Raw genomic sequence first — 431,875 nt, forward strand, 5'->3', positions numbered from 1 at the left:
GATCCTGTACCTCTCCGGCGGCAACCAGCAGAAAGCCATTCTTGGCCGCTGGCTGTCGATGCCGATGAAGGTCCTGCTGCTGGACGAGCCCACCCGCGGTATCGACATCGGTGCCAAGTCGGAGATTTACCAGATCATCCATAACCTGGCGGCCAGCGGCATTGCGGTGATCGTGGTGTCCAGCGACCTGATGGAGGTGATGGGCATTTCCGACCGCATCCTGGTGATGAGCGAAGGCGCCCTGAGCGGTGAACTGCCCCGCGCCCAAGCGGATGAAGCGCGCCTGTTGCAACTGGCGCTCCCGCGTTCGCGGGCTTGAAGAAATAAGAGGGGTTGGCTATGTCTGAAGTTAAAACTGCAAAGGGGTTCTGGCCGGGGTTCAACCAGCGCAAGTTTCTCGACGACTGGGTGATGCTGCTGGCAGCGTTGAGCATCTTTGTACTCAGCGCGGTATTTATCGACAACTTCCTTTCGCCACTGAACATGCGCGGCCTGGGGCTGGCGATATCCACGGTGGGCATCGCCGCGTGCACCATGCTGTTCTGCCTGGCGTCGGGGCACTTCGACTTGTCAGTGGGGTCGGTGATCGCTTGTGCCGGGGTGGTGGCGGGCATCGTGATCCGTGACACCGACAGCGTAGTACTCGGCGTGTCGGCGGCACTGGCCATGGGGCTGGTGGTGGGGCTGATCAACGGCATCGTGATTGCCAAGCTGCGCATCAATGCGTTGATTGCCACCTTGGCTACCATGCAGATCGTGCGCGGCCTGGCGTACATCTTCTCCAACGGCAAGGCAGTGGGGGTGATGAATGAAGATTTCTTCGTATTCGGCAATGGCCAACTGATGGGCGTACCGGTGCCAATCATCATCACTGTGCTGTGTTTCGTGTTCTTCGGTTGGCTGCTCAATTACACCACCTATGGGCGCAACACCATGGCCATTGGTGGTAATCAGGAAGCCGCGCTGCTGGCCGGGGTGAATGTCGATCGCACCAAGATCATCATCTTTGCCGTGCACGGTTTGATCGGCGCATTGGCCGGGGTGATTCTCGCGTCGCGCATGACCTCGGGCCAGCCGATGATCGGCCAGGGTTTCGAGCTGACGGTGATCTCTGCGTGCGTGCTGGGCGGGGTATCGCTGAGCGGCGGCATCGGCATGATTCGCCACGTGATTGCCGGGGTGCTGATCCTGGCGATCATCGAGAACGCGATGAACCTGAAGAACATCGACACGTTTTACCAGTATGTGATCCGGGGTTCGATCCTGCTGCTGGCGGTCATCATCGACCGCATGAAGCAACGCTAATGTTCGCCCTGTGAAGATTAAACTGTGGGAGCTGGCTTGCCTGCGATAGCGGGCTGTCAGCCAGCCTATCTTTAACTGACCCACCGCCATCGCAGGCAAGCCAGCTCCCACCTTGGATCTCCTGTGTTCAGGAGGGCGGTATTTGCCATAATGCCGCTCGTTTTCGTACTACCACATAGGCCCGATATGCAGGAAAACGCCCACACCCCCGTCAAAGACGCCGCCCCCACCGGTACCCAAACCCTGTTGCGTGGCCTGGGCGTGGTGCACGCGGTGGCGGCTGGTGCGCGGGATCTGAAAGAGATTGCCCGGCGTATCGGCACTACCCGTAGCACCACCCACCGCCTGGCCAGTTGCCTGGTCGAGGAGCGTTACCTGCGCGTGGTGCCGCAGGTTGGTTACCTGCTGGGGCCAAAGTTGATCGAGCTGGGCTTCCAGGCCCGCGAAGAGCTACCGTTGGTAAGCCTGGCGGTACCCTATCTGGACGAGTTGTCGGCGCTCACCGGCGACACCATCCACCTGGCGATCCGTGAATACGACGATGTGCTTTACCTGCACAAGAACCCTGGCCGCAATGGCCCGGAAATGCGCTCGCGGGTCGGCCACCGTATGCCGCTGGCGCGCACCGGTATCGGCAAGGCGTTGTTGCTGGATGATTCGCCGCAGGAGTGGCAGCGCCTGTACCACGCCAGCTTGCCGGCGACGGGCAAAAGCCTGCAATGGCCGCAGCACCCGGAGCAATCCTGGGCGCAGTTCGAACAGCGCATGGGCGAGTATGTAGCGGGCGGGTATGCGTTCGACCTGGAAGACAACGAACCGTCGATTCGCTGTGTAGCCGCACCGGTGCGCGATGCCGGCGGGCGAATTGTCGCCGGCATCAGCATCGCCAGTACCGTGCCCTACATGCCGCTGGAGAAAATGGCCGAGCTGATCCCTGTGATCAAACAGGTCGCAGCCCGGCTGTCAGCGGAGTTGGGCGCCAAAGCCTGATCAGGCTTTGAGGCTCGCCATGTCGATAACGAAGCGGTACTTCACGTCACCGGCGATCATGCGCGTGTAAGCCTCGTTGATCTGGCGGATGTCGAGCATTTCGATGTCGCAGGTGATGTTGTGCTCGGCGCAGAAATCCAGGACTTCCTGGGTTTCGGCAATGCCGCCGATCAGCGAACCGGCCAGCACTTTACGGCCCAGCACCAGTTTCGCGGCGTTGACGGGCGGGTCTACCGGCTCGATCAGGCCGACCAGGATATGCACGCCGTCAAAGCGCAGTACATCGAGGTAGGGGTTCAGGTCGTGCTGCACCGGGATGGTATCGAGCAGGAAGTCGAAGTGCCCGGCAGCGGCCTTCATCTGCTCGGCATCGGTGGACACGATCACATGGTCGGCGCCCTGACGGCGGCCTTCCTCAGCCTTGCTCGCCGAGCGTGTGAACAGCGTCACCTCGGCGCCCATGGCCTTGGCGAACTTGATGCCCATATGGCCCAGGCCGCCCATGCCGAGAATCCCGACTTTGTCGCCGGCCTTCACGCCGTAGTGCTTGAGCGGCGAGTAGGTGGTGATGCCTGCGCACAGGATCGGCGCAGCGCTGGCCAGGTCGAGCTTGGCCGGGATCTTCACCACGAAGTGTTCGCTGACTACGATGCTGTCGGAGTAGCCGCCCATGGTGTTGCTGCCATCCACGCGGTCCGGGGTGGCGTAGGTCATGGTCGGGCCTTCGAGGCAGTATTGCTCAAGGTCTGACTGGCAGGCTTCGCAGTGGCGGCACGAATCCACCATGCAGCCCACGCCAACCAGATCACCGACTTTATGCGCGGTGACGTTGGCGCCGACGGCGGTGACCTTACCGACAATTTCATGGCCCGGCATCAGCGGGTACACGGCAATGCCCCACTCGTTGCGAGCCTGGTGAATATCGGAGTGGCACACGCCGCAGTAGAGGATCTCGATGGCCACGTCATCGACACGCGGGCTGCGGCGTTCAAACGACATAGGGGCGAGGGGAGTGGTGGCCGACTGGGCGGCATAACCGATGGCGGTGAACATGAAGAAACCTCGCAAAAAAGCAATGACAAGTGAGGCGAGCCATTCTGCGTACCGAGCGCACCGGCGGCCATGGCGATTGCTCCGAGTCTCATGCCTATTCGTCCGGCACTGCCTCAAGTTTGGATGTATTGGTCGCCAGACCTGCGATGATGCTCTCATCCCTAATTCGCGAAGTTTTTTGCCATGTTGCTGACCCGCCATCTCGATGCCAATGCCACCCTGGTCGCCTTGATTGAGGGCCTTGCATCCCGCGACGGTTTTTCCCCGACTCACCTGCCCGGTGTAAAGGTATTGCGCGCCAGTTGCGATGTGGCGCGGGGGCCACAGATCTACGAGCCGAGCCTGATGTTCGTGGCCCAAGGCAGCAAAGTCGCGTACCTGGGCCCGCGTACCCTGGAGTATGGTGCCGGGCATTATCTGATCCAGGCGATGCCGGTGCCGTTCGAGTGCGAGACCTTTGCCATGGCGCCCGATGCGCCGCTGTATGGCGTGACGGTGGGCATCGACCGGGTGGTGTTGGGCGAGTTGGTGATTGCGATGGGTATGCAGGCCGGGCCGCCGCCTACGGCGCAGACGTTGGAGTCGATGAGTTCGGTGGTGCTCGATGACGCCATGCGTGGATGCGTCGAACGGCTGTTGCAGTGCCTGCACGATCCGCTGGAAAGCCGGATCATGGGCCCGGCGCGGGTGCGCGAATTGTTGTTCACCGCCTTGCGCGGGCCGCAGGCGGATGTGCTGCGTGCATTGGTGGAACAACAGGGGCAGTTTTCGCGCATCGCCACCTCATTGAATCACCTGCATGCCCATTATGCCGAACCGCTGAATATCGAGACGCTGGCCGGGTATGCGCACATGAGTGCGTCGACCTTTCATGAACATTTCAAGCGTTGCACCTTGTTGTCGCCGGTGCAGTACCTCAAGCGCCTGCGACTATTGAAGGCCCAACAGTTGCTGCTGGTGGAGGGCATGAGCGTGGCGCAGGCGGCGCACAGCGTGGGGTACCAGAGTACGTCGCAGTTCAGTCGCGAATATAAGCGTTACTTTTTGCGTAACCCTGGTGAAGAGCGAGCCGCCTGAGTCTGCCGGGTACGCCTGCCAGATAAGCCTTGCTTGCATGAACATCGAATAGGGGGGCAATACCTGATAACTGTTTAAGCGCGGTGGCAACGGAACTGCTCTGGCTCGTTATGGTTACAGGGTTTGCAGGCAGTGCAGAAACGGATTGCTGAGTGCTGATAAGCATCGTATGAGTGAGGGGCTGAACTTTCACGCGCACTACCTCCTTGGTCCCAGACGCTAATTCGCCTGGTGCAAAGCCTTGCCCGAGGGCTTATCAGCCAGCGTGTTGAATATGCTGGTCGAATTGGAAAACGCCAGCATTGCTCACAATGATTTGGCCGCAAGGAATATTCTTTACGACGCCAATACTCGCAAGTGTTATCCGGTGGATTTTGGTTCGGCGAAGACGGCAGGGGTTAACCTGGCACAGTCCGATGACCGCAACAGTATTTGGGAGCTGAGGGAACAGATTCAATCGGATAACCAATCTTTTGAAGAAATGGTCGAATTGTTGGAGTCGTTGAAAACCAATGCCGTCAGTTGAGCCGATCAGCGATTTCAGCACCGCTGACAGCACGTCCACCGGCTGAATCGAAGAAGCCATTGATTCAGCCGGTGCAGCCTGATCGTAGAACCACTATTCGAGCGGCCTTACATATTCGGGTAAGTCGGCCCGCCCGCACCTTCCGGCGTCACCCAGGTAATGTTCTGCGAAGGGTCCTTGATGTCACAGGTCTTGCAGTGCACGCAGTTCTGGGCGTTGATCTGGAAGCGCTTCTCGCCGTCCTCCTTGGTCACCACCTCATACACGCCGGCCGGGCAGTAGCGCTGCGCCGGTTCATCGTAGAGCGGCAGGTTGGTGCCGATCGGGATGCTCGGGTCTTTGAGCTTCAGGTGGCACGGCTGTTCTTCTTCATGGTTGGTACCGGAGATGAACACCGAGCTCAGTTTGTCGAAGCTCAGCTTGCCGTCGGGTTTGGGGTAAGCGATCTTCTGGCTGTCTTTGGCCAGCTTCAGGCAGGCGTAGTCCGGCTTGGTGTCGTGCAGGGTGAAAGGAATCTTGCCGCCGAAAATGTTCTGGTCGAGCCAGTTGAAACCGCCGCCGATGATCGCGCCGAACTTGTGCACGGCCGGGCCGAAATTGCGGCTGGCGAACAGTTCTTCGTACAGCCAGCTGGCTTTGAAGCTGTCGACATACGCGGTCAGTTCATCACCCCCTTCGGATTCGGCAAACAGGCGGTCGGCCACGGCGTCGGCGGCGAGCATGCCGGACTTCATGGCGGTGTGGCTGCCCTTGATCTTGGCGAAGTTCAGGGTGCCGAGGTCGCAACCGATCAGTGCACCGCCCTTGAAGACCATCTTTGGCAACGAGTTCAACCCGCCTTTGCAGATCGCGCGGGCGCCGTAGCTGACCCGCTTGCCGCCTTCCAGGTATTGGGCCAGCACCGGGTGGTGCTTGAGGCGCTGGAATTCATCGAAGGGCGAAAGGAAGGTATTGCTGTAGGACAGGTCGACGATCAGACCGACCACGACTTGATTGTTTTCCAGGTGATAGAGGAACGAGCCACCGGTGTTCTCGTTACCCATGATGTCCAGCGGCCAACCGGCGGTGTGCACCACCAGGCCTGGCTGGTGCTTGGCTGGATCGATTTCCCAGATTTCCTTGAGGCCGATGCCGTAGTGCTGGGCGTCGGCGTCGCTGTCCAGGTTGAAGCGCTGGATCAGTTGCTTGCCGATGTGTCCACGGCAACCCTCGGCGAACAGAGTGTATTTGCCACGCAGCTCCATACCTGGGGTGTACAGGCCGTCTTTGGGCTTGCCTTCGCGGTCGACGCCGAGGTCGCCAGTGATGATCCCGCGCACCACGCCGTTTTCATCGAACAGGGCTTCCTGGGCGGCGAAGCCTGGGTAGATTTCCACGCCCAGGTTTTCGGCCTGCTGGGCCAGCCAGCGGCACAGGTTGCCCAGGGAAATGATGTAGTTGCCTTCGTTGTGCATGGTCTTGGGCACAAAGAAGTCGGGAACCTTGGTGGAAGTATCGCCGCTGCGCAGTACATAGATGTCATCGCGCACCACCGGGGTGTTGAGCGGGGCGCCGAGCGCTTTCCAGTCCGGGAACAGTTCGTTCAGGGCGCGGGGTTCAAACACGGCACCGGAGAGGATGTGGGCGCCGACTTCGGAGCCTTTCTCGACCACGCAGACGCTGATTTCCTTACCGGCTTCGGCGGCCTTCTGCTTCAGTCGGCAGGCGGCAGACAGGCCAGCCGGGCCGGCGCCGACGATGACCACGTCGAATTCCATGTATTCGCGTTCCACAGGCTATCTCCTACTCAAGGCTCAACAGGCTTTTTTTTCTAATGGGTGGAGGTTCGGTAGCGTCATGCACAACGGCACGACCCACCTGTCTCTCTAGGTGGCGCATTATATATAGACCACTGGCAGCGTCCAATACAAACGTTTGTTTGAATTGCCCGCAGCCTAGGTAAATCAAAGCAACGGGGCTTATGACTGACCATTTTGCCGTATTGACCAGAATAGGCGTTCCGGTCAAGATACGGTCGGTTTCGCGCTTCCCGTAGGCAGACTGCAGGTTTCAAGAGCACGTCCAAAGGTAAGCTGGTGTGCAGTTTACACGCCGCGATAAAGAATGACCTCTCAGTCACCGCTGACGAACGGTCATCATTTTCCCGTGTGCAAGGCCACTGCCGAGGTCTTTGGAGGTGCCCTTGTGTGCCGATGAGCATCAACCGCCAGGTTCGCCTAGGCGACTTTCTTTTCACCGGAGAGTAACGAGGAATCCATGAAGGTTCTTGTAGCTGTCAAACGCGTTGTCGATTACAACGTGAAAGTTCGCGTCAAGGCGGACAATTCCGGCGTCGACCTTGCTAACGTCAAGATGTCGATGAACCCTTTCTGCGAAATCGCTGTGGAAGAAGCCGTACGCCTGAAAGAGAAAGGCGTTGCGACTGAAATCGTCGTGGTGTCCATCGGTCCGACCACTGCCCAAGAGCAGCTGCGTACCGCTCTGGCCCTGGGCGCCGACCGCGCCATTCTGGTGGAGTCCGCTGAAGAACTGACTTCCCTGGCCGTTGCCAAACTGCTCAAGGCCGTTGTCGACAAGGAACAGCCTCGGTTGGTGATCCTGGGCAAACAAGCCATCGACAGCGACAACAACCAGACTGGCCAGATGCTGGCTGCACTGACCGGTTACGGCCAGGGTACCTTTGCTTCGAAAGTCGAAGTGAGTGGCGACAGTGTTGCGGTCACCCGTGAAATCGACGGCGGCGCCCAGACGGTTTCCCTGAAACTGCCGGCCATCGTCACCACCGACCTGCGTTTGAACGAGCCGCGCTATGCGTCCCTGCCAAACATCATGAAAGCCAAGAAGAAGCCGCTTGAATCGGTGACTCCGGATGCTTTGGGCGTTTCCACCGCCTCCACCAACAAGACCATCAAAGTTGAAGCGCCGGCTGCACGCAGCGCAGGCATCAAGGTCAAGTCGGTGGCTGAACTGGTCGAGAAACTGAAAAACGAAGCGAAGGTGATCTGATCATGGCTATCCTCGTAATCGCTGAACACGACAACAAGGTGCTGGCCCCGGCCACCCTGAACACCGTGGCTGCCGCCGCTAAAATCGGTGGTGACATCCACGTACTGGTTGCAGGCCAAGGCGCTGGCGCCGTGGCTGAAGCGGCTGCAAAAATTGCAGGCGTGAGCAAAGTCCTGAACGCTGACAATGCCGCTTACGCACATCAGTTGCCGGAAAACGTGGCTCCTCTGGTTGCAGAGCTGGGCAAAAGCTACAGCCACATCCTGGCTGCCGCTACTTCCAACGGCAAAAACATCCTGCCACGCGTTGCCGCGCAGCTGGACGTTGACCAGATCTCCGAGATCATTTCGGTAGAAAGTGCTGACACCTTCAAGCGCCCGATCTATGCCGGTAACGCCATCGCTACCGTGCAGTCCAACGCCTCGGTCAAGGTCATCACCGTACGCGCCACCGGTTTCGACCCGGTTGCCGCCGAAGGTGGTTCGGCCGCCGTTGAAGCCGTCTCCGCTGCCCACGACGCGGGTACTTCCAGCTTTGTTGGCGAAGAGCTGGCCAAGTCGGACCGTCCTGAACTTACCGCCGCCAAGATCGTCGTTTCCGGCGGGCGTGGCATGCAGAATGGTGACAACTTCAAACACCTGTACGCCCTGGCCGACAAGCTGGGCGCTGCGGTCGGCGCTTCCCGCGCAGCCGTGGACGCAGGCTTTGTACCCAACGACATGCAGGTCGGCCAGACCGGCAAGATCGTTGCGCCACAGCTGTACATTGCCGTCGGTATTTCCGGTGCGATCCAGCACTTGGCCGGTATGAAAGACTCCAAGGTGATCGTTGCGATCAACAAGGACGAAGAAGCACCGATCTTCCAGGTGGCCGATTACGGCCTGGTGGCGGACTTGTTCGAAGCCGTACCAGAGCTTTCGAAGCTGGTCTAATCCAGCTGCTTCACTTATAAAGAGCCCGGTCTTATGACCGGGTTTTTTTTTACTTATCAGGAGAACCTTGCCATGGAGTTGCGCCCCTGGACTTTACTGCTGGGCCTCACGCTGCTGCCGAGCCTGTCATTCGCCGCCGGCAAATGCGAACGCCTGGTGATCACCGGCAGCCCGGACGCACCGCCCTTGCTGTGGCGCGACCCCCAGGACCCCACGCACCTGATCGGCGCTACCGCCGACGTGTTGCAACAAGTGGGCAAGGACCTTGGGTTGAAAATCGACCTGCTCTACGGCGGCAAACGCTCCCTGGCCTTGGATGAGGCGCGCAGCGGGCGCATGGATATTCTCGCTGATGCTCCACTGAATCTCGGTGAGCTGGACAACTTCGACTACATCCATCCGGCGTTGATGCAGACCGACTACCTGGTCTGGACGCGCAGGGAGTCGCCGCTGGCCTATACCACGGCGGCTGACCTGCACGGCCACAAGGGCGCGGTATCGGAGCGCGCCCGTTTGAGCACTGAATTCGAAACCTTCGCCGGCCAACAGCTCAGCCTGCAACGCCTGCCGAATCTCACGCCGGCGTTCCAGAAACTGTTACTGGGGGAGGTGGACTACGTGCTGGCGGGACGCTATTCCGGCATGGCCATGGCCCAGACCTTGGGCATGAGTAACGACTTGGTTGCCCATGAGGTGCCTGTCGATCAGCCCGGGTTGTACCTGGCGATTTCCCATAACTCGGCGTGCAATGATCCTTGGCTGCGCGGACAGCTGACCAAAAAGATGACAGAATTGCCCGCGTCCGGTGTCGCGCAAGCCGCGCTGCAGCGCAATCTGGAGCGCTGGAAAGCGCAATTGCAACAACCCGTCGGCACCCCAACAAAGTAGGGATTTACAGTGATTTTTCGACCTCTTTTCGCGGCCCTCGCCGTTGTCGCTCTGGCGGGATGTGCAACCGATCCTGCGCCGAATGAACAAATGCGCCTGACCCAGCAAGCCCTGGAGCAAGCCAACGCGGTCGGGGTCAACGCCGATGAATCGCCCGAACTGAAACTGGCCGAAGAAAAATTCGCCAGGGCCAAGTCCAACATGGCCGACCAATCCTACAAGCGCGCGCGTATGCGGGCCGAGCAGGCCGAGCTGGATGCGCGCCTGGCCGAGGCAAAAGTGCTGACCGCCAAGAGCCAGGAACAATTGAACGTGCTTAATACCCGTATCACTCGCCTGCGCAAGCAACTGCAATTGGGAGACGCGCAATGAGCCCGATGATCCGTGGTTTGAGCTGTGCGTTGCTCTTGGGCAGCGCGGCACTGGGCGGATGCGCCAGCCAGCCCAGCAGCGAGCAGGCATTGCAACAGGCGGGCGATGACTTCCAGAAGGTCAAGGAAGACTCCAATGTGCTGCGCTTTGCGCCCAAGGATGTGATCCGCGCCGGCGAGTCCCTGGCCCGTGCCGATCGCCTGTCCAGCTACTGGGGCAGCGGCTCCGACGTGGTGCATTACGCCTACCTGAGCCAGCGCTACAGTGCCATCGCCCGCGAACACACCGAGCAGGGCCTCAATGCCGAGCGCGGCACCCAGCTCGAGTTGGAGCGTCAGCGCCTGCAACTGGCCCTGCGCGAAAACAAGCTGGCCAGTGTGCAGCAGCAGGGCAAGTGGGTTGAAGCGCAGATCGCCAGCCTCACCACCCAGACCGACCGAGGCCTGGTGATGACCCTGGGGGATGTGTTGTTCGATACCGGCGAAGCCGAACTGCAAAACTCGGCCAGCCGCACCGTGCTCAAGATCGTGCAGTTTCTGCAACTGAACCCCAAGCGTCGGGTGCGTATCGAGGGCTATACCGACAACACCGGGGGCGAGCAGGAGAACCTCAAACTGTCTCGTGACCGCGCCCAATCGGTGGCAGACCTGTTGATGGACCTGGGTGTCGACGACAAGCGTATCGAAGTCCAGGGTTACGGTGATCAATACCCGGTGGAAGCCAATGCCTCCGAGCGTGGCCGCGCGCAGAACCGCCGGGTGGAAATCGTGTTCTCTGACGAGAAGGGCCAACTGGGTGCCGCTCGCTAAAGTCTGACGCAATTGCATGTGGGAGGGGGCTTGCTCCCGATAGCGGTAGTTCAGTTGCAACATCTTCGACTGATACACCGTCATCGGGAGCAAGCCCCCTCCCACATTTTGTCACGCGTACTCCCTCACAGTTTTTGCTGTCACTACGGTTCGCGCTCGATTATTGTGTTAACTGTCCCCGTACACTTCTAAACTGTGCTGGTATGTTTCACACAAAAATAAAATAGCCGTGAAATCGAGTGCTGCGTCATGACCAATCTGTTGCTTTACCAACGTATTGCCCAGCAACTGGCTGAGGATATCCGGCGCGGTGTCTACCAACCGGGAGAGCGCGTGCCCTCTGTGCGCAAGATGAGCTCCCAGCTCAATGTGAGCCATGCCACGGTGTTGCAGGCCTACGCCAACCTGGAAGACCAGGGGTTGATTCGGGCGCGGCCGCAATCGGGTTATTACGTGCACCAGACCCCGGCACTCACGGCGCCGACGCCAGACATCGCCCGGGTCGAGCGCCCGGGGCTGGTCACCCGCAGCAGCATCATCCAGCAGGTGTTGGTCGAGTCACGCCGTGAAGGCGTATTCCCCCTGGGCGCTGCGGTGCCGAGTGTGGACTACCTGCCGGTACGGGCGCTGCACCAGCAGTTGGCCAAGGTCACGCGGTTCCAGAGCCCACGGGCCTTCAGCTACATGTTCAGCCCCGGCTTTGAACCGTTGCGTCGCCAGGTGGCGATCCGAATGCGCGATGCCGGCGTAGTCGTGGATCCGTCCGAAGTGGTGATCACCCACGGTTGCGTCGATGCGTTGCAGATGTCCTTGCGCGTGCTGACCCGGCCCGGCGACTTGATCGCCGCCGAATCACCGACTTACTACGGCTTGCTGCAACTGGCCGATTTGCTCGGCCTCAAAGTCATTGAGATCCCCAGCGACCCCGCCACAGGCATGAGCCTGGAAGCCCTGCAATTGGCGGCCAACCAATGGTCGATCAAAGCGTTGGTGCTGACCACGCGCCTGAGCAACCCCTTGGGCGGCACCATGCCGGAGGAGCGGCAGAAGCAATTGCTGCGCCTGGCGTCGGATTTCGATATCCAGATCGTCGAGGACGATATCTATGGCGAGCTGATGTTCGAACTGGGCCGCACCAAGGCCCTGAAAGCCTATGACCGTCTTGACCGGGTCATCTATTGTTCGAGTTTTTCCAAGACCTTGTCCCCGGGCGTGCGCATCGGCTGGATGATCGCCGGCAAGTACCAGCAGGAGATTCAGCGCCTGCAAATGTTCAGCACTCACTCCGCCTGCAGCGTCACGCAGATGGGCGTGGCGGCGTACCTGGAAAACGGCGGCTACGACCGTCACCTGCGTTACATTCGCCAGGAATACCGCAAGAACCTCAGCGCCTTCCAGCTGGCGGTGCAGCAATATTTCCCCGAAGGCACCCAGATGACCCGTCCGACCGGCGGCTTTATCCTGTGGGTCAGTTTGCCGGGGCGGGTCAATACCCAGGAGCTGCACGTGCGTGCCCTGCAACAGGGCATCAGCATTGCACCAGGGCTGATCTTCAGTAATACCGAACAGTTCAACCACTGCATCCGTCTCAATTGCGGCACCCCGTGGAACCGCGAGGCAGAGCGGGCGTTGATGACCCTGGGCATGCTTGCCAGCCAGCTGTGCCAGGAAACTGCAGCAGGCTTTTGAGGGGGGCAGAGGGGACAACATTGATCTGCGCCCTTGTCATGCCACGCACAACAAGCGAGCATATGGCCTTCTGCCGTTAATGCTGTTGGCGATATGACGTCTATTTTCCGTGTAACTTTGGTGATTGGCCTGTTAAGCCTGTGCAACGTCTGCACTGTGCTGGCTGCAACGCCGGTGGCTGACGTTAAGCCCGCCGCAAGTGCCGAGCAGAAAACGTCGGCCAAGCAGCCAACGCCCGCAAAAAAAGCCCCAGCCACCGTGAAAAAAGCGGTGAAGACCAAAAAGCGCGCACCTGTGGCGAGCAAGTCCAAGTCGGCCCATGAAGTGGCCCAGACCAAACTGCCACCGGCACAGTTGGACCTGTCCCTGCCTTCGGACATGGTCAGGCACTTGCAGCCGATCGGCACCATGCCCAAACCCAAGAGCGTGCCCTTGCTGCCGCCGATGTTTGGCGAAAAGCCCACCGATAACAGCGCGTTCCAGATCAACGGCCGCTTGCTCAGCAATGAGATGAAGCTGCAACTGCGTAACGATGAGCGTCGCGATGTAGAAGGCGCCGCGCTGGATTTCGAATTCAAGCAATAAACTGTTCAGTCACAGGTGACCCGGGTTGCCGACCATCTGTCGTAGACTGGTCGGTCATCTTTGTTTTGTGCGAAAAACCCCTGTTGGACCATTTTAAAACGGCTGTTTAAGGGCGTACTCTAGCCCGGCCATCCTATTGAGTCGTCGAGGACCTGCTGGTCATGAAATGCCGTGAAGGCTGTGGCGCATGCTGCATCGCCCCCTCCATCAGTTCACCGCTGCCGGGAATGCCCCAGGGCAAACCTGCAGGCGTGCGTTGTCTGCACCTGTCGGTGGAACAACTGTGCCAGCTGTTCGGTCAACCGGAACGTCCGGCGGTGTGCAGTGATTTCAAGGCGGATATCGAGGTCTGCGGTAACGACCAGGCCGATGCGATTCGCTTGATCGGCTGGTGGGAGCAAATGACGGCGGCTTGATGGGCTTTACTATCGGAACTTCAACAACAAGGAATACAACGATGGGTTCGCTGAAACGAATGGCTGTGGTGTGCGGTTTTACGATGATGTTCGCGGCCACTGCCCAGGCTGAGGATTGGCAAGTTGCCAAGGACGAAGACGGCATCAAGATTTCGCTGAGCGAAATGGCCGGCTCCAAGTACAAAGCCTATCGCGGTGTCACAGTGATCAAGGCGCCTGTCGCCAAAATCCAGGCTTTGCAGGAAGACGTCGCGGGGGCCTGCGCGTGGATCCATGAATGCAAATCCCAGAAACTCGTCGACAAGAAAGGCGACGAGGCATGGACCTACACCCAGTTCAAGGCGCCGTTCCCTGTGACGGATCGTGATTCGTATATCCACGTCACCACCACCAAAGCCGCTGACGGTAGCGTTACGCGCAAGCTGGTAGGCGTGCCGACTTACAAGCCTGAAGAAAAAGGCTACGTGCGAGTGGCCCAGGTTGATGGCTTCTGGAAACTGGTGCCCAAAGGTGCCAATGAAACTGAAGTGACCTACCAGGTACACACCGAGCCAGGCGGCAGCGTACCGTCGTGGTTGGCCAACAAGTTCGTGGTGGACGCGCCGTTCAACACCTTGAAAGCCCTGAAGGAACACGCTGAAAAATAAGCGCTGTTGATCAGGTGCCTCCGGGCTTGAGTGGAACGTTTGGCGAGCCCTCAAGGTCCAGATAAATGTAAGCCCACCAATGGGTTTTATCGAGGAGGCACCGATGCAAAAGTGGCAGATTACCTTCGTTGATGATCACGGTGTGAAGTCCGTGGAGCAGTTCACCTGCGAACAAAAGCCCAGCCTCGAAGATGCGGCGCATTTGATTCGCAACAAGCTGGTGCCAGTGGCTGCCGAGCTCGACCTCAATGATCTCGAGGGCCGTAAGCCCGAGCCAACGGTAAAGATTCTTAAAGACCAGAACAGTATTCAGATTCTCGATATTTCTCCCTCCGTCTGAATATTCCCTGTCTGCCTTTCAAGCACCTCTGGTGGAGGTGATAGCTTCGCGCTACTCTGCAATCGAGATCAGCGAATGAATCGCTAAGGTCTGGTCTTGTCAGCTACATGCTTGTTTTCCAGCGGTGTTGTTCCTGCCGTAGTACTCGCGCCAGCAGGGCGCGAGCTTCGGGAAGCACGGAAAGTCTATCCATCATTTGAGGAGCACTTTTCATGAGCACAGCCTATCAAGAAGACATCAGCACCAACGTTCTGCGCCGCATGAAAGAAGGCGGTTTTGATTTTTCGCGTTTTCACCCCATCGAGTTCTACGCCATTTTCCCGGATGAGGAACGGGCGCGCAGGGCTGCGGGTCGATTTCGTGGAGAGTCCCTGAATGCCCAGGTCAGTGCGCGCGATGACGGCGCCTGGTACCTGGAGCTGAGCAAGGTCATGTTCGCCACCTACGACGGTATAGGAGACTTTGAGCAAGACTTTGAAGCGGTGGTCGAACCGCTCGGCGGCATCATCGAAGGATGGGGCGTCAAGCAGGAGGTGCGTGGGTTACCCATGTAGCAAGTGTTATGAGCAGCGCAGCGTATCGGCTGACCTTTGGGTCGGCCGTTTTTGTTTGCAGGGCTGCACATCGCAGTCTTGCGCGCAAAAAAAACCACCCGGATAGGGTGGCGGAAAGGGAACCTTGAGGAGTAAATCAGTACAACAGGTAACACATTACCGATTGCGCAAAAGCGTTGGCTGTAGGACATCTCCTGATCAGCTGATGGAAGCGATTATGTGCGGTGTCCGCCGAGCCGTGAAATCAACTCTGACTATGCTGTTGATAGTCAAAGCGCGCGTTGCAATGAAGCACCCCACATCACAGCGGGCGTTCTGCGCACCAGGACGGTGCGGCGAAGCCGCTTGGTTTATTCAACTCATTGATAACCAAGTGTTTATGTCGATGGCACGGGCCTTGCGAAGGTTCTTGCGTCCCAGTGACAAGGAGTACGGCATGATCCGCACTTATTACGATGAAATGTACGATGGGGCAGGGCAGGTGCGCGCCCATTACCGCGAGTTCGCCCGCTGGCTCGCCGATACCCCTGCCGAACTGCTGGCCCAGCGTCGGCGCGAAGCCGATTTGCTGTTCCACCGCGCCGGCATCACCTTCACCCTCTACGGAGACGAGCAGGGCACCGAACGCCTGATCCCCTTCGACACCATCCCGCGCAGTATTCCCGCCAGTGAATGGCGGATCGTCGAACGTGGATGTATCCAGCGGGTCAAGGCGTTGAACATGTTCCTCACCGACCTGTATCACGAACAGCGCATCATCAAGGCCGGTATCGTGCCCGCCGAACAGGTGCTGGCCAACGAGCAATACCAGTTGGCGATGCAGGGGTTGGATCTGCACCGCGATCTGTATTCCCACATCTCTGGGGTAGACCTCGTACGTGATGGCGATGGCACCTACTACGTGCTGGAAGACAACCTGCGCACGCCCAGCGGTGTCAGCTACATGCTCGAAGACCGCAAGATGATGATGCGTCTGTTCCCCGAGTTGTTCGCCGCCCAGCGCATCGCGCCCATCGACCATTACCCCAACCTGCTGCTCGATACCCTCAAAAGCGCCAGCCCTCTGGATAACCCCAGCGTGGTGGTGCTGACCCCGGGGCGCTTCAACAGTGCGTTCTTTGAGCATGCCTTCCTGGCCCGGGAAATGGGTGTGGAACTGGTGGAGGGCGCGGATTTGTTTGTGCGTGATGATCGCGTGTTCATGCGCACCACCGACGGCCCCAAGGCTGTCGATGTGATCTACCGCCGCCTCGACGATGCTTTCCTCGACCCCTTGGCATTCAACCCCGACTCGATGCTCGGTGTCCCTGGCCTGCTTGCGGCCTATCGCTGTGGCAATGTGGTGCTGGCCAATGCCATCGGCACCGGGGTCGCGGACGATAAATCGGTGTATCCGTTCGTGACAGAAATGATCCGTTTCTATCTGGATGAAGAACCGATCCTGCAGAACGTTCCGACTTTTCAATGCCGCAAGCCTGACGAACTGTCCCACGTACTGGCTAATCTGCCCGACCTGGTGGTCAAGGAAACCCAGGGCTCCGGTGGCTACGGCATGTTGGTTGGCCCGGCGTCCACGACGGCCGAAATCGAAGCGTTCCGTGCGCGTATCAAGGCCAAGCCCCACGCCTATATCGCACAGCCGACCCTGTGCTTATCCACCTGCCCGACCTTCGTCGAAAACGGTATCGCGCCCCGGCATATCGACCTGCGCCCGTTCGTGTTGTCCGGCAAGGAAACCCGGGTGGTGCCTGGCGGCCTGACCCGCGTGGCGCTGCGCGAAGGTTCGCTGGTGGTCAACTCGTCCCAGGGCGGCGGCACCAAAGATACCTGGGTGGTCGAGGACTGATGCCATGCTGAGTAGAACTGCCTCGGATTTGTACTGGATGTCTCGCTATCTGGAACGCGCAGAAAACCTCGCGCGTATGCTGGATGTCAGCTATTCGCTGTCGCTGATGCCCCAGGATGGGCGCGGCGATGGCCTGCACGAACTGGCCATGCCGTTGTTGATCACTGGCACGCTGGAGGATTATCACGAGCGTCATGGCGAACTTCATGCCGAACGGCTGCTGCATTTTTTCGCGCTGGATGCGGCCAACCCGGCCAGCATCTACAGCTGCCTTGGCGCCGCGCGGGCCAGCGCCCATGCGGTGCGTGGGCGTATTACCGCCGACATGTGGGAAAACATCAACGCCACCTGGCTGGACATTCGTGACATCGCCCAGCAAGGGCTGAGCCACTACGGTATGAGCCGGTTTTGTGAGTGGGTCAAGGAGCGTTCCCACCTGTTCCGCGGCGCCACCTACGGCACCATCATGCGTAACGATGCCTTCCGCTTTATCCGCCTGGGTACCTTTATCGAGCGCGCCGATAACACCCTGCGCCTGCTGGATGCCCGCTATGAAATGGCCGGCGACCAGGCGGCGGTCAGCGATGGCACCGCTCACGCGTATTACCAGTGGAGCGCATTGCTGCGTGCGCTGTCGTCATTCGAGGCGTACACCGAAATTTATCGTGATGCCCCAGGTGCCCGGCAGGTTGCCGAGCTGCTGCTGTTACGTGCTGATGTCCCGCGTTCACTGCGGGCGTGCAGTGAAGAGATCGACCAGATCCTCGCCAGCCTGCCCGGTCTTAACGGCCGCCCGGCCCAGCGCCTGGCCGCCGAGATGGATGCGCGCCTGCGCTTCACCGCCATCGACGAAATCCTTGAGGAAGGCCTGCACGCCTGGCTGACCGACTTTATCCCCTTGGTCCGCCAGTTGGGCGACGCCATCTACAGTTCCTACCTGGAGGCGGCATGAGACTCTCCATCAGCCACGAAACCACCTACCACTACGAAGACCAGGTACGTGCCAGCATTCAATACCTGCGCCTTACACCCCACGACAGTGAGCGCCAGCACGTGCTCAGCTGGCAACTCGACCTGCCGCGCCCGGTGCGCGCCCAAGTAGACCCCTTCGGCAACATCCTGCATGTGCTGACCCTGGATGAACCCCACGACGCCATCATCATCGGAGCCCGCGGCCAGGTAGAAATTGATGAGTTGCGCGAGGCCGAGCATGAAAGCCAGTCGCCCTTTCCGTTCCTGCGCAGCACGCGCCTCACCGAGCCCGACGAAGCCTTGCGCCGGTTTGCCGAACAACACTGCCATCAGCGTCGCGACCGCACCGCGTTGATCGACCTGATGCAGGCCCTCAACCAAGCGATGATCTACACGCCAGGTGCGACTGCCGTCGATACCTGCGCCGCCCACGCCTTCGCGGGCGCGGCGGGCGTGTGCCAGGACCACACCCATGCGTTCCTGGCCTGCGCGCGCAGCCTGGGGATTGCTGCGCGGTATGTGTCGGGGTATTTGTACACCGAAGACAGCGCGCACCTGGCCAGCCATGCCTGGGCCGAAGCCTGGCTGGATGGCGCCTGGTACAGCTTTGACGTGACCAACCAACTGGCCCGTCCGGAGCGGCATTTGAAGCTCGCCGTGGGCCTGGACTACCTCGACGCCTGCCCGGTACGCGGTATGCGCCGTGGCGGCGGGCATGAGCAGATGCATGCCAAGGTATTTGTAGCCCCGACCTTGGTTTCCGTGCAGCAGCAATAAACTTCCTGAGCACAGCGGGCCAGATGTGGGAGGCTTAAGGTTGCTGTTTACGCCCCGCCATATGCTGCAAATACCCCACCAGCAAATCCAGTTCGTGGTCTGGCAACACGCTGGCGGCAAACGCCGGCATCTTGGCCTGTGGCCAGTGCCTCAGGCTTTGTGGGTCGCGGATGTAGCGCTTGAGGAAATCGCCACCGAAATACTCGGTCGGGTTATAGGGAATATTCAGGTCCGGCCCCATTTGCGCATCGCCGGCACCATTGAGGCGATGGCAAGCCAGGCAGTTCTTCTGGAATAACGCAAAGCCTTGGTTCACCGGGTCATCCGCCGCCAGCTTCGGGTCGGGCAGCAACGCTGGAAAGCGCTCGGCGACCGTCTGCAATTGCTTGATCGTGGAAATCTGGAAGGGCCATTGTTCCGGGCTGATATGCCCGGCTTGGGGGTTGGTCCACACCAGGTAGAACGGCCCGGCGCTGGGTTTTCCTTGCGCCAGCGCCGGCCACGGATGGGCCGGGTCTTCCACGGCCAGCCAGGCGCGTGCACCGGTTTTTTCCAACAAGGGCGCGGCGGTGAGTTCGGCGGCAAAGCCATCAAGGGCAACGGCTTGCAGGTGGTTCGCAGGCTTCAGGCCCGGCAGGAGTACCGCCAGGGGCACCGCGCGATAGGTCATGTCGCGCTTGTAAGACACGTCGTCGACGATTTGTACGTCCTGCGCCTCGGGGTGCTTGAGCAACTGCGCGGTCTGCCAGGTCTTGCTGGCGTGGTCCAGCTCAATGGTCAATTGCGCAGCCGCAGCGGGTAGGCTCAGCAAAGCAGTAAAAAAAGCGAGGATCAGTTTCAAGGCACAGGCCCGACGATAAATGGCGATAGCGCACAAGATACCCGAAACGCACAGGTAAAAAGACAGCGCCCGCAACGGTAGCGCTAAGCGCAGTATCCCGGCAGGTGCTGCCAAACGCTGCTGGTCCGGTGCTGTGTGAGCACGAAGACCGGGTGCTGGGTCGTCACCCGATAACCTTGGTTAAATTGGGCAAGATCAGAATCAGTGTGGTGGCGAACAGAATAAGTCCCGCCTGACGTACTTTCGAATGTTTGAACATGGCTGACTGCCTATTTGTTGTTATTCCTGAGCGTCAAATGCGTGCCGGTTTATTTCAGTATCGCGAGATGACATTGCACTTTTCTTACAACTGCTCCAGCAAAACCCGGCAGCAGTGTCCTACAGGTTCAACCTTAGAGCGCCCGATCTTCTTCGCTTAGATCCATTTCATATCAGCTAATCAGCATTTGCGCTAAAAACGGCATGAGGCTTATTGCCATCTTGGCGCGAGCCCTAGGGCTAGACAGCTAAAACGATTAATCAGGTAATTCCCGTAGCTACCTACCGTTCGTCCGAGCGAGGGGGTCAAAAGCAATGAGCGCATCCGTCATTGAAACCGTGTCAATCGGGCCTAAGGTAGGGGGCATACACCCACAGCGGTTCGAGGATGTCATGACCCAAGCTTTGATCTTTGATGCGATACGCACGCCCCGGGGCAAAGGCAAGGCCGATGGTGCCTTGCACAGCGTCAAACCGGTAAACCTGGTGGCCGGCTTGCTCAGGGCGCTGGCACAACGCAGCGACCTCGACACCCGCCAAGTGGATGACATCGTCCTGGGCTGCGTCACGCCGGTGGGCGACCAGGGCGCCGATATCGCCAAGACCGCCGCCCTGGTGGCGGACTGGGACATCAGCGTCGCCGGCGTCCAGGTCAATCGCTTCTGCGCCTCGGGGCTGGAAGCAGTCAACCTGGGGGCAATGAAAGTGCGTTCCGGCTTCGAAGATCTGGTCGTGGTGGGTGGCGTCGAATCCATGTCCCGCGTGCCCATGGGCAGCGATGGCGGCGCCTGGGTGCTCGACCCGCAAACCAATATGCACAGCCACTTCACCCCTCAAGGTATTGGCGCTGACCTGATTGCCACGCTGGAAGGGTTCACTCGCCAGGATGTGGACAGCTTTGCCCTGCAGTCACAACAGAAGGCCGCCAGGGCGCGGGCGGACGGTTCCTTCAACAAGTCGTTGATCGCGGTGCAGGATCAGAACGGCATCGTGCTGCTGGATCATGACGAATTTATCCGCGGCGACTCGACCCTCGAAGGCTTGGGCAAGCTCAAGCCCAGCTTCGAAATGATGGGCCAGATGGGCTTTGATGCTACCGCGCTGCGGGTCTACAGCCATGTGGAACGCATTGACCATGTGCACACACCGGGCAACAGCTCCGGCATCGTTGATGGCGCGGCATTGATGTTGATCGGCTCCGAGGCCAAGGGGCGCGAGTTGGGCCTGCAACCGCGGGCGCGCATTGTCGCCACGGCAGTCACCAGCACCGACCCGACCATCATGCTCACCGGCCCCGCACCCGCCACCCGCAAGGCGCTGGCCAAGGCCGGCCTGCGGGTAGAAGACATCGACCTGTTCGAAGTCAACGAGGCGTTTGCCTCGGTGGTGCTCAAGTTCATCAAAGACATGGGCATCGACGCCGCACGGGTCAACGTCAACGGCGGCTCTATAGCCATGGGCCACCCGTTGGGCGCCACCGGTTGCGCAATCCTCGGCACCTTGCTCGACGAGCTGGAGGTGCGCCAGCAACGCTACGGCCTGGCCACCCTGTGTGTCGGCGGTGGCATGGGAATCGCCACCATCATCGAACGCCTCTGAGCCCAAGGAATTTGTCATGACCGATGCCATTCGTTACGAAAAAGGCCAGGACCAGATCGTGGTACTGACCCTGGACATGCCCGGCCAGAGCGCCAACACCATGAACGCCGTCTACCGCGAAGCGATGGCGGCCACCGTCACGCGCCTGGAAGCAGAAAAGGACCAGATTGCCGGGGTGGTGATCACCTCGGCCAAGAAGACCTTTTTTGCCGGTGGCGACCTCAATGAGCTGATCAAGGTCGACAAGGCCCACGCCAAGGATTTCCATGACAGCGTGCTGGTGTTGAAGGCGCAGTTACGCCGCCTGGAAACCCTCGGCAAGCCGGTGGTGGCCGCGATCAATGGCGCGGCCTTGGGCGGTGGCTGGGAAATTTGCCTGGCCTGCCATCATCGGGTCGCGCTGGACGACAAGTCCGTGCAGTTGGGCCTGCCCGAAGTCACCCTTGGCCTGTTGCCGGGCGGCGGCGGGGTGGTGCGCATGGTGCGGATGCTGGGCCTGGAAAAGGCCCTGCCGTATTTGCTCGAGGGCAAAAAAGTCCGGCCAGCCCAGGCACTGCAAGCAGGCTTGATTGATCAATTGGCGGCTGATCGCGATGAGCTGCTGGCCAAGTCCCGCGCCTGGATTCTCGCCAATCCCGAGGCCAGGCAACCCTGGGACAACAAGGGGTATCAGATCCCTGGCGGCACGCCGTCCAACCCCAAAGTCGCGCAGATGCTCGCCATTGCCCCGTCGATGTTGCGCAGCAAAACCAATGGCTGTTTCCCGGCACCGGAGAAAATCCTCTGCGCCGCCGTTGAAGGTGCCCAAGTGGATTTCGACACCGCACACCTGATCGAAACCCGCTACTTCACCGAACTGGTGACCGGGCAGGTGGCGAAAAACATGATCGGCACCTTCTGGTTTCAGCTTAATGAAATCAATGCCGGCAGCTCACGCCCACAGGGTTTTGCCCCTCACGTCACCCGTAAGGTCGGTGTGCTCGGCGCCGGGATGATGGGTGCGGGCATCGCCTATGTCAGTGCCTGTGCGGGGGTCGAGGTGGTGCTCAAAGACATCAATCTCGCCGCCGCCGAAAAGGGCAAAGCCCATAGCGCTGCCTTGCTGGACAAGAAAGTCAGCCGTGGGCAATTGACCGCCGAACAGCGCGAGGCCACCCTGGCGCGCATTCACCCTACGCAGGATGACGCTGACCTGGCCGGTTGCGACCTGATCATCGAGGCCGTGTTCGAAGACCGCGAACTCAAGGCCAGGGTCTCGGCCGCCGCACAAAGCGTGGTCGGTGCCGATGCGGTGATCGCCTCCAACACTTCCACCTTGCCCATCAGCGGCCTGGCCACGGCGGTGCCGGACCAAACCAGGTTTATCGGTCTGCACTTCTTCAGCCCCGTGGACAAGATGCCCCTGGTGGAAATCATCAAAGGCACCCACACCAGCGATGAGACCCTGGCCCGCGGTTTCGATTTCGTCCTGCAAATCAAGAAAACCCCGATTGTGGTCAACGACAGCCGTGGCTTCTTCACCTCGCGGGTCTTTGGCACCTTCACCAACGAAGGCATTGCCATGCTCGGCGAAGGCGTGGCCGCGCCGATGATCGAGACCGAAGCGCGCAAGGCCGGGATGCCGGTGGGGCCGCTGGCGGTGTCCGATGAAGTGTCCCTCAGCCTGATGAGCCATATCCGACAGCAAACCGCCAAGGATCTGCAGGCCGAAGGCAAGGCACTGCCGAATCATCCGGCGACAGCGGTGATTGATTTGCTGGTGAATGAATACAAGCGCACCGGCAAGGCGGCGGGCGGCGGTTTTTACGATTACCCCGCCGGTGGTCAGAAGCACCTGTGGCCAGAGTTGAAAGCCCGGTTCGAACGGCCCGGCAATCGAATTTCACCCCAGGACGTGCGCGACCGCTTGCTGTTTATCCAGGCCATCGAAACCGTGCGCTGCGTGGAGGAGGGCGTGTTGATGTCCACGGCTGACGCCAACGTCAGTTCGATCTTCGGCATCGGCTTCGCCGCGTGGAGTGGCGGCGCGCTGCAGTTTATCAACCAGTACGGGCTGAACGATTTTGTCGCCCGCGCTCGTTATTTGGCCGAAGAGTATGGGGAGCGCTTCTCACCACCGACGTTGTTGCTGGAGAAAGCGGCACAGGGCGAAGTGTTCGGCTGAGCAAAATGTGGGTGGGGAGCTTGCCTTGAGGGTGTATTTCAAGGCAGGCTCTGGGGTGTGCAATATTCCCATCGCCGTGTCAGGTATTTTTTATGTCGCTACGCGTCTGCATCCTGGAAACCGATATCCTGCGTCCAGGCTTGATCGATCAGTACCAAGGTTACGGGCAGATGTTCAAGCGCCTGTTCGCCAAGCAACCGATTGCCGCCGAATTTGTCGTCTACAACGTGGTGCAGGGCGAATACCCGCCGGATGACGAGGTGTTTGACGCGTACCTGATCACCGGCAGCAAGGCCGACTCGTTCGGCACTGACCCCTGGATCCAGACCCTCAAGGCTTATTTGCTCACACGGTACGAGCGTGGCGACAAGTTGCTGGGTGTGTGCTTTGGCCATCAGTTGCTCGCCCTGCTACTGGGCGGCAAGGCCGAGCGTGCCAGCCAGGGTTGGGGCATGGGCACCCACGCCTACAAGCTGGATGCCAAGACGCCATGGATGAGCCCCGAGGTGCCGGAGCTGACGCTATTGATCAGCCACCAGGATCAAGTCACCACGTTGCCGGACAATGCCACGGTCATCGCTTCCAGCGAGTTCTGCCCGTTCGCTGCTTACCACATCGGCGATCAGGTGCTGTGCTTCCAGGGCCATCCGGAATTTATCCATGATTATTCCCGCGAGTTGCTGGAGATTCTTCAGACAACCCTGGGTGAGAAGGTCTACACCAACGGCGTGGCCAGCCTGGATCGCGACCACCACGGCGTAACCGTGGCGGAGTGGATGATGCGCTTTGTCGCGCACAAGCCGGATACCGCGGCCTAAAGCCAGCCTGAACGCTTGAAGCTGGCCCACAAACCGCCACAGCCCACAGCGATAAACCCGAGCACCGCAAAATAGCCGTAATGCCATTGCAGCTCGGGCATGTTCTGAAAGTTCATCCCGTAGATCCCCGCCACCGCCGTGGGGAACGCCAGGATCGCCGCCCACGCGGCGAACTTGCGCTGCACCACGCTCTGGCGCGACGCCTCCAGCAACACACCGATCTCGATGGTCTGGCTGGCAATGTCGCGCAAGGTGGTGAGGTCTTCCATCTGGCGGGTGACGTGGATCTGCACGTCGCGGAAATACGGGCGCATGTTTTTGTCGATAAACGGAAAGCTCAGCTTCTGCAACTCCTGGCTGATTTCCACCATCGGCGCCACATGACGCTTGAGCCGCAGCACATCACGACGCAGGCCGTGGAGGTGCTGGATATCTCGCTCATTGAGTGAACTGCACAGCACATTGCGCTCCAGCTCATCGATTTCGGCGTGAATCGCCTCGCTGACCGGCTGGTAGTTCTCGGTGACGAAATCCAGCAGCGCATAGAGTACGAAGTCTTCCCCATGCTCCAGCAACAGCGGCCGCGCCTCACAGCGTTGGCGCACAAAACCGTAGGACGCCGAGTGACCGTTGCGTGCAGTGATGATGTAGCCGTTGCCGGCAAAGATATGGGTTTCGATAAACTCCAGCTTGCCGTTCTCGCGCACCGGTGAGTAGGTGACGATAAACAGCGCGTCACCGAAGGTTTCCAGCTTCGGGCGGCTGTGCTTTTCCATGGCGTCTTCGATGGCCAGTTCATGCAGGTTGAACTGGCGTTGCAGGTTGTTCAACTCCTGGGCGCTGGGCTCTTCCAGGCCGATCCACACAAAGTGTCCGGGTTTGGCGGCCCAGGCCGCGCCTTCATCGAGGGTGATATCCGAGACTTTCTTTCCGGCGCTGTAGACGGCGGCCGCAACAACTCTACCCATGGTGCTGATCACTTCTTATTAAGAGGACAGATATTGGGCAGCTTAGCCTGAATGGCGTTCCGTTGTTGCTGACTGACATTGCCCATTCCCTTGCAGGAGCGAGCTTGCTCGCGAAGATCGTCAACCCGCGTCGCTTATACGGTTTTCGCGAGCAAGCTCGCTCCTGCAAGTTCACGGTCCATTGTTTCAATGCAAGCGGTCATTTGCGCGTGACAGTCCAGCATCAATTGAGGGATGTCATCCACCGTCATGCCAGTGGTAGGAATCGGCGGCAACGACCGGATCAGCACTTCCCCGCTGTTCCAGCGGTTGAGCTGCATTTGCGTTACATAATTGCTGACACACACCTGCACGATAGGCACGCCGGCCGCAATCGCCATATGAAACGCACCTTTCTTGAACGGCAACAGCCCTTTACCCAGGTTGCGCGTACCTTCCGGGAACACCCAGATCGACGTGTCCTTGTGTTGCAAGGTCTGGGTGGTGGTGAGCATGGCGCGTCGGGCCTTGTGCGCATTACCGCGGTCGATCAGCACATTGCCCGCCAGCCAGAACAACTGGCCGAACAGCGGCACCCATTTCAAGCTTTTCTTGGCGATGCATACGGTGCGGTGCGGCACTACATTGCCAAGTACAAACAGGTCGTAGTTGGACTGGTGGTTGGCGATCACCACACAGGTGCCGGGCTTGTTGCGCAGCGAGTCGACATCCGTCTTCACCTTCAGGCGCAAGATCCACATGGCTGGCAATGCGTAAAGACGGGCGCAGAGGCGGCTGTTGTCCGGATTGAATGGCCGGCATACCCCTAAAAGTACGCCCAATACCCCTGCGATCATAAAGTGCAGGCCCATCAACAACATACGTAACAGAAAAAGCATCGAAGCGGCCCATTGGGACAAAAGGTGGCGCAGTGTACGGATGTGCACTGTATTCGGCAATTGCCCCTACAGAGGTGGGAGATAGGCGATGTTTAAGCGCATGTTTCCACATATGCCCACAAAGGCCGGCTAGAGCGGCTACGGATATGTCGGATTCATTTGTAAGAAAAAGCCCGACACTAGGTCGGGCTCGGGTAAGACGGATATAGGTGTTAACTCAGATTGTGGCCCTGATCCTGGATGATCGCATCATCCAGGGCTTCCAGCAGTGCGCGGCGCACTTTCAACTTGGTGTGCTTGTGGGCATTCATATTGATCTTCTTCAACTGACGTGCCGCTTCCAGGGCGGCTGCGTGCAATTCCTCCGGTGCCACCACCTTATCTAGGAAGCCCGCTTGCAAGGCGCCTTGCGGGTCAAACATCTCGGCATTGATCACCGACCGATGGAACGCCGACTTGCGCAGACGATCCCGCGCCAACTCGATACCGGCATGGTGCATGGTCATGCCGATCGCCACCTCATTCAAACCAATGCTGAACGGGCCTTCGACGCCGATACGGTAATCGCCCGACAACAACAGGAACGCGCCCTTGGCTACCGCATGGCCCGGGCAAGCCACAATCACCGGGAACGGGTGCGCCAACAAGCGCCGTGCCAGGGTCGAGCCCGACGTCACCAGGCTGATCGCTTCTTTAGGGCCGGCAGTCATCACCTTCAAATCATAACCACCCGACAAAATCCCCGGCGTGCCCGTAATGATCACCACCGCCCGATCCTTCTCGGCCTGATCCAGCGCAGCATTGAATTCACTGACCACCGCCGGAGAAATGGCATTCACCTTGCCGTTGCTCAGGGTCAGGGTCGCGATACCGTCTTCGAAGTGGTAGGCAATCAACTCACTCATGACGCGGTTCCTTGTAGGGTTTGTTATAGAGGTAGATGCGCAGACGTTACTCACCACGCCCGCGCTGGTAAAGCGCCGTGACTGACTACCCAGTCAGGCTTTTCCTGCATCCCCAAGGGTAGACGGCCCGCAGCAGGGCGCAGCAACCGTCCCAGACGCCTGCCGCCGGTGCCCGAGAATGGCACAATCATCACCCCTTGCCGGGCGGGGAATGGCATAACCGTCTAACCGCATGAAAATTCTGAAAAAAACCTTTGCCATCAGAAAGGCTTTCGACTACATTAGCGCGCCTCGACAGACTGAACTGGTTTGCCGAGATACGGTGAAGTGTCCGAGTGGCTTAAGGAGCACGCCTGGAAAGTGTGTATACAAGAAATTGTATCGAGAGTTCGAATCTCTCCTTCACCGCCAAATTCGATGTAAACAAAACCCCTGGTTTCGAGAGAAACCAGGGGTTTTGTGATTTCTAGGGTTTGAAAAGTCCAGCTTTATCAGATCACGCGCTTGGCATATCCATTCGCCTTCCTATGACGTCCAGCAAATCGCAGCCGTCGCGCAAAGAGATGGAACAAAGCAACGCAAAATCACTGAGTACAACCGCATCACTACTGATCTCACTGCGTAGTGCGAGGTTCTCAAGGACTTGTGTAACGGCACGAACTCGATAGGTCGCAGCGTCGAGGAGTATTTCCAATGGCACGGTGGTATCGACAAAAAGGGCAGGTGTGGCGCTGTCGTTGCTGGTGAGGGCTATGTATTGGTTCATGTGTAACTCCACAAGACAAATATAAAAACAATGAGCTCTTTTCACGCTAAACCGCCAAAAATGGCAGCCGCATGAAAATAACGTCGTCTACGTTCCGTCTTGTTTTCGAGTCGCCAAACCCGGCCGCCGTATGGGCGACCGGGTGACTATAGACATTGCGATTTTGAAACGGGAGCCCCACATTTCTGCTAGAAGGGCTTGTTGTGCTCGGCACAGGCGCCGAGAAGAAAGCCTTGAAAGCTGCCCTGCTTTGGGCAAAAGCTCATATCGCTGATCTTAAGCGGGTATGGGATGAACAAAACCGGAGGGACTGACATATGACCAGCAAGCTTCGTATTTCTGCTGTGCAACCAGTTGCCGGCAAGCATGCCTTAGAGATCGAATGGAGCAACGGTAAGCGACACACTGTTGACCTCACCGATCTTATAAATACTTTTCCTGTCCTCACACCACTCTTGGATTTGGCGCTATTCAGCCAAGTGGAAGTTGGTGAGTGGGGCTTTGATGTGACATGGGGTAATAACCTAGAACTGTCCGCTGTCACGTTGCACCGTCTGGCGTTGGAGCAATCTGGTGAGGTCATGCTGACCCAGGATTTCAGAAAGTGGATGCTCAGTAACAATTTATCCCTTTCCGCAGCTGCTGTTGAACTGGGCTTTTCTCGTAGGACTATCACCGCGTACAGCAGTGGTGCTGCGCTTATTCCCAAGCATGTCGGGTTGGCATGTAGGGGGTGGGAGTATGAGCATAAAGGTTACACGGGCCACCACGCTTAAACGGGCCTGTTCTCCACCAGGGCGGCCAATAGAGCGGCCCTGATACATCCGCACCGCGCTCAATGCCTATGCCGATGATGCACATCCGGAAAATGCGCATGGCTGTGCTTCATCACTGCATGCACATGCACATGGCTATGAGGCTGCGCCGGATCCCACTCAAACCCATGCTCATGCTGATGATGCTCATCATGCACATGCCAATGCCCATGTTCCGTTGCCTCATGCACATGCTCATGGGCATGGCGCTCCGTCAGGTGAAGCCACACGCCCGCGGCCATCAGCGCCGAAGCAATCCAGAACGCCACGGTCACCGACTCGCCAAATACCAGCAGCGCCACTGCGGCACCGAGGAAGGGTGCCGTGGAGAAATAAGCCCCGGTGCGCGCACTGCCCAGCCCACGTAGCGCCAGCACGAACATCACCAGGCTGATGCCATAGCCGAGGAACCCCACCACCAGGATCGGCGCCAATTGCGCCACCCCCGGAATCTGCGCCCCGAGGTAAAGCGCCAAACTGCAATTCACCAGCCCCGCAATCAAACCTTTGGCACCGGCGATAAAGAGCGCGTCAGACGCCGACACCTTGCGCGTCAGGTTGTTATCTATCCCCCAGCACAAACACGCCAGCGCAATGGCGAGCGGCCCGGTCCAGTCCTGGATGCCGCCGCCGGCGCCCGTCCATGACAACACCACGCCGCCCAGCACAATGGCGACCATGCCGAGCACGATGCGCCGATCTGCGTTTTCTCTGAATACGACCCAGGCGATCACGGCGGTGAGCACTGATTCGAGGTTGAGCATCAAGGAGGCGGTGGCGCCGGCGGTGCGAATCAGGCCGAACATGAGGGCGACGGGGCCTAGGATGCCGCCGAAGGCGATGGCGCCGAGCAGCCAGGGCCATTGCGATGGGGTCAACCCGGTGGGTTTCCAGCCGCGATCACGGATCAGGCGTACGCCGGCAAGGCCAATGCCGCTGCCCAGGTAAAGCAGGCCGGCCAGCAATATAGGTGAGAGGCCCAGGCCAAGGCTTTTGGCGAGCGGAGTGCTGGCGCCGAACAGGGCGGCGGCCACGAGGGCGTAAATGATGCTGATGTTCATGGGCCATCCTCGAAGGTCAGGCCCATGATACGTCGCTTGCCGGGGTCAGCGCCCTGGCAGTTTCATACTTTATTGCGCGGTTTTCAGTTTGATCACATCACCGGAAATCTTGGTGGTGTAGCCGTTCAATACCCAGGCCCAGAACCACTTCTCCTGCACTTGGGTGTTGATCAGCGCGTCGCCGCCTTTGGCTTTGATGGCTGCATCCTGAGCGCGTACGAAGCGGTTGTTCTGTCCGATTGGGATGACGCCCAACAGCATGATGCCGGTGGCGCTGGCTTCGCTGTGGCCGAGGACGGTGTATTGGCTGGCGTCGTATTGCTGGGTTTTCATGGCGGTGCCGGTGCAACCTGCCAGGGTGAAACCAAGAACCGCTGCTGCAACTGCTTTAATGACGTATTTCACTTGAAACTCCATGAACTCAACCTCGAGATTCAATTCCTGAGGGGGCGACACTTTAAGCGCTCGGTTGGCAGATTGAAAACAATCTGCCCAGGTTTCATTTTCAGGCTTGTGCGTGCGCCCAGGCGATCAAGCTCGGGTCTGAAGGTCATGCGCTTCTGCGTGCCAGCAAACTCCGGATCAACCGCCCATACACCACGGCGTTGATCAATATCACCACCGCCCCCAGCAGCAGTTGAATATTCGCCGTCAGCCCGGCGGGGTAGATCAGCGTCAGGATGTAGTGCTCGATAAACCCACCGCCATAACCGTCTTGCCCGGCCAGGTGACGAAACAGGTTTTCCCAGCGGGTGAGGGGGCAGGGCAGGTGCAGCACCTCTACCGCGATCCCCCAGGCCACGGCGGGCAAGTGCAGCCACATTACCCTGGGCCATTTCAGGGCGAGCAGGCCACCGAACAGTACGAACAGGATAAAGGTCAGGTGAAACAGCACGAGGCCGTCGGCGACGAGTCGGTAGAGCATTGTGGGCACTTCGAATGGAGGGGCAAACAGTCTAAAGGGTTGCTCGCCGGCAAGGGTGGCCGTTATTGTGCTGAATCCATTTAGTCCTTGCCCCAAGGTTGTATCGTGATGAATGCACCGCGTACCGCTGTCCCGATCAAAGCCGTGATTTTCGATATGGACGGGTTGTTGCTGGATACCGAAGGCATCTACACCGAAGTCACGCAGATCATCGCCGAGCGCTATGGCCGTACCTATGACTGGGGTATCAAGCAGCACATCATCGGGCGAGGCGCTCAGGATCTGGCCGATTACGTGGTCAAGGCGCTGGATTTGCCGATCACGCCCGCGCAGTTTCTGGAAATTCGCGAGCCGTTGATGAGCGAGCGCTTTCCCAAGGCCCTGGGTATGCCGGGCGCTGAAGCGTTGGTGCGGCATCTGAAGGCGCACAATATCCCGATTGCGGTGGGCACCAGTTCATCGCGTAACTCGTTTGGCCACAAGACCACCTTGCACCGCGAATGGTTTGGCCTGTTCGACACCATCGTCACTGCCGACGACCCGGAAGTCGGTGCGGCCAAGCCGGCGCCGGATATCTTCCTCACGGCTGCGCGCCGTCTGGGTGTGGCGCCTGAGGATTGCCTGGTGTTCGAAGATTCGCCGTTCGGCGTGACTGCGGCGAAGGCTGCCAACATGACCGCCATCGCCGTGCCCGATGAGGCCATGGCGGACAGCAAGTACCAACATGCTGACCAGATTATTCGCAAGCTCGCCGACTTTGATTTGGCCGCCTACGGCTTGCCCCCCATGGCCTGACCCCGCGCGGTCAAAAATGTGGGAGCTGGCTTGCCTGCGAAAGCGGTAGTGCAGTGACAGATGTGGCACTGACACACCGCCTTCGCGGGCAAGCCCGCTCCCACATTTGGTTTGCGGTTTTGCAAAATCAGGCGCTGAAACCACCATCGATGGTCAGGCTGGCGCCCGTGATATACCCGGCTTCCGGCCCGGCCAGATACGCCACAAAGCTGGCAATCTCCTCCACGTGCCCATACCTGCCCACCGCCATCAACCCGATCAAGCTTTCGGCAAACTCACTGTTCGCCGGGTTCATATCGGTATCCACCGGCCCGGGCTGCACGTTGTTGATGGTGATACCCCGTGGCCCCAGATCCCGCGCCAAACCCTTGGTCAACCCCACCAGCGCCGCCTTGCTCATGGCATAAGGCCCGCCACCACCGAAGGGCATACGCTCGGCGTTGGTGCTGCCGATATTGATTACGCGGCCACCTTCGCCCATGTGCCTGGCGGCTTCCTGGGTGGCGATAAATACGCTGCGCACGTTGATTGCCAGGGTCTGGTCGAAGTCCTCCAGCTTGAAGTCTTCCAGCGGCGCGATGGCCAGCACGCCTGCGTTGTTCACCAGGATATCCAGGCGCCCAAACGCATCGACCGTGGCGTTGACGGCATTGCGAATTGCCGTGGCATCGGCGCTGTCGGCTTGAATCGCCAGGGCTTTGCCGCCTTCGCTGATCACGTCGTGCTGCAACGCTTGGGCCTTGGCGGCCGAACTGACGTAGGTAAAGGCGACTGCAGCACCCTGCGCGGCGAGGCGCTTGACGATGGCGGCGCCGATGCCGCGGGAACCGCCTTGAATCAGGGCGACTTTGCCGGTGAGGTTTTGTGTGGTCATGTCGATCTCCAAGTAGTTGATGGGCTGAGTATCGACCTGCCTCCGGTACGCCGGTAGACCGTGATTGCTACAGTCTGTGTAAACCAAAAGTTTAGAGTGGCCGATATGGAGAGCTTTGGCAGTATCGAATGCTTTGTGCGCAGCGCCGAGGGTGGCAGCTTTGCCGAGGCGGCCCGGCACCTGAGCCTGACGCCCGCAGCCGTGGGCAAAAGTGTCGCCAAACTGGAAGCGCGCCTGGGTGTGCGGCTGTTTCAGCGCAGCACTCGGCGGCTTACGTTGACTGAAGCCGGCAAGTTATTCCTGGAAGAGGTCAGCGCCAGCCTCACCACTATCCAGAATGCTGTGGCCAACCTGGCCAGCGCCGAAGGGCGACCGGTGGGCACGCTCAAGGTCAGCATGGGCACGGTGGTCGGCTGTTTGTATATCGTGCCGCTGCTGGGGGAGTTTCTGAAACGCTACCCCGATATCAGCCCGGATTGGCATTTCGACAATCGCCAGGTCGATCTGATTGGCCAGGGCTTCGACGCGGCCCTTGGCGGCGGCTTTGAGTTGCCCCAAGGCGTCGTGGCACGCAAGCTGACACCGGCTCACCGCGTGCTGGTGGCATCGCCTGACTATTTGGCGGCACGCCCAGCGGTGTTGCAGCCAGAAGACCTGGAGCACTGCGACGGCATCCTGATTCGCTCACCGCAAACCGGGCGAGTGCGCTCCTGGCAACTGACTCATCGCAATGGCGAGCACGGCCCGCTGAGTCTCAAACCGCGCATGACCATGAGCGACTCGCAGGCCGCCTGCATCTGCGCCGAACAGGGCTTGGGCGTTGCGCTGGTGAGCATGCCGTTTGCCGTACCCTGGCTGGCGAGCGGCAAGTTGCTGCGGGTATTGCCGGACTGGTATGTGAACGACGGCAATATTTGCATCTACTACGCCGAACATAAACTGCTGCCAGGCAAGACTCGGGCGTTTGTGGATTTCATCATCGAGCAGTTTGCCGAGCAGCAGTTAGGCCAAAGATTCAGTGCCATCTAACACCTTGTAGTGATCAAAATGTGGGAGGGGGCTTGCTCCCGATTGCGGTGGGCCAGCTATAGATAAGCTGGCTGATACACCGCTATCGGGAGCAAGCCCCCTCCCACATTTGATCTTCAGTGGCCGAACTTGCCGGGCCAACCTATGACTTTCTTAGGCCTGGGTGCCGCATACGTCCTGACTTTGGACGTCGACAACCCCAACCTCACCAACGACTCGGCAACCATCACCGCCGCCGTCACCCCGTCCACCACCGGCACTCCGGTGCGTTTGCGAATCTGCTCATCCAGCCCGGCCATGCCGCCGCAGCCCAGGCAGATCACCTCGGCCTTGTCGTCGCGAATGGCCAGTTCCGCCTGGTGCACGATGGCTTCCATGGCGCCCAGCGGGTCTTCTTCCAGCTCCAGCACTGCCATGCCGCTGGCGCGCACCGAAGCGCAACGCTGGTAGAGGCCGGCGAGTTTCAGCCGGTCTTCAATCAGCGGCACAGTGCGGTCCAGGGTCGTCACCACCGAGTAGGCGTGCCCCAGAAACATCGCGGTGCTGGCCGCCGCCTCGGTGATATCCACCACCGGCACATTGAGCAGTTCCTGCAGGCCTTCACGGCCATGTTCGCCATAGCCGGCCTGGATCACCGCATCAAAGGGCTGGTCGTAGGCCATTACCCGATCCATCACGGCGATGGCTGCCAGATAGCTTTCAAAATTGCCTTCCACCGATTCTGCGCCGAAGTACGGGGTGAGCCCGACAATCTCGGTGCCCGGTGAAGCCACGGCCCGTGCTTGCTGGGCAATGGTGTCGGTGATCGATTCAGTGGTGTTGACGTTGACGACGAGGATGCGCATGAAATGTCCCATATTCAATGACTGACGTTATCGACGGCAATGCTTTCGCCGCTGACATCGGCGTAAACCGGCTGACGCTTGGCGATCAGCAGGTACAGCAACCCTGCGATGCCGGCGCCGAACAGCCAGGAAAACGGTGAAACGCTGGCAAACCCCGGCAACAGCGCCAGCAGGATGGCGATCACCGCGGCAGGAATAAACGCCGCCACGGCGCGCATATTCACCCCCCGGCTGTAGTAATAAACGCCATTGGGGTCTTCGCTATACAGCTGCGGCACGTCCACCCGGCTTTTACGGATCAGCCAGTAATCGACCATGATCACCCCGTACAACGGCCCCAGCAGCGCGCCCAGGCCAGAAAGGAAGTACACAATCACCAGCGGGCTGTTGTAGAGATTCCACGGCAGTATCAGTACCGCCACGAAGGCGCTGATCAACCCGGCGCGGCGAAAGTTCAGGTACTTGGGCGCCAGGTTGCTCAGCACAAAGGCCGGGGCGACGAAGTTGGCCATGATGTTCACCGCCACGGTGACGATCAGAAAGGCCAGGCAACCGAGCACCAGGAAGAAGGTATTGGGGATTGCCGCGATGATTTCGGTCGGGCTCTCGATCACCCGGCCATTGAGCTGGAACTGGCCGCCGCACAGCAGCACGGTAATGGCGGCGAACACCAGGATATTCACCGGCAGGCCCCAGAAATTGCCGACCTGGATGGTCTTGCGGCAGGGCGAAGAGCGGGCGAAGTCGCAAAAGTTGAGGATCAAGGTGCCGTAGATCGCCAGCCACAGCGCGCCACCGGCAAAGATATTGCGCCACATCTCGCCGCCGCTCAGCGGTTCACGGATCGACCAGGCGATATGCCCACCCGCCTGGAAGTACATCCAGCCGGCCAACGCAGCCACCGTAAGCAAAATCACCGGCCCGGCGAAGCCTTCATAGCGGCGTACCATTTCCATGCCATAGGCGAGGATCACCAACTGCACCAGCCAGATCGCGACAAAACACGCCCAGCCCAGGCTCGACAGGCCCAGGATCGAGTTGTGGTCATAGTCGGCAAAGCCCGGATGAATCGCCGTCAGCAATACACGGAAAACCACCGACGCCAGGTACGTCTGGATACCAAACCAGGCAATCGCAATCACCGCCCGGATCAATGCTGGAATCTGCGCCCCGTGGATACCGAAACTGATGCGGCTGATCACGGGAAACGGCACACCGGTCTTCTGTCCCATGTACCCCGACAAGTTCATGAAGAAGTACACCAGCGCCGCGCCGATCCCCAGGGACAGCAATATTTGCCAGCCGCCCAAGCCCAATGCATATAAGCCGATGGCAAACGAATAGTTGGCGATGTTGTGCACGTCATTGGTCCACAGCGCAAAGATGCTATAGCGCCCCCAGCGTCGGCCCTCGACTTTGGTGGGGGCCAGGTCCTTGTTGTGCAGGCGCGGGCTGAGGACCAGTGGGCCGGGGCTTGCAGCCTCGGGGTGGAGGGTGGAGGAGGGCAGATCCAGCGCGATATTGCTCGAAAGACTTGTACGCATTCCGGCAGGCTCCAGCGCATCGGCAGCAAAGCGGCGGATGGCAAAGTGTATGTAGGTTTTGTATTGATTGTATACAAAGCGTACTTTTCACTAAGCCACATGCGTGCCAGTTTTCGTTATATGAAAAACGGGGATAATTTCTTTTTTATAGTATTTTTAAATAAACTACTGAATTGAAAGCAATATAAATTGACCGTTTGAACAGGTATTTATTTTTGATTGGGAGTAGCGTGATTCGGGGGTGTGGGGACTAGCAGAGATGAATGTTACGTTTTGGTGCGCTCGAATATGAGTTGCACACAAAAATGGCACCGATGGTTACAAGGTTGTGTACATTTTATGCTGCGCACAAAACAAAATGTGGGAGGGGGCTTGCTCCCGATAGCGGTATATCAGTCAGAAAATCTGCAACTGACCCACCGCTATCGGGAGCAAGCCCCCTCCCACATTTTTACCTCACCAGTTTGCCAGGCCTCAGGCCTTGCTGATGATATTCCCCGCATGCAGCCCGCATTCCTTCTGCGTGGCTTCTTCCCACCACCAGCGACCTTCGCGCTCATGCTGGTTCGGCAATACCGGGCGGGTGCAGGGCTCGCAGCCGATGCTGATAAAGCCGCGCTCATGCAGGCTGTTGTAAGGCAACTCCAACATGCGGATGTAACCCCACACCTCTTCGCTGGTCATCTGCGCCAGCGGGTTGAACTTGTACAGGGTACGTTCGGGGGTGGAGAAAGCCGTGTCGATTTCCAGCGCAGCCACCTGGCTGCGGGTGCCGGGGCTCTGGTCGCGGCGCTGGCCGGTGGCCCAGGCACTTACACTTGCGAGCTTGCGGCGCAGCGGTTCGATCTTGCGGATGCCGCAGCATTCGCCATGGCCGTCCTTATAGAAGCTGAACAGGCCCTTTTCCTTGACGAAGGGTTCCAGCTTGCTCTGGTCCGGCGAGATCAGTTCGATGTCGATCTTGTAGAACTCGCGCACCTGCTCGATAAACCGGTAGGTTTCCGGGTGCAGACGGCCAGTGTCGAGGCTGAATACCTTGACGTTCTTGTTCAGCTTCCAGGCCATGTCCACCAGCACCACATCCTCGGCACCGCTGAAGGAAATCCACAGGTCATCGCCGAACTGGCTGAACGCCAGCTTGAGAATATCCTGTGCAGACTTGTTGGCATAAGTCGCGGCGAGTTCAGCGACGTCGAAGGCTTGGTTCATCAGGACGGTTCCTACAGGTCAGTGGCGCTGAGCGCTCTATAGGCGGCGATGGTATCAAAATCTGCCGTGCGTTGCGGCGGCGTGCTTGAGTCGCTAGAGTTCGGCAGTCCTTTTGCCCGCTCAACTAATAAATCCAATGGAGTGTCTTGTGGAAATTGCCTGTCTTGACCTGGAAGGGGTGCTGGTTCCGGAAATCTGGATCGCCTTCGCCGAAAAAACCGGTATTGAATCCCTGCGCGCCACCACACGCGACATTCCCGACTATGACGTGCTGATGCAGCAGCGCCTGCGCATCCTCGACGAGCACGGGCTCAAACTGGCCGATATCCAGGCGGTGATTGCTACGCTCAAACCGTTGGACGGGGCCGTCGAGTTCGTCAACTGGCTGCGCGAACGCTTCCAGGTGGTGATCCTGTCCGACACCTTCTACGAATTCTCCCAACCGCTGATGCGCCAGCTGGGTTTCCCGACCTTGCTGTGCCACCGCTTGATCACTGATGAAAATGATCGGGTGGTAAGCTACCAGTTGCGCCAGAAAGACCCCAAGCGCCAGTCGGTATTGGCGTTCAAAAGCCTCTACTACCGCGTGATCGCTGCCGGTGATTCGTACAACGACACCACCATGCTGGGGGAAGCGGACCGTGGGATTCTGTTCCATGCGCCGGAGAATGTGATTCGCGAATTCCCGCAGTTCCCGGCGGTGCATACGTTTGAAGACTTGAAGAAAGAGTTTATCAAGGCGTCGAATCGGCAGTTGAGCCTGTAAGTTATGCGACGCGACTGATTGCCCCATCGCAGGCAAGCCAGCTCCCACCTTTGATCGCGGCGCGGTCGAAGGTGGGAGGGGGCTTGCCCCCGATAGGGCCGGTACAGGCCCTACAAACTTTCCAAAGTCTGTAACAACACCCGCACCTTCGTCAGCGACTCCTGATACTCAGCCTGCCACTGCGAATCCGCCACAATCCCACCGCCACCCCAGCAACACACCTGCCCGTCCTTGACCAGCAAACTGCGGATGGCAATGGAGCTGTCCATCTCGCCGCGCACGTCCAGGTACACCAGCGAGCCGCAGTAAAGCCCGCGGCGGGTTGGCTCAAGTTCGTCGATGATCTGCATCGCACGGATCTTCGGCGCGCCGGTGATGGAGCCGCCGGGGAAGCTGCCGGCGATCAGGTCGAGGGCGTCTTTATCGTCGGCCAATATGCCGGTGACACTGCTCACCAGGTGGTGCACGTTGGGGTAGCTTTCCAGGCTGAACAGCTCTGGCACTTTCACTGAGCCGATGCGGCAATTGCGACCGAGATCGTTGCGCAGCAGGTCGACGATCATCAGGTTTTCTGCGCGGTCCTTGGGGCTGGCGAGCAACTCGGCGGCGTTGGCGGCATCTTCTGCAGGTGTTACGCCGCGAGGGCGGGTGCCCTTGATCGGGCGGGTCTCGACCTGGCGTTCGCTGATGCGCACAAAGCGTTCCGGTGACAGGCTCAGTACCGCACCGTCATCGGGCAAGCTCTGGAACCCGGAAAACGGCGTGGGGCAGGCTTCGCGCAGGGCGCAATAGGCTGCCCAGGGATCCCCCATGCAGGGTGCGCGAAAGCGCTGGGCAAAGTTGACCTGATAGCAGTCGCCGGCCTGGATGTAATCCTGGATACGCGCGATGGTTTGGCGGTAGGCCTCTGCGGTGAGGTCTGGTGCCATCGGGCCCTGGAGTTTGAACGTCGCAGAGGTGTCGACAGTCCCGTGGCTGAACAGCGCGATCAACCGTTGTCGTTCGCTATCGGCCAACGTGGGATGAAACACCAGTTGGCTGCTCCGGGCCTGGTGGTCGCTGATCAGCGCCCAGGCGTACAGCCCGAAGCGCGCGTCCGGCAGGTGCAGGTCATCCACCGCCAGGTGCGGCATGTTCTCAAGGTGCCGGCCGAAGTCGTAGCTCAGGTAGCCTATCAAGCCTCCGGCGAACGGCAACGGTAAATCGGCGGGGATTGCGGCTTCACCCAATCGCGTGAGGTTTTCCCGTAAGCGTTGCAGGAAATCACTGCCGCTTTCGTCCGGCTCTACCGTCAATGTCGCTTCCGGCCAGGCACTGAGCAGGTCATACCGGCCGCGCTCAGCCGTCGGCCGGCCGCTGTCGAGCAGTACCGCGCCTGGAGCACGGCGAATCGCCGCAAAATACTCGGCGGGGTTGGCCCGGTAGGGCAATGGGTGTACGGAGCAGGTCAACATGCGGGGTTGGGTCAGCCAATGGCGCGGGGGAGGGGGATTGTAGTCCCCTGTAGGATTTGCTCCTAGAGGGGATGTCGGGGATAGACAGTTTGAAGACCGGATCAGCCTTCCACGGGCGGTATATGCCCAAACATCTCCTGCACGAACTTCACCCGCTCTTGCGGGGTTTCCGTCACGCCGGCAGCTTTGAGTTCCTCCAGTCGCGCCTCCACCGCATGGGTGCGCAAGGTCAGCCCGCAGTCATTGGCGATCTGGATATTCAGCCCCGGCCGTGCATTCAATTCAAGGATCAGCGGGCCTTTTTCCTGGTCCAGTACCATGTCCACGCCGATATAGCCCAGTCCGCACAGCTCGTAGCAGCCAGCCGCAAGCTGCATGAAACCGTCCCAGTTGGGCAGTTGCACACCATCGACCGCATTGGTGGTGTCAGGGTGCTTGGTGATGATGTTGTTCAGCCAGGTACCGCGTAGGGTCAGGCCGGTGGCAAGGTCGACGCCTACGCCGATCGCGCCCTGGTGCAGGTTGGCCTTGCCGCCGGATTGGCGGGTCGGCAGGCGCAGCATGGCCATCACCGGGTAGCCCATCAGCACGATGATGCGAATATCCGGCACGCCCTCGTAGCTGATGCTTTTGAAGATCTGGTCGGGCACCACACGGTACTCGATCAGTGCGCGGTCGCGGTGGCCGCCCAGGGAATACAGGCCGGTGAGGATGCTGGAAATCTGGTGTTCGATTTCTTCGTGGCTGATGATCTTGCCGGACACCGTGCGATAGCGCCCTTCAAAACGGTCTGCCACCACCAGGATGCCGTCGCCGCCGGCACCCTGGGCGGGCTTGATCACGAAATCGCTGCGCCCACCGATGATCTCGTCGAGCTTGTCGATTTCCTTCTCGGTGGAGATCACCCCGTACATTTCCGGCACATGGATACCGGCGGCCAGCGCCCGTTCCTTGGTGATGATCTTGTCATCCACAATCGGGTACAGGCTGCGTTTGTTGTACTTGAGCACGTAGTCGGCGTTACGCCGATTGATGCCCATGATCCCGCGCGCTTCCAGGGCCTTCCAGGTTTTCCAGAAGCCAAACATCAGGAGTCAGCCTTCAGGAATGCCTTGAAACGCACCAGCTCGGTGAGGCGATAGCCGCGATAACGACCCATGGCCAGCATGAAGCCCACCAGAATCAGCAGGATCGCCGGGAAGGTAAACACGAAGTAAACCAGCTCCGGCACGCTCATGATGAGGTGGGCCAACGAGGCGGCGAACAGGGTGCCAATCGCCACTTTCAGTGCATGGTTGGCGCCGCGCTCTTCCCAGGTAATCGACAGGCGTTCGATGGTCATGGTCAGGATCACCATCGGGAACAGCGCCACCGACAAGCCACGCTCCAGCCCCAGCTTATGGCTGAACAGGCTGATGGCGGCGATCAGCACCACCACGAAGGTCAGCACCACCGACAGCCTCGGCAGCATCTGCAGTTTCAAATGTTCCAGATACGACCTGAGTGACAGCCCCAGTGCCGTGATGATCGTGAACAGCACAATGCCGAAGCCCAGTTGCGTCTCGCGGAACGCCAGGGCGATCAGCACCGGCGTGAAGGTGCCCAGGGTCTGCAGGCCGATCAGGTTGCGCAGGATCAGAATCACCAGCACGCCAATCGGGATCATCACCATGATCATGAAGGTCTGCTGGGTTTGCAGCGGCAGGCCGTACAGCGAGTATTCGAGGAAGTTGGCGTCGGTGTTTTCGTCGGTCAGCTTGGCCAGGCGAATCGCGTTCATTTCGCTGTTGTTGAGGCTGAAGGTCACCATGGCCTTCTTGCCGCCATCGACCGTGATCAGGTTTTCATCGCCGGTCCACCACAGCAGGCGGTCGGCGGGCAGGCCCTGTTCACCGGTCTCCGGGTTGAAGTACAGCCAGTCGTTGCCGTTGAAGCTGCGCAGCCACAGTTCCGGGGTTTGCGGCTGGTCGGCCACCAGGCGGATGGTGTGGACTTTCTCCACCGGCACATGGGCGATGGACAGCAGCAGCTCGACGATCCTGGCCTTGTGCGGCGTCGACGGGTCGCCGGCCAGCAGTAGCTTCACGTTGTCGTCGTTGAGGTTGTTGGTGCGCTTGATGGCTTCGCTGATGAAAGTCTCGACGTCGGCCGAGTGCTGGCGGATCGGCGCCAGCAAGGCTTCGGCGGCGATTTTTTCCGGGCCTTCCACGGCGATGCTGTCGCGGAAGGTCGGGCCTTTGATCTTGACCTTTTCGCCGCTGTAACGCTTGGTCAGCACCAGGCGGTAATACAGGGTCTGGTTGCCCTTGGCCCGGCGCGCTGACCAGGTGACCTTGCGGTTGCCGTCGATGCGGTTGACGCTGACTCCGTAGTTGTTGGAGATAAAGCTTTCATTAAGGCTGACGAAGTCGCGGCTCAGTGGCGGCACGAACATCTGGATCTTGACTGGGTCCTTGGGGTTGGCGACGAACTCGACCTTGGCGTCGATGTTCCACAAGTCGTCGGTGGCATCCTCGGTCACGGGGATCCCCAGCACGAAAATCTGATAGGCGGTGACCGAAATGCCGAGCACCACCAGGAAGGTGATCAGGATTTTCAGGTGCAGGGTCAGAGAGCGCATTCGGTTTACTCGGCGGTATGAGCGTCGGCGACGCAGGCGGGTTTGCCTGCTGCATATTTAAGACTGGGGTCGACCAGCGCATCAAAGCGTTTCAGCGCTTCGGAGCCGATCAGCAGCGGGTATTGGAAGCTGCTGCGGTCAGTCAAGTTCACTTCGATGCTGCGTAAAGCAGTGCCCATGCAGATATCCAGGGCAACCACCGGACGGGCGGTGTAGTTCTTGTCCTCATCGGGGTCGTAGTCGCCGGCGCGGCGCTTGATCTTGCTGACGCGGGCCAGGGGCAGTTCGATGGGGTGGGAGTGGGCGGTGTCGATGGCCAGGTAGAAGCGTACCCAGGTTTCGCCGTTGCGCTTGAAGCGCTTGATATCGCGGGCGCTCAACGAGGCGGTCTTGGCGCCGGTGTCGAGCTTGGCCGCGACCTCCAGGTCGATACCGTCCAGCTTGGCGTATTCATTGAGGCCATACACCGTTTTCTCGGCGGTGAAGCCAAGGCTGGGCAGCAACATTAGGCAAACAAACAGGGGGAAGGGCTTGAGTCTCATAAATCCTGAGGCGGTGCCGTGCGATGTTCAATTCAAGGCGACTGGCATTGCTGCGCAAACTCCCTCGTGCGCCGTTTCATCCAGAGATGTCAGGCAAATACGCCGGGCATTCTAACATGATGCTTTTTTGGCGCCAGCGCTGGCAGGCGGCCATGCCTTGGATGGGTTATTCAGGCGTATTAGACGATTGTCGACAATGTGTATTTATTCTTTGACTGTTAAGGGGTAATTAGCTAGTTTTTGCGGCATTGATTTTAAAGGTGTCGACAATATGCTGGGTCAGGCGGAAATTCCGATAGCGGCGTCAGACGATTCCCAAACCATGTCCGAGAACGTTTTTCGGCGTATCCAGGCCGCCATCGTCAAAGGTGAAATCGCCCCCGGCAGCAAGATTTCCGAGCCGGAACTGGCGCGTACCTACGGCATCAGCCGCGGCCCGCTGCGCGAGGCGATCCACCGCCTGGAAGGCCAGCGCCTGCTGGTGCGCGTGCCCCACGTCGGCGCACGGGTTGTGTCGTTGAGTCATGCCGAGCTGATCGAACTCTATGAGATCCGCGAGTCCCTGGAAGGCATGGCCTGCCGCCTCGCTGCCGAGCGCATGACCGACGCAGAAATCGAAGAGCTGCGCCAGGTATTGCACACCCATGAGCGCGATGCCGCGTTCCAGGCCGGTGTTGGCTACTACCAGCAGGAAGGCGACTTCGACTTTCATTACCGGATCATCCAGGGCGCCGGTAACCGCACCCTGACCCAAATGCTCTGCGGCGAGCTGTACCAACTGGTGCGCATGTACCGCATCCAGTTTTCCGCCACCCCCAATCGTCCACGCCAGGCCTTTGCCGAACACCACCGCATTCTCGACGCGATTGCCGATCGCGATGGTGAATTGGCCGAACTGTTGATGCGCCGGCATATCGGCGCCTCCAAACGCAACATCGCCCGTCACTTCCCGGACGGTGCTCCTTCATCACGAGGTGAGTCATGAGTTCCCATAACAACAGCACTCCCGGCCAGCGTTTCCGTGACGCAGTCGCCAGCGAACAGCCTTTGCAAGTTGTTGGTGCAATCAATGCCAACCACGCGTTGCTGGCCAAGCGCGCCGGCTTCAAGGCTATTTACCTGTCGGGTGGCGGTGTCGCCGCCGGCTCGCTCGGCGTGCCGGACCTGGGTATTACCGGGTTGGATGACGTACTCACCGACGTGCGCCGCATTACCGACGTCTGCGACCTGCCGCTGCTGGTGGACGTGGACACCGGTTTCGGCTCCTCGGCGTTCAATGTGGCGCGCACCGTCAAGTCGATGATCAAGTTCGGCGCCGCCGCCATCCATATCGAAGACCAGGTCGGCGCCAAGCGCTGCGGGCATCGCCCCAATAAAGAGATCGTGTCGCAGCAGGAAATGGTCGACCGCATCAAGGCTGCCGTGGATGCGCGTACCGATGACAGCTTCGTGATCATGGCGCGCACCGACGCCCTGGCGGTCGAGGGCCTGGAGTCTGCCCTTGAACGTGCCGCCGCGTGTATCGAAGCCGGTGCCGACATGGTCTTCCCGGAAGCCATCACCGAGCTCGAGATGTACAAGCTGTTCGCTTCCCGCGTAAAGGCGCCGATCCTGGCTAACATTACCGAGTTCGGCGCGACGCCGCTGTACACCACCGAACAGTTGAAATCTGCGGATGTTTCCATTGTGCTGTACCCGCTCTCGGCCTTCCGTGCCATGAACAAGGCCGCCGAGAACGTCTACACCGCGATCCGTCGCGACGGCACCCAACAGAACGTGATCGACACCATGCAAACGCGCATGGAGCTCTACGATCGCATCGACTACCACACCTTCGAGCAGAAGCTCGACGCGCTGTTTGCCGCGAAAAAATAATGCGGTGCGCCTCCCTAATAAATTCAAGATTGGAGAACGAACATGGCTGAAGCAAAAGTATTGAGTGGCGCCGGCCTGCGTGGCCAGGTTGCCGGGCAGACCGCACTGTCGACCGTGGGCCAGGCTGGTGCAGGCTTGACCTATCGTGGCTACGATGTGCGTGAACTGGCCGCCGATGCGCAGTTTGAAGAAGTCGCCTACCTGTTGCTGTACGGCGAGTTGCCGACCAAGATCGAACTGGCCGCCTACAGCGCCAAGCTGAGCAAGCTGCGTGACTTGCCCCAGGCATTGAAAGAAGTGCTCGAACGCATCCCCGCCGACGCCCACCCGATGGACGTGATGCGCACCGGTTGCTCGTTTTTGGGCAATATCGAGCCGGAAAAAGATTTCAGCGTACAGCGCGATGTCACCGACCGCCTGCTTGCCGCATTCCCGGCGATCATGTGTTACTGGTACCGCTTCAGCCACGACGGCAAGCGCATCGACTGCGTGACCGACGAGCCGAGTATCGGCGGCCACTTCCTGCACCTGCTGCACGGCAAGAAACCCAGCGAGCTGCACGTCAAAGTCATGAATGTGTCGCTGATTCTCTACGCCGAGCACGAATTCAACGCCTCGACCTTCACTGCCCGGGTGTGCGCCTCGACCCTGTCCGACCTGTATTCCTGCGTCACCGCCGCCATCGGTTCCCTGCGCGGCCCGCTGCACGGCGGTGCCAACGAAGCGGCGATGGAAATGATCGAGCGCTTTTCCTCGGCCGAAGAAGCGGTCGAAGGCACGCTTGGCATGTTGGCGCGCAAGGACAAGATCATGGGCTTCGGCCACGCCATCTATAAAGACAGCGACCCGCGTAATGAAGTGATCAAGGGCTGGTCGAAAAAACTCGCTGATGAAGTGGGCGACACGGTGTTGTTCCCGGTGTCTGAAGCCATCGACAAGACCATGTGGGAACAGAAGAAGTTGTTCCCCAACGCCGACTTCTACCATGCCTCGGCTTACCACTTCATGGGCATCCCGACCAAGCTGTTCACACCGATCTTCGTGTGCTCGCGCCTGACTGGCTGGGCCGCGCACGTGTTCGAACAGCGCGCCAACAACCGCATCATCCGTCCAAGCGCCGAGTACATCGGCGTTGAGCAGCGCAAGTTCGTGCCAATCGAACGTCGCTGAATGGGATGGGCTGTGTTCGCTGGCTAATGTGCTTTTTTGTGGGAGCTGGCTTGCCTGCGATGGCATCACCTTGGTGTACCTGTCACACCGCAGTGATGCAATCGCAGGCAAGCCAGCTCCCACAGGAAACAAAGCCAGTGTCGACAGTTCACCTTTCGAACTTACCGTGACCGAGTCCTGACGATGAACACTGAATTTCGCAAACCGCTCCCCGGCAGCCGCCTGGATTTCTTCGACGCCCGTGCGGCTGTCGAAGCAATCACCCCCGGCGCCTACGCCACCTTGCCTTACACCTCGCGCGTGCTTGCCGAAAACCTGGTGCGCCGTTGCGACCCGGCCACCCTCAACGCATCCCTGAGCCAACTGATCGAGCGCAAACGTGATCTCGATTTCCCCTGGTTCCCGGCGCGCGTGGTGTGCCATGACATCCTCGGCCAGACCGCCCTGGTGGACCTCGCTGGTCTGCGCGATGCCATCGCCCTGCAAGGCGGCGACCCGGCGCAGGTCAACCCGGTGGTGCCGACCCAACTGATCGTCGACCACTCCCTGGCTGTCGAGGCTGGCGGCTTTGACCCACAGGCGTTCGAGAAAAACCGCGCCATTGAAGACCGTCGCAATGAAGACCGCTTCCACTTTATCGAGTGGACCAAAAAAGCCTTCAAGAACGTCGATGTCATCCCGCCGGGCAACGGCATCATGCACCAGATCAACCTGGAGAAAATGTCGCCGGTGATTCAGGTCCGTGACGGCGTAGCCTTCCCGGATACCTGCGTCGGTACTGACAGTCATACTCCCCACGTCGATGCCCTGGGCGTGATCGCCATTGGCGTCGGCGGCCTGGAGGCCGAGAGCGTGATGCTCGGCCGTGCGTCGTGGATGCGCCTGCCGGAAAGCGTCGGCGTGGAATTGACCGGCAAGCTGCAACCGGGCATCACCGCCACCGATATGGTGCTGGCACTCACCGAGTTCCTGCGCCAGCAGAAAGTGGTCGGCGCCTGGCTGGAGTTCTTCGGCGAAGGGGCTAGTGCACTGACCCTGGGCGACCGTGCGACCATCTCCAACATGGCTCCTGAATACGGCGCCACCGCAGCGATGTTCTATATCGATCAGCAGACCATCGCCTACCTCAAACTCACTGGCCGAGAAGACGAACAAGTCGCCCTGGTCGAACAGTACGCACGCCACACCGGTCTGTGGGCCGATGACCTCAAGGGGGCTCAGTACGAGCGTGGCCTGACCTTCGACCTGTCCAGCGTCGTGCGCAACATGGCCGGCCCCAGCAACCCCCACGCCCGTGTTGCCACCCGCGACCTGGCGTCCAAAGGCATCAGCGGCCAATGGGACGAAGTGCCAGGGCAAATGCCCGACGGGGCGGTGATCATTGCGGCCATCACCAGTTGCACCAACACCAGTAACCCGCGCAACGTCATCGCCGCGGGGCTTCTGGCACGTAACGCCAACAAGCTTGGCTTGGCCCGCAAGCCGTGGGTCAAGTCGTCGCTGGCGCCGGGCTCGAAAACCGTGGCCATGTACCTGGAAGAGGCCGGTCTGGGCCATGAGCTGGAAAAACTCGGTTTCGGCGTAGTGGCCTTTGCTTGCACCACCTGCAACGGCATGTCCGGCGCGCTCGACCCGGTGATCCAGCAGGAAATCATCGACCGCGACCTGTACGCCACCGCCGTGTTGTCGGGCAACCGCAACTTCGACGGGCGCATTCACCCTTACGCCAAGCAAGCCTTCCTGGCTTCGCCGCCGCTGGTGGTGGCCTATGCGATTGCCGGCACCATCCGTTTCGATATCGAGAAGGACGTGCTCGGCCTGGATGCCGACGGCAAGGAAATTCGCCTGCAGGATATCTGGCCGAGCGACGAAGAGATCGACGCGGTGGTCAAAGCATCGGTCAAGCCCGAGCAGTTCCGTGCGGTGTACATCCCCATGTTCGCGATTCACGAAGACACCGGCCCCAAAGTCACCCCGCTGTATGACTGGCGCCCGCAGAGCACCTACATCCGTCGCCCGCCGTACTGGGAAGGCGCGCTGGCCGGCGCGCGGCCGCTCAAGGGTATGCGCCCGCTGGCGGTGCTGCCGGACAACATCACCACCGACCACCTGTCGCCGTCCAACGCGATCATGCCGGGCAGTGCCGCCGGGGAATACCTGGCGAAGATGGGCTTGCCGGAAGTCGACTTCAACTCCTACGCGACCCATCGCGGTGACCATCTGACGGCGCAGCGCGCCACCTTCGCCAACCCGAAACTGTTCAACGAAATGGTGCAGGAAAACGGCAAGGTCAAGCAGGGCTCGCTGGCGCGAATCGAGCCGGAAGGCAAGGTCACGCGGATGTGGGAAGCGATTGAAACCTACATGGAGCGCAAGCAACCGCTGATCATCATCGCCGGTGCCGACTACGGCCAGGGCTCGTCCCGCGACTGGGCCGCCAAGGGCGTGCGCCTGGCCGGTGTGGAAGCGATTGCCGCCGAAGGCTTCGAGCGCATTCACCGCACCAACCTGGTGGGCATGGGCGTGTTGCCGCTGGAATTCCTGCCGGGCACCGACCGCCACACCCTCAAGATCGACGGCAGTGAAACCTATGACGTGATCGGCGAGCGCACCCCGCGCGCGCAACTGACCCTGGTGATCAACCGCAGGAATGGTGAACGTGTCGAGGTGCCGGTGACGTGCCGCCTGGATACTGCCGAAGAAGTGTCGATCTACGAGGCGGGCGGCGTGTTGCAACGTTTTGCCCAGGATTTCCTGGAATCGGCGGCCACCGCCTGAAGAGGACTACCATGGCACACGTAGCGCAAATCAAGATCCCCGCCACCTACATGCGTGGCGGCACCAGCAAGGGCGTGTTCTTCAGCCTCAAGGACCTGCCCGAAGTCGCGCAGGTGCCGGGGGCGGCCCGCGATGCCCTGTTGCTGCGGGTCATCGGCAGCCCCGACCCTTACGACAAGCAGATCGACGGCATGGGCGGTGCCACTTCAAGTACCAGCAAAACCGTGATCCTGGCCAAAAGCAGCCGCGCCGATCACGACGTGGACTATCTGTTCGGCCAGGTCTCCATCGACAAGCCGTTTGTCGATTGGAGTGGCAACTGCGGCAACCTGTCGGCAGCAGTGGGCTCGTTCGCCATCAGCGCTGGCCTGGTTGATCCGGCCCGCGTGCCCGAGAACGGGGTGGCGGTGGTGCGGATATGGCAGGCCAATATTGGCAAGAGCATCATCGCCCATGTGCCGATCACCAACGGCGCGGTACAGGAAACCGGCGACTTCGAACTGGACGGTGTGACCTTCCCGGCCGCCGAAGTCCAGCTGGAATTCATCGACCCGGCGGCGGAAGAAGAGGGCGGTGGTGGTTCGATGTTTCCCACCGGCAACCTCATCGACGACCTGGAAGTACCGGGCGTCGGCACCTTCAAGGCCACGTTGATCAACGCCGGTATTCCGACCATTTTCATCAACGCCCAGGACCTCGGCTACACCGGCACCGAACTGCAGGGCGCGATCAACAGCGACCCCAAGGCCCTGGCCATGTTCGAGACGGTACGGGCCTATGGCGCGTTGCGCATGGGCCTGATCAAGCACCTGGACGAGGCCGACCAGCGCCAGCACACACCCAAGGTCGCCTTCGTGGCCAAGCCTGCGGATTACGTGGCCTCCAGCGGCAAGGCAATCAAGGCCGGCGATGTGGATCTGCTGGTGCGTGCCCTGTCCATGGGCAAACTGCACCACGCCATGATGGGCACGGCGGCGGTAGCGATCGGCACGGCGGCGGCGATCTCCGGCACCCTGGTCAACCTGGCGGCGGGCGGCGTGGAGCGCAATGCCGTGCGCTTCGGGCATCCGTCCGGCACCTTGCGCGTCGGTGCCGAAGCCAGCCAAGTGAACGGTGAATGGGTGGTGAAGAAAGCCATCATGAGCCGCAGTGCGCGGGTGTTAATGGAAGGTTTCGTGCGCGTCCCCGGTGACGCTTTTTAGCTTTATGTGGGAGGGGGCTTGCTCCCGATAGCAGGGTGTCAGTCGCCCCATTCATTAACTGACCCACCGTCATCGGGAGCAAGCCCCCTCCCACAGGGATACAAGCAGGCAATCAGACCTGCGCAACGATTAACCCTGACCCTGAGGATGGAACAACCCAACTTTTAGGAGAACTGCCATGAGCGCCAACGTCGACCAGAACAACCGCCCCGACTACGACCAGTTTTTGCAGGACATCGCCGACTATGTCCTCAACTACCGCATCGAATCCCGGGATGCACTGGACACCGCCCGCAATTGCCTGATGGACACCCTTGGCTGTGGCCTGCTGGCCCTGCGGTTCCCCGAGTGCACCAAGCACCTGGGGCCGATAGTGGAGGGCACCGTGGTGCCGTTCGGCGCGCGCGTGCCGGGCACTTCGTTTCGCCTCGACCCGGTCAAGGCCGCCTGGGACATTGGCTGCATCGTGCGCTGGCTCGACTACAACGACACCTGGCTCGCCGCTGAATGGGGCCACCCTTCGGACAACCTCGGGGGCATTCTCGCCGTGGCCGATCACCTTTCGCAAAAACGCGTGGCCAATGGCGAGGCGCCGCTCACCGTACGTGCGGTGCTGGAAGCGATGATCATGGCCCACGAAATCCAGGGGGTGATCGCCCTGGAAAACTCTTTCAACCGCGTCGGCCTTGACCACGTGCTGCTGGTCAAAGTCGCCTCCACCGCGGTCACCGCCAAGCTGATGGGCGCCAATCGTGAACAACTGCTGTCGGCCTTGTCTCACGCTTTCGTTGATGGGCAGGCGTTGCGCACCTATCGCCATGCACCGAATGCCGGCTCGCGCAAATCCTGGGCCGCAGGCGATGCATCGAGCCGTGGTGTGCGCCTGGCGGATATCGCCCTGCGTGGCGAAATGGGCATCCCCGGTGTGTTGAGTGCGCCGCAGTGGGGGTTCTACGACGTGTTGTTCAGCCACACCAACAAGGACCTGGCGCTCAAGCCCACAGACAAGCGCGCCTTCAGCCTGCCTCAGGCCTACGGCACCTACGTGATGGAAAACGTGCTGTTCAAGATCAGTTTCCCGGCGGAGTTCCACGCGCAAACCGCCTGCGAGGCGGCGGTGACCTTGCACCCGCAGGTCAAGCATCGTCTGCATGAAATCGAACGTATCGTGATCACCACCCATGAGTCGGCGATTCGGATTATTTCCAAGGTTGGCCAATTGGCCAACGCTGCCGATCGCGACCACTGCCTGCAATACATGACGGCCGTGCCCTTGGTGTTCGGCAATCTGGTGGCCGAGCACTACGAAGATGATTTCCACGCGGCCCACCCGATCATCGACGAGCTGCGCGACAAGATGGTCATCGTTGAAGACCCACGCTATAGCCGCGAATACCTGGAGGCGGACAAGCGTTCCATTGCCAATGCGGTGCAGGTGTTCTTTATGGATGGCACCTGCACTGAGCAGGTAGCGGTGGAATACCCGATTGGCCATCGCCGCCGTCGGGTGGACGGTATCCCATTGCTGGAAGACAAGTTCAAAGCCAACCTGGCGACGCGGTTCACTGCGCAGCGCAGCGCCGAGATTGTTGCGTTGTGCAAGGATCAGGCACGGCTTGAGGCGACGGCTGTGAACCGTTTCATGGATCTGTTGGTGATCTAAAAAACAACGCGGCCAATGTGGGAGGGGGGTTGCTCCTGATAGCTGGGTGTCAGTCAACAGATTCATTGACTGGTCCACCCCTATCGGGAGCAAGCCCCCTCCCACATTTGTCCTCCATTGGGGCAACTATCGGGTCAGGCGCAAGCTTGTTCAAACCGCAGTATCACCCTGCGGTTGTGCTTGCTCTTCTTTTCGATTTTCTCGCAGAACACCCGGCCGATTTCCTCGGTGTTGAGCACATGGGTGCCGCCGCATGGCTGGATATCGATGCCGGGGATCTCAATCACCCGTACCGAGCCCGACACCACCGGTGGCGCAACCGCCTGGGTGCGGGTGATCTGTAGCAAGGTCGCGTATTCGGTGGCGGGCATCGACAGGGTCTTCACCGCGTGGGCCTGCTCGATCAGGGCGTTGAGGTCACGGGTTAGACCGTCTTTGTCCAGGGTCATTTCCGGCAGGTCGAAATCCAGTCGGCCTTTATCCGCACTGATGCTGCAACCGGTCACGGGCGCGTCAATGAGCGAGCACAACAAATGCAGGCAGGTGTGCATTTTCATGTGCTGGTAGCGCCGCTCCCAATCCAGGCCGGCGTCTACCTGGATGCCCGCCGTCAACTGCTCGGGGCAATGGTCAACCTGATGCCAGATGATCGAGCGCAACACCGGATCGCGCACGGTACCTGTCACCTCGACCCGCGTGCCATCGGGCAGGGTGAAATGGCCGGTATCGCCCGGTTGCCCGCCGCCGGTGGGGTAGAACAGTGTGTGCTCCAGGGCGATGCCGTGTTCACTGACCGCAATAACCCGGGCGCTGAACGCGTTCTGATAGGGCGCGCTGTCGAACAGCGCCAGGGTTTCCATGGTATGCACGGACATGTTCAACCTCCAACGATCAGTGGGCTGGCTTGCAAGAGATGGCGCACCATCGCGCTCAAGCCAGGGGGAGAGAGCAGGGTGATTTCAAATTCCGGCCCGCAGACTTTCAGGTTCAGCGGCAAGCGCGGCAGTTGTTCGCCGGTATCGACACGGTGCAGGCGAAATTGCAGGTGGTGGCGCTCTTTCACCGTGGGTTCGAGCATTAACCCTTGCAGCGGATGAAAGTCGGCATCCAGCACCGTGACCTTATGACCGGCACTCACCTCACCGACGACGTGCAAGCGCTCATCCAGGGCAAAGGCGCCTAGGTAATTGCTGCGGTCCGATTCGTCGTTTTTTTGCAACTGGATCTGGTTGACTACTTTGACCTTGGTGCCTGCCGGTACGTCCTGGGTGATCACGCAGGAGGGGCTGATAAATACGTTGTCGCCGATCGACACGTAGCCCAGCACCCGGGCACCGGCGCCCACCTCGACGTTGTTGCCCAGGCGCGGGTGGCGTTTGCCGTCCGGATTGTTGGCGATGCCGCGGGCTCCCAGGGTCACGCCGCACAGGATGTAGCAGTCGTTGCCGATCACGCAGGTTTCGCCGATGACGGTGCCATAGCCATGGTCCAGTACAAAGCGCCGGCCGATACGCGCCGCCGGATGAATCTCGGCACCGGAGAGAATCTTGCCCTGGTTGCTGAGCTTGAGTGCCATGCGCGAAAACATCCCATGGCCCGGGTCGGGGAAATTCCACACCTGGTGCGCAAGGCGATAGAACAGCACTGCCTTGAACGAGGCATAGGATTCCAGGATCAACTCCCCGCGCCCACGGGATGCCGGGTCGCGATAGGCGTAGGCGATCAGGTCCTCGGCCACTGCTTGGGCGGCGTTCTGGATCAGTGGCGCCAGGTGTGGTTCCAACTGCTTCATCTGCCCGGGCGTCAGGGTCGTGATGAGATGGGTAAGCAACTCATCGTGCAGCAGTTGCATGTCGATAAAGCCCCCCATGGAGGCACCCCCGCATTCTGGATGATTGAAAAACCCGTTACTCGAAACTGGGCAGGTAGCTATCGGCATTGTCGTAGACCATGGTCAGCACCACCGTTTCAGGCGGCAGTTCGGGGGCGAGTTGGGCGATGGCAACCATGTTGGCGGCGGAGGACAGCCCCAGGCTGATGGCGTCGGTGCGCATGATGCGTTTGATCATGTCCAGGCACGCCGAGTGCGACACCTTGAGCATGCCGTCGATCACGTCCAGGTTGAGGATGCTCGGGATCAGGCCAATCGACAGGCCCTGGATTGCGTGCGCAGCGTGCTGGTCTTTGAGCAGGTCGCATTCCTGCGGCTCCACGCCCATTACGCGGATCGCTGGCCAGGCGGCCTTGAGGGTTTCGCCAATGCCGGTGATATGGCCACCTGTGCCGATGCCGCTGACGAAGTAGTCCACGCGCTGATTACCGAAGGCGCGGATGATCTCCGGCGCGGTGGTGTCGCGGTGGGTCTGCGGGTTGGCGCCGTTACGCTGCTGGTTGAGCATCACGAAGTTGGGGTTTTCCAACTGCAGTTCCATGCACTTTTCGCCGTGGGAGTTGTTGCCCAGGCGGCTGTCTGACAGCACCACTTTGGCACCATACAGGCGCAGCAATTTCTGCTTTTCGGGGCTGTAGTTGTCAGGGATCACCAGCACCACTTTATAGCCCAGGACATTGCCGGCCATCACCAGGCCAATGCCGGTGTTGCCGCCGCTGGGTTCGATGATGGTTTGCCCGGAGTCGCGGATCAGTACGCCACGGCGCTCGGCATCGAGGATCATGCCCAAGGCGATGCGCGCCTTGTGGCTGCCACCGGGGTTGAGGGATTCCAGCTTGGCGTAGACCTCGATGCCGAGGTCTTCGGAAAACTGGGCCAGGCGCACGATAGGCGTTTGGCCGATGACGTCGAGAATGGAGTTATGCAGCATCAGCAAGTCTCCACGATCAGTACAGAGGCATGTCGGGTTCGACGTCGCGAACCCAGTGCTTCATGCCGCCCTGCAGGACTTTGGTGTTCGCGAACCCGGCTGCCAGCAGGGTGCTGGCGGCCTGTTCGGCGCGGGTGCCCGCGTAGCAGATCAGGTAATGGGTGTTGTCGCGGCTGAGGTTGTCGAGTTGCCCATCCAGTTCGGCCAGGGGAATGTGCAGCACGCCTGGCAGCTTGCATACTTCCAATTCGCTGGCGTCGCGCACGTCCAGCAATACATCGGCGCTGTTGGGGTGCTCAAGCACCTGCTTGAGGTTCTGAGGCTTGATGTAGCGTTCTGCCGCCAGCGACGGTTGGCTCGGTACGGCATCGGCACATGCCGTGGGGGCGGCGCTTTCGCTGCTGCGCAGCTCCGAGCAGCAGGGGCAGTCGAGGCGGCGCTTGAAGCGGATCTCGCTGAACTTCATCGCCAGCGCGTCAAAGCGCATCAAGCGGCCGGATAAAGGTTCGCCAATGCCGATCAGCAATTTGATCGCCTCGGTGGCCTGGATCATTCCTACCACACCCGGCAGCACGCCGATCACGCCGCCGGCGCTGCAATTGGGCGCCAGTTCTGCGGGCGGGGCCTTGGGAAACAGGCAGCGATAGCACGGCCCGCCTTTGTAGTTGAGCACGCTGATCTGCCCGTCGAAACGGTAGATGGCGCCATAGACCAAAGGTTTGCCCAACTGTACGCAAGCATCGTTGACCAGGTAGCGGGTATCGAAATTATCGGTACCGTCGATCACCAGGTCATAGGCGCCCACCAGTTCCAGAGCGTTGTCGGTGTCAAGCGCGGTGTTGTGCGCATTGATCCGGATATGAGGGTTGAGGTCCAGCAGGCGTTGCTTGGCGGACTCGACCTTGGGCATTCCCAGTGTGCTGTTGCCATGGACAATCTGGCGCTGCAGGTTGCTGCTTTCCACCACGTCAAAATCCACCAGCCCCAGGGTGCCGATGCCTGCCGCTGCCAGGTACAGGCTGATGGGCGAGCCCAGGCCCCCGGTGCCGATGACCAGAACTTTGGCTTTCTTCAGGTTCAATTGGCCTTCGCGGCCGACGCCCGGCAGGGTGATGTGGCGCACGTAGCGCTGCACTTCTTCGTTGCTCAGGGTGTCGATGTCCATGCCGCCTGAGGTGGCGAGCAACACTTCGATCCGGGATTTTGGCGGCAGGACTTCATCGGCTTCGATCAGCGCCTCCTCGGCGGTAAACAGGAAGTGTTCCTTGAGCTGGTTGTTCTTTTCATGGAACAGGTACTGACGCAATTGGGGGTGATTGGTGCAGAGATTTTCAATGACTTCGCGCAATGTCGATCCGACGCCCTCAAGGGTCGATTCCGGCAGCTTGGCCACGCGAACCAGAATGTCGGGGAAAGAGACAGCGTTCATGGACAACTCCGTGTGCAGGTCGTTGAAGGGTTGAGGTGCGAAATGCTTGCCATCCCAGGCAAACAGTTTTGAGCCCAGGACCTGGCTCTGGCGAACATCCACCACCAGATAGCTGACGGGGTAGATCGGCTCCCCCATGAACAGCGCCTTGTCCTGGTCTTCATCACTGAAATAGGCGCCGACATCCGGGTGGGAGTGATAGATCACCACCACCGGGTTGTCGCTGCGAAACGACTTGTTCAGCAGCAGGGTATCGGCCACCGAGAAGGTGTAGCCGTTGGCCGCGCTGCGGGGGTACATCTGGGAGTTCTTGTGGTGCAACTCGTTCTGGATATTGCTGCCCAGGTACACACTGCCGTCGGCGAAGACGAAGCCGCAGCACTCTTCTGGGTAGCTGCGGCTGGCGTGGGCGTAGATCTGTTCCAGGGCGGTGGGGCGGAGGACTTCCATGTTTCTCTCGCGTTGGTTGAGGGTCATTTTTTCTTGGCCAGGAGTTTTTCAACCGGCAGCTTGGTGATCGCAAAGCCGGCCAGCAGAATCGCCGAATACAGCATAAGGTCGCGGGAAATTTCCACGCCTTCGTACCAGGCACCGATGATCACCGCGAACACCGGGAAGATGATGAAGACGAACGACAGGATGATCGGGCTCAGGCGCTTGAGCAGCATGAAATACACAATAAACCCGCCTACCGAGGCCACCAGCCCGAGGTAGAACAGTGCAGTCCAGGAGCGCAGGGTGATGTCATTGAAGGCTGGCGTTTCAAACCACAGGCCGGCGACGAGCAACATCAGCCCGGCGATGCCGATGGGCAGGGTGTTGTAGGTAATCACACTGATGGCACTGCCTTTCTGCTTGGTAATCACGTAGCACAACGCGTGCATGATCGCGGCGCTCAGTATCGCCAACACCCCGAAGAACTCGGCGTGGTCCAGGTGCAGGCCCTGGCTCTTGATGATCATGTAGAGGCTGCCAAACCCGATACCGATGCCAACGACCTGGGAGAAGTAGATGCGCTCACGCAGGAACAGCGCCGAAAAGATCAGGATGAATACCGGCATGCAGCTGAACAGCAGGGCCGTCAGGCCGGATGACACGTGCATCTCGCCATAGTTGAGCAGGTAGTAGGGAACGCTGAAGTACGACAGGGTCACAAACACAAAGAACCAGCGGCTTTCCCGTGGGAACAGGATCGGCTCGCGACGCACCATGGCAAAACACAGGAACAGCGGAAACGCGATCAGAAAGCGCAGCCCGGCGGATGTCAGCGGCGGCACGCTCTCTACGGCGATCTTGATGCCCAGCCATGTAGTGCCCCAACTCAGGCACACGATCAGAAACATCAAGCTGGTCACCAGCCCGGCGAGCCACTGTTTTTGAGTTTTTGTTTTTGCAGTGTTTTCGAGAACGGCGGACATTGGCATCTTTTATTGCTTCCCTGAGCCGGAATTGAACTCTATATTGAACTTGTAATGAGTTATGTTTATCGGCGATTGAACCCGTAAAAGCACACTATTAGGGCGAAAGATGGCTGTCAAAACAAATATTGACATGGTGTCAATTATGCGTGAGGGCCTGTCCAACGGGCAGGGCGTGAAGTACAAGCGCCTGTCTGATGTGATGGAGCGGGGCATCCTCGAAGGCTTGATTGAACCGGGACGAAAACTGCCGCCCCATCGGGTGCTGTCCGACAACCTGGGGGTGACCATTGGCACCATCAGCCGGGCCTACGGTGAGCTGGAGCGCCTGGGCTTGGTGGTTGCACGGGTCGGTGACGGAACCTTCGTGCGCAAGCGTGGGATGGAGCGTCAGCGTGATGAAGGCTTTCGCAATTTCAGCGAGGAGCCGCGCCAGTACTTCGACATGAGTCGCAACATGCACATTCCGGGGCAGGAAACGGTGTTTCTTGCCCAGAGCTTCCAAACGCTGTCGACCAACGCCAAGTTCCTGCAGGACATCAGCGCCTATACCCCCGACGCCGGCTTGCCGCGTTACCGTGAAGCCGGGGCGCAATGGCTGGTGCAGCGCGATTTTCATCCGATTCCAGAGCAGGTCATCTGCGTCAACGGCGGCCAGCACGGTTTGCTGTGCGCGATGATGGCGCTGCTGCGTGCTGGCGATACGGTAGTCACCGAGCAACTGACTTATCCTGGGCTGATTACGGCTGCGCGCATGTTGGGCGTGCGCCTGATTGGCCTGGAAATGGATGAAGAAGGCGTGTTGCCCACGGCGCTGGATGAGGTCTGTCGTAATCACCGCATTTCGGCGTTGTACTGCACGCCGACTATTCAGAATCCCACGACGGCGGTGTTGTCGGTGGCGCGTCGCGAAGCCTTGGCCAAGGTGTGTCGTGAGCACAACCTGCTGATTCTCGAGGACGAAGCCCACGGCGTGCTGGTTGAGGATCGCCCGCCGCCCCTCAGCTATTTCGCGCCTGAGCGTACGATTTTGATCAGCAGTCTGAGCAAAGCGGTGTCGGCAGGGTTGCGGGTAGGCTACGTCCATGCACCGCCCGCGCTGGTCAGTCGCATTTCCGCGGCGTTGCGCTCGACCTGCTGGATGGCGACGCCTGTGACCCTGGAACTGGCCACCCAGTGGATCGAAAACGGCACGGCGGAATATCTGTTGCGCCAACAAATCAACGAAATCAGCCGCCGCAAAACCTTGGTCGAGGATTTATTGACCGGGCTGGCGTATCGCACCCACCTCAACAGCCCGCATTTCTGGATCGAAGTGCCGGAGCCATGGCGTGCGTCGGAAATCGAGGCAGAGCTCAGGCAGAACAATTACCTGATCGCCACCGCCGAGGCGTTTGCCGTGGGGCAGACGGCGGTGCCGCAGTTTATTCGGGCGAGTATCTGCAATACGTCTGGCGATGATCAGTTACTGCGCGAGGGGTTTGATGCGCTGGCGACGGCGTTGGGGCAGGGGGGGGGGCGGTTTCATCTGTAAATCCGCGTTACCGTTCATCGCAGGCAAGCCAGCTCCCACAGGGGAACGCATTCCAACTGTGGGAGCTGGCTTGCCTGCGATAGCGTCAGATCAGGCGACAGAGATCACTTGAAGCGCCGCTCCACACCCTTCTCAACCAAAATCTTTGCCGAAATCTCTTCCACCGAAAAATGCGTGGAATTGATGTGTGCAATATTCTCGCGACGGAACAGATTTTCCACTTCACGCACTTCGAACTCGCACTGCGCATAGCTGGAGTAGCGGCTGTTGGGCTTGCGTTCGTTACGGATGGCGGTCAGGCGGTCCGGGTCGATGGTCAGGCCGAACAGTTTGTGCGAGTGGGCGCGCAGGGCGGCGGGCAGCGTCAGGTGCTCCATATCGTCTTCGGTCAGCGGGTAGTTGGCCGCACGGATACCGAATTGCATGGCCATGTACAGACAGGTCGGGGTCTTGCCGCAACGCGACACGCCCACCAGGATCAGGTCGGCCTTGTCATAGTAGTGGGTGCGGGCGCCATCATCGTTGTCGAGGGCAAAGTTCACCGCCTCGATGCGTTCCATATAGTTGGAGTTATGCCCGATGGAATGGGACTTTCCGACAGAGTATGAAGAATGCTCACTCAACTCCTGTTCCAATGGCGCCAGGAAGGTCGAGAAAATGTCGATCATGAAACCATTCGACGTTGCGAGAATCTCACGAATGTCTTGATTGACGATGGTGTCGAAAATGATCGGGCGAAAACCGTCTTTTTCAGCCGCCAGATTGATTTGTTGTACCATGGCCCGCGCTTTATCCACGCTGTCTATATAAGGCCGGGTGAATTTGGCGAAGGTAATGTTTTCGAACTGCGCAAGCAGGCTCTGGCCCAGTGTTTCGGCTGTGATGCCGGTGCCGTCGGAAATAAAGAAAGCAGATCGTTTCATTTGAGCCCTGGGCCTTAAGCTGATGGCGAATCTTGGATATGATAGGCGCGATTTTGCCGTCCCGCAGTGGGCCGCATTCTCACTTATTTTCCAGGTCCAGGCCACAAGCGCTGGCGTTAGCTCCTACTGAGCAACCCGCGTCCTGAGCTTTTCCAACACAGAAAGTGGAGAGATCACCTTGGTAGAGTACGTAGTTTCCCTCGATAAGCTCGGCGTCCATGATGTAGAGCATGTGGGGGGCAAGAACGCATCCCTCGGCGAGATGATCAGTAATCTTGCAGGCGCTGGTGTCTCGGTGCCCGGTGGTTTCGCCACCACGGCCCAGGCTTACCGCGACTTCCTCGAGCTGAGCGGCCTCAACGCCCAGATCCACGCCGCGCTGGATGCCTTGGACGTCGACGACGTCAACGCCCTGGCCAAGACCGGCGCCCAGATCCGTCAGTGGATCATGGAAGCCGAGTTCCCCGAGAAGCTCAACGAAGAAATTCGCACCGCCTTCGCCACCCTGTCCGCCGGCAACCCGGACATGGCTGTCGCCGTACGCTCCTCGGCCACCGCCGAAGACTTGCCGGACGCTTCCTTTGCCGGCCAGCAGGAAACCTTCCTGAATATCCGTGGCGTGGAAAACGTCATTCGCGCGGCCAAGGAAGTATTCGCCTCGCTGTTCAACGACCGCGCTATTTCCTACCGTGTACACCAGGGTTTCGACCACAAGCTGGTGGCCTTGTCTGCTGGTGTGCAGCGCATGGTGCGTTCGGAAACCGGCACTGCTGGCGTGATGTTCACCCTGGACACTGAGTCGGGCTTCCGTGATGTGGTATTCATTACCGGTGCCTACGGCCTGGGCGAAACCGTCGTACAAGGCGCGGTCAACCCTGACGAATTCTACGTGCACAAGCACACCCTTGAGGCCGGCCGCCCGGCCATCCTGCGCCGCAACCTGGGCAGCAAGGCGATCAAGATGATCTACGGCGACGAAGCCAAGGCCGGTCGCTCTGTGAAAACCGTTGACGTCGACAAGGCCGAGCGCGCGCGTTTCTGCCTGACCGATGCTGAAGTCAGCGAACTGGCCAAACAGGCGATGATCATCGAGAAGCACTACAAGTGCCCGATGGACATCGAGTGGGCCAAGGACGGTGACGACGGCAAGCTATATATCGTGCAAGCGCGTCCGGAAACCGTGAAGAGCCGCACTTCGGCCAATGTCATGGAGCGTTACCTGCTCAAGGAAACCGGCACCGTACTGGTGGAAGGCCGTGCCATCGGCCAGCGCATCGGTGCTGGCAAGGTGCGCATCATCAAGGACGTGTCCGAGATGGACAAGGTCCAGCCCGGCGACGTGCTGGTTTCCGACATGACCGACCCGGACTGGGAGCCGGTGATGAAGCGCGCCAGCGCCATTGTCACCAACCGAGGCGGGCGTACTTGCCACGCGGCGATCATCGCCCGTGAACTGGGGATCCCGGCGGTAGTCGGTTGCGGCAACGCCACCCAACTGCTCAAGGAGGGCCAGGGTGTCACCGTGTCTTGCGCCGAAGGCGATACCGGTTTCATCTTCGAAGGTGAGCTGGGCTTCGATATCAAGCAAAATTCCATCGACGCCATGCCCGACCTGCCGTTCAAGATCATGATGAACGTCGGCAACCCGGATCGCGCCTTCGACTTCGCGCAGTTGCCGAACGCCGGTGTGGGCCTGGCCCGCCTGGAGTTCATCATCAACCGCATGATCGGCGTGCACCCCAAGGCTCTGTTGAACTACGACGGCCTGCCGCTGGACATCAAGGAAAGCGTCGACAAGCGCATCGCCGGCTACAACGACCCGGTAGGCTTCTATGTCGAGAAGCTGGTGGAAGGCATCAGTACGCTGGCCGCGGCGTTCTACCCGAAAAAGGTCATCGTGCGCCTGTCGGACTTCAAGTCCAATGAGTACGCCAACCTGATCGGCGGCAAGCTCTACGAGCCGGAAGAAGAAAACCCGATGCTGGGCTTCCGTGGCGCCTCGCGTTACATCAGCGAAGCCTTCCGTGACTGCTTCGAGCTTGAGTGCCGTGCCCTCAAGCGCGTGCGCAACGAGATGGGCCTGACCAACGTCGAGATCATGGTGCCGTTCGTGCGCACCCTGGGCGAAGCGAGCCAAGTGGTCGACCTGCTGGCCGAAAACGGCTTGACCCGTGGCGAGAACGGCCTGCGCGTGATCATGATGTGCGAGTTGCCGTCCAACGCCATCCTGGCCGAGGAATTCCTGGAGTTCTTCGACGGTTTCTCCATCGGCTCCAACGACCTGACCCAGCTGACCCTGGGCCTGGACCGCGACTCCGGGATCATTGCTCACCTGTTTGACGAGCGTAACCCTGCGGTCAAAAAGCTGCTGGCCAATGCCATCCAGGCGTGTAACAAGGCCGGCAAGTACATTGGTATCTGTGGCCAAGGCCCTTCCGACCACCCTGACCTGGCCAAATGGCTGATGGAGCAGGGCATCGAAAGCGTCTCGCTGAACCCGGACTCTGTGCTGGAAACCTGGTTCTTCCTGGCGGAAGGCCAAGCGTCCGCTTAAAGTCGCAACGTCAAAAGTGCCGGTCACTCGTGAGGGTGACCGGCATTCTTATCTGTACTGGGCGGGAACTCCTTGCGGACGCCGCCCTTTTTTGTGCAAGAGCATTATGCAAAGCAGCAGCAACCTGTTTCCCGTCGCCTTGATCAGCGCTGAACGTCGTGGCGACCTGAGTGAAGACGTCTACCGGCTCAAGCCCGGCAATAGCCCTGATGGCACCGTCGAGCTGGCGGTTACCCGTTTGGGCCTGGCCGATGTCCCGGAAAACCGGGGCACGCCGATTATTTTGTTGCATGGCAGCTTTTCCAATCGGCGCTTCTGGTACTCGCCCAAGGGGATCGGCCTGGGCGCGTACCTGGCGCGCCGGGGTTTTGATGTGTGGATCCCGGAAATGCGCGGCCATGGGCTGTCCAAGCGCAACCATGAGTACGCCAGAAACCGCGTCGCCGATTACGCCCGCTACGATTTGCCGGCCATGGGGGCCTTTGTGCGTGAGCAAAGCGGGCAGGTCCCGCACTGGATCGGGCATTCCCTCGGTGCCACGACCTTGGCTGCGGCCCTGGGCGGGCAACATTTGGGGGCGCCTGAGGTGGCTTCGGTGGCATTGTTCGGCTGCCAGGTCAGCCGCACCCATTGGCCGTTGAAAATTCCACCCGTGGAGTGGGGTACTCGGTTGATCCTCAAGCGCCTTGCCCATGTGTCTGGCCCACGCTTCAAGCGCGGCCCCGAGGATGAGCCGGCGGGAGTGATGATCGAAGCGATGCGCTGGAATGGCCTGTTCGGCCGCTTCGGCGATGCCGAATGTGACTGGTGGAAGGGCTTGGCGCAGATCGATGTGCCGTTGCTCGCGGTCAGCGCGGCGGGCGATCGGCAAGACCCGGACTGGGCGTGTCGCAAGCTCTTCGAGCAGGTCGGCAGCGAGCATCGCCAGTATCTGTGCCTGGGGCGCGAGCAGGGTTTCAGCGAGGACTTCGGGCATGTGCAGATGCTGGTCAGCAAAGCCGCGCAGGCCGAAGTATGGCCATTGGTGGAACGGTGGTTGAACGACCCACTGACACCATTATTCGGGACTCGACCCCAAGTGGCCGCAGCAGTTTGAGCAAACGCTCTACCAAGGGCGTTTCACTCTTGAGTGGTTGCGGCTAAGATATGACGCGCTGGGCGCTTCTGGTCATATTCAGTCGCGCAACGTGTATTGCGTTGCGCTGATGCGGGTCCGATCATGGCGGCTCACCACTGGCAGGCACTTAAAGAATGCCTGTCGCGGCGCGTTTTTCTGATGTACACCGTGGATGTTCGATCTCTTCTTTGACGACAGGAGCTTCTCGATGAACCATTACGTGACCCCCGACCTGTGTGACGCCTACCCGGAACTGGTGCAGGTAGTGGAGCCGATGTTCAGCAACTTCGGTGGCCGAGATTCTTTTGGGGGTGAGATCGTCACCATCAAATGCTTCGAAGATAATTCCCTGGTAAAGGAACAGGCTGACCAGTCGGGCGCTGGCAAAGTGATGGTCGTTGACGGCGGAGGCTCACTGCGCCGCGCGTTGCTGGGCGATCTGATTGCCGATAAAGCTGCGAAAAATGGCTGGGAAGGGCTGGTGATCTATGGTTGCGTCCGGGATGTGGATGTTCTCGCCCAGACCGACCTGGGTGTGCAGGCACTGGCCTCCCACCCGATGAAAACCGACAAGCGTGGCCTCGGTGACCTGAACGTCGTCGTGACGTTCGCGGGTGTGACGTTCCGTCCGGGTGAGTACATCTACGCCGACAATAACGGCGTGATCGTGTCGCCCAGCCCGCTGAAAATGCCTGAATAAACCCAAGGAGTCTGGATGTTCGAGGAAGAGAACGCGCAATGGGGGCTGGTGCATGCCCTGGTGCTGGATGGTAAAGGCGGTGCGCGTTCGATTGCCCGGACTGAGCTCGACGATCTGCAGTTGCAACCCCAGGAAAGCCTGTGGCTGCATTGGGATCGCAGCCATCCCCAGACCCAGACCTGGCTGCGCAAATCCAGCGGCCTGAGCGAATTTGCCTGCGACCTGCTGCTGGAGGAGAACACCCGCCCACGGTTGTTGCCGTTGCCCGACGCCGAATTGCTGTTGTTTCTGCGCGGGATCAATCTCAACCCCGGGGCAGAACCGGAGGACATGGTTTCGGTGCGTATCTTCGCCGCCGCCAATCGTGTGATCTCCCTGCGTTTGCGCCCGTTGCGCGCCACCGATGAGCTATTGGTGCAACTGGCGGACGGCAAAGGCCCTAAAACGGCGTCTGAACTCATCCTTTATATGGCTCAGTACCTGACCAACAAAGTGCAGGATCTGGTTACAGGGTTGTCTGAAATCGTCGATTCCGAGGAAGAAAAACTCGATGCCGACGAACGGTATACCCCAGAGCACGGCAGCGTTTTGCAGATCCGTCGGCGCGCGGCCGGGCTCAAGCGGTTTTTGGCACCACAGCGGGATATTTTTGCCCAGCTGACGCGAATAAAATTGGCATGGTTTTGCGATGACGATGCTGACTATTGGAACGAGTTGCACAACAGTCTGACCCGTTACCTGGAAGAGCTGGAACTGGCCAGAGAGCGCGTGGGGCTTGTGCTTGAGGCCGAAGACCGGCGCTTGAGCCTGCGCATGAACCGCACCATGTATCGCTTCGGGATCATCACCGGGATCTTCTTGCCGATGAGTTTTCTCACCGGTTTGCTCGGTATAAATTTGGGTGGCATTCCGTTCTCCGAGAGCCCCTACGGATTCATGATTGCGTGCCTGTTGATGGTCTCGGTGGCCCTGGGGCAATGGTGGCTATTTCGACGATTACGATGGGTTTGAGCTGAATATGACCTGAACGTAGGAAAGGGTCGATGTGACCCGATGAATTTTACCCTCGTCTTTTAATTCACTTGCGAGAGGTCTCTATGCACGATCCGTTCGAACAGTCTTTGCGTGACATGCTCAATGCTTCGCCATCCAACCGTGATGACGATGCTTGCCTGGGTCGCGTATTGAAAACCGCCAACCGTCAGGTCGGTGCGGGTGATCTGTTCGGGCTGCTCGGGCGTTGGTTGCCGGCATTGATGATGGCACTGAACAACGGTTCGGCCCATGTGTCACCGGTTTCCCGCCGTAAACCTCTTGCTCGCACTGCTGATAAGGCTGATTGAATATGGAACTTGATCTCTGGACCCAGAGCCTGGTCACCGCGATGACCGCATTGTGGACCAAGGTTGCGAATTTCATTCCCAACCTGTTTGGTGCCCTGGTCCTGGTGTTGCTGGGCTTTGTCGTGGCCAAGTTGCTCGACACCCTGTTGTCCAAGCTGCTCGCCAAACTCGGGCTGGATCGCCTGATGGCCGGCACCGGTTTGACCAAATTGCTGGGTCGCGCCGGGCTGCAGGTGCCGATTTCTACCTTGATCGGCAAGATCGTCTACTGGTTTGTTCTACTTATTTTTTTGGTTTCTGCAGCGCAATCCCTTGGACTTGAGCGAGTTTCAGCTACGCTCGACATGCTGGCACTGTATTTGCCGAAAGTTTTCGGCGGCGCGCTGGTGTTGCTGGTAGGTGTTTTACTCGCGCAATTGGCCAATGGGCTGGTGCGCGGGGCCGCTGAAGGCGTGGGGTTGGACTACGCGGCAGGCTTGGGGCGAATCGCACAGGGGCTGGTGATCATCATCAGTATTTCCGTCGCGATCAGCCAGTTGGAAGTCAAGACTGACCTGCTGAACCACGTTATTGTGATTGTTTTGATTACCGTTGGTCTGGCCGTTGCACTGGCCATGGGTTTGGGAAGCCGGGAAATTGCCGGTCAGATTCTTGCGGGAATCTATGTGCGTGAGCTATATCAGGTTGGGCAACAAGTGCGTGTGGGCGAGGTTGAAGGGCAGATCGAGGAGATCGGCACGGTCAAGACGACAGTGCTGACCGATGACGGAGAACTGGTTTCGCTGTCCAACCGGATTCTCCTGGAGCAGCAGGTCAGTAGCCGCTAATCCGGCAAACCCTGCTAATGTACGCCGCCGCAAACCCGGGTGACCGGGTTGCAACGGACATTGACCTGACTGCCGGCACGACTTGTTTTGAATAAAGCCCAAACGCTGTCCACGCGCTATGACCCCCGTGAGCTCTCTGATGAGGAGTTGGTCGCGCGCTCGCACACGGAGCTGTTTCACGTAACACGCGCGTACGAAGAATTGATGCGCAGGTATCAACGCACTCTGTTCAACGTTTGTTCAAGGTATTTGGGGAACGATAGAGACGCGGACGATGTCTGTCAGGAAGTGATGCTCAAGGTGCTATATGGCCTGAAGAACTTCGAGGGCAAATCGAAGTTCAAGACCTGGCTGTACAGCATCACGTACAACGAGTGCATCACGCAGTATCGGAAGGAACGGCGAAAGCGTCGCTTGATGGACGCTTTGAGTCTGGACCCCCTTGAGGAGGCGTCTGAAGAAAAGGCGCCGGCACCCGAGGAGAAGGGCGGACTTGATCGCTGGTTGGTGCATGTGAACCCGATTGACCGGGAAATTCTGGTGCTTCGCTTTGTCGCAGAGCTGGAATTCCAGGAAATCGCTGACATCATGCATATGGGCTTGAGTGCTACAAAAATGCGGTACAAACGTGCTCTTGATAAATTACGTGAGAAATTTGCGGGCGAGACTGAAACTTAGTGCGTAGCAAATATCTCTTACGTGTAGGCAAGTTCTGTTAGACTTGTCGCCGAGTTGTCCCCCGGTTTGTGGGACTGCTTTACAATCACCAGATGGGGATTTAACGGATGAAACTGAAAAACACCTTGGGCTTGGCCATTGGTTCTCTTATTGCCGCTACTTCTTTCGGCGTTCTGGCACAAGGCCAAGGCGCAGTTGAAGGCGAGCTGTTCTACAAGAAGCAGTACAACGATAGCGTTAAGCACATCGAAGACGGCTTCAACCCAGGCGCTCGCATTGGTTACTTCCTGACCGACGATCTGTCGTTGAATCTGTCGTACGACAAGACCAACCACACCCGTTCGAACGACGGCACTGGCAACCAGAAGATCAAAGGTGACACTGGCAGCCTCGTTGCTCAGTACCACTTCGGTCAGGCTGGCGTTGATAGCCTGCGTCCATACGTTGAAGGCGGTTTCGGCCACCAGAGCCGTACCAACGTCAAGGCTGACGGCCACAGCGGTCGCGACCAGACCACTTTCGCCACCATCGGTACTGGCGTGAAGTACTACTTCACCAACAACCTGTACGCTCGTGCTGGTGTTGAAGCTGACTACGGTCTGGACAACGGCAAGTGGGACTACTCCGCACTGGTTGGCCTGGGCGTGAACTTCGGCGGTAACGCTGGCGCAGCTGCTCCAGCTCCTACCCCAGCACCAGCTCCAGAGCCAGTTCCAGAGCCAGAAGCTCCGGTTGCTCAGGTTGTTCGTGTTGAGCTGGACGTTAAGTTCGACTTCGACAAGTCGGTTGTTAAGCCTAACAGCTACGGCGACGTGAAAAACCTGGCCGACTTCATGGCTCAGTACCCAGACACCAACGTAGAAGTTGCTGGTCACACTGACTCCGTCGGTCCAGACGCTTACAACCAGAAGCTGTCCCAGCGTCGTGCTGACGCTGTTAAGCAAGTCCTGGTTAAAGATGGCGTAGCTCCTAGCCGCATCACTTCCGTTGGTTACGGTGAGTCCCGCCCAGTTGCTGACAACGCAACTGAAGCTGGCCGCGCTGTTAACCGTCGCGTAGAAGCAGCTGTTGAAGCCACCGCTAAGTAATTAGCCTGGCTTTACAAAAAAACCCGGCTTAGGCCGGGTTTTTTTCGCCTGGAATTTGCCTCAGGCACTGGCCGCCGTCGCCAGGCAAGCCGCCTGCGCAGCACCAGCAACGCTACCAATCACCAGGATAGCCGGGCTTTTCAGGGCGAACGCTTGCGCATCCTCATGCATCCGCGCCAGATCGCTGCGGCATTCGCGCTGCTGGGGCAGCGAAGCATTTTCGATCATCGCCACGGGCATGTCCGGGGCCATGCCGCCTTCGAGCAACTGCTGACGAATCTCCTCCAGCTTCGCCACGCCCATGTACACCACCAGTGTGGTTCCACTTTCCGCCAGTGCGCGCCAGTTCAACGCACTGTCGTCCTGAGTATGAGCAGTGACCAGCGTCACCCCACGGCTCACACCGCGTAACGTCAGGGGAATATCGCAGCTCGTCGCCCCGGCTAACCCCGACGTGATGCCGTTGACCAACTCCACCTCAATGCCACGTTCGCGCAGCCACAGCGCCTCTTCGCCACCGCGACCAAAAATGCACGGGTCGCCGCCCTTGAGCCGCACCACGCATTTGCCCTGGCGGGCATAACGCAGCATCAGGCGATGGATAAAATCCTGGGGCGTGGAGCGGCAGCCACCGCGTTTACCGACGGTAATCACGCGTGCATCGCCGCAGTGTTCGAGCACGGCCGGGTTGACCAGGTCATCAATCAGCACCACGTCCGCTTCATGCAGGGCTCTGACTGCCTTGAGGGTCAGCAACTCCGGATCACCGGGCCCAGCGCCTACCAGCCACACTTTTGCGCTCATGTTGTTCCCCTTACACACTGATGGCGATTGGCTGCGGTTTGCTGGCCAAAAGACGTTTGATTTCCGGCACGCAGGAGCCGCATTGGGTGCCGCAACCCAGTTCCCGTTTAAGTCCATCCAGGTCCAGGCCACGTCCAACGCCCGCACACACGGCGTTTTCGCTGACGTTCTTGCAGTTGCACACAATCTTGTTGCTGGCCGTTGCGGCACCGGGTGGCGCGCTTAAAGGTGCCAACAGCCAGCGTCGCAGTTGCTCGTCGGCGCGGCCTTCCAGCCACAGGCTTTGCAACCAGTGGCGGGCCAGGGTTTCGCCGGCCAGGCGCAGGGCGGTGATACGGCCTTTTTCGATTTTCACGCGCTTGCCGATCGAGCGGCGCGGGTCGTCGTAGGCCATGACCGGACCGTCGTTCAGGCCCAGCAAGTGGTCAATCCGAGTCAACAAATGCAGGTCCGGCGCCTCGGTATGGGCTGCCCGTACCAGCAACGCAGGGCGTTCACGGCCGGCCAGGCTCAGGCTGACGTAGCCAAATTCCTCACACAGCGGGCGCAGCGCTTCGAAATGCTGCTGCACATTGCCCTCGATCAACGCGAACAGCTGCCACGGCAGTTGCACGGCTTCCAGGCGCACCCCGCTGTGCTTGAGTTCAGGCTGTTTGGACAGTGGGTCAAACGCCGGTTGGGTGATCACATTGACGCCGCCCTTGAGAAAGCGGTCGCCCCAATGCATCGGCAGAAATGCCTGGCCGGGCCGTACGCTGTCATCGCTGCTGACGGCGACGATCACGCTGCCGCGACGGCTTTTCAGGCTGACCAGGTCACCTTCCTGGAAGCGGTGGCGGCGAAGCTCGTCCGGGTGCAGGCTCAACAGCGCTTCACTGACATGCCCGAACAACTGTGCGGCCGTGCCGGTGCGGCTCATACCGTGCCACTGGTCACGCAGACGGCCGGTGATCAAGGTCAGGGGGAAGCGCGCGTCCCGTTGTTCCTTGGCCGCGCGGTAAGGGTCGGCCACAAACCGCGCCCGGCCATTGTCGGTGGGGAAGATGCCATCGCTATACAGGCGCGCTGTGCCTGCCTGTGCGCCTGTAGGAAACGGCCATTGCTGCGGGCCGAGTTGGTCGAGCAGGCCATGGCTGATACCGGACAAGTCGAGGTCACGCCCTTGAGTGAGCCCCTTGAACTCGTCAAACAGCTGCGCCGGCTGTGCAAAGGCGAACAGGCTGGGCAACCCTGGCCGTAGGCGACGCTCCAGGCGCTGTGCGAAATCTACGGTAATTGCCCAGTCCGCCCGCGCCTCTCCCGGTGGGCTGATGGCGCGGCGTACGTGGGAAATACGCCGCTCGGAGTTGGTGACCGTGCCGTCTTTTTCGCCCCAACTGGCGGCAGGCAACAGCAGGTCGGCATAAGTGGCGGTTTCGGTGGTGCGAAAAGCCTCCTGCAACACCACGAACGGGCACGCCGCCAAGGCCGCACGCACGGCGTTCTGGTCGGGCAAGGATTGTGCAGGGTTGGTGCAGGCGATCCACAGGGCCTTGATCTTGCCTGCCTGCATCTGTTCAAACAGTTCGATCGCGGTAAGGCCATCGGGTGCAGGCAGTTGCTCCACACCCCAATAGGTGGCCACTTCAGCGCGATGTGCCGGGTTGGACGCCTCGCGGTGGCCCGGCAGCAGGTTGGACAGGCTGCCGGTTTCGCGACCGCCCATGGCATTCGGTTGACCGGTCAGGGAAAACGGCCCGCACCCCGGCCTGCCAATGGTGCCCGTGGCCAAGTGCAGGTTGATCAACGCGCTGTTTTTTGCGCTGCCGGCAGTGGATTGGTTGAGGCCCATGCACCATAGCGACAAGAAGCTGCTGGATGTGCCGACCCACTGCGCACATAGGCGCAGTTGTTCGACGCTGATCCCGCACAACTGCGTGACCATCTGCGGCGTGTAGTCATGCACCAGGCGTTTGAGCTCGGCCAGGCCATCGGTGTGGGCCTGGATGAACGCACGATCAATCCAGTCTTCCCACAGCAGCAAATGCAAAATCCCGTGAAACAACGCCACGTCCGTCCCCGGCAAGATTGCCAGGTGCAGATCAGCCAAATCGCAGGTGTCTGTACGCCGAGGATCAATCACCAGCATTTTCATCTGCGGGCGCTGCGCCTTGGCCTGCTCCAGGCGTCGGAACAATACCGGGTGGGCGTAGGCCATATTGCTGCCGACGATCATCACGCAGTCGCTGTTTTCCAGGTCTTCATAACTGCATGGCGGCGCATCGGCGCCCAGGCTGCGTTTGTAGCCGACCACCGCCGATGACATGCACAGCCGAGAATTGCTGTCGATATTGTTGGTGCCTACCAACGCCCGGGCCAGCTTGTTGAAGCTGTAGTAATCCTCGGTCAATAGTTGCCCCGAGATATAGAACGCCACGCTGTCCGGGCCGTGCTCGGCGATGGTCTCGGCGAACACGTTGGCGGCGTGATCCAGGGCGGTGTCCCAGTCGGTACGGGTACGGGCCAAACCTTTGCCCAGGCGCAACTCCGGATACAGGGCGCGTGCGCTCACGTCGCCGGTCAGGTGCAGGCTGGCGCCTTTGCTGCACAATTTGCCGAAGTTGGCCGGATGGCTCGGATCGCCTTGTACCCCCAGGATCTGCTCGCCGTCATGCTCGATCAGCACGCCGCAGCCCACGCCGCAATAACAGCAGGTGGACGCGGTGGTCTGGCGGTTCATCAACCCGCGTCCCGCAGGGCCAGCATCACCCGGCCGTTTTCTACCCGGGCCTGATGATGGTGGGCGCAGCCGATATCCGGCGCCTGGGCTTCGCCGGACGCCAGGTCAATCTGCCAGTTGTGCAGCGGGCAGGCGACGCGCTTGCCATAGATTAAGCCTTGGGAGAGCGGGCCGCCCTTGTGCGGGCAACGGTCGTCAAGGGCGAAGACTTCGTCGTCACTGGTACGAAAAATCGCGATGTCGCCTTTGGGCCCACTGATGATGCGCGAGCCCAGGGTATTGATTTCATCAAGGGCGCAGATATCCAGCCAGTTCATAGCGACACCTCCAGTTGTTTGACCGGGATAACGTCGAACTCCTTTTTCAGCAGCGGCTGTTCCAGGCGTTCCTTCCACGGGTCCTGTTCGAATGACAGCGAGAACTGCAAACGCTCATTGAGCGCCTGGCGGCGGGCCGGGTCTTCCAGAACGGCCTTCTTGATGTGCTCCATGCCCACCCGTTGCAGGTAGTGCACCGTGCGTTCCAGGTAGAACGCTTCTTCGCGGTACAGCTGCAGAAATGCGCCGTTGTATTCGCGCACTTCATCGGCGGTCTTGAGCTTGACGAAAAACTCCGCGACTTCGGTCTTGATGCCGCCGTTGCCACCGATATACATCTCCCAACCGGAGTCGACACCGATAATTCCCACGTCCTTGATGCCCGCTTCCGAACAGTTGCGTGGGCAACCGGACACCGCCAGCTTGACCTTGTGTGGTGACCACATATTGAACAGGTCATGCTCCAGTTCGATGCCCAGTTGGGTGGAATTCTGCGTGCCGAAACGGCAGAACTCGCTGCCCACGCAGGTTTTCACGGTGCGGATGGATTTGCCGTAGGCATGGCCGGACGGCATGTCCAGGTCCTTCCACACCCCTGGCAAGTCCTGCTTCTTGATGCCGAGCAAGTCGATGCGCTGGCCGCCGGTGACTTTCACCATCGGCACGTTGTACTTGTCGGCCACATCGGCGATGCGGCGCAGCTCCGAAGGATTGGTCACGCCGCCCCACATCCGTGGGACTACAGAGTAGGTGCCGTCTTTCTGAATATTGGCGTGGGCCCGTTCGTTGATCAGTCGTGATTGCGGGTCGTCCTTGGCCTCGCCCGGCCAGGTTGAAATCAGGTAGTAGTTGAGAGCGGGGCGGCAGGTGGCGCAGCCATTGGGGGTACGCCAGTTCAGGTAGCGCATGGTGCTGTCGATAGTCAGCAAGTGCTGCTCGCGGATAGCCTGACGGATCTGCCCGTGATTAAGGTCGCTGCACCCACAGATGGCCTTTTCGCTTTTGGGTTTGACGTCAGCCGCGCCGCCCACGGTGTTGATCAGGATCTGCTCAACCAGCCCGGCACAGGAACCGCAGGAGCTGGCGGCCTTGGTGTGTTTTTTCACCTCATCGACGCTGAACAGCCCTTGTTCCTGGATTGCCTTGACGATGGTGCCTTTGCACACGCCGTTGCAGCCGCAGACTTCGGCGCTGTCGGCCATGCTCATGGCTTTGTCCTGGCCTTGATGGCCCACATCGCCCAAGGCGTTCTCACCGAACATCAGGTGATCGCGGATCTCGCCAATTGCATGGTTCTCACGGATCTGGCGGAAGTACCAACCACCATCCGCGGTATCGCCGTACAGGCACGCACCGACCAGGATGTCGTCCTTGATTACCAGCTTCTTGTATACGCCGCCGATCGGGTCGGAGAGGGTGATGGTCTCGGTGCCTTCACCGCCCATGAAGTCGCCGGCAGAAAAGAGGTCGATGCCGGTCACCTTCAGCTTGGTCGAGGTCACCGAGCCTTTGTAAGTGGCAAAGCCCAGTTGGGCCAAGTGGTTGGCGCAGACCTTGGCTTGTTCGAACAGCGGCGCCACCAGGCCATAGGCGATCCCGCGATGGCTGGCGCATTCGCCGATCGCGTAGATGCGCGGGTCGTAGGTTTGCATCGTGTCGTTGACCAGGATCCCACGGTTGCAGGGGATGCCGGACTTCTCCGCCAGTTCGGTGTTGGGGCGGATACCGGCGGCCATCACCACCAGGTCGGCGGGGATGATGTCGCCATTTTTGAATTGCACCGAGCCGACGCGACCATTACCGGCATCATGCAAGGCCTGGGTTTGCTCGCACAGGCGAAACACCAGGCCACGGCTTTCCAGTTCGGTTTGCAGCAACTGGCCGCTGGTCTTGTCCAGTTGGCGTTCCAGCAGCCATTCACCGAGATGCACCACCGTCACGTGCATACCGCGCAGCATCAGGCCGTTGGCCGCTTCCAGGCCGAGCAGGCCACCACCGATCACCACCGCGTGCTTGTGGGTCTTGGCGGTGTCGATCATCGCCTGGGTATCGGCAATGTCGCGGTAGCCAATCACGCCCTGCAAGGTGTTGCCGGGAATCGGCAGGATAAACGGCGTAGAACCGGTGGCGATCAGCAGGCGATCGTACTCGGCCTCGGTGCCGTCTTCGGCGATGACTTTGCGCTTGACCCGGTCGATCTGCACCACCTTGCGGTTGAGCAGTAGCTTGACGTTGTTATCCAGGTACCAGTCGAGGTCGTTGAGCACGATCTCTTCGAAGGTTTGCTCACCGGCCAGCACCGGCGACAGCAGGATGCGGTTGTAGTTGGTGTGGGGCTCGGCGCCGAATACGGTGATGTCGTACAGCTCGCTGCTCAGCTTGAGCAATTCTTCAAGGGTGCGAACCCCGGCCATGCCGTTGCCGATCATCACCAGTTTGAGTTTTTTCATGTCGTTCTCCGCAATGGCTCGACAAATCATGCGCAAACAAAAAAAGGCGTCCCCGCTAGTCAGCTAGCGAGGACGCCTTTGTCCTGGTCCCGTTCTCTCGGGAAGCTCGACCCTTCGACGTTGAAGGGGCGGCTATATGTGGGTTGTTGGAAGACCTAATGCAGCAGCTGTGCCAAGTTGCATACCCCCAGTTTTATTGGGCGTTTAAACAGGAGAGAGGTGGATTTTGCTCGTTAGTGGTGCAGCAGCCAGTACAGCAGCACCAGATTGATCAACAGTGAGGCCGCTGCCAGGGTTTGCCAGACCTTCAGCGGCTCGCGCTCCAGCAGTGGCCGTGGCCGCACGCTCAGTTCGCGGCGGTCGGCCTGTTCCAGTACCAGCAGCCATTCTTCGGCAGTTTCATAGCGGTGTGCGGGCAGGGCGGCCACGGCGCGCTCCAGGCTGTGGGGCAACCAATCCGGCAGGTCGGGGCGATAGCGGCTGGCGCTGACAGGCTGGTTGAAACGCGGGCGTTGGAAGGCTTCGATTTCGCCGTAGGGGTAATGCCCAGTCAGCAGGTAATACAAGGTCACACCGACACTATACAAATCCTGTTGCGCAGTAGGATGCTCGCCTGCGAAAGCTTCGGGCGCGATAAAACTCGGGGTGCCGGGCAGTAAGTGGGCACGGTCTTCAGAAAGGCCAGGGCAGTAGGCCAGGCCAAAGTCCAGCACCCGCAGTTCCCCGTCATCGCCCAGCAGCAGGTTTTCCGGCTTGATGTCGCGGTGCAGAATCTGTCGGCGATGCAGCAGGCCCACGGCGCGCAGCAAGCGTTCGGCGATTGACTGCCATTGCGCCAGCGGCAGCGGGCCTTGTTGTTGAAACAGCTGGGCGAGGGTCTGCCCGGGGTATTCGCGCATCACGTAGTACAAATGCTGACGACCACTGGCGGCATGCACCTCCGGAAAGGCACGGCCAGCGACGCGGCGCAGAAACCATTCCTCCGATAACAAGGCTTGGGCGGCGTCGGTGTCATCGTGGCGCAAGGGCAAGGTCTTGAGCAGCCAGGGTTGCCGCTGCGCATCGTGCACGCGGTACAGCAACGATTGCCGACTCTGCGCGAGCACGCTTTGCACCTCCCAGCCTTCAAAGATCTGCCCAACCTTCAGCGGCGGCGGCGTTGGCCATTGCTGCAACTGCACCAAGGCGTCGCCGAGGGTGGCGGCGCCGAGTTGGTCGATGCGCACCAGCAAGGCGCTGGCGTTGTCTTGGCTGCCGGCCAGGTGGGCGGCGCTGACCAGGGTGCTGACGGCCAGGTCGAGGTCGTCTTGCTCACGCAGAATCGCGCCGATGCTGTGATCGCCCAACGTCGCCCACACCCCGTCGCTGAGCAAGAGGAAACATTCGCCCTCGCGCAATTGGCCGTCGAGGAAGTCCAGCACCAGGTGCTGATCCAGGCCAAGGGCGCGTTTGAGTACGTGCTGCATACCCGGCTGTTCCCACACATGGTCTTCGCTGAGGCGTTGCAACTCGCCGTCGAACCAGCGATATGCACGGCAATCACCGACATGGGCCAGCGTGAAGCGTTGGCCGCGAAACACCAGGGCGCTGAGGGTGGTGAGCAACGGTTGCCCACCACCGTTGGCTTGCAGCCAGCGATTTTGCGCGACCAACAGACGTTCGAGCGCCTGGGCCACCCCCCAGGTCTGCGGCGTGGCGTAGTAGTCCAGCGCCAGCGCCTGCAAGGTCGAGCGCGCGGCCAGGCCACCGTCGGCGCATTGGCTGACGCCATCGGCCAGTGCGCACAGGTAGCCTTTGCTCGCCGCCAGTTCCGCCATGGGCGTGACCACCCGCAGCGCGTCCTGGTTTTCACTGCGTGGGCCAATGGCGCTGGCCTGGGCGACGCTCAGTCGAAGGCTCATCAGACGCGGGCAGCGGTGACCGCAGCCGAGCCCCAGGTGGTTCTCCAGCGGCGCTTGACGCCATGCAGGCCAAACCAGGCCAGCACTCCGAGGCTGGCGAACAACCACAGCGCCAACTGGTAACTGCCGGTGCTCTGTTTGATCGCGCCCATGCCGGCGGCGAGGGCGAAGCCGCCGATGCCACCGGCCATGCCGATCAAGCCGGTCATTACGCCGATCTCAGTGCGAAAACGCTGCGGCACCAATTGGAATACCGCGCCATTTCCGGCACCCAGGCCGAGCATGGTGCAGACGAAAAGCGCCAGCGCCGCGTAGGAGCTGGGCAGGTTGAAACCCACTGCGGCAATACAGATCACCGCCACGCTGTACATGCCGAGCAGGGTCTTGATCCCGCCAAAACGGTCGGCCAGGGCGCCGCCCAGCGGGCGCATCAGGCTGCCACCGAACACGCAGGCCGCGGTGTAGTAACCGGCGGTCACCGGGCTCAGGCCGTATTGGTCGTTGAAGTAGCCGGGCAGGGCGCTGGCCAGGCCGATGAAGCCACCAAAGGTCACGCTGTAGAAGAACATGAACCACCAGCTGTCGCGGTCGCCCAGGGCCTTGAAGTAGTCGGCCATGGACTTGGCTTTCGGACGTTGTGGCGCGTTGCGTGCGAGCCAGGCGAATACGATCAGGGTAAGGACCAGCGGAATCAGCGCAAAGCCGAACACATTGCTCCAGCCGAACGCAGCCGCCAGCACCGGTGCCAGCAAGGCGGCAAATACGGTGCCGGAATTACCGGCACCGGCGATGCCCATGGCCTTGCCCTGGTGCTCTGCGGGATACCACTGCGATGCCAGGGGCAGAGCCACGGCAAAGGAGGCACCGGCCATGCCCAGAAACACGCCCAGCAGCAAGGCTTGCTCGTAACTGTGGATCCCCAGCTTCCAGGCGCAGAACAGCGCCACGATCACAATCACTTGGCCTATCAGCCCAGCGGTCTTGGGTGACAGCTTGTCGGCCAACATGCCCATCAGAAAACGCAGGACCGCGCCCGCCAGGATCGGCGTGGCCACCACCAGGCCGCGCTGCTGGGTGGTCAGGTGCAGGTCGGCGGCAATTTGCACCGCCAGCGGGCCCAACAGGTACCAGACCATGAAACTCAGGTCGAAATACAGGAACGCGGCAAACAGGGTCGGGGTGTGCCCGGATTTCCAGAAGCTTGATTTCATCACGCACCTCAACGGTTGGGGGTCTGAAACGAAAAAACGCCGCCACCGGGTTCGCGAGGGCAAACCGGGTGGGCGACGTCTTTGTCGTGGAGGGGCAACCGCCGTTGGTTACCTGTGAGGATTCTTTAGCAAGAGCTGAGCCAGATCAGCCGAGCAACTCGCTCATGGCAATAATCTGCTCTGCCACCTGGATCAGTTTCTGCTGGCGACTCATGGCCTGACGGCGCATCAGGGTGTACGCCTCTTCTTCATTACAACTCTTCATTTTCATCAGCAGGCCCTTGGCCAACTCGATGCGTTTACGTTCGGCCAATTGCAGGTCGCGGGCCTGCAACTGCGCGCGCAGGGCCTGGTCACTCTCGAAGCGGGCCATGGCCACATCAAGGATCGGTTGCAGGCGTTGGGCCTGAATACCTTCGACGATATAGGCACTGACGCCGGACTTGATTGCCTGGCGCATCACATTCGGGTCATGCTCATCGGTAAACATCACGATAGGCCGGGGCTGGTCGCGGCTGACCAACACCACTTGCTCCATCACATCGCGGCCGGGTGACTCGGTATCGATCAGGATCACGTCCGGGCGCACCGTTTCGACGCGTGCGGGCAGGTCGATGGTCAGGCCGGATTCATCGATCACCTCGAAGCCGGCTTCGGTCAGGGCGGCCTTGAGGCGCCCGACCTTGCGCGGGGTGTCATTGATCAACAGGATTCGTAGCATCATTGAGCTCCTGTCAGCGCAGCGCTTGACGGTGGTTGTCATCGCCCAGGGCATTGAGGCGGAAGCTGCGGGCGTAACCGGCGGGGTCGGAGCCGTCCCAGATTTTGCCGTCGATCAATTGACTGCTGCGCATCGGCGCGTCGCCAACGCTGAGGCCCAGCGCATCGGCGGCCTGGCGATACAGTGCCAATTGCTGGACCTGGCAGGCGACGCCGAGGTAGTCAGGGTCTTCACGCAACAAGCCCCAACGCCGGAACTGGGTCATGAACCACATGCCGTCGCTGAGGTAGGGCAAATTCACCTCGCCACCGGCGAAAAAGCGCAAAGCATGGGGATCCTGCCACTGGTTACCCAAGCCGTCCTCGTAATGACCCAGCAGACGCGGCTCGATGCAGTCCAACGGGGCGTCGAGGTAGTCGCGAGCGCTGAGCAACTGCGCGGTGGAGCGGCGGTTTTCAATGCTCTGTTCGATAAACCGGCTGGCCTCGAGGATCGCCATGACCAATAGGCGGGCGGTATTGGGAAACGCGTCGACGAACGCCTGGGTGCAGCCCAGGACCTTTTCCGGATGATTGGGCCAGATCGCCTGGGTGGTCGCCAGAGTAAAGCCTTGATGATGTTGCACTGCACTGGCACTCCAAGGCTCGCCGACACAAAAACCGTCGATGCGTCCGGCCTGCAGGTGCGCCACCATTTGCGGCGGGGGCACCACCACGCTGTTCACATCCTGCAATGGATGAATGCCTTGGCTCGCCAGCCAGTAATACAACCACATGGCGTGGGTGCCCGTGGGAAATGTCTGGGCGAAGGTCAGTTTTGTCCGGCTTTGGTGCACGTGGCGTTCCAGCGCTTCAGGAGTGACCACTCCCTGGTGTTGCAGGCCGTGGGACAGGTTGATGCTCTGGCCGTTCTGGTTGAGGCCCATCAGTACGGCCATGTCGGTAGGCGCAACGCCGCCGATGCCCAGATGCACGGCATAGATCAGCCCGTACAGCCCGTGGGCGGCGTCCAGCTCGCCACTGACCAGCTTGTCACGCAGGTTGGCCCAGGATGATTGGCGCTTGAGGTTCAGTGTGAGGCCGTAGGGCTGGGCGAAGCCCTGGGTGGCAGCGACAACCAGCGAAGCGCAATCGGTCAGGGCCATGAACCCCAGGTCAAGGCTGCTCTTTTCCGGGGCATCGCTGCCGTTTACCCAAGCCAGCGGATCGTTCATCAATACCTGCCTTTTCTGAAAAAAAAGCGTCGTTTCCCGGCTTGGCGTGACAGGCCATTGCCGGGTAACGACGCCTTTGTCCGTAGGCCCGCGCCGCCTTTGGTGCGGGCCTGATACAAAGTGCGAAGCAAGGCACATGCCACGGGGGCGTGGTGCAGTCTGCCGTCAACTTTCCATCATGATTGAACCTCTTGCGCCTCGCAGTATGGCCGCTTCTTCAGGCCAGATCGCCCAGGAATACCCACGGTGCACACTGATTCCCCGAACCCCATGAACTGCCGCTGGCTGCACTGCGGGTTACTGTGTGCCGCCCTGTTGCTGGGTAGCCGCGCAGCCTGGGGCCAGGCGTACCAGGCACAGGATGAAAGTTTGCATACTTTCTTTACCGCGCTGTCGGGGCCATTGGGCCTGCCTGTGGTCACCAGCCGTGCGGTGGCGCGCAGGCGCATCAGCGGAACCTTCGACTTTGCAGCGCCGCAACGGGTCCTGGAAACCCTCGCTGGGCAGCAAGACCTGATCTGGCACCGCAGCGGGCAAGTGGTGCATCTCTACACCGCCGATGAGGTGCGTAGTTCTGCGGTCGTGCTGCGGCATATCTCAGTCAATCGGCTGCGCGGCATCATGCGGCGTGCGGGGCTGGATGAGCCGCGCTACCCATTGCGTGAGAGCGGGGCACGTACGTTCTACGTTTACGGGCCACCGAGCTATGTCGATCATGTCTTGCGGCTGGCCAGCCTGATGGACCAGCCACGCCGCAAGCAGCCCGAAGGCGCAACGGCATTCGGCGTTGTCCAGGTGATCAATGCAGCTGTTCAGGACCGCCAGCAAGGAGAGGGTGCCAATAAGGTCCGCGTACCGGGTATGGCTGCCATGATCGAAGCCCGGCTATCCCCTGAGCAGAAAGGCCAATTGGCAGACGGTAGCCTGGTGTTGGTGGCCTATTCGGATACCAACAGTTTGTTGATCAAGGGCCAGCCTGCCCAGGTGAGTCTTATCGAAAAACTGGTGGCGGAGCTGGATAGCGCCACGGTCCAGGATGACGTTTCGTCAGGCCCTGACCCATTACCGCCACCTCCCGCGCCTGCGCAATTGAGCACAGCACAACATGAGCGTGTGCAGCGTGCGTTCCTGCGCACCGATCGTGAGTTTTCCCCATGAAAAAGGCGTTTGTCCATGCACCTGGAAATACTGCTGCAGGAGCAATTGATCAGCCGCAAGCGTTTGGCTGCGTTCGCACCGGGGAAGGTGCTGCCTCTGGATCCAGGGGCGACTCGATGTGTGGAGGTACGGGTCAATGGGCAACTGATGGCGTTGGGTGAGCTGGTGCAACTGGAGGATCGGCTGGGCGTTGAGTTGCAGGAGACGTATCAGGAATGGCTACCCCAATAAGTGCGTCAGGAGAATTGTCTGACCGAAAGTTTCCAAAAAAGGGCGCCCGAATGGGCTTTGTCCTAGCGCGAGCCGTAGGCCGGTTTTTTATAGTCGTGACATTGGCAGGTGAGCCGGTACGGAAACTAAGGATGTGAATGTCAGTAGTAAAAAGCAGAGGTGCGTATGGCCGTCGTGATTGATGAATCGACGACCTCCCTGGTCTTCGCTCGCTGGACCTTGCATGGCGATGGCCGGTTGACGGGCGGCGATGCGGATATTCAGTTGCCGCCCAAGGAGTGGCATGTGCTGCGATTGTTGCTGGCCTCCGGTGGCACGCTGATGACCAAGGATCGCCTGCTGGAGCTGGCCTGGCCCCGGGGAGAGGTGGCCGATGAGTCACTGACGCGCTGTATCTATTCCCTGCGCAAACATTTGAGGGCCGACAAAGGGTTTATCAAGACGATTTATGGCAAGGGGTATCGCTTTACGTGCCCGGTGCGGGTGGGGGAACCACCACGGGGTGTCGTGCATGTGTGCTCTGTGTGTGGCCAGGCCAGCAATGCTTAAGGTTTGGAGCGTGGTACTGCTGCTCAGTGGGCTGATGGGCAGTCACCAGGTACTGGCCTATTGCTGGGACGAGGCGGCCAGCCGGTACGATCTCGAACCGGAACTGTTGCAGGCTATCGCTGATGTCGAATCGGGTTCGCGTGCGCAGGCGATCAACTACGCCAACCGCAATGGCACGCGTGATATCGGCTTGATGCAGATCAACAGCATCCACCTGCCGCGTTTGCTCAAACAGGGCATTACCGAGGAGCGGTTGTTGAGCGAACCTTGTTTGTCGGTGCAAGTCGGTGCCTCGATTCTGGCCGAGTTTATTCAGCGTTTCGGCTACAACTGGATGGCGGTGGGTTCCTACAATGTTGGACCGGGCCCTGGCTCGCAGCGTGAGGCGTTGCGCCAGCGCTACGCCGAAAGGATCTGGGTGCGTTATCAGGCGTTGATTGCTCAGCGCCGATGAGCGCAGCACGCCTCGCATGAGGCCCGCCACCCCGGCTATAATCGCGTCACCTTTTGCCGCCATCCGAGTCTAGCCCGCCCATGTATACCTTGGCCCGCCAGCTGTTGTTCAAACTCTCCCCGGAAACCTCCCACGATCTGTCCCTGGACTTGATCGGTGCCGGTGGCCGCCTGGGGCTCAATGGCCTGGTATGCAAGGCTGCGGCGAAAGTGCCGGTGTCGGTGATGGGCCTGGATTTTCCCAATCCGGTCGGCCTGGCAGCCGGCCTGGACAAAAACGGCGCGGCCATCGACGGGTTTGCACAGTTGGGGTTCGGCTTCGTTGAAATCGGCACCGTGACGCCACGGCCACAGCCGGGAAATCCCAAGCCACGCATTTTCCGCCTGCCGGACGCAGAGGCGATCATCAATCGCATGGGTTTCAACAACCTCGGCGTCGATCACCTGTTATCGCGGGTTCAAGCGGCAAAATACACAGGCATCCTCGGGATCAATATCGGCAAGAACTTTGACACGCCGGTGGAGCGTGCAGTGGACGATTACCTGATCTGCCTGGACAAGGTTTACGCCCACGCCAGCTACGTCACCGTCAACGTCAGCTCGCCCAATACCCCGGGCCTGCGTAGCCTGCAATTCGGTGACTCCCTCAAACAACTGCTCGAAGCCTTGCGCCAGCGTCAGGAAGACTTGGCCGTGCGTCATGGCAAGCGCGTACCCCTGGCAATCAAGATCGCCCCGGACATGAGCGATGAAGAAACCGTACTGGTGGCCCAGGCCCTGGTGGATGCGGGCATGGACGCAGTGATTGCGACCAACACCACCCTCAGCCGCGTGGGCGTCGAGGGGCTGGCCCATGGCGACGAGGCGGGCGGCCTGTCCGGCGCGCCGGTACGGGACAAGAGCACCCATATCGTCAAGGTGCTGGCGGCCGAGTTGGCCGGGCGTTTGCCGATCATCGCGGTGGGCGGTATTACCGAAGGCAAGCACGCGGCCGAGAAGATCGCGGCTGGCGCCAGCCTGGTGCAGTTGTACTCCGGCTTTATCTATAAGGGGCCGGCGTTGATTCGCGAGTCGGTGGATGCCATCGCTGCCCTGCGCTGACAATCTGCCAGGCAATAAAAAGGGCTCCATAAAGGAGCCCCTGGGCCGAAGCCCGCCGCCCGGATGGGGCGCGCGTGGTTAAGTCGTTACTCATTCAAAGATGTGTGTCGGAATAAAATGCCCCTGATTAGCCGACGGCGTGAAGTTCGTTGAGTCTGTGGATGCCCGCAGTGCCAGTCATACCGTCCCAGTTGTCGCCGCGTCCTTCTCGCCAGCCGTTGATCCAGGCTTGGCGTACCGACGGTAGAGTAAATGGGCAAAGCTCACGGGATTTTCCATGAACGCCATATTGATATCCGCGTAAAAATGCTCTTTCCAACGGATCACGCTTAAGTCTTCTCATAGGGTGTTTCCCTCACTTGTTGACTGTCTAGATATCCTTCGGCCTTGTCCAAGGCCGGGCAGAGTTTTTCTGCCGTTGGTGGGCTCGCTGCCGGCGTGGCGAGCCGATGTGTCGGCGTCGTTACGGCGCCAACCTGTGTTGAGTTCTAACCAATAGGTCACATGTATTCAATGATCGTTTTGTCATAAGCACGTAACGATAACGATGCTATAGCCATAAGCTGGGATGGTTTTTCGCCCCTTTTATGCAGCAAAGCCAGCTATGATGTGCCCTGCACAGCGAAGCGGGTTAATCCTTTAGTGAGAATGCCCGCCTGTTGCAGTCGGTTATTATTCGACGAAGGGTCTGAATATTTCCTTTTGTTGCTTCACATTGTTTCTCTGCCCCGTCAAACAAGGCTCAACGGCCCGGAAAGCGGGGTGGGACGGCACATTCGTGCCACGCGAGCACTCTTCAAGAAAAGTGCTTGATTGAAAACCGAACCGGCGATGCGTCGCCCGTTCATTTATTGCTGAAAAGCCTGGAATGCCCCATGTCGGACCGTTTTGAACTCTTCCTCACTTGCCCCAAGGGCCTCGAAGGCCTGCTGATCGAGGAAGCCGTCGGGCTTGGCCTTGAGGACGCCCGCGAGCACACCTCGGCCGTTCGCGGCATGGCCGACATGGAAACCGCCTATCGCCTGTGCCTGTGGTCACGCTTGGCCAACCGTGTGCTGCTGGTGCTCAAGCGCTTCCCGATGAAGGACGCCGAAGACCTCTACCACGGCGTGCTGGATATCGAATGGGCCGACCATATGGTTCCCGACGGTACCCTGGCGGTGGAGTTCAGCGGTCACGGCTCGGGCATCGACAACACCCACTTCGGCGCGCTGAAGGTCAAGGATGCGATCGTCGACAAGCTGCGCACCCCAACCGGCGAGCGTCCATCCATCGACAAGATCAACCCGGACCTGCGCATTCACCTGCGCCTGGACCGTGGCGAAGCGATCCTGTCCCTGGACCTTTCCGGCCACAGCCTGCACCAGCGTGGCTACCGCCTGCAGCAGGGCGCGGCACCGCTGAAGGAAAACCTGGCAGCGGCGATCCTGATTCGTGCCGGCTGGCCACGCATTGCAGCCGAAGGCGGCGCGCTGACCGACCCGATGTGCGGCGTCGGCACCTTCCTGGTTGAAGGCGCGATGATCGCCGCCGACATGGCCCCCAACCTCAATCGCGAGCTGTGGGGTTTCACCACGTGGCTGGGTCACGTCCCGGCGCTGTGGAAAAAGCTGCACACCGAGGCCAGCGAGCGTGCGGCCATTGGTATGAACAAGCCACCGCTGTGGGTCCGCGGTTACGAAGCCGACCCGCGCCTGATTCAACCCGCCCGCAATAACATCGAACGCGCCGGCCTGAGCCACTGGATCAAGGTGTACCAAGGCGAAGTGGGCACGTTCGAGCCGCGCCCGGACCAGAACCAGAAAGGCCTGGTGATCTGCAACCCACCCTACGGTGAGCGCCTGGGTGACGAAGCCAGCCTGTTGTACCTCTACCAGAACCTCGGCGAGCGCCTGCGCCAGGCCTGCATGGGCTGGGAAGCTGCGGTGTTCACCGGCGCGCCGGACCTGGGCAAGCGCATGGGCATCCGCAGCCACAAACAGTATTCGTTCTGGAACGGCGCGCTGCCGTGCAAATTGCTGCTGATCAAGGTCAACCCGGATCAGTTCGTCACCGGCGAACGTCGCACGCCGGAGCAGCGCCAGGCTGAGCGTGAGCAAGCGGCTTACGACCAGGCGCCGACCGAGCCCGTTGAGCGCCAGTACAACAAGAACGGCAACCCGATCAAGCCAGCCCCGGCCCCGGTGGTCGAACAGGCGCGCTTGAGCGAAGGCGGGCAGATGTTTGCAAACCGCCTGCAAAAGAACCTCAAGCTGCTGGGCAAATGGGCCAAGCGTGAAGGCGTGGATTGCTACCGTGTGTATGACGCCGACATGCCCGAGTACTCCATGGCCATCGACCTGTACCACGATTGGGTTCACGTACAGGAATACGCGGCACCAAAATCCATCGACCCGGAAAAAGCTTCGGCGCGCATGTTCGACGCCCTGGCAGCGATTCCCCAGGCCCTGAACGTCGACAAGAGCCGCGTGGTGGTCAAGCGTCGCGAGCGTCAGAGCGGCACCAAGCAATACGAACGCCAGAGCGCCCAGGGCAAGTTCACCGAGGTCAGCGAAGGTGGCGTGAAGCTGCTGGTCAACCTCACCGACTACCTGGATACCGGCCTGTTCCTCGACCACCGCCCGATGCGTATGCGCATCCAGAAAGAAGCGGCCGGCAAGCGCTTCCTCAACCTGTATTGCTACACCGCCACCGCCAGCGTCCATGCTGCCAAGGGTGGAGCGCGCAGCACCACCAGCGTCGACCTGTCCAAAACCTATCTGGACTGGGCGCGTCGCAACTTCTCCCTCAATGGTTTCTCCGACAAGAACCGCCTGGAGCAGGGTGATGTCATGGCGTGGCTGGAGGCCAGTCGCGATGAGTTCGATATGATTTTCATCGATCCGCCGACCTTCTCCAACTCCAAGCGCATGGAAGGTATCTTCGACGTGCAGCGTGACCACGTGCAGTTGCTCGACCTGGCCATGGCGCGCCTGGCGCCGGGTGGCGTGCTGTACTTCTCCAACAACTTCCGCAAGTTCCAGTTGGAAGACAACCTCAGCGAACGCTATGCGGTCGAGGAGATCAGCGACAAGACCATCGACCCGGATTTTGCGCGCAATGCGAAGATCCACCGGGCCTGGAAAATCACTGCTCGCTGATTAATATCAGCAGTTCTGAATGCGCTGAGTATCCAGTGTGGGAGGGGGCTTGCTCCCGATAGCAGAGTATCAGTCACCAATGGAATGGCTGATCCACCGCTATCGGGAGCAAGCCCCCTCCCACATTAAGCCCCTGCAGTTTTTAGGCTGGTCAAACACCCGACCAATGGCTATAACTTAAACCCCAGCCAACGTGACACCCCCGCACACTGGCGTTGTGAGTGTTGCCTATGCCGATGCAAGCTGTCCGCCCGAAAATCCTTGGTTTTATCAGTGAACAGGCGTCGGCTTGGCTGGTGGCATTGGTGGTGTTGTTGGCTGGCAGCGCGTTGACGATGGTTGTCGCGTGGGCGACTGCCGACCTGTATCAGCAACAGGTGCGCCAGCGTTTCCAGTTGCTGGTCAATGAGCGCTACACCCGCATCCAGGAGCGTTTTGAGGATCAGGAGTTGCGCCTGGGTAGCCTGCAGCGTTTCTTCATCAACTCCGGCGATGTCTCCCGTGCCGAGTTCGACGGCTTCGCCCAGCCTCTGTTGCTCAATGCGCGTGCCTACGCCTGGGCACCGCGCATATTTCGTGAGCAGCGCAGGGCGTTCGAGCGAGAGATTTCCCGTCAGCGTGGCATCCCTTTCAGCATCCGTGAACTCAATGGCTTGGGTGAGTTGGCGCCCGCGCCCGAGCGCGATGAATACGTACCGGTGTTGTACAGCCAGACGCAGAGCTTGTTGGGTTCGCCCTTGGGTTTTGACCTGCTGGCCCAGCCCTTGCGCCGTTCAGCCCTGGAGCGTGCGCAAAAAAACGCCAGGCCGGCAGTGTCACAGCCCATGCAATTGGTGGGCGTGGAGCCTGCCTACGCGGCCGGCGTGCTGCTGGTGGCGCCAGTGAGCAAAGCCGTTGGCAGCGAGCCCTACGGCTTTGTCATGGCGGTGCTCAGCATGCGCCAACTGGTGGCCGATGGGTTGCCCAAACCGAATCGCGACAATCTGGTCATGCAGATCGTCGACACTTCCGATACGCAGCAACGGGTGTTGTATGCATCCAGCAATACGGTGGGCAACAGCGACCTGACGGCGACACGCCGCCTCACCCTTGGCGATCACGTCTATGCCCTGAGCCTGCGTGCCAGCGAGGTGTTCGACAAGGCCAATCATTCCTCGATGAACACCATTCTGGGCATGGGTATGCTGCTCAGCGCCTTGCTCAGTGCCTTGCTCTACGTGCTGGTCAGCCAGCGCCAGCGTGCTCTGAAACTGGTGGAACAGCGCACCGTGCAGTTGCGCTTGCGTGAGCAAGAGTTGCGTGGGGCTCACGGGCAATTACGCAGTGTGCTGAATGCGGCGACTCAGGTCGCGATCATCGCCACCGATTTGCGCGGTGTGATCAACACCTTCAATGCTGGCGCCGAACAGATGTTGGGTTTCAAGGCCGAAGAGGTGCTGGGTCGCCTGACCCTGGAAAGCCTGCACCTGGCGGTGGAACTCGAAGCGCGGGCTGCGCCGTTGAGCCTGGCGCTAGGCAAGCGTATTGCGCCGAGCCAGGCAATGCTGGTGGAGAGCCCTGACAGCCTGCATGAAGCTCGCGAGTGGACGCTGGTGCGCAAGGACGGTACCCAACTGACGGTCAACATGCTGGCCACCGTGCTCCTGGACGACTTTGGCCTGTGGGTCGGGCACTTGGCAATTTACCTGGATATCACCGAGCAAAAGCGCGCCTATGAAGCCCTGGCCGCCCGGGACCGTCTGCTGAAAAAACTCAGTGCTCATGTGCCTGGCGGGATTTTCCAGTTCACCCAGGACCTGCAGGGCAATGGGCGTTTCATTTACGCCAGCGAAGGTATGCGCGATATCTATGAAATCGAACTTGGCGCATTACAGCAGGATGCAGGCAAGGTGCTGGAACGCATTCACCCCTTGGACATTGAGCGAGTGCGTGCCTCGATACGTTTGTCGGCGTTGCAACTGAGCCATTGGCGCGAAGAATATCGCGTGCAGTTGCCTCAGCGAGGCTTGCGCTGGATTCGCGGCGAAGCGACACCTGAAGAGTTACCTGGAGGCGGTACGCTTTGGCACGGTTATGTGTCGGATATTTCCGATCTCAAACGGGTCGAGGAAGAACTGCGCGCGCTTTCCATCACTGACTCTCTGACGGGCATCTATAACCGGCGTTATTTTCAGGATCGGCTCAAGGGCGAGATGCTGCGGATCAACCGCACCTCGGGTGCACTGTCGTTGATCATGCTCGATATCGATCACTTCAAGCGCATCAACGACCAGCATGGTCACGCCGTGGGCGACGGGGTGTTGCAGGAGTTGTGCAAGCGCATAGGCCAGCGCTTGCGCCGTACCGACGTGTTTTGCCGCCTGGGTGGGGAAGAATTCGTGGTGCTGTGCCCAAGTACCAATGGTGCCCAGGCCTATAGCCTGGCAACTCAGTTGTGGCAGTCGTTGCGCGATACGCCGATGGAACCGGTGGGCATCGTCACTGCCAGCTTTGGCGTAGCCAGTTGGCGGACCGATGAAGATATCGATGGGTTGCTGCTGCGCGCTGATTCGGCAGTGTATGTGGCCAAGCAGGCGGGCAGGGACCGGGTCGAGGCGTGTGGGAGCGAGCAAGCCCTACTGACTGTAGGAGCGAGCTTGCTCGCGAAAAAACCCTAGACGCCGCGTGTACTCAGGAAACACGCGTGATCGTTGACGTTTTTCGCGAGCAAGCTCGCTCCTGCAGGGTAGTGTGATGCTTTACAGAACCGGCGCGGCTGCAACGGCCTTCGGCTGGCGATACAGGTCCAGGAGCACCTGGTCCAACACCGATGACGCGCCCCAAGGCTTGGAGTCGTTGAGAATCGCCACCACCGCCCAAGTGTTGCCGTTGTTGTCACGGCTGAACCCGGCAATGGCGCGCACGGTGTTCAGGGTACCGGTTTTCACGTGAGCTTCACCGCGCATCGCTGTGGTCTTCAGGCGTTTGCGCATGGTGCCGTCAGTGCCGGCGATTGGCATCGAGCTGATGTACTCCGCCGCGTAGGGGCTTTTCCAGGCGGCTTGCAGCATGGCCGCCATCTCGCGAGCGCTGACCCGTTCGGCGCGGGACAGGCCGGAGCCGTTCTCCATTACCAGGTGCGGTGCGGTGATGCCTTTTTTGGCCAGCCATTGGCGCACGACGCGTTGCGCGGCCTTGGCATCGTCGCCATCGGCATCGTTGCGAAATTGCGCGCCCAGGCTCAGGAACAGTTGCTGGGCCATGGTGTTGTTGCTGTATTTGTTGATGTCGCGAATGATTTCCGCCAGGTCCGGCGAGAATGCGCGGGCCAGCACCTTGGCATCCTTGGGCACTGGCGCCTGGATATCGCGGCCCTGGATGGTGCCGCCCAGCTCCTTCCAGATCGCACGCACGGCGCCGGCGGTGTAGGTGGCGTGGTCGAGCAGTGACAGGTAAGTCTGCGAGCTGCAGCCATCAGCCAGTTGGCCGCTGACGGTCACGGTCACACTGCCGTCGGCGGCGGTCACCGGGTTGTAACGCACGTCACCGGTGCACTGTTTGGCGTTGGTGACTTTCACCTGGTTGTCGATGCGAATGCTGGCAATCGGCGGTTCGACCGACACGATCACGCGTCCCGAATCATTACGGGTCACGAAGCGCAGGGCCTTGAGGTTGACCAGCAAGGCATCGGGCTTGACCAGGAACGGCTTGTTCTCGTCGTTGCCGTCGTCATTGAAATCAGGCAACAGCGGCTGGTTGAAGAAGTTGCGATCCAGTACCAGGTCGCCGGTGACCTGCTGCACGCCATTGGCACGCAGGTCGCGCATCAGCAGCCAGAGCTTTTCCATGTTCAGCTTGGGATCGCCGCCGCCCTTGAGGTACAGGTTGCCGCGCAACACGCCACCGCTGAGGGTGCCGTCGGTGTAGAACTCGGTCTTCCACTGGTGGTTGGGGCCGAGCATCTCCAGGGCCGCGTAAGTGGTCACCAGCTTCATGGTAGAGGCCGGGTTCACCGATACGTCGGCATTGAATACGGTTGGCGTACCGGGGCCGTTCAGAGGCAGCATTACCAGAGACAACGCGGTATTGGGCAGTTTGGCTTTCTGCAAGGCCTGCGCGACGCTGGGGGGCAGGGCAGTATTGATGGGGGCGGCAGTGGCCGAAAGGGCCAAAGGCAAAAGGACACTGGCAAGTAATACAGAACGCAACGATTTGATCATAAGAAATAAAACCCTACTGCTGAGAAGGGTGAAAAAGGCGAGGGGTATATAAGAAAATCCCTCAATGGTCACGAAAGTGTCGGCATTATGCCCCAAGGTGGCTTCACTTGTAGCTGAACGATAGCCGCTAATCAGGTTTTTTTAACTGCCGATGCGCCGCCCGTCCCAGAGAGTCGGGCAATTGCCGCCTTAAACTGCTAAAGTGCCGCCCGTTATTACTTATGAGGATTGTTCCAATGGCGACTAACCGTTCCCAGCGTCTGCGCAAAAAACTGTGCGTTGATGAATTTCAAGAGCTGGGTTTCGAACTGAACCTGGACTTCAACGAAGGCCTGAGTGAAGAAGCTATCGACGCTTTCCTCGAAGCATTCATCAAAGAAGCCATGGAAGCCAATGGTCTGGGCTATGTCGGCGGCGATGACTACGGTCTGGTTTGCCTGCAGAAGCGTGGCTCGGTGTCCGAAGAGCAGCGCGCTGCTGTCGAAGCCTGGCTGAAAACCCGTTCCGAGCTGACCAAGGCTGAAGTCAGCCCGTTGCTGGACGTGTGGTATCCGGAAAAGCCGATCAACGCGGCTAAGTGATACTAAACAAAACGGCGACCTGAGGGTCGCCGTTTTTTTATGCCTTGCGCCAATTCAGAATCAACAGCGTCAACACCCCCGCCACAATCCCCCAGAACGCCGACCCGATGGAAAACAACGTCAAGCCTGACGCGGTGACCATAAAGGTGATCAGCGCCGCTTCCCGCTCCTTCGGCTCATTCATGGCAATGCTCAGGCCGTTGATGATCGAGCCAAACAACGCCAGCGCTGCAATCGACAGCACCAGTTCCTTGGGCAGGGCTGCGAACAATGCCGCCAGGGTTGCGCCGAATACCCCGGCAATCCCGTAGAACACCCCACACCACACCGCAGCGGTGTAGCGCTTGTTGCGGTCTTCATGGGCGTGCGGCCCGGTGCAGATTGCCGCGCTGATCGCCGCCAGGTTGATGCCGTGGGAGCCGAACGGTGCCAACACCAGCGAGGCCAGGCCGGTGGTGGTGATCAGCGGCGAAGCCGGCACGGTGTAGCCGTCGGCCCGCAGCACGGCGACCCCGGGCATGTTCTGCGAGGTCATGGCCACCACAAACAGCGGGATACCGATGCTGATGGTCGCCGCCAGTGAGAAATGCGGCGTGGTCCATACGGGCGTCGCCACTTCCAGATGAAAACCGCTGAAGTCCAGCAACCCCATCAGCCCCGACAGCGCGGTGCCTATCAGTAGCGCGGCAAGCACGGCATAGCGCGGCGACAGGCGCTTGATGATCAGGTAGGTGAAAAACATCCCCAGTACCAGACCGGTGCGATGCTGCGCAGCGACGAAGATTTCGCTGCCGATCTTGAACAGGATCCCCGCCAGCAACGCCGCCGCCAGCGATGCAGGGATGAGCTTGACCAGTTTTTCAAAGCTGCCGGTCATCCCGCATAGGGTCACCAGCACTGCGCAGGTGATGTAGGCGCCGATGGCTTCGCCATAACTCACGCCGCCTAAACTGGTGATCAACAGCGCCGCGCCGGGTGTGGACCAGGCGATGGTGATGGGTGTGCGATAGCGCAGGGACAGGCCGATGCTGCATACCGCCATGCCGATGGAAATCGCCCAGATCCACGAAGAAATCTGTGCGGTGGTCAAACCGGCGGCTTGGCCGGCCTGGAACATCAGCACCAGGGAGCTGGTGTAGCCGGTCATCATGGCGATAAAACCGGCGACGATGGCCGAGGGGGAGGTGTCGGCCAGCGGGCGCAAGGGCGCTTGGGTGGCGTCGGTCATGGAAGGGTGTTCCTTTTACCTGGGATTTGCCGGTGACGGCGCAGATTCAAGCCTAAACTCAAACGTAACGAGTCATTGCAATACAGCCGGGGCCGCAAACAGCCGTACAGTGTGTTGGCGCATTGGGTTGTGTACAATGTGCGCTGTTTTTAGGTGATACTTGCCAGCGACCCGTAGTTGCCGTATTACCTTGAATTTGCCGTATTACCGTTAATTCGCCGCCGTTCTCCCTACCCGAGTGCCCATGAACGAACAGTTGCAACCTCTCAAGAAACAACCGCGAGCCGGCAAGACCGGTCGCAGCGGAACCCAGGACGATATCGTCTACGCGCATATCTTCGAGGCGATCCTCGAACAACGCCTGGCACCCGGAACCAAATTGAGTGAAGAGGCACTGGGCGAGATCTTTGGCGTTAGCCGCACCATCATTCGCCGCGCACTGTCGCGCCTGGCCCATGAAGGCGTGGTACTGCTGCGGCCCAATCGCGGCGCAGTGGTTGCCAGCCCCAGTGTGGAAGAAGCGCGCCAGGTGTTCATGGCCCGGCGTCTGGTGGAGCGAGCGATCACGGAGTTGGCGGTGCAGCACGCTACCGCTGAGCAATTGGCCGAGTTGCGCCAGATGGTCAATGACGAGCGCGACAGTTTCTCCCGCGGTGATCGCGGTGCCGGTATCCGTCTTTCGGGCGAGTTCCACCTGAAACTGGCCGAAGCGGCCAAGAACGCGCCGTTGATCAGCTTCCAGCGCAGCCTGGTGTCCCAGACCTCATTGATCATCGCCCAGTACGAAAGCGGCAACCGCTCGCACTGTTCCTACGATGAGCACACCCAGTTGATCGACGCGATCGAAGCCCGCGATGCGGTGCTGGCGGTGAACTTGATGATGCATCATATGGATCATATCGACAGCAAGCTCAACCTCGATGAAGAGAGCGCGTCGGATGATTTGCATGCGGTGTTTTCGCACCTTCTACAGACTAAAAAACCTGGGCGCACGTCTGTAAAGTTGTAAACCCAATCAAATGTGGGAGCGAGCTTGTGTGGGAGCTGGCTTGCCTGCGATAGCATCACCGCAGTGTAACTGACATACCGCGGTGCCTGCATCGCGGGCAAGCCCGGCTCCCACACAAGCCCCTCCCACATTGGTTTTGTGGTGTCTCTGAGATCAGCGCTGGTGCACCAGCTGGCCGGCTGCATAGGTTTGCAACACTGCCCGATCATCCCCCAGCGTCATCAGCACAAACAACGTCTCGGCAATGTTATTGGCCTGCTTCAAGCGATAGCTGAGCAGTGGCGTGGCGTTGTAGTCCAGCACCAGGAAGTCCGCATCCGTCCCCGGCTGCAATGTGCCGATCCTGTCTTCCAGGCGCAACGCGCGCGCACCGCCCAGGGTCGCCAGATAGAGCGACTTGAACGGGCTCAACCGCGCTCCCTGCAACTGCATGACCTTATAGGCTTCATTCAGTGTTTGCAGGAGCGAGAAGCTGGTGCCGCCGCCCACGTCGGTGCCCAGGCCTACGTTCAATTTGTGTTTCTCGGCCATGGGCAAGTTGAACAACCCACTGCCGAGGAAGAAGTTCGACGTTGGGCAGAACGCCACCGCCGAGCCGGTCTCCGCCAGCCGTGCGCATTCGTCGTCACACAGGTGCACGCCGTGGGCAAACACCGAACGCTCGCCGAGCAGTTTGTAATGGTCGTACACGTCCAGGTAGCCGTTGCGCTCGGGAAACAGCTCGTTTACCCATTCGACTTCCTGCTTGTTCTCACTGATGTGGGTCTGCATGTACAGATCTGGGTATTCGCCCAGCAATTGCCCGGCCAGCGCCAGTTGCTCAGGCGTGCTGGTGGGGGCGAAGCGTGGCGTAACGGCATAATGCAGGCGGCCTTTGCCGTGCCAGCGCTCGATCAACGCTTTGCTTTCTTCATAGCCGCTTTGTGCGGTGTCAGTCAGGTAGTCCGGCGCGTTGCGGTCCATCATCACTTTGCCGGCGATCATGCGCAGGTCGAGTTTTTCCGCAGCTTCAAAGAACGAATTCACCGATTGCGGGTGTACGCTGCCGAAGACCAGTGCGGTGGTGGTGCCGTTGCGCAGCAACTCCTTGATGAAGATATCCGCGACGTTATCGGCGTGGGCCTTGTCGGCGAACTGGCTTTCACAGGGGAAGGTGTAGGTGTTGAGCCAATCCAGCAATTGCTCGCCGTAGGCGCCGACCATGCCGGTTTGCGGCAGATGGATATGGGTGTCGATCAGGCCGGGGGTGATCAATGCGTCCTGGTAGTGCGTGATGTCGATGTCGGCGGGCAGCGTCGGCAGCAGGTCGCTGGCGTGGCCGAGCGCACTGATCTGGCCGTTATCGATCACCAGCAGGCCGTCTTCGAAATACTCGTAGGAGGCGTCGATGCCAACGATGGCAGGGTCGTCGATGCTGTGCAGGATGGCGGCGCGGTAGGCTTTGCGAGTCAAAGGCATGGTTATCTCAATTGATAGCTTGGCTGCGGCGCGAAGCCGGCAGCAGTTTGGCAATGGGTTCGGCGCCGGCAGTGTGCTGGCCGAAATTGGCGTTATAGGTGGCGATGATTTCGCCGGCGATGGAGATGGCGATCTCTACCGGCAACTTGCCCTTCACCTCGGTGAGGCCCATGGGGCAGCGCATGCGTTGCAACCGTGCGGTGTCGAAGCCGCGGTCACGCAGGCGGTGTTCGAATTTGACGCGTTTGGTTTTCGAGCCGATCAGGCCGAAGTAGGCGAAGTCATTGCGCTTGAGCAGGGCGGCGGTGAGTTCCAGGTCCAGCGCGTGATTGTGGGTCATGACGATGCAGTAACTGCCCGCGGGCAGGTCGGCAATTTCATCGACCGGTTCTTCACTGACGATTTTACGCACGCCTTGCGGGATGTGCTCCGGAAACTCCTGCTCACGGGAATCGATCCAGCGTACGCGGCAGGGCAAGCTTGCCAGTAACGGCACCAGCGCACGCCCGACATGGCCGGCGCCAAACACCGCGATCTGCGCCTGCACCTGGCCCATGGGTTCGAACAGCAATACCGCCACGCCACCGCAGCACTGGCCCAGGCTCGCGCCGAGGCTGAAGCGCTCCAGATGAGTGGTTTGCTGGCCGCGCACGAGCATGTCGCGAGCGAGCTGCATTGCCTTGTATTCCAGGTGCCCGCCGCCGATGGTGTCGAAGGTGTGCGCGGCGCTGATCACCATCTTGGAACCGGCATTACGTGGCGTGGAGCCCAGCTCTTCGATGATGGTCACCAGTACGCAGGGTTCGCCCTGGTTCTGCAGGGTGGCGAGGGCGCTGATCCAGTTGTCCATGTCTACCTCAACATTTCTGCTGTTAGTTCGGCCACTATCGCAGGCAAGCCAGCTCCCACATTTGATCGGGTTCGCACCTTAAAATGTGGGAGCCGGGCTTGCCCGCGATGGCAGCGCCTGGGTCTAGAGCGAAGCCAATTCAGTGTCAGCCTCGATAGCTTTCGCCGCCCGCAACTGCCGCATCTGCTCACACCCCCATAACACCCGCTCGGGCGTGGCCGGTGCATCAATCTTTGGTTGCTGGCGATAGTCCGCCAAACTCGCCACCGCGTCCTTGATCGCGCACCACGAAGCAATCCCGAGCATGAACGGCGGCTCACCCACGGCCTTGGAGTGGAACACCGTGTCCTCCGGGTTCTTGCGGTTCTCTACCAGCTTCACCCGCAGGTCCAGCGGCATGTCCGCCACCGCCGGGATCTTGTAGCTGGCCGGGCCGTTAGTCATAAGCTTGCCTTTGTTGTTCCACACCAGTTCTTCCATGGTCAGCCAACCCATGCCCTGGATAAAGCCGCCTTCGACCTGGCCGATGTCGATGGCCGGGTTCAGCGAGGCGCCTACGTCATGGAGGATGTCGGTGCGCAGCATCTTGTATTCGCCGGTCAGGGTGTCGACGATCACTTCGCAACACGCGGCGCCGAAGGCGTAGTAGTAGAACGGCCGGCCACGGGCCTGACTGCGGTCGTAGAAGATTTTCGGAGTTTTGTAGAAACCGGTGCTCGACAGCGAGACCTGGCCGAAATACGCCTGCTGGATCAACGCTTCGAAGCTCAGGATCTGCTCGCGCACGCGCACATGGCCGTTGCGAAACTCCACGTCCGCTTCGCTCACGTCGTACTTGCGCGCAGCGAACTCCACCAGGCGCTGCTTGATGGTATCGGCGGCATTCTGTGCCGCCTTGCCGTTCAGGTCGGCACCGCTGGAAGCCGCAGTGGGCGAGGTGTTGGGCACCTTGTCGGTGTTGGTGGCGGTGATCTGCACGCGGTCGATGTCCACCTGGAACACTTCGGCCACCACTTGCGCGACCTTGGTATTCAAGCCCTGGCCCATCTCGGTGCCACCGTGGTTCAGGTGGATGCTGCCATCGGTGTAGATATGGATCAGCGCGCCGGCCTGATTCAGGAAGCTTGCGGTGAAAGAAATGCCGAATTTCACCGGGGTCAGCGCCAGGCCCTTTTTCAGGATCGGGCTGTGGGCGTTATACAGACGGATCGCTTCGCGGCGTTCGGCATATTGGCTGCTGGCTTCGAGTTCGGCGGTCATCTCTTCGAGCATGTTGTGCTCGACGGTCTGGTAGTAGTGGGTGACGTTGCGCTCGGTCTTGCCGTAGTAGTTGGCCTTGCGTACCGCCAGTGGGTCTTGGCCTAAATGGCGGGCGATGGCGTCCATCACTTCCTCGATGGCGACCATGCCTTGGGGGCCGCCGAAGCCGCGATAGGCGGTGTTGGAGGCCGTGTTGGTCTTGCAGCGATGGCCGTTGACCGTCGCATCGCCCAGGTAATACGAATTGTCGGCGTGGAACATCGCGCGGTCGACAATCGAGTTGGACAGGTCTGGCGAACAGCCGCAGTTACCCGCCAGTTCCAGGTTGATCCCGTGCAGGCGACCGTTGTCGTCGAAGCCCACGTCGTACTCGATATAGAACGGGTGACGCTTGCCCGTCATCAGCATGTCTTCAACCCGCGGCAAACGCATCTTGGTCGGCTGGCCGGTCAAGCGTGCTACCACCGCGCACAGGCAGGCGGGGCTGGCGGCCTGGGTTTCCTTGCCGCCGAACCCGCCGCCCATGCGGCGCATGTCCACGACAATCTTGTTCATCGACACGTCAAGCACTTCGGCCACCAGCTTCTGCACTTCGGTGGGGTTTTGCGTAGAGCAATAGACGATCATGCCGCCGTCTTCGGTGGGCATTACCGAAGAGATCTGGGTTTCCAGATAGAAGTGTTCCTGGCCGCCGATATGCAGGGTCCCCTGGATACGGTGCTTGGCACTCGCCAGCGCAGACGCCGAATCGCCGCGTTGGTGCGTGTGGCTGTCGAGCACGAAATGCTTGTTGCGAAAAGCCTCGACCACATCCAGCACTGGCTCCAGGTCTTCGTATTCGATCACTGCCGCCATCGCTGCCTTGCGCGCGGTCTCCAGGTCACGGGCCGCCACGGCCAGCACCACCTGGCCGACGAACTGCACAGTGTCGATGGCCAGCAATGGGTCGCCGGGCATCAACGGCCCGATGTCTTTCAGGCCTGGTACATCTTCGTGGGTAATCGCAATGCGCACGCCGTCGAAGGCGTAGCAGGGCGCAGTGTCGATACTGAGGATGCGGGCGTGGGCACGGTCGGACAGGCGCGCATACAGGTGCAACTGGTTGGGAAATTCCAGGCGGTCATCGATGTACTGCGCTTCGCCGCTGACGTGCTTGGCGGCGCTGTCATGCTTGACGCTGCGCCCGACCCCGGAGGTGAGATCCCGGGCAAACAGTTCGGCAAGTTCGGCCTGGGTCTTTACGACGGCGTGATGGTTAGACATAAGCGGTCACCCGAGTCTCGATGTGCGGCGTTTGCAGTTCGATGAAGTATTTGCGCAGCAGGTTCTGCGCGCTGAGCAGGCGATACTCCTTGCTGGCGCGGAAGTCCGACAGCGGGGTGAAGTCCTGTGCCAGGGCGGCGCAGGCTTTCTCGACCGTGGCCGAGTTCCAGATGGCGCCCACCAGCGCGGCCTCGCAACTTTTTGCGCGTTTTGGTGTGGCAGCCATGCCGCCGAAGGCAACGCGCGCCGCGCTGATCACACCGTTGTCGATGTTCAGGTTGAACGCCGCGCACACGGCTGAAATATCATCGTCCAGGCGCTTGGACACCTTATAGGCACGGAACAGTGCGTGGCCTTTGGGCACGATGATCTTCTCGATGAACTCGCTGTCCTGGCGGGCGGTGACACGGTAATCGATGAAATAGTCTTCCAGCGCCAGCGTGCGGCGGGTGTTGCCTTTGCACAGTACGATCTGGGCGCCGAGCGCAATCAACAGTGGCGGCGAATCCCCAATCGGTGAGGCGTTGCCGATATTGCCGCCCAGGGTGCCCTGGTTGCGGATTTGCAGGGAGGCGAAGCGCTGCAGCAGTTCGCCGAAGTCCGGGTATTCATGGTGTAGCGCGGTGTAGCAATCGGAGAGAACGGTGGCCGCGCCGATCTCCAGGCGGTCGTCGAAATGCTCGATGCGCTTCATGTCTTCAATGTTGCCGACGTAGATCATCACTGGCAGGGTGCGGTGGAACTGGGTCACTTCCAGCGCCAGGTCGGTGCCGCCGGCCAGCAGGCGGGCTTGCGGATAGGCGTCGTAGAGGTCGGCCAGGTCGGCGACGGTCAAGGGCACCAGGCAGCGTTTGTCACCGCTGTTGAGCTCGCCGGTCTGGGTGGGCGCGATGCTTTTAAGGCGGGCGATGGTGTCGGCCTCGCGGCTGTCGAACTGATCCTGAGGCTTGTTGCAGCAGGCTTGTTCGGCGGCGGCCAGGATCGGGCGATAACCTGTGCAGCGGCACAGGTTGCCGGCCAGGGCTTCATGGGCTCTGTGGCTGTCGGGGGCGTCACTGTTTTTTTGCAGGGCAAACAACGACATCACGAAACCCGGGGTGCAAAAGCCGCACTGCGAGCCATGGCACTCGACCATGGCCTGTTGCACGCTGTGCAGTTGGCCCTGGTGCTTGAGGTCTTCAACGCTGATCAGTTGTTTGCCGTGCAGGGACGACACGAACGTCAGGCAGGAATTGAGGCTGCGATAACGAATCTGCTCGGCGCCTTGGCCATCGGTATGCAGCTCACCGACCACCACCGTGCACGCACCGCAGTCGCCGCTGGCGCAGCCTTCCTTGGTACCGGATTTGCCCACATGCTCACGCAGATAGTTGAGCACGGTCAGGTTGGGGTCCAGGGCGTGCTCGCTACGGAGTTCCTGGTTGAGTAAAAACTGGATCACGGAAGGCCTCGCAGACTCATTATTGTTGTTAACCGCTTTGCGCCGAATCTAGTCATGTCTGACTTTTCGGTCAATGGTTTTCTGACCTAAGGGTCAAGAAAATGCGATCGCAACACTTTCAATTATGGTTCAGTCTTCTGGAACCGGTGTTTTTGGCGGCGTGTGGGCTGTTAACGTTGCTTATTTCATGCCAAATTCGCCACGGTGGGCGTAGCGCCATCAGCGGGCCAATGCGCTACACTGCCGCGCTTGTACCGATAGAAGATTTTGAAGGGAAAACATGACGTTCAAGGCGCCGGACAGTCTCGCCGAGCAAATCGCTCACCACCTCGCCGAACGTATCATTCGCGGCGAACTCAAGCCTGGGGAGCGGATCCAGGAACAGAAGGTCACGCTGGCGCTCAACGTCAGTCGCGGTTCCGTGCGCGAAGCCTTGCTGATCCTCGAACGCCGCCATCTGATCGCGATCCTGCCGCGCCGTGGCGCCCACGTTACCGAGCTCACCGCGCACAAGGTGCAGAGCCTGTGTACGTTGATGGGCGAGATGTACATCCTGCTCGGCAATGCAGTGGCCGAAGGCTGGCAGATCCAGGCCGATATGGCGCCGTTCCTGCAGATCCAGCAACGCCTGCAGCTGAGCTTGGAGCGCGAGGACATCCGCGCCTTCGTCGAAGAAAGCTTCAGCGTGATGCGCGCCGCGTATCCCTTCGCCAACAACCCTTATTTGCAGGAAACCGTTGAAAACCTGCAGCCGGCGATGAACCGCGCTTATTACCTGGCCCTGGATCAGCGCAAGGCGTCCATGAGCGAGTTCCAGGCACTGTTCGAGCAATTGCTCGCCGCGGTGCTCGCCCGTGATCTGGTGCAGATTCGCCTGGTGCTGTCGGCCTACTGCCAGCGCAGTAGCTCGCTGGTCATCGCTGCGTTGGCGGACGCCTAAGCGTGCGGCTCAAGTGCATCAAGTTGGCGGGGTTCAAATCCTTCGTCGACCCGACTACCGTGAACTTCCCCAGCAACATGGCAGCGGTAGTGGGACCCAATGGCTGCGGCAAGTCGAACATCATCGACGCCGTACGCTGGGTGATGGGCGAGAGCTCGGCGAAGAACCTGCGTGGCGAGTCGATGACCGATGTCATCTTCAACGGCTCCACCAGCCGCAAGCCGGTGAGCCAGGCCAGCATCGAACTGGTGTTCGACAACTCCGACGGTACCCTGGTCGGCGAATACGCCGCCTACGCAGAGATCTCCATTCGCCGCAAAGTGACGCGCGACAGCCAGAACAGTTACTTCCTCAACGGCACCAAGTGTCGCCGCCGGGACATCACCGATATTTTCCTCGGCACAGGTTTGGGCCCGCGCAGCTATTCGATCATCGAACAGGGCATGATCTCCAAGCTGATCGAAGCCAAGCCCGAAGACCTGCGCAACTTTATCGAAGAAGCGGCCGGCATCTCCAAGTACAAGGAGCGCCGCCGCGAAACTGAAAACCGCATCCGCCGTACCCATGAAAACCTCGCCCGCCTGACCGACCTGCGCGAAGAGCTGGAGCGCCAGTTGGAGCGTCTGCACCGCCAGGCCCAGGCCGCCGAGAAGTATCAGGAATACAAGGGCGAAGAGCGCCAGCTCAAGGCGCAACTGTCGGCCCTGCGTTGGCAGGCACTGAACGATCAAGTGGGCCAGCGCGAAGCGATCATTGGCACCCAGGAGGTCAGCTTTGAGGCGCTGGTGGCCGAGCAACGCAATGCTGACGCCAGCATCGAACGCTTGCGTGACGGGCACCATGAACTGTCCGAACGCTTCAATCTGGTGCAGGGCCGCTTCTATTCGGTGGGGGGCGATATCGCTCGGGTCGAGCAGAGCATCCAGCACGGCCAGCAGCGTTTGCGCCAGTTGCAGGATGACTTGAAGGAGGCCGAGCGCGCTCGCCTGGAAACCGAGTCGCACCTGGGTCATGACCGCACCTTGCTGCTGACCCTCGGCGAAGAGCTGGACATGCTCACCCCCGAGCAGGAAATCACCAACGCCGCCGCCGAAGAGGCCGCCGCCGCGCTGGAAGAATCCGAAACCACCATGCACGCCTGGCAGGAGCAGTGGGATACCTTCAACCTGCAATCGGCCGAGCCGCGTCGCCAGGCCGAGGTGCAGCAGTCGCGCATTCAGCAACTGGAAACCAGCATGGAGCGCCTGGCCGAACGCCAGCGTCGCCTGCAGGAAGAACGTGTATTGCTCGCCGCCGACCCCGAAGACGCGGCGATCATGGCGCTGAGCGAGCAACTGGCCGAAAGCGAAATGACGCTGGAAGAGTTGGAGGCCAGCGAGGAACAACAGGTGGAACGCCTGGAGCAATTGCGTCAGCAACTGCATACGGCAACCCAGGCGCAGCAGCAGGCCCAGGGCGATCTGCAACGGCTCAATGGGCGCCTGGCATCTCTTGAAGCCTTGCAGCAAGCTGCGCTGGACCCTGGCACCGGCACCGCCGAGTGGCTGCGCGACCAGCATCTGGCCGAGCGCCCGCGCCTGGCCGAAGGCTTGAAGGTAGAAGCCGGTTGGGAGCTGGCGGTGGAAACCGTACTCGGCGCCGATCTGCAAGCGGTGCTGGTGGACGATTTTGGCTGCTTCGACCTGGCCGGTTTCGCCCAGGGCGATCTGCGTTTGCTCAGCCCGGCGGCCGACGGCACGCGGGTACCGGGCAGCCTGCTGGACAAGGTCGAGGCGGCGATTGATTTGTCGCCATGGCTGGGCCAGGTCAAGCCGGTTGAGTCACTTGAACAGGCCCTGGCCCAGCGCGGTCAACTGAGCGCCGGCGAAAGCCTGATCAGTCGCGACGGTTATTGGATCGGCCGACATTTCCTGCGCGTGCGCCGTGCCAGCGAAGCGGAAAGTGGCGTATTGGCCCGCGGCCAGGAAATCGTCAACCTGATCGCCGAACGCGAAGAGCGCGAAGCCACCCTCGAAAGCCTGGAAACCGAACTGCAAACCCTGCGCGCCACCCAGCGCCAGCAAGAGACCGGCCGCGAACACCTGCGCCGCTTGTTGCAAGACGAAGCGCGCCAGCAAGGCGAATTGAAAGCCCAACTGTCGGCGAGCAAAGCCAAGGTCGAACAACTGACCCTGCGCCGCACCCGCCTTGACGAAGAAGTGGCCGAGATGGGCGAACAGCGCGCCCTTGAACATGAGCAGGTTGGCGAAGCGCGCCTGCAATTGCAGGAAGCCCTCGACAGCATGGCGCTGGATACCGAGCAGCGCGAGTTGCTGCTGGCCCAGCGTGACAGCCTGCGCGAACGCCTCGACCGCGTGCGCCAGGAAGCTCGCCAGCACAAGGATCACGCTCACCAGTTGGCGGTGCGCCTGGGCTCTCTGCGGGCCCAGCATGATTCCACGCGCCAGGCCCTTGAGCGCCTGGAGATGCAGTCCGAACGCCTCACCGAAAAACGTGAGCAACTGAGCCTCAACCTGGAGGAGGGCGAGGCGCCGTTGGAAGAGCTGCGCCTCAAGCTTGAGGAACTGCTCGACAAGCGCATGACCGTCGACGTAGAGCTCAAGACCGCGCAGATCGCCCTGGAAGATGCCGACCGCGAACTGCGTGACGCTGAAAAGCGCCGTACCATGGCCGAGCAGCAATCCCAATTGATCCGCGGCCAACTCGAACAACAGCGCATGGAGTGGCAAGCCCTCACCGTGCGCCGCAAGACCTTGCAAGACCAGTTGCTCGAAGACGGTTATGACCTGCATGGCGTGCTCAACACCCTGACCGCCCAGGCCAACGAGAAGGAAGCCGAAGAAGAACTTGAGCGGATTGCCGCACGCATTCAACGCCTTGGCGCCATCAACCTTGCGGCGATCGATGAGTACCAGCAGCAGTCCGAGCGCAAACGTTATCTGGATGCTCAGGATGCCGATCTGGTCGAAGCCCTGGACACCCTGGAAAACGTGATCCGCAAGATCGACAAGGAAACCCGCAACCGCTTCAAAGATACCTTTGATCAGATTAATGGCGGTTTACAGGCGTTATTCCCAAAAGTTTTCGGTGGTGGCAGTGCCTACTTGGAACTGACGGGCGAAGATCTACTCGATACAGGGGTAACGATCATGGCGCGGCCTCCGGGCAAGAAGAACAGCACCATCCATTTGTTGTCCGGTGGCGAAAAAGCCCTGACCGCATTGGCCCTGGTATTTGCCATCTTCAAGTTGAACCCGGCGCCGTTCTGTATGCTCGACGAAGTTGACGCGCCGCTGGATGACGCTAACGTTGGACGCTACGCTCGGTTGGTCAAAGAGATGTCCCAGACTGTGCAGTTCATCTACATCACCCACAATAAGATCGCCATGGAAATGGCGGATCAGTTGATGGGGGTCACGATGCACGAGCCGGGCTGTTCGCGTTTGGTCGCAGTGGATGTGGAAGAGGCGATGGCAATGGTGGAATCCTGAACCATGCCAGGAGAGAGAATTTACGGTACGTCGTAGGGCGATTTACCGGTCTGGCGAAAGTGGCAAATGGACATATTTGTTCAAGGCATTTTGACAGACGGTGTAAAGTTATCTTTGGTCGTGCTAGTTTAATGTCAATTTTTCGTATGCGTGGGCAAAACGTCAGTCAGAACATAGAGTTGGCGCCACGTTTTAAAGCGGTTTGCACGGTGCTAAACCCCTTATTTTTCAGCATTTTTTATTAGAGGCACGGGATTACATGGAAATCGGTCTGCGCGAGTGGCTGATCGTCATCGGCATCATTGTCATTGCCGGTATTCTTTTCGATGGCTGGCGCCGCATGCGCGGTGGCAAGGGCAAGCTCAAGTTCCGCTTGGACCGAAACCTGTCCAACTTGCCTGACGACGACGGCGCCGCCGAGCTGCTGGGGCCGCCCCGTGTGCTGGATACCCACAAAGAGCCGCAACTGGACGAGCATGATTTGCCGTCAATGAGCGCGCCGTTGCGGGAAGCCCGCGAGCCGTCCTCCAAGCGCGGCAAGCGTGGTGGCGCGGCGGTTGCCGAGCCGCATCAAGGTGACCTGAACCTCGACGTCGATGACGGCCCGAGCTTCAGCAGCCGTGATGACGACTTCCCCGACGAAACTCCGACCAAAAGCGCGCCACGCCAATCGGTAAACGATCAGCCGGCCGCCGAGGAAGTCCTGGTTATCAGTGTGATCTGCCGCGATGCCGGTGGCTTCAAGGGCCCTGCGCTGTTGCAGAACATCCTTGAGAGCGGCCTGCGCTTTGGCGAGATGGATATATTCCACCGTCACGAGAGCATGGCCGGTAATGGCGAAGTGCTGTTCTCCATGGCCAATGCGGTCAAACCCGGCACTTTCGATCTGGACGATATCGACCTGTTCAGCACCCCGGCGGTGAGTTTCTTCCTCGGTTTGCCAGGCCCGCGTCACCCCAAGCAAGCGTTTGATGTGATGGTGGCCGCAGCTCGCAAGCTGTCCCAGGAATTGAACGGCGAGCTCAAGGACGACCAACGCAGCGTCCTGACCGCCCAGACCATCGAGCATTATCGTCAGCGCATCGTCGAGTTCGAGCGTCGTGCCCTGACACAGAAACGCTGAGGTTCGATCATAAGCGTTGTCTGTAGAATCCATGCACTAACATATTGAGCAGCTTCGGCTGCTCTTTTGCTTTATGAGAGAACACCCATGACCGCCGCCCCTACCCGCATTCTCGAACTGCGCGCTGAACTGGATCAGCACAACTATCGCTACCACGTGCTTGACGAGCCGAGCATTCCGGACGCCGAGTACGATCGCTTGTACCACGAGCTCAAGGCCCTGGAAGCCGAGCATCCCGAGCTGGTGACGCGTGATTCACCGACACAGCGGGTCGGCAGTGCGGCGCTGTCGGCATTCACCCAGGTCAAGCATGAGATCCCGATGCTCAGCCTGGGCAACGCCTTTGATGAAACCACCATGCTGGAGTTTGATCGCCGGGTGACCGAGGGCCTCGACCTGCCGGTAGGCGATCTGTTTGGCGCGGGTGCGGCAGTGGAGTACAGCTGCGAGCCAAAGCTCGATGGCCTGGCGGTCAGCCTGCTGTATCAGGACGGCGAACTGGTACGCGGCGCCACCCGGGGTGACGGCACTACCGGTGAGGACATCAGCGTCAACGTGCGCACCGTGCGCAATATTCCGCTCAAGCTGCACGGCAGCGGCTGGCCGGCTACTCTGGAAGTCCGTGGCGAAGTGTTCATGTCCAAGGCCGGGTTCGAACGCCTGAATGCCTCGCAGCTGGAAGTTGGCGGCAAGACCTTCGCCAACCCGCGCAACGCCGCGGCGGGCAGCCTGCGCCAACTGGACTCGAAGATCACTGCCAGCCGCCCGCTGGAATTCTGCTGCTATGGCATCGGCCAGGTGACCGCGGATATCAGCGATACCCATATCGGCAACCTCAAGCAGTTGCAGAAGTGGGGCATGCCGATCAGCCACGAACTGAAGTTGGCCAAGGGTATCCAGGAGTGCCTGGAGTACTACCGCGACATCGGCGAGCGCCGTAATGCGCTGGGCTATGAAATCGACGGCGTGGTGTTCAAAGTCAACAGCATCGCGTCCCAGCGTGAACTGGGCTTCCGCGCCCGCGAGCCGCGTTGGGCGATTGCGCATAAATTTCCGGCGATGGAAGAGCTGACCGAGTTGCTCGACGTGGAATTCCAGGTTGGCCGCACCGGTGCTGTGACCCCGGTGGCGCGCTTGAAGCCGGTCAAGGTGGCTGGCGTGACGGTGTCCAACGCGACCCTGCACAACATGGACGAAGTGGCGCGCCTGGGGCTGATGATCGGTGACACTGTGATCATCCGCCGCGCTGGTGATGTGATTCCGCAGGTGGTCTCGGTGGTCACCGAGCGTCGCCCGGAGCACGCCCGTGCGGTGCAGATCCCCGAGAACTGCCCGGTGTGCGGCTCCCATGTGGAGCGCACGCAACTGGTCAAGCGCAGCAAAGGCAAGGAAACCGTCAGCGAAGGCGCGGTGTACCGTTGCGTCGGGCGCCTGGCCTGTGGCGCGCAGCTCAAGCAGGCGATCATCCATTTCGTCTCGCGGCGTGCCATGGACATCGACGGCCTGGGCGACAAGACCATCGAGCAATTGGTGGATGAGAAACTCATCGGTTCGCCGGCAGACCTCTACAAGCTCAAGTACGAACAGATCATCGACCTGGAAGGCTTTGCCGATATCTCCAGCAAGAAGCTGATCAGCGCCATCGAAAACAGCAAGACCCCGACCCTGGCGCGTTTTATCTACGCCCTGGGTATTCCCGATGTGGGCGAAGAGACCGCCAAGGTGCTGGCACGCTCGCTGGCGTCCCTGGAGCGTGTGCAGAAGGCTTTGCCTGAAGTGCTGACCTACTTGCCCGACGTCGGCCTGGAAGTGGCGCACGAGATTCATAGCTTCTTTGAAGACAGCCATAACCAGGATGTGATCGGTGCACTGTTGTCGCCGGACGAATGCGGCCTGCAATTGCAGGAGCAAGGCGAACTCAGCGCAGAATTCGCCGCCAGCACCACCTTGGGCGGCTTGCTCGACAAGCTGCATGTACCTTCCGTCGGGCCGGGCGCTGCGCAGAAACTGGCAGACAAGTTCGGTTCGCTGGAAGGCGTGATCAAGGCCGATTGGCTGGATATGCGCCAGGCCCTGCCCGAGAAGCAAGCCAAGGCCGTGCGCGAATTCTTCGACAACCCTGACAACGCCCATCATGCCCTGGCCATCGAGCAGCAGCTCAAGGACTTCGGCATGCACTGGCAGAGCGAGAAAAAGGTCGTTGAAGGCTTGCCCGAAGCCGGGCACACCTGGGTACTCACCGGCTCCCTGGAGTTGATGAGCCGCGACGTCGCCAAGGACAAGCTCGAAAGCCTGGGCGCCAAGGTGGCCGGTTCCGTCTCGGCGAAAACCCACTGCGTGGTCGCCGGGCCGGGAGCCGGTTCCAAATTGGCCAAGGCCAGCGAGCTGGGCCTTAAAGTGCTGGATGAGGAGGCCTTCGTCGCCTTCCTGGCCAGCCACAACATCAGCGTCTGACCTCTTCCTGTGGCGAGGGAGCTTGCTCCTGTCGGGCTGCGCAGCAGCCCCTCAAGAAAGCGGAACGATCTCGAGCGAGAAATGATCTAGTCTCTGTCACCCCAGGGAGAGCCCGCCATGTTCCGTTACTTCGAGCAACTCAGTTCGCGCATCGCCGCCCCGTTCATGGCTCAAACCTCGCGCAACAGCAAGGTGTGGCAATGCCGCTGCGGCCAGTCTTTATTCTTTCGCAACAGCCAATGCCTGGCCTGCCAGGCGGTGCTGGGTTATCTGCCGCAGCAAAGCCGTTTGTCTTCCCTGCAACCCGGCCCTGTCGTTGACACTTGGCTGGCGGATGACGCACTCGATGCCGGGGCCTGGCGTCGCTGTGCCAACCTCGACTCACCGGCCGCGTGCAACTGGCTGATCCCCGCCCACACCACTGCGTCGCTGTGCGTGGCCTGTAGCCTGAATCGCACTATTCCTGATCTATCCATCCCGGAAAACCCCGAACGCTGGCGCAAGGTCGAAACTGCCAAGCGTCGGCTAGTGGCACAACTGATCAGCCTGGGCCTGCAGGTGGTGCCCAAGAGCGTTGACGAAGACACCGGGCTGGCCTTCGACTTCATCGGGACTGACCTGGCAGGCAATGCGCCGACCACTGGCCATGCCAACGGCCTGATCACCCTCGATATCAAGGAAGCCGACGATGCTCACCGCGAAAAAGTCCGCGTACAGATGCGTGAGCCTTACCGCACCTTGCTCGGTCATTTTCGCCATGAAGTCGGCCACTATTACTGGGATCGGCTGATTGCCAACAGCCACTGGCTTGACGCTTTTCGCACCTTGTTCGGCGATGAGCGCGCCAGTTACGCCGAAGCGCTCGACCAGCACTATCAGAACGGCCCGCGCCCGGACTGGCAGCAAACCTGCGTCAGCGCCTATGCCACCATGCATCCCTGGGAAGACTGGGCTGAAACCTGGGCCCATTACCTGCACATGATGGACGCGGTGGACACCGCGTTGGGCTTTGGCATGAGCGCCCGCGAGATGGACCTGGACTACCAGCCGTTCCCGCTGACAACGCTGTATGACCCGGCACACCCCGGCGGCCCGGCGTTCCTCTCGTTCGTCAATGCCTGGATCGAGCTGGCCGGTATGCTCAACGAACTGTCCCGCGCCATGGGCCAGCCGGATTTCTACCCCTTCGTGCTGCCGCCGGGGGTGATAGCCAAGTTGCACTTTATCCACCTGGTCATCCAGGAAGAGGGTGGCAGAGCGGACGAGGTTCTGCAGGCTCAGTGATTGCCCCTGTGGGAGGGGTAATTGCAGAGGGCCATGGCAAGTACTTGAAGCTTCTCATTTTTTACGGTTGTAACTTCCGATCAGATCGGTACAATGGCGCGGCTTGCCGAGAGGCTTGCGTCGTTATGGTGACCCCATCGGTCCCCCCGCAACGATTACCCGTGAACCTGGTCAGAGCCGGAAGGCAGCAGCCACAGCGGGAACATTGTGTGCCGGGGTGTGGCTGGTGGGGTTGCCTCCATAACGCTCCCTTCTGTTTTACCTATTCCTGAATCCATATAGTCAGCCAGTCATCTGTGACCCTTATCGCACAGTGCACGACGGCCACTCCACGACTAGTGGCATACTCCCCAAGCGTGTCTTTCCCCTGGCTACGAGGCTGTATGCACTCGGAACATTTTGATTTGTCCAGCCCTGTGTTCTTGCCGATCACCGAGCAAACCTGTGTGGGGTTGTTGAGCGGTGAGGGTTTCGATGCGCTCGTAGCCCTGAGTGAACCGGAGTTGGCGGCGGTGCTGGTGATCCAGAACCTGGCGCAGGTGCCCGAAAGCGACCTGAGCGCCAATGGTGCCGAAAAAGTGTTGGCCAAGCTGATTGACTGGGCGGTAGAGGCCAGCCATTCGGCAAGCGTCTCCCTACTCTCCGAGGCGCAGCGGCTGTTCGACCAAAGGAAGCTGTACTTCGGCCTCAATGTGGTCAAAAGCCTGAAGCTGCGTTTTCTGTTAGCGGAGGAAGTGCAGGCGCGCGACTATCTGTTGCCCAGCGGCAAGTGGGACGTAGAGTACAAAGTCCGCCATCTCAAGACCAATGATCCCTTCAGCAAGCAGATGGTCACGCCCAGGCATCGCGAGCGCTGGTTGAGTGCCGAGCAAGACAAGTTGGTCAGAACCTTCCGCGCCAACTTGAACGAAGACCTGCATGTTCAGGGCTATGCAGGTATCGGCAAGAGTCACCTGCTGGTGGCCTTGATGGAGCACTTGCGTCCGGAAAAGACTTTGTTGCTGGCGCGTACCCCGGCAAAGCTGGAAACCCTGCGTGCCCGTATGGTGGGCGTACGCGAGCGAAAGGCCGGGCACACCTTCCATGCATTCGCCCACGCCTTGATGCAGGGGCCCAGGCCCAAGCCGCTGACTGCGCAGGTGAGGGCGCCGAGCAAGCAGGCACTGGCTCAGGAGCTGAATATCTTCGGCTTTCGTGGCCTGCAAGGGCAGGCTGTGGTCGACGTTTGCCTCAACGTATTGCAAGCCTACTGCCGCTCCTGGGAATACAGCCTGTCGGCGAAGCACTTGCCGCATTTCAAACAGCCGCTGTCCAGCGTTGATGCCAGGGCACTGCTCGAATATGCCAGCCGGCTATGGAGCTATCTCGAAGCGAATCCGGCCTGGGGCAGCCAGACTGGGTTTGAAGCCTTGCTGATGATCAAGCGCGCCAGCCTCGCCGGCTGCGTGGTGCCCGAGCGTTATACCCACGTCCTTATCGACGAGAGCCAGGATATTCCGGCGCCGCTGCTGCAAATCATCGAGCGGGGCCGGCAGGTGCTGATAACCCTGGGGGATGAGTATCAGCAGGCCAGTGGAGTCATGGTCAGGCGCGCCCGTGAGGTGCGCCATACGGATGTGTGTTACTCCGTGCGCTCCGGACGCAATGTCGAGCGCCTGGTCAATCCCTTGATCAGCCAGCATTCGGATAAGAGCAAAGTGCTTTTCGAGGGGGCTCGGGATGCCGACGTCGGTATCGAGTTTTATCCGCTGGGCTTTGTACCGCCGCAAGGCTGCGTGGTATTGACCGCATCCCACTGGGACACAATGAAGTGGGCCATCCAGTTGAGCGAAGCCCGTTGTGCGTTCAGCCTGGCCGGTAAAGAAGCGCAGCAGTCGCTCAAGTATTTTATGGACACCGTGGTCGCGTTGTTCAAGCCTGACTTCTACAGCAGCGAGTTCAATGACAGCGGGCCCCACCCGTTTTTCAGCGATATGGCCGATTGGCAGCAAGTACGCGAGGCCTGCCAGTTCGATGAGGCGTTTCTCTGGGTCGAAGCTGAGCTGCAAAAAGGCTTTAATCTGGCGGATGTCACGCGCTTGAACAGGCAAAGCGGCCATCCGGATGAGCGCTGCCTCTTGATGTTGGCGCAAGACGCCGGTGGCATGGAGTTCAACCGGGTGTTGCTCACACCAGCGTTGTTGACCAACGTAAAGTTCCAGGATGCCTACGCGTTCGACCAGCGACTGTGTGCGGTGTATATCGCAATTTCGCGAGCAACCCAGCAGCTCTATCTGCCCTACGATGTGGTTGAGTGGCTCGACTATCACAAGTATCAGAAAACCCGCGAATTACACGGTTACTGAAGGATTTAATCCAGCTGTTTCACAACTTTGGAAAAGCCCTCTGGACAACCCCCAGACCGCCTTGTTAGCTTGCGCCGGCCACTTGTTTCAGAGCATGACAAGGGCATGGACTTGATATTGAAGTGCTATCGCTTCTCTAACTTACAAGGATGTCTGTCATGAAAAGCCTGCAAGGGTTGCCTCGACTTATCAGTGCCTCAGTCGGCGCTCCCGGCAAAGCCCGCAACTTGCCCGCCGATGTGCAGTGCATCCAATATTTATTCAACCTGATCATTCCCAAAATGGGCTTTGCCTTGCTGGAAAACGGCAAGTGCGATGGCCAGTTGGTGCAGTGCATCAGCCAGTATCAGTTCCGCCATCTCAAATATGCTCATCCCGATGGGGTGATCGACCCCACGGGGCGTACGTTCAACAGCTTGATCGAGGAAGCGGTGAAAGTACCCGTACGGGCCTTCCCGACCATGCGTATTCCGAGCTTTCTCAACGCATTGGGCAATAACAACGTCGATGCGGTGCAAGCCACGGTCAATGTCTACCTGAACCTGGTGCGTGCGGTGATCGAGGCCGAGCGGCGCAACCGCCAATTAATGCTGCAGGCCACCTGCGACGGCGGCACGACGCTGAGCGATACGGACTTCCAGAATGCTGCCAAGCAATTGGGCAACGGCATCTCGGTGAATGTGGTCAAGGCGTTCGCCACCATCGAGTCGGGCGGGAAGGTGGGGTTCGGGCCGGCCAAGCTGCCGATCATCGCCTTCGAAGGTCATCACTTTCGCAAGTACACCAAGCATATCTACGACCAGTCGCACCCGCTGCTGTCGTACGTCTACAAGAAAAAAGCCGGGCCGCAGTGGCAGACCAACAACAAGGACCAGGTCAAGGCCTGGGAAACCATGGCCACCGCTTTTGCTCTCGACCAGGAAGCGGCACTGATGTCGGCGTCCTGGGGGATGTTTCAGGTCATGGGGTTCAACTTCGCGTCGTGCGGGTTCAAGACGGTGTTCGAGTTTGCAGCGGCGTTAAAAGTAAACGCCGGTAATCAACTCAAGGCCTACCTCAGTTTTTGCAGCAAGAGCACGGCGCTGATGAGTGCGATGAAAAACAAGGATTTCACAGCCATGGCTCGTAACTATAACGGCGAGGACTACGGCAACTATGACGTGCTGATGAAACAAGCCTACGAAGCCTTTGAAGGGAAGAAATAAGATGATTCGTTTTCTGGCGATGGGAATGCTGTCGTTGTGCGCCGTGGCCCCCGCGTTTGCTGGTTCGGCCGCTTTGCATTCAGGCAAGTACGAAGGGTTGATGCTGGCGGTGACGCCCGGTAACCAGGTTGAAGGCTTTTATTCCGAAGCGATGGGCGAGGGCGTTAGCCGCCGTTGCACCTTCTACCTGCAAGGCAAGCCAGAGACGCTTACCACCTGGCTGGATGCTGCCTACCCTGGGAGTGTGGCAGTGGCGTCCGACGGTGTGGTCCTGACAGTGGAGCAGGGCCGTCAACACCCCGGCTGCATCAACGTGTTGATGCCGGAAATTGCCACGGGCCTGGACCTGACCCAGACCGCCAGCAAAAAGTGGATCGGGCTGGTGACGGTGTCTGCCGACAAGGCTTACCTTCTGAAAACTCCGGGGGCCAAGGCGGTCAAGCGTCCCTATATCGTCAAGGGTGATGTAGTGGGTGTGCTGGCGTTCAAGGACGGCTGGGCGCAGGTGGAGTTCATCAATGCGCACGACCGTTCCTTCACGGGCTGGATCAGCCAGGGCCAGTACACACGGTTGGCTGCACCGAAGCTCTGAGAAGCTCTGAAATGTGGGAGGGGGCTTGCTCCCGATGAGGAAGGGTCAGCTAGCACCTATATTGATTGACCCGCCGCTATCGGGAGCAAGCCCCCTCCCACATTTTGGCGGTGTTAGCCGAAGGTTTCGCGCAGTAGCCCGGAGAATGCATCCCGTGCAAGATGCCGCTGGGTATCTTTGTGCCAGAACAGCAAGTTGTCTACCGCTGCCAGTTCGTCGAACCGATACGATGCCAGCTGATTGGCCTGCTCATAACGCGCCAGGATGCCCTCCGGCGCCAAAGCCACGCCAATCCCCGCGCTGACGCAGCCGATGATCGTGCCCCAACTGGTATAGCTGGCAATCGCCGGCTTGAAGTCCTGGGGCTTGAGCCAGTTTTCCAGTGTTGCGCGGTAGGGGCAGCCGGGCGGCCACACCAATAATGTGCGGCCAGCCAGGTCTTCGGGGCTGTGGATGGGCGCGCTGGACGCGCTGGCGATCAGTACCAGGCGTTCGCTGTAGACCACGCTGTGCTCCAGCTTCGTGTGTTTGCCACTGGCGGCCACGAGGGCCACATCCAGACGATGGTGTTGCAGGTCGTCCAATAGTTGCGCCCAGGCGCCGGTCACCAACTCCAGGCTGACCTCGGGATAACGCCGGTGATACTCCGCCAACAGCGGCGGCAGGCGGCCGCTGGCGCTGGATTCCACCGCGCCGATGCGCAAGGTGCCACGGGGAATCGCGCTGGCATCCACCGCACGCTTGGACTCATCCACCAACGCCAGGATGCGCTCGCAGTAATCCAGGAAGATCTCACCCGCAGCACTGATCGCCAACCCGCGGCCGGCGCGGATAAACAACGGTGTGCCCAACTCGCTTTCCAGCTGCTTGATGCGGGTGGTGATGTTGGACGGCACACAGTGCAGTTGCAGGGCGGCCTGGGCCACGCTGCCGGTTTGCGCCACGGCTCGCACCATTTTCAGTTGGGCCAGTTCCATTGCTCAGTTCCAGTGATTTCAGAAGTCAGAAACGCTTAATTGTCCTACGCCTGGCCCGGGCCAAGACTGACGGCACTCCTTCTTTTATGGATGCCATCGATGAGTACCCCGTCACCGCTCAAGCTTACGCTAGTCATTGCCAGCGTCATCCTCTGTTGGGCTTATTCACCCATAGGCGTGCATATGGGGCTGCACAGCTACAGCCCTGGCCAATTGGCGTTGCTGCGTTTCTTGATTGCGTCGCTATTCATGGCGGCTGTGGCCTGGGTAGTCGGCATTGGCCGGCCCCAGGTGCGCGACCTGCCGTGGCTGCTGGTGCTGGGTTTCTTCGGGGTGTTCCTGCACCACACCAGCCTCAATCACGGGCAGCAATGGGTGACAGCGGCGGCGTCGAGTTTGTTGGCACAGTCGGCGCCGCTGTTCAGTGTGTTGATCGCTTTTTTCTGTTTGCAGGAGCGCGTCAGCATCTGGCGTTGGAGCTGTGTACTGTTGGGGTTGGCCGGCGTGCTGGTGGTGATCTGGGGCGATCATGGTGTAGGCGATATCGACCCGCGCGGCTTGTTGATCCTGCTGGCGGCCTGCTCATGGAGCGTGTACTTCGCCATCCAGAGGCATTACGCCCATCGCTACAGTCCGTTGACGATGGCGTGCTACATGGTCTGGTCCGGCACCTTGATGCTGTGCGTGAACCTGCCGGGCCTGCCTGCCGCTATCGTGCAGGCGCCGTTGCGGGAGAACCTCGCGGTGCTGGTGTTGGGTATTTTTCCCAGTGCGTTGGCCTATCTGGCCTGGGGTTATGTGCTCAAGCACGTCGAAGTCAGCCGCGCTTCGGTGGCGATGTACCTGATTCCGCCGGTTGCCATGGTGATGGCCGCCACGCTGCTCGGTGAACAGGTGACCCTGCAGGTGATGCTGGGTGCGGTGATCGTGCTGACCAGCGTCGCCGCTATCAGCCTGGAGGGACGCTGGCGCTCAATCGTGCGGCCGGCACACCCGCAGACGCCATCTGGACGGGCAATCAAGCCAGCTTCGTCAGATTAGACGAGCGTGCCGGATGCAATTTCCCCCCTGCTCCGCTAGCATTACCGGCTTCCGCTTCCCAGTTGCGACGGTTTTCGATGAGTTATCAGGTTCTTGCACGTAAATGGCGCCCGCGCTCGTTCCGCGAAATGGTCGGCCAGACCCATGTGCTCAAGGCTCTGATCAATGCCTTGGACAGCCAGCGGCTGCACCACGCCTATCTGTTCACCGGTACTCGCGGGGTGGGCAAGACCACCATTGCGCGCATCATCGCCAAGTGCCTGAACTGTGAGACCGGTATCACGTCAACGCCTTGCGGCACCTGTTCGGTCTGCCGCGAGATCGACGAAGGGCGTTTCGTCGACCTGATCGAGATCGACGCCGCAAGCCGCACCAAGGTCGAAGATACCCGCGAGCTGCTCGACAACGTGCAGTACGCGCCGAGCCGTGGGCGCTTCAAGGTCTACCTGATCGACGAAGTGCACATGCTGTCCAGCCACTCCTTCAATGCGCTGTTGAAAACCCTGGAAGAGCCGCCGCCCTACGTTAAGTTCATCCTGGCCACCACCGACCCGCAGAAACTTCCTGCAACCATTTTGTCGCGGTGCCTGCAGTTCTCGCTGAAGAACATGACGCCCGAGCGCGTGGTCGAGCATTTGACCCATGTGCTGGGTGTCGAGAACGTACCGTTCGAAGACGACGCCCTGTGGTTGCTGGGCCGCGCTGCCGACGGTTCGATGCGCGACGCCATGAGCCTCACCGACCAGGCCATCGCTTTTGGCGAAGGCAAGGTGATGGCTGCCGATGTGCGCGCCATGCTCGGTACCCTGGACCACGGCCAGGTCTTCGACGTGCTGCACGCGCTGATCGAGGGCGACGCCAAGGCATTGCTTGAGGCCGTGCGCCACCTGTCGGAGCAAGGCCCGGACTGGAATGGCGTACTCTCGGAAATCCTCAATGTGCTGCACCGCGTCGCTATCGCCCAGGCCCTGCCGGAAGGCGTGGATAACGGCCATGGCGATCGCGACCGCGTGTTGGCCCTGGCCCAGGCATTACCGGCCGAGGATGTGCAGTTTTACTACCAGATGGGCCTGATCGGCCGCCGCGACCTGCCCCTGGCGCCGGACCCGCGAGGTGGCTTTGAAATGGTGCTGCTGCGGATGCTGGCGTTCCGGCCGGCGGATTCGGCAGACGCGCCGAGACAGCCGCTAAAGCCAGTGGGGATCAGCCAGGCCACAGTTGATTCCGCCAAACCAGTGGCTGGCGCGGCCGTTGTCGCGCCAGTAGTGTCTGCGCCGGTGGCGCCGGCACCTGAGCCCGAACCTGCGCCGGCTGCAGTGGCACCTGTGGTTGAGCCCGAGCCGGTTATCGAGCCCGCCCCCGTGGTCGACCTGCCCTGGAACGATCCGGTCGAAGCAGAGGCTGAGCCCGAGGCTGAGCAACAGCCCGCCGTAGAACCCGTACTGGAAACTGCCGGCGAGCAGCCGGAGCTGACGCCGATGCCTGCGCCGACCCCGGACAGCGTGGTGCCGGATGCCCCTGAGTGGGTATCGGCGCCGGTTCCCGAGCCGACGGTAGCCCAGGTCGAGGCCGCGACCCCCGGCATCGACCTGGACGACGAACCGCCGCTGGACGAAGACTACATCGAGCCGGACATGGATTCGGCCTACAGCTACCTGGACGAATTGGCCAGCGAGCACACCGCCGAGCCAGCGCCCGAGCCCGAGGCAGAACCGGCTGCGGCCCCGGCCACCGGCCTGGCCCTGCAATGGCTGGAATTGTTTCCGAAATTGCCGATCTCCGGCATGACCGGGAGTATCGCCGCCAACTGCACACTGATCTCCATCGAGGGCGACCATTGGCTGCTGCACCTGGATCCGGCCCACAGCGCCTTGTTCAATGCGACCCAGCAGCGTCGGCTCAACGATGCGCTCAACCAATACCATGGGCGCACGCTGACCATCGCCATCGAACTGATCAAGCCCGAGCAGGAAACCCCGGCCCAGGCCGCGACCCGTCGGCGTCTGAACCGCCAGCGCGAGGCTGAGGATTCGATCCACGCTGATCCGCTTATCCAACAAATGATGCAACAGTTCGGTGCGGTCGTCCGCCACGATACTATTGAACCTGTCGAAGCCCCGGTGCCCCAAGCGTCATGACACCGGGCTATTTATTGATCCACGTACTTTTGAGGTGATTCCCATGATGAAAGGTGGCATGGCCGGCCTGATGAAGCAGGCACAGCAGATGCAGGAAAAAATGGCCAAGATGCAGGAAGAACTGGCCAACGCCGAAGTCACCGGTAAAGCCGGTGGCGATATGGTCAGCGTGGTGATGACCGGTCGTCACGACATCAAGCGTGTCAGCATCGACCCTAGCGTGTTGCCTGGCGTGGGCGAAGATGACCTGGAAATGCTCGAAGCGTTGTTCGCCGCAGCCGTCAACGATGCTGTGCGCAAGATCGAAGCCAATAGCCAGGACAAAATGTCCGGCGTGACGGCTGGCATGCAGCTGCCACCGGGCATGAAACTGCCGTTCTGATACAAACGTTGGCTAGACTCAAATGCCGGGCATTGCGCCTGGCATTTTTTTTGCGCGCACGAAACATCGAACCCCGGCCCGTTGCCTATGGTCTGCACCCTATACCGCTGAATTCTCATCGATAAAAGGAGCCCCGCTGATGCCTCAAGAAATGACGCTCAACCAACGCATCGTTCTGGTCTCACGCCCTCAAGGCGCACCCACGCCGGAAAACTTCCGCCTGGAACGTGTAAGCCTGCCGGATCTGGCAGACGGTCAGGTGCTGCTCAAGACGCTGTACCTGTCTTTGGACCCCTACATGCGTGGACGCATGAGTGACGCGCCGTCCTACGCCGCGCCCGTGGAAATCGGCGAAGTGATGACCGGCGGTGCTGTCAGCCGTGTCGAGCAATCACGCAACCCGAAATTCGAGGTAGGTGATCTGGTGGTCGGTGCCACCGGCTGGCAGAGCCACAGTATCTGCGACGGCAAGAACCTGATGCCATTGCCCAAGGGGCTTGCGAGCCCGTCGATGGCTCTGGGCGTGTTGGGTATGCCAGGCATGACCGCTTACATGGGCCTGATGGATATCGGCCAGCCGAAGGCCGGGGAAACCCTGGTGGTGGCGGCTGCGTCCGGCGCGGTGGGCTCGGTGGTGGGGCAGGTGGCCAAGCTCAAGGGCTTGCGCGTGGTGGGGGTTGCTGGCGGTGCCGACAAGTGCCGCTATGTGGTGGATGAGCTGGGCTTTGACGCCTGTATCGATCACAAGAGCGCAGACTTCGCCCATGAGTTGGCCCTGGCCTGTTTCAAAGGCGTGGACATTTATTTCGAAAACGTCGGCGGTAAGGTCTTCGATGCGGTGCTGCCGCTGCTCAATGCCAAGGCGCGCGTGCCGCTGTGCGGGTTGATCGCCGGCTATAACGCCCATGAAACCCCCAGCGGCCCTGATCGCCTGCCGGCACTGCAACGCACCTTGCTGACCAAGCGTGTGCGTATCCAGGGCTTTATCGTGTTCGACGACTATGGCGACCGCCAGCCGGAATTCCTCAGCGCCATGGCGCCGTGGGTGCGCGATGGCAAGATCAAGTTCCGCGAGGATGTGGTCGATGGCCTGGAGCAAGCGCCTGAAGCCTTTATCGGCTTGCTGGAGGGACGCAACTTCGGCAAGTTGGTGGTGCGCGTCGCGCAAGATTGAGTATTTGACGCTAATCCGGGGCGCGGGTATAAACCGCGTCTCGTTGTTTTGTCGGACCCTTCGCCCATGAGCTTCAGCCCCCTGATTCGCCAACTGATCGACGCCCTGCGCACCTTGCCAGGTGTTGGCCAGAAAACTGCCCAGCGCATGGCGCTGCAACTGCTGGAGCGTGATCGCAGTGGCGGCACCCGCCTGGCCCAGGCCCTGAGCCAGGCCATGGAAGGCGTGGGCCACTGCCGTCAGTGCCGCACCCTCACCGAAGAAGAACTTTGCCCGCAATGCGCCGACCCCCGTCGCGACGACACGTTGCTCTGCGTGGTGGAGGGGCCGATGGATGTGTATGCAGTGGAGCAGACCGGTTATCGCGGCCGCTACTTTGTGCTCAAGGGCCACCTGTCGCCGCTCGACGGTTTGGGGCCGGAAGCCATCGGTATCCCGCAACTGGTCGCGCGCATTGAAGAGCAGGGCACCTTTAGCGAAGTGATCCTGGCGACCAACCCGACGGTGGAAGGTGAAGCCACGGCGCATTACATCGCCCAACTGCTGACCAACAAGGGCTTGATCACTTCTCGGATTGCCCATGGCGTGCCGTTGGGGGGCGAGTTGGAGTTGGTGGATGGCGGGACACTGGCGCACTCTTTCGCCGGTCGCAAACCGATCGCGCTCTAACATCCGCAGCAGGATCAAATGTGGGAGGGGGCTTGCTCCCGATTGCTGTGTGTCAGTCGACAGAGTTATTGGCTGATCCACCGCTATCGGGAGCAAGCCCCCTCCCACAGTAGTTTTATGGTGTCAGTGATAACTGTGTATGGCTTGAAAACCAAGCAAGCGCTTGGTAAGTTCGTTCCATCTCGCCATGGAGCTTGCCGATGTCTGCCTATCAGGAATACTTCGACCCCAGCCACCAATTGGTCCGCGACAGCGTGCGCCGGTTTGTCGAGCGCGAGATGTTGCCGGGCGTCGAGCACTGGGAGGAGGCTGAGAGCTTTCCTCGTGAGCTTTACCTCAAAGCTGGAGCGGCGGGCATTCTCGGGATCGGCTACCCCGAGGCATTGGGTGGAAGCCACGAAGGCGATCTGTTCGCCAAGGTCGCCGCCAGCGAAGAACTGATGCGTTGCGGTTCCGGTGGTGTGGTGGCCGGGCTCGGCTCCCTGGATATCGGCCTGCCGCCCATCGTCAAATGGGCCCGGCCTGACGTGCGGGAGCGTATAGCGCCCCTGGTGCTGGCCGGCGAGAAAATCATCGCCCTGGCGGTTACCGAACCGAGTGGCGGCTCTGATGTCGCCAACCTGCACACCCGCGCCGTGCGTGACGGTGAGCACTACCGTGTGAGCGGTGCCAAGACCTTTATCACCAGCGGCAGTCGGTCGGATTTCTATACTGTGGCGGTGCGCACCGGCGGGCCGGGCTTCGGCGGTATCAGCCTGTTGCTGATTGAAAAAGACACCCCCGGTTTCACCGTTGGCCAGCCGCTGAAGAAGATGGGCTGGTGGGCGTCGGACACGGCCGAGTTATTTTTCGACGACTGCCACGTGCCCGTCGGCAACCTCATCGGCGCTGAAAACATGGGGTTTGCCTGCATCATGGGCAACTTCCAGAGCGAGCGCCTGGCTTTGGCGCTGATGGCCAACATGACCGCGCAACTGGCTCTGGAGGAAAGCCTTCAGTGGGCCGCCCAGCGTGAAGCATTCGGCAAACCCATCGGCAAGTTCCAGGTGCTCAAGCATCGCCTGGCGGAAATGGCCACTGCCGTGGAAGTTTCCCGCGAGTTCACTTACCGTCAGGCGGCGAAGATGGCCGCGGGCAAGAGCGTGATCAAGGAGATTTCCATGGCCAAGAACCTGGCCACGGATACAGCTGACCGGGTGACCTATGACGCGGTGCAGATGTTGGGCGGGCAGGGGTACATGCGGGGTAGCCTGGTGGAGCGGCTGTATCGCGATAACCGGATTCTGTCGATTGGTGGGGGGACGCGGGAGGTGATGAACGAAATCATCAGCAAGCAGATGGGGTTGTGAACCGGGGTGTTCTCTCGGGCCTCATCGCGGGCAAGCCCGGCTCCCACAGGGGAATGCATTCCAAGGTGGGAGCCGGGCTTGCCCGCGATGACTGCAGTACTGACGACCCTTACCTTTCAGTCAGCCCAAACTGCGTCAGGCAAAACGTGGGAATCCCCATGTCTTCCAACCGCTGCGAACCACCCAGTTCCGGTAAATCAATAATCGCCGCCGCTTCAAAGATCTGCGCGCCCATGCGCCGTACCAGGTTGGCCGCAGCAATCAGGGTGCCACCCGTGGCGATCAGGTCATCGAATATCAGCACCGAATCACCTTCGCACAGGCTGTCGGCGTGTACTTCCAGGAAGGCTTCGCCGTACTCGGTCTGGTAACCCTCGGCCAGCACATCCGCCGGCAGCTTGCCTTGCTTGCGAAACAGGATCAGCGGCTTGTTGAGCTGGTAGGCGATGATCGAACCGATCAGGAAACCGCGGGCATCCATCGCACCGATATGCGTGAAATCGGCTTCGACATAGCGCTGGGCAAAGCTGTCGGCTACCAGGCGCAGGGCGCGGGGTGATTGGAACAGCGGGGTGATGTCACGAAAGATAACCCCAGGCTTGGGGAAGTCGATGACAGGGCGAATCAGGGATTTGATGTCGAACGAATCGAAGGTCATCGTCGCAGAGTCCTGGGCGGAAAACGGACTCGAAGTATACCTGCGGCCTTGCCGATTGGCGCGGCCGCAGTGTCTGGATCAGACCTCCAGTGAGCCCCCGGCCAATGCGCAAAGCTGGATCGGGTCGAGGATATGCACTTCCTTGCCCTCGGCAGCAATCAGCTGGTTCTGCTGGAAACGGGTAAACACGCGGGACACGGTCTCAACTGCCAGGCCCAGGTAATTGCCGATTTCATTACGCGACATGCTCAGGCGGAACTGGTTGGCCGAGAAACCACGGGCACGGAAGCGCGCCGACAGGTTGACCAGGAATGTCGCGATGCGCTCGTCGGCGGTTTTCTTCGACAGCAGCAGCATCATTTGCTGGTCGTCACGAATCTCGCGGCTCATCACGCGCATCAATTGGCGGCGCAGTTGTGGCAATTGCAGGGCCAATTCGTCCAGGCGCTCGAAAGGAATTTCGCACACCGACGTCGTCTCCAGGGCCTGGGCCGACACCGGGTGAATCTCGGTGTCCATTCCCGACAGCCCGACCAACTCGCTGGGCAGGTGGAAGCCGGTGATTTGTTCTTCGCCGCCGTCGCTGAGGCTGAACGTCTTCAATGCGCCCGAACGTACTGCATAGACGGAATCAAACTTGTCGCCCTGGCGAAACAAAAATTCGCCTTTTTTCAATGGGCGGCCGCGTTTGACGATGTCGTCCAGCGCATCCATGTCTTCCAGATTCAACGAAAGTGGCAGGCAGAGGGGAGCCAGGCTGCAATCCTTGCAATGGGCCTGGCTGTGAGCGCGCAGTTTAACTGGCTCGGACATTTCTTAAATCCTTGTGGGAAAACACACATAAGACGTAAGGGTAACGCACTGGGGTGTATGGAGGCCAGCGTGTACAAAAAACCTGTCGGTATATAAAGATCTGGCTAAAACCGCCGATAGTACTGCTATCGACTACAAATACGGCGACTCAAAACATGTTAGCCCTCAGTACTCAACTCGCTTCGCGTACTCAGATCCAGGCACAGCCCGAAACCAAGAAAGCTGCCGATTCCGATGTTGCCGCGATTCCGACAGCGGATGAAGCCAAGCCTGCCGTTTCGGTGACCATTTCCGGCGCCGCGATGAAAGCTGCCGCGGCGGAAAAAACCTCAAACAGTGACATCGACGAAAGCGGCCTGGCGGACAACGTCAAGAATCTGCTCAAGATGATTCGTGAGATCAAAAAGCAGATTGCCGAGAAACAGGCTGAGATGGCAGCGGTAATGGCCGACAGAAGTCTCAGCCCTGAACAGGCCCGTGCCCGGCTCTCCGGGCTGCAGTCAGCGTTGAGCGCGCTGCAAGCCAGCTTGACCAGCGCCCAGGCATCCCTGACCAAGGCGATGAAAGACATGAGCGCGGGTGATGCGGTCAAGGCCGCGAGCCTGGCCATGAAGTAAGAACGTCTAGATGACCCGCGAAAATCGTTGCCTGTTCTGGTGCTCCAGATAGGCATCGAACACCATGCACACTGAACGCACCAGCAAGCGCCCGGCCGGCAGCACACGAATGCCCCGGGCGTCCAACTCGATCAGGCCATCGGTGGCCATCGTCTCCAATTGCGGCCATAGCTCGGCGAAGTAGCCGCGAAAGTCGATGTTGTACGCCTGTTCGATCGCCTCGAACCCCAGGCTGAAATTGCAGATCAACTGCTGGATCACTTCCCGTCGCAGACGATCGTCAGTGGTGCAGACCAAACCACGGCTGGTTGCCAGTTGTGCGCCCGCCAAGGCGTTCTGGTAGTGGGTGAGGTCGCTGCTGTTCTGGCAATACAAGTCGCCAATCTGGCTGATCGCCGAAACGCCCAACCCAATCAGATCGCAATGCCCGTGGGTGGTATAGCCCTGGAAGTTGCGCTGCAGCTTGCCTTCCTCCTGGGCGATGGCCAGTTCGTCGTCCGGCAGGGCGAAGTGATCCATGCCGATATAGCGGTAGCCGGCCTGGGTCAGTTGTTCAATGGTGGTTTGCAGCATCAGCAGTTTTTCGGCCGGCGAGGGCAGCTCGTCGGTGTTGATCCGCCGTTGGGGCATGAAACGTTCCGGCAGATGGGCGTAGTTGAATACGGACAAGCGGTCCGGCTGCAAGCGGATGACTTCTTCCACAGTGCGCGCAAAGTTCAGCGGTGATTGCTTGGGCAAGCCGTAGATCAAATCGATATTGATCGAGCGAAATTGCAGGGTACGTGCCGCATCGATCACTGCGCGGGTCTCTTCCAGGCTTTGCAGGCGATTGACCGCTCGTTGCACCTCGGGGTCAAGGTCTTGCAGGCCGATGCTTACGCGGTTGAAACCCAGCTCGCGCAGCAGGCCCATGGTGGCCCAGTCGGCTTCGCGAGGGTCGATTTCGATGCCATAGTCGCCCGAATCATCATCGAGCAAATTGAAATGCTGGCGCAGGCAATTCATCACCTGGCGCAGTTCATCGTGGCTGAGAAAAGTCGGTGTGCCGCCGCCAAAGTGCAATTGCTCCACTGGCTGCTTCGGATCGAGGTGGCAGGCCACCAGCTGGATTTCCTGCTGCAGGCGCTGCAAGTAGGCCTGGGCGCGACCACGGTCCTTGGTGACCACCTTGTTGCAGGCGCAGTAGTAGCAAATGTTTGCGCAGAACGGTACGTGCACATACACCGATAACGGCCGTACCGCCTTGCGGCTTTCGCGCAGGGCATGGAGCAGGTCGAAGGTGCCGACCTGGCTGTCCAATTGGACGGCGGTAGGGTAGGACGTGTAGCGCGGCCCCGCCAAGTCGTAGCGGTGAATCAGATCTGTGTCCCAACGAATGGCGTCGAGCATGCGGGCGGTCCCCCGGATTGGCTAGTGGGCCGAGTCTAGGGGCAGGGCTGGCAAGGCATGTTGATTTGCATCAACGGGGAGCGGCGCTATGCCACAGGGGCTTTCAATGACCCATGAGCCAGTGCTGATGCGGGCCCGGCAAGGTCCAGATACCGAAGATGATCACCAACAGGCCGCCGGCCATGCGCACGCTGCGTTTACGCAAGAGCGCGGTGACACGCTCCGCCGCCAGCCCGGTGGCCAGCAGCACCGGCCAGGTGCCGAGGCCGAACGCGAGCATCAGCAACGCGCTGTCCAGCGCATTGCCCTGGCTCGCGGCCCACAGCAGGGTGCTGTAGACCAAGCCGCACGGCAACCAGCCCCACAGCGCGCCCAGCAGCAAGGCGCGCGGCAGGCTCGACACCGGCAGCAAACGGTTGGCAACGGGCTGTATATGCCGCCACAGGCCGCGTCCGAGGCTTTCGATGCGGGTCAGGCCGCTCCACCAACCGGCCAGGTACAGGCCCATGCAAATCAGCAGTAACCCGGCGAGTACGCGCATGAACATCGCCGCCGGGCTGTTGGCCACCGCCCAGCCGGCAAGGCCAATCAGCAAGCCGGCCGTGGCATAGCTGAGGATGCGCCCCAGGTTGTACGCCAGCAGCAGGCGAAAGCGGCGGCTGCGTTGCTCCTTGGGGATCGCCAGGGTCAGGGCGCCCATCAGTCCGCCACACATGCCCAGGCAATGGCCGCCGCCCAGCAGGCCGAGGATCAGCGCCGAGACCAGCAGGGGCGCCAGCTCAAGCATGGGGTGGATCTTTGGGCGGTTGTTCGGGGCTGTTGGCTTGGTCGATGGCGGCCAGGTGGTTCGGGTCCTGGTCGTCGAACAACACGCTGTGGGCGGGGCCGTCGAGATCCTCGTACTGGCCGCTGTCCACGGCCCAGAAGAAGATGTAGATCGCCACACCCACTAACAGCAGCGCCGCCGGAATCATCACGTATAGAGCTGGCATCTGCACTCCATGCCCACGCGGCTCAGGCCGGCAGCGGGCGGGTTACTGGGGCGGTACCTTTAGCGTGCGCGCTCGGCAGGCGAGTCAGGCGCAATGCGTTAAGGACCACGGTCAACGAACTGAGGGACATACCGATGGCTGCCCAGATTGGTGTGATCCAGCCCAGGGCGGCAAACGGCAGCATAAGGCCATTGTACAGCCCGGCCCACAGCAGGTTTTCAATGATCACTCGACGGGTGCGCCGCGCCAGGCTGAAGGCCTGCACCAAGGCATCCAGGCGGTTGGACAACAGCACCGCGTCGGCGCTGGTTTTCGCCAGGTCAGTGGCCGAGCCCATGGCCACGCTGATATCGGCGGCGGCCAGCACCGGCACATCATTGACGCCATCGCCCAACATCAGCACCTTGCGGCCTTGCCTGTGCAGGTTTTGCAGCACCTGCAACTTGTCATCAGGGCGCAGGCCGCCGTGGGCTTCGTCGATGCCCAGCTCAAGGGCCACACTGGCGACCATCGGTGAGCTGTCGCCCGAGAGCAGCAGCGTACGCCAGCCGCGTGCCTTGCACGCTGCGAGCAGGGCAGGGGCGTCGCTGCGCAGGCGGTCGTCGAGTACGAACCAGGCGAGGGCGCCGCTGTTGTCACCCAACAGCAGCCATTGCCCGGCTTCGTCCGGTGAGGCGGGAATCGCGCAGCCACTGAGTTCGCAGACAAAACCCGGTTGGCCAATACGCAACAGGCGGTCCCCCACCCGACCCTCCAGGCCCAGGCCAGGGGTGCTCAACACTTCATCAGCGGCCAGTGGCGCACGCCCAAAGGCACGAGCAATCGGGTGTTCCGAGCGGTTCTCCAGGGCGGCGGCGAGGCCCAGGCACTGGTCGCTGTCCAGCGCGCCCAGGGGCTGGATGGCGCGCAACGCCAGGCGTCCTTCGGTGAGGGTGCCGGTCTTGTCGAAAATCACCGTGTCGATCTGGTTCAGGCCTTCAAGCACATGGCCGCGGGTCAGTAGCAACCCCAGGGTGTGCAAGGTGCCGGTGGCAGCGGTCAGGGCGGTTGGGGTGGCCAGGGACAGTGCACACGGGCAAGTCGCCACCAGCATCGCCAACACAATCCAGAATGCGCGTGACGGGTCCAGTTCCCACCACAGCAGGCCGATCAGCACGGCGGCGATCAGCGAGCAGAGCAGGAACCACTGCGCGGCACGGTCGGCGATTTGCGCCAGGCGTGGTTTCTCGGCCTGGGCGCGCTCCAGCAGGCGCACAATGGCGGACAGACGCGTGTCGTGGCCCAGGGCGCGCACCTCGATGGTCAGTGCGCCCTCGACATTCAGCGTGCCAGCCGTAACGCTGTCGCCGACCCGCCGCGGCTGTGGCAGGTACTCGCCGGTCAGCAGGGATTCATCGATGCTGGATTGGCCGTCGAGGATCACGCCATCCGCCGGCAGCACCGCGCCGGGATGCACCAGGACACGATCACCCAATGCCAGTTCACTGAGCAGGATGCGTTCGCTCTGACCATCACCTTGGAGGCGCAAGCAGGAGGCGGGCAACAGGTTGACCAATTGAGCGGTGGCCGCTGCGGTGCGCTCCCGGGCGCGGCGCTCAAGGTAACGCCCGGCCAGCAGGAACAGCGCAAACATGCCCACGGCATCGAAATACAATTCGCCCACGCCAGTGATCGCGGTCCAGATGCCCGCCAGGTACGCACCGCCAATTGCCAGGGATACCGATACGTCCATGGTCAGGTGTCGCGTGCGTATGTCACGCAGCGCCCCTTTGAAGAACGGCGCGCAGCTATAGAACACGATGGGTGTGGTGAGAAACATCGCAACCCAGCGCAGGATCACGTGCAACTCCGGGCTCAGGTCGATATTGAATTCCGGCCAGGTCGCCATGGTTGCCATCATCGCCTGGAACCACAGCAAGCCGGCAACCCCCAGTTGACGCAGGGCCAGGCGATTTTCGCTGGCCAATTGTTCGGCGGCGCGGTCGGCCTGGTAGGGGTGGGCGGCGTAGCCGATATGGCGCAGTTCGCTGAGCAGTTGGCTCAACGGCAGTTGCCCATCGGCCCAGCGCACGTGCAAGCGATGGTTGGACAGGTTCAGCCGCGCCTCGGCCACCGCGGGCAGGCTGCGCAGGTGTTTCTCGATCAACCAGCCGCAGGCGGCGCAGCTGATGCCTTCCATCAACAGGGTGGTTTCGGCCAAGTCGCCTTGATGGCGCACAAAGGGTTTTTGCACATCGGCGCGGTCGTACAGCGCCAGCTCATCCACCAGTTGCACCGGGAGCGCCTCGGGGTTGGCCGAGGCTTCGCTGCGGTGCTGGTAATAGCTTTCCAGCCCACCGGCCACAATCGCTTCGGCCACGGCCTGGCAGCCGGGGCAGCAGAGTTCGCGGCGTTCGCCGAGGATCCGGGCGGTGAACCGGCTGCCGGATGGGACGGGCAGGGCGCAGTGGTAGCAGGGGATTGGGCTGGTCATGGGCGCTGCTATTTTTTCAGGTCTTCGGCACCCTGCAATGGTTCGTCACCCAACAGCAAGTCTTTGTCGTGGCTGACCTCTTCTTCCTCGAACATCCTCCAGGTGTTGCTGCCTTCCACGCCAAGCAGTTCCACGAAACGCCGGCCTTCAACCTTGTCGGTGACCTGGCCGATGTAGCGGCCCTGCTCGCTATCACTGCGGGCCAGGACGATCTTGCGATCCTTCTCCGGCTGGGTCGGGGAAATCAGGTTCAGTTCCAGGGTTGCAGGGCCGCTGTTACCGGTCAGGTGCAACTCGACTTCGCCGGTCAGTTCATCCAGGTGCAACTTGGCACGCAGTTGCAGGGTCTGGGCCAGGCGTTCACGGTCCAGGGAGCGGTTGATGCCTTTGCCGGCCTCGTAGTAATTGTCGTTGACCAGGTTGTCCGGGTTGTTGACCGCGATGGTCACCATGGACAGGGTCAGCGTCACCGAGCAGGCCAGGATCGCGATGATGATCCAGGGCCAGAGGTGCTTGTACCAAGGGCTTGCAGCAGTGGTTGCGGGCATTCTTGTGTTCCCTGTTTAACGAACTTGTGGGCCGATGAATCGGCTCTTGGCTTCAATATGAACGCTGGTGTCATCGGCATCTTTGAGGATGAAAGTCACCTCGTTGGTGCTCGACGGCAGTTGCTCCGGCGCACTCGACAACTCCACCGGCATACTGACGATATCGCCGGCGGCCACCTTGATTTCGCGTCGCCCCTGCAACTTGAGGTCCGGCAGGCCGGCGGCGTCGAGCACGTAGGTGTGGTCGTGCTGGTCCTTGTTCATGATCTTCAGGCTGTAGACGTTTTCGATGCGCCCTTCGGCGTTTTCCCGGTACAGCACGCGGTCCTTGCTGACATCGAAACCCACCAGCGAGCGCATGAAGAATGCGCCGACCAGCAAGCCGATCATGGTCAGCAGCACCAGCGCATAGCCGATCAGCCGTGGGCGTAACTTATGGGTCTTCTGACCGGACAGATTGTGCTCGGTGGTATAGCTGATCAGGCCGCGTGGGTAGTCCATCTTGTCCATGATGTTATCGCAGGCATCGATACAGGCGGCGCAGCCGATGCACTCGATTTGCAGGCCGTCGCGGATATCGATGCCGGTCGGGCACACCTGCACGCACATGGTGCAATCGATGCAGTCTCCCAGGCCCTGGGCCTTGTAGTCGACGCCCTTTTTACGCGGGCCGCGCACTTCGCCACGGCGCGGGTCATAGGAAACGATCAGGGTGTCTTTGTCGAACATTACGCTCTGGAAGCGCGCGTAAGGGCACATGTAGATACACACCTGCTCGCGCAGCCAGCCGGCGTTGCCGTAGGTGGCGAGGGTGAAGAAGCCGACCCAGAAATACGACCAGCCGTCGGCCTGGCCGGTGAAGAAATCGAACACCAGCTCGCGGATCGGCGAAAAGTAGCCGACGAAGGTCATGCCGGTGGCGAAACCGATCAACAGCCACAGCGTGTGTTTGCTGAACTTGCGCAGGAACTTGTTGGCGCCCATGGGCGCCTTGTCCAGCTTGATGCGCTGGTTGCGGTCGCCTTCGGTGACCTTTTCGCACCACATGAAGATCCACGTCCACACGCTTTGCGGGCAGGTATAGCCGCACCACACCCGTCCGGCGTACACGGTGATAAAGAACAGGCCAAAGGCCGCAACAATGAGAATGCCCGAGAGCAGGATGAAATCCTGGGGCCAGAAGGTGGCGCCAAAAATGAAGAACTTACGCTCCGGCAGGTTCCACCACACCGCCTGGTGGCCGCCCCAGTTCAGCCACACGGTGCCGAAGTAAAGCAGGAACAGGCCGGCGCCACCGAGCATGCGCAAATTGCGGAACAGGCCGGTGAAGGCACGGGTATAGATTTTCTCTCGCGAGGCGTAGAGGTCGACGCTATTGCTCGCGTTTTTGGCAGGCGGGGTAACGTCATGTACCGGTATCTGGTTGCTCATCATTGCATCCCACGGCGGTGGAGATTTGCCTCGGCCAGTACGTGCCAGCCAGGGTCAAATGGGGGGTGTTGCAGTGGCCTAATGATACGCCCCCGATGTTGTGCAAAGGGTGCGACCTTTGGTCGCGTTGGGAGAAATCAAATGATGGTGTACGTGACCTGGATCAATTGACTTGTGAAGTATGGACGGTTTTGGTGGGTGTGCCGGTCATTCGTCCCTCGGGTCAATCAGTGGCGCGCCGCTGGGCCAGAAGTCGCTGATGTGGCGTGAGCAGGGTGAGTCACGGAAAAGCGCAGATTCAAGTTTGGCGATATTTTTATATTGCCGTGTCAGGCTGGCTCGGCTGTTTTATAGCCATGGCATAAGCTGTAAATATATAGGCAAGCATCAAGTGCGATTGGTTGTTTACTACTTGCTGCGCATGAAGTTTTCACTGGTGGCCAGTCGCCAAGTATGTATGCATGCATTTACATGTTTTTGCTCTGCGGATTGAACTGTTTGGTAAGTGGTATTCACTAATGGGTGTGTGGTTTTTTTTGCTGGTCTTATCTATTTTTTCGAGGTGTTAGATGATAAGTGATAATGTTTTTAATGCTTCAGATTTCGAGGTTTTTAATCTGCGCTCTATCTTGGGTCTGCCACCTTCAGATCATGCTGTACCCGCGAGCGCGATGACGTTGCGTAGTTTTGCCGTTCAACCATCCTTTTCTGGCAATCGAGTGCCTGATGACTCGAAGGTGATAGAGGGCGAGGTGGTGGAACGACTGCTGCAAAATTTCAACGTGTTTGAAGATCCAGGTTCTCCAGGACGCATTACGGTTGGGAGTTTGGTTGAAGTGCTTTGCGGGTTTAAGCCTGAGGTGTCGGAAAGGAACGTCGAGTTGGTTAAGATGATTTTTCTAATGCCCGGACTTTTGAATAAGCTTTGTAGTGCCCATGGTGTTGATAAAGTAGGTGCTCCCTCATCGGAGGGCAGTATTGATAAGTTTGATTTGGAACGGCTGGATAATTTTCATGCGCCGTTGCGTAATCGCCGACGGGAATTTAATAAGATGTTTAAGTATTAATCTCAGCGACCAGAGCGAATGATCTGTTGCAGTTGGGGGACTTTGTCTGGATCAATTGACTTGTGAAGTACGGACGGTTTTTGCTCGCAAGACGGTCATTCGCCCCATGGATTGATCAGCGCAACGCCGCTGGACTTGAAGTCGCTGACGTTGCGTGTGACCACGGTAAGCCCATGAACCAGAGCGGTTGCGGCAATCGACGAGTCACTCGCAAGCCAGAAACAAAATAGCCCCGCCAGTTTTCGCTGGGCGGGGCTTTTTTGTGTGCGAGGATTTATTGCTCTTCTGCCTTCTTATCCCCATGGGACAGGCTGTACACGTACGCCGCCAGCAAGTGCACTTTGTCATTGCCTTGCAGCAACTCCTGCGCTGGCATCTGACCTTGGCGGCCATAACGAATGGTCTGTTGCAATTGCGCGAAGCTTGAGCCGTAGATGAATGCGCCCGGGTGCGTCAGGTCGGGGGCGCCCATGGCTGGCGTGCCTTTACCGGCCGGGCCGTGGCACGCCACGCAGTTGGCGGCGAAGAGTTTCTCGCCGTTGGCTACATCTGCCTTGGCGCCTTCGGGCAGCTTGCGGCCATCGAGGTTGGTCACCACAAAGCCTGCTACGTCAGCCACGCCTTGCTCGCCGATGACTTCGGCCCAGCCTGGCATTACTGCGTGGCGGCCTTGCATGATGGTTTGCTTGATGGTCTCCGGCTCGCCGCCCCAGCGCCAGTCAGCGTCGGTCAGGTTAGGGAAACCGTAGGCGCCCTTGGCGTCGGAGCCGTGGCACACCGAGCAGTTGGAGGCAAACAGCCGGCCGCCCATCTTCAGGGCTTGCGGGTCCTTGGCCACCTCTTCAATGGGCATCGATGCGAATTTGGCGAAGATCGGCCCGAACTTGGCTTCCGATCTGGCCATTTCCTTTTCCCATTCGTGCACGCCGGTCCAGCCGGTCTGGCCGTTGGCAAAGGCGGTTTGCTTGTCGTTGTCCAGGTAGTTATAGCCCGGCAGCAGGCCCTTCCAGTTACCCAGGCCGGGGTAGAGCACCAGGTAGCCGAGGGCGAAGACGATGGTGCCGACAAACAGCATGAACCACCATTTGGGCAGTGGGTTGTCGTACTCCTCGATGCCATCGAACGAGTGGCCGACGGTCTCGTCCGTCTGCTCGGTGCGCTGGCCCTTGCGGGTCGACAGCAGCAGCCAGGTCAGGGCGAAGATGGTACCCAGACTGAGGACTGTGACGTACAGACTCCAGAACGTAGTCATTCTTTGTTACTCCTAGAAGCTTGCTCGACGTGCTTGATGGCTTCGGGATCATCTGCAAAGGGCAGCATGGTCGCGTCGTCAAACTCCGACTTGCGCCGCGGGCTGAACACCCACAGCGCCAGGCCGACAAAGGCCACCATCACCACAACGGTGCCCAGGCCACGAATCATCCCGATATCCATGTAGGTCACCGTTTGCTTTTGATGATGGTGCCAAGGCCCTGCAGGTAGGCCACCAGTGCGTCCATTTCGGTCTTGCCCTTCACAGCGGCCGCTGCACCGGCGATGTCTTCGTCGGTGTAGGGCACGCCCAGGGTGCGCAAGACTTCCATCTTCTTCGCGGTGTCCTTGCCGTCGAGCTTGTTTTCCACGAGGAACGGGTACGCCGGCATTTTCGACTCCGGCACCACGTTACGCGGGTTGTACAAGTGCGCACGCTGCCAGTCATCGGAGTAACGCCCGCCGACCCGGGCCAGGTCCGGGCCGGTGCGCTTGGAACCCCACAGGAACGGGTGGTCCCACACGCTTTCACCGGCGACCGAATAGTGGCCGTAGCGTTCGGTTTCGGCGCGGAACGGGCGGATCATCTGCGAGTGGCAGCCCACGCAACCGTTGGCGATGTAGACGTCGCGGCCTTCCAGTTCAAGGGCGGTACGCGGCTTCATGCCTTCGACCGGCTTGTTGGTCACGTCCTGGAAAAACAGCGGCACGATCTGGGTCAGGCCGCCGATACTCACGGCGATGACCATGAAGAAGGCCAGCAGGCCGATATTCTTCTCGACTACTTCATGCTTCATCAGTGGGCTCCCACAACGGCGATCTTGGCGGCGGCTTCGGCTTGCGCCGGGTCGGAGGCACGTACGGTGCGCCAGACGTTGTAGGCCATCAACAACATGCCGCTGGCAAAGAATGCACCGCCCAGGGCACGCACGATAAAGCCCGGGTGGCTGGCTTGCAGCGCTTCGACGAAGGAGTAGGTGAGGGTGCCGTCATCATTGATCGCACGCCACATCAGGCCCTGGGTGATGCCGTTGACCCACATCGAAGCGATGTAGAGCACGGTGCCGATGGTCGCCAGCCAGAAGTGCGCATTGATCAGCCCGACGCTGTGCATCTGAGCGCGGCCGAACAGTTTGGGGATCATGTGGTACAGCGCGCCGATGGAGATCATCGCTACCCAGCCCAGTGCGCCGGCATGTACGTGGCCGATGGTCCAGTCGGTGTAGTGGGACAGCGAGTTGACGGTCTTGATCGCCATCATCGGCCCTTCAAAGGTCGACATGCCGTAGAACGCCAGCGACACCACCAGAAAGCGCAGGATCGGGTCGGTGCGCAGCTTATGCCAGGCGCCCGACAGGGTCATCATGCCGTTGATCATGCCGCCCCAGCTTGGTGCCAGCAGGATGATCGACATCGCCATGCCCAGGGACTGTGCCCAATCCGGCAAGGCGGTGTAGTGCAGGTGGTGGGGGCCGGCCCAGATGTACAGGGTGATCAGCGCCCAGAAGTGCACGATGGACAGGCGATAGGAGTAGATCGGGCGCTCGGCCTGCTTGGGCACGAAGTAATACATCATCCCCAGGAAGCCGGTGGTGAGGAAAAAGCCTACGGCGTTGTGGCCGTACCACCATTGAATCATCGCGTCCGTCGCGCCAGAGTAGGCCGAGTAGGACTTGAACAGGCTGACCGGCAAGGACGCGTGGTTGACGATGTGCAGCATCGCCGTGACCAGGATGAACGCCCCGTAGAACCAGTTGCCCACATAAATGTGCTTGGTCTTGCGCTTGACGATGGTGCCGAAGAACACCACCGCGTAGGTCACCCAGACGATGGCGAGCAGAATCGCGATCGGCCATTCCAGCTCGGCGTATTCCTTGGTGGTGGTGTAGCCCAGCGGCAGGCTGATGATGGCGCCGACGATAACCGCCTGCCAGCCCCAGAAAGTGAACGCGGCCAGGCTATCCGAGATCAATCGCGTCTGGCAGGTGCGTTGCACCACGTAGTAGGAGGTGGCAAACAGTGCACAGCCACCGAAGGCGAAGATCACCAGGTTGGTGTGCAGCGGGCGCAAACGACCGAAGGTCGTCCAGGGCAGGTCGAAATTCAATTGCGGCCAGACCAGTTGCGAGGCGATGAACACCCCGAGCCCCATGCCAAGGATCCCCCAGACCACCGTCATGATGGCGAACTGGCGGACTACCTTATAGTTATAAGCAGTCGGACTGATTGCTGTGCTCATTCTAAGGTTCCACGGTTTAGGTTTTTTTATAGGTAAAATCGGTCGCAAGTATGTAGAAAGCGAGGGGCCATTGCAACGCAATGGCTGACCTGTATCAATGCGTTCCACGCCAGATTCTGCGCCCTTTCCATGTTTGGCGTAAGGATTAAATCCGAAATAGAAAGCTGATCAAGTGGACAGGAATTTTAGGGGGCGCAACGGATACCGTCGCCTACGCCAGAATTGCTCCACTGTGGGAACAAGCGTAGACCCGAATGGGAGGGGGGGAAAGTTGGGTGTTGCGAGGGTGCGACACTTGGTCGCGACTTATGCCTGTGGCGAGGGAGCTTGCTCCCGCTGGGCTTCGCAGCGGCCCCAAAATCTTGGGAGCGCTTCGCACTCCAGCGGGAGCAAGCTCCCTCGCCACAGGTAGAGCTTTTACTGCGGTTGGCTGTCTGGAGTTGCACCATCAGCATTATGGGACAGGCTATACACGTACGCCGCCAGCAGATGCACCTTGTCATTACCCTGCAGCACTTCCTGGGCCGGCATCTGGCCCTGGCGACCATGGCGGATGGTCTGCTGCAACTGCGCCAGGCTGGTGCCGTAGATAAATCCGCTTGGTTCGGTCAGGTTCGGCGCGCCCATGGCTTCCACGCCGTGGCCTTGTGGGCCATGGCAAGCCACGCAGGTGGTGCTGAATGCGGCTTGGCCCGCGGCCAGGTCAGCGGTGTTGTCCGCCGGCAAGGGCAGCTTGGCCAGGTCGTGGCGCACATAGGCGGCGACGTTTTTCACCCCGTCCTCGCCCAGCACTTCACCCCAGGCCGGCATGGCCGCGTGGCGACCGGCCATGATGGTAGCCTTGATCGCTTCGGCCGAACCACCCCAGCGCCAGTTGCTGTCTGCCAGATTCGGGAAGCCATAGGCGCCCTTGGCATCCGAGCCGTGGCACACCGCGCAGTTGGAGGCGAACAGGCGACCGCCCATCTTCAACGCTTGTGGGTCCTTGGCGACTTCTTCCACGGGCATCGCCGCGAACTTGGCGAAGATCGGCCCGAACCTGGCGTCGGCCTTGGCCATTTCCTTGTCCCATTCCTTGGTCTGGGTCCAGCCATCTTCATAGCCCGGCAGCACGCCTTTCCAGTTGCCCAGGCCCGGGTAGAGAATCAGGTAGCCGACGGCAAATACCAGCGTGCCGGCGAACAGCATGAACCACCACTGGGGCAGCGGGTTGTCGTACTCCTCGATACCGTCGAAGGCATGGCCCATGGTCTGGTCGACGCTGCCCTTGGTTTCGCCCTTGCGGGTGCCGACCAACAGCCAGGTCAGGCCGATCAGGCTGCCGAGGGTCAATACGCAGATCCATGTACTCCAAAAAGTAGTCATGGCCGAGTGCTCCTTGTTACTGGCTCTGCTTGAGCGTCGGTTGGGGAGGGTTCATCGGCAAACGGCAGCATGGTCGCATCGTCAAACTCCGACTTGCGCCGTGGGCTGAACACCCACAGCGACAGGCCGATAAAGGCGATGGCGACCACCAGCGTGCCGAGGCCGCGGATGGTGCCTGCATCGAATTCAAATCCCATGGCTCACCTCTTGCTCTTGATGGCAGTGCCGAGCACTTGCAAGTAGGAAACCAGCGCGTCCATCTCGGTCTTGCCCTTGAGGCTGGCGACCGCGCCGTTGATGTCGTCGTCGGTGTACGGCACGCCGAGGGTGCGCATCACTTTCAATTTGGTCTCGGTGTGGCTGCTGTCGACGGCGGCGGTGACCAACCACGGATAGGCCGGCATTTTCGACTCCGGCACCACGTTGCGCGGGTTGTACAAGTGCGCGCGGTGCCAGTCGTCCGAGTAGCGCGCGCCGACGCGGGCCAGGTCCGGCCCGGTGCGCTTGGAGCCCCACAGAAACGGGTGGTCCCACACGCTTTCGCCGGCCACCGAGTAGTGACCGTAGCGCTCGGTCTCGGCGCGGAACGGGCGGATCATCTGCGAGTGGCACTGCACGCAGCCTTCGCGGATGTAGATGTCGCGGCCCTCCAGCTGCAGCGCGGTGTAGGGCTTCATGCCTTCCACCGGCTTGTTGGTCACGTCCTGGAAGAACAGCGGGACGATCTGGGTCAGGCCGCCGATGCTCACGGCGAGCACCATCAGCAGCATCAGCAGGCCGACGTTTTTTTCAATCGTTTCGTGTTTCATCATCGACTCCTCAGGCCATCTGCGCTGCGGCGCTGATTTCGGCTGGCTGCGCCGAACGCACGGTGCGCCACGTGTTGTAAGCCATCAGCAACATGCCGGTGAGGAAGATCGCACCGCCCACCAGCCGCACGATGAAGCCAGGGTGGCTGGCCACCAGGGTTTCGACGAAGGAGTAGGTCAAGGTGCCGTCTTCGTTGACCGCACGCCACATCAGGCCCTGGGCGATGCCGTTGACCCACATCGAGGCGATGTAGAGCACGGTGCCGATGGTGGCCAGCCAGAAGTGCGCGTTGATCAGGCCGAGGCTGTACATCTGCTCGCGACCGAAGACTTTCGGGATCATGTGGTACAGCGCGCCGATGGAGATCATCGCCACCCAGCCCAGCGCCCCGGCGTGTACGTGGCCGATGGTCCAGTCGGTGTAGTGGGAGAGAGCGTTGACGGTCTTGATCGCCATCATCGGACCTTCGAAGGTCGACATGCCGTAGAAGGCCAGGGACACAACGAGGAAGCGCAGGATCGGGTCGCTGCGCAACTTATGCCAGGCACCCGAGAGGGTCATCATGCCGTTGATCATGCCGCCCCAGCTTGGCGCCAGCAGCACCAGTGACATCACCATGCCCAGGGACTGCGCCCAGTCCGGCAAGGCGGTGTAGTGCAAGTGGTGAGGGCCGGCCCAGATGTACAGGGTGATCAGCGCCCAGAAGTGCACGATCGACAAGCGATAGGAATACACCGGACGCTCGGCCTGCTTGGGTACGAAGTAGTACATCATCCCCAGGAAGCCTGCGGTGAGGAAAAAGCCTACCGCGTTATGCCCATACCACCACTGCACCATGGCATCCGTCGCACCGCCGTACAGCGAGTAGGACTTGGTCAGGCTGACCGGGATTTCCAGGTTGTTGACGATATGCAGGATGGCCACGGTGATGATGAACGCACCGAAGAACCAGTTACCGACGTAGATGTGCTTGGTCTTGCGCTTCATGATCGTGCCGAAGAACACGATGGCATAGGCGACCCAGACGATGGTGATCAGGATATCGATCGGCCATTCCAGCTCGGCGTATTCCTTGGAACTGGTGTAGCCCAGCGGCAGGCTGATTGCGGCCAGCAAAATCACCAGCTGCCAGCCCCAGAAGCAGAACGCGGCCACTTTTGGTGCGAACAGCTGAGTCTGGCAGGTGCGTTGTACCGAGTAGAAGGAGCTGGCGAACAGCGCGCAGCCACCGAAGGCGAAAATCACCGCATTGGTGTGCAACGGGCGCAGGCGGCCGAAGCTGGTCCAGGGTAAATCGAAGTTGAGCGCAGGCCAAACCAATTGGGCGGCGAGAAAAACCCCGAGCCCCATGCCGACGATGCCCCACACCACCGTCATAATGGCGAATTGGCGGACCACCTTGTAGTTATAGGCGGTACTTAAAGTAGTGTTCATGGTTCCCCATCCACGGTTCAACCCAAGCAAGTGCGGCACTTGGGCTGGAGTTATAGGCAGACTAAAAAGCGAGGCAAGCATGGGCAAAGAGCACAAGGCCAGTATTGACGGGGATCAATGGGCGCAGTGTGTGCGCGAACGCGGCTGGCTGTGGGATGTCGCCACGGGCACGGCTTCGGGCGAGCCGGTCACTCTGATCCTGGCCCACGGCGCCGGGGCACCGATGGACTCGGCGTTCATGAACGACATGGCGGCACGCCTTGCCGGGCATGGCGTGAACGTGGTGCGCTTCGAGTTCCCGTACATGGCCCAGCGCCGTATGGATGGCGGCAAGCGCCCGCCGAATCCGGCGCCGAAACTGCTGGAGTGCTGGCGCGAGGTGTATGGCGAGGTGCGACGTCATGTCGCTGGGAAACTGGCAGTTGGCGGCAAGTCCATGGGTGGGCGGATGGCCAGTTTACTGGCCGATGAACTGGGCGCCGATGGGTTGGTGTGCCTGGGCTATCCGTTCTATGCGGTGGGCAAGCCAGAGAAACCCCGGGTGGAGCACTTGGCTGCGATTACGACGCCAACGTTGATTGTGCAGGGCGAGCGTGATGCCTTGGGCAATCGGGCAGCGGTGCAGGATTATGAGTTGTCAGAGAGTATTGAAGTGATGTGGTTGGTGGCGGGCGATCATGACTTGAAGCCGTTGAAGGCTTCGGGGTTCAGCCATGAGCAGCACTTGGAGGCGGCGGCGGTGCAGGTGGCTGAGTTTCTCAGGGCCTGTTAGGGCCCTATCGGGGGCAAGCCAGCTCCCACATTGGACTGGGTTCACCTATTTCTATCGGTGAATACCGTCCAGTGTGGGAGCTGGCTTGCCTGCGATAGCGGTTTATCGGTTAAAACGCTCCACCAGCGAGTACTGGGTATTGGCGGTATGCGTCAACTCCTCACTCAACTGCGCCGAGTTCATCGCCTGCTCTGAAGTCTGATCTGCCAACAGCGCGATGGTGCTGATATTGCGGCTGATCTCCTCGGCCACGGCGCTTTGCTCTTCGGTAGCAGCGGCAATCTGGGTGGTCATGTCGGTGATATTGGCCACCGCCTCACTGATGCCCACCAACGCCTGATCCGCTTCCATCACCCGCGCTACACCCTCTTCAGCCTGGCGATGCCCGGCGTCCATGGTTTGCACAGCCGCAGCCGCCGTGTGTTGCAGCTTGGCGATCAGGGTATGGATCTGCCCGGTGGATTCGGCCGTACGCTGCGCCAGTTGGCGCACTTCATCGGCGACCACCGCAAATCCACGGCCCATCTCACCGGCACGCGCGGCTTCGATAGCGGCATTGAGCGCCAGCAGGTTGGTCTGGTCGGCGATGCCTTTGATCACATCGACCACGCCGCCGATTTCATCGCTGTCCTTGGCCAGTTGGGTGACGGTCACGCCCGTCTCGCCCACGGCCACCGACAGTCGCTGGATCGCCTCGCGGGTTTCCCCGGCGATATCTCGGCCGCGACCGGTCAGGCGGTTGGCTTCCTGGGTGGCATCGGCGGTGCGCTGCACATGGCTGGCGACTTCCTGGGTGGTCGCGGCCATCTGGTTGACGGCGGTGGCCACCTGTTCGGTTTCCACGCGCTGACGTTCCAGGCCGCTGGAGCTGCTGTGCGCCAGGGTGTTGGACTGCGCCGCTTGGTCGTTGAGGTGCTCGGCGGTGTCCTGCAGACGGGTCAGGCAGGTCTTCAGGCGCGCTTCCTGGCTGAGGATCGACATTTCCAGTCGGGCCTGGGCGCCACGGCTGTCGGTGTACATCTGCGCGATCAACGGATCGGAGGTGGTCTGCTCGGCCAGGCGCAGCAAGCGCTTGAGGCCGCGCTGCTGCCAGCTCAGGCCCAGCAGGCCCAACGGCACCGATAGCGCCGCAGCCAGGGCAAAGCCCCACTGGGAGGTCAGGGTGGCGCCGATCATGAAGCTCAGTTGGCTGACCAGGATAAACGGCAGCCAGTCCTGTAGCACCGGCAGCCATTTGTCGCGCTGGGGGATGGCCGACTTGCCCTGGTTGATGCGTTGATAGAGCGCCTCGGCCCGGCGGATCTGCTCGGCGGTGGGCTTGATGCGCACCGATTCGTAGCCGATCACCTGGTTGCCGTCGAACACCGGAGTCACATAGGCGTTAACCCAGTAATGGTCACCGGTCTTGCAGCGATTCTTGACAATGCCCATCCATGGCAAGCCTTGTTTGAGCGTGGACCACATGTGCGCGAACACGGCCGAGGGCACATCCGGGTGGCGCACCAGGTTGTGCGGGGCACGGATCAGTTCGTCGCGGGTGAACCCACTGATTTCGACAAACGCGTCGTTGCAGTAGGTAATGACACCCTTGGCATCTGTGGTGGAGATCAACCGTTGCTGAGCGGGGAAGGTACGTTCGCGCTGGGTAACGGGTTGGTTATTACGCATGATTGTTCAATCCGCAAGGCTTTCAGGGGGTATCGGCCATGGCGGGCATTTATTTAACTTATTTTTGCAACAATCCTGGGAGCAGTGGGCTGGCTGTGGTGAGGGAGCAAGCTCCCTCGCCACAACAACTCGCTCCTACAGCAAGAAAGGCTCAGCCGGCCAGCATCGGGTAGGTGAACAGCCCGAAGTGCAGCAGATTCAAGCCAAAGTGCGTGGCAATCGCTGCGCCGAGCCCGCCAAAGCGATACGCCAGGCCGTAACCGACCCCGGCAATACTCGCCAGCATTACCCATTGCCAACCCGCACCAAAATGCGCCAGGCCGAATAACAGCGAAGCCAGCAGCAGCGCGAGGTTCTCGCCGTAGGGCAGGTGTTTGAAGCGCTGGCTCAGGCCGCCCTGAACATAGCCACGAAACAGCGCTTCTTCCACCAGCGTCACCAGCAGCAGGTTATTGAGTACCCACAGCCATGCCTGGTCCGGCCATTTGGGGGCCCAACTGATCATCCCCATCAGGGCCGCGCCACCCAGGGCAGCGATGGCGGTCAGGGTCAGTGCCAAAGCGGTGACGCAGATCGACAGGCGCAATGAGCGTCGCGCCACAATCCATGGGCACGCCAGCAACAGCCAGAAGCCGATCAGGGGTTTGTCCTGGTTCAGGTACATCGAGAAGGGCACTGAGTCCGGGGTAAAACGCTGGGGTGCAATACCTCGGCCATTGTAGAAACCCGGCAGCCAGTGCATCGCTAGCCCCAGGGCCAGGACGATAAACAAGCCGTGGCCCAGGTAGCGTGCCCAAGGAGTGCGTTGCTGGCGTACGGCGTAGCTGGCCACCAGCAACAGCGCCACTGACACCGCCGCCAGTATGCCCAGTTGGCCGTAGATCAAGGCCGTGACATAGCCAATGCAAAGTAGTGTGAGGTACAGCCAGGGCAGAGCAATCATGTGAAATCCTTAACAAAAACCGGGCGGCATTATAGCGAGAGGTCTGGTTCGGGGGCATGAAAACGCCTCTACGTACAAGGTAAGGGGGAAAGGATTGCAAAGTATGTTTGCGGCTGGTTATAGTCGTCGCGTCTTTCTCCCTTCAAAAAGATCAGCACATGCCAGCTTCCCAGCGCATAGCGGTAGTCGATTCAGCGGTCAACGCTGTGGTCGTGCCGTGCGGCGCAAAGCAGCCTGCGCAGATCAGTCACTACCCCCCACCTGTCAGTAGCACGCCGGTGTATGCAGTCGTATCACCGCCGGGCGTTGGCATTTCGGGCTGATCAGCTGTTTGCTGTTCCCCTGTGCCTGCCTGAAAAAAACCTACTGAAATTCAGTCCTTACTGAATCGGCTTTTTTGCCTGATAACAGGTGGTAACTCATGTCTGTTCTTTCGAAACAATCCGTGGCCGCGGCGGCCTCGACGAGCTTGTTTGTCTTGCTGTGGAGCAGCGGGGCGATCTTCTCCAAGTTGGGCCTGGCCCATGCTTCGCCCTTTGCCTTTCTGCTGATCCGCTTTGCCATCGCCCTAGTGGGGTTGGTGGTGCTGGTGCCGATCCTCAAGTTGAAGCTGCCACGTCCCGGCAAGCCCATGCTGTATGCGGCGGCGACGGGCCTGGTGTTGTTGGGGGCCTACCAGATTTTCTATCTGCTGGCCCTGGACCTCAAAGTCACCCCCGGGGTGATGGCGACCATCATGGGCGTCCAGCCGATCCTCACCGTGGTGCTGATGGAGCGTCAGCGCTCGTTACGCCGGCTGTTCGGCCTGGGGTTGGGCCTGGCCGGGTTGATCATGGTGGTGTACCAGGGCATCGGGCTGGCGGGCATGTCCCTGGCCGGGATGCTGTTCGGGCTGCTGGCGCTGGCGAGCATGACGTTTGGCTCGATCATGCAAAAGCGCATCACCGACAACCCCTTGGGCACGTTGCCGTTGCAATACCTGGCCGGGATGCTGTTGTGTGCGGTGTTCGTTCCCTTCCAGCCGTTCCACTTTGAACACAGCGCGGGCTTTTACCTGCCAGTGTTGTGGATGGGGCTGGTGGTGTCAGTGCTGGCGACGCTGTTGCTGTATCGCCTGATTGCCCGGGGCAACCTAGTGAATGTCACCAGCCTGTTCTACCTGGTGCCGGCGGTGACCGCGGTGATGGACTACCTGATCTTCGGCAACCGCCTGGCGCTGTTGAGCCTGTTGGGCATGGCGTTGATCATCGTCGGTTTGGTGTTTGTATTCCGTAAAAACTAAAACCTATCCCTGTAGGAGCAAGCTTGCTGTGGCGAGCAAGCTTGCTTGCGCTGGGGGGGCGAAGCACCCCCAGGAGCAGGGGGGCGCTCCTATAGTTTTTGCGGGCGCAGCACCAACCACAACGCCCCGGCAATCAGCACCCCGCCATACAGGTGAGCCATGGACAGCGGCTCATCCAGCAGCAACGCCCCCCACAGCACGCCGAACGGCGGAATCATAAAGGTCACGGTCATCGACTTGACCGGGCCAATGGATGACAGCAGGCGGAAGTACAAAATGTAGGCGAACGCCGTACACACCAGCCCCAGGCCCAGCAGCGACGCCCACACCTGCCAGCCGCCCCAACTTGCCGGTGGATGGCTGATGGCGCTGTAGGCAAAGAGCGGCAATAGAAACAAGGTAGCGCCGAGCATACTGCCCAAGGCCGACAGGCGACTGTCCAGCCCGCCGCGCTGATCCAGCCAGCGTCGTGCCAGGAAACCGGCAAAACCGTAGCAGGTGGTCGCCAGCAGGCACGCCAACGCGCCCATCAACAATTGCAAATCAAAGGCCACTGGCCCCGCACGCGTGAGCACGGCGACGCCAAACAGCCCCAAGGCAACGCCCGCTATTTTCGACGGTGTCAGGCGCTCGCTGAAAAACAACCCGCCAATCAGCACGCCCATCAGCGGCGTGGTGGCGTTGAAAATCGCCGAATAACCCGCCGGCAGTACTTGCGCTGCCACTGAATACATGGTCGCCGGAATTCCGGAGTTGATCACCCCCAACAGCAAAACGGTCTTGAACTTGCCCTGGAAATCCCAGCTCACGCGCAGCATCGCCAGGATCACCAGCAACCCGGCGGCGGCAATCGACACGCGGAAAAACGCAGTCGGCACTGTGCCGATTTCCGGCGCAATGATGCGCATGAACAGGAAACTCGCGCCCCAGATGGCAGCCAGTCCCAGCAAGTAGAGGGTGTCAACAGGTCTCACGGAAAACTCCTACGCCAATCAGGCGGGGAGTGTTGCCCAGTGCTCAGGCCGACACAATCGCTAACTACGACGGCCCCTTAAAAATCCTCCTTCTCCTGCCAGCGTCCACTGGCTAAGCTCTGAGCTTCCCGCTACCCGTTCGAGGTTTCCCGCATGTCGCAGCCCGCCCTCGCTATCGCCCGGATGATCCTCGACGGTTTCGACGATTACCGTGAGCACTTTCGCCAGATCACCGATGGGGCCCGCGAGCGTTTCGAGAAGGCCCAGTGGCAGCAAGGGCAGGCGGCGTCTGCGGCACGCATCAACCTGTATGAAGAGAAAGTTGCCGAGGTCACTGCCCGCCTGTGCGCCGGTTTCGAAGCGGGTGCGCTGCAGGACATCGAGCTGTGGCCCTTGGTGAAAAGCGCGTATATCGGCCTGATCGACCTGCGCTTTGACGATGAGTTGTCCGAGACCTGGTACAACTCGATCTTCTGCGGCCTGTTCAGCCATGACCTGATCAGCGACGGCTGCATGTTCATCCACACCACCCGGCCGAGCCTGCGCCGGGCGCGGGCGGCGCAAACCCGGGTCTACACGCCGGCCGGTAAAATATCAGACATGCTGGCGCAGATTTTCTCTGACTACAGCTTCAGCGAGCCTTACGCCGACCTTCCTGCCGACCTGCGTCGCCTCGAAGCCCAGCTGCGGGAAAACCTGCCGGATTGGGTGTGCAAGGACCCGGACCTCAAGGTCGAGCTGTTTTCCTCCGTGCTCTACCGCAACAAAGGCGCCTATCTCGTAGGGCGCATTTATACCCGCGACGAACAGTGGCCGTTGGTCATCCCGTTGCTGCACCGCGAAGGGCGCGGCATCCAGATCGATGCGTTGATCACCGACGAAGCCGACGTGTCGATCATCTTTTCGTTCACCCGCTCCTATTTCATGGTCGACGTACCGGTGCCTGCCGAATTCATCGGTTTTCTCAAGCGCATCCTGCCGGGCAAGCACATTGCCGAGCTGTACACCTCCATTGGTTTCTACAAGCACGGCAAGTCCGAATTCTACCGCGCACTCATCAACCACCTGGCCACCACCGACGATCAGTTCATCATGGCCCCCGGCGTGCGCGGCATGGTCATGAGCGTGTTCACGCTGCCGGGCTTCAACACCGTGTTCAAGATCATCAAGGACCGTTTTTCACCGTCGAAAAACGTCAACCGCGCCACGGTGATCGAGAAGTACCGGCTGGTTAAGAGTGTCGACCGGGTAGGGCGCATGGCTGACACCCAGGAATTCGCCGACTTTCGTTTCCCCTTGAGCAAGTTCGAGCCCGAGTGCCTGGCCGAGCTGCTGGAAGTCGCGGCCGGCACGGTCGAAGTGGAAGGCGACAGCGTGCTGATCCGCCACTGCTGGACCGAGCGGCGCATGACCCCGCTCAACCTCTACCTCGACAACGCCAACCCCGCCCAGGTGCGCGAAGCCCTGGAAGACTACGGCCTGGCAATCAAGCAACTGGCGGCGGCGAATATCTTCCCTGGCGACATGCTGCTGAAAAACTTCGGCGTCACCCGTCATGGCCGCGTGGTGTTCTACGACTACGATGAAATCTGCTTTCTGACCGAAGCCAACTTCCGCCATATTCCCGCACCGCGCACCCCCGAGGACGAAATGGCCTCAGAGCCCTGGTACTCCATCGGCCCGCTGGACGTATTCCCCGAAGAGTTCCCGCCGTTCCTGTTTGCCGACGCCGGCCAGCGCAAGTTGTTCGACGAGCTGCATGGCGAGCTGTACAACGCCGATTACTGGAAGGGCCTGCAGGACGCGATTCGCGCCGGCAAGGTTATCGACGTATTCCCCTATCGCCGAAAAGACCCGCTATAACGCTTTCTCTTGTGGGAGGGGGCTTGCTCCCGATGACGGTGAATCAGTCAACACCTTCATTGGCTGACCCACCTTCATCGGGAGCAAGCCCCCTCCCACATGTTTGACCTGCCAGATAAGTCGATTTTCTGCCACACTTGCCGGCCGCGCATAACATAGATGACCGTCGAAGTAGCTGATGACTGACCAAGCACCCACCATCGACCAACTGCTCAAAACCCTCGATCACGCCATGCTCGCCGACCGCCACCGCTTGCGCCGGCAGTTGCTTGAGCTGCGCAAGAAACCCGATGAGGACAAGCTGGCGCAGTGGGTGGCGCGGATGCAGGCATCCTGTGCCCAGGTCACGGCGCGGCGCGCCAGCCTGCCGGTGATTCGCTACGACGACAGCCTGCCGATTGCCGCCAAGCGCGATGAGATCAAGGACGCGCTGCTCAAACACCAGGTGTTGATCATTGCCGGCGAGACCGGCTCGGGCAAGACCACCCAGTTGCCGAAAATCTGCCTGGAAATCGGCCGCGGCCAGTACGGCCTGATCGGCCACACCCAGCCGCGCCGGATCGCAGCGCGCAGCGTCGCCAGCCGTGTCGCTGAAGAGCTGGCCACGCCATTGGGCGCCTTGGTCGGCTATCAGGTGCGTTTCGAAGACCAGAGTGATTCCAACACCCTGATCAAACTGATGACCGACGGCATCCTGCTGGCCGAAACCCAGAACGACCGTTATCTGGAACGCTACGACACGATCATCGTCGACGAAGCCCATGAACGCAGCCTGAACATCGACTTCCTGCTCGGCTACCTCAAGACCCTGCTGCCGCGTCGCCCTGACCTGAAAGTCATCATCACCTCGGCGACCATCGACCTGGAGCGCTTTTCCAAGCACTTCGACGATGCGCCGATTGTCGAGGTCTCGGGCCGTACTTTCCCGGTGGACACCTGGTATCGCCCATTGACCCTGGAGCAGGACGAAGAGGGCAACCGCGTCGAGGATGACTTGACCGTCGACCAGGCGATCCTCGCCACCCTCGATGAAATCGCCGCCTATGAGCGCAGCGAGCGACGCAACCCCGGCGATGTGCTGGTGTTTCTGCCCGGAGAGCGCGAGATTCGTGATGCCGCCGACATGCTGCGCAAGGCCCAGCTCAAGCACACCGAGATTTTGCCGTTGTACGCACGGCTGTCACCGGCCGAGCAACAGCGCATTTTCCAATCCCACCCAGGCCGGCGCGTGGTACTGGCGACCAACGTTGCGGAAACCTCGCTGACGGTGCCGGGCATTCGCTATGTGATCGACAGCGGCACGGCGCGCATCAGCCGCTACAGCTACCGCGCCAAGGTGCAGCGCCTGCCGATCGAGGCGATCTCCCAGGCCAGCGCCAACCAGCGTAAAGGCCGTTGCGGCCGGGTTGAGCCGGGCATTTGCGTGCGCCTGTACAGCGAAGAAGATTTTATCGGGCGCCCGGAATTCACCGACCCGGAAATCCTGCGTACCAACCTCGCCGCCGTGATCCTGCAGATGCTGCACCTGCGCCTGGGCGAAATCACCGATTTCCCGTTTATCGAACCGCCAGATGGCAAGGCGATCAGCGACGGTTTCAACCTGCTGCAGGAACTCTCGGCGGTGGACCGTAACAGCCAACTCACGCCGTTGGGCCGCCAGCTTGCACGCTTGCCGGTGGACCCGCGCATGGGCCGCATGTTGCTCGAAGCGGCCAAGCTGGGCAGCTTGCAGGAAGTGCTGATCGTGGCCAGCGCCATGTCTATCCAGGACCCGCGCGAGCGCCCACCGGAGCGTCAACAGGCCGCCGACCAGGCCCACGCTCAGTGGAAGGATCCGGATTCGGACTTCGCCGGGCTGGTCAACCTGTGGCGTGGCTTTGAAGAGCAGCGCCAGGAACTGACCGCCAGCCCGCTGCGCAACTGGTGTCGCAAGAACTTCCTCAACTACCTGCGCCTGCGCGAGTGGCGCGACTCCCATCGCCAGTTGAGCCTGATCTGCCGCGACATGCAGCTGAACATCAATAAAGAGCCGGCGGACTTCCCCAAACTGCACAAGGCGGTGCTGTCCGGCCTGCTCAGCCAGATCGGCCAGAAGACCGAAGACGGCGATTACCTCGGTGCGCGGCAGCGGCGTTTCTGGATCCATCCCTCGTCCGGCATCGGCAAGAAGCGCCCGCAATGGCTGATGACCGCCGAACTGGTGGAAACCACCAAGCTCTATGCGCGCATGGTGGCGAAGATCGACGCCGACTGGATCGAGCCGCTGGCCGGGCACCTGATCAAGAAAAACCACTTCGAACCCCATTGGGAGAAGAAGCGCGGCCAGGTGGTGGCGTTTGAGCAGATCACCCTCTTCGGGCTGATTGTGGTCGGGCGTCGGCCGGTGCATTACGGGCCGATTGACCCGGTGGTGTCTCGCGAGTTGTTTATTCGTGAGGGCCTGGTGCGCGGTGAGATTCAATCCCGTGCCAAGTGCCTGGCGGCCAACCAGCTATTGCTGGAGCAGCTCGACGAACTGGAGGCAAAGGCACGCCGCCGCGACATCCTCGCCGACGAAGAAACCCTCTACGCGTTCTACGATGCGCGCCTGCCAGCGGAGATTCACCAGACCGCCACGTTCGACAGCTGGTACAAGGTCAACAGCCAGAAAGACCCGCAACTGCTGATCATGCGCGAAGAAGATGTGCTGGCCCGCGAGGCCAGTGAGGTTACCGCTGCGCATTATCCGGACACCTTGCACCTGGGTGACCTGGCGTTGGCCTTGAGCTACCACTTCGAACCCAACCACCCTCGCGATGGCGTCACCCTGCGTGTACCTGCGCCGTTGCTGCCGGCGTTGCCGGCCGAGCGCCTGGAGTGGCTGGTGCCGGGCGTGATCGAAGCCAAATGCATCGCGTTGGTACGCAACCTGCCCAAGGCATTGCGCAAGAACTTCGTGCCGGTGCCGGACTTCGTCAAGGCGGCGCTGCAACGCATCGAATTCGGCCAGGGCTCGCTGCCCCAGGCGCTGGGGCGCGAGTTGCTGCGCATGACCGGTGCGCGGGTCAGCGATGAAGCCTGGGCTGAAGCGGCGCAGCAGGTAGAAAGCCACCTGAAGATGAACCTGGAAGTGGTCGACGGCCAAGGCAAGTTCCTTGGCGAAGGTCGCGACCTGGCCGAACTGACCGCACGTTTTGCAGAGGCCAGCCAGGCCGCGTTGGCCGTACCGCAAACCGCGAAAAGCCAACAGCCGGTAGAAGCCAAGGTGTTCGCGGCGGTGGCTGAAAAGACCCAGCAAAACATCGCCGGCCTGTCGATGACGGTGTACCCGGCGCTGGTGGAAGAGAACGGCACGGTCAAGGAAGGGCGTTTCTCCACCGCCGCCGAAGCCGAGTTCCAGCATCGCCGCGCGTTGCAGCGCCTGCTGATGCAACAACTGGCGGAACCGGCGAAATTCCTGCGCGGCAAATTGCCGGGCCTGACCGAGCTGGGCTTGATGTACCGCGAACTGGGGCGTATCGACGCGTTGGTGGAAGACATTCTGCTGGCCAGCCTCGACACCTGTGTACTTGAGGGCGAAGAAAGCCTGCCGCGTGATGGCGCGGGCCTGGCTGCCCTGGCCGAGCGCAAGCGTGGCGGTTGGACCGAACACGCCGAGCGCCTGGCACGCCTGACCCTGGAGGTGCTGAAACTCTGGCACGGTCTGCAAAAGCGCTTCAAAGGCAAGATCGACCTGGCCCAGGCGGTGGCCTTGAATGATATCAAGCAGCAACTGAGCAACCTGGTGTACCCAGGTTTTGTGCGCGAAACCCCGGCGCAATGGTTCAAGGAGCTGCCGCGCTATCTCAAGGCTATTGAACTGCGCCTGGAAAAACTGCCGAGCCAGGTGCAAAAGGACCGCGTGTGGAGCAGCGAATTGGGCGGCCTGTGGGCTCAATACCAGAACCGCTTAAACAAACACGCCCAGGAAGGCAAGCGTGACCCACAGTTGGAGCTTTACCGCTGGTGGCTGGAGGAATACCGGGTGTCGTTGTTTGCCCAGCAGTTGGGCACCAAGGTACCGATTTCCGATAAACGCTTGAGCAAGCAGTGGAGCCAGGTAGAGCCCTGAACCTTTCCCGGTTTCCCGATCCGGGCAGGGCCAAATGTGGGAGGGAGCAAGTCGAATCGTCGCACCGCCCCTCCCACATTCAAGGTGTTTGTCTGGCCTATAGCGCCAAATCTCCAGGGTTGTGGCAAACTTCGCGGTTACAAGATTGAATAAAGCGTCGCCAGTTTGATGCCTGCTGGACGGAATCAAACGACTTTAAGTTTGGTACGACGGTACCAATATCTTCTGCCTGACAGATTTAGAGGAACGACCGTGCATAACGTCGTCATCAGCGGCACTGGCCTGTACACCCCGGCCAACAGCATCTCCAACGAAGAGCTGGTGCAGTCTTTCAATGCCTATGTGCAACAGTTCAACGCAGACAACGCCGCCGCCATCGAGCGTGGCGAGGTGCAGGCGCTGACGGAGTCGAGCGCGGCATTCATCGAAAAGGCATCCGGCATCAAGAGCCGTTTTGTGATGGACAAGGACGGCATCCTCGATCCGCAGCGCATGGCGCCACGCCTGCCCGAGCGTAGCAACGACGAATGGTCGGTGCTCTGCCAGATGGCGGTCGGTGCCGCCGAACAAGCCCTGCAACGCGCCGGCAAGACCGCCGCCGACATTGATGGCGTGATCGTTGCCTGTTCCAACCTGCAACGTGCCTACCCGGCGATTGCCATTGAAGTCCAGGAAGCCTTGGGTATCCAGGGCTTCGGTTTTGACATGAACGTGGCGTGTTCTTCGGCCACCTTCGGCATCCAGAACGCGGCCAACAGCATCCAGTTGGGCCAGGCCCGGGCGATCCTGATGGTCAACCCGGAAGTCTGCACCGGCCACCTGAACTTCCGCGATCGCGACAGCCACTTCATCTTCGGTGACGCCGCCACTGCGGTGATCCTGGAACGCGCTGACCTGGCGACGTCCGAGCACCAGTTCGATGTGGTGAGTACAAAGCTGCTGACCAAGTTCTCCAACAACATCCGCAACAATTTCGGCTTCCTCAATCGCACGGCGGAAGAAGGTGTCGGTGCCCCCGACAAGCTGTTCGTGCAGGAAGGCCGCAAGGTGTTTCGCGATGTCTGCCCGATGGTGGCCGAATTGATCGGCGCGCACCTGGCGGAAAATCAGTTGAGTGTGACCGATGTGAAGCGCTTCTGGCTGCACCAGGCCAACCTGAGCATGAACCACCTGATCGTGAAAAAGCTGCTGGGGCGCGACGCGTCGGTGGAAGAAGCGCCAGTGATCCTCGATACTTACGCCAATACCAGCTCGGCCGGCTCGGTGATTGCGTTTCACACTTACCAGGATGACTTGCCCAAGGGCTCGGTTGCCGTACTCAGCTCCTTTGGCGCCGGGTATTCGATTGGCAGTGTGATCCTGCGCAAACGCTGATTGTGTGGGGGCTGGCTTGCGTGCGATGGCATCACTGTGGTGTGACTGATACACCGAGGTGTCTGCATCGCAGGCAAGCCAGCTCCCACAGGACCGGGTGTGCACTTTTAAATAGAGGTTTGAATGGCAGCAGCGGACGACGCGCACCTGCTTGAACGCCTGCTCAAGGGTGAGCAGCGGGCCTACAAGGAATTGGTCACCACTTACCAGAGCGCAATGCGGGCGGTGGCCTACGCCATCGTCGGTCAGCGCCACGCCGACGAAATCGTGCAAGACGCCTGGGTTTCGGTCGTACGCAACCTGGCCAGATTCGAAGGGCGATCGAGCCTCAAGACATGGTTATTGACCATTACCGCCAACGCCGCCAAGGGACGTTACAAGCAGAATCGTCGGGAAGTGCTGCTCGACGATTTGCCTTCGCCCCACGGCACCATTGGTGATGATCGCTTCAGCCCGGATGATGGCCATTGGGCCGTCGCCCCGTATGCCTGGCACCAGGACACCCCTGAAGCGCTGCTGACCGAAGATGAACTGCGCAAATGCCTGGAGCATACGATTCTGAGTTTGTCCGAACTGCAAAGCAGCGTGCTGGTGTTGCGTGAACGCCAGGGTCTGGAACTGGAGGAAATCTGTAATCTTCTGAGCCTTTCGCTCTCCAACGTTCGTGTGCTCCTGCATCGAGCACGGCTTAAAGTCTTTGCTACGGTGGAGCATTTTGAGGAGACGGGCGAATGTTGACCTGTAAAGAGCAAGTAGCGCGCTCCAGTGACTATCTGGATGCTCAATTGACCTTCCGTGAACGTCTGATGGTGCGTCATCACTTGATGTTCTGCCCGAACTGCCGACGATTTATCCGGCAGATGCGCCTGTTGCAGGCGACGCTCAAGCGTATGCCGCAGGAGCCGGTGGACGGTGCTGATGCGCTGGCTGAACAGATGGCAGCCGAGCGCCGTAAGGATATGTAAGAGCGAGCTCACCAAGCTCGCTCCTACAGTAACGGTTAGAACTTGGCTTCAGCATCCAGCTGCAGGGTGTTGGTGTTGGCATCCCGCTGGGTACGGCTGGCGTAGTCCGCCTTGGTCAGGAAGTAGGTGGCGCCCAGGGCGAAGTTCTTGTCGATGTCGTAGCTGACCTTCATCTTGTGGCCGCGCGAACCGGTGGTACCGTTGGCGAAGTCCGAATCGGTGAACGCGCCTACGACGGCATTACGCTGAACATCGCGGTAGTTGTAGTCCAGGTTGAAACCGAACACCTTGGACTTGGCACCCAGCAACCACGCGGTGTCCTGGTCGGTCACGGCATCGTTGTTTTTCACGTATTGGCCGTAGAACGACAGTGGCACTGCCAAGCCGCCGATGTCTGCCTGGGCAAAGCCTTCGTACAGGCGGAACTCGTTGTTGGCTGAGTTGCCGTTGACCGCCAACGCGCAAGGCGTGGTGGTGGTTGTGCAGCGGCTGTCCTCGTCATTTTTGTAGGCGTAGACGCTGCCGCCCAGGGTCATTTTCAGGTTGTCGGTGACCGAGAAACGCGTACCCAACTGGCCGGACGTCAGGCGCAGGTCGTGGCGGAACTGCACGCCGTCGCCGTCGACGTTGTCCTTGAGGTTGTAGTTACCCAGGCTGCCGAACAGTTCGGCGCTGCTGCCCAGTGGGTATTTGTAGGTGACGGCCAGGCCTTCAGGGTTGATATCGCTATCCCAGATCACGTCGCCCATGTTTACCCAAGGCTGAAGCATCTTGCCGCCGATCACGTGCAGGTTCTTGATCTGGTCCGGGTGGTAGTCGATGTAACCGAGGTCCAGCCAGATCGATTTTTTATCGAAGTAGCCGTCCTGATCCTGGTTGGTAGAACGCGCATCGTCACCACCGCCGGTGGCGATACGGATACCGGTGTCCACCTGCGGGTTGATTTCGGTGTAGGCACCCAGGCGGGCGCGGATACGTTGACGGTCTTTGTCACGCCCACCGTTGTTGGGTTCGCCATCGATCTTGATGGTTTCCTGGCGGAAGCGTACATCACCCTTGAATTGAGTCTTGGCGGCCCAGGCCAGCTTTTGGTCGAAGCTGCTCAGCTCGTTGGTTTTTTTCGCAGTGGCTGCGATCTGCTCGTTGGTCTCTTGCTGAGCTTGGCGTGCGATCTGCTGTTCTTTCTGGTCCTTGGCCAGTTCCGCTTGCAGTTCTGTGTACTGCGACGCGGTGATCTGGCCGTTGGCCTTGAGCATGTCGAGCAATTTAGCGTCGACTGCAGCGCTGGCCGGTACGCTCAGGGCCAGCAACAGGCCGCCACACAGGAGCGCCGCAGTTTTAGTGGAAGCAAGACGCATATCAATCTCCGAAAGTGAGGAGGGATGGCAAACCATCCAGGACACAACCGACCCATGACGGACGGAAAAAATGTCGCCCGGTAGATCCGGACGCTCTAAAAACTGGCGTCAGTATCGCGGCCGTTTATGACGGAGTAGTGGCTAAGTGATTTCATGTAGATGACAGCTTGTAACGGGAAGGAACTAACGCTTGGGCGTTCTGTCGGCGCGTTTTGCAGATGTACGCCAGGCTGCGATAAGCGATACTGCCCAGGCTTTCATGCCGCGAAACAATGAGGATGTCGATGCCACTGCAACGCCTGGACAGCCTGTCCGCAATCGCTGCTCACACTTGGGATGCCCTGGTGCCGCAGGCCCAGCCTTTTGTGCGGCATGGGTTTTTGAGCGCGCTGGAAGACAGCGCCAGCCTGGGCCCGCAAACAGGCTGGCAGCCGGAACATCTGCTGCACTGGGAAGGCCCGCGTTTGGTGGCGGCATTACCCAGTTACCGCAAGTGGCACTCCTATGGCGAGTACGTGTTCGACCATGGCTGGGCCGACGCCTGCGAGCGTGCCGGCATTGATTACTACCCGAAGCTGCTGACAGCCGTGCCGTTCAGTCCGGTCAGCGGGCCGCGTTTATTGGCCGCCAGTGCCGAAGACGGCTTTGAATTACTCAAAAGTTTGCCGGGTTATCTGGAAATCGAAGGGCTCTCCAGCGCCCATATCAATTTCACCGACGCTTTGGCCGACGACGCCTTGGCCCGGCAGCCCGACTGGATGCAACGCCTGGGCTGCCAGTTTCATTGGCAGAACCGTGGCTATCGCGACTTCCAGGACTTCCTTGATGCCTTGAGTTCACGCAAGCGCAAGCAGATGCGCAAAGAGCGTGAACAAGTGGCCGGGCAGGGCATCGAGTTCGAGTGGCTGCAAGGTCATCAATTGAGCGAGGCCCAATGGGATTTTGTTTATGCCTGCTATGCCAACACCTATGCGGTGCGCCGCCAAGCGCCCTATCTGACGCGGGCGTTTTTCAGCCTGTTGGCCGAACGTATGCCCGAGGCGATCCGCGTGGTGCTGGCCAAGCAAGGCCCGCGTCCGGTGGCCATGGCGTTCAGCTTGATCGGTGGCGACAGCTTCTACGGCCGCTACTGGGGCTGCCTGGGGGAGTTCGACCGGCTGCATTTCGAAACCTGTTTCTACCAGGGCATGGACTACGCCATCGCCCACGGCCTGCAACGCTTCGATGCGGGGGCCCAGGGCGAGCACAAATTGATTCGCGGGTTTGAGCCGGTGATCACGCGGTCCTGGCACTACCTGCGCCATCCGGGGCTCAAGAGTGCCGTGCACGACTTTCTTGAACGTGAACGGGTGGGGATTCTGGCGTATGCCGAAGAGGCGAGGGCGGCTTTGCCTTATCGGCAACCTGACAGCAAGTGAAACACCTTGTAGGAGCGAGCTTGCTCGCGAAGAACGCTTAGGCGAAGCGGGCTGCATCTGGAAGCCTGCGTCATCGTTGACGTTTTTCGCGAGCAAGCTCGCTCCTAGAGGGGTTTGGTCAGGCAGGCTTTTCTGCGCCCAACCATCGGTACGTAATGCCACCGATCACCGCGCCCAGGATCGGCGCAAGCCAGAACAGCCACAACTGTTCGAGCGCCCAGCCGCCGACAATCAACGCGGGCCCCGTGCTGCGGGCCGGGTTGACCGAGGTGTTGGTGACCGGGATCGAGATCAGGTGGATCAGCGTCAGCCCCAGGCCAATGGCGATGGGGGCAAAGCCCGCGGGGGCACGGCGGTCGGTAGCGCCCAGGATGATCAGCACGAACATCGCCGTCATCACCAGCTCACAGACCAATCCTGCTGCCATCGAGTAACCACCGGGTGAGTGTTCTCCATAGCCGTTGGAGGCCAGGCCACTCGCCAGTTCAAAGCCGGGTTTGCCGCTGGCAATAAAGTACAGCAGCGCAGCGGCGATGGTGGCACCGATCACCTGAGACACGATGTAGGCTGGCAACTCTCTGGCCGGAAATCTTCCGCCCACTACCAGCCCCACCGAAACGGCCGGGTTGAGGTGACAGCCGCTGATGTGCCCGATGGCAAACGCCATGGTCAGCACTGTGAGCCCGAAGGCCAGGGCCACGCCGAGCAGGCCGATTCCGACATTGGGGAACGCTGCGGCCAGCACCGCACTCCCGCAACCGCCCAACACCAGCCAAAACGTACCCAGCCCTTCCGTTACGGAACGTTTGAACAGTGACATGAACACTTCCTTAGATTGCTCTATCTGATTAACGGTCTGTGAAGCTTCCCTGCCGCCTAAATCAGGGCCCTCCTGGGGCCTGATTGCAGTACAGCAGGATTGTGTCGCAAGACCAGTTCGATAGAGAAAACTGTCAGAATTGTTCGGAATTGCCCGGGCACCTATCCAATGAAATCAGTCTATTCCGACGAATCCACCGGTCTGGTGCTGCCATAACCGCGAATAAAGCCCGCCCTGCGCCAGCAACTCGGCATGGCTGCCGCTTTCGGCAATCTGGCCTTTCTCCAGCACTACCAAGCGGTCCATTCGTGCGATGGTCGACAACCGGTGGGCGATCGCAATCACGGTCTTGCCCTGCATCAGAGTTTCCAGGCTCTCCTGGATTGCCGCTTCCACTTCCGAGTCCAATGCCGAGGTGGCTTCGTCCATGATCAGGATCGGTGCGTCCTTGAGCAGCACGCGGGCGATGGCGATACGTTGACGTTGACCGCCAGAGAGTTTCACCCCGCGCTCACCGACATGGGCGTCCAGCCCGGTGCGGCCCTCGGAATCCGACAACAGCGGGATGAACTCATCGGCGCGAGCCTTGTGCACCGCAGCCCAGAGTTCTTCCTCAGTTGCGTCGGGCTTGCCATACAGCAGGTTGTCACGGATCGAACGGTGCAGAAGCGATGTGTCCTGGGTGATCATGCCGATCTGTGCACGCAGGCTTTCCTGGGCCACTTCGGCGATGTTCTGGCCGTCGATCAGGATGCGGCCGCCTTGCAGGTCGTAGAGGCGCAGCAGCAGGTTGACCAGGGTCGACTTGCCCGCGCCGGACGGGCCGATCAAACCGATCTTTTCCCCGGCCTTGATGTTGAGGTTGAGGCCGCCAATGATCCCGCTCTTCTTGCCGTAGTGGAAATCCACCTGCTCAAAGTGCACTTGGGCATTGGGGACTTTCAGGCGCGGGGCGTTTTCACGGTCGGTCACGGCCAGTGGCTGGGCGATGGTTTTCAGGCCGTCCTGCACGATGCCGATATTTTCGAAGATGCCATTGACCACCCACATGATCCAACCGGACATGTTGACGATGCGGATAACCAAGCCAGTGGCCAAGGCAATCGCACCGACGGAAATCAGCGACTGCGTCCACAACCACAGGGCCAGGCCGGTGGTGGTCACAATCAGCAGGCCGTTCAAGATACAGATCACGGTGTCCATGCTGGTGAGCACACGGGCGGCCAGTTGGGTTTTTTCGGTCTGCTCGATGATCGCTTGCTTGGCGTATTCCTGTTCATTCTGCGTATGGGCGAACAGTTTCAAGGTGGTGATATTGGTATAGCCGTCGACAATTCGGCCCATCAATTTGGAGCGCGCCTCCGAGGAAATCACCGAGCGCTCCTTCACGCGCGGTACGAAGTAACGCAGGGCCAGGCTGTAGCAGATGATCCAGGTGATCAGCGGGATCATCAGCCGCCAATCGGCCTCGGCAAACAGCACCAGGGCACTGATGGCATAGATCGACACGTGCCAGATGGCTTCTGCCGTCGCCACTGCCGAATCACGCAAGGAGTTGCCGGTTTGCATGATCCGCTGGGCGATGCGCCCGGCGAAATCGTTCTGGAAAAAGTTCAGGCTCTGCTTGAGCACGTAGCTGTGGTTCTGCCAGCGAATCAGGCTGGTCATGCCTGGGTTGATGGTCTGGTGCACCAGCAAGTCATGCAGGCCGTTGAAAACCGGGCGCAGCAGCAGGGCGACCACGGCCATCCAGATCAGCTCGGCGCTGTGGATCTGGAAGAAATTCGCCGGTGGTGTGCCCTGGGCCAGGTCGATGATGCGGCTCAGATAGCTGAACAGCGCCACTTCGATAAGTGCACCGACCAGCCCCACCACCAGCAGTGCGGCGAAGCAGGGCCAGACCTGGCGCAGGTAATAGAGATAGAAGGGCAGGACTTTTTCGGGAGGGGCCGCGCTGGGAGCGTCGCGGAAAATATCGATCAGTTGTTCAAAGCGACGATAGAGCATTGGGTTTGACGCCCGCCGGGCGGGCTCTCCTTTCAAATGCGCGCGGTGCCGTGTGGGCACCACGCGAAGCTACCTGCAGACCTCAGTCGATGCGCTTGGCCGACTTGATCAACACAGGATCGATTGGCACGTTCTGCATGCCTTGTTTGGTGGTGGTCTGGGAGTTGACGATGATGTCGACCACATCCATGCCCTTGACCACTTTGGCGAACACGGCGTAACCGGCATCGCGGCCCGGGTCGAGGAAGGCATTGTCGGCTACGTTGATGAAGAACTGGCTGGTGGCCGAGTTCGGGTCATTGGTGCGGGCCATCGACAGCGTGCCGCGCACGTTATGCAGGCCATTGCTGGCTTCGTTCTTGATCGGTGCTTCAGTCGGTTTTTGCGACATCTGCTGGGTGAACCCGCCGCCCTGGACCATGAAGCCCGGGATCACGCGGTGGAAAATCGTGTTGGTGTAGAAACCCTTGTCGACATAGGCGAGGAAGTTCTTGGTGCTGATCGGCGCCTTGACCGGGTCCAGTTCGATTTCAATGTCGCCATTGGTGGTGGAGATCAATACGTGGGGCGCCTTGGCCGGTTCGGCCGCCATCAGGTTGGCAGCGAACAGAACAGAACCGGCAAAGAAGGCGATTTTTTTCAGCATGGGTCAGTGATCCTGGGTAGTGGTTTCGACTGTCTTTAGAAAATCGAGCAAGGTTGCGTTAAAGACTTCGGGTTGATCCAAGGGCGTGGCATGGCGGGAATCTTCGATCACCACCAGTCGCGCATCGGGCAGCAGTTTTACATAGATTTCTTTCTGCGCCACGGGGGTGTAGTCGTGGTCGGCGCTGATGACCAGGGTTGGACAGGTAATTCGCGAAAGTTGTTCCTGCACGCCCCAGCCCACAATCGCGTCGAAGCTGGCGAGATAAGCACGTTTGTCGTTGCTTGCCCAGCGTTCGGCCATCTTGCGGCGCAGGTCGGCCTGGGCAGGTTTGGGAAACAGTCGTTCGCCCAGGGCGTTGCCGATGGTGCGCAGGTTGAGTACGCGGGCCAGGGTCCAGCGTTTGGCCCACTGCCAATAGTCACCTGCGCTGCGCACCTTGACTTCGGGCGCGCTGTTGACGATGCACAGGCTTCTGACTCGCGCGGGGTCGTCCACCGCCAGTTGGAAGGCGATCATGCCGCCCATGGATAAACCCACAACGTGGGCGGGCGGCAGGTCCAGGTGCTCGATCAGGGCGAGCAGGTCGAACGTGAAGCCCTGGATGCTGTAGCGCTCGCGGGGCTTATCGGAGCGGCCATGCCCACGCACGTCGACCACGATCAGGCGATAGTGCCGAGCCAGTACCGGCACTTGCAGCTCCCAATCCTGGCTACTGGAGCCCAGGCCGTGGATCAGGATCAGCGGCGTGCCGTGGCCGTATTCCTCGTAGTGCAGGCTGCAGCCTTCGTGGTCGAACCAGGCCATGGATGAACTCCGTTTCAGGCTTGTCGGGGAGCGGCGAAAGGCGCGTCCAGGGGAGCGGTGTCAAACGTGCGCAGCAGCTCCACGAGAATCTGCGTCGCCGGCCCCAGGGGTTTGTCTTTGTTGGAGTAGAGATAGAACGTCGGGTGACGGCTGCCGCCTTGTTCCAGGGGCAGTTGCTTGAGTACACCTTCGGCCAGTTCGCGCTCGATCATGTGCCGTGGCAGCCAGGCAAAGCCCAGGCCGCTGCCCACGAAGGCGGCGGCGGTAGCCAGGCTGCCGACGGTCCAGCGCTGTTCGGCGCCCAGCCAACCCACGTCGCGCGGTTGCTGGCGGCCGGAGTCGCGGATGACCACCTGCATCTGGCTTTCCAGGTCCTGGAAACTCAGCTCGCGATTCATGCGGTGCAACGCATGTTCGGGGTGGGCCACGGCGATAAATTCCACATCGCTCATTTCGGTGCCCAGGTAACCGGGGATACTGAAACCGCAAATTGCCAGGTCGGCTACGCCTTCGATCAGCAGTTCTTCGACGCCGGACAACACCTCTTCACGCAAGCGCACGCGGCAGCCGCGACTTTGCGGCATAAACGCAGTCAGGGCGCGCACCAGGCGCGCATTGGGATAGGCCGCATCCACTACCAGGCGCACTTCGGCCTCCCATCCCTGTTCCATATGATGGGCAAGGTCCTCAAGTTGACTGGCGTTCTTCACCAACTGCCGGGAGCGACGCAGCAGCACTTCACCGGCCTCGGTCAGCACCGCCTTGCGCCCGTCGATGCGCAGCAGCGGCACGCCGAGTTGATCCTGCATACGAGCCACGGTGTAGCTCACCGAGGATTGCGAACGGTGCAGCGCTTCAGCCGCCTGGGCGAAGCCGCCATGGTCAACCACGGCCTGCAACGTGCGCCATTGATCGAGGGTAACGCGGGGCGCTTTCAACATGAGCTCCTCTTGTCCTAAGCTGGCAGTCCTTATTGGAGACTGCCGAATGAGAAAATTGTGTTGTGTGTTGCTGGCGCTGCTGCCGATGAGCGTATTTGCCTACCCTATCGACGTGACGAAAAAGATCGATGGCGTCAGCATTGATTACACCGCCTCCGACGTGGACGCAGACATCAGCTCGATTCAGCTGAACAACTACGGCACCCAGGATGCTGTGTGTTCGGTAATCTTCACCAACGGCCCGGAATCGCCGCGCCGTCGCACCGTGAGCGTGCCAGCAGGCAAAAGCACCAACACCACGGTCAAGTTCAACCGCTCCATCATCAAGATGCGCATTGCCTTGGACTGCAGCCCCAAATAAAGCGATAGCGGAGCCTTTCTACAGGAGTACTCCGCTTATAAACAAATTTATAGATGGGTTATAGCAGTTTTTTGCGCTTTTTTATCGAATGAGCCCTGGTTAATCTTTTCTCCATCGACTTACAACATTCACCGATGGAGCCTACATAGCCATGTCCAACGTTCTGATCATCGAAAGCAGTGCGCGCCAGCAGGATTCTATCTCTCGCCAGCTCACGCAACAGTTCATCAGCCAATGGCGGGCTGCCCACCCAGCCGATCAGATCACCGTGCGCGACGTGGCACTCAACCCGGTTCCACACCTGGACGCCAACCTCCTTGGCGGCTGGATGAAACCTGAAGATCAGCGTAACGACAGCGAGCAGGTATCCCTGGAGCGTTCCAACGCATTGACCGACGAATTGCTCGCCGCCGATGTGTTGGTAATGGCTGCACCGATGTACAACTTCGCCATCCCCAGCACCCTCAAAGCCTGGCTGGATCACGTCCTGCGCGCCGGCGTAACGTTCAAGTACACCGCCACCGGGCCGCAGGGCTTGCTGACCGGCAAACGTGCCATTGTGCTGACCGCCCGTGGCGGCATTCACACCGGGGCCACCTCGGACCACCAAGAACCCTACCTGCGCCAGGTGATGGCCTTTATCGGCATTCACGACGTGACCTTCATTCACGCCGAAGGGGTGAACCTGAGCAGCGACTTTCAGGAAAAAGGCATCAACCATGCCAAAGCCCTGCTCGCACAGGTGGCGTGATCCGTTAATCGCCAGATAATCGCGAGCTGTTTATATAACGCCACGCCAACCCTTCAAGTACGCGTATCGAACCTCCCTTTGCACTTGTTGCTCCTGAGTGCTCCTGCCCGACTGCCGCTTTAGCGAGGTCGGGTTTTTTTTGCCTTGAGTTTCTTCAAGGCTGGAAAAGCTTTAATGTCGCGCCCATTCGAAACGAGGCGCGCATGGGCTATTTACTGGTTGTCACCCTGATTCAGGCATTTTCCTTCAGCTTGATCGGCGAATACCTCGCCGGTCACGTCGACAGCTACTTCGCAGTGCTGGTGCGCGTGGTGCTGGCCGGGCTGATCTTTATCCCGCTGACGCGCTGGCGCTCGGTGGAGCCTGCGTTCATGCGCGGCATGTTGGTGATCGGTGCATTGCAGTTCGGCGTGACCTACGTATGCCTGTACTTGAGCTTTCGCGTGCTGACGGTGCCGGAAGTGCTGCTGTTCACCATCCTCACACCGCTGCATGTGACCCTGATCGAGGACGCGCTTAATCGGCGCTTCAATCCTTGGGCACTGGTCGCGGCCCTGGTGGCGGTGGGCGGTGCGGCGGTGATTCGTTTCGATCAGATCACCCCGCACTTCCTGATGGGATTCTTGCTGCTGCAATTGGCCAACTTCACCTACGCCGCCGGGCAAGTCATGTACAAGCATCTGGTGGCGCGTTATCCCAGTGACCAACCGCACTTCCGGCGTTTCGGTTATTTCTACCTGGGCGCCTTGCTGGTGGTGTTGCCGGCGTTCCTGCTGTTCGGCAAGGCTGACTTCTTACCGCAAGCGCCGCTGCAATGGGGCGTGCTGGTGTTCCTTGGTTTGGTCAGCACCGCGCTGGGCATGTACTGGTGGAACAAGGGCGCCTGTCTGGTCAATGGCGGTACCCTGGCGGTGATGAACAACCTGCATGTACCGGTGGGGCTGCTGTTGAACTTGCTGATCTGGAATCAGCATGAGCCGCTGGGCCGTCTGGCCCTGGGCGGCCTGGTGATTCTGGGCGCGGTGTGGATCAGTCGGCTCGGCGCGCGCCAGGCGGCGTCATCGTGATCACCACTTTGCCTTTGGCGCGGCCTTGTTCGACATAGCTCAGGGCTTGGGCTGTGGACTCGAAAGGGAAGGTGCGGTCGATCACCGGCTTGATAATGCCGGCTTCCACCAGCGCGGTCAGTTCATCCAATTGGGCGCCGTTGGCGCGCATGAAGAGGAAGTCATAACGCACGCCTTGTTTGCGCGCTTTGCGGCGTATACCGCTGCTCAACACACCCATGACCAGGCCCAATAGCCACGACAGCTGCTGCTCTCGAGCAAACGCCTGCGTCGGTGGCCCGGAGATGGAGATGAGTTGACCGCCCGGTTTGAGAATGTCGAGTGACTTTGCCAGTGCGTCCGGACCGAGACTGTTCAAGACGACGTCATAATCATTGAGCAGGGTTTCGAAGTTTTGCTGCTTGTAGTCGATCACTACATCGGCACCCAGTGCCTTGACCCACTCGACATTGGCGGTGCTGGTCGTCGTTGCGACAAATGCGCCCAAATGCTTGGCAAGCTGGATGGCGATACTGCCGACTCCGCCGGAACCGGCATGAATGAAGATCTTCTGGCCTTTTTTCAGCCTCGCTGTTTCAACCAGTACTTGCCATGCCGTCAATGCGACCAGAGGCAGGGAGGCGGCCTGCTCCATCGTGATGTTTGCAGGTTTGCGTGCCAGTGCGTCCTCGCGTACTGCAATCAGCTCGGCGAACGTGCCGATACGCTGCTGTGGAGGGCGGCCATACACTTCGTCACCCGGCTTGAAGCGTCGCACCGCGGCCCCGACGCTGAGTACCACGCCAGCCAGGTCATTGCCCAGTATCAACGGCAATGCATACGGCAGAATCAGTTTGAATTCGCCCTTGGCGATTTTTGCATCCAGAACGTTGACGCTGCTGGCATGTACTTGAACCAGCACGTCATGCTCACCCACCACTGGTGTTGGCGCTTCGGTGATGCGACCGGTCTGTTTGCCGTAACGTTCGATGGAAAATGCCTTCATGGTTCAACGCTCATCGCTTCGAGAGGAAGGGCAGGCGCATAGAGCGCGCCTGCAACCGGTTGATCAGGCTTGGGTCAGGTACCGCTCGGCAACGTCGGACTGCTTGATCTGCGACAGCAAGCCTTGTCGGGCTGCCTGCAAGGCATCCCAGCGTGCGCCGTCCTGCAAGGGCGGGATGGTCACGGGCTCACGACGGTCGAAACCGACCAGCGCCGCATCGACCAGGTCACCTACCTCCATCACATCTGTGAGAGTGTTGATGTCAATGCCCGCCCGGTCCCAGATCTCGGTACGCGTAGCGGCCGGTAGCACGGCTTGCACATAGACACCTTTGGCGCCCAACTCCAGGCTCATGCCCTGGGACAGGAACAGTACGAATGCCTTGGTCGCGCCATATACGGTCATGCCGAACTCCGGCGCCAGGCCCACCACCGAGCCAATGTTGATGATAGCGCCGTTGCCGGCTGCCGCCAGGCGTGGGGCAATGGCGCTGGCAAGCCGTACCAGCGCGGTGGTGTTGAGCGCGACCAACTGAGCGACACTGTCGGTGGACTGTTCGATGAAGCTGCCGGACTGTGCGGCGCCGGCGTTGTTGACCAGCGTGCCGATGCTGGAATCTTCGCGCAGACGTGCTTCGACCGCTGCCAGGTCAGCGATCTGGGTCAGGTCAGCGGGGAGGATATCAACAGTGATGGCGTGCTCTTCACGCAGACGTGCAGCGAGCGCTTCCAGGCGCTTGGTATCGCGGGCGACCAGAACCAGGTCGTGACCACGCTGGGCAAAACGTTCGGCGTAGGCGGCACCAATGCCCGTCGAGGCGCCAGTGATGAGAACGGTCTTGGAAGTGCTCATGGTGTGATGCTCAGTGAGTGCAGGGAGGTTTTATGATGTCGATCATAATCAAAGCTGTCAACGGTTTTGATTATGATCGACATCATAGTAAGATCCCTCTATCGCAGGGCAGCAGGAGCGCATAGAAATGAAGATCACCAAGACGCAATCACAGAACAATCGAGCGCATATCGTCGCGACGGCTTCCGCGCTGTTTCGTGAACGTGGTTTCGATGGGGTGGGTGTGGCCGAATTGATGGCTGCCGCTGGTTTTACCCAGGGCGGCTTCTACAAGCACTTCGGCTCCAAGGCGGATTTGATGGCAGAAGCGGCCGCCAATGGCCTGGCGCAGTCGCTCGCCAGCAGCGTGGAGATGGAGGCGGGGGAGTTTTTCGAGGTTTACCTGTCCCGGCAGCACCGCGATCATCGCGGCGGCGGGTGCACGTTGGCGGCGTTGTGTGCAGACGCTGCGCGTCAATCGGACACGCTTAAGGAGACTTTCGCCAACGGGCTGGAAAACACGCTGCAAGCCCTGGAGGCAAAGTACAACACGACGCAGGACGAGCCACAGCAAGACGTGCGCGCGAAAATGCTCAACAGGATGGCCCATGCCATTGGCGCAATCTTGTTATCGCGGGCGTGCCCGGATGATTCCGCTTTGGCTGATGAAGTGCTTGAGGTTTGCCGCCGGGAGATTACGGCATCACTGCCGTAATCCCGTTCGGATCACTTCACGCCGTTTCGATGGCGGGTAGTTGCGCGGCCCCGGCCAACGCCGGCAGTACGCCGGCGCGCAGGTCATTACCGCTTGGCTGCTGATACAGGCTCAGCCCGAACTCCGGCAACACTGCCAGTAGATAATCGAAAATATCCCCCTGGATCCGCTCGTAATCCGCCCACGCGGTGGTGCGGGTAAAGCAGTAGATCTCCAGCGGCACGCCTTGGGCGGTGGTTTGCATCTGGCGCACCATGCAGGTCATGTTCGGCTGGATGTCCGGGTGGCTTTGCAGATACGCCAGGGCATAGGCGCGGAACGTGCCGAGGTTGGTCATGCGCCGGCGGTTGGCCGACAGTTGCGCGCTGTGGCCCTGGGCCTCGTTCCAGGCCTTGAGTTCGGCCTGTTTGCGACCGATGTAGCCGGTGAGCAGGTGCACCTGGGTCATGCGCACTTCTTCGTCATCGCGCAAAAAGCGCACGCCGCTGGCATCGATGTACAGGCTGCGCTTGATGCGTCGCCCGCCGGAGGCCTGCATACCGCGCCAGTTTTTGAACGACTCGGACATCAAGCGCCAGGTCGGGATGGAAACGATGGTCTTGTCGAAATTCTGCACCTTGACCGTATGCAGGGTGATGTCCACCACATCGCCGTCGGCGCCGACCTGGGGCATTTCGATCCAGTCGCCGACCCGCAGCATGTCGTTGCTGGTCAATTGCACACTGGCGACGAACGACAGCAGCGTGTCCTTGTACACCAACAGAATCACCGCCGACATCGCACCCAGGCCCGACAGCAGCAGCGGCGAACGGTCGATCAGGGTGGCGACGATGATGATTGCGCCAAACACGAACAACACCATTTTTGCCAACTGCACATAACCCTTGATCGAGCGGGTGCGTGCGTGTTCGGTGCGTGCGTAGATATCCAGCAGCGCATTGAGCAGGGCACTCATGGCCAGCACCATAAACAGAATGGTGATCGCCAGGGCCACATTGCCGATAAACAGAATGGCGGTCTTGCTCAGGTCAGGTACCAGGTACAGGCCGAACTGGATCACCAGGGACGGCGTCATTTGCGCCAGCCGATGGAAGACTTTGTTATGTCGCAGATCGTTCAGCCAGTGCAGGGCCGGTTGCCGGCCAAGCAATTTGACTGCGTGCAGGATGAGGTAACGCGCTACCCGTCCAACCAGCAATGCCACCACCAGCAGCACCAGCAAGCCGAGGCTGGAATGCAGGACCGGGTGTTCATCGAGGGCGCCCCAAAGGTCTTGGACGTTGAGCCAGAGCTGTTTGATATCCATGAGTGAACCGATTCTTCTGTAAGACAACACGGGGCGATTAGAGCATTTAAGTGCAACAAAGTTGACGCTCTGGACAAAATCGCTCACAAAAAAGCAGCTGATTAGCCCTGTTCGCGTAAAGAAACTCGGTTTGGCCGCCCGAAACCGGTAACCTATGGCGCTGATATTTTGTATTTCTTCGAGGTAGCACCCGTGTTTTCCCAATTCGCCCTGCACGAACGCCTGCTCAAAGCCGTGGCCGAGCTTAAATTTGTCGAGCCTACGCCTGTGCAAGCAGCGGCCATCCCGCTCGCGCTCCAAGGGCGTGACCTGCGGGTGACGGCTCAAACCGGCAGCGGCAAGACCGCCGCTTTCGTCTTGCCGGTTCTGAATCGTCTGATTGGCCCGGCCAAGGTCCGCGTCAGCATCAAGACCCTGATCCTGCTGCCGACCCGTGAGCTGGCCCAGCAGACCCTCAAGGAAGTCGAGCGCTTCTCGCAATTCACCTTCATCAAGTCCGGCATCATTACCGGCGGCGAAGACTTCAAGGTCCAGGCTGCCATGCTGCGCAAGGTGCCGGACATCCTGATCGGTACCCCGGGGCGCATGATCGAGCAACTCAACGCCGGCAACCTCGACCTCAAGGAAGTCGAAGTACTGGTGCTCGACGAAGCCGACCGTATGCTCGACATGGGCTTTGCCGATGACGTGCAGCGCCTGGTTGCTGAATGCGTCAATCGCCAGCAGACCATGTTGTTCTCCGCCACCACCGGCGGTTCAACCCTGCGCGACATGGTTGCCAAGGTGCTGAACAACCCTGAGCACTTGCAGGTCAACAACGTCAGTGACCTGAACGCCACCACGCGTCAGCAGATCGTGACCGCTGACCATAACGTGCACAAAGAACAGATCCTCAACTGGTTGCTGGCCAACGAGACCTACCAGAAGGCCATCGTGTTCACCAACACCCGTGCCGCCGCCGACCGTATCTACGGGCGTCTGGTCGCGCAGGAATACAAGGCGTTCGTGCTGCACGGCGAGAAAGACCAGAAGGACCGCAAGCTGGCCATCGACCGCCTCAAGGCTGGCGGCGTGAAGATCCTGGTAGCCACCGACGTCGCTGCGCGTGGCCTGGACGTTGATGGCCTGGATCTGGTGATCAACTTCGACATGCCCCGCAGCGGCGACGAATACGTGCACCGTATCGGCCGTACCGGGCGTGCCGGCAACGATGGCCTGGCCATCTCGCTGATCTGCCACGGCGACTGGAACCTGATGTCGAGCATTGAACGCTACCTCAAGCAGTCGTTCGAGCGCCGTACCATCAAGGAAGTCAAAGGCACTTACACCGGGCCGAAGAAGGTCAAGGCGTCGGGCAAGGCCGTTGGCGTGAAGAAGAAAAAGACTGACGCCAAGGGCGACAAAAAGAAAACCGGCGCCAAATCGCCGACCAAGCGCAAGATCGCCAACCGGCCGAAGACCGACAACCTGTCGCTCGTCAGCAAGGATGGCATGGCGCCGCTCAAGCGCCGCAAGCCAGAAGCACCGGCTGCCGAATAAGCAGCCAGGCAGAAAAAAACCGGACAATGTCCGGTTTTTTTTCGCCATCAGTTTTTGGCTTTGGAGGCGGCTTCTTTCAGTTCTTTGAGCCGGGCGTCGATCAGTTGGCATTTGTCGGGAAACTCGGCGCTTTCGGTGTCCAGGTCCATTTTCTGCAACTGAGCATTCATCTCCTTGGCTTTCTGGGGATTCTGCTCCGTTAGCTGGGTCACTTGCTTGGCCAGTTCTTCGCGTTTGGCCGTGGCCTCTTCAGGCGTGCAAGCCCAGGCGGGCAGGGCGCTTAACAATGTGGCGGCAATCGCCAGGTTCATCAGGGTTTTCATGGTCGGACCTCCTTGGCGGTATAGGCAGTTGAGGTGGCGAACGTCTGGAAAGTTCAGAGAAATGACGCCCGTCTATCCGGGTGAACGGCCAGTGCCCCCACGTGTCACTACCTATGACGGGCTAATTTTCCATCGGCCTGCAGGAGGAATCAGGATGACGACTTACAACTGGGATCTGATCGAACGTCTGCTGCACGAAGTGCAGAACGGCGAGGGCAGCTTCGCCCCGCGTAAATACGCCGAGCAGGAAGCCGCTGATAAGGCTACGGCTGGCGAGGACACCGGGAACCTGGACGCGCTGAAAAAAACCGCTGCGGACTACGAGGCGTTGTTGTTCAAGCGCGGGTTTATTGAGTCGCGCCCCGAAGAGGAAGGCGGCAATGGTGAAAACTTCATCTTGACCGCGCGCGGTGCAAGCCTGTTGGCGTTGATCGACAGTTCGATTCCTGGCCATGAGCACCCCCGTCAAGTGATGAACGAGCAGGAGGACGCGCTGGAGGAGGCGACCTTCGATCAAGTCTCTTCCAAAGCTGCGATTGCCGGTGGCGCTATCTAACCCCTGAATCCAATGTGGGTGGGAGCCCTGCTCCCCTCCCTATTGATTTGCGCCGGCTTTGAGGCATTTAAGCGCTTTGAAATCGCCTCGTACGCCGTCGATTTTTTGCCTCAGCTTCTGACGTTGTTGCTCGGTGCTCTCAGCCATCAGGTCCACGATCAGACTGCGCGCCGCCGCTTCGGTCTGGGCATAGGCAGCGCGGTATTCAGGCGTCCATAGGCTCTCCCTGTCCACCAGCAAACGTTGCATTTTCTGCGGGAAGTCGGCGTCGTGGCGGTGTTCAACGGCCTCGATAAACTGCGCCTGCCAATGGGCGCGGTTGCCGATCCACGCCTGGTTCTGTTCGCCCAAAGCGTTGGACCACGCCGTTACACGGTTTTGCTGGCTGGCGCTTAGCGGGCCGATCCAGGCATCCAGGCGCTTGCTCATGCGCTGGGCGCGTTCCTTGATCTGCTGGGCCAGCGGCGGTTTGAGGTATTCATCCTGGCGTTTGCGCAGGTCTTTGGCCAGGGCGTCGCTCATGTCCTTGACCTGTTGATCATCCAGACCCTGCAGCAACTGCACGGCGGACGGGGTGATCTCCCGCGCGATCTCGGCAATCGCCTGCTTGGCTTCCACGGTTCGGGTTTGCAGCGCGGCGTCAGTGATTTGCTGGCTGTCGACCATCTGCTGCAGGTGGTCCAGCCAGTCCAGGTAGCCCGGTAATTGCGTGGTGCAATGCCAGGCCAGGTGTTCCTTGAGGGTGTCGTTGAACCAGCTCTTCTGCCCGGCATTCATGTCCAGGTAGTCGTTGAGGGTCCAGGGGATGATCACGTCGAGATTACGGTAGGCCAGGCCCACGCGATTGCAGCCGGCGAGCACCAGGCTCAGGGTCAGCAGTACCACCAGGAGTTTGAGCCGGCGCAACATGGGCGAGTCCTTGCACGGATGGGATTAATGCATGTGAACCTGCGCGGGGTGCGACAGTTCAGCCCATCAATAAAACGGCCGGACGGCCTTCAAGGTCAACAGGCCGTCGCATTGCGAGTTGTGTCCGGAGTAGGCCGAGCAGTCACCGCCGCTGAGGCTGGAGTCGCTGTAGATCAGATCCAGGTCGATGCCTTTCCAGGCCCGGGAAAATTGCACCGACCAGTCGCTGAAACTGCTGATGACGCCGTTTTCCACCGACACCGGTGTGCCCAATTGATGGGTGGTGTATTTCATGCTGACGCCGATACCGAAGGGCTGGGTGCCGCCGAGGTCGGCGAACAGGGTGCTGTCCTGGCGGTCGGGGTCGTTGCTGAAGGACACGCCGAAGCGGTTGCCCAACAGGTTCAGGCCGCCGTAGAACTCCTGGCTGTCGAGGGGGCTGACCTTGGGGTAGCTGTAGTGAATCAAGCCCACTTCATAGCCCAGGGTCTGGTCGAAAGGGCGTTTGAAACCCAGGTAGGAGTCAACTTCGAGATTGTTGGCCGACGACAGGCCCATATTCGGTGAAAACTGGCCGAAATACAGGCCGCTGTCGTGGGTAAGGTCCAGGCCTCCGTGGAACGAGTCACTGCCAGGGGAGGTGGGCTTGATCAGGCCCTGGGCCATGCTACGGCTGGGGGTAGTGCCCAATTTCAGGTCGAAGTCGCCCAGTTCACGCTGAAAAATCTGCGCTTCGGCCAAAGGGCTGGCGATCAGAATGCTGACCAGGAAAATACAGCGTTTAAGCATGCTTCACTCCATGAAAAGCGAGGAGCAGTAACGGATGGGTTCGAGCAGATGCCCGTGCTAGACGTGTGCAAGGATACCGGCGAATGCCAGGCATTGAGGCCCGTTCGTCGATTAGCTTGGTATTGAAGGGTGTACGAGGGTGTTTCCAACTCTAGTCCTAGCGCCTTGAAGGCAAGACGCTTAGGGACCAGATGCAGTGCGCAGGTAGGACGATTACTTCTTGCCCAGGCTGATCTGCTTGGACGGGCCGAAAGTCTGGCCGCTCACGCCCTTGGCAATTTGCTGGATTTCGCCGCCGGACTTGAGGAAAGCAGCAATCTGGCTGTTGATCGATTCGCTGGTTTCAACGGCGGGAGCTGGCTTTGCTTTGCTGTTGGATGCTTTTACACGCATGGCGGCCACTAACCTGTAGAGAATTAACTTGGCCAGGCATCGTACAGGAAATACTTGACAATTGCTTGGCAAATATCCCCTGAGAATATAGGCCAGGCTGGGAAAGAGCCCAGGTTTAATGATGAAATAAGCCGCTAACTTACTGTTTTAGCTCGAAACCATGGGCGTGTGCGAGGTTGGCGGCCCGGAAAAATTCAACCGATTGATCAGACGAGCGGGGCGATGCCAATAGAACGCCATGCCAGCCCGCGATTTTTCAGGCGCGCGCGCGTGCAGGGCCCAACTCGGGTAGAATGCCGCCCACGCAATGAGGGTATTGGAAATGGCTTTAGTCGGGCGCTACAACAGCTTGCAAGTGGTCAAGCACACTAACTTTGGTTTGTACCTCGATGGTGCGCAAGATGGGGAAATCCTCTTGCCTAATCGGTATATCCCTAAAGATATTCCCAGTGAAGATGAAGACTGGCTCAATGTTTTCATTTACTTGGACAGCGATGACAAACTTATCGCCACCACTGAAAAACCCAAAGTTCAAGTCGGCGAATTTGCCAGTTTGAAAGTTGTGGAAGTCAACAGTATCGGGGTGTTCCTCGACTGGGGCCTGCCAAAGGATCTGCTGCTGCCGTATTCGGAAGAAAAGCGCCAGCTGACGGCGGGTGAATATTGCGTGGTGCACGTCTACCTCGACAAGCACACCAAGCGCATCACCGCCACCGCACGTCTTGACCGTTACCTGGACAAGACGCCAGCCAACTACCAGGTGGGCCAGGAAGTCGATCTGTTGGTGGCTGAAGCCACGGACATGGGTTTCAAGGCAATCATCAACAACAAGCACTGGGGCCTGATCCACAAGAACGAAGTGTTCAAGTTCCTGCGCCCGGGCAAGGAAGAAAAAGGCTTCATCAAGGAGATTCGCGCCGATGGCAACATCAGCCTGAGCCTGCAACCGGTCGGCCAGGAAGCGGCCTCCAGCCTCAACTCCAAGATCCTCGCCAAGTTGCGTGACAACAACGGCACCCTGCCGGTCAGCGACAAAAGCGATCCGGCGGTGATCAGCAACTTGTTCGGCGTCAGCAAAGGCAACTTTAAAAAGGCCATTGGTGCGCTCTACAAGCAAGGCCAGATCGTGATTCACGCCGACCGCATTGAACTAAGCTGATCGCGCCTGGCTCTTTGTAGGAGCGAGCTTGCTCGCGAAAATATTCCACGCGCAGTGTGGCGTCGGATGTACGTTTTTCGCGAGCAAGCTCGCTCCTACAAAGGCTCGTGTCATGTCCAAGAGACCGCTCTTCGCCTACCTCGGCACCTTGCTCGCCTTCCTGGTCCTCGACGGCCTCTGGCTCGGCGTGCTGATGGGCCCCACCTACAAATCCCTGCTCGGCCCGCTGATGCTTGATCAGCCGCGCCTGTTGCCTGCGGTGTTGTTCTATCTGCTGTATGTCCTCGGTTGTGTGGTGTTCGTGGTCTTGCCCAGTGCCAATTGGCAACGTGCTGCGCGGTTGGGCGCACTGCTGGGCCTGGTGGCCTATGGCACTTATGATTTGAGCAATTGGGCCACGCTTCAGGGCTGGTCCGCCGGGCTCGCGGTGATGGACATGGCGTGGGGCACCTGTTTAACCGCCCTGTGCTGCACCGTCGGCCACCTGTGTGCACGGCGTGTGCATCGGTAGTTGGCGGTTGATCAAGACCGAGCCTGCCACCAACAACCCGGCACCGGCGACGATCAACGCCGGGTGCAGACCACCACTGAGGTGACTGCTCATCGAGGCCAGTAGCGGACCGCTCAGTTGGCCGATGGCAAAGCTGGCGGTCAGTAGCCCTGTGCTGCGTTGGTAGCCGTTGGGTGCAACCTCGCGCAGGCGCGCCATTACCAGTTGCATGCAGGCCAGGAAGGGCGCGCCGCACAACAACACGCCCAGCGCAAGGCCCCAACTGTTACCGAGCAGGCAGGCGAAGACCCCGGCCGCTTGCAGCCACAAGGTCACCATCAGCCATCGGCGCGTGGTGTCCGGGCTCTTGCGGCGCAGACTTGCCACCACCACACCTACAGCGGCAGCCAGGCCGAAGCAGGGCCAGAACAGATCGGCCTGCCAGGCTCCGTTGAACTGTGCGTTGGCCATCTGCGACAGAAAGGTCGCGGGGATGATGTAGCCCAGGCCGAACAGGAAATAGATCCAGCACAGATGCGCGATGCTGCCGTTGTTGCTTGCACGGGTTTCAGCAGGCGCCGTGAGGGTTGGCTTGGGTAAAAAGGGCAGGATCGCCAGCAGCATCACCAGGGCAACGATGCCGTAGACCAGCCACAGCATGGCGGAGCCTTGCCCCAGCAAGTTCGAGCCCAGCGCCAGCAGCCCCGTCAGCGCAATCCCAAGTCCCGGCCCGGCAAATACCAGCGCACCCAGACGCGGCCGGCCGGCGGCGATCGCCAGCGGCTGGCTCAGGCTGGTAATCATCACCAGAGCCCAGGCGCTGGCCACGCCGGTTCCGAAGCGCAACAGCAAGTGCGGCCAGAACCCATGGGCCCAGTACGACGCCAGCGTCAGCAGGACGCAGAGCCACAACCCGCCATAAAGGCGGCCGCGTACATGATGATGGCTGCGAGCAAAGATCGAATCCACCGCGCCCACAAAGTAGCCCAAGTAATTGGCGGCCGCGATCAGCCCGGCATCCGCCAGGTCGACCTGACCTTCGCTGAGTAAATGCGGCATTTGCGGGGTCAGGGCGAAGCGGCCAATGCCCATGGCCATCATCAGGGCGATAAAGCTGGCGAGTAAACGAATCTGCGGTGACATGCTTAGGTTTCCTACAGGAAAGCGAATGACTTGTAGGCTAAGGCGGATTGACTTTCTGTAAAATTGAATAATAGTGAGTAACTTGTTCAGTTTTGGAGAAAGGTATGGAGTTCAGTCAATTGCGGATTTTCCAGGCCGTGGCGGAAGAGGGCTCCATCACCCGCGCCGCTGAACGTTTGCACCGCGTGCCATCGAACTTGTCGACCCGCCTCAAGCAGATGGAGGAGCAACTGGGAGTCGAGCTGTTTGTGCGTGAGCGCCAGCGGTTGCAGCTTTCTCCTGCGGGTAAAGTGCTGCTGGACTACAGCACCCGGCTGCTGGCGCTGCATGACGAAGCCCACGGCGCCGTACAAGGCGGGCAACCGGCCGGTGATTTTGTGCTGGGCAGCATGTACAGCACCGCCGCGGTGCATTTGCCCAAGCTGCTGGCGCGCTATCACAGGACTTACCCCATGGTGAACCTGCAAGTGCAGTCGGCGCCCAGCGGGGAGTTGCTGGAAGGTTTGATTACCGGGCGGCTGGACGCAGCGTTCGTGGACGGTCCGCTGACCATCGCGACCCTGGATGGCGTACCGCTGTGCGAAGAGCGCCTGGTATTGATTTGCGAAGCCGATCACCCACCGGTGCGCGGGCCCCGGGACGTTGCCGGGCGATCGGTGTTCACGTTCCGACGCAGTTGCGCCTATCGCACGCGCCTGGAAACCTGGTTTTCCCACGAGCATGTGGCCATGGGGCGGGCTATCGAGATCGAGTCCTATCAAGGGATGCTTGCGTGTGTGATCGCCGGTTCGGGGGTGGCGTTGATGTCGCAATCGATGCTCGACAGCCTGCCAGGCAAGGACAGCGTGTCCGTTCATCCGCTGACCGGGCCTTTTGCCACTGCGACCACCTGGCTGATGTGGCGAAAGGGTATGCTCGGCGCTAACCTCAATGCATGGATCGACCTGCAGCACGAGGGCAGCCCGGCAAGCCTGGCAGATACGCGCGCCATTGCTTGAGCGATCCGTCAGGATTTGGATCAATCCAGTAATAGTTAGTTGTGGTTTCGTTCAAGCATTACCCAGGACTTAGGGCTACTATCTCTGTAGGAAACGGCGACAAAACTCACGCCGACCAGCACTACCCTCAAAGGGGGCAACCATGAAAGAGAAAATCCAGAACTGGCTCCACGATCTTGGCGTTGCGCTGGGCTTGATCGAGCCACCGCTGCAACCGGTGCCGATCCGTACGGATGATGAGCAGCGTCGGCCCCGTCGCCGCTGAGTATCAGGCCCGAAGAATATGCAAAATGTGGGAGCGGGCTTGCTCGCGAATACGGTGCATCAACCAGTAAATGGTTGAATGACACACCGCCTTCGCGAGCAAGCCCGCTCCCACAATTATTTTGTGCAGGGCAAAAAAAACGGGCGCGAACACCGACGTCGCACCCGCTGAAGAAACTGTCCTAATAGCTCACACCGCCCGAGCCGCCACGGTATCTGGTTTGCGCGACAACACACTCACTAGCACAAAACTCACCAGGGCTACCGCCAGGCTGCAGTAAATCGGTGTGTTTGCATCCAACCCATCCTTGAACATAAACACCAGCGCGGTTACGAAACCCAGCGCCATGGACGTGATCGCGCCCGAGGTGGTGGCTCGCTTCCAGAATATCGCGCCAATCAGAGGTACCAACATACCGCCCACCAACAGGTTATAGGCCAGGGTCAGCGCGCTGATCACGTCATTCACCACCAGTGCGATGCCCAATACGGCAACACCGGTCATCAGGGTGAACAAGCGGTTGATGCCCAGGCTCGATTGCTTGCCACCGCGCAGCCGTGGCAGCAGGTCTTCGGTCAACACGGTGGACGCAGCGAGCAGGCCGGCGCTGGCGGTGGACATCATCGCCGCCAGGGCAGCCGCAATCACCAGGCCACGAATACCGTCCGGTAACGAGGCTTTGACGATGGCGGCAAAGGCATTGTTGACATTATCCAGGTCCGGGATCAGCACGTGAGCCGCCATGCCAATCAGGGCGCAGGCCAGGCCGTAGAGAATGCAGTAGAAACCGGCGAAAGTGCCCGCGTACTGGGCGACCTTTTCATCACGGGCGGTGAATACTCGCTGCCAGATATCCTGGCCGATCAGGATGCCGAAGAAGTAGATCATGAAGTAAGTGATGATCGTGTCCCAACCGATCGCGGTAAAGCTGAAGTTCGACGCCGGCAGCTTGGCCACCAATTCGTCCCAACCGCCGACGCGGTACAGGCAGATCGGCAGCAGGATGAACATCAGGCCGACGGTCTTGATCACAAATTGCACGATATCGGTCAGGGTCAGCGACCACATGCCACCGATGGTTGAATACACCACCACCACACCGCCGCCTACCAGCACCGACATCCAGAACGGCAAGTCGAACAGCACTTGCAATACGGTGCCGATTGCCAGGATCGAGGTCACGCCGATCATCAGTGCATAGGCCAGCATGATCACAGCGCTGGCCTGGCGCGCCATGGGGTTGTAGCGTTTTTCCAGGACCTGGGTCACGGTGAAGATTTTCAGCTTCAGCAGCGGCTTGGCCAGGAACAGGTTCAGCGCAATGATCCCGGCGCCCAGCGCGGCGCACAGCCAGAAACCTGAAATGCCGTGCACATAACCCAAGCGCACGGTGCCGACGGTGGAGGCGCCGCCCAATACCGTGGCGGCCATGGTGCCCATGTACAGCGATGGGCCGAGGTTACGGCCCGCCACCAGATAGTCTTCGTGGGTTTTGGCGCGGCGCATACCGTAGTAGCCAAGCACGAGCATACCGGCGGCGTAGATGAGTACGACGAATAAATCCAAAGCCATGACGGTGATTCTCCGATTATCTTTTTTATGGGCGATCAAGCGGCAGCCGGCTCGGTCAACACGCGAGCGAAGGTCAGGTATATCGTTGGACGGGGATCTGCGCGATCCCCTTGATTGTTATCGTGAAGGCATCAGCGATGCGCGACGCCAGGCAATACGCAGAGCATCTCGTACAGCAAGTTGGCGCCCAGCAGCGAGGTGTTGCCGGTGGTGTCATAGGGCGGCGAAACTTCCACCAGATCACAACCAATCAGGTCCAGGCCCTGGCAGCCACGGATGATCTCGATCGCCTGGATGGTGGTCAGCCCGCCGATTTCCGGGGTGCCGGTGCCGGGTGCCCAGGCGGGATCGATGCCGTCGATATCGAAGCTGAGGTACACCGGGCCGCCGCCGACTTTCTCCCGCACTTGGGTCATCAACGGGGCCAGGGAGTGGTGCCAGCATTCTTCGGCCTGGACCACGCGAAAGCCTTGCTTGCGGCTCCAGTTGAAGTCTTCGGCGGTGTAGCCCTGGGCACGCAGGCCGATCTGCACCACGCGGTCGCAATCGAGCAACCCTTCTTCCACGGCGCGGCGGAAGGTGGTGCCGTGGGCGATTTTTTCGCCGAACATATGGTCGTTGACGTCGGCATGGGCATCGATGTGCACCAGCCCGACCTTGCCGTGTTTCTTGTGGATCGCCCGCAGGATCGGCAGGGTGATGGTGTGGTCGCCGCCCAGGGTCAGGGGGATCACGTCGTGCTCGAGGATTTCATCGTAGGCCTCTTCGATGATGCGCACGGCGTCGAGCAGGTTGAAGGTGTTGATCGCCACGTCGCCGATGTCGGCCACTGACAGTGAGTCGAACGGTGCCGCCCCGGTGGCCATGTTGTAGGGGCGGATCATCACCGACTCGGCGCGGATTTCCCGAGGCCCGAAGCGTGTGCCGGCGCGCAGCGAGGTGCCGATATCCAGGGGCACGCCGATAAAGGCAGCGTCCAGACCCTTGGCCGTTTGCAGGTGGGGAAGGCGCATCATGGTGGCGATGCCGGCGAAGCGCGGCATTTCGTTGCCGCCCAGTGGTTGGTGGAAAATCTTGTCCACGGGATTGCCTCATCGTTGTTTTGTTTATTGATGGCCGATTCTGCGAAAAGCCCGGGGCAGGAAGAATCGGCAGGGGCAAATACTTAGTTCAGATTTTTCTAAACTAATGCAGGGAGGTAGACTGCATGCATCCCTGTCCGGAACCGACCATGGCCAACGCCTTGCCCGACCTGAAACTCCTGCGCATCTTCGTCAGCGTCGTGCGCCACCAGGGGTTCGCCAATGCCCAGCACGAACTCAACCTGTCGACGTCGGCCATCAGCACGTATATGAGCCAACTCGAATCCGCGCTGGGCCTGGTGCTGTGCCATCGAGGACGTGGCGGCTTCAGCCTGACCAGCAAAGGCGAGCTGTTTCATCAGGAAACCCTGCGCCTGTTGGGCGAGCTCGAGGGCTTCGAGCAATACGCCGCCGCGCTCAAAGGCGAGTTGCGCGGCACGCTCAAGCTGGGCGTGCTTGATTCCACCGTCAGCGACAAGGCCCTGCCATTCGCCGAAGTGATTGGCGCCTACAGCCTGGAACATCCGGCGGTTCACCTGAACCTGTCGGTGATGAGCCCCTACGAACTGCAACTGGGCGTACAGGACAACCGCCTGGACCTGGCAATCGGTGCGTTCTCCAACCGTATGAGCGGGCTGATCTATATGCCGCTGTACCGCGAACAGCACTGGCTGTATTGCAGCAACCGGCACCCGCTGTTCAGCGAGCGGCGTATTCCCGAACAGGTCATCACTCAGCAACGTATGGTCGGCCGCGGCTACTGGAGCCAGGCCGAACTGGCGCGCCACGGCTTCAAACACAGCGCCGCGACCGTGGAAAGTATGGAAGCGCAGTTGATCCTGGTATTGTCCGGCGCCTACATCGGTTACCTGCCCGAACACTACGCCCAGGCCTGGGCCGACAAGGGTGACCTGCGCGTGTTACTGCCGGCGACCTTCGGCTACCAGGCGCCGTTCTCGATGATCATGCGCCGTGGTCGTAGCCGTGAACCGCTGATCCAGACCTTCCGCGACTTGCTCAAGACCCAGCTTAACCAGGCCTGAAAAAACAATGTCCAGACCCCAATGCCCGCAATGCTTGCGGCCGACCACTCATTGCCTCTGTGCACTGATCCCGACCCTCGACAGCCGCACTCGCGTGTTGCTGTTGCAGCACCCGAGCGAGGTCGGCCATGCGCTCAATACCGCGAGGTTGGCGGCGTTGGGCTTGAATAATGCGCAGTTGGTGGTGGGGGAGGTGTTTGATGATCTGGCGACGTTATTAAACCCGCCTGGTTATCGGGCGCGGCTGTTGTTTCCGGCGGATGACGCCGAGCCGCTGCGCGCTTATGCACCTGACGATCAGCCATTGTTATTGGTGGTTCCCGATGGCACCTGGCGCAAGGCGCGCAAGCTGTTGCACCTCAACCCTTTGCTGGCGGCGTTGCCCCGGGTGACATTGGCCCTAGGCGGCGTTTCCCGCTATCGCTTGCGCAAGGCGCCGGGGCCTGGTGCCTTGTCGACGGTTGAAGCAATCACGCAAGCGTTGCAGGTATTGGAAGCTCCACTATCGTTCGAGCCGCTGCTCAAACCCTTTGAAGCGCTGATCGAAGGGCAGATTGCTGCGATGGGGGATGAGGTATTCCAGAGAAATCATGGTGAAGGGCAGAAGGATTAGCAGGTTTGACGAGGCGCGCCCATCGGGAGCAAGCCCCCTCCCACAGTCGATCGCGTTCCTGCATAAAAATGCGGTCCGATGTGGGAGGGGGCTTGCCCCCGATGGAGCCCTCACAGTCAACACTTTAATGGCTTATGCCTTTAAGCCATAAGCACCGCACTTTGCGTGATATGGCCCGCCGGCCTTTCCCGGTATGATATCCGCCCCCGCAGTCTGGATTGCGAATACGCCATGACCTTGCAGTACCCCACAATCGCCGATTGCGTCGGCAACACGCCCCTGGTCCGCTTGCAACGCATGGCGGGTGAAACCAGCAATACCCTGTTGCTCAAACTCGAAGGCAACAACCCGGCCGGCTCCGTCAAGGACCGCCCGGCGCTGTCGATGATCGCCCGCGCCGAGTTGCGCGGGCAGATCAAGCCAGGCGACACCCTGATTGAAGCCACCTCGGGTAACACCGGGATCGCCCTGGCCATGGCCGCCGCGATCAAAGGCTACAAGATGGTGCTGATCATGCCCGACAACGGCAGTGCCGAGCGCAAGGCGGCGATGACCGCTTACGGTGCCCAGCTGATCCTGGTCACCCAGGAAGAAGGCATGGAAGGCGCCCGTGACCTCGCCGAGCGTATGGCCGCCGAAGGCCGTGGCGTGGTGCTGGACCAGTTCGCCAACGGTGACAATCCCGAGGCGCACTACACCAGCACCGGCCCGGAAATCTGGCGCCAGACCCAGGGCACCATTACCCATTTCGTCAGTTCCATGGGCACCACCGGCACCATCATGGGCAACTCGCGCTACCTGAAGGAGCAGAACCCTGCGATCCAGATCGTCGGTCTGCAACCGATGGAAGGCGCGGCCATCCCCGGTATCCGCCGCTGGCCCGAAGAGTACTTGCCGAAGATCTACAACGCGACGCGAGTAGACCGCATCATCGACATGGCCCAGCGCGAAGCCGAAGACACTACGCGCCGTCTGGCCCGTGAAGAAGGCATCTTCTGCGGCGTGTCCTCCGGCGGCGCTGTGGCCGGTATGTTGCGCTTGTCCAAAGAAGTGGAAAACGCGGTGATCGTCGCGATCATCTGTGACCGAGGCGACCGCTACCTGTCGACCGGCATCTTCGACGAACCCAACTGATGGCCAAGCACGAGAGAGGCCTGCGCTTCCAGCCGACAGGCGGCAGCCGGGCCCCGCAGATCCCGGTGGGCAAGAAACAGCGCCTGACCATCGAGCGCCTGGCCAATGATGGCCGTGGCATTGTGTTCTTTGAAGGCCGCACCTGGTTTGTGAATGGTGCGCTGGCCGGCGAAGAAGTCGAAGCGCGGGTGTTGGGCGCCCACGGCAAAGTGGTTGAGGCCCGCACCGAGCGGGTGTTCAAGGCCAGTGAGCTACGGCGCCCGGCACCCTGCGCCCACGTTGGCCGCTGCGGCGGTTGCAGCGTGCAGCATCTGCCCCATGACCAGCAACTTGCCCTGAAACAGCGCATGCTCGCCGAGCAGTTGTCGCGGGTGGCAGGTGTCGAACCGCAAGAGTGGGCGCCGCCGTTGAGCGGGCCGGAGTTCGGTTACCGGCGTCGCGCCCGTGTGGCCGTACGTTGGGACGCCAAGGCGAAGAAACTCGAAGTGGGTTTTCGCGCCGTGGCCAGTCAGGACATCGTCGCTATCGACGATTGCCCGGTGCTGGTACAAGCCTTGCAACCGATCATGCAGCGCTTGCCGAATATGCTGCGTCGCCTGAGCAAACCGCAGGCGCTGGGGCATGTGGAGCTGTTCAGTGGTTCGTCCATCGCCGTTTTGCTGCGGCATATGGCACCGCTGTCCGAAGCAGACCTGCTGATCCTTAAAGAATTCTGTACCTTCCATGAGGCCCAATTGTGGCTGCATGGCGAGGGCCAGCCGGAACCTGTCGAGCCCGACCAGGCCCTGGGGTTTCGCCTGGATGCCTGGAATCTGGAACTGGCTTATCGGCCGGGAGATTTTGTGCAGGTCAACGCCGGGGTCAATCAGGCGATGGTTGCCCAGGCATTGGAGTGGCTGGCGCCACAAGCCGACGAACGGGTGTTGGACCTGTTTTGCGGCCTTGGCAACTTCGCCTTGCCGCTGGCGCGCCAGGTGCGCGAAGTGGTGGCGGTAGAGGGTGTGCAGACCATGGTGGACCGTGCGGCACTCAATGCCGCGAGCAACCATTTGCCTAACGTGCAGTTCTTTCAGGCCGACCTGTCTCAGCCTTTGACTGACGCGCCATGGGCCAAACAGGGCTTTTCTGCGGTACTCTTGGACCCACCCCGCGATGGTGCCCAAGAGGTTGTGCGCAAGCTCGCCACCCTTGGAGCCAAGCGCCTGGTGTATGTGTCCTGTAACCCAGCTACGCTGGCGCGGGACACGGTTGAGTTGGTCAAGCAAGGCTACCGGCTAAAGCGTGCCGGGATTCTCGACATGTTTCCGCAGACTGCGCATGTCGAGGCCATGGCGTTATTTGAAGCGGGCTAGGATGCCCGTTTAATCCGACTGGCCTGCGTTCTCCAAGGCCTTGGTACTGCTACGGAGCTCGCAGTAAAAGTCGGCGATGATTTTGGCGCATCAAAGGTGCGTCGTAGGGAAGGTAAGCAAGATGGTACAGGTGAGAGCACACCAGCCGATCAACACTGACGGCAGTATCAATCTCGAGGCATGGCTGGATCATGCCGTCAGTGTCGACCCGGCACTGGACCGTGAAGCCTTGAAAGCAGCCTGCGAGTTCGCTCGTGAGTCTGAGCAGCAAGACAATGCGGCCAAGAACCTGTGGGCCGAAGGCACTTCAAGCTTTCGCACCGGGTTGGAAATCGCCGAGATCCTCGCCGATCTCAAGCTGGATCAGGATTCGCTGATCGCCGCCGTGCTGTATCGCGGCGTGCGCGAGGGGCATATTCCGTTGGCAACCGTTGGCCAGCGCTTCGGCTCGGTGGTGACCAAGCTGATCGACGGCGTGCTGCGCATGGCGGCCATCAGTGCCAGCCTCAGCCCGCGCCAGTCGATGGTGCTGGGCACCCAGGGCCAGGTGGAAAACCTGCGCAAGATGCTGGTGGCGATGGTCGACGACGTGCGCGTCGCCCTGATCAAGCTGGCCGAGCGTACCTGCGCGATCCGTGCGGTGAAGACCGCCGACGACGAAAAGCGCAACCGCGTCGCCCGCGAAGTCTTCGACATCTACGCGCCGCTGGCCCACCGCCTGGGCATCGGCCACATCAAGTGGGAGCTGGAGGACCTGTCCTTTCGCTACCTGGAGCCGGACCAATACAAACAGATCGCCACGTTGCTGCACGAGCGGCGCCTGGATCGCGAGCGCTTTATCAGCGACGTGATGGGCCAGCTGCGTTCCGAGCTGCAGGCAACTGGCGTAGACGCCGACATCAGCGGCCGCGCCAAGCACATCTACTCGATCTGGCGCAAAATGCAGCGCAAGGGCCTGGCCTTCAGCCAGATCTATGACGTGCGGGCGGTGCGCGTGCTGGTGCCGGAAATGCGCGATTGCTACACCGCGCTGGGGATCGTTCACACCCTGTGGCGCCACATCCCCAAGGAGTTCGACGACTACATCGCCAACCCCAAGGAAAACGGCTACCGCTCGCTGCACACCGCGGTGATCGGCCCTGAAGGCAAGGTGCTGGAAGTGCAGATCCGCACCCACGCGATGCACGAGGAGGCCGAGCTGGGCGTGTGCGCGCACTGGCGCTACAAGGGCACCGACGTCAAGGCCGGGTCCAACCAGTACGAAGAGAAAATCTCCTGGCTGCGCCAAGTGCTGGAATGGCACGAAGAACTCGGCGACATCGGCGGGCTGGCCGAACAGCTGCGGGTGGATATCGAGCCGGACCGGGTCTATATCTTCACCCCCGACGGCCATGCCATCGACTTGCCCAAGGGCGCCACGCCGCTGGATTTTGCCTACCGCGTGCACACCGAAATCGGCCATAACTGCCGGGGCGCCAAGATCAACGGGCGCATCGTGCCGCTCAACTACAGCCTGCAAACCGGTGAACAGGTCGAGATCATCACCAGCAAGCACGGCACGCCGAGCCGCGACTGGCTGAACCCGAACCTGGGCTATATCACCACCTCGCGGGCGCGGGCGAAGATCGTCCACTGGTTCAAATTGCAAGCGCGCGACCAGAACGTCGCCGCCGGCAAGACCCTGCTCGAACGCGAACTGGCGCGCCTGGGCCTGCCTCAGGTGGACTTCGACAAGCTGGCCGAAAAGGCCAACATGAAGATCGCCGAAGACATGTTCGCCGCCCTCGGTGCCGGTGACCTGCGCCTGGCGCAACTGGTCAACCTGGCCCAGCAACTGGTCGAACCCGAGCGCGGCAACGAACAGCTGGAACTCATCCCACGCAAGGCCACGGGTTACAAACCGGGCAAGCGTGGCGATATCCAGATCCAGGGCGTGGGCAACCTGATGACGCAAATGGCCGGCTGCTGCCAGCCGTTGCCGGGCGACGCCATTGTCGGCTACATCACCCAGGGCCGTGGCGTGAGCATTCACCGCCAGGACTGCGCCTCGGTGCTGCAACTGGGCGGGCGCGAGCCGGAGCGGATCATCCAGGTCAGTTGGGGGCCGGTGCCGGTGCTCACTTACCCGGTGGACATCATCATCCGTGCCTACGATCGTTCCGGCTTGCTGCGTGACGTCTCGCAAGTGCTGCTCAACGAGCGGATCAACGTGCTGGCGGTCAACACCCGCTCGAACAAAGAGGACAACACGGCGTTGATGTCCCTGACCATCGAGATTCCGGGGTTGGACGCACTGGGACGGTTGCTTGGGAGGATTTCCCAGTTGCCGAATATCATCGAGACGCGGCGCAACCGCACCCCATGAATAGCTGGATGAACGCGAACTGAATTGTGTTAGCTGCTTCATGTGGGAGCTGGCTTGCCTGCGATAGCACCACCTCGGTTTAACTGAAGCACCGAGTCGCGAGCATCGCAGGCAAGCCAGCTCCCACATTGGATTTTCAGCGGAAAGAGATACGATGTATTCACTCGAAGACCTGCTGCACCTGATGAACCGCCTGCGCGACCCGCAATACGGCTGCCCGTGGGACATCAAGCAAACCTACGCGACCATCGTCCCGCACACGCTGGAGGAGGCCTATGAAGTGGCCGACGCCATCGAGCGCGGCGATTTCGATCACCTGCAAGGTGAGCTGGGCGACCTGCTGTTCCAAGTGGTGTATTACAGCCAACTGGCGCGGGAAGAAGGGCGCTTCGAATTTGCCGGCGTGATCGACAGCATCACCCGTAAGTTGATTCGCCGGCATCCTCACGTGTTCCCAACCGGCGACCTGTACGCACCGCTGGATATCCCGCAGTTGAGCGAAGAACAGGTCAAGGAGCGCTGGGAGCAGATCAAAGCTGAGGAGCGCGCAGAAAAGTCCGACGCTCCCGAGCAACTCTCCCTGCTCGATGATGTGCCCACCGCCTTACCTTCGTTGTCCCGTGCGGCCAAGTTGCAAAAGCGCGCCAGCCAGGTCGGTTTCGACTGGCCGGCCGCCTTGCCGGTGGTGGACAACGTGCGTGAAGAGTTGGATGAAGTGCTCGAAGCCATGGCCGATAACGATCCGCAGGCCATTGCCGATGAAGTCGGTGACCTGCTGTTTGCCGCCGTCAACCTGGCCCGTCACCTCAAGGTTGACCCGGAAACCGCACTGCGCGGTGCCAATGCCAAGTTCGAACGACGTTTCCGATTTATCGAGCAGGCATTGCGCGATACGCACCAACCCATAGAAGATTGCACCCTCGAAGAGTTGGACGCCCTGTGGGGCGAAGCCAAACGCCAGGAAAAGAATGTGTCCAGCTGCGGTTGAGCAGCTGCCTAAGTGAGTAAGCACCATGAGCCTTTCCCTTCGCGACCAGTTGCTCAAAGCAGGTCTGGTCAACCAAAAGCAGGCCAAGCAGGTCGGCAAAGAGAAGCAGAAGCAGCAGCGTCTGGTCCACAAGGGCCAGGCCGAAGTCGATGATACCCAGGCACGCCTGGCCGCTGAGGCACACGCCGAGAAGGTCAAGCGTGACCAGGAGCTCAACCGCCAGCAGCAGGAAAAAGCCGAGGCCAAGGCGCGTACCGCCCAGGTCAAGCAGTTGATCGAAACCTCGCGCCTGCCCAAGTTGACCACCGAGGACTACTACAACTTTGTCGATGACAAGAAGGTCAAGCGCCTGTCGGTCAACACCTTGATGCGCAACAAGCTGAGCAACGGCTCTCTGGCTATCGTGCACCACGGTGGCGGCTACGAGGTGATCCCGCGTGAAGCGGCGCTCAAGATTCAGGAGCGTGCACCGGAGCGCATCGTGCAGCTCAACATCCTCACCGAAAGCCAGGTGCCGGATGAGGATGATCCGTACGCCGCCTACCAGATCCCTGACGATCTGATGTGGTAAGCCGCTAGAAACGACAAACCCCGCCAAAAGGCGGGGTTTGTGTTTTAAGCGTGCAGCGTCAGCCGGTTACCAATCCACTGCGTAACTCAGGCTGAAGGTACGGCCCTCGGCATTCGGGTACGGTGCGCGGGCATTGGCCTGGGCGAACATGTTCTGGTAGTTGCGGTTGGTAAGGTTGTACACCGCACCTTCGAGGCGACCTACCGGTAGCCTTACCGAGCCCAGCAGGTCAACCAAGGTATAGCCCTGGATATCGCGACCGTTGTTGTCCTTGGCCGCCGCGTCATAGTCGGCCAGGCGCATCCCCTGCAAGCGCAGGCTGTAGTCGTCACGCTGATAGCCGACAAAAGCGGTGGTCTTGGCGGGGGAAATACGCGTGGCGGGCAGGTCGATCCATTTGCCGTTCTGCTGGGTCTCGCCCTTGGCGTAAGCGTAAGTACCGCCGACGGACCACTGGTCGTTGACGTTATAAGTCAGGCTGGTTTCGGCACCGCGCACGCGTTCTTTCTGATTGATCAGGCGCAATACACGGTCGTTGGCATCGTAGAACTGCGTGACATCCGAGGTGTTTTCATACGCGGTGACACTGGCCTGCCACTTGTCCCAGTCGCCACGCCAGCCCAGCTCGTAACTGTCGACTTTCAGAGCCTGGGCATTGAGGTCCTGAATATCGTATTTGCTGTTCACGTCACGCAGGAAGCGCTGGATATCCGGCAGGGAAAAGCCCTGGCTGAAGTTGACGAACACGTCCTGGTTTTCGGTCAGGTGATACACCGCCCCGAGGTTATACAGCGTGTCATCGTATTTGAGCGTGCCGCCGGGCAGTGTGGCGCGGTTGCCGGTCTGGACGATTTCGCCGTAGGCGATGCTGTCGGAGACTTTGCTCTCAATCCACTCGCGACGTATTCCACCGCGTAAGGTCCAGTCATCGATGTCGTAGGACAGCTGACCAAAGATAGCTTTGGTGGTGGTCTCAATATCCGGGCCCAGTTCGAACGTGGTCCCGGTTTTGCTGTAGCTCAGGCCATTGACCCGGTATTGGTCGCCACGCTGGCGTGAGGTTTCATGATCATAGTCAGCCCCCCACACCAGGTTGCCGGTTGCCGGGCCGATGTCCGGCATCTGCGTATCGATCGCCGCACGCAGGCCATAGACATCCTGCACGCTGTTGTTGTCGGACACGCCTGCCCGACCCCGGGACAGGTCCGGGAAGAACAGGGCGTCGGCCCGCCGCCAGTAACTTTCGACCTGCAGGCCCTGGCCGTAGAAATCCTTATCGGCGTAGTTAAGGTTGACCGCCTGGTTATGGGTGTAGGGCTGGTCGCCCAGGTCCAGGCCTTTTACCGCGACTGCGTTGCTGGTGATGCGCGGGTTCTTGGTGTAGCGGGTGTCTTGTTCGTCTTTATAGTCTTGCAGCGACAGGCTGATCTTCTTGTCGTCATCGAGCTCGTAGCCGAAGCGACCTTGCAGGTCGTAGGTGTCGGTGTCCATGTTGCTGCCCTGGGACGTATCCTGGGGAATGCGCTTGCCGTTACCGTCGAACTGGTCGTTGCGCTGCACGGTATTGCCCGACAGATACCAGTCCACTGGACCCTTGCGCCCGGTAGCGCTTTGGAACGCCTCGTAAGCGAACCCCTTGTGGCTGAAGTTATTGCCGGCGGTCATGCCGATCTTGCTGCTGAAGGCCAGGTCCTCACCCTTGTTGCGCTTGGTGATGATGTTGATGATGCCGCCCGATGCGCCTGCGCCGTAGACGCTGCTGGCGCCGGAGATCACTTCGATGCGCTCGATGCTTTCCGGTGCCACGCTGTTGAGCTGGCGGAAGTTATCGCGCGTGGCGTTTTGTGAAACCCCATCGATCAGGATCAGGGTATTACGCCCGCGAAGCGTTTGGCCGAAGTTGCTCATGCCGCCGCTGGAAGGCGCAATGCCAGGCACCAGTTGGCCGAGGATATCTGCGACCCGACGCCCCGCGCCCGTTTGCTGGCGGATCTGTTCTTCGTTGATGACCTGCACGGAGCCTGGAATCTGCGCGATGCTGGTTTCATTGCGCGTCGCCGACACCACGGTCGCTTGCAACTGCAGGCTGGTCGGCTCTGTCTGTTCGGCCCAGGCGGGGGCACTGATCGAGCCGAGAAGCGGCAGCAGAACGGCCAATTGCGATGTGTTCATGGATTTGTCTCAGAGTTATTAGAAGTATTGACAGAAAAATCGGATGTCTCAGGCGCTCGCGTACATGAACGGATGGCGCGGATACTCACGGCGGCCAATGCGTAGGTCAGTGCGACCAGCCAGAAGCTGTGCGCCAGGCCCACCCATCCCATGCCGATACCGCCTATCAATGCGCCGCACAGCGCACCTGCTTTGGCGGCGCTGTTGCCCATGCCCAGGGCGAAACCCTGCTGGCTGGACGCTACGGTATTGGCGATCAGCGTGTAGGCCACGGGCAATAAAGCACCCTGCCACACGCCCCATAGCAGCCGGCTGGCGATGAACCCCAACCACTCACTGGCCAGCGCCGTGCCGGCCAGTGTGAGCGCGCACGCCCAGGTGACCCACTCGATGATGCGCAGCGTATGCGCTGGTTGATGTCGATCGAACAGGCGGCCCCATAACGGCGCGGACAGTGCCAGGGTCAAGGCGCTGGCGCCATAGCTGGCGCCGATCAGCCACGCGGGTGCCTGCAAAACCTCGGCAACATATAAGGCGTAAAACGGTTGCGGCATCATCCTGGCCGCCTGGATCAATACGATGATTCCCAACATCGCGCCCAGCCAGCCTTTGGGCAGTGCGACAGGCTTCGACGGGCGGGCAGGTCTGGATCGTGGTGAATCGCTGGGCAAGAACGCGCTGATTATCGCGCACAACAGGCAGACGGCGGTGGCGCTGTAGCACAGCAATGCGAAACCGGATATGTCCATCAGCCAGCCGCCCAATACCGGCCCGGCCAGGGAGCCTACGGCGGTGGCTGATTGCAGCCGCGCAAGAATGTGCCCGCGTCCACTCTCACCGCAGCAGGCCAGCGCGTAGGCTTGGGCAGCTGCAATGAAACCGGCCAATGCACCTTGCACCACGCGGATGACCACCAGCCACCACGGATCGGGCGTCATCGCAGCCAGCGCCTGGCACACCGCCAATGCCAGCAACGCCCGGATGATCATCGGCTTATGGCCGGTACGGTCGCCCAGTTTCCCCCACATGGGTGTGAGGATCATCGCTGCCATCATCGGCCCGGCATATACCAGCGAAGACAGCAGGCCGGTGTACTGGGCATTGGCGACGCCCAGCAGCTTCTGGATTTGCAGCGGCCAAAACGGCCCGCTCATCTCCATCGCCCCCATCGACACCAACTGAATCACCACCAGCAGCCGCAGCGCTGTGTTGTTAGTCGGCATTGGCGGCCGCGCTCAACGGGTTGGGCAGGCGTCCGACGATATCGGCATGACTCTCCAGCAGGCGCATGCGCATGAACGACTTGGCCGGCCACGGTTGCTCCAGCAGTGCTTCGCGCTCGGCTGCCCAGCGTTGCGGTTCAACCTGTGAGCGCAGGTTGTCGAAACACTGGCTGACCTGTGCCGACAGTTCATTCCAGAGCAGCGCCTGGGGGATGTCGAAGTGGCGCGCAGCAAGCAGGATCAACTCACCCAGATGGCACATGAATACGGTGTGCAGCAGTTTGTCCCGTACGAAACCTGCGTCGTCGTACAGCGTCATCTTCGGGTCGTGTAGTTCGACGTCCAGGCCGTGGGCGTGCAAGGTCTTGCGGTCGATACGGATATCGCCGAAATCGCGCAACAGCAGGCGGCTCAATTGCCCATCTGCAGTCATGACCATGAAGGAGTTCTGCTGATGGGCCTCGAAAGCGACGCCGTAACGCAAATACATGCCCAGCAGCGCCGGCACACTGATCGCCGCGTACTCATGGAAGAACGCGAGCATGGCCGCCGCATCGTCTTTGCCTTGGCTCAGGCGCACCCATTGGCGCAGCAGCGGCTGGCCGTGTTGATCAATGGCAAACAGGCTGCCCACCGGTACGGCCATTTCCCCGGGCTTGAGCTGGCTCTGGGGATTGTCGCGATAGAGCACCGCCAGGTGGCGGGAGTGCTCGTCATTGGCCGGTTGTGGTTTGAAATGCACACCGATACGCTCGGGAACGATGCTGAGGATTTTCTGAATCGCAGGCTCGCGCTCCAGGATGGTCAGCAGCAGGTGGCTGATCCGTGGGCCCATGCGCGCCGAGCGCGGTGAGACGGTGCGCTGCACGCTGGTCAGGCGCAGCGACACCGGCAGTTTGACCATGGGCGCATCGCAACGTCCGTCAGGCAATACGGTCCTGAATGACATGGTGGGGTGGGCGGTAAACGCGACGATATCGGTCAGCACCAGCAGCTTGTCGCCGATTGCATCGGCGAACAGCTGGGGCAGCTCCTGACGTGCCTGCCAAGGATGGGCAGGCACCGGCAGATAATCGCCTGCTTCAAGGCCTTGTGCTTGAAGTGTCGCGGTTAATTGCTGCGCCGCGTGTGGAAAGTGACTGCTCCACCACTGCCAGTAATCTGCCGTCCCGGCCAACGTTTCGACATGGGCAAACTGGCGATGCAGCGCGCACAGCAGCACGGGGAAGCGTGCTTCGAACTCCGGCGAATAGTCGATGACTTGGCTGGTATCCAGGCCCAGCTTGGTCTTGTAGTTGGGGTGCCACGGGTGCCCCAATGTTCCCCACTGCTCAAGTACGGATGTCGGATTGATCGTGCCTGCACCGTGCTTGAGATGACTCAGCAGGTTGCCTTGATGTACTGGGTCCATGGACGCATGCAGCTTGAGCGTCCATTGCTCATGGAAAGCGAGGCACAAGGTGTCGTTGATGAAGCTGTCGTCGATCTCGGCATTGAGGCGGTTGAGCACTTCCAGGTCGGCAGGTGACGTGAGGCTGGCGTTAAGCAACGTCAACAACTGTGATGGGAACTGGATCTTCTGGTCGGGCTGACCTTCGCGCAACAGGATGACTTTGCCACGCAGGTCCCAGCTGGCCATGCGGCCAGGACGCAAATGATCAAAGCGCAGGCGAGCCTGACAAGGCAGTGTCAGCGAGCATTGCCCATGTTCGTCGTAAATGAGGGTGCTGGGGTCCAGCAGGCTTTCACGAAACAATGCTTGGATCAGGCGTTGGAAGCTACGTTCAGCGGCAGGTGCCAGCGTATTGACCAAGTCGTCGAGGCTGATGTGGCTGGCCTGGAATTGCGCAGTGGCAAGCGCTTCGCTCCAGCGTTCCAGTAACGCGTTTTCCGGCTTCCTGCTATTTCCGTGCATCTAATTGATTCCCTAATCGTGAGCCTGAATGAAAGGCGCATGAATGATATCGAGAATCATTATTTGTGTGTGCTTTTGTTACATTAATTCATATCGAATTTTTGACAAAAAAACCGCGCTCGAAAAGCGCGGTTTTTGATGTAGACGGCCCGGCTGCGTGGGCCGGGCGTCGACTTGATTTCAGAGTTTCAGGAGCTTTTCGCCTGGCGTTGCAATTCGAGAGTTTCAAGCTCGTTTTTATAATTGTGGGCATCGCTCTCGTTGTGAAACATGCCGACCAATACGTCTTGCTGATGGACATCCCAGATGTGAATCCCGTGGCCTACCGCCTCGTGGGACATATGCTCATCGTCGCGTTCAGTTACTTTTACAGTCATCTGCTTGCTCCAATCTCTGGTTGATCTGCGGCAAGTCGTCGCAGGCCTCTGTTATATTATTTGTTAGCTTGCTAAGTAAACTGATTTTGCGCGCAATAATTCATTGCAGAAAACGCAACAATCGCGCAGGCCGCTAAACCCGTGGCATTCGGTCGCAGGGGCATGAGTTTTATGACAAAAGTTTCATGTTTGCTTCTAGCAATAAGACCTTTGTCGGCCCTACCACCGCTATCGGGAGCAAGCCCCCTCCCACATTTGAAATGCATTCCACTGTGGGAGGGGGCGTGCTCCCGATAGCGTCATAAGCTTCACAGTAAAATTTCCAGGCAAAAAAAAGCCCCGCATTCAGCGAGGCTTTCTTCCAGCTCATCAGCGCAATCAGCTGCCTTTGACGGCCTTACCGTCAACGGTGCCATCCTGCAGCATGATGTTGTATTCCTTGCCGTCGGTCTCAACCTGGCGCAGGGCAACCAGAATGCCGCCCTGGTCCTTGGCAAACCACATCTGCGTGATGCGCTTGCTCTGGGAGGGATCACGTACGCGTTCAACCTTGATCGCGTCAATGGAGCCTACCTTGGTCTGAACCTTTTCCGGGCCAATCACACGGAAGTCATAGGTATCGACATCAGTACCTTCGGCCACTCGGTAGCTCATGCTCTTCTTGCCGGCAGCCACGTCGCGCTGAAGGGCGAGCTGATACGTGGACTTGTCGAGCATGCCGCTTTCGAGGGTGACGTTGACCGGATCCTTGTTTTCGAAGCCGGTGATTTTCTTGTTCGCCTGGTCGAAATCCAGGTTGATCTTCTTAGCCTTGCCCAAACCGCCGCGCTCGAAGCTGTAGCTCTTGGGTTGCAGGGTGTCCTTGTCGAACAGGATCACGCTGGTTTCGGTCAGGCTGGCAATCATCATCGAGGCCTTGAAGTTCAAGGTCCAGGTGCCGTCGCCGTTTTTGGTCAGGCTGCGTTCAGCCGAACCACTCATGGGCAGTTGCTTCCAGTCGGCGGTGTAGCTGACGGAGAAAGGGTGAAGGTCTGCCGCTTGTACGGCAGGCAAAGCGAACAGCGCAAAAGCGAAGAGCAGGGCGCGACGCATAAAATCTCCTAGGTTCGAATCAAGTGGCCGCTGGCCGCGAGTAACTGACCGTCCAATAATGCACCCTGGTCACCAAGAATCAACCGTCCCTCGGCAAACCAGCGAACAGCCAGCGGGTAAATCCTGTGTTCCTGGGTATGAACCCGTTGCGCAAGCGTCTGCGCCGAGTCGCCTGACTCTACCGGAACCACTGCCTGTACGACCAGAGGCCCGCCATCGAGTTCCTCGGTGACAAAGTGCACGCTGCAGCCATGCTCGCTGTCGCCGGCGTCGAGGGCGCGCTGATGGGTGTGCATGCCTTTGTACTTGGGCAGCAGGGAAGGGTGGATATTGAGCAGGCGCCCTTCGTAGTGCCGCACGAAATCAGCACTGAGGATGCGCATGAAGCCGGCAAGCACGACGAGCTTGGGTTTGAAGGCGTCGATCAGTTCGACCAGGGCGCGGTCGAAGGCCTCGCGGCCGTCGAACGCCTTGTGATCCAGCGAGCGGGTGTCGATACCCGCGTCCCTGGCGCGTTGCAGGCCGTAGGCGTCGCTGCGGTTGGAAATCACCGCAGCGATGCGCACCGGGCTGTCGCCGCTGCGCGTGCTATCGATCAGGGCCTGCAAGTTACTGCCGGTGCCGGAGAGCAGCACCACGACATCACAGGTTGCAGGCATCAGTGCGCCTTAAGGTTCTTCAGTTCAACCTGGGCTGCGCCTTCTGGAGCAGTGGCGATCTGGCCGATGACCCAAGGTTGCTCGCCGGCTTCACGCAATACGTTCAGCGCGGTTTCAACGTGCTCTTGCGCCACGCAGATGACCATGCCCACGCCGCAGTTAAGCACGCGGTGCATCTCGGTTTCGTTGACGTTACCTTTCTCTTGCAGCCAATCGAAGACTGCCGGGCGCTGCCAACTGGCCACGTCGACAATCGCCTGGGCGCCTTTTGGCAGGACGCGCGGGATGTTGTCCAGCAGACCGCCGCCGGTGATGTGGGCCATGGCCTTGACGGCGCCGGTGTCCTTGATCAGCTTGAGCAGTGGCTTGACGTAAATGCGGGTCGGGGCCATCAGCAGGTCGGTCAGAGGCTTGCCGTCGAGCTGGATGTTCTCGATGTCGGCGCCGGACACTTCGATGATCTTGCGGATCAGCGAGTAACCGTTGGAGTGCGGGCCGGACGATGGCAGGGCGAGCAGGGCGTCGCCAGCAGCCACTTTGGAGCCGTCGATGATCTCGGCTTTTTCCACGACGCCGACGCAGAAACCGGCCAGGTCGTAATCTTCGCCTTCGTACATGCCTGGCATTTCAGCGGTTTCGCCGCCGACCAGCGAGCACCCCGACAGTTCGCAGCCGGCGCCGATGCCGGTGACCACCTGGGTTGCGGTTTCGACATTGAGCTTGCCGGTGGCGTAGTAGTCGAGGAAGAACAACGGCTCGGCGCCGCACACCACCAGGTCGTTGACGCACATGGCAACCAGGTCGATGCCGATGCTGTCGTGCTTGTTCAGGTTCAGGGCCAGGCGCAGCTTGGTGCCTACGCCGTCGGTGCCGGACACCAGTACAGGCTGCTTGTAGCCGGCCGGGATTTCGCAGAGGGCGCCAAAACCGCCCAGGCCGCCCATGACTTCAGGGCGCGCAGTGCGCTTGGCGACGCTCTTGATGCGTTCGACCAATGCTTCACCGGCGTCGATGTCTACACCGGCGTCCTTGTAGCTCAGGGAGGGTTGCTTGCTCATGATCCAGGCCTTTAGGGGGGGATTCAGGGGTAACGACCGAGCGGGCGGGCGCTTTTTAAAAAGGCCGCTGCCGTTGACGGTCTGCGAAGGCGCGCGATTTTATCAGGCTTGAAGGGCAGCGGCCATCCTCGGGCCGACGGGCAGGGCCATATAGATTAAAAAAGCCGGTTAAAAAATGCTGATCGGCTCTGCCAAGCGGCGTATTAAGGTATAGCCTTGAACCCGCTATCGTTATGACAGTACAAAAACTTACCGAGGCCCTGTGAATGTTTTGCCGGGTGCTGTGGTCACAGCCTGGCTAAACCGATTCACGCGGTCTGTTCCAGCCGCTAAATTTGTCGTTCGGGAATCTTCCATGCGTCTGTGTAAATTCTTCTTTGTGGGCTGTTTGTCGTTGGTCAGCCTGGCGAGTCATGCCGAAACCCTCAATGGCCTCTATCAAGTACTCGAACCGGTCAGCAGCCAGTCGCCCCAGGAGCGTGACCAGGCCACCCAGCGCGCCGTGCAGACTCTGGTGATTCGCCTCACCGGCGACGCCAAGGCCGCCGATGGCCCGGGCCTGGCGGCAATCCGCAAGGACCCGCAACAAATCATCACCCAATATGGCTACGACGCGGGCCCGCCCGAGAGCCTGCAAGTGGACTTCGACCCGGTCAGCACCGATCGCGCCTTGCGTGATGCCGGCCTGTCGATCTGGGGCAGTAATCGGCCGTCGATTCTCGGTTGGTGGCTGAACGATTCCACCGAAGGCAGCAGCCTGGTCGGCGATGGCCAGGCGGTTGCCCAGACACTGCGCCGGGCCGCGCAACACCGTGGCTTGCCGTTGCGCCTGCCGCTGGGCGACCTGGATGAGCAAGTGGTTGCCACTGCGCCGAATCTGGAAAGCGCGGACGCTGCGCCCTTGCGTGCAGCCTCCGAGCGCTACGGAGCCGATGCGTTGCTGGCTGTGCATGCGCGTCAGGAAGGTAATCAGTGGCAGGCCAAATGGCGTCTGTGGCTGGGCGATAAGTCTGAGCAAGGCACCGTCCAAGGCGCTGATACTGCCGCACTGGCAGATGCTGTATTGCTGGAGGTCAGCCAAAAGCTGGCGCCGCGCTTTGCGGTCAAGCCTGGTGTGAGCAGCGAGCAGCTGCTGGAAGTGCAAGGCATGAACCTGGAGCGCTACGCCGCCCTGGGCCGGTTGCTGGAGCCCTTTGGCGGTCAGCCGCAGTTAGTGGATGGCAATCGCATTGTGTATCGCGTCAACGGCAGTGCCGAGCAGCTGCGTACCCAATTGAGCCTGGCCAAGTTGCAGGAAATTCCCGCAGGTGAAACCCCGGCCCAGCAACCTGTGGTCGATGGCACGCAACCGGCTGCTGTACCTGAGCCTCAGGCGCAACTGCGGTTTCGTTGGTAAATAGTGCTCCTTCTTCTATATAGAAGAAGGGCGTCGATAATAGATGGAGTGGTTTATGGCGGATACGCGTCGTTGGGTGTGGCTTGGCGGGATAGTCCTGCTGTGCGGTTTTGTGTTCTTGCTGCATTCGATCCTGACGCCGTTTCTGGTGGCGCTGTTGCTCGCCTATCTGTTCGATCCCGTGGTGGATCGCCTGGAAAAAGCCGGTATGTCGCGTACTTTTGGCGTGGTCACGGTGTTCGCACTGTTCACGCTGATTATCACGGCGCTGGTGTTGATACTGGTGCCGATGCTGGCCAAGCAGCTGTTTCGCCTCTACGAGCTGGCGCCGCAGATGCTCGACTGGTTGCAGCACACGGCAATGCCGTGGGCCCAGTCCAAGTTCGGGTTGGCGGATGGGTTCTGGAAGTTCGACAAGGTCAAGGCGGCCATCAGCGAGCATATGGACAAGACCACCGATATCGTCACGGTGGTGCTCAGCCAGGCAACCGCTTCGAGCCTGGCGCTGATCGGCTGGTTGACCAACCTGGTGCTGATCCCGGTGGTGGCGTTTTACCTGCTGCGTGATTGGGACATCATGATGGCCAAGATCCGCAGCCTGCTGCCCCGTGACCGTGAAGAACGCATCGTCTCCCTTGCTGCAGAATGCCATGAAGTACTGGGGGCATTCGTTCGCGGTCAGTTGCTGGTGATGCTGGCGCTGGGGGTGATCTACGCAGCTGGCTTGATGGCCATCGGCCTGGAGCTGGGGCTGTTGATCGGCTTGATCGCAGGCCTGGCAGCCATCGTGCCTTATATGGGCTTTGTGATTGGTATCGGTGCGGCGCTGGTGGCCGGTCTGTTCCAGTTTGGCGGCGACCTCTACCCAATGCTGGGGATTGTCGCGGTGTTCATGGTCGGCCAGGCATTGGAAGGCATGGTACTTACGCCGTTGCTGGTAGGCGATCGGATTGGCCTGCACCCGGTGGCGGTGATCTTTGCGATCCTGGCGGGTGGCGAGTTGTTCGGGTTTACCGGCATTCTGCTGGCGCTGCCGGTGGCGGCGGTGATCATGGTGCTGGTGCGTCATGTTCACGACTTGTACAAGGATTCGGACGTGTATACGGGCGTTGATGAGCCCGAGTTGTAATCGCAATGTCACAAACCCGGCCAAGGCCGGGTTTGTTGTTTCTGGCGGTGGTGCGTCAAACAATCCGCGTGAAACCGCCAAGTTAACGCAAACCTTTGATTTTGCTTGTGGTCTGCTGCATTGTGCACCCGGCGTCACGGGTATAAACTTTGCAAACTTTACACAGAGGCCACTAACGGTTCGATGGGAGCCGTTCAGTCAGCATGAAACCGATTCAGCTGCCCCTAGGTGTGCGTCTGCGTGATGACGCTACCTTTATCAATTACTACCCAGGCGCCAATGCCGCTGCACTCGGCTATGTGGAGCGGCTTTGCGAAGCCGACGCCGGGTGGACTGAAAGCCTGATCTATCTGTGGGGCAAGCATGGCGTGGGGCGTACCCACCTGTTGCAGGCCGCGTGCCTGCGTTTCGAACAGATGGGCGAGCCGGCAGTGTATTTGCCCCTGGCCGAGTTGATGGACCGCGGCATCGGCATCTTCGACAACCTTGAGCAATACGAACTGGTGTGCCTGGACGACTTGCAGGCGGTGGCCGGCAAGGCGGATTGGGAAGAAGCGCTGTTTCACCTGTTCAACCGCCTGCGCGACAGCGGTCGTCGTTTGCTGATCGCCGCTTCCACATCGCCTCGTGAGCTGCCGGTGAAGCTGGCCGACCTCAAGTCGCGCCTGACCCTGGCGCTGATCTTCCAGATGCGCCCGTTGTCCGATGAGGACAAGTTGCGTGCCCTGCAGCTGCGTGCTTCCCGACGTGGCCTGCACCTGACCGACGAAGTCGGGCACTTTATCCTGACTCGTGGCACCCGCAGCATGAGCGCGCTGTTCGATTTGCTTGAGCAGCTTGACCAGGCTTCGTTGCAGGCGCAAAGAAAATTGACGATTCCTTTTCTGAAAGAAACGCTGGGTTGGTAAGGCGTTGATTTGCCACTAATCGGCATTTTACGGGCGCCAGAAAACCTGCGTTTGAGCCCAGCGGGCCACGCAAGTGCAGTGATAAATGGAATTACGGCTTAGATGGCATAGTCCAAACAATAAGTCACATAGATCACGATTGAATTTGCAAATCGATGTGATAGAGGGCATAGTCTCGGCTTCTTTACACATCAGCCACGGTCGTGCCCATGCTAAATCGCTTCGCACCCCTCGTGCCTCTCGCACTCGTTACCCTATTGTTTGGTTGCGCCTCCCACCCTCAACAGGTGGCAGAACAGCCCAAACCACAGGTTCAAAATCAGGCCAAGTTCGTTGCTGCACAGTCTGCTTCTGTTTATGAAGAAGAGATGGCAACCGAAAAAGAACTCGCCGAGTTTTCAGACAGCAAGCCTTACCAGCTGCCCCTTCTGGCCGACAGCATTCTTGAACGCGGCAAGTCCCTGATCGGTACTCGTTACCGTTTTGGCGGCACCTCTGAAGCCGGTTTCGATTGCAGCGGTTTCATCGGTTATCTGTTTCGTGAAGAAGCTGGCATGAACCTGCCTCGCTCCACCCGCGAAATGATCAACGTGGATGCACCGTTGGTCGCACGCAACAACCTCAAGCCGGGCGATCTGCTTTTCTTTAGTACCAGTGGTCGTGGTCGTGTCAGCCACGCCGGTATCTACCTGGGCGATAACCAGTTTATCCACTCCAGCAGCCGCCGCAGCGGTGGTGTTCGGGTCGATAACCTGGGCGACAGCTACTGGAGCAAAACCTTCATCGAAGCCAAGCGCGCACTCGCCATGGCCCCGACTACGGTTACCGCTAGTAAGTAAAGTTAAAGTGATACTTGAAGTTTGACGTGTAAGCGCTAGAATCCCTGGACATTGTTGTTATCCGTTCGCGCGAGCTTTGCTTGCGCGTTCTGGTTTTCAACGTTCGGCAGCGAAAGCCGCATCCAGACCAGGATTGTTCTGCACATGTCGACCTCGGCCCGCCTGATGCTCATTGTTTGCGCCGCGCTGCTCAGCGCCTGCGCCAGCCGTCCACCGCCGCCCGCGCCTGTAGCGGTCAAGCCCAAGCCGGTATTCAACTACGCCACCCAGAATTTTTCGCCTGCTGCCGAAGACGTGCTCTTCCGTGCGCTGGGCCTGGTCGGCACGCCTTATCGCTGGGGCGGCAACACACCGGATTCGGGGTTTGATTGCAGTGGCCTGATCGGCTTTGTGTTCCGCGACGCCGCCGGCATTTCCCTGCCGCGCACCACCCGCGAACTGATCGTGATGCGTGGCCAGGACGTCAGCGAGCAGAACCTGCAAACCGGTGACTTGCTGTTCTTCGCCACAGGCGGTGGTTCACGGGTCAGCCATGCGGGAATCTATGTCGGGGAAGGGCGCTTTGTGCATGCGCCGCAAACCGGCGGTACGGTTAAGCTCGACACGCTATCCAAAGCGTATTGGCAGAATGCCTACCTGAGTGCCAAGCGGGTTTTACCGGGGAATCTGGCACGCAACCCTTGAGTCGTACATAGATCCAGTGTGGGAGGGGGCTTGCCCCCGATAGTGGTGTAACAGTCGGCACATACTCAGCTGACAGACCGCAATCGGGGGCAAGCCCCCTCCCACATTATTTGCAATGCTCTTGAGATGGGTTACTTGGCTGCAGAAACCCGCCACACCTTATTGCCCACATCATCAGCCACCAGCAAATCACCCTGCTGATCAATCACCACGCCCACCGGCCGGCCCATGGCTTTCTCGTCGCTGTTGAGAAACCCCGTCAGCACATCCACCGGCTGTCCTTTCGGCTGGCCCCCTTCAAACGGCACAAAAATCACCTTGTAACCACTGTGCGGCTTGCGATTCCACGAACCATGCTGGCCGATAAACGCGCCGTTGCTGAATTGCGCAGGCAACTTGCTGCCCTCGGCGAAGGTCAGCCCCAGTGAAGCGGTGTGCGGGCCTACCGCGTAGTCTGGCGCGATGGCTTTGGCAACCAAGTCCAGGTTTTGCGGCGTGACGCGAACATCCACATGCTGGCCGTAATAGCTGAAGGGCCAGCCATAGAAGCCGCCATCCTTGACCGAGGTGATGTAGTCCGGCACCAGGTCGCTGCCGATTTCATCGCGCTCATTGACCGCCGTCCACAGCTTGCCGCTCTGTGGTTCCCAGGCCATGCCATTGGGGTTACGCAGACCGGAGGCAAAAATGCGGTGTTGGCCGGTGGCGCGATCGACTTCCCAGATTGCAGCTCGGCCTTGCTCGACGTCCAGGCCGTTTTCGCCAACGTTGCTGTTGGAGCCGACGCTCACATACAACTTGCTGCCATCCTTGCTGGCCACCACGTTTTTCGTCCAGTGGTGGTTCAAGGGGCCACCTGGCAACTCCACGACTGTTGTGCCTGGGGATGTGATTGCGGTTTCACCTGGCTGATAAGGAAAACGCAGTAACTTGTCCGAGTCCGCCACGTACAGGTCGTTGCCCACCAGTGTCATGCCAAACGGCGAATTCAGATTTTGCAGAAATACCGTACGCGTTTCGGCCACGCCGTCATGATCGGCATCGCGCAACAACGTAATGCGGTTCGGGCTCGGCACACCGGCACCGGCGCGGCCCATGACTTTTTCCATCACCCAACCCCGCACGCCTTTGGTGTCGTCTGGCTTGGGTGGCGCATTGGTCTCGGCCACCAACACGTCGCCGTTGGGCAGTACGTAGAGCCAGCGTGGATGCTCCAGGCCCTCGGCGAATGCGGCCACTTGGGTGCCGGCGGCAGCCGTTGGCTTGGCGCCTTCAGGCCAACCGATCGCCGGGGCGATGTTGACGGTGGGAATCAGCGTCTTGTTCGGCTCCGGCAGTTTGGGCGAGGGCCCGGTGCCATCGGAGACTTGCAAGGTAGAGCTTTCGCCGCAGGCGGCGAGGCTGCCGGTGAGCATGATCAGTAAGGCCAGTCGGGTTTTAGGCATGGTTTTCTCCTTGATACCTGTAAGGGTAGAGAAGCACGCTGTACGGATGGTTCAAGTACAAGGCCAGCTTTAATTGACGCTCCACCCCCAACCCACTAACCTTCGCGGCTTGTTCCAGGTGCTCTGTGGCGTGCGCGTCGACAGGGTGAAACAGGGAAGCCGGTGAGCGAGCGCACTTGTACACAGTGCTGCCGCGATTCCGGCGCTGCCCCCGCAACGGTAAATGAGTCAAGACGGTGCTGTTTGCCACTGTATCGCCCGCGATATGGGAAGGCGCGCCCTCGGCTGCTTCGACAAGACGCGCCACTCATGAGTCCGGAGACCGGCCTTGAACATTCAACAGCATCACGGTGGGCGATGCTTGGCTGTCTGTTTTTTCTTTTTCCTGCCCGCCGTTTTTGTCCAGCCCCAACGGAGAGCTGCCATGACCGATTCCCCCGACCGCGACGAACGCCACCTGGCGCGCATGTTGCGCAAAAAAGCCGTGATCGACGAGCGCATCGCCAATTCGCCGAATGAGTGCGGCTTGTTGCTGGTATTGACCGGCAACGGCAAAGGCAAGAGCAGTTCGGCCTTCGGCATGTTGGCCCGCGCCATGGGCCACGGCATGCAGTGCGGTGTGGTGCAGTTCATCAAGGGCCGCAACAGCACAGGCGAAGAGCTGTTCTTCCGGCGCTTCCCCGAGCAAGTTCGCTTCCACGTCATGGGCGAAGGCTTCACCTGGGAAACCCAGGATCGTCAACGCGATATCGCCGCCGCCGAAGCAGCTTGGGCGGTGTCGCGGGCAATGCTCAATGACCCTTCCATTGGCCTGGTGGTGCTGGATGAACTGAACATCGCTCTCAAGCACGGCTACCTCGACCTGGACCAGGTACTAAGCGACCTGCAAGCCCGCCCGCCGATGCAGCATGTGGTGGTCACTGGCCGTGGTGCCAAGCCTGAATTGATCGAAATGGGCGACACCGTCACCGAAATGGGCATACTCAAGCACGCGTTCCAGGCCGGTATCAAGGCACAGAAGGGCGTTGAACTTTGAATCAGCCCCGCCAATGCCCAGCCGTCTTGATCGCCGCTCCGGCGTCCGGCCAAGGCAAAACCACGGTCACCGCTGCGCTGGCCCGTTTGCATCGCAACCTGGGGCGCAAGGTGCGCGTGTTCAAATGCGGGCCGGACTTTCTCGACCCGATGATCCACGAGCGCGCCAGCGGTGCGCCGGTGTATCAATTGGACATGTGGATGGTGGGCGAGCAGGAAAGTCGTCGTCTGCTGTGGGAAGCGGCGGGGGAGGCCGACCTGATCCTGATCGAAGGCGTGATGGGGCTGTTCGACGGTACCCCCTCCAGCGCCGACCTGGCGCGGCACTTCGGCGTGCCAGTGCTGGGGGTGATCGACGGGACTGCCATGGCCCAGACCTTTGGTGCCCTGGCCCTGGGCCTGGCGCGCTATCAGCCCGACCTGCCGTTCGCCGGCGTGCTGGCCAACCGTGTCGGCACCCTGCGCCATGCCCAGTTGCTCGAAGGCAGCCTCACGGAGGGCTTGCGTTGGTACGGCGCGTTATCCCGCGAGACCGGTATCGAACTGCCGAGCCGCCACCTGGGCCTGGTGCAAGCCAGCGAACTCAATGACCTCGATGTACGCCTGGATGCTGCCGCCCAGGCATTGGGCAGCAGCTGCGAAGTGGCCCTGCCGCCCCCCGTGACCTTTGCCGCGCCCGAAGTGATCAAGGCCGAACCGTTACTTGCCGGTGTGCGTATCGCCGTCGCCCGTGACGAAGCCTTTGCCTTTACCTATGGCGCCAGCCTGGATTTGCTGCGGGCCATGGGCGCAGAGCTGACATTCTTCTCACCTATTCATGATCGCCAACTGCCGCAGGCAGACAGCCTTTACCTGCCAGGCGGGTACCCGGAGCTGCACCACCAGGCGCTGTCGGCAAACACCTCGATGCTGGAGGCCATCCGTGCTCATCACGCCGCCGGCAAGCCACTGCTCGCCGAATGTGGCGGCATGCTCTATCTGCTCGATTCGCTGACGGATGTAGAGGGCGCCCGAGCCGAACTGCTTGGCGTGCTGCCAGGCGATGCGGTGATGCAAAAGAAACTCGCGGCACTGGCCCTGCAAAGTGTCGAATTGCCGGAAGGCACGTTGCGCGGGCACACTTATCACCACTCCTTGACCAGCACCGCATTGGCGCCGATCTCCCGTGGCCTGAGCCCTAACGGCGGGCGCGGGGCTGAAGCGGTTTACCGACAAGGGCGGCTGACCGCTTCCTACGTGCACTTTTATTTTCCGTCGAATCCTGGCGCGGTGGCCGCGTTGTTCGCGCCAGACCTTGAAACCGCTATCGCAGGCAAGCCAGCTCCCACAGTTGACCGAGTTGAAACCCAATCCAATGTGGGAGGGGGCTTGCCCCCGATGAGGCCATGACTGACAACGCCTTCCCCGAGGCCGACCGCCAGGCCGTATACCGCGCCATCGCCGAACGCCGCGACATGCGCCACTTCACCGGCGGCAGCGTCACCCCGGAACTGTTGCACCGCCTGCTCCAGGCCGCGCACCAGGCACCCAGTGTAGGCCTGATGCAACCGTGGCGTTTTATCCGCATCAGCGACCGCTCATTGCGCAGGCAGATTCAACAGTTGGTGGAAGAAGAGCGCGCGCGCACCGCGCAGGCCCTGGGCGAGCGCTCCGATGACTTCATGAAGCTCAAGGTCGAAGGCATCAGCGACTGCGCCGAGGTGCTGGTGGCTGCACTGATGGATGATCGCGAGCGCCACATCTTCGGGCGCCGCACCTTGCCGGAAATGGACATGGCGTCTCTATCTTGCGCAATCCAGAACCTGTGGCTGGCGGCGCGCGTGGAAGGCCTGGGCATGGGCTGGGTGTCGCTGTTCGAACCCCTGGCGTTGGCCGAACTGCTGGGCTTGCCAGCCGGCGCGAAACCCCTGGCCGTACTGTGCCTGGGGCCGGTGGCTGAGTTCTACCCGGCACCGATGTTGCAGCTCGAAGGCTGGACCGAGCCGCGGCCGCTGAGTGACATGCTGTATGAAAACAAGTGGGGAGTGAGTCAATGAGTGTGGCCTTGCTGTGTGTCGCTGCGGTGGCGCTGGATGCGCTGCTGGGTGAACCCAGGCGCTGGCATCCGCTGGTGGCGTTCGGCAACTTCGCCGGGCGCATCGAGCAGCGTTTCAATAGCGGTGGGCGTGGCTGGCGCAGCCATGGCGTGACCGCGTGGTTTATCGCAGTGGTGCCTCTGACCTTGCTGGCCACCGCGTTATCGTGGGCGCCATATATCGGCTGGCTCCTGGAAATCCTGGCGTTGTACTGCGCCTTGGGCATGCGCAGCCTGGGCGAGCATGTGACGCCGGTGGCCCAGGCCCTGCGCAGCGATGATCTGGATGAGGCACGCAAACGCGTGAGTTACCTGGTCAGTCGCCAGACCAGCGAACTGGACCGCACCGAAGTTGCGCGCGCCGCAACCGAGTCGGTGCTGGAGAACGGCAGCGATGCGGTATTCGCCGCGTTGTTCTGGTTTGTGGTGGCAGGCGTGCCAGGCGTGGTGCTTTATCGCCTGAGCAACACCCTCGACGCCATGTGGGGCTATCGCAACGAGCGCTTTGAGCGTTTTGGCTGGGCGGCTGCAAAGATCGACGATGTGCTCAACTACATTCCTGCGCGGCTGGTGGCCTTGACCTACGCGCTATTGGGCAAAACCCGCCTGTCTCTCAAATGCTGGCGCACCCAGGGCCCGACGTGGGACAGCCCTAACGCCGGTCCGGTGATGGCTGCCGGTGCCGGTGCGTTGGGCGTCGAACTCGGTGGCGCAGCGATTTATCACGGCGAGGTGCATCAGCGCCCGCAGTTGGGCGAAGGCCCGCCGGCCGATGCCGACTCCATTGATCGTGGCTGGCACCTGGTGCAGCGCGGCGTATGGTTATGGCTGCTGGTCTTGTGCGTAGGGGCGCAAATCTATGCTTGAACACGGTGGTCGGCTGCGAAAGGCCGCGATTGAATACGGGATTGCCGAAGCGGATTGGCTTGATCTCTCCAGTGGCCTGGCGCCCTGGCCGTGGCCGATTCCCGAGATCCCGCTGCGTGCCTGGGCCCGCTTGCCGGAAACCGATGACGGCCTGGAGAAGGCCGCCTGCGAGTATTACGGCGCCGCCCAGTTGTTACCGGTGCCGGGCTCCCAGGCCGCGATCCAGTTACTGCCGCGCCTGCGCCGCTCCGGCAAGGTCGGCGTGCTTTCGCCTTGCTATGCCGAGCACGCCGAAGCCTGGCGCCGCGCCGGTTATGTGGTGCGTGAAGTGCAGGAGCAGGAGGTCGACTTCTTTCTCGACAGCCTCGATGTGCTGGTGGTGGTCAACCCCAACAACCCCACGGGCCTGAGCCTGCCCCCGCAACGCTTGCTGGACTGGCACGCGCGGCTGGTCCAGCGCGGGGGCTGGCTGGTGGTGGACGAAGCGTTCATGGACGTGACCCCCGATTCAAGCCTGGCGAGCCATGCCGATCAGGTCGGTCTGATCGTACTGCGCTCGTTCGGCAAGTTTTTCGGCCTGGCGGGTGTACGCCTGGGCTTTGTGCTGGCCGAACGCAAGTTGCTCAAGTTGCTGGCCGAACAGGTCGGGCCCTGGGCAGTCAGCGGGCCGACGCGGGTATTGGGCCAAGTGTGCCTGCGCGATACGGATGGGCACACCCGCCAGCGCAATCGATGCATCGAAGCGGGCCAGCGCTTGTTCGAACTGCTTGAGCGCAGAGGCTTTCAACCTCACGGCGGCTGCGCATTGTTCCAGTGGTTGATCACGCCTCATGCCGAGCGCCTGCACGAATTCATGGCCCAGCGCGGCATCCTGCTGCGCCTGTTTGTGCACGACAGCAGCGTGCGTTTCGGCTTGCCCGACACCGAAGCCGACTGGTTGCGGCTGGACGAGGCTTTGGCCGCATACAAGGACGCCACATGAGTACGCTGATGGTGCAGGGCACTACCTCCGACGCCGGCAAGAGCACCCTGGTGACCGCGTTGTGCCGTTGGCTGGTGCGCCAGGGTGTCGCGGTGGTGCCGTTCAAGCCGCAGAACATGGCGCTCAACAGCGCGGTGACGGCCGAAGGCGGCGAGATCGGCCGCGCCCAGGCAGTGCAGGCCCAGGCCGCCAACCTGGCACCCCACACCGATATGAACCCGGTGCTGCTCAAGCCCAATAGCGACACCGGCTCGCAAGTGATCATCCACGGTCGCGCCGTGACCAGCATGAACGCCGTGGCCTATCACGACTACAAAGCCATTGCGATGCAGGCGGTGTTGGCTTCCCACGCACGTTTGAGTCAAGCCTATCCGGTGGTGATGGTCGAAGGTGCGGGCTCCCCGGCCGAGATCAACCTGCGCGCCAATGACATCGCCAACATGGGTTTCGCCGAAGCGGTGGATTGCCCGGTGCTGTTGATCGCCGATATCAATCGCGGCGGCGTGTTTGCCCATCTGGTCGGTACCCTGGAATTGCTGTCGCCCAGCGAGCAGGCACGGGTCAAGGGCTTCATCATCAACCGTTTTCGCGGTGATATCGCGCTGTTGCAGCCTGGCCTGGATTGGCTGGAGGCGCGCACCGGCAAGCCGGTTGTCGGCGTGTTGCCCTACGTGATGGACCTGCACCTGGAGGCGGAAGACGGCATCGACCAGCGCCAGATCGACAAGGCCGCCCACGTGCTCAAGGTGGTGGTGCCGGTGTTGCCGCGTATCAGCAATCACACTGACTTTGACCCGCTGCGCCTGCATCCTCAGGTGGATTTGCAGTTTGTCGGGCCGGGCCAGGCGATGCCTGCGGCTGACCTGGTCATCCTGCCTGGCTCCAAAAGCGTACGCAGCGATCTGGCCTTCTTGCGCGCCAATGGCTGGGATGCGGCCGTGGCGCGGCATCTGCGTTATGGCGGCAAGGTGCTGGGGATTTGCGGCGGTTTGCAGATGCTGGGTGAGCAGGTGCATGACCCGCTTGGGCTGGAGGGTGTGGCCGGGTCCAGTGCCGGCCTCGGGCTGCTGGCGTTTACCACAACGCTGGAGGAGCAGAAGCAACTGCGCAATGTGCGCGGACGCTTGGTGCTCGAAGACGCTGAAGTGAGTGGGTATGAGATTCACGCGGGTGTGACATCAGGCAATGCCCTGCTCAGCGCTGCGGTGCTGCTGGAGGATGGTCGCAGCGATGGCGCGCTGAGTGCTGATGGGCAGATTCTCGGCACTTACCTGCACGGGCTGTTCGAAACACCGGCGGCGTGCAGTGCCTTGCTGCGGTGGGCCGGATTGCAGGAGGTGCAAGAGGTGGATTATCACGGGTTGCGCGAGCGTGATATCGAGCGGTTGGCGGACTTGGTGGAGAACCACCTGGATACGGATTTATTGCGTCGATTGTGCGGGATTTGACGGCATGTATAGGACGCAAATGTGGGAGGGGGCTTGCTCCCGATAAGTGCTTCACAGTCACTGAGGTATCGACTGATACACCTTAATCGGGAGCAAGCCCCCTCCCACAATGGATGGTATCAATCGCAATTTTTTCGGCTGGCTGGAAAAGGTATTTGCTCATGTATCAATTAATCCTCGGCGGTGCCCGTTCGGGCAAGAGTCGCCTGGCTGAAAAGCTCGCCTGCGACAGCGCTTTGCCGGTCACTTATATCGCCACCAGCCAACCGCTGGATGGTGAAATGAATCAGCGGGTGGCGCTGCATCGCGAACGTCGCCCGGATCATTGGGGGCTGATTGAAGAACCCATCGAGCTGGCGCATGTGCTGCGTGAAAACGCCGCTACCGACCGCTGCCTGTTGGTGGACTGCCTGACGTTATGGCTGACCAATCTGCTGATGCTCGACGATAGCGATCGTCTGGTGTTCGAGCGCGATCAACTGCTGCAAACCCTGGCCTCGCTGCCGGGTGAAATCATTTTTGTCAGCAACGAGACCGGTCTGGGTGTCGTGCCGCTGGGCGAATTGACTCGCCGCTATGTGGATGAAGCCGGTTGGCTGCATCAAGCCTTGGCCGAGCGGTGTCAGCGTGTGGTGTTGACGGTTGCCGGCCTGCCCCTGACTTTGAAAGGTACTGCGTTATGACGGACTCCTGGTGGCTCAACCCCTGCAAGGCCATTGATACTGCGGCCCATGAACAGGCGCTGGCGCGTCAGCAACAATTGACCAAGCCCGCCGGTTCCCTCGGCCAGCTGGAGGCGCTGGCGGTGCAGCTGGCGGGTTTGCAGGGCCAGGTCAAGCCGTCGGTGGAGCAACTGTGGATCGCGATTTTTGCCGGCGATCACGGTGTGGTCGCCGAAGGCGTGTCGGCATTTCCTCAGGAAGTGACCGGGCAGATGTTGCATAACTTCGTCACCGGTGGTGCGGCGATCAGCGTGTTGGCGCGGCAACTGGATGCGCAGCTGGAAGTGATTGATCTTGGCACGGTGACGCCCTCGCTGAACTTGCCCGGCGTGCGTCATGTGAATATCGGCGCGGGCACGGCCAACTTCGTCGATGGCCCGGCGATGACCCAGGCTCAAGGGCTGTTGGCATTGCAAGCCGGCCGAGACAGCGCGCACCGCGCTCTGGAACGCGGTGCGCAGGTGTTTATCGGCGGCGAGATGGGTATCGGCAATACCACCGCGGCCAGCGCGTTGGCCTGTGCATTGCTGGATTGCCAGGTGAGCGACCTGACTGGCCCGGGCACAGGTTTGAATGCAGCGGGCGTCAGCCACAAGGTCGCGGTCATCGAGCGCGCTTTGGCGCTGCATGCCGGGCAACGGGGTGATGCGTTGCAAACGCTGTTCAATCTCGGCGGTTTTGAAATTGCCGCGTTGGTTGGCGCTTACCTGGCCTGTGCGCAGGCAGGTATCGTGGTGCTGGTGGATGGGTTTATCTGCAGCGTTGCCGCGCTGGTGGCGGTGCGCTTGAACCCGGCGTGCCGCGAATGGCTGGTGTTCGGGCATCGCGGTGCCGAGCCGGGCCATCGCCATGTGTTGCACAGCCTGGATGCCGAACCGCTACTGGAACTGGGCTTGCGCCTGGGCGAAGGCAGCGGCGCGGCGCTGGCGGTGCCGTTGTTGCGTTTGGCCTGTGCGTTGCACGGACAGATGGCAACCTTCGCCGAAGCGGCCGTGGCAGATCGCCCCGCATGACCTTGCACCTGGATCTGCTGCGCCACGGCGAAACCGAGCTGGGCGGCGGCCTGCGCGGCAGCCTGGACGATGCCTTGACCGCCAAGGGCTGGGCGCAAATGCGAGCCGCGGTGGTGGGGCAGGGGCCATGGGATCGGTTGATCGGCTCACCGTTGCAACGCTGCGCCTTGTTTGCCCAGGAGCTGGGAGCACAGCTCGGCCTGCCGGTCAGCCTTGAGCCGGCTTTGCAAGAACTCCACTTCGGTGCCTGGGAAGGCCAGAGCGCCGCGGCGCTGATGGAGACCGATGCCGAAGGGCTGGGTTTGTTCTGGGCCGATCCCTACGCGTTCACGCCGCCCCAAGGCGAGCCTGTCAGTGCATTTTCCGAGCGGGTGCTCGGCGCGGTGTCACGCCTGCATCAGGCTTACGCCGGCCAGCGCGTGTTGTTGGTCAGCCATGGCGGCGTGATGCGCCTGCTGCTGGCCCGGGCGCGTGGGATGCCGCGCGAGCAACTGCTGAACGTCGAGGTCGGCCACGGCGCGCTTTTCAGCCTGCAGGTCGGTGCCGACGGCGTACTGAAAGAAGGATCGTGACGATGTTGCCGTTCTGGATCGCCCTGCAATTTCTCAGCTGCCTGCCGATCCGCTTGCCGGGTATGCCGCAGCCTCAGGAGCTAGGCCGTTCGTTACTGTTTTATCCGCTGGTGGGACTGCTGTTCGGTCTATTGCTGTGGGGGTTGAACCTGGTATTGATGGGCGCGCCCTTGCTGCTGCACGCCGCGCTGTTGCTGACGGCCTGGGTGCTGCTCAGCGGTGGCCTGCACCTGGATGGCCTGGCGGACAGCGCCGATGCCTGGTTGGGTGGCTTTGGTGATCGCGAACGCACGCTCAGTATCATGAAAGATCCGCGCAGCGGGCCGATTGCGGTGGTTACCCTGGGCTTGGTGCTATTGCTCAAGTTCAGCGCGTTGGTGGCCTTGATCGAGCAGCGTAATGGCGCCGCCCTGATCCTGGCGCCGTTGATCGGACGGGCTTCGATGCTGGCGCTGTTTCTTACCACGCGCTATGTGCGGGCAGGAGGGTTGGGCCAGGCCTTGTCGGACTACTTACCGCGGATTGTCGGCCAGCAGGTGCTGATCCTCAGCGGATTGACCTGCATCCTGATCGGTGGTTTCAACGGCGGTATTGCGGTGTTGCTGGCGGCGCTGTGCTTTATGGGGCTGCGTCACTTGATGATCAGGCGCCTTGGCGGTACCACGGGCGACACGGCAGGCGCGCTATTGGAGCTACTGGAAGTCGCTGTCCTGGTCGGGTTGGTGCTGTAACGCTTTCTTGCAATTCCTTAACTCCGGGTATATACACGCTCTATGCTTGCTTCCCAATGTTTATGCACCAACCTGCGACGCGCCGCCCGTGGCGTCAGCAGGCATTACGACGGCGCTCTCGACGGCTTCGGGATCAACGTCGCCCAGTATTCTTTGCTGTGTAACCTGCAGCGCCTCGACCAACCGAGCATTTCCAGTCTGGCCGAAGCCATGGGCCTGGATCGCAGCACCCTGGGGCGCAACCTGCGTGTTCTGGAGGGCGAGGGGTTGGTGCAATTGGTCGAGGGCGATGACCTGCGAAACCGCCTTGTGCTGTTGACTGAAAGTGGCCAGCAGCGATTGGCCGCCGCGTTGCCGGCATGGGAAGCGGCGCAACAGAAACTGATTGATAAGCTCGGCGCTGAAAAGCGCGAAACCTTGTTGGCCTTGCTGGATGAACTCGCCTGAACGGCAGTTTGTTCGACTACAAGCGGGTATATACCCGCGAGCGGAGAATAAAAAATGACCTCGATGTGGCGCGCCAGCGGTTGGATCCTTGTGGGGAGTGCGCTGATCCTGGCGTTGTCCTTGGGCGTACGGCATGGCTTCGGCCTGTTTCTGGCGCCGATGAGCAGCGAATTCGGCTGGGGGCGTGAGACCTTCGCCTTCGCCATTGCCTTGCAGAACTTGATCTGGGGCTTGGCGCAGCCGTTTACCGGCGCCTTGGCCGACCGTTTCGGCGCAACCAGAGCGGTGTTTGTCGGCGGCGTGTTGTACGCCGTGGGCCTGGTGCTGATGGGGATGTCCGACTCCGCGTGGTCATTGTCCCTGAGTGCAGGCTTGCTGATTGGCATCGGCCTGTCCGGTACCTCGTTTTCAGTGATTCTCGGTGTGGTCGGTCGCGCCGTACCGCCGGAAAAACGCAGCATGGCCATGGGCATTGCCAGCGCCGCCGGGTCCTTCGGCCAGTTCGCCATGGTGCCCGGCACCCTCGGCTTGATCGATTGGCTGGGCTGGTCCGCAGCGTTGCTGGCGTTGGGCTTGATGGTGGCGTTGATCCTGCCGCTGGTTGCCATGCTCAAGGACCGGCCGTTGCCGGTCACGGTCGGTCAGCAAACCCTGCGCGAAGCGTTGAAGGAAGCCTGCTCTCACTCCGGGTTCTGGCTGCTGTCTTTCGGTTTTTTTGTGTGCGGGTTCCAGGTTGTGTTTATCGGTGTGCACTTGCCGGCGTACCTGGTCGACCAACATCTGCCGGCCACGGTGGGCACCACGGTGCTGGCCCTGATCGGTCTGTTCAATGTGTTCGGCACCTATACCGCTGGCTGGCTGGGCGGGCGCATGTCCAAGCCGCGCTTGCTGACTGGCCTGTACCTGCTGCGGGCGGTGGTGATTGTGTTGTTCCTGTGGGCGCCAGTCACTGAAGTGACGGCCTATCTGTTTGGCATGGCGATGGGGTTTCTGTGGTTGTCCACCGTGCCGCTGACCAACGGCACCGTCGCGACGTTGTTTGGCGTACGCAACCTTTCGATGCTCGGCGGGATTGTGTTCCTGTTCCATCAACTCGGTTCGTTCCTCGGCGGTTGGCTGGGCGGGGTAGTCTATGATCGAACCGGCAACTACGATTTGATCTGGCAGGTGGCGATTCTGCTCAGCCTGCTCGCCGCGGCCTTGAACTGGCCGGTGCGTGAGCGGCCGGTGGCGCGTGTGCAGGCGCAGATGGAGGCGGCATGAGGGTAGCGGTGCGCTTGATGGTGATGGCGGCAGGGTTGCTTCTGTTGCTACTGGCCTGGTGGGGTTGGCAGCAAGGTGGCCTGGCGTTGATGCAACTGGGCATGGCGATCTGTTAAGTTCAATGCCTGAACTGACTCAAGGACTTTGATCATGTTGATGCGCTGGCTCGCTGTACCCGTCCTAATGGCTGTTGGCAGCGTGGCCATGGCCGCCAGCTGCCCGTCGCTGCTTGCGGGCCAATTGCCCAAACTGCGGGCCAAGGAATCCATTGACCTGTGCCAGCAATTCGCTGGCAAACCCTTGGTGATCGTCAATACGGCGAGCTTCTGCGGCTTTGCCCCGCAGTTCAAGGGCCTGGAAGGCTTATATCAACGCTATAAGGGCGAAGGCCTGGAAGTAATTGGCGTGCCGTCCGATGACTTCAAGCAGGAAGCCAAGACCGGGGAGGAGACCGCCAAGGTCTGCTACGTGAATTATGGCGTGACCTTCACCATGACCGAGCCGCAGAAGGTCAAGGGGCCGGATGCGGTGCATCTGTTCAAGGTCCTTGCCGAGCAGGCCGACGCGGCGCCGAAGTGGAACTTCTACAAGTACGTGGTTGACCGCCAGGGCAATGTTGTCGCCAGCTTTTCCAGCCTGACCAAGCCGGACAGCCCGGAGTTGATCAAGGCGGTCGAGCAGGCGATAGCATCCAAACCCTGATAACCAGCCACTGAAAAGCCCCGCCTCCTTCACAGGAGAGCGGGGCTTTTTTATACGGTCGCGGTTTAGAACTTGTAGGTCATGCCCAGGCCGAAACCGTTGGCACTGTTTTCATACTTGGCGTTGTAGCTGGCCAATTGGTTGGAGCGCGAAACCTTGACGTCTTCTTCCTTCAGGTAGGAGTAGGCCAGGTCGATGGTCATGTTCGGCATGACCTCGTAGCCCAGGCCCAGGCTGAAGATCGTGCGGTCGCCGGTCGGGATGCGTGGCGAACGATCCGTGTTGTTGGTAGGCGACTGGTCGAAAGTCAGGCCGGTACGCAACACCACTTGCTTGGTGAGCTGATACGAAGTACCCACGGCATAGGCCCAGGTATCGTGCCAGTTCTGGTCTTCCTTGATAGTGCCTACCAAGGCAGGGGCGAGCGCGCCGCCTGTTGCGCCGGACACGCCGTCGTTCTTGACGGTGATGTCTTTCAAGCGGCTCCAGCGTGTCCAGGTTGCACCTGCATAGAGTTTCCAGGCGTCGGTCAGGTCTTGGGTCACCGACAGGTCGTAGGACTCAGGCGTATCGATCTTCAGCGACGCATCGTAGCGATTGCTGCGCAGGGCGGCAGCGGTCGCGGCTGGTGCGGTGACTTCGGTGTGGCCGTCCAGCTTGTAGCTGACCTTGGAGTGATAGGTCAGGCCGACGCGGGTGGTATCGGTGGCTTGTACCAGCACGCCGATGTTGAAGCCCAGCGCGGTGTCGTCACCCTTGATCTTGATGTTGGTGTCTGGCGCGCGAGCGTTCAGCGTCAGGTCTGATTCCAGGGTGCCGGCGATGCGGTTGATGGTCGGGCCAAAACCAACGGAAACACGGTCGTTGAAGGCGTAGCTGACCGTTGGCTGGAAGGTGATGACTTTCACTTCACTCTTGCTGCCAAAGCCACGGCCCTGGAAGCCGCTTTCGTAGTCGGTTACCAGGCCGAACGGTGCATAGACACCGAAGCCGACAGCCCACTGATCGTTGAGTTTATTGGTGTAGAAACCGAAAGGGACGGCGGTGAATGGCACCATGTCGCCTTTGTTGCTGCCGCGGGAGCGGCCGCTGACGTCGCTGATATCAGTAGAAGCATCAATGGCTGCAACGCCGCCGGTGATCTGTTGACCTTCCAGGCGTGCCATACCGGCAGGGTTACCGAACACAGTGCTTGCATCATCGGCAGAAGAAGATCGACCTGCAAAACCAGTACCCATCCCGCTGACGCTCTGTTCGTTCAGGGCAAAGCCGCTGGCGAATAGTTGGGAGGATGCCATGGCAACGGCGAGGCTAAGTGTGGTCTTGAGCATTACTTTTTTCATTATTAGAACTCCGAGGTGATCACCGCAGCGGAAAGTAACAATAAATTTGCGATCGCGCTATAGGGTGTAATGCAGGAGATAGAGCGGTTTTGTAGGACAATCCGACCAGATTCGCTGTTTTTTGCCGAATCTTGCAATTTGCCCGGTCAGCAGATCACCTGTTTTATGGTTGGGACGCAGCTTTGCCAGGCTTGGGTAAAATCCCGCAGCCGCCCTTGAGGGTGAAATATTTCTTTCCAGATGCGTGCCATGGCCAGTACGTCGCCTGGGGCGGGGAGTACCGGGCGATGTTGTTCTACCAGCAGCCAGGCGATTGCCGTGGCGTAACGCAGGTTTACCGTCAGCTCCAGCTGGGGCGCACTCAGGAATGCGTGTTGACTGGCAAGCCCGCGCACCAGGCTTGCGCGTTCCGGGTCCAGCGCCAGGTATTCGTCCCAGAGGGCACGGTGGCGGGGTTCAGTGATGCTATAGAGGCCATGGCCGCGCCGATCATGCAGGGCCGACCCCAGTTCCGACTGGCTGGCGGCGATCCCCAGTAACAAGGACTCGGCTGTTGGGTTATGGCAGCCGAGGTAGGTCAAGGTCGGCCTGATCACATAACGACACAATTCGCTGGCGGCAATACCCATACAAGCCTCAGTCCATAAATGGGGTTGACGAGCCTGAGAAGGAGGGCTTGGCAGCGGTGAATCGGATCTCAGGCCCGTCGCAAGCGGACGATGCCGCTTGAGTTGAAGTGTAGTGTCATATTCATGATGTAAAGGACTGTTTTTAAAACATCTTATCTATTCAGTTATAACGTTTATATCTATCGGTGCTTAGTAAATACAGGCCCGTGCCAAATTTCAGGCAATAAAAAACCCTGTTTTTCAGACAGGGTTTTTGTTTTCAGCGACTCGGTCGATCAGGCAGTCAGTGCCTGACGGGTACGCTCGATCACGGCCTGCAGCGGTTCTGCGCTGGAGTATTGATCGGGGTACAGGCGTTCGCTGTGACGAGCGATACCGTGTTCATTGACCAGGGTGAAGCTGAAGCAGCCTTTGCGAGCGGCCATGATCAGGCAGTTCATTGGGGCAAAAGCGTTAGTGAGGGTGCGAATGGCATCCTGAGTGTGGATTTGAGCGTTCATATTATTGGTGTTCCTACAAATGACACGGATAAGAACCGTGCAACGTTAAAACGTTCCAGTAACGCTGATCACCATTGATCAAACGAAGAACCTGACTGGAACAAAGCAGCCAGTTTGAAGCGCTGATAATTTAGGCGCGCTTGGGCTGGCAGGTAGGTACTTAGGAGGGCAGGCAACACAACAGGGGCAAAGGTTCTGGGCCCGGGGTGAAGATCCTGATCAATTTGCAGGTTGGTTCGGTCAGAGTATGTAAACTTCGCGACACCCTTTGCTTGTTCAAAGGCAGTGTCGTCGCAAGCGATACCTGGAAACCATCGAGGTGGTCGATCCCGTGTGGTTCAGGGGACTTGTACGACCAGAATTGACTTTCAGCTTGGTACTAACGCCGCGGATAGTAACGGAATGAAACAGGGAAGGGAAGGGGGTTGGCAAAAAACTTTAATCAGCCGCCGAGCAGTCCACGATAGACCAATACGGTCACAGACGCAGCCAGGGCGCAGCCCAGTGCGTAAGCGGCGAGCGTCAGGCGCAAGGACTGGCCGGTCTCGATCAGTTTCATGACCTCGTGAAGATCATTGATCCGGCCGTCACTCAGTTCGATGCACAGGCTCGCGGCGGTAAAGGCGGCCGAGAGCAAAATCGCGATAGCGAACAACGCGCCGTCCGGAGAGGGTAGCGCTGCATTGATTCCCAACGATGTCGCGCAGATGGCCAACAGCAGCATGGCGAAAAGCAGAATTCCTTTCATCGGCCCTACAGAGTTGCGTTGACGGTGGCGCAGTGTGGCGAGCCGGGACAGATTTGAAAAGCCCCCGGGTTTGTCCTGGCAGTAACATGTTTAACGCGTGTTGAATCAAAAAACGCCGGCGATATAACCCTTGAATAGTTACTTGTGCACATTGGTTGCGGCATGTGTAACCCTCCTGCCACTCACCGCGAAGGGCGCCTATTTGCCTGTAATCAAAATTTAAGTCAATGAAAAATCTGGCTTTTTTTTATTGGTGAAAAAATCGTCAGTTTGACCGGGGGCCCCGTTCCATGGGCCTTTGCGCGAGTTCAAGGAGGGTTGTCCACTGAGTTATCCACAGCTTCTGTGGATTGTCCCAAGCGCTTGCTCTAGGACGGGCGTGCAGGTTTTTTTCAGCTTTACCTGTACGAAAAAAAGAGTAGAGTGGCGCGCCTTCCGTTCTGTCCCACAGTGCTTTATGAAGTTTCGCTCAGTATCACCTTCTGTTACCGACACTACTCAAACTGTTACCGCACCCAAGCGTTTTTCCTTGAAGGTCGCTCTGTGGCTGCTCGACAGCCCGCGTCTGGGCCAGAGCCGCAACGTCAAGCACTTCGCTGGGCGTTTGCTCAAGCAGCCTGCCCGGGAAGGCGTGGTGGCCGCACAGAGTCGTCTCGGCCAGCTGATGTGCCGCGAGTGCGGAAACGCACGTGACCGGCGCATTGGTCATGATCTATTACGCTCGGCCGCTCGCGCCGGCGATCGTCGCGCCCAGAGTGAACTGCGCCAGGTCGAAGACTGAGCTGTCTTCGGGCCCTGTGCTTGGTTACCCTTGATCTTTTTTGGTGATGGCAGAAATGGCTATGGTTTTTGACTGGACCAGTATTGCCTTGGGGCTCGTTGGCGCAGCCGTACCGTTACTGGCGCTGTGCTGGCAGATTCAGCGGCGCTTGAACGCGCGCAACACCGGGTGGGAACTGCTGGAAGAACGCCTGGCAAACGCGCAACTGGCCCAAGAGGGGCTCGCCGCCCAGCTGGATGCCAGTCGCGATGAAATCAGCGACCTGAGCCAGGCCAACGCCGCCAAACAGGCCGACCTGGCGGCACTGGGTCGCGAAGTCGAACTGTTGCAGATCGACCGCGATAACGCCCGCGATGCCGCCCATGCCTGGAACCTCGATCGCAGCGCCAAGGAGACCGAACTGCGCCGTCTCGACGCCTTGGCCGCATCCCTGAGCGCGGAATTGCGCGAGCAACAGGAGAGCCATCAGCAGCGCCTCACTGACCTGCAAGGCTCACGGGACGAGCTGCGTGCGCAGTTCGCCGAGCTTGCCGGTAAAATCTTCGACGAGCGTGAACAGCGCTTCGCCGAAACCAGCCAGGAACGCCTGGGCCAGTTGCTCGACCCGCTCAAGGAGCGCATCCAGTCCTTCGAGAAACGCGTTGAAGAAAGCTATCAAAACGAAGCCCGTGAGCGGTTCTCCCTGGCCAAGGAGCTTGAGCGCCTGCAGCAACTGAACCTGCGCCTGTCGGACGAAGCCACCAACCTGACCCGCGCCCTCAAGGGGCAGAAAACCCAGGGCAACTGGGGGGAACTGATTCTTGAGCGGGTGCTGGAACACGCAGGCCTGGAAAAAGGCCGCGAATACCAGACCCAGGTCAGCCTCAAGGGCCCGGATGGCGAGCGCTTCCAGCCGGACGTGCTGATCATGTTGCCGGGTGACAAGCAGGTGGTGGTCGACTCCAAGGTCAGCTTGACCGCCTATCAACAGTACGTCGCGGCGGATGACGAAGTGATTGGCCAGGCGGCGTTGAAGCAGCATGTGCTGTCTTTGCGCAATCACGTCAAGGGCTTGGCCGGCAAGGACTACAAGCGCCTGGAAGGTTTGCACAGCCTGGATTTCGTTCTGCTGTTCGTACCGATCGAGGCGGCTTTTTCCGCGGCCTTGCAGGCTGAACCGAATTTGTTCCAGGAAGCCTTCGATCGCCATATCGTGATTGTCAGCCCCACCACCTTGCTCGCCACCCTGCGGGTGATCGATAGCCTGTGGAAGCAGGAGCGTCAGAGCCAGAACGCCCGGGAAATCGCCGAGCGTGCCGGTTGGCTGTACGACAAGTTCGTGTTGTTTATCCAGGACCTGGACGAAGTGGGCAACCGGCTGCAGCAGTTGGACAAGGCTTACAGTGCGGCGCGCAACAAATTGACGGACGGGCGTGGGAATCTGGTCAGCCGTACCGAGCAGTTAAGGTTGCTCGGCGCCCGAGCCAGCAAGAGCCTTCCGGCGGATTTGCTGGAGCGAGCGATGACAGATTCGGATGGCGTGGCGCATCTCCCCGAATAGACTTGGGGCCAAATGTGGGAGTGGGCAAGCCCCTCCCACATTTTGACCACGCACGACCCTTTTACAAGGGCAGGTGCCTGCTCAACAGTGCCCTCAACGCCGCCGGCTTCACCGGCTTGGCCAGGTAGTCCAGCCCCGCCCCATGCACCTGAGCCACCATCTCCGGGCGCCCGTCGGCACTGATCACAACGCCGGGAATAGGCTCGGCCAATTGCGCTCGCAGCCAGCCCATCAGTTCGGTGCCGGTTTCGCCGTGGTCCAGGTGATAATCCACCAGCGCCAGTTGCGGTCGCATACCGTCGGCCAGCAGCGCTGCGCACTGGGCCTGGTCGGTGGCGGTCCAGACTTCGCAGCCCCAGCGTGTCAGCAGGCTGCGCATACCGATCAGGATGCTTTCCTCGTTATCCACGCACAGCACCCGCGCACCGCTCAGGGGCAGGCCGTTCTCCACGGCGGCTTTTGGCTGCGGGCTGGCCTGGTTGCGCGCCAGCGGCACGCACACGCTAAACACGCTGCCCTTGCCCGGCCACGAGCGCACGCTCAGGCGATGGCCCAACACGCGGCACAGGCCGTCGGCAATCGCCAAGCCCAGGCCCAGGCCCTTCTCGGCGCGGGTCTGGTGGCTGTCCAGGCGCTTGAATTCTTCGAAGATCACTTTTTGCTTGTCCGGCGGAATGCCCGGGCCTCGGTCCCATACTTCCAGGCACAGTTCGCCCTGACGTCGACGTACGCCCAGCAGTACGGGCCCGTCGGCATAACGGAAGGCATTGGTCAGAAAGTTCTGCAACACCCGCCTCAGCAACTTGATGTCGCTGTCCACTCGCAGGCGGCTGCCGCGCCAACGGAAGCGCAAACCTTGCTCATGGGCCAGCGCCTTGAATTCTGCGCCCAGGGTGTCAAATAGCTCATTGAGTACAAAGGGCTGGCGTTGTGGATTGATCTTGCCGTTTTCCAGGCGCGATATGTCCAGCAAGTCGCTGATCAGGTCTTCGGCTGAGCGCAACGAGCTGTCCAGATGCTGCACCAGTTGCCGCGCCTCGTCGGACAGGCCGTCGTGCTGGTGGGAGAGGGCGGCGGAGAACAGCCGCGCCGCGTTCAAGGGTTGCATCAGGTCATGACTGACTGCCGCCAGGAACCGGGTCTTCGACTGGCTGGCAGATTCGGCCACGCCTTTGGCGTCGGTCAGCGCCACGTTGAGCTGCGACAACTCATGGGTGCGCTCGGTCACTCGCTGTTCCAGGCCCTCGTTTGCCTCGGTCAGTGCCTGTTCGGCTTCGCGGAACGCGGTGATGTCGGTGAAACTCATGACAAAACCGCCACCGGGCATCGGGTTGCCGATCAACTCGATCACCCGGCCATTGGGAAACAGGCGCTCGGAGGTGTGCGCGCGGCCCTGGCGCATCCAGTGCAGGCGTCGCGCCACGTGCACTTCGGCTTCACCCGGCCCGCACAGGCCGCGCTCGGCGTTGTAGCGAATAATGTCGGCAATCGGCCGGCCGACGCTGATCAAACCGTCCGGGTAGTTGAACAGCTCCAGGTAGCGCCGGTTCCAGGCTACCAGCTTGAGCGACTGGTCCACCACACTGATGCCTTGGGTAATGTTCTCGATAGCGCCTTGCAGCAGGGCGCGGTTGAATTGCAGCACCTCGGAGGCTTCGTCGGCGATGCGTACTACGTCCTCCAGCTGCATTTCCCGGCCTTCGATCGCGGCTTTCACCACTGCCCGCGTCGAGGAGGCGCCGAGTACGCCGGCCAACAAACGCTCGGTATGGGCGATCCAATCGTTGTCGGCATTCTGGTTGGGGTTGAAGCCTTTACCCTGGCGATAGGCAAAGCGAATGAAGCTCTGCTGGGCACGTTCTTCGCCGACGAAACGTGCAGCCAGGCTGAGCAGGTCGCTGATCTGCACCGACAACATGGAACGAGCATTGGCGCGCTGGTTGATTTCCTGGCCGATAAACCGGCCGGCCTGCCAGTGCTCGGAAACTCGCGTGCGCGACAGCATCGATACCCAGACGAAGAGGGTGAAGTTACCCGCCAGGGAGAACACTGTACCCAAGGTCAGCGACGTCACCGACAGCCCGAATGGGTGGGAGTGCATCCAGGTCAGGCCGGGGAAAAGGCTGAGCGACCAGCCAAGGCTTTTCGCCGTCACCGGTAGGACCAAGGTGTAGAACCACAGGAATGTACCGGCGGCCAGGCCGGCAAATACACCGCGCCGGTTGGCCTGCTTCCAGTAGAGCGCACCGAGCATCGCCGGGGCCAGTTGGGTCACGGCGGCAAAAGCGATCTGGCCGATGGTGGCCAGGCTGGCAGTCGAGCCCAGCAGACGGTAGCTCACATACGCCAGCAGCAGAATGATCACAATGCTCACCCGGCGTACCGAGAGCATCCAGTGGCGGAACACTTCGAACGGCCGCTCGGCGCTGGAGCGGCGCAGCAACCACGGCAACAGCATGTCGTTGGAGACCATGGTCGACAACGCGATGCTGGCCACGATGACCATGCCGGTGGCTGCCGAAGCCCCGCCGATGAACGCCAGTACGGCGAGGGCCGGGTGGGCCTGGGCCATCGGCAGGCTGATCACGTAGGAGTCGGGCAGCACCGAACCAGGCAACAGCATTTTTCCGCCCAGGGCGATCGGTACCACGAACAACGCGGCGAGGATCAAGTACGCCGGAAATACCCACTTGGCCAGGCGCAGGTCCTGCGGGTCAATGTTCTCAACGACAGTCACATGGAATTGCCGGGGGAGGCAGATGATCGCCATCATGGCGACGCCAGTCTGCACCACCATTGATGGCCAGTTGATCGTTTCTTTCCAGTATTCCTCCAGGCGCGGCGCGAGCATGGCCTGGCTGAACAGATCGCCGAAACCGTCGTACAAGCCGTAGGTCACAAACGCGCCGACCGCGAGAAATGCGAACAGCTTGACCAAAGACTCAAAGGCAATCGCCAGCACCATGCCCCGGTGGTGTTCGGTGGCATCGAGGTTGCGCGTACCAAACACGATAGTGAACAGCGCCAGCACCAGCGACACGATCAAGGCTGTGTCCTGAGCCCGGGTACCGGTGGTGTCGGGGCCGGCGCCGATCAACAGGTTTACGCCCAGCACGATGCCTTTGAGTTGCAGCGCGATATAGGGCAGCACGCCGACCAGACAGATCAGCGCGACCACCACCGCCAGGGATTGGGATTTGCCATAGCGAGCGGCGATAAAGTCGGCGATGGAGGTGATGTTTTCCTGCTTGCTGATCAGGATCATCTTCTGCAGTACCCAAGGCGCCAACACCAGTAACAGCACCGGCCCCAGGTAGATCGGTAAAAATGCCCACAGCTGCTCGGCGGCTTGGCCTACCGCTCCAAAGAACGTCCAACTGGTGCAGTACACCGCCAGCGACAAGCTATAGACCCACGCACGCACCCGGGGTGGCAGCGGCGCATGGCGGCGGTCACCGTAAAAAGCGATGGCAAACATAATGGCCATATAGGCCAGGGCAACGGCGGCGATCAGCCCGCTGGACAGCGTCATGGTAACTCCGAGCATAAGAACACCCGGGCATTCCGGGCCCGGTTGGACAGTCTCGCATGATGCCTGTTGTTAGTCAGTGTCGACCAAGGTCGCGTGGGATCTAATGTCGCAGGTGCATTCAGCGCGGGGGCAGGGTTTTCTGGCGCAGGATGTAGATCGTCACCAGCACGGCGCTGGTCAGCATGAAGCCGCGAGCCCACGGCAACGGCACCAGGTAACAGGATAGCGCGATGCTCAGCCACATCAGGCCGATGGCGTAGACCTTACCCTTGAGTGGAATGCCGTTGCCATCCAGGTAATCACGAATCCATGGGCCCAGCCGTGGGTGTTCCACCAGCCAGTGATAGAACCGCGGGGAGCTTCGAGCGAAGCAGGCGGCGGCCAGTAGTAGAAAGGGCGTGGTCGGCAATACCGGTAGGAAAATGCCAATCACTCCCAGCGCTACGCTCAGCCAGCCGATGGCCAGCAGTACGTAGCGCAGGAGCAGTGAGCGGTCGCCCATGGGTGCCACGGGCAAGCGACTCAGTGGTGACGTGGCTTGAGGATCGCCGGTTTTTCGTCAGGCGCGTTGCACAGCAGGTACAGCGCGGTCAGGGCTTCCGGGATCTGCACGATCATGTCGTCCATCAGGTTGGCATCGGCGGCGATGTCGGAGAACTCTGCTTCTTCTTCGAACAGGCCCGAACCAACCATGATCGGCAGGAGCATTTCGCTGACTTCTTCTTCGGCGGTCTCGAACCAGGCGGCTTCACGCAGGAACACGCCTTCCATGAAACCGATGCACCAGCCGCGCAGGTCGGAGTCGTCCGGGTGGTCGCCCAGGTCGAGGTCGCATGGCAGCTCGAACTCTTCGTCGGAGGCCAGTTGGCGCGCAATGTGGGCCTTGAGGGCGATCAGGGTGGATTCGATTTCTTCGCGCTGGGCGGCGTCGCTGTAATGAGGCTCTTCAGCGAACAGCGCGTCGATCCATTCACGGTCCGGGACGGTTTCGGAGCAGATCGACAGGGCGGTCAGGTAGCCGTGGGCGGCCACGTAGTCCAGCGCCTCGTCATGCAGCTCATCGGCGTCGAGGAAGGCTTGCAGGCGGGTTAGTTGCTCAGCGAAGGACATTGAAGGGCTACCTTGGGAATAAACGATGCTGAATTCTAGGCTTTCTTGAGCGCCCAGGCCAGCCGCACGGCATATTTGCCCGGTTTTAGAGCAGGCGTCTATTCGTCAGTCGCGCCCTTTGGCCGATGACGCTCGGGTATACTGCCGCGTTTTGTGATGCCCCTGCAGGCTTAGCGCCAATCCGGGAAAACTTCGCTTACGGATTATTTTCCGTGAAAGCGTATTTTTTCGGCCAGCCTGTACAGAGGGATTTCGGCACCATTTTGGAGTTTTACATGCTCGAGCAGGCTCAACGCGTCCTCAAGGACATCTTCGGCTACGACAGTTTTCGTGGCCGCCAGGGTGCGATCATTGAGCGTGTGGCCAGCGGCGGCGATGCCCTGGTGCTGATGCCTACCGGTGGCGGCAAGTCGCTGTGCTTCCAGGTACCTGCGCTGTTGCGCAACGGCCTGGCGGTGGTGGTGTCGCCGCTGATCGCGTTGATGGACGATCAGGTTGCCACCCTCGAAGAGCTGGGCGTCGCCGCCGCTTCCCTGAACTCCACTCTCAGCGCCGAGCAGCAGCGCGACCTGGCCGCACGAATCAAGCGCGGTGAAGTGAAGATGTTGTACCTGGCGCCGGAGCGTCTGGTGCAGCCACGCATGTTGGCCTTTTTGCAGAGCCTGGAAATCGCCCTGTTCGCCATCGACGAAGCCCACTGTGTATCGCAGTGGGGCCACGATTTCCGCCGCGAATACCTGCAGCTTGGTCAATTGGCGGAGCTGTTCCCCGACGTGCCGCGCATCGCCCTGACCGCCACCGCTGACAAACGTACCCGTGAAGAGATCGTCGAGCGCCTGCATTTGCAGAATGCCGAGCGCTTCCTGTCCAGCTTTGACCGGCCGAATATCTTCTATCGCATCGTACCCAAGGAGCAGCCACGCAAGCAGTTGCTCGCGTTCCTGTCCGAGCGGCGCAGCGATGCGGGTATTGTCTACTGCCTGTCACGCAAGAAGGTCGATGAAGTCGCTGCGTTCCTGTGCGAGCAAGGCTACCCGGCGCTGCCTTACCACGCCGGCCTGCCCAATGAAACGCGCTCTGCGCACCAGAAACGCTTCCTAAACGAGGAAGGCCTGATCATGGTGGCGACCATCGCCTTCGGCATGGGTATCGACAAATCCAACGTGCGTTTCGTGGCGCACATGGACCTGCCCAAGTCCCTTGAGGCCTATTACCAGGAAACCGGTCGTGCCGGCCGAGATGGCCTGCCGGCGGATGCCTGGATGGTCTACGGCCTGCAGGACGTGGTGATGCTCAAGCAGATGCTGCAGAACTCCGAAGGTGACGAGCGTCACAAGCGTCTGGAGCAGCACAAGCTCGACGCCATGCTTTCGTTGTGCGAAGAAACCCGCTGCCGCCGTCAGACGCTGCTGGCGTATTTCGACGAAGACATGCCGCAACCCTGCGGTCACTGCGACAACTGCATCGACGGCGTGCAAACCTGGGACGCTACCGAGCCTGCGCGCCAGGCGTTGTCGACGATCTATCGCACTGGCCAGCGCTATGGCGTGGGCCATCTGGTGGATGTGTTGCTCGGCAAGGACAATGAAAAAGTTCGTAGCTTCGGCCACGAAAAACTGTCGGTCTATGGCGTCGGTAAGGCCCGTGCCGAGGGCGAATGGCGTTCGCTGTTTCGCCAGATGGTTGCCCGTGGCCTCGTCGACATTGATATCGAAGGCTATGGCGGGCTGCGCCTGAACGACAGTTGCCGGCCGTTGCTCAAGGGTGAAGTCAGCCTGGAACTGCGCCGCGACCTCAAGCCGCAGGCCAGCGCCAAAAGCAGCAGCACCAGCCAGGCCAGCCAGTTGGTGCGGGGCGAGGAGCGCGAGCAGTGGGAGGCGTTGCGTACCCTGCGGCGCAAATTGGCGCAGGAACACAGCGTGCCGCCCTACGTTATCTTCCCCGACTCCACCTTGCTGGAAATGCTCCGCGAGCAACCCACCACCATGGCCGAGATGGCTCGGGTCAGTGGCGTGGGTGCGCGCAAGCTGGAGCGTTACGGCCAGGCCTTCCTCGAAGTGCTCGGCGGCCAGGCAGAAGCGCCGAAGGAAATCGCCGATATTCGCCACGAACTGATCAGCCTGGCCCGCGCTGGCATGACTCCGATCCAGATCGCCGGCCAACTGCAATGCTCGGAAAAAAATGTGTATACCCTGCTCGCCGAAGCCATTGGCAAGCAACAGTTGTCGCTGGAGCAGGCCCTTGATTTGCCTGAGGATTTACTCGGCGAAATCCAGGATGCCTTCCTCGACGGAGAAGGCGAATTGCCACCTGTAGTGGAGATCGCTCCATTGTTCACCGGGCGTGTTCCCGAGGGTGTTTTGTACTGCGTGCGTGCCGCTTTGCAGTCGGAATTCGAAATTTAGTGTGGCAATTACGACAATGTAACGAATCAGTACATACCGGGCCTTGCCTACTGGCATGGCTCATGCTTAGCTGACTAATAATTAGCCACACTTTATTTTCAGTCTTAAACATGAGTTTTTTATGCCGTTAACCGATCAACACCGTTTTGGCATGCAGTTGGCGCAAATGTCCCGAGGTTGGCGCGCCGAGCTGGACCGTCGTTTGGCGGGGCTAGGGTTGTCCCAGGCGCGCTGGCTGGTGCTGCTGCATCTGGCCCGTTTTGTCGAAGCACCTACCCAACGTGAACTGGCACAAAGTGTCGGCGTCGAAGGGCCGACCTTGGCGCGCCTGCTCGACAGCCTGGAAGGCCAGGGCCTGGTGCAACGCCAGGCCGTGGTGGAAGACCGCCGCGCCAAACGCATTTTGTTGTGTGATACCGCTCAACCGCTGATCGACCAGATCGAGACCATCGCCACGGCCTTGCGCCATGAGCTGTTCGTTGGGGTGAATGAAGAGGATCTGCGCGTGTGCATGCGTGTGCACGAGCACATTCTGGCGAACCTGGAAAAGTCCTGACTCGCAATTCGCCGAGAACCAAATGTGGGAGGGGGCTTGCTCCCGATTGCGGTGGGCCAGCTACAGAATTGTTGACTGATACCCCGCCATCGGGAGCAAGCCCCCTCCCACATTAGTTCTGTGCTGTGTCAGAAGGTCTGCCCCAGGTTCAGGTACACCGCCTTCTGATTATCATCATTGAACCCATAGCTGAAATTCAGCGGCCCCAGTGGCGTATCAAACCCCAGGAAAATACTCGCGGCATTGATATACCCGCTGTCGAATTCGTTGTCGTTGTTCCACGCCCGGCCCCGTTCCAGTGAGGCACCCAGGTACAACGGGAAGTCCAGTGGCAGGTACGAGCGTGGGGTCAGCCGGCGGAAGTACACCGCGCGCATCAGGCTGACGTTCTGGCCCGAAATCGCATCCTGGCGAAAGCCCGACAATTGCCGCGCCCCACCCAGCAGGAAGCTGGAGATCACCACATCGGAATTATCCAGCGTGCGTCCATAGCGACCGCCGAGTATCAGAGTGTCCGGGCCATGGCTCATGGCCTTGTCCAGTTTGAACTCCCATTGACGGTAGCGCTGGTCCGAACCCAGTCCGGGTTCGAATTCGCGAAAGGCCAGGCCTATGTCTTCGCCGCTGTGCGGGAAGTAGACGTTGTCGAGGGAGTCGAAGGAATATTTAAGCTCATAGAACCCTTCGCTGAAACTCACGCTCGGCAGGTCGCGCTCGCCGATACGCACGTCCGCCTTGCCCCACGCCTCACCTACGCCGAAGCGGATCTCGCCGCTGTTGCCGATCTGGCGTCCTACGTTCAAGCCAAAGCCATAGCGTTCCAAACGATATTCGGAGATGGGGTCGTTGTCCAGGATCAGCTCAACGTTCTGCGCCTCGGCTCTGATGTAAGGCGCGACGAAGTAGCGCGACCCGGTGTCCATCGGTTGGTAGAACTCGCTGTACAGCTCCTGTCGATCACCGATCTGCACCCGAGTCAGCCATTCCGCGCCGAGGCGGTTGATGCCGTTCACTCGATAGCTGGCGCCAAGGTTGAAAGCGCTGTCGCCGCGCATGTCATCCGACAGGTTCAAGCCCAGGCGCAGGTAGTCGGTGCCGCTGCGCTTGCCCCGCGCGCTGATCACCAGGGTGTTGTCCTGGCCCTTTTTGACCACGCGGTATTGCACCTGCTCGAAGTAATCCAGGCCGTACAGTGTGCCCATGTCCGATTGCAGGCGCCCCAGGTTCAGCGGTTCTCCCAGCCCCTGACGGATGTAATAGCGGATCACGTCGTCGCTGACTTTGGAGTCGTTCTCCACCTTGATAGCGGTGATCACCGGGGTGCGCTCGCCCGGCGTGCGTGCAGCCACCAGTTGCGCGTCGATGGGCTCGACCGGACGCAGGTTCGCCAGGCGCACATCGAGAGCGCGGGTGGCGCGGTAACCGGCGTCGATCATGTCTTTGGCGCGGCCGAAGTCGGTCACGCCATAGGCGGCCAGAGGCGGTTGGATCAGCACATCCTTGGGGTTCAGAGCCTTGAGTTGCTCCTCGGAATTGCGCCGGGTCATCAGGGTGATGGACTGGTTGAGCACGTCCACCACGGTCGCCAATTGCTTGCGCGAGCGCAGCGGGGTGCCGATGTCGACCACGATGGCAATATCGACGCCCATCTCCCGCGCCACATCCAACGGGATGTTGTCGGTCATACCGCCGTCCACCAGCAGGCGGCCGTCCAGTTCCACCGGGGCGAACACGGCGGGGATCGACATGCTGGCGCGTATCACCTGGGGCAGGTGGCCCTTGCTGAACACGACTTTTTCGCCGGTGGTAATGTCGGTGGCCACCGCGCGGAACGGGATCGGCAGCTTGTCGAAGTTGCGCGTGTTGCTACTGTGGGCAAACATGCTTTCCAGCAGCAGCGCCAGGTTCTGGCCCTGGATCACACCCAGTGGCAGGCCCAGGCTGCCGTCGTCGCGGAAACTGAGTTTCTGCTTGACCAGGAAATCCCGGTCGTCCTGTTTGCGCCGAAACGGTACGTCTTCGCGTGGTGGGGCGTCCGACAGGGCCTGTTGCCAGTCGATGCCCAGCGCCAGCTTCTCCAGTTCGTCGATTTTGTAGCCCGATGCGTACAGCCCGCCAATTACCGCACCCATGCTGGTGCCGGCAATCGCATCAATATGGATGCCCTGTTCCTCAAGGGCTTTGAGCACACCGATATGCGCCAGGCCACGGGCGGCACCACCGGACAACACCAGGCCGATTTTAGGGCGGGGTGCTTCCAAGGCTTCGGCAAGCAGGGGGACTAGGCACAGGAACAGGCAAGACAGCAGGCGGCGCATCATCAATCTCGAGGCTGGGCGATAAAGGCCGCTATTATAGCCACTCGATTCGCTGGGCCCGTCATGTCAGGAGCCGCTTAAATTATGTCTGCAAGCAAACCCGAGATTGTTATCACTTATTGCACCCAGTGCCAGTGGTTGCTGCGCGCCGCGTGGCTGGCCCAGGAGTTGCTCAGTACATTTGCCGATGACCTGGGGCGCGTGGCGCTGGAGCCGGCCACCGGTGGCGCCTTTCGCATCACCTGTGATGGCGTGCAGATCTGGGAACGCAAAGCCGACGGCGGCTTTCCCGAGGCCAAGGTACTAAAACAGCGGGTACGCGACCAGATCGACCCGCAGCGCGATCTGGGCCATAACGATCGTACGCAATGAAAGTCACCGCCACAGAGGGGCGGTGACCCTACCGCTACTTGGCAGCGAGCTTTTGTTTGATAAAACCGACGGCCCACGTCAATACCAACCCACCGACGCCACCGCCGACAATATTGCTGCCGATCGCGGCAACATCCAGCGCTTCGCCGCTGGTGGTGCCCGTGAGTGCGGCGACAATCTGGCCCAGCACCAAGCCGCCGACTCCGCCGAGAAAGGTATTGAGCCCTGTCCCCAGGCTCTGTTTGGTCATGCCGGCGATGTTGCCACCGACGGCACCGCTGATGATCTGGACCAGCAAGCTGATGAGCATTTCCATGATGAAACTCCTGCATCGCATTGAGGGGTGACCACTCGCTTGCAGCAACTTCAGAAAGCACCATGGCTGTCGTCGAGGAGTCTTTATCCGTTGAACGACTACAGACTGTTGCGGACGTTTAAAGTATAGATCAGGCTGTGGTTGCCGGTTGTTTGGCCTGGCTGGCGCTGCCCATCAGGCCGGAAAGCACGATGGCGAGGATGATCAAGGCGCCGCCCAGCAACATGCGTAAGGTCGGGGTTTCGGCAAACAACAGCCAGGCCACGGTGATGCCGTAGACAGGTTCCATGGCAAACACCACCGAGGCGGTGCGCGCCTTGATCACGGCAAGGCTGGCGACAAACAGGCTATGGGCAAGACCCGTACAAAACACTCCCAGCAACCCGATCCACAGCCAGTCAATCCCACGTACATCCGCCAGCCCTGGTGCGGCCACCGGCAGCAGGCAGGCCGCGACCACCACGTTCTGGCACAGCGCGGCCTGTACAGCAGGAATGCGCCCGGAGCTGGCGCGATTGTTCAGCGATAACAACGAGAACAACAGCCCCGAGGCGATCCCCCACAGTAGGCCGCTGGTGGCCTCGCTGGCGAGGTTGAAATCCGGGGTCACCAGCACCAGGCCAACGGTGACCAGGGCCACTAGCAGCACTTCATTGGCGCGAATGCGCTCGCGGAAGATCAACCCTTCAAGGATCACGGTAAAGGCCGGAAAGGCGGTAAACCCCAGGGTCGCCACGGCCACGCCGGCGACTTTGACGGCAATAAAGAACGTCACCCAATGCGCGGCCAGCAACACACCGCTGACCAGCAGGCGGCGCCAGTCGCGCGTCTCCAGTGTCTTCCAGGGCGCGTTGCTGGCAAAGCGGGCAAACACCGCCAGGGCGAGCACAGCAAACGCGGCGCGACCAAACACGATGATGGCAGGGGAGGCCGCCGCCAGCTTGCCGAATACGCCGGTGAGGCCAAACATCAATGCGCCGATATGCAGGGCGCCAAGGGCTGAACGGGGAGTCATTGCGATCCTTGAAGCAACGGGGGTAACAGCCTCGCAGTCTAGAGGCATGGTTTGCGGGCGTCTGTCGCCGGCCTCGCGATTTTTAGCGTGGGGCTCTTGTCAGTCGGCCCGACGCAGGGCGCTGGGCGTGGCGCCAAACTCGCGCAACATGGCGGCACTGAATGCGCTTTGCGAGGCGTAGCCGACGCGCTCGGCAACCTCACCAATGGCAAGCGGTGTGCCGCGCAAAAGCCCCAGCGCCATGTGCAAGCGACGACTGCGAAGATAATCCATCGGCGTTTGCCCGCATTCGGCCATGAAGCGTGCATGCAGGCGCGCCACGGAAAGCCCGGCGATGCGCGCCAGGTCGGCCACCTGCAACGGGCGCGCAGCATGGCGCTGGATATGGGCATTGAACGCTGCATAAGGCAGGCGCCGGCCAGGCTGCGATTTAGCCTGGGGATGATTGAGGCTGGCCAGTAACAGCACCGCACCTTGCTGGACGATCAGCGGGTCGTCCACCGGGCTGTGCGCCAGCCACTGCACCAGTTGGCTTTGCCGCGGATCCAGCGTCAGTCGCGCCGGTTGCCCCAGCAAGCGGCGACTGGCATCGGCATGCTCGCCCAGGGATTGCACCACCCAATGCTCGGTCGGCACATCCAGCACCAGGCAGCGGCTGCCATCGCGGCTGCCACAGGCATGGTGAGTGGAGAAGGGCAGCACCATCACACTGCTCTCGCGCACTTGGCTGCCACGGCCATCGACTTCCAGCTCCAGGTGCCCGGACAGGCCGAACACCAACTGCGCATGATCATGGCTGTGAGCGATGGGGGCTTCGAGGTAGTGGCGTAGCGTGAGGCTCGGGCTCATCGCAATCTCCAGGGCGGCAAGGCGCCAGTCTACAACGCTTTGCGGGAATTTAGCGCTGTCATCAGACTGACGCACAGCTGTCATGGGCTATTAATCGCCAAGGCGCAAGCTCGCGAAAACAGCGTCGAGGGATGCCCATGACCCATGCCGAGTTCACCAAGCCCAGCCGCAAGCAACGGGTGCGAACCCTGTGGATTTCCGACGTGCATCTAGGCACCCGGGATTGCCAGGCCGAGCACTTGTCGCAGTTTCTCAAGGGCTACCACGCCGACAAGGTCTACCTGGTGGGCGATATTATCGATGGTTGGAAAATGCGTGGCGGCATGTACTGGCCCCAGGCCCACACCAACGTGATCCGCCGCCTGCTGACCATGGCCAAGCGCGGCACCGAGGTGATCTACGTCACTGGCAACCATGATGAATTTTTACGACGCTATTCCAAGCTGATCCTGGGCAATATCCAGTTGGTCGATGAGGCAGTGCATGTGACCGCCGACGGTCGGCATCTATTGGTGATCCATGGCGACCAGTTCGATGTGATCACCCGTTATCACCGTTGGCTGGCGTTCCTCGGCGACTCGGCCTACGAATTCACCCTCACGCTTAACCGCTGGCTCAACCATTGGCGCGCGCGCTACGGTTATGGCTACTGGTCGCTGTCGGCGTACCTGAAGCACAAGGTGAAAACCGCCGTGAGCTTTATCAGCGATTTCGAAGAAGCGATTGCCCACGAAGTCACCAGGCGCGAACTGCATGGGGTGGTGTGCGGGCATATCCACCATGCCGAGATTCGCAAAGTGGGCGAGGTGGATTACCTCAATTGCGGGGATTGGGTGGAATCGTGCACCGCGCTGATCGAGCACTGGGATGGGCATATCGAGTTGTATCGGTTGGCGGACGTCCAGGCCAGGGAGGCGCAGCTCAAGGCTGAAATGGTCGCTGGCTAAAAGCCTCGCCTCGGTAAAAATGTGGGAGGGGGCGTGCCCCCTCCCACATTTTTGATCCCGCAGTTTTCAGTTGGAAACGTCGGCGATAGCTTGGGCCAGCAGCGTCAAACGTGTCGCATCCACCCCGGCCACGTTGGCCCGGCCTGAACTGACCATATACACGCTGTGCTCCTCGCGCAGTTGCTTGACCTGCTCGGCACTCAAACCGGTATAGGAAAACATCCCGCGCTGCGCGCCGATATGGGCAAACTTCTCGGCCAAGCCATGGGGCTTCAAGGCTTCCACCAACCCGGAGCGCAAGTGCGCGATCCGCGAGCGCATGGCCTCGACTTCCTCGCTCCACAGTTTTTTCAGCTCGGTATCACCGAGGATGGTCGCCACCACGGCAGCGCCATGATCCGGCGGCGTCGACCACAGGTTGCGGGCGATATTCGCCAGTTGGCTGCGCACATCGGTGAGCTTTTCGGCATCCGCAGCACACAGGATCAGTGCGCCGACCCGGTCGCGATACAGACCGAAGTTCTTCGAGCAGGAACTGGTGACCAGCACTTCCGGCAACTCGGCTGCAAACAGGCGCACCGCCCACGCGTCCTGCTCCAGGCCATCACCAAAGCCCTGGTAAGCAAAGTCGATCAGCGGCAGCAACTGGCGTTCCCGCACAATCTGCAACACCTGGCGCCAGTCATCCTGGGTCAGGTCGAAGCCGGTCGGGTTATGGCAGCAGGCATGCAGCAGCACCACGTCACCCTTGGGTACCGTGGACAGGGTCGCAAGCATCGCCGCCACATCCAGGCGATTGTCGCTGCCTACGTAAGGGTAGTGACTGACCTTAAGCCCGGCCTTGGCAAAAATGGTCTCGTGGATTGGCCAGGTCGGGTTGCTCAACCACACGCCACGGCCAGGCAGGCTCTGGGCGATAAAGTCAGCGCTCAGGCGCAGGGCGCCGGTACCGCCTGGGGTCTGGGTGGCGCCGGCGCGGCGTTCGCGCAACAAGGCCGAATCGGCACCGAGCACCAGTTCGCTGATCAGGGTGCCGAAAGCCGCGTCACCATGGCCACCGATGTAGGTCTTGGTCACCTGGGTATCAACCAGGCGCTGTTCCGCCAGCTTCACCGAGTGGGGAATCGGGGTCAGGCCCTGGTCGTCCTTATACACGCCCACGCCCAGGTCGAACTTGTTCGGGTTGGCATCCTGGGCATACAGGTCCATCAGCCCGAGGATCGGGTCACCGGGCACGCGGCCAATCGCATCGAAGTGCATTACTTGCGGCCCTCGGCAGTCTTGGCCACTTCGTCGGTGCGCGCAGCCATGATGAAGTCGTTGCGGTGCAGGCCCTTGATGGAGTGGCTCCACCAGGTCACGGTGACTTTGCCCCATTCGGTGAGCAGGCCAGGGTGATGGCCTTCGGCTTCGGAGATTTCACCCATGGCGTTGGTGAAGGCCAGGGCGAACTTGAAGTTCTTGAACAGGAAGACCTTTTCCAGCTGCATGACGCCGTCGCGCACTTCGATGTTCCAGTCAGGGATCTGCTTGAGCAGCACCGGCAGTTCTTCATCGCTGACTTGCGGGGCATCGGCGCGGCAGGCTTCGCAGTGGGCTTGGTTCAAGGTGGTCATGGGAGGTGTCCTGAATTCGAATGTTTGAAGGTCAGTGGCGTTACCCTAAAGCAACGCGCGGCCAGGGAACAGACTCACCTGGCCTAAAAAGGCACAGCTCAAGCAGCCTTGGGCTTTGGCGGGAATTTCGGTGCGTGCAAGCCCAATTCCATACCGCGCTCGACCATGCCCATGATGTCTTCCTGCGCCACGTCGAACAGGCGCTTGAGTTCGGGCAATACGAAGTACAGCGGTTGCAGGATGTCGATACGATAAGGGGTGCGCATCGCTTCCAGCGGATCGAAGGCTTGGTGCTCGGGCTCATCCGACAGGCAATACACGCTTTCTTTAGGCGAAGACAGAATGCCGCCACCGTAGATGCGGCGCCCTTGGGGCGTGTCCACCAGGCCGAACTCGATGGTCATCCAGTACAGGCGCGCCAGGTACACCCGTTGCTCCTTGGTGGCCGCCAGGCCGAGCTTGCCGTAGGTGTGGGTGAATTCGGCGAACCACGGGTTGGTCAGCAGCGGGCAGTGGCCAAAGATCTCGTGGAAAATATCCGGTTCTTGCAGGTAGTCCAGCTCTTCACGGGTACGAATAAAGGTCGCCACCGGAAATTGCTTGCTGGCGAGCAATTCAAAAAAGGTCTGGAAGGGAATCAGTGCGGGTACACGCGCGACTTGCCAGCCGGTGGTTTCGGCCAGCACCTTGTTGATTTCGCCCAACTGGGGGATGCGATCCAACGGCAGGCCGAGCTTGTCGATGCCGTCCAGGTATTCCTGGCAGGCACGGCCTTCGATCACTTTGAGTTGGCGAGTGATCAGCGTGTTCCATACCGCGTGTTCTTCTGGCGGGTAATGGATAAAACCTTGCGCATCGGGCTCGCGGGCCACGTAGTGCGTCTGCTTCATACGGCTCTCCTGCTAGGCATTCGTTCTTGTTATGTCCTGCGATGCACCTATTGATAACCCGAACAGCGCCGGATTCCATCGCGGTCTTGCCTGGGTGCGTAGGAAAAACTACCCGTTTTCGTAAAGTATTCGTTACGGGTGTAGGCCTTATCTGTGTCTTGGGCTGTGAAAAGGTGACGCGCTGTCACATAATCTTGACGACTATCTGCGCCCAGCGGCAAAAAGACGCGGTGCCTCCCTACTTTTCGAGCCTTTCCATGCGTATCAAAGTGCACTGCCAGAACCGCATCGGCATCCTGCGGGACATCCTCAACCTGTTGGTGGAGTACGGCGTCAACGTCGCCAAGGGCGAGGTCGGCGGTGAGCATGGCAATGCCATCTACCTGTTTTGCCCGAACCTGGTGAACATGCAATTCCAGGCATTGCGCCCGCAGTTCGAGGCGATTGCCGGCGTATTCGGCGTCAAAAGGGTGGGGCTGATGCCGAGCGAGCGGCGGCATATGGAACTCAATGCGCTGCTTGGCGCCCTGGAATTTCCGGTGCTGTCCATCGACATGGGCGGTTCTATCGTCGCTGCCAATCGTGCAGCGGCACAGTTACTCGGTGTGCGGGTGGATGAGGTGCCGGGTATTCCACTGTCGCGCTATGCCGAGGACTTCGATTTGCCGGAACTGGTGCGTGCCAGCAAATCGCGGATCAACGGCTTGCGGGTCAAGGTCAAAGGTGACGTGTTTTTGGCGGATATCGCCCCACTGCAATCCAGTGAGCATGACGACAGTGAGGCCATGGCCGGTGCCGTGCTGACCTTGCATCGCGCTGACCGTGTGGGTGAGCGCATCTACAACGTGCGCAAGCAAGAGCTGCGCGGCTTTGACAGCATCTTTCAAAGCTCCAAAGTGATGGCTGCGGTGGTCCGAGAAGCACGGCGCATGGCACCGCTGGATGCGCCGCTATTAATAGAAGGCGAAACCGGCACCGGCAAAGAACTGCTGGCCCGTGCGTGTCACCTGGCCAGCCCGCGAGGGCAGTCGCCTTTGATGGCCCTCAATTGTGCGGGGTTGCCCGAGTCGATGGCTGAGACTGAACTATTCGGCTACGGCCCCGGTGCTTTTGAGGGGGCGCGAGCGGAGGGCAAGCTCGGGCTGCTGGAGTTGACGGCGGGCGGTACCTTGTTTCTTGATGGCGTTGGTGAAATGAGCGCGAGATTGCAGGTGAAGTTGCTGCGCTTCTTGCAGGATGGGTGTTTCCGTCGGGTCGGCAGTGATGAAGAGGTGTATCTGGATGTGCGGGTGATCTGTGCGACCCAGGTGGACTTGTCGGAACTCTGCGCCCGGGGTGAGTTTCGCCAGGATCTCTATCACCGACTGAACGTGCTGTCGCTGCACATTCCACCCTTGCGTGAATGCCTGGACGGCCTGGCGCCCTTGGTCGAGCATTTTCTTGACCAAGCCAGTCGGCAGATCGGTTGCCCGCTGCCCAAGTTGGCGCCCGCTGCCATGGAGCGTCTTAGCCACTACCACTGGCCAGGCAATGTGCGGCAGTTGGAAAACGTGTTGTTTCAGGCGGTATCGTTGTGTGAGGGCGGCACGGTCAAGGTCGAGCATATTCGTCTGCCGGATTACGGCGTGCGTCAGCCGCTTGGGGATTTTTCGTTGGAAGGCGGTTTGGAGGATATCGTGGGGCGGTTCGAAAAGGCCGTGTTGGAAAGCCTTTACGCCGAGCACCCAAGCAGCCGGCAACTGGGTAAGCGCTTGGGTGTATCGCACACCACCATTGCGAATAAGTTGCGCGACTATAAGGTGATCAAGTAAGGGTATCGCGATGCTGGACACTGCGTCTTGTGAACGCAGTGTCCGATCTGACAACTGTCCAGTGTGTCAGCCGTAGACAATGTTGTACTGGCCTATTTCTTCAATCTTGCCTGTACTTTTGTCCCTCCAGGCCAGCGTTGTGTTTTCGTTGTCAATTTTAAAGAGCTCAATCAGGCTGTAGTTCTTGTCATGTTCCAAGTTGCTCAAACTTTTTTGAATCTCGGGAGAGAGTTTTCCGTACTTGCCGTTTTTCAGGTCCTTGGCAGTTACGCCGTAATCCTTGAATTGTTGGGCTTCGGAATTCGAATTCAACAGCTTTAATAAATCCGTACCGCTCGTTGGCGTCATATAGCCGTTTTCTGGCTGTTCAATAAATACAGGCCTGCCACCGTCGACGGGTGCCCAGAGGTAGGTAAATGCGTATCCGTTAAACTGAGTCACCATCCGGTAGTCCCTATGTTCATCCAGTTTCCCCAGTTCCTTGGTAATACTGGGGGAGAGTGGCCCATATTTGCCGCCAAGCAGATCCTTGGTGGTGATATCCATGTCCATACGGATCATGGCCTGTGGCAGTGTGTCGATAAGTTTATCCAGCGCCTTTACGGCCGGGTTCCAATGTTGATTTATTGGTGCGAATTCGTCTGCGAGCCTTGGAGAGACAAGATAACTTGGCCGCTGATCAGCATACCTGTCAGTAGGGTAGTTCCAGTCACGGCGCATGTCTGGTACGCGCCGCTCGGGAAGGTAGTCCCAGTCGCGACGCATTTGCGGCAAATCCCGGCTAGGGCGATAGTCCCAGTCTGGTTGCATGTCCGAGATGCGTCGGTCGGGGTAATAGTCCCTGGCACGGTGCATCTCTGGAAAGTATCGGTCAGGACGATAGTCTGAAACATCGGCCCTGTGCTCGTGGGTGCACGCGTGATAATGGGGCGCGGCCGATGGGTAGTTAGGTCGGTATACATCATGGTCCGGTCTGCCACCCGCTCTTGTAGGGAAGTAAGGAACACTGAAAGGCAGGGTGGGTACTTGTGAAATAGTGGACATGATACTGATCCTGTAGTTAGTGATAGGTGTGTCGCAAACACGCAACTTTAAATACTCGGGGTGGTGATGTTGCGATGGACAGAATTTACGCAGGCAGTAGGGTGTGTTCAAGTTGTCGTTGTTTAGTAATTGTAAGCGTGTGTCGAGACGTTTTAATTTGGTGTAAGTGTTGTGAGATGTCCGAGAAAGCAAGCGTAAAAACATGTATTAACTAAATGCTCAAGCGCCTGATAAAGATGGGTTTCACTCGCTGTACGTGAATTTGAAATAATAAGTCTGGTAGTCACCGCGTGTGTATTAATAACCCATCGCAACATTTCCCTCGATAAGAGCGGCCCAGGAAGCTGAAATGGCGACGCACCGGCGTAATTCAGGCATGGGGAGGGCTTCGGGCGTCAGGTCTTGCCGCAAGCGGCATAAGTCCGCCGTTTTTTCGACTCTTGAGAGTGGGTCTGCTCGACGCTCCAGCCCTCAACCCCCCGTATTCAGGGGGCTCCCTCGTTTTTTTTAAAGTTGGTTCGCAAATTGCTTAAGCCTCCTCAGTACAGCGGTGGGCGGCAAGCGTCCGTCAGAAAGAGGAAAGAGCGTGGACAAGTACCTTTATGTGGCAATGACCGGCGCCAGCCAGAATGCACTGGCGCAGAAGGCCCATGCCAACAACCTGGCGAACATTTCCACCAACGGTTTCCAGCGCGACCTGGAGCAGGCGCGTTCGATGCCGGTGTTCGGTGACAGCTTTCCGGCGCGGGCATTTGCCATGACCGAGCGGCCGGCCACTGACTTCTCCCCGGGCGCGATGATCGAAACCGGTCGCGACCTGGATGTGGCCGTCAGCGGCGACGGCTGGATGGCCGTGCAAACCCCCGATGGCGGCGAAGCCTACGTACGCAGCGCGAGCATGAACGTGGATGCGCTGGGGGTGCTGCGTGCCGGCAATGGTATGCCGATCATGGGTAACGGTGGCCCGATTGCCGTGCCGCCCCAGCAGAAAATCGAAGTCGGTGCCGACGGCACCATCAGCATCCGCGCCATGGGCGAAGGCCCGCGGGTGATGGCGGAAGTGGACCGGATCAAGATGGTCCAGCCCGACCTCAAGAACATGACCAAGGGCCTGGACGGCACCATCCACACCAAGGATGGCCAGCCAGCCCAGGCCGATGCGAACGTCAAGCTGACTTCGGGCTTCCTGCAGGCGAGCAACGTCAATGCCGTGGAAGAAATGACCGCGGTGCTGGCGCTTTCCAAGCAGTTCGAGCTGCACATCAAGATGATGAACAGCGCTAAAGAAGACGACCAGGCCATGACGCGCGTCATGCAGATGAGCTGATTCAAGCCCATTAACTAATTTGCAACGTAGCGCCCACCACCCGGCGCACGAAGGAGAACAGCATGCTTCCGGCTCTATGGGTTGCCAAGACAGGCCTGTCCGCCCAGGACACCAACCTGACGACCATTTCCAACAACCTGGCGAACGTGTCGACCACGGGCTTCAAACGTGATCGCGCCGAGTTCCAGGACCTGCTCTATCAGATCAAGAAGCAGCCAGGTGCCCAATCGACCCAGGACAGCGAATTGCCGTCGGGCCTGCAATTGGGTACTGGTGTGCAGATCGTCGGCACCCAGAAAAACTTCAGCGCCGGTAACCTGCAGCAAACCGGCCAGCCGCTGGACATGGCCATCAATGGCCGTGGCTTCTTCCAGATCCTGCAACCGGATGGCACTACCTCCTACACCCGCGACGGTACTTTCCACCTGGACTCCAACGGCCAGATCGTCACCGCCAACGGTTTCGCCCTGGAACCGGCCGTGGTGGTTCCGGCGGATGCCAAGACCTTTACCGTGGGCAACGACGGCACCGTGTCTATCACTGTGGCCGGCAACCCGGCGTCGCAAGTGATCGGCAACCTGCAAACCGCCGACTTCATCAACCCGGCCGGCTTGCAAGCGATGGGCAATAACCTGTTCCTGGAAACTGCCTCCAGCGGCGCGCCGCAAATCGGCACCCCGGGCCTGAACGGGTTTGGCACCACGCTGCAAAGCACCCTGGAAACCTCCAACGTCAGCACCGTTGAGGAGATGGTCAACATGATCACCACCCAGCGCGCCTACGAGATGAACTCCAAGGTGATTTCCACCGCCGACCAGATGCTCTCGTTCGTCACGCAAAATCTGTAATCACGTCTATGGGGCGCTCTTGACGGCGCCTGCAACACCATGAGGTAAGGGTCATGAATCGCTATGTTTCCGTTTTGGCATTGAGTGGGATCGCCGTGCTCGCGGGCTGTGTTGCCCCAACGCCAAAGCCCAATGACCCGTACTACGCGCCGGTGTTGCCACGCACGCCGCTGCCGGCGGCGGCCAATAACGGCTCGATCTACCAGGCTGGTTTCGAACAGAACCTGTACAGCGACCGCAAGGCCTTCCGGGTCGGTGACATCATCACCATCACCCTCAACGAGAAGACCCAGGCCAGCAAGAACGCCAACTCGCAGATCGGCAAGAACAGCAAGACCAGCATCGGCCTGACGTCGCTGTTCGGCGGTGGCCTGAACACCAACAACCCGCTGGGCGGTGGTGACCTGAGCCTGGACGCCGGCTACAGCGGCGACCGTGCCACCAACGGCAAGAGTGCGGCGGGGCAGGGCAACAGCCTGACCGGTTCGATCACCGTGACCGTGGCCGACGTATTGCCCAACGGCATCATCGCCATACGCGGTGAAAAGTGGATGACCCTCAACACCGGCGACGAGCTGGTGCGCATTGCCGGGATGGTCCGTGCCGATGATATTTCCACCGACAATACCGTGCCGTCGACGCGCATTGCCGATGCGCGCATCACCTACTCGGGGACGGGTTCGTTTGCTGATGCAAGCCAGCCGGGCTGGTTCGATCGTTTCTTCCTTAGCCCGCTGTTCCCTTTCTAGGTGGCCATTTTGAATTTCAAACAGCTGATGGCGACGGCGCTCTTGCTGGCCTTGAGCACTGTGGCCCAGGCCGAGCGGCTCAAAGATATCGCCAGTATTTCCGGCGTGCGCTCCAACCAGTTGATCGGCTATGGCCTGGTGGTGGGGCTCAATGGCACGGGTGACCAGACCACCCAGACGCCGTTCACCCTGCAGACCTTCAACAACATGCTGTCCCAGTTCGGTATCAAGGTGCCGCCAGGCTCGGGCAACGTGCAATTGAAGAACGTTGCCGCGGTGTCGATCAGTGCCGATTTGCCGCCATTTGCCAAGCCGGGCCAGGTGGTGGACATTACCGTTTCGTCCATGGGCAACTCCAAAAGCCTGCGTGGCGGCACCTTGCTGATGACGCCGCTCAAAGGTATCGACGGCAACGTCTACGCCATTGCTCAGGGCAACCTGGTGGTCGGCGGGTTTGATGCTGAAGGCCGCGATGGTTCGAAGATCACTGTCAACGTACCGTCGGCCGGGCGCATTCCCGGTGGCGCGACGGTTGAACGCACCGTGCCGAGCGGTTTCAACCAGGGCAACAGCCTGACCCTGAACCTCAATCGCTCCGACTTCACCACTGCCAAGCGCGTGGTCGACAAGATCAACGACATGCTCGGCCCAGGTGTGGCCCAGGCCATCGACGGCGGTTCGATTCGCGTCACCGCACCACTGGACCCCAGTCAGCGTGTGGACTACCTGTCGATCCTGGAAAACCTGGAGGTCGACCCTGGCCAGGCGGTGGCAAAAGTCATCATCAACTCGCGTACCGGCACTATCGTGATCGGTCAGAACGTCAAGGTCTCGCCGGCAGCGGTGACCCACGGCAGCCTGACGGTGACCATCACCGAAGACCCGATCGTCAGCCAGCCGGGCCCGCTGTCCAACGGCCAGACCGCCGTGGTCCCGCGCTCGCGGGTCAATGCCCAGCAAGAAGCCAAGCCGATGTTCAAGTTCGGCCCCGGCACCACCCTGGACGAGATTGTCCGTGCGGTGAACCAGGTGGGCGCAGCGCCCGGCGACTTGATGGCCATCCTCGAAGCTTTGAAACAGGCCGGCGCCTTGCAAGCCGACCTGATCGTGATCTGAGGCCATGGCCATGGATATGCGCAAGAGCGGCATCAGCAGCACGGCGGACTCGGGGTCTTACTCCGACCTGAATCGGCTTAACCAGCTGAAGGTCGGTGATGACAAGAACAGCGAAGGCAACATGCGCAAGGTGGCGCAGGAATTCGAATCGCTGTTCTTGAACGAGATGCTCAAGTCCATGCGCTCGGCCACCGATGCCCTGGGCAAGGACAACCCGTTGAACACCCCGGCGGCCAAGCAGTACCAGGAAATGTACGACCAGCAACTGGCGGTGTCGATGTCCCGCGAGGGCGGTGGTATCGGCCTGGCCGACGTGCTGATGCGCCAGATGCAAAAGAACAAACCGGTGGAGGCCCAGGCCGCCACCTTGCAAGGCCCGGCAGCGGATGGGCCGGTGAGGAAAGTCGATGTGCCGACCGAGATTGCTGCCGGTACCCAGGCTGAGGGCCCGTTGGGGCGCTCCAATGGGCAGCGTCCATTGTGGGCCTATCGCGTGGCCGAGCCGCAGGCCGGGGCCGTTGCGTCTCACAGCAACGACATGGAGCTGATGAACCAGCGCCGTATCGCCTTGCCCAGCAAGCTGACTGACCGTTTGCTTGCCGGCATCGTGCCCAGTACCCAGGTCGAGGCCAAGGCCGCGCCGTTGCGCAACAGTGCCGCCGATGACAACGTCATCAACAGCAGTGCGCGCACCTTTGCCGTACCGAGCGGGCGCATGCAGGTGTATGGCCGCGCCATTGCCCAGCCACCGCTGGCACCGGCGAAGAAAGCCTTCAGCTCCCAGGATGAATTCGTCGCCACCATGCTGCCGATGGCCAAGGCCGCCGCCGCACGGATTGGCATCGATCCCAAGTACCTGGTGGCCCAGGCAGCGCTGGAAACCGGTTGGGGCAAATCGGTCATGCGTGCCGAAGACGGCAGCAGCAGCCACAACCTGTTCGGCATCAAGGCCGGCCAGAGTTGGCAGGGCGGCCAGGCCCGTGCGATCACCAGCGAGTTTCGCGATGGGGCGATGGTCAAGGAAACGGCGCAGTTCCGTTCCTACAGCTCCTACCAGGACAGCTTCCACGACCTCGTGACCCTGCTGCAAAGCCATGATCGCTATAAAGAAGTTGTGAAATCAGCCGACAACCCGGAACAGTTTGTACGCGAGTTGCAAAAAGCCGGTTATGCAACCGACCCGGATTACGCCAGCAAGATTTCGCAGATCGCAAAAACCATGAACAGTTACCAGAACTACGCTGCCGCTGGCGCAACCACACATTTATAAGGTCTGAACCATGAGTTTGCTCAGTATCGGGATGTCAGGGCTCAACGCCGCTCAAGGATCGCTGTCGGTCTTGAGTAACAACATCGCCAACGTGAACACCCCGGGGTATTCGCGTCAGCAGACCACGCAGAATACCAACGCGTCGAACCCGTTCGGCGGTGTGTTCATCGGCACTGGTACCACCCTGGCCGACGTGCGCCGGGTGTACAACGAATACCTGGACACTGCCTACCAGAACAGCACGGCCCTGAACAACGATGCCAAGGCGTATCTGGATCAGGTCGGCGCCGTCGACAAAGTGCTGTCGGACAAGACCACCGGTCTGTCATCGGTGCTCAGCTCGTTCTTCGCTACCCTGCAAACTGCAGCGTCCAACCCCAGCGATCTGTCGGCCCGCCAACTGCTGGTGACCAACGCCCAGACCCTGAGCAGCCGTTTCAACGCGATCTCGACGCAGTTGACCCAGCAGAAAGAGACTATCAACAACCAACTGAGCAGCATGAGTGAGCAGGTCAATCAATTGACCGCCTCGATTGCCTCGCTCAACAAGCAGATCTCCCAAGTGCAAGGCGCGTCTGGCAATGCACCGGCCAACCTGCTGGACTCGCGTAACGAGGCGGTACGCTCGCTCAATGAGCTGATCGGCGTAACGGCCACCGAGAAGAACGGCCAGTTCAGCGTGACCACCGGCAGCGGCCAGTCCCTGGTGGAGGGCGGGATCTCCAATACGATTTCCGCAGTGCCGAGCAAAACCGATAACAGCCAGTACACCATTCAGTTGGACATGAACGGCACCACCATGGACCTGGGCGGCGTCATCAGTGGCGGCAGCATCGGCGGCCTGTTGCGTTATCGCAGTGATGCCTTGATGCCGGCTATCAACGACCTGGGCCGTATCGCCATCGCAACCGCAGACACCATCAATAACCAACTGGGCCAAGGCCTGGACCTCAATGGTGACTTTGGCGTTTCGCTGTTCAAAGACATCAACAGTCCCGCCGCCATTGCGTCGCGCAGCCAGGGCGCCTCGGGCAACAGTGCCGGGGCCGGCAACCTGAATGTGACGATCAAGGACAGCAGTAAGTTGTCCACGTTTGACTACACCGTGACCTTCAGCGACAAGACCGACCCCAACAAGGTCACGGTACTGCGTTCGGACGGCAAGGCAATGGGCACCTTTGACATGGGCTCCACACCGCCGCCGACCATGGATGGCTTTACCCTGGCGCTGGACGGCAAGGGCGCCATGGCGTTTGGCGACAGCTTCAAAGTCAGCCCGACCGCCACCGGCGCAAGCGGTATGGGTGTAGCGCTCACCGATGCCAACAAGCTGGCGTTTGCCGGCCCGCTGGCGGGTACCAGCAGCAAGACCAACAGCGGCACCGGCACATTTACCCAGCCGTCGTTGACGGTGCCGCTGGACATCCATGGCGGCACCGACACCGCACAGTTGCGCGCCGGTATTGAAAACTCGATGCCGGTGAAGATGGTGTTTGGCAAGCCCGCCGCTGACGGCACGCAGTCGTATACGATCAGCGATTCCAAGGGCAACCCGATTGGCACGGGCTCAATCATCCCGGGGCAGGGCAACAAGATCACCGTCGACGTACCGATGCGCGACGCCAGCGGTGCAGCCATCCCCGGCAAGAGCTTCAAGTTCGACACCACCGTCAATGGCTCCCCGGCAGACGGCGACAGCACTACCTTCGCCTTCAACAGCGGCGGCAAATCCGATGGCCGAAACGCCCAGGAACTGCTGAACCTGCAAACCAAGGCCACCGTTGGCATGGGCGAGGGCAACGGGGGCACCAGCCTGGTGGGGGCCAATAGCAAGCTGGTCTCCACTGTCGGCGCCAAGGCCAGCCAGGCCGGGGTCGACAGCGCCGCCACCGGTGCGTTGCTGAGCGCCAATAAAGATGCGCGCAACTCGGTGTCCGGGGTCAACCTGGATGACGAAGCCGGCGACATGATCAAGTTCCAGCAGTACTACACCGCGTCGTCGCAGATCATCAAGGCTGCGCAGGAAACCTTCACCACACTGATGAATGCTCTTTAAGGGAGGCTGGGACGATGCGTATTTCTACACAGCAGTATTTCGAGACCAGCTCTGCCAAGTACCAGAGCAACTATTCCAGCGTGGTCAAGGCCCAGGACCAGGCCAGCACCGGTGTCCGTGTGCAAACCGCCGCGGATGATCCGGTAGCGGCGGCGCGGTTGCTGATGCTGCAACAGCAGAAAGATATGCTGGCGCAATTCAACGGCAATATCGACACGTTGAAGAACTCGCTGACCACCCAGGACGGCGTGCTGGAAAACATCAATATCGCGATTCAGCGGGCCAGTGAGCTGGCGTTGAAGGCGGGTAACGTTGGTATCAGCGACGCTGACCGCAAATCGACTGCCGCCGAGATCGGCGCCATTGAAGATCAGGTGCTGGGCCTGCTCAATACCAAGGACGCCAGCGGTAATTACCTGTTCTCCGGGAGCAAGACCGACACGCCTCCCTACACCCGCAACAATGACGGCACCTACAGCTACCAGGGCGATGACACGCCGCTGAGCCTGAAGGTGGCGGAGAACCTGTCGGTCGCCATGGGCAATACCGCCAAGAGCATGCTGGAAAGCTCGGCGAATACGGGCCGTACGCAAACAGCACCGATCCTCGTGCCGCCAGCGGTCGATGATGGCAAGGTCACCGTGTCTGCCGGGCTGATCGCGGCCAACACCAGCTATAACAGCAGTTTTTCCGACGGCCAGCCGTACAAGCTGACCTTCACCAGCAGCACCCAATATGTCGTAACGGACAATGCCGGCAAGGACATCACCTCGGAGATTCCGGGCAACGGCACTTTCGATGCCACCAAGGAAGGCGGTTCGAGTATCAATCTGCGCGGGGTCAAGTTTGACATCGGCTTGAACCTGGGCAAGGACGCACTGGGCAAAGACATACTGCCCGGCGCGCCATCGGACGCCATCGTCAAGGATCGCGAGTTCAGCTTGTCGGTCAAGCCGGACACCTTCAGTGTTTCACGCACCCCGAGCAATCCGTCCACTGCGCAACTGAGCGGCGGCACGGTGAGCGATCCGGCGGCATACGCCAGCACCTTTCCCAACTCGGGTGTCGTCGTCAAGTTTGGCGCGGCCGGTGCCTATGATCTGTATGCGCAGCCGTATACCGCAGACAGTAAATCCATTGCCAGTGGCACCCTGGCAGCTGGTGCAACGTCAATCACGGCGGCGGGCGTGACCTTCGATGTCACCACCGCACCGGCGCCGGCAGCCGGCGACCAGTTTTCGATCAGTGCCACCAGCAACAAGAACGAGAATGTCCTCGACACCTTGAGCCATTTGCGCAAAATCCTGGAAACGCCGTCAGACGGCAACCCGGCGGCGCAGAAGGAGCTCAAGGATGTGGTGGCCAAGTCCATTGGCAACCTGACCAATGCCTACAGTCAGATCGACCAGGCGCGCGGTTCCCTGGGGGCGCGCCTCAATGGCCTGGATATTCAGTCCAAGGAAAACGTCAGCCTGGACCTGGCCAATACCACCACCATGAATGCCCTGGGCAATGTCGACTTCGCCGAGGCCGCCATCAACCTGAGCTTGCAGCAGACCATGTTGCAGGCTTCGCAGTTGGCCTTTGTGAAAATCTCGCAGTTGAGCCTGTTCAACAAGATGTGATCGGCGCTGTGCACGACGGCCCAGCCTGGAAACAGGCTGGGCCGTCGTCGTTTCCGTGGCGCAATTGTTGAAACGTTTTGCATAAACCACGCAAAATTGAGTGACCTGTGAGTCATAAAGCGCATCTTCACTGTATCGTGTGAAAAGGATAAGTCGTCACAGGGCCTTCATCGGGCGGCTTTCACCGGGATTTTTATGGGGTTATCCCCTTTATTGTCAGCACTTCCGGCATAGCCCGAGGGGTGTTCTCCAGCTATTTAGTATTGGGAAGCCACAATGATTGGCATAAAAAGCATCGCCAGTTACGTGCCGGCGGACGGGATCGATAACTACGCCCAGGGTGCCAAGTTCGCCAAGGATGAAGAATTCATCATTGGCAAGATCGGCTCGGCGTTCCTGCCGCGCAAGGAAGCTGCACAGGAGACTTCCGATCTGTGCGTCGAAGCAGTCAACGCCTTGTTTGCCAACAACCCCGAATTGAAGCGTGAGTCCATCGACGCGCTGATCGTCGTCACCCAGAACGGCGATGAAGAGGGCCTGCCTCATACCGCCGCCATCGTTCAGGACAAACTGGGCCTGCCTACCCACGTTGCCGCCTTCGATATTTCCCTGGGCTGCTCCGGCTACGTCTACGGCATCTACGCGATGAAGGGCTTCATGGAAGCCGCCGGCCTGAAAAACGGCCTGCTGATCACTGCAGACCCGTATTCGAAGATCGTCGACCCGGAAGACCGCAACACCACCATGCTGTTCGGCGATGCCGCCACCGCCACCTGGATGGGCGAAGATGCGCCGTGGTTGCTCGGCAAATCCAAGTTCGGCACCGACGGTTCCGGCGCGCCGCACCTCAAAGTCAGCGACGGCGTGTTCTTCATGAACGGCCGCCAGGTGTTCAACTTCGCGCTGCTGAAAGTGCCGGCGCACTTGCACGAGTTGCTCGCAGAGTCGGACCTCAAGGCCGATGACATCGATGCGTTCTGCATCCACCAGGGCAGTGCGGCCATCGTCGATGCCGTGGCGCGTCGCTTTGAAGAGGCGCCGGTGGACAAGTTCATCAAGGACATGGTCGAGACCGGCAACACCGTGTCGTCGAGCATCCCGCTGCTGCTGGAAAAGCACGTGATGGACGCTACCTGGAAGCGCGTGGCAATCAGCGGGTTTGGTGTGGGCCTGTCGTGGGGCTCGGCGATTCTCTATCGCCCGTGATGTTTTAGCCGCTGCATAAAAAACGCCGATGATCCTTCGATCATCGGCGTTTTTTTATTGGCGCCAGAAAAGCCAATGAAACCGGGCTTCTGTGCCTGCATAAGCCCTTGAAATACAAGGGCTGGCACAGGGCTACTAAAAAAAATCAAAAAAATCCTCAAGCAACCGGCTACCACGACGATAACTATTACGTAGGTTCTCTAGGCCACACCCGGCGGTCGCCAGGGCCGGAAGCCGCAGTATCCAAACCACGAGGATTTCGTCATGGCATTATCAGTAAACACCAACATCACCTCCCTGGGTGTCCAGAAGAACCTGAACAAAGCTTCCGACGCCCTGAGCCAGTCGATGAACCGTCTGTCCTCCGGCCTGAAAATCAACAGCGCCAAAGACGACGCTGCCGGCATGCAGATCGCCAACCGTCTGAACAACCAGGTCAAAGGCCTGAACGTTGCCATCGCCAACGCCAACAACGGCGTGTCGATCGCCCAGACCGCTGAAGGCGCGATGCAAGAATCCACCAACACCCTGCAGCGTCTGCGTGAACTCGCCCTGCAAGCGTCCAACGGTGACAAAAGCGACGCTGACCGTGTTTCCCTGCAGCAGGAATTCACCGCTAAAGTGGGCGAGCTGAACCGTATCGCCAGCACCACCACCTTCGGTGGTCGTAACCTGCTCGACGGCTCGTTCAGCAACGTAGCCTTCCAGATCGGTGCCAACGCCAACGAGACTATCTCGTTCGGTATGACCGACATCAGTTCGACTGCGCTGAAGGGTAACTACAGAGAAGCTGCTGTAAACGGTACTGCAATGACTGGCCTGGCTGCTACTGCCACTGGTTCGGTTGTGACTGATAAAGCTGTTACTACGGGTACCGCTGCTGCCGGTGTTCTGGCTGGTGAAGCCATCAACATCAACGGCATCGATATTACTCTCGGTACTGCTGCTGCTGGTACCGCTGCCGCTACCTCTGCTGTCACTGCCATCAACGCACAAACTGCAACCACCGGCGTAACCGCCAGTGCCGATGCTACCGGTAAAGTCAGCCTGGTCTCCGACAAGGCTATCGTTCTGGCGGCACCGACTGCCGGTACTGACGGTCTGAGCGCTCTTGGTTTGACTGCTGGTTCTAAGGCTGTCTCCACTGACATGACCGCTGCCGGTTCGATCACTGTAAACGGCAACGCTGTAGCTTGGGGTGTCGGTGATACCAAGGCTTCCCTGCTGACCAAGCTCGAAACCGCAGCAGGTGGTACCGCCACGGGTGCTTCCGCCACTTTCGGTGCAGACGGTCGCTTCAAAGTAACTTCGGGTAACGGTGCTGACATCAAGCTGGCCAACACCTCCGCCGGTTCCCTGTCCCAACTGGGCCTGTCGGCTGGTACTACCCAAGCCAAACTGACCGCTGACACCTCCATCGATGTGAACGGTGTTGAAGTCAAGTTCAAGAAGGGTGACACCGCTGACGCGATCGTTTCTTCGATCAACAGCGCCAGCACCGGTGTTCAAGCCAGCAAAAACGCTGACGGCACCCTGAACCTGTTCGCTGACAAAGACATCACTATCAAAGACGGCAGCGCCGGCACTGGTCTGGCTGCACTGGGCCTGACCACCGTTGCTGCCGCCGGTACCAAAACCGCCGTCACTATGGAAACCAGCGTTTCCGACCTGAACATCCTGACTGCCGCTGCTTCGCAGCAGGCTACCCAGGCTCTGGACGATGCCATGCAGCAGATCGACAGCCAGCGTTCGCAGCTGGGTGCCGTACAAAACCGCTTCACCAGCACCGTGGCCAACCTGCAGAGCATTTCGCAGAACTCCTCCGCTGCCAAAGGCCGCGTAGAAGACGCTGACTTCGCTTCTGAAGCCGCTGAGCTGACCAAGCAACAAACCCTGCAACAGGCTTCCACTGCGATCCTGTCCCAGGCCAACCAACTGCCATCCGCTGTACTGAAGCTGCTTCAGTAATAGCGCTAGCGGTTAAATAACGGGAGGGTGCGTTTAACGACGTGCCCTTCCGTTTTTTCAGTTTGGAGGTGGTGACATGGACATGAGCATCAAGCTGACCTCGTCTTACCCCGCAGGCACGGCCCCGGCCAACCTTGGCGCAGTGGTGACCCAGGCCAAGCCTGTGGCCAGCAATGAGCCGATCAAGAGTGAAGAGCCTCAGCGCGTGGCGCTGGAGAAGGCTGTTACCGATATGCGTGAGTTTGTGCAGGCTTCACAGCGCAACCTGGATTTTTCCATCGATGACTCTACCGGCAAGGTAGTGGTCAAGGTGATCGCCACCGACAGTGGTGAAGTGATTCGACAGATTCCATCGGAGACCGCGCTGAAACTGGCGCAGAACCTGAGCGATGCCGGCAGCCTGTTGTTTGATAGCAAGGCTTGAGTTGGCACGAAACATGTTTCTGATTGCGGTCTAGGCGTTTAAGCGCCAAAAAAACGGCCGCCGCAGGACAAGGAGAATGAAAAATGGCTAGTTCAACGATTTCCGGCCCTGGTTCGGGCTACGACACGCAAGCTATCGTCAAGGCGTTGGTGGGGGCTGAACAAGCGCCTAAACAACAGCAGATCACCAACGAGCAGAAAACTGCCACCGTCCAGTTGTCGGCAGTTGGTTCGATCAAGACGGCGTTGGAGGCCTATCAGGCGGCGATCACCAAGTTGAATAACCCCTCCGCGTTCAATGGGCTGGCGGCAAGTTCTTCGGAAGAGAAAAACGCCAAGGTGACGTTGGGTGACGGAGCATCCAGTGGCAAGTACGTGTTGCAAGTCGATAACCTGGCAACCGCTTCAAAAGTTACCACTGCGGTGAATGCTGAGGGTGCCTCGGGCAAGGCCAACACTACAGACGAAGACCAAACGCTGACCATCAACCAGTCGGGTAAAAGCTTCGATGTGGTGATTCCAGGTGGCGCGACCCTGCAACAGGTGCGAGAGTCAATCAATACCCAGCTCTCGTCGCAGGGTATCAGTGCCAACGTATTGAGCGACTCCAATGGTGCGCGACTGGTACTGACCTCGACCAATATGGGCGAAGGCACCGACATCACCCTCAGCGGTGATTCGCAACTGGCCAGCGGGTATGACAAAGGCACGCCGCCGACCAACGCCAAGTACTCCATCGACGGCATTGCAATGTCATCCAGCAGCAACAAAATCACGTCGGCGATCAGTGGCGTCACGTTGGAGCTGTTGGACACCATTGATGTGAAAAAACCGACGACCATTACCGTGGCCAGTAACACTGACACGTTGAAAACCTCGGTACAGTCCTTCGTCAGTGCGTACAACACGCTGATGACCGCCATCAATACCCAGACCAAAGTTACTGCAACCGGTGACGCGTCGACTACCACTGCCGGTGCGTTGACCGGCGATGCATCAATGCGTCAATTGGTGAACAGCCTACGCTCCGAACTGGTCAACGGCTCCGGCGCGGGCACCATGACCAGCCTGGCCCAGATGGGTATCACCACCGATCAGAAAACCGGCCTGCTGAGCCTGGATGACAAGACGTGGGACAAGGCGGTAGTCAAAGGCGCTGGCGATATTGCCAAGCTGTTCACCGGCGACACTGGTTTGATCACGCGCATGAACAAGGCGACGAAGAGCTACGTGGGCACCACCGGCACCCTGGCAACCCGGGCGACGGATCTCAACAACAAGTTGACCGACTTGACCAAAGAGACGGCCGACCTGACACGACGTATGGACGCCTTGCAAAAATCCCTGACCGCCAAGTACACGGCCATGGACACCATGATCGCGCAGATCAACGCCAGCAGCTCCAGCATCCTGACCACCCTCAACTCGCTGAACAATCCGAAATCGAACTGATGGGCGGCGCGCTTTCAGGCCCTGATTCAGGGCCTTGGCGCATGGTTGGGAATTAAAGTTTTCGTCGCCACGGTCGAAAAACTGGTTAAGCAAACCTATTCGATTGTCGCCAGTAACGAGGTAGCAACATGAACCCGATGAGAGCCCTTCGCCAATACCAGAAGGTCAGTTCCCATGCCCAGGTCTCCGAAGCCAGCCCGCACCGCCTGGTGCAGATGCTGATGGAAGGAGGCCTTGATCGCATGGCGCAGGCCAAGGGCGCATTGAACCGTGGGGATATTGCCCAGAAAGGGCTGATGCTGGGCAAGGCGATTGAAATTATCTCTGGCCTGCGTGACGGCCTGGAGCCAGAAAAGGCCGAAGATCCGGCAGCAGTGCACCAGTTGGACGCCTTGTATGGCTATATGAGCAATCGTTTGGTCGAGGCCAACCAGGTGAATGACGCCGAGATAATCGACGAAGTCGCCCGCCTGCTGATCACCGTCAAGACCGGCTGGGATGCCATCGCTCCACAATAAGGCCGATCGCCTTGAGGGACACATCATGAGCCATGCACTGCAACGCATCGACGAAACCCGCGAAGCCCTTCTCGGCGCGCTGGCTGAGCGCAATTGGGAAGCCGTGGGCGAGTTGGACCTGGGTTGCCGCGCGGTGATTGATGAGGTGCTCAGCGAAGCGCCGGTGGACGAGGGCGCCTTGCGCGAGAAACTGGAAAGCCTGTTGGTGGTGTATCAGCAGTTGCTGGAGGTCACGACCGGCGAGCGCCAGGCGATTTTCGAAGAGATGTCGCAGATCAACCAAGCGAAAAATGCGTCAAAGGTTTACCATCTCTTCGGTTGAACGGGCGCAGTTAATCCGCACGGCGCGTCATATATTTGACTGTGCCAGCATTTTTGACTTAACTAGTGCTGTTTTCAGATTTCAGACGTCTAGTAGGTAACAAATCTTACAGGCGTCTTGATTGCCCTCATTCCGGGGCAGGAAGTTTTACTAGGGAAGTTGCTATTGCATGTGGCGTGAAACCAAAATTCTGCTGATCGATGACGATAGCGTCCGCCGCCGCGATTTAGCGGTGATTTTAAATTTTCTTGGTGAAGAAAATTTACCCTGCGGCAGCCACGATTGGCAGCAGGCGGTCAGCTCGTTGGCGTCGAGCCGTGAAGTCATCTGTGTATTGATCGGGACGGTAAAGGCTCCTGGCGCAGTTCTGGGCCTGTTAAAGACACTGTCAACCTGGGATGAGTTCCTTCCGGTGTTGCTGATGGGCGATATTTCTTCTGTGGACCTGCCGGAAGACCAGCGCCGCCGCGTGCTTTCCACCCTGGAAATGCCGCCCAGCTACAGCAAATTGCTCGATTCGCTGCACCGCGCCCAGGTCTATCGCGAGATGTACGACCAGGCCCGCGAACGCGGCCGTCACCGTGAACCCAACCTGTTTCGCAGCCTCGTCGGCACCAGCCGGGCGATCCAGCACGTGCGCCAGATGATGCAGCAAGTGGCCGACACCGACGCCAGCGTGCTGATCCTCGGCGAGTCGGGCACCGGCAAGGAAGTGGTCGCACGTAACCTGCACTATCACTCCAAGCGTCGCGACGGGCCTTTTGTGCCGGTCAACTGCGGGGCGATCCCGGCAGAGCTGCTGGAAAGCGAGCTGTTCGGCCACGAGAAGGGCGCCTTTACCGGGGCGATCACCAGCCGTGCCGGGCGTTTCGAGCTGGCCAATGGCGGCACGCTGTTCCTTGACGAAATCGGCGACATGCCACTGCCGATGCAGGTCAAGTTGCTGCGTGTGTTGCAGGAGCGCACCTTCGAGCGCGTGGGCAGCAACAAGACCCAGAGCGTGGACGTGCGCATCATTGCCGCCACCCACAAGAACCTCGAAAGCATGATCGAGGTCGGCAGCTTCCGCGAAGACCTGTACTACCGCCTCAACGTATTCCCCATCGAGATGGCCCCGCTGCGCGAGCGCGTGGAAGACATTCCGTTGCTGATGAACGAGCTGATCTCGCGCATGGAGCACGAAAAACGCGGCTCCATTCGTTTCAACTCCGCTGCGATCATGTCCCTGTGCCGCCACGGCTGGCCGGGTAACGTGCGTGAGCTGGCCAACCTGGTGGAGCGCATGGCGATCATGCATCCGTACGGGGTGATCGGCGTGGTCGAGTTGCCGAAGAAATTCCGCTACGTCGATGATGAAGACGAGCAGATGGACAGCCTGCGCAGTGACATGGAAGAGCGCGTGGCCATCAACGGTCATACCCCGGACTTCGGTGCCACCGCCATGCTGCCGCCCGAAGGTCTTGACCTCAAGGACTACCTCGGTAACCTGGAACAAGGGTTGATCCAGCAGGCCCTGGACGATGCGCATGGCATCGTTGCCCGCGCCGCCGAGCGTCTGCGCATCCGCCGCACCACCCTGGTGGAGAAGATGCGCAAGTACGGTATGAGCCGCAAAGAAGGTGATGAACAGGCGGATGATTGACGCCTGTTTTTCAACTAGCTGATTTATAGGTAGATTTTTTTCGGCACGGGTATTGCTACAGCCCTCGCAACGTTCCGTTTAACTGACGGTCAGCCAAGCGAGAGAGCATCATGCCCCACGCCGCCCAACTATCTTCGGCCCCTGCCATCCAGGGGCTGGTTTCGCCTGTAGAACCGCCGACCCGCCAGGGCCTGGAACAAGCGTTCTCGCAGTTCAACCAGATGTCGAGCCAACTGACCGACTCCTACAGTCTGCTTGAGGCGCGGGTGTCCGAGCTTAAAGGCGAGCTGGCGGTGGTCAGCGCCCAGCGCATGCAAGAGCTGGCGGAAAAGGAACGCCTGGCCAACCGTCTGCAAAATCTTCTGGACCTGTTGCCCGGTGGCGTGATCGTCATCGACGACCAGGGCCGTGTGCGCGAAGCCAACCCGGCGGCCTGCGACCTGCTGGGCCTACCGCTGGAAGGCGAGCTGTGGCGCCATGTCATCACCCGCTGCTTTGCGCCGCGAGAAGATGACGGCCACGAAGTCTCCCTCAAGGACGGACGCCGCCTGTCTATCGCCACTCGCTCCCTGGATGCCGAGCCAGGCCAATTGGTGCTGCTCAATGACCTGACGCAAACCCGTCACCTGCAAGACCAGTTGGCCCGTCATGAGCGGCTGTCGTCGTTGGGCAGGATGGTCGCCTCGTTGGCGCATCAGATCCGCACGCCCTTGTCGGCGGCGTTGATCTACGCCAGTCATTTGACTGATGAGCAATTGCCTGTAGCCACTCAGCAACGATTTGCCGGGCGCCTCAAGGAGCGCTTGCATGAATTGGAGCACCAGGTGCGCGACATGCTGGTGTTTGCCCGCGGCGAATTGCCGCTGACCGACCGTGTCACGCCTGCCGGGTTGATGCAGGCCTTGCAAGCAGCGGCGGCGACCCATGTACAGGGCGCCAACCTGCGTTGGCAATGTGATAGCCACCAAGGCGAGTTGCTGTGCAACCGCGACACCCTGGTCGGCGCCTTGCTCAACCTGATCGAAAACGCCACTCAGGCCAGCGGCCCGGATGCACGTCTCAAAGTGCACCTCTACGCCCGCGAACAAACCCTGCGCCTGTGTATCAGCGACAGCGGCAGCGGCATCGACCCCCAGGTGCTGCAACGCCTGGGCGAGCCGTTTTTTACCACCAAGACCAACGGCACTGGCCTGGGCCTGACCGTGGTCAAGGCAGTGGCACGCGCCCATCAGGGAGAATTGCAGTTGCGCTCCCGGTTGGGGCGCGGCACCTGTGCATTGATGACCTTGCCGCTGTTTTCCAGCGCGGCGAGCGCGGAGTAAAAGGATTATGGCTATCAAGGTTTTATTGGTGGAAGACGATCGCGCCCTGCGTGAAGCATTGGCTGACACGCTGCTGTTGGCGGGCCATGACTACCGGGCGGTCGGCTCTGCCGAGGAGGCCTTGGCGGCGGTCGAGCAGGAAGCCTTCAGCCTGGTGGTCAGCGATGTGAACATGCCCGGCATGGACGGCCACCAGTTGCTCGGCCTGCTGCGTGCGCGCCAGCCGCAGCTGCCGGTGCTGCTGATGACTGCCCATGGCGCCGTGGAGCGGGCGGTGGACGCCATGCGCCAGGGTGCGGCGGATTACCTGGTCAAACCGTTCGAGCCCAAGGCGTTGATCGAGCTGGTCGCCCGACATGCCCTGGGTGTGATGTCGGCGGGCGAGGGTGACGGCCCGATAGCCTTTGAACCGGCCAGCGCGCAATTGCTGGAACTGGCAGCGCGGGTGGCGCGCAGTGATTCCACTGTGCTGATTTCCGGCGAATCCGGCACCGGTAAAGAAGTGTTGGCACGCTACATCCACCAGCAGTCCAGCCGTGCCCAGCAACCGTTCATTGCGATCAACTGTGCGGCGATCCCCGACAACATGCTCGAAGCGACGTTGTTCGGCCATGAAAAGGGCTCGTTCACCGGCGCCATCGCGGCCCAGGCCGGCAAGTTCGAACAGGCCGACGGCGGCACCATCCTGCTCGACGAAATCTCGGAAATGCCCCTGGGCCTGCAAGCCAAGTTGCTGCGTGTGTTGCAGGAGCGTGAAGTGGAGCGCGTGGGGGCACGCAAGCCGATCCAGCTGGATATCCGCGTGGTTGCCACCACCAACCGCGACCTGGCCGGCGAAGTGGCGGCGGGGCGCTTCCGGGAAGACCTGTTCTACCGGCTGTCGGTGTTCCCCCTGGCCTGGCGCCCGTTGCGCGAGCGCCCGGCGGATATCATTCCGTTGGCCGAGCGCCTGCTGAACAACCACGTCAAAAAAATGAAGCATGCCCAGGCGCGGTTATCGCCGCAGGCTCAGGCGTGCCTGGTCAGCTATCCGTGGCCGGGCAACGTGCGCGAGCTGGACAATGCCATCCAGCGTGCGCTGATTTTGCAGCAGGGCGGGTTGATCCAGCCGCAGGATTTCTGCCTGGCCATGGGCAATGGCGCTGCGCCGTTGCCGAGCCTGGCCCCGGCTCCAGTGGTCGCCGAGGTTGAATCAGCTGGCGCCCTGGGCGATGACCTGCGTCGTCGCGAATTCCAGATGATCATCGACACCCTGCGCGCTGAGCGTGGCCGCCGCAAAGAAGCGGCCGAGCGCCTCGGCATCAGCCCGCGCACCTTGCGCTACAAGCTGGCGCAGATGCGCGATGCTGGTATGGATGTGGAAGCTTATCTTTTCGCCACATGACCGATACCAAGTTCTACAAGCTTTGTCGCCTTTTCTTACGAGTTGCTCCAGAGCTGGCACCCTTGTTGCTACCACCCCTAGTAACCGCTGCGTAGTGTCAAAAAATTGCGGGTCGTCGGAGAGAGAAGGTCATGAGCCAGGGTATTGAGTTCAATCGGTTGATGTTGGATATGCGCGCCATGCAAATGGATGCCATGGCTCAACCGAAATCCGTCGCGCCAGCGCCGGAATTGGGCCAAAGCAGTTTTGCCGACATGCTCGGTCAGGCAATCAATAAAGTCAGTGATACCCAACAGGCCTCCAGCCAGTTGGCAACGGCGTTCGAGATCGGTAAAAGCGGCGTGGACCTCACCGATGTGATGGTCGCCTCGCAAAAGGCCAGTGTGTCCTTCCAGGCCTTGACTCAAGTGCGTAACAAGCTGGTTCAGGCTTATCAAGACATCATGCAGATGCCGGTTTAAGGACGAGATTTAAGTCATGGCAGAAGCACTCTCCGACAACCTCCCCGCCAAGGCAGACGGCAAGCCGCCGTTGTTTGGCCTGTCGTTCCTGGAAAACCTCTCGCAAATGACCATGCTGCGTCAGGTGGGCCTGATGGTCGGCCTGGCGGCCAGCGTGGCGATTGGTTTTGCCGTGGTGTTGTGGTCGCAACAACCCGATTACCGCCCACTGTACGGCAGCCTGTCGGGCATGGATTCCAAGCAGATCATGGAAACCCTCGCCGCTGCCGACATCGCTTACACCGTGGAGCCCAACTCCGGCGCCTTGCTGGTCAAGTCTGATGACGTGGCCCGTGCACGGATGAAACTGGCCGCCGCTGGCGTGGCGCCGTCCGACAGCAATATCGGTTTCGAGATTCTCGACAAGGACCAGGGCCTGGGCACCAGCCAGTTCATGGAAGCCACCCGTTATCGCCGTGGCCTGGAAGGCGAACTGGCGCGCACCATCTCCAGCCTGAATAACGTCAAGGGTGCCCGTGTGCACCTGGCGATTCCGAAAAGCTCGGTGTTCGTGCGTGACGAACGCAAACCCAGCGCTTCGGTACTGGTCGAACTGTTTGCCGGCCGCTCCCTGGAGCCTGGCCAGGTGCTGGCGATCGTCAACCTGGTGGCCACCAGCGTTCCCGAATTGAGCAAGTCGCAAATCACCGTGGTCGATCAGAAGGGCAACCTGCTCTCCGACATGGCCGAAAACTCCGCGCTGACCCAGGCCGGCAAGCAATTCGACTACAGCCGCCGCATGGAAAGCATGCTCACCCAGCGCGTGCACAACATCCTGCAACCGGTGCTGGGCAACGACCGCTACAAGGCTGAAGTGTCCGCCGACGTAGACTTCAGCGCTGTCGAATCGACCTCCGAACAGTTCAACCCTGACCAGCCGGCCCTGCGCAGCGAGCAGTCCACCAGCGAGCAGCGCACCGCCGCCAATGGCCCGCAAGGTGTGCCGGGGGCCTTGAGCAACCAGCCACCGTCGGCCGCCTCGGCACCGCAGACCACTGGCGGCGCCGCTGCCACTGCTGGCGCGATCCAGCCTGGCCAGCCGCTGCTGGATGCCAACGGCCAGCAGATCATGGACCCGGCCACCGGCCAGCCGATGCTCGCACCGTACCCGGCGGACAAGCGTAACCAGTCCACCAAGAACTTCGAACTCGATCGCTCTATCAGCCACACCAAGCAGCAACAGGGCAAGATCAATCGCCTGTCGGTGTCGGTGGTGGTCGATGACCAGGTCAAGGTCAACCCAGCCGATGGCGCCGTGACCCGTGCGCCCTGGACCGCCGACGAATTGGCGCGCTTCACCCGCCTGGTACAGGACGCCGTCGGTTTCGACGCCAGCCGTGGCGACAGCGTCAGTGTGATCAACATGCCGTTCTCCGCCGAGCGCGCTGAAGTGATCAGCGACCCTGCGTTCTACACCCAGCCGTGGTTCTGGGACATCGTCAAGCAAGTGCTGGGGGTGTTGTTCATCCTGGTGCTGGTGTTCGGCGTGCTGCGCCCGGTGCTCAACAACATCACCGGCGGCGGCAAGAAACAGCTTGCGCTCGCAGGTGGCGACGTCGAGTTGGGTGGCATGGGCGGCCTGGATGGCGAACTGGCCAACGACCGCGTCAGCCTTGGCGGCCCGCAAAGCATCCTGTTGCCAAGCCCGAGCGAAGGCTATGACGCTCAGTTGAACGCAATCAAGAGTCTGGTGGCAGAAGACCCGGGCCGTGTGGCCCAGGTCGTGAAAGAGTGGATTAACGCTGATGAATGATCGAGCCGCTGTGGCCAAGCTCTCCCGGGTCGACAAAGCCGCCGTGTTGCTGCTGTCCCTGGGTGAAACCGACGCTGCCCAAGTGCTGCGCCACATGGGCCCCAAAGAGGTCCAGCGTGTCGGCGTGGCGATGGCGCAGATGCGCAACGTGCACCGCGAGCAAGTCGAGCAGGTGATGAGCGAGTTTGTCGAGATCGTCGGCGACCAAACCAGCCTGGGCGTCGGCTCCGACAGCTACATTCGCAAGATGCTCACCTCGGCGCTGGGCGAAGACAAGGCCAACGGCCTGATCGACCGCATCCTGCTGGGCGGCAACACCAGCGGCCTGGACAGCCTCAAGTGGATGGAACCACGTGCGGTCGCCGACGTGATCCGTTACGAACACCCGCAGATCCAGGCGATCGTTGTGGCTTACCTGGACCCGGACCAGGCCGGTGAAGTGCTTGGCCACTTCGACCACAAAGTGCGCCTGGACATCATCCTGCGCGTGTCGTCGCTCAACACCGTACAACCGGCGGCCCTCAAGGAACTCAACACGATTCTGGAGAAGCAGTTCTCCGGCAACTCGAATGCCTCGCGCACCACCCTGGGTGGCATCAAGCGCGCGGCCGACATCATGAACTTCCTCGACAGCTCGGTCGAAGGCCAACTGATGGACTCGATCCGCGAGATCGACGACACCCTGTCCGGTCAGATCGAAGACCTGATGTTCGTCTTCAACAACCTTGCCGATGTCGACGACCGTGGCATCCAGGCGCTGTTGCGTGAAGTCTCCTCCGACGTGTTGGTGCTGGCCCTCAAGGGCTCGGACGAAAACGTCAAAGAGAAAATCTTCAAGAACATGTCCAAGCGTGCGTCCGAACTGTTGCGCGACGACCTGGAAGCCAAGGGCCCGGTGCGCGTCAGCGATGTGGAAACCGCGCAGAAGGAAATCCTCACCATTGCCCGCCGTATGGCCGAAGCCGGAGAAATCGTTCTCGGCGGGAAGGGCGGCGAAGAAATGATCTAAGGCGCCTTGCATGTCGAACAAAGATGAGACGCCCAGCGATCTGATTCGCGCGCGGGATGTCGGCGGGTTCGACATCTGGTCGTTGCCCAGCTTCGACCCCCATGTGCCGGAGCCCGAGCCTGAGCCGGTCGAAGAGCTTCCGGTGGAAATGGAAGAAGTGCCGCTGGATGAAGTCCAGCCACTGACCCTCGAAGAACTTGAAGCCATCCGCCAGGAAGCCTACAACGAAGGCTTTGCGGCGGGCGAGAAAGACGGTTTTCGCAGCACCACCCTCAAGGTCCGCCAGGAAGCCGAGGCAGCGCTGGGCACCCAGCTGGCCAGCCTGGAACGCCTGATGGGCAACCTGTTCGACCCGATTGCCGAGCAGGACACCCAACTGGAAAAATCCATGGTCGGCCTGGTGCAGCACATTGCCCGCCAGGTGATCCAGCGTGAGCTGGTGCTGGATTCCAGCCAGATCGAAAGCGTGATGCGTGAAGCTCTCAAGTTGCTGCCCCTGGGCGTCGGCAATGTGCGGCTGTACATCAACCCCCAGGATTTCGAGCAGGTCAAAGCCTTGCGCGAGCGCCATGAAGAAACCTGGCGCATCGTCGAGGACGCTTCGTTGCAACCCGGTGGGTGCCGTGTCGAAACCGAACACAGCCGCATCGATGCCACGGTGGAAACCCGCATCAGCCAGATCATGGCCAAATTGTTGGATCAACTGCATGAGCAAGCCCTGCATCCGGCAGCGCCTGACGTGAGCGTTGACCTGGACGCTCCCGATGCGCCTTGATCGCACCAGCTTTGCCAAGCGCCTGAGCAGCTACGCCGAGGCAACCGAATTGCCCGGCCAGCCGATCCTTGAAGGGCGCTTGTTGCGCATGGTTGGCCTGACCCTTGAAGCCGAGGGCTTGCGCGCCGCCATGGGCAGCCGCTGCCTGGTGATCAATGACGACAGCTACCACCCGGTGCAGGTCGAAGCCGAGGTGATGGGTTTTTCCGGCAACAAGATTTTCCTGATGCCGGTGGGCAGCCTGGCCGGTATTGCCCCGGGTGCTCGCGTGGTGCCGCTGGCCGACACGGGCCGCCTGCCCATGGGCATGAGTATGCTCGGCCGCGTACTCGACGGCGCCGGGCGTGCGCTGGATGGCAAGGGCGGCATGAAGGCCGAAGACTGGGTGCCGATGGACGGCCCCACCATCAATCCGCTCAACCGCAATCCCATCAGCGTGCCGCTGGACGTGGGCATTCGCAGCATCAACGGTTTATTGACGGTCGGCCGCGGCCAGCGCCTGGGCCTGTTCGCCGGTACCGGCGTGGGTAAGTCGGTGTTGCTGGGCATGATGACGCGCTTTACCGAGGCCGACATCATCGTGGTCGGGCTGATCGGTGAGCGGGGCCGTGAGGTCAAGGAGTTCATCGAGCACAGTCTCGGTGAAGAAGGGCTCAAGCGCTCGGTGGTGGTAGCGTCGCCTGCGGACGATGCGCCACTGATGCGCCTGCGCGCAGCCATGTACTGCACACGCATCGCCGAGTATTTCCGTGACAAGGGCAAGAATGTGCTGCTGCTGATGGATTCGCTCACGCGTTTCGCCCAGGCCCAGCGGGAAATCGCCTTGGCCATTGGTGAGCCACCGGCCACCAAAGGCTATCCGCCGTCGGTGTTCGCCAAACTGCCCAAGCTGGTGGAGCGCGCCGGTAATGCCGAGGCCGGCGGTGGTTCGATCACTGCGTTTTATACCGTGTTGTCCGAAGGCGACGACCAGCAAGATCCGATTGCCGACTCGGCGCGGGGCGTGCTCGACGGCCACATTGTGCTGTCGCGACGCCTGGCAGAAGAAGGGCACTACCCGGCCATCGACATCGAAGCGTCCATCAGCCGGGTGATGCCGGCGGTGGTCACCCCTGAGCATATGGCCCGTGCGCAGCAGTTCAAGCAACTGTGGTCGCGTTACCAGCAGAGCCGCGACCTGATCAGCGTCGGCGCCTATGTGGCCGGCGGCGATCGCGACACCGACCTGGCCATTGCCTTGCAACCACAGCTGGTGAACTACCTGCGCCAGGGCCTCAATGACAAGATCAGCATGGGCGAAAGCGAAGCGCATCTGCAGTCCATCTTCGCCCCCGCGCCAGGCGGTTAAGCCATGGCCAACAGCCGCGCCGCGCGCCTGGCCCCGGTGGTGGAAATGGCCGAAAAGGCCGAGAAAACCGCCGTGCAACGCCTGGGTTACTTTCAAGGCCAGGTGCGCCTGGCAGAGAGCAAGCTGGGCGACCTGGAGCGCTTTCGCCTGGAATACCAACAACAGTGGATCGAGCGCGGCAGCAAGGGCGTGTCGGGCCAGTGGTTGATGGGGTATCAGGGCTTTCTCAATCAGCTTGAAACAGCCGTCGGCCAACAGCGCCAGAGCCTGGCCTGGCACCAGAACAACCTCGATAAAGCCCGGGAAAGCTGGCAGCAGGCGTTTGCCCGCGTGGAAGGTTTGCGCAAGCTGGTGCAGCGCTATATCGACGAAGCGCGGGCGATTGAAGATAAGCGCGAGCAAAAGCTGCTTGATGAATTGTCCCAACGCCTGCCCCGCCAGGAACAATTCTAACTAACGACGCAGGATAAATGTGGGAGGGGGCTTGCTCCCGATAGCGGTGTGTCAGCCAGCAAATCCATTGCTGACACATCGCTATCGGGAGCAAGCCCCCTCCCACATTTGATTCGATGTGTTGCTCAGATCCGGTTCGCCTGCTAAACCTTGTTGCACAGTGCCAATGACAAGGAAGCAGTCACATGTCAATCGAGTCCGATGTATCCCTGGATGGGAAGAAGTTGACGATCGCAATCAAGGGCCGGTTCGATTTCGGCAGCCACCAAGACTTTCGCAATGTCTACGAGCATGTTTACCCCAAGCCGGAGACTGTTGTGGTGGACTTGAGGGGGACCACCTACATGGACAGTTCGGCCCTGGGCATGCTCTTGTTGCTGCGTGACCACACGGGTGGCGATACGTCCGATATTCGCGTGGTTAATAGCAACCCCGACGTGCGCAAGATCCTCGCCATTTCCAACTTCGACAAACTGTTCGATATCAGTTGAGCGCCTTGGCCCCGGTCCTTGAGGCGCTGACTATCCTGATCGCCGAAGACAGCGCCGCCGATCGGCTGTTGCTGTCCACCATCATCCGTCGCCAGGGCCATCAGGTGCTGACTGCCAGCAACGGTGCCGAGGCAGTGGAGATCTTCCGTCATGAGCGCCCGCAACTGGTGCTGATGGATGCGCTGATGCCGGTGATGGACGGCTTTGAAGCCGCCCGGCAGATCAAGCAGTTGGCGGGGGAGGCGCTGGTGCCGATCATCTTCCTCACCTCCCTGCGCGAAAGCGAAGCGCTGGCCCAATGCCTGGACGCCGGCGGCGACGACTTCTTGCCCAAACCTTACAACCCCCTGATATTGGCAGCGAAGATCAACGCCATGGATCGCCTGCGCCGCCTGCAGGCCACGGTCTTGCAACAACGCGACCTGATCGCCAGGCACCACGAGCACCTGATGCATGAGCAGCGGGCAGCCAAGGCGGTGTTCGACAAGGTTGCCCACTCCGGCTGTATCAATGCCGCACCCAATATCCGCTACCTGCAATCGCCCTATGCCTTGTTCAACGGTGATTTGCTGCTGGCGGCCTACACGCCGTCCGGTGACATGCACGTGCTGCTCGGCGATTTCACCGGCCATGGCTTGCCGGCCGCCATTGGCGCCATGCCGTTGGCCGAAGTGTTCTACGGCATGACTGCCAAGGGCTACGGCCTTACGCAGACCTTGCGGGAGATGAACGCCAAGCTCAAGCGCATCCTGCCGGTGGACATGTTCTGTTGCGCCACCTTGTTGTGCCTGAGCGCCCAGCGGCGTGCGGTCGAGGTGTGGAACGGCGGTATGCCCGAAGGCTATGTGCATGAAGTCGCCACTGGCAAGCGCACGCCGCTGATGTCGCGGCATCTGCCCCTAGGCGTGCTGTCGGCGGAAAGCTTTGATGACAGCACCGAGGTCTGGCCCATGGCCTTGGGCGACCGGGTGTTTCTGCTCTCCGATGGCGTGCTGGATACGGCTGACGCCAATGATCAACTGTTCGGCGCCGAGCGGTTGCAACAGGTGTTTGCTGCCAACCGCGAGCCTGACCGCCTGTTTGAGGATATCGAGCACGCCCTGGCTACGTTTCGGGGGCTGGCGCGCGATGACGTCAGCATGGTCGAGATCACTTTGCTCTCCGGCCAGGCGCTGCGAGTGGCCGAGCCGATGTATGCCGACAGCGGCCAGTCGTGCCCGCTGGATTGGTCGGTGGGTTTTGAGTTTCGCGCCCAGACGCTGCAGCGCTACAACCCGCTGCCGTACCTGCTGCAACTGCTGCTGGAGATCCATGGGTTGCGCGAGCAGAGCGGCGCGCTGTACAGCGTGATGGCGGAGTTGTATTCCAATGCCCTGGAACATGGTGTGCTGGGCCTGGACTCACGGCTCAAGCGCGATGCGCAAGGTTTTGCGCAGTATTATCATCAGCGCAATGAGCGTCTGGCGCAGCTGAGCAGTGGCTACGTGCGCGTGGATGTGCAGGTGGTACCGACCGACAAGGGCGGCAAGATGACCCTGTGCATCGAAGACAGCGGGCCGGGTTTTGATGTCGAACAGGAGCTGGCGCGGCCCTTGGAAATTGACCGTCTGTCTGGCCGAGGGCTGAACCTGGTGCGTCAACTGAGCAGCGCTGTACGCTGGTCCGAGGGCGGGCGCCGTGTCTGCGTGGAGTTTTGCTGGGAAGCTCTGGCATAATCCGCTGATTCTTGATCAAGGAGCGAGCAAGTGGCTGAGATTCATCTGGACCCCGACGTGTTGTCGGGTTTGCAGGACGTCATGGAGGGTGAGTATCCCAAACTGCTCGACACCTTCCTCGATGACTCGCAAAAGCGCATCGAAGCGCTGCGCGACGCGCGCGACGATGCCAAGGCATTGGGACGGATTGCGCACAGTTTCAAAGGCAGCAGTGGCCACCTTGGGGCGGTGCGGCTGGCGCAGCTGTGTCAGCGCCTGGAGGCTGAGTCCGTCAAGCCATCATCGGATCTGGGCGAATTGGTTGACCAGATCGATCATGAGTTCGCGTTGGTCCGGCCGCTGTATGAGTCGGAGCGCCAACGTTCAGTTTCTGAATCATCGCGCTAAACCTGGCCCGACTCTTGCTCTATCTCCACAGACTGCATCCCCGACCCCATGCAGTGGAGAACCTTACCCATGCCAGTCGCCCCCAATTCGCTCCTTCAGGCTGCCCCTGCGGCCAAGCCGTCAGCGCCTGCCGCTAACCCGCCGGTAGCGGTTGCGGCCCCGCGAGACAAGGGCGCAGGCTTTGCTCAAGTGTTTGCCAACCAGGGCGCCAAGCCGACGCTGAAGGGCGACGACACCCCCAATAAGGTCACGCGTGACAAGCCTTCCGATACCGGCGCCAAACCGGCTGCCGGCAGCGACAAGCCTGCCGCCAGCAAGCCGGCGGTTGCCGATAGCGGCAATCCCTTGCCTGCCAAGCCGTCGGCCAAGCCCGATGACAGCGCCGGCACCGAGGGCGATAAACCCAGCGATCCAGTTTTGGCGCAGTCACCTGCGGTAGACCCTGTTGTCGACCCTGCGGTAATCGCCGCCGCGACGCCGGTGGCGGTGCCTGTACAAGTGTCGGCGGTTGACGAGGACGCCAAGGCCCAGCCGGTGGTCGCTGTGGTCGAGGAGGCCTTCGACCCGCAGGCTGATCCCCTGGATGCGATGCCGGCCGTACGCCTGGCGATGGAGCAGGGCGGTCATGTGTCGGCCAGCAGCCAGACGCCGCAGAAAAGCGCAGCCGCCCCTACGGATCAACCGACCGCCGCGCAGAGCTTTGCCGCTGGCCTGGCCACGATGGTCGACCAGCAAGCCACCAAGGACAGCACCGACCAGGGTGGCGACAAGGCGTTTGGCGCGTTGATCGATGACGGCCTCAAGGACCTAAAGAACGCCAGCAGCGACACCCGCGTGGACGATTTCGCCAACCGCCTCGCCGCGCTGACCCAGGCCGCCACGCCCAAAACCGCCAACGCCTTGCCGCCGGTTGCCAATGCACCGCTGGCCATGCACCAGAGCGGCTGGACCGAAGAGGTCGTCAACCGCGTGATGTACCTCTCCAGCGCCAACCTCAAGTCGGCCGAGATCCAGTTGCAGCCGGCCGAGCTTGGGCGTCTGGATATCAAGGTCAACATGACGGCGGACCAGCAGGCCCAGGTCAATTTCATGAGCGGCCATGCGGTGGTGCGTGAAGCGCTGGAAAGCCAGTCTGGCCGCTTGCGTGAGATGTTTGCCCAGCAGGGGATGGGGCAGGTGGATGTGAATGTGTCCGACCAGTCCCGTGGCCAGGAGCAGCAACAACAGCAGGGCCAGGCGCGGGGGGTGAGCGGCAGCGGCAGGCGTGCTGACAGCGGCGACGCTGGTGGCCCTGTGGACGTGGCCGAAGTGGCGGGGCCCGTGAGCCAGAGCGTGATCGGCTCCAGCGCGGTCGACTACTACGCCTGACTTCCTGTCCAAACCCGGTCAGTGTGGGAGCTGGCTTGCCTGCGATGGCGGTGTATCAGTGACACATATGTGAACTGACCCACCGCCATCGCAGGCAAGCCAGCTCCCACATTTGATTTGGGTTGCCTTCGCGCCAGACAACTCTGGCATAACACTTGCTCTTGCCTTCCCGTAGATCTATGAATTCCCGAATAGTGACGGATTATTGGCATGGCGAAGAGCGACGACGCAGCAACTCCCCCCGCAGCAGGCAAAGGCAAGCTCAAGCTGATCCTGTTGATTGTGCTGGGCCTGCTTTTGGCTATCGGTGCCTCGATTGGCGGCACCTGGTACATCATGCACAGCAGTGCAAGCAAGCCGGCACCCGCCGCCGATGCCGCCACCAACGTCAAGCAACCGGCAATCTTCGAGCAGATGCTCCCGGCGTTTGTTGCCAATTACAACGTCAACGGTCGCCAGCGCTACCTGCAAGTGAGCATTACCTTGCTGGCGCGCAACCAGGCGGACCTGGATGCCCTCAAGGTGCATATGCCGGTGATCCGCAACAACCTGGTGATGCTGTTCTCCGGGCAGGCCTTCGACAGCCTGGCCACCCCGGTCGGCCAGGAAATGCTACGCCAGAAGGTCACTGCCAGCGTGCAGGAAGTGGCCCAGAAAGAACTCGGCAAAGTCGTGGTCGAGCAGGCGCTCTTCACTAACTTCGTATTGCAGTAGGATCACGACATGGCCGTGCAAGACCTGCTGTCCCAGGATGAAATCGACGCGCTGTTGCACGGCGTGGACGATGGTCTGGTACAGACCGAAATGGCTGCCGAACCCGGCAGCGTCAAAAGTTATGACCTGACCAGCCAGGATCGCATCGTCCGTGGACGTATGCCGACCCTGGAAATGATCAATGAACGTTTCGCCCGCTACACCCGTATCAGCATGTTCAACATGCTGCGCCGTTCGGCGGACGTGGCGGTGGGCGGCGTGCAGGTGATGAAGTTCGGTGAATACGTGCACTCGCTGTACGTGCCCACCAGCCTCAACCTGGTCAAGATCAAGCCGCTGCGCGGCACCGCGCTGTTCATCCTCGACGCCAAACTGGTGTTCAAGCTGGTGGACAACTTCTTCGGCGGCGACGGCCGTCACGCCAAGATCGAAGGGCGTGAATTCACCCCCACCGAACTGCGTGTCGTGCGCATGGTGCTGGAGCAAGCCTTCATCGACTTGAAGGAAGCCTGGCAGGCGATCATGGAAGTCAATTTCGAGTACATCAATTCGGAAGTGAACCCGGCCATGGCCAACATCGTCGGCCCCAGCGAGGCGATTGTGGTGTCGACCTTCCACATCGAACTCGATGGCGGTGGCGGTGACCTGCACGTGACCATGCCGTACTCGATGATCGAGCCGGTGCGCGAAATGCTCGACGCCGGTTTCCAGTCCGACCTCGACGATCAGGACGAGCGCTGGGTCAAGGCCCTGCGCGAAGACCTGCTGGATGTCGACGTGCCCCTGAGCGCCACCGTGGCCCGTCGGCAGTTGCGCCTGCGCGATATTTTGCACATGCAGCCCGGGGATGTGATCCCTGTCGACCTGCCGGAAGAACTGATCATGCGCGCCAATGGCGTGCCGTCGTTCAAGGTCAAGCTCGGTTCCCACAAAGGCAACCTGGCGTTGCAAGTGGTTGAGCCGATCAACCGACGCTGATTCAACCCTAATTCATGATTGTTTGCTGCGCCGAGGACATGTAATGGCTACCGAACACGAAAACACTTCCGCCGAAGACCAGGCCCTGGCTGACGAGTGGGCCGCGGCCCTGGAAGAAACCGGCGATGTCGGCCAGGACGACATCGACGCACTGCTGGCCGCCGACGCCGCCACTGCGCCTGCCGGCAAGCGCCTGCCGATGGAAGAATTTGGCAGCGTGCCGAAGAACAATGAGCCGGTGACCCTCGACGGTCCGAACCTGGATGTGATTCTTGACATCCCCGTGTCGATTTCCATGGAAGTGGGCAGCACCGAAATCAATATCCGCAACTTGCTGCAACTCAACCAAGGCTCGGTGATCGAGTTGGACCGCCTGGCCGGTGAGCCACTGGACGTGCTGGTCAACGGCACGCTGATCGCCCACGGCGAAGTGGTGGTGGTCAATGAGAAGTTCGGCATCCGCCTGACGGACGTGATCAGCCCGAGCGAACGCATCAAGAAGTTGCGCTGAGATGAAGTACTCGATGGCGGGACTGTTGCTGGCGCTGCCATTGAGCGCCTGGGCGGTGGAGCCGGTCGCGCAAGCGGCTGCGGCACCGGTGGTCGGCAGCGTCGGCGGGCAATTGACGCAGCTGGTGCTGGGCCTGTTGCTGGTGATCGGCTTGATCTTTGTGCTGGCCTGGCTGATGCGCCGCGTACAGCGCATCGGCCCGGGCAATGGCCAGGTGATCGAGCTGGTCGGTTCGCGCGCCCTCGGCCCGCGTGATCGGCTGGTGCTGGTGCAAGTCGGCGAGGAGCAGATCCTGCTTGGCATCACCCCCGGACGCATCACCCCGCTGCATGTACTCAAGACCCCGGTGGACGCGGCCAAGACCGAGACTGCCACGCCAGAATTCGCCCAGCGCCTGATGGAGTTGCTGGGCAAGGATCAGAAGGATAAGAAGTAATGCGCGTTTTGCTGACGCTCATGCTGTTGCTGGCAGCGCCGCTGGCCCTGGGCGCCGACCCGTTGTCGATCCCGGCGATCACCCTGGGCACCAACGCGGCCGGCGCGCAGGAATACTCGGTCAGTTTGCAGATCCTGCTGATCATGACCGCGCTGAGTTTTATCCCGGCCTTCGTGATGTTGATGACCAGCTTTACGCGGATCATCATCGTGTTCTCGATTCTGCGTCAGGCCCTGGGCCTGCAACAGACGCCGTCGAACCAGATCCTCACCGGCATGGCCTTGTTCCTGACGCTGTTCATCATGGCGCCGGTGTTCGACAAGGTAAACCAGCAAGCCCTGCAACCTTACCTCGCGGAAAAGCTCAACGCCCAGGACGCCATCGACAAAGCCCAGGGCCCGATCAAAGACTTCATGTTGTCGCAAACCCGCTCCAGCGACCTTGAACTGTTCATGCGCCTGTCCAAGCGTACCGACATCGCCACTCCGGACCAGGCACCGTTGACCATTCTGGTGCCGGCGTTCGTCACCTCCGAATTGAAGACCGCGTTCCAGATCGGCTTCATGATCTTTATCCCGTTTTTGATCATCGACCTGGTGGTGGCGAGCGTGCTGATGGCCATGGGTATGATGATGCTGTCGCCGTTGATCATCTCGTTGCCGTTCAAGATCATGCTGTTTGTGCTGGTGGACGGTTGGGCGCTGATTATTGGCACCCTGGCCGGCAGTTTCGGAGGGATATAGGGCCATGACCCCAGAAGTCGCCGTCGACCTGTTCCGCGAAGCGCTGTGGCTGACCACCCTGATGGTCGCCGTGCTGGTGGTGCCGAGCCTGTTGGTCGGCCTGCTGGTGGCGATGTTCCAGGCGGCCACCCAGATCAACGAACAAACCCTGAGCTTCCTGCCGCGTCTGCTGGTGATGCTGGTGACCCTGATCGTCGCCGGCCCTTGGCTGGTGCAAACCTTCATGGAATACATCCTGCAGTTGTACGGCAGTATTCCGCAGTTGATCGGCTGAGCCGATGCAGTCCTTGCTGGCGTTGACCGACACTCAGATCAGCACCTGGGTGGCCTCGTTCATCCTGCCGTTGTTCCGCGTCACGGCGATGTTGATGGCCATGCCGGTGTTCGGCACCACCCTGGTTCCGCGTCGCGTGCGTTTGTACTTTGCCGTGGCGATCACCGTGGTGATCGTGCCGGGCCTGCCACCGATGCCGCCGGTCAACGCGCTGGACCTCAGCGCCTTGCTGTTGATCGCCGAACAGATCCTGATCGGCGCCATGCTGGGGTTTTCCCTGACCTTGTTCTTCCAAGCCTTTGTGGTGGCCGGGCAAATCATCTCGATCCAGATGGGCATGGGCTTCGCCTCCATGGTCGACCCCACCAACGGCGTGTCGGCGGCAGTGATCGGGCAATTTCTGACCATGCTGGTGACCTTGCTGTTCCTGGCCATGAACGGACACCTGGTGGCGTTCGAGGTGCTGACCGAGAGTTTCACCACCTTGCCGGTGGGCGCAGGCTTGGTGGTCAACCACTTCTGGGAACTGGTGGGGCGCCTCGGTTGGGTACTCGGCGCGGCGCTATTGCTGGTGTTGCCGGCGATCACGGCGCTGCTGGTGGTCAATATCGCGTTTGGCGTGATGACCCGTGCGGCGCCGCAACTGAACATCTTCTCGATTGGTTTCCCGCTGACCCTGGTGTTGGGCATGGGGATTTTCTGGGTCGGCCTGGCCGACATTCTCAATCAGTATCAACCGCTGGCCACCGATGCCCTGCAGTTCTTACGTGATCTGGCACGGGCGCGCTGAGCCATGGCCGAAAGCGAGAGTGGTCAGGACAAAACAGAAGACCCCACGGAGAAACGTAAAAAGGACTCCAGGGAAAAGGGCGAGATTGCACGCTCCAAAGAGCTCAACACCTTTGCCACCATGATCGCCGGTGCCGGTGCCTTGCTGATCTACGGCGGGGGCCTGGCGCTGGACTTGCTGGAGATGATGAAACACAACTTCAGCTTGCCTCGCGAAGTGTTGCTCAACCCCGACGCCATGGGCCAGTACCTGCTGCACTCAGGCAAAATCGCCCTGTTGGCGGTGCAACCGATCTTGATCACCTTGCTGCTCGCCGCGCTGATCGGCCCCGTTGCCCTCGGCGGCTGGTTGTTTGCCGCGGGCAGCATGGCGCCCAAGTTCAGCCGCATGAACCCCGGCGCGGGGCTCAAGCGCATGTTCTCCGCCAAGGCCCTGATTGAATTGCTCAAGGCCCTGGCCAAGTTTTTCCTGATTCTGTTCGTGGCGTTGGCGGTGTTGTCGTCCGACATCGACGACTTGTTGCGTATCGCCCATGAGCCGCTGGAGTCGGCGATCATCCACAGCGTGCAGGTGGTGGGCTGGAGCGCGCTGTGGATGGCCCTCGGGCTGATCCTGATCGCCGCCGTGGATGCGCCGATCCAGCTGTGGGAAAGCCACAAGAAACTGCTGATGACCAAGCAGGAAGTGCGTGACGAACACAAGGATCAGGAAGGCCGGCCCGAGGTCAAGCAACGCATTCGCCAGCTGCAGCGCGAAATCTCCCAGCGCAAGATGATGGCTTCGGTACCCGACGCCGACGTGATCATCACCAACCCGACCCACTACGCCGTGGCCCTCAAGTACGACCCGGAGAAGGGTGGCGCACCGATGCTGTTGGCCAAGGGCAGCGACTTCACCGCCCTGAAAATCCGCGAAATCGCCGTGGCCAACGACATTCTGCTGCTGGAATCGCCGGCGCTGGCGCGCTCGATTTTCTATTCCACCGACCTCGACCAGGAAATCCCCGCCGGGTTGTACCTGGCCGTTGCACAGGTACTGGCCTACGTTTACCAGATCCGCCAATACCGCGCCGGCAAGGGCAAGCGGCCTGATCCGCTCAAGGATTTGCCGATACCACCGGATTTGCGTCGCGACACCTGATTCTTCTCTGACCTGTCAACTTTGACAGTAGCCATTACGCCGCCTTCACTGTTTGATACAGCGATGAGGCGCGCAGCCATGCGCGGCTCGGGAGGCGGTGATGGATAGGGGCACGGTCAGGTGGTTCGATGCGGTCAAGGGCATTGGTTTTATTGCTCGGGATCGCGATGGCAATGCGGTTGCCGTCCAATCGACGAATGTCAAATGCGCCGAACCCCCGCAAGCGCCTGCCGAGCAGCGCAAACCCCGCAAACGCAAAAAGTCAGGGGATGCATGATCCGCAACATTGCCATGCCTACACTCACTGGAAGCCCGCGTCTACCTGTCAACTTTGACAGTAGCCAAAGGGCGCTGCCCGCTGTTTTATTACCCTCCATGCACTGCGCGTATGTAGTAAACGAGATGCAGGGAGAGCGGTTGTGAAGGTGGTTACGGGTACGGTCAGGTATTACGTCTGGCTCAGAGGCGATTGGTTGATCAAGCCCGATGGCGGGGGAGAGGATGTGTTTATCAATGGCAGAGACTGGCGTTGCACTGCGCTGTGGTTTGGCAAGCGCATGGAGTTCCAAATGGTCCATCGACCCGAGGGTATTTATGCGTTGCCCGTCAAACTGTGCAACCCAGGTGAACCGGGTCTCAAGTGAAGTGTAGGGAGAATGGCAATGGCAACTGGCACGGTGAAGTGGTTTAACGCGGAGAAGGGGTTTGGTTTTATTACCCAAGATGATGGAGGGCCCGATGTGTTTGCCCATTACTCGGCAATTGCGACGGCTGGGTACAAAAGTCTGGAGGAGAATCAAAAAGTAGAGTTTGACATCACGCAAGGTCCAAAAGGCCCACAGGCTGAGAATATACGGCCAGTTTAGAAACTGAATCACAGGTGGGAGCTGGCTTGCCTGCGATGGCTGACTCACAGCCAATATCCCAGTGGCTGACACACCGCAATCGCAGGCAAGCCAGCTCCCACCCTTGTCCGTATTATCCGCTGCTTGCTTTGCCCGCCATTGTGGCGCCAAGGTGCAGGCGATCAGCCAGTAATTGCGCCAGTTCGATCAACTGCGCAACGCCAGTGGTGTACGGAGACTAGAGAGCCGGTTTCCTAGGGGCAACCCCAAATCCTTGTCAGAAATTTCCTCGATAGCCCCAGCTGTACACAGATCAAATGTGGGAGGGGGCTTGCTCCCGATAGCGGTGAATCAGCCAAACATCAGTGCCTGACACTCAGCAATCGGGAGCAAGCCCCCTCCCACATTTGGATTGATTTACACCCGGTGGCCTGGGGTGTTTGTGAGGTTCTCCGGGCCCAAAAGCAAAGTTGGAAGGCTTCTTGCAACCCCGCCTCCAAGTCGCCTCCCAGCGTCAAAACTTTGCTTCAAGGACACGAGGAATACCGGTGGTAGATCGCTCTCAAATGCTCAACACGGCCCGTGGCACCCTGACTGACCTGTCGCGGGGCAATCTGGGTGTGCCGTTGTTGTTGCTGGTGATGCTGGCAATGATGATGTTGCCGATGCCGCCGTTCCTGCTCGATGTGTTCTTCACCTTCAACATTGCCCTGTCTGTCGTCGTGCTGCTGGTCTGCGTGTACGCGCTGCGGCCGCTGGATTTCGCGGTATTCCCGACCATTCTGCTGGTGGCGACCCTGCTGCGCCTGGCGCTGAACGTGGCGTCCACGCGGGTGGTGATGCTTCACGGCCAGGACGGCCACGCTGCCGCCGGCAAGGTGATCCAGGCGTTCGGCGAGGTGGTGATCGGCGGCAACTACGTGGTCGGTATCGTCGTGTTCGCGATCCTGATGATCATCAACTTCGTGGTGGTAACCAAGGGCGCCGGGCGGATTTCCGAGGTGAGCGCGCGGTTTACCCTCGACGCTATGCCCGGTAAGCAGATGGCCATCGACGCCGACCTCAACGCCGGCCTGATCGACCAGAACCAGGCCAAGTCGCGCCGGGCGGAAGTCGCCCAGGAAGCCGAGTTCTACGGCTCCATGGACGGCGCCAGCAAATTTGTGCGCGGCGACGCCATCGCCGGCCTGCTGATTCTGTTTATCAACCTGATCGGCGGCATGGCCGTCGGTATCTTCCAGCACGGCATGACCTTCGGCGATGCGGGCAAGGTGTACGCCTTGCTGACCATCGGTGACGGTTTAGTGGCGCAATTGCCATCACTGTTGTTATCGACAGCTGCGGCCATCATGGTTACCCGCGCTTCGGGCTCCGAAGACATGGGCAAGCAGATCAGCCGCCAGATGTTCGCCTCGCCCAAGGCCCTGGCCGTGGCGGCGGGCATCATGGCGATCATGGGCATCGTGCCGGGTATGCCCCACTTCTCGTTCCTGAGCATGGCGGCCCTGGCCGGCGGCGCAGCTTACCTGTTCTGGAAAAAGCAGAACGCGGTCAAGGTCCAGGCCCAGCAAGAGATTGCCCGCCAGCAGGATCTGCTGCCATCCCCGGCCCGCGCCCAGGAAACCAAGGAGCTGGGCTGGGACGATGTGACCCCGATCGACATGATCGGCCTGGAGGTCGGCTACCGCCTGATCCCGCTGGTGGACCGCAACCAGGGCGGGCAATTGCTGGCGCGGATCAAGGGCGTGCGCAAGAAGCTGTCCCAGGACCTGGGCTTCTTGATGCCCACCGTGCATATCCGCGACAACCTCGACCTGGCCCCCAGTGCCTACCGCCTGACCCTGATGGGCGTGATCCTGGCCGAAGCCGAGATCTACCCGGATCGCGAGCTGGCGATCAACCCCGGGCAGGTGTTCGGCACGCTCAACGGCATTACCGCCAAAGATCCGGCTTTTGGCCTGGAAGCGGTGTGGATCGAAGTCAGCCAGCGCAGTCAGGCTCAATCGCTGGGTTACACCGTGGTGGATGCCAGCACCGTAGTTGCCACGCACCTCAACCAGATTCTCTACAAGCACTCCCACGAGCTGATCGGTCATGAGGAAGTCCAGCAATTGATGGGCTTGCTGGCCAAATCCTCACCGAAACTGGCCGAAGAGCTGGTGCCGGGTGTCCTGACACTGTCGCAGTTGCTCAAGGTGCTGCAAGCGCTGTTGGCCGAGCAGGTGCCGGTACGTGACATTCGCAGCATTGCCGAGGCCATCGCCAACAATGCCGCCAAGAGTCAAGATACTGCCGCTCTGGTGGCGGCGGTGCGCGTCGGATTGTCCCGTGCAATCGTGCAAAGCATTGTAGGCATTGAGTCCGAGCTGCCTGTGATCACCCTGGAACCCAGGTTGGAACAAATATTGCTCAATAGTATTCAGAAGGCAGGGCAAGGCCAGGAAGAGGGCGTTTTGCTGGAGCCGAGCATGGCTGAAAAGCTGCAGCGTTCGTTGATCGACGCCGCACAGCGCCAGGAAATGCAAGGCAACCCGGTGATCCTGCTGGTGGCCGGCCCGGTTCGGGCGATGTTGTCGCGGTTTGGACGCCTGGCTGTACCGAATTTGCACGTGTTGGCTTACCAGGAAATTCCTGACAATAAGCAAGTGACTATCGTCGCGACAGTTGGGCCCAATGGCTGAGGTAGTGGGTTATGCAAGTTAAGCGTTTTTTCGCCGCCGATATGCGTCAGGCCATGAAACTGGTCCGTGATGAGCTGGGCGCCGATGCCGCGATTATCGGTAACCGTCGGATTGCCGGCGGTGTCGAGCTGACGGCTGCCCTGGATTACACCCCCCAGGCGCTGGCCCCGCGCGTGCCGAACATGGAACTCGAAGACGAGCTGCGCAAGACCGCCTCGCGCATTGTGTCGGCCCAGGCTGAACTGAGTATGCGTGGCGACAGCGATGCCAGCACCAATCGCCAATTGTTCGCCGGCCTGCCGTTGACCGCCGCCGAGCCGCTGGTAGAGCCGACATTTGTCGAACCGCCGCGTCCAGCCGCGCCCGCCCCGGCTGCTGCTGTCGACCAGCGTGTGTTCGATTCGATGCGCTTTGAACTCAATGGCCTGCGTGAACTGCTGGAAGTGCAGCTGGGCTCGTTGGCCTGGACGCAACTGCAAGGCAGCAAGCCCCAGCAAGCCAACCTGTGGCGCCGCCTGCAACGCATCGGCTTGTCCGGCCCTTTGTCCCGCGACCTGCTGGCCTTGACCGCCGAAGTCGAAGAGCCGCGTCAGGCCTGGCGCATGTTGCTGGCGCACTTGGCGCGCATGATCGCCACCCCGGAAATCGAACCTTTGGAAGAGGGCGGTGTGATCGCCATGGTCGGCCCCGCCGGCATGGGCAAGACCACCACCCTGGCCAAGCTGGCCGCACGCTACGTACTCAAGTACGGCGCACAGAATATCGCCCTCGTGAGCATGGACAGCTACCGCATCGGCGCTCAAGAGCAGCTCAAGACCCTGGGCCGCATCCTCAATGTGCCGGTGACGCACGTCGACCCGGGCCAGTCCCTGGCCAATGCCCTCGACCCGCTGCTGCGCAAGCGCGTGGTGCTGATCGATACCGCCGGCCTGCAAGCCAGCGACCCGGCGCTGCGCATGCAACTCGAAAGCCTGGCCGGGCGTGGCATCAAGTCGAAAAATTACCTGGTGCTTGCAACCACCAGCCAGAAACAGGTTCTTACCGCTGCGTACCATAGTTACAAACGCTGCGGTCTGGCCGGCTGCATCCTCACCAAGCTCGACGAAACCGCGAGTCTGGGCGAAGTGTTGAGCCTGGCCATCAGTCATGAATTACCGGTCGCCTACCTGACCGACGGGCCGCGGATCCCGGATGATCTGCATCTGCCGCGCCGTCATCAGTTGGTCAGCCGTGCCGTCAGTGTGCAAATGCAAGAAGAGCCTAGCGAGGAAGCGATGGCCGATATGTTCGCCGACCTTTACCACCACCCGGCAAAACGGGTCGGTTGAGGCAGGATGAACACCGTGAAATGTACCTACATCGATGGTCTGCAAGCGTTTCAAGCGGCCAAGCCATGTAGCCTGCGTCTAAGCAAGACAAGGTAAAGAAATAAAATGGGCAGCATGCATCCCGTACAGGTGATCGCGGTGACCGGCGGCAAAGGTGGCGTCGGCAAAACTAACGTGTCAGTGAATTTGTCCCTGGCCCTGGCAGAGCTTGGCCGTCGCGTCATGCTGCTGGATGCTGATTTGGGCTTGGCGAACGTGGACGTTCTGCTGGGGCTGACACCCAAACATACCCTTGCCGATGTGATCGAGGGCCGCTGTGAGCTGCGCGATGTGCTGCTCCAGGGGCCCGGTGGCATTCGTATCGTGCCGGCTGCCTCGGGCACCCAGAGCATGGTGCACCTGAGCCCCGCGCAACATGCCGGGCTGATCCAGGCCTTCAGTGATATCGGCGACAACCTCGACGTGCTGGTGATCGACACCGCCGCCGGGATCGGCGAATCGGTGGTCAGCTTTGTGCGCGCCGCGCAGGAGGTGCTGCTGGTGGTGTGCGACGAACCTACTTCCATCACCGACGCCTATGCGCTGATCAAACTGCTTAACCGTGACTACGGCATGAACCGCTTTCGCGTGCTGGCCAACATGGCCCAGAGCCCGCAGGAAGGGCGCAACCTGTTCGCCAAGTTGACCAAGGTCACGGATCGCTTCCTCGATGTGGCTTTACAATACGTCGGCGCAGTTCCCTATGACGAGTGTGTGCGCAAGGCCGTGCAAAAGCAGCGTGCGGTCTACGAAGCGTTCCCTCGTTCGAAATGCGCACTGGCGTTCAAGGCCATTGCCCAGAAGGTCGATACCTGGCCGTTGCCCGCCAATCCGCGTGGGCATCTGGAGTTTTTCGTCGAGCGTTTGGTGCATCAGACGAGTGCGGGACCGGTGCTATGACATCCAGCGGCTACAACCTTTACAAAAAGTCGGCACGTGACAGCCAGGGCGAATTGATCGAGCGCTATGCGCCTCTGGTCAAGCGCATTGCCTATCACCTGTTGGCGCGCCTGCCGGCCAGCGTGCAGGTCGAAGACTTGATCCAGGCCGGCATGATCGGCCTGCTTGAAGTGTCGACCAAATACGACGCGAGCAAGGGTGCGAGTTTCGAGACGTATGCGGGTATCCGTATTCGTGGCGCAATGCTCGACGAGGTGCGTAAAGGCGATTGGGCGCCGCGTTCGGTACACCGCAATACCCGCATGGTCAGTGATGCAATTCGTGCAATTGAAGCAAAAACCGGTCGTGACGCTAAAGATCATGAAGTTGCGGCCGAACTCCAATTGAGTCTCGACGATTACTACGGGATTTTGAACGATACCTTGGGCAGCCGCCTGTTCAGTTTCGACGACCTTTTACAGGACGGCGAACACGAAGGGCTGCACGAGGACGGCGCGAGTGCACATCTTGAACCGTCGCGCGATCTGGAAGATGAACGTTTCCAGAAAGCGTTGGTGGACGCGATTGCCAACTTGCCGGAGCGTGAGCGCCTGGTGCTGGCGCTGTACTACGACGAAGAGCTGAACCTCAAGGAAATCGGTGAGGTCCTGGGGGTCAGCGAGTCGCGTGTCAGCCAATTGCATAGCCAGTGCGCAGCCCGCTTGCGGGGGCGATTGGGAGAGTGGCGCGCGCGCTGACAGGCAGTGTGGGGACACTGCAGACGCTACCGCGAAACCGCAGGGTTTTGCGGGTGAGTACCGTGGTGCCCTGGGCAGTCCTTTTTGTGTAACGCCTGTTGATTGAAATGGCGCGTCCAGGTGCTGGGCGCGTTTAAGACTGCTTGGAGGTCGAATTGGACAAGAACATGAAAATCCTCATCGTTGATGACTTCTCAACGATGCGGCGGATCATTAAAAACCTGTTGCGTGACCTTGGGTTCACCAACACGGTCGAGGCGGATGACGGCATTACGGCGATTCCGATCCTCAACAGTGGCAGCATCGACTTTCTGGTAACCGACTGGAACATGCCGGGTATGACCGGTATCGACCTGCTGCGCCACGTGCGCGCCGATGAAAAGTTGCGCAGCCTGCCTGTGCTGATGGTGACCGCCGAAGCCAAGCGTGAACAGATCATCGAAGCCGCCCAAGCCGGGGTCAACGGTTACGTGGTCAAGCCATTCACGGCGCTGGCCTTGAAAGAGAAGATTGAAAAAATCTTCGAACGCATCGGTCATTGATGTCGCCACGGGGGAGCTATGGAGCATAACGAAACGTCACAGGGCGACTTTGAGTCGACCCTGAAAAAACATGCTCACCAGTTGGTCGACAGCCTGGAAAAAGGCCAGTTCGCCGATGCGGTGCAGTTGATCCATGAGCTTAACCAGACCCGTGACCGCGGCCTGTACCAGGAAGTGGGCAAGCTCACACGCGAGCTGCACAGTGCGATCGTCAATTTCCAGATTGACCCGCGCATGCCCCAGGCCGAAGAAATTTCCCAGATCACCGACGCCACTGAACGCTTGTCGTATGTGGTCAGGCTGACCGAGGCCGCGGCCAACCGCACCATGGACCTGGTGGAAAACGCCACGCCTCTGGTCAACGGCATGGCCAGCGAAGCCCAGGCCCTGAGCCTTGACTGGGGCCGCTTCATGCGCCGTGAAGTGGGCGCTGAGGAATTTCGTGAGTTGGCGCGTCGGGTCGACGGTTTCCTGTCGCGCAGCGAGCAAGAGAACCGCACGGTGGCCAGCAACCTCAACGACATTCTGCTGGCCCAGGATTACCAGGACCTCACCGGCCAGGTGATCAAGCGCGTGACCCAGTTGGTCACCGAAGTGGAAAGCAACTTGCTCAAATTGGTGCTGATGGCCGGCCAGGTCGACCGTTTTGCCGGCATCGAACACGACCGCGAAGCGATCCTCTCGGAAAAAGATCCACAAAAACATCTCGCCAAGGGTGAAGGTCCGCAGATTCATGCCGATAAACGTGAAGACGTTATGTCAGGTCAGGATGACGTAGATGACCTGTTATCCAGTTTAGGCTTCTAAGGAGCACACCCATGAGCTTCGGCGCCGATGAAGAAATCCTTCAGGATTTCCTTGTAGAGGCCGGCGAAATTCTAGAGCAACTGTCCGAGCAACTGGTCGAGCTGGAAAGCCGACCGGATGATGCGAACCTGCTCAATGCAATTTTTCGCGGTTTTCACACTGTAAAAGGGGGCGCCGGCTTCCTCCAGCTCCATGAACTGGTGGAGTGCTGCCACATCGCCGAGAACGTGTTCGACATCCTGCGCAAGGGTGAGCGTCACGTTGATTCGGAATTGATGGACGTGATTCTCGAAGCACTGGATGCGGTCAACGGCATGTTCAGCCAGGTGCGTGAACGTGCGCCGATCACGGCGGCTACCCCGGAACTGCTGGCCGCCCTGGCGCGCCTGGCTGAACCGGCTGCTGCTGCGCCGGTTGTGCAAGCGGCGCCTGAGCCGGTGGTAGACGCCGAGCCGGACGTGACCGACAGCGAGTTCGAACAGCTGCTCGACTCGCTCAATGCGGTCAAGGCCGAAGCCGAAGGCCCGGCGGCGCCTGTCGCCACGCCGACCAGCGAAGACATTACCGACGCAGAATTCGAATCCTTGCTCGACCAGTTGCATGGCAAGGGCCAGTTCGCGGCCGATGCCGTGGCCCCTGTGGCGCCGCCGCAAGTGCCGGATGCCAACGCCAGCACCGACATTACCGACGATGAGTTCGAAGCACTGCTCGACCAACTGCATGGCAAAGGCACCTTTGTGGCCGAAGCCCTGCCGGAAGTCGCAGCCACGGCTGCCGCCCCGACCACCAAGGCTGGGCCTGCCGACGACGGGCTGATCTCCGATCACGAGTTCGAAGCGCTGCTGGACGAGCTGCACGGTAAAGGCAAGTTCACCGAAGTGGCCCCGGCTGCCGCCGCAGCGGTCGCCACTGCCGCACCGGCGGCTGCCAAAGCGCCTGCGCCAGTCGCCAAACCGGCACCCGCGCCGGCACCTGCCCGTGCAGCGGCACCGGCCGCGGCGGAAAAGCCCGCCAGTGAAGCCGAAACCACCGTGCGCGTCGATACCGCACGCCTGGACGACATCATGAACATGGTCGGCGAACTGGTGCTGGTGCGTAACCGCCTGGTGCGCCTGGGCCTGAACAGCGGCGACGAAGCCATGCAAAAGGCCGTGTCGAACCTCGATGTGGTCACCGCCGACTTGCAAACCGCCGTGATGAAAACGCGGATGCAGCCGATCAAGAAAGTCTTTGGCCGCTTCCCGCGCCTGGTCCGCGATCTGGCGCGCCAGCTCAAGAAAGAAATCAACCTGGAACTGGTGGGCGAAGAAACCGACCTGGATAAAAACCTGGTCGAGGCCCTCGCCGACCCGCTGGTCCACTTGGTGCGCAACGCTGTCGACCACGGGGTAGAAACCCCGGAAGAACGCGAAGCCGCCGGCAAGTCGCGTAACGGCAAGGTGATTTTGGCGGCGGAGCAAGAGGGCGACCACATCCTGCTGTCGATCACCGATGACGGCAAAGGCATGGACCCGACCATCTTGCGCAATATCGCGGTCAAGCGCGGCGTGATGGACAAGGACGCCGCCGACCGCCTGACCGACACCGAGTGCTACAACCTGATCTTCGCCCCGGGCTTCTCGACCAAGACCGAGATTTCCGACGTGTCCGGCCGTGGCGTCGGCATGGACGTGGTGAAAACCAAGATCAGCCAGCTCAACGGCTCGATCAACATCTACTCGACCAAGGGCCAGGGCTCCAAGATCGTCATCAAGGTGCCGTTGACCCTGGCGATCATGCCGACCCTGATGGTGATGCTGGGCAACCAGGCGTTCGCTTTCCCGCTGGTCAACGTCAACGAAATTTTCCACCTCGACCTGTCGCGCACCAACGTGGTGGACGGCCAGGAAGTGGTGATCGTGCGCGACAAGGCATTGCCATTGTTCTACCTCAAGCGTTGGCTGGTGGCGTCGGCCAAGCATGAAGAGCAGCGTGAAGGCCATGTGGTGATTCTGTCTGTGGGCACCCAGCGCATCGGCTTTGTGGTCGATCAACTGGTGGGCCAGGAAGAAGTGGTGATCAAGCCTTTGGGCAAGATGCTGCAGGGCACCCCGGGCATGTCGGGCGCGACCATTACCGGTGACGGTCGGATCGCGTTGATTCTCGATGTTCCAAGCATGCTCAAGCGTTACGCCGCACGGCGTATTTGATTCTGGTGGGGCAGGGCGGTCATGCCCGCCCCACCTAACGGAGTGTTTATGGCAGTCAAGGTCCTGGTGGTGGACGATTCGGGTTTCTTCCGCCGCCGCGTCTCGGAAATTCTTTCCGCCGATCCAACGATCCAGGTGGTCGGCACGGCCACCAACGGTAAAGAGGCGATCGATCAGGCCATCGCGTTGAAGCCGGACGTGATCACCATGGACTACGAGATGCCAATGATGGACGGCATTACCGCCGTGCGTCACATCATGCAGCGCTGCCCCACCCCGGTATTGATGTTCTCGTCGCTGACTCACGAAGGCGCACGGGTGACCCTCGACGCGCTGGATGCCGGCGCGGTGGACTTTCTGCCGAAGAATTTCGAAGACATCTCGCGCAACCCCGACAAGGTCAAGCAGATGCTGTGCGAGAAGGTGCACAGCATTTCCCGCAGTAACCGTCGTAGCCTGTTCAGTGCACCTGCGCCGGCACCTGCGCCTGCGCCCGTAGCGGCTGCACCGACCTCATCGTTTGCACGCCCGGCCCCTGCGCCGGTGGCTCGGCCTGCGGTGGCGCCGGTACGTGCCGCCGCTGCACCGAGCACCCATTCGCCAGCGCCCAAGCGCAAGGCTTACAAGCTGGTTGCCATCGGTACCTCCACCGGCGGCCCGGTGGCCTTGCAGCGGGTGTTGACCCAGCTGCCGGCCAACTTCCCGGCGCCGATTGTGCTGGTGCAGCACATGCCCGCGGCGTTCACCAAGGCGTTCGCCGAGCGCCTGGACAAGCTGTGCCGGATCACCGTCAAGGAAGCCGAGGATGGCGACATCCTGCGTCCTGGCCTGGCGCTGCTGGCGCCGGGTGGCAAGCAGATGATGGTGGACGGCCGTGGTGCGATCAAAATCCTGCCGGGCGACGAGCGCTTGAACTACAAGCCGTGTGTGGATATCACCTTCGGTTCGGCGGCCAAATCCTACGGTGACAAAGTTCTGGCGGTGGTGCTCACCGGCATGGGCGCCGACGGCCGTGAAGGCGCACGCCTGCTCAAGCAAGGTGGCAGCGCCATCTGGGCCCAGGACGAAGCCAGCTGCGTGATCTATGGCATGCCCATGGCCATCGTCAAGGCTGACCTGGCTGACGCGGTCTACAGCCTGGACGACATCGGCAAGCATCTGGTGGAGGCCTGCCTCTGATGGATGTCTTGAGCCTGATCGGGATCACCATGGCGTTTGTCGCCATCATCGGCGGCAACTACCTCGAAGGCGGCCACCTCGGCGCCCTGGCCAATGGCCCGGCAGCGCTGATCGTGATTGGTGGCACCGTGGGCGCGGCGCTGTTGCAGTCGCCGCTGAGCTCGTTCAAGCGGGCCATGCAGATCCTGGTGTGGATCATTTTCCCGCCACGAGTCGACCTGCCCGGCGGCATCGACCGCGTGGTCAACTGGAGCCTCACTGCCCGCAAGGAAGGTTTGCTGGGCCTGGAAGGCGTGGCCGATGCCGAGCCCGACAGCTACGCACGCAAGGGCCTGCAATTGCTGGTGGACGGCGCTGAGCCGGAAGCGATCCGCAGCATCCTGGAGGTGGATTTCTACACCCAGGAAAGCCGTGACATCAATGCGGCCAAAGTCTTTGAAAGCATGGGCGGCTACGCGCCGACCATCGGCATCATCGGCGCGGTGATGGGCCTGATCCACGTGATGGGTAACCTGGCTGATCCTTCGCAACTGGGCAGCGGTATTGCCGTGGCGTTTGTGGCGACCATCTACGGCGTGGCCAGTGCCAACCTGGTGCTGTTGCCGGTGGCCAGCAAGCTCAAGTCAATTGCCATGCGCCAGTCGCGTTATCGCGAAATGCTGCTTGAAGGCATCCTCTCGATTGCCGAGGGCGAGAACCCGCGCTCCATCGAATTGAAGCTCCAGGGCTTCATGGATTGATGGGGAGGAACCGCCTGTGAGCCGTCGCCGTCGCGAGCCTGAAGAACATGTCAACCACGAGCGCTGGCTGGTGTCCTACGCGGACTTCATCACCTTGTTGTTTGCGTTTTTCGTGGTGATGTATTCGATTTCGTCGGTCAACGAAGGCAAGTACAAGATCATTTCCCAGGCACTGGTGGGCGTGTTCAACGATACCGAGCGTGCGCTCAAGCCGATTCCCATCGGTGACGAGCGGCCCAAGACCGTCACCCCGGCCAAGCCGCTGGTTAACGACAGCGATGAGATCGCTGCCGGTGTCGGCGGCACCAGTGACCCGCTCAAAAGCATCGCCGATGACATCAGTGCCGCCTTTGGTGACCTGATCAGTTCCAATCAGATGACCGTACGCGGCAACGAGTTGTGGGTGGAGATCGAACTCAACTCCAGCCTGTTGTTTGCCAGTGCCGATGCGTTGCCCAGTGACCAGGCGTTCACCATCATCGACAAGGTGGCGGCGATCCTTAAACCGTTTGAAAACCCGATCCATGTGGAAGGCTTCACCGACAATTTTCCCATCAGCACCGCGCAGTACCCGACCAACTGGGAACTGTCATCGGCCCGTGCATCGAGCATCGTGCGCATGTTGGCCATGCAGGGTGTGAACCCCCAGCGGCTAGCGTCGGTGGGCTATGGTGAATTCCAGCCGGTGGCCAATAACGCCACGGTGGAAGGGCGGGCACGCAACCGCCGGGTGGTGCTGGTGGTGTCGCGCAACCTGGATGTACGTCGCAGCCTGACCGGCACCGGCACGGCCAATGCAACACCGGATGCGGCGTTGAAGCGCGCTGGCACACAAACTGCACCGGCCCCTGTAAAGTCGCCGGTTCGGGCAAGCGCCGTCAATTCTCCGTCACCGGCTCAATAACCTTATGCCATGTCTCGGTCGCGCCTGTGCCCACCGGGAGGAACCAACCGAATGAGAGTCTGGGCAGTTGCCAATCAAAAGGGTGGAGTCGGCAAGACCACCACCTCCATCGCCTTAGCCGGCTTGCTGGCCGAAGCGGGCAAGCGTGTGGTCGTGGTCGACCTCGACCCCCACGGTTCCATGACCAGCTATTTCGGTTACGACCCGGATGCGCTGGAACACAGCTGCTATGACCTGTTCCTGCACAAGGGCAGCGTGCCGGCGGATTTGCCCGGGCAATTGCTGCTGCCCACCAGCAACGAGAGCATTTCGCTGTTGCCGTCGAGCACCGCGCTGGCCACCCTTGAGCGCCAGTCGCCGGGGCAGAGCGGCCTGGGCCTGGTGATCGCCAAGACCCTGGCGCAGCTGTGGCAGGATTTCGACTACGCGATCATCGACAGCCCGCCGTTGCTGGGCGTGCTGATGGTCAACGCCCTGGCGGCCAGCCAACAGTTGGTGATCCCGGTACAAACCGAGCACCTGGCGGTCAAGGGCCTGGAACGCATGGTCAGCACCCTGGCGATGATCAACCGTTCGCGCAAACAGGCGCTGCCGTTCAGCATCGTGCCGACGTTGTTCGACCGCCGCACCCAGGCCTCCCTCAGCACGCTGCGGGTTTTGCGTGACGCCTACCCGGACACCATCTGGAACGGCTACATCCCGGTGGATACGCGCCTGCGCGATGCCAGCCGTGCGGGGCTCACGCCGTCGCAGTTCGATGGCAAGAGCCGTGGTGTGCTGGCCTACCGTGCGTTGCTCAAGCATCTGCTGTCGCAGCAGCTTGTGGCGCAGGTGGCGTGATGAACCGTCCTGTTGAATACAAGACCCGGCCGCAGCTGGCGCTGGAATCCTACCTGGACGCGCTGCTGCAGGATGCGACTGACGAAGAGCTGCCGGAACCGATTCTGGTACTTGAGCCTGCTGTCGAGCCTGACACTAGGCTGGACGATTTCCAGCAGGCCGTCATGGAAGAGCAGGCGCGTGATGCGCAGGCGGTGGAGGCTCCAGTCGTGGTGCCGATCACCCCTGCGGTGGTGGCGCCGATGGTGGTCGAACCGGTGGTGGACGTGCACCTGCCGCCGAGTATCACGCCACCGCCGGTAACCGGTGACGGCCGCCCGGCGTGGGCGGCCGAGCCGTTCGAGTGCCTGCTGTTCGATGTCGCCGGCTTGACCCTGGCAGTGCCGCTGGTGTGCCTGGGCTCGATCTATTCTTTGGAAGGCCAGGAGCTGACACCGCTGTTTGGTCAGCCGGAGTGGTTTCTCGGCATCCTGCCCAGCCAGGCCGGCAACCTCAAGGTGCTGGACACCGCGCGCTGGGTGATGCCCGACCGCTACCGCGACGATTTCCGCCAGGGCCTGCAATACGTGATTTCGGTGCAGGGCTACGAATGGGGGCTGGCGGTGCATCAAGTCAGCCGCTCGTTGCGCCTGGACCCCAATGAAATCAAATGGCGCAGCCACCGCGGCCAGCGCCCCTGGCTGGCGGGCACCGTGATTGAGCACATGTGCGCATTGCTGGATGTCGCTGAACTGGCCGAGTTGATTGCCAGCGGTGCGGTCAAGGCGATGCCACAGAACAAACGTAGTTGATTGAACAATAAGGGCCGTGCGGTTGCGCGGCGCAATAGCATACACGCCGTCGATAGCGGCATTTGAAGGGGTTACACGAATGAACAAGTCAGCGTCCGCACAAGGTTTGGATGATCCGATCCTGCAATGGGTTACCTTCAAACTCGACAACGAGACCTACGGCATCAACGTGATGCGCGTGCAGGAAGTGCTGCGCTACACCGAGATCGCTCCGGTACCGGGTGCACCGAGCTATGTGCTGGGCATCATCAATCTGCGTGGCAATGTGGTGACAGTCATCGACACCCGCCAGCGTTTTGGCCTGGACACGGTTGAAGTCAGCGACAACACCCGTATCGTGATCATCGAAGCCGACAAGCAAGTGGTCGGGATCATGGTCGACAGCGTGGCCGAAGTGGTTTACCTGCGCCAATCGGAAGTGGAAACCGCACCGAATGTCGGTAACGAAGAATCGGCCAAGTTCATCCAGGGCGTGTGCAACAAGAACAACGAACTGCTGATCCTGGTTGAGCTGGACAAGATGATGAGCGAAGAAGAGTGGTCGGAACTGGAGAGCATCTGATTGTTCCTTGAGGCAGCGGTGATTGTCCTGGCCCTGTTGTGGGCCGGGACCTTGGCGTTTGTACTGCGCTATATGCGTCAGCAACGGGAATTGGCCTTGCAACAGGCCGAACGCGATGCCGTGCGTGATCGGCGCATTCTGGAGCTGGTCAAGCGCGTGGATCATTACCAGCAGAGTGCGGTGCGGGTCGGCGATGAAGTGCATGAACTACGCGCGATTCTCGGGCCTTTGCCGGATAAGTTGGTGCAATTGGAACAGCGCGACCCTTCGAACCTGTCCTTTGCCCAGGCGGCCAAGCTGGTGGGGATGGGGGCGACGGTGGACGAACTGACCCAGTCGTGCGGCTTGACCCAGGCCGAGGCGCAGTTGATGAGCAAATTGCACAAGAGCTGATTCGGCTGCGCTTGCTGGGTTCATGTGGGAGGGGCTTGCCCTCGATAGCGGCCTGGCAACCGACGCTTCTCTGCCTGACACCCTGCGACCAAACTGTGGGAGCTGGCTTGCCTGCGATGGCGGCCTGATAGCCGACATTTATCTACCTGACACCCCTCAGTCCAAATGTGGGAGCTGGCTTGCCTGCGATGACGGCCTTACAGCTGACACAGTTATACCGAGTACATATCCATTCCTGCGGTAACGGCCACTTAGGGTTCCGCTTTTACAGCGGGTCACTTTTGGAAAAGAGCCCGGAATGCCGGCCCAGCCAAATTCCAGCCAGCGTGGTTTAACGGGGCGCCTAAGATCAAAAGCAGATCAAGATCAAGGGCGTCTCGCTTCGCATCGTGGTTACCTTTGGGCGGCAGATTGGACATCTCTGTCGATTGAGCCGCCGCCATCGCAGGCAAGCCAGCTCCCACAGTTTGATCTGCGTACATCAATCAATTTTCTCCATCCACAGACTTTTCCCGTTCTCCAAGGGTCAACATCCTTCAAGCACCTTGACCCAGGAGATACCCTCAAATGACCACCCCCAAAGCCCTGTTGATCCTTCACGGCAAACAAGCCCTGAACGAGGACGTGCGTGCCGCCGTGCTGGCCCGACGTGAGCAGGGTTGGGAGTTGGCGGTGCGGGTGACGTGGGAGGGTGGTGATGCCCAGCGGCTGGTCGATGAAGCCCTGGCTGACGGCTACACCCATATCATCGCCGGCGGCGGCGACGGTACGCTGCGCGATGTGGCCGAGGCCATGGCGCTGGCCAAGGCCGACGCCAGCCTGGTGTTGATGCCCCTGGGCACCGCCAATGACTTTGCCAAGGCCGCGGGCGTGCCGTTGGAACCGGCCGGCGCCCTGGCGTTGCTTGACGTCGAGCCCAAGGCCATCGACCTCGGCCAGGTGGGCGGGCAGATCTTCCTGAACATGGCCACCGGCGGTTTCGGTAGCCAGGTCACGGCCAACACCTCCGAAGACCTGAAGAAAGTCCTAGGCGGCGCCGCCTACCTGTTCACCGGTTTGTCGCGCTTCAGTGAATTGAAGGCCGCCTACGGGGAGCTGGAAGGCCCGGATTTCCACTGGAAAGGCGAGCTGCTCGCGCTGGGTATCGGCAACGGTCGCCAGGCCGGTGGCGGGCATGTCCTGTGCCCCGGCGCATTGGCCGATGATGGATTGCTCGACGTCAGCATCCTGCCAGCCCCCCAGGAAGTGGTCGGCACCCTGCGTGAACTGATGAACAATGGCTGGGGGCTGGACACCATGTTCGTTCGCGCACGTCTGCCATGGGTCAATATCAAGGTCGCCCAAGGCTTGTACATCAACCTCGATGGCGAGCCGCTGGAAGGCGACGACCTGCATTTCGAAGCGTTGCCCAAGGCGCTTCGCGTGCATCTGCCGCTGGGTTCGCCGTTAGTCGTCCAGGCTGATGATTTGCTCACGCACGGCGAATAACACCAGGCCCGCCACGTCGAAAATCTGCAAGCGCTTCATGATCTGCGAGCGATGGGCCTCCACTGTCTTGATGCTCAAGCCCAGGCCATGGGCAATTTCCCGGGTGGACTTGCCACGTACGATCAAACGCAAAATCTCCAGTTGCCGCGCCGTCAGATTATGGCTGTGGGCAACGGGGGTGCTGGGGCTCTGGCTGCGGATCAGCGCCTGGTTGATCACCGTGTGGGCGATGGCGGGGCTCAGGTAGCGTTCGTTGTTACGCAGGGCCAGCAGGGCATGTTCCAGCTCGTTGGCGGTGGTGTCCTTGAGCAGGTAGCCGTGGGCTCCGGACTCCAGCGCGCGCATGATCAGGTCTGGTTCAGTGTGCATCGACAGAATCAGCACCTTGCAGTTGGGGTAAAAGCGCTTGAGTTGCTGCAAGGCATCCAGCCCACCGGTGTGCCGCATCGACAGATCGAGCAGCACGATATCCGGCTGCAAGGCGCTGTATTGCGCCAGCAGTTGTGCGCCATCGCTGGCTTCGCCGATGACGCTGTAGCCGGGAATATCCAGAATCAGCGCACGCACACCGGCGCGAATCAGTGCGTGGTCATCCACCAGGAGTAAATTGCAGGTCACTCGAGAACCTTAGGGGCGCTGGCCCGTTCGAGAGCGCGGGGCGCCCAGGGGAAAAGTGCGTTGATACGGGTGCCGTTGCCAGGCTGGCTGCTGATGGAAAAGGTGCCCCCCAGCTGGTGTGTCCGTTCGCACATACCGGCCATGCCCCGTTGGCCTTCCCGGCCCGGGTCGGGGGCAGGCGAGAACCCCTGGCCGTCATCGCAGATCATCAGCGACAGGCCTTCAGGCAGGCGTTGCAGGCGCACCAGCAGGTTGCGCGCCTTTGCATGGCGAAGCATGTTGGTCACCGCTTCCTGGGTTATGCGAAAGGCCGCCACGGCCACTTCTTCGGGGATGCCGGTGAGCCGTTGCTGACACTCCAGGCTCCAGCACACCTGGGTGTTTTCCAGGGTCTTGAGCAGGTGCGCGCGCAGGCTGGCTTCCAGGCCCAGGCTGGTCAGTTGGCGGGGGTTGAGGATGGCGCAGACGTCGCGCACCTTGGCCAGGGTTTCATTGAGCGTATTGCACAGCACCGTGCAATGGGTGTTCAGGTCCGGGGGCAGGCGGCGCTGCAACCATTCGCTTTGCAGTTTGGCGGCGGTCAGCAGTTGGCCGATATCGTCATGCAGTTCGCGGCTGAGCCGGTGGCGTTCGTTCTCCTGCACTTGCAGCAAGCGGTCGGCCAGCTCCTGGGGCTCGAACTTGATGGCTTTGCGCGAATTCCACTGTTGCAGCCCCACCACCACCAGCGTGGCGAAGTTGAGCAGCAGGATCGGCAACGGCAGCGGCGCGTCCTGCAGATAGGCCCACAGGCTTGCCAGCAATGAGCACAGGCACAGCGCAAGGGTGAGTCGGCGCACATGGCTGCGGGACACGGACCTGGCGATAAGTGACTTGAAACTCGCGTACATAGCGGATGGAGCCAATGAGGGTTCACTGCGGTGAGGCCGGTTGACCGGGCTCTGTTTGGAGTGCGCTGCCAAATCGTCTTTAAGCATGTTGAAGTTAAATCACTTCGAGCGGGGCATAGTACCACCCCGCTTACCGTTGGTCGCCTGATTGGTTTATGGCCCACACAAATACTCTGGCCGTTAATCCCAGAGTTGAAAGCGGAAAGTTGTATTAACGAAGTTGGTTTGTATAATTATTACATTGATGGCTAATTGATATTTTCCCATTGCGTCCAAGCCGGTCGTTTTTAGATAACTCGGCAGTTAAATACGACCTGCACGACGCTCACGACCCATGATGCAGATGCTGCGGCGGTGTACGGCTCAAATCCTTTTGCGGGATCTGCAAGGCAACCGTTGCGATCAATGAAGTTTGCTCGCTGTCATCCAGGCTCAGTTCACCGGTGCGGGTGTCGATCAGTTCCAGTTGCCAGGCCAGCAGGGTCAGGCAGTCATGCAGCGCGTCCAGCGCCTCGTCATGCAACTGCAGAGGGCTTTGGGCATTGGCGATCAGATTTTGCAGATGCCCCGAGAACTCGCTGATTGCCTGCAGCGCCAGGCCATCGGCTTTTTCAGCCAATTTGGCCAAGCTGGCTTTCATGCAGTCGATGGCGTCGCTGTCGTTGCGGATCAAATGCAGATGGCTCAAACACTCTTCGGATTTGCCCAGAAGCAGTTGAGCCTCGCCCAGAAACGCGAGAAGTGCTGTTTGCCATTCGTTTGCGCTATTCATCATGCAAGTCTCCGCAACGTAAGGTCGGGTGATGAGATGTCGCACCGGGTGAATGGCTTAAAACTAGCGCTGAAATACGACTTGGACTTGTAGGTCGCTTCCGATGTTTCAGTAGGACGTTTATTGAAATGCTCACGAAAGTCGTATGTATCCCCTGGGGTGCGGGATGACACGACTTCAGTTGCCGATACGTGAGTGCCTGAAAGGCCCGTGGGCCAAGGGCTGGGGATGGCAAACAAAAGCCTGACTCCATTCATGCAATGAGAATGGCGTCACATTAATGGCTATTAGATATCGCGAATATCAGGTTGGGCCTGATTGCGTATAGGGGAACCCCCTATATGGTGGAACTGCACGTCGGTTCGACTGTCGCGCACGGCGCCTTGAAACAGTATTAAGGGCCGAAGCAGTAAAGCATGATGTCAGTGTGACATCAATGGATTTACATGGCATTTTATTGGGGTCAAGGTCCGGCGCTTGCCGCCGATAATGTACCTATACGACTGCACACCCTCTCAACGCGCCTGCGGCGTGTACACCAGGAGCTTTTAATGGCCGGCATTCTCGACACGGTAGATCAACGCACGCAATTGGTGGGTGAGAATCGCCTGGAAATTCTCATGTTCCGCCTCTTCGGTCGGCAGTTGTTCGCGATCAACGTGTTCAAAGTGCAGGAAGTGCTGCAGTTACCCAAGCTGACCCTGATGCCCCAGCGCCACCCATTCGTGTGCGGGGTGGTCAACCTGCGGGGCCAGACCTTGCCGGTGATCGACTTGTCCCAGGCCATCGGTATGCGCCCTTTGGTGCCGGGGCCCAACAGCACCATCATCGTCACCGAATACAACCGTTCGGTGCAGGCGTTTCTGGTGGGCGGCGTTGACCGCATCGTCAACATGAACTGGGAAGCCATCCTGCCGCCGCCGACCAGCGCCGGTCGCCAGCACTACCTTACTGCCATCAGCAAGGTCGATGACCAGTTGGTGGAAATCATCGACGTGGAAAAAGTCCTCGCCGAGATCGTGCCCTATAACGCCAAGGTCTCGCGGGAAAAACTCGAAGACCCGGTGCTCGAACGTGCCCGTGGTCGCGAAGTGCTGCTGGTGGACGACTCCAACGTGGCCCTGTCGCAGTTGCGCGATACCCTGGGACAGTTGGGGGTGAAGATGCACATCGCCAGCGACGGTCTCAAGGCGTTGAACATGCTCAAAGCCTGGGCCGACAGCGGCCAGGTGATGACCGACAAGCTGCTGATGATCTTCACCGACGCCGAAATGCCTGAGATGGACGGCTACCGCCTCACCACCGAAATCCGCAACGACCCGCGCCTGCGCGGCCTCTATGTGGTGCTGCACACCTCGCTGTCGGGCAGCTTCAATGAGTCAATGGTGAAAAAGGTCGGCTGCGACAATTTCCTCTCCAAATTCCAGCCGGACAAGCTGGTGGATGTGGTGCGCGAGCGACTGATGTTGGACGAAGTGCCCGCCTGACTTTAGGATGACACTTTGTTTCCCAGGAAGGCAGGCCCATGCTTCGTCTCAGCGCGTTGTACCGTTACCCCCTCAAATCCGGCAAGGCCGAAGCCTTGCAGCACATCGGCCTGGATAAACTCGGCCTGCAAGGGGATCGACGTTGGATGCTGGTGGACGAAGCCAGTGGGCGGTTCCTGACGCAGCGGGCGGTGGCGAAGATGAGCCAACTGTCGGCGCTGTGGAACGACGCGGGCGGCCTGACCTTGAGTTCGCCGGGCTACTCATCGTTGGAGGTGGCGTTGCCGGAGGGTGCCAGTGAACTGCGCGGCGTGACCATCTGGCGCGACACCCTGCGCGTACCCGATGCTGGCGATGAGGCGGCCGCCTGGGTCAGCGAGTTTATCGGCAAGCCTACGCGCCTGGTGCAGCTTCCCCTGGAACGTGCGCGCACCACCGAAGCCGGCTACGGCAAGGATGACGACAAGGTCGGCTTTGCCGACGGCTACCCGCTGTTACTGATCGGCCAAGGCTCCCTGGATGACTTGTGTGAGAAGATCGGCCGCCCGATGGAGATGCTGCGTTTTCGTCCCAACCTGGTGATCGAAGGCGCCCAAGCCTTTGCCGAGGATGGCTGGAAGCGCTTGCGCATCGGCGATGTGGAGTTCCGGGTGGTCAAGCCGTGCTCGCGTTGCATCCTCACCACCATTGATCCCCGCACCGGCGAGCGCAGCCCCGACCGCGAACCCTTCGCGACGCTGGAGACCTATCGCAAGACCGAGAAGGGCGTGATGTTCGGCCAGAACCTGGTCAACGATGGCATCGGCCACTTGGAAGTCGGGATGCCGGTGACGGTCCTGGAATAAAAAATGCCCGTCTCGCTGGAGACGGGCATTTTTGTTTACCTGTGATACTTAGCCGCGGTATTCACACAGGTAAGCGGTGTCTACGGCGACCTTCAACTGGAACTTGCTGTTGGCCGGTACGTTGAACTGGCTGCCGGCGGCGAAGGTTTCCCACTCGGCGTCGGGCAGTTTGACAATCAGTGCGCCGCAGACCACATGCATGATTTCACGCTGGGCGGTACCGAATTCGTATTCACCCGGAGCCATCACGCCGATGGTCGCCGGACCTTCTGCAGTGCCGAAAGCGATCGACTTGACGGTGCCGTCGAAGTACTCGTTGACTTTGAACATGGGTGAATCCTCGGAAAAAGGGTCTGGAAAGGTCGGCCAGTATGCCCAAGCCCACGGGAGCTGCCTAGACCGGCAAAATCAACGGTAACAGGCGTGCGGTGTTACGCGCGTCTTCCAGGGCGCGATGCTGTTGGCCATTGAACTGCATCCCCGCCAATTGCAGCGCACCATTGAGCCCCAGTGGTTTGTCCAGGCGCCGGGCCTTGGCAAAGCGTTGCTTGAGGTTCACATGGGGCGTTTGCCCCAGGGCGCTGGACAGGCCATGGCGCTGCCATTCGAGTTCAAGTTGCACGCGATCGTAATCACCCCAGCTGGCCCAGCCTTCCAGGCGTGCCTGGTGCTGGCCCAGCCAGCGCTCGAACAGCGGCCACACCTCGGTGATCGGTGTGGCTGCGTCGATATTGGCTTGGGTGATATGGGTCAGCTTGCGGCAAAAGGGCGTCAGCAACGGCCGTCGCAGTGGCCGCACAAAGCGCTGAAAGTGATCCAGTTCGCGGCCCTGGCGGTTGACCAGGCTGGCGCCGATCTCGATGACTTCCATCTCCGTCACGGGCCAACCGCCGTCATCCGTTGTGGCTTCAAGGTCAATAATCAGCCAATGAGGCATGGTGCAGGTTCCCGTACTCGTCCCTTTCTGATGGGGATAGAGCGTAGCCCGGCCCTGTAGTTCCGCCTAGGGCGTTATTCGATCTGTAGCAAAACCTGACGATTGCGCACCTGATCGCCCGCCATGACCTGCACCGCCTTGACGATGCCGTCGATCCCGGCCTTCAGCGGGTGCTCCATTTTCATCGCTTCGAGCACCAGCAACAGTTGGCCTTTGGTGACTGTGTCGCCGACGCTGACCTGGATATCGACAATGGCGCCATCCATCGGCGCCTTGACCGTGCCACTGCTGGCATCCACCTGGCGGCTGGCGACCTGCTGGGTGCGGTTGGTCACCTTCACGCCGGGCAGCCACAGTTGGGTATCGTCGATGTAGTAGGCGGTACGCCGCCGGATGCCGTTGAGCACCCAGGTGGCCCAGCGACCGTCGATGGTGAGTTGCAGGTCGTCGGCACTCACGGTGTGGGTTTGGCCATTGACCTCCAGGCGGTAGGTGCACGGCACATTGGCGGTGTTGCGCCATCCCGCCAGGCCTTGGGGATGCTGGTCGGCGCTGTGCCGGTAAAACAGCGCTGCGGCCAGGCTGAGCTGTTCAGTCGATGGCGCCTGGGGCGGTAGCTGGCCGAAGCGTTCGGCGATAAAGGCGGTGCTGAACTCGCCGGCGATAAAATCCGGCTGCTTGAGCAAATCAACCAAAAACCGCTGATTGGTGGTGACACCCAGTAGCACGGTGTCTTCCACTGCCCGCAGCAACTTTCGGCGAGCTTCTTCGCGAGTGGCGCCGTGGGCGATGATCTTGCCCAGCATCGGGTCGTAGAACGGGCTGATGGTTTCGCCTTCGCGTAGGCCATGGTCGATGCGCACGCAGGCGGCAGGCTCCCAGCGCAGCACGTCACCGGTTTGCGGCAGGAAGCCCTGGGCCGGGTCTTCGGCGTACAGGCGCACTTCCATGGCGTGGCCGCTCAGCACCACATCGGCTTGTGCCAGCGGCAGCGGCTGGCCGGCGGCGATGTGCAGTTGCCAGGCCACCAGATCGAGGCCGGTGATCAGCTCGGTCACCGGGTGTTCGACTTGCAGGCGCGTGTTCATTTCCAGGAAATAAAACCGACCATTGCGATCGAGCAGAAACTCCACGGTACCGGCGCCGACGTAGCTCACCGCCCGCCCGGCCTTGAGCGCCGCGTCGCCCATGGCCTGGCGCAGTTCGGGCGTCATCACGGGGCAGGGCGCTTCTTCGATGACTTTCTGATGGCGGCGCTGGATCGAACAGTCGCGCTCGCCCAGGTAGATCAGGTTGCCATGGCGATCGCCGAACACTTGCACCTCAACGTGGCGCGGGTCGATCAGGGCCTGCTCAAGAATCAGTTCGTCGCTGCCAAAAGCGTTCATTGCCTCGGAGCGCGCAGTGCGCAGTTGCTCCAGCAGCTGTTCAGGTTGGTGTACCAGGCGCATGCCACGCCCGCCGCCACCGGCGCTGGCCTTGATCATCAGCGGGAAGCCGATGCGCTCGGCTTCCTGTTGCAGCGTGGCGTCGTCCTGGGCGCTGCCTTGGTAACCGGCGATACAGGGCACACCGGCGTCGAGCATGGCGATCTTCGACAGGCGCTTGCTGCCCATCAGCTCGATGGCTTCGCTGCTGGGGCCGATGAAAACGATATGGGCGTTCTGACAGGCGCGGGCGAAGTCGGGGTTTTCCGAAAGGAAGCCGTAGCCGGGGTGGATGGCGTCGGCGCCGGTGCGTCGGGCGGCGTCGAGGATGGCGGCGATGTTCAGGTATGACTGTTGTACGGGAGCCGGGCCGATATTCACGGCTTCGTCGGCCATCTGCACGTGCAGGGCATGGGTGTCGGCGTCGCTGTACACGGCCACGGTGCGGTAGCCCAGGGCTTGGGCAGTGCGCTGGATACGGCAGGCGATTTCGCCGCGGTTGGCGATCAGGATTTTGGTGAAGGCGGGCATTGGGTTATCCCTTACTGGATGTGGCGTGTGTTGGGGCCTCTTCGCAGGCAAGCCAGCTCCCACATTTGAAATGTGTTCCCTGTGGGAGCTGGCTTGCCTGCGATGGCGTCATCGAGACCAACCCGGCTTTCGCTTCTGCACAAACGCCTGCGTCCCCTCAATCCCTTCCTCGCTTCTCACCGCCTCGGCAAACCACTGCGCCCCGCGGTCCAGTACTGCATCAAGCGGCTCATCCACGCTTGCCAGCAACAGGGATTTGGTTCGCGCATTGGCCCCCGGCGCGCACTGCAATACCTGCCCCAACACTTCATCCAGCCGCTGCGCCAGTGCCTGGGCATCGTGCTCGACAAAATGCACCACGCCCAAACGGCCAGCCTCGACCCCATCAAACCGCGCCGCCGTCAGCGCCAGCCGCCGTGCCTGGGTCAAGCCGATGCGCTTGACCACAAACGGCGCTATCTGCGCCGGCAACAACCCCAGGGTGGTCTCCGGCAAGCCGAACTGCGCCTTGTGTTCGGCGATCGCAATATCGCTCACACAGGCCAACCCAAACCCACCGCCCAGCACCGCGCCTTGCAGCACTACGATCACCACCTGCGGCAGCGCTTGCACCTCTTGCAGCAAGGTGCCAAACGCGCGGTTCAACGCGTGTAACTGATCCCCCGCGCCGACCAGGTCCTTCACATCGGCCCCCGCGCAGAAATGCCCCCCCGCACCGCTGATCACCACGGCGCGTACCTGTCTGTCCAATTGCGCCAGTACTGCACGCAGTTCCCTGACCATGGCCAGGCTCATTGCATTGCGGCATTCGGGCCGGTTGAGGGTGATATGCAGCACGCCATTATGGGCTTCCAGCAGCAGGGTACTCATGGCTTTTTACCGGGCAGGGTGCCCATCAGTTTGCAGATGATGCCCAGCATGATTTCGTCGGCACCGCCGCCAATCGATACCAGGCGCACGTCGCGGTAGGCGCGGGCCACCGGGTTGTCCCACATGAAGCCCATGCCGCCCCAATATTGCAGGCAACTGTCGCTGACCTCACGGCCCAGGCGTCCGGCCTTCAGCTTGGCCATGGACGCCAGGCGAGTCACGTCCTGGCCCTTGATGTACTGCTCGGTAGCCTGGTAGACCAACGCACGCAGACACTCGATTTCGGTGGCCAGTTCGGCCAGGCGGAAGTGGATCACCTGGTTGTCGATCAGCGCCTTGCCGAAGGTCTGGCGCTCTTTGCAGTATTCGATGGTGCTGTCGATGCAGTACTCCAGGCCCTTGATCATATTGGCCGCGCCAAATAGGCGTTCTTCCTGGAACTGCAGCATCTGCATCATGAAGCCTGCGCCTTCATGGCCGATGCGGTTGCGCTGCGGCACACGCACGTCGTCGAAGAACACCTGGGCGGTTTCGGAGCTGTGCATGCCGAGCTTTTCCAGGGGCGGGCTGACGCTGATGCCCGGCGTGTTCATCGGCACCATGATCAGCGACTTGTTGATATGCGGCTTGTCATCGGAGGTGTTGGCGAGCAGGCAGATAAAGTCGGCGCTGGGCGAGTTGGTGATCCACATCTTGCTGCCGTTGATCACATAGTCGTCGCCGTCTTTACGCGCATGGGTCTTGAGCCCGGCCACGTCGGAGCCGGCGCCGGTTTCCGACACGCCGATGCAGCCGACCTGTTCACCGCTGATGGCCGGGCGCAGGAACTCCTCGCGCAATTCATCGGAGCCGAAGCGGGCCAGGGCCGGGGTGCACATGTCGGTCTGCACGCCGATGGACATGGGGATGCCGCCACAGCGGATGCTGCCGAACGCTTCGGCGGCGACGATGGAGTAGCTGTAGTCCAGGCCCATGCCGCCGAACTGCTGCGGCTTGGAAATGCCCAGCAGGCCCAGGTCGCCGGCCTTGCGGAAGATCTCGTGGATGGGAAAGCGCCCGGCTTTTTCCCACTCGTCGACATGGGGGTTGATCTCGCGGTCGACGAAGGCGCGCACGGTGCGGCGCAGTTCCTGGTGTTCCTGGGTGAAGATCATTTTTATTGTTCTCCTGATTAGAATCGCGCCACACCAAAGCTGTTCGGTTGCAGTTGCCTTAGTTCAGCCTCATGGCAGATATCCAGCAGGAACCCAAGCAAGGTGCGGGTATCCCGTGGATCGATCAACCCGTCATCCCACAGATTGGCGCTGCCGTAGAGCGCCGTGGACTGGCTGTCGAGCTTCTGCGCGGTGACCTGTTCGAGCATGTCCAGCACCTTTGGGTCGGGCACCAGGCCGTCCTTCAACTGCTTGGCCTCGGTGACGATGCGCAGCACCTTGCCGGCTTGCGCGCCGCCCATGACCGCTGTGCGGCTGTTGGGCCAGGCGAATATAAAGCGGGGGTCAAGGCCGCGCCCGCACATCGCATAGTTACCGGCACCGTAGGAGCCACCGACCACCACCGTGAGCTTGGGCACGCGGGCGTTGGCCACCGCCTGAATCATCTTTGCACCGTGCTTGATCACCCCTTGCTGTTCGGACTCGGTGCCAACCATGAAGCCGGTGGTGTTGTGCAGGAACAGCAGCGGCGTACGGCTCTGATCACACAGCTGGATAAACTGCGCGGCCTTGCTGGCGCCTTTCGGCGTGATGGGGCCGTTGTTGCCGATCACACCAACGGCACGGCCCTGGATATGCAGATGGCCGCAGACGGTATGGGCGTCGAACTCGCTTTTGAACTCCAGGAAATGAGAGGCGTCGGCCAGGCGCGCGAGGATTTCGCGCACGTCGTAGGGCTTTTTCGGATCATCGGGGATCAGCCCCAGCAACTCGTCGATGGGGTACAGCGGCTCGGTATAGGCGTTTTTTACCGCTGGCGGCTGCCGGTCATTCCACGGCAGCAGGCCGACAATTTCTCGCACGATACGCACGCCATCGGCATCATTTTCCGCCAGGTATTCAGCGGTGCCGGCGGTTTGGGCGTGCATCTGCGCACCGCCCAAATCTTCGTCGCTGGCGACTTCGCCGGTGGCGGCCTTGAGCAGTGGTGGCCCGGCAAGGAACAGCTTGGCCTTGCCGCGCACCACCACCACGTAATCCGACAAGCCCGGCTGATAGGCACCGCCTGCCGTGGCCGAGCCATGCACCACGGTGATCTGCGGCAGGCCCATCGCCGACATGCGCGCCTGGTTGGCAAAGCTGCGCGCGCCTTCGACGAAAATCTCGGCGGCATAATTAAGGTTGGCGCCGCCGCTTTCGGCGAGGGTCACCACCGGCAGTTTGTTCTCCATGGCGATCTGTTGCAGGCGCAGGGATTTCTTCAGGCCCGAGGGGGAAATGGTGCCGCCCTTGATCGCGCTGTTGTTGGCCACCACCAACATACGCACGCCGCTGACATAGCCGATGCCGGCGATCAGCCCGCCACCGGCGGCGCTGCCGTCCTTGTCGTCGTGGAGTTTGTAGCCGGCCAGGCTGGCCAGTTCCAGAAACGGCGCGCCCGGGTCGAGCAGCAGGTTGAGGCGCTCGCGGGGCAGCAATTGGCCGCGCTTGTCGAACTTGGGCCTGGCCTCCTCAGCCTTGGCCAGCAGGTTGTGTTCCAGTTGGTGCAACTGGGCAATGGCGGCCAGCATGGCGGTGCTATTCTGTGCGAACTGTGGGCTGTGGGGATCGACCAGGGTTTCAATCGTCGGCATCGTGTTATTGCTCCGTCTTGAGCACATCCGGCAGATAGGCGCGGTGGAACCCATTGAAGGGTTGGCTCGGCGCCTGCGCCTTGTGCAGCGGCCATGCCCGACTGCCCAGGCTGGCGGCACCGTCGATGCGCAGCGTGCTGCCGCTGACAAAGGCCGCGGCCGGGCTGAGTAGAAAAACGATGGCCGCGCTGACTTCCGACTCGGTGCCGATGCGTTTGAGCGGCACATGCTCGCGCAAGGTGGGGATCACGGCCTTGAACGCGCCTTCATAGGTGTCCATGCCGCTGGAGGCAATCCAGCCGGGCGCCACGGCGTTGACGCGCACCCCGGCATAGCCCCATTCAAACGCGGCGGTCTTGGTGAAATTATCCATGCCCGCGCGCGCTGCGCCGGAATGGCCCATGCCGGGCATACCGCCCCACATGTCGGCGAGCATGTTGACGATTGATCCACCGTGCTTGCTCATCGACTGGTTGAACACTTCCCGCGCCACCAGGAAACCACCCACCAGGTTGGTGCGCAGTACGGTTTCAAAGCCCTTTTGGTTGATGGCGGCCAGGGGCGAGGGGTATTGGCCGCCGGCGTTATTGACCAGGCCATGGATGGGGCCATGGTCGTGCAGAATCTGCGTGACCAGCGCCTTCACCGCCTCTTCATCACGAATATCACAGACATGCCAATGGGCGACGCCGCCATCTTCGACAATTTCCGCTGCGACCTTCTGCAGTTTTTCCGGCTTGCGACCCACCAGGATCACGCGAGCGCCCAAGGCCGCCAGCTCATGGGCGGTGCAGCGGCCAATGCCACTGCCGCCTCCGGTGACAATCACGGTTTGCCCCTGGAACAGGTCGGCTTTGAAGATCGAGTCGAAGGCCACGGCGACGGTCCTTTAGGTGAGTTGGTCGGCAATGTGTTGCGGCACGGCGATGGGGATTTCCAGCAGTTGCTGGGCAAAGGCTTTGCCTTGCGGGTCGATGCGCAGGCTGGCGATACCACCGCCGCCCAGGGCATTTTCCAGCAGGAAATTCAGGCTGTGGCTGCCGGGTAGATACCAGCGCTCGACGCGGCCGTGAAGGGGGTCGAGCACGTGGCTCATCCAATCGACGATCACCTCCCGGGTCAGCGTTTCGGCGATCCATGGCAGGTAGTCGGGGTGGCGGGCGATCACGCCGATATTGCTGTGGTTGCCCTTGTCACCGGAGCGCGCCACGGCAAGTTTCACCAGGGGCACGCTGGCGTCGGCGCGGCCTTGGGGTTTGGGCGGTTCGATGGGGGCAGCGGGCGTGCGTAGGGGGAGCGCGGCGGGCAGTTCGACGGCATGGCGTTGGCCTTGATAATCGATGCTCAGTGCACAGGCCGCCTTGTCGATCAGAAACGAAAACAGCCGAATCAACGGGTAGACCGTAGGCCGCCCGCCGACGATGCCGGTGAGCCCCGGCGCCATGCCGGTGGCCGCTTGCGCGATCTCGCGGGCGAACAGCACCAGGGCCTGTTTGCTCGGGTGCCTCACGGCCAGTTTCATCACCACTTCGCGGCAATCCTCACGCCGGGCATGGGCGCCGTAGGTGGCTTCGCTGCCCAGCAGCTCAATGTTCACGTCGGTGTAGGGCGCCCAACCGCGTTGGCTGAACAGTTGCTCGGTCTTGTTGATGATCGCCTGGCTGACCCGCTCGGCCTTGGCCACCGCGTCGATCCCGGCAAGCAGGCAACTGGCGGTACAGCGGAAACCATCAGGATAGGTGGCGCTGACCTTGTACTGATCGGTGGGTGGCAGCCCCTTGGCGCCGTGCACGCGCACTGAATGCTTGCCTTGCTGCTGCAACTTGACCTGGCTGAAATCGCAGATCACATCCGGCAGCAGATAGGCGCGCGGATCAGCGATTTCATACAGCAGCTGTTCGGCCACGCTGAGTTCACTGATCAGGCCGCCGCTGCCTTCGACTTTGTTGACGGTGAACTGGCCGTCGGCGCTGACTTCGACGATGGGGAAGCCGATGTGCTCGTAGTCCGGTACGTCGCGCCAATCGGTGAAATTGCCGCCGGTGCACTGGGCACCGCATTCGATGATATGCCCGGCCAGGGCGGCCTGGGCCAGATGATCGTAGTTTTGCCATGACCAGTTGAACTCGTGCACCAAGGCCGCGCTGACCACCGCGCTGTCGACCACTCGGCCGGTGATGACGATATCGGCGCCAAGCCCCAGGGCCTGGGCAATCCCCGGCGCGCCGAGGTAGGCATTGGCGGACACGCACAAAGGTGGCAGCGGGGCGCCATTGAACATGTCGGTGACGTTGGGCAGGTGTTTGAGTTGGGGGTGCAGGTCATCGCCGAGCAGCACCGCGATTTTCAGCGCAATGCCGGCCTGGTCGCAGGCCGCTTGCAGGGCGGAGGCGCAGGCCTGGGGGTTGATGCCGCCGGCATTGCTGATCACGCGGATGCCCTGGCGTTGGAGATCCGCCAGCAAGGGCGTGAGGACCTCGACAAAGTCCGTGGCGTAACCGGCCTTGGGGTCTTTCGTGCGTACTCCGGCGAGAATCGACATGGTGACTTCCGCCAGGTAGTCGAACACCAGGTAATCCAGGGCGCCGCCTTGCACCAATTGAGCGGCCGCCGTGCAGGTGTCACCCCAGAAGGCGCTGGCGCAGCCGATACGAACCGTTGTGCTCATGAGAAATCCTTCCTCCAGGGGCTGGTGTCGAGACTACCAAGCAAGCGCTTGGTTTGTAAACTGTGCGCACAAGTTTTACCCAAGCGCTTGCTTGGGTGGCGGCCACGGCCTAAATTGCCGCCCAAGATGTCAGCACAAGTGAAGGAGAGCAGCATGGATGAGCACAAAGCCCTGGGGGTGATGCGCGCCATGGTCGCCGGTGGCCGATTGACCGACCCCGAGAGCGCCCGGGGCAAATTGCTGCAAACCGCGGCTCACCTGTTTCGCAACAAGGGTTTTGAGCGCACTACCGTGCGTGACCTTGCCAGCGCCGTGGGCATACAGTCGGGCAGCATCTTTCATCATTTCAAGAGCAAGGACGAGATTCTGCGGGCGGTGATGGAAGAAACCATCCACTACAACACCGCAATGATGCGCGCCGCGCTGGAGGAGGCGAGCACTGTGCGCGAGCGTGTGCTGGCGCTGATTCGCTGCGAGTTGCAGTCGATCATGGGCGGCAGCGGCGAGGCCATGGCGGTGCTGGTCTACGAATGGCGTTCGCTGTCGGCCGAGGGCCAGGCCCAGGTGCTGGCCTTGCGCGACGTTTATGAAGATATCTGGTTGCAGGTATTGGGTGAGGCCAAGACCGCCGGGTATATCCGCGGTGACGTGTTTATTACTCGGCGCTTCCTGACGGGCGCGTTGTCCTGGACCACTACCTGGTTCCGTACCCAGGGCAGCCTGACCCTTGAAGAATTGGCCGAAGAGGCCCTGCTGATGGTGTTAAAGGCGGATTGAGGTGCACGTTATTAATTTGAGGGCGAACGTTGTCTCCCCCGATAAAAACGCCTAGCTTAGCGCCATCAGAATATTCAACGGTGTGTGCCTCGATGTTTTCGCCATGGCGGCTGGCTGCAGGACTTGCATTATGGGCACTGGGCAGCGCCGCGTGGACGCAGGCGGGCGCTGCGCAATTGGTGAGGATCGGCGCGGCGCACTTTCCGCCTTACACCGTACGTCCTGAACAAGGTGCCGACACCGGTTTGCTGCCGCAATTGATCGAGGCCCTGAACGCTGCGCAAACCGACTACCAGTTTGTATTGGTACCCACATCTATTCCCCGGCGTTTCCGCGATTTCGAGCAAGGCCGGGTCGACATGGCGATTTTCGAGAATCCGTCCTGGGGCTGGCGGGATATTGCCCATACCAGCGTCGACATGGGCCTGGAAGACGCAGAAATCTTCGTCGCCCAACGTCAGCCAGGTCGCGACGAAAGCTATTTTGCCGACCTTGCCGGCAAGCGCCTGGCAGTCTTCAGCGGCTATCACTATGCGTTTGCGGGCTTCAACCCCGACCCCAGGAACATGGCCCAGCACTTCAACGCCACCTTGACCTATTCCCATGACAGCAACCTGTTGATGGTCGCGCGTGGGCGGGCTGATATTGCCTTGGTGACGCGTTCGTACCTGAGTGATTTTCTGGTGCGCAATGTGGACATGGCCGGGCAATTTCTGGTGTCCGAGCGCATTGACCAGGTGTATCACCATTACGCGTTGCTGCGGCCCAAGGCACCGATCACGGCAGAGGCGTTTTCCGCATTGCTCAAGGGCTTGCGGGACAATGGGCAGATGCTGAAGATTTTCGAGCCGTATCGTATTGATCTGACGCCAGTGCCCTGAGGGGGATTTGAAACCTTTTTGATGGGGCGCGAGGGAGCTGGCTCCCGTGACGGTCGGATAGCTGGCGCATATCTACCTGACACGCCAAGATCCAAATGTGGGAGGGGGCTTGCCCCCGATGGCGGATTACGGCCAGCGTGGTTTGACGGGGCGCCTAAGATCAAGATCAAAAGCAGATCAAGAGCGGCTCGCTTCGCATCGTGGTTACCGATTGCCCGCGCCGCTCCTTCCACACTATATGTTTATGCCGCGCTCAAACCCTGCGTGCAAACGTATCGCTGTGGCTGCCCGACACCTTGCGGCAATGCACCAGCGCATCGCGAATCATGAAGTTCACCAATGTCGGCGAAACCCCCAACTCCTTGGCGATATCCTTTTGCGGCACGCCATGCAGGCGGTACATCTCAAACGCATAGCGAGTGCGCTGGGGCAATTCCGTCAGGGCGTCGGCGATGTTTTCCAGGGTGTTGAAATTGATGTGCGACGTTTCCGGTGAAGCGCCGTGAATAACCACATTCAAGCCTTCCTCTTCGGTCCCGGAGTATTTGAGCTCCAGGGCCTGCTTGCGGTAATGATCGATCGCCAGGTTACGCACGATCTGGAACAGGTAACTCAGTTGGGCTTTGAACGATGAAGTGATCGTCGGCGCTGACTGCAATCGGAAGTAGGCGTCCTGTACCACGTCTTCGGCACGGGAGCGGCACCCGGTAATGCGTGCGGCGATCTTCACCAATATCAGTCGATTATCGACGAACGCCTGCAGAAGGGGTGAGTCGCACCTGCCTGTGGATACTTGTTCCGTCATGGAAATCACCTTGTCGCAAAAGAGGTTAGGGGAGGGCGTCCTTGCTGAGGCCTCCTACACATCGGGCAACAAATTATGCTGAATGATAATGATTGTCAAATGAGAAGGCGAACTAATCTTATGCCTTTGTGGAAGGTGTGAACTACGTCTCGCTCGCCGCCTGCGACTAATTATTTGCCGGGGCCGTCCGTTCTTCTGGGTGACAGGCTTGTTAACAAACGGCCAAGGATCAGCACCCGCAGGAGGAGCAGATGGGTTTTTATCGTGCATTGGGCATGTGTCGGTTTGGAGTGCTTGCGTGATGAATACGCCCGCCCGGCTGCGTCTGTTTTGCCTGCCCCACTCAGGCGCCAGCGCCTCGGTCTATGCTCGCTGGCGCCGCGTCCTGCCGGATTGGTTGCAGGTATGCCCGCTGGAATTACCCGGGCGCGGCAGGCGCATGGACGAGCCGTTGCAGCGCGATATCAAGGCTCTGGCGGCGCAATTGGCTGAGGAAATCAGCCGTGATCTCGACGGTCCTTATGCCTTGTTCGGTCACAGCCTGGGTGGGCTGTTGGCGTTTGAGTTGGCCCATGCCTTGAGCGCGCGCAATGTGCCTGCGCCCCTGGCGTTATTTGCTTCAGGCACGGCTGGCCCGGCGCGGCGCGATGTCAGCGAATACGCTATCGAGAAGACCGATGCCCAACTCATCGCCCGCCTGCGCGAATTGCAGGGCACTGCCGAAGAAGCCCTGGCCAGCCCCGAGTTGATGCAGTTGATGTTGCCGATCCTGCGCGCCGACTTTCTGCTGTGCGGCAGTTTCATCTACGGCGAGCGCGAGCCGCTTGGCCTGCCAATCCATGTGTTTGGCGGCAAGCAGGACAGCGTACGCGCCGACCAGTTGCTCGACTGGCAACTCGACGCCGCCAGCGGTTTCTCCCTGGATATGTTCGACGGCCATCACTTCTTTCTCGTACAGCACGAAAGCGCCGTATTGCGCTGCCTGCGGCGCTATGCCGACGAGCACTTGGCGCGCTGGCGCATTGGCGCGGCACGGCAACTTGCCGCCGGCTGAACCTCACCGATTTCCCGAATTTCCCGTAAGCCGATTTCAGGCAGGAACCCCATGATGGACGCCTTCGAACTCCCCCGCACCCTGGCCCAGTCCCTTCAACGCCGCGCTGCGCAGACACCGGATCAGGTCGCGTTGCGCTTCCTCGCCGACAGCGCCGAGCAGAGTGTGGTACTCAGCTACCGCGACCTGGACCAACGCGCCCGCACCATCGCCGCCGCCTTGCAAGCCAATGCCGGCCTGGGCGAACGGGCGGTGCTGCTGTTCCCCAGCGGCCCGGACTACGTCGCAGCGTTCTTTGGGTGCCTGTACGCCGGGGTGATCGCGGTGCCGGCGTATCCGCCGGAGTCCACGCGCCGCCATCACCAGGAGCGCCTGCTATCGATCATCAGCGATGCCGAGCCGCGCCTGTTGTTGACGATTGCCAGCCTCAGCGAGGACCTGGCGCAGATTGAAAATGCGCCGCCGGTCCTGAGCGTGGACACCCTGGAGGCGCAGCTTGCCGAGCACTGGGTCGAGCCCCAATTGCAGGCCGACGACATCGCCTTCCTACAATACACCTCGGGCTCCACCGCCTTGCCCAAGGGCGTGCAAGTCAGCCATGGCAACCTGGTGGCCAACGAAGTGCTGATCCGTCGTGGCTTCGGTATCGACCTCAACCCCGATGATGTGATCGTCAGCTGGTTGCCGCTGTATCACGACATGGGCCTGATCGGTGGCCTGCTGCAACCGATTTTCAGCGGCGTGCCCTGTGTGTTGATGTCGCCGGCCTATTTTCTCGGCCGACCGTTGCGTTGGCTGGAAGCGATCAGCGAATACGGCGGCACCATCAGTGGCGGTCCGGATTTCGCCTACCGCCTGTGCAGCGAGCGGGTCAGCGAGTCGGCCCTCGAACGCCTGGATTTGAGCCGCTGGCGCGTGGCCTATTCCGGCTCCGAGCCGATTCGCCTCGATACCCTGGAGCGCTTCGCGGAAAAATTCGCCGTCTGCGGTTTCACTCCGAACAACTTCTTCGCCTCCTACGGTTTGGCCGAAGCGACCCTGTTTGTTGCCGGCGGCACCCGTGGTTGCGGGATTCCCGCGATGCACATGGACGAGCAAGCGCTGGCCGCCAACCGTGCCGAACCGGGCCAGGGCAGTGCGATCATGAGTTGCGGCACCAGCCAGCCGGACCACGCTGTGCTGATCGCCGACCCGCATACCCTCACCGAGCTTGCCGACAACTGTGTCGGCGAACTCTGGGCCACGGGGCCGAGTATCGCCCACGGTTACTGGCGCAACCCCGAAGCCAGCGCCAAGACCTTCGTTCAGCACGCCGGCCGCACCTGGTTGCGCACCGGTGACCTGGGTTTCATCCGCGACGGCGAGGTGTATATCACCGGTCGCCTCAAAGACCTGCTGATCGTGCGCGGCCACAACCTCTACCCCCAGGACATTGAACAGACCATCGAGCGTGAAGTGGAGGTGGTGCGCAAAGGTCGCGTCGCCGCCTTTGCCGTGAATGACCAGGGCCTGGAGGGCATCGGCATTGCTGCGGAAATCAGCCGCAGCGTGCAGAAAATCCTGCCGCCAGAAGCACTGATCAAAGCGATCCGCCAAGCGGTGGCCGAGTCCTGCCAGCAAGCCCCGAGCGTGGTGGTGCTGCTTAACCCCGGTGCGCTGCCGAAGACGTCCAGCGGTAAGGTACAGCGCGCAGCCTGTGCGATTCGCCACGCCGATGGCAGCCTCGATAGCTATGCGCAATTCCCCGGAGTACAAGAGGCTGCGAGCGGGGCGGCGCTGGCGTCTGATGTGCAACAACAGATCGCGGCGATCTGGTGCGAGCAACTGCAACTGCCCAGCGTGGCCGCCGATGACCATTTCTTCCTGCTGGGTGGCAACTCCATCAGCGCCACCCAAGTGGTCGCCCGCCTGCGTGAAACCCTGGGCCTGGAACTGAACCTGCGCCTGCTGTTCGAAGCACCGACGCTGTCTGCCTTTGCGGCGGGCGTGGCGCAATTGCAACAGGACGGCGGCGTTGCCCAGGGCGTGATTCACGCGTTGTCGCGCCAGGAAGAGCTGCCCCAGTCGCTGGCACAGAACCGCCTGTGGATCACCTGGCAGTTGGACCCGCACAGCAGCGCCTACACCATTCCCGGCGCCTTGCACCTGCGTGGCGAGCTGGATGAAGAGGCGTTGCGCGCAAGCTTCCAGCAACTGATCCAACGCCACGAAGCCCTGCGTACGCGTTTTTACGAGCGCGAGGGTCAGGGCTTTCAGCGTGTCGAGGCCGCGACGGATTTTGCGCTGCAAGTCATCGACCTCAGTGACTTGCCCGCTGCCGAGCGCCAAGCGCGTGCGCAGCAGATTCGCGAAGATGAAGCGCGTACCCAATTCGACCTGGAGAAAGGCCCGCTGCTGTGGGTTACCCTGGTGCGCCTGGACGATGAAGACCACCAACTGCTGGTGACGCTGCACCACATCATCGCCGACGGCTGGTCGCTGAATATCCTGATCGACGAGTTCTCGCGCCTGTACGCCGCTGCCGTCCAGGGCCAGCCCCTTGAGCTGCTGCCGCTGGCCCTGCACTACGCCGACTACGGCAGCTGGCAGCGCCAATGGCTGGCCGAAGGCGAAGGCTCGCGCCAGTTGGCGTACTGGACGGCGCAGTTGGGTGAGGAGCATCCGGCCTTGAACCTGGCCACCGATCATCCGCGTTCGGCCCAGCATCGGCACAGCGCCTCGCGCCACAGTCTGCGTCTGGATACACGCCTCAGCGCCGCGATTCGCCAAACCGCTCAGGCTCATGAGTCGACCCCGTTCATGCTATTGCTGGCGGCGTTCCAGACCTTGCTTCATCGCTACAGCGGCCAGCGCGATATTCGCATCGGCGTGCCCAATGCCAACCGCCCGCGCCAGGAAACCCAGGGCCTGATCGGTTTCTTTATCAACACCCTGGTACTGCGTGCCGAGCTGGACGGGCGCCTGCCGTTCGACCAACTGCTGGCCGCCACCCGCCACAGTGCGTTGGGGGCCCAGGCCCATCAGGACTTGCCCTTCGAACAATTGCTGGAAGCCTTCCCCCAGGCCCGTGAACAGGGCCTGTTCCAGGTGATGTTCAACCACCAGCAACGTGACCTGAGTGCCTTGCGCCGCTTGCCGGGGCTGTTGGCCGATGAACTGCCATGGCACAGCCGCGAAGCCAAGTTCGACCTGCAACTGCATAGCGAGGAAGATCACAACGGGCGCTTCAGCCTGTCGTTCGACTACGCCGATGAGCTGTTCGAAAGCGCGACTATCCAGCGCCTGGCCGAGCACTACGTCAGCGTGTTGCAAGCGGTCTGCGAGCAACCGCAACAGGCCATCGGCGACCTGCCGTTGATGTCGCCCGGCCAGCAGCAACCCTGGGGCGAAGCGCCCTGCGAGCCGGCCCGGCAGTGGTTGCCTGAGTTGCTCAGCCAACAGAATTCGGACGCCACTGCGCTGGTCTGGCAGCACGGCAGCCTGACCTTCGCCCAACTGCATACCCAGGCCAACCGCCTGGCTCACTACCTGCGCGACAAAGGCGTCGGCCCGGACGTGTGTGTGGCCATCGCCGCCGAGCGTTCGCCGCAACTGCTGATCGGCCTGCTGGCCATCATCAAGGCCGGTGGCGCCTACGTGCCGCTCGATCCGGATTACCCTGCCGAGCGCCTGGCCTACATGCTCAAGGACAGTGGCGTACACCTGCTGCTGACCCAAACCGCGTTGCTGGAGCAGTTGCCGACTGCCGAAGGCGTGTGCGTGATCGCCATGGACAGCCTGCACCTCGACAGCTGGCCAACCCAGGCACCGGGCTTGCACCTGCATGGCGACAACCTTGCCTACGTGATTTATACCTCCGGTTCCACCGGCCAACCCAAGGGCGTGGGCAACACCCATGGCGCGCTGGCAGAACGTTTGCAGTGGATGCAGGCCACCTATCAATTGAATGAAACCGATGTACTGATGCAAAAGGCGCCGATCAGTTTCGACGTGTCGGTGTGGGAGTGTTTCTGGCCGCTGATCACCGGTTGCCGCCTGATGCTCGCGGGGCCGGGTGAACACCGCGACCCGCACCGCATCGCGCAGTTGGTGCAGGAACATGGCGTGACCACGCTGCACTTTGTGCCACCGTTGTTACAGCTGTTTATCGATGAACCGCTGGCAGCCGAATGCACCAGCTTGCGCCGTATGTTCTCCGGCGGCGAAGCCTTGCCCGCCGAGTTGCGCAACCGCGTGTTGGCGCAGTTGCCGGCAGTGCAGTTGCACAACCGTTATGGCCCGACCGAAACCGCAATCAACGTCACCCATTGGCATTGCTCCGCCACTGATGGTGAGCGCTCGCCGATTGGTCGGCCGTTGGGCAATGTGATCTGCCGCGTGCTCGACGAGCAGCTTAACCCGCTGCCGGCCGGGGTGCCGGGCGAGTTGTGCATCGGCGGCATCGGCCTGGCGCGTGGTTATCTTGGTCGTGCCGGGCTGACGGCCGAACGCTTTGTTGCGGACCCCTTGGGTGCGGCGGGCGCACGCCTGTATCGCACCGGTGACCGGGCGCGCTGGAGTGCCGATGGCGTGCTTGAATACCTCGGGCGCCTGGACCAGCAGGTCAAACTGCGTGGGTTCCGGGTGGAACCGGAAGAAATCGAAGCACGCCTGCTGGCCCAGGACGGTATCGCCCAAGCCGTGGTGCTGGTGCGCGACGCGCAGTTGATCGGCTACTACACCGCCCACACCGAACTGGATGAGCAACAGGTCAAAACCGCCCTGGCCGCCCAATTGCCGGAATACATGGTGCCCGCGCTGCTGATGCGCCTGGACGCCATGCCGCTGAGCCCCAGCGGCAAGCTCGACCGGCGCGCCTTGCCCGAGCCGGTCTGGCAAACCCGCGAACACGTCGAACCGCACACGCCTTTGCAGCTGCAAATCGCCGCGATCTGGCGCGAGGTCTTGGGCCTGCCGCGCATTGGCCTGCGCGATGACTTCTTCGCCTTGGGCGGGCACTCGTTGCTGGCCACGCAAATCATCTCGCGCACCCGCCAGGCGTGTGACGTCGAGCTGCCGTTGCGCACCCTGTTCGAAGCCAGTGAGTTGGGCGCCTTTGTCGAGCAGGTCGGGCTGATCCAGGCGGCGGGGCAGCGCAACCAACAAAGCGCAATCGCCAAGGTCGACCGCAGCGCGCCGGTGCCGTTGTCCTATTCCCAGCAGCGCATGTGGTTCCTCTGGCAGATGGAACCGGACAGCCCGGCCTACAACGTCGGCGGCATGGCGCGCCTGCGCGGCGTGCTGGATGTGCAACGTTTCGAGGCGGCGTTGCAGGCATTGATCATGCGTCACGAAACCCTGCGTACCACCTTCCCGAGCGTTGACGGCGTGGCGTGCCAGAACGTCGCACCGCAGACCGGCGTGCGCATGGACTGGCAGGACTTCTCAGCGCTGAGCGAAACCGAGCGCCAACAGCGTTTGCAGCAACTGGCGGATCAAGAAGCGCACACGCCGTTCAACCTGGAAACCGGGCCGCTGCTGCGGGCCTGCCTGGTCAAGGCCGGCGAGCAGGAACACTACCTGGTGCTGACCCTGCACCATATCGTCACCGAAGGCTGGGCCATGGACATCTTTGCCCGTGAACTCAGCGCCTTGTACGAAGCTTTTATCGACGAACGCGATTCGCCGCTGGTGCCGCTGCCGGTGCAGTACCTCGACTACAGCGTGTGGCAGCGCCAGTGGCTGGAGTCCGGCGAGCGCCAACGCCAGCTGGATTACTGGACCGCGCAACTGGGCACTGAACATCCTCTGCTGGAACTGCCCGGTGATCGCCCACGGCCTGCGGTACAAAGCCACCAGGGCGAGCTGTACCGCTTTGACCTGAGCGATGAGTTGGCGGCCCGCGTGCGCGCCTTCAATGCCGAGCGCGGCCTCACGCTGTTCATGACCATGACCGCCACCCTGGCCGTGTTGCTCTACCGCTACAGCGGCCAGACCGACCTGCGCATCGGCGCGCCGGTCGCCAACCGCATTCGTCCGGAAAGCGAAGGGCTGATCGGCGCGTTCCTCAACACCCAGGTGCTGCGTTGCCAGCTCGATGGGCAGATGAGTGTCGCCCAGCTGTTCGAGCAAGTCCGTCATACGGTGATCGAGGGCCAGTCTCACCAGGACCTGCCGTTCGATCATCTGGTGGAAGCCCTGCAACCGGCGCGAAGTGCCGCGTATAACCCACTGTTCCAGGTGATGTGCAACGTGCAGCGCTGGGAGTTCCAGCAGAGCCGCCAACTGGCGGGCATGACCGTCGAGTACCTGGCCAACGATGCGCGGGCGACCAAGTTCGACCTTAACCTGGAAGTCACCGACCTCGACCATCGCCTGGGTTGCTGCCTGACCTACAGCACCGACCTGTTTGATGAACCGCGCATTGCGCGCATGGCCGAACATTGGCGCAACCTGTTGCACGCCTTGATCGCCAACCCGCAGCAGCGTCTCAGCGAATTGCCGTTGCTGAGCGCAGATGAACAGCGCGCATTGAAGGACAGCCTCGGGGTTGAGAAGGGCGAGCATCGCCTCGACCAATGCATCCATCAGCTGTTCAGCCATCAAGCCAGCCAGCGTGCCGATGCCCCAGCGCTGACCTTTGCCGGTGTGACGCTCACTTATGCTGAGCTGGACGCCCGCGCCAACCGCCTGGCCTGGATGCTGCGCGAGCGCGGGGTGGGCCCGCAGGTACGGGTCGGCCTGGCACTGCCGCGCTCGCTGGAAATGGTCATCGGCCTGCTGGCGATCCTCAAGGCCGGTGGCGCCTACGTGCCGCTGGACCCGGAATACCCGTTGGACCGCCTGCATTACATGATCGAGGACAGCGACATCGGCCTGCTGCTCAGCGATGCGGCGATGTTCGAAGCCCTCGGCGAATTACCGACGACCGTGGCGTGCTGGTGCCTGGAAGACGACCTGCCGGTGCTGGAGAATTACCCTGCCGATGCGCTGCCGTTTGTGAGCCTGGCGCAACACCAGGCGTACCTGATCTATACCTCCGGCTCCACTGGCAAGCCCAAGGGCGTGGTGGTGTCCCACGGTGAAATCGCCATGCATTGTCAGGCGGTGATCGAACGGTTCGGTATGCGTCCGGATGACTGCGAGCTGCACTTTTATTCGATCAACTTCGACGCCGCCACCGAGCGTTTGCTGGTGCCGCTGCTCAGCGGTGCCCACGTGGTATTGCGCGCCCAGGGCCAGTGGGATGCCGAAGAAATCTGCGCGCTGATTCGTACCCATCGCATCAATATCCTTGGCTTTACCCCCAGCTATGGCAGCCAGTTGGCGCAGTGGCTGGCGACCCGGCAGCAGACCTTGCCGGTGCGCATGTGCATCACCGGTGGCGAAGCCTTGACCGGCGAGCACCTGCAACGTATTCGTGCGGCGTTCATGCCTGAGGTGTTCTTCAACGCCTATGGCCCCACCGAAACCGTGGTGATGCCGCTGGCCAGCCTGGCGCCGCAGCAGTTGGAGGAGGGCGCCGGCAGCGTGCCGATTGGCAGCATCATCGGTGAGCGCGTGGCCTACATTCTCGACGCCGACCTGGCGCTGGTGCCCCAAGGCGCCAGTGGTGAGTTGTATATCGGCGGTGCCGGCCTGGCCCAGGGCTACCACCGCCGGCCAGGGATGACGGCGGAGCGGTTTGTCGCCGATCCGTTTGCCGCCAAGGGCGGGCGCCTGTACCGCACCGGCGACCTGGTGCGCCAACGCGCCGATGGCCTGGTGGAATACCTGGGGCGTATCGACCACCAGGTGAAGATTCGCGGTTTCCGTATCGAGTTGGGCGAGATTGAAACGCGCTTGCTCGAACATGCCGCCGTGCGCGAAGCGGTAGTGCTGGCCCTGGATGCACCGAGCGGCAAGCAACTGGTTGCGTACCTGGTCAGCGATGCCGAGCCTGTCGCCTTGCGCGAGGCGCTGAAGGCGCACCTCAAGGCGCAACTGCCGGACTACATGGTGCCTGCGCATTTGATCGTGCTGGACAGTATGCCGCTGACCGCCAACGGCAAGCTCGACCGCCGCGCCTTGCCTGAGCCGGACCCTGAGGCCAATCGCCAAGCCTACGTGGCGCCCCGCAGTGAGCTGGAACACAGCCTGGCCGCCATCTGGTGCGCGGTGTTGAATGTGCAGCAAGTCGGCCTCGACGATAACTTCTTTGAACTGGGCGGTGACTCGATCCTGTCGATCCAGGTGGTCAGCCGGGCGCGCCAGGCCGGGATCCATTTCAGCCCCCGTGACCTGTTCCAGCACCAGACCGTGCAAACCCTGGCCGCTGTCGCCACCCGTTCGCAGCAGGTCACCGCTGAGCAAGGTGTATTGACCGGCAGCTCTGGGCTTACGCCGATCCAGCATTGGTTCTTCGACACCGATATTACGGCGCGCCAGCACTGGAACCAGGCGCTGGTGCTCAAGCCATTGCAACTGCTCGACCCCCATCGCCTGGAGCAAGCGTTGCTGGCGGTGCTGGAACATCACGACGCGCTGCGCCTGAGCTTCACCCGGCGCGACGCGCAGTGGCATGCCGAACACCTGGCCGTGCCGGAAGGCGGCGTGCTGATGCAGGCGCAGGTGCGCGACATGGAGCAATGCACCGCGCTGTTCACCGATACCCAGCGCAGCCTCGACCTTGAGCACGGGCCGCTGTTGCGTGCGTTGCTGGTGGACGGGCCGCAGGGCCAGCAGCGCTTACTGATCGCGATCCATCACCTGGTGGTCGATGGCGTGTCGTGGCGTGTATTGCTGGAGGATCTGCAAAACGTTTATCGCCAACTCAGTGACGGCCAGTCTGTCAGCCTGCCGGCCAAGACCAGCGCGTTGCGCGATTGGGCCGCGCGTTTGCAGGCGTACGCCGGCAGCGAATCCCTGCGCGAAGAGTTAAGCCTGTGGCAGGACCAGTTGGCCGGCCCGGCCGTGACACTGCCGGTGGCACGCGCGCAAGGCAGCTTGCGCAATCGTGACGCCGAGACGGTCAGCGTGCGCCTGGACGCAGAGACCACGCGCCAACTGTTGCAGCAAGCGCCGAGCGCCTACCGCACCCAGGTCAACGACTTGTTGTTGACGGCCCTGGCCCGCGTGCTGTGCCGCTGGAGCGGCCACGACTCGGCTTTGATTCAGCTGGAAGGCCACGGCCGCGAACCGTTGTTCGATGAGATCGACCTGACGCGCAGCGTCGGTTGGTTCACCAGCGCCTACCCGTTGCGTCTGACCCCGCTGGCCGAGCAGGGCGCCTCGATCAAGGCGATCAAGGAGCAACTGCGCGGCGTGCCGCACAAGGGCTTGGGCTACGGCGTGCTGCGCTACCTGGCGGACGACCTGTGCAAACGCAGCATGGCGGCATTGCCAGGCGCCGACATCACCTTCAACTACCTCGGTCAGTTCGACCAGAGCTTTGGCGCCGAGGCGCTGTTCCACCCGCTGGATGAGTCCGCCGGCCTGGCCCATGATCCGGACGCACCGCTGCCCAATGAGCTGAGTGTCGACAGCCAGGTCTACGGCGGTGAGCTGGTGCTGCGCTGGACCTTCAGCCGTGAGCGCCACGATGCGCACACCATCCGCAATCTGGCCGACGCCTACCTGGCCGAACTGCGCAGCCTGATCGCCCATTGCCTGCAGGACGATGCCGGAGGCCTCACACCGTCCGATTTCCCCTTGGCGCACCTGACCCAGGCGCAACTGGATGCCTTGCCGGTTCCGGCCAGCGCCATCGAAGACGTCTATCCGCTGACCCCGATGCAAGAGGGCCTGTTGCTGCATACCTTGCTGGAACCGGGCACCGGCCTGTATTACATGCAGGACCGTTACCGCATCAACAGTGCCCTGGACCCCGAGCGTTTCGCCCAGGCCTGGCAAGCGGTGATCGCCCGCCATGAAGCCTTGCGCGCTTCGTTCTGCTGGAACGTCGGCGAAGACATGCTGCAAGTGATCCACAAGCCCGGCAGCACGCCGATTGAATACCTGGACTGGAGCGCCGACCCGCAGGATGAGCAGGAACCGCGCCTGCAAGCGTTGCTCAAGGCCGAGCGTGAAGCAGGATTCGATCTGCTCAACCAGGCCCCGTTCCACTTGCGCCTGATCCGCGTGGGGGAGGCACGTTACTGGTTCATGATGAGCAACCACCACATCCTCATCGATGCATGGTGCCGTTCGCTGTTGATGAATGACTTCTTCGATATCTACATGGCCCTGGGCGAGGGTCGCGACGCGCAACTGGCGACGCCGCCGCGCTACCGCGACTACATCGCCTGGCTGCAACGCCAGAACCTCAATGAAGCGCGCCAGTGGTGGCAACAAAACCTGCAAGGCTTCGAACGCACCACGCCGATCCCGAGCGATCGCCCGTTCCTGCGCGAACATGCCGGCGGCAGCGGCGGCATGGTGGTGGGCGACTGCTACACCCGCCTCGATGCCCGTGACGGTGCGCAACTGCGTGAACTGGCGCAGGCGCACCAGCTCACCGTCAACACCTTTGCCCAGGCGGCATGGGCATTGGTGCTGCGTCGCTTGAGTGGCGATCGCGATGTGTTGTTCGGTGTCACGGTGGCCGGGCGCCCGGTAGAGATGCCTGAGATGCAACGTACCGTCGGCCTGTTTATCAACAGCATCGCACTGCGGGTGAAACTGCCCGAGGACGGCCAGCCTTGCAGCGTGCGCCAGTGGTTGAGCGCCTTGCTCGACAGCAATATGCAGCTGCGCGAGTACGAATACCTGCCGCTGGTGACCATCCAGGAGCACAGCGAATTGCCCAAGGGCCAGCCGTTGTTCGACAGCCTGTTTGTGTTCGAAAACGCCCCGGTGGAAGTCTCGGTGCTGGACCGTGCGCAAAGCCTGAATGCCACCTCGGATTCCGGGCGTACCCACACCAACTTCCCGCTGACTGCCGTGTGTTATCCAGGGGATGACCTTGGTTTGCACCTGTCCTACGATCAGCGCTACTTCGACGAAAGCACCGTGCAAGGCATGCTCAGTGAGTTCAAGCGCCTGCTGCTGGCGCTGGTGCAAGGCTTCCATGGCGACATGGCTGATTTGCCGCTGATTGGCGAGCAGGAACGTGAATTCCTGGTGGAAGGCTGTAACCAGAGCGCACATGCCTACCCGCTGGAGCGCAGCTACATCGAGTTGTTCGAGCAACAGGTGGCGCAACATCCGCAGCGTATCGCCGCCAGTTGCCTCGACCAGCAATGGAGCTATGACGAGCTGAACCGCCGCAGCAATGGCCTGGGCCACGCGCTGATTGCGGCGGGTGTGGGCCTGGACCAACCGGTGGCGTTGCTGGCTGAACGTGGGTTGGACCTGCTGGGCATGATCATCGGCAGCTTCAAGGCCGGTGCCGGCTACCTGCCGCTGGATCCGGGGCTGCCGGGTCCGCGCCTGAGCCGCATCATCGACCTGAGCCGCACGCCCTTGCTGGTGTGCACCGAGGCGTGCCGGGAACAGGCCATCGAACTGCTCGAAGGGGTCGATTGCCAGTTGCTGGTGTGGGAGGAAATCCCTGCCCGTGGCGAAAACCCAGGTGCCTACAGTGGCCCGGACAACCTCGCCTACGTGATCTATACCTCGGGCTCCACCGGCTTGCCCAAGGGCGTGATGGTTGAACAGCGCGGGATGCTCAACAACCAGTTGAGCAAGGTGCCGTATCTGGGTCTGAGCGACGCGGATGTGATCGCCCAGACCGCTTCGCAAAGCTTTGATATTTCCGTCTGGCAGTTCCTCGCCGCGCCGCTGTTTGGTGCGCGGGTAGATATTGTGCCGAACACCATTGCTCATGATCCGCAGGGGTTGCTGGCGCACGTTCAAGCACAGGGCATCACTGTGCTGGAGAGTGTGCCGTCGCTGATCCAGGGCATGTTGGCCCAGGAGCGTATCGGCCTGGATGGTTTGCGCTGGATGTTGCCGACGGGTGAGGCAATGCCTCCGGAACTGGCGCACCAGTGGTTACTGCGCTATCCGCAAATTGGTCTGGTTAACGCTTATGGCCCGGCGGAGTGCTCGGATGATGTGGCGTTCTTCCGCGTCGACCTGGCCTCGACCCGTGGCACTTACCTGCCGATTGGTACGCCGACCGACAACAACCGTTTATACCTGCTCGATGGCGCCTTGGAGTTGGTGCCACAAGGAGCTGTCGGCGAATTGTGCGTCGCCGGCACCGGTGTCGGTCGCGGCTACGTCAGCGATCCGCTGCGCACCGCCCAGGTGTTTGTACCCAACCCCTTTGGCGCGCCCGGCGAGCGCCTCTACCGTACCGGCGACCTGGCGCGGCGTCGCAGCGATGGTGTGCTGGAGTATGTCGGTCGTATTGACCACCAGGTGAAGATTCGCGGCTACCGCATCGAACTGGGTGAAATCGAAGCGCGCCTGCACGAGCAACCACAGGTGCGCGACGCGGCGGTGGGTGTGCAAGAGGGCGTCAATGGCAAACATCTGGTTGGCTACCTGGTGGCTGCCGACGCCACGCTGGACCCGAGCGAACACTTGGAGCGCATCAAGCAACGCCTGCGTGCCGAACTGCCCGAATACATGGTGCCGCTGCATTGGCTATGGCTTGATCGCCTGCCCCTGAATGCCAACGGCAAACTCGACCGCAAGGCCCTGCCGGCCCTGGAGATCGGCCAGTTGCACAGCCAGGACTATGTGGCGCCGCGCACTGAACTGGAAGCCACGTTGACGGCTATCTGGGCCGAAGTGCTGAAAGTCGAGCGGGTAGGGGTGCAGGACAATTTCTTCGAACTGGGTGGGCACTCGCTGCTGGCTACGCAGATCGCTTCGCGGGTGCAGAAAACGTTGCAGCGCGATGTGCCGCTGCGGGCGATGTTCGAGTGCAGCACGGTGGCGGAGTTGGCCGCGTATATCCACGGGTTGGCCGCCAATGAAATCAGTGCCGAGAAGGTGGATCGGTTGAGTGATTTGATGGCGGAGTTGGAGGGGCTCTAAGGCGCAAAGGGCGCTGTCCGTTGGTCGGGCAGCGCCGTTTTTTTAGCGCGAACTGTCAATTCTGACAGTAGGCGGGGGCGAAAAAATAGGACTCACTTAAGGGAGTGCCTTGGCCGGACTGGGCTGGTCGAGGATACCTACCTCTCTTGAACACGGAGTTCTGAAAGTGGCCAAGCAAACATCCATTCCTGAAACCCCCTCAAATACCGACAATGCGTCAACGCCTTCAATTACGCCACAGCCGCAGGCGCTAGAAGCCGACGCGCCCATCATCTCCAGTGAGCTGTACGGGACGATTACGGCAGAAGCGATGGAGAAGGACTCATACCTGACTGTCGACTCGCGCATGGACAGGTTGGACATTACCGTAAAGTTCAGCATAAAGGAGGCGCCAGAGATCCGCTTGAATGATGTTGTTGACTCAAGCGGGCAGCCGGGTGCCAGGGAAATCCTGATTCCGCAGAAATACCTGACCATGTCCATGGGGTACACGCTGATCGTATGGTACGAGGGCACAGTGAGCGGTAAACCAGCCGTTTCACTGACCAAGGAAGTGGGGGTGACTTTTTACTCTGCAGAACAAAGTAAAGCGCTAGCGCCTCGATTAAGAGATGAAAAGATATTCCAAAATACGCCAACCTATGACATGCACGATCACAAAGGCGATGAGATAGTTGAAATACCTATTCCTCCACTTGCCCAGGTTGGAGATAAAATTTATTGCAGTGTCGTTATTGAGCAATTCAGTGGAAAACCCGTTTTCTATATCGTGGCTTACGGGTATGCATTAACGCTCGAAGATATAGCATCAGGCGAAAAACTTGAATTTCCGATTCCTCGTGGTTGGCTGGCACGTCAAAAGCCACGTTACGAATCAATTACTTGTCAGGCTGCCTGGATCACCAGTGGCGAGGAGCCCCAACCGCCGGCTGAAGTTGAAAACCCTGATGAAGAGACCCGTCTTCCCAGGAACGCTCTTCAAATCCAACATCGTCGTACCGCTGCTTTCACTGGGGATCAAGGCCTGGAGAATTTGCTGCCTCCCCATTTGCGGCAGTCTGCGTTTTTCGATGATAAGTGGTGCCTCAATCCGGAGCTCACTAAAAATGGGGGAGATATAGATGCGCCGGAGCTGGACACTTATGCCGGTGATCAGATCTGCTTCTACGTAAGCGGTCCCGGCTACGGATCGAAGTTACTGGGTTGTGTGGATATTGAAAGCGAGGGGAACCGGCGTCCGTCAAGTTACCGCGCTGTGTGATTGCTTGTTTCTTTAATAAGCCGATGACGCTGAGCTATACCGTTCAATTTCCTAATCTGATGGGTCCAGAGCCTCAGTCGCCGGAGCGGGTGGTCGATGTGCTGAAGCCTAGACTTTCCAAGTCGGAAATTGCAGAGGCCACTCACGGCAAGGTTAACCTCAATATTTTCGATGAGGACGCATCGGCGTTTGTTCATATTGGCGACTATGCCACATGCTCAACGTTCTGCTGGATGTGGATCACCGGTGAACATGAGGACGGAAGTAGCTACCAATCGGAAATTTTGACGAAGGCGCCTGTTACTGAGGACTGGAAGAATAAAGGTGTTGAGACGTTTATCTCGAGAGACAAGCTGCAACAACTGGCTGATTGCAGTGATTTTGAACTGCATTTTGCCGTGAGTTTCTGCGAGGCCTCTGACCGATCAGAAGCTATCGAGGCTCCGGCGGCGACTTTCCATATCGTCCAGGAAGACCTGGTGCTGCCCACGCCCGAAGTCGACAAGGCTGAGGGTGATGAATTGGAACCCTGGAATGCGCGAGATGGCGTAGACGTGGTGGTGAGTTATCTACGTATGAGCGACAGGCAAACCATCGAGCTTTGCTGGAAGGATGATGAAGACAATTGTTGGCCGTTGGATCCTCAAACCGGTGACAGAACAGGCTCTGTCACCTTCCATTTGCCAGCGCCAGCGGTGATTGCTTCCATCGGTAGCTCCGTGGAAATCAAATACACAGTGACCACCCGCTGTGGGATTAAAACGTCCGAAAGTCTGCTGTTGAAAGTCCTCGTGCCCCACCGTTTACCGACTCCTGTGGTACGGCAAGCGACACCGGTCGCTACTCAGGATGGTGTTCTGAACCTAAGTGCGTTTGCCGGCAACGCTGATATCGACGTAGAGAAGTGGTGGTTTATCCTGCTGCAGCAGAAAGGCAGGATGCGGGCGGAAGGCACTCGACAAAACGGTGGTCTCTACGCCTTTGATGTGTATCTGAAAAAGCCAGTGACAGATACCAGCGCAGGATTATCAGATATCGTGAAGCGATCTGACTTGGCGGTTTTGAAGAATAACTCTGCGCTGACGTTTACATTTTTTGCCAGGCCCAACCCGCGTTCTGACCAAGGTTACGAGGTCATGTTCCCATCGTTAAGGTTGATTTTCCGTTCTGAGTACCGGGATTTCACATCGTTTACAGGCGGCAGTCGGAATGGTTGGCTCGATGGGGCGGCCTCTCAGGGGGAAAACAGATACGCCTCGTTTTTTGGAAAGTCTTGCATCGCCAACGGTACTGCCAGTTCAGGCACCGCTGGCGTCATTCTATACAAAAATGTGACTGGGCTTGAGGTGGGGCGTAGTTATCGCTTCAGTATGCTTGGCTGTACTTATAACGGGGCTGCCCCGTTCCCACAGTTGTCGCTACGTACGAATGCAGGTGCCGTTACTGCGGCAACGCTGTTCACAGCCATGGCGTGGAAAAGAATAGAGGGGGTCTTCGTCGCTTCCAGCTCGTCGATGCAGATGCAAGTTGTGTCTCACCTCGCTTCGGGAGCTAGCGGTAATGATTTCGCGATGACGGACCTTTTGATCGAGGACGCATGACCTTGATAACAGCCGATTGAAAACGCTCCCGCCATTGGCGGGAGCGTTTTTGCACCTACTGTGGAGTTGCAGGGATCTTCAGGCGTAGTGGGTACTGTCCGATGGTCGGAGAATACGTTCTCCAGCTGATAACTGTGAATTCTGACAGTAGGAAAAGAGGCGTTTTTTCGATGTGATAGGACGGTGTCGATCAGGACTTACACCTGTACCTCGGCATTTCCTGCCAATTGAAAAAGGACCTCTCCTCATGCCCAAATTATTGCTGGATCTGCCCGAGCCAACGCTGGTTGAGGCTGACGAAAATGGCCGTGTCGATTCACTCACTCTGCTAGACGGAGGCAATGTCAGCGTCTGCTACGACGACATGCAGGCAACTGACAGCATCACTCTGAATTGGCCACTGGCGGGCAGCGCTTATCCGCCGATACCACCCCAGAATGGCAACGACGCTGGTTGTATCAACATTTATATCCCTGCCGAATACATAGCACTATGGTTGGACAATTACGTGTTGTTCACTTACACCGTTACCCGAAACGGGGATGATCAAACGTCCTTACAAGGTCAAGTATGGATCAGCCTGCCCTCGAACCTGCCTCAGGTGCAAATTCTCAAAGCAACCGATGGCAAACTGGATCTTTCTTTGTTGTGCTGTAAAGATCCGATTCTTTACATCCCATCCTGGGCATTTGCCGACACAATCCAGACGATCGACTGCTATATAGGCGGCATCTATCCCGATGGGTCCAAGGCCAGACTCTACCCATTCGAGGATGAACCGGTTACCGACGAAGACATACGCCTGGGCTGGCGTCGAGCAATCCCTCGGGAGTTGTTCCAACAACTTAAACATGACAGCGAACTGTTTGTTTTGGCCTCCGTGCGCTTCAGCCGGGCCACTCCCTATAGATCGTTCCCCTCGCTAGTGTTGACATTGCTCACCGAGCCTCACCTGGAACTGTCGCCACCTGACCTCAAGGAAGCTGCACACACCGAGTTCGACGGCTGGGTGGTCAACCCCATAAACACGGTTAACGGTGCGCATATCACTGTGGGGTATGAGGGCATATGCAGCGGTGATACGGTATGCCCGAAGTCTTCCGGGACGCCGGGGCCAGGAACGCCGGTGCTGGAGTGTCGCCAACCGGTTGAAGGTGAAACCAGCCTGGTGTTTGCAGTATCGCCTTTAGCGATTCGTGCCAACTTTGAGCAAACCATTACCTTGACTTACGGCGTCACGCGTTGCGACGGCAGCCAATGGTCTTCACCCGAACGCAGGGTGAAAGTGCTGGGCATCACGGGCTTGCCAAAATCGAATATTGAACAGTCCACAGGCAACCGTCTGGACCTCAATACCTTTCGTGGCGACGCAAAGGGCGTGGTGCCCATTTGGAGTTATGCCATTGAGCTGGACTGCTGCTGGATGTGGGTAACCGGTACGCTTGAGGATGGCAGCGACTATTGTTTTTATGTGTTGGAGGCCGAGCCGCTTAAAGCCGCCTGGTTACACGATGGGGTCGATACACCGATCTCCAGGGCCAAGCTGCAAAAGCTGGCGGATTGCAAAGCGTTTGAGCTGCATTTTGCCGCGAACTTCGATGGCCAGTGTACGTGGGAGACTGCCGTCGAGTTCCCGGTTCGGACTTTCAGCATCGAGCAGGAAGCTTTGACACTGCCCCCTCCCAGGGTATGTGAAGCAGTGGATGATCAACTGACCATCTGGAATGGCCGGGACGGTGTAACGGTGCGGGTGGAGTATGAGCGGATCAGCCCTCATCAGACGATTCAGGTAAAGTGGATCAAGGCGGACGGTACGAGCCTGCCGTTGGAATCAAAACCGGGCAACAGTGATCCGGGCTATGTTGATTTTGCGATCCCGCGTGAAGCGGTGATTCAGGGCGCAGGTAAAACCATCCTGATCAACTACATAGTGACCAGTACTTGTAAGTTGGCGCCGTCGAAGACGCTTGGGCTGAAGATCAGTGTGCCGACCCGGTTGCCGACACCCGTTGTGCCAGAGGCTACGCCACCTGCTACTCAAGGCGGGATTTTAGATCTGCAGACTTTTACCGGTGATGCGCATATCACCGTGTATGACGCAAACTTCGACAAAGCGTGGTGGTTTGCTTTTGAAGGGCAAAATGCTTGGCTACGTGTTGTCGGGACTCTCGAATCCGGTGCCCCCCATACAATCAACGTGCGTATGGACCCACGCGTAATTTCAGAGGAAGTCGATAACGGGTTATCGGCAGTACTGCTGCGATCTGAATTGGAAAAATTGAAAGATCACAGCCCGTTGACTGTTTTTTGCGAGGTCACGACTGACGGGAGTTCAAGTGCGACGGGCGCAGTGCGGTTCCCATCATTGGAATTGACAGTCATTGTGCCCCCCAAAATTCGCTATGAAAACTTTACTGGTCAGCCGACCCGACTGATTTCTGCAGGCGCAAGTATTAGCATCCCGACGATGAACATACGTTTTCTATCTGGGCCAGGAAAAATGGGTATCTCAACGTATCCATCGACACCAGGGATGCTAGAGGGGCAGGCACTTGTTTTTGCTGATGGATTAGGCCAGGCACCGAGTCATCAAAGAGTGCGCCTTGATTTAACCTTTACATGTAAGCGTGTGAAGTGTGCATATACCTGGAATCACTATCCTACGACAGTGAGTTTTTACAGTCCGTCTGGCGGATATTTAGGTGCAGTAAATTTAAATGGGAGTCCTTTGAATAGTTGGATCGATTTTTCTGCACCGGTAGGTTCGGTAATAGGCTACATAGAGATATCGTCTGGCGATTGGATGTACTTTGATTTCTTTACCTTCTGGTTGTAGCTTCAGGCAGCTTGACTAAACGCCCACCTGCTTAGGGTGGGCGCTTTATGCACGTCGTTTTTATCAACTTACTTCGGCCCCAAAATCTTCACCAACTTCTCCGGCGACGGCGCCCCCTGTTGCTGCTGCAATCCACCCTTGTCATCCAGATAGAAAATCGCCGGCGTTGCTGACAACTCCAGTTCATCCATCAACTTCATATTGGCATCGAGCTTGGCCTCGACCTCGGCCGGGATCTTCTCCAGCGCCTTGAGCTTACTGCCCTTGCCGGCGGCTTCGTGTTCTTGCAGGGCTTTTTGCGGGTCTTTGGCGGCGAGCAGGGCGGCGGATTTGCCTGGGCTGTCTTCGCGGATGATGCCGACCATGATGTGGCGCAACTGCACCTTGCCGGCCTTGACCCACGGCCGCGCCTGTTCCCAGAACATGTTGCAGTAGGGGCAGTTGGGGTCGCTGAACAGGTAGACGACGCGTGGCGCGTTTTTATCGCCGTCCTGGATCCAGCTGCTTTTTTCCATCTTGGCCCAGACTTCCTTGGCCATGGGTGCGTACACCAGTTTTTCCAGGGGCGCGGTGCTCAGGTCATTGCCCTGGGCGTCGTACAGGTTGCCGGCGATCACGTTTTTGCCGTCGGCGGTCAGGTACAGGGCCATGCCACGGTTCTGGTACTGGGCGGCGTAGCCGGTGAGGCCGCTGGGGGCATCGAATTTACCGATGATCCTGGCGCCCTTGGCTTCGATCTGTTTGATCGGCGCCGGCCAGTCTTCGGCCTGGGCCAGGGAGGCGGCGAGCGTCAAGGGCAGCAGGGTCAGCAGGTGGCGGAGGCGAGGCATGTCGGTTTCCTTGTCGTGGTGTCATCGAAGGGTTCCATGGCCCGGGCCAGGCTGGCTTCGGAGAGTTCGCCCAGGTGGCTGTTGATCAGGCGCCCATCGGCTTGGTAGAACAGCGTGGTCGGCAGGGCCATGGAGCCCACGGCCTGGCCGAGGCGGCCGCTGGCGTCGAACAGCACGTTGTCCAGGTTCAGGCCCTGGGTGGCCAGGTAGGTGCTGACGCTTTGCATGCTCTCGGCCTGGTTGACGAACAGAAAGGTCACGTCGGGGCGCATACGCTGGGCGTTTTCCAGCACGGGCATTTCGCGCCGGCACGGCGGGCACCAGGTGGCCCACAGGTTGATCACCAGCGGGCCACCCTGGTAATCCGCCAGTTGCACCACCTCGCCATTGGCGTTGCGCAGGGTGATGTCCGGCAGGCGCGTGCCTTTTTCATACAGGCTGAGGGACAGGCTGGCCATGCCCCAGAACAACAGACCGGTGATCACCCCGGCGCTGAGCGGCTTGCGCAGGGCCGGGCGACGCCAGCCATACGCCAGCGCGCCGAGCACCAGCGCGATGATGCCGGGCCAGGCGAGGAAGCCACCGTCACGCAGGTCGACCATCTCGACCCAGTCGTTGCTGTAATAACTCCAGTACATCAGCACGAAGCTGACGCGGGCGGCCAACATGCCCAGCAGGAACAGGCTGAACAGCACCGATTCGGGGTTCTCACCGCCACGCTTGGCCACGCGCCAGCCCACCAGGGTGGCGAGAATCAGCGCGCTGATCAGCAGGATGTGATTCAGGGCGATGGCGAATGTGCCGATGGTCAGGGTCAACATCAGCGCGCGTCTCGGGTTTGCGTCCAGCGTTGCAGGAAGGCGGCGGCATCCACTTCGCCGGTGATGCGTTGGGCGCGACGTTCATCACCGTCCGGGCCGATCCACACGAAGCTCGGTGGCCCCGGCACCTTGTAGCGGCCCAGCAGTTCGCGGCTGGCAGCGTTGTCGGCGGTGACATCCAGGCGTAGCAGGCGCACGTCTTTGAGCGCGTCCATGACTTCGGGTTTGCCAAACACCTGTTTCTCCATGATCTTGCACGACACGCACCAGTCAGCGTAGTAATCCAGCAGCACCCATTGGCCCTGGGCCTTGGCGCTGTCGAGCTGGCTTTGCAGCACGGCCGGGTCATTGATGGTGGTGAAGGCGTCGTGAGCGCTCGGTGCACCGGCGACCTTTGAGCCGCTGTAAACCTTCAACGGTTGCCACAGCTCATCGCTGCCACCGGCTGCGCCCACCACCAGTACCGCGCCCCACAGGCCCAGCACCAGGGAACCTGCGCCGAACACCTTGGCGGCCAGGCCGAACTCACGGGCCAGTGTCCAGCCGCAGTACGCCATCACCAGCGCCAACGCACCCCACAGGCCGATCCACAGGCTGTCGCCGACCACTGGGCGAATCATCAGCACAGCGGTGCCCAGGAACAGGAAGCCGAAGATACCCTTGAGCACGTTCATCCAGGTGCCCGGCTTGGGCAGGAAGCGATTGCCCACGGTCACCAGCAGCAATAGCGGAATGCCGATACCGATGCCCATGGCGAACAGGATCAGGCCACCGTGCAGCGCATTGCCGCTCTGGGCGATATAGAGCAGGGCGCCGGCCAGGGGCGCGGTCATGCACGGGCCCACCAGCAGGCCGGACAGCGCGCCGAGCACACCAGCACCCACCAGGCTGCCACCGCTTTGCTGGCGGCTGACGTTATCGAGACGGTCGCGCAGGAAGGCGGGCAACTGCAATTCAAAGAAGCCGAACATCGGCAGGGCCAGCAGCACGAACAGCGCGGCAAAGCTGCCGAGTATCCACGGGGTTTGCAGCAGCGCGGCGAGGTTGGCGCCAAGCAGCGCGGCCATCACACCCAGGCCCGCATACACCAGTGCCATGCACACCACGTAGCTACCGGCCAAGGCAAAACCACGGCGCGGGCTGGCGCCACTGCCAACCACCAGGCCGGCGAGAATCGGCAGCATCGGCAGCGAGCAGGGCGCAAACGCCAACAACAGGCCCAGGCCAAAGAAGATCAGCAGGCTCCAGCCCAGGCTGCGTTGTTGCAGGCCGCTGGCCAGGCTTTGGTCCTGGGCCTGCGCGGTAGCGGCTACGGCCGGGTTGCCGCCCAGGTCCACGGTGATCGACTGCGGTGGATAACACAGGCCCGCATCGGCACAGCCCTGCCAGCCCAGCTTGACCTTGCCGGTGGCGCCGGCCGGGATCTTCACTTCCAGGCCCTGGCGATACACTTGCTGTTCGCCGAAGAACTCATCGCTATGGGCTTCACCCTGGGGCAGCACGGGTTGTTCGGCCAAACCGTCGAACTTCATGCGTTGCTGGTACAGGTAGTAACCGTCGGCTATCTGCCAATACAGTTGGGTTTCGCCACTTTCAAGACGTTCGGAGGTAAAGGTGAAGGCTTTGCCCACCGGGAGAAAGTCGGGTTTGGTTTCGAAGGGGTTGCCCGGCGCTGCCTGGGCGAATCCCGCGAACAACACCAGCAGAAAGGTAAACAGATGCCGCATGGTCAAGCCTTAGTTCGATGCAAGTGAGGCACACAATGTGTGGCGCTGATTAACCGATGATTAACCGGACGCTATTCTAGAGTGTAGGGATAATCTGATGTTGTGAACTTTAGCGGCATAATGCGCGCTTAATCTGGCGCTTTTCTAATCACCCCCATCTTTCATGAAGGGTTCAGCATGCACGTACTGGTCTGTGAAGACGACGAACTGATCGCCAGCGGTATCGTGGCCGGCCTCGGTGCCCAGGGCTTTACGGTCGAGCGCGTGGCCACGGCCGCAGCCGCCAGGGCGATGCTCAAGGCCGCAGCGTTCGACATCATGGTGCTCGACCTCGGCCTGCCTGACGAAGATGGCCTCAAGCTGCTGCAACAACAGCGCAGCCAGGGCCTGGAAATTCCCGTGCTGATCCTCACCGCGCGGGACTCGGTGACCAACCGCGTCGACGGCCTGCAAGCTGGCGCCGATGACTACCTGCTCAAGCCCTTCGACCTGCGCGAACTCGCCGCCCGCCTGCAAACCCTGTTGCGCCGGGTGGCGGGGCGCAGCGTCAATCTGATCGAACATGGCCGCCTGGCCTACGACCCCAGCAGCCGCGAAACCTTCCTCGGCGGCCAGCCGGTGGACCTGTCCCGGCGTGAACAGGCGTTGTTGCAGGCGCTTTTGCACAACAAGGGCCGCGTACTGTCCAGCGAACAGCTCAAGGACAGCGTCTACGGTTTCAGCGACGAACTGGAAAGCAACGCGCTCAACGTGCATATCCATCACCTGCGGCGCAAGTTGGGCAATGGCATCGTCGAGACCGTCAGGGGCTTGGGCTATCGCCTGGGGCCGGCTGATGCAGGAGAGAACACTCAGTGATGAGCTTGCGCCTGCGCCTGACGTTCAAGCTGGGCGCCGCTTTTGTGCTGATCTGGGTGCTGGCGGCCGCCTGGATGCTCAACGATTTGCGCAACCAGATGATGTTCTCCCTCGACCAGCGCCTGGTGGCCTCGGCGCGCATGGTAGCCGGGCTCACCGAGCAGATGCCGGGTTTGGCCAGCGTCAGCGGTGGTGCACATTTGCGCACCGAACAGTTGAATGTGCCGGGGGGCATGGCCTGTCAGGTCAGCTCCTTGCGCGGCGAGATCCTGGCACGCAGCCACACGACCCCGGATGAAGGTCTGGAGTCGCGCAGGAGTGGTTTTCGTGACCAGATGATCGATGGCGTGGGTTGGCGCAGTTTCACCCTGTCCCGGGGCGACCTGCTGATCACCACCGCAGACCGCCAGGTGGAGCGTGAGGCACTCAACCTGTCGATCCTGCTGGCAGCATCGGTACCGGTCGGCGTGGCATTGCTTGGTTGCCTGTGCCTGTTGTGGCTGGGCATCGGCCAGAGCCTGGTGCCGCTCAATCGTATGCGCGACGCCTTGATGCGCCGCAGCGCCGACTCTCTCGAACCCTTGCAGATTCACCCGTTGCCCAGCGAGCTCAAGCCGTTGCTCGACACCCAGAACCAACTGTTGCAGCGCATCGCCAAGACCATCGAGCGCGAGCGCCGCCTGACCGGTGACGCGGCCCATGAACTGCGCAGCCCGTTGACGGCAATCAAGACCCACCTGCAAGTGGCGCGCATGACCGAAGGTGCGGCGCGCGACCAGTCGCTGGCGCACGCCGAGGAGGGCGCCGACCGCTTGCATCGCACGCTGGAGCAATTGTTGCTGTTGGCGCGGGTGGAGGGCAGCTTGTCGTTTGACGATGGCTTGCAGTCCAGTGCCGAAGAAGTCGCCAGGTTGGCGATCCAGGACGCCAATGCCGGTGACAATTCCCGTATCGATCTTATTCTTGCGCCGGACCTCTCCCACGTTCCGGTAGAAATGCCCGTAGGCCTCGCCGTCGCGGCCTTGCGTAACCTGCTGGATAACGCTTTGCGCCATACCCCCGCCGATACCCGCGTGGAACTGCACGTGTTTTCTACCCCGGATAACGTGGTGTTCCGCGTGCGTGACCATGGCAAGCAGATTTCCAGCGAAGACCTGCAATACCTTACCCAGCGCTTCTGGCGTAATGGCAACAGCGAAGGCTGCGGCCTGGGCCTGGCGATCGTACAGGCGATTGTGCAGCGCTGTGCCTGCTCGCTTGCGTTCGACAGCCAGTCGGATGGATTGCGGGTTGAGCTGGGTATGCCGCTGCGCCGCTGAACCTTGCTTTTCATGTGCCAAGTAATTACCGCCCGCCTGACATTCAACCCTTCAGGATGGCGGTAATTTTTTTGCGCTTGAACGGGCCGAATGATTCGGCCTGAAATGAAAAGGACGGTTCTTATGTTGGTTATCGACACCAGTTTCCCAGCCAGGGATTTCAACGACCGCCAAGGTGAATCCGTGCAGCAGGTTATTCTGCACTACACCGCGGCGCCTTTTGCTTCGTCCCTGCGTACCCTTACGCAACACGGCGTCAGCGCCCACTATCTGCTGCCCGACCCCGATGAATCCAGCTACCGCGCCGCGGGTTATGAAGAGTTGCGCGTGTTTCGCCTGGTGGAGGAGGACAAACGCGCCTGGCACGCGGGAGTGAGCCATTGGGCGGGGAGGGACGACCTCAACAGCCGCTCGATTGGCGTTGAAATCGTCAACTTGGCGCGGGATGACGCGGGGGTATTTACCTTTCCCGAATACTCCCCGGCACAGATCGATGCGTTGATTGCATTGGTTCGCGACGTGCTTGCACGTTATCCGCAGGTCGGCCCGACTGACCTGATCGGGCATTCGGATGTGGCCTATTGGCGCAAGAGTGATCCGGGGCCGCGGCTGCCCTGGCGTGTTCTGAATGAGGCCGGTATTGGGGCCTGGTTTGATGAGCCAACACGGGCGATGTACCAGCGCCGCTTTTGTGTCGGCTTGCCACCAGAGGTTGAGGTAGAGCGGGCGTTTCAGCGCTACGGCTATAAGCCCGCGCAGAATCGCCGAGCCTTTGAACAGCGCACCCGGGCGTTCCAGATGCACTTTCGGGCTAGGGATTATTGCGGGTTCCTGGATGCAGAGACTTGCGCGATCTTGTATGCACTGAACGACAAATACCGCGGGCTATGAAGTGTGGGAGGGGGCTTGCTCCCACATTTGCATCTTCATTCATCAGTTATCGATCGCCGCCCCCTAAATCCTGTTCTAGCTGATGCGTTTCCAGAACAGGAAATCCGTGCGCATGCCCTTGGGCCAGCCGCCAACGGATCGGCAGTTTGGTCATCATCAGCGTATTGAGGGATCGAGAGATGTCAGTCGCTACCAGCCGTATCGAAGACGCCCTGGCGCCTGCGGAAACGCTCTACCAGTTTGACGAAACCCCGCTGCTGGCCCGCCAGCGCCAGCAGGAGTCCAACGCCCGCAGCTACCCGCGGCGTATCCCCCTGGCGCTCAAACGCGCCAAGGGCCTGTATGTGGAAGACGTCGAGGGGCGGCGTTTCATCGACTGCCTGGCCGGCGCCGGCACCCTGGCGCTGGGGCATAACCATCCGGTGGTGATCCAGGCGATCCAGCAAGTCTTGAGCGACGAGTTGCCGCTGCACACTCTGGACCTGACCACACCGGTCAAGGATCAGTTCGTGCAGGACCTGTTCGGCTTGCTGCCATCGGAACTGGCGCGGGAAGCGAAAATCCAGTTCTGCGGCCCCACCGGCACCGATGCGGTGGAAGCCGCGTTGAAGCTGGTGCGCACCGCCACCGGGCGCAGCACTGTGCTGTCGTTCCAGGGCGCTTATCACGGCATGAGCCAGGGGGCGTTGAGTTTGATGGGCAGCCTGGGGCCGAAGAAGCCGCTGGGGGCGTTGTTGGGCAATGGCGTGCAGTTCCTGCCATTTCCGTATGACTACCGCTGCCCGTTCGGGCTGGGCGGCGCCCAGGGTGTGCGGGCCAACCTGCACTACCTGGAAAACCTGCTCAACGATCCCGAAGCCGGGGTGGTGCTGCCGGCGGCGGTGATTGTCGAAGTGATTCAGGGTGAAGGCGGCGTGATCCCTGCCGACCTCGATTGGTTGCGTGGCTTAAGGCGTATCACCGCGCAAGCGGGGGTGGCGCTGATCGTCGATGAAATCCAGAGCGGCTTTGGGCGTACCGGCAAGATGTTTGCCTTCGAACACGCCGGCATCATTCCGGATGTGGTGGTGATGTCCAAGGCCATTGGCGGCAGCCTGCCGCTGGCGGTGGTGGTGTATCGCGACTGGCTCGACACCTGGCTGCCGGGTGCCCATGCCGGGACGTTCCGCGGCAACCAGATGGCGATGGCGGCGGGCTCGGCGGTGATGCGCTACCTCAAGGATCACGACTTGGCCAGTCATGCGGCGGCCATGGGCGAGCGTCTGTGCGAGCACCTGCGCATCCTGCAGCGCGACTTCCCGCAGTTGGGGGATATCCGTGGTCGTGGGCTGATGCTGGGGGTGGAGCTGGTGGATCCGACGGGCCCGCTTGATAGCCTGGGGCACCCGCCGGTGCATCGCCTGTTGGCACCGCTGGTGCAGCGTGAGTGCCTCAAGCGCGGGCTGATCCTGGAGATGGGCGGGCGCCATGGCGGCGTGGTGCGCTTTCTGCCACCGCTGGTGATCACCGCGGCCGAAGTCGACCAGGTGGCCGAGATCTTCGGGCGCGCCTTGGCGGCGGCGGTTGCCGGCGTTTAATTTTTGCGGTGCCTGGTACGTTTCTACAGATATCAGCGCTGCGCGTGGTGCGCAGCCAGCCTTTGAGCGATGGAGAACAGCAATGACCTCAGTATTTGACCGCGACGACATCCTGTTTCAGGTAGTGGTCAACCACGAAGAGCAGTATTCGATCTGGCCTGACTACAAGGCTGTGCCTGAAGGCTGGCGAACCGTGGGCAAGAGTGGCATGAAGAAGGAGTGCCTGGCGTATATCGAGGAAGTGTGGACGGATATGCGTCCGTTGAGCTTGCGCCAGAAGATGGACGGCGCCGCCCTCGCCAACTGATTCACTTGGGCCCGACTGTGGGAGGGGGCTTGCTCCCGATAGCGGTGTATCAGTCAGTCAATGTTCAACTGAAACACTGCTATCGGGAGCAAGCCCCCTCCCACATCAAGCATTAGTGCGGGGTGTGGGTGTAGAGGTAATCCGTCGCCAACGACGCCAGCGTCCTCACGCCCACCACCAACGCCGACTCATCCACAAAGAACCCAGGGTTGTGATTCGGCGCCGCCTTGCTCATGTCCTGGTCCCTCGGTGTCACCCCCAGGAAGACAAACAGCCCCGGTGCCTCTTTGGCATAGAACGAGAAGTCTTCGGCGCCACCCACCAACGGGCCTTGCACCACATCACCCTGAGCCGCCCAGCGCAGGCTCGGCAGCATTTTCTCGGTCAGCGCCGGGTTGTTGATGGTGGGGTCGTACTTCTCGATGATCGTCACTTCGGCCTTGGCGCCACCGCTTTCGGCGATTTTCTCAACGGTTTGACGCACGTCTGCATGCAGCTTCTGGCGAATGCCGTAGTCGTAGGAGCGAATGGTGCCGCTCATGTCTACCGACTCGGGGATGATGTTGTAGCGGGTACCACCGTTGATGGTGCCGATGCTCACGACAGAGGGGAATGACGAAATATCGGTACGGCGGCTGACCACGGTCTGCAGGCCGACAATGGTTTGCGCGCCAACGGTGATCGGGTCGATACCGTCCCAGGGGCGGCCGGCGTGGGTCTGTTTGCCGAGGATCCTGATGCGCAGGTCGTCGGAGCTGGCCAGGGTCGGGCCTGGGCGGTAGGCGATTTGCCCGGCAGGCACACCGGCCCACACATGCAGGCCGAACACCGCGTCAGGCTTGGGCGCTTTCATCACGCCTTCCTGCACCATCATCTTCGCGCCCCAGGTGTTCTTGCCGTCGGGGATAAAATCGCTGGGGCCTTCTTCGGCCGGTTGGAAATAAAACACCACGGTGCCGGGCAGGCGGTCGCGCATCCCGGTAAGAATCTTCGCAGTGCTCAGCAGGATGGCGGTATGGGCGTCGTGACCGCAGGCGTGCATCACATCGACTTCCTTGCCCAGGTAGGTGCCCTTGGCTTTGGAGGCGAAGGGCAGGTCGGCGACTTCCTTGACCGGCAGCGCATCCATGTCGGCGCGCAGGGCCACGGTCGGGCCGGGCAGCGCGCCTTTCAATATGGCAACGACGCCGGTGCGGGCCACCCCGGTCTTCACCTCAAGGCCGAGTTCGCGCAATTGTTTGGCGACCAACTCGGCGGTGCGGGTTTCGGTATTGCCCAGTTCCGGATGGGCGTGGATGTCGCGGCGGGTTTCCAACAGGCTGGGTTCGAGTATTTTTGCCTGGGAGGCAATGGTTTCCCTGGCACCGTCCTGGCCGCTGCTGGCGGCAATCACTGCACTGCTCGTGACCGCGCAGAGCAAACCCAAAACCCATTGGTGTGTCAGACCGTTCATTCGCATACCAACCTCTGCTTGCTTATTGTTGTGGATCTTTCTCCTGCACGCTGCCTGCTGTCACTACCTGCACGCTCAAGCGCGGCGTTGCCAGGTCGAGGCCGGCTTCATCCAGGTGCCGCTTGAGCGAGAGGTTGAACGCTCGCGAGACTTCCCACTGCTTGATCGGCGCGGTCTTGAAGCGTGCGCGCAGGATCGCGCTGCCGGATTCGAAACTCTCCACGCCCTGGATTTCCAGCGGCGACCAGATATTGCGGCGTTGCAGCGGGTCATTGCGCATGGCGTGGCCGACATCGCGCATCAGCTTGATTGCGTCGTCAATTTCCATGTTGTAGGGGATTGCCACCCGGAAGATCGCGTAGCCGAACTCTCGGGAGTAGTTCTTGATGCTCTTGATCTCGCTGAACGGGATGGTGTGCACGATGCCGTCGATATCGCGCAGGCGCACGGTGCGGATGGTCAGGCCCTCCACCGTACCCAGGTGGCCGCCGACGTCTACGTAGTCGTCGATGGCCAGGGAGTCTTCGATGATGATGAACAAGCCGGTGATCAAGTCCGCTACCAGCGACTGCGCACCAAAGCCGATAGCGATACCGATTACACCCGCACCGGCCAGCAATGGGGTGACATTCATGCCCATGTTCGCCAGCGCCACAATGGCGGCGATGATGAAGATGGTCACGAACAGCACGTTGCGGATCAGCGGCATCATGGTTTGCGCACGCGCGTTGGCCAGGCCTTTGCGTGAGCGGGTCAGGGCGTGGTGGATGGCGGTGTCGCTGAGGATCCAGATCAGCCAGGCAAACAGCAAGGTCCCACCGAGGCCAAACAGCTTCACGGCTATTTCATGGCCGTCACCTTCGGTAAAGCGAATCATCGACAGGCCCCACACCCGCAGCCCCAACTCGATAAACGCCAGCCACACCACCAGGTGCACCAGGGTGTAGACAAACCCTTTGAGGCGTTCGGAGTACAGCGCGTGGCGTTTGTGCCCGCGCTGCGGCTTGAGGGCGTGGCGGCGCACCAGGCCGTTGATCACCATGCACAACACCAGCAGCACCGTGCACAGCAGCGACTGGCGCAGGGCGGTGCTGGTATCGCCGGCCGACAGGAAGGTCGCGAACAGTGAGATACCTACCAGCAGCAAGGCCGGGATGTACCAGAAGGTACCGATGATCGACAGGGTGTCGGTGAGGGCGCGGCGGGTCAGGCGGCGCGACAGCGGCTGGTTGCGGATCAGGTGTGCAATCGGTCGGCGGAAACGCAGGATAAACACGCCGGTGGACAGCGCCGCCATTACATTGGCTACGGTTGCGGCGGTGTGGGCCAGGTGCTGGCCGAGCGCCTCGATCAGGCGCGGATCGCTCAAGGCTTCACCGAAGGCGGCAAAGCTGCCGATCCACCACAGCGGGCGGAACGCCTGATGGCGCAGGATATACAGGGCGCGGTGGCGGTGCGGGCCGTCGAGTACGGAGAAGGCAATTACGCAGATTGCCGAAAAACAGGTGCCGACCACCAAGGCATACGCCAGCACCATCGCCAGGGATTTGCCCACGGAGGAAGGCAGGGCGTAGCTCAGGTAAACCGTGATCACCAGGGCGATCAACCAGGGGCCCAGCTTGCGCAGGGCAAAGCGCAGCATGTCCCAGGTGCGCGGGTGTTGCGGCAACTCTTCGGGCAGGCCGAAACGCTCGCGTACCCGGTGGCTGAGCCAGATCAGCGCGGCGGCCAGCAGGCTCCACACTGCCAGGATCACGGCAAAACCAAAGATGATCGGCAGCCATTCGTTGGCCGGCAGCATCAGCGCGCCCAGTTCATCCTTGGCCTGATCGACTTCATTGGACCAGCGCCCCAATGGGCTGTCGGCGCCGGAAAACTGCTGTTCAAAGCCCGACAGCGTGCTGCCGATCAACCCGAGCACACCTTGCTCTGTCGCGGGTTGGGCCTTTTGCGTGGCGGCGCGCAGCTTTTTCAGGTCGCTCAGCAACTGGGTGCGCTGTTGGTCGTTTTCGAGAGTCTTGATCACCTCGTCCAGCGACTGCCCCAGGGGCACTTCAGCCTGGGGTTGGGTCTTGCTGGAACCACCCAGCATTCCGGGCAAGCCTACGGCTTGGGCGGATGACAGCGGCAGCAGCGTGAGCAGGGCGATCAGCAGGTAGCAGGGCAGGGCAAACAGACGGGAAAGCACGAGGCGGTCAACCTTCAAAGCAACGAATTGACCGAGTGTACGAGGCCGCTATGCCCAATGCGAGCGCATTTGTCATTGCGCCAGTTTGGCGAGGATCTTGTAGACCACGGTGCCCAGGATCAGCAGCATACCAACCCACATGCCGAACACGCCGAGGGGCTTGTCGCGAAAATTGAAACCGACCGCGAGCATGATCATGCCGATCACGATGGGGATGAGCATGGCGTGGAATGAGGACATTGAAATCATGGGAGCAATAGCCTTGTCGCAGTGGAAGTTTTGACAAGTCTAGGCGCGATTGCAGGAAGTGCAGGTGATACAAGTCAGTTTGGCAGTACATCGAACCAAATGTGGGAGGGAGCAAGCCCCCTCCCACATTTCGATCACATTTTGCCCGTCAAATCAGGGCAGGTCGCGGCTCGCGTAAAACGCCCCCAGCACCTTCACCAGGTGCGCCAGGTCATGGCTGCCGCACAGCTCTCGAATGGAGTGCATGGCAAACGTCGGCAAGCCGATATCCACGGTGCGTACACCCAGGTGGCTGGCGGTGATCGGGCCGATGGTCGAGCCGCAGCCCATGTCACTGCGCACCACAAAGCTTTGTACCGGCACTTCCTCGGCCATGCACAGGTGACGGAAGAACCCGGCAGTTTCGCTGTTGGTGGCGTAGCGCTGGTTGCTGTTGACCTTGATCACCGGCCCGGCATTGAGTTTCGGACCGTGGTTGGCGTCGTGCTTCTCGGCGTAGTTGGGGTGCACGCCGTGGGCGTTGTCCGCCGATACCAGCAGTGATTTCTGAATGGTGCGTACGAACTCATCACCTTCAGGCAACAGGCGGCGCAGGGTCTGCTCCAGCATCGGGCCATCGGCGCCGCAGGCCGAGCAGGAGCCGACTTCTTCGTGGTCGTTGCACACCAGCACGCAGGTTTCGTCGGTCTCGCTGGTCAGCAAGGCTTGCAGGCCGGCGTAGCACGACAGCAGGTTGTCCAGGCGCGCACCGGCGATGAAATCGCCATTGAGGCCGATGACCGCCGCGCTTTGGGTGTCGTAGAAGCTCAGCTCGTAGTCGAGCACCACATCAGCGTTCAACCCATGCTCGCGGGCCAACTGTTCGGTGAGCACGGCGCGAAAGTCCACGCGTTCGTCACCGGCAAATTGCGCAAGGATCGGCGGCAGCTCGGTCTGGGCATTGATCGCCCAACCCTGGTTGGCCTCACGGTTCAGGTGAATGGCCAGGTTGGGAATGATGGCGATCGGCAGCTTGAAGTCGATCAATTGGCTTTCGACCTTACCGTCGCGGCGGAAGGTGACGCGGCCAGCCAGGGACAGGTCGCGGTCGAACCACGGCGCGAGCAGCGCACCGCCGTAGACTTCCACGCCCAACTGCCAGAAGCCCTGGCGTTGCAGCTCAGGCTGGGGTTTGACCCGCAGGCACGGGCTGTCGGTGTGGGCGCCGACCAGGCGGATGCCGCCCTGCAACGGCGAGTGGCGGCCGAGCTTGAAGGCGATGATCGAGGAGTCGTTGCGGGTCACGTAGTAGCGACCGTTGGCCTCGGTGGCCCAGGTGTCGCGCTCGTCGAGACGCTGGTAACCAGCCGCTTCCAGGCGCTGGGCGAGGGCCGCAGTGGCATGAAAAGGAGTAGGGGAGGCCTTGAGGAAGTCGATCAGGCCTTGATTCAACGCTTCGCGCATAAATAGCTCCAGACAGCAATGCGCGGAGTTTACCGTTCGATGGCCAGAAGTGCACAGAACAAATGCGGGAGGGGGCTTGCTCCCGATTGCGGTGTGTCAGTGAGCAAATACAGTGACTGACACTCCGCCATCGGAGGCAAGCCCCCTCCCACATTTACCCGTGTTCACAGCTTAAAAGGGGGCAGGGCACTCGAAGCGCAAGCGCTCGCCGCTTTGTGGATGGGTGAAACTGAGCATGCTTGCGTGCAGGCACAGCCGCGGCCAGGCAGCCAAGGCTCGTTCATGAGCATACAAACCATCACCCAGCAACGGATGACCGATGGACAGCATATGCACACGCAACTGGTGCGAACGTCCGGTGATCGGCGTCAGCTCCACGCGGCACCAGTCGCCGCAACGCTCCAACACCTTCCAGAAGGTCAGGGCGTGCTTGCCGAATTCATGGTCGACCACATGGCGGGGCTTGGTTGGCGGGTCGTAGCGCAATGGCAGGTCGATGCTGCCGCTGTCCAGTTCCGGTTGGCCCCAGGCCAGGGCGGTGTAGGCTTTTTCGGTCTCACGGTCGTGAAACTGGCGGGACAGTTCGCGGTGGGTGTCGGCGTCCCGGGCCAGCAGGATGATCCCCGAGGTTTCCCAGTCCAGTCGATGGACGATACGGGCTTCGGGGTAGCCGTTTTCCTGCAGGCGCGTGATCAGGCAGTCCTTGTTGTCGTCGGCGCGACCAGGCACCGAGAGCAGCAGGGTCGGCTTGTTCACCACCAGGACAGCGTCGTCCTGATGCAGGATATGTATATTGGACAGCGGCATTAAACAGCCTCGTAACAAACGCCAACGGCGGCTCGCCCACCTGGTTCCCGAAGGATCAAGGTGATCGAGCCGCCGTGGCGACCGCCCTTTCGATCAACGATCGGGCAGGGTGATATTGAGTTCCAGAATCGAGCAGCTGCCGTCATTTTCCAGAGCGACATGCACGTCATCGTTGCCGATATTGACGTACTTGCGGATCACCTCGACCAGTTCCTTCTGCAAGGCTGGCAGGTAATCCGGCGTGCTGCGTTGGCCGCGTTCGTGCGCCACGATGATCTGTAGACGCTCTTTCGCTACCGACGCGGTACTTGGCTTTTTGTTGGCGCGAAAGAAGTCGAGAAATTTCATTGTTTAGTTGCCTCCAAAGATACGCTCGAAGAATCCCTTCTTCTTAACATCGAGGAAGCGGTGTTCCACGGTCTTGCCCAGCAAGCGATCGACTGCATCGCTGTACGCCTGGCCGGCGTCGCTCTGGTCGTCAAGAATCACCGGCACGCCCTGGTTGGATGCCTTCAGTACGGCCTGGGACTCCGGAATCACGCCCAGCAGGGTCACGGCGAGGATTTCCTTCACGTCTTCAACGCCGAGCATCTCGCCATTGTTGACGCGCTCCGGGTTGTAGCGGGTGAGCAACAGGTGCTCCTTGATCGCGTCCTGGCCTTCTTCAGCGCGCTTGGACTTGCTGGCCAAGAGGCCCAGCATACGGTCCGAGTCACGTACCGAGGAAACTTCCGGGTTGGTCACCACGATGGCTTCATCGGCGAAGTACATCGCCAGGTGAGCACCGGTTTCAATACCGGCCGGAGAATCGCACACCACGTATTCGAAGGTTTCCTTGAGCTCGGCGAGAACCTTGCCCACGCCTTCCTTGGTCAGCGCGTCTTTGTCGCGGGTCTGGCTGGCGGCCAGTACATACAGGTTCTCAAGGCGCTTGTCCTTGATCAGGGCCTGTTGCAGGTTGGCTTCGCCGTTCACCACGTTGACGAAGTCGTACACCACGCGGCGTTCGCAGCCCATGATCAGGTCGAGGTTACGCAAACCGACGTCGAAGTCGACGATGACTGTCTTGTGGCCGCGCAGAGCGAGGCCGGTACCGATAGCGGCGCTGGTGGTGGTCTTACCCACACCACCCTTGCCGGATGTAACCACGAGAATCTTGGCCAAGGTGTTTCACCCCTAAGGAAAAAGGACTTTCGGTCCCTGAAAAACATCTCTTGAAACTCGCTGCAGGCGGACAGCCTTTGCAGGAAAAAGAAGGAGTTTCCATGGAGAAACACCAACTTCCAAAAAGTCCTACACAAGTCTTGCCGGTTTCGCTTTGCTATCAGAGTCTAGAGATGCTTGGAAAATGCGGCAGTATCCGTTAAAGCCGGATGATGTTCAACACATCGCCCGACAGGTTGACCTGCACCGAAGCCCCCCACAGCGGATCACGGCGCAAATCTTCGGAAACCTTGTACTGACCCGCGATGGAAACCAGCTCAGCGGTCAACTGCTGGCAGAAAATCCGCGCTCTGGTATCACCCTTGATGCCGGCGAGGGCACGCCCGCGCATCGGGCCGTATACATGGATGTTGCCATCGGCGAGAAGTTCCGCCCCCGGGCTGACCGAGGAGATCACCACCAGGTCGCCGCCCTGGGCGTAAATCTGCTGCCCGCCGCGTACCGGCGAGGTGATGATCTTTGTCGGCTTGATCGCAGGCTCGGGTGGTTTTTCCGGTTTTTTCTTCTCTTCACCGACCAGCGGTTCCAAGGGACGCTCGCGGGCACCGGATGGAGGCAGTACTGGCAGTTCAATGGCGATGGCGGCGGCAATGTCTTCGATGCGGCTGGCACGAATCGCCAGGGTGCGCAGGCCATGGGAGCGGCACACGCGCATCAGCCCGGGCAAATCAATCACGCCCTGGCCGGCCGGCAGCTTGTCCAGCGCCAGCACCAGCGGGGCGTTGTTGAAAAAGTTTGGCGCCAGGGCAACCTTGGCGGCCAGTTGGCGGTCCAGGGCATCAAGGTCATTGCGCGCCAGTTCCAGCACGGTAATGGCGAGCATGCTGCCTTTTAGCTGGAACACGGGATCTTGGTCTAGCGGTTCGGTTTGGCTCATGGTCGGCGAAAGCGGCTTGTCACGAAAAGTGTCGAGACTTATAACGAGAACACTCACCCGCCGCAAGCCGAGTCGAACCGTTGTAGAATGCGCGGCCCTTGTCTTTACCGGAATCTGTAATGGATCGCCCGCGTTTTCGAGCTGTATTTCTTCACCCGCGTTTTTGGCTGCTATGGCTGGGGCTCGGCCTGCTGTGGCTGGTCACCCAGTTGCCGTACCGGGCGTTGTTGACCATTGGTCGCCTGCTGGGTGCGGGCATGTACCGCGTGGCTGGCGATCGTCGCCGTATCGCGGCGCGTAACCTTGAGCTGTGCTTCCCGGAAAAATCCGTGCAGGAGCGCAAACGCCTGCTCAAGGAAAACTTTGCCTCCACCGGTATCGCCTTTTTTGAAATGGCCATGAGTTGGTGGTGGCCCAAGCCGCGCCTGGCGCGACTGGCCCATGTCGAAGGGCTGGAACACCTCAAGCAGGCACACTTGGAAGGCAAGGGCGTGATCCTGATGGCCCTGCACTTCACCACCCTGGAAATCGGCGCGGCGCTGCTGGGGCAGAAACACACCATCGATGGCATGTACCGCGAGCATGGCAACCCGCTGTTCGATTTTATCCAGCGCCGTGGCCGTGAGCGCCATAACCTCGATTCCCTGGCCGTGGAGCGCGACGACGTGCGCGGTATGCTCAAGCTGCTGCGTGCCGGCCGGGCCATCTGGTACGCGCCGGACCAGGATTACGGCGCCAAGCAAAGCATCTTCGTGCCGCTGTTCGGTATCCAGGCAGCTACCGTCACCGCTACCAGCAAGTTCGCACGCCTGGGCAAGGCGTTGGTGGTGCCGTTCACCCAGGAGCGCCTGGCCGATGGCAGCGGTTATCGATTGGTGATCCATCCACCGTTGACCGACTTCCCGGGTGAAACCGACGAAATCGACTGCCTGCGCATCAACCAATGGGTCGAAGCCTCGGTACGCGATTGCCCCGAGCAATACCTGTGGACCCACCGCCGCTTCAAGAGCCGACCGGCGGGTGAACCCAAGCTGTACGAAAAACGCCGCCGATAAGCGCTGGCTTTTCCCACATGGAGTGACGCAATGCGCCCAGTTGAACCGGTCACAGGCTTGATTCTTTCTGGCGGCGGGGCGCGAGCGGCGTATCAGGTGGGGGTATTGGCGGCGATTGCCGAGTTGCTGCCACCAGGGGCGCCGAATCCTTTTCCGGTGATTGTCGGCACGTCGGCTGGTGCGATCAATGCGGTGAGCCTGGCCAGCGGGGCCACCGATTTCCGTGCGGCTATCCAGCGATTGACGGCATTCTGGCAGGGCTTTCGCAGCCACCAGGTGCTGCGCAGCGACTGGCCTGGGGTAATACGCCAGGCCAGCCGTTTCCTCATCCACAGCTTATTGGGCCTGGGCGCCCAGGTGCCCGTGGCGCTGCTCAACAGCTCGCCACTGCGCGACTTGCTGCAAGAACGCTTGAACCTGGACGGCATCGACGAGGCTATTCGCCGCAAGCACTTGCAGGCAGTGGCGGTGACGGCGTTTGGCTATGAGTCCGGGCAAGCGGTGACTTTCTACCAGGGCGGCGGCACCATCGATGCATGGCTGCGCCATCGGCGTATCGGCGTGCCGACCCAACTGACGGTGGAGCACTTGCTGGCGAGTTCGGCGATTCCGCTGTTGTTTGCTCCGGTCAAACTCGACGAAGAGTACTTTGGCGATGGCGCGGTGCGGCAGTCAGCGCCCATCAGCCCGGCTTTGCACCTGGGCGCCAGCCGCGTGTTGGTCGTCGGCGTGAGCGGCAATCCCAGGGGCAATGAAGCGTCGACGCAACGTACCTACACCGGCCAGCAACCGACCCTGGCGCAAATCGGTGGGCATATGCTCAACAGCACCTTCATTGACAGCCTGGAAAGCGATATCGAACTGCTGGAGCGCTTGAACCAGTTTAGTCGGGTTGTCCCTGTCGACGCCGCGGTGCAGGGCCTGGCGCCGGTAGACGTGCTGGTGATTGCGCCCAGCCAGCCTATCGATGAAATCGCGGCGCGACATCGCCAGGAATTACCGGCGGCGTTGCGCTTGTTCTTGCGCGGACCGGGGGCGACCAAGACCAGTGGGGCGGGGGTGTTGAGTTATTTGCTGTTCGAGGCGGGGTATTGCAGCGAGTTGATCGAGTTGGGGCGCAAGGATGCGCTGGCCAAGCGCGACGAAATCACCCGATTCCTCGGCCTGACGCCGAACTGAATGTGGGAGCTGGCTTGCCTGCGATAGCGGTATGCCAGCCAACACTGCTGGCACAGACACACCGCGATCGCAGGCAAGCCAGCTCCCACAGGGAACCGCGATCAACCTTTAGAAGTGGTACTTGACCAGGAAGCTTGCCGTGTCCTGAGTCGTCTTGAAGGCACCGCTGTCTTCAATCCCGTACTTGTTCTTCCAGTAGTCGTATTCAAAACCTACATACAACTGCTTGTCGCCCCAGTGCAGCGCCTTGCCCAAGTCGTATTTGACCTGCGGGTTGAAGTGCAGGTTGGCGTGATAAGTGCCACGGGCGTTTTTGTCGTTATCCACCACCCAGTCCATGAAACCGTCGATCAGCACGTCGGAGTTGCCCACGGGGATGGTGTACGACCACACCGGAGTGATCTGCCACACACCGTCACCCGGGCGATTGCCCTCGGTCTGGCGCTGGTAGAAATTCAACTGGAAGTAGTCGAAACCGGGGATGTTCAAGTCGAATGCCGGGCCCAGCAGGTAGGACTCGTTATCGCCCTCGCCGAACTCGTAGGTGAAGGCCAGCAGCACGTCCTTGATCGGGCCGAACGACAGGTCCTTGTCGAAAATCTTGCCGAACGACAAACGCGGGCTGAACTCGCCGTAGTAAGTGTTCGGGCCGACATTGCCGTCTTCCTTGCCGTTGTAAAAGATACGGTCGAGGAAGAAGAAGTTGTCGCCGTACTTCCATGCGTCGGCATGTTCGAAGGTGACGGTTTGCTGGATCTGCGGGTTGACGGTAAAGCTCTTGCCCCACAGGTAAGTCAGGCTGTTGTTCTGCCACTGCAACAAGTCACCGGCGACGGCCTGGCCACCAGCCAGCAGGGATCCCGCCAGCATCAGGCCTTTGAACATGGGTTTCATTCGGTTGCTCCCGAGTTAAAGTTTTATGGTTTTTTTCTTCTACGCAGGCGCTCTGGTATGGCGCCTTTTGGTTCGCTGCAAAAATCGTCTGTTCGGTCAGCTTTAATGCTGTTAGCAAGAGCTGCGCCAAGGTGTTTGAAAAGCCAAAAAATCCCCGTCGGCTGCAGCGGATGCAGTCGAATTCAGAGGACTTTTGCGCACTTTGGCAGCCAACATCAGGCCGGGATAAGTTGGCCTTGAAGTCAGCTTTTACATTCGCTGTTTTTTTTTGAGTCGATTCGAGCGGGCGCGGAGAATACTGGCTCCCAGGCCTGGGCTCAAGTGCGCTGTAACAGAGCGCGAGGGGCGAGAATGGGGCGCGGCGTGTGGCCGGCCCCGGTTGAAGGCTGTGCATGTGGCTGTTCCCTGTTTGTTGTTATTTTTGTACTAACAAAGGAATCAATGCGTATGGGCGACTTCGGGGCGTTCAGCGCCGCCGAGGATGTTGAACAGGATGTTCAGCGACAACGCGCTGAGTGTGGCCATGGCGATCCCGCTGTGGGTAATCGGGCTCATCCACAGTGGCAGTTGCGCGAAGAACTCCGGCCGTACCACGGGGATCAGGCCCATGCCGATGCTCACCGCTACCAATAGCTGGTTGCGACGGTCGGCGATGTCGGCTTCCTGCAGGATCTTGATCCCGGTCGCCGCCACCATGCCGAACATGGCTATCGCCGCGCCACCGAGTACTGCCGGCGGAATCGACGCGACCAGATAGGCGGCCTTGGGCAACAGGCTCAGCACAATCAGAAAGGCCCCGGCCATGATCGTGACCGAGCGGCAGCGCACGCCGGTCATTTGTACCAGGCCGATATTCTGCGCGAAGGAGGAGTGGGTAAAGGTGTTGAAGAAACCGGCAAAGAACGACGCGCCGGCGTCACACAACAGGCCGCGGCGCAGCATTTTCGGGGTGACCTCCTGGCCGGTGATCTTGCCCAGGGCGAGGAACATGCCGGTGGACTCGACAAAGATAATCACCACCACCAGGCACATCGACAGGATCGGCGCCAACTCGAACTTGGGCATACCGAAGTGCAACGGCGTGACCACCTGCACCCAGGGCGCCTGGGCCAGGCCACTGAGGTCGACCATGCCGATAACGCCGCACAACCCGTAACCCAGGCCCATGCCGATCAGCACCGAGATATTCACCCAGAAGCCGCGCATGAAGCGGTTGATCAGCAGGATGGTCGCCAGCACCAGGGCGGCAATCGCCAGATTCACCGGCGAGCCGAACGTGGCGGCAGCGCTGCCGCCACCGGCCCAGTTCACGGCCACGGGAAACAGCGAGAGGCCGATGGCGGTAATGACGGTACCGGTCACCAGCGGCGGGAAAAAGCGCACGACCTTGGACATGAATGGCGCGATCAGCATGCCGAAGAACCCGGCGGCGATAGTCGCGCCGAAGATGCCTTGCAAACCGATACCGGGCATACCGGCCATGGCGACCATGCTGCCGACGGCGGCGAAGCTGGCACCCATCATCACCGGCATACGGATACCTACCGGGCCGATGCCGAACGACTGCACCATGGTGGCGATACCGGCCACCAGCAGGTCGGCGTTGATCAGGAAGGCGATTTCTTCACGGCTCAAGCCTGCGGCCTGGCCAATGATCAGGGGGACGGCGACGGCGCCGCCGTACATCAGCAAGACGTGTTGCAAGCCAACCAGAATCAGTTGCAAGAGGGGCAGCCGCACCATGGCGGGTGCGGCAGGAGTCTGCGTTTCTAACTGGGACATGCAACACCTCGAATCTTTTTATTTTTGTGTTGTTTGCAAAGCAATTTTCAAAACACGGCAGATCTCAATTGTGGGAGCTGGCTTGCCTGCGATAGCGCAGGGTCGGCAACTCATCCGGTGACTGACACACTGCTATCGCAGGCAAGCCAGCTCCCACATTGGTCCCGTGTGAAACAGTCAGTTGGTGCGGGCCCCCTGATTGATCCAGGTGCCGATCAGGTCTCTTTCCTGCTGGGTCATCTGGGTAATATTGCCCAACGGCATGATCTGGCTGGCCACGGCCTGCGCTTGAATACGCGCGGCCTGCTGCTGGATCTGTGTCGGTGTGTCGAACATCACCCCAGCCGGAGCGGTGCTGAACAACGGGCTGGTGGGCTTGGCCGAATGGCACACGGTGCAGCGTTGCTCGATCACATGGTGCACCTGGCCGAAGTCGGTCGTGGCCTGGGCCGGTGCCGGTTCAGCGGCGGGGGCGGCAGGCGCTGCGGGTTTCAAGCCACCGCCCAGGGCGGTTTCCGGCAGCGGCTGGTACTCGATCGCAGCAGGTGCCTTGGCAATCGGTTCTGCAGGTTTGGGCCCGGTTACATACGCCAGGCTGATCATCGCCAACGCGCCCACCGGCAAGGTCCACGCATACTTCTGGCTGTCATGCCGGGTGTTGAAGTAGTGCCTTACCAGCACCGCCGCCACTGCGATCCCGGCCAGGATCAGCCAGTTGTATTGGCTGCCGTAGGTACTCGGGAAGTGGTTGCTGATCATGATGAACAGCACCGGCAAGGTGAAGTAGTTGTTGTGGCGTGAACGCAGCAAGCCCTTGGCCGGCAGCGCCGGATCCGGTGTGCGGTTCTCGGCGATGGCTGCCACCAGTGCACGCTGGGCGGGCATGATGATGCGGAACACGTTACCGACCATGATCGTACCGATCACCGCACCCACGTGCAGGTAGGCGCCACGGCCGCTGAACACCTTGCTGAAGCCATACGCCGCCGCAATCAGCAGCACGAACAGGATCAAGCCGAGCAGGGCAGGGCGCTTGCCCAGGGCCGAGTCGCAGAGGAAGGAGTAGATGAACCAGCCGGCGAACAGTGAGCCGATGCCCAGCAATACGCCTTCGGTGCCGCTGAGGCTGCTGCCGGGGGCGAGCAGGTACAGCGTGGGGTTGAGGTAGAACACCACGCAGAGCAGTGCGACGCCCGACATCCAGGTGAAGTAGGCTTCCCATTTGAACCAGTGCAGGTTGTCCGGCATGGTCGGCGGAGCCAGTTTGTATTTTTCCAGGTGGTAGATACCGCCACCGTGGATCGCCCACAAGTCACCGGCCAGGCCGTTCTTGGGGTTGACGCGATTGAGGTTGTTTTCCAGCCAGACAAAGTAGAACGAAGCGCCGATCCAGGCGACGCCAGTGATCATGTGAACCCAGCGCACGCTCAGGTTCAGCCATTCCAACAGATGTGCTTCCACAGTCTTTACCTCTCGCCTGTCACCCTTGTTGTCGGGTGATCCGGCCTTCTCTTATTGGTGGGGGGCGAGGATCAACCGCTCATCCTCTTTGAAAAAATGCTCATCGCAGTTATTGCCTGTGCCACTGCGATCAACCACCAGGAAGTCATCCCGCTTTTCGATCGTCAGCACCGGGTGGTGCCAGACGCCGCGATGGTAATTGATGCCCTGCCTGCCGTTGGTAACGAAGGCGCGGACCAAGCCTGATACAGGTGCATCGCCAAGTGGCGCGACCACGATCAGAAAGGGGTTGCCGAGCAGCGGTATGAACGCCTGGCTGCCCAGCGGGTGTCTCTCCAGCATGCACACGGTCAACGGCATGTCCTGCGCATCGGCGCGGAAGATGCTGATGATGGCGTGGTCTTCAGGCTGTGCTGTTTCGACCGTTGCCAGTTTGTGAAAGCGCATGGTCGACCCGTTGTTGATCATGAAGTGATCGCTGCCATCGGTTTCGATAACGTCTCCGAAAGGGGCGAAGGCTTCTTTGGTCAGGGGTTCGATCATCAGTGTGCGCATGGCTGTCTCTTATCCGAATACTGTGTTGTTTGGTCTATTGCTATCGCGGGCAAGCCCGCTCCCACATTTGGAATGCATTCCCCTGTGGGAACTGGCTTGCCTGCGATGGCATCACCGCTTATTTCGACACTTTGCCCAGGACGCGCAGGCGACTCACACCGCCATCCGGGAACACATTCAGGCGGATATGGGTAATCGGCCCCAGCGCCTTGATCTGCTCGGCGAAGGTGTGTTCTGCGTGCATTTCCAGTTTCTGCGCCGGCAACAGTTCACGCCAGAACAGCGATTGGGTTTCGATCTGACTGTCGGTTCCGCCTTTGACGAAGGCGCCCTGGATCGAGCAGGTGTCCGGGTAGTTGCCCTTGAAGTGCAGGGTGTCGACGATGATCTTTTCGATCTCGCCCGGGTGGCCCAACGCGACGATCACCCAGTCATTGCCCGGTGTACGACGACGCGCGGTTTCCCAGCCATCACCCATGTTGATGCCACGGCCCGGGTTGAGGATGTTGCTCATGCGGCCGAAGTGTTCATCGGAGCAGGCCAGGGCACGACCGCCATTGAGCGCGGCAGCCAGGTCGACCTGTTCGTTGTCGCCCACCGAAGACCAATCGCGGAACGGCACGCCATACACACGCAGACGGGCGACGCCGCCATCCGGGTAGATATTGAAGCGCAGGTGGCTGAACGCCTGGTCGTTGTTGATCTCGTGGTAGTGGTGACTGTTGCCTTGCAGCTCTACCGCCGACAGCACTTCAACCCATTGGGTATTGGCGTCCGGCTCGCCCGAGGCCAGGAAGCAGGCTTCCAGTGAGGCCGACGGCGGGAAGTTGCCGGTGAAGAATGAAGTGTCGATGTCCACGCCTTTGATCGAACCCGGCACGCCCAGGCGGATCACCGCGCTGTCGTAGCCTTCGAAGCGCTTGCGGCGTGACTCCCAGCCGTCCATCCACTTGCCGTTGTCATCGAAAACGCCCTCCTTCCACACGGCCGGGGTCGGCTGGAACAGGCGGTTGGCGTCGGCGAACCAGTCATCGGTCACCGAGATGATCTTGGTGCCCAGGCGGGCGTCGGCCAGGTTGACGAACTTTTCGAAAGGTACGGCGTAAGCTTTCATTCTTCTTGTCTGCCTTGGATAGAGTGGCTGGGGATGGTCGTTTAGAGGGTCAATAAACGGAACAACGCGATCTTGTTGATCTCGTCCAGCGCGCACTTGAACTCGGTGTCTGTCGAGTTATGGATGCGCGTTTCGAACGCGGCGAGAATCTGGTGCCGGTTGCTGCCTTTTACCGCCATGATGAAGGGAAACTTGAACTTGGCCTTGTAGGCGTCATTCAGCTCGGTGAAGCGAGAAAACTCTTCGGCCGTGCATTGGTGGATACCGGCGCCAGCCTGTTCATTGGTGCTGGCTTCGGTCAGTTGGCCCTGGACGGCGGCTTTACCGGCCAGGTCCGGGTGGGCGTTGATCAGGGCCAACTGGCTTTGATGATCAGCGCTCAACAGGATATCGCTCATGCGCTGGTGCAGGATTTCGATCTGGTCGATCGACGCATCCTGGCCCAGCTCGAAGGCCTTTTCGGCTACCCATGGCGAGTGTTCGTAAATATCGGCAAAGGCTGCGACGAAGGCGTCGCGGCTCAGGGTCGACGGTTGCAAGGTCTGGAACGCAGTCATTTCGCCGCTCCCGTGCAGGGGTGGGTTTGGTGCCAGTGACGGGCGATGTCCACGCGGCGGGTGAACCACACCTGATCATGGCCTTTAACGTATTCAATGAAGCGCTTGAGCGAGGCCAGGCGTGCCGGGCGGCCGATCAGGCGGCAATGCAGGCCGATCGAAAGCATCTTCGGCGCTTCGGCACCTTCGGCATACAGCACGTCGAAGGCATCCTTGAGGTATTCGAAAAAGTCGTCACCCTTGTTGAAACCCTGCACCTGGGTGAAGCGCATGTCGTTGGTGTCCAGGGTGTAGGGGATCACCAGGTGCGGCTTGCCGTTAGGGGTATTGGGTTCCCAGTAGGGCAGGTCGTCGTCATAGGTGTCGCAGTCATACAGGAAACCGCCTTCCTCCATCACCAGGCGGCGGGTGTTGGGGCCGGTACGACCGGTGTACCAACCCAGCGGGCGTTCGCCGGTCAGCTCGGTGAGGATGCGGATGGCTTCGAGCATGTGCTCGCGCTCCTGGGCCTCGTCCATGTACTGGTAGTCGATCCAGCGGTAGCCGTGGCTGCAAATCTCGTGGCCGGCGGCGACCATGGCGCGGATTACATCCGGATGACGCTGGGCAGCCATGGCCACGGCGAAGATAGTCAGCGGTATGTCGAATTCTTTGAACAACTTGAGGATGCGCCACACCCCGGCACGGCTGCCGTATTCGTACAGCGACTCCATGCTCATGTTGCGCTCGCCTTGCAGCGGCTGGGCCGAGACCATTTCCGAAAGGAAGGCTTCAGACTCTTTGTCGCCATGCAGGATATTGCGCTCGCCGCCCTCTTCGTAGTTGAGTACGAACGACAGCGCAATGCGTGCGTTGCCCGGCCAGTGGGGGTGAGGAGGGTTACTGCCGTAACCGATCAGGTCGCGTGGGTAGTCAGCGCTCACTGCAGTCTTCCTTCTTGTTCGTGGTAGCTAGGTGTGTGGCGGCCGGGCAGTGGAAAGACTGGGTGGCGTCACAGCGATGAGTGATTGTATACAACTTATCGCAAACTTTGTAAGCCTGCATTTCTGCATTTTTTCTGAACGGTCTGTCTGCAAGAAACTTGCCTAAGTGGTCAGGTTAAAATGAAAAAGCCCACTGCGGGAGCGAGCTTGCTCGCGAAAACCCTGAGGGCGCCACTTTTCATTCTGAGAGCCCGCGTCATCGTTGGCGTTTTTCGCGAGCAAGCTCGCTCCTACAGGAGGGTGGAAGCGCTGTGAAATTTATTGTGTACAATTTTTTATAAAAGTGTCTTAATCGGCCATCGCCGGCTTTTTCACTGCCCTGAAAGAGTGCGGGTTTCTCTATGACTGACTTCGGGAGGCGCATAAAAGCCATGGGACGTTTGACCACACACGTTTTGGACGCCGCACACGGCTGCCCCGGCAGCGCGATCAAGGTCGAGTTGTATCGCGTCGAAGGCGCGCAGCTTGAACTGGTGGGTAGCGCCGTGACTAATAGCGACGGCCGTTGCGACGCGCCGTTGCTGCAAGGCGATGACTACCGCAGCGGTGTCTACCAATTGCAATTCAGCGCTGGCGACTACTACCGCGCCCGCGGTGTGCAACTGCCGGAGCAGGCTTTTCTCGACGTGGTGGTATTGCGTTTCGGCATCAGCGCCGAACAAGACCATTACCATGTGCCACTGCTGATTTCGCCTTACAGCTACTCCACCTATCGCGGTAGCTGAGTCGTCACCTCGCTTCACACCCCCCCAAAAAAATGCTCTTCGTTGGTTTCGCCCGCGCACACTGCGGGCTTTTTTTGCGCGCGCTGCATTCAACTATCTAAAGCCTTAAGTGCCTGTGCGTTGCCTAGGCTCGGTGTTTTCCTCAATCAAGAAAACATCATGGCCTCACTCAACCACATCCCCGACCCAGAAGATCCGGAGATCGCTGCTCAAGCAACGCTTCAGGGTATGCGCAGCCAGCTGACCCGGCGAATCAACGCTCACGCCCATCCAAGCCGCCTGATCAATCAGATTGCTTTTGCCGAACTGCGCTGCGTCGAGGTAATAAAGGTGCTTGGAAGGCTGATAGCGCGCGCGCCAAAAGTTTTGTGGGTGATCCGCGACGAGCTACGCAAAGAGTTTGAAATAGACCCGGACACCCTGCTGTTCACCGTGCCCAAACCACCAGCAGAACCCCAGAAAGTCGACAGCCTGACTGATCGGGCGCTGCTGTCACTGGCCTTGCCCGCAGTGCCGATCAACCTGAATCAGTTCACTGCCCTGAGCGTCAAGGGTGACCCGACTCGCCAGTTGCCTTATACGCCGTTGCAAGTGCTGCAGCGAGTTATCGCCATGAAGCTGCAAGACAGAATTGCCTGGTCGGCCACGCCTTATTGGGACGCGCTGCAGCCCGGTTCCTCGCAAACACGCAGGGGGTATTGGGCAGAGCTGCACGCCGAACTCTTCGCTGACCGGGCTTTTATGGCGCAGCAATTGGACGAGCTGTCGAGTGCCGGGATGGCTCTGCTTCAGGCCCTGATCGACGCACCCAGTGCTGGGGCGCGCCAGCGAGCAGGGGGCGATTGGGCCACTGTGCGAGCGAGTTCGTTGATGTGGCCGGGTACGCCTGCGGTTGCAATTCCCGGTGCATTGCATATCTACCGTGAAGGCGATCCTGATGGTGCACCGCATGTGATTTATCTGCCGGGTGTGGTGCGCAATTTCTACGAGTACCCGTCCTTCTTCGACCTGCAATGCGGTTTGGTAAAGTTGGCCAGTGAGTCACTGTTCGACGAACTCTGGCAATGCCTGCCGTTAGAGCGCCGACATGAGTTGTGTCGGCCTACGGACCTGACCCCCGCGTTAAGCGTGGATCGCGGTTCGACAATCTCCGGTGATGCGCTGGCGATGAGCGCGCAAGCGTTGCTGGAAGGTCAATGGGAAAACGAGCTGGCCTGTGCGCTGGCGATCAATCACGCACACGTGTTTTCTCCAAAAAAGCCGCGACCTCAACCGCTGACCGCTGTGCCTTTTCTGCGTTTTATCGAGCGTGCAAGGAAGCAACTGGTCGGTAAAGTCCGGCTTGGGACCCTCCTCTATCAATTGCTCAAGTGGGACGAGCAGCGACGACGCGCAGAAATTATCTTTGCCAGCACCGCGCCCGGCCTGGCCCTGCTCACCGCAGAACAGCAGGTCAAACGCTACGAAAAAGGTCTGCTCGCACTATTCAACGCCGATGACCTGAGCGTCGAGACTGCAGCGCTTGAGGAATTTGTGGTGCTTGAGAGCCAACTCAAAGCGCATAAAGAAGCGTTGAATTCGCTGATTAACGGTGCACAGCAGCGGCTCTACGATATGCCTTTTTGGATTGAGCGCCCAACCGGTGCGCACAAACGTTATGCCTTGTTCCTGCGTGCCCATGTCGAGGCCCTGCGCTGTGAGGTTCAGTTGCAACACCGGCTCAAGCTGATACCCACTGCACATCAGGACTTGGTGATGGAGGTCGTGGAGCGGCTGTCGGCATCCAAATACGTGGGCGGTAAAGCCCAGGTGTTTTCGGTCTCTGTGGGCAGCGTGCAGGCTGCCTTCTACCCGCTTCATAACGTTTGGGTAGTGGCTCGGGCGACGGCGATGAAGCACCCGTCCCGTGGGGTTCCGGTCGCGCTGTATGCATTCGGGCAATATGGCGGGCTGAAGGCTTTTTCAGGCCTGGACGCTTTGACCCGCGGTCTGAAAGCCAGCCTCGGGAGCAGTGATGATTCGGTCCTGTGGGGCTGTATAGAGCACGATAAGCGTCACGACTTACGTGACCATGCCCGGCGTGAAACCCTGACGGTGCGCTATGAACCCATTGAGGGGAACCCTGCGACGGTTTCTTTCAAACACTTGATGGCCTACTACTTTCGCTTGAACAAGCGCATTGAGGGTACTGCCGGTCTGTTCAATGAGGTAAAAGATGCCGAGCTGAGCCGTTTGTTGCTATTGGCTGAGCTGGACGCGCACTTGAAGATTCCCGACAGTCCCGCCTTGAACCAGGCTCAGGCCAACATTGATCTTCTGCGCAAGGCTGCGCTTGAGGCAAAAAAATTGCCACAGTGGTTAGCGGGCGCAACACCTGCCCAGCTTAAACACTTCAAGCGCTTGCAGCGCCGGTACCTGAGCAGCGCCTTTGCCTCTGAAAGCCTGCTTGAACGCTCTCTGACTGACTTGGAAACGTTCGCCCGCCGCAAGTTGATCGCCCGTTTAACCGAGGATGGTTTCTACCCGGAGCTGGACATCGACAAGCCCCTGATCACGATGCCGGACGATGTCAGAGGCAGCTTCTGCGGTAATCAAAGCCACTGCACGCCGGGCAATCGCGGGCAGGTCCTGACCCCAAGTACTCAAACCACAACCTTCAGCATGTTGCAGCTGGCATTGCATAATCTTGATCCGCAAGCACCCTGGGTGCCTTGGCGATTGAATCGAGCAAGCTATCTGCAACCGCAGTGGAAGCAACGGCTGAACAAGGACTATCTGATCAAGACAGTCTCCTCGCTGGATATCGGCGGAAACTACAACACGCAGATCAACCACACCTTCTACCCCACGGTTAAAACCAAACCGAGTTCGGATGCGGGTCGCATTCCTGCGCTGATCAATCGCACGCTGGATGAATGCGCGCACATGCAGCTTTTTTCGGCGGTTAAACAAGGGCTCAGCACCTTTGCACAGAGCCTGTTCAGCACGGCGATGGCGGCGCGAACGCCTGAGGACCTGCTGAAAAATGGGTATGATTTGAAGTTGTACGTCGTTCATCTGGCGGCGCACACGATGCAGCATGATCGCTATATCTCAGGGGTCGTGGTCATGCAGGATCAGGGCAGCGAGCGTTGCGTAGTTTACTGGCCTGCTGCGCCGCATGCCTTGATCATCACCGAGTACATCAGCGTGGCGGTGGCGCGGGTAGAACTCAGTCGCGTTGCCGCTTCGGCTGACCTTGTAAAGTTACTGGCGCGGCAGGTAGCGCCCGGTTGGGCATTTGACGCAATCATTCATGACGCCGATGAAGCAGGAGAGCCTGGATGGCTTTCTGTCATGCCGGATGCTTATTATTTCGAAGGTAAGTGGAGGCTCCCTGGTTTTGTTCGCTCCTTCAGCATTACACATCTGCAACCGACGCCAGTGCTCGATGAGATCGAAAAACTGATCCGCGAGCAAATTGCCACTAACCCGTCAAACTGGCTGGCGATCGTTCCCATATCCCACAGTGAACCCAGGGCATTGCTGTATTACGCCAATGTGCTGGATTTGCAACGCCGCACTCAAGCGGCGAGTAATTCCGGCAAGGTGCTGGATGAGTATCGTGTCCGCCGCCTTGCGGAGCAGACTGATAGCAGCCTGCGAGCGCTCATATCGTTTTTCTTTCCGTTATTTGCGCTGGCTAACTCCTTTTATGAATTGCTGATTGTGGCACGACGTTTTCACCGTTTCGCAGACCCCAATGATGTCGTGGATATTGTGTTTATGACCCAGTATCTGGTGTTCGATTTGTGGCAGACCTTTACCCCCGGCCCCAAGGTCAGAGGCGTAGCGGCGGGTATCGTGCGGCGCCCGCTGGGGGCGGTGTTGAATCGGATACATCGTTCGCATTTCAGCCGTGGCCGAGTGCTGCGTCAGGCTGCGCCTTCTGCGGCCGCGTTAAAACCCTTGGATCGTTTCAAAGTCAAGGGCGTGCCTCCGGATGCTGTGGCGCTCAAAGGGCGTGGCAGGGAGGGCGTTTATGTAAAAGACGGTCAGCAATTTGTAACGGATGACACTCACCATTATCCCGTTTACCAACGTGATAGCGAGTCTGCGTTTCGGCTGAGAAACATGCTGAAAAGCGGTGAGGATGAGTTGGTCCTGAATATCCATCAGCCCAAGGAGTGGATGCTGGAGGCCGATAATCCTCAACCTGGGCCCAGCTCCGGGGTGCATGACCCATGGCGCGCTCCCCGGGCGCCCTCGTCGGATTGGCAACCCCCTCGTGAGCGCATGGCGACTGAGAACCGGATTGTCCAGTCACGTACAACGGACACCCAGTGGTTGAGTTGGCGTGCTCAAGTTCACCCCCGTGACATTGTGGGCTTCCCTGCGCCTGGAGTGTTTGAGGTTGGCTCGGCTCCCAGAGGTTCTTCGCTCAATGCCAGGTTTTTGCGCGTGGCTCCTCCTTATACCGACTTCCAGGATCCGAACAGCGGTTTTTACCGGATGCTCCCGCAGGGCGACCATGCATCGTTGACCGACCTGGTGTTTATCACCCGAAATGAGCCACCGGGGCCATCCGCGCGAGCCGATATCATGCGCTGGACCAGCACTGATATTCGCGACCAGCCCATTCCCGTATCACGCCTGCCTACAGGTGAATGGCAACATCATTCGGCGCTGTTCGACAGTTCGTTGGAGCACTCTGTGGGCAGGGCCTTTCCCTCCATGACGAATGAAGCTCGAAAGTTTACCGTCATGAGAATGATTGAATTGGCAGATCCTTCCCACTCTGCCACGGCAAGCCATTTGCTCGGCATCCGCGCGACGCTGGACGAATGGCTACCCCCGCTCCCTGCGAGGAGCGGCCAAACGGACGATTTACTACGGATGTTGCGGACTAATGAACGGCGCAAGCAATATCTATACGTCGGTTTCGAAGGCAAGGCACCCGGCTTCACGCGCGTTGATTTCACGCCGCCTCATCCGTTAGACCCGAGCCTGCAATATGGTGTCGTCCCGGTCAGGACGCAGAGGCTTGAAGCGGAGCGCGCCGCCGTCAGGACCGTGCTGGAGCAGCAGGGTTACCGCGTCGAGGACTTGTCTGTGCGGCGCGCAGGGATGCGTTTTGGAGAACCCAGTATTGAATCAGTCGTTACTCATCCCCGTTCGAACACCATTTACTACGTGGCCTACCAATGGCTTGAACTGGGGCGAATGACCGTGAGAGGGAAGCTTTCGAACCGTTGGGTTCGGATAGCCATCAACTCACACCCCGACTCTCTTTTATTAAGGGCAGTTGACACCGCGATGCAGGAACAGCGCTTGGTGCGGATTGTGGCCGGCATCCAATGGCCCACAAAGGGGCGTCTCGATCCAACTGTTTATTTCGTCAAATTGACCCCTTAGCATTGATGAGTGCCATCGCACCGGCGCCGCCGAACAGTGCCGCGCTGATGCGGTTGAACCAGCTCTGGCCCGAACCGCTGCGCAAGTAACGCGCTGCGCCATGGGCACCCAGACCGTAGGCCAGCTTGCACAGCAGGTCGAGCACCGTCCAGGTGGCGATCATGATCAGCAATTGCGGCAGGAACGGTTGCTGGCTGCTGAGAAACTGCGGCAGGAAGGCTGCGAAAAACAGGATGTCCTTGGGGTTGCTGGCGCCCAACACAAAGGCTCGCCCAAACAACGCACGAAAGCGCGGTACAGACGGCGTTTGTGGGACTTCGGCGCCTTCGCTCGGCAGACGCGATTGCTGCCAGCTCTGCCAGGCCAGGTAGAACAGGTACAGCGCGCCGACAATTTTCAAGGCACTGAACAGCTGTTCCGAGGCCAGCAACAAGGCCCCCAGACCCAAGGCCGAAGCACTCAACAGGCAGATCGACGCAAACACTCCGCCCAAAAACGCCGGGTACGAGCGGCGCAGGCCGTAGTTGAGACTGTTGCTGATCATCAGCAGCGACAATGGCCCTGGAATCAGGATCACGATCAATGCAGCCCCACTGAACAGCAGCCAGGTATCCAGGTTCATCATTTGCTCCTTTTTATAAAAATATGAATTTCGCAATGAAAATCGCGCACAACACCCACAGGCTGACAGAAATCTCGCGGTACTTGCCGGTGCCGGCCTTCAGCGCTACATAGGTGATAAAGCCCAGAGCGATCCCGTCGGCGACCGAGAACGTCAGCGGCATCATGATGGCAGTGACGATCGCCGGAATGCTGTCGGTAGCTTCATCCCAATTGATATGGGCCATGCTCGCCATCATCAGCATCGCTACGTAGATCAGCGCGCCAGCGGTGGCGTAGGCGGGAATCATGCCGGCCAGTGGTGCGAAGAACATCGCCGCCACGAACAGCACACCCACCGTTACAGCGGTCAACCCGGTGCGGCCACCGGCTGCCACACCTGCGGCGCTTTCCACGTAGCTGGTCACTGGCGGCACGCCAACCATGGCGCCGAACACACTGGAAGCACTGTCGGCCTTCAATGCGCGGGACAGGTTGTCGATCTTACCGTCGGCCTTGACCAGCCCGGCCCGTTGGGCAACGCCCATCAGTGTACCGGCAGTGTCGAACATGTGTACAAAAAGAAAGGCAAATACCACGCTGATCATGCTCACATTGAACACACCCATCACGTCCATCGCCATCCAGGTCGGTGCCAGGCTCGGTGGGGTGGAGAGAATGCCGTTGTAATGCACCAGGCCCAGGCCCCAGCCGGCCAGGGTCACGGCGATGATGCTGATGAGAATTGCACCGAATACACGGTGATAACTGAGGATGGCGATCAGCAGGAAGCACACCGCCGCCAGCAGCGGGGCGGGTTCATGCAGGGAGCCGAGCTTGATCAGGGTGGCCGGGCTGTCGACGATGATGCCGGCGGTTTTCAGGCCGATCACCCCGAGGAACAGGCCCACCCCCGCACCCATGGCATGACGCAGGCTGACCGGAATACTGTTGAGCAGCCATTCTCGGATGCGTGACAGCGTCAGAATCATGAATAGCACACCCGAGACAAAGACCGCGCCGAGAGCGGTTTCCCAGTTGTAGCCCATGGTGCCGACCACGGTGTAAGTGAAAAACGCGTTCAGGCCCATACCCGGCGCCAGGCCCACCGGCCAGTTGGCGTACAGGCCCATCAACAGGCACCCCAGGGCTGCGGCGATGCAGGTGGCGACAAAGGCCGCACCGTGATCAATACCGGCGTCGGCCATGATGTTGGGATTGACGAAGATGATGTAGGCCATGGTGATGAAGGTGGTGAGGCCGGCGATCAGCTCGGTCTTCACTGTGGTGCCATGCAAGCGCAGTTTGAACAGGCGTTCCAGCCAACCGCCTTGCGGCGTGGCCAGGTCCAACGTAGGGGCTTCGGTTTTACGGCTATCCACAGCGAGTACTCCTCAATCGTTTTATTGTTATGTCCAGCGCCGGTCACATGAGTGGGCAACAGCGCTTTGAGGTACTGGCGGGTTTGTTGACCAAAAGGTCAGGAACTCGCACGAAGCGAATTATGCTTTTGTATACAAATAAAGCAAATAATGTTTTCGAATGTCTGGGCGAAAGTGGATGAAAGGCTGACTCCCAGGGGGACAGGTAGATTTATTCCGCCCGCCGCCTTGAAACATTGCCGCAATACCCGCACTTTGAGGGCGCAAGCATTCGCTCGGAATGCGCAAAGCGGCATAAGGGGAGCCCATGTACAAGGTTTATGGCGATTACAAGTCGGGCAACTGCTACAAGATCAAATTGATGCTTAGCTTGTTGGGGATCCCGTTTCAGTGGATCGATATCGACATCCTCAAGGGCGACACCCAGACCCCTGAGTTCCTGGCGAAGAACCCCAACGGCAAGATCCCGGTGCTGGAGCTGGAAGATGGCACCTGCCTATGGGAGTCCAATGCGATTCTCAATTTCCTCGCCGATGGCAGCGAGTTCCTGCCCACGGAACCGCGCCTGCGCACCCAGGTATTGCAGTGGCAGTTTTTCGAGCAGTACAGCCATGAGCCGTATATAGCGGTGGCGCGGTTTATCCAGTTTTACCTGAATATGCCGCAGGACCGTCTTGAGGAATACAAGACCACCCACAAGGGCGGTTACAAGGCATTGAGAGTCATGGAGCGCCAGTTGCAAGCCACGCCGTACCTGGTGGGCGACACCTATTCGATTGCTGATATCGCGCTGTATGCCTACACCCATGTAGCCCATGAAGGCGGCTTTGATTTGGCGCCTTACCCGGCGGTGCAGGCGTGGTTGCAGCGGGTGGCCAGCCATCCCAAGCACGTGGCGATGCTGGATTGAGTTCACATTTAGAGCGATGTGCTTGTAGATAATGTGCTGTTGAGCAGTTCAAAGCAGCGCTGCGCCGCTGGGCTCAATGCCATCGCGCTGCGTGTGATCAAGCCGATCTCCCGGTTCACGCCGGGATGATCGATGTCGATTCGCTTCAATCCCTCCAGGCTGTCCGCCGCCGATTCCGGCAGCACGCTGATCCCCAACCCCTGGCGCACCAGCGCCAATACCGTCGACATGTAGTTGGCCTCCATGCCCGCATTCAGCGTCAGCCGTGTCTGGTCGAACAGTGCGTCGACCTGTTCGCGCACGCTGCTGTCACGTCCGGTAAGGATAATTGGCTGGTCGGCCAGTTGCGCCAGGGTCAGTGACCGATAGCGCGTCAGCGCATGATCCAGCGGCACAAACGCGCACAAGCGATCATTGAGCACCGGCTGAAATTGCAGGCCATGGCTCAGGCGCGCCCGTACGCCGATGCCGAAATCCACCTCGCCGTTGCGGACCTGGGCATGGATGCGATGGGCCACCAGGTCATGCAGGCGCACCTCGATCCCGGCAAAGCGCTGGCGAAACAGGCGCAAGGCCGGGGGCAGGGCGCCGGCGCAAACTGACGGCAGGGCGGCGATGGTCACCACGCCGCGACGCAAGGCTGCGAGGTCGCGTGAGCCGGTGACGATGTTGTCCAGGTCCAGCAGCAGTTTTTCCATGGGCCCGCGCGCATCCTGGCCGGCAGCCGTGATGCTCACATGGCGCGGGCTGCGGTCGAGCAGGGCGACGCCGAGCCAGTCTTCCAATTGCTGTACTTGCACGGTCAGGGCCGAAGGCGACAGGTGCAGCTCGTGGGCCGCCTTGGTGAAACTACCGGTGCGGGCCACCGCGAGGAAGGCCTGGATGTGCTGGATCGAGTTCTTCATTTTGTTTTTCCGAACGTGCTAGGCCGAATATTCCAATTTACAAAGACTAACCCGCTTCCAATACTCCGGGAAAACAATAACCGGCCCAAAACGGCCACCCTGGAGTTATCCATGCTCGCAACCCTGGGCGTCATCACCATTCTCAGCCTGCTTGTCGCTGTCATGAGCAAGCGTCTCTCGCCACTGGTGGCCCTGATCGCCTTGCCGATCATCGCCGCGCTGGTCGGTGGGTTCGGCCTGCAAACCAGTGCCTTTATCATCACCGGTATCAAGAACGTCGCCCCTGTGGTCGGCATGTTTGTGTTCGCGATCCTGTTTTTCGGGATCATGACCGATGCCGGGATGCTCGACCCCATCATTGATCGCATCCTGCGCACGGTAGGGACGCGTCCTACACGAATTGTGGTCGGCACCGCGACGCTGGCGTTGCTGGTGCATCTGGACGGCTCCGGCGCGGTGACCTTTCTGGTGACGGTGCCGGCGATGCTGCCGCTGTATACGCGGCTGGGCATTGATAAACGCATCCTCGCCTGCGTGTGTGCGATGGCCGCAGGCGTCAACTTCCTGCCCTGGACCGGCCCGGTGCTGCGTTCGTCGGCGGCGCTGCATGTGCCGGTGGCCGATCTGTTCCAGCCGTTGATCCCGGTGCAGATCGTCGGGCTGATCTTCGTCTTCGCGTGCGCCTGGTGGCTGGGCCATCGTGAAGAAAAGCGCCTCGGCCTGGGCGCCGGTTCCGGCGTGGAGGCGGTGCCGCAACGGGTGCTCAGCGACGACGATATCAAGCTGCGCCGCCCACGGTTGTTCTGGGTCAACCTGATCCTGACCGTGCTGGTGATGGTGGTGATGATTGCCGGTTGGGTCGACCCGGTGGTGATGTTCATGCTCGGCACCGTGGTTGCGCTGTGCATCAACTACCCCAACGTGGACGCCCAGCGTGCGCGCATCGACGCCCATGCGAAAACCGCCCTGACCATGGCCAGTATCCTGCTCGCCGCCGGGGTGTTCACCGGCATCATGCAAGGCTCCGGCATGCTCAAGGCTATCGCCGAAGTAGCGGTGGCGCAGATTCCGGCGGGCCACGGCAAGTTGATCCCGGCGGTCGTGGGGTTCCTGTCGATGCCCCTGAGCATGTTGTTTGACCCCGACTCCTACTACTTCGGCGTGATGCCGGTGATCGCCGAAGTCGGCAAGGCGCTGGGCGTCGACCCCCTGCAAGTGGCCCAAGCCTCGTTGCTGGGCGTGCACACCACCGGTTTTCCGGTCAGCCCGCTGACGCCCGCGACCTTCCTGTTGGTGGGCCTGTGCAAGATCGAGTTGGCCGATCACCAGCGATTCACGATTCCTTTTCTGTTTGCCGCCTCGGTGTTGATGACCCTGACGGCGTTGCTCCTGGGAGTGATTTGAGATGAACACCTTGCGCATTGGCTCCGGCGCCGGCTATTCCGGTGACCGTATCGAACCTGCCGTGGAACTGGCCGAACATGGCGACCTGGATTACCTGGTCTTCGAATGCCTGGCCGAACGCACCATTGCCCTGGCACAACAGGCGCGCATCGGCGACCCGCAGGGCGGTTATGACCCGTTGCTGAGTGAACGCATGCGCCGAGTATTGCCCTGCGTGGGCCAGCCCGGCGGTCGCCGTCGCTTACGGGTGATCACCAACATGGGCGCGGCCAACCCGGTGTCGGCGGCCATTGAAGTGCGGCGCATTGCTGCCGAGCTGGGCCTGGGTTTGAAGGTTGTAGCGGTGGTGGGGGATGATGTTCTGCACGCTTTGCCTGCCGAGCAGTTGTTGGATAACGGCCAGACCGTGGGTGCGCTGGGCGAGCGGCTGATTTCCGCGAATGCCTACTTGGGTGTGGAGGGCATTATTGAAGCGCTGCGCGCCGACGCCGATGTGGTGATCACCGGACGCGTGGCCGACCCTTCGCTGTTCCTGGCGCCGCAGATGTTCGAGTTCGGCTGGGCCTTCGATGATTGGCAACGATTGGGCCGGGGCACGTTGGTGGGGCATTTGCTGGAGTGCGCGGGGCAGGTCAGTGGCGGTTACTTCGCTGATCCCGGTTTCAAGGATGTGGAGAATCTGGCGCGCCTGGGCTTTCCCCTGGCCGAGATCGACGCCGACGGCAATGCGGTGATCACCAAGGTGGCAGGCTCCGGTGGGCGGGTCAGTCGCGCGACCTGTGCTGAACAACTGATCTATGAAGTTCACGACCCAGCAGCCTATTTGACCCCGGATGTGACGGCCGACTTTTCCCGGGTGGGGTTTGTCGAGGAGGGTGTGGACCGGGTGCGCGCTGAGGGGGCGAGCGGGCGTGCTCGGCCTGATCAACTGAAGGTCAGCGTCGGTTATCTGGACGGTTGGATCGGTGAAGGGCAGATTTCCTACGGCGGTCCCGGTGCTGTCGCACGGGCCGAGTTGGCGCGGGACGTGGTGCTCAAGCGCCTGGCGTTGATCGGCGTAAACATGCAGGACCTGCGCGCCGAATTGATCGGCATGGATTCATTGCACGGCCCGCGCAGCAGCGTCGAGCCTTGGGAAGTGCGCCTGCGGATTGCCGCCCGTTGTGACGAGCGCAGCGACGCCGTGCGGGTTGGCAATGAAGTGGAGACCCTCTACACCAACGGCCCGGCCGGCGGCGGTGGGGCGAGCAAGAGCGTGCGTCAGGTGGTGGCGGTGGCATCGTTGCTGTTGCCCCGTGAAGCGGTCAAACCGAGGATTGAAGAATGAAACTGCACAGACTGGCTCATTCCCGCACAGGGGATAAGGGCGACACGTCAAACATCTCGATCATTGCCTATCGTGCGCAAGACTACCCATTGCTGTGCGAACAGCTGACGGCCGAGCGCGTCACGGAATTTTTCAAGGATTTGCTCGAACCGCTTGCGGCCCCGGTTCGGCGTTATGAATTGCCGAATGTGCAGGCGCTGAACTTCGTGTTGCCGGGCATCCTGCGTGGCGGCGTGACCCGCTCGCTGGCGCTGGATGCCCACGGCAAGTGCCTGGGCTCGGCACTGCTGGATCTCGACCTGACAACACTGACTTAACAACACCGCACCGCAAATGTGGGAGCTGGCTTGCCTGCGATGCGCATAGGTATCTACACAACTTGATAGCAACCGACGGTAACCACGATGCGAAGCGAGCCGCTCTTGATCTGCCTTTGATCTTAGGCGCCCCGTCAAACCACGCTGGCCGGAATTCGACAGGGATTTGGGGGGTAAACCGGCAGGGATGCCGGTTTAGCCGCCCCGCGGCATGGATGGCGCGTGGCGGCGGCCCCCCAAATCACTGGCGGATTACGGGCACACCGAGCCCAGGCGAGGTGCCGAGTGGTGGGGCAAGAGCGTTTTGCTTACTTTTGACTGGGCCGGCATTCCGGCTTTTCAAAAGTGAGCCGCTGTAAAAGCGGAACCCTAAGTGGCCGTTACCGCAGGAATGGATATGTACACGGTATAACTGTGTCAGCTGTCAGGCCGCCTTCGCAGGCAAGCCAGCTCCCACATTTGGATCGCGGGGCGTCAGGTGGATAAGCATCGACTGTCCGGTCGTCACGGGAGCAAGCTCCCTCGCCACAGGTCCAGCGTCTTGCCGAAGATGTGTAGATATCAATGCTGCGATGCGAGCACCGCGGTGCAGCAGATGTACCGAGATGATGCAAGCGCAGGCAAGCCAGCTCCCACATTGACCGCAGCGTGCTTCAGACCGCAGCGAAGCGCTTGTCCAGGTAGTCGATGATCACCTTGGAGTCGTACATCCAGGTGGTCTGGCCGTTCTCTTCGATGCGCAGGCACGGCACCTTGATCTTGCCGCCTTGTTCCAGCAGGGTCTGGCGGTCCTGCTCGTTGTTCTTTGCGTCCTTCAGGGCTACCGGCACGTTCAGGCGATGCAGGGTGCGGCGGGTCTTCACGCAAAACGGGCAGGCGTGGAATTGGTACAGCGTCAGCGCCTTGGCCGCGTCGTTCACCCGCGCCTGTTGTTCGGCGGGGCGCTGCTTTTTGCGTGGGCGGGTCAGGAAATCGCCCGCGATGATAATCTGGCCGAGGCCCACTCGAAGTGCTTTGACGAACATGGCTGTTACCTCTTGCCCATAACTGAGGGGGCGCAGCTTACCTGATTTCTGCAGGCGAAAAAAAACCGGCGATGAACGCCGGTTCTTTCCTACCCAGCCCGTTACTTGATCAGGCTGAGAAATTCGCTGCGAGTGGCCGCGTTATCGCGGAACTCACCGAGCATCACCGAGGTGATCATCGACGAATTCTGTTTTTCCACACCGCGCATCATCATGCACATGTGCTTGGCTTCGATTACCACGGCCACGCCCAGGGCGCCGGTCACTTGCAGCACCGCATCAGCGATCTGGCGGCTGAGGTTTTCCTGGATCTGCAGGCGGCGCGCATACATGTCGACGATTCGTGCAACCTTCGACAGGCCCAGCACTTTGCCGCTTGGAATGTAGGCCACATGGGCCTTGCCGATAAACGGCAGCAGATGGTGTTCGCACAACGAGTACAGCTCGATGTCCTTGACCAGCACCATTTCGCTGTTATCGGAGCTGAACAAGGCACCGTTGGTGACTTCTTCGAGCGTCTGTTCATAACCGCGGCAAAGGTACTGCATCGCCTTGGCGGCACGCTTTGGCGTGTCGAGCAGACCCTCGCGGGAGACGTCCTCGCCGAGTTGGCCGAGAATCTCTGTGTAATTCTGTTCCAGGGACATGAAACTACCTGTGGGATTTTCGCAAAGCGCAAGGTTACGGTGGCGGGCACATCGCTGCAAGCCTGACGATGGCACTTTACTCGTCGCGGCCTTCGAGCATGGTCCGCTTGAGCATCACATACACCGCACCGGCACCGCCGTGGCGGGCCTGGCAGGAAGTAAAGCCGAGCACCTGGGCATGTTGACGCAGCCAGGTGTTGACGTGGCTCTTGATCATTGGCCGCTTGCCATCCAGCCGCACAGCCTTGCCGTGGGTGACGCGCACGCAGCGGATTTCGAATTTAGTCGCTTCGGCGAGGAACGCCCACAGGGTTTCCCGGGCCTTTTCCACGTTCATGCCGTGCAGGTCGAGGCTGCCTTCGAACGGGACCTGGCCGGCCTTGAGCTTGCGCATCTGGCTTTCTTGCACACCATCTCGGGCCCACATCAGCTCATCTTCGGGGCCGACGTCAATCACGAACTGATCCGACAGGCCATCCACGGTAGTGGCGTCGCTGCGCACGGTCGCGGCCTGGCGCAGCTTGGCGATCTGTGCCCGGTCGGTCTTGGGTTTGCCGGTGTCGGCGCGGTCGTGCTTGATCGGCTTGACGCCGCGCAGCTCGTTTTTGAACAGGGAAAAATCGTCGTCTTGCATGTCAGCCTCCGCGAAGGGCGGGCAGTTTACCTAAATCGCGGCGGCCAGGGCGCAGCAAACGCTATCCAAGCGCCATCAGTCGTGCTTTTTCATCAGGTGCGAGGCGATATTCAACGACAAGGGCTGACGCATCCGCCGACGGCTGCGGCGCCATAACCATACGCCCAACCACAGCACCAGCAGGCCGATCCCCAACAGGATCGCCGAGCCGCCCGGGCTGGCATTCAACTCGCCCAGTGCCGGCGAATGCCCAAACAGGCCGGCGCCACCAGCGCCTGCCAACAACAAGCCTATGATCGCCAGCAACGCGGCAATGCCCGCCACCAGGCGCAGACGCCAGTTGCTCGGGCCCTTGGGGCGCAAGCGACGAGCATCAAAACCATCGGATATCTTCATTCCGACCTTTCCTCCAGGGTATCGGCCCTTCGACCGGACAATACACAGGTTGTTCCGGAGGGAGGGGTAAATGCGCCAAATGAAAGGGCTTTGCGGATGAGCGGAGCAATAAACACGCCGCTCAACGCCAGAATGATCAGATCAGATCTTTAGTCAGTGCGAGGGTGGCGAAGTTGTCGGCCATGATCGCCATTTCGGTGTGCTGCACATGTTCGGCGCTCAGGATGCCGCCCTTGTAGGGCAGGTCGCGAGTGGCGCAGGCGTCTTCCACCAGGGTGCAGCGAAAGCCCAGGTTCTTGGCCGCACGTACGGTGGTGCTGACGCTGGAGTGGCTCATGAAGCCGCAGACGATCAGGTCCAGGGAGCCAAGGTCCTGCAAGTGTTTTTCCAGGCCGGTGCCGTGGAAGGCGCTCGGCAGCAGCTTGCCGATGATGGTTTCGTCACCCTCTGGCTCAAGCCCCGGGATGAATTCGCCGCGCTCGCCCTGTGGATCAAACAGACCGCCTACGGTACCCAAGTGGCGTACATGCACAATCGGGCGCCCGGCATTGCGCGCGGCGCTGACCAGTTGTTTGATATTAGCGACAGCTGCGTCCATGCCCGAGAGGGCGAGCGGGCCGCTGAGGTATTCCTTCTGGGCGTCGATGATCACGAGGGTCGCATGACTGAGGTTGGCTGCTGCGTAACCGCGACCGCTGAGTTGAAACATCGTCTTTGGAACGGACATTCTGGGGCTCCTGTGAGTGGGGCTTTTGCGACATTGTCCACTGGCTGAGCGCTTCTGTGAATCGCTACTATCGTAAGGTACGCCGTTGCTGGCGTGCAGCCATGTCAAGAGGTGGGCTTGTTTAACACAATGCGGGGCAATTGGATGAAATCCGACGTACGGCGCCAGTGTTTTCGTACATCGTCGGTACAGGTGAAGGCTGTTAGAATTGCCAGTCGTTTTTTCCAGGAGCTTGCCCCGTGATCACTTCCCGCCTGCGCACTTTGCGCGACCATATCCGTTGGGCTGTCAGCCGTTTCCATGGGGAAGACCTGTTTTTTGGCCATGGCACCGACAATGCCTGGGACGAAGCCCGGCAATTGGTGCTCGGCGCCTTGCACCTGCCGTGGGAAATTGCTGACAGCTACCTGGATTGCAACCTCGAAGAAGAGGAAATCTCCCATGTGCAGCGTTTACTGCATCGCCGTATTCACGAGCGTGTGCCCACCGCCTACCTGTTGAAAGAGGCGTGGTTCTGCGGCATGTCGTTTATTGTCGATGAGCGCGTGTTGATCCCGCGTTCACCGATTGGCGAACTGATCGAAAACCGCTTCGAACCCTGGTTGGCGCAGCCGCCGGCGCGCATCCTCGACCTGTGCACCGGCTCCGGTTGCATCGGCATTGCCTGTGCGTACGAGTTCCAGGAGGCCGAAGTGGTACTGGGTGACCTGTCCTTCGAAGCCCTTGAAGTGGCAAACCAGAATATCGAGCGCCATGGCGTCGATGAGCGGGTCTATACCGTGCAGGGCGATGGTTTTGACGGCTTGCCCGGCCAGCGATTCGACCTGATCGTGTCAAACCCACCGTATGTGGATGCCGAAGATTTTGCCGACATGCCGGATGAATACCAGCACGAGCCGGAACTGGGCCTGGCCTGTGGTGACGACGGCCTGAACCTGGTACGCCGGATGCTGGCCGAAGCGGCGGACCATCTGACCGAGAAGGGTTTGCTGATTGTCGAAGTGGGTAACAGCCAGGTGCATGTTGACGCGCTGTATCCGGAAGTCGACTTTGCCTGGCTGGACTTCCAGCGGGGTGGGCATGGGGTGTTCATGCTGACGGCTGAGCAGTGTCGCCAACACCAGGCCGTTTTCGCTGCCCGGATATAACTGCAGAAACTCGGTCAATGTGGGAGCTGGCAAGCCAGCTCCCACATTTTGATTGCATTTCAATCTATCAGCGGTGAGTGGCAATCCAGATCAACAACCCTGCCTGAAACACCGTAAACGCCACCAGGCACGTGATGGTAAAGCGCAGCCCGCTGTCCTCGCGCTTGAACTTGATGACTTTTTCCTCTTCCTTGCGCAGCTTCACTTCCTGTTCCGCCAGGTTCTGATCGGCCTGTTGCAGCATCTGCGCGGCTTCGAGGATCTCCACGAACTGCACCTTCTCGGTGTTCCAACTGTCCAGCACGTCGCCAACCTTGCCCGGCTGCACATTGCCTTTGAGGTGCTGCACGTCGGCATAGGCCACATCAAATCCCTGGATACGCAAAAAGTGATCACGACGCAGGCGCGTGGCTTCGTTGAGGGCGTCCTTGTTGGCCAGGTCCACGCCGTCGACGCGGTAGTGGGACCACTTCTTCTTCGCCCAGGCGGCGGCCTGAGCGACCAGGAAACGGCCGATCCCCCGGTTGGCCGGTTCGATTTCCAGGCTGTTGCCTGGGCCGAAATGCACGCGATGTTTATCGTGGTCCACCCAGATATCCAGGTGGTTCTGCTCGCGGCGTACTCGCTGGCCGGGCAGTTGAATAACCATGCGCAACAGGCTGTGGTGCTTGTCGTGGCGCTCGGCATAGCCGAACTGCACAAAGCGCAACGGCCGTGCGCCAGTGGCACGGTCGGTGGTCAGCGGAGCCAGGCGCAGCATCTTGAAGTGTTCGGCGTGGACGTCCGCCCACGGCAGGGCCGCCGCCTCGACGGCCGCGGTTGCAGTCGAGGTGTCGGCGGTAGATTCGGGTGTTGCTTCGGTGGTTGTCATGCGGCGCGATCCTGTCCAAGCCCAGCAAGCCGACAGTCTTTTTACTGTCGACTCTGGACTTATCGGCCGGTTTGCCCAGGACTGGAGCCAAATTGACGCTTAACGGAGTTGAAGTCCGTCGATAAACGCGACGATACGCTGGCCCAGTTCCGCAGCCAGGGGCAGTTTCGGGTCATTGTAGGACGCCAGTTGCTGCTTCACGTTGTTGGGCACGATGCGCATCACGTGGTTCATGCCTTCGATAACCGTCAACTGCGCGTCGGGCTTGGCGTGTTTCAACTGCTGGGCATCCGCTACGCCGACCTGAATATCGTTGGTGCCCTGGATGATCAACGCCGGCATGTTCAGCCTGGCGAAGGCGGCCGATGGGTCGGCGCGGAACAGGCTGATCAGATAAGGCTGCACGCTTGGTCGGAAGATGCCTTCGAGTGGGCGCGGCACGTCGGCATCCACTTGGCCGGCCTTGAGGTGGTCGAGGATTTCATTGCTGCGCAACAACAGGGCAGGGGGCAAGTGATCGGCCAGTTGCTGGCGAATCACCTGGTCTACCGGGCGGGCGCTGCCCGATAGGGAAATCACCCCGGCCGGCGCCAGTTGCGGCGCGGCGAGGGCGGCTACCAGCGCGCCTTCGCTATGGCCCAGCACAATCAACGGGCCCATGCGCTTGTCGGCCTTGAGCAGCTTGCCCCAGGCCACCGCATCGGACACATAGGCGTCCAGGGTGAGGTTGCGCTCATCCGGCGTGGCGGCCAGGCTGGCGGCGACCCCGCGCTTGTCGTAGCGCACGCTGGCGATGTTATGTCGGGCAAGCACCCAGGCCAGGCGCTTGAGGCTGTCATTGCGGGCGCCGTCGGCGCTGTTGCCATTGCGGTCGGTAGGGCCGGAGCCGGCGATGATCAGCACCACCGGCACCGGTTTGTCGGACTGCGGCAACAATAATGAGCCAAACAGTTGGCCGCTGCCGGTGTCCAGGCTGATAGGGCGTTGCAGTACCACAGGGGAGGCGGCCTGGACCGCGGTGGTAAACAGGGTAAGGGTGAACAGCAGAACTCGCAGCATCATCGCGCCATCATCAGTGAGGTGCCGGTTGGACCAATGTCTACCGGTAAGGTTTCGAGGATGAACTAGTCGGTTAGCCTGCGTATACTGGCCGCCTTAAGTTATTACGGTTGACTTGATTCAACTGATTTCACGGAGCGCCCTGCATGTCCGGCAATACCTTCGGCAAGCTGTTCACTGTCACCACCGCGGGCGAAAGCCATGGCCCGGCGTTGGTCGCCATTGTCGACGGCTGCCCACCAGGCCTTGAGCTGTCCCTGGACGACCTGCAGCGTGACCTCGACCGCCGCAAGCCCGGCACCAGCCGCCACACCACCCAGCGCCAGGAGCCGGACGAAGTCGAAATCCTTTCCGGGGTGTTCGAGGGCCGCACCACCGGCTGCGCCATTGGCTTGTTGATTCGCAACACCGACCAGAAGTCCAAGGACTACTCGGCAATCAAGGATGTGTTCCGTCCGTCCCATGCCGACTACACCTACCACCATAAATACGGCGAGCGCGACTACCGCGGCGGGGGCCGCAGCTCGGCGCGTGAAACCGCCATGCGCGTGGCCGCCGGTGCCATCGCCAAGAAATACCTGGCCACCCAAGGCATCGTCATCCGTGGCTACATGAGCCAGTTGGGTCCGATTGAGATCCCGTTCAAGAACTGGGACAGCGTGCAAGACAACGCCTTCTTCTGTCCCGACCCGGACAAGGTGCCGGAGCTGGAGGCCTATATGGACCAGTTGCGCCGCGACCAGGACTCCGTCGGTGCCAAGATCACCGTGGTGGCCGAAGGCGTCAAGCCGGGCCTGGGCGAGCCGATCTTCGACCGCCTCGACGCCGAACTGGCCCACGCGCTGATGAGCATCAACGCGGTCAAAGGCGTGGAAATCGGCGCAGGCTTCGCCTGTGTTGCCCAGCGCGGAACCGAACATCGCGATGAGCTGACGCCTGAAGGTTTCCTCAGCAACAATGCGGGTGGCATCCTTGGCGGTATTTCCTCCGGCCAACCGATTGTTGCGCACCTGGCGCTCAAGGCGACCTCAAGCATTACCACACCGGGCCGTTCGATCGATGTACACGGCAACCCGGTGGACGTGATCACCAAGGGCCGTCATGACCCGTGCGTCGGCATCCGCGCCACACCGATTGCCGAAGCCATGATGGCCATCGTGTTGATGGACCACCTGCTGCGCAACCGTGGGCAAAATGCCGATGTGCGCGTGACCACACCGGTACTGGGCCAACTGTGATCGCCGCCGGCAAGCGAGCTTGCCAGGGTGAGTGCGCTTGTTGTGGCGAGCGAGCTTGCTCGCGCCGGGCTGCGAAGCAGCCCCAATAAAATGACCCCACCGCTCCCATACTGGCGCCTTTCCAGCTTTTACCTGTTCTACTTCGCCCTGCTCGGGGCGACGGCGCCGTTCCTGGCGTTGTACTTCGATCACCTGGGCTTTTCCAGCGCGCGTATCGGCGAACTGGTGGCCATCCCCATGCTGATGCGCTGCGTGGCGCCTAACCTGTGGGGCTGGATCGGCGACTTCACCGGCCGGCGCCTGGCCATTGTGCGATTTGGCGCGGCCTGTACCCTGGCCAGTTTCTGCCTGATCTTCGTCAGCAAGACCTACGCCTGGCTGGCGATGGTCATGGCCCTGCACGCATTCTTCTGGCACGCGGTGCTGCCGCAGTTTGAGGTCATCACCCTGGCCCATCTGCACAAGCAAACCTCGCGCTACAGCCAGATCCGTCTGTGGGGCTCCATCGGCTTTATCCTCACTGTAGTGATCATGGGGCGGCTGTTCGACTGGCTGAGCCTGGATATCTACCCGGTCGTGGTGGTAGTGATCATGGCCGGCATCATCGGCGCCAGCCTGTGGGTGCCCAATGCCCAGCCTGCCAGCCATGGCAATCGCTTGGCCGGTGACGGTTTCCTCAAGCAATTGCGCAGTCCCGGGGTGCTGGCGTTCTATGCCTGCGTGGCATTGATGCAAATGAGCCATGGCCCGTATTACACCTTCCTCACCCTGCACCTGGAACACTTGGGCTACAGCCGTGGCGTGATCGGGATGTTGTGGGCCCTGGGGGTGGTGGCGGAGGTCCTGATGTTCCTGGCCATGAGCCGTATCCTGGCGCGTTTTTCGGTGCGCCGGGTGCTGCTGGCCAGCTTTGTGCTGGCGGCGCTGCGCTGGTTGCTGCTGGGCTCCTTTGCCGAATTTTTCTGGGTGTTGCTGTTGGCGCAGCTCCTGCACGCAGCCACATTCGGCAGTTTTCACGCGGCGGCGATTGCCTTTGTGCAGCGCAGCTTCGGTGACCGTCAGCAAGGCCAGGGCCAAGCCCTGTACGCTGCCTTGGCCGGTACTGGCGGTGCCCTCGGCGCCCTGTATTCCGGTTATAGCTGGAACCTGCTGGGCCCGACCCTGACGTTCAGTATCGCCAGCGTCGCTGCGCTGGCCGCCGCCATTATCATTGGCCTTCGATTGCAAGAGCCGAATCAAGGAACCGTGCAATGAGTTACGTAGCCGTTTACCACATCGCCACCGCGGACACACCCAACAAGGTGCTGACCCATTTCGACGACATCCAGTCGACCCTGGCCGAACACCGCATAGGCTTTGAACGTTGGCAGCCCAGCGTTATCGAGAAAGGCGCCAGTGACGCGCAAATGATCGCGGTGTACCGTCCACAGATCGATGCGCGCGGCTATGCCACGGCGAAGGTGATCAGCGTGACGGGCGACCATCCCCAGATGCATGAATTGCGTGACCCGTTCCTGGTAGAGCGCACCTATCGTGAAGATAACGCGTATTTCTTCATCGCCGGCCAGGGCCTGTTCATGCTGCATGTGGGTGATTATGTATACGGCGTGCGCGCCGAGAAAAATGACCTGTTGGTTATCCCGGCGGGTATGTCGCACTGGCTCGACATCGGCGAGAACCCGCACTTGGTGGCGCTGCGTTTGTTCAACACCGCTCAGGGCGAGGTGCCGACGTTCAGCGCAGATAACATTGCCGCGCGTTTTCCAGGGCTGGACGACTAAGCATAAATATCTAAATGTTCAACCCGGGCAAGTTGGAACTTGTTGTGGGAAAACGCCTGAATATTCGTAGGGCGAAGCTGTTTGTTCTGTGTTGTACGCTTTCACTCCGCTGGTTATGTAACTCTCTGTGCGGCGCCAATGTTTATGTCATCTGTCAATAGGAGGAGTCCGAAAGGCGGTGCCGCATCAGCAGATATAAGGAGAGAGCGATGAGCAGCCCAGAGCAGACGTGTGCCCCCATCGATAGCGTGCCGACGGCTATCAGAAAACGCCTGAACTTGTCCGGCAAGCCCCTGACCCCAACGGAGCTGGAAATCCTGCGGTGGGCTTCCGAGGGCAAGACCATCTGGGAGATCAGCCAGATTCGCGGCACCTCCGAAGCGGCGGTGAAGTTTCATCTGCGCAATATCTACGGCAAGCTGGACGTGACCAACCGGGTACAGGCGAAAAACGAAGCCACTCGCCAAGGCTTGTGCTGAAGGCACAAAAAAGGGCCGCGACGCTCAACGGCGTCGCGGCCCTTTTCATGTCTGTCGCTTATGCCGAATGGTAGGTCGGCAGCGCAAAGCGGTTCTGGCTTTGCAGCATGGAAATCTGCGGCAGCTCGCTGGCTTGTTCGGCCAGGTCACGGCGAATGGCGCTGATCACCCAGGTCAATTGATCGGCGGTGTGCAATTGCTGGTACGAGATCGAGCGCTTGACCTGTTTGCCTTCGCTGTTGCGCAGGGTCAACAGGATCCCACCGTCAGGACGTGGCTGGGTGGTGACGTCGTAGTTGGAGAATACCGAAGCGAATTTATCTTGGATCAGGCTCATGTCTATCAGCTCCATTGGCTCAAGTTGGCAAGCATGGAGTGATAGGTGCAGTGATTGTGCCAGTATTGCCTAAAGAAAAAACTCTTTAAAAATCAGGCACTTATAAAATAATCGAATTTTCATTTTCGTGCAATTTGCATGAAAGGCCATCGTGCATCCTGCATTTTGCGTTATTTAGTCGGCGCCTTTGCGAAGGTGTCGGGCTTGCCTTACAGCTATTGACCGCCTTTTTTGCCGGAAAATTCCGTTGCCTGCGGCGACTTCCCTTTGGGATACAAAACTTTTCAAATCCCGCGTGTACAGCCCAAGAAGGGCTGACGTATTTTCCTGTAACGCATTGGCGAGTGCTTACAAGCTCGTCAGGTATCTGGACTCGACCAAAAATAAGAAAAAGGAAGTCCCGCCATGAGCCATCGGCAAAACGACATGATTACCTGGGGCATGATGCTGCGAAAGGTGCCTGCCATCGTTCGGGCGCTCCCGCGTGTGGTACGCGGCATGCGCGCGGCCAATGTCACCGACCCCAGGCAACCCTGCGGCCTGGGCTGGCATTTCGAGCAAGCGACCTTGCGCAATCCTGACGGTGCCGCGCTGCTTTACGCTGACCAGGTGATCAGCTATCGCGACGCCAATCAGCAGGCCAATCGCATCGCCCATCACCTGCATGACCAGGGCATTCGCAAAGGCGACGTGGTAGCGCTGTTAATTGAAAATCGCCCCGAGTTGCTGCTCAACGTGTTGGCCGTGGCCAAGCTGGGCGGCGTCTGCGCCATGCTCAATACGTCGCAAACCCAGGGGACGCTTGTGCACAGCCTGACGCTGGTCGACCCGGTTGCCATTGTGGTGGGGGCAGAGTTGCTGAGCGCCTACGCAGCGGTGCGCGATCAGGTGCAGATCCCGGCCGAGCGCACTTGGTTTGTGGCGGATCAACCCGATGGCGCAGTTCCTGAGGGCTACATCGACCTGATGGCGGCCAGTGCCGGGCACCCGGTGGACAACCTTGCGATCTGCGCGCAGATTTCCTACAACGATCCCTGCTTCTATATCTACACCTCCGGCACCACCGGCTTGCCCAAGGCCGGCATCATGAAGCATGGGCGCTGGACCAAAACCGCTGTGAGCTTCGGCAGGATTGCCCTGGACATGGCACCGCACGACGTTCTCTATTGCACCTTGCCGCTGTACCACGGCACCGGTTTGTGCGTGTGCTGGGGCTCGGCCATTATCGGCGCGTCCGGCTTCGCCATTCGGCGCAAGTTCAGCGCCAGCCAGTTCTGGGAGGATGCGCGCAAGTTCAACGCAACCACCCTCGGCTATGTCGGTGAGTTATGCCGCTATTTGCTCGACCAGCCCCTCAGCGAACAGGATCGCGATAACCGCGTGACCAAGATGGTCGGCAATGGCCTGCGCCCCGGTGTATGGGCGCAGTTCAAACAGCGCTATGAGGTGGAGCATATTTGCGAACTGTATGCGGCCAGTGACGGCAATATAGGTTTTACCAACGTGCTGAATTTTGACAACACCATCGGCTTTTGCCTGCAGCATTGGGCGTTGGTGGATTACGCTCCGGACACAGGGGAACCGTTTCGCGGCAGTGATGGGTTCATGCACAAGGTCTCAACGGGCGGGCAGGGCTTGTTGCTGGCGAAGATCGATGAAAAGTCACCGTTCGATGGCTACACCGACCCGCAAAAAAATCGCAAAGTGGTGATCAGCGACGTGTTCGAGAAGGGCGACCGGTATTTCAATACTGGCGATCTGGTACGCAGCATCGGCTTCGGTCATGCGCAATTTGTCGATCGCCTGGGGGACACCTACCGATGGAAGGGTGAAAACGTCTCGACCACCGAAGTGGAAAACGTGCTGCTGCAACACCCGCAAATCGCCGAAGTGGTGGCTTATGGTGTCGAGATCGCGAACACCAATGGCCGTGCTGGCATGGTCGCCATCACCCCGAGTGAGTCTCTGGCTGCCCTGGACATGCGCGAACTGCTGCAATTTGCCCACGGCCAGTTGCCGCACTATGCGGTGCCGCTGTTCCTGCGGATCAAGGTAAAAATGGAAACCACCGGCACCTTCAAGTACCAGAAAATGAAACTCAAAGAGGAAGCATTCGACCCTGCCAAGGCCGGCAATGACCCGGTGTACGCCTGGCTGCCAGGTTCGCAGAGCTACGTGCCGGTTACCGGGCAATTATTGGCGCAGATCCAGGGCGGGCACTTTCGTTATTGATTCTGGCTATGGCGGCTTTTGACAAAAAAGCCATGACAGGGGGGAACTCCATCGCGACACTGGGCGCCTTATTCAGTTACACAAGCCGCCTCAGCAAGGAGCCCCCATGTCAGATCAGCCTAAACAAATGACCGAAGACGAAGCCGCCGAATTTGCCGAGCAGGTCTTCGACGTGGCCCGCCGCGGCGATGCAGCCATGCTTGCTGCGTTATTGGCCAAGGGCTTGCCGGCCAACTTTCGTAATCACAATGGCGACACCTTATTGATGCTCGCGGCCTACCACGGCCACTCCGAGGCGGTAAAAGTACTGCTGGAATTCAAGGCCGACCCCTTGATCGCCAATGACAAGAACCAGTTGCCGATTGCTGGCGCGGCGTTCAAAGGCAACCTGCCTGTGGTTCAGGCCCTGATCGAAGGCGGCACGCCGGTTGAGGCGGCCTCATCGGATGGGCGTACGGCGTTGATGATGGCGGCGATGTTCAACCGCGTTGAAATGGTCGAATACCTGCTCGGTCAAGGCGCCAATCCCAAGGCTACCGACGCTCAAGGTGCCACGGCACTGGCTGCGGCACAGACCATGGGCGCGGTGGATACGGCGGCGCAGTTGCAGAAACTGGTGTAGGCTACGCGCCCTCGAAAACCCGCCCGCTACAGGATCGCCCATGAAAACCGCCCTCGTCGAACTCATCAGCAAAATCAGCGCCGGCGTCATGGCTGAGGACGAGGTGGCACGTATTGCCGACGAAGCGGCGCAAGCCTACGCAGACCCGGCCGCTTTCCTGGCGGCTAACCCGGATATCAACTACGACGACAGCTTCCCGATACCGCTGGGGGAGTGGGTGGTGGTCGGCAGCCTGCCCGACACGGTGTTGTTTCAGGCTGATACCTACGGCGACCTGTTCGCGCAGATCGTCGCCTCGTTTGGTCCGGGCGTGGCGTTCAATCTCAAGCCCAAGCAATTGACCAAGACTGAAGACCTGACCGCGTTGAACCGCATCCAGATTCAGATGAGCGCCTTGAGCCCGGAAGACGGCGGTTATGTGCTGATGAACTTCAGTCAGTTGCTCGATGATGAGATCCAGGCGGTATTGGTGTTCGGCAACGACCTGCCGCGCGTGCTGCAACTGTGCGCTGAAGTCGGCATCAAGGCTGAGCCGTCGCTTGAGGCATTGAAGATCGCCGTGCACGTCTGAAATTAAAACGGAACCCCCGCCAAGGCTGACTATCCTACAAGTGCATGCCCTCACTTAGGAGCGACACCATGGGTTCCACTTTCAACGGCCTGATTGGCCTGATCATCCTCGCGCTGGATATCTGGGCGATCATCAACGTGTTCAAAAGCGGCGCAAGTACGGGCGCCAAAGTGCTGTGGATCCTGTTGATCCTGCTGTTGCCGGTACTGGGTCTGATTATCTGGGCTATCGCTGGGCCACGCGGTAACGTGCGGATCTGAGCGCCTCACTCCTCCTGGAGTCGGCGCAGTCAATGTGGGAGGGGGCTTGCTCCCGATAGCGGTGGATCAGTGACAAATAAGCTCACTGACACACCGCTATCGGGAGCAAGCCCCCTCCCACATTTGTTCGAAAAATTTGTGTATCGAAATATTCGCTGTACAGAATTTTCACATTCCATCCAAGACAATTCGCCGGCTTTATTCGCCTGCCAAGGCTCTATCCCTGGGGCCTTTAAAGACACGACAAGGTTGCACGTTCAGTAATTAATAGCCTTGCCGGCCTTGATCGGGCACCATTTGTGCCACCGCGTAAACCGCTTACCCCAGCCAGCCTGGGCGAGGGCGGACGCCACTGCATTATTTCGCAACTTAAACTTCCAATGGGTCCTAAAACGACATGGCAAACCCGGACGCCCTGAATCAGCAGCGAGCTTCAAATCGCCTGCTGCAACCGACCGTCAAATCCCATCTGGCGTACACGCTGCTCTGCGCACTGGTCATGATGGTGATGTTCTCCCTGCTGCGCCTGGCGTTGCTGGTCTACAACCGCGAGATGATCCTGGACACGCCGGCCTCGACGTTCCTGGAAGCGTTCGTCAATGGCCTGCGCCTGGATATCCGCTTGGTGATGTACCTGCTGATCCCGTTGCTGCTGGCGTTGTTCAGTGTACGGGCCATGGCGGCACGGGGTTTCTTCCGTTTGTGGCTGACCGTCGTGTCCAGCATCGCCTTGTTCCTGGGGCTGATGGAAATGGACTTCTACCGTGAATTCCACCAGCGCCTCAACGGCCTGGTCTTCCAGTATGTGAAGGAAGACCCGAAAACCGTGATGAGCATGCTCTGGTACGGTTTCCCGGTGGTGCGCTACCTGCTGGCCTGGGCCGTGGGCACGCTGATCCTGAGCATGGCCTTCAAGGGCGCCGACCGTGCAACGCGCCCGCGTGGCCCGTTCAGCGGCGGTACGATCAGCACGCGCCAGGTGGCTCCGTGGTACAGCCGCATCGCTGTATTCGTGGTTTGCCTGCTGGTCGCCGTGGTCGCCATTCGCGGCACCCTGCGTCAGGGCCCGCCATTGCGTTGGGGGGATGTCTACACCACCGATTCGAACTTCGCCAACCAGTTGGGCCTCAATGGCACCCTGTCGCTGATCGCGGCGGCCAAGGCGCGGTTCGGTGAAGACCGTGCCAACATCTGGAAAGCCACCCTCGAACAACCGCTGGCCACCCAGACCGTGCGCGACATGCTGGTGTTGCCGACCGAAAAACTGGTGGATACCGACACCGCTGCCGTGCGCCGTGATTTCACGCCGCCGGCCGAGAAGACCCTGCCGATCAAGAACGTCGTAGTGATCCTGATGGAAAGCTTTGCCGGTCACTCGGTGGGCGCATTGGGCCGTCCGGGCAATATCACGCCGTACTTCGACAAGCTGACCAAGGAAGGCTTGCTGTTCGACCGCTTTTTCTCCAATGGTACCCACACCCACCAGGGTATGTTCGCCACCATGGCCTGCTTCCCGAACCTGCCGGGCTTCGAATACCTGATGCAGACCCCGGAAGGCAGCCACAAGTTGTCGGGCCTGCCGCAGTTGCTCAGTGCGCGTGATTTCGACGATGTGTATGTCTACAACGGCGATTTCGCCTGGGACAACCAGTCGGGCTTCTTCAGCAACCAGGGCATGACCAACTTCATCGGCCGTAATGACTTTGTCGACCCGGTGTTCTCCGACCCGACATGGGGCGTGTCCGACCAGGACATGTTCAACCGTGGCCTGGAGGAACTCAAAGCCCGTGAAGGCGGCAAGCCGTTCTACGCATTGCTGCAAACCTTGTCCAACCACACCCCGTACGCGTTGCCGACGCCATTGCCGGTTGAAAAAGTCACCGACCGTGGCAGCCTCAACGAGCATTTGACGGCCATGCGCTACTCTGACTGGGCCCTGGGCCAGTTCTTTGAAAAGGCCCGCAAGGAGCCGTACTTCAAGGAAACTCTGTTCGTGATTGTGGGCGACCACGGTTTCGGCAACGAGCAACAGATCACCGAAATGGACCTGGGCCGCTTCAACGTGCCGATGCTGATGATCGCACCGGGCATGCAGGAAAAGTTCGGCGTACGTGACCACACCGTGGGCACCCAGATCGACATCGTGCCGACCATCATGGGCCGCCTGGGTGGCGACACGTTGCACCAGTGCTGGGGGCGGGATCTGTTGAACCTGCCGGAAGGCGACAAGGGCTTCGGCGTGATCAAGCCATCGGGCAGCGACCAGACCGTGGCCTTGCTTACCGCTGACCGCGTACTGGTATTGCCCAAGGAAATGCCACCCAAGTTGTGGGAATACACCCTGGGCGCCGAACCGACTGGCAAGGTGATCCCTGAGTCGCCGGACGAAGCTGCGCTCAAGCAGAAACTTGAGTCGTTCCTGCAGACCGCTACCAAGAGCCTGCTGGATAACACCGCAGGTGTTGTAGATGGTAAGCCGGACTAACTGACCGGCAATAAAAAAGAGGCCTCGATCGAGGCCTCTTTTTTTGTCCCGGCTTTTATATCTTGCCGAGCAACAACAGCACCAGCAGGACGACCAGCACCACACCCAGGATACCCGACGGTCCATAACCCCAGTTACGCGAGTGCGGGAACACTGGCAGGCCGCCGACCAATAGAAGGATCAGGATAATGATTAGAATGAGGCTCATGGTTTTATTCCTTATAGGTTCTGTGCAAAAACCGGCTGTTTGACCGTTATCTCGTCCATGTGCATCGGGACGTCTTAACCATTCCGACTCATGCACTTCGCAGAAAATTCATTGTTTTTCTAAAACATTTTGATTAGTTGCTTATTTCTTTTAACCCGTGCGCAACTTGAACTAATCAGTTGAAAAAAATTGAACTTGGGCTATATGCGTGCCTGCGACCCGGCCCACGGTTTGCCTGGGGCATTCATCAATCTGATGGTGCGTGGGTGCGGGAAAAACCTTCGCTACACTGCCGGTCACTTCTTCGGTAAACCACAAGGCTACTTCCTATGCAAAATCGCATGATGATCACTGGCGCCGGGTCCGGCCTGGGTCGTGAAATCGCTCTGCGCTGGGCCCGTGAGGGCTGGCAGTTGGCGTTGTCGGATGTCAGTGAGCCCGGTTTGCAGGAGACCCTCAAACTTGTGCGCGAGGCGGGGGGTGAAGGGTTTATCCAGCGCTGCGACGTGCGCGACTACAGCCAGCTCACCGCGTTTGCCCAGGCGTGCGAGGTCAAGCTCGGCGGCATTGATGTGATCGTCAACAACGCAGGCGTGGCCTCGGGTGGGTTCTTCGCCGAACTGTCCCTGGAGGATTGGGACTGGCAGATCGCAATCAATCTGATGGGCGTGGTCAAGGGCTGCAAGGCATTCCTGCCGCTGTTGGAGAAGAGCAAGGGCCGGATCATCAACATCGCGTCGATGGCTGCATTGATGCAGGGGCCGGCCATGAGCAACTACAACGTGGCCAAGGCCGGCGTAGTGGCGTTGTCGGAAAGCCTGCTGGTCGAGCTCAAGCAGCAGGAAGTGGGCGTGCACGTGGTGTGCCCATCGTTTTTCCAGACCAACCTGCTCGACTCCTTCCGTGGGCCGACCCCGGCCATGAAGGCGCAGGTGGGCAAGTTGCTTGAAAGTTCACCTATTTCGGCGACCGATATCGCCGATTACATCTACCAGCGCGTGGCCGCGGGCGAATTCATGATCCTGCCCCATGAGCAAGGGCGCATGGCCTGGGCCCTGAAGCAGAAAAACCCGCAGTTGCTGTATGACGAAATGACGCTGATGGCCGACAAGATGCGCGCGAAGGCGCAGGTCGTTAAGGGCTGATTTGGATGGAGTCTGTCAGGCAAATTACCTATCTGTGTAGGTAATGCCTGATTTTCCAGCAAGCCATTGCCGGTCCATTTCCAAGGGCGCATGGTCCAGGTCCTGCTACTTGAAAAGGACACACGCCATGCTGGTCTTAAGCCGCACCATAGGCGAAGCCATCGCTATTGGCGATGACATCACCGTCTATATTCTCGAAGTGAACGGCACCCACGTGAAATTCGGTATCGAAGCCCCCGTGGGCGTCAATGTGCACCGCGCCGAGGTTTACCAGAAGATCCGCGAACGCCAGGGGCCCGTCACGCATCCCGTGTCGGTACCCAATCCTTAGGCGGGGTTTTCAGTCGAACAGATGCTTGGGTACATCGTGCTTGAGCATCAGTTGGCATTGCTCGCTCTCGGGGTCGAAGACGATCAGCGCCTGGCCCTTGGTCAGTGCCTGGCGTACGCGCAGCACACGCGTTTCCAGCGGCGTGTCGTCGCCATTGTCGGTGCCGTCGCGGGTGACGAAGTCTTCGATGAGGCGGGTCAGGGTGTCGACTTCAAGTGCATCGTAGGGAATCAGCATACAAGCCTCAGGTGTCAGGTCCCGGCGATGCTACTGCGCCGGGACCTATGTTGCCAGTAGCAGCTGTCGCCAGCGTCAGGACTTGTTTCCGACCAGGCTGTCCACCGACGGCACGCGGGTGTCGCTCTCCATTTGCGTTTCATGCTCGATCTGATGACTGAACCGATCCAGGGAACCCTGGGCCGGTTGTGCATCGCTGGCAAAGACCGGCGGGCTGAGGATATAGGCGCCCAGCAAGCGACTCAGGGCGGCCAGGCTGTCGATATGGGTACGCTCGTAGCCGTGGGTGGCATCGCAACCGAAGGCCAGCAGGGCGGTGCGAATGTCATGGCCGGCGGTGACCGCTGAGTGCGCATCGCTGAAGTAATAGCGGAACAGATCGCGGCGCACCGGCAAGTCGTTATCGGCGGCCAGGCGCAGCAAGTGCCGCGACAGGTGATAGTCGTACGGCCCGCCGGAGTCCTGCATCGCCACGCTCACCGCGTGTTCGCTGGAGTGCTGGCCCGGGGCGACCGGGGCGATGTCGATGCCGACAAACTCGCTGACATCCCAGGGCAGGGCGGCCGCTGCGCCACTGCCGGTTTCCTCGGTGATGGTGAACAGCGGGTGGCAGTCGATCAGCAGCGGTTCGCCACTGTCGACGATTGCCTTGAGCGCGGCGAGCAGGGCGGCGACCCCAGCTTTGTCGTCCAGGTGACGGGCGCTGATATGCCCGCTTTCGGTGAACTCCGGCAGTGGGTCGAACGCTACATAGTCACCGACGCTGATGCCTAGGGAGTCACAGTCGGCACGAGTGGCGCAGTAGGCGTCCAGGCGCAGTTCCACATGGTCCCAACTGACCGGCATTTCATCCACGGCGGTGTTGAACGCATGCCCGGACGCCATCAACGGCAATACGCTGCCGCGGATGACACCGTTATCGGTGAACAGGCTGACCCGGCTGCCTTCGGCAAAGCGGCTCGACCAGCAGCCCACCGGTGCCAGGGTCAGGCGGCCGTTGTCCTTGATCGCTCGCACGGCGGCGCCGATGGTGTCCAGGTGCGCAGAGACGGCACGGTCAGGGCTGTTTTTCTGGCCCTTGAGGGTGGCGCGAATAGTGCCGCGCCGGGTCATTTCAAACGGGATGCCAAGTTCTTCCAGGCGTTCGGCGACGTAGCGCACGATGGTGTCGGTAAATCCGGTGGGGCTGGGAATGGCGAGCATCTCCAGCAGCACTTTTTGCAGGTAGGCGAGATCGGGTTCTGGGATGGTTCTGGTCATGGAAACTCCTGATGAGTTGAGGGCATCGATGGTTTCGATGATAGGGTTGAGAGATTCGTTGCCAGTGCCGGCCTCATCGGGGGCAAGCCCCCTCCCACCCTTGATGTGTGAACACAGGAAAATGTGGGAGGGGGCTTGCCCCCGATAGCGGTTTCACATTCAACACAAGCCTCAAGCGGCCGGTTGACTGTGTGGAAACAACAAATCCACAAACTTCTCTGCAGTCGGTTGCGGTTCATGGTTGGCCAGCCCGGCCCGTTCATTGGCTTCGATAAATACGTACTCCGGCTGGTCGGCCGCCGGTACCATCAGGTCCAGGCCGACCATGGGAATATCCAGGGCGCGGGCGGCGCGCACGGCGGCGTCCACCAGCGTCGGGTGCAGGATGGCGGTGACGTCCTCCAGACAACCGCCGGTATGCAGGTTGGCGGTGCGCCGCACGGCCAGGGTCTGGCCGCGGGGCAAGATGCTGTCGTAGTCGTAGCCGGCGGCCTTGAGCGTGCGCTCGGTCTCGCCGTCCAGGGGGATCTTGCTTTCGCCATCGGTGGCGGCCTGACGACGTCGGCTTTGCGCTTGGATCAACGCACGAATCGAATGCTGACCGTCGCCGATCACTTCGGCGGGGCGGCGAATCGCGGCGGCGACTACGTCGAAACCGATCACCAGGATGCGCAGGTCCAGGCCCTCGTGAAAGCTTTCGAGCAGTACGCGGCTGTCGAACTGGCGTGCCGTTTCGATGGCTTGCTGCACCTCCTCGATCGTTCGCAGGTCCACCGCCACGCCCTGGCCTTGTTCGCCATCCAACGGCTTGACCACCACGCGCTGGTGCTCGTCCAGAAACTCCAGGTTGTCGTCGGCACTGCCTGCCAACTGCTGCGCAGGCAACTTCAGGCCAGCGGCCTTGAGCACCTTGTGGGTCAGGCTCTTGTCCTGGCAAAGGGTCATGCTGATGGCGCTGGTCAAATCGCTCAGTGACTCGCGGCACCGCACGCGGCGCCCGCCGTGGCTGAGGGTGAACAGCCCGGCATCGGCGTCATCCACCTGCACATCGATACCGCGCCGATGGGCTTCTTCGACAATGATTCGCGCATACGGATTGAACCCCGCCTGCGGCCCCGGGCCGAGAAACAGCGGCTGGTTAATGCCGTTCTTGTGCTTGATCGCAAAGGTGGTCAGTGCGCGAAAACCCAGCTTGGCGTAAAGGCTCTTGGCCTGGCGGTTATCGTGCAGCACCGACAGGTCCAGGTAGCTCAAGCCACGGCTCATGAAGTGTTCCACCAGGTGGCGCACCAGCACTTCACCCACGCCGGGGCGGGTGCACTGTGGGTCTACCGCCAGGCACCACAGGCTGCAACCGTTTTCCGGGTCGTGAAAGGCTTTCTGATGGTTGAGGCCCATCACGCTGCCGATCACGGCGCCGCTGTCTTCGTCTTCCGCCAGCCAATACACCGGGCCGCCTTGATGGCGCGGTGTGAGGCGTTCGACGTCGACGGGCAACATGCCGCGGCCCTGATACAGCAAGTTGACGGCGTGCCAGTCGGCTTCGCTCTGTACCCGACGGATCCGAAAACCGCGAAACACACGGGTGGCGGGGCGGTAGTCACTGAACCACAGGCGCAAGGTGTCTGACGGGTCGAGGAATAACTGCTGCGGGTCGATCCCGAGGATTTGCTGGGGCGCGGCCACATACAGAGCGATATCACGTTCGCCGGGCTGTTCGTTGAGCAGCTCCAGGGCAAGGCTGGCAGGGTCGGGAAACGTATGCCCGATCAACAAGCGCCCCCAACCGCAATGCACGGCAATCGGTTCGGGACCTTGCGGGCTGCCGTCTTCGGCAAGCCGGGCCTGCAGGCGCTCGTAGGTCGGCGCCTGGCCTTTGATCAAGCGTTGGCTATACGCCGCGGCGTTAGGTTTCATGGATCAGATTCCTTGTTCGCTGAGCCACAGGTTCAGCGCCGCCAGTTGCCACAGCTTGGAGCCGCGCAATGGGGTCAGTTGACCCTGAGGGTCCGTCAGCAGGCGATCGAGCATGGCCGGGTTGAACAGGCCACGGTCCTGGCTCGGGTCCAGCAGCAACTCGCGCACCCAGTTCAGGGTGTCGCCTTGTAAATGCTTGAGGCCGGGGACCGGGAAGTAACCTTTTTTACGGTCGATGACTTCGCTGGGGATCACCCGGCGCGCGGCCTCTTTGAGCACCTGTTTGCCGCCATCGGGCAGTTTGAACTTGCCCGGTACGCGGGCCGAGAGTTCTACCAGGCGGTAGTCGAGGAACGGTGTCCGGGCTTCCAGGCCCCAGGCCATGGTCATGTTGTCGACGCGTTTGACTGGGTCGTCCACCAGCATCACCGTGCTGTCCAGGCGCAGGGCCTTGTCTACGGCGGCTTCCGCGCCCGGCATGGCAAAATGTTCGCGCACAAAGTCGCCGGCAGCGTCGTTGGCGGTCAGCCATTTCGGTGCGACGGTGGCCGCGTAGTCATCGTAGCTGCGGTCGAAAAACGCCTCGCGGTACGCGGCATACGGGTCGCTTGCGCCATCCACCTGCGGGTACCAGTGGTAACCGGCGAACAATTCGTCGGCGCCCTGGCCGCTCTGCACCACCTTGCAATGCTTGGCGACTTCCCGCGACAACAGGTAGAACGCGATGCAGTCATGGCTGACCATCGGCTCGCTCATGGCGCGGAACGCCGCCGGCAGTTGCTCGATGATCTCGCTTTCGGCGATGCGCAGTTGGTGATGGCGAGTTCCGTAATGCTTGGCGATCAGGTCCGAGTACTGGAATTCGTCGCCGCGCTCGCCACCGGCGTCTTCAAAACCGATGGAGAACGTGGACAGGTCCTGCACACCGACTTCACGCAGCAGGCCGACGAGCATGCTCGAGTCGACGCCACCGGAGAGCAGCACGCCCACATCCACGGCGGCGCGTTGGCGGATGGCCACGGCTTCGCGGGTGCTGTCGAGCACGCGGTCGGTCCAGTCTTCCAGCGTCAGGTGTTTTTCGTCCTCATGGGGCCCGTACGGCAGGGTCCACCAGGTTTTCTGTTCGGTCTTGCCGCTTGCGTCGATGCGCATCCAGCTGGCGGGCGGCAGCTTTTCAATGCCCGCCAACAGCGTGCGCGGCGCGGGGACCACGGCGTGGAAATTCAGGTAGTGGTTGAGAGCGACCGGATCGAGGATCGGGTTGATGTCGCCGCCCTTGAGCAACGCCGGTAACGCCGAGGCAAAACGCAGGCGCTGGCCGGTGCGCGACAGGTACAAAGGTTTTACGCCCAAGCGGTCACGGGCGATGAACAGACGTTGGGCGTCACGTTCCCAGATGGCGAAGGCAAACATGCCGTTGAGCTTGGGCAGCAGTGCTTCGCCCCAGGCGTGGTAGCCCTTGAGCAGCACTTCGGTATCACCGCCGGAATAGAAGGCGTAGCCCAGGGCTTCCAGCTCTTCTCGTAGTTCCGGGAAGTTATAGATCGCGCCATTGAACGCCAGGGACAATCCCAGTTGGGCGTCAACCATCGGCTGCGCGGAGCCGTCCGACAGGTCCATGATTTTCAGGCGGCGGTGGCCCAGGGCAATCGGCCCTTGGGCGTGGAAGCCCCATGCGTCGGGGCCACGGGGGGCGAGGTGATGAGTGATGCGTTCTACGGCTGCCAGGTCGGCAGGTTGATGATCAAAGCGTAACTCGCCAGCTAATCCACACATAAGTTCCTTACCGGTTTTTCCGTTGGGGAGGGGTCAATACTCAATGCGCCAAACGGCGCGTACCCAGAAACTGACCCAGTGCTATGCGTGGAGTTTTAGACCGATAAGTTATAAGGCAGATGGCCGCCTAGCCATCAATCCCGCTCTTTACGGGCTGCGGCCTGGCCTCGAACCAGAGCGCGCAGGGTAAACCGGTTGGGGTGGCAAGCCGCGGCCACGCTGGCCGGTACCGGCAGCGGTTCGCCATTCAGCCAGGCGGCCAGGAGTTCGCCGCACAGTGGTGCGGTGATCAGGCCGCGGGAGCCATGGCCACTGTTGAGGTACAGCCCGGGCAGCCAGGGGCACGGCGTATCCGGTACTTGCCGGGCGTCTTTGCCCAGCACGGCATAAGCCTGCTGGAACGCTTCATGGTCGGCCAGCGGCCCGACGATCGGCAGGTAATCGGGGCTGGTGCAGCGAAACGCAGCACGCCCTTCCAACTGTTCGGCCGCCAGGCGGTCGGCGCCCAGGCGCTGCAGCAGGTCTGTGGAGATCTCGCGCAGCATCTCCAGGTTGCCGGTGTGTTCAGCGAGCGTGGGTGTGAGGTCTTGGTTGTTGAAGTCAAAACTGGCGCCCAGGGTATGTTCACCAAGGCGGGCTGGTGCGACGTAACCCTCGGCACAGACCACAGTAGTAAGGGCCTCACTGGCTGGGGTTTGTGCGAGCCGGGTGATCTGCCCGCGAATACGCTTGAGCGGCATGTCTGCGCTCAAGGGGAAACGCTTGATCTCGGCCGCCCCGGCGAGCACCACCACGCTGGCGCTGGCCAGCACGCGATCGCCTGCGCGGGCGTGCCACTGGTCGTCTCGCCGGTCCAGCTCAAGCGCCTCATGGTGGCTGAGCACCTCAATCAGCGGATGCGTCGCCTGCCACTGGCACAGTGCGGGTGGATGCACCCAGCCGCCCTCGGGGAAAAACAGGCCGCCGTGGGCCAGTTGGATTCCAGCCTGTTGTTGCGCCTGCTCGCGGTCGAGCAGGTGCAGCAGGCTCGGTGCGAAGGCGTCGGCGAGTTGGGCCTGGCGCTGGCCTTCCTTGGCGTCGAACGCCAGTTGCAACACACCACAGCCATCCCAATCCACGCCACGGTGCAAGTGCTCCAGCAGGCGGCGGGTGTGGCCGAAACCGCTGAGTATCAGTTGGGACAATGCGGTGCCATGGGCCGACAGCTTGAGGTACAGCACGCCCTGAGGGTTGCCCGAGGCTTCCTGCGCCAGGCCGGCATGGCGTTCCAGCAAGCTGACGCGCCAACCGCGGGCGGCCAGGCTGGCAGCCGTTGCGCAACCGGCCAGGCCACCGCCAATAACCATGGCGTGGCGTTCACCGTCGATGGCTGGGGGGCGAGCGAACCAGGGTTTGCTTTTTGCGGGCGGCGGCGTCTCGTCGGGCCAGCCGAGAAACTCTCCACGCAGGATCTCCCACTTATGCCCGATGCCCGGCGTGCGCTTCATCTTGAAGCCCGCGGCGTTGATCAGGCGCCGTACCCAGCCGGTGCTGGTAAAGGTGCTGATGGTCGAGCCCGGAGCGGCCAGGCGCGCCAGTTCAGCGAACAGTTCGGCGGTCCACATATCGGGGTTTTTCGCCGGGGCGAAACCGTCCAGAAACCAGGCGTCGATCTGCGCATCCAGTTGCGGCAATTGCTCCAGAGCATCGCCGATCAACAGGGTCAGGACCACGCGGCCGTTATCCAGTACCAGGCGTTGGAAGCCTTGGTGAATGGCGATGTATTGCGCCAAGAGTTGTTCGGCCAAGGGTTGCAGTTCAGGCCAGAGGGCGAGGGCGCGTTGCAGGTCGGCATGGCTCAGCGGATATTTTTCCACGCTGACAAAGTGCAGGCGCGCGCCGGCCGGTGCGTGTTGATCAAACAATTGCCAGGCGCAGAGAAAATTCAAACCCGTGCCGAAGCCGGTTTCGCCGATCACCAGCCGCCCGCCCGCTGGCAAGCCAGCAAAGCGCTCCTGCAAGCGGTTCTGCTCCAGGAACACATAGCGGGTTTCTGCAAGGCCCGACTGGTCGGAGAAGTACACGTCGTCGAACACCCGCGAATGCGGGCGACCTTGGTCATCCCAGTCGAGCTGGGCGTGGGTGATGGGGGTCATGGGCGGCTCATAGACATACAGCAGGCAAAGACAAGGCGGCCATTCTAGCCGATCGCGGCGCTCAGGGCCGATTCCAGGTGGTAGCCCCATAGGTTTTGCATGGAAATAGCTGCTGCGTCCGGCCTGCAATCCATCAACTATCAGCGTTAATTCTGTGCAAGTTGCTGCGGTATCGTAATAGCTTGATTTATAGGCAATAAAGGACATTGCTGATGCGCCCGCAGGACGATTTGAACAGCAAACTGAACCAATTGACCCAGCGGCAACTGCAATCCGCCTTACTGGAAATGACGGGTGATTTGGACAAGGCCCAGGTGTTGCAAAAGCAACTGCCGGGCTGGATGGTCAACGCACCGCCTGGCGTGTTGGACGCACTGACCAGAGATGCCGCACGGGTTGCAGATGCCCAGGCAGTTGTCGCCGAGCAATTGAAGCCTTTGCAAGCACTGGATGAGTTTTGCAGTGAGCGGCTCAAGGCTTACTGTCAGACCCGATGGCAACTGACCGTGGAGCCGAAAAAAGATCTTTTGGTGCGTGCTGTAAACGAGTACGAGAAAGAAGTCTTGCCATTGAAATATGTGAAAACGGTGAGGCTGGTGCAGGACAGTCTCCTGCATGTGGCGATGCAGAATTTTTCCGAGGATGAAGTGCGAGCGCAGCACTTTCCGACGGGCTCGCTGCTGCGCTTGGGGGCTGCCGCTCGCGGGGTCATTGGCATAACCCCCCTGGAGTTTGCACAGGGGTGCCGTGCCCTGGATCTGGGTGGCCTGTATCAGCAGCACATCAGTGAAGTATTCAAGCTGGGGAGTGATCAGCCCAACCTCAATGATGTCGCAACCGATATCGGCCAGATGAAAACCCTGGATATGAAAATCGACGCCCACATTGCCCTGATGCGCGCAGATATTTCCCAAGGTGTCTACGAGGTGTTGTGCAAATTGCTGGACCGCAAGCTGACAGCGTCTCAGGCTCAGGCGGCAGGGATTTTGTTTGAATGGCGCCCCGTCACTTGGCAATGGCTGAATGTACAGGGCAGTTGCCTGTGGAGCATTCTGGTGTTCTCCGGCCGCTCGGTTGCGCAATACCCGCAAGAACCCTGTGTGGTGTACATGCCCAATGAGCCGGAGCGGCCATTGTTCGAGTATTCCTCGTTTGATGACTTTCAGGTCTACCTCAAGCGCAAGCTTGAAGTGCCGGCTTATCGTAGTTTCTTTACCCGGTACCTGAGCCAGGATGACCGGGTCGGCTTCTTCAGCCATTTCGATCAATCCCGTACCTTGGGGGCGCTGGAGGCAACCCCCATTACGGTTAGCCTGGCGGGGCATTTTTTCGCAACTTACGCCGCCAAACTCCAAGCCGACGCGCGGACCCTGGCGGTACCGGTAGCCGACGTGGATGAGGTGGCCCGCGAGCAGCGCTTGCAAGCGTACCTGGATGCCGGTTTGACAGTGCTCAACCTCGCCGGGTTTGTTGTGCCGGAGTTGGGACTATTGATGACTGGCGTGGCGGTGGGCCAGATGCTCGGCGAGCTGTATGAGGGCATTGAGGACTGGCGCCGTGGCGATAAAGAAGAGGCGTTCAAGCAGTTGGCAGCGGTAGCGCAAAACATCACCTCGATGGTGCTGTTCGCGGCGGGGAGCAAGGTTGTCGGTTCGGCGATGAAACGCAGCGGTCTTAACCTGGATAACTTTTTTCGCCAGTTTGAAGTGGTACGCCCCACAGATGGCAATCTGCGGCTGTGGCGGGCAAATGTCACGCCGTACTTCCATGATCAGCGTCTTGTCGACGACGAGGTTGCGGACGCTACGGGAATTTACAAAGTCGGAGGGCATTCATACGTCAAGGTCAATGATTGCGTACATCGGGTTGCGTTTGACTCGAAACTGGATCGATGGCGGGCCAGTCACCCGCTGCGGCAGACGGCTTATCGCCCGCTGTTGCTGCACAACGGCGAAGGACGCTGGCGTTTTGCGTTCGAAACGCCCGACGAATGGGAGGATCAGGAGTATCTCTTTTCACGCCTGAACCCGGCAGGCCCAGGTGCTTCGCTGCATCCCAGGAAGCTTGTGCAGATCAAGGCCATTATGGATATGCCCCATGAATGGGGCGTCTATCAGGCCGAAGAGTGCCTGCCCTTTCCCGCACGTTTTCGTGATTTGTATGAGCGTTTCAAGCTGGACCAGTCCATTCGTGATCTGATCTGGCAGTTGGAAAGCGGTGCGTCCCCCAGTGTAGAAAACTTGACCTTGCAGATGCATGCCCTGCCCTTGTTAGACGGGTGGCCGGTGGGGCGCTATTTTGAGGTGCTGGATGCACAGGGCCGCGTCAAGGCGCGTTACCCCACCGGTGGGCCGTTTGACAATGTAGGCCTGCGTTTGACGCTCACTGAGCAGATGCTTCGTGAGGGCAAAGTGTTTGATGTGCTGTTGTCCGAGCTGGACGAGGCACAAAAAATCGGCCTGCTTGGAGAGGGGGTTGCTGCTGATCAGGAGCGCGGCGTATTGGAGCGTCAGTTGCTCGCACACCTCAAGGCTGACTGCAGGCCGTTGTTCGAGCAGTTGTATCAGGCCCATGACGGACCTGTACCGCCCGAATGGGCGTTGCTCAGGCGTACCTATCCGCAACTGCCCTGTACGCTGATGCGCGAATTGATGGCCCGGACCTCAACGGTGCAGCGCGAGACCCTGCGCGATAATCAACGTATCCCCATGGCATTGGTCGAGTCGGTCCAGCGTGCTCTCGGGGAGCAACGCCTGGACCGCGCCCTGATGGGGTTTGAGCAGCCTGAGCTGGCCAGCCTTGATACGGCGTGTGTGGCGGTTCGGTCGATGCCGCATCTGGCAGGGTGGGGCAGGGAGGTGCGGCTTGAGTTGCGCCAGGGTTCGCCACAGGGTGACTTATTGGCCCTGGGCGCGAGCAATGGCGCCGGTGCGCGACGAATAGTGGTCAGCTCGGACGCTGGGTTTGCAACGTTCGACGACAACGGCCTGAGTCTAGGTGGGCCTTACTCCGGACCGGACGGCTTGTTTCAGGCGATTGAGTGCGCGCTGACCGACAGTCAGCGCGTAGCAATGGGGTTGCCGCTCAACGAGGCCAACAATCTCTGGCGCCTGCGCTACATGAGCGCTTCCCAGGCCAAGGGGGAACGGGAGCTGGCCGCCGAGGCTTTTTCCAGCAGGGGCAGCGAGCCGGTGCTGGACGCGATGCCCTGTGAAATGGCTGATTCGCCGACGGGGCCATTGGCGCACCCTCGCGCGCTGGTGCGCAAGGTGAAGCGTTTGTACCCCTTGTTCAGCACTGCACAAGTGTCTTCGCTGCTGATGGCCTTGGGTGCTGACCATCTTTCCCGGGCCAGGGCGGTAAAGCGTTTGAAGGCAGAGCTTACTCATCTGCGAGCGCTGCTCAAACACTGGAAGACCGATACCCAGGGCATGGATAAACAGCCGGGCCTGAGTGACATTCGTACCAGCCGCGAGCAGGTGGCTGAGCGCATTGAAGCCTGTTGGCGGCGTCAAAGCTTTGCTCTGGATGAACATCAGATGTCGGTTGCCAGTTTGAACCTGGACGGAATGCGCGTCGGATCGTTGCCGACGCTGCCTGCCGACATTCGTTTCGACCATGTCCGTCAGGTGTCACTCAAGAACATGCGATTGGGCGATGACGTCGCGTATTTCCTCAAGTGTTTCAAAGGCATTCGGCATCTGGCGCTGGACCGTAACCGCCTGACGCGCTTGCCGGAAATATTCTCGCGGATGCTCGACCTCGAAAGCTTGTCGATGCCCCATAACCGTCTTGCACTGACCGAGTATACCCAGCTGAAACTGGCTGATCTGAATACGCTGCGCCTGCTGGACCTGAGCCATAACCCACTGGATAAGCTGGTGGATGTCAGCAGGATGCGTGACTTGCACACGCTGTTGCTGCGGGACAGCAGACTCGTCGACCTGCCGTCGGGCATCGGGCGGTTGGCCCACTTGGAGCAGGTGGATCTGCGCGATAACCTGATCACCGTGCTGCCCGAGTGGTTGTTCACGGTGCCGCGCATTTTCAGCCAGTCGATCGACTTGGGCGGCAATCCGCTATCCGACACGACAGTAGAGGCACTCGAGCGTTACCGCGCTGACGTGGGTATTGGTATGGGGTATGTAGACGACGATCAGCCTCGTATGAGCGAACTGAAGGCCAGGGCGCGGTGGTTGCCGGACGAGGTGGCTGCCCGCGATGCCAACAAGCGTAGCGTCTGGGCCAACCTGCGGGATGATCCGGAGTCGACAGAGTTGTTCCTGTTGCTGGCTGAATTGACCAGTGCTGCTGACAGTCGCCGTGTGCGCGAGGATATGACGCAACGTGTCTGGGACGTATTGCAGGCGACCCATGACAATGTCGGGCTGCGCGAGCAGGTCTTCCAACTGGCAGCCCATCCGACTGGTTGTGAGGATGGGGCGGCGCAGATGTTCAGCCAGATTGAGGTTCTCAAGGAAGTCGAGAAGGCAACGCTGCAGGCGGGTCGTGCACAGAGCAACTCCGGGGCGCTGTTGAACTTGAGTCGAGGTTTGTTTCGCCTCAGCGAGCTGGAGAAAATTGCGGCGACATACGCGGTTGAAAAAGCCTCCTCGGATCCGCTGGAAATCAACCTGGCATTTCGGATCGGGTTGGCCAAGGACCTGCAACTGCCGGGGCAGCCGAAACATATGGTCTATGACTCGTTTTTCGAGGTGCCCAGCAGCGATTTGGCGATGGCGCAAGCCCAGGTGCGAACAGCTGAGCTGTCGCCTGCCTTCTTGCGTTTTATTACCCAGTTGACGTTCTGGAAAACCCATCTCAAACAGCAGTTTCCTGCTGAGTTCCTATCGGTGACTGAGCCCTTCGATACGCAGCAGCAAACACTTTTTGAGAATCGCCAGGACCTTACTGACGGGGAGTATTTCAAACAAATGGAAGCCCTGCGCACACCGCGACGGCAGGCAATAACCGCAGTGATGGAGCGCCTGACACAGCAGATGTTGAAGCATCAGGACCTGGGCCTATGTCACGTTCCTGGGTATTAACCGTAGCCGCGGTGATTGATCCACGGCAAGCCGAGTGAAATTCCTTGCCTGCCGTGGTGCCCAATCCGCTAGTCTTGAGCCATCTTGAAACGGAGCTGCCCATGTTCGAATCCGCCGAAATCGGTCACGCCATCGACAAAGACACCTATGACGCCGAAGTGCCGGCCTTGCGTGAAGCCTTGTTGGAGGTGCAGTACGAGTTGCAGCAGCAGAAGCGCTTCCCGGTGATCATCCTGATCAATGGCATCGAAGGCGCGGGCAAGGGCGAAACCGTCAAGCTGCTCAATGAATGGATGGACCCGCGCCTGATCGAAGTGCGCACCTTCGACCAGCAGACCGACGAAGAACTGGCGCGCCCGCCGGCCTGGCGCTATTGGCGGCAACTGCCGGCCAAGGGTCGCATGGGCATCTTTTTCGGTAACTGGTACAGCCAGATGCTGCAAGGCCGGGTGCATGGGCAGATCAAGGATGCGCGCCTGGACCAGGCCATCGCCGGCGCCGAACGTCTGGAAAAAATGCTCTGCGATGAAGGTGCGCTGATCTTCAAGTTCTGGTTCCACCTGTCCAAAAAACAGATGAAGGCGCGCCTCAAGGCCCTGGCCGACGACCCGCTGCACAGCTGGCGCATCAGCCCGCTGGATTGGCAGCAGTCCGAGACCTACGACAAGTTCGTGCATTTCGGTGAGCGTGTGCTGCGCCGCACCAGCCGCGATTACGCGCCGTGGCATGTGATCGAAGGCGTCGACCCCCATTACCGTGGGCTGACCGTGGGCAAGATCCTGCTGGATGGACTGCAAAGTGCCTTGAAACAGGCCAAGGTCAAGGCCAGCGGCATGAACCCGGCGCCGTTGCTTGCCTCGGTTGACCAGAAGAGCCTGCTCGACAGCCTGGACATGACCCTGCGCCTGGACAAGGACGATTACGAAGAACAGCTGATCACCGAGCAGGCGCGCTTCTCTGGCCTGATGCGCGACAAACGCATGCGCAAACACGCGCTGGTGAGCGTATTCGAAGGCAACGACGCAGCCGGCAAGGGCGGGGCGATCCGTCGTGTGGCGGCAGCACTGGACCCGCGCCAGTACCACATCGTGCCGATTGCCGCGCCCAGTGAAGACGAACGCGCCCAGCCTTATCTATGGCGGTTCTGGCAGAAGATCCCGGCGCGTGGCATGTTCACCGTGTTCGACCGCTCCTGGTACGGCCGCGTGCTGGTGGAACGCATCGAAGGCTTTTGCACCCCGGCGGACTGGATGCGCGCCTATGGCGAGATCAATGACTTCGAAGAGCAATTGCGCGATGCGAGGGTGATCGTGGTCAAGTTCTGGCTGGCCATCGACAAGGACACCCAACTGGAGCGCTTCCAGGCCCGCGAGGAAATCCCGTTCAAGCGCTTCAAGATCACTGAAGATGATTGGCGCAACCGCGACAAATGGGACGACTACCGCGCGGCGGTGGGCGACATGGTTGATCGCACCAGCACCGAGGTGGCGCCCTGGACCCTGGTAGAAGCCAATGACAAGCGCTGGGCGCGGGTCAAGGTGTTGCGCACCATCAACCGGGCGCTGGAGGATGCGTTCGCTAAAACCGATAAGCACGACAAAAAGAAAAAGAAATAGCCTGCACCCGGCTCGGTCCAAATGTGGGAGGGGGCTTGCTCCCGATGGCGGTGAGTCAGTCACAGATGTGCTGACTGACACTCCCTCATCGGGCCACAGCTCACTAGTTGTCTGCTCTAGCTCTTAACTGACTGGCATTGGGGCAAGCCCCCTCCCACATTTAGGATTGTGGCGTATCCCAATCCAGTGACTTGCCCCTAGAATGCGGTTCCACTTCCTCTGGCATCTGGGGCACTCATGCACATCTCCTCCGGCCGCTGGGTCTACGGCTTTTGCCTGACCCTGCTGACCGCGTTTCTGTGGGGCATCCTTCCGGTCAAGCTCAAGCAAGTGCTGCAAGTGATGGACCCGATCACCGTCACCTGGTTTCGCCTCACGGTGGCCGGTACTTGCCTGTTTGTCTATCTGGCTGCCACCAAGCGCTTGCCCAGCCGTAAAGTGCTCGGCCCCAGGGGCGGCTGGCTGGTGGGCATGGCGGTGTGCGGCCTGGTCGGCAACTACGTGCTGTATCTGGTTGGGCTGAAAATGCTCAGCCCAGGCACCGCGCAGCTGGTAGTGCAGATGGGCCCGATCTTTCTGATGGTAGCCAGTGTGTTTGTGTTCAAGGAGCGCTTCAGCCTGGGGCAGGGTGTGGGGTTGGTGGTGCTGATTATCGGCTTTGGATTGTTCTTCAACCAACGCCTGGTGGAGTTGCTGACGTCCATGGGCACCTACACCGCCGGTGTGCTGACGATCCTGCTCGCCACCACCATCTGGGTGTTCTATGCATTGGGGCAGAAGCAGTTGCTGACAGTGTGGAATTCGTTGCAGGTGATGATGGTGATCTACCTGTCGTGCGCGGTGTTGCTCACGCCGTGGGCGCATCCGCTGGAGGCGTTGCAGTTGAGCCCGCTGCAAGGATGGCTGCTGCTGGCGTGTTGCATGAATACGCTGGTGGCCTACGGCGCATTTGCCGAAGCCCTGGCGCATTGGGAAGCCTCGCGGGTCAGTGCGACCCTGGCGTTGACGCCGTTGGTGACCTTTGTGGCGGTGGCCTTGGCGGCCTGGCTGTGGCCTGACTATGTGCAGGCCGAAGAGATCAATGCCTTGGGGTATGTGGGGGCGCTGGTGGTGGTGACGGGTTCGGCGATGGTGGCGTTGGCGCCTTCGCTGCTCGCCGGGCTCAGGGCCCGGCGGCTGCGGATATCGGTTTAAGCGCCGAGCATGTTTTCCGGGCGGACCCACTGGTCGAACTCGGCGTCGGTGAGGTAGCCGAGCTCCAGCGCGGCTTCGCGCAGTGTCAGCCCTTCGGCGTAAGCCTTCTTGGCGATCTCTGCCGACTTGTCGTAGCCGATATGCGGGTTGAGCGCGGTGACCAGCATCAGCCCGCGTTCCAGGTGTTCGGCCATTTGCGCGGCGTCGGGCTCAAGACCCGCGATGCAATGCTCCTGGAAGTTGTTGCAGCCATCGGCCAGCAGGCGGATCGACTCCAGCAGGTTGTGAATGATCACCGGTTTGTACACGTTCAACTGCAAGTGCCCTTGGCTGGCAGCCATGCCGATGGTCACGTCGTTGCCCAATACCTGGCAGGCCAGCATCGACAGCGCTTCGCACTGTGTGGGGTTGACCTTGCCGGGCATGATCGAACTGCCCGGTTCGTTGGCCGGCAACTTCACTTCGGCCAGCCCTGTGCGTGGGCCGGAACCCAGCAGGCGCAGGTCGTTGGCGATTTTCATCAGGGCCACGGCCAGGGTTTTCAGCGCGCCGTGCAAGGTGACCAGCGGTTCATGGCCGGAGAGGGCGGCGAATTTGTTCGGTGCGGTCACGAAGGGCAAGCCCGACAGCGCCGCCAGTTCGGAGGCAATCGCCTCGCCGAAGCCATGGGGTGCGTTGAGCCCGGTGCCGACAGCAGTGCCGCCTTGGGCCAGCTCGCACACGGCGGGCAGGGCGCTGCGGACCGCGCGCTCGGCGTAATCGAGCTGGGCGATAAACGCCGACAGCTCCTGGCCGAAGGTGATGGGCGTGGCGTCCATCATGTGGGTGCGGCCGGTCTTGACCAGCTTCATATGCCGCGCGGCCAGTTCCGCCAGGCCACCGGACAGCGTCGCGATAGCAGGCAGCAGTTGCTGGTGCACCGCTTGCACCGCAGCAATGCTCATGGCGGTTGGGAAGCAGTCGTTGGAGCTTTGGGAGCGGTTCACATGGTCGTTGGGGTGTACCGGGCTTTTACCGCCCCGATTGTTGCCGGCCAGTTCGTTGGCGCGGCCGGCGATCACTTCGTTGGCGTTCATGTTGCTCTGGGTGCCACTGCCGGTCTGCCAGACCACCAGCGGGAACTGGTCGTCATGCTGGCCGTCGAGGATTTCGTCGGCAGCCTGTTCGATCAGCCGGGCGATATCGGCGGGCAGGTCGCCGTTACGGTCATTGACCCGGGCGGCGGCCTTCTTGATCAGGGCCAGGGCATGCAATACCGCCAGCGGCATACGCTGCTCGCCAATCGCAAAATTGACCAGCGAGCGCTGGGTTTGCGCGCCCCAATAGGCATCATCAGGGACCTGTACTTCTCCCAGGCTGTCGGTTTCGATACGGCTCATCGGGCACCCTCCTTATCCAGTCGTGATTGGTCAGTTTAGGCCCTGGCGGCTGCCGTGGGTTCCCTAAATCCGCATTTGTGCCATTGCGCCCCGCAAAACCAGGGCCTACGTGGGGTGGGGTTGAGCCGCGAGGTTTTTTAGGCGCAGAATGGGCGCCCTTGGGGTCTTACCTCGCCTGCTAGAAAAGGAAACTCGATGACTCGTCTTCGTGCCATCTGTACCGCGGTTGCTCTGGTTTGCGCCAGCGGCCAGGTTTTTGCCGATACCGCCAGCCACAACGCCAGTGCCGAAGCCTTCCTTACCCTGGCCCACGCTGACAAGCTGGGGACCCCGGTGTACATGCAAGTGCAGCAAATGTTCGCCCAGCGTTTCGAACAGACCAAGGCGCCTGCCGCCAAGCAGTCCGTACTGGACAGCTACCAGGCCAAGGCCAACGCCGCCCTGGACCAGGCCATCGGCTGGCCGAAGCTCAAGCCCGATATGGTCAAGCTCTACACCACCAACTTCAGCGAATCCGAGCTCAAGGACCTGGTAGCGTTCTACCAGTCGCCACTGGGCAAGAAAGTCCTGGAAAAAATGCCGCAGCTGACTCAGCAATCGGCCCAGATGACCCAGGCCAAACTGGAAAGCGCCGTACCGGTGGTGAACAAGCTGTTGGAAGACATGACCAATGAGCTGGCGCCAAAAGGTGCCGCACCGGCCAAGAAGAAGTAAGCAGCAATGACCATGCAACAGCGTATCGAAACGGCGCTCGCCGCCCTGGGCCCGGAACACTTGAGTGTGCTGGATGAAAGCCACATGCACAGCCGTGGGTTGCAGACCCACTTCAAGGCCGTGCTGGTCAGCCCGCAGTTCGAAGGGCTCAACCGCGTCAAGCGCCACCAGAAGGTCTACGCCACCCTGGGTGACCTGATGAGCGAATTTCATGCGTTGGCGCTGCATACCTACACACCTGAGGAATGGGCGAAAATCGACGCAGCCCCGGCCTCGCCGACCTGCGCCGGCGGGCACTGAAAACCTTTGAGGCCAGCAGGTGCCAAGCCTGCTGGTCTCGACAGGTAGTGCCAGAATCTGGTTACACAAGGCTACTTTTTATACCCCTTTATCGAGGCCGGTACCTCTAGGATTTGTTGACCTTAGTGCAAAACAGGTCATGAATTCATGTCTAACGCCCTACATCGAAATACGCCTACCTTGACGGCCATTGACCCTCGCGGGTTAGCCGTGCGCACTGTGCAGTATCATCGTGCAACGCTCGCGGACTCCCCTCAGCCGCGGGTCAATCGCCAGGTGTTGAGTGCCAGTGGTTTTTTGCTTGAACAGTGGGACCCACGTCAGTTCGCCCTTGGCTCGACCGGGGTGGCGGCGCAATCGAACCTTTACAGCCTGTCGGGTGAAACCGTGCGAACCCAGAGTATGGATGCCGGTTGGCGCTTGGTCATGTACGGTGCAGCGCGGCAGCGGTTGCACAGCTGGGACTCGCGCGGCGCCCTTCAAGCGTTTCACTATGACCATTTGCTGCGCCCTGTGGCGGTGTTCGAACAATCTGCAGAGGACCCGTCACCCCGTTGTGTCGAGCGTATGACGTACGCGCCCGCAATCTCGGCCGAGGTCGTCGGCAATCGCTGTGGACGGTTGATTCGCCATGCGGACCCGGCGGGTGTGCTGCTGGTGGAGGCGTACGCGATCGATCAACGCGTCATCAAGCAAACCAGACGGTTTCGCGCCGATATCGCTCTGGTCGACTGGCCAAACAGCGATGAGGCACAGGATCTGCTAACGGAACGCCAGGCCTATACCACCACCTGGCGTTACGATGCGCTGGGTGCAATGCTGGAGCAGATCGATGCCAAGGGCAACCGCCTACAGTGGCGCTATGGGCAACAGGGCTGGGGGTTGGAAATGCTGCTGATCTTCAAGACCGGCGAGCGCCAAGTGTTGATGAATCAGCGGGTATACAACGCCAGCGGCCAAGTCGTGTCCGAGCGGGCGGGCAATAACGTTACCAAAGTCGCCCGTTACGCCGAGCACGACGGTCGTTTGCAGCAACTTGAGGTGTACCGCCAAGGGCAGGCCGGCACGCCGCTGCAGCAGCTGGTATATGAGTACGATCCGGTCGGCAACATCCTCAGCCTCAGCGACCTGGCGCAACCGACTCGATGGCACAGCAACACCCGGATTGATGCGGTTAATCGCTACCAGTACGACACGCTTTATCAGTTGATCCAGGCCAGCGGTCGGGAAAATAGCGCCAATGCCGGGGGCCGGGCTTTGCCAACGCAGGTGCAGTTCGGGGCGACGGATCAGGGGCTCTGGCGCAATTACACCCAGCATTATGCCTATGATGGTGCGGGCAATCTGACGCGCCTTCGACACGTGCCCTCCAGCTGCACAGGCTATACCCGCGAAATGCAAGTGGCGGCGCTCACGAACCGCGCCGTGCCCGTAGCGCAAGGGCGGCAGGTTCAATGGGATGGGGCGTTCGATGCCAATGGCAATCAGTTGTCGCTCGACGGCACACAGCAGGCGGCCTGGAATGTGCGCAATCAATTGACCTACACCACCCAGGTACAGCGTGAGAACGGTGACCCTGACGTGGAGAGTTACCTGTATGACAGTCAAGGCCTGCGCGCACTCAAGGTTCGCAGCCGTGAGGCTCGTGCAAAACCTTACACCCAGGAAACCTATTACCTGCCGGGCCTGCAAGTACACAAGCAAAGGGCACAGCGCTTCAATGTGCTGGACATTGATACGGGCGGTGGGCGAGTCACCGTGGTGCAATGGGAGTCGGGCAAACCCAGCGAGATGAGTACCCACTCACTGCGATTCAGCATTCTGGATCACCTCAAGAGCTGTGCGCTGGAACTGGACGAGCAGGCTCGCTTGTTGAGCCAGGAGCATTACTATCCTTATGGCGCAACGGCGTGGTGGGCAACCAGCAATATCGTTCGGGGGCACCCTAAGATTCGCCGTTACTCCGACAAGGAACGCGACGCCACGGGCCTGTACTACTACGGTGCGCGTTATTACGCACCGTGGTTGCAGCGCTGGATAAGCCCGGACCCGATGGGCGATGTGGACGGCTTGAACCTGTATGCGATGGCCCGGGGCAATCCCGTAGGGTTCAGGGATGCCGATGGCACGCAAACGACGTTTGGCGAGCAATTCCAACCCGGTCGAGGCGATATTCTCTTTGGCTTGGCCGCGACGGTTGCTGCCTACAGGAGTTTCTGGTCGAAGCTGAGCGCGCGCGGGGATGCGATGGTGGCCTATTTTTCAGGCGCGGAACTGCAGCGCTGGACTGCCGGGCTGGCGCCTCCCGTTCGCGCCTTCTCTGCATTTCGCAACGTGAATGCGGAGCTATTCAGCGACTTGACGCAAGATCCACATGACCCAGCGAAAGCTAACGAACTCAAGGCCGAGCTCATTGAGCAGCTTTCGGTCGGCGTCCGGCCGTTTTACGAGGGCATTGTTTCGAAATATTCAGGTTGTACGTCAACTTCCTGCAACCAGCAATTCGCGAGGAGGTTTGTCAGTGATCTTGCCGCAGGCAGGTATTCACTCGAGGCGACGGCTCGCCAACACGTTGGCACAGACCTATTGGCCATTCAGCAAAAAATCGTCACTCGAAGCAGCAAATCGGCTTTGGAAACCTTGACTAGCCCGCAAAGTGCGGCGATGGTCCATTTCGCTCTCGACAATTTGGACATAGGAGCCGTCGTCAGCAAGCAAGGGGTATCTGCCACGGCCTCCGAGCTGCGCTGGCTTTATCGGCATCGTCTGCAACTGGCAGGCCGCGTGACATTCTATCGACACCAACAACGGGTCGACGCGCCTTGGGAGTCAAACGCGTCCGCTTGGCGTCGCTACAAGCCCAGCCGTCCGAGGGTGTCAGGGCGGGCGGCACGCTGACACGTGAGCGGGTCGGGGCGATGCCAGTAACTGGATACACAAAAGCATCCTCCAGCACCACCTTTCTCATCCCCTCATCCCTAGGCTCTCAGGACTACTTGTTCAGCAATAAGGTCCTGAGGTCATGTCTGATTCCATCCATCGAAACACGCCGTCCCTGGTCGCAGTCGACCCGCGTGGGTTAATTGTTCGTAACATCGATTACCACCGTTCAAGCACAGAGGTTGAACCGCAGATGCGCATTCATCGTCAGGTGTATGGCAGTACGGGCTTGATGATTGAACAGTGGGACCCACGTTTGTTGCAGTTGTCACGCTCACAGCCTGACACCGCGCCCAATCAACGCACGGTCTATAGCCTTGGTGGACAAGCGTTGCGCACCGACAGCGTGGATGCCGGCTGGCGGCTGACGCTGATGGGGGAGGCTGGGCAGTTACTGGAAGAATGGGATGGGCGGGGCGCTCACCAGGCTCATCGCTACGATCAATATCTGCGGCCGGTGGCGGTCTTCGAGCAGGCGGCCAGTGACGGGCAAGCGTTGTGCGTCGAGCGTCTTGCCTATGCTGCATCTTCGAACGAAGAGGCGGCGCGCAACCGCTGCGGCCGGGTGGTTCGCCACGATGACGGCGGCGGCTCGTTGTTCCACGAGCGGTATGGGGTGCACGCAGAAGTTGCTCAGCAGACCCGACGCTTCCGGCAGGCGGATGCCGCGCTGGATTGGCCGCAGCTGTACGCACAACGCGAGGTGCTCCTGGAGCCCGAGATATTCCAGACATCCATTGGGTTCAACGCGCTGGGTGAGCGCCTGCATCACACGGACGCCAAGGGCAATCGCTTCGACTACGCCTACGGCATTGACGGCCAGCCGGCGAGCATCTTTGTGACGCCCAGGGGCGGCGAGCGTACGCAGGTACTGGGCCAGCGGCACTACAACGCAGCGGGTCAGGTGCTCAGCGAACGCGCCGGCAACGGCGTTGTGCGTGCCATGCACTACCGTGAATTCGATGGTCGCTTGCGGCAAATGACTGCCCATCTGCCCGCGCGACCGGGCGCAGCGCTGCAAGACCTGCGCTACGAGTATGACGGCGTTGGCAACGTCGTGCGGATCGATGACCTTGCCCAGCCGACGCAATGGTCCAGCAACACCCGAATCAGTTCGACCAGCCTTTATGAGTACGACACGTTATCGCAACTGACCAAGGCCACCGGCCGCGAAACCGCCGGCAACACTGGAGGCCCGGCGTTACCAGCGAGTGTGACGTTCGGCTCGACTGACGACAGCGTATGGCGTCGCTACACCCAGCGGTTCAGCTATGACGCCGCCGGAAATATGCTTGAGTTGCAACATGTGCCCAGCAGCGGCACGGGCTTCACGCGGCAGATGAGCGTGGCCGCGGGCAGCAATCATTTTCTGCCGCAGGCTGATGGAAAGGCTGCGCCGGGGTTGGGCCAGGGCTTTGACCGCAACGGCAATCTGCAAGCGTTGGCAGGCGATCACAAGATGGGCTGGGATGTGCGCAATCAACTGGTGCGCCTCACGCAGGTGCGGCGCGAGGGCGGCAACGACGATGAAGAACGTTACGCCTACGATGCCACGGGCCAGCGCATCCTCAAGCGCCGGGTCTCCCAGGCCCGGGGCGTGCTGCATAGGGCCGAGGTGCGCTACTTGCCGGGGCTGGAAATTCGGCATGACAGCGCAACGGGTGAGCAACTGAATGTACTCAACCTTGATGCTGGTACGACCACGGTGCGCGTCCTGCTTTGGGATCGCCACCCTTCGGGGGGGCGCCAGGACGCGCAGATCCGTTACGGCTTGTCGGACCACTTGGGCAGCAGCAGCCTGGAACTGGGCGAGCAGGCGCAACTGCTCAGCCAGGAAAGTTATTACCCCTACGGCGGGACTGCCTGGTGGGCGGCGAAGAATGCCAGTGAGGCGAGTTACAGGTTCATCCGTTACTCGGGCAAGGAGCGCGATGCCAGTGGGTTGTCTTACTACGGCTTCAGGTATTACGCACCGTGGTTATGCCGATGGATCAGCCCGGACCCGATTGGCGATGCCGATGGTTTGAATCTGTACGCCATGGTTGGCGGTAATCCGGTTAGCAAGGTCGATGCGCAAGGGCTGGCTGCCACACCGGCTTTGGAGGAGTCGCAGGATAAACAAATACGCAGGCTTTCCATCAGCCGCAGGCTCGCGAATATAGGTAGGGTTATGCGCCCGAGGATACAACCGGCCTCGGCGGCAGCGATTCGCGATGGTTTATCCACCTATATCGCCAATGCAATCGCGACGGGCGTCGATCTGGCGGTCTTCAGTACCGTCCAGCCCACGGCACAACGCAACCAAATCTTGCGCCTTACCGTTGCGGTGCTGGATGCAGTGTCCACGGCACATATGAGCACCGGTATCGCCGGTAACTGGACGCGATATGCGCCACAGATCGGTGCTATTTTTGCAGGTGCCGCGGGTATGGGGTATGCCATGCATGGCGACTCGATAGGTGATCAAGCCGAGCACAGCTGGGACCCGGTGGCGGTCCAGCGGTTGGGCGGACATGTGCGCGCGCTCTCCAGAGAACTGGTGCAGCAGGTCCTTCGTGGGCACGGTACCGGCATCTCCTGGGGCAGCACGCCCCTGCGCGGCAGGGTCACGCGCACCGCCGGAGCGACGGCCGCCTATGCCCTTGCTACCGTGGCCAACGCTGTTTATGGCGGGGAAGTGCCTGCGCTGATGCAACCCAATGTCTCACCTGCAATAGAAGCCTACGATGGGGCGATGGGAACGATGATGCGTGGCGGTCACCGGACCGCAGTCCACGATCCCCATGGCCAAACCGTACAGCTGCCGGATCCTGTCGCGACGGCGCACGGTGGGCTGAGCAGAATGTTCAATCAGGTGTGGACGCACTGGGCCGCGTCCGGTGTCGAGGCATTGGCCGTTGCGCTGACGGGCCTGCCACAGGCCGCTCAAGGCCGGACCACTCGAACAATTGTCATGGCGGCCCGCGGCGTGATTGCATCATTGACCGAATGGCGCGGCTTTTTCGTAACGTTTGCCAGGCGCGGGTATACAACCTTGGCGTCGCGATGGGGCGCAGCCCGGCGATCCTGACAAGAACATGAATGGGTCGTCGCTGCGGCCCATTCAACATCCCAGTCGGCTTCAAGGCTGCCTTTGCAGGCAAGCCTCACACACATTTGAACGGCTCACGTTGGAGGGGCCAGACCGCTACAGGTCTGGCGCAGGAGCAAAAGTTCTGTAGATACCCAGGTCTTTAGGGGGTATCAGTCAGTATGTTGTCGGAGTTCAGCTCTGCATAAGTGTCGTTTTCGTCCTCATTGACGGTGTACCAGGCCCAATAGGTGGTACGCCGCATAAATCCTCCTGCGGTCAATGTCTTTGTCGGGCGCCCGAGGGGGTCGTAGAACTGTCGGTCGCTGTGGCCCAGCTCGCGCATGGATTGATCATTGACGTAGGTGTGCTTGTCGGCGAAGTAGGGGCGGTAGACGCGAATGACCAAGCCCTTGTTGTTGTATTCGACACGCTCGCTGATGCGCCAGCGGGGGTCGGCTTGCACTTGGCGCAGCTGTTTCTTCAAAGTGGCGTTTGCATCCGGCAGTTCGTCGACCAACAGGTTGCCCTTGTCGTCGACCGCATGGGCCGGGCCTGGTTCGGTCTTCTGCTTGGTCTGCAATGAGCGGCCGAAGCCATCCCAGCAGGTCAGGGTCATGCGAATCTGTTGTTCGGCATCGCCGGGGTAGCGGTCAGCTTGCAATATGAGCCCATGTACCGGCGTACGGCTGGCCTCATCGATCAACGCCTTGAGTTGTTTTGCACTGTCACTGAGGGGCTGGCGAGCACCACTCAGCCGCGATCGCGCGCTCATGCGGATATGCCCGCCGGGGAGCAGATACCCCTTGGTAATCCACTCGGGCTTGACCAGAGCCAAGTCGATGCTGCCCATCCAACTGAAAGGCGCGTAGCAGTGCGCGCTGGCCATGTCTTGCAGCACGCTTTGCGCCTGTTCGATGGCCAATGCGGGCGTTACATTTTTGAGTGGGCGGTAGCTTTCCAGGGCGGCGAAGCCCACTCTGAGGCTTTGTTCGTGGCCGTAAAAGGTGTTGGCGAGTAACTGCCCAAAACCGTCATAAAGCGCTTCTTGAATAGTGCCATTGGGGTCGACGATTTTTATCGGCAGCAGCAATCGATAGTCGTATTCGGCCTTGGTTACACAATCGTCGGGCATTTTTACGCGCACGGTTTGCAACGTGTAGGGGTCATAGGTGAGCTTTGTTTCGCCATGGGCCTCGGTGGCCCGCAGCGCCCTTAACCGATAAAACTGGGTGGCCTTGCCATAGCGGGGAAAGTGCCGGCGAATCGACCACAGGCGGTTTTCCTTGGGCGGCACCTCGCCGTCGAATAGAAAAAACAGCTCCATGGTGTGATAGCCGCTGTCGGTGAGCTTTTGCACCAGGTCCACCTTGAGTTGGTTGGGCATGGTCGGAATGTCGTTGTAGGCACTCATGGCCTGGTCATCCAGCTCGGCGGTTTCCAGATAGTCAGTCAATGCCTGGGCAGTGGCGACCCCGGGTTCCAGGGTTTTGCCCACAGCGCCGGCCTGCCGGTAGTGCTGCAGCGACAAGCCGCTCAGGGTGCGGCTGGCCCCTGCGGCCAACGGCCCGACGCTGGTATCGATAAACACCTCATAGGCGATACGCGCAGGGTCCAGCCCGCCAGGCGCCGGCGCCTTGCCGAGCACCAGGGCGTTGTCTCGTTGGCGGTAGGGCAAGGCCAGGCACCACTGCTGTGCGTCGTCCAGATGAATGGGCTGCGCCAGCGTTTCGCTCAGGTAATAGAATTGTTGCGCGTTGTCATGGGTATCGTGCCACCAGCGCTGCTGGTGCTCATCCACCAGCACGGAGGGCGGCGGGCTGTCGGTGGTGGTACGGCGGGCATAATGCAGGGTCACGCTATGCACCAGGTAACCATAGGCATCCCAGCGCAGATTGATCTGGTGCTGGCAGACGGGATCGTTTTCCACGCCTTCATATTGATAGCTGATCGACTCCAGCGCTAATGGCAGCAACCGGGGGTAGGGCGTATGAGCACTGGCGGGGGCCAGTTCACGGACCAGATACCGCTGGTGTTTGACCGAGTAGGGCACGGCGTCTTGCGCCGGGTCTGCTGCCATCACTTCGACCCGCAGCACCGCGCCAATGAGTGCACGGGCCACGTCGCGTGCCAGCGCCGGTGCGGGGTCGCTGATCAAGTCGTCATGATGATCCAGCGGTTGTGCCCCAGCTGTCCCCCTGTAGCGGCTGACCAGCGTGCGGCCGGGAGCCTTGGCGTTCGGGTCGTGAGTGCTCTGGCCGAGGCAGGGCATGTCCAGGGATCGCCCGGTATGAAACCAGGTTTTGCTGAGCACGGGAGCGCTTGAACCCGGCGCGTGAGGGGCGTCTTTGCGGCTGTCGGTGTCGGTTTGCAGCAACAGCCCAAAGCCACGAAACTTGCGGTCCACACGGTAGTAATAAGCCTGACGATAGCTCACGCGCTGGGTCAGCTGGTTGCCGGTAATTTCGTCTCGTTGGGTTTGTTGGCTGGCCAGCAGCAGCGCAAAGGGTAACTGGCTGATAGCGGGCTGGCCCTTGGCATGCAGCTCGCGTTTTTCGTCCAGCCACTCCTGGGCGCTGCTGCGATATTTGATCGCCGCCTGGGCGCCCATGTTGTTGTCGGTGCGTATGAGCAGCCAGGGCTTGTGGCTGAAAAAGTCGTAGCGCCAATGGATGGGGGTCTGGTGGGCGGCGGTCAGGATCAGGCTAGGGCAGCCCCGGCCGCTCACGTCGACGATGTTGACCTGGCAGTGGTCGTCATACTGCACACCCTCTGGCCACGGGACCTTGATCGCCTGCGCCTCGAAACCGTTGCCGCCTTTATTGAGGAAAATCCACAGGTGGGCGGCGCTCAAATACAGCAAGTCCGTAGCGCCACCTCCATTGAGGTCGACGAGCAGTACATTGGCCGGCTTGAACGTTTCATAACGCAGTGGCAACGGAGCCAACACAAACCCTCGGGCAAAGCGGCCTCGACCCAGGTTCGGCCAACATTTCACTTCGTCATGCCGGATACGCACCAGATGCTGTTGGCCCGTGGCGAGTACATCGCTGAACGCCACCAGCTCGTTAGGCGAGGCGGAAACGATCGGCAAGACGTCATCGAGCTTATGAGGCACCTCAATGGCGGGTTCGAAGCCTTTTCTTCGGCGATTGGCATACAGGCGTACGCTACGGGGGCCGATCATGGCAACGTCAGGGCGTCCCGTCCCCATCAAGTCGGCGAGGATGCCCTGGGGGTGGAAGAACTCCGAGGGGAATGCATCGAACGACGTATAGGCTGACCAGTTACGCTGTTCATCCAGGCTGAAAAAGCCATTCATTCCTGGGTGGGCAACCAGCCAGTCCAAACGGCCATCGCCGTCCACATCGGCCAGCGCCTGGTGGATGGGCCGGCTGCTGTCGGCGACCGGCACCCGCGCCAACTCCTGGGCCGCGCCGTAAATCACCTCGTCGCTGGTTTTCGTGTGCTGCGGCCTGAGCGGTTCACGGTAGTACCAACTCTTGTCAGCGCGATACAACACACCCGGTATGCCTTCGCCATACAGATCGACCAGTTGATAGCGATCGCTGTCATGCAGCCCGGGCAGCGAACTGAAGGGCTTATAGCCGCTCTTGTCTACCTTGAGCTGGCTCGATTGGTAAAAACACTCCAGCGGCGGGCGGCTCACACTATTGCCCGAGCTGTCGAAGGCCTGCTCATGGACCCCAATCAACAGGCTGACATGGGTGGGCGCGCGGTATTCCAGCAGCAGACGTTTGACCAGCACCGGGTCGGTGCCCATTTGCGCTTCCTTGGGGAAGTGGTGAAACATCAGAATCTGGTTGCAACAGCGCAGGGTGCGTAGCTCGAAGCCGAACGAAAAATCCGAGCAAGGATCGGGTCGTGTCGGCCACTCCCGGATTTTCTGATACGTCGGCCGCTTATCCAGCTCAAGGTCACGTTCGCCATAGTCAAAGAGCAACTGAAAGTGCCAGCCCATGCCCGGCTCATCGTCGGTCTTCCAAAGGTAGAGTTGTTCCTGCTCCTCGGCGGTGAAGTTGCCGTAGCAGACGCGCTCCAGGTAACGCTGGGCTCGACAGTCCCTCGGGTAGCGTGAGGAGTCAGTTTCTTTTTTGTAGTGATAATAAATGTGTTCGCCGTGGGTATTCAGGCTTTCCTGCAACAACCATTGCGCCACATGATGCGGGTGGCCCGGATCGGCAATTCGGGCCAATGGGGTCTTCCCGTAAAAGTGCTGACTGCCATCGGCACTTTGTATCAACCAGAAGCCTGCAGCATCGGTTGCCGAGTGCCAGTGCTCGATACGGTCGAAATGGCTCTCGACCCGGGGAAAGTACCGGGTGGCCGTGTAGGCGATGGTCAGTGGCAAACCATTGAAGGAGGTCGCGGCGCGGCTGACGATCGCACCTTCGGCGTCGCGTTCGGGTAGCCATATTTGCGCGTCGGGGCCCACCAGTACGTCGTGCTCCGTGTAGGCCGGCACACCATGGGAGGTACGCCGGCTGACAGCCGGCAGGGGTATCCCCCAACCCAATCCGAAGGGGCCGTTGCCAGCGCCGCTGTGATAGGCCAGCGACATGGCCGGCGCGTAACCGCGCGCGGGAGAGATCGGCAAGGGAATCTCAAAGGTGGCCATACCGCTGGCGCCGACATCGCCCCAGCCTTTGCCGGTGCCTTGAATGGCACCGCCGCCTTTGGGCAGGGCCGGGGTATTGACTTGGAGGTTGGGCGTATCGTCGTTCATACCTTACCCCCGCTGGCAACTGGCACCCTGGCGGTGTAACGCAGGTGAATGACGATATCGTTGATTGATTGGAGTACGGCTTCTTGCCGGCTGTGATTGGGGAATTCCAGGGTCCAGTTGGAGATGGCCCCGGTGTATTCGAAGGGCAAGTAGCGATCGTGGCTCTCGAAGTTGAGGGTGAACAGGCCGTTGTCATCCAGGCCGGTGGACAGTGCGATTTGCTGATGGGCACGCATGTCGCGGCGCCGCTCGCCTGCGGGCAATACGATTTCGTTATGGGTTTGGGTCAGTATCGCCTTGATGTCCTCATAGGGGCCTAGCGTCGCGGGCAACGACACGCTGATGCCTTTTATTCGCCGCAGGATGTGGTGGGGGTAATCCTCTTCAAACAGAGCCTCGGGCAACTTGAAGCACAGCGTGCCGTTATCGACCAGTTGTCGTTTATGCTCGGCCCATGTGTTTTGTGTACTCGATGATTGAGTGCCGGTTGTGTCTGTTGTAGGTGTGGAGACTTTGCAATCGATCATGCGATGACGCAGGGAGATGGTCTTGACGATCTCCAGGTCCCGCACGTTATGGTCCACATAGGCCGCATTCATCTTCAACAGCGACAGCTTCAGGGCCTCACCCGCCAGGTAGCCGCGGTAGTTGTTGTTCCAGGCACCGGGCTGGATAAACGTGCTCGCATAGTCTGCGACTTCGTACTGCCAGCACGCTTGCGCGGTGCGGCACAGGGAAAGGCTCAGGTCATAGACTTGGTAGTAGAACTTGCTCAGTTGTACATTGAGCCAGTCATACAGTTGTGCCCTGGTAAAGCGCTTGGCCAGCAATTGATAGTTCGACCAGGCCTGGGCCAGGGAGGTCTCGGCCAGGCGTAATTGCAGGCGCGTGGCTTTTTCCTGCTCGGCATAGGCTTGTAACTGGGCATCGACCTGTGCCAATTCGAGTCGGGCCTGATCCTGGGCATGCGCCCACTCTTGCTCCCGACGGTTGAATTGCTCGGAACGGTCCAGGTCTGCGGCAGTGCCCCGCAACACTGTCGCGACGCCTTGAGCCAAGGCTTGGGCTGCATAAAACGGGCCCTCCCAGCGCGACCCGCCGGTACTCGTACCGAAGATGTTCGGCGCGATCATCGCGATGCCGGCCGCTGCGGCGGCGGCGGAACCTGCGGCCTCGAATCCGCTACTGATCAGGTAGAGTTGGCCTGCGTGTGCTTCTGCGGGGCTGATGCCTTCGGTGAGCAGGCGTTCGTAGTGGCGCATCCGGGATTCGATCATGCTACGACTGGCGCCGAGTGCCTGGCGGTTTTTCTCGTCGAGCAACAATGCCTGGTGTTGTTGGGTGACGACGATATTGGCCAAGTCCCAGGCTTGTTGTTGCTGCAACTCCAGGTATTCAGCCTGTTCCTTGCGCTCAATCAGGCTCAGCACCGTGTTGCCGAATTGAATCACCGCCTCGGTTGCCGTGAGCGCGTGGCCCAGCATGATCTGGAAGCGATAATGGCCGACTTGCGCGTCAATGAACGGCGCCGCGCCTCCTTCGCCGAAGGCACCGCTGCTGCGGCTGGCCAACAGTTTCAGAGGTGAGAGCGGGGTTGCGTACAGCGACAGGCGCAAGGGTTTGCCAGTGATATCGAGATTGTAGCGCAGGTTATGCAGGCGACTTTCGAGCTTGTCCCAGCGCGCCACCAGATCGGTATTGAAGGGTAGGCACAGATTATCGGTGTCCGTGAGCGAAGCCAGTGCGGTGCTTTCGGTCGCAGGGTTGACATTGATTGGTGGGTTTTCTTGCTCCAGTTCTACCAGGGCTTTAGAGCGGCTCGTCGTCAAACTTTCGAGGGTGATTTCATCCCACGGTTCAGTGGTGGTGATGCGGGGGCGTGGCCCGAGAAAGTGATTGGCTCGCGTGTACCAGAGTTTGGCCTGGGTCAGGCTGTCGGGGGTGAGTTGCCGATAGGCTGCATCGCCACGATTGAGCAGTATGTCGAGATAAAGCAGGTAGATTGCTTTGCGAAAATGCACCGGTGAGCGAATCGCCAGTTTATGTGGGTCGTGAGTGACTGAACCGGGGAGCGGACCCGTACGAACGAGCTCGTTGAACCCCCAAAATGCAGGGCGCTCGCTGGCCGTATCGGCCAATCGCCCTGGGTCGAAGATGTGTTTGAGCCAGGCTTGGGCTTCGACATACTGCTGCTCCTGATTCAGGCGGTGGGCAACCAGCCAGGGCACGTACAGGAACAGCTCCCAGAAGTACTTGCCGTGAGCCCCGTTAAAGTCAATGTCCTCTGCTGCGCCACCTGGCGTGAGTGGAGGTTCTTGCCACGTTTTCGGTGTTAACGAAAACAAATGCTCAAGGCTGACATTGGCCGCCTTGACCAGATTGCCGGCAAAACAGGTATTCATGCGCAGGCGGGGGGGCGTGTCGGCAGGCGGGGTTGAGGTGCTCGTTGGGAAATCAATAAATTCGGCGGTGCCGAGTTTTTCCGACGTCTGTCTTTTGATCGTCGGCGCCAGTTGTTGATTGAGCGTTGTGTCAGAGGTGGAAGGGGCCAGCTTCAAGGTGGTCGCTTTCAGGGTATAGCCGAGAATTGTCGAGTCGTCTTCTTTGGCAGGCTCAAGCGTCACCACCCCGTGTATCAGGGTGATGCCCGACGTTATTTCCTCCGTGGTCACTGGAATCCGCGCCGTGACCCGATGCCCGCTGGGTAATTCGGGATTTGATCCGGTGAGGCTTTCGTGGGTAGTGTCCTGATAGTTGATGATTTGATGTGAGTTGGCATTGATTTTTTCGGTGAATGGATAGTCTGTAAAATTGGCTCTCATAATGATGTGCTTATAGGCACGTAAATTAGATGTGCGCAGGTTGGGCCTTTTGATGGTCAACGTATTTTGTGCGTGCAGCGACGTCTTTTTGTTTGCGTCTGGATATTTGCTGTAGCGGTCAAGGGCGACCTGGATGGAGTTTTTTGTACTTGTATATAAACTGATGAACGCATTCTTGTCGATATAATGATCTTCGAGTGAGACGGTGTTCCCGTCTTTGGATTTAGCGTTAATGAGTAACCCGTTTTTGATATGTACAGCATTGGGGAACTCATCATGCGTGGCCGTATTTTTAAAATAAAGAGCGTAAAAATCAGTTTTTAACGCGTCTGTTGGGCCGATAATTTTAGACTCACTGGTCAGTTTGAGCTGAGTGGCTTTCGGATCATCCAGTGCGTCGTCTACTATCAGTATGATGCTAATATCCTTAGGGGCTTCTTTTGTTAATGTGACGCTGTACGATTGCCGGAAATTTTCATTGAGGGTGGAGGTAAACACGAGTTCGTTGGTATTTGAATCAAAAGAGACGTCACTTGTTTCTGGGCTTTTTATTTTTTCTCGATTTTTTCCAAAGTTCCAATAGTTGTTGTCTTCGGTAATCGTTTCCTCCCGGGGGGAAATCGAGTGCTTATTTGGGGGTGTCACCTTGAACTGCAAGTTACCTTGGTTTTTATGAGCAAAGAACGTGAGGTATTGCCGGGCGGTGTCAGGCAGCAACTCACTGTAGTACCCACTCACGCTTTGATCTTTGCCTTGAACCACCGTCTGCACTTTTGTCTTCTGCGATGGATCGAAGTGTTCCAGGAGTCGGTTTATCTCTTCGTCCACCTGTGAGCCGGTCAGCACGCTGTAGCGCTCGGGGCTGCCGCCATCGGCGATGGTAGTGATGTTGAAGGACTGGTCGACGTGGACAGCCTGGAAAAATTTGCCAATAAAGTTCTCCTGCTGTTTGGGGTCTTTACGGCTGGTGGCCAGCACACTTAAAAACAGTACCGGGGGGCCGTCACTGTGGACGATAGCTACCGTCTGCGTAATGGTTTTCAGAAAGGCAGAGGTCAATGCATTGACGTCTTCGGTAGCGCAGTGCTCCTCGATGCAGGCTTTGGGTGCGCTCCAACTGCCATCGTGCTTTTTATAAGAAAAATTGAGGCGAAACTTGACGTAGCGGCTGTTGATCCATTCGGTCAGCTGTTTTTTTTCCTCTGAATCCGTTTGCGCCGGTGGGACGGAACTGGTGGGGGCGGGTTTGATGCATTCGGCCCAGATGAAAAATAACCGGTTATTGAAGTACACCGGCCGGATACTTTGCTCGGCGGTGGCGTCGGAGACCGACAAGTTGATTCTCTCCCAGTCTGACCAGGCGTCCTGAAAAAGTACCGAGCCTGCGCGCTTGGACAGGTCGAGGGAGCGCCAGTAATAGGTGTTTTCGGAACTCGATTTACCGACGAAGTAATAGGTGCCGCTATGCAGCTTGCTCAAGTCGGCGTCGATATAACCGTTGATCGTGCGTATGTTGGCGGTTTCCTCGAACCTGGCCAGGTAATTGTGAACCGCCGTGGTGACGGTATCCGCTTGAATTCGATACTGGCTCAGGTCGTTTTCCAACTGTTCAAAACTGTCGGTCTTGTCACGCCGTAATGTCGGGTCCAAGTAGTTGGCGGGGTGATAGTGCAACTGCTGGTTGGCATTCCAGAGAGCGTAGGTGTGCAACTGTTCGCGCCATAACGTGTCCTGTTGCGCGGTCATGCCCTGCTTTTCATAGCCCGGTTCCAGGCCGAGTTGGATGCGCGTGATGTACTGCTGCAGGCTGGAGATGGCACAGGCTACCGGGCTGGTCGGTACGGCTTGGCTGACTTGTACGTCGAGCAGCCAGTATTCGTAAAGATCGTCGGCATGGGTGATCTTTTCCTTTAAGTCGGTAGGTACCTTGTAGGTCAGGTAGTACGCGAGCATGGCGTCGCGCAGGCTTTCATTGAGCTGTTGATTAAGCGAGTGAGACATGATCAATCCTTGAGCAGGTCGAATGTGAGTAGGGTGTGAATGGGTTATGAATACGCACTTGTGATCGCCTCGCCGACGCTCTTCCAGTCAGCAAATGTAGAGTCGGCTTTCAGTTCGCTGGCTTTGATCAGCATGTTGGCAGGCAGGCCTGTGTCGATGCTGGCTTGGCGGCAGCGCAGCACCCAGTCCAGGCGCATCATTGAGGTAATGCGTGGAGGTCTCAGTTTGTCGCAGAAGACGTCGATTTCACTGGCGTTCCAACCTAAAAGTTGAGCGAGACGCTCGTTCGTTTCTTCACTGGTGTTTTGCGTAGCGCCGTTGGGCAAGGTATTGGCGTGTTCGAAGTAGTCGAGCAGTTGCTCTTCCGTCAGGCCGCAGTGGTGTAGGCAATGTTTGAACTGCTGCATGAGGTAGAGGTTGTACGGGGTGAGTTCAAGTAACGAAGACATCTTGTACTTGCTCGCGAGCCAGTGCGGATTGACCAGGAACTGGTGAAGTGCTTGTGGGCTGAGGGGCAGTTGCAGAATATCGGCGGCGTGAGGTAACCGCAGTATCAGATAACTGAGCGTTTGCAGCGGCGAAGCAGCGGGGGCATATAAACGCAGGAAATGGTGGTCATTGTCGTATTTTTGATAGCCGTTGGTATTGCTTGGCTCATGGAGGACGGCTTGGGTGATTTCTTTAAGGCGTAGATATAAAGCCCACAACTCATCACGCACCTTGCTCAGCAGTGTGTTGAGTGTAGGTTTCGCTTGGTTGATCAAATGTGTCGTACGTACAGGCATAGTGCTGATTTCAACGGAGGAGAGCACTTGATCGAGCGCCATCTCGATGCTGTTATTGGGACGCATCCGTTGCAGCGCCGCATAGGCCAAGGATTCCCAGTCAACGGCGGGTAAACGAACTGTTTCGTCATCGGGTTGCTGAGGAAGATCAAACCGGTGCAACGCTTCGGAAAGAGACGCTTGGTCATAGCTGGCGAACTCCTTCAATAGCTGATTGATGATCGGGTCCTGGACCTGGCGATCCAGCAATAGCTGGCGTCTGAGCAGCGCCAGGCTGCTGCCGTTTTCTTTAAACCAACGGCTGGCCCACTCCAGGTGCATGAGCATGTCGAGGAAGTCAGTCGTGCCCTTCGGTTTGTTGCGTAACGTTGGGTTGCGCAGCTGCATGAGAAAGTTCGCATTCCCGAGCATTTGCACCAACTGTCGGCATTCCACGACCGATAACCCGAACAGGCGAGCGACTCTCGCTTGCCGATAGATCTCGCTGACCGTCTCGATCGTGCGGGTTGCAGGTTTGTTGGGGTTGATCAGTAGTTGAAGCGAATCCTGGGTGTCTTGCAGGCCCAACCCCGCGCAGAGCTGTTGCCGGGTGGTACCGTCGAACGTAGCGCTGTCCAGATACAGGGGAGGCAGGGCGGAACCCGTGCGATTGAACACCTGGTCGAACAATGACACGCGGTCACCTGAGGCATGGACGGGTAACTGATGAAGCAGGGCGGCAAATTCTTCGGCTTGCAACGTGTAGCGTTTGCTCAAATAGCAAAAGACCCCCAGCGACCGGAGGGTGTTATGGGTGATCAGCAGCGTGCTGTTGCGATGGCCTTCACAGCGCATGGCGCTGACTATCAGGGTGTCCAATTGCGCGAAAGGCAGGCCGAGCCAGCGCTGTAGACGAATCATGCGTTGCAGCCTGTCGAAGCGCTCAAGGCTAACGTGGGTCAGCTTGGCGTTGTCCAGGCTGATAGCGGGTGTGGTCGTGCCGTTGATATAGCACGCACCGTAGGTGAGGCCGGGGTTTTGCTTGCAGTTAGGCGATTGGCGTGGTGACTGAGTCTGTTGTGCAAGCAGCGCCTGAAGTTGGTCGGCATCCAGTTGTGTATGGTTCAGAAAGTCAGTGAGTTCTGCCGGTCCGATCAGATCAGTCTTCCAGTTGTAATAGGCGTGATAGAACCCTTTCGCGCCCGCTTGGGTTACCAAGCTACTTTTCAGCATGTTCTGTTGTTGAGGGCTCAACCCCGATAACTGACACTGGACTTCGTTGTTCTGTTCGCCGACCTGCCCGTAAGTGCTGGTTTCTCCCGCCAGAGGCAATTGGCGACTGATGCGATAGTTCAACTCACCCAACGCCGGCTTGTCGCCCGACAGGCCCTGTTGGCATTGCTGATGGTGCAAATGATAGGGAAGAGAAAACGGATACCAGGTTTCACTCAGCACCTTATAGGTATCTTCTTCTTTGGCCGGCGCGATATTTTTGAGCAAGATCTGGTTGACGATCGACAACATGGGAACCTGGCCCGAAACGCTATGTTGGTTGATCACCTGGTCTTTGAGTTCCGGGCGTCGCTGCGACAGCTTGAGCGCGTTTGCGTCCTTGGTGTTTCCTTCCAGCTGTTGGGCGAACAAATAGAGCGCCCGCAGGTAGGCAGTCGGTGAGTCAACCGCTGCAATCGACGAACTGGAGCAGAACTGGTCCCACTTTTCCTTGAACAAGGCCTGGTAGGTTGCGCTGGTCTCGGGGGGGAGACTGCGTTTATTGCGCGGTGAAGAAGGGGGGGACGAGACTTGCTGTTCGCGAAATAGCGTTTCCAGTTGCGCGGCGGCGCTCTGGGCCTTGAGGTACACCGTGTGTGCATCGTCATCGTTGTACGTTGCCAGTTGCTCGGCAAAGGCTCTTTCGGACAATCGTACGATGTCCAATACCGAGGTGAGGTTGAGGCGCTGCAGGGCGGTCTTGAAATCGTCCCGACCGGGGGCGGGAGGACGTGAGTGATCAATCAGCTTGGCGAGCAAGGGGCTGCTGTCGGTTTGCATATTCATACGTTCCTTCACGCCCGCCGAGGGTGCCGGCGGGCAATGAAAAACGCTATCACGCAGGTTAACGGGGCCAGGTATAGGTATTTACAGGCGTCGTCGGCGCACGCCGGTTGAGGTGCCTATACACCGATACCACCTCTGTGCAAGACATGAGCCCTAGGCTTTTCTGACCATTGTGCAACTCAGGCCATGTGATTATGTCTGCTTCACTTCATCGAAATACGCCCTCGCTTGTAGCATTCGACCCCCGTGGGTTGACGGTCCGCAGTGTCGCTTATCTGCGCGCTACCCCCCAGGCTGCGCCGACGGCCCGTGTCAGGCGTCAAGTCTATGGGGCCAGCGGCCTGATGCTTGAGCAGTGGGACTCTCGCCTGCATACCCTTAAATCACGTGAACCATTGATCGAGGCGAATCAGGTGTCGGTGTACAGCCTGTCCGGGACGCTGATCCGCAACCACGATGTGGACGCCGGCATGCGGCTGATGCTGGCAGCGCCATCCGGGCAACTGTTGCAGGTCTGGGATGGTAGGGGGGCCTATCAGCGCCACGACTACGATGACTTGCAACGTCCGGTGGCGGTGTTCGAACAGGCTGCCGACGAAGAGCGACCCCGGTGTGTTGAACGCCTGGTATATGCCACCCCAACGTCTGAGCACCGCGCCCTTAACCGCGGTGGTCGTCTGGTGTGCCATGCCGACCCGGCTGGCACCCAAGTGTTCGAAGCGTATGGGATGAGCGGGCAAGTGCTTCGGCAGACGCGGCGATTTCGCGAGGCGCCGGGCGATGTTGACTGGCCGCTTGCTCAGGCCGATCAGGACGCGCAGTTGGACGGCGAGCGTTACACCACACGCTGGATATTTGATGCCCTCGGCGGCACGTTGGAACAGGTCGACGCCAAGGGTAATGGTCGGCAGTTTGCCTATGGGTTGGACGGACAGACGAAACATATTCACCTCGCCTTGAAAAGTGGCGCACGCAAAACCGTGATAGACCGCTACGTCTATAATGCCGCCGGTCAGGTGGAGACGGCCCGGTTGGGCAATGGCGTGAGCAGTCTGGCCGCCTATCGGCCCGAGGATGGCCGTATGAACCGGTTGATGGCGTACCGCCAAAATGAGCCGGCGGCGCCATTACAGGATTTGCGCTACGACTATGATCCCGTGGGAAATGTTTCGAAGCTGCGGGATCAGGCGCAACCGGCCCAATGGAGCCACAACACGCAAGTGAATGCCGCCTATTGCTATCAATACGACTCGCTGTACCAACTGACCCAGGCGACAGGCCGGGAAAGTACCGTCGCCGCCATCACCCCAGCACTGCCTGCGCGTATTTCGTTCGGTTCGACCGATGCCGGTTTATGTCGCAACTACACCCAGCATTATGCTTATGACGAGGGGGGCAACCTGACCCGGTTGCGGCATGTGCCGTCCAGTGGCGTCGGTTACACGCGCGACATGCAGGTCGCCAGTGGCAGTAACCGCGCGTTGTCTAGCGAGCATCCGGTTGGCGCGTTGGCGCAGGGTTTTGACGCCAATGGCAATCAGCAACGGCTGGGGCGTGGTGTAGCGATGGCGTGGAATGTGCGTAATCAGTTGTCCAGGGTCACGTCAGTTGTGCGCGACGGAGCTGACTCGGATGAGGAAGCTTATGTGTATGCAGGCGACGGCCAGCGTGTGCTCAAGCTCACTCACCAGCAGGTTGCCGGCAGTCGACAAACGGCGCGTGTCTATTACCTGCCAGGCCTGGAAATTCGCCAGTGGCCATTGCGTCGATTGAATGTGTTGCGCCTTGACGTAGCGCGCTGCGCGGTGGAGGTCTTGCAATGGGAGCTGGGACTTGATGAGGGGGCTGACGATGAAGCCCTGCGTTTCTGCCTGACCGATCAGCAGTCGAGCCATGGGTTGGAGTTGGGCGAAGAGGCCGAGTTATTGAGTCAGGAGAGTTATTTCCCGTATGGGGGGACAGCGTGGTGGGCATCGCGCAACGCGGTGGAGGGCAGTTACAAAACCCGTCGATATTCAGGCAAGGAGCGTGACGGCAGCGGTTTGTATTACTACGGTTTCCGCTATTACGCCCCATGGTTGCAGCGCTGGATAAGCCCCGACCCCGTTGGGGGAGGGACGCAGCTGAATCCTTATCTCATGGCGTTCAACAACCCGGTCACGTTCGTTGATTCAATGGGGTTGCAGCCTACCGACATGGAAAATCCTCAGATACAGGACGAGATCATACTCATCCTGGTTCTGGCCTTGCTGGGCCTGGGGGCGGGAGCGTTGCTGGGCGATGCGAGGGTGGGAGCTGCCGTGGGCGGGCTGGTGGGAGGCCTGCTGGTTGGTACCGCCCGCTTCATTACCTATCAAAGCATGCAGCCGCAGGCCCTGGCCAGCGCAGCGCAACAACAGGAAGAAAATTTCGCCAGGGCCGTTTCGGAGACGGCGATTGCTGCGGCGGAGGATGCGGGGCTGAGTCACGAAGAAACGGAGCGGCTGGTGAATTTTGCCTACGCGCGCCGTCATGCTGAAAAAGGCATTACCCTTATGGTCCATCGGCGTCAGGGGACCCTGCGTGGCTACGTGGGGCCTGTGGACGAGGCGGAAGACCTCGAACGCGTACTGGGGGGGAATCGTAACCCGATGCCGGAGTTGAAACGCATGGGCTATGGCGTGATAGTGCTGCGAAGTCCAGCACGTGAGTCCGCTGCCGCGAGCGGTCAGCAGGCGGGGCCAAGCGCGTTCGAGGTTGGGGTGACGACACCGGTGGCTGGTTCAAGTCGCGCACGCGGTGGTCGGCAAGCACAGGCGCAGGTGCCGTTGGTGGCGCCGGCGGCAGCGAGAGCCGCTACCCCGCAGATGGAGTTCGATACCGCGAGGCTTGTAGATACCCAACTATCGGGCCGCGAGCGCCGCAGTATTGCCCTTACCCTCAGCCACTTGCGTGAAGGGCGTTTTGGCGCGGTTCATTGGCATGCTCACAGAGACCAACTATGGTCCGCTGATTTGCACGGCTACGCCGCTGCTCGTGGACGCGGTGCCTATCGTTTGATGTTCAGCCATCTCGGCGGCCAGCGTTACCGAGTGGAGGGGGTACGTAACCCACATCGCTGAGGGCATATCAGAGGCTGCGTGCCGATGCGATGGCGCCGCACTTTTGTTAGAATGCGCGCCGCGTCGCCTGACCGACGCCTTTTTGCATCCGGTTCACCCCTTACGAGGGTAGCCACCTGGAGAGAATACACATGACTCAACCGATTGTTGTGGCGGCACTGTATAAGTTCGTCACCCTCGAAGATTACGTCGCCCTGCGCGAGCCACTGCTGCAGGCGATGGTCGACAACGGCATCAAAGGCACCTTGCTGATCGCCGAAGAAGGCATCAACGGCACCGTTTCCGGCAGCCGCGAAGGTATCGATGGCCTGATGGCCTGGCTGAAAAAAGACCCGCGCATGGTCGACATCGACCACAAGGAATCCTACTGCGACGACCAGCCGTTCTATCGAACCAAGGTCAAGCTCAAGAAAGAGATCGTGACCCTGGGCGTCGAAGGTGTTGACCCGAACAAAAAAGTCGGCACCTACGTCGACCCGCAAGACTGGAACGCGCTGATCAGCGATCCTGAAGTGCTGTTGATCGACACCCGTAACGATTATGAGGTGTCAATCGGTACCTTTGAGGGCGCAATCGACCCAAAGACCACCAGTTTTCGCGAATTTCCCGACTATATCAAAGCCAACTTCGACCCGGCCAAGCACAAGAAAGTCGCCATGTTCTGCACTGGCGGCATTCGTTGCGAGAAGGCGTCGAGCTATATGCTCAGCGAAGGCTTTGATGAGGTTTATCACCTCAAGGGCGGGATCCTGAAGTACCTCGAAGAGGTGCCCCAGGAAGAAACCAAATGGCAGGGCGACTGCTTTGTGTTCGACAATCGCGTGACCGTGCGCCACGACTTGAGCGAAGGCGACTACGATCAATGTCATGCCTGCCGCACACCAGTGAGCGTAGAAGATCGCGCCTCTGAGCATTATGTGGCTGGCATCAGTTGCCCCCATTGCTGGGATAAGCTGCCGGAGAAGACCCGTCGCAGCGCGATCGACCGGCAGAAGCAGATCGAGCTGGCCAAGGCCCGCAACATGCCGCACCCGATTGGTTTCAACTACAAGCAAACTCCTTCCGAGGCCTGAGCCATGTCTGCGCGCCTGCTCTATGTAATGGATCCGATGTGTTCCTGGTGCTGGGGCTTCGCCCCGGTCGCGCAGGCGCTGGTTGAGCAGGCCCAGGCGGCCGGCGTGGACGTGCACCTGGTGGTGGGCGGCTTGCGTACCGGTAGCGGTGCAGCGCTGGAGCCGACCACCCGGCGCTACATTCTTGAACACTGGCAAGCGGTCACCGAGGCCACCGGCCAGCCATTCAAGCGTGAGGGCGCATTGCCTGACGGGTTTGTCTACGACACCGAGCCTGCCTGCCGTGCCATCGTCACCGCGCGCAGCCTGGCGCCGGATTGCGCCTGGAAGCTGCTGGGGCTGATCCAGCGCGCGTTCTATGTCGAGGGACAGGACGTGACCCTCGCCCATGTGCTGGTGGACCTGGCCGAGCAGGCCGGTATTCCGCGTATCGAGTTTGCAGGCGAGTTCGACCGCGCCGAGCAGCATGCCGCCACGGCCGCCGATTTCACCTGGGTGCAGGATCTGGGGATCGCCGGTTTCCCGACGTTGCTCGCAGAGCGCAATGGCCAGTTGGCCTTGCTGACCAATGGTTACCAGCCGCTGTCCGAGCTGTCGCCGTTATTGGGTCGATGGCTGGAGCGAGCTGCCTGTGTATGAGCAACCTCAACGCACTGACCGCCTGACCTGGGCAGAGATTCGCCGTCTGGCGCTGCGCCACAAGAAAGCCCTGTGGATCGCCAATGGCGTGGCCGTGCTGGCGACGCTGTGCAGTGTGCCGATCCCCCTGCTGTTGCCATTGCTGGTGGACGAAGTGCTGCTGGGCCACGGCGATGCCGCGCTCAAGGTGATGAACCACGCGTTGCCCCTGGGTTGGCAGAAAGCCGCCGGCTACATCGGCCTGATGCTATTGGTAACGCTGGCCCTGCGCTGTGGTGCGTTGGTGTTCAACGTGGTGCAGGCGCGGCTGTTTGCGCGTTTGGCCAAGGACATCGTCTATCGCATCCGCGTGCGGCTGATCGAACGCCTCAAGCGGATCTCCCTGGGTGAGTACGAAAGCTTGGGTAGCGGTACGGTCACTACCCATCTGGTCACCGACCTGGACACCCTGGACAAATTCGTCGGCGAAACCCTCAGCCGTTTCCTGGTGGCGATGCTCACCCTGGTCGGCACGTCGGCAATCCTGGTGTGGATGCATTGGCAGCTGGCGCTATTGATCCTGTTGTTCAACCCGTTGGTGATCTACGCCACCGTGCAATTGGGCAAGCGCGTCAAGCATCTGAAGAAGTTGGAGAACGACAGCACCTCGCGCTTTACCCAGGCACTGACCGAAACCCTCGATGCCATCCAGGAAGTGCGCGCCGGCAATCGCCAGGGCTTTTTCCTCGGGCGCCTGGGCCAGCGTGCCCAGGAAGTGCGCGACTATGCGATTCATTCCCAATGGAAAACCGATGCTTCCAGCCGCGCCAGTGGGTTGCTGTTCCAGTTCGGTATCGACATTTTCCGTGCGGCAGCCATGCTTACGGTGCTGTTCTCCGACCTGTCCATCGGCCAGATGCTCGCCGTGTTCAGCTACCTGTGGTTCATGATCGGCCCGGTGGAACAACTGCTGAACCTGCAATACGCCTACTACGCCGCGGGCGGCGCGCTGACGCGGATCAACGAGCTGTTGGCACGCGCCGATGAGCCGCAGTACGCCGGTGGTGCCGACCCGTTTACCGGGCATGAGACTGTCGGTATCGAGGTGCGTGGTCTGGAGTTTGGCTACGGTGAGGACCTGGTGCTCGACCAATTGAACCTGGCGATCGCGCCGGGGGAGAAGGTGGCGATTGTCGGCGCCAGCGGCGGCGGCAAAAGTACCCTGGTGCAGTTGCTGCTGGGGCTCTATACACCACAGGCCGGCAGCATTCGTTTTGGCGGGGCCACCCAGCAGGAGATCGGCCTGGAAACCATTCGTGAAAACGTCGCCGTAGTCCTGCAACACCCGGCGCTGTTCAACGACACCGTGCGCGCCAATTTGACCATGGGCCGCACTCGCTCCGATCAAGCCTGCTGGCAGGCGCTGGAAATCGCCCAGCTGGATGCTACTGTCAGGGCGCTGCCCATGGGCCTGGACAGTGTGGTGGGGCGCTCGGGTGTGCGCTTCTCCGGTGGTCAACGGCAGCGCCTGGCCATCGCCCGCATGGTGCTCGCCGAGCCTAAAGTGGTGATTCTGGACGAAGCCACCTCGGCACTGGATGCGGCGACCGAGTACAACCTGCACCAGGCATTGGCGCGGTTTCTCAGCGGGCGTACTACACTGATCATCGCCCACCGGCTGTCCGCGGTGAAACAGGCTGACCGAGTACTGGTGTTCGATGGCGGGCACATCGCCGAGGATGGTGACCATCAGCAATTGATCGCCGACGGCGGGCTCTACGCCAAACTTTACGGACACCTGCAACAAGTGCGTTGATTTAGCTTAGGCTGTGCTATCGGAAGCGGATTTTCGCGTGCGTATCAAGCTGTGCATGTGTAAGGGACTTCATGAAGCAAAAGCGGACTCTCGGAACGCCACGGTTGTTGGGTATCGTCTGGCCCTTTATTGCCGTTGTCTTGTTCCAGGCATTGTTAGGCTGTGGCAGTCTCTACGTGCTCTCTGCGGTGCGTGGCTATGTGGCTGGCGAAAGCTTGTGGTCCAAGGGCCAGAAGGATGCCATCTATTACCTGACGCTGTATGCCGATAGCCGCGACGACGCCACCTATCTCAAATACCAGCATGCCATTGCCGTACCTCAAGGCGGGCATGAGCTGCGTGTGGCTCTGGATCGGGCCACGCCAAACCTGGCTGCCGCGCGCCTGGGCATCCTCAAGGGTGGCAATCACCCGGACGACGTCCCCAGCCTGATCTGGCTGTACCTCAACTTCCGCCATTTCAGCTACCTGGAAAAAGCCATTGAGCTGTGGACGGTGGGCGATGGCTACCTTGAGCAACTGGATGAACTGGCCCAGCAGATGCACAGCGCCATCAGCACCGATCAGGTCACCGAGCAGGATGTGCGCGCCTGGAAAGCGCGCATCATTGCCATCAACGAGGGTGTAACGCCGGCCGCCAAGGCGTTCAGTGATGCGCTGGGCGAAGGTTCGCGAATGATCCTGCGCCTGTTGTTGATCACCAACCTGGCCACCGCCCTGGGGCTGATCGTCCTGGCGCTGTTGCGTACCCACAAGTTGCTGGCCCAGCGCCACGCCTTCGCTGACGCGCTGCAGGCGGAGAAGGAGCGGGCGCAGATCACGTTGGAGTCGATTGGTGACGGGGTGATCACCACCGACGTCGACGGCGCCATTGCTTATATGAACCCCGCGGCCGAAGCGCTGACCCACTGGAAGTCCGAACAGGCCCAGGGCTTGCCGTTGGCGGCGTTATTCGAGTTGCTGGATGAAAACGCCGAGCCCGACGGCTTTACCTTGATTGAACACATCATCAAGGGCCAACTCAGTGGCGGCAGCGAGCATTCCAAGCTGATCCAGCGCCTGGACGGCAGCACCGTCTCGGTCACGCTGGTGGGCGCGCCGATCCGCAGTGCCGGCAAGGTCAGCGGTGCGGTGTTGGTGCTGCACGACATGACCCAGGAGCGCCAGTACATCGCCAACCTTTCGTGGCAGGCGACCCATGATGCCTTGACTGGCCTGGCCAATCGCCGCGAATTCGAGTTCCGTCTTGAGCAGGTACTGCAACAGGTGGCACGCCAGCAAAATGGGCGACATGCCTTGATGTTTCTCGATCTAGACCAGTTCAAGCTGGTCAACGACACCTGCGGCCATGCGGCAGGCGACGAACTCCTGCGCCACATCTGCGCGCTGTTGCAATCTGACTTGCGCGAGGGAGATACGTTGGCACGCCTGGGGGGGGACGAGTTCGGCATTCTGCTGGAGAACTGCCCGGCGCCGGTGGCGGAAAAGATCGCCGAGAGCTTGCGCCATACGGTGCAAAGCCTGCACTTTGTGTGGAAAGGCCGACCGTTCATGACCACCGTCAGCATCGGCCTTGTGCATATCTCGCAAACCCCAACCACCCTGGAAACCTCCCTGCGGGCGGCCGACATGGCCTGCTACATGGCTAAGGAAAAAGGGCGCAACCGCATACAGGTCTATCACGCCGATGATTCCGAGTTGTCGCTGCGCTTTGGCGAAATGGCCTGGGTGCAGCGCCTGCACATTGCCCTTGAGGAGGATCGGTTTTGCCTCTATGCGCAGGAAATCTCGCCGTTGGGCCACACCGAAGCCGGCAATGGGCACATCGAAATTCTTCTACGCCTGCATGACGAAGCCGGGCGCATCATTTTGCCCGACAGTTTTATCCCGGCAGCCGAACGATACGGTTTGATGACGTCGCTGGATCGTTGGGTGGTTGAAAACGTATTCAAGATCATTGCTCGATGCATGACTGAACGTCCGGGCCGTCCTATGGCCATGTGTGCGATTAATCTGTCAGGAATAACTATCGGTGATGACGATTTTCTAGGTTTTTTACGTGAGAAATTCGGTGCTTACAGCATTCCACCAGAAATGATTTGTTTTGAAATAACTGAAACCAGCGCTATAGCCAATTTGGGTAGTGCCATTCGATTTATTAATGAACTCAAAGCGTTAGGTTGCCATTTCTCACTCGACGACTTTTGCGCCGGAATGTCCTCATTCGCATATTTGAAACATTTACCTGTAGACTTCCTGAAGATCGATGGAAGTTTCGTAAAGGATATGCTGGACGACCCGATTAACCGCGCCATGGTCGAAGTGATCAACCACATCGGCCACGTCATGGGTAAGCGCACAATTGCCGAATTTGTTGAAACACCCCAGATCGAACAAGCGTTGCTTGAGATCGGTGTGGATTACGCTCAGGGCTACCTGATTGAACGCCCGCAATTGTTTACCTTTGATAGCTTGCAGTGTCGACCCGTGCGGCCTCAGCCCCTGGTGTTCAAGGCGCCCGGCACATTCCGCTGAAACATTTGCTGGTCTGTAAAATCACACTTAAAAAGGAGCCCTACAGTGATCGACACATTCAACAGAACCGGGCCGCTTATGGAAGCCTCGAGTTACCCAGCCTGGGCGCAGCAATTGATCCAGGCCTGTAGCGAGAGCAAGCGTCGGGTTGTCGAGCACGAACTGTATCAGCGTATGCGCGACAACGCCCTCAGCGCCAAGACCATGCGCCACTACCTCATTGGTGGTTGGCCGGTGGTGGAACAGTTTGCTTTGTACATGGCGCAAAACCTGACCAAGACCAAGTTCGCCCGCCACCCGGGTGAGGATATGGCGCGACGTTGGCTGATGCGCAACATTCGCGTGGAACTCAACCATGCGGATTATTGGGTGAATTGGGCGCGTGCCCATGGTGTCAGCCTTGAAGAGCTGCAAGCCCAGGACGTGCCGCCGGAATTGCATGCACTGAGTCATTGGTGCTGGCACACCAGCTCGGCGGATTCGTTGATCGTCGCGATTGCCGCCACCAACTATGCGATCGAGGGGGCGACTGGGGAGTGGTCTGCCGTGGTCTGCTCTACCGGTGTGTATGCCGACGCCTTCCCCGAGGAAGATCGCAAGCGGGCGATGAAGTGGCTGAAGATGCACGCCCAGTACGACGACGCCCACCCGTGGGAAGCCCTGGAAATCATCTGCACCCTGGCCGGGAACAACCCTGGCATGGCCCTGCAGGAAGAGTTGCGCCAGGCAGTATGCAAAAGCTACGACTACATGTACCTGTTCCTGGAAAGCTGCATGCGCCTGGAGAACGTCGAGAAAGACAAAGAGAAGGCGCCAGCCATTCGCGAGCGCTCGGTGCGCGTTGCCAGCGAGGCGTGATGTAAACGTGATGGCGGGGACTTACCCCGCCATCGCCAAGCGGTTGCGGCCTTCGCGCTTGGCCACGTACAGCGCGTTGTCTGCCCGGCGCAGCAGGCTTTCAGCCGATTCGGCCGCCAGCAGCGTCGAGCAACCCAGGCTCACCGTCAATTCGACCCGCGTGCCTTCCACCCAATAGTCCTGGGCTTGTGCCGCCTGGCGCAAACGCTCACCGACCATCTTCGCTGCATCGCGTCCGGTGTTGGACAGCAGGATCAGAAACTCTTCCCCGCCAAACCGAAATACCATGTCGACGTTACGCAACTGGTGTTTGATCGCCCCCGCCACGGTGCGCAGCACGCTATCGCCGGCGGCGTGACCATGGGTGTCATTGATTCTCTTGAAGTGGTCGATGTCCAGCATCAGCACGGATAAGGGGTGCAGATGCCGCCTGGCCATGTCGATTTCCCGTTGCAGCGTCTGATCCATGCCCACGCGGTTACCGGTTTCGGTCAGCGAATCGCGCAGGGCGCTGCGGGTGGCTGCACGGTAGAGCAGGGCGTTACGCATCGGATACAGCAACGTCACCAGCAGGGATTCGAGCTGGCTCAGTTCCTCGTCGATCAACCGTTGGTTGCGGCGAAACACCAGTTCCCCAAGGTGCTCGCCTTCGTGGCTCAAGGTGTAGCTCACCGAATGGTGGCCACGATGACCGAACTCGAGGCGCAGGTCGCTGGCGGCATGGCGATACTGCAACGCGTCCAGCGGCACCAGGCGTTGTATTTCGCGAAAGAACAGGCCGAGGATGCGCTCCGGCTCCAGGCTGGTTTGCAACTGTTGGCTCAGTTGCTGGCACAGTTCGCTCAGGGTTGCGGGGCGGCGTGGACGCAGGGAAGGTTGACCAAATCCCAGGCGCTGCAATTTGGCAGTGTCGAAGTCAATCGCGTTGGTCTGGGTGGGTGTTTTCATAAGCGGGTGGCCTCTAAGCACTTGGCTGTCTTACAGGCGGGATGAGGGCGGCAAGTGCCAGGCGTCTTACTGTTCCTTCAGTTCCGTAAAACATGAGGAGCAGTTTAAACCGCTTTGCATTGAGTTATAACCCCGAGGCACGTGCCGCACGTCTTGTCATCACTTAACCTGCTTGGCAAGTGTTACAGCGAGATTCGTGCCAAAGCCGTTTTGTTTTAAAAAGTTCTTATAAATCAAAAGACTGTAATTAAAGCAAAAATTATCTTTTAATTAATGGCGCCAGTTATTTGGCTGGTATGGGCCGGCGTTGCAGCCGACCCGTTCAACTTTAATGTCACGGTGGTTCGCGTTGTTTGTCGCGAACAAACAACGTCTGAAATAAACCTCACATAAATGACACCGCCTTCATCACGGCTGGACCAGCGTCGTGCGGTCGATCTGCGCGATGGAAGTGACGCCGGTCAGCGTCATGGCCACGTGCATTTCCTTGGCGAAGATATCCAGCACGTTCTCTACCCCACGTTGGCCTTCGGCGGCCAGCGCATAGGTGGTCGCGCGCCCCAGCAGGCACGCCTTCGCACCCAGGGCGAGCATACGCACCACGTCGAGCCCGGAACGAATGCCGGAGTCCACCAGCACGGTCAAGTCATCGCCCACCGCGTCGGCAATCGGCGGCAACGCCTTGGCGGTGGACAGCACGCCGTCGAGTTGGCGGCCGCCATGGTTGGACACCACGATACCGTCGGCACCGAAACTCACCGCATCCCTGGCATCCTGGGGGTCGAGGATGCCCTTGATGATCATCGGGCCTTTCCAGAATTCGCGGATCCACTCCAGGTCTTTCCAACTGATCGACGGGTCGAAGTTGTTGGCAAGCCAGCCAATGTAGTCCTCCAGATGGGTGGGTTTGCCCAGGTACTTGGAGATATTGCCCAAGTCGTGGGGGCGGCCCATCAAGCCCACATCGAATGCCCATTGCGGCTTGGTGACCGCCTGCAGCATGCGCCGCTGCGCCGCGTACGGCCCGGACATGCCCGAGTGCGCATCGCGATAGCGTGCGCCGGGTGTGGGCATATCCACGGTGAACACCAGCGTGGTCACGCCGGCCGCCTGAGCTCGCTCCAGCGCATTGCGCATAAAGCCGCGATCCTTGAGCACATAGAGCTGGAACCAGATCGACTGCGGGCTCTGCGAGGCCACTTCCTCAATTGAACACACCGACACCGTCGACAGGCAGAAGGGGATGTTTTTGTTGGCAGCTGCCTTGGCCGCTTGCACTTCACCGCGTCGCGCATACATGCCGGTCAGGCCGACCGGGCTAAGAATGACCGGCATCGCCAGTTCCGTGCCGAACAAGTTGGTGCTCAGGCTCAGGCTGTCGACATTGCGCAGGATGCGTTGGCGCAGGCTGATCTCGGCCAGGTCCGAACTGTTGGCGCGCAACGTGTGCTCAGCGTAGGCGCCGCCGTCGATGTAGTCGAACAGAAAGCGCGGCAACTTGCGCTTGGCCGCAGCGCGGTAGTCGGAAGCGGACGAGATGATCATCGACGGTGTCTCCACAGGGCAAAGTGCTACACGATAAGCAAAGTTGTGACATGATAAAAACAACTTTTATCACTGCTATCCAGTCGCAAAAGGAATACTGATGAACCTGCGAACATTGCGTGCGTTTGTCGAAGTGGTGCGCCAGGGTGGGTTCTCCCAGGCGGCCGAGGTGGTAGCGTTGACCCAGTCTACCGTCAGCAAGGCGATCAAGACGTTGGAAGACGAGCTGGGTACGCCGTTGCTCAACCGCCTCGGCCACAAGAACGAGCTGACCGCCGCCGGTGAAATCGCCTACCGCCGCGCCTTGGTGATACTCGCCGAACGCAACGACCTGATGGCTGAAATCAACGACCTGCGCGGTCTTACACGCGGCGTACTACGCATTGGCCTGCCGCCGGTGGGGTGCGGGGTGCTGTTTGCCGCCATGTTCGCCACGTACCGCAGCCGTTACCCGGACATCGACATTGAACTGACCGAGTACGGCAGTAAAAAACTGCGTGAATGCCTGGAAGCCGGGGAGGTCGATCTGGCCGCACTGCTGTTGCCGGTGGACGAAGGCTTTGACTACCAACCGGTACGCAACGAACCCCTGATCGCAGTACTGCCCATCAGCCATCCACTGGCCCGACGCAAGCGCATCGACTTCACCGACCTGGCGGACTCGCCGTTCATCCTGTTCGAAGCCGGTTTCGCCCTCAACGCCAAGATTCTCAGCGCGTGTGAGCGCAAAGGTGTGACCCCGAAAGTCACCGCCCGTAGCGGGCAGATCGACTTTATCGTCGACCTGGTCACCGCCGGCCTGGGCGTTGCCTTCCTGCCGCGAATGCTGGCGCACAAGCACCAACACGCCGGCATCGCCTTGATCCCCCTGGACGAACCCCACACCGACTGGCACATCGCCCTGGCCTGGCGCGCCAGCGCCCACCTGCCACCGGCGGCACGGGCCTGGCTGGATCTGGCGGCGGAACCGGCGTTTTCAAGCGGTCATGGCGGGTAATTGAAGCGAATGTAACGCAAAGCTTGACTTCTTCTTTTTAATCAGTAACATACGGCGCATTCCGCGATAGCTCAGTTGGTAGAGCAAATGACTGTTAATCATTGGGTCCCTGGTTCGAGTCCAGGTCGTGGAGCCAGATAGAGAAAAGCCTGCAGAGATGCAGGCTTTTTTCGTTCAGGGCGTTTTTGCCTGACAATCATATAGCGTGACTTTTATGAAGCTGCCTCTAATCCATCGATTCAGAGGCAAGCAGTATGAAAATCGCAGCGATCGTTTCAACCAAGGGCGGACCGGGTAAAACCACGGTAGGCGCCAATCTAGGTGCGTTCTGCGCCGATGCAGGTCTTCGAACCCTACTCATTGATCTTGATAACCAGCCATCGCTGTCGTCGTTTTACGCGCTATCGCATGAAGCGCCAGGCGGCACCTATCAACTGATCGCGAATAATGAGACCCGGGCCGACCAGATCATCTCCCAGACCTGCATTCCCAATCTCTCGCTGATTCACTCCAATGACCCGTTCAACCAATTGAGCAATCTGCTTTTGCACGCAGCTGACGGCCGTCTTCGTCTCAAAAATTTGATGCCGGCATTTGAACGCGACCTTGATCTGATTTTGATCGACACCCAGGGCGCGCGCTCCATCCTCTTGGAGATGGCGTTGCTGGGTGCCCAAATGGCTATTTCTCCCATCACGCCGGATATGTTGACTGCTCGAGAGTTTCACCGCGGGATGCTCCAGCTCTACCGGGATCTTGAGCCGTTGGCAGCGCTTGGTGCTGTGACGCCACCGCTGAATGTGGTGATCAACAAGCTTGACGCAACGAATGATGCAAACCTGATTTATTACTCTTTAGCCGAGACTTTTTCCGACCATCCCCATGTTCAGATGGTCCGCACAACAATCCCGGCGGCGGTGAGTTTTCGTCGTGCCGCCACTGAAGGTATTCCCGCTCACCGATTGGAGTATCGGTTGCCCACACACCGACGTTCACCAACCGCATTCAAGGTCATCAAAGACCTCTCCATGGAGCTGTTTCCCGAGTGGCGTATGAAGTTCGAAGCGCTGAGTGAGGAGCGTCTGAGCCAGAACGTGTCGTTGCTATCGAAGAGGGCGACCCTGGGGAGAGCAGCAGTATGAGCGTGCTTGATCTAACCCCACCTCATTCAGTTGAGGCCGAGCAAGGCGTTCTCGGTGGTCTGATGCTCGATAATTCCAGATGGGATCTCATTGCAGACCTCATTACCGCGGACGATTTTTTCAGGCGTGATCATCGTCTGATTTACCAGGCGATCGAGAAACTTGCTGCGCGCGGTTCACCGATTGATGTGGTGACCGTCCTCGAGTCAATGGACGAGCCAGATGAAGTAGGAGGCCTGAGCTACCTAGGAGAGTTAGCCAAGAACACTCCTTCGGTTGCCAATATCTCGACCTACGCCGCCATCGTTCATGAGCGCTCCCATCTTCGTCGGTTGGTCATGCTCGGATACGAATGCAGCCGCGAAGCTTCCTCGAAGATACTCATTGACCCACTATGCATGGGGGTTCTGGTCAACTCACCGGTACCCTGGTTCAAGGTTGTCGTGGATGGCGTTGCAGTAAGACGAGTACTCGCACACGCAAAAAACACTGAGGAGGATGAACTGATCAATCGAGCGATACTGCTTGGGGCAAGTTCTCCGATGATTCTTGAGCTTTTCGGGCTTCCGTCCAAGGAGTCATCAATCAGGCGGGAGATTCTGGGCGTACCACAACGTAGGGGGCGTTGGCCCCATGTTGGACCTGAGGATGAGGCAATTCTTTGGAAGCATTGGGTCAGCCTCACCAAAGAGTTGGGGACTGATCTAAGGGATCCCCGAGCGGTCTTTGATGTGGCAATGATAATGGCCGAGCGTGAGCGTAGTTTGAACCTCGCGATTATCTGGAGCGTGAATCGCCCCGGGTTTCGTAGACACCTCCATGCCTTAAACTGAGGCCAATCAGGAGGTGCCATGAGCAACCCACGTTATCCCGAAGCATTCAAAATCCAAGCGGTCAATCAAGTGACCGAAAAGAAGCTTCCCGTCGCTGACGTAGCGGCGCGTCTTGGCGTGTCGACGCATAGCCTCTATGCCTGGATAAAGCGCTA

At 60.2% G+C, this 431,875-nt stretch carries 366 protein-coding genes, 2 tRNA genes, 1 other RNA gene, 5 pseudogenes and 1 riboswitch; of the genes and pseudogenes, 222 read left to right on the plus strand and 152 right to left on the minus strand.

The window, feature by feature from the left end; genetic code table 11:
• The 3 genes and pseudogenes from araG to J1G33_RS10765 form a co-directional block, all read left to right on the plus strand.
• Positions 1-319, plus strand: a pseudogene (gene araG, locus J1G33_RS10755) (L-arabinose ABC transporter ATP-binding protein AraG); the annotation flags it as partial.
• A gap of 20 nt (positions 320-339) precedes the next feature.
• On the plus strand, positions 340-1,305 hold the full coding sequence (araH, locus tag J1G33_RS10760; protein ID WP_005790489.1) for an L-arabinose ABC transporter permease AraH: 966 nt from the start codon (positions 340-342) through the stop codon (positions 1,303-1,305).
• Between the two features lie 186 nt (positions 1,306-1,491).
• A complete protein-coding gene (locus tag J1G33_RS10765) occupies positions 1,492-2,295 on the plus strand; it encodes an IclR family transcriptional regulator (RefSeq protein WP_032879879.1) in 804 nt (267 codons plus the stop codon).
• On the opposite strand, the gene J1G33_RS10770 is transcribed toward J1G33_RS10765, so the two are convergent.
• On the minus strand, positions 2,296-3,348 hold the full coding sequence (locus tag J1G33_RS10770; RefSeq protein WP_148852854.1) for an NAD(P)-dependent alcohol dehydrogenase: 1,053 nt from the start codon (positions 3,346-3,348) through the stop codon (positions 2,296-2,298).
• Between the two features lie 183 nt (positions 3,349-3,531).
• Between J1G33_RS10770 and J1G33_RS10775 the strand changes: the two genes are divergently transcribed.
• Positions 3,532-4,425, plus strand: coding sequence for an AraC family transcriptional regulator (locus J1G33_RS10775; RefSeq protein WP_032879881.1), 894 nt, complete (start codon positions 3,532-3,534; stop codon positions 4,423-4,425).
• Between the two features lie 241 nt (positions 4,426-4,666).
• Entirely contained in the window at positions 4,667-4,951 is a 285-nt protein-coding gene (locus tag J1G33_RS10780; RefSeq protein WP_223018078.1) for a hypothetical protein, read from the plus strand.
• 107 nt (positions 4,952-5,058) lie between these two features.
• Here the strand turns inward: J1G33_RS10780 and J1G33_RS10785 are convergent, their stop codons facing one another.
• Positions 5,059-6,723: an electron transfer flavoprotein-ubiquinone oxidoreductase gene (locus J1G33_RS10785; RefSeq protein ID WP_032879883.1), complete on the minus strand. Its 1,665-nt coding sequence runs from the start codon at positions 6,721-6,723 to the stop codon at positions 5,059-5,061.
• Positions 6,724-7,207: 484 nt separating this feature from the next.
• Here J1G33_RS10785 and J1G33_RS10790 point away from each other — a divergent pair, with 484 nt between their 5' ends.
• From J1G33_RS10790 to J1G33_RS10855, 14 genes are all read left to right on the plus strand, one after another.
• Positions 7,208-7,957 carry an electron transfer flavoprotein subunit beta/FixA family protein gene (locus tag J1G33_RS10790; RefSeq protein WP_223018079.1) on the plus strand — a complete coding sequence of 250 codons (750 nt, stop codon included), beginning with the start codon at positions 7,208-7,210 and terminating at the stop codon, positions 7,955-7,957.
• A gap of 2 nt (positions 7,958-7,959) precedes the next feature.
• Complete coding sequence (locus J1G33_RS10795; RefSeq protein WP_032879884.1) at positions 7,960-8,889, plus strand: FAD-binding protein; 930 nt, start codon at positions 7,960-7,962, stop codon at positions 8,887-8,889.
• 72 nt (positions 8,890-8,961) lie between these two features.
• Positions 8,962-9,777 (plus strand): transporter substrate-binding domain-containing protein, encoded by an 816-nt coding sequence (locus J1G33_RS10800; protein ID WP_032881257.1) that lies wholly within the window; start codon positions 8,962-8,964, stop codon positions 9,775-9,777.
• 9 nt (positions 9,778-9,786) lie between these two features.
• Positions 9,787-10,149, plus strand: coding sequence for a DUF4398 domain-containing protein (locus J1G33_RS10805; protein ID WP_005790472.1), 363 nt, complete (start codon positions 9,787-9,789; stop codon positions 10,147-10,149).
• Positions 10,146-10,958 carry an OmpA family protein gene (locus J1G33_RS10810; protein WP_005790469.1) on the plus strand — a complete coding sequence of 271 codons (813 nt, stop codon included), beginning with the start codon at positions 10,146-10,148 and terminating at the stop codon, positions 10,956-10,958. The genes J1G33_RS10805 and J1G33_RS10810 overlap by 4 nt, the downstream gene beginning before the upstream one ends.
• A 249-nt stretch (positions 10,959-11,207) precedes the next feature.
• Positions 11,208-12,647, plus strand: coding sequence for a PLP-dependent aminotransferase family protein (locus J1G33_RS10815; protein WP_005790467.1), 1,440 nt, complete (start codon positions 11,208-11,210; stop codon positions 12,645-12,647).
• Between the two features lie 93 nt (positions 12,648-12,740).
• Entirely contained in the window at positions 12,741-13,232 is a 492-nt protein-coding gene (locus J1G33_RS10820) for a translation initiation factor 2 (RefSeq protein ID WP_078822081.1), read from the plus strand.
• A gap of 161 nt (positions 13,233-13,393) precedes the next feature.
• Positions 13,394-13,648 carry a YkgJ family cysteine cluster protein gene (locus tag J1G33_RS10825; protein WP_005790462.1) on the plus strand — a complete coding sequence of 85 codons (255 nt, stop codon included), beginning with the start codon at positions 13,394-13,396 and terminating at the stop codon, positions 13,646-13,648.
• 41 nt (positions 13,649-13,689) lie between these two features.
• On the plus strand, positions 13,690-14,295 hold the full coding sequence (locus J1G33_RS10830) for an START domain-containing protein (protein ID WP_032879886.1): 606 nt from the start codon (positions 13,690-13,692) through the stop codon (positions 14,293-14,295).
• Between the two features lie 103 nt (positions 14,296-14,398).
• Positions 14,399-14,635: a hypothetical protein gene (locus J1G33_RS10835; protein WP_223018080.1), complete on the plus strand. Its 237-nt coding sequence runs from the start codon at positions 14,399-14,401 to the stop codon at positions 14,633-14,635.
• Positions 14,636-14,847: 212 nt separating this feature from the next.
• A complete protein-coding gene (locus J1G33_RS10840; protein ID WP_005790456.1) occupies positions 14,848-15,189 on the plus strand; it encodes a ribonuclease E inhibitor RraB in 342 nt (113 codons plus the stop codon).
• A 436-nt stretch (positions 15,190-15,625) separates the two neighbouring features.
• Positions 15,626-17,035, plus strand: a complete 1,410-nt coding sequence (locus J1G33_RS10845; protein WP_223018081.1) for a circularly permuted type 2 ATP-grasp protein — start codon at positions 15,626-15,628, stop codon at positions 17,033-17,035.
• Positions 17,036-17,039: 4 nt separating this feature from the next.
• Entirely contained in the window at positions 17,040-17,987 is a 948-nt protein-coding gene (locus J1G33_RS10850; RefSeq protein WP_005790452.1) for an alpha-E domain-containing protein, read from the plus strand.
• Positions 17,984-18,784: a transglutaminase family protein gene (locus tag J1G33_RS10855; protein ID WP_223018082.1), complete on the plus strand. Its 801-nt coding sequence runs from the start codon at positions 17,984-17,986 to the stop codon at positions 18,782-18,784. Before J1G33_RS10850 ends, J1G33_RS10855 begins: the two co-directional genes overlap by 4 nt.
• Positions 18,785-18,818: 34 nt before the next feature.
• On the opposite strand, the gene J1G33_RS10860 is transcribed toward J1G33_RS10855, so the two are convergent.
• The gene (locus J1G33_RS10860; RefSeq protein WP_078822079.1) at positions 18,819-19,625 is read right to left on the minus strand and encodes a cytochrome c; all 807 of its coding nucleotides are present in this window, start codon (positions 19,623-19,625) and stop codon (positions 18,819-18,821) included.
• Between the two features lie 651 nt (positions 19,626-20,276).
• On the opposite strand from J1G33_RS10860, the gene J1G33_RS10865 reads away from it, so the two are divergent.
• From J1G33_RS10865 to J1G33_RS10875, 3 genes are all read left to right on the plus strand, one after another.
• Positions 20,277-21,482, plus strand: a complete 1,206-nt coding sequence (locus J1G33_RS10865; RefSeq protein WP_223018083.1) for an acetyl-CoA C-acetyltransferase — start codon at positions 20,277-20,279, stop codon at positions 21,480-21,482.
• Between the two features lie 16 nt (positions 21,483-21,498).
• The gene (locus J1G33_RS10870; protein WP_223018084.1) at positions 21,499-23,646 is read left to right on the plus strand and encodes a 3-hydroxyacyl-CoA dehydrogenase NAD-binding domain-containing protein; all 2,148 of its coding nucleotides are present in this window, start codon (positions 21,499-21,501) and stop codon (positions 23,644-23,646) included.
• Between the two features lie 92 nt (positions 23,647-23,738).
• Positions 23,739-24,464, plus strand: coding sequence for an amidotransferase (locus J1G33_RS10875; protein ID WP_032879891.1), 726 nt, complete (start codon positions 23,739-23,741; stop codon positions 24,462-24,464).
• Here J1G33_RS10875 and J1G33_RS10880 read toward each other — a convergent pair.
• The 3 genes from J1G33_RS10880 to J1G33_RS10890 all read right to left on the minus strand — a co-directional run bounded on the left by J1G33_RS10880 (position 24,461) and on the right by J1G33_RS10890 (position 27,215).
• Positions 24,461-25,432, minus strand: coding sequence for a magnesium and cobalt transport protein CorA (locus tag J1G33_RS10880; RefSeq protein ID WP_032879893.1), 972 nt, complete (start codon positions 25,430-25,432; stop codon positions 24,461-24,463). The genes J1G33_RS10875 and J1G33_RS10880 overlap by 4 nt on opposite strands.
• A 134-nt stretch (positions 25,433-25,566) precedes the next feature.
• Positions 25,567-26,310, minus strand: coding sequence for a 1-acylglycerol-3-phosphate O-acyltransferase (locus J1G33_RS10885; RefSeq protein ID WP_103733607.1), 744 nt, complete (start codon positions 26,308-26,310; stop codon positions 25,567-25,569).
• A 212-nt stretch (positions 26,311-26,522) separates the two neighbouring features.
• On the minus strand, positions 26,523-27,215 hold the full coding sequence (locus J1G33_RS10890; RefSeq protein ID WP_148852835.1) for a crotonase/enoyl-CoA hydratase family protein: 693 nt from the start codon (positions 27,213-27,215) through the stop codon (positions 26,523-26,525).
• A gap of 321 nt (positions 27,216-27,536) precedes the next feature.
• On the opposite strand from J1G33_RS10890, the gene J1G33_RS10895 reads away from it, so the two are divergent.
• A tRNA-Ser gene (locus J1G33_RS10895) sits at positions 27,537-27,626 on the plus strand.
• Between the two features lie 85 nt (positions 27,627-27,711).
• Here the strand turns inward: J1G33_RS10895 and J1G33_RS10900 are convergent.
• Complete coding sequence (locus tag J1G33_RS10900) at positions 27,712-27,981, minus strand: short-chain dehydrogenase (protein ID WP_148852832.1); 270 nt, start codon at positions 27,979-27,981, stop codon at positions 27,712-27,714.
• 317 nt (positions 27,982-28,298) lie between these two features.
• On the opposite strand from J1G33_RS10900, the gene J1G33_RS10905 reads away from it, so the two are divergent.
• The gene (locus J1G33_RS10905) at positions 28,299-28,757 is read left to right on the plus strand and encodes a DUF2442 domain-containing protein (RefSeq protein ID WP_223018085.1); all 459 of its coding nucleotides are present in this window, start codon (positions 28,299-28,301) and stop codon (positions 28,755-28,757) included.
• Positions 28,758-28,816: 59 nt separating this feature from the next.
• Here the strand turns inward: J1G33_RS10905 and J1G33_RS10910 are convergent, their stop codons facing one another.
• The 3 genes from J1G33_RS10910 to J1G33_RS10920 all read right to left on the minus strand — a co-directional run bounded on the left by J1G33_RS10910 (position 28,817) and on the right by J1G33_RS10920 (position 30,782).
• Positions 28,817-29,857 carry a DMT family transporter gene (locus tag J1G33_RS10910; RefSeq protein ID WP_223018086.1) on the minus strand — a complete coding sequence of 347 codons (1,041 nt, stop codon included), beginning with the start codon at positions 29,855-29,857 and terminating at the stop codon, positions 28,817-28,819.
• Positions 29,858-29,926: 69 nt separating this feature from the next.
• Entirely contained in the window at positions 29,927-30,262 is a 336-nt protein-coding gene (locus J1G33_RS10915; RefSeq protein WP_148852824.1) for a hypothetical protein, read from the minus strand.
• Between the two features lie 145 nt (positions 30,263-30,407).
• Complete coding sequence (locus J1G33_RS10920) at positions 30,408-30,782, minus strand: DUF2784 domain-containing protein (protein WP_005790428.1); 375 nt, start codon at positions 30,780-30,782, stop codon at positions 30,408-30,410.
• A gap of 108 nt (positions 30,783-30,890) precedes the next feature.
• Here J1G33_RS10920 and J1G33_RS10925 point away from each other — a divergent pair, with 108 nt between their 5' ends.
• Entirely contained in the window at positions 30,891-31,577 is a 687-nt protein-coding gene (locus tag J1G33_RS10925) for an HAD-IA family hydrolase (RefSeq protein ID WP_103733612.1), read from the plus strand.
• 127 nt (positions 31,578-31,704) lie between these two features.
• Here the strand turns inward: J1G33_RS10925 and J1G33_RS10930 are convergent, their stop codons facing one another.
• Positions 31,705-32,451: a 3-oxoacyl-ACP reductase family protein gene (locus tag J1G33_RS10930; protein WP_032879901.1), complete on the minus strand. Its 747-nt coding sequence runs from the start codon at positions 32,449-32,451 to the stop codon at positions 31,705-31,707.
• 105 nt (positions 32,452-32,556) lie between these two features.
• Between J1G33_RS10930 and J1G33_RS10935 the strand changes: the two genes are divergently transcribed.
• A complete protein-coding gene (locus tag J1G33_RS10935; RefSeq protein ID WP_032879902.1) occupies positions 32,557-33,480 on the plus strand; it encodes a LysR family transcriptional regulator in 924 nt (307 codons plus the stop codon).
• Between the two features lie 116 nt (positions 33,481-33,596).
• On the opposite strand, the gene J1G33_RS10940 is transcribed toward J1G33_RS10935, so the two are convergent.
• The 3 genes from J1G33_RS10940 to J1G33_RS10950 all read right to left on the minus strand — a co-directional run bounded on the left by J1G33_RS10940 (position 33,597) and on the right by J1G33_RS10950 (position 37,078).
• The gene (locus tag J1G33_RS10940) at positions 33,597-34,325 is read right to left on the minus strand and encodes an aspartate/glutamate racemase family protein (protein WP_032879903.1); all 729 of its coding nucleotides are present in this window, start codon (positions 34,323-34,325) and stop codon (positions 33,597-33,599) included.
• Between the two features lie 14 nt (positions 34,326-34,339).
• Positions 34,340-35,869, minus strand: coding sequence for an NCS1 family nucleobase:cation symporter-1 (locus tag J1G33_RS10945; RefSeq protein WP_223018087.1), 1,530 nt, complete (start codon positions 35,867-35,869; stop codon positions 34,340-34,342).
• 474 nt (positions 35,870-36,343) lie between these two features.
• On the minus strand, positions 36,344-37,078 hold the full coding sequence (locus J1G33_RS10950; RefSeq protein WP_032879905.1) for a phosphoadenylyl-sulfate reductase: 735 nt from the start codon (positions 37,076-37,078) through the stop codon (positions 36,344-36,346).
• A 148-nt stretch (positions 37,079-37,226) separates the two neighbouring features.
• Here J1G33_RS10950 and thrH point away from each other — a divergent pair, with 148 nt between their 5' ends.
• The gene (gene thrH, locus J1G33_RS10955) at positions 37,227-37,844 is read left to right on the plus strand and encodes a bifunctional phosphoserine phosphatase/homoserine phosphotransferase ThrH (RefSeq protein ID WP_005790415.1); all 618 of its coding nucleotides are present in this window, start codon (positions 37,227-37,229) and stop codon (positions 37,842-37,844) included.
• A gap of 110 nt (positions 37,845-37,954) precedes the next feature.
• On the opposite strand, the gene pabB is transcribed toward thrH, so the two are convergent.
• The 4 genes from pabB to J1G33_RS10975 form a co-directional block, all read right to left on the minus strand.
• Positions 37,955-39,298 (minus strand): aminodeoxychorismate synthase component I, encoded by a 1,344-nt coding sequence (gene pabB / locus J1G33_RS10960; protein ID WP_223018088.1) that lies wholly within the window; start codon positions 39,296-39,298, stop codon positions 37,955-37,957.
• Between the two features lie 101 nt (positions 39,299-39,399).
• The gene (locus tag J1G33_RS10965) at positions 39,400-40,386 is read right to left on the minus strand and encodes an alpha-L-glutamate ligase-like protein (protein WP_005790412.1); all 987 of its coding nucleotides are present in this window, start codon (positions 40,384-40,386) and stop codon (positions 39,400-39,402) included.
• Entirely contained in the window at positions 40,386-41,918 is a 1,533-nt protein-coding gene (locus J1G33_RS10970; RefSeq protein ID WP_032879907.1) for an inactive transglutaminase family protein, read from the minus strand. The genes J1G33_RS10965 and J1G33_RS10970 overlap by 1 nt, the downstream gene beginning before the upstream one ends.
• 5 nt (positions 41,919-41,923) lie before the next feature.
• Positions 41,924-42,460: an ATP-dependent zinc protease gene (locus J1G33_RS10975; RefSeq protein WP_223018089.1), complete on the minus strand. Its 537-nt coding sequence runs from the start codon at positions 42,458-42,460 to the stop codon at positions 41,924-41,926.
• 271 nt (positions 42,461-42,731) lie between these two features.
• On the opposite strand from J1G33_RS10975, the gene J1G33_RS10980 reads away from it, so the two are divergent.
• The 6 genes from J1G33_RS10980 to prpD all read left to right on the plus strand — a co-directional run bounded on the left by J1G33_RS10980 (position 42,732) and on the right by prpD (position 51,148).
• Positions 42,732-43,445, plus strand: a complete 714-nt coding sequence (locus tag J1G33_RS10980; protein WP_032879909.1) for a GntR family transcriptional regulator — start codon at positions 42,732-42,734, stop codon at positions 43,443-43,445.
• The gene (gene prpB / locus J1G33_RS10985; RefSeq protein WP_032879910.1) at positions 43,442-44,335 is read left to right on the plus strand and encodes a methylisocitrate lyase; all 894 of its coding nucleotides are present in this window, start codon (positions 43,442-43,444) and stop codon (positions 44,333-44,335) included. Before J1G33_RS10980 ends, prpB begins: the two co-directional genes overlap by 4 nt.
• A gap of 42 nt (positions 44,336-44,377) precedes the next feature.
• Positions 44,378-45,505 carry a 2-methylcitrate synthase gene (gene prpC / locus J1G33_RS10990; protein ID WP_223018090.1) on the plus strand — a complete coding sequence of 376 codons (1,128 nt, stop codon included), beginning with the start codon at positions 44,378-44,380 and terminating at the stop codon, positions 45,503-45,505.
• A 183-nt stretch (positions 45,506-45,688) separates the two neighbouring features.
• The gene (gene acnD, locus J1G33_RS10995; protein ID WP_032879911.1) at positions 45,689-48,283 is read left to right on the plus strand and encodes a Fe/S-dependent 2-methylisocitrate dehydratase AcnD; all 2,595 of its coding nucleotides are present in this window, start codon (positions 45,689-45,691) and stop codon (positions 48,281-48,283) included.
• Positions 48,284-48,294: 11 nt separating this feature from the next.
• Entirely contained in the window at positions 48,295-49,485 is a 1,191-nt protein-coding gene (prpF, locus tag J1G33_RS11000; protein WP_223018091.1) for a 2-methylaconitate cis-trans isomerase PrpF, read from the plus strand.
• Between the two features lie 178 nt (positions 49,486-49,663).
• A complete protein-coding gene (gene prpD / locus J1G33_RS11005) occupies positions 49,664-51,148 on the plus strand; it encodes a 2-methylcitrate dehydratase (RefSeq protein ID WP_216091960.1) in 1,485 nt (494 codons plus the stop codon).
• Between the two features lie 134 nt (positions 51,149-51,282).
• On the opposite strand, the gene J1G33_RS11010 is transcribed toward prpD, so the two are convergent.
• From J1G33_RS11010 to J1G33_RS11030, 5 genes are read right to left on the minus strand one after another with little or no spacing between them, the layout of a single operon-like run.
• The gene (locus J1G33_RS11010) at positions 51,283-52,023 is read right to left on the minus strand and encodes an alanyl-tRNA editing protein (RefSeq protein WP_032879914.1); all 741 of its coding nucleotides are present in this window, start codon (positions 52,021-52,023) and stop codon (positions 51,283-51,285) included.
• Between the two features lie 2 nt (positions 52,024-52,025).
• Entirely contained in the window at positions 52,026-53,018 is a 993-nt protein-coding gene (locus J1G33_RS11015; protein ID WP_005790394.1) for a serine O-acetyltransferase, read from the minus strand.
• A gap of 37 nt (positions 53,019-53,055) precedes the next feature.
• Positions 53,056-53,970: a cysteine synthase family protein gene (locus J1G33_RS11020; protein WP_103733619.1), complete on the minus strand. Its 915-nt coding sequence runs from the start codon at positions 53,968-53,970 to the stop codon at positions 53,056-53,058.
• A 16-nt stretch (positions 53,971-53,986) separates the two neighbouring features.
• Positions 53,987-55,849 (minus strand): molybdopterin-synthase adenylyltransferase MoeB, encoded by a 1,863-nt coding sequence (gene moeB, locus J1G33_RS11025; RefSeq protein ID WP_223018092.1) that lies wholly within the window; start codon positions 55,847-55,849, stop codon positions 53,987-53,989.
• A gap of 23 nt (positions 55,850-55,872) precedes the next feature.
• Positions 55,873-56,817, minus strand: a complete 945-nt coding sequence (locus J1G33_RS11030; protein ID WP_223018093.1) for an EamA family transporter — start codon at positions 56,815-56,817, stop codon at positions 55,873-55,875.
• A gap of 109 nt (positions 56,818-56,926) precedes the next feature.
• Between J1G33_RS11030 and J1G33_RS11035 the strand changes: the two genes are divergently transcribed.
• Positions 56,927-58,351: a PLP-dependent aminotransferase family protein gene (locus J1G33_RS11035; protein ID WP_005790387.1), complete on the plus strand. Its 1,425-nt coding sequence runs from the start codon at positions 56,927-56,929 to the stop codon at positions 58,349-58,351.
• Between the two features lie 104 nt (positions 58,352-58,455).
• Here the strand turns inward: J1G33_RS11035 and J1G33_RS11040 are convergent, their stop codons facing one another.
• Positions 58,456-59,274, minus strand: a complete 819-nt coding sequence (locus tag J1G33_RS11040; RefSeq protein WP_003193298.1) for a pyruvate, water dikinase regulatory protein — start codon at positions 59,272-59,274, stop codon at positions 58,456-58,458.
• Positions 59,275-59,452: 178 nt separating this feature from the next.
• On the opposite strand from J1G33_RS11040, the gene ppsA reads away from it, so the two are divergent.
• The 8 genes from ppsA (at position 59,453) to J1G33_RS11080 (ending at position 67,581) form a co-directional block, all read left to right on the plus strand.
• On the plus strand, positions 59,453-61,828 hold the full coding sequence (ppsA, locus tag J1G33_RS11045) for a phosphoenolpyruvate synthase (protein WP_005790384.1): 2,376 nt from the start codon (positions 59,453-59,455) through the stop codon (positions 61,826-61,828).
• Positions 61,829-61,934: 106 nt separating this feature from the next.
• Complete coding sequence (locus J1G33_RS11050; protein WP_032879918.1) at positions 61,935-62,924, plus strand: alpha/beta fold hydrolase; 990 nt, start codon at positions 61,935-61,937, stop codon at positions 62,922-62,924.
• A 229-nt stretch (positions 62,925-63,153) separates the two neighbouring features.
• The gene (gene rraA / locus J1G33_RS11055) at positions 63,154-63,645 is read left to right on the plus strand and encodes a ribonuclease E activity regulator RraA (protein ID WP_223018094.1); all 492 of its coding nucleotides are present in this window, start codon (positions 63,154-63,156) and stop codon (positions 63,643-63,645) included.
• A 15-nt stretch (positions 63,646-63,660) separates the two neighbouring features.
• On the plus strand, positions 63,661-64,656 hold the full coding sequence (locus J1G33_RS11060; RefSeq protein ID WP_223018095.1) for a zinc transporter ZntB: 996 nt from the start codon (positions 63,661-63,663) through the stop codon (positions 64,654-64,656).
• Between the two features lie 86 nt (positions 64,657-64,742).
• A complete protein-coding gene (locus tag J1G33_RS11065) occupies positions 64,743-64,988 on the plus strand; it encodes a hypothetical protein (RefSeq protein WP_005790375.1) in 246 nt (81 codons plus the stop codon).
• A gap of 2 nt (positions 64,989-64,990) precedes the next feature.
• Positions 64,991-65,815 carry a mechanosensitive ion channel domain-containing protein gene (locus J1G33_RS11070; protein ID WP_003193288.1) on the plus strand — a complete coding sequence of 275 codons (825 nt, stop codon included), beginning with the start codon at positions 64,991-64,993 and terminating at the stop codon, positions 65,813-65,815.
• A gap of 87 nt (positions 65,816-65,902) precedes the next feature.
• The gene (sigX, locus tag J1G33_RS11075) at positions 65,903-66,493 is read left to right on the plus strand and encodes an RNA polymerase sigma factor SigX (protein ID WP_003193286.1); all 591 of its coding nucleotides are present in this window, start codon (positions 65,903-65,905) and stop codon (positions 66,491-66,493) included.
• 107 nt (positions 66,494-66,600) lie between these two features.
• Entirely contained in the window at positions 66,601-67,581 is a 981-nt protein-coding gene (locus tag J1G33_RS11080) for an OmpA family protein (RefSeq protein WP_005790371.1), read from the plus strand.
• Positions 67,582-67,641: 60 nt separating this feature from the next.
• Here the strand turns inward: J1G33_RS11080 and cobA are convergent, their stop codons facing one another.
• The 8 genes from cobA to J1G33_RS11120 all read right to left on the minus strand — a co-directional run bounded on the left by cobA (position 67,642) and on the right by J1G33_RS11120 (position 78,917).
• Positions 67,642-68,385, minus strand: coding sequence for a uroporphyrinogen-III C-methyltransferase (cobA, locus tag J1G33_RS11085; RefSeq protein WP_032879920.1), 744 nt, complete (start codon positions 68,383-68,385; stop codon positions 67,642-67,644).
• A gap of 10 nt (positions 68,386-68,395) precedes the next feature.
• Positions 68,396-71,104 (minus strand): nitrate reductase, encoded by a 2,709-nt coding sequence (locus J1G33_RS11090; RefSeq protein WP_223018096.1) that lies wholly within the window; start codon positions 71,102-71,104, stop codon positions 68,396-68,398.
• The gene (gene nirD, locus J1G33_RS11095) at positions 71,104-71,421 is read right to left on the minus strand and encodes a nitrite reductase small subunit NirD (RefSeq protein ID WP_005790365.1); all 318 of its coding nucleotides are present in this window, start codon (positions 71,419-71,421) and stop codon (positions 71,104-71,106) included. The genes J1G33_RS11090 and nirD overlap by 1 nt, the downstream gene beginning before the upstream one ends.
• A complete protein-coding gene (gene nirB / locus J1G33_RS11100) occupies positions 71,418-73,871 on the minus strand; it encodes a nitrite reductase large subunit NirB (protein ID WP_032879922.1) in 2,454 nt (817 codons plus the stop codon). The genes nirD and nirB overlap by 4 nt, the downstream gene beginning before the upstream one ends.
• A 233-nt stretch (positions 73,872-74,104) precedes the next feature.
• Entirely contained in the window at positions 74,105-75,772 is a 1,668-nt protein-coding gene (locus tag J1G33_RS11105; RefSeq protein WP_223018097.1) for a bifunctional protein-serine/threonine kinase/phosphatase, read from the minus strand.
• The gene (locus tag J1G33_RS11110; RefSeq protein ID WP_032879925.1) at positions 75,772-76,983 is read right to left on the minus strand and encodes a nitrate/nitrite transporter; all 1,212 of its coding nucleotides are present in this window, start codon (positions 76,981-76,983) and stop codon (positions 75,772-75,774) included. Before J1G33_RS11110 ends, J1G33_RS11105 begins: the two co-directional genes overlap by 1 nt.
• 145 nt (positions 76,984-77,128) lie before the next feature.
• Entirely contained in the window at positions 77,129-77,704 is a 576-nt protein-coding gene (locus J1G33_RS11115; RefSeq protein ID WP_005790358.1) for an ANTAR domain-containing protein, read from the minus strand.
• 13 nt (positions 77,705-77,717) lie between these two features.
• Positions 77,718-78,917: a CmpA/NrtA family ABC transporter substrate-binding protein gene (locus tag J1G33_RS11120; protein ID WP_032879926.1), complete on the minus strand. Its 1,200-nt coding sequence runs from the start codon at positions 78,915-78,917 to the stop codon at positions 77,718-77,720.
• Positions 78,918-79,187: 270 nt separating this feature from the next.
• Here J1G33_RS11120 and J1G33_RS11125 point away from each other — a divergent pair.
• The 5 genes and pseudogenes from J1G33_RS11125 to J1G33_RS11145 all read left to right on the plus strand — a co-directional run.
• Positions 79,188-79,937: pseudogene (locus tag J1G33_RS11125) on the plus strand (secretin N-terminal domain-containing protein); the annotation flags it as partial.
• Positions 79,938-80,090: 153 nt separating this feature from the next.
• On the plus strand, positions 80,091-80,306 hold the full coding sequence (locus tag J1G33_RS11130) for a FliM/FliN family flagellar motor switch protein (protein WP_005790352.1): 216 nt from the start codon (positions 80,091-80,093) through the stop codon (positions 80,304-80,306).
• 165 nt (positions 80,307-80,471) lie between these two features.
• A complete protein-coding gene (locus tag J1G33_RS11135; protein WP_032879928.1) occupies positions 80,472-80,855 on the plus strand; it encodes a winged helix-turn-helix domain-containing protein in 384 nt (127 codons plus the stop codon).
• Positions 80,848-81,309, plus strand: a complete 462-nt coding sequence (locus tag J1G33_RS11140) for a transglycosylase SLT domain-containing protein (protein ID WP_279309750.1) — start codon at positions 80,848-80,850, stop codon at positions 81,307-81,309. Before J1G33_RS11135 ends, J1G33_RS11140 begins: the two co-directional genes overlap by 8 nt.
• An 80-nt stretch (positions 81,310-81,389) precedes the next feature.
• Positions 81,390-82,409 (plus strand): quinone-dependent dihydroorotate dehydrogenase, encoded by a 1,020-nt coding sequence (locus tag J1G33_RS11145; protein ID WP_005790346.1) that lies wholly within the window; start codon positions 81,390-81,392, stop codon positions 82,407-82,409.
• 127 nt (positions 82,410-82,536) lie between these two features.
• On the opposite strand, the gene J1G33_RS11150 is transcribed toward J1G33_RS11145, so the two are convergent.
• On the minus strand, positions 82,537-82,752 hold the full coding sequence (locus J1G33_RS11150; protein ID WP_002553055.1) for a ribosome modulation factor: 216 nt from the start codon (positions 82,750-82,752) through the stop codon (positions 82,537-82,539).
• Between the two features lie 532 nt (positions 82,753-83,284).
• Here J1G33_RS11150 and rlmKL point away from each other — a divergent pair.
• Both rlmKL and J1G33_RS11160 read left to right on the plus strand, forming a co-directional pair.
• The gene (rlmKL, locus tag J1G33_RS11155) at positions 83,285-85,549 is read left to right on the plus strand and encodes a bifunctional 23S rRNA (guanine(2069)-N(7))-methyltransferase RlmK/23S rRNA (guanine(2445)-N(2))-methyltransferase RlmL (protein ID WP_005790343.1); all 2,265 of its coding nucleotides are present in this window, start codon (positions 83,285-83,287) and stop codon (positions 85,547-85,549) included.
• Between the two features lie 230 nt (positions 85,550-85,779).
• Positions 85,780-88,206 (plus strand): diguanylate cyclase, encoded by a 2,427-nt coding sequence (locus tag J1G33_RS11160; protein ID WP_223018098.1) that lies wholly within the window; start codon positions 85,780-85,782, stop codon positions 88,204-88,206.
• An 81-nt stretch (positions 88,207-88,287) separates the two neighbouring features.
• Here the strand turns inward: J1G33_RS11160 and dacB are convergent, their stop codons facing one another.
• Entirely contained in the window at positions 88,288-89,748 is a 1,461-nt protein-coding gene (gene dacB / locus J1G33_RS11165) for a D-alanyl-D-alanine carboxypeptidase/D-alanyl-D-alanine-endopeptidase (RefSeq protein WP_005790339.1), read from the minus strand.
• A gap of 236 nt (positions 89,749-89,984) precedes the next feature.
• Here dacB and J1G33_RS11170 point away from each other — a divergent pair, with 236 nt between their 5' ends.
• Positions 89,985-90,329 carry a YggL family protein gene (locus J1G33_RS11170; RefSeq protein WP_003193255.1) on the plus strand — a complete coding sequence of 115 codons (345 nt, stop codon included), beginning with the start codon at positions 89,985-89,987 and terminating at the stop codon, positions 90,327-90,329.
• Between the two features lie 37 nt (positions 90,330-90,366).
• Here the strand turns inward: J1G33_RS11170 and J1G33_RS11175 are convergent, their stop codons facing one another.
• A complete protein-coding gene (locus J1G33_RS11175; RefSeq protein WP_223018099.1) occupies positions 90,367-91,557 on the minus strand; it encodes a benzoate/H(+) symporter BenE family transporter in 1,191 nt (396 codons plus the stop codon).
• A gap of 244 nt (positions 91,558-91,801) precedes the next feature.
• Between J1G33_RS11175 and J1G33_RS11180 the strand changes: the two genes are divergently transcribed.
• A complete protein-coding gene (locus J1G33_RS11180) occupies positions 91,802-92,566 on the plus strand; it encodes a GntR family transcriptional regulator (protein WP_005790335.1) in 765 nt (254 codons plus the stop codon).
• A 153-nt stretch (positions 92,567-92,719) separates the two neighbouring features.
• Here J1G33_RS11180 and guaD read toward each other — a convergent pair whose 3' ends face one another.
• From guaD to xdhA, 4 genes are all read right to left on the minus strand, one after another.
• Complete coding sequence (gene guaD / locus J1G33_RS11185; protein WP_223018100.1) at positions 92,720-94,024, minus strand: guanine deaminase; 1,305 nt, start codon at positions 94,022-94,024, stop codon at positions 92,720-92,722.
• A gap of 7 nt (positions 94,025-94,031) precedes the next feature.
• Positions 94,032-94,874, minus strand: coding sequence for a xanthine dehydrogenase accessory protein XdhC (gene xdhC, locus J1G33_RS11190; protein WP_216091951.1), 843 nt, complete (start codon positions 94,872-94,874; stop codon positions 94,032-94,034).
• 123 nt (positions 94,875-94,997) lie between these two features.
• Positions 94,998-97,397 carry a xanthine dehydrogenase molybdopterin binding subunit gene (xdhB, locus tag J1G33_RS11195; RefSeq protein ID WP_223018101.1) on the minus strand — a complete coding sequence of 800 codons (2,400 nt, stop codon included), beginning with the start codon at positions 97,395-97,397 and terminating at the stop codon, positions 94,998-95,000.
• Positions 97,390-98,838, minus strand: a complete 1,449-nt coding sequence (gene xdhA / locus J1G33_RS11200) for a xanthine dehydrogenase small subunit (protein WP_223018102.1) — start codon at positions 98,836-98,838, stop codon at positions 97,390-97,392. The genes xdhB and xdhA overlap by 8 nt, the downstream gene beginning before the upstream one ends.
• A 280-nt stretch (positions 98,839-99,118) precedes the next feature.
• Here xdhA and J1G33_RS11205 point away from each other — a divergent pair, with 280 nt between their 5' ends.
• The 9 genes from J1G33_RS11205 to J1G33_RS11245 all read left to right on the plus strand — a co-directional run bounded on the left by J1G33_RS11205 (position 99,119) and on the right by J1G33_RS11245 (position 112,272).
• A complete protein-coding gene (locus J1G33_RS11205; protein WP_223018103.1) occupies positions 99,119-99,778 on the plus strand; it encodes a GntR family transcriptional regulator in 660 nt (219 codons plus the stop codon).
• Positions 99,779-99,780: 2 nt separating this feature from the next.
• On the plus strand, positions 99,781-103,269 hold the full coding sequence (smc, locus tag J1G33_RS11210; protein ID WP_223018104.1) for a chromosome segregation protein SMC: 3,489 nt from the start codon (positions 99,781-99,783) through the stop codon (positions 103,267-103,269).
• A 259-nt stretch (positions 103,270-103,528) separates the two neighbouring features.
• Positions 103,529-104,392, plus strand: coding sequence for a cell division protein ZipA (gene zipA, locus J1G33_RS11215; RefSeq protein WP_005790323.1), 864 nt, complete (start codon positions 103,529-103,531; stop codon positions 104,390-104,392).
• A gap of 87 nt (positions 104,393-104,479) precedes the next feature.
• Complete coding sequence (gene ligA / locus J1G33_RS11220; protein ID WP_223018105.1) at positions 104,480-106,846, plus strand: NAD-dependent DNA ligase LigA; 2,367 nt, start codon at positions 104,480-104,482, stop codon at positions 106,844-106,846.
• A 117-nt stretch (positions 106,847-106,963) separates the two neighbouring features.
• Positions 106,964-108,130 (plus strand): putative zinc-binding metallopeptidase, encoded by a 1,167-nt coding sequence (locus J1G33_RS11225; protein WP_223018106.1) that lies wholly within the window; start codon positions 106,964-106,966, stop codon positions 108,128-108,130.
• A gap of 135 nt (positions 108,131-108,265) precedes the next feature.
• An RNA gene (gene ffs, locus J1G33_RS11230) (signal recognition particle sRNA small type) lies at positions 108,266-108,362 on the plus strand.
• Positions 108,363-108,513: 151 nt separating this feature from the next.
• Positions 108,514-110,475, plus strand: a complete 1,962-nt coding sequence (locus J1G33_RS11235) for an AAA family ATPase (protein WP_223018107.1) — start codon at positions 108,514-108,516, stop codon at positions 110,473-110,475.
• Positions 110,476-110,633: 158 nt separating this feature from the next.
• Positions 110,634-111,680: an N-acetylmuramidase family protein gene (locus tag J1G33_RS11240; protein WP_223018108.1), complete on the plus strand. Its 1,047-nt coding sequence runs from the start codon at positions 110,634-110,636 to the stop codon at positions 111,678-111,680.
• A 1-nt stretch (position 111,681) separates the two neighbouring features.
• Complete coding sequence (locus J1G33_RS11245) at positions 111,682-112,272, plus strand: hypothetical protein (protein WP_078822042.1); 591 nt, start codon at positions 111,682-111,684, stop codon at positions 112,270-112,272.
• A 113-nt stretch (positions 112,273-112,385) separates the two neighbouring features.
• On the opposite strand, the gene J1G33_RS11250 is transcribed toward J1G33_RS11245, so the two are convergent.
• Positions 112,386-113,249 (minus strand): LysR substrate-binding domain-containing protein, encoded by an 864-nt coding sequence (locus J1G33_RS11250; protein WP_223018109.1) that lies wholly within the window; start codon positions 113,247-113,249, stop codon positions 112,386-112,388.
• 99 nt (positions 113,250-113,348) lie between these two features.
• On the opposite strand from J1G33_RS11250, the gene J1G33_RS11255 reads away from it, so the two are divergent.
• The 6 genes from J1G33_RS11255 to J1G33_RS11280 all read left to right on the plus strand — a co-directional run bounded on the left by J1G33_RS11255 (position 113,349) and on the right by J1G33_RS11280 (position 120,002).
• Positions 113,349-114,290: a DMT family transporter gene (locus J1G33_RS11255; RefSeq protein WP_223018110.1), complete on the plus strand. Its 942-nt coding sequence runs from the start codon at positions 113,349-113,351 to the stop codon at positions 114,288-114,290.
• A gap of 77 nt (positions 114,291-114,367) precedes the next feature.
• On the plus strand, positions 114,368-116,428 hold the full coding sequence (gene dnaX, locus J1G33_RS11260; protein ID WP_223018111.1) for a DNA polymerase III subunit gamma/tau: 2,061 nt from the start codon (positions 114,368-114,370) through the stop codon (positions 116,426-116,428).
• A 43-nt stretch (positions 116,429-116,471) separates the two neighbouring features.
• A complete protein-coding gene (locus J1G33_RS11265; protein WP_003193199.1) occupies positions 116,472-116,810 on the plus strand; it encodes a YbaB/EbfC family nucleoid-associated protein in 339 nt (112 codons plus the stop codon).
• Positions 116,811-116,949: 139 nt separating this feature from the next.
• A complete protein-coding gene (locus tag J1G33_RS11270; RefSeq protein ID WP_032879952.1) occupies positions 116,950-117,984 on the plus strand; it encodes an NADP-dependent oxidoreductase in 1,035 nt (344 codons plus the stop codon).
• 66 nt (positions 117,985-118,050) lie between these two features.
• Positions 118,051-118,653 (plus strand): recombination mediator RecR, encoded by a 603-nt coding sequence (recR, locus tag J1G33_RS11275; protein ID WP_005790294.1) that lies wholly within the window; start codon positions 118,051-118,053, stop codon positions 118,651-118,653.
• 200 nt (positions 118,654-118,853) lie between these two features.
• Positions 118,854-120,002, plus strand: a complete 1,149-nt coding sequence (locus tag J1G33_RS11280; RefSeq protein WP_223018112.1) for an acyl-CoA dehydrogenase family protein — start codon at positions 118,854-118,856, stop codon at positions 120,000-120,002.
• A 109-nt stretch (positions 120,003-120,111) separates the two neighbouring features.
• Here J1G33_RS11280 and J1G33_RS11285 read toward each other — a convergent pair whose 3' ends face one another.
• On the minus strand, positions 120,112-120,660 hold the full coding sequence (locus J1G33_RS11285) for an adenine phosphoribosyltransferase (RefSeq protein ID WP_005790291.1): 549 nt from the start codon (positions 120,658-120,660) through the stop codon (positions 120,112-120,114).
• Positions 120,661-120,738: 78 nt separating this feature from the next.
• Entirely contained in the window at positions 120,739-121,473 is a 735-nt protein-coding gene (gene fnr / locus J1G33_RS11290; RefSeq protein WP_005790290.1) for a fumarate/nitrate reduction transcriptional regulator Fnr, read from the minus strand.
• Between the two features lie 155 nt (positions 121,474-121,628).
• Between fnr and J1G33_RS11295 the strand changes: the two genes are divergently transcribed.
• Complete coding sequence (locus J1G33_RS11295) at positions 121,629-122,090, plus strand: hypothetical protein (protein WP_032879954.1); 462 nt, start codon at positions 121,629-121,631, stop codon at positions 122,088-122,090.
• A 6-nt stretch (positions 122,091-122,096) separates the two neighbouring features.
• Here the strand turns inward: J1G33_RS11295 and hemN are convergent, their stop codons facing one another.
• From hemN to ccoG, 6 genes are all read right to left on the minus strand, one after another.
• Entirely contained in the window at positions 122,097-123,479 is a 1,383-nt protein-coding gene (gene hemN, locus J1G33_RS11300) for an oxygen-independent coproporphyrinogen III oxidase (protein ID WP_032879955.1), read from the minus strand.
• Positions 123,480-123,582: 103 nt separating this feature from the next.
• Positions 123,583-124,266, minus strand: coding sequence for a sulfite exporter TauE/SafE family protein (locus J1G33_RS11305; RefSeq protein ID WP_032879956.1), 684 nt, complete (start codon positions 124,264-124,266; stop codon positions 123,583-123,585).
• Positions 124,259-124,471, minus strand: a complete 213-nt coding sequence (gene ccoS / locus J1G33_RS11310; protein ID WP_032879957.1) for a cbb3-type cytochrome oxidase assembly protein CcoS — start codon at positions 124,469-124,471, stop codon at positions 124,259-124,261. Before ccoS ends, J1G33_RS11305 begins: the two co-directional genes overlap by 8 nt.
• A 22-nt stretch (positions 124,472-124,493) precedes the next feature.
• Positions 124,494-126,944: a heavy metal translocating P-type ATPase gene (locus J1G33_RS11315; protein WP_032879958.1), complete on the minus strand. Its 2,451-nt coding sequence runs from the start codon at positions 126,942-126,944 to the stop codon at positions 124,494-124,496.
• 8 nt (positions 126,945-126,952) lie between these two features.
• Entirely contained in the window at positions 126,953-127,492 is a 540-nt protein-coding gene (locus J1G33_RS11320; RefSeq protein WP_032879960.1) for a FixH family protein, read from the minus strand.
• 15 nt (positions 127,493-127,507) lie between these two features.
• Complete coding sequence (gene ccoG, locus J1G33_RS11325) at positions 127,508-128,923, minus strand: cytochrome c oxidase accessory protein CcoG (RefSeq protein ID WP_032879961.1); 1,416 nt, start codon at positions 128,921-128,923, stop codon at positions 127,508-127,510.
• Between the two features lie 569 nt (positions 128,924-129,492).
• Between ccoG and J1G33_RS11330 the strand changes: the two genes are divergently transcribed.
• Complete coding sequence (locus J1G33_RS11330; protein WP_146097863.1) at positions 129,493-129,990, plus strand: hypothetical protein; 498 nt, start codon at positions 129,493-129,495, stop codon at positions 129,988-129,990.
• A gap of 95 nt (positions 129,991-130,085) precedes the next feature.
• Here J1G33_RS11330 and J1G33_RS27855 read toward each other — a convergent pair.
• From J1G33_RS27855 to ccoN (J1G33_RS11370), 9 genes and pseudogenes are all read right to left on the minus strand, one after another.
• Positions 130,086-130,199, minus strand: a pseudogene (locus tag J1G33_RS27855) (VapC toxin family PIN domain ribonuclease); the annotation flags it as partial.
• A gap of 65 nt (positions 130,200-130,264) precedes the next feature.
• Positions 130,265-131,242, minus strand: coding sequence for a cytochrome-c oxidase, cbb3-type subunit III (gene ccoP / locus J1G33_RS11335; RefSeq protein ID WP_005790276.1), 978 nt, complete (start codon positions 131,240-131,242; stop codon positions 130,265-130,267).
• On the minus strand, positions 131,239-131,424 hold the full coding sequence (locus J1G33_RS11340) for a CcoQ/FixQ family Cbb3-type cytochrome c oxidase assembly chaperone (RefSeq protein ID WP_005790274.1): 186 nt from the start codon (positions 131,422-131,424) through the stop codon (positions 131,239-131,241). The genes ccoP (J1G33_RS11335) and J1G33_RS11340 overlap by 4 nt, the downstream gene beginning before the upstream one ends.
• A gap of 5 nt (positions 131,425-131,429) precedes the next feature.
• Positions 131,430-132,038 carry a cytochrome-c oxidase, cbb3-type subunit II gene (gene ccoO / locus J1G33_RS11345; RefSeq protein ID WP_003193167.1) on the minus strand — a complete coding sequence of 203 codons (609 nt, stop codon included), beginning with the start codon at positions 132,036-132,038 and terminating at the stop codon, positions 131,430-131,432.
• Complete coding sequence (gene ccoN, locus J1G33_RS11350; protein ID WP_078822029.1) at positions 132,038-133,480, minus strand: cytochrome-c oxidase, cbb3-type subunit I; 1,443 nt, start codon at positions 133,478-133,480, stop codon at positions 132,038-132,040. The genes ccoO (J1G33_RS11345) and ccoN (J1G33_RS11350) overlap by 1 nt, the downstream gene beginning before the upstream one ends.
• 417 nt (positions 133,481-133,897) lie before the next feature.
• Positions 133,898-134,845 (minus strand): cytochrome-c oxidase, cbb3-type subunit III, encoded by a 948-nt coding sequence (ccoP, locus tag J1G33_RS11355; RefSeq protein WP_005790271.1) that lies wholly within the window; start codon positions 134,843-134,845, stop codon positions 133,898-133,900.
• Positions 134,842-135,042 (minus strand): CcoQ/FixQ family Cbb3-type cytochrome c oxidase assembly chaperone, encoded by a 201-nt coding sequence (locus J1G33_RS11360; RefSeq protein WP_032879966.1) that lies wholly within the window; start codon positions 135,040-135,042, stop codon positions 134,842-134,844. The genes ccoP (J1G33_RS11355) and J1G33_RS11360 overlap by 4 nt, the downstream gene beginning before the upstream one ends.
• Before the next feature lie 3 nt (positions 135,043-135,045).
• Positions 135,046-135,654 carry a cytochrome-c oxidase, cbb3-type subunit II gene (ccoO, locus tag J1G33_RS11365; protein ID WP_003193159.1) on the minus strand — a complete coding sequence of 203 codons (609 nt, stop codon included), beginning with the start codon at positions 135,652-135,654 and terminating at the stop codon, positions 135,046-135,048.
• Positions 135,655-135,664: 10 nt separating this feature from the next.
• On the minus strand, positions 135,665-137,089 hold the full coding sequence (ccoN, locus tag J1G33_RS11370; protein ID WP_005790268.1) for a cytochrome-c oxidase, cbb3-type subunit I: 1,425 nt from the start codon (positions 137,087-137,089) through the stop codon (positions 135,665-135,667).
• 79 nt (positions 137,090-137,168) lie between these two features.
• On the opposite strand from ccoN (J1G33_RS11370), the gene J1G33_RS11375 reads away from it, so the two are divergent.
• Entirely contained in the window at positions 137,169-137,861 is a 693-nt protein-coding gene (locus tag J1G33_RS11375) for an alpha/beta family hydrolase (RefSeq protein WP_223018113.1), read from the plus strand.
• Between the two features lie 102 nt (positions 137,862-137,963).
• Here the strand turns inward: J1G33_RS11375 and J1G33_RS11380 are convergent, their stop codons facing one another.
• Positions 137,964-139,529, minus strand: coding sequence for a PAS domain-containing methyl-accepting chemotaxis protein (locus J1G33_RS11380; RefSeq protein WP_032879969.1), 1,566 nt, complete (start codon positions 139,527-139,529; stop codon positions 137,964-137,966).
• 151 nt (positions 139,530-139,680) lie between these two features.
• Complete coding sequence (locus J1G33_RS11385; protein WP_148852766.1) at positions 139,681-140,472, minus strand: CPBP family intramembrane glutamic endopeptidase; 792 nt, start codon at positions 140,470-140,472, stop codon at positions 139,681-139,683.
• 421 nt (positions 140,473-140,893) lie between these two features.
• On the opposite strand from J1G33_RS11385, the gene J1G33_RS11390 reads away from it, so the two are divergent.
• Positions 140,894-141,754 (plus strand): DMT family transporter, encoded by an 861-nt coding sequence (locus tag J1G33_RS11390; RefSeq protein WP_148852765.1) that lies wholly within the window; start codon positions 140,894-140,896, stop codon positions 141,752-141,754.
• Between the two features lie 89 nt (positions 141,755-141,843).
• Here J1G33_RS11390 and J1G33_RS11395 read toward each other — a convergent pair whose 3' ends face one another.
• Positions 141,844-142,728: a DMT family transporter gene (locus J1G33_RS11395; RefSeq protein WP_032879973.1), complete on the minus strand. Its 885-nt coding sequence runs from the start codon at positions 142,726-142,728 to the stop codon at positions 141,844-141,846.
• Positions 142,729-142,881: 153 nt separating this feature from the next.
• Between J1G33_RS11395 and aceK the strand changes: the two genes are divergently transcribed.
• The 5 genes from aceK to J1G33_RS11420 all read left to right on the plus strand — a co-directional run bounded on the left by aceK (position 142,882) and on the right by J1G33_RS11420 (position 151,020).
• The gene (aceK, locus tag J1G33_RS11400; RefSeq protein ID WP_223018114.1) at positions 142,882-144,591 is read left to right on the plus strand and encodes a bifunctional isocitrate dehydrogenase kinase/phosphatase; all 1,710 of its coding nucleotides are present in this window, start codon (positions 142,882-142,884) and stop codon (positions 144,589-144,591) included.
• A gap of 178 nt (positions 144,592-144,769) precedes the next feature.
• A complete protein-coding gene (gene hrpA / locus J1G33_RS11405) occupies positions 144,770-148,681 on the plus strand; it encodes an ATP-dependent RNA helicase HrpA (protein WP_223018115.1) in 3,912 nt (1,303 codons plus the stop codon).
• A gap of 252 nt (positions 148,682-148,933) precedes the next feature.
• Positions 148,934-150,055, plus strand: coding sequence for a beta-ketoacyl-ACP synthase III (locus J1G33_RS11410; protein WP_005790250.1), 1,122 nt, complete (start codon positions 148,934-148,936; stop codon positions 150,053-150,055).
• Positions 150,056-150,178: 123 nt separating this feature from the next.
• Positions 150,179-150,793 carry an RNA polymerase sigma factor gene (locus J1G33_RS11415; RefSeq protein WP_005790248.1) on the plus strand — a complete coding sequence of 205 codons (615 nt, stop codon included), beginning with the start codon at positions 150,179-150,181 and terminating at the stop codon, positions 150,791-150,793.
• On the plus strand, positions 150,787-151,020 hold the full coding sequence (locus tag J1G33_RS11420) for a zf-HC2 domain-containing protein (RefSeq protein ID WP_223018116.1): 234 nt from the start codon (positions 150,787-150,789) through the stop codon (positions 151,018-151,020). The genes J1G33_RS11415 and J1G33_RS11420 overlap by 7 nt, the downstream gene beginning before the upstream one ends.
• A gap of 35 nt (positions 151,021-151,055) precedes the next feature.
• Here J1G33_RS11420 and J1G33_RS11425 read toward each other — a convergent pair whose 3' ends face one another.
• Positions 151,056-152,378 (minus strand): putative porin, encoded by a 1,323-nt coding sequence (locus tag J1G33_RS11425; protein WP_005790244.1) that lies wholly within the window; start codon positions 152,376-152,378, stop codon positions 151,056-151,058.
• A 284-nt stretch (positions 152,379-152,662) separates the two neighbouring features.
• On the opposite strand from J1G33_RS11425, the gene J1G33_RS11430 reads away from it, so the two are divergent.
• The gene (locus tag J1G33_RS11430) at positions 152,663-153,796 is read left to right on the plus strand and encodes a GNAT family N-acetyltransferase (protein ID WP_103733650.1); all 1,134 of its coding nucleotides are present in this window, start codon (positions 152,663-152,665) and stop codon (positions 153,794-153,796) included.
• 118 nt (positions 153,797-153,914) lie between these two features.
• On the opposite strand, the gene aqpZ is transcribed toward J1G33_RS11430, so the two are convergent.
• From aqpZ to J1G33_RS11455, 5 genes are all read right to left on the minus strand, one after another.
• Positions 153,915-154,616, minus strand: a complete 702-nt coding sequence (gene aqpZ / locus J1G33_RS11435) for an aquaporin Z (protein ID WP_005790241.1) — start codon at positions 154,614-154,616, stop codon at positions 153,915-153,917.
• A gap of 174 nt (positions 154,617-154,790) precedes the next feature.
• The gene (locus J1G33_RS11440; RefSeq protein WP_032879980.1) at positions 154,791-156,623 is read right to left on the minus strand and encodes an ABC transporter ATP-binding protein; all 1,833 of its coding nucleotides are present in this window, start codon (positions 156,621-156,623) and stop codon (positions 154,791-154,793) included.
• 82 nt (positions 156,624-156,705) lie between these two features.
• The gene (locus tag J1G33_RS11445; RefSeq protein ID WP_032879982.1) at positions 156,706-157,269 is read right to left on the minus strand and encodes a peptidylprolyl isomerase; all 564 of its coding nucleotides are present in this window, start codon (positions 157,267-157,269) and stop codon (positions 156,706-156,708) included.
• A 3-nt stretch (positions 157,270-157,272) separates the two neighbouring features.
• Positions 157,273-158,076, minus strand: coding sequence for an alpha/beta hydrolase (locus tag J1G33_RS11450; protein WP_103733651.1), 804 nt, complete (start codon positions 158,074-158,076; stop codon positions 157,273-157,275).
• 14 nt (positions 158,077-158,090) lie between these two features.
• Positions 158,091-159,014, minus strand: a complete 924-nt coding sequence (locus J1G33_RS11455; protein ID WP_005790234.1) for a LysR family transcriptional regulator — start codon at positions 159,012-159,014, stop codon at positions 158,091-158,093.
• A gap of 49 nt (positions 159,015-159,063) precedes the next feature.
• Here J1G33_RS11455 and J1G33_RS11460 point away from each other — a divergent pair, with 49 nt between their 5' ends.
• The 3 genes from J1G33_RS11460 to J1G33_RS11470 all read left to right on the plus strand — a co-directional run bounded on the left by J1G33_RS11460 (position 159,064) and on the right by J1G33_RS11470 (position 161,196).
• Positions 159,064-159,378, plus strand: coding sequence for a hypothetical protein (locus J1G33_RS11460; RefSeq protein ID WP_032879985.1), 315 nt, complete (start codon positions 159,064-159,066; stop codon positions 159,376-159,378).
• Between the two features lie 151 nt (positions 159,379-159,529).
• Positions 159,530-160,129 carry an FMN-dependent NADH-azoreductase gene (locus J1G33_RS11465; protein WP_103733652.1) on the plus strand — a complete coding sequence of 200 codons (600 nt, stop codon included), beginning with the start codon at positions 159,530-159,532 and terminating at the stop codon, positions 160,127-160,129.
• A gap of 203 nt (positions 160,130-160,332) precedes the next feature.
• Positions 160,333-161,196 carry a carboxylate/amino acid/amine transporter gene (locus J1G33_RS11470; protein WP_122732152.1) on the plus strand — a complete coding sequence of 288 codons (864 nt, stop codon included), beginning with the start codon at positions 160,333-160,335 and terminating at the stop codon, positions 161,194-161,196.
• Here the strand turns inward: J1G33_RS11470 and J1G33_RS11475 are convergent.
• Both J1G33_RS11475 and J1G33_RS11480 read right to left on the minus strand, forming a co-directional pair.
• Complete coding sequence (locus J1G33_RS11475; protein ID WP_223018117.1) at positions 161,159-162,181, minus strand: NADP-dependent oxidoreductase; 1,023 nt, start codon at positions 162,179-162,181, stop codon at positions 161,159-161,161. The genes J1G33_RS11470 and J1G33_RS11475 overlap by 38 nt on opposite strands.
• Positions 162,182-162,244: 63 nt before the next feature.
• Positions 162,245-163,033, minus strand: coding sequence for an SDR family oxidoreductase (locus J1G33_RS11480; RefSeq protein ID WP_223018118.1), 789 nt, complete (start codon positions 163,031-163,033; stop codon positions 162,245-162,247).
• Positions 163,034-163,160: 127 nt separating this feature from the next.
• Here J1G33_RS11480 and J1G33_RS11485 point away from each other — a divergent pair, with 127 nt between their 5' ends.
• Entirely contained in the window at positions 163,161-163,727 is a 567-nt protein-coding gene (locus J1G33_RS11485) for a TetR/AcrR family transcriptional regulator (RefSeq protein WP_032879991.1), read from the plus strand.
• A gap of 16 nt (positions 163,728-163,743) precedes the next feature.
• On the opposite strand, the gene J1G33_RS11490 is transcribed toward J1G33_RS11485, so the two are convergent.
• Positions 163,744-165,033 carry a mechanosensitive ion channel family protein gene (locus J1G33_RS11490; RefSeq protein WP_223018119.1) on the minus strand — a complete coding sequence of 430 codons (1,290 nt, stop codon included), beginning with the start codon at positions 165,031-165,033 and terminating at the stop codon, positions 163,744-163,746.
• Between the two features lie 192 nt (positions 165,034-165,225).
• On the opposite strand from J1G33_RS11490, the gene J1G33_RS11495 reads away from it, so the two are divergent.
• Positions 165,226-166,572 (plus strand): DEAD/DEAH box helicase, encoded by a 1,347-nt coding sequence (locus J1G33_RS11495; RefSeq protein WP_005790219.1) that lies wholly within the window; start codon positions 165,226-165,228, stop codon positions 166,570-166,572.
• Between the two features lie 47 nt (positions 166,573-166,619).
• Here J1G33_RS11495 and J1G33_RS11500 read toward each other — a convergent pair whose 3' ends face one another.
• Positions 166,620-166,895, minus strand: coding sequence for a hypothetical protein (locus J1G33_RS11500; protein WP_032879994.1), 276 nt, complete (start codon positions 166,893-166,895; stop codon positions 166,620-166,622).
• 154 nt (positions 166,896-167,049) lie between these two features.
• Between J1G33_RS11500 and J1G33_RS11505 the strand changes: the two genes are divergently transcribed.
• Positions 167,050-167,451 (plus strand): transcriptional regulator, encoded by a 402-nt coding sequence (locus tag J1G33_RS11505; protein ID WP_148852759.1) that lies wholly within the window; start codon positions 167,050-167,052, stop codon positions 167,449-167,451.
• A 39-nt stretch (positions 167,452-167,490) separates the two neighbouring features.
• On the opposite strand, the gene J1G33_RS11510 is transcribed toward J1G33_RS11505, so the two are convergent.
• The 3 genes from J1G33_RS11510 to J1G33_RS11520 form a co-directional block, all read right to left on the minus strand.
• A complete protein-coding gene (locus J1G33_RS11510) occupies positions 167,491-168,360 on the minus strand; it encodes a DUF6279 family lipoprotein (protein ID WP_103733657.1) in 870 nt (289 codons plus the stop codon).
• Positions 168,361-168,426: 66 nt separating this feature from the next.
• The gene (locus tag J1G33_RS11515; protein ID WP_223018120.1) at positions 168,427-169,149 is read right to left on the minus strand and encodes a TorF family putative porin; all 723 of its coding nucleotides are present in this window, start codon (positions 169,147-169,149) and stop codon (positions 168,427-168,429) included.
• Positions 169,150-169,362: 213 nt separating this feature from the next.
• Positions 169,363-169,542 (minus strand): hypothetical protein, encoded by a 180-nt coding sequence (locus J1G33_RS11520; RefSeq protein WP_003193095.1) that lies wholly within the window; start codon positions 169,540-169,542, stop codon positions 169,363-169,365.
• Positions 169,543-169,864: 322 nt separating this feature from the next.
• Here J1G33_RS11520 and J1G33_RS11525 point away from each other — a divergent pair, with 322 nt between their 5' ends.
• Positions 169,865-170,701 carry a S1-like domain-containing RNA-binding protein gene (locus tag J1G33_RS11525; RefSeq protein ID WP_019820451.1) on the plus strand — a complete coding sequence of 279 codons (837 nt, stop codon included), beginning with the start codon at positions 169,865-169,867 and terminating at the stop codon, positions 170,699-170,701.
• A gap of 112 nt (positions 170,702-170,813) precedes the next feature.
• Positions 170,814-171,212 carry a DUF2177 family protein gene (locus J1G33_RS11530; protein ID WP_223018121.1) on the plus strand — a complete coding sequence of 133 codons (399 nt, stop codon included), beginning with the start codon at positions 170,814-170,816 and terminating at the stop codon, positions 171,210-171,212.
• Here J1G33_RS11530 and J1G33_RS11535 read toward each other — a convergent pair.
• Positions 171,156-172,334, minus strand: a complete 1,179-nt coding sequence (locus J1G33_RS11535; protein WP_148852754.1) for an MFS transporter — start codon at positions 172,332-172,334, stop codon at positions 171,156-171,158. The two genes, J1G33_RS11530 and J1G33_RS11535, sit on opposite strands and share 57 nt — an antisense overlap.
• Positions 172,335-172,438: 104 nt before the next feature.
• On the opposite strand from J1G33_RS11535, the gene J1G33_RS11540 reads away from it, so the two are divergent.
• Entirely contained in the window at positions 172,439-173,332 is an 894-nt protein-coding gene (locus J1G33_RS11540) for a LysR family transcriptional regulator (RefSeq protein WP_223018122.1), read from the plus strand.
• A gap of 142 nt (positions 173,333-173,474) precedes the next feature.
• Positions 173,475-173,597 carry a PA1414 family protein gene (locus tag J1G33_RS27860; RefSeq protein ID WP_003193089.1) on the plus strand — a complete coding sequence of 41 codons (123 nt, stop codon included), beginning with the start codon at positions 173,475-173,477 and terminating at the stop codon, positions 173,595-173,597.
• A 189-nt stretch (positions 173,598-173,786) separates the two neighbouring features.
• Here J1G33_RS27860 and J1G33_RS11545 read toward each other — a convergent pair whose 3' ends face one another.
• Positions 173,787-175,169, minus strand: a complete 1,383-nt coding sequence (locus J1G33_RS11545; RefSeq protein ID WP_223018123.1) for a sodium:solute symporter — start codon at positions 175,167-175,169, stop codon at positions 173,787-173,789.
• 131 nt (positions 175,170-175,300) lie between these two features.
• Positions 175,301-176,251 carry an agmatinase gene (gene speB, locus J1G33_RS11550; RefSeq protein ID WP_223018124.1) on the minus strand — a complete coding sequence of 317 codons (951 nt, stop codon included), beginning with the start codon at positions 176,249-176,251 and terminating at the stop codon, positions 175,301-175,303.
• A gap of 149 nt (positions 176,252-176,400) precedes the next feature.
• Here speB and J1G33_RS11555 point away from each other — a divergent pair, with 149 nt between their 5' ends.
• The 7 genes from J1G33_RS11555 (at position 176,401) to J1G33_RS11585 (ending at position 184,317) form a co-directional block, all read left to right on the plus strand.
• On the plus strand, positions 176,401-177,294 hold the full coding sequence (locus J1G33_RS11555; RefSeq protein ID WP_005790200.1) for a LysR family transcriptional regulator: 894 nt from the start codon (positions 176,401-176,403) through the stop codon (positions 177,292-177,294).
• Positions 177,295-177,301: 7 nt separating this feature from the next.
• Positions 177,302-177,907 (plus strand): DTW domain-containing protein, encoded by a 606-nt coding sequence (locus tag J1G33_RS11560; protein WP_032880007.1) that lies wholly within the window; start codon positions 177,302-177,304, stop codon positions 177,905-177,907.
• Between the two features lie 231 nt (positions 177,908-178,138).
• On the plus strand, positions 178,139-179,041 hold the full coding sequence (cysM, locus tag J1G33_RS11565; protein ID WP_003193080.1) for a cysteine synthase CysM: 903 nt from the start codon (positions 178,139-178,141) through the stop codon (positions 179,039-179,041).
• The gene (gene rlmD / locus J1G33_RS11570) at positions 179,041-180,393 is read left to right on the plus strand and encodes a 23S rRNA (uracil(1939)-C(5))-methyltransferase RlmD (RefSeq protein ID WP_194438886.1); all 1,353 of its coding nucleotides are present in this window, start codon (positions 179,041-179,043) and stop codon (positions 180,391-180,393) included. Before cysM ends, rlmD begins: the two co-directional genes overlap by 1 nt.
• Positions 180,394-180,514: 121 nt before the next feature.
• A complete protein-coding gene (gene relA / locus J1G33_RS11575; RefSeq protein WP_032880009.1) occupies positions 180,515-182,758 on the plus strand; it encodes a GTP diphosphokinase in 2,244 nt (747 codons plus the stop codon).
• A 154-nt stretch (positions 182,759-182,912) separates the two neighbouring features.
• Positions 182,913-183,746 (plus strand): nucleoside triphosphate pyrophosphohydrolase, encoded by an 834-nt coding sequence (gene mazG, locus J1G33_RS11580; protein WP_032880011.1) that lies wholly within the window; start codon positions 182,913-182,915, stop codon positions 183,744-183,746.
• A 25-nt stretch (positions 183,747-183,771) separates the two neighbouring features.
• Complete coding sequence (locus J1G33_RS11585) at positions 183,772-184,317, plus strand: DUF2058 domain-containing protein (RefSeq protein WP_014719402.1); 546 nt, start codon at positions 183,772-183,774, stop codon at positions 184,315-184,317.
• Between the two features lie 66 nt (positions 184,318-184,383).
• Here the strand turns inward: J1G33_RS11585 and J1G33_RS11590 are convergent, their stop codons facing one another.
• The 7 genes from J1G33_RS11590 to purM form a co-directional block, all read right to left on the minus strand.
• Positions 184,384-186,489 (minus strand): TonB-dependent receptor, encoded by a 2,106-nt coding sequence (locus J1G33_RS11590; protein WP_078821994.1) that lies wholly within the window; start codon positions 186,487-186,489, stop codon positions 184,384-184,386.
• The gene (locus J1G33_RS11595; RefSeq protein ID WP_078821993.1) at positions 186,486-187,712 is read right to left on the minus strand and encodes an MFS transporter; all 1,227 of its coding nucleotides are present in this window, start codon (positions 187,710-187,712) and stop codon (positions 186,486-186,488) included. The genes J1G33_RS11590 and J1G33_RS11595 overlap by 4 nt, the downstream gene beginning before the upstream one ends.
• A complete protein-coding gene (locus tag J1G33_RS11600; protein ID WP_223018125.1) occupies positions 187,702-189,627 on the minus strand; it encodes an IucA/IucC family protein in 1,926 nt (641 codons plus the stop codon). Before J1G33_RS11600 ends, J1G33_RS11595 begins: the two co-directional genes overlap by 11 nt.
• A 188-nt stretch (positions 189,628-189,815) precedes the next feature.
• The gene (locus J1G33_RS11605; protein ID WP_003193064.1) at positions 189,816-190,004 is read right to left on the minus strand and encodes a hypothetical protein; all 189 of its coding nucleotides are present in this window, start codon (positions 190,002-190,004) and stop codon (positions 189,816-189,818) included.
• 378 nt (positions 190,005-190,382) lie between these two features.
• Positions 190,383-191,096: a DUF3108 domain-containing protein gene (locus J1G33_RS11610; RefSeq protein ID WP_032880017.1), complete on the minus strand. Its 714-nt coding sequence runs from the start codon at positions 191,094-191,096 to the stop codon at positions 190,383-190,385.
• Between the two features lie 8 nt (positions 191,097-191,104).
• The gene (gene purN, locus J1G33_RS11615; RefSeq protein WP_032880020.1) at positions 191,105-191,755 is read right to left on the minus strand and encodes a phosphoribosylglycinamide formyltransferase; all 651 of its coding nucleotides are present in this window, start codon (positions 191,753-191,755) and stop codon (positions 191,105-191,107) included.
• Entirely contained in the window at positions 191,755-192,813 is a 1,059-nt protein-coding gene (gene purM / locus J1G33_RS11620) for a phosphoribosylformylglycinamidine cyclo-ligase (RefSeq protein ID WP_005790182.1), read from the minus strand. The genes purN and purM overlap by 1 nt, the downstream gene beginning before the upstream one ends.
• Positions 192,814-193,168: 355 nt before the next feature.
• Between purM and J1G33_RS11625 the strand changes: the two genes are divergently transcribed.
• From J1G33_RS11625 to J1G33_RS11645, 5 genes are all read left to right on the plus strand, one after another.
• Positions 193,169-194,209, plus strand: a complete 1,041-nt coding sequence (locus tag J1G33_RS11625) for a DUF2066 domain-containing protein (protein ID WP_078821991.1) — start codon at positions 193,169-193,171, stop codon at positions 194,207-194,209.
• Between the two features lie 55 nt (positions 194,210-194,264).
• Positions 194,265-195,338 carry an AI-2E family transporter gene (locus J1G33_RS11630; protein ID WP_032880024.1) on the plus strand — a complete coding sequence of 358 codons (1,074 nt, stop codon included), beginning with the start codon at positions 194,265-194,267 and terminating at the stop codon, positions 195,336-195,338.
• 203 nt (positions 195,339-195,541) lie between these two features.
• Entirely contained in the window at positions 195,542-196,246 is a 705-nt protein-coding gene (gene hda, locus J1G33_RS11635; protein ID WP_027603798.1) for a DnaA regulatory inactivator Hda, read from the plus strand.
• A 209-nt stretch (positions 196,247-196,455) separates the two neighbouring features.
• On the plus strand, positions 196,456-197,085 hold the full coding sequence (locus tag J1G33_RS11640; RefSeq protein WP_005790175.1) for an NlpC/P60 family protein: 630 nt from the start codon (positions 196,456-196,458) through the stop codon (positions 197,083-197,085).
• A gap of 144 nt (positions 197,086-197,229) precedes the next feature.
• Positions 197,230-197,769: a C40 family peptidase gene (locus J1G33_RS11645; RefSeq protein WP_005790173.1), complete on the plus strand. Its 540-nt coding sequence runs from the start codon at positions 197,230-197,232 to the stop codon at positions 197,767-197,769.
• Positions 197,770-197,900: 131 nt separating this feature from the next.
• Here J1G33_RS11645 and J1G33_RS11650 read toward each other — a convergent pair whose 3' ends face one another.
• Complete coding sequence (locus J1G33_RS11650) at positions 197,901-199,214, minus strand: sorbosone dehydrogenase family protein (RefSeq protein WP_078821988.1); 1,314 nt, start codon at positions 199,212-199,214, stop codon at positions 197,901-197,903.
• Positions 199,215-199,313: 99 nt separating this feature from the next.
• A riboswitch (cobalamin riboswitch) is annotated at positions 199,314-199,560 on the plus strand.
• Positions 199,561-199,638: 78 nt separating this feature from the next.
• Here J1G33_RS11650 and cobO point away from each other — a divergent pair.
• The 13 genes from cobO to J1G33_RS11715 all read left to right on the plus strand — a co-directional run bounded on the left by cobO (position 199,639) and on the right by J1G33_RS11715 (position 211,070).
• Positions 199,639-200,250: a cob(I)yrinic acid a,c-diamide adenosyltransferase gene (cobO, locus tag J1G33_RS11655; protein ID WP_223018126.1), complete on the plus strand. Its 612-nt coding sequence runs from the start codon at positions 199,639-199,641 to the stop codon at positions 200,248-200,250.
• On the plus strand, positions 200,247-201,638 hold the full coding sequence (locus tag J1G33_RS11660; protein ID WP_032880028.1) for a cobyrinate a,c-diamide synthase: 1,392 nt from the start codon (positions 200,247-200,249) through the stop codon (positions 201,636-201,638). The genes cobO and J1G33_RS11660 overlap by 4 nt, the downstream gene beginning before the upstream one ends.
• The gene (gene bluB / locus J1G33_RS11665) at positions 201,635-202,285 is read left to right on the plus strand and encodes a 5,6-dimethylbenzimidazole synthase (protein ID WP_078821987.1); all 651 of its coding nucleotides are present in this window, start codon (positions 201,635-201,637) and stop codon (positions 202,283-202,285) included. Before J1G33_RS11660 ends, bluB begins: the two co-directional genes overlap by 4 nt.
• Positions 202,282-203,190 carry an adenosylcobinamide-phosphate synthase CbiB gene (gene cbiB / locus J1G33_RS11670; RefSeq protein ID WP_032880032.1) on the plus strand — a complete coding sequence of 303 codons (909 nt, stop codon included), beginning with the start codon at positions 202,282-202,284 and terminating at the stop codon, positions 203,188-203,190. Before bluB ends, cbiB begins: the two co-directional genes overlap by 4 nt.
• Positions 203,183-204,172 (plus strand): threonine-phosphate decarboxylase CobD, encoded by a 990-nt coding sequence (gene cobD / locus J1G33_RS11675; protein WP_223018127.1) that lies wholly within the window; start codon positions 203,183-203,185, stop codon positions 204,170-204,172. The genes cbiB and cobD overlap by 8 nt, the downstream gene beginning before the upstream one ends.
• The gene (locus tag J1G33_RS11680) at positions 204,169-205,620 is read left to right on the plus strand and encodes a cobyric acid synthase (RefSeq protein WP_223018128.1); all 1,452 of its coding nucleotides are present in this window, start codon (positions 204,169-204,171) and stop codon (positions 205,618-205,620) included. Before cobD ends, J1G33_RS11680 begins: the two co-directional genes overlap by 4 nt.
• A 161-nt stretch (positions 205,621-205,781) precedes the next feature.
• A complete protein-coding gene (cobU, locus tag J1G33_RS11685; protein ID WP_032880036.1) occupies positions 205,782-206,303 on the plus strand; it encodes a bifunctional adenosylcobinamide kinase/adenosylcobinamide-phosphate guanylyltransferase in 522 nt (173 codons plus the stop codon).
• A complete protein-coding gene (cobT, locus tag J1G33_RS11690) occupies positions 206,300-207,355 on the plus strand; it encodes a nicotinate-nucleotide--dimethylbenzimidazole phosphoribosyltransferase (protein ID WP_032880037.1) in 1,056 nt (351 codons plus the stop codon). The genes cobU and cobT overlap by 4 nt, the downstream gene beginning before the upstream one ends.
• The gene (cobC, locus tag J1G33_RS11695) at positions 207,352-207,927 is read left to right on the plus strand and encodes an alpha-ribazole phosphatase family protein (protein ID WP_148852742.1); all 576 of its coding nucleotides are present in this window, start codon (positions 207,352-207,354) and stop codon (positions 207,925-207,927) included. Before cobT ends, cobC begins: the two co-directional genes overlap by 4 nt.
• Positions 207,928-207,929: 2 nt before the next feature.
• Positions 207,930-208,658, plus strand: a complete 729-nt coding sequence (locus J1G33_RS11700; protein WP_223018129.1) for an adenosylcobinamide-GDP ribazoletransferase — start codon at positions 207,930-207,932, stop codon at positions 208,656-208,658.
• Positions 208,659-208,700: 42 nt separating this feature from the next.
• Positions 208,701-209,105: a MarR family transcriptional regulator gene (locus tag J1G33_RS11705; RefSeq protein WP_005790150.1), complete on the plus strand. Its 405-nt coding sequence runs from the start codon at positions 208,701-208,703 to the stop codon at positions 209,103-209,105.
• 63 nt (positions 209,106-209,168) lie between these two features.
• Positions 209,169-210,368 carry an MFS transporter gene (locus J1G33_RS11710; RefSeq protein WP_223018183.1) on the plus strand — a complete coding sequence of 400 codons (1,200 nt, stop codon included), beginning with the start codon at positions 209,169-209,171 and terminating at the stop codon, positions 210,366-210,368.
• Between the two features lie 150 nt (positions 210,369-210,518).
• Positions 210,519-211,070, plus strand: coding sequence for a glutathione peroxidase (locus J1G33_RS11715; RefSeq protein WP_223018130.1), 552 nt, complete (start codon positions 210,519-210,521; stop codon positions 211,068-211,070).
• 65 nt (positions 211,071-211,135) lie between these two features.
• Here J1G33_RS11715 and J1G33_RS11720 read toward each other — a convergent pair whose 3' ends face one another.
• The 4 genes from J1G33_RS11720 to J1G33_RS11735 all read right to left on the minus strand — a co-directional run bounded on the left by J1G33_RS11720 (position 211,136) and on the right by J1G33_RS11735 (position 214,290).
• Entirely contained in the window at positions 211,136-212,413 is a 1,278-nt protein-coding gene (locus J1G33_RS11720) for an outer membrane protein transport protein (protein WP_032880041.1), read from the minus strand.
• Positions 212,414-212,559: 146 nt separating this feature from the next.
• On the minus strand, positions 212,560-213,042 hold the full coding sequence (locus J1G33_RS11725) for a hypothetical protein (RefSeq protein WP_223018131.1): 483 nt from the start codon (positions 213,040-213,042) through the stop codon (positions 212,560-212,562).
• A gap of 275 nt (positions 213,043-213,317) precedes the next feature.
• Positions 213,318-213,542 carry a hypothetical protein gene (locus tag J1G33_RS11730; RefSeq protein WP_005790139.1) on the minus strand — a complete coding sequence of 75 codons (225 nt, stop codon included), beginning with the start codon at positions 213,540-213,542 and terminating at the stop codon, positions 213,318-213,320.
• 442 nt (positions 213,543-213,984) lie between these two features.
• Positions 213,985-214,290: a hypothetical protein gene (locus tag J1G33_RS11735; protein WP_032880043.1), complete on the minus strand. Its 306-nt coding sequence runs from the start codon at positions 214,288-214,290 to the stop codon at positions 213,985-213,987.
• A 457-nt stretch (positions 214,291-214,747) separates the two neighbouring features.
• Here J1G33_RS11735 and J1G33_RS11740 point away from each other — a divergent pair, with 457 nt between their 5' ends.
• Positions 214,748-215,071: a hypothetical protein gene (locus tag J1G33_RS11740; RefSeq protein WP_032880044.1), complete on the plus strand. Its 324-nt coding sequence runs from the start codon at positions 214,748-214,750 to the stop codon at positions 215,069-215,071.
• Between the two features lie 175 nt (positions 215,072-215,246).
• Positions 215,247-216,611, plus strand: a complete 1,365-nt coding sequence (gene rmuC, locus J1G33_RS11745; protein ID WP_177327436.1) for a DNA recombination protein RmuC — start codon at positions 215,247-215,249, stop codon at positions 216,609-216,611.
• A 61-nt stretch (positions 216,612-216,672) separates the two neighbouring features.
• On the opposite strand, the gene J1G33_RS11750 is transcribed toward rmuC, so the two are convergent.
• From J1G33_RS11750 to J1G33_RS11760, 3 genes are all read right to left on the minus strand, one after another.
• Complete coding sequence (locus tag J1G33_RS11750; protein ID WP_032880045.1) at positions 216,673-220,143, minus strand: PAS domain-containing hybrid sensor histidine kinase/response regulator; 3,471 nt, start codon at positions 220,141-220,143, stop codon at positions 216,673-216,675.
• A gap of 118 nt (positions 220,144-220,261) precedes the next feature.
• Complete coding sequence (locus J1G33_RS11755; protein ID WP_103733678.1) at positions 220,262-220,645, minus strand: YbaN family protein; 384 nt, start codon at positions 220,643-220,645, stop codon at positions 220,262-220,264.
• A 20-nt stretch (positions 220,646-220,665) separates the two neighbouring features.
• Positions 220,666-221,253 (minus strand): YecA family protein, encoded by a 588-nt coding sequence (locus J1G33_RS11760; protein ID WP_223018132.1) that lies wholly within the window; start codon positions 221,251-221,253, stop codon positions 220,666-220,668.
• Positions 221,254-221,528: 275 nt separating this feature from the next.
• Between J1G33_RS11760 and recQ the strand changes: the two genes are divergently transcribed.
• Together recQ and J1G33_RS11770 are read left to right on the plus strand one after the other, a co-directional pair.
• Entirely contained in the window at positions 221,529-223,658 is a 2,130-nt protein-coding gene (recQ, locus tag J1G33_RS11765; RefSeq protein WP_005790127.1) for a DNA helicase RecQ, read from the plus strand.
• A 121-nt stretch (positions 223,659-223,779) separates the two neighbouring features.
• The gene (locus tag J1G33_RS11770; RefSeq protein WP_003193007.1) at positions 223,780-224,214 is read left to right on the plus strand and encodes a MarR family transcriptional regulator; all 435 of its coding nucleotides are present in this window, start codon (positions 223,780-223,782) and stop codon (positions 224,212-224,214) included.
• A gap of 128 nt (positions 224,215-224,342) precedes the next feature.
• Here J1G33_RS11770 and J1G33_RS11775 read toward each other — a convergent pair whose 3' ends face one another.
• Positions 224,343-226,532 (minus strand): patatin-like phospholipase family protein, encoded by a 2,190-nt coding sequence (locus tag J1G33_RS11775; RefSeq protein WP_005790125.1) that lies wholly within the window; start codon positions 226,530-226,532, stop codon positions 224,343-224,345.
• An 84-nt stretch (positions 226,533-226,616) separates the two neighbouring features.
• On the opposite strand from J1G33_RS11775, the gene J1G33_RS11780 reads away from it, so the two are divergent.
• A complete protein-coding gene (locus J1G33_RS11780) occupies positions 226,617-226,904 on the plus strand; it encodes a SelT/SelW/SelH family protein (RefSeq protein WP_043049661.1) in 288 nt (95 codons plus the stop codon).
• Between the two features lie 34 nt (positions 226,905-226,938).
• Here J1G33_RS11780 and J1G33_RS11785 read toward each other — a convergent pair whose 3' ends face one another.
• From J1G33_RS11785 to J1G33_RS11795, 3 genes are all read right to left on the minus strand, one after another.
• Positions 226,939-227,220: a hypothetical protein gene (locus J1G33_RS11785; protein ID WP_003193002.1), complete on the minus strand. Its 282-nt coding sequence runs from the start codon at positions 227,218-227,220 to the stop codon at positions 226,939-226,941.
• Positions 227,221-227,350: 130 nt separating this feature from the next.
• Complete coding sequence (locus tag J1G33_RS11790) at positions 227,351-228,235, minus strand: DMT family transporter (RefSeq protein WP_223018133.1); 885 nt, start codon at positions 228,233-228,235, stop codon at positions 227,351-227,353.
• A 99-nt stretch (positions 228,236-228,334) separates the two neighbouring features.
• Entirely contained in the window at positions 228,335-229,084 is a 750-nt protein-coding gene (locus J1G33_RS11795; protein ID WP_032880047.1) for an AraC family transcriptional regulator, read from the minus strand.
• Positions 229,085-229,221: 137 nt separating this feature from the next.
• Here J1G33_RS11795 and J1G33_RS11800 point away from each other — a divergent pair, with 137 nt between their 5' ends.
• Positions 229,222-230,031, plus strand: a complete 810-nt coding sequence (locus J1G33_RS11800; RefSeq protein WP_032880048.1) for a UDP-2,3-diacylglucosamine diphosphatase — start codon at positions 229,222-229,224, stop codon at positions 230,029-230,031.
• A gap of 66 nt (positions 230,032-230,097) precedes the next feature.
• Here the strand turns inward: J1G33_RS11800 and J1G33_RS11805 are convergent, their stop codons facing one another.
• The 3 genes from J1G33_RS11805 to phhA form a co-directional block, all read right to left on the minus strand.
• On the minus strand, positions 230,098-231,291 hold the full coding sequence (locus J1G33_RS11805; protein WP_032880049.1) for an amino acid aminotransferase: 1,194 nt from the start codon (positions 231,289-231,291) through the stop codon (positions 230,098-230,100).
• Complete coding sequence (locus tag J1G33_RS11810) at positions 231,291-231,647, minus strand: 4a-hydroxytetrahydrobiopterin dehydratase (protein WP_005790113.1); 357 nt, start codon at positions 231,645-231,647, stop codon at positions 231,291-231,293. The genes J1G33_RS11805 and J1G33_RS11810 overlap by 1 nt, the downstream gene beginning before the upstream one ends.
• 98 nt (positions 231,648-231,745) lie before the next feature.
• Complete coding sequence (gene phhA, locus J1G33_RS11815) at positions 231,746-232,537, minus strand: phenylalanine 4-monooxygenase (RefSeq protein WP_043049667.1); 792 nt, start codon at positions 232,535-232,537, stop codon at positions 231,746-231,748.
• A 257-nt stretch (positions 232,538-232,794) separates the two neighbouring features.
• Here phhA and J1G33_RS11820 point away from each other — a divergent pair, with 257 nt between their 5' ends.
• Positions 232,795-234,348, plus strand: coding sequence for a sigma-54-dependent phenylalanine hydroxylase transcriptional regulator PhhR (locus J1G33_RS11820; protein ID WP_005790109.1), 1,554 nt, complete (start codon positions 232,795-232,797; stop codon positions 234,346-234,348).
• Between the two features lie 66 nt (positions 234,349-234,414).
• Here J1G33_RS11820 and J1G33_RS11825 read toward each other — a convergent pair whose 3' ends face one another.
• Positions 234,415-235,392, minus strand: coding sequence for a hypothetical protein (locus tag J1G33_RS11825; RefSeq protein WP_223018134.1), 978 nt, complete (start codon positions 235,390-235,392; stop codon positions 234,415-234,417).
• Between the two features lie 586 nt (positions 235,393-235,978).
• Between J1G33_RS11825 and J1G33_RS11830 the strand changes: the two genes are divergently transcribed.
• The 51 genes from J1G33_RS11830 (at position 235,979) to yegS (ending at position 286,970) form a co-directional block, all read left to right on the plus strand.
• On the plus strand, positions 235,979-236,719 hold the full coding sequence (locus J1G33_RS11830) for a flagellar basal body rod protein FlgF (protein WP_032880052.1): 741 nt from the start codon (positions 235,979-235,981) through the stop codon (positions 236,717-236,719).
• A gap of 62 nt (positions 236,720-236,781) precedes the next feature.
• A complete protein-coding gene (flgG, locus tag J1G33_RS11835) occupies positions 236,782-237,567 on the plus strand; it encodes a flagellar basal-body rod protein FlgG (RefSeq protein ID WP_005790105.1) in 786 nt (261 codons plus the stop codon).
• Positions 237,568-237,620: 53 nt separating this feature from the next.
• Complete coding sequence (gene flgH, locus J1G33_RS11840; RefSeq protein ID WP_005790104.1) at positions 237,621-238,316, plus strand: flagellar basal body L-ring protein FlgH; 696 nt, start codon at positions 237,621-237,623, stop codon at positions 238,314-238,316.
• A gap of 27 nt (positions 238,317-238,343) precedes the next feature.
• Complete coding sequence (locus tag J1G33_RS11845) at positions 238,344-239,432, plus strand: flagellar basal body P-ring protein FlgI (protein ID WP_164699565.1); 1,089 nt, start codon at positions 238,344-238,346, stop codon at positions 239,430-239,432.
• A 4-nt stretch (positions 239,433-239,436) separates the two neighbouring features.
• The gene (gene flgJ, locus J1G33_RS11850) at positions 239,437-240,702 is read left to right on the plus strand and encodes a flagellar assembly peptidoglycan hydrolase FlgJ (RefSeq protein WP_032880054.1); all 1,266 of its coding nucleotides are present in this window, start codon (positions 239,437-239,439) and stop codon (positions 240,700-240,702) included.
• 10 nt (positions 240,703-240,712) lie between these two features.
• On the plus strand, positions 240,713-242,758 hold the full coding sequence (flgK, locus tag J1G33_RS11855) for a flagellar hook-associated protein FlgK (RefSeq protein ID WP_223018135.1): 2,046 nt from the start codon (positions 240,713-240,715) through the stop codon (positions 242,756-242,758).
• Between the two features lie 14 nt (positions 242,759-242,772).
• Positions 242,773-244,383 carry a flagellar hook-associated protein 3 gene (locus J1G33_RS11860; protein ID WP_032880055.1) on the plus strand — a complete coding sequence of 537 codons (1,611 nt, stop codon included), beginning with the start codon at positions 242,773-242,775 and terminating at the stop codon, positions 244,381-244,383.
• Between the two features lie 276 nt (positions 244,384-244,659).
• Positions 244,660-245,589: a ketoacyl-ACP synthase III gene (locus J1G33_RS11865; RefSeq protein ID WP_005790096.1), complete on the plus strand. Its 930-nt coding sequence runs from the start codon at positions 244,660-244,662 to the stop codon at positions 245,587-245,589.
• A gap of 264 nt (positions 245,590-245,853) precedes the next feature.
• Complete coding sequence (locus J1G33_RS11870) at positions 245,854-247,557, plus strand: flagellin (RefSeq protein WP_032880056.1); 1,704 nt, start codon at positions 245,854-245,856, stop codon at positions 247,555-247,557.
• A gap of 76 nt (positions 247,558-247,633) precedes the next feature.
• The gene (locus J1G33_RS11875; protein WP_032880057.1) at positions 247,634-247,981 is read left to right on the plus strand and encodes a flagellar protein FlaG; all 348 of its coding nucleotides are present in this window, start codon (positions 247,634-247,636) and stop codon (positions 247,979-247,981) included.
• 83 nt (positions 247,982-248,064) lie between these two features.
• Positions 248,065-249,432: a flagellar filament capping protein FliD gene (fliD, locus tag J1G33_RS11880; RefSeq protein WP_032880058.1), complete on the plus strand. Its 1,368-nt coding sequence runs from the start codon at positions 248,065-248,067 to the stop codon at positions 249,430-249,432.
• Positions 249,433-249,560: 128 nt separating this feature from the next.
• Complete coding sequence (gene fliS, locus J1G33_RS11885) at positions 249,561-249,950, plus strand: flagellar export chaperone FliS (RefSeq protein WP_005790090.1); 390 nt, start codon at positions 249,561-249,563, stop codon at positions 249,948-249,950.
• Positions 249,951-249,975: 25 nt separating this feature from the next.
• Complete coding sequence (locus J1G33_RS11890; RefSeq protein WP_014719354.1) at positions 249,976-250,272, plus strand: hypothetical protein; 297 nt, start codon at positions 249,976-249,978, stop codon at positions 250,270-250,272.
• A gap of 169 nt (positions 250,273-250,441) precedes the next feature.
• Positions 250,442-251,914, plus strand: a complete 1,473-nt coding sequence (locus J1G33_RS11895; protein WP_223018136.1) for a sigma-54 dependent transcriptional regulator — start codon at positions 250,442-250,444, stop codon at positions 251,912-251,914.
• A 110-nt stretch (positions 251,915-252,024) separates the two neighbouring features.
• Positions 252,025-253,236 (plus strand): ATP-binding protein, encoded by a 1,212-nt coding sequence (locus J1G33_RS11900; RefSeq protein ID WP_005790086.1) that lies wholly within the window; start codon positions 252,025-252,027, stop codon positions 253,234-253,236.
• 7 nt (positions 253,237-253,243) lie between these two features.
• Entirely contained in the window at positions 253,244-254,620 is a 1,377-nt protein-coding gene (locus tag J1G33_RS11905) for a sigma-54 dependent transcriptional regulator (protein ID WP_005790084.1), read from the plus strand.
• 131 nt (positions 254,621-254,751) lie between these two features.
• The gene (fliE, locus tag J1G33_RS11910; RefSeq protein ID WP_005790083.1) at positions 254,752-255,081 is read left to right on the plus strand and encodes a flagellar hook-basal body complex protein FliE; all 330 of its coding nucleotides are present in this window, start codon (positions 254,752-254,754) and stop codon (positions 255,079-255,081) included.
• A 16-nt stretch (positions 255,082-255,097) separates the two neighbouring features.
• Entirely contained in the window at positions 255,098-256,873 is a 1,776-nt protein-coding gene (gene fliF / locus J1G33_RS11915) for a flagellar basal-body MS-ring/collar protein FliF (RefSeq protein ID WP_032880061.1), read from the plus strand.
• On the plus strand, positions 256,866-257,882 hold the full coding sequence (fliG, locus tag J1G33_RS11920; protein ID WP_003192957.1) for a flagellar motor switch protein FliG: 1,017 nt from the start codon (positions 256,866-256,868) through the stop codon (positions 257,880-257,882). Before fliF ends, fliG begins: the two co-directional genes overlap by 8 nt.
• A gap of 10 nt (positions 257,883-257,892) precedes the next feature.
• Positions 257,893-258,657 (plus strand): flagellar assembly protein FliH, encoded by a 765-nt coding sequence (gene fliH / locus J1G33_RS11925; protein ID WP_005790080.1) that lies wholly within the window; start codon positions 257,893-257,895, stop codon positions 258,655-258,657.
• Positions 258,647-260,005 (plus strand): flagellar protein export ATPase FliI, encoded by a 1,359-nt coding sequence (fliI, locus tag J1G33_RS11930; protein WP_005790078.1) that lies wholly within the window; start codon positions 258,647-258,649, stop codon positions 260,003-260,005. Before fliH ends, fliI begins: the two co-directional genes overlap by 11 nt.
• 3 nt (positions 260,006-260,008) lie before the next feature.
• The gene (fliJ, locus tag J1G33_RS11935) at positions 260,009-260,458 is read left to right on the plus strand and encodes a flagellar export protein FliJ (RefSeq protein ID WP_005790077.1); all 450 of its coding nucleotides are present in this window, start codon (positions 260,009-260,011) and stop codon (positions 260,456-260,458) included.
• Between the two features lie 185 nt (positions 260,459-260,643).
• Positions 260,644-260,949 carry an STAS domain-containing protein gene (locus tag J1G33_RS11940; protein ID WP_032880063.1) on the plus strand — a complete coding sequence of 102 codons (306 nt, stop codon included), beginning with the start codon at positions 260,644-260,646 and terminating at the stop codon, positions 260,947-260,949.
• Positions 260,946-262,664: a fused response regulator/phosphatase gene (locus J1G33_RS11945; protein ID WP_078821971.1), complete on the plus strand. Its 1,719-nt coding sequence runs from the start codon at positions 260,946-260,948 to the stop codon at positions 262,662-262,664. Before J1G33_RS11940 ends, J1G33_RS11945 begins: the two co-directional genes overlap by 4 nt.
• A 30-nt stretch (positions 262,665-262,694) precedes the next feature.
• Positions 262,695-263,051 (plus strand): Hpt domain-containing protein, encoded by a 357-nt coding sequence (locus J1G33_RS11950; protein ID WP_103733685.1) that lies wholly within the window; start codon positions 262,695-262,697, stop codon positions 263,049-263,051.
• A gap of 69 nt (positions 263,052-263,120) precedes the next feature.
• The gene (locus J1G33_RS11955) at positions 263,121-264,419 is read left to right on the plus strand and encodes a flagellar hook-length control protein FliK (RefSeq protein ID WP_223018137.1); all 1,299 of its coding nucleotides are present in this window, start codon (positions 263,121-263,123) and stop codon (positions 264,417-264,419) included.
• 210 nt (positions 264,420-264,629) lie between these two features.
• Entirely contained in the window at positions 264,630-265,133 is a 504-nt protein-coding gene (fliL, locus tag J1G33_RS11960; protein ID WP_005790069.1) for a flagellar basal body-associated protein FliL, read from the plus strand.
• A 9-nt stretch (positions 265,134-265,142) separates the two neighbouring features.
• A complete protein-coding gene (gene fliM / locus J1G33_RS11965) occupies positions 265,143-266,111 on the plus strand; it encodes a flagellar motor switch protein FliM (RefSeq protein ID WP_005790068.1) in 969 nt (322 codons plus the stop codon).
• Positions 266,112-266,154: 43 nt separating this feature from the next.
• Entirely contained in the window at positions 266,155-266,622 is a 468-nt protein-coding gene (fliN, locus tag J1G33_RS11970) for a flagellar motor switch protein FliN (RefSeq protein WP_005790067.1), read from the plus strand.
• 1 nt (position 266,623) lies between these two features.
• Complete coding sequence (gene fliO, locus J1G33_RS11975) at positions 266,624-267,058, plus strand: flagellar biosynthetic protein FliO (RefSeq protein ID WP_005790065.1); 435 nt, start codon at positions 266,624-266,626, stop codon at positions 267,056-267,058.
• Entirely contained in the window at positions 267,058-267,801 is a 744-nt protein-coding gene (fliP, locus tag J1G33_RS11980; protein WP_103733688.1) for a flagellar type III secretion system pore protein FliP, read from the plus strand. Before fliO ends, fliP begins: the two co-directional genes overlap by 1 nt.
• A gap of 4 nt (positions 267,802-267,805) precedes the next feature.
• A complete protein-coding gene (gene fliQ / locus J1G33_RS11985; protein ID WP_003192936.1) occupies positions 267,806-268,075 on the plus strand; it encodes a flagellar biosynthesis protein FliQ in 270 nt (89 codons plus the stop codon).
• A gap of 4 nt (positions 268,076-268,079) precedes the next feature.
• Entirely contained in the window at positions 268,080-268,865 is a 786-nt protein-coding gene (gene fliR / locus J1G33_RS11990; protein WP_005790062.1) for a flagellar biosynthetic protein FliR, read from the plus strand.
• 3 nt (positions 268,866-268,868) lie between these two features.
• On the plus strand, positions 268,869-270,005 hold the full coding sequence (gene flhB / locus J1G33_RS11995; RefSeq protein ID WP_223018138.1) for a flagellar biosynthesis protein FlhB: 1,137 nt from the start codon (positions 268,869-268,871) through the stop codon (positions 270,003-270,005).
• A gap of 419 nt (positions 270,006-270,424) precedes the next feature.
• Positions 270,425-270,649, plus strand: coding sequence for a hypothetical protein (locus J1G33_RS12005; RefSeq protein WP_032880067.1), 225 nt, complete (start codon positions 270,425-270,427; stop codon positions 270,647-270,649).
• Between the two features lie 18 nt (positions 270,650-270,667).
• The gene (locus tag J1G33_RS12010; RefSeq protein WP_032880068.1) at positions 270,668-270,871 is read left to right on the plus strand and encodes a cold-shock protein; all 204 of its coding nucleotides are present in this window, start codon (positions 270,668-270,670) and stop codon (positions 270,869-270,871) included.
• Positions 270,872-271,416: 545 nt separating this feature from the next.
• Entirely contained in the window at positions 271,417-273,531 is a 2,115-nt protein-coding gene (flhA, locus tag J1G33_RS12015; RefSeq protein ID WP_032880069.1) for a flagellar biosynthesis protein FlhA, read from the plus strand.
• An 11-nt stretch (positions 273,532-273,542) separates the two neighbouring features.
• Complete coding sequence (gene flhF / locus J1G33_RS12020; protein WP_005790047.1) at positions 273,543-274,859, plus strand: flagellar biosynthesis protein FlhF; 1,317 nt, start codon at positions 273,543-273,545, stop codon at positions 274,857-274,859.
• Between the two features lie 105 nt (positions 274,860-274,964).
• The gene (gene fleN / locus J1G33_RS12025; protein WP_003192912.1) at positions 274,965-275,798 is read left to right on the plus strand and encodes a flagellar synthesis regulator FleN; all 834 of its coding nucleotides are present in this window, start codon (positions 274,965-274,967) and stop codon (positions 275,796-275,798) included.
• A complete protein-coding gene (fliA, locus tag J1G33_RS12030) occupies positions 275,795-276,535 on the plus strand; it encodes an RNA polymerase sigma factor FliA (protein WP_223018139.1) in 741 nt (246 codons plus the stop codon). Before fleN ends, fliA begins: the two co-directional genes overlap by 4 nt.
• A gap of 167 nt (positions 276,536-276,702) precedes the next feature.
• Positions 276,703-277,077 carry a chemotaxis response regulator CheY gene (locus J1G33_RS12035; protein ID WP_005790040.1) on the plus strand — a complete coding sequence of 125 codons (375 nt, stop codon included), beginning with the start codon at positions 276,703-276,705 and terminating at the stop codon, positions 277,075-277,077.
• Positions 277,078-277,095: 18 nt separating this feature from the next.
• Positions 277,096-277,884: a protein phosphatase CheZ gene (locus tag J1G33_RS12040; protein ID WP_032880071.1), complete on the plus strand. Its 789-nt coding sequence runs from the start codon at positions 277,096-277,098 to the stop codon at positions 277,882-277,884.
• Between the two features lie 11 nt (positions 277,885-277,895).
• On the plus strand, positions 277,896-280,073 hold the full coding sequence (locus tag J1G33_RS12045) for a chemotaxis protein CheA (RefSeq protein WP_223018140.1): 2,178 nt from the start codon (positions 277,896-277,898) through the stop codon (positions 280,071-280,073).
• A gap of 48 nt (positions 280,074-280,121) precedes the next feature.
• Complete coding sequence (locus tag J1G33_RS12050) at positions 280,122-281,252, plus strand: chemotaxis response regulator protein-glutamate methylesterase (RefSeq protein ID WP_216091904.1); 1,131 nt, start codon at positions 280,122-280,124, stop codon at positions 281,250-281,252.
• Positions 281,252-281,992 carry a flagellar motor protein gene (locus tag J1G33_RS12055; RefSeq protein WP_005790033.1) on the plus strand — a complete coding sequence of 247 codons (741 nt, stop codon included), beginning with the start codon at positions 281,252-281,254 and terminating at the stop codon, positions 281,990-281,992. The genes J1G33_RS12050 and J1G33_RS12055 overlap by 1 nt, the downstream gene beginning before the upstream one ends.
• A 16-nt stretch (positions 281,993-282,008) precedes the next feature.
• On the plus strand, positions 282,009-282,896 hold the full coding sequence (gene motD, locus J1G33_RS12060; protein WP_032880074.1) for a flagellar motor protein MotD: 888 nt from the start codon (positions 282,009-282,011) through the stop codon (positions 282,894-282,896).
• A gap of 51 nt (positions 282,897-282,947) precedes the next feature.
• Entirely contained in the window at positions 282,948-283,736 is a 789-nt protein-coding gene (locus J1G33_RS12065) for a ParA family protein (RefSeq protein ID WP_005790028.1), read from the plus strand.
• Positions 283,736-284,527 carry a CheW domain-containing protein gene (locus J1G33_RS12070; protein WP_223018141.1) on the plus strand — a complete coding sequence of 264 codons (792 nt, stop codon included), beginning with the start codon at positions 283,736-283,738 and terminating at the stop codon, positions 284,525-284,527. The genes J1G33_RS12065 and J1G33_RS12070 overlap by 1 nt, the downstream gene beginning before the upstream one ends.
• A 79-nt stretch (positions 284,528-284,606) precedes the next feature.
• A complete protein-coding gene (locus J1G33_RS12075; RefSeq protein WP_005790025.1) occupies positions 284,607-285,089 on the plus strand; it encodes a chemotaxis protein CheW in 483 nt (160 codons plus the stop codon).
• Positions 285,090-285,482, plus strand: a complete 393-nt coding sequence (locus J1G33_RS12080; RefSeq protein WP_005790023.1) for a DUF2802 domain-containing protein — start codon at positions 285,090-285,092, stop codon at positions 285,480-285,482.
• A gap of 567 nt (positions 285,483-286,049) precedes the next feature.
• Positions 286,050-286,970, plus strand: a complete 921-nt coding sequence (gene yegS / locus J1G33_RS12085) for a lipid kinase YegS (protein ID WP_032880078.1) — start codon at positions 286,050-286,052, stop codon at positions 286,968-286,970.
• On the opposite strand, the gene J1G33_RS12090 is transcribed toward yegS, so the two are convergent.
• The 3 genes from J1G33_RS12090 to J1G33_RS12100 form a co-directional block, all read right to left on the minus strand.
• Entirely contained in the window at positions 286,929-287,588 is a 660-nt protein-coding gene (locus J1G33_RS12090) for a response regulator transcription factor (RefSeq protein WP_032880079.1), read from the minus strand. The two genes, yegS and J1G33_RS12090, sit on opposite strands and share 42 nt — an antisense overlap.
• The gene (locus tag J1G33_RS12095; protein ID WP_148852724.1) at positions 287,585-288,478 is read right to left on the minus strand and encodes a sensor histidine kinase; all 894 of its coding nucleotides are present in this window, start codon (positions 288,476-288,478) and stop codon (positions 287,585-287,587) included. The genes J1G33_RS12090 and J1G33_RS12095 overlap by 4 nt, the downstream gene beginning before the upstream one ends.
• 325 nt (positions 288,479-288,803) lie before the next feature.
• Positions 288,804-289,253, minus strand: coding sequence for a hypothetical protein (locus tag J1G33_RS12100; RefSeq protein ID WP_103733692.1), 450 nt, complete (start codon positions 289,251-289,253; stop codon positions 288,804-288,806).
• Between the two features lie 548 nt (positions 289,254-289,801).
• Here J1G33_RS12100 and J1G33_RS12105 point away from each other — a divergent pair.
• Positions 289,802-290,737 (plus strand): chemotaxis protein CheV, encoded by a 936-nt coding sequence (locus tag J1G33_RS12105; RefSeq protein WP_005790014.1) that lies wholly within the window; start codon positions 289,802-289,804, stop codon positions 290,735-290,737.
• Positions 290,738-290,775: 38 nt separating this feature from the next.
• On the plus strand, positions 290,776-291,582 hold the full coding sequence (locus J1G33_RS12110; protein WP_223018142.1) for an MOSC domain-containing protein: 807 nt from the start codon (positions 290,776-290,778) through the stop codon (positions 291,580-291,582).
• Positions 291,583-291,630: 48 nt separating this feature from the next.
• Here the strand turns inward: J1G33_RS12110 and J1G33_RS12115 are convergent, their stop codons facing one another.
• From J1G33_RS12115 to J1G33_RS12150, 8 genes are all read right to left on the minus strand, one after another.
• Positions 291,631-291,912 carry a pyrimidine/purine nucleoside phosphorylase gene (locus J1G33_RS12115; protein ID WP_032880083.1) on the minus strand — a complete coding sequence of 94 codons (282 nt, stop codon included), beginning with the start codon at positions 291,910-291,912 and terminating at the stop codon, positions 291,631-291,633.
• Positions 291,913-291,976: 64 nt separating this feature from the next.
• Entirely contained in the window at positions 291,977-292,519 is a 543-nt protein-coding gene (locus tag J1G33_RS12120; RefSeq protein WP_005790007.1) for an exonuclease domain-containing protein, read from the minus strand.
• A gap of 74 nt (positions 292,520-292,593) precedes the next feature.
• Entirely contained in the window at positions 292,594-294,477 is a 1,884-nt protein-coding gene (locus tag J1G33_RS12125) for an acetyl/propionyl/methylcrotonyl-CoA carboxylase subunit alpha (protein ID WP_223018143.1), read from the minus strand.
• Between the two features lie 108 nt (positions 294,478-294,585).
• Positions 294,586-295,347, minus strand: coding sequence for an enoyl-CoA hydratase-related protein (locus J1G33_RS12130; protein ID WP_223018144.1), 762 nt, complete (start codon positions 295,345-295,347; stop codon positions 294,586-294,588).
• Complete coding sequence (atuD, locus tag J1G33_RS12135) at positions 295,344-296,501, minus strand: citronellyl-CoA dehydrogenase (RefSeq protein WP_148852721.1); 1,158 nt, start codon at positions 296,499-296,501, stop codon at positions 295,344-295,346. The genes J1G33_RS12130 and atuD overlap by 4 nt, the downstream gene beginning before the upstream one ends.
• Positions 296,502-296,518: 17 nt before the next feature.
• Positions 296,519-298,135, minus strand: coding sequence for an acyl-CoA carboxylase subunit beta (locus J1G33_RS12140; RefSeq protein WP_223018145.1), 1,617 nt, complete (start codon positions 298,133-298,135; stop codon positions 296,519-296,521).
• 4 nt (positions 298,136-298,139) lie between these two features.
• Complete coding sequence (locus J1G33_RS12145) at positions 298,140-299,012, minus strand: SDR family oxidoreductase (RefSeq protein ID WP_103733698.1); 873 nt, start codon at positions 299,010-299,012, stop codon at positions 298,140-298,142.
• Positions 299,013-299,024: 12 nt separating this feature from the next.
• Positions 299,025-300,803 carry an acyclic terpene utilization AtuA family protein gene (locus tag J1G33_RS12150; RefSeq protein WP_223018146.1) on the minus strand — a complete coding sequence of 593 codons (1,779 nt, stop codon included), beginning with the start codon at positions 300,801-300,803 and terminating at the stop codon, positions 299,025-299,027.
• Positions 300,804-300,956: 153 nt separating this feature from the next.
• On the opposite strand from J1G33_RS12150, the gene J1G33_RS12155 reads away from it, so the two are divergent.
• The gene (locus J1G33_RS12155; protein ID WP_005789994.1) at positions 300,957-301,580 is read left to right on the plus strand and encodes a TetR/AcrR family transcriptional regulator; all 624 of its coding nucleotides are present in this window, start codon (positions 300,957-300,959) and stop codon (positions 301,578-301,580) included.
• A gap of 92 nt (positions 301,581-301,672) precedes the next feature.
• A complete protein-coding gene (locus J1G33_RS12160; protein ID WP_078821952.1) occupies positions 301,673-302,461 on the plus strand; it encodes a transporter substrate-binding domain-containing protein in 789 nt (262 codons plus the stop codon).
• A gap of 253 nt (positions 302,462-302,714) precedes the next feature.
• Here the strand turns inward: J1G33_RS12160 and J1G33_RS12165 are convergent, their stop codons facing one another.
• Positions 302,715-303,266 (minus strand): RNA polymerase factor sigma-70, encoded by a 552-nt coding sequence (locus J1G33_RS12165; protein WP_005789991.1) that lies wholly within the window; start codon positions 303,264-303,266, stop codon positions 302,715-302,717.
• Between the two features lie 301 nt (positions 303,267-303,567).
• Here J1G33_RS12165 and J1G33_RS12170 point away from each other — a divergent pair, with 301 nt between their 5' ends.
• The 5 genes from J1G33_RS12170 (at position 303,568) to J1G33_RS12190 (ending at position 322,966) form a co-directional block, all read left to right on the plus strand.
• On the plus strand, positions 303,568-304,320 hold the full coding sequence (locus tag J1G33_RS12170) for an alpha/beta fold hydrolase (RefSeq protein ID WP_032880094.1): 753 nt from the start codon (positions 303,568-303,570) through the stop codon (positions 304,318-304,320).
• Between the two features lie 51 nt (positions 304,321-304,371).
• Positions 304,372-317,268: a non-ribosomal peptide synthetase gene (locus J1G33_RS12175; RefSeq protein ID WP_223018147.1), complete on the plus strand. Its 12,897-nt coding sequence runs from the start codon at positions 304,372-304,374 to the stop codon at positions 317,266-317,268.
• 166 nt (positions 317,269-317,434) lie between these two features.
• Positions 317,435-318,529: a hypothetical protein gene (locus J1G33_RS12180; protein WP_223018148.1), complete on the plus strand. Its 1,095-nt coding sequence runs from the start codon at positions 317,435-317,437 to the stop codon at positions 318,527-318,529.
• 23 nt (positions 318,530-318,552) lie between these two features.
• A complete protein-coding gene (locus tag J1G33_RS12185) occupies positions 318,553-320,130 on the plus strand; it encodes a hypothetical protein (protein ID WP_223018149.1) in 1,578 nt (525 codons plus the stop codon).
• A gap of 247 nt (positions 320,131-320,377) precedes the next feature.
• Positions 320,378-322,966 (plus strand): hypothetical protein, encoded by a 2,589-nt coding sequence (locus J1G33_RS12190; protein WP_103733702.1) that lies wholly within the window; start codon positions 320,378-320,380, stop codon positions 322,964-322,966.
• Positions 322,967-323,034: 68 nt separating this feature from the next.
• Here the strand turns inward: J1G33_RS12190 and dsbG are convergent, their stop codons facing one another.
• From dsbG to dsbD, 3 genes are read right to left on the minus strand one after another with little or no spacing between them, the layout of a single operon-like run.
• Positions 323,035-323,796 (minus strand): thiol:disulfide interchange protein DsbG, encoded by a 762-nt coding sequence (gene dsbG, locus J1G33_RS12195; protein ID WP_223018150.1) that lies wholly within the window; start codon positions 323,794-323,796, stop codon positions 323,035-323,037.
• On the minus strand, positions 323,772-324,617 hold the full coding sequence (locus tag J1G33_RS12200) for a TlpA disulfide reductase family protein (RefSeq protein WP_032880099.1): 846 nt from the start codon (positions 324,615-324,617) through the stop codon (positions 323,772-323,774). Before J1G33_RS12200 ends, dsbG begins: the two co-directional genes overlap by 25 nt.
• Complete coding sequence (gene dsbD / locus J1G33_RS12205; protein ID WP_148852716.1) at positions 324,617-326,344, minus strand: protein-disulfide reductase DsbD; 1,728 nt, start codon at positions 326,342-326,344, stop codon at positions 324,617-324,619. Before dsbD ends, J1G33_RS12200 begins: the two co-directional genes overlap by 1 nt.
• Positions 326,345-326,521: 177 nt before the next feature.
• Here dsbD and J1G33_RS12210 point away from each other — a divergent pair, with 177 nt between their 5' ends.
• The 5 genes from J1G33_RS12210 to J1G33_RS12230 all read left to right on the plus strand — a co-directional run bounded on the left by J1G33_RS12210 (position 326,522) and on the right by J1G33_RS12230 (position 331,296).
• Positions 326,522-327,202 carry a response regulator transcription factor gene (locus J1G33_RS12210; protein WP_223018151.1) on the plus strand — a complete coding sequence of 227 codons (681 nt, stop codon included), beginning with the start codon at positions 326,522-326,524 and terminating at the stop codon, positions 327,200-327,202.
• The gene (locus tag J1G33_RS12215; RefSeq protein WP_223018152.1) at positions 327,202-328,521 is read left to right on the plus strand and encodes an ATP-binding protein; all 1,320 of its coding nucleotides are present in this window, start codon (positions 327,202-327,204) and stop codon (positions 328,519-328,521) included. Before J1G33_RS12210 ends, J1G33_RS12215 begins: the two co-directional genes overlap by 1 nt.
• 123 nt (positions 328,522-328,644) lie before the next feature.
• Positions 328,645-329,412 (plus strand): N-acetylmuramoyl-L-alanine amidase, encoded by a 768-nt coding sequence (locus J1G33_RS12220; RefSeq protein WP_223018153.1) that lies wholly within the window; start codon positions 328,645-328,647, stop codon positions 329,410-329,412.
• 179 nt (positions 329,413-329,591) lie between these two features.
• Positions 329,592-330,989, plus strand: coding sequence for an aspartate aminotransferase family protein (locus J1G33_RS12225; protein WP_078821945.1), 1,398 nt, complete (start codon positions 329,592-329,594; stop codon positions 330,987-330,989).
• Between the two features lie 82 nt (positions 330,990-331,071).
• Positions 331,072-331,296, plus strand: a complete 225-nt coding sequence (locus J1G33_RS12230; protein ID WP_003192847.1) for an MbtH family protein — start codon at positions 331,072-331,074, stop codon at positions 331,294-331,296.
• A gap of 112 nt (positions 331,297-331,408) precedes the next feature.
• On the opposite strand, the gene J1G33_RS12235 is transcribed toward J1G33_RS12230, so the two are convergent.
• The 8 genes from J1G33_RS12235 to minC form a co-directional block, all read right to left on the minus strand.
• On the minus strand, positions 331,409-332,755 hold the full coding sequence (locus J1G33_RS12235) for an amidohydrolase (RefSeq protein ID WP_032880106.1): 1,347 nt from the start codon (positions 332,753-332,755) through the stop codon (positions 331,409-331,411).
• 16 nt (positions 332,756-332,771) lie between these two features.
• The gene (locus tag J1G33_RS12240; protein ID WP_223018154.1) at positions 332,772-334,937 is read right to left on the minus strand and encodes a mechanosensitive ion channel domain-containing protein; all 2,166 of its coding nucleotides are present in this window, start codon (positions 334,935-334,937) and stop codon (positions 332,772-332,774) included.
• Between the two features lie 72 nt (positions 334,938-335,009).
• Positions 335,010-335,186, minus strand: a complete 177-nt coding sequence (locus J1G33_RS12245; RefSeq protein WP_164699536.1) for a hypothetical protein — start codon at positions 335,184-335,186, stop codon at positions 335,010-335,012.
• A 153-nt stretch (positions 335,187-335,339) separates the two neighbouring features.
• A complete protein-coding gene (locus J1G33_RS12250; protein WP_005789967.1) occupies positions 335,340-336,629 on the minus strand; it encodes a M18 family aminopeptidase in 1,290 nt (429 codons plus the stop codon).
• 171 nt (positions 336,630-336,800) lie between these two features.
• A complete protein-coding gene (locus J1G33_RS12255) occupies positions 336,801-337,436 on the minus strand; it encodes an RluA family pseudouridine synthase (protein ID WP_223018155.1) in 636 nt (211 codons plus the stop codon).
• A 93-nt stretch (positions 337,437-337,529) separates the two neighbouring features.
• Complete coding sequence (gene minE, locus J1G33_RS12260) at positions 337,530-337,784, minus strand: cell division topological specificity factor MinE (RefSeq protein WP_003175252.1); 255 nt, start codon at positions 337,782-337,784, stop codon at positions 337,530-337,532.
• 3 nt (positions 337,785-337,787) lie between these two features.
• Positions 337,788-338,600, minus strand: a complete 813-nt coding sequence (gene minD / locus J1G33_RS12265) for a septum site-determining protein MinD (RefSeq protein ID WP_103733707.1) — start codon at positions 338,598-338,600, stop codon at positions 337,788-337,790.
• 199 nt (positions 338,601-338,799) lie between these two features.
• The gene (minC, locus tag J1G33_RS12270; RefSeq protein WP_005789962.1) at positions 338,800-339,537 is read right to left on the minus strand and encodes a septum site-determining protein MinC; all 738 of its coding nucleotides are present in this window, start codon (positions 339,535-339,537) and stop codon (positions 338,800-338,802) included.
• Between the two features lie 119 nt (positions 339,538-339,656).
• On the opposite strand from minC, the gene J1G33_RS12275 reads away from it, so the two are divergent.
• Positions 339,657-340,592: a lipid A biosynthesis lauroyl acyltransferase gene (locus J1G33_RS12275; protein WP_223018156.1), complete on the plus strand. Its 936-nt coding sequence runs from the start codon at positions 339,657-339,659 to the stop codon at positions 340,590-340,592.
• A gap of 30 nt (positions 340,593-340,622) precedes the next feature.
• Entirely contained in the window at positions 340,623-341,771 is a 1,149-nt protein-coding gene (locus J1G33_RS12280; RefSeq protein ID WP_223018157.1) for a patatin-like phospholipase family protein, read from the plus strand.
• Between the two features lie 108 nt (positions 341,772-341,879).
• On the opposite strand, the gene J1G33_RS12285 is transcribed toward J1G33_RS12280, so the two are convergent.
• The 7 genes from J1G33_RS12285 to puuE all read right to left on the minus strand — a co-directional run bounded on the left by J1G33_RS12285 (position 341,880) and on the right by puuE (position 349,057).
• A complete protein-coding gene (locus tag J1G33_RS12285; protein ID WP_005789957.1) occupies positions 341,880-342,665 on the minus strand; it encodes an outer membrane protein OmpK in 786 nt (261 codons plus the stop codon).
• 438 nt (positions 342,666-343,103) lie between these two features.
• A complete protein-coding gene (locus J1G33_RS12290) occupies positions 343,104-344,447 on the minus strand; it encodes a nucleobase:cation symporter-2 family protein (protein ID WP_223018158.1) in 1,344 nt (447 codons plus the stop codon).
• A gap of 177 nt (positions 344,448-344,624) precedes the next feature.
• Positions 344,625-345,908 carry a urate hydroxylase PuuD gene (locus tag J1G33_RS12295; RefSeq protein ID WP_032880113.1) on the minus strand — a complete coding sequence of 428 codons (1,284 nt, stop codon included), beginning with the start codon at positions 345,906-345,908 and terminating at the stop codon, positions 344,625-344,627.
• A gap of 51 nt (positions 345,909-345,959) precedes the next feature.
• A complete protein-coding gene (locus tag J1G33_RS12300) occupies positions 345,960-346,463 on the minus strand; it encodes an ureidoglycolate lyase (RefSeq protein WP_005789953.1) in 504 nt (167 codons plus the stop codon).
• Positions 346,464-346,581: 118 nt separating this feature from the next.
• Positions 346,582-347,577, minus strand: a complete 996-nt coding sequence (gene alc / locus J1G33_RS12305) for an allantoicase (RefSeq protein WP_005789952.1) — start codon at positions 347,575-347,577, stop codon at positions 346,582-346,584.
• Positions 347,578-347,618: 41 nt separating this feature from the next.
• Positions 347,619-348,134, minus strand: a complete 516-nt coding sequence (gene uraD / locus J1G33_RS12310) for a 2-oxo-4-hydroxy-4-carboxy-5-ureidoimidazoline decarboxylase (RefSeq protein ID WP_223018159.1) — start codon at positions 348,132-348,134, stop codon at positions 347,619-347,621.
• Positions 348,131-349,057, minus strand: a complete 927-nt coding sequence (gene puuE, locus J1G33_RS12315) for an allantoinase PuuE (protein WP_005789948.1) — start codon at positions 349,055-349,057, stop codon at positions 348,131-348,133. Before puuE ends, uraD begins: the two co-directional genes overlap by 4 nt.
• 401 nt (positions 349,058-349,458) lie before the next feature.
• Between puuE and uraH the strand changes: the two genes are divergently transcribed.
• Both uraH and J1G33_RS12325 read left to right on the plus strand, forming a co-directional pair.
• The gene (gene uraH / locus J1G33_RS12320; RefSeq protein WP_179119841.1) at positions 349,459-349,842 is read left to right on the plus strand and encodes a hydroxyisourate hydrolase; all 384 of its coding nucleotides are present in this window, start codon (positions 349,459-349,461) and stop codon (positions 349,840-349,842) included.
• A gap of 159 nt (positions 349,843-350,001) precedes the next feature.
• Positions 350,002-355,236: a DUF6543 domain-containing protein gene (locus tag J1G33_RS12325; protein ID WP_223018160.1), complete on the plus strand. Its 5,235-nt coding sequence runs from the start codon at positions 350,002-350,004 to the stop codon at positions 355,234-355,236.
• On the opposite strand, the gene J1G33_RS12330 is transcribed toward J1G33_RS12325, so the two are convergent.
• Both J1G33_RS12330 and J1G33_RS12335 read right to left on the minus strand, forming a co-directional pair.
• Complete coding sequence (locus tag J1G33_RS12330) at positions 355,220-355,858, minus strand: LysE family translocator (RefSeq protein ID WP_032880122.1); 639 nt, start codon at positions 355,856-355,858, stop codon at positions 355,220-355,222. The two genes, J1G33_RS12325 and J1G33_RS12330, sit on opposite strands and share 17 nt — an antisense overlap.
• A 13-nt stretch (positions 355,859-355,871) precedes the next feature.
• Entirely contained in the window at positions 355,872-357,218 is a 1,347-nt protein-coding gene (locus J1G33_RS12335) for an NCS2 family permease (protein ID WP_005789942.1), read from the minus strand.
• Positions 357,219-357,525: 307 nt separating this feature from the next.
• Between J1G33_RS12335 and J1G33_RS12340 the strand changes: the two genes are divergently transcribed.
• Positions 357,526-358,128, plus strand: coding sequence for a glutathione S-transferase family protein (locus J1G33_RS12340; RefSeq protein ID WP_032880125.1), 603 nt, complete (start codon positions 357,526-357,528; stop codon positions 358,126-358,128).
• A gap of 8 nt (positions 358,129-358,136) precedes the next feature.
• Here J1G33_RS12340 and J1G33_RS12345 read toward each other — a convergent pair whose 3' ends face one another.
• Entirely contained in the window at positions 358,137-359,033 is an 897-nt protein-coding gene (locus J1G33_RS12345) for a LysR family transcriptional regulator (protein ID WP_032880126.1), read from the minus strand.
• A 111-nt stretch (positions 359,034-359,144) separates the two neighbouring features.
• Here J1G33_RS12345 and J1G33_RS12350 point away from each other — a divergent pair, with 111 nt between their 5' ends.
• Genes J1G33_RS12350 through J1G33_RS12360 form a run of 3 tightly spaced genes read left to right on the plus strand, consistent with a single transcriptional unit; the run spans position 359,145 to position 362,081 of the window.
• Complete coding sequence (locus J1G33_RS12350) at positions 359,145-360,437, plus strand: citrate:proton symporter (RefSeq protein WP_032880128.1); 1,293 nt, start codon at positions 359,145-359,147, stop codon at positions 360,435-360,437.
• Position 360,438: 1 nt separating this feature from the next.
• Complete coding sequence (locus J1G33_RS12355; RefSeq protein WP_223018161.1) at positions 360,439-361,764, plus strand: acyclic terpene utilization AtuA family protein; 1,326 nt, start codon at positions 360,439-360,441, stop codon at positions 361,762-361,764.
• Entirely contained in the window at positions 361,761-362,081 is a 321-nt protein-coding gene (locus J1G33_RS12360) for a hypothetical protein (RefSeq protein WP_078821936.1), read from the plus strand. Before J1G33_RS12355 ends, J1G33_RS12360 begins: the two co-directional genes overlap by 4 nt.
• A 653-nt stretch (positions 362,082-362,734) precedes the next feature.
• Here the strand turns inward: J1G33_RS12360 and J1G33_RS12365 are convergent.
• The 5 genes from J1G33_RS12365 to J1G33_RS12385 form a co-directional block, all read right to left on the minus strand.
• Positions 362,735-363,106, minus strand: a complete 372-nt coding sequence (locus J1G33_RS12365) for a glutathione S-transferase N-terminal domain-containing protein (protein WP_078821935.1) — start codon at positions 363,104-363,106, stop codon at positions 362,735-362,737.
• 101 nt (positions 363,107-363,207) lie between these two features.
• Complete coding sequence (gene folE, locus J1G33_RS12370) at positions 363,208-363,753, minus strand: GTP cyclohydrolase I FolE (protein WP_005789928.1); 546 nt, start codon at positions 363,751-363,753, stop codon at positions 363,208-363,210.
• Between the two features lie 76 nt (positions 363,754-363,829).
• Positions 363,830-364,387: a Smr/MutS family protein gene (locus tag J1G33_RS12375; protein WP_005789925.1), complete on the minus strand. Its 558-nt coding sequence runs from the start codon at positions 364,385-364,387 to the stop codon at positions 363,830-363,832.
• Positions 364,388-364,462: 75 nt separating this feature from the next.
• Positions 364,463-364,783 carry a hypothetical protein gene (locus J1G33_RS12380; RefSeq protein ID WP_005789923.1) on the minus strand — a complete coding sequence of 107 codons (321 nt, stop codon included), beginning with the start codon at positions 364,781-364,783 and terminating at the stop codon, positions 364,463-364,465.
• Between the two features lie 136 nt (positions 364,784-364,919).
• A complete protein-coding gene (locus tag J1G33_RS12385; RefSeq protein WP_032880134.1) occupies positions 364,920-365,510 on the minus strand; it encodes a cysteine hydrolase family protein in 591 nt (196 codons plus the stop codon).
• 239 nt (positions 365,511-365,749) lie between these two features.
• Between J1G33_RS12385 and prmB the strand changes: the two genes are divergently transcribed.
• Positions 365,750-366,658: a 50S ribosomal protein L3 N(5)-glutamine methyltransferase gene (gene prmB / locus J1G33_RS12390; protein WP_032880136.1), complete on the plus strand. Its 909-nt coding sequence runs from the start codon at positions 365,750-365,752 to the stop codon at positions 366,656-366,658.
• 67 nt (positions 366,659-366,725) lie between these two features.
• Here prmB and J1G33_RS12395 read toward each other — a convergent pair whose 3' ends face one another.
• Together J1G33_RS12395 and J1G33_RS12400 are read right to left on the minus strand one after the other, a co-directional pair.
• A complete protein-coding gene (locus tag J1G33_RS12395; RefSeq protein ID WP_005789918.1) occupies positions 366,726-367,529 on the minus strand; it encodes a hypothetical protein in 804 nt (267 codons plus the stop codon).
• Positions 367,530-367,628: 99 nt separating this feature from the next.
• Positions 367,629-368,591 (minus strand): alpha/beta fold hydrolase, encoded by a 963-nt coding sequence (locus tag J1G33_RS12400; protein WP_223018162.1) that lies wholly within the window; start codon positions 368,589-368,591, stop codon positions 367,629-367,631.
• 143 nt (positions 368,592-368,734) lie between these two features.
• Between J1G33_RS12400 and aroC the strand changes: the two genes are divergently transcribed.
• The 4 genes from aroC (at position 368,735) to J1G33_RS12420 (ending at position 372,086) form a co-directional block, all read left to right on the plus strand.
• Entirely contained in the window at positions 368,735-369,826 is a 1,092-nt protein-coding gene (aroC, locus tag J1G33_RS12405; protein ID WP_032880139.1) for a chorismate synthase, read from the plus strand.
• 90 nt (positions 369,827-369,916) lie between these two features.
• A complete protein-coding gene (locus J1G33_RS12410; RefSeq protein ID WP_032880141.1) occupies positions 369,917-371,080 on the plus strand; it encodes an MFS transporter in 1,164 nt (387 codons plus the stop codon).
• Entirely contained in the window at positions 371,077-371,607 is a 531-nt protein-coding gene (locus J1G33_RS12415) for an acireductone dioxygenase (RefSeq protein ID WP_223018163.1), read from the plus strand. Before J1G33_RS12410 ends, J1G33_RS12415 begins: the two co-directional genes overlap by 4 nt.
• Positions 371,608-371,816: 209 nt before the next feature.
• Positions 371,817-372,086, plus strand: a complete 270-nt coding sequence (locus J1G33_RS12420) for a helix-turn-helix transcriptional regulator (RefSeq protein WP_032880144.1) — start codon at positions 371,817-371,819, stop codon at positions 372,084-372,086.
• Positions 372,087-372,144: 58 nt separating this feature from the next.
• Here J1G33_RS12420 and J1G33_RS12425 read toward each other — a convergent pair whose 3' ends face one another.
• Positions 372,145-372,423 carry a DUF3509 domain-containing protein gene (locus J1G33_RS12425; RefSeq protein ID WP_003172952.1) on the minus strand — a complete coding sequence of 93 codons (279 nt, stop codon included), beginning with the start codon at positions 372,421-372,423 and terminating at the stop codon, positions 372,145-372,147.
• 405 nt (positions 372,424-372,828) lie between these two features.
• On the opposite strand from J1G33_RS12425, the gene J1G33_RS12430 reads away from it, so the two are divergent.
• The 5 genes from J1G33_RS12430 (at position 372,829) to J1G33_RS12450 (ending at position 378,593) form a co-directional block, all read left to right on the plus strand.
• The gene (locus J1G33_RS12430) at positions 372,829-374,655 is read left to right on the plus strand and encodes a long-chain-acyl-CoA synthetase (protein ID WP_223018164.1); all 1,827 of its coding nucleotides are present in this window, start codon (positions 372,829-372,831) and stop codon (positions 374,653-374,655) included.
• Between the two features lie 106 nt (positions 374,656-374,761).
• Positions 374,762-375,277, plus strand: a complete 516-nt coding sequence (locus J1G33_RS12435; protein ID WP_078821929.1) for an ankyrin repeat domain-containing protein — start codon at positions 374,762-374,764, stop codon at positions 375,275-375,277.
• A 40-nt stretch (positions 375,278-375,317) separates the two neighbouring features.
• Entirely contained in the window at positions 375,318-375,848 is a 531-nt protein-coding gene (locus tag J1G33_RS12440) for a hypothetical protein (RefSeq protein WP_005789905.1), read from the plus strand.
• Positions 375,849-375,916: 68 nt separating this feature from the next.
• Positions 375,917-376,108, plus strand: a complete 192-nt coding sequence (locus tag J1G33_RS12445; protein ID WP_003172956.1) for a PLDc N-terminal domain-containing protein — start codon at positions 375,917-375,919, stop codon at positions 376,106-376,108.
• A gap of 397 nt (positions 376,109-376,505) precedes the next feature.
• Positions 376,506-378,593: an LTA synthase family protein gene (locus tag J1G33_RS12450; RefSeq protein WP_223018165.1), complete on the plus strand. Its 2,088-nt coding sequence runs from the start codon at positions 376,506-376,508 to the stop codon at positions 378,591-378,593.
• Between the two features lie 55 nt (positions 378,594-378,648).
• On the opposite strand, the gene J1G33_RS12455 is transcribed toward J1G33_RS12450, so the two are convergent.
• Positions 378,649-378,801, minus strand: a complete 153-nt coding sequence (locus J1G33_RS12455; protein ID WP_003192767.1) for a DUF3309 family protein — start codon at positions 378,799-378,801, stop codon at positions 378,649-378,651.
• Between the two features lie 329 nt (positions 378,802-379,130).
• Between J1G33_RS12455 and J1G33_RS12460 the strand changes: the two genes are divergently transcribed.
• Positions 379,131-379,946, plus strand: a complete 816-nt coding sequence (locus J1G33_RS12460) for an SDR family oxidoreductase (protein ID WP_223018166.1) — start codon at positions 379,131-379,133, stop codon at positions 379,944-379,946.
• A 127-nt stretch (positions 379,947-380,073) separates the two neighbouring features.
• On the plus strand, positions 380,074-380,277 hold the full coding sequence (gene csrA / locus J1G33_RS12465; protein ID WP_005789902.1) for a carbon storage regulator CsrA: 204 nt from the start codon (positions 380,074-380,076) through the stop codon (positions 380,275-380,277).
• A gap of 9 nt (positions 380,278-380,286) precedes the next feature.
• Here the strand turns inward: csrA and J1G33_RS12470 are convergent, their stop codons facing one another.
• From J1G33_RS12470 to mnmC, 5 genes are all read right to left on the minus strand, one after another.
• The gene (locus tag J1G33_RS12470; RefSeq protein ID WP_003192759.1) at positions 380,287-380,514 is read right to left on the minus strand and encodes a YheU family protein; all 228 of its coding nucleotides are present in this window, start codon (positions 380,512-380,514) and stop codon (positions 380,287-380,289) included.
• 75 nt (positions 380,515-380,589) lie between these two features.
• Positions 380,590-381,774, minus strand: a complete 1,185-nt coding sequence (locus J1G33_RS12475) for an osmoprotectant NAGGN system M42 family peptidase (RefSeq protein ID WP_005789901.1) — start codon at positions 381,772-381,774, stop codon at positions 380,590-380,592.
• A 171-nt stretch (positions 381,775-381,945) separates the two neighbouring features.
• Positions 381,946-383,691 (minus strand): N-acetylglutaminylglutamine synthetase, encoded by a 1,746-nt coding sequence (gene ngg, locus J1G33_RS12480; RefSeq protein ID WP_078821927.1) that lies wholly within the window; start codon positions 383,689-383,691, stop codon positions 381,946-381,948.
• Between the two features lie 3 nt (positions 383,692-383,694).
• Positions 383,695-385,467, minus strand: coding sequence for an N-acetylglutaminylglutamine amidotransferase (locus tag J1G33_RS12485; protein ID WP_032880150.1), 1,773 nt, complete (start codon positions 385,465-385,467; stop codon positions 383,695-383,697).
• 134 nt (positions 385,468-385,601) lie between these two features.
• Entirely contained in the window at positions 385,602-387,602 is a 2,001-nt protein-coding gene (gene mnmC / locus J1G33_RS12490; RefSeq protein ID WP_223018167.1) for a bifunctional tRNA (5-methylaminomethyl-2-thiouridine)(34)-methyltransferase MnmD/FAD-dependent 5-carboxymethylaminomethyl-2-thiouridine(34) oxidoreductase MnmC, read from the minus strand.
• A 212-nt stretch (positions 387,603-387,814) separates the two neighbouring features.
• Between mnmC and J1G33_RS12495 the strand changes: the two genes are divergently transcribed.
• The 3 genes from J1G33_RS12495 to J1G33_RS12505 all read left to right on the plus strand — a co-directional run bounded on the left by J1G33_RS12495 (position 387,815) and on the right by J1G33_RS12505 (position 395,460).
• A complete protein-coding gene (locus J1G33_RS12495) occupies positions 387,815-392,650 on the plus strand; it encodes an NEL-type E3 ubiquitin ligase domain-containing protein (RefSeq protein WP_223018168.1) in 4,836 nt (1,611 codons plus the stop codon).
• 101 nt (positions 392,651-392,751) lie between these two features.
• Complete coding sequence (pap, locus tag J1G33_RS12500) at positions 392,752-394,266, plus strand: polyphosphate:AMP phosphotransferase (protein WP_078821923.1); 1,515 nt, start codon at positions 392,752-392,754, stop codon at positions 394,264-394,266.
• 237 nt (positions 394,267-394,503) lie between these two features.
• Positions 394,504-395,460, plus strand: coding sequence for a DMT family transporter (locus J1G33_RS12505; protein WP_223018169.1), 957 nt, complete (start codon positions 394,504-394,506; stop codon positions 395,458-395,460).
• On the opposite strand, the gene J1G33_RS12510 is transcribed toward J1G33_RS12505, so the two are convergent.
• Positions 395,457-396,839: a class II fumarate hydratase gene (locus J1G33_RS12510; protein ID WP_223018170.1), complete on the minus strand. Its 1,383-nt coding sequence runs from the start codon at positions 396,837-396,839 to the stop codon at positions 395,457-395,459. The genes J1G33_RS12505 and J1G33_RS12510 overlap by 4 nt on opposite strands.
• Before the next feature lie 195 nt (positions 396,840-397,034).
• Between J1G33_RS12510 and J1G33_RS12515 the strand changes: the two genes are divergently transcribed.
• The 4 genes from J1G33_RS12515 (at position 397,035) to J1G33_RS12530 (ending at position 403,863) form a co-directional block, all read left to right on the plus strand.
• A complete protein-coding gene (locus J1G33_RS12515; RefSeq protein WP_032880156.1) occupies positions 397,035-397,553 on the plus strand; it encodes a DUF2059 domain-containing protein in 519 nt (172 codons plus the stop codon).
• Positions 397,554-397,559: 6 nt separating this feature from the next.
• A complete protein-coding gene (locus tag J1G33_RS12520) occupies positions 397,560-397,853 on the plus strand; it encodes a BolA family protein (RefSeq protein ID WP_032880157.1) in 294 nt (97 codons plus the stop codon).
• A 147-nt stretch (positions 397,854-398,000) separates the two neighbouring features.
• On the plus strand, positions 398,001-400,751 hold the full coding sequence (locus J1G33_RS12525) for an RHS repeat-associated core domain-containing protein (RefSeq protein WP_223018171.1): 2,751 nt from the start codon (positions 398,001-398,003) through the stop codon (positions 400,749-400,751).
• A 124-nt stretch (positions 400,752-400,875) separates the two neighbouring features.
• Complete coding sequence (locus tag J1G33_RS12530; RefSeq protein ID WP_223018172.1) at positions 400,876-403,863, plus strand: RHS repeat-associated core domain-containing protein; 2,988 nt, start codon at positions 400,876-400,878, stop codon at positions 403,861-403,863.
• A gap of 163 nt (positions 403,864-404,026) precedes the next feature.
• On the opposite strand, the gene J1G33_RS12535 is transcribed toward J1G33_RS12530, so the two are convergent.
• From J1G33_RS12535 to J1G33_RS12545, 3 genes are read right to left on the minus strand one after another with little or no spacing between them, the layout of a single operon-like run.
• Complete coding sequence (locus J1G33_RS12535) at positions 404,027-408,610, minus strand: SpvB/TcaC N-terminal domain-containing protein (RefSeq protein WP_223018173.1); 4,584 nt, start codon at positions 408,608-408,610, stop codon at positions 404,027-404,029.
• Positions 408,607-413,433 carry a neuraminidase-like domain-containing protein gene (locus J1G33_RS12540; protein ID WP_223018174.1) on the minus strand — a complete coding sequence of 1,609 codons (4,827 nt, stop codon included), beginning with the start codon at positions 413,431-413,433 and terminating at the stop codon, positions 408,607-408,609. The genes J1G33_RS12535 and J1G33_RS12540 overlap by 4 nt, the downstream gene beginning before the upstream one ends.
• 44 nt (positions 413,434-413,477) lie before the next feature.
• Entirely contained in the window at positions 413,478-416,249 is a 2,772-nt protein-coding gene (locus J1G33_RS12545; RefSeq protein WP_262416804.1) for a Tc toxin subunit A, read from the minus strand.
• A gap of 200 nt (positions 416,250-416,449) precedes the next feature.
• Between J1G33_RS12545 and J1G33_RS12550 the strand changes: the two genes are divergently transcribed.
• The 6 genes from J1G33_RS12550 to J1G33_RS12575 all read left to right on the plus strand — a co-directional run bounded on the left by J1G33_RS12550 (position 416,450) and on the right by J1G33_RS12575 (position 426,255).
• Entirely contained in the window at positions 416,450-419,356 is a 2,907-nt protein-coding gene (locus J1G33_RS12550; protein WP_223018176.1) for an RHS repeat-associated core domain-containing protein, read from the plus strand.
• Between the two features lie 131 nt (positions 419,357-419,487).
• Positions 419,488-420,429 carry a rhodanese-related sulfurtransferase gene (locus J1G33_RS12555; RefSeq protein WP_078821910.1) on the plus strand — a complete coding sequence of 314 codons (942 nt, stop codon included), beginning with the start codon at positions 419,488-419,490 and terminating at the stop codon, positions 420,427-420,429.
• A gap of 3 nt (positions 420,430-420,432) precedes the next feature.
• Positions 420,433-421,068 (plus strand): DsbA family protein, encoded by a 636-nt coding sequence (locus J1G33_RS12560; RefSeq protein WP_078821909.1) that lies wholly within the window; start codon positions 420,433-420,435, stop codon positions 421,066-421,068.
• The gene (locus J1G33_RS12565; RefSeq protein WP_005789883.1) at positions 421,061-422,863 is read left to right on the plus strand and encodes an ABC transporter ATP-binding protein; all 1,803 of its coding nucleotides are present in this window, start codon (positions 421,061-421,063) and stop codon (positions 422,861-422,863) included. Before J1G33_RS12560 ends, J1G33_RS12565 begins: the two co-directional genes overlap by 8 nt.
• A 71-nt stretch (positions 422,864-422,934) precedes the next feature.
• Positions 422,935-425,397 carry an EAL domain-containing protein gene (locus J1G33_RS12570; protein ID WP_223018177.1) on the plus strand — a complete coding sequence of 821 codons (2,463 nt, stop codon included), beginning with the start codon at positions 422,935-422,937 and terminating at the stop codon, positions 425,395-425,397.
• A gap of 45 nt (positions 425,398-425,442) precedes the next feature.
• Entirely contained in the window at positions 425,443-426,255 is an 813-nt protein-coding gene (locus J1G33_RS12575) for an iron-containing redox enzyme family protein (RefSeq protein ID WP_223018178.1), read from the plus strand.
• A gap of 21 nt (positions 426,256-426,276) precedes the next feature.
• Here J1G33_RS12575 and J1G33_RS12580 read toward each other — a convergent pair whose 3' ends face one another.
• Positions 426,277-427,203, minus strand: a complete 927-nt coding sequence (locus J1G33_RS12580) for a GGDEF domain-containing protein (protein WP_223018179.1) — start codon at positions 427,201-427,203, stop codon at positions 426,277-426,279.
• 408 nt (positions 427,204-427,611) lie between these two features.
• Entirely contained in the window at positions 427,612-428,748 is a 1,137-nt protein-coding gene (gene lldD, locus J1G33_RS12585; protein WP_223018180.1) for an FMN-dependent L-lactate dehydrogenase LldD, read from the minus strand.
• Positions 428,749-428,848: 100 nt separating this feature from the next.
• Between lldD and J1G33_RS12590 the strand changes: the two genes are divergently transcribed.
• The 6 genes and pseudogenes from J1G33_RS12590 to J1G33_RS12610 form a co-directional block, all read left to right on the plus strand.
• Positions 428,849-429,745 carry a LysR family transcriptional regulator gene (locus tag J1G33_RS12590; RefSeq protein WP_032880168.1) on the plus strand — a complete coding sequence of 299 codons (897 nt, stop codon included), beginning with the start codon at positions 428,849-428,851 and terminating at the stop codon, positions 429,743-429,745.
• Positions 429,746-429,805: 60 nt separating this feature from the next.
• Positions 429,806-429,881 (plus strand) — tRNA-Asn (locus J1G33_RS12595).
• A 118-nt stretch (positions 429,882-429,999) separates the two neighbouring features.
• Positions 430,000-430,887: a ParA family protein gene (locus J1G33_RS12600; RefSeq protein WP_223018181.1), complete on the plus strand. Its 888-nt coding sequence runs from the start codon at positions 430,000-430,002 to the stop codon at positions 430,885-430,887.
• A pseudogene (locus tag J1G33_RS27865) lies at positions 430,884-431,261 on the plus strand (DnaB-like helicase N-terminal domain-containing protein); the annotation flags it as partial. The gene J1G33_RS12600 and the pseudogene J1G33_RS27865, both read left to right, overlap by 4 nt.
• Before the next feature lie 45 nt (positions 431,262-431,306).
• Positions 431,307-431,720: pseudogene (locus J1G33_RS12605) on the plus strand (STY4526/YPO1902 family pathogenicity island replication protein); the annotation flags it as partial.
• An 18-nt stretch (positions 431,721-431,738) separates the two neighbouring features.
• Positions 431,739-431,875, plus strand: a 137-nt coding sequence (locus J1G33_RS12610) for a transposase (protein WP_223018185.1), incomplete at its 3' end; no start/stop codon positions are given.

This window comes from Pseudomonas sp. P867 (assembly GCF_019891455.1).
GTDB lineage: Bacteria > Pseudomonadota > Gammaproteobacteria > Pseudomonadales > Pseudomonadaceae > Aquipseudomonas > Aquipseudomonas synxantha_A.

Coding starts and splice junctions, on each gene's coding strand:
- J1G33_RS11810 (WP_005790113.1), bottom strand. CDS start 231,647: ATGACCACCTTGAACCAAGCCCACTGCGAAGCCTGCCGCGCCGATGCC.
- fliS (WP_005790090.1), top strand. CDS start 249,561: ATGAACCCGATGAGAGCCCTTCGCCAATACCAGAAGGTCAGTTCCCAT.
- zipA (WP_005790323.1), top strand. CDS start 103,529: ATGGAAATCGGTCTGCGCGAGTGGCTGATCGTCATCGGCATCATTGTC.
- J1G33_RS11250 (WP_223018109.1), bottom strand. CDS start 113,249: ATGGAACTGGCCCAACTGAAAATGGTGCGAGCCGTGGCGCAAACCGGC.
- moeB (WP_223018092.1), bottom strand. CDS start 55,849: ATGGAAGTCCTCCGCCCCACCGCCCTGGAACAGATCTACGCCCACGCC.
- J1G33_RS10795 (WP_032879884.1), top strand. CDS start 7,960: ATGGCTATCCTCGTAATCGCTGAACACGACAACAAGGTGCTGGCCCCG.
- J1G33_RS12170 (WP_032880094.1), top strand. CDS start 303,568: ATGAATACGCCCGCCCGGCTGCGTCTGTTTTGCCTGCCCCACTCAGGC.
- J1G33_RS10875 (WP_032879891.1), top strand. CDS start 23,739: ATGTCGCTACGCGTCTGCATCCTGGAAACCGATATCCTGCGTCCAGGC.
- J1G33_RS11385 (WP_148852766.1), bottom strand. CDS start 140,472: ATGATTGCTCTGCCCTGGCTGTACCTCACACTACTTTGCATTGGCTAT.
- J1G33_RS11255 (WP_223018110.1), top strand. CDS start 113,349: ATGAGTACCCCGTCACCGCTCAAGCTTACGCTAGTCATTGCCAGCGTC.
- J1G33_RS12250 (WP_005789967.1), bottom strand. CDS start 336,629: ATGCGCGAAGCGTTGAATCAAGGCCTGATCGACTTCCTCAAGGCCTCC.
- fliP (WP_103733688.1), top strand. CDS start 267,058: ATGCGCGTTTTGCTGACGCTCATGCTGTTGCTGGCAGCGCCGCTGGCC.
- J1G33_RS11315 (WP_032879958.1), bottom strand. CDS start 126,944: ATGACCAGCCCAATCCCCTGCTACCACTGCGCCCTGCCCGTCCCATCC.
- J1G33_RS11805 (WP_032880049.1), bottom strand. CDS start 231,291: ATGCACTTCGATGCGATTGGCCGCGTGCCCGGTGACCCGATCCTCGGG.
- J1G33_RS11450 (WP_103733651.1), bottom strand. CDS start 158,076: ATGGCCTGGTTCGACCACGAAGGCTGCAGCCTGCACTACGAGGAATAC.
- J1G33_RS11640 (WP_005790175.1), top strand. CDS start 196,456: ATGCTAAATCGCTTCGCACCCCTCGTGCCTCTCGCACTCGTTACCCTA.
- J1G33_RS11630 (WP_032880024.1), top strand. CDS start 194,265: ATGGCGGATACGCGTCGTTGGGTGTGGCTTGGCGGGATAGTCCTGCTG.
- J1G33_RS11680 (WP_223018128.1), top strand. CDS start 204,169: ATGAGTACGCTGATGGTGCAGGGCACTACCTCCGACGCCGGCAAGAGC.
- atuD (WP_148852721.1), bottom strand. CDS start 296,501: ATGATCTTCACCCAGGAACACCAGGAACTGCGCCGCACCGTGCGCGCC.
- J1G33_RS11225 (WP_223018106.1), top strand. CDS start 106,964: ATGTTCCGTTACTTCGAGCAACTCAGTTCGCGCATCGCCGCCCCGTTC.
- J1G33_RS11090 (WP_223018096.1), bottom strand. CDS start 71,104: ATGAACCGCCAGACCACCGCGTCCACCTGCTGTTATTGCGGCGTGGGC.
- J1G33_RS11295 (WP_032879954.1), top strand. CDS start 121,629: ATGTTAGCCCTCAGTACTCAACTCGCTTCGCGTACTCAGATCCAGGCA.
- J1G33_RS12155 (WP_005789994.1), top strand. CDS start 300,957: ATGGATGAGCACAAAGCCCTGGGGGTGATGCGCGCCATGGTCGCCGGT.
- J1G33_RS10770 (WP_148852854.1), bottom strand. CDS start 3,348: ATGTTCACCGCCATCGGTTATGCCGCCCAGTCGGCCACCACTCCCCTC.
- J1G33_RS11415 (WP_005790248.1), top strand. CDS start 150,179: ATGGCAGCAGCGGACGACGCGCACCTGCTTGAACGCCTGCTCAAGGGT.
- J1G33_RS11845 (WP_164699565.1), top strand. CDS start 238,344: ATGGCGACGGCGCTCTTGCTGGCCTTGAGCACTGTGGCCCAGGCCGAG.
- J1G33_RS12550 (WP_223018176.1), top strand. CDS start 416,450: ATGTCTGCTTCACTTCATCGAAATACGCCCTCGCTTGTAGCATTCGAC.
- J1G33_RS11705 (WP_005790150.1), top strand. CDS start 208,701: ATGCTTGCTTCCCAATGTTTATGCACCAACCTGCGACGCGCCGCCCGT.
- J1G33_RS12355 (WP_223018161.1), top strand. CDS start 360,439: ATGAACACCTTGCGCATTGGCTCCGGCGCCGGCTATTCCGGTGACCGT.
- J1G33_RS12375 (WP_005789925.1), bottom strand. CDS start 364,387: ATGCAAGACGACGATTTTTCCCTGTTCAAAAACGAGCTGCGCGGCGTC.
- rlmKL (WP_005790343.1), top strand. CDS start 83,285: ATGTCGGACCGTTTTGAACTCTTCCTCACTTGCCCCAAGGGCCTCGAA.
- J1G33_RS11650 (WP_078821988.1), bottom strand. CDS start 199,214: ATGCCTAAAACCCGACTGGCCTTACTGATCATGCTCACCGGCAGCCTC.
- J1G33_RS11730 (WP_005790139.1), bottom strand. CDS start 213,542: ATGAACGCTCAAATCCACACTCAGGATGCCATTCGCACCCTCACTAAC.
- lldD (WP_223018180.1), bottom strand. CDS start 428,748: ATGATCATCTCGTCCGCTTCCGACTACCGCGCTGCGGCCAAGCGCAAG.
- J1G33_RS11140 (WP_279309750.1), top strand. CDS start 80,848: ATGCTTAAGGTTTGGAGCGTGGTACTGCTGCTCAGTGGGCTGATGGGC.
- J1G33_RS12070 (WP_223018141.1), top strand. CDS start 283,736: ATGAACCGTCCTGTTGAATACAAGACCCGGCCGCAGCTGGCGCTGGAA.
- J1G33_RS11015 (WP_005790394.1), bottom strand. CDS start 53,018: ATGGGGGGCTTTATCGACATGCAACTGCTGCACGATGAGTTGCTTACC.
- fliH (WP_005790080.1), top strand. CDS start 257,893: ATGTCGAACAAAGATGAGACGCCCAGCGATCTGATTCGCGCGCGGGAT.
- J1G33_RS11905 (WP_005790084.1), top strand. CDS start 253,244: ATGGCTATCAAGGTTTTATTGGTGGAAGACGATCGCGCCCTGCGTGAA.
- J1G33_RS11070 (WP_003193288.1), top strand. CDS start 64,991: ATGGAACTTGATCTCTGGACCCAGAGCCTGGTCACCGCGATGACCGCA.
- J1G33_RS11585 (WP_014719402.1), top strand. CDS start 183,772: ATGAGCCTTTCCCTTCGCGACCAGTTGCTCAAAGCAGGTCTGGTCAAC.
- J1G33_RS12345 (WP_032880126.1), bottom strand. CDS start 359,033: ATGAAGAACTCGATCCAGCACATCCAGGCCTTCCTCGCGGTGGCCCGC.
- J1G33_RS11160 (WP_223018098.1), top strand. CDS start 85,780: ATGCCGATGCAAGCTGTCCGCCCGAAAATCCTTGGTTTTATCAGTGAA.
- J1G33_RS10975 (WP_223018089.1), bottom strand. CDS start 42,460: ATGAGACTCAAGCCCTTCCCCCTGTTTGTTTGCCTAATGTTGCTGCCC.
- J1G33_RS11820 (WP_005790109.1), top strand. CDS start 232,795: ATGCGTATCAAAGTGCACTGCCAGAACCGCATCGGCATCCTGCGGGAC.
- mnmC (WP_223018167.1), bottom strand. CDS start 387,602: ATGACCCCCATCACCCACGCCCAGCTCGACTGGGATGACCAAGGTCGC.
- dnaX (WP_223018111.1), top strand. CDS start 114,368: ATGAGTTATCAGGTTCTTGCACGTAAATGGCGCCCGCGCTCGTTCCGC.
- J1G33_RS11515 (WP_223018120.1), bottom strand. CDS start 169,149: ATGCTTAAACGCTGTATTTTCCTGGTCAGCATTCTGATCGCCAGCCCT.
- fliF (WP_032880061.1), top strand. CDS start 255,098: ATGGCAGAAGCACTCTCCGACAACCTCCCCGCCAAGGCAGACGGCAAG.
- J1G33_RS10765 (WP_032879879.1), top strand. CDS start 1,492: ATGCAGGAAAACGCCCACACCCCCGTCAAAGACGCCGCCCCCACCGGT.
- J1G33_RS11605 (WP_003193064.1), bottom strand. CDS start 190,004: ATGACTGTAAAAGTAACTGAACGCGACGATGAGCATATGTCCCACGAG.
- J1G33_RS10930 (WP_032879901.1), bottom strand. CDS start 32,451: ATGACCACACAAAACCTCACCGGCAAAGTCGCCCTGATTCAAGGCGGT.
- J1G33_RS12140 (WP_223018145.1), bottom strand. CDS start 298,135: ATGCCGACGATTGAAACCCTGGTCGATCCCCACAGCCCACAGTTCGCA.
- J1G33_RS10825 (WP_005790462.1), top strand. CDS start 13,394: ATGAAATGCCGTGAAGGCTGTGGCGCATGCTGCATCGCCCCCTCCATC.
- J1G33_RS11150 (WP_002553055.1), bottom strand. CDS start 82,752: ATGAGAAGACTTAAGCGTGATCCGTTGGAAAGAGCATTTTTACGCGGA.
- J1G33_RS11285 (WP_005790291.1), bottom strand. CDS start 120,660: ATGACCTTCGATTCGTTCGACATCAAATCCCTGATTCGCCCTGTCATC.
- yegS (WP_032880078.1), top strand. CDS start 286,050: ATGACCACCCCCAAAGCCCTGTTGATCCTTCACGGCAAACAAGCCCTG.
- J1G33_RS11080 (WP_005790371.1), top strand. CDS start 66,601: ATGAAACTGAAAAACACCTTGGGCTTGGCCATTGGTTCTCTTATTGCC.
- J1G33_RS11135 (WP_032879928.1), top strand. CDS start 80,472: ATGGCCGTCGTGATTGATGAATCGACGACCTCCCTGGTCTTCGCTCGC.
- fliE (WP_005790083.1), top strand. CDS start 254,752: ATGAGCCAGGGTATTGAGTTCAATCGGTTGATGTTGGATATGCGCGCC.
- fliG (WP_003192957.1), top strand. CDS start 256,866: ATGAATGATCGAGCCGCTGTGGCCAAGCTCTCCCGGGTCGACAAAGCC.
- folE (WP_005789928.1), bottom strand. CDS start 363,753: ATGTCCCTGGAACAGAATTACACAGAGATTCTCGGCCAACTCGGCGAG.
- J1G33_RS11115 (WP_005790358.1), bottom strand. CDS start 77,704: ATGCTACGAATCCTGTTGATCAATGACACCCCGCGCAAGGTCGGGCGC.
- J1G33_RS11610 (WP_032880017.1), bottom strand. CDS start 191,096: ATGCGTCGCGCCCTGCTCTTCGCTTTTGCGCTGTTCGCTTTGCCTGCC.
- J1G33_RS10855 (WP_223018082.1), top strand. CDS start 17,984: ATGAGACTCTCCATCAGCCACGAAACCACCTACCACTACGAAGACCAG.
- hrpA (WP_223018115.1), top strand. CDS start 144,770: ATGACTGACCAAGCACCCACCATCGACCAACTGCTCAAAACCCTCGAT.
- J1G33_RS11205 (WP_223018103.1), top strand. CDS start 99,119: ATGACGTTCAAGGCGCCGGACAGTCTCGCCGAGCAAATCGCTCACCAC.
- J1G33_RS12150 (WP_223018146.1), bottom strand. CDS start 300,803: ATGAGCACAACGGTTCGTATCGGCTGCGCCAGCGCCTTCTGGGGTGAC.
- mazG (WP_032880011.1), top strand. CDS start 182,913: ATGTATTCACTCGAAGACCTGCTGCACCTGATGAACCGCCTGCGCGAC.
- J1G33_RS12075 (WP_005790025.1), top strand. CDS start 284,607: ATGAACAAGTCAGCGTCCGCACAAGGTTTGGATGATCCGATCCTGCAA.
- J1G33_RS11430 (WP_103733650.1), top strand. CDS start 152,663: ATGCCACTGCAACGCCTGGACAGCCTGTCCGCAATCGCTGCTCACACT.
- flgJ (WP_032880054.1), top strand. CDS start 239,437: ATGGCCATGGATATGCGCAAGAGCGGCATCAGCAGCACGGCGGACTCG.
- J1G33_RS12110 (WP_223018142.1), top strand. CDS start 290,776: ATGCTTCGTCTCAGCGCGTTGTACCGTTACCCCCTCAAATCCGGCAAG.
- J1G33_RS11485 (WP_032879991.1), top strand. CDS start 163,161: ATGAAGATCACCAAGACGCAATCACAGAACAATCGAGCGCATATCGTC.
- J1G33_RS11020 (WP_103733619.1), bottom strand. CDS start 53,970: ATGCTGCATAACTCCATTCTCGACGTCATCGGCCAAACGCCTATCGTG.
- prpD (WP_216091960.1), top strand. CDS start 49,664: ATGAGCGCCAACGTCGACCAGAACAACCGCCCCGACTACGACCAGTTT.
- J1G33_RS10820 (WP_078822081.1), top strand. CDS start 12,741: ATGACGTCTATTTTCCGTGTAACTTTGGTGATTGGCCTGTTAAGCCTG.
- J1G33_RS11890 (WP_014719354.1), top strand. CDS start 249,976: ATGAGCCATGCACTGCAACGCATCGACGAAACCCGCGAAGCCCTTCTC.
- J1G33_RS10810 (WP_005790469.1), top strand. CDS start 10,146: ATGAGCCCGATGATCCGTGGTTTGAGCTGTGCGTTGCTCTTGGGCAGC.
- J1G33_RS10935 (WP_032879902.1), top strand. CDS start 32,557: ATGGAGAGCTTTGGCAGTATCGAATGCTTTGTGCGCAGCGCCGAGGGT.
- prpC (WP_223018090.1), top strand. CDS start 44,378: ATGGCTGAAGCAAAAGTATTGAGTGGCGCCGGCCTGCGTGGCCAGGTT.
- J1G33_RS11755 (WP_103733678.1), bottom strand. CDS start 220,645: ATGGGCGACCGCTCACTGCTCCTGCGCTACGTACTGCTGGCCATCGGC.
- fliQ (WP_003192936.1), top strand. CDS start 267,806: ATGACCCCAGAAGTCGCCGTCGACCTGTTCCGCGAAGCGCTGTGGCTG.
- J1G33_RS12455 (WP_003192767.1), bottom strand. CDS start 378,801: ATGAGCCTCATTCTAATCATTATCCTGATCCTTCTATTGGTCGGCGGC.
- dsbG (WP_223018150.1), bottom strand. CDS start 323,796: ATGCCTCGCCTCCGCCACCTGCTGACCCTGCTGCCCTTGACGCTCGCC.
- J1G33_RS11595 (WP_078821993.1), bottom strand. CDS start 187,712: ATGCCGACTAACAACACAGCGCTGCGGCTGCTGGTGGTGATTCAGTTG.
- ccoO (WP_003193167.1), bottom strand. CDS start 132,038: ATGAAGCATGAAGTAGTCGAGAAGAATATCGGCCTGCTGGCCTTCTTC.
- fliD (WP_032880058.1), top strand. CDS start 248,065: ATGGCTAGTTCAACGATTTCCGGCCCTGGTTCGGGCTACGACACGCAA.
- J1G33_RS11380 (WP_032879969.1), bottom strand. CDS start 139,529: ATGCGTAATAACCAACCCGTTACCCAGCGCGAACGTACCTTCCCCGCT.
- J1G33_RS12380 (WP_005789923.1), bottom strand. CDS start 364,783: ATGAAGATATCCGATGGTTTTGATGCTCGTCGCTTGCGCCCCAAGGGC.
- J1G33_RS10845 (WP_223018081.1), top strand. CDS start 15,626: ATGATCCGCACTTATTACGATGAAATGTACGATGGGGCAGGGCAGGTG.
- ccoG (WP_032879961.1), bottom strand. CDS start 128,923: ATGAGCAACCAGATACCGGTACATGACGTTACCCCGCCTGCCAAAAAC.
- araH (WP_005790489.1), top strand. CDS start 340: ATGTCTGAAGTTAAAACTGCAAAGGGGTTCTGGCCGGGGTTCAACCAG.
- purM (WP_005790182.1), bottom strand. CDS start 192,813: ATGAGCAAGCAACCCTCCCTGAGCTACAAGGACGCCGGTGTAGACATC.
- J1G33_RS10910 (WP_223018086.1), bottom strand. CDS start 29,857: ATGAACATCAGCATCATTTACGCCCTCGTGGCCGCCGCCCTGTTCGGC.
- J1G33_RS12425 (WP_003172952.1), bottom strand. CDS start 372,423: ATGAGCCTGATCCAAGATAAATTCGCTTCGGTATTCTCCAACTACGAC.
- J1G33_RS12570 (WP_223018177.1), top strand. CDS start 422,935: ATGAAGCAAAAGCGGACTCTCGGAACGCCACGGTTGTTGGGTATCGTC.
- J1G33_RS11030 (WP_223018093.1), bottom strand. CDS start 56,817: ATGTCCGCCGTTCTCGAAAACACTGCAAAAACAAAAACTCAAAAACAG.
- cobC (WP_148852742.1), top strand. CDS start 207,352: ATGACCTTGCACCTGGATCTGCTGCGCCACGGCGAAACCGAGCTGGGC.
- pabB (WP_223018088.1), bottom strand. CDS start 39,298: ATGTTGACCTGCTCCGTACACCCATTGCCCTACCGGGCCAACCCCGCC.
- J1G33_RS12100 (WP_103733692.1), bottom strand. CDS start 289,253: ATGATGAATAGCGCAAACGAATGGCAAACAGCACTTCTCGCGTTTCTG.
- J1G33_RS12350 (WP_032880128.1), top strand. CDS start 359,145: ATGCTCGCAACCCTGGGCGTCATCACCATTCTCAGCCTGCTTGTCGCT.
- fliN (WP_005790067.1), top strand. CDS start 266,155: ATGGCTACCGAACACGAAAACACTTCCGCCGAAGACCAGGCCCTGGCT.
- J1G33_RS12460 (WP_223018166.1), top strand. CDS start 379,131: ATGCAAAATCGCATGATGATCACTGGCGCCGGGTCCGGCCTGGGTCGT.
- recQ (WP_005790127.1), top strand. CDS start 221,529: ATGCTCGAGCAGGCTCAACGCGTCCTCAAGGACATCTTCGGCTACGAC.
- phhA (WP_043049667.1), bottom strand. CDS start 232,537: ATGAAGCAGACGCACTACGTGGCCCGCGAGCCCGATGCGCAAGGTTTT.
- J1G33_RS11740 (WP_032880044.1), top strand. CDS start 214,748: ATGAAGTTTCGCTCAGTATCACCTTCTGTTACCGACACTACTCAAACT.
- J1G33_RS12445 (WP_003172956.1), top strand. CDS start 375,917: ATGGGTTCCACTTTCAACGGCCTGATTGGCCTGATCATCCTCGCGCTG.
- J1G33_RS10965 (WP_005790412.1), bottom strand. CDS start 40,386: ATGTTTGGCTTCTGGAAAACCTGGAAGGCCCTGGAAGCGCGCGGGATC.
- J1G33_RS12285 (WP_005789957.1), bottom strand. CDS start 342,665: ATGAAACCCATGTTCAAAGGCCTGATGCTGGCGGGATCCCTGCTGGCT.
- xdhC (WP_216091951.1), bottom strand. CDS start 94,874: ATGGACAACTGGATCAGCGCCCTCGCCACCCTGCAGAACCAGGGCGAA.
- J1G33_RS11375 (WP_223018113.1), top strand. CDS start 137,169: ATGGGCAAAGAGCACAAGGCCAGTATTGACGGGGATCAATGGGCGCAG.
- recR (WP_005790294.1), top strand. CDS start 118,051: ATGAGCTTCAGCCCCCTGATTCGCCAACTGATCGACGCCCTGCGCACC.
- J1G33_RS12245 (WP_164699536.1), bottom strand. CDS start 335,186: ATGATTTCAATGTCCTCATTCCACGCCATGCTCATCCCCATCGTGATC.
- guaD (WP_223018100.1), bottom strand. CDS start 94,024: ATGCCTTTGACTCGCAAAGCCTACCGCGCCGCCATCCTGCACAGCATC.
- J1G33_RS12560 (WP_078821909.1), top strand. CDS start 420,433: ATGTCTGCGCGCCTGCTCTATGTAATGGATCCGATGTGTTCCTGGTGC.
- aroC (WP_032880139.1), top strand. CDS start 368,735: ATGTCCGGCAATACCTTCGGCAAGCTGTTCACTGTCACCACCGCGGGC.
- J1G33_RS12540 (WP_223018174.1), bottom strand. CDS start 413,433: ATGTCTCACTCGCTTAATCAACAGCTCAATGAAAGCCTGCGCGACGCC.
- uraH (WP_179119841.1), top strand. CDS start 349,459: ATGACTGACTTCGGGAGGCGCATAAAAGCCATGGGACGTTTGACCACA.
- J1G33_RS11340 (WP_005790274.1), bottom strand. CDS start 131,424: ATGGATATCGGGATGATTCGTGGCCTGGGCACCGTTGTGGTGATGGTG.
- J1G33_RS11180 (WP_005790335.1), top strand. CDS start 91,802: ATGAACGAACAGTTGCAACCTCTCAAGAAACAACCGCGAGCCGGCAAG.
- J1G33_RS11010 (WP_032879914.1), bottom strand. CDS start 52,023: ATGTCCGTGCATACCATGGAAACCCTGGCGCTGTTCGACAGCGCGCCC.
- ccoO (WP_003193159.1), bottom strand. CDS start 135,654: ATGAAACACGAAACGATTGAAAAAAACGTCGGCCTGCTGATGCTGCTG.
- J1G33_RS12190 (WP_103733702.1), top strand. CDS start 320,378: ATGCCCAAATTATTGCTGGATCTGCCCGAGCCAACGCTGGTTGAGGCT.
- J1G33_RS12055 (WP_005790033.1), top strand. CDS start 281,252: ATGGATGTCTTGAGCCTGATCGGGATCACCATGGCGTTTGTCGCCATC.
- J1G33_RS11060 (WP_223018095.1), top strand. CDS start 63,661: ATGTTCGAGGAAGAGAACGCGCAATGGGGGCTGGTGCATGCCCTGGTG.
- J1G33_RS11715 (WP_223018130.1), top strand. CDS start 210,519: ATGTTGATGCGCTGGCTCGCTGTACCCGTCCTAATGGCTGTTGGCAGC.
- J1G33_RS11330 (WP_146097863.1), top strand. CDS start 129,493: ATGATAAGTGATAATGTTTTTAATGCTTCAGATTTCGAGGTTTTTAAT.
- J1G33_RS11825 (WP_223018134.1), bottom strand. CDS start 235,392: ATGTCCACTATTTCACAAGTACCCACCCTGCCTTTCAGTGTTCCTTAC.
- J1G33_RS10890 (WP_148852835.1), bottom strand. CDS start 27,215: ATGAGTGAGTTGATTGCCTACCACTTCGAAGACGGTATCGCGACCCTG.
- J1G33_RS12280 (WP_223018157.1), top strand. CDS start 340,623: ATGCGCCCAGTTGAACCGGTCACAGGCTTGATTCTTTCTGGCGGCGGG.
- rlmD (WP_194438886.1), top strand. CDS start 179,041: ATGGCCAAGCACGAGAGAGGCCTGCGCTTCCAGCCGACAGGCGGCAGC.
- J1G33_RS11050 (WP_032879918.1), top strand. CDS start 61,935: ATGCAAAGCAGCAGCAACCTGTTTCCCGTCGCCTTGATCAGCGCTGAA.
- J1G33_RS11130 (WP_005790352.1), top strand. CDS start 80,091: ATGCACCTGGAAATACTGCTGCAGGAGCAATTGATCAGCCGCAAGCGT.
- J1G33_RS12235 (WP_032880106.1), bottom strand. CDS start 332,755: ATGCGAATGAACGGTCTGACACACCAATGGGTTTTGGGTTTGCTCTGC.
- hemN (WP_032879955.1), bottom strand. CDS start 123,479: ATGCTCGACGCCATTCGTTGGGACACAGATCTGATTCACCGCTACGAC.
- cysM (WP_003193080.1), top strand. CDS start 178,139: ATGACCTTGCAGTACCCCACAATCGCCGATTGCGTCGGCAACACGCCC.
- ccoP (WP_005790271.1), bottom strand. CDS start 134,845: ATGACTACTTTTTGGAGTACATGGATCTGCGTATTGACCCTCGGCAGC.
- ccoP (WP_005790276.1), bottom strand. CDS start 131,242: ATGACTACGTTCTGGAGTCTGTACGTCACAGTCCTCAGTCTGGGTACC.
- J1G33_RS11240 (WP_223018108.1), top strand. CDS start 110,634: ATGAAAAGCCTGCAAGGGTTGCCTCGACTTATCAGTGCCTCAGTCGGC.
- J1G33_RS11700 (WP_223018129.1), top strand. CDS start 207,930: ATGTTGCCGTTCTGGATCGCCCTGCAATTTCTCAGCTGCCTGCCGATC.
- J1G33_RS10925 (WP_103733612.1), top strand. CDS start 30,891: ATGAATGCACCGCGTACCGCTGTCCCGATCAAAGCCGTGATTTTCGAT.
- J1G33_RS11420 (WP_223018116.1), top strand. CDS start 150,787: ATGTTGACCTGTAAAGAGCAAGTAGCGCGCTCCAGTGACTATCTGGAT.
- J1G33_RS11760 (WP_223018132.1), bottom strand. CDS start 221,253: ATGTCCTTCGCTGAGCAACTAACCCGCCTGCAAGCCTTCCTCGACGCC.
- J1G33_RS11170 (WP_003193255.1), top strand. CDS start 89,985: ATGGCGACTAACCGTTCCCAGCGTCTGCGCAAAAAACTGTGCGTTGAT.
- J1G33_RS11110 (WP_032879925.1), bottom strand. CDS start 76,983: ATGAAATCAAGCTTCTGGAAATCCGGGCACACCCCGACCCTGTTTGCC.
- J1G33_RS11360 (WP_032879966.1), bottom strand. CDS start 135,042: ATGGGATTTGAATTCGATGCAGGCACCATCCGCGGCCTCGGCACGCTG.
- J1G33_RS11865 (WP_005790096.1), top strand. CDS start 244,660: ATGATTGGCATAAAAAGCATCGCCAGTTACGTGCCGGCGGACGGGATC.
- J1G33_RS11265 (WP_003193199.1), top strand. CDS start 116,472: ATGATGAAAGGTGGCATGGCCGGCCTGATGAAGCAGGCACAGCAGATG.
- fliO (WP_005790065.1), top strand. CDS start 266,624: ATGAAGTACTCGATGGCGGGACTGTTGCTGGCGCTGCCATTGAGCGCC.
- J1G33_RS11520 (WP_003193095.1), bottom strand. CDS start 169,542: ATGCGTGTAAAAGCATCCAACAGCAAAGCAAAGCCAGCTCCCGCCGTT.
- flhB (WP_223018138.1), top strand. CDS start 268,869: ATGGCCGAAAGCGAGAGTGGTCAGGACAAAACAGAAGACCCCACGGAG.
- J1G33_RS11525 (WP_019820451.1), top strand. CDS start 169,865: ATGGCTTTAGTCGGGCGCTACAACAGCTTGCAAGTGGTCAAGCACACT.
- dsbD (WP_148852716.1), bottom strand. CDS start 326,344: ATGCGGCATCTGTTTACCTTTCTGCTGGTGTTGTTCGCGGGATTCGCC.
- acnD (WP_032879911.1), top strand. CDS start 45,689: ATGAACACTGAATTTCGCAAACCGCTCCCCGGCAGCCGCCTGGATTTC.
- J1G33_RS27860 (WP_003193089.1), top strand. CDS start 173,475: ATGAAAGAGAAAATCCAGAACTGGCTCCACGATCTTGGCGTTGCGCTG.
- flgG (WP_005790105.1), top strand. CDS start 236,782: ATGCTTCCGGCTCTATGGGTTGCCAAGACAGGCCTGTCCGCCCAGGAC.
- J1G33_RS10840 (WP_005790456.1), top strand. CDS start 14,848: ATGAGCACAGCCTATCAAGAAGACATCAGCACCAACGTTCTGCGCCGC.
- J1G33_RS11270 (WP_032879952.1), top strand. CDS start 116,950: ATGCCTCAAGAAATGACGCTCAACCAACGCATCGTTCTGGTCTCACGC.
- J1G33_RS12450 (WP_223018165.1), top strand. CDS start 376,506: ATGGCAAACCCGGACGCCCTGAATCAGCAGCGAGCTTCAAATCGCCTG.
- J1G33_RS11720 (WP_032880041.1), bottom strand. CDS start 212,413: ATGAAAAAAGTAATGCTCAAGACCACACTTAGCCTCGCCGTTGCCATG.
- J1G33_RS11785 (WP_003193002.1), bottom strand. CDS start 227,220: ATGGAAATGCTCATCAGCTTGCTGGTCCAGATCATCAGCGGTGCCGTC.
- cobO (WP_223018126.1), top strand. CDS start 199,639: ATGACCGATTCCCCCGACCGCGACGAACGCCACCTGGCGCGCATGTTG.
- J1G33_RS11645 (WP_005790173.1), top strand. CDS start 197,230: ATGTCGACCTCGGCCCGCCTGATGCTCATTGTTTGCGCCGCGCTGCTC.
- ccoN (WP_078822029.1), bottom strand. CDS start 133,480: ATGAGCACAGCAATCAGTCCGACTGCTTATAACTATAAGGTAGTCCGC.
- J1G33_RS11390 (WP_148852765.1), top strand. CDS start 140,894: ATGTCTGTTCTTTCGAAACAATCCGTGGCCGCGGCGGCCTCGACGAGC.
- J1G33_RS12230 (WP_003192847.1), top strand. CDS start 331,072: ATGACCTCAGTATTTGACCGCGACGACATCCTGTTTCAGGTAGTGGTC.
- J1G33_RS11105 (WP_223018097.1), bottom strand. CDS start 75,772: ATGAGCCTTCGACTGAGCGTCGCCCAGGCCAGCGCCATTGGCCCACGC.
- hda (WP_027603798.1), top strand. CDS start 195,542: ATGAAACCGATTCAGCTGCCCCTAGGTGTGCGTCTGCGTGATGACGCT.
- J1G33_RS10920 (WP_005790428.1), bottom strand. CDS start 30,782: ATGCTCTACCGACTCGTCGCCGACGGCCTCGTGCTGTTTCACCTGACC.
- J1G33_RS12035 (WP_005790040.1), top strand. CDS start 276,703: ATGAAAATCCTCATCGTTGATGACTTCTCAACGATGCGGCGGATCATT.
- ligA (WP_223018105.1), top strand. CDS start 104,480: ATGACCGCCGCCCCTACCCGCATTCTCGAACTGCGCGCTGAACTGGAT.
- J1G33_RS12255 (WP_223018155.1), bottom strand. CDS start 337,436: ATGCCGCTGTCCAATATACATATCCTGCATCAGGACGACGCTGTCCTG.
- J1G33_RS11440 (WP_032879980.1), bottom strand. CDS start 156,623: ATGCTCTATCGTCGCTTTGAACAACTGATCGATATTTTCCGCGACGCT.
- J1G33_RS11530 (WP_223018121.1), top strand. CDS start 170,814: ATGTCCAAGAGACCGCTCTTCGCCTACCTCGGCACCTTGCTCGCCTTC.
- flhF (WP_005790047.1), top strand. CDS start 273,543: ATGCAAGTTAAGCGTTTTTTCGCCGCCGATATGCGTCAGGCCATGAAA.
- dacB (WP_005790339.1), bottom strand. CDS start 89,748: ATGATCAAATCGTTGCGTTCTGTATTACTTGCCAGTGTCCTTTTGCCT.
- J1G33_RS11625 (WP_078821991.1), top strand. CDS start 193,169: ATGCGTCTGTGTAAATTCTTCTTTGTGGGCTGTTTGTCGTTGGTCAGC.
- J1G33_RS12160 (WP_078821952.1), top strand. CDS start 301,673: ATGTTTTCGCCATGGCGGCTGGCTGCAGGACTTGCATTATGGGCACTG.
- J1G33_RS12105 (WP_005790014.1), top strand. CDS start 289,802: ATGGCCGGCATTCTCGACACGGTAGATCAACGCACGCAATTGGTGGGT.
- J1G33_RS11710 (WP_223018183.1), top strand. CDS start 209,169: ATGTGGCGCGCCAGCGGTTGGATCCTTGTGGGGAGTGCGCTGATCCTG.
- J1G33_RS10980 (WP_032879909.1), top strand. CDS start 42,732: ATGCTGGGTCAGGCGGAAATTCCGATAGCGGCGTCAGACGATTCCCAA.
- fnr (WP_005790290.1), bottom strand. CDS start 121,473: ATGTCCGAGCCAGTTAAACTGCGCGCTCACAGCCAGGCCCATTGCAAG.
- J1G33_RS12400 (WP_223018162.1), bottom strand. CDS start 368,591: ATGATGCTGCGAGTTCTGCTGTTCACCCTTACCCTGTTTACCACCGCG.
- J1G33_RS10885 (WP_103733607.1), bottom strand. CDS start 26,310: ATGCTTTTTCTGTTACGTATGTTGTTGATGGGCCTGCACTTTATGATC.
- uraD (WP_223018159.1), bottom strand. CDS start 348,134: ATGACTGCGTTCCAGACCTTGCAACCGTCGACCCTGAGCCGCGACGCC.
- J1G33_RS11775 (WP_005790125.1), bottom strand. CDS start 226,532: ATGCGCCGCCTGCTGTCTTGCCTGTTCCTGTGCCTAGTCCCCCTGCTT.
- fliR (WP_005790062.1), top strand. CDS start 268,080: ATGCAGTCCTTGCTGGCGTTGACCGACACTCAGATCAGCACCTGGGTG.
- J1G33_RS12300 (WP_005789953.1), bottom strand. CDS start 346,463: ATGCGCACACTGATGATCGAACCCCTGACCAAAGAAGCCTTCGCCCCT.
- rraA (WP_223018094.1), top strand. CDS start 63,154: ATGAACCATTACGTGACCCCCGACCTGTGTGACGCCTACCCGGAACTG.
- J1G33_RS12415 (WP_223018163.1), top strand. CDS start 371,077: ATGAGTTACGTAGCCGTTTACCACATCGCCACCGCGGACACACCCAAC.
- nirD (WP_005790365.1), bottom strand. CDS start 71,421: ATGAACTGGCTGGATATCTGCGCCCTTGATGAAATCAATACCCTGGGC.
- J1G33_RS11600 (WP_223018125.1), bottom strand. CDS start 189,627: ATGCACGGAAATAGCAGGAAGCCGGAAAACGCGTTACTGGAACGCTGG.
- J1G33_RS11540 (WP_223018122.1), top strand. CDS start 172,439: ATGGAGTTCAGTCAATTGCGGATTTTCCAGGCCGTGGCGGAAGAGGGC.
- minE (WP_003175252.1), bottom strand. CDS start 337,784: ATGAAATTTCTCGACTTCTTTCGCGCCAACAAAAAGCCAAGTACCGCG.
- J1G33_RS10790 (WP_223018079.1), top strand. CDS start 7,208: ATGAAGGTTCTTGTAGCTGTCAAACGCGTTGTCGATTACAACGTGAAA.
- J1G33_RS10835 (WP_223018080.1), top strand. CDS start 14,399: ATGCAAAAGTGGCAGATTACCTTCGTTGATGATCACGGTGTGAAGTCC.
- J1G33_RS12330 (WP_032880122.1), bottom strand. CDS start 355,858: ATGAACCTGGATACCTGGCTGCTGTTCAGTGGGGCTGCATTGATCGTG.
- J1G33_RS11560 (WP_032880007.1), top strand. CDS start 177,302: ATGTCCAGACCCCAATGCCCGCAATGCTTGCGGCCGACCACTCATTGC.
- J1G33_RS11875 (WP_032880057.1), top strand. CDS start 247,634: ATGGACATGAGCATCAAGCTGACCTCGTCTTACCCCGCAGGCACGGCC.
- J1G33_RS12360 (WP_078821936.1), top strand. CDS start 361,761: ATGAAACTGCACAGACTGGCTCATTCCCGCACAGGGGATAAGGGCGAC.
- fliA (WP_223018139.1), top strand. CDS start 275,795: ATGACATCCAGCGGCTACAACCTTTACAAAAAGTCGGCACGTGACAGC.
- J1G33_RS11505 (WP_148852759.1), top strand. CDS start 167,050: ATGACGACTTACAACTGGGATCTGATCGAACGTCTGCTGCACGAAGTG.
- ngg (WP_078821927.1), bottom strand. CDS start 383,691: ATGAAACCTAACGCCGCGGCGTATAGCCAACGCTTGATCAAAGGCCAG.
- J1G33_RS12045 (WP_223018140.1), top strand. CDS start 277,896: ATGAGCTTCGGCGCCGATGAAGAAATCCTTCAGGATTTCCTTGTAGAG.
- J1G33_RS10940 (WP_032879903.1), bottom strand. CDS start 34,325: ATGCGCATCCTCGTCGTCAACGTCAACACCACTGAATCGATCACCGAC.
- J1G33_RS12510 (WP_223018170.1), bottom strand. CDS start 396,839: ATGAGCCGTATCGAAACCGACAGCCTGGGAGAAGTACAGGTCCCTGAT.
- J1G33_RS12545 (WP_262416804.1), bottom strand. CDS start 416,249: ATGCAAACCGACAGCAGCCCCTTGCTCGCCAAGCTGATTGATCACTCA.
- J1G33_RS10830 (WP_032879886.1), top strand. CDS start 13,690: ATGGGTTCGCTGAAACGAATGGCTGTGGTGTGCGGTTTTACGATGATG.
- J1G33_RS11320 (WP_032879960.1), bottom strand. CDS start 127,492: ATGCCCGCAACCACTGCTGCAAGCCCTTGGTACAAGCACCTCTGGCCC.
- J1G33_RS12130 (WP_223018144.1), bottom strand. CDS start 295,347: ATGAGTACCCTGCTGCTGGAAGCCCATAATGGCGTGCTGCATATCACC.
- J1G33_RS12165 (WP_005789991.1), bottom strand. CDS start 303,266: ATGACGGAACAAGTATCCACAGGCAGGTGCGACTCACCCCTTCTGCAG.
- J1G33_RS10775 (WP_032879881.1), top strand. CDS start 3,532: ATGTTGCTGACCCGCCATCTCGATGCCAATGCCACCCTGGTCGCCTTG.
- J1G33_RS10970 (WP_032879907.1), bottom strand. CDS start 41,918: ATGCGCTCTCTGACCCTGCACCTGAAAATCCTGATCACCTTCCTGGTG.
- J1G33_RS12435 (WP_078821929.1), top strand. CDS start 374,762: ATGTCAGATCAGCCTAAACAAATGACCGAAGACGAAGCCGCCGAATTT.
- nirB (WP_032879922.1), bottom strand. CDS start 73,871: ATGAAAAAACTCAAACTGGTGATGATCGGCAACGGCATGGCCGGGGTT.
- flgH (WP_005790104.1), top strand. CDS start 237,621: ATGAATCGCTATGTTTCCGTTTTGGCATTGAGTGGGATCGCCGTGCTC.
- bluB (WP_078821987.1), top strand. CDS start 201,635: ATGACTGACAACGCCTTCCCCGAGGCCGACCGCCAGGCCGTATACCGC.
- minC (WP_005789962.1), bottom strand. CDS start 339,537: ATGAGCCAAACCGAACCGCTAGACCAAGATCCCGTGTTCCAGCTAAAA.
- J1G33_RS12485 (WP_032880150.1), bottom strand. CDS start 385,467: ATGTGTGGATTAGCTGGCGAGTTACGCTTTGATCATCAACCTGCCGAC.
- J1G33_RS10880 (WP_032879893.1), bottom strand. CDS start 25,432: ATGGGTAGAGTTGTTGCGGCCGCCGTCTACAGCGCCGGAAAGAAAGTC.
- J1G33_RS10815 (WP_005790467.1), top strand. CDS start 11,208: ATGACCAATCTGTTGCTTTACCAACGTATTGCCCAGCAACTGGCTGAG.
- J1G33_RS11800 (WP_032880048.1), top strand. CDS start 229,222: ATGACCCATGCCGAGTTCACCAAGCCCAGCCGCAAGCAACGGGTGCGA.
- aqpZ (WP_005790241.1), bottom strand. CDS start 154,616: ATGTCACTGTTCAAACGTTCCGTAACGGAAGGGCTGGGTACGTTTTGG.
- alc (WP_005789952.1), bottom strand. CDS start 347,577: ATGAAAGCTTACGCCGTACCTTTCGAAAAGTTCGTCAACCTGGCCGAC.
- J1G33_RS12325 (WP_223018160.1), top strand. CDS start 350,002: ATGGCCTCACTCAACCACATCCCCGACCCAGAAGATCCGGAGATCGCT.
- J1G33_RS12600 (WP_223018181.1), top strand. CDS start 430,000: ATGAAAATCGCAGCGATCGTTTCAACCAAGGGCGGACCGGGTAAAACC.
- fleN (WP_003192912.1), top strand. CDS start 274,965: ATGGGCAGCATGCATCCCGTACAGGTGATCGCGGTGACCGGCGGCAAA.
- J1G33_RS12040 (WP_032880071.1), top strand. CDS start 277,096: ATGGAGCATAACGAAACGTCACAGGGCGACTTTGAGTCGACCCTGAAA.
- J1G33_RS11545 (WP_223018123.1), bottom strand. CDS start 175,169: ATGGCTTTGGATTTATTCGTCGTACTCATCTACGCCGCCGGTATGCTC.
- J1G33_RS11475 (WP_223018117.1), bottom strand. CDS start 162,181: ATGAAGGCATTTTCCATCGAACGTTACGGCAAACAGACCGGTCGCATC.
- J1G33_RS11035 (WP_005790387.1), top strand. CDS start 56,927: ATGGCTGTCAAAACAAATATTGACATGGTGTCAATTATGCGTGAGGGC.
- J1G33_RS11535 (WP_148852754.1), bottom strand. CDS start 172,334: ATGTCACCGCAGATTCGTTTACTCGCCAGCTTTATCGCCCTGATGATG.
- fliI (WP_005790078.1), top strand. CDS start 258,647: ATGCGCCTTGATCGCACCAGCTTTGCCAAGCGCCTGAGCAGCTACGCC.
- fliJ (WP_005790077.1), top strand. CDS start 260,009: ATGGCCAACAGCCGCGCCGCGCGCCTGGCCCCGGTGGTGGAAATGGCC.
- J1G33_RS11470 (WP_122732152.1), top strand. CDS start 160,333: ATGGGCTATTTACTGGTTGTCACCCTGATTCAGGCATTTTCCTTCAGC.
- J1G33_RS11175 (WP_223018099.1), bottom strand. CDS start 91,557: ATGACCGACGCCACCCAAGCGCCCTTGCGCCCGCTGGCCGACACCTCC.
- J1G33_RS11750 (WP_032880045.1), bottom strand. CDS start 220,143: ATGACGCTGTCCAGCGGGCTGATCGCCGCCGTTGCCCTGGCCTATATG.
- J1G33_RS11145 (WP_005790346.1), top strand. CDS start 81,390: ATGTATACCTTGGCCCGCCAGCTGTTGTTCAAACTCTCCCCGGAAACC.
- J1G33_RS12420 (WP_032880144.1), top strand. CDS start 371,817: ATGAGCAGCCCAGAGCAGACGTGTGCCCCCATCGATAGCGTGCCGACG.
- J1G33_RS11555 (WP_005790200.1), top strand. CDS start 176,401: ATGGCCAACGCCTTGCCCGACCTGAAACTCCTGCGCATCTTCGTCAGC.
- J1G33_RS11940 (WP_032880063.1), top strand. CDS start 260,644: ATGTCAATCGAGTCCGATGTATCCCTGGATGGGAAGAAGTTGACGATC.
- xdhB (WP_223018101.1), bottom strand. CDS start 97,397: ATGTCTAACCATCACGCCGTCGTAAAGACCCAGGCCGAACTTGCCGAA.
- csrA (WP_005789902.1), top strand. CDS start 380,074: ATGCTGGTCTTAAGCCGCACCATAGGCGAAGCCATCGCTATTGGCGAT.
- J1G33_RS11480 (WP_223018118.1), bottom strand. CDS start 163,033: ATGAGCACTTCCAAGACCGTTCTCATCACTGGCGCCTCGACGGGCATT.
- J1G33_RS11305 (WP_032879956.1), bottom strand. CDS start 124,266: ATGCTTGAGCTGGCGCCCCTGCTGGTCTCGGCGCTGATCCTCGGCCTG.
- J1G33_RS12095 (WP_148852724.1), bottom strand. CDS start 288,478: ATGTACGCGAGTTTCAAGTCACTTATCGCCAGGTCCGTGTCCCGCAGC.
- J1G33_RS11235 (WP_223018107.1), top strand. CDS start 108,514: ATGCACTCGGAACATTTTGATTTGTCCAGCCCTGTGTTCTTGCCGATC.
- cbiB (WP_032880032.1), top strand. CDS start 202,282: ATGAGTGTGGCCTTGCTGTGTGTCGCTGCGGTGGCGCTGGATGCGCTG.
- J1G33_RS12275 (WP_223018156.1), top strand. CDS start 339,657: ATGGATCGCCCGCGTTTTCGAGCTGTATTTCTTCACCCGCGTTTTTGG.
- J1G33_RS11465 (WP_103733652.1), top strand. CDS start 159,530: ATGTCCAACGTTCTGATCATCGAAAGCAGTGCGCGCCAGCAGGATTCT.
- J1G33_RS11780 (WP_043049661.1), top strand. CDS start 226,617: ATGTCTGCAAGCAAACCCGAGATTGTTATCACTTATTGCACCCAGTGC.
- purN (WP_032880020.1), bottom strand. CDS start 191,755: ATGCCTGCAACCTGTGATGTCGTGGTGCTGCTCTCCGGCACCGGCAGT.
- J1G33_RS10800 (WP_032881257.1), top strand. CDS start 8,962: ATGGAGTTGCGCCCCTGGACTTTACTGCTGGGCCTCACGCTGCTGCCG.
- J1G33_RS12220 (WP_223018153.1), top strand. CDS start 328,645: ATGTTGGTTATCGACACCAGTTTCCCAGCCAGGGATTTCAACGACCGC.
- J1G33_RS10900 (WP_148852832.1), bottom strand. CDS start 27,981: ATGAACCAATACATAGCCCTCACCAGCAACGACAGCGCCACACCTGCC.
- J1G33_RS12115 (WP_032880083.1), bottom strand. CDS start 291,912: ATGTTCAAAGTCAACGAGTACTTCGACGGCACCGTCAAGTCGATCGCT.
- cobU (WP_032880036.1), top strand. CDS start 205,782: ATGTATCAATTAATCCTCGGCGGTGCCCGTTCGGGCAAGAGTCGCCTG.
- J1G33_RS11445 (WP_032879982.1), bottom strand. CDS start 157,269: ATGCTGAAAAAAATCGCCTTCTTTGCCGGTTCTGTTCTGTTCGCTGCC.
- J1G33_RS11735 (WP_032880043.1), bottom strand. CDS start 214,290: ATGAAAGGAATTCTGCTTTTCGCCATGCTGCTGTTGGCCATCTGCGCG.
- J1G33_RS11425 (WP_005790244.1), bottom strand. CDS start 152,378: ATGCGTCTTGCTTCCACTAAAACTGCGGCGCTCCTGTGTGGCGGCCTG.
- flhA (WP_032880069.1), top strand. CDS start 271,417: ATGCTCAACACGGCCCGTGGCACCCTGACTGACCTGTCGCGGGGCAAT.
- J1G33_RS10905 (WP_223018085.1), top strand. CDS start 28,299: ATGACCAGCAAGCTTCGTATTTCTGCTGTGCAACCAGTTGCCGGCAAG.
- J1G33_RS12525 (WP_223018171.1), top strand. CDS start 398,001: ATGTCTAACGCCCTACATCGAAATACGCCTACCTTGACGGCCATTGAC.
- J1G33_RS11500 (WP_032879994.1), bottom strand. CDS start 166,895: ATGAAAACCCTGATGAACCTGGCGATTGCCGCCACATTGTTAAGCGCC.
- cobT (WP_032880037.1), top strand. CDS start 206,300: ATGACGGACTCCTGGTGGCTCAACCCCTGCAAGGCCATTGATACTGCG.
- J1G33_RS12010 (WP_032880068.1), top strand. CDS start 270,668: ATGGCAACTGGCACGGTGAAGTGGTTTAACGCGGAGAAGGGGTTTGGT.
- J1G33_RS12125 (WP_223018143.1), bottom strand. CDS start 294,477: ATGCCCGCCTTCACCAAAATCCTGATCGCCAACCGCGGCGAAATCGCC.
- J1G33_RS12580 (WP_223018179.1), bottom strand. CDS start 427,203: ATGAAAACACCCACCCAGACCAACGCGATTGACTTCGACACTGCCAAA.
- J1G33_RS11460 (WP_032879985.1), top strand. CDS start 159,064: ATGAGAAAATTGTGTTGTGTGTTGCTGGCGCTGCTGCCGATGAGCGTA.
- J1G33_RS10945 (WP_223018087.1), bottom strand. CDS start 35,869: ATGCGTACAAGTCTTTCGAGCAATATCGCGCTGGATCTGCCCTCCTCC.
- J1G33_RS12050 (WP_216091904.1), top strand. CDS start 280,122: ATGGCAGTCAAGGTCCTGGTGGTGGACGATTCGGGTTTCTTCCGCCGC.
- J1G33_RS12185 (WP_223018149.1), top strand. CDS start 318,553: ATGACGCTGAGCTATACCGTTCAATTTCCTAATCTGATGGGTCCAGAG.
- J1G33_RS10850 (WP_005790452.1), top strand. CDS start 17,040: ATGCTGAGTAGAACTGCCTCGGATTTGTACTGGATGTCTCGCTATCTG.
- ccoN (WP_005790268.1), bottom strand. CDS start 137,089: ATGAACACTACTTTAAGTACCGCCTATAACTACAAGGTGGTCCGCCAA.
- J1G33_RS11490 (WP_223018119.1), bottom strand. CDS start 165,033: ATGGATATCAAACAGCTCTGGCTCAACGTCCAAGACCTTTGGGGCGCC.
- J1G33_RS11770 (WP_003193007.1), top strand. CDS start 223,780: ATGCCGTTAACCGATCAACACCGTTTTGGCATGCAGTTGGCGCAAATG.
- ccoS (WP_032879957.1), bottom strand. CDS start 124,471: ATGCCAGCTCTATACGTGATGATTCCGGCGGCGCTGCTGTTAGTGGGT.
- J1G33_RS12210 (WP_223018151.1), top strand. CDS start 326,522: ATGCACGTACTGGTCTGTGAAGACGACGAACTGATCGCCAGCGGTATC.
- J1G33_RS11245 (WP_078822042.1), top strand. CDS start 111,682: ATGATTCGTTTTCTGGCGATGGGAATGCTGTCGTTGTGCGCCGTGGCC.
- J1G33_RS11955 (WP_223018137.1), top strand. CDS start 263,121: ATGCCAGTCGCCCCCAATTCGCTCCTTCAGGCTGCCCCTGCGGCCAAG.
- J1G33_RS12505 (WP_223018169.1), top strand. CDS start 394,504: ATGCACATCTCCTCCGGCCGCTGGGTCTACGGCTTTTGCCTGACCCTG.
- pap (WP_078821923.1), top strand. CDS start 392,752: ATGTTCGAATCCGCCGAAATCGGTCACGCCATCGACAAAGACACCTAT.
- J1G33_RS12410 (WP_032880141.1), top strand. CDS start 369,917: ATGACCCCACCGCTCCCATACTGGCGCCTTTCCAGCTTTTACCTGTTC.
- cobD (WP_223018127.1), top strand. CDS start 203,183: ATGCTTGAACACGGTGGTCGGCTGCGAAAGGCCGCGATTGAATACGGG.
- J1G33_RS11870 (WP_032880056.1), top strand. CDS start 245,854: ATGGCATTATCAGTAAACACCAACATCACCTCCCTGGGTGTCCAGAAG.
- J1G33_RS12065 (WP_005790028.1), top strand. CDS start 282,948: ATGAGAGTCTGGGCAGTTGCCAATCAAAAGGGTGGAGTCGGCAAGACC.
- J1G33_RS10870 (WP_223018084.1), top strand. CDS start 21,499: ATGACCGATGCCATTCGTTACGAAAAAGGCCAGGACCAGATCGTGGTA.
- J1G33_RS12340 (WP_032880125.1), top strand. CDS start 357,526: ATGTACAAGGTTTATGGCGATTACAAGTCGGGCAACTGCTACAAGATC.
- flgK (WP_223018135.1), top strand. CDS start 240,713: ATGAGTTTGCTCAGTATCGGGATGTCAGGGCTCAACGCCGCTCAAGGA.
- J1G33_RS12520 (WP_032880157.1), top strand. CDS start 397,560: ATGACCATGCAACAGCGTATCGAAACGGCGCTCGCCGCCCTGGGCCCG.
- J1G33_RS12515 (WP_032880156.1), top strand. CDS start 397,035: ATGACTCGTCTTCGTGCCATCTGTACCGCGGTTGCTCTGGTTTGCGCC.
- J1G33_RS12590 (WP_032880168.1), top strand. CDS start 428,849: ATGAACCTGCGAACATTGCGTGCGTTTGTCGAAGTGGTGCGCCAGGGT.
- J1G33_RS12120 (WP_005790007.1), bottom strand. CDS start 292,519: ATGCCTCATTGGCTGATTATTGACCTTGAAGCCACAACGGATGACGGC.
- J1G33_RS11065 (WP_005790375.1), top strand. CDS start 64,743: ATGCACGATCCGTTCGAACAGTCTTTGCGTGACATGCTCAATGCTTCG.
- J1G33_RS12470 (WP_003192759.1), bottom strand. CDS start 380,514: ATGCTGATTCCCTACGATGCACTTGAAGTCGACACCCTGACCCGCCTC.
- J1G33_RS10950 (WP_032879905.1), bottom strand. CDS start 37,078: ATGAACCAAGCCTTCGACGTCGCTGAACTCGCCGCGACTTATGCCAAC.
- J1G33_RS12555 (WP_078821910.1), top strand. CDS start 419,488: ATGACTCAACCGATTGTTGTGGCGGCACTGTATAAGTTCGTCACCCTC.
- J1G33_RS12215 (WP_223018152.1), top strand. CDS start 327,202: ATGAGCTTGCGCCTGCGCCTGACGTTCAAGCTGGGCGCCGCTTTTGTG.
- prpF (WP_223018091.1), top strand. CDS start 48,295: ATGGCACACGTAGCGCAAATCAAGATCCCCGCCACCTACATGCGTGGC.
- J1G33_RS11510 (WP_103733657.1), bottom strand. CDS start 168,360: ATGTTGCGCCGGCTCAAACTCCTGGTGGTACTGCTGACCCTGAGCCTG.
- J1G33_RS11795 (WP_032880047.1), bottom strand. CDS start 229,084: ATGAGCCCGAGCCTCACGCTACGCCACTACCTCGAAGCCCCCATCGCT.
- relA (WP_032880009.1), top strand. CDS start 180,515: ATGGTACAGGTGAGAGCACACCAGCCGATCAACACTGACGGCAGTATC.
- J1G33_RS12365 (WP_078821935.1), bottom strand. CDS start 363,106: ATGTTCGTCAAAGCACTTCGAGTGGGCCTCGGCCAGATTATCATCGCG.
- J1G33_RS11590 (WP_078821994.1), bottom strand. CDS start 186,489: ATGAACACATCGCAATTGGCCGTTCTGCTGCCGCTTCTCGGCTCGATC.
- J1G33_RS11895 (WP_223018136.1), top strand. CDS start 250,442: ATGTGGCGTGAAACCAAAATTCTGCTGATCGATGACGATAGCGTCCGC.
- J1G33_RS12200 (WP_032880099.1), bottom strand. CDS start 324,617: ATGTTGACCCTGACCATCGGCACATTCGCCATCGCCCTGAATCACATC.
- J1G33_RS12440 (WP_005789905.1), top strand. CDS start 375,318: ATGAAAACCGCCCTCGTCGAACTCATCAGCAAAATCAGCGCCGGCGTC.
- J1G33_RS12530 (WP_223018172.1), top strand. CDS start 400,876: ATGTCTGATTCCATCCATCGAAACACGCCGTCCCTGGTCGCAGTCGAC.
- J1G33_RS12225 (WP_078821945.1), top strand. CDS start 329,592: ATGTCAGTCGCTACCAGCCGTATCGAAGACGCCCTGGCGCCTGCGGAA.
- J1G33_RS10865 (WP_223018083.1), top strand. CDS start 20,277: ATGACCCAAGCTTTGATCTTTGATGCGATACGCACGCCCCGGGGCAAA.
- J1G33_RS12475 (WP_005789901.1), bottom strand. CDS start 381,774: ATGACCAGAACCATCCCAGAACCCGATCTCGCCTACCTGCAAAAAGTG.
- J1G33_RS11790 (WP_223018133.1), bottom strand. CDS start 228,235: ATGACTCCCCGTTCAGCCCTTGGCGCCCTGCATATCGGCGCATTGATG.
- fliM (WP_005790068.1), top strand. CDS start 265,143: ATGGCCGTGCAAGACCTGCTGTCCCAGGATGAAATCGACGCGCTGTTG.
- J1G33_RS11040 (WP_003193298.1), bottom strand. CDS start 59,274: ATGAAACGATCTGCTTTCTTTATTTCCGACGGCACCGGCATCACAGCC.
- prpB (WP_032879910.1), top strand. CDS start 43,442: ATGAGTTCCCATAACAACAGCACTCCCGGCCAGCGTTTCCGTGACGCA.
- J1G33_RS11900 (WP_005790086.1), top strand. CDS start 252,025: ATGCCCCACGCCGCCCAACTATCTTCGGCCCCTGCCATCCAGGGGCTG.
- J1G33_RS11860 (WP_032880055.1), top strand. CDS start 242,773: ATGCGTATTTCTACACAGCAGTATTTCGAGACCAGCTCTGCCAAGTAC.
- cobA (WP_032879920.1), bottom strand. CDS start 68,385: ATGAGCGCAAAAGTGTGGCTGGTAGGCGCTGGGCCCGGTGATCCGGAG.
- J1G33_RS12395 (WP_005789918.1), bottom strand. CDS start 367,529: ATGACAACCACCGAAGCAACACCCGAATCTACCGCCGACACCTCGACT.
- J1G33_RS12430 (WP_223018164.1), top strand. CDS start 372,829: ATGAGCCATCGGCAAAACGACATGATTACCTGGGGCATGATGCTGCGA.
- fliL (WP_005790069.1), top strand. CDS start 264,630: ATGGCGAAGAGCGACGACGCAGCAACTCCCCCCGCAGCAGGCAAAGGC.
- aceK (WP_223018114.1), top strand. CDS start 142,882: ATGTCGCAGCCCGCCCTCGCTATCGCCCGGATGATCCTCGACGGTTTC.
- J1G33_RS11280 (WP_223018112.1), top strand. CDS start 118,854: ATGTCTGCCTATCAGGAATACTTCGACCCCAGCCACCAATTGGTCCGC.
- J1G33_RS12535 (WP_223018173.1), bottom strand. CDS start 408,610: ATGAACGACGATACGCCCAACCTCCAAGTCAATACCCCGGCCCTGCCC.
- J1G33_RS12290 (WP_223018158.1), bottom strand. CDS start 344,447: ATGTCCCAGTTAGAAACGCAGACTCCTGCCGCACCCGCCATGGTGCGG.
- J1G33_RS11120 (WP_032879926.1), bottom strand. CDS start 78,917: ATGAACGATCCGCTGGCTTGGGTAAACGGCAGCGATGCCCCGGAAAAG.
- J1G33_RS12385 (WP_032880134.1), bottom strand. CDS start 365,510: ATGTCCGTTCCAAAGACGATGTTTCAACTCAGCGGTCGCGGTTACGCA.
- J1G33_RS12495 (WP_223018168.1), top strand. CDS start 387,815: ATGCGCCCGCAGGACGATTTGAACAGCAAACTGAACCAATTGACCCAG.
- J1G33_RS12175 (WP_223018147.1), top strand. CDS start 304,372: ATGATGGACGCCTTCGAACTCCCCCGCACCCTGGCCCAGTCCCTTCAA.
- J1G33_RS11725 (WP_223018131.1), bottom strand. CDS start 213,042: ATGGGTATTGCCGCCAGCGAATTGTGTCGTTATGTGATCAGGCCGACC.